The organism is Wolbachia endosymbiont (group A) of Cydia amplana (assembly GCF_964028495.1).
GTDB classification, from domain to species: domain Bacteria; phylum Pseudomonadota; class Alphaproteobacteria; order Rickettsiales; family Anaplasmataceae; genus Wolbachia; species Wolbachia pipientis.
This window is the reverse complement of the sequence record NZ_OZ034792.1, coordinates 403,700-865,072: the sequence shown is the minus strand read 5'-3', so window position 1 is coordinate 865,072 and position 461,373 is coordinate 403,700. Positions and strand designations below refer to the sequence as shown.

The window sequence follows — 461,373 nt, the reverse complement described above, 5'->3', positions numbered from 1 at the left end:
TTCTCAAAATGCTTGCTGGCTGATGGAGAGTGGACCATAAATTCACGGAAAATTTTACTATAGGAATATTTATAGCACTAAAGATGGCAAATACTGCTGCTGATTTTTCTGCCCTCGCTTCATTATCAAAAGCGCTCCACAATGAAAGGTAGCCAACATATAGGAAAAGTAAAATCAGCATTGAAGTAAGTCTTGCATCCCATACCCACCAAGTGCCCCAGGTTCCTTTTCCCCAGATGCTGCCTGTGATTAAACATATTGCCGAAAAGATTGTCCCTGCAGGAGCAGCAGCATGTGCCAAGACACTAGCAACGCTATTGTTCCATACCAATGAAATGAAACTGAGTGATGCAATTAATCCATATATTCCAAGAGCAAGCCATGCAGAAGGCACATGAATGTACATGATTCGTACAATTTCTCCTTGTTTATAATCTTCTGGAGAGAAGAATAACGCCAAAGACATTCCAATTAAAAAACATGCGAAACAAATAACCCCAAGCCAAGGTAGAGCTTTCTTAGAAAAATAAGAGAAATTTGTAGGCTTTAATAAAAACATTCGTTTTGAGAATAATTGTGTTAAGAATTTACCAATTAGTTTGAGTTTTATCAACAGGATAGTTTTTCTATATTTACGTAGGTCAACAAATTAGCATAATTTCAGTAGCAGATTGCTAGCTATTATTTTTAGTATATGACCCTTAAAAAGCTTAATCTACACTTAGTATCAGATTCAAGTGGTGAAACTGTTATATCAGTTGCAAAATCAGCTCTGAAACACTTTCGTTCTATAGAAACGATCGAATATGTTTGGTCTTTTGTGAAAAAAGAGGAGCAGATTGACAAAATTCTGGAGGAAATTAATAGGAAAAGTGATGAGCATAATTTTGTTATATGCACTATTACTGATGATGAGCTAAGAAAATATTTAAAAGATAACTGTATAAAGTTGAAAATTCCCTATAGAGCAATATTATCACATATTATTAGAGAAATTTCGTCCTATCTTGAAATTGAAAAAGACGAAAAGCTTGACTTGCATACTGAGATAAATAAAGAATATTTTCAGCGCATTGAGGCAATAAACTACACTATTAATCATGATGATGGACAAAATATTCAAGATATTGATAAAGCAGATATAATTTTGGTTGGAGTTTCACGTACATCAAAATCTCCCACCAGTACGTATTTAGCTTACCGAGGCTATAAAGTTGCAAATATTCCTTTTGTTAGTGGAGTAACCTTTTATGTTGACTTGGCAAAATTAAAAAATAAACTAACGATAGGGGTAACAATAGACGTAAGTAGGCTAATAGAAATACGCAAAAATAGACTTACTTCAATTAACAACGAAGATAATAATATATATGCTAACCCTGAGAAAGTAGAAAAGGAAATTAAAGAAGCAGAGGAGCTCTTTAAACAGAATAACTGGCCAATTATCGATGTCACGCAAAAGTCGATCGAAGAAGTATCAGCAACAATTATACAATATTTTAATAAAATGTTATCAATTGACTAACTCTTGATAAGTGATTATAATGTAAAGTAATTTAATTCTTACTATAGATATGAAAGTCAAAGGGTCGCTAAAATCTCATCGTAACAGAGATAAAAATTGTAAAGTTGTGAAAAGGGGTGGTAAGATTTACATTATAAATAAGGTAAAGCCAAGGTGTAAAGCGCGTCAAGGTTCTTAGCTTTTTGTTCACCTTTTCATGTTATATATTTTTTATATGTGAAAGTACGGTGCTTATATCTAAAAAGAAGCAAAAGTTACTGTGTTTAAGCGCAGCCTTACTCATTTCTTCCCTTACATTATATTTCAGCATTAGCACAATTACAGGTAAACGTGGCTTATTGACGTTAATCGATTTAAAAAAAGAAATCGAGTACAATAAACTTTTGCTAAAGGATGTCTCTTCTGAAAAGGAAAAGTTGGACAACAAAGTATTTGGCTTATATGAAAAAAGCTTAGATTTAGATCTGCTTGATGAGCAAGCAAAAAATGCTTTAGGTTATGTGAACCCTAATGAACTTATGGTTGTTCTTGACGTGAAATAGCAGTAGAGATCTCCCTACGTCATACCGCCGCGGCGCTAACACGTAGCGGGATGACGGTTTTTCAAATTGTCGGTAAATCTAAGTCAGTTTAGCTATATTGTCTCTCACACCGCTTAGCTGAACAGACAATGGCGTCAACTTAAGGAAAAATGTCAGCGATAGTGTATAAAATTTCTCTCTAAAATTTTTACCATTAAATTACCCAAAAGCTGCATGACCTTACCCAGAAAAAGTGGAGAGAAAGAAAGGAGTTTTTTCGGGTAAAATAAAATTTTGGAGGATTAGAAATGGTAAGAGAATATACAGCAGAATTCAAATTGGAAGCTGTTAAACTGGCAAATGAACAAAGAAAGGCAGGTCAAACAATTACAAAAATAGCAAAGGATTTAGGAATAAAGGGTGGTTTATTAGGAAAATGGATAAAGAAACACAACGAAAAAAAGTCGGCAGCAGATGCATTTCCAGGTAGAGGTAACATGGCTCCTTACGACAAAGAGAGGTTTGATTTACAAAGCAAGAGTAACAAGGGAAAGAGACATTTAAAAAAAAGCCCTGGCCAGTCAAAAAGAGTAAAATATTTTTTTATATAGTAACTGCTATAAAGTACAGGAATTATATAGGATTTTCTGCTAGTGGCTACTATAAGTGGACCACAAGAAAAATAAGCAGTAGAGAATCAGCAAATAAAGAGCTACTCGAAGCTATTCAAAAAATATATCAAGTTTCTAAATGTAGATATGGAGCTCCTAAAATTTATGCTGAATTGAAGGCTTTGGGTAAAAGTTGCAATTTGAAAACGGTGCAAAGTATTATGCAGAAAAATGACATCAGGGCTATACTGAGAAGAAAGTTTAAAATTAAAAAACAACAAACAGATAATAGAGCTGTAGCTCCCAATATACTAGACCAAAACTTTATTGTCGATCAACCAAATAAAGTATGGGATTACTTACATCAAAACCAAGGAGGGATGGCTATATTTGGCAGCAATAATTCTCACGTATGGTAGTTAATGAGCAGTTCAATAAATAAACAATTGGTTATGGACTCTTTATTAATGGACGTTAACAAGCGTAAACCTGCCAAAAATCTACTATTACATAGTGATCAAGGTTCACAATATACTTCGCAAGGTTATCAATATCTCTTAGCTGTAAAGAATATAGATGAGTAATAAAGGCTGTTGTTACGACAATTCTGTTGCAGAAAGCTTCTTTAGCTCATTGAAAAGAGAAATACTTATTGATACTTCACAACACTCTGCTCAACAAACTAGAACTGCAATATTTGAATACATAGAAATTTTTTATAACAAACAACGTCACTATTAACTATTGCATTCCAGAACAATTTGATGCATCATTCTTTTTGTAAAAAACATTCCACACTTTCTCTCCACTTTTTCTGGGTAAGGTCAAAGGATCTTATGTCTTAAACCTTATCACCAGGCTTAACAAATAGGTGGCCCAATACTATTAACTTTATGGGTTTATCTTCGTTATTTGCTACTATCCAAACCCCATCGCTCTCATGATCAACAATTTCTATTGGTGCAAATACTACATAATTATTGTCATCAACAATCTTTATTCCAAGAGCACCCTCGTCACTTAAGCTCAGGGCTGAAGAAGGAATTTTATATGCAAATCTTTCGCCTGAAGGTAGTCTTACGTTGGCAGTTAATCCCTGCAAGGATATCATTTTATTATTAGTTACCTTTACCTCTACCCTATAAGACCCAGTTTTAGGCTCAGCAATTTTACTAATAAAACTTACTTCACCTGCCAATTCTTTTCCGTCCAGTAAATTAATTTGAGCTGTGCTGCCTAGCTCTATTTTACTTACTTCATTTTCCGAAACGTATAACACCACAAGAATTTGATCGAAATTAACCACGTCAGCTATTTTTTGCCCAGCATTAACAAAATCCCCTTCGTTTGCATTGATTTTATCAATATAACCATCTATAGGAGATGTGACTGCAGTATTTTCTAAATCCAATTCTAGCCTTTTTAGGTCAGCTTTTGCACTTTGTAACGCAGTAAAAGCTGCTTCTACTTGTATTTGTGCCCCATAGCCTTTTTTATTCAGTTTGTGAGAGGAATCATACTCAATTTCACGCTGCTTTAATAAAGCTTTGGCTTTCTGAGCTTGCTCAATCCTGTCATAATCTTCTATCTTTAACACTACATCATCTCTTTTTACCTTTTCACCATCAGGTAAATAAATAGCAATAATCTTACCACTTATTTTTGAGACAAGGCTAGCTCTATGTAAGGGATTTACTGTACCAGAAAAATTTAAATATATAGTGCGGTTTTGCGGCGCACATTCTTGAGTTTTTACTGAAAAGCTACTAGTTGCATTATCGCTATGAACCGCCTGATCTTTTTTTAAAAATGCACTGCTGATAAAAAACAGTAGAATAAAAGCAATACTGGAAATGATGATTACTTTGTTTCTCACCTTTAAACAATAGAATTTGTTGACCAATCTTGTTAGAAACAACTGCATAAATTTTCGAATCAGAAATGTAAGTATAATACATGTACCATTGTCACTCCATAAATAGTTTTATATGAGAACAAACACAAGATTTTCCTACAATAAGTAAGTTTTTTATTGCTAAAATGCAATTTTTAATCGAATAAAAATGTAAAATTGCAAACAAAGTTGTGCATAAGACTGGATTTAAAAAAATCTTGAAAAATATACTAAAACTTTTAAATAATAACTTTATATCTAGTGGCTTTGCCTTCTCCAAGACGCTGTAAGTATTTCATCCCTAGCAGTTTCTTTGTAATTGCCTCTACTGTTCTTGGAGGAAATCCTAGAGCTTCTATAGCATCTTTTCTACTAAATTCTTTATCTGCAAGGCTAAGTGCCCATTCCCAGAAGAACAATTGTTTTCTTGATAATAAATATTCAGTATTCTCCCTCTCAAGAATATAATGCGCCTCATTTGCTTGCGTTTTGAGTACATTAAGAAAAAATATTAACCACGGGGAAATATCTTCTTTGCCACTTTTCCAGCTACTTTGTGTTTTATTAAGCGCTAAGTAGTAATCAAGTTTGTTAGTTTCAATTATCTTTTCATGTGATACAATAGATACAAAATCATAACCCTGCTGCAACAGCATTAAATTAGTCATCAATCTACTAGTTCTGCCATTTCCATCTTGAAAAGGGTGTATTGCCAGATACTCAAAAACAAAGTTAGCAACAATAATAAGAGGATGCTTAAATTTATTATTTAAGGACCAGTGATACCAATCAATAAGCTCTTGTACTTCCTTTCTAACAAGGTAAGGTGGTGTGGGATCAAAAATTATACCAACAACTTTTCCATTCTGATCTTTTGCCTCAACTCTATTAGAACTTGCTTTGTATTTTCCTCTATGATACAAATCTTTTTCACTATAAAGTAGCATCTGGTTGTTAATGTGCAATATTGATGACTCACTAATTGGAATATCCGTATAATCATGAAATATTAGTGTAAGCATTTCTAAGTAGCCAGCAATTTCTTGCTCATCTCTATTTTTAAATTTTTTGACACGTAGGTTTTTATATAGATCCTCAACTTCTTTATCGGTTAGACGATTTCCTTCAATACGGTTAGAAGCGCCAGAAGATGTAACAATAACTGAATGAGTTAATCTTTCAATTGTTTGTGGTAGTAGTTTTTTCGTTATCTGCCAGCTATTTTTAACACTATCAACTGCAGTAATTAACTCGTACACTTGTTCAATTACAGGCCCTTCTAGGTTGAGACGTGTACTAAGACGAAAATTCTTCCAGTTCATATTCTTCTCACATGCATATTATGTGAGATAATGTGAGATAATGTGATAAAAGTCAATAGTAAGCTTTATATGCATAGCAGAGCTAACTACAAAAATTATACATTTTCAAGTGATCCTAACCATATCAAAAACTACAGGGCAAAGCTGTTGGAGGAAGGCTTAATTAGTTAAAAATTTCAATCTTATGTAAAATATTGTCTTATTTTGTAATTTTCTTGTTGACTAACGAGACGATATCTACTTTTCAATAAACTCCATTTGCATTTCTTGTATACTACTTTCTATTTGCTCTATTTGTTCTATTAACCTTTCTTCTAAGTCAAGATTACCGCTCAGCCTCGCTTCGGTTCTTTCTTTTCGTAATGCATTTAATTCTTTTAGTAACACTATATTATTCCACACAATTTCTGCAGATTTTCTCTCGTTCAGTTGGCTATTTAGTACACTAGTTTTTTCAAATACATACTTTATAACGTTAAACTGTTTCAATTCTTGTAACAAAGCCTCTTTATCGAGTTTGCTTTTGTTACTTATTACATCAATTACACGCTGTTGTAATCTTTTCATCTCATTAGTAAATTCAAAATGAGAAAATTGCTCAAAAAATATAGGACGGTTCAAAATTTCAGGAAATTCTACGGCTATACGCAAAATTACGGCCTGATTTTGCTCTGCTTCAATTAGCTCTGGAGATTTGTTATGAAGATACTCACCTTTTGTTGCTCCAGTTTTACTATTAAAAATCTGTTTTTTGAAGCTACTTCTTAGTTCACTAGCCTTATTGTAAAAATAATCTCTGTAATACCTTCTAATACTGCTGTTGCTAATAGTATTTACATATTCCATGAACTTGTGCTCAAGAATTGAATATTTTTCCGGAGCAAGTTTTTCATAATTTTGCAAATTGCTATCGATTATGTGATGCCATAAATATTCAGAATGCAGTTTTGTTGAATGGTCAAGAGCAGTCAACACGTCTTCTTTCTTGTATGCCAGTTCGTTACATATATCGTATGGATCTTTATTACTTGGCAAAGTCACAAACTTTAACGTGTATCCAGGCTCTAATATTGGCAGAGCAAGTTCTGCAACTCGAGTAGCAGCATGACGTCCAGCACTATCGCCATCCATACAGATGGAGATTTCTTTAGCAAATCTCCATAGATTTTTTATCTGCTCTGCAGAAATTGCGGTACCAAGCGGAGCAACTGCATTACTAATTCCTGCTTGATGTAGCGCTATAGCGTCCATATATCCTTCAACAACGAGTATGTGCTGTTTTTTACGTATTTCGCTTAAAGCAAAGTTTAATCCGTATAAATTCTCCCTCTTCTTAAAGAGCTGACTCTCTGGACTGTTTAAATATTTCGGCTGTTGCTCAGAACTTAGCACACGTCCGCCAAAACCAATAACTCTCCCTGCAATGCTCTGTATAGGAAATATCAGCCGGTCATAAAAATAATCATGAAAATTTTTGTTTACTAATCCAATATCAATCAAAATTCTGTCTTCAATACCTGAAGAGTTTAAATACTCTTTCAAACCAGAGCTTGGTGCATAACCTATCTTAAATTTATCTATGATTTTAGGTGAAATCTTACGCTGCTTTAAATAATCTACAACACCTTGATTTTTTTGTGCAAACCAATTTGCAGCTAAATCAAGCGCTAAAAATAGTTTATTGTCCTCTTTTGTAATACTAAGATTTTTGGGCAGTTCAACACCTGTAACCGATGCTAATTTTTCCAATGCTTCTTTAAAGCTTAATCCTTCAGTTTGTGAAATAAATTCAAATGCATCACCACTAGCCAAGCAACCAAAACAGTAATATAACCCCTTAGTATTGCTCACCGAAAAAGATGGGGTTTTTTCGTTATGAAATGGACAGAGCCCAACAAAACTATCTCCTCTTTTTATTAATCTGACTTTTTTACCTACTATGTCGGATAATAATAATTTTGATTTTATAATATCTATATGATCCATCTTGTTAAATTAGTAGTAGGATAAAAATTATATAGAATTTATACACATCTGACTCGAAATTTATTTCTATAACTAAAGCAATTTAGATTTACCGACAATGTAGCTATACAAATTCAAGAGCAATCCTGTCATCCAGGTAGCCCACAGAAACAAAAAACTTCCTTGACAAACCTCGCCAGCGCCCTTATCATGAAACTGAAGCTATTTATTTATCTTCTCTGTACAGATTAAATGACAAAAAAACTCAACGTATCTGGCGTCTCATGTTTAATTTTTTGTACTATGTGCACTCTATGTCTTTATCAAATTTCTAGGTTTTTACCTATACAAGCTGAAATACGCTTATAAAGCATTTAAAACATCAAAAAACGCCAACTTAAAAAATGGATAGTGAATAACTAGCTACCCTAGGGTTTCTTTTGCCTTTTTTTCTGTTTAGTAAATTTCTTAACGTTTATAATTTAGATTAGTTGCAGCTTAAAAGCAGCTAAATCGCGGTTATTAAGTGTTTAGAATAAAAAAACGCCATACTTGAAAGTATAATGTAAGTAATTAGCCAACCACGGGGCTTCTTTTGCCTTTTTTTTCGTTTGGTAAATTTCTTAATATTTATACAGAAGGTGTCATTCCAGTGCTTGACACTGGAATCCAGTTCTTATTATACAGCTATCTGGTGTACTTATTTAAAATTAAGTTTTCTGGATCTCAGTGCCAAAGCACTGGGATGACACCCTTCCTGGCGGAGATTATTCTCAAATCACAATGTTCGTACAGTTGTGGAATGAATTGCGGTATGACGTAGGAAAACCTTAGCTATAGCTTTAGAACTCCCAAAAGGTCAGAAGCATTGAATGACTTGACAGAAAGTTCAAACCCATATAAAATGTCCTTATTTCTTATATGTTAGGTATAGTATCAATTGCCTCAGATCATGCTGGTTATGAATTAAAATCAGAAATAAAACCTTACCTGGAAGCCCTAGGTTACAGAGTAGTAGATCAAGGCTGCACTGCTAAGCAAAAGTGTGTAGATTACCCAAACTATGCTGTTAAAGTTGTAGAAGATATAACAAGCAAAAAAGCAAATTATGGGATATTAATTTGTGGTACAGGTTTGGGCATGAGTACTGTGGCAAATCGTTTTGAAGGAATCTACGCTGCTTTATGTAACAGTGTTGAGATCGCAAAATTAGCTCGCGAGCATGGCAACGCAAATGTACTGTGTCTTGGTGCAGGGTTTACTGCGAGTGGATTAGCAAAAGACATAGTCAAACAATTCCTCGAAACAGAATTTTCAAAAGAAAGCAGACATAAAAAACGCCTTGATAAACTCAGCAATATAACCTCTAAGAAAAAAAAAACAAAAACTTATAACGAAGATGAAATATCAAAATTCGCTAAAATGGCAGGCCAGTGGTGGGATGAGAACGGCAAATTCAAACCATTGCACATGATGAATCCTGTTAGAGTATCTTACATTATTGAGAAAATAAAAGAGTTAAAAAAATGCAATTTAAAAGAATTATCATTGCTTGATGTCGGGTGTGGTGGTGGCATTTTGTCAGAGTCAATGGCACGCGTTGGCATTAACGTTGTGGGAATAGATGTATGTGAAGAAAACATAAAAGTAGCGCATTCACATGCAAAAAAAGTAGGGTTAAATATAGAATATATACACACCAGCATTGAAGAGCTAAGCAATGACAAGAAGTACGACGTGGTTCTGTTGATGGAAGTAGTTGAACATGTGGATAATTTAGAGCTTTTCATGAAAAAAGCGATAGAACTGCTAAAACCGGAGGGGTTAATCTTTATATCCACAATAAATAGAACTATCAAATCCTTCTGCCTTGCAATAATTGGTGCAGAGTACATATTAAATTGGCTGCCAAAAGGTACACATAACTGGAATAAATTTCTCAAGCCGTCAGAAATTGCAAATCACTTAAGAGAAAATAATGTAACGCTGCAAAACATGGCTGGCATGGAGTACAACGTAATAAAGCGTGAGTGGAATCTAACTAAAGGCGTGGATGTTAATTATATACTCTGCGGTTTGTTAGATTTAACTCTATAAAAGCACCATTTTCACTTCCAATACTTTGAAGGATCTTGGCCAGCTTTTATACAGTAGCCTTTATTAGTTAGCGCCCAACCGGAACGACAAGCATAACCTGTACCTACACGTTCATATCCAGGAGCAGCAACACACTTTCCATTCTCCAAGGTTTGACCTTTAAAAAGACAACAAACTTCTTTTTCTGTTACCTTTGTTACAATTTTGAGGAGCACCAAAAAACACAGCAACAAACATACCCAGTGCGAAAAGTGCAGGCCAAGGCATTCTGCCAAATATTGCAAGTAAGCTTGAACCAATTATTACCACTGTAATCATTGGTCCACCTATTCCATGAACGTAACCTATTACATTACACATTACATCTGTTGCTCCATCAGCGTGTGCATCAAATGCATAGAAAACTATAAATAGAATTACAAGAAAATTTCTCATTGTTCTTTCAATAATCATGCCTGATTGTTTCTTATTTTAATAAAATTTCAGTAAATAGCTTTTTTCAAAAATTATGCTTAACCCAATCAATATTTATTTATTACTGCCTTTTTAATACTATAATTAACTCAGTTGATTTTTATCAAAATGCTAAACCATGGAACAATTCGAGAACTTTTACATCACCACGCCAGTATATTACGTAAACGATAAGCCGCATATTGGTCATGCATACACTTCTCTCTTGTGTGACGTGGTGGCAAGGTTCATGAAACTAGCTGGGAAAAATGTCAAATTTACCACCGGTACAGATGAACATGGACAAAAAATAGAAAAAGCAGCTAAAGCAAAGGAAATGCAGCCAAAAGAATTTACAGATGATGTGAGCGTTTCATTTAAAGAATTGGCTAAGTTCATGAATTTTGAGTATGACGATTTTATTCGCACTACGGAGGAACGTCACAAAAAAGCAGTTATAGCTTTATGGAATAGACTTGAAGAGAGAGGGCAAATATATTTGGATTCCTATTCGGGTTGGTATTCAGTTCGTGATGAAGCATTTTATCAGGAATCAGAGCTGATAGATGGCAAAGCACCAACAGGCGCAGAAGTTCAGTGGATAAAAGAAGAGAGCTACTTTTTTCGCTTGTCAAACTGGCAAGACAAATTACTGGAACTCTATAAAAATCAGCCAAGTTTTATCTTTCCTGAGAGCAGAAGAAATGAAGTGATATCGTTTGTAAGATCAGGGCTCATTGACCTCTCAATCTCTCGCACTAGTTTTAACTGGGGAATAAAAGTACCAGGTAATGACAAACACGTAATCTATGTCTGGATAGATGCATTAACCAATTATCTTACATCAATAGGTTTACCTAGTACTGAAGGTGAGGAATATAAGAGGTTTTGGGCAGAACCAGAAACACAGATTCCAGTGTCAAGCACTGGAATGACACCAAACCAAGGGAAAACGCAGATTCCAGTGTCAAGCGCTGCAAACCTAGCTGACAACTCTTTCAACGTTCATGTAATCGGTAAAGACATATTGCGCTTTCATGCTGTATATTGGCCAGCGATTCTCCTTGCAGCAGACCTACCACTGCCAAAACAAATTGCAGTTCATGGTTGGTGGTTGAACGAGGGAGAGAAAATATCCAAGTCCCTTGGTAATGTCATAGATCCAATTGGCCTCGCTCAAGAGTTTGGTGTTGATCAGCTACGCTATTTTCTCCTCAGGGAAGCAAGCTTCGGCCAAGATGGCAACTTTAGTAAGAAAAATATGATCAGCCGGATAAATTCAGAACTGGCAAACAACATAGGCAATTTAGTGCAAAGAACAATTTCATTTTTACACAAGCAATGTTCTGGAATTGTACCAACAATCGATCAAAGCCTACTTAAAGGTGAAGAAAGTCTTCCAGGTTGCAAAGCTATACTCGATCAAGTGATGAATCACCTATCAAAGTATGAATTTAACCATATCATACTTCTAATCATCAACATCTCTTCTGAAGCAAATGCCTACATAGACAAAAGTGCACCCTGGACACTAAGCAAAACTGACAGAGAGCGCATGAATTTAGTAATTTACAAGTTACTGGAATATATCAGGATAATAGGCATTTTATTGCAGCCAATCGTTCCCAAGTCAGCAGAGATGATACTAAATCAACTGCAAATTCCGAAAGAACAACGAGATTTAAAATCTTTGTGCGACGCGTGCGTAAGTTCAGGCATAACATTGCCTAAACCTACGCCGGTTTTTTTGAGGGTTGATGCTAAAGAGGAGAAATAGTGTAAAAACTATTTCTCCTGGATGGGATTATCTTTAGTTAACGACGGTGCACACCGCTGTCTACATATTCAAGTTAGGTGGCAAGTGCCTTAGTTACTTTAGCACAATATGGTTTAGTAACATCAGCACCTATCACTACTACTTCAGTCATTGCCGACTTAACCTTTCCTAGGCTCCATGCAAACCAGCCTTGACCATTTTCTTCTTTAGTTGGCTGACTTTCTGGGCTAGAAATCTCAGTACCTTTTTCATCACCAGATTCTGCATCATAAAATACATCCTGATCCTCAGAAAGACTCATTAAATAACTTTTAGCAGCATCAACATTTAAATGATCAGGTTGCTTAGGAACGTTATCAATATTCATCTGATTTTCCTGGCTAGGAGTCTCAGTTTTTAAATTTTCTTGTGTAGCCACATTCTTTTTTTCATCAGTTTGCTCTCTTAAAAATTGCCTTACCATCTTCTGTTTTTCTCTAAACAAAAAATCAAATAATATTGGAGAAAGCTCTAGCTTTGCCCCCTCTGGAATAACAATACCATTACCTTGAGATTCACTTGAAAGTTGACTAGCACCACTTGCTTGATCTGCCTTATTACCAAACATCAAGTTTTTAACACTATTCCAGTATGGTGAAAATTTTTCTGAGACCCATGAAAATTCTATTTTAGTTGATGGCATAGTATCATAAATATTTTTTAATTTATTTCCAACACTATTAAATTTCCCTTTTGCTTGTGAAATAATGGCTTGCTCTTGAGTTTGTACTTCGAAATCTCTCTTAGTAAGCTGCTGGTTTATGCTATCAAATTCTACCGCATTACCTGGCTGAGAAGCATTAATCCTTCTGGTTGCAGCCAACTCATTTTTCATTCTAAAAATCTCCCGATCTTTCTCAGAAATAGTTTTATCTTTATCTTCTATCTCTTTTGCTTGATTAGCCAGTTGAGTATTTTTTTCGGATATTTCTTTTACTTTCTCAGAAATTATTTTACCTTTAGCTTCTACTTTACTTTTTTCATCAGAAAGCTGAGCTTCCTTCTCAGAAATAGTTTTGTTCTTACTAACTGCTGCATACGAAAGTGCAATAGCTACAGCAGAAAATACAGCACCACCAATAATAAATGGAAGGCCAACACTTAATGCTGCAACTGGAGCTAAGAAACCAATATAAGGAGCTGCAGCAAACACTCCAGATGCTAATAAAGTTAAAGCAGCCAGAGTTCCAGCTATATAATAGGGTACATTGTTTTTATTCATCATCTCACGTATTATAAAATATAATACCATATATAAAAGGATTTTTAAGAAATTGTCAAGCTATCTTTACATAAAAAAATAATCAATGAACTTGGGAACAAGAAGATTGCTGCCAAGCTATGAACTATGCCTTTCCGTGTAATCTTTGAATGCACCTCTGTTAGAGTCAAAATATAGCTTCACACTGCCAATTGGTCCATTTCTCTGCTTTGCAATAATGAGCTCTGCAATGTTTCTAATTTTTTCCATTTTCTCTTGCCATTCCCGATGTTTATTGTTTCCTTCATTTGGCTGTTTTCTTAGTTCATAATACTCTTCTCTATAGAGAAACATTACTATATCTGCGTCTTGCTCTATGCTCCCTGAATCACGTAAATCAGAAAGTTGTGGTTTTTTATCATCCCTCTGCTCAACAGAACGAGAGAGCTGAGATAGTGCAACAATGGGAATATTTAGCTCCTTTGCAATTGCTTTCAAACCCTGCGTCACTTCCGAGATTTCTTGCACTCTATTTTCATTACTCCTTTTTGTTGTTCCTCTGATTAGCTGCAAATAATCAATGAATACCACTTCTACATTATATAATTGATACAGCAAGCGTATTCTGGTGCGAAGGGCACTAATTGATAGCGCAGGGGTGTCATCTATGATGAAAGGCAGTTCAGATAATTCTGTACTAGTATTGATAAATTCATGCAATTCAAAATCACTAATTCTCCCGGTTAATGCCTTATAATAACTAATCCCTGAATCTATAGTGATCAGCCTTGCAGTTAATTGCTCTGCTGACATTTCAAGTGAGAAAAACGCTACATGGTGTTGTTTATCTGCTCTTTTTTGCAACATCTTACAAGCATTAAGTGCAATGTTTAGCGCCAATGCTGTTTTACCCATAGAAGGCCTTGCAGCTAAAATTAATAAATCAGATTTTTGTAGACCACCAAGAAGCTGATTTAGATCTTGAAGTCCGGTTGTAACGCCTAGCGCTTCTGGATTATTTTTCAGTGTGCTGATCTTCTCAACTACATCTTTAATTGAACTTGCAAGTTTTATATATGTTTTCTCACCTTGTTTTTTTACTGCCAAATTGAACAATTTTGTCATTGCTTGTTCAATTTGCGCCTGTGCAGGATTTTCAATATCGTAGTTGTAGCTATCACCAACTATTTCTTGCCCGAGCTTAATTAAACATCTCCTTAAGTAAGTATCACGGATTATTCTAGTCAAACTATAAATATCAAGTGCAATACTTGCCTTCGCTGCAAGCTTTGCTAAGTACTCTACCCCGCCACACTCGGTAAACGCTTGGTCGTTCTCAAAAAACATTTTGAGGCTCAGTTCATTGGCAACTATACCGTGTTTCCTGGTTTTAGATATTTGCGTAAAAATACTTTGATGCAGTGGATCATAGAAATTTTCTGCTGTAATTGTGTCTTCAACTGCATCACAGATTCTATTATCACGAATCATTGCACCAATAAGCATCTGTTCAGCTTCTAAATTATGCGGTAATTTACATATTTCCTTATCTACACTTCTTGAACTGAGGAGATTGGCTAATTCATTCATTTTAAGTTTTGAGAGTAACTGTTGATTATTGTAGAATATTTAGTCCTCATTTGAAAGATGTAAAGGCAAAAAAATTTGACTAATTCCGTGTTGCCTATAGCATTAAAACTTAATGCCCCTGTGGTGGAATGGTAGACACGGCAGACTCAAAATCTGTTGCTTGCAAAAGCATGCTGGTTCAAGTCCGGCCAGGGGCACGTTAAATATTGGAAAGTATATATATGTTACATAAATTTTTTAATCGTTTATTTTCTATTTTTTCTTCTATAAATGTTATTCAAAAGGTAAAGAAAGATGAAAATGGGATATGTTATGTAACGGGCCTCAGGCGCTATATATCAGTATTGCTTGATTTGATTATTATCGTTTTGTTCTTGCAGTTTTGCAGCCAAGCCTTAAATCAGCTCTTTATGAACTCAGAGGATAGCAAAATATTAAGTCAAATTGCTGCAAAATCCCCAATGCAAGCACCACTGTCTGCGGAAGAAAAGACAACGCAGAGTAGACTTATAAAATTACTAATCCTAAATCAAATAGTCCAGTTTATTATGCTCTTTTGCTATGTAATATATATGTGGGCAAAGTTTGCTACTACACCTGGAAAACTATTATTTGGGCTTAGAGTTGTGGATGCACAAACTTTCGAAAAGATGACCCTAAAACAAGCAACAAAGAGATTTTTTTCCTTTATATTGTCAGTTGCACCATTGTTCTTGGGCTTTTTATGGTCAAATTTCAACAAACGCTGTCAAACTTGGCACGATAAGATCGCAGGCACAGTGGTTGTCACGAGTAAAAGCCTTAGAAGGCAGAGCTAAAAACTACTTGACACCCTTCGCCAGCCCCTTTATCATGATACTGAAGGTATTCATTTATCTTCAATCTGTGCAGATTAAACGACAACAGTATTACGTATTGGCGTCTTATTTTTAATTTTTTGCACTATGTGCATGCACTGGGATGACACCTCTGGGCACTGCCGTCGTAAAGGAACCAGTGTCAGCTACTCGTATGACAAAGGAGGACAGTGTCTCAGCTACTTTCATGACACCATTTGCTGTCTTTAAAAATGAATGTTCTTACAATTGTGCGTCATGCGCTTTATTAAATATTTTACTTAAAAATCTAATTTCTTATTATACAAGAGATAAGCAATTCATTGATGATGAAAAATTACAAAAAGGGGCATAGAAAGCGCCTAAGGGAGAAAATTATTTTAGATAATGGACAATCATTACTTGATTATGAGGTTTTAGAGCACATTTTATATTCAGCATACAGTAGAATTGATGTAAAGCCGATAGCAAAGAGTTTGATAGAAAATTTTGGCAGTTTGAATAAAGTTTTTAATGCTGACCTGGAAGCGCTGCAAAACGTTGATGATGTCAGCAATGCAGCTATATCTGCCATCTTTTGTGTAAAACAAGCCTTTGTTCGTTCTGCAAGAGAAGAAATAAAAAACCTGCCTGTAATCGATAACTGGGAAAAATTGCTTGATTATTTAAGAATAAGTATAGGAAGCCTCAATAAGGAAAATTTTCGTGTCATCTATATGAATAAAAAGTATCGTCTAATAGCGGAAGACCTGCAAAATATTGGTACAGTAGATCAAACTCCTCTTTATGTCAGAGAGATCATCAAGCGCGCACTTTTGATTGGTTCAACATCCATTGTAATATCTCACAATCATCCAAGCGGAGATACACAACCTTCAAATAGCGATATATCTCTCACTAGACAACTAGCAGAAGCTTGCCAAAGTATAGGAATAGAATTAATAGACCACATTATTATTACATTCAGTAGCTATTTTAGTTTCAAGGAAAATAGGTTGTTGTGAAAGCCTTTATAGCTACAGTAACTTAGATTTACCGACAATCGTCATTCCGCTACGTGTTAGCGGCTAAGAGATACCGTGACGGGATGACGTAGGGGTTGCCGAGAACTTGTCATTCCAGTGCTTGACACTGGAATCCAGTTTTCTTTACAAATTCACCAAAAGTGCTTCATTCTATAACGCAAAACCCATACTCACCAAACCCAATGCATTACTTGCAATTAAGTTTCCTGGATCCAAGTAGTCAGGGCACTGGGATGATACCGTCATAAAGGAACCAGTGTCAGCTACTTTCATGACACCCTTCTGGTAGGCCCAAATCGCAATGTTCGTACAGTTGTGGAATGAATCGCGGTATGACGGTTCGCGGTGGTATGACGTAGTAGCTATTTCTTGCAATCAAGTTTCGTTAAAAGTCAGATTGAATGGTTAAATCTTCCACCCAAATAACCACGCACTCTACTTGCTTGTTTGGATATATTTCTTGTACTAAGGTTTTATAGATTAACATCTGTTTTTTTATTTCATTTAATAAGGAAACAGAAACGTTACGGTGTGACTTGTAGTCAATTATGATTGCTTTATCTTGCGTTATGCATAGCCTATCTAGTCGTACTAATACTGGTTCGCCATCGATTATTCCACTCAGTGTAATCTCTGATTTGCCTCCTAAGTCAAACAAATAGCCATATTTTTCATTAAAGGCCAATATTTTACTGTAAATTTCATCCTTATCTTCACTGGTGTTGATGTTATCAAGGTATTTTCTGACCCAATTTTTTCTCCTTTCTTTTTCTATCTTGGGCATATACTGCAATATGCTGTGAATTATTAGGCCTCTTGCATAACCATCTGTCATCCCAGTGCTCTTTTTTTTGTCATTCAAGTAGCTAGACACTGGCTTTTTTTCTCTAGGTTCCAGCGTTACGTGCTGGAATGACATTGATAGGTTTGGCGGAAGAGAAATGACCGGAACGTCAAAGTAATCACGTTTTTTATAAATGTAAGGGTAGTTTGCGTTCACACATAGCACTTCAACTTTTTCTTTAAATATTGGCTGTAAGCATGCTTGTTTCTTTTCATATGATGTTCCATACTGAGTGATTAAATCATACCAAGAGCCCTTTTGCACTGGCTCTTTGCTTAAGATGTATAACTCATCTTCAGCACGCGTGAGTGCTACGTATAATAAACGCAAATATTCATTATAATCCTCTAGTTTTTTCTCTCTTTTTACTTGATCACAATAAGCATTGTTGTTTTTTCCACACCAAAATGGCACTTCCATTCCATCAAAGATGATACTTTCATTGCTTCTTGGCACCGTATTTGTATCAACCAAAAATACTATGGGAGCTTGCAGACCTTTTGATTTGTGAATCGTCATTATTCGCACAGCATTGCGTTCTGATTGCATATCATTCTTAATCTCCGGATTATTCTCCTTGATCCATTGAACAAACGCTTGAAGAGATGGGTTTTCAAATTGCAACACAAGGTTCATAAATTCGTCTAGAACCTCAAAGCACTCAAGACCTAGCCTTGCAGCAAATTTCTTCTTACCTGTGCGCAATATATGTGTAAATAGTGCAAGAGGAGACTCTATGCGAGATAAGTTAATGAGATAGTTTAATTCACTATAGATAACCACAGAATAATCCTGAATTCTTTCCCATAGTGAATGCTCTTTACGGTCGTATGCAATGTTAAATAAATCATCCTCGGTGAAATTAAATAGCGGTGATTTTAAAGCATTTGCAAGAGCTAAATCATTTGCCTGGAGGAGTAAAAATTCGGCCAAAGCTATTAAGTCCTGCACGGCTATATAGTCCATAATTCTAAAATAATCCCGGCCTACAACTGGCACATTTGCTTTTTTAAGTTCGCTTATTATGTAATCAACTAACACGTTTCGTTGTCGCACCAAAATCATAATGTCTCTTGGCTCTATATGGCGATCTTTAGCGACTAAAATCCGCCCTTCGTTTAACCAATTGTGAATTCTGTTAGCTATTGTTTGAGCAAGTAATCGATCTGCTATTGTATAACCTTCCTTGCATGTCAGAGGAATTTGTAAAGCTCGCTGTTCTTTCTCTTTGCGCCTTGGTAACGCTGGCCAAATTTCAATATATCCTTGGTCATTTTCTCTATGTGGAACATGTTTTATTTCATTATCATTAAAAGATATTTCTGCGCGGAAGTTATTAAATATTCTATCTACAAGCATCAAAACTTCTGGAGTTGAGCGAAATGACTTTTCAAGTTGGCATGATATCCAATCTCTACCACCAGTTTTCGTATGAAAGTATTGTTGCATATAGTTGAATAGATGGGGATTTGCTCCTTGAAATCTGTATATTGATTGTTTTACGTCACCAACTACAAATAAGGTTCGCTTTTCATCATTACCGGCAAAAAATTCATCGCAGAGATTTGTTATAATTTTCCACTGGCTGATGCTATTGTCTTGTGCCTCATCAACAAGGATGTGATCTATTTTTTGATCCAAGTTAAACAATATCCAATCTTTATAGTTTGGATTGCTGAGAAGATTTGTTGCTAAGCCAATTATATCATTGTAGTCAAGCAGTGCATTTTTTGATTTTTCGCTACTGTATAGATCAACATATACTTTAAATATACCAAGTAAGCTACTGGTTCTCTTGAATATTTGATAAGAGTTCATGTCTCTTATATGGGTAAATACTACATTCTGAACGCTCTCTATTATTTGCTCTGCATCTTTGAATTTCTCCAAAATACTTTTTGTTGCAATGGATGATATGCTCTTTTTTTCGTGCGATTCTGATTTTAGAAATACCTTGGCTAGGTTTTCTATTTTGGTGTCATTCCACTTTATTCCGGTGTCATCCGAGTAGCTGACACTGGTTCTTTTTTTCTGGATCCCAGCTGGGATGACAGTAGAATAAAGTATTTCACTATAACTCTGATCTCTTTTACTGCCTTCACTTAATATCTCGGCTAGTCTTCCCACGTGCTCAATTGTTTCACTCTGTAAGTCATGAATTCCATCTGGGGCGCTCAATTTATCTTTGATATATTTCGAATCATTTGCTGACATCGATCTTTTTACACATAAAGTATAAAGCAAATCGCGTAGTTTATTTTCATCAATTTCAGTTGCAATAAGGTTGATATCATCCTGCACAGTTTCGTTATGAAGCACTTTATTGAATATGATGGAATGTAATTCTTTACATTCACTCAGCGTGCAATTTGGAGCAATGCCAGCTTCTATGGGAAAGCTGGAAATTAATTTGTAACAGAAAGCGTGTATGGTTTGTATAGTTAGACCAAGATTTTCCAGTTCAGAGAAAAGCCTTCTTGCTCTTGTTAAATAATCTTTATTTTTTCTGGATCCCAGTGTCACGCACTGGGATGACAAGTAGGGGTACATCGGAAAGAAATCTAGTTGTTCCAGATCCATTATTAATTCACTATCTGAACATATTGCCCACTTACTGAGTATGCTGTGAATGCGATTCTCCATCTCGTTTGCTGCAGCATTGGTGAATGTTAAGCAAAGAATATTTCTTTTGTTTTCTAATAAAAGTCTCAATACTCTGTCTATTAAGATTTTTGTTTTGCCTGTACCAGCGGACGCATTTACCCACACAGAGAAATTAGGATTTATGGCATTTGATCTCATCAGAAGTGCGAGAACCTTATAAAAGTTGACTAGAATAGCATTATACATATAATGTAAAAATAGTGTTAGTGAAGATATATAATGAAAAGTTTTTGTGTAAAGGCGCCTGCAAAAATCAATCTTTTTTTGCATGTTGTAGACAAAAAAGAAACAGGGTATCACTTGATTGAAGGTTTATTTGTCTTTGCTAATCTCTCTAATTTTTTGGAAATAAAAGTAGGTGAGAAGGATTCTAGATACGATAACTCTACAGTTGAATTTATAAACTCCGAGTCTAGAATAAATAACCAGTATAACACTATAATGAAAGCGGTTAATCTGCTGCTTAGGCATGCTCCTGTACGCACTAAAGTCACTGTAAAGGTTGTAAAAAACATACCAATTGCTGCAGGACTTGGTAGCGGATCCTCAGATGCTGGAGCTGTGGTACGTACGCTAGGGAAGCTGTGGGAGATTGATAGGACGATTTTAAATGAAATAGCCTTAAACGTTGGTGCTGATGTTCCCGCAAGCGTAGATAGCAAGCCAGTTTTTGTTAGAGGTATTGGCGAAGAATTATGCCACATTAAAAAATTCTCTTTACCTACAAATGTGGTGCTTGTGAAACCGAAAAAAAGGTTTTTGAGTACACCAGAGGTATTTTCCAAACATGAAGGAAAATTTTCTGAGCCAATTAAATGGAGCGATGACGCTGAAAAGGATTTGTTGAAGCTTCTTAAAGAGACGAGAAACGATCTTCAAGAAATAGCAATAAGCTTTGTACCTGAAATTAAGGATGTGATATCAACACTTGAGTCACAAGAAGGCTCTATACTTTCTCGCATGTCAGGCAGTGGTGTATCATGTTTTGGAATATTCGATAGTGAGGAAAATGCAAAAGCTGCTGCAGTTAATATCGGAAAAAAGCAACCAGAATGGTGGGTATGTGACACTCAATTAATAGTTTGACTTATGCCCTTAATTTCCGAGAATAAAAATCTTATAAATGGTTACAGGGAAGGAAAATTTTTGGTGAATAATAGAGAATATTGCGGCTCAATTATAATTTTTCCTGAAAAGGTGATTAAATTGAAAGAAAGTGATATAAATAGCAAGGAACATTTTAAATCTTTTTTAACAGAGGAAATAGAAATTTTGATAATAGGTACTGGTAAAACACGCAATATACTAAGTTCTTCAGTGAAGTCCTATCTTATGGAACAAAAAGGTTTAAATTTTGAATTTATGACAACAGGTTCTGCATGCAGAACCCATAACGTTTTAATATCCGAAGATAGATTTGTTGTCAGTTATCTAATAGCCATATAGCATGCTTACCCAGGACTTTTTCATCAATAGTCTAGTTGCAGTAGTTGTAATTAGCCTAGTAACAGGCGCTTTAGGATCGTTTATGATATGGCAAAGGTTATCTTATCTTGGTGATAGTTTGTCCCATTCTTCGTTGCTTGGTGTTGCACTTGCTTTAATCTTTAAGATTAGCCCATCGCTTAGCATAATGCTCATTGCAATTACATTTGCTATACTACTTTCTCTTAATTTTAACAGATTATATTCTGCTGATACGATATTGAACATTGTTACCAATGTAGTTTTATCATCGAGTTTAATACTTATGTCTTTTCTTCCATCTGGCAATAATAGTATTATTAGCTCACTGTTTGGTGATATATTAACGCTCGATCAAAGTGATATAGTATTGATTTTTTTAACCTCTGCAGTAGTTACTTTGATATTAATATTTAGATGGCGTTATTGGTTAATGATTTCAATTAATCAAGATTTAGCAGTAGTTGAAAAAATTAATGTTACCTTTGTTAGACTAGAATTTTTAATCACTCTTGCTATATTTATAGCAATTGCTGCCCAACTAATAGGAATATTACTCATTGCTGCATTTTTGCTAATACCAGCAGCATCTGCAAGGCTCATTTCGAAAACTCCAATGCAGATGATTATTGTTGCAACAGTTTTTTCTGTGATCTCTGGGATATCAGGTCTCATGTTATCTGCAAGTTTTGATTTGTTAACTGGACCTGCAATTATACTTGTTGCAGCGGTATATTTAATTATCGCTTATTTTATAAGGCTAGTATTAAGCAGGTTGGCTTAATTTTGATCTCGAATGTTAATAATTTTGTAATATACTCATTATAAAACATCACTATCTTAGCACAAAATAGTTTTTGCTATACTATTATTTATATGCTAATGATAAGTTGTTAATTTTGTGGAGTAAGCAATATGAGCGAAGAAGGATTTTTTTCCAAATATATATCTCAACCTGTGAAAAAATTTTATAATTATATTACAGGAAAAACAGAAGAGTCAGATGATGTAGCAGGTGATGTGCATAATATTGCACAAGGAGACTCAGAGTCTTTGGATACTCATGTACAGTCAAATGAGAATGATATCATATAGATAGCATGAGGGTCACACCATCCAAAGTTAAAAAATTCCTAGAGAAACCTGATGCTTTACGTGGTGTGTTAATTCATGGAAGTGATAACAGTAGGGTTGATTTTTATGTACAAGAAATAATTGCTAATTTGGGTGAGTATTCAGTTCAGGTGATGGATTTTGCAATAGTGAATAAGTCACCCAGTTTACTGTTTTCTGAATTGGCAAACGTTTCGATGTTTACCAGCAAAAAATTAATTAAGCTGATAAATGTGAGTGGAGGTATATCCAAAGAGTTAAAAAACGTATTGGATTATAACGCAAGTGGTCACTATGTAATGATGGTAGCAAGTGATCTTCCATATAATTCTGCGACTAAAAGTTATATGGAGAGTTCAAAAATTTTTGGTGTGATTGCTTGCTATAAGGACAGCAACAGCAATCTTTATGACATTATATCAAGTTACTTAAAACAAAATGATATAAAATGCACAAATGAGATAATCTACCATTTGCAATCTTACTTTAATCATAGCAAGCTGCCTATATGTTCAGAACTTGAGAAGTTAGTTTTATACTTAGGGGAGAGAAAAGACCTAAAACTTACTGATATAGAATTATGCTTTTCAACTTCCGGCAACGACTATGCTACACTTGATGATTTATGTTCTGCCATAGCAAGTAAAGATATGTTGCGCTTCATTAGAATTTCTGATGCATTGGTATCGCAAGAAAATTTTTCACCGATAGCGCTAATTCGCATTATATCAAATTATTTCCTACGCCTTGAAAACGTTTTGCTGTCAGTGCAAGGTGGAATGAGTGAGCAGGCTGCGATTGATCAGCTAAGCCCTCCATTGTTTTTTAAACAATTGCAGAGTTTTAAATCTCATTTGAAAAGTTTGCAACTTTCAGAACTTAAGAAGATCTTGGAAAAATTGATAAGCTTAGAAGTTACCTGTAAAAAAACTGATTTAGATCATAAAATGATTTTTCAACATGCACTGACGGGTAGCTGACTACTCGGATCCAGCCTTTCTTATAATTTCATCAAAATGTTGTATTTTAACATAAAATAGCTGCTTTTATGCCTACCAAAATTCATTCTTTAGTGTGTGTCTCACAAGTATTCTTTGCTAATAGGATATTTTCGAATATAATTGAATATAACTAGATAAAAATACAGATATGTTTGACATTTCAAAAATTGTAATAACACCTGAAATGTTAAAATTAGTTGCTGAAATTGATGAATTTAAAGGAGCATGGCAATTGTTTGGTAATTTAGCTCCAGAACGTTTACAAATGCTCAAGAAAATTGCAACAATTGAAAGTATTGGTTCTTCTACTCGTATTGAAGGGGCAAGATTATCAGACCGTGAAGTTGAGCAATTACTATCCAAACTTGATACACGCTCATTTCGTTCTCTAGATGAACGAGAAATAGCCGGATATGCGTATGTGTGTGAAGAAGTATTTCAAAACTTTAACAAGATGCCATTTACAGAAAACACTATAAAACAGTTTCACATCTGGCTTTTACAATTTTCATATAAAGATCAAAGGCACATGGGAGAATATAAAAAATTCCCCAATCATGTTGAAGCGTTTGATGAATCTGGAAAAAGCTTGGGCATAGTTTTTGAAACAGCCTCTCCATTTGAGACAGCAACACAAATGCAAGAACTTATTTATTGGACTAGCCAGCAATTAGAGGTGAAATCGTTACACCCTCTATTAATTATTGGCATTTTTATAGTTACTTTTTTAGCTATTCATCCCTTCCAGGATGGAAATGGCAGATTATCACGCATTCTCACAACTTTCTTGTTACTAAAGTTAGGGTATATCTATGTACCTTACAGTTCCCTTGAAAGTAATAAGGAGAGTTACTACTTAGCTTTGCGTCGTACTCAACAATCCTTGAAGACGAGCAGCAATGATTTTAATCCATGGCTTATGTTCTTTTTAAGGTCACTACAAAAGCAAAAATTTTATCTTGAACAAAAGGTGTCACATGAAAAAGTGTTAAATCTCTATTTACCACCACTTTCTGCTGAAATACTAGCACTACTCAGCAAACATGGACGTCTTACAATTAAGGATTTGGAAAATATTACTAAAGCAAACTGCAATACCTTAAAGAAGCACGTATCTAATCTCGTAAAGAGTAATCACATTACTCAGCATGGAAAAGGCAGAGCAACCTGGTATGTAATATAGAGCTCAATAGGATATGTATTCATTTTGAATTGTTAAATTATTCAGCTATAGAATATAGATCACAGCTGTACAAACATTGTAGTTTGAGCCCACTAGATCCCAGTGCCCTATTCTTGTCATCCCAGTGCCTTCTCCTGTCATCCCAGTGCCCAGACACTGGGATCCAGAAAAGTTTGCTTGTAAGCAAGCAAACTAGCATAGAAAGTGGTTACAACGTTTTCGATGAGATTGCAGAAAGGCTAGATTCCAGACTGGAATGACATCGTTCACTATGTACCATATTGCAATAGTTGTGGTCAAGGCACTGGGATCTGAAATTGCAGTGTTCGTACAGCTATAGAATATAGATCAGAAGTGACAGAGCTTAAAAAAAGGCCTAACATTCTTAATAAACGTAAAAAGCTTTATGAAAATCAGAGTTGGAGTAATAGGCTGCTTAGGCAGAATGGGCAAAAAAATACTCAATGAATTAATTACAAATACCAAAGTGGAAATAGCAGGTGCTGTTGCCTGTTCAGGTAGTAAGTACATAGATTCAGATATTGGACCAATTATAGCCAATCTAGGAATTAAAGTTACAAGTTCTATTAGTGGCATATTTGAGTCATCTGACGTTGTAATAGATTTTACAACTAAAGAATGTATGTTAGACTGCCTTAAAGCAGCTGTAAAATTTAAAACACCGCTGGTTAGTGGCACAACTGGAATAGAAGGTGTCGATTTGAAAGAATATGCTGCTGAAGTTCCAATATTATGGTCAGCAAATATGAGTGTTGGGGTTAATGTGTTGCTGAAATTGGTAAAAAAAGCTGCTGAGCTTTTAGGTAATGAATATGACGTTGAGATTTGGGAAATGCATCATAACTTAAAAAAGGATTCACCATCTGGAACAGCTATAGAACTTGGCAAAACAATTGCTAACGCTTCAAAAGTGGATTTTCAGTCCAATCAATATTTACATAGTGGTTCAAACATAAGGAAAAAGGGGGGAATAGGTTTTGCAGTATCTCGTGGAGGTGGAGTAATAGGAGATCACAGCGTGATGTTTGTTAATTCTGATGAACGGATAGAACTAAACCACAAAGCAATTGATCGCACAACATTTGCTAGAGGAGCTGTTCAAGCAGCAGTATGGCTATACGAAAATAAAAGAGAAATTCCGGGGCTCTATTCAATGCAGGATGTGATATGAGCAATACACGTGCCTCTGTTAAAGATTTAAATCTCTGGTACGGCTCTAAGCAAGTTTTATTCGATATAAATTTGAATATTTATAAAAGAAAAGTTACTACTTTTATCGGACCATCCGGGTGCGGTAAATCAACATTTTTGCGTTGTTTTAATCGTATGAATGACTATGTACCAGGTTGCAAAACTGTTGGTGAATTAGATATCGATGGGCTGGGTGATATATATTCACGCGATATGGATGTTGTACTACTTAGAGCAAAAGTTGGTATGGTATTTCAAAAGCCAAATCCTTTTCCAAAATCAATATATGATAATGTTGCTTGTGGGCCAAAATTGCATGGTATGGCGAAGGATAAGCAAAAATTGAATGAGATGGTGGAAAATAGTTTAACCAAGGTTGGTTTATGGGAAGAATTGAAGGACAGATTGCAAGATAGCGCACTCAATTTATCCGGTGGCCAACAACAGAGGCTATGCATCGCTCGCGCAATTGCAGTGAAGCCAACTATTTTATTAATGGATGAACCGTGCTCTGCTCTTGATCCAATGGCAACCAATGCAATCGAAAATCTTATACAAGAGCTGAAATTAAGATTTACTATAATTATGGTGACTCATTCAATGAAGCAAGCTAAAAAGTTATCTGATAGTGTAATTTTCTTTCATAATGGCAGAATTGTTGAGTCTGGAAGCACTCAAGAAATATTCGAAAATGCTCAATCTCCCTTAACAAAGGAGTATATCCTGGATCATTAAATTTCTGACCTTACCCAGAAAAAGTGGAGAGAAAGAAAGGAGTTTTTTCGGGTAAAATAAAATTTTGGAGGATTAGAAATGGTAAGAGAATATACAGCAGAATTCAAATTGGAAGCTGTTAAACTGGCAAATGAACAAAGAAAGGCAGGTCAAACAATTACAAAAATAGCAAAGGATTTAGGAATAAAGGGTGGTTTATTAGGAAAATGGATAAAGAAACACAACGAAAAAAAGTCGGCAGCAGATGCATTTCCAGGTAGAGGTAACATGGCTCCTTACGACAAAGAGAGGTTTGATTTACAAAGCAAGAGTAACAAGGGAAAGAGACATTTAAAAAAAAGCCCTGGCCAGTCAAAAAGAGTAAAATATTTTTTTATATAGTAACTGCTATAAAGTACAGGAATTATATAGGATTTTCTGCTAGTGGCTACTATAAGTGGACCACAAGAAAAATAAGCAGTAGAGAATCAGCAAATAAAGAGCTACTCGAAGCTATTCAAAAAATATATCAAGTTTCTAAATGTAGATATGGAGCTCCTAAAATTTATGCTGAATTGAAGGCTTTGGGTAAAAGTTGCAATTTGAAAACGGTGCAAAGTATTATGCAGAAAAATGACATCAGGGCTATACTGAGAAGAAAGTTTAAAATTAAAAAACAACAAACAGATAATAGAGCTGTAGCTCCCAATATACTAGATCAAAACTTTATTGTTGATCAACCAAATAAAGTATGGGATTACTTACATCAAAACCAAGGAGGGATGGCTATATTTGGCAGCAATAATTCTCACGTATGGTAGTTAATGAGTAGTGCAATAAATAAACAATTGGTTATGAACTCTTTATTAATGGCCATTAATAGGCGTAAACCTGTTAAAAATCTACTGCTGCACAGTGACCAAGGTTCACAATATACTGCGCAAGGGTATCAATATCTCTTAGCTGTAAAGAATATAGATGAGTAATAAAGGCTGTTGTTACGACAATTCTGTTGCAGAAAGCTTCTTTAGCTCATTGAAAAGAGAAATACTTATTGATACTTCACAACACTCTGCTCAACAAACTAGAACTGCAATATTTGAATACATAGAAATTTTTTATAACAAACAACGTCACTATTAACTATTGCATTCCAGAACAATTTGATGCATCATTCTTTTTGTAAAAAACATTCCACACTTTCTCTCCACTTTTTCTGGGTAAGGTCACTTTTCCACTGATCATATTTAATCGCCATAACTTTACTCCTACTTTAACAATATTTTAATTATCATATATTATGGCAAGAAAGTCAACCCTACCTAATTTTGCTTAGTAAGCACACTAACTATGAAACAATCTATATTACCATCAAAAACAGAATTTATATTGCCCACTTCATGTCCGGTTCTTAAATCCTTCACCATTTGATATGGATGCATAACGTACGATCTGATCTGATTACCCCAGCCTATATCGCATTTTTTACCATATTCTTCAGCCATTTTCTGTTCTTTTTTTTCCAGTTCAATTTGGTATAAACGTCCTTTAAGTAATTTCAATGCCTCATCTTTATTTCTGTGTTGAGAACGACCATTTTGGCATTGAACTACAACACCAGTTGGAATATGCGTAATGCGTACCGCACTTTCAGTTTTGTTCACATGCTGACCGCCTGCTCCAGAAGCTCGGTAGGTGTCGATCTTTAGATCCTTTTCATCCACAGCAATATCAATTGAATCTTCTATCACTGGAGTTACTCCTACACTTGCAAAACTGGTATGACGTTTACCATTTGCATCAAACGGCGATATTCTAACCAGCCTGTGAATTCCACTTTCACTTTTTGCCCACCCATAAGCTTTTTCTCCAACGATTTTTATCATTGCAGACTTTATACCAACTGACTCTCCTTCTAATTTTTCTACAACTTCAACTTTAAAGTTGTGATAAATTTCTGCCCACCTTATATACATGCGCATCAGCATTTCAGCCCAATCATTGCTCTCGGTTCCGCCAGCTCCTGAGTGGATTTCTAAAAAGCAGTTATTATTATCTGCTTCACCAGTAAATAAGGACTCTGTTTCTTTATACTTGATTAATTTCTCTAGCTTAGCTAATTCATTTTCAACTTCAGAGAAAAATTCTTCATCATTTTCATCAATAGCAGACTTCATTAAGCTGATGGCATCGTTGTAATCGCTTTCCAGCTTTAAAAACGACTCTACGTCATTCTTAATTTTAGAACGTTCTTTTAAAACTTCTTGTGCTTTTTGGTTATCTTGCCATAGGTCATCATTCGACGCTTGGGAGTCAAGCTCTTCAAGGCGCAACTTTAATTTTTCTATGTCAAAGACACCTCCTGATAAGAGAAATACTTTTATTTAAGCTTTGAAAGTGTTCAAGAATTTCTGGATAAGTTTTCATTATACTTTAGATTTTAATATATTTACTATCAATAACAATAACAGTAAACAAAATAGAAATTTAACCATATGATAGTTAATTTAAATAATTTCATTATACTTTAATGTTTAAGGAAATCAAGCGCGTATATTTATTAAAAAATAAGGTAAAGTAATGAATATTAAAATAAGTTCTCATTATGGTTTAGACAAAAAGGCTATTGATGACTTAATAGAGTCACTTGATAACGAGGAGCTAGAGAATGTTTGTAGTATTGTAAAAACGATAGATAGCGTTCAGTTAGCTTATTTTTTATCTACTTCAATCAGTGATCACAGGGAGAAATTAGTTAATATCCTCGATCAACATTTGTTAAGTGATGCCCTAGTGCATGTAGTGCCAGATTTACAAATAGAGATCATAGAAACATTGGGAATAGAAAATACAGCAAAGTTACTAATGCTCCTTGATGTAGAAGATATAGTAACCATAGTGAAAGATTTAGATAGAAAGTCTGTAGAAAATATACTTTACTATTTGCCCAGCAAAACTCAGAAATCGGTAGAGGAGTTGCTATCATATCCAGAAGAAAGTGCAGGAAGGTTAATACATAAAGATATGGTTATAGCTCCATATTATTGGACAATAAATCAACTGACAGAATTTGTGTGCAACTATAAAAAAATACCAGAAAAATTTCACCAGATATTCATTATCAACTCAAAATTAGAGCCTATAGGCAGTGTTAATTTAAATAAGGTAATATCTCACTCAGGAGACACAATAATAAAAGAGATAATGGATCATGACATAAAAATCATTAAAACTGGAGTAGACCAAGAGGAAGTAGCAAGAATATTTAAAGATTACTCTCTATTATCGGCTCCGGTAGTAAATAAGAATGGTAAAATTATTGGTGTGATCTTAATTGAAGATGTGATAAAAGTTGTTCAACAAGAAACAGAAGAGGATGCACTCAAAATAAGCGGTGTATCTTCTAAAGCCGATATAAATGCCCCTATACATAAAACTATAATTAAAAGGCTACCTTGGTTACTGTTTAACCTCTTAGCTGCAACAATGTGTTCCATAGTAGTTGGCTTTTTCGATGATGTAATAAAAAGTTTTATAGTGCTGCCAATAATCATGCCGATAATTGCATCAATGAGCGGAAATGCAGGATCCCAAACAGTAACGCTAACCATCCGGGCAATCGCAACAAAATATCTAACTGAGCAAAATGCAAAAAGAATACTGATGAAAGAATTTTTAATAGGTCTTATAAACGGGGTGATCTTATCTACTATTTCATTAGTAGTGTTAGCAATAAGGTTTCACAACTTCAAAGTGGAGATGATTTTTGTGGTCTCCATGATTATGATGTCAATTATTGCAACGTTCATCGGAACTTTCATTCCTATAATGCTTCATCGCTTAAAGTCTGACCCTGCCGTTTCTTCTTCAATCCTAACATCGGCAACAACTGATATTCTCTCAGCTTTTATATTTCTTGGTTTAGCTACGATCTTTTTATTAAATAGCTAATACTATCTATAGCTATACCGCCGCGAACCGTCATGCCGCGATTCATTCGCGGTATCTCTTAGCATAGATCCCGCTAACAAGTAGCGGGATGACGAGAAAGGGGCTACTTGGATGACATTCTTCCTGGTGTGCCCAAATCACAATGTTCGTACATCTGTGGATTTATTCGCGGTATAGATATCGCTAACGAGTAGCGGAATGACGGTTTTTCAAATTGTCGTAAGTCAGTTTAGCTATAATATCAAGTTTCACCAACTATTTCTCTCTATTAAATAAGAATAAATTACCTATACAAAAATAGATTGGCAATATTTCAAGTCTGCCAAGCAGCATTAAAAACGATAGAAATAATTTTACTTCATTACTGAAAGAGGAATAATTACCCGAAGGACCTATTAAATTACTAAATCCCGGGCCAGAGTTTGTAAGCGTTGCAGAGACTGAACTGATGCTAGTTATAAAGTCTGCATTGCTTAAGTAAGACATCACTATTGATGAAATGGTAAACGTTAACATGAAAATTGCAAAAAATATAAAGACAGAGTGAACTTCATCATTCTCCAGAATTTTTCCATTGAATTTTACTCCATTGTCTGCATCAGGGTTTAATAAAAGGTAAAAGTAATTTCTTATAGACCTTAAAAGAACAATCAAGCGGAAGATTTTGACACCACCACTTGAAGAACCGCTACATCCACCAACAAAGGTTAGAAAAAAAGCTAAGACTGAAATGAAACTCCAATCTATATGATTACAGATTGCATAACCAGTTGACGTAATCAAGGAAGTGATGGTAAATGTGCTGCATCTAAATGATAATGACACTCCTAAATCAACATTTTTATACAACCAAAAACAAGCAAATAAAGATGAGATAGTAGCTATCTTAACAAAGTAAGAGACCTGTTCATCATAGCAAATGTCTAACCGTCTTATAATTTTTAAATAGCTAAGAAAAGGCAGAGAACCCAAAATCATAAAAACGATCGTTATGGCTTCTAGTATGGGATTATTATAGTGCCCTATAGAATCATTATAGTTAGCAAATCCACCAGTTGATACAGCAGACATTCCGTGACATATTGCATCAAATAGTGGCATACCAGCTAGATAATAGGAAAATATGCATAACAAAATTAAGCCATAATATATTGCCGTAACATGAATCACTACGCTTCGCGTGTTCGGCAACTTCCTTTTGGTAGCATCTGAATATTCAGAATAAAGTAAATTATTTAGGCTGAGAACCTTAAACATAGGAAAAACTGCAATTCCTAAAGTGATTACACCAAAACCCCCCATGCCGTGTAGCATTGCTCTCCACAGCAGTATTCCTGGAGATTGTTTTTCAATATCATTAAATATAGTTGCCCCTGTGGTTGTGATGCCAGATATCGTTTCAAACAATGCATCAACATAGCTCAGATTATCAAAATAGAAAGGAATAGCTGCAAACAGAGACAAGGCAATCCAGGTGCAACTAGTAATCGCAAAAATTGCTGGCATTCCATGCAATCTACTTAATTTACCGAGTAAAATAAAAATTGCGCCAGATGTGCAGGTAATTATGAATCCAGCGAAAAAATTTTTCCATTCGTAGCTGAGATACTTATTGGTAATAGCAGGAATAAGCATTGCTAAGCTAAATAGCAATAGGAATATTCCCACAATAAATGCAATTGAACGTAAAGTTTGTAAACGTTGATGATTTTTCATAGAGTTACTTCCTCGCTATACAAAGCCATAAAAGCTACTCTAACGTCAAGCATTTTGTTGGCCTTTATTAACAGTTATTAACAATATACTTGATTTACTTGTAAATATGTATGATAATTAAATTTTTATTAGAGGTAAGATATGGTTGAATTAACTGATGCACAAGAAGAAATTCTAGGTTCATTAAGACAGGCAGTCAGGAATGACAATTTTCAAGAAGTCCAGAACGTACTCAACAATAAGGAACATAATGATATACAAGCAGTTTTGAGCCACGAGGGGACTCTGACTAGTGACAAAGGTACCATTTAAATGATGTTATTGGCTGTACTAAAACTAGCGTTAACACTAAAGTAGGGATCATTGAACTAATTTGGAAGGAAGCTGATCAAAAAACTCGTGATTTTTTGTGTGATTACAAGGTAACAAAATCTTTTGAAGATCAACCATATTTTACGGATACAATAGATGATCTTAAACGCTTTCAAGGAAAATTTGACCCTCATAGCACAGAATATTTTGCTCTTGTACAAGTTGTTCAAAAAATAGAAGATCACAAGTGGGTAATGGATCTTGATTCCAACTTACAAGAAGCAATAGAAAACCTTGATATTGATCAAGTTAAAGCAGCATTAGAGAATTGTGGTGAAGATGTAGAAAGGGTTTTAGAGCGAGAGGTATATTGGAGTAGTGGAAGAGTAGATGCCCTTTTAGTTTATCCTCTGAAAGTTGAATATAGTGAAGAATTGAACCAAGAAGATGTGGAAAAGATAAAAGAAAGCTTTAAATTAATGTTTGATGCTGCTTCTCCAGGGCTCCTTGGGTTCGAGCCCAATGGAAATAACTATGTAATGGATAAACTTACATGTGCACAAAAACGTTTTGCTAAAATATCTGGAGTAGGTGAGCAATGCTTTCAAGATTTGATTCAAGAATTTGAGGAAAAACTTAGTAAAAATGAACTAGATAATGCCAAGATTAATGATCAGATAGCATGGGATAAAGAGTATGCGACTCGATTTTCACAAGAAATCAATCAGGATCCTTCTGAGAATGATGATCTTAACTTTATAGATGACACTGATCTAGATCAAAACACCGTAAACTCTGCACCAACTGCAGACAACAAAACCCCAGAAAAAAACGATACAAACTTCTGGAGTGAACACAAAGGGAAGATCGCTCTGGGCGTTGTTGAACTATGCGTAGTTGGTGCTATTGCAGCCTATGTGCTGGCATATCCTGTAGTTGCATTAGTTTTAGAAGTTTTAGCAGTTTCAGCATTGGCTGTACTAGCTTATATTGGAGGAGTTTGTGAGAAATCAGAAAGCCCAAATACGAAAAGCTCGGACCCGGTTGTTTCTGGGGTGTTGCAACAACGCAGAACTGTCTAATTAGTAATCCATTGTCATCCCAGCGCGCCGCGCTGGGTCTGACTACGCTAGAACAAAGAATATAAAAGAAACGTTGCCGTCACGTTATATCATAAACCTTTGCTGAAGCTTTCTTTATATCTTCACTTGAAAGTGGAATTAGACCAAGCCTAGATAGGTACCCATCTTCAATGCCGATCGAATCTATAATTTCTTTTATGAATTCTCTTAATCCATCAACAGTATCCAGGTGTTCTTTCTTTATATAAAGGTATAGAGGTCTTGCTAATATATATTTTCCCGATGATATATTTTCGTAAGTTGGCTCAATTCCTGCAATTGTGCTCCCTTGTATTTTATCTTGATTCCTCATTAAAAAGCTAAAACTAAATATCCCTAAAGCGTTCTTGTTACTTTTCAATTTTTGTATTATTATGTTTTCATTAATTCCAACTTCTATATACCTTCCGTCATCCCTTATATTACCACATGCTTTCTTTCTTTCTTCCTGATCTTTATAATTCTCTTTGAAAATTCTCGAGTTCATGCATGAATATTGATCAAGCATAATAGAATTAACCAAAGTTTCGTATGTGCCTGTATTTTGATGTGGACCATAAATTTCAATTTCTGTTTTTGGTAAGGCTTGATTTACATCAGACCAAAACTTCTTATTATTTTTTACTAATTTATCATTTTCTTGAGAATATGCAGATAAAGTTTCAAATAAGTCCTTCTTTGTGAAATCAAATCTATGGCTTTGATTTGAATTTGCAATGACAATTCCATCATAGCCAATGATGATCTCTATCACTTCATTAATTTTATTTCTTTTACATAGTTCTCTTTCTACTTCCTTCATAGGGCGAGATGAAGTGGTGATGTCTGGCGTGTCTTCCCCTATTCCTGAGCAAAACATTTTGAACCCTGATCCACTTCCTATTGATTCCACAACTGGAGTCTTAAAAGGGAATACACGATTGAACTCCTCGGCTATAAACGAGATAAAAGGAAAAACAGTTGAAGATCCAACAATTCTGATGTATTTCCTGGCATCAGCATTTGACGGCGGCGTGAATAATACGAATACAAAAATCAGGAGAAAGTTTCTAAGCATTATTTTTAGTTAAGAACATAAATCTAATTATTGTAACAAAACATCAAACTGAAAAGCTTTAATTGCATGACAAAAGCTACAGTTTACATTTAAATTTTATTTTATATTATTGTAAGTATTACACAACTTTAAGGAACAGTTATGGCAGTTATGCCAGATAAATGGATAAGAGAAAAAGCTGAAAACTTTGGAATGATAGAGCCTTTTGTGAATCACAAAAGCAGCAAAGGTGTTATATCTTTCGGACTATCATCTTACGGTTACGATGCAAGAGTGGATAATAAATTTAAAATTTTTACTAACGTTAATTCAGCCATCGTGGACCCTAAAAATTTTTCTGAGAATAGTTTTATAGATAAAGAAACAGACGTATGCATAATTCCACCAAATAGCTTTGTGCTTGCAAGTACAGTGGAATATTTTCGTATACCAAGGAATGTACTGGTCATTTGTGTTGGTAAATCAACTTACGCAAGATGTGGAATTATAGTAAACGTTACTCCCTTAGAACCTGGATGGGAAGGTCATGTCACACTCGAATTCTCAAACACCACTCCACTTCCTGCAAAAATTTATGCTAATGAAGGCGCATGCCAATTCGTATTTTTAAGCGGCGAAAGTGAATGCGAGAAATCATATGATGATATGAAAGGAAAATACATGAATCAGCATGGTATCACTTTGCCGTTAGTTAAGTGATTACTTTAGGTAAAGCGTGATATTGTTTTATTGTACTGAAGATTACTAAAATGAGTTTTAACTAATTTGTCGCATTCTTTATCACCTAAAACTGCACGTGCAGAGTGGTTTTTAAATGACTCTACATAGCTTGAAAAGAAATTTGTAGAAGGATTACTTAAAGCTTCTGCAACTTCTTTTTTTTCTTTATCATTGGAAAGCTGATTAAATAGTTCTTCTCCCTTTTTTTGCAGCTCATTTTCAAATTCCTGCTTTATAGTATTCTTATCTGCTTTTTGCAAGAAGGAAAACTCTTCAAAAGTGTACAAGGAAGAGACAATACTGTTAAATGTGCCAGTAAAACATGCACTTGAACCACGACCACCACACACTCCGTATTCTGTTTGCGATTCTACTAAATGTTTAACCAGTTGATATTTTCTCTGTGATATGCGGGTATTAATAGCTATATTATTTGCTCTAGTTTGATCGTTGCAAGCCTTCCAAACTAAATTTAAAACTTGCTTCAATGTTAACCCGCTTCCACTATGTGTACCAGGGTTATTTTTTATACGCTTCAAGCACTCAAGTGCATGTTTTTTCTCATCTTCTGTAAGTTGATCTTTATCTGCAGCTTTTTGTGTGCCATTTGCTATGCACTCTAACTGATCAATAAATCCTTCTATTTCCTCTATAAACTTATCATCAATATCAGGCTCACCGTAGTTTTCTTTTAGCTTTTGAACGTTAATATTAATTGCATCATTTACATCAGTATCATGCGTTGTTTGTGGAATACGTGCTGCCTCCATAAATGCTTCAGCTCTTTGCTCTAACCATTCTGGTGCTTTGCCTCCTGCAAAAAGATATAGCTTACTCAATACATTGGCGATTGAGAGAAACACCAGGAAAGAAATAACAAATATTATCAAAAGTACTACAGATAAACCTATGATTAGCCACCTTACAGGAGCTAGCAGAATTTCTTTTGCTTTTTTTAATTTTGACGGTCTTTGTATGTTGTCTGGTGTATTTACTACTGCTGGCATAATTAGTTTAAGTTAATATCAATATTATTAATATACTATATTTTTTCTTATTTTGTCAACTCAAATTTCTACTTCCGCACTTTCTTATTGTTGCTTACAATGATTATAGCTACACCATGTGCTTTTCTTAATTACAAACTTCAACTATTCATTGTAAATTATTGAATTTCCTACTATTTAGTAGCAAATTGTCATCCAAGTGGCTGTAAAACGACAAATTCGTCATTCCGCTGCTTGTTAGCGGCTAAGAGATACCGCGAATGAATCGCGGTATGACGGTTAAGTACCCTGCTACGTGTTAGCAGGATCTAGAGATACCGTGACGGTATGACGGTTCGCGGCGGCATAACGATAAGCTCGTCATCCCGCTGCTTGTTAGCGGCGCGGCGGCATGACGTAGAGCCTACATTAACTATAGAAACAAAAAGGAGGATTACCATGTCTACAATAATTTTATCATCAATTTTTGGTCAAGCAGGCAGCATTTTTGGGCCAATTGGCCGGATTATCGGCTCAGAACTTGGTGCTCTTCTTGGTGCACAGCTAGATGGGGCAATGTTCGGCCTTGAAGCCGAGCAAAAAGTAACGCATGGGGCAAGGCTAAAAAATCTGCAAGTTCAAACCTCAACCTACGGCAGAACGATCCCAATTATCTATGGCACTGCTCGTGTTGCAGGGAATATTATTTGGGCACAGCCAATAAAAGAAGAGGCGATAACCACCAAAAGTAAAATTGGAAGAGGTATGAACGTTACATATAATTACTATGCAACGCTTGCAATTGCGATCTGCAAGGGGAAAGTAGAAAAATTAAACAGAATCTGGGCAGATACAACATCACTTAGCTTTGATGAAATAGATTATACTTTTTACAGCGGCAGAGAAGACCAAAATCCTGATCCATTTATGTCATCAATTGAAGGAGAGGGGAATGTGCCGGCTTATAGGGGAATATCTTACATAGTCATCAAGAATTTTCCTTTAGCAGACTATAATAATCATGTTCCGGTATTTACGTTTGAAGTGCAAACTGCAGTAAAGTCAAATGAATTTTCAGTAGCAAAAAATATTCGGAATATCAATATCATACCAGGTTCAGGTGAGTTTGTATATGATACAAAAATACAGAAGAAAATCGCGCAAGAGAAAATAAGCAGCAACCAATATATCCCATATGGGCTGGCGCAAAGGGTAAATCACAACAACCACACTAAAAAGAGCGATGCAATGCTTTCTTTGGATCAATTAAAAGAAGATTTGCCAAATGTTGAGTTGGTGTCGGTGGTAGTCAATTGGTTTGTGAATAATCTGAACATTAAAGATTGTAAAATATACCCTGCAGTTGAATTTCAAGATGATTCCGCGATATTACCTGATGATTGGCAAGTAGGGGGTGTAACCAGAGATAATGCTCAGCTAATTTCAAAAGATGCGAGTGGAAACCCAAGGTATGGTGGCACAGTTAGTGATGCAGCGTTAACTAGATATATAGAAGAGCTGCACAGCAGAGGTTATAAGGTGATGCTCTATCCAATGCCCTTACTTGATACAAAGAACAAAGAGTGGCGAGGAAGATTGAGTGGGGCTCCTGAAGATATAAGTGATTTTTTTAAGAATCAGTACAACAAATTTATAGAGCATTATGCAAGCATTGCCAAACAAACTAAAGTGGAAGGGTTTATCATTGGTTCTGAATTTGCGCAACTTACCAAAATCAGGGATGAACAAGGGAATTACCCTGCCGTTATAGAGCTGGTCAAGCTTGCAAAGCGAATAAAACTTAATCTTGGAAAAGAAGTAACAGTTACCTACGCTGCAGATTGGAGCGAATACCATTCATATGATGGTTGGTATAATATGGATGAACTGTGGTCTTCAGAGTACATCGACGTTGTTGGCATAGATGCTTATTTTCCACTGACTGATGGTCCAGAGCCTCCTTTTGGCTATTCTGCGGAAGATGTAATGGGTGGTTGGAGCAGTGGAGTGGGGTATGATTATTTCTATGATTACTCAAAGAGTGAGTCTGAAAAAGTAAAGTATAACGACAGCAGGTATGCGTGGAAAAATATAGAGAAATGGTGGAGTGAAACTCACATAAACCCCGGTGGTAGTAAAACAAAATGGCAACCAAAAATGAAAAAAATATGGTTTACTGAATATGGATTTCCCAGTATGAACGGCTGCACTAATGAGCCAAATGTGTTTGTTGACAAAGGCAGCATAGAGAGCAAATATCCACGATATTCAAACGGAGAGGTGAGCTTTCTTTCGCAAAAAATTGCAATTGAAGGAACGCTAAAAAAGTGGCAAAGTTCAGAAATGGTAGAAAAAATGTTTCTCTGGGCATGGGATGCAAGGCCATTTCCTTATTTCCCCAATTTGTGTGATATGTGGACTGACTGCCATAATTGGCAGACAGGACATTGGATTCAGGGAAAGCTTTCACAGCTTAATATTTCCGATGTTTTATCGGATCTGTTACAAAAAACAGGTTTAAAAAGCGATCAGTTCGATGCAAGCAACGTCAAAGGGTTATTGTCTGGGTATGTGATAAACGACCAGCAATCGGTACGTTCAATTATTAAAATGCTGCAAAGTTGCTATTTTTTTGATGTGGTTGAACAGGACTCTAAACTGAAATTTGTCCAAAAGGGCAGGGGAGTTACGACTGGAATACCAATTGGTGAAATGGTTTTCAGTAACAATTCAAAACTTGCTAATATCAGTCAATTAGATTTAAACAATAAAGTTAACGTCGTTTATTTTAATCGCAATTTTGGCTATCCAATTGATGTTAAATATGCTGAGTTGCCAAAGCAAGGCGCTGCTATAACAGTTGAAATACCGCTCATTATGGAGGAGGGAGAGGCGCAAAATATAGCTGAGGTTTTACTTTATTCTTCGTGGCAAGAGAGAAATATATACAATTTCAAGCTGCCGATAAAATATGCGTGGCTTGTGCCAAGTGATGTAATAACGATTTTAGACGGTGAGAAAAAGCATACGGTGAGAATTATAAAAACAAAATTCGAAAGCATATCCATTCAAGTAATTGGCGTTGGTTATGATCACTCTATATATAAGCTTTCTTTTCCTTCAACAAGGTCACTTATGCTGAAGGAATACCCTCCCTCTCACATTAGCAAAACCATCGTAGAAATGATAGATTTACCGGATATTAAAGGTAATAGTGCAAGCTTTACTTTAATTAGTGAGGAAAAGAATTGGAAGGGAGCAACACTCTTTATTTCGTACAACGATAAGGATTATAAGCCTATTGCAAGCACAAACAAGCAGTCTACTTACGGATATGTAATGGAATCTACCGACGAGGGGCTTATAGTAGTGCTACGTTTTGGTATATTGAGTTCTTCATATAACCATTATTTAAGTGATGGTGTCATCCCAGCGCTTGACTATATTTCTCCTGGATCCCAGTGTCTGGGCACTGGGATGACGGAAGAGGGTTTTACAAGCACTAACGTTAGTACTATAAATGTAAGCAATTTAGCACTGGTTGGAAAAGAGGTGATAAAGTTCCAGAGTGCTGAACTAATAGATAAAAATAAATATAAGCTTAGCAACCTAATTAGAGGGCAAGAAGGCACCAAAGAGTATCAGCACACCACAGGTGAAAAATTTGTTCTACTTGATGATTCAATAATATCTTTTGAAGTGCAACCAGGAAAACGACTTTTCCTTAAAGCAGTGACTTATGGTGATTCATTGGATAATACGGAAGCGAAGGTCTTGAGTAATTGAAATTTAATAAAGTAAGTGCTAAAATTAATATACAGGTATTAATGGTAGAGATATAACATGTCAAAGGAAATGGTCAATGCATTGAAAGCTGAAGTGAAGAAGCTCAAATATGCTGATTTCAAAGCTAACACTTGGGACGAAGTAATTTCTGGTGAGGGAACATATAAGGATCTTAATAGAACACACGGCCTTGCTATTAACGGACAAAAAATAACTAACGAATTTATTAACAATCTGTATTCAAACCATAAAAATCTAATTCTACGGGATGAAAACGGAAAAGGGAATTATCGTCCATTTCTCAGACAAATTTTTACAGAAATGTTTAAACACGTTGGTGCAACAATTCCCAATAACTCTATTATTGAGGAGTTAATAAATAACTATTATCAGGGCGGATATACTCATTTTCTTCCTAATGATATGAATCAAGCTCTTGGATCTTTTCATTTGTCAACGCAAGGCAACTGTATGACAAGAGAGTATATTATGGATTGTCGTGAACCCAATTGTATAAAGCTTAGTTTTAGCATGAAATATACAAAAATGCTTAACTATGATGATTGTACATATATCGAAACACCAGGTTTTTGCAGTTCAGCGGAGTTTAAGCTGAAATGTAAGGATGAAAATGTGACGTATGAAGACGGTAAGGTATTGCTTACCATTCCTAAAGAGTTAGAGGACTATAAAGCTGGTGATGACGGTTTGTTTGATAAGCTTACTTATATTATAAATAAGCTTATTGAGTATTTCAAAAAACTTTGTGAGAAATTGGGCTTTGAGTTTGATACAAGAATAGAGTACGATCCTGAGCGTAATATAAAAATAGAGCATAATCTTGGTGAACCACTAAAGGTAGTAAGTGAGGCAAATGCATCTTCTGTTGAAGACTTAAAGCTTAAAGTGAATAATCAAAGATAAGGTATTGAAATTCAGGCTTTTCATGATTTTAGCTTAAGATTTCAGTGTCCGCTACTCGAATGACATCGTTTACTATGTAACATTGTACTTATACTAATGAAAAAAATACATTATAATTAAGTGTATTTAATCCAGTAAATCATTAAGTGAAAACAGCTCTTCCGCAAAATATCATCTCTCTTATTATGATATTGTCTGTAGCAATTGTCGATATGGCAACTGACCTATGCTCAGTTGCACTACCAAGCATTGCCAATTATTTTAAAGTAGAAGGCAGTGTAGTGCAGCTTACAATTAGCTTGAATCTAGTTGGATTTGCAGTATCTGGCTTAATTTATGGTCCATTATCGGACCATTATGGTAGGCGTCCAATGATGCTGATTGGTATGACAATTTTTACTTTGGCAAGTGTCATGTGTTATATAGCCGACAGTATTGCGCTCTTGATACTAATTCGCTTCATACAAGGAACAGGGGCTGGTGTTGCAGGTGTTGTTGGGTATGCAGCAATAAGGGATATGTACTCGGGTAGTGAATACTCGAGAGTCATTTCAAAATTAAATATGGTTGTGGCACTCTCACCTGGAATAGCTCCAGTGGTGGGCAGTTATATAATTTCACATGGGTATAGTTGGAAATTTTTGTTTTTTATTATATCACTTGCAGCAATTGCTATACTTATTTTTATCTACTTTAAGTTACAAGAAACACTCACTGTAAATAAAAATGGAACCAGTATAACTAACATAACTACTAATATCTGCAAGCAATATATATCAATATTTAGAAATTATCGTTTCCTTGGGTTTTCAGCCATTCATGGATTAACTTTCATGTGGCTTTGGGCATACATTGCTAACTACCCTTTCATATTTGAATCGATGGGCATTGAAGTACAGTATTTTGGCTACCTCATATCGATCATAGTCATATTTTACATAATTGGAACTTTAATTAATAGAAGGTATGTAACAAAAGTAGGGGTTAGCAAAATGCTAATAATAGGTTTGGTGTTACCGATAATATCCGATAGTTTATTGGTATATTTTTATTTCGCGGACAAGTTAAATATATTAATTCTTCAAACTGTTTGGATTCCAGCCAATATCGGACTTGCATTAATAATAAGCAATAACGTAACTTCTGCTTTAGAAACGATCAAAGGTATAGGGCTTGGTAGTGCAGTTCTCTCATTCTGCAATATGATGTTTGGGGCTATTGGAATATATATAGTAGGAAAATTTTTTCGCTATGGTATTTTACCAAATTTACTATTAACAATAGCATGCTCTACAATTGCAATTCTTATGTACAGCCAGCTCAAATGTACTGAAAAACACAGGGAATAACCATTATTTGCGTGATCCAGAGCTCATGGGTTATTAATGACTTTATCATGATAATATAATTTTACAGGGGGTGAGAGCTCATAGATTATTAACGGCTTTATCATAACAATATAGTTTTACAAAGAGGTGTAGGATGAGTAGTTCACAAAGTAGAGATAATTTTTTTAAGGCTGTTGAAAGAGGTGATATTGATGCAGTAACCCGTCTAATAAGTGAAGGAGCAGATGTTAAGGTAGAAAATGATAAAGGAGAGACTCCTTTACATATTGCTGCTGTATGGGGCCATAAAGATGTAGTAGAAGCCCTATTGGATAAAGGGGCAAATGTTAATGCAGTAGATAAAGATGGAAAGACTCCTTTCAAATTAGCTGCTAACGAAGAAATACAAACTCTATTAGAAAACACAGCTAAATTACTTGAGGCTGCTAGAAAAGGTAATATTGAGGAAGTAACCCGTCTAATAAGTGAAGGAGCAAAGGTTAATGTAAAAGATCAAGATAACAAGACTCCTCTACATTGGGCTGCTGAAAAGGGCCATAAAGAGGTAGTAGACGCCCTACTGAAAGTAAATGGAATCAATGTTAATGCAACAGATTGGTCGCAAAAGACTCCTTTACATTTGGCTGCTGTAGAGAGCCATAAAGAGGTAGTAGAAGCCCTACTGCAAGTAAATGGGATCAATGTTAATGCAACAGATTGGTCGCAAGAAACTCCTTTACATTTAGCTGCTGTAAAGAACCATAAAGAGGTAGTAGAAGCCCTATTGGGAAAAGATGGAATCAATGTTAATTTACCAAATAACAAGAAAGATACTCCTTTACATTCTGTTCTTAAAAAGGACAACATAGATATAAATGTATTGAACGCTCTACTGGGAGCAGAAGGAATCAACGTTAATGCACAAGATAAATATGGCAAAACTCCTTTACATTTGGTTCTTAAAAAGGGCAATATAGACATAAATGTATTGAACGCTCTACTGGGAGCAAAAGAAATCGATGTTAATGCACAAGATGGAGATAGGGCTCCTTTACATTGGGCTGCTGAAAAGGGCCATAAAGAGGTAGTAGAAGCCCTACTGCAAGTAAAAGGGATCAATGTTAATGCAACAGATTGGTCGCAAAAGACTCCTTTACATTTGGCTGCTGTATGGGGCCATAAAGAGGTAGTAGAAGCCCTACTGCAAGTAAAAGGAATCGATGTTAATGCAAAAGATCAAGGTGGAAAGACTCCTTTACACTTTGCTGCTGAAAGTGGTTATCAGCAGGTGGTGCAAGCTCTATTGGATAAAGGGGCAGATGTTAATATAAAAGATAAAAATGAAAAAACTCCCTTAAATTTAGCCACTGATAAAGAAATACAAGCTCTATTAAGGAATGCAAAAAACCCTGGCGACGGTTCTAAGCCATCGACGGACAATGAAGAAAATTCAGAGGAAGATGCTGGTACACGAGAGAAAGAAAAACAAGAAGGTGATGCTCAATCAGGATCAGACATTACAAAGCAAGAAGCTGATAAAACTGTAAATTCGGGGAGTGGAACACCACAAACACAACAGGGGACCACCAGTGCAGGACAAGGAACTGATATACAAGACAACGGTGTAAATTATGTTGCTTCCACAGAACCTGCACAAACAGAAGAACAGCCGAGCTCTTTTTTTGGTAGTTTGTTTAGTATACTTATGAAGCCTTTTTCATTAGTTGCATCATTTTTTGGTGGGTTTTTTTCATGGTTGTTTGGGTCTGATGAGCCAACACAATCATCATCTGAATTTGATCAACCAGTTGTATTAGAATCACCAAGTAGTTCAGAAGGCAATGACATAATATAGCCAGAGGTTTACTAGATTCCAGCGTCACGCGCTGGAATGACATGGTGGTATGTATTCAAGTAGCTGACACTGGTTCCTTTATGACGGCAGTGCCCAGAGGTGTCATCCCAGTGCCCAGACACTGGGATCCAGGAAACTTAATTGCAAGTAATGCATTGGGTTTGGTGAGTATGGGTTTTGCGTTATAGAATGAAGCACTTTTGGTGAATTTGTAAAGAAAACTAGATGCCAGTGTCAAGTGCTGGAATGACATCATCTTGGATGGAAATAACGTCACGCGCTGGAATGACAAAGAAGAGTGGGCTTTCATATGGTTATGCAAGAAGTCTACTGAATGTAAACCAGTTTCTCACACACACATTTTACCACATGATCAGCGTTGATATTAAAATGCTCATAAAGTGTTTTATAAGGTGCTGATTCTCCGAAGCTTTTCATGCCAATAAATATACCGTTTGAACCTATGTATTTATGCCAACCCATTTCACTTCCGGCTTCAATTGCAACTTTAATGCTGTCATTATTTAATATTGCCGCTTTATATTCATCGCTTTGCTCGTCAAAAAGCCTCCAGCATGGCATAGAAACAATCCTTGTACCTATACCCTTTTCCTGCAATTTCTCCCTTGTTTCAACTGCAATTTCAACCTCGGACCCCGTAGCAAATATCGTCACTTTTAATTCTTTTGAACATTCACACAAAATATATGCACCAAACTTCGATAAATTAGCAGATTGATCGATATCAGAGTAGAACTTGCGCATGTAACTTACGTTTTGCCTTGAGAGCGCAAACAGTGCTGGAGATTCTTTCTTTTCGAGTGCAATGCTAACACACTCCAGAGTTTCAACTGCATCGGCTGGCCTAAAAACATATAGATTTGGTATAGCACGCAAAGAGGCTAAATGCTCTATTGGCTGATGAGTTGGGCCATCTTCTCCCACTCCAATTGAGTCGTGAGTCATGACATACATAACCTGCTGCTTCATCAGAGCTGAAAGACGTATAGCAGGACGACAATAGTCGGAAAATACCAAAAAAGTGCCGCCATAAGGAAGAATCGCGCCGTGAAGTGCCATACCATTCATACATGCTGCCATAGCGTGCTCTCTCACTCCATAGTGGACATAAGAGCCACTATAATTATTGCTATTTATTACCTGCATGTGCTTATATTTAGTGCAATTTGACCCGGTAAGATCAGCAGAACCGCCGATTAATTCCGGCATATGTTGTGTTAAAAGTTCCATTACCCTACCAAAAGAAGATCGAGTAGCTTCGTTTGGCATTAGCTCACATATTTGTTTCTTCAGGTCAGCTAAAACACCAGCGATATTATCCGGCAAACGCTTATCAAGTCTTCTTTTTAGTTCTTCATTTTTTTCTCTGGATTCCAGTGTCACGCACTGGAATGACAATGAATTGTAATTTTGTTTTGCTCTCTCAACAGTTTTCTTCCAGGCATTTTTCACATCTTCTGGTACATGGAATGGTTCATAATTCCAGTTTAATTTCTCTCTCATCTGTTTGATGTCTTCCTCCGAAAAAGCACCACTGTGAGCAGAGGATGTGCCAGCACGGCTTGAAAATTTTCCGATAATGGTTTTGCAGCAGATCATTGTAGGTTTATCAGACTTTTTTGCTTGCTCTATTGCAAAGGATATGGCATCAAAATCATGGCCATCAATTTTGTCAACATTCCATCCATACGCTAAGAAGCGTTTCTCTACATCGTCAGAACAGGAAAGGCAAGTAGCGCCATCTATAGAAATATCATTATCATCAAAAAGAGCTATAAGCTTATTCAATTTAAGATGCCCAGCAAGTGATGCTGCTTCATGGCTTATTCCTTCCATAAGACAGCCATCCCCTAGCATCACGTAAGTGTAGTGATTGATTCTAAACTGCTTTTCAAGTATCGATTCAGCAAGTGCCATGCCAACAGCAGCGGCAAACCCCTGCCCTAAAGGGCCTGTTGTTGCCTCTACTCCGGAAGTCAAGCCAAACTCTGGATGACCTGGGGTCTTGGATCCCATTTGCCTGAAGTTCTTTAGCTCATCTATGCTAATATAACCTGTCAAATATAATATTGAATATAGTAACATTGACCCATGACCGTTTGATAAAACAAAGCGATCTCTATTGAACCATTTAGAATCATCAGGATTATGATTCAGATATTTAGCAAACAAAACAGTTGCAACATCTGCCATGCCAAGTGGCATACCTGGGTGTCCAGAGTTTGCTTTTTGTACTGCATCAATTGATAAAAAACGGATGGCGTTTGCCATAGATTCCAAATGTGAATGATTCATGTGTTAATAGAAAAACTTAAAAATGAAGTATAAAAGATTATATCAGCAAAAACAAGTTGACACTGAGTGCTAAAATCCTTAATAATCTAAAGTTAAATCGTGAGAGTTTTTATATGACAACTGTTATCACTAGAAAGTATAGGATTAGCCGTAGACTTGGTGTAAATTTATGGGGTAGAGCTAAAGACCCAGTAAACAAAAGGAAATACCCTCCAGGTCAACATGGTATTCTTGGATTCAAGAAGTTATCCGACTTTGGTAAGCAGTTTGCTGCGCATAAGAAATTTAAGTTTTACTATGCGATTTCAAGTAAGCAGCTCAGACGTACATTTTTAGATGCTTATAACAGAAAGGGTTATACGGCTGATAATTTTATCGGTATCTTAGAATCGAGATTAAGTTCTGTTTTATACCACTCTGGTCTTGTTCCAACAATTTACTCAGCAAAGCAGCTCATATCTCACAAGCACGTTACAGTTAATGATAAGGTGGTTAACATATCGAGTTATCGAGTGAAGCCAGGTGATATAATAAAAATAAGAGAAAGGGCAGCAAAAATCCCTGTAGTAGTAGAGGCTGAACAAAAACAAGAGCGCAAGGCTCCGGATTATTTAGAAGCAGATAGTAAAGAGCATTCAGTGAAGTATTTGAGGTCACCTCAATATTCTGAGGTTCCTTATTCAGCAGACATGGAAGTCAATTTAGTAGTAGAGTTTTACTCTAGATAGATAAAAAAAGCCCGTGTGGCGGAATCGGTAGACGCAGCGGACTTAAAATCCGTGGGTTTTGCGACCTTGGGAGTTCAAGTCTCCCCATGGGCACCAATTTAACTTAGCAGATAAATACAAAAAAGTATGAAATGGCTTGATATAGAAGATATTGTGGAAGCTCTGGAGGAAAAATTTCCAAATGAGAATATAATTAGTATCAGATTCACTGAGCTTAAAAAAAAGGTCTTGAGTTTAGAGGAATTTGATGATGATGAAAAACGCTGTAACGAGAAAATACTCGAAGCCATTCAGGCAGCTTGGATTGAGGAAAGATTAACCGCATAGCAATAAACCATACGCAAACGTGATTTCTATTACAATTTGCATATGGATTATGCTATTTTTTGGATCTAGCCTGGCAAGTTAATAATAATTTAACTAATTACAATTAAAACAGCTATAAGGTTAATTATGAGGCAAAGATGACAGCACAAAATTTGGTAAATGGAACGATCTTGACAAGTGCTACGTTGAGATAAGTTTTGCATAAAAATACTGCTTTTACGGTGTGAGGCTAGAGGTTTGTAAAGCAGTTAGAAGGTTGTCATCTAAGTAGCGTGACCAGAGCTAGATTCCGCGAACACGCCGCGGAATGACGACTATGCAATATGCGTTGCGGAGTGACGATTATGGTCATACCGTCACGGTATCTCACAAACATGTAGCAGTAATGACAAAATCTCAAGTTATATGTATACTTTTATATTATCTACCTACTAAAAAAACAGAAAAATGCTCAAACGTAGCGGTCCAAAAAAATTAAAGTCTATAATAGAAAACTATGCATTAAAATGCATGAAAAATAAAATTAGCAAAAATGAAATACGTCTTATTTTAAACTGGCGAAATATAGTAGGGAAAGAAATAGCAGAGTGTACAAAACCGAAAAAGATCTCATATGCACAGAATATAAATTCGGGTGTGTTGCATCTGGTAGTAACAAATGGCAGCAAAGCATTGGAAATTCAGCATATGATTTCTCTTATAATAGAAAAAATTACGATATTTTTTGGCTATAAAGCAGTATATAGTATAAAAATTAAGCAAGAGAGTATTGACTATTTGACTATATAAGGTAATCTAAGTACATAGAATAATTTGGTATATTGAAGTGAGTAGAGTTTGTGAATTAACAAATAGAAAAAAATCTTTTGGTAATAAGGTATCACATTCAAATCGTAAAACAAAGCGTACCTTTCTTTTAAATTTACATAAGGTTACGTTGACAAGTGATATATTGAATAAAAAGTTTAGATTTCGTGTGGCAACAAGAACTTTGAGAACTATAGATTACAAAGGTGATTTAGATGCTTTTTTGCTCAACACAAGAACGATTAAACTAAGTGAGAAAGCGCAGAAGATAAAAAGAAGGTTGAAAAAAGTTTTAGTAAAGCAAGAGGTAGAGTTAGCAGTTTCAGATGCATAGCAAACCTCAATGGCTCAGAGCAAAAGCTCCGACCGGTGAAGTGTTCAATGAGACCTTAAACATCGTTAAACTGCATAACTTGCATACAGTGTGCGAAGAGGCTGCATGTCCAAACATTGGTGAATGTTGGAATAAACGTCATGCTACTGTGATGATTCTTGGTTCTGTTTGCACTCGTGCTTGTGCATTTTGCAACGTTGCAACTGGCATTCCTGATAAACTAGATCCTCATGAACCAGAAAATTTAGCAAAAGCAATAAAAAAGTTAAACTTAAAGCATGTTGTTATTACTTCCGTTGATCGTGATGATTTACCAGATGGTGGCGCAAATCAGTTTATACAGTGCATAGAAGAAATTAGAAAGATAACTTCAGAAACAACAATAGAGATTTTAACTCCTGATTTTTTAAATAAGAAAGGAGCATTTGAAGCAATCGCTGTTGCATCACCTGATGTCTATAACCACAATATTGAAACAGTGCCGAGATTGTATGCAAAAATAAGACCACGAGCTCGCTATTTTCATTCACTATATTTACTGAAGATGGTAAAGCAGATTAATTCTAAAGTTTTCACAAAGTCAGGGCTTATGGTTGGTCTTGGAGAAACAAAAGAGGAAATACTTCAGGTTATGGACGATTTGCGCAGTGCTGAGGTTGATTTTATTACAATTGGTCAATATCTACAACCAACTCCAAAACATGCAAAACTTGATAGGTATGTTACCCCAGAGGAATTTGAGCATTATAAATATATCGCTTACTCCAAAGGGTTCCTAGTGGTTGCATCAAGCCCACTAACTCGGTCATCATACCACGCTGAAGAAGATTTTAACAGGCTCAAGGCCTGTCGTTGACATTTGTGTTAATTCAAATTAATTTTTACTAATTATAAAGGAGTTTTTACGTAATGTCTACTATAAAAATCGAGAAGAAATCACAATTAGTTAAAGAGGTATTCGATTCCGTGGCAAGTCGCTACGACACCATGAATGATATAATGAGCCTCGGAATGCACAGATTATGGAAAGATAAGATGGTAAATAGTGTGCATTTTACAAAAAACTCTAAGGTTTTAGATGTTGCTGGAGGAACTGGAGATATAGCAATAAGAGTAGTAAGAAAAGAGCCAAGTGCTAAGGTTACAGTATGCGATATAAATCAAAACATGCTAAACAGAGGACGTGATAAAGCTATAAATTCAAACCAAATTAATTTTGATTGGGTATGTGCAAGTGCAGAAAGTTTACCATTTGAAGACTCCGAATTTGATTATTGCACAATAGCTTTTGGCATTCGAAACGTTTCTGACCGCAAGAAGGCTTTAAATGAGGCGCACAGGGTATTAAAACCACATGGAAAATTTATCTGCTTAGAATTTGCCCCTATGCACTATCAAAATGAGATATTTACCAAACTTTATGACTTATATTCATTTAAAGTAATTCCTAAAATTGGCAGCATAGTTGCTAAAGACAAGAGTTCTTATGAATATTTAGTGAGGAGCATTAGAGAGTTTCCAACTCAGGCTGATTTTAAAATGGAAATTGAAGAGGTAGGCTTTAAGAATGTTGAGTTTCATAATATGAGCTATGGAATAGTGGCATTACACATTGGAACAAAATGAATATTAAACTCTGGTATAGAACGCTGGATTACTATCTCATCCTTCCAGTGTTTTTTTTGCTCACTATAAGCTTCATTCTTGTTTATTCAGCAAGCCCTGTAATTGCGCAGCGTCTTTCTTTACCACAAGATTATTTTATACGGCGTCACACAATTTATATAGTCCTGTCACTAATTACCTTGGTGACATTTTCTTTTCTCAACACAAGAACTATACTTAACCTCTCGTTCGCAGGTTTCATTTTATTTACTATTCTAGTAGCAATTGCGATAATACTTGGTATAGAGGTAAAAGGTGCGAAACGATGGTTACATATTGTCAAAATTTCAGTTCAACCATCTGAGTTTGTAAGGCCATTTTTTTCTGTTGTTATAGCTAGTATCTTGGCCAGCGAAATGAAGTTTAAAATACACATATCAATCATAATATTTCTGTTAGTTTCTGTGTTGTTACTTTTGCAACCTGATTTCAGTATGTCTATGCTTTTAACATATTCTTTTATTGGTCAAATGTTTATTGCATGTATACCATTTTTATACTTTCTATGCATAATAGGAATGGCCACAACTGGAACTACAATAGCTTACTTATGCCTCCCACATATAAAGCAAAGGATTTACAATTTTGTCTTTTTTACGCAGCGCGATAACTTTCAAGTTACAAAATCATTAGAAGCATTCAAAAGAGGTCAATTAACTGGGGTTGGACCTGGTGAAGGTAGCGTAAAAGCCTCTCTTCCTGATTGTCATACAGATTTTGTGTTTTCTGTTTTAGCAGAAGAATTTGGTTTGATTACGTGCTTAGCCACATTGATGTTATTTGGCATCATTTCCGCCCGTTTGCTTTACGTTGCATATAGGGAAAATGAATTATTTAATCTGTTAGTGATTCTCGGTATCTCAATGCAATTCATCACACAATTCATAATAAACATAGGGGTAACATTGAGTGTTTTTCCAACCACCGGCATAACCCTGCCGTTACTTAGCTATGGTGGTTCTTCTCTTTTATCTTCGAGCATCGCACTTGGCATAATGCTGTCTTTTAGTAGAAATCAAGCTATTGCATTAAAGTTTCGTGAGCGTATTATGCTTGGAAGGTATATGGACTAAACTTGTACCGCTCACAACTATTATTGGTATCCCTCCAAAATGGGTATCTGTTCAGATGAGTGGCAAGAGATATTATGAAATCTGAAAGAGTTATGTGGAAATTTTTCAGAAAATATTCCACTGACATGCTGAACAACAAATACATCACTATGTCGTTTATCGCAAAAACTTATATTTTTCGTAACCATTCACACTTAATTCTGCAATTCTTTGATCTCACTCATAGAAAGACCAGTAGTTTGAGCTATAATATTAAAAGAAACACCTGCTTTAAGTAGATTCTTTGCGACTTCAATTTCCCTCTCTTTTCTACCTTCCTCTTTAGCAAGGTCAAGTCTGTATTCAAGAATGGCTTCTTCTTTGCGCAGATCCATTATTCTTTCTTCATAAGCTACTAAATCTTTTTCATTCCAGCTAAACCTGTCTAATTCATCATATGCTAGCTTTATTATTGGTGATTTTTCCGCAATTTTTCTGAGATCTTCGTCCGTTGTTTCATCTGCATATTTGAAAAAAAATAGCCAACGGTCTACTACACTTTCTAGTTGTTCTTCTCTACTCTTAGGAAATTTTGGCAGCTCTATGAAGATAAATTGAAAATCTTTTAAGTCATGCTCATTGGTTTTCTCATCTCTTATGGTATGGCTAGATATATAGTCAAGCTTATCAGGGAATAAGGTACAATTTGAAATCGCGATAAAGAAAATCTTCTTTAAATCAACGTATTTACCAGATTTATCAGCTTGTCTTGAGTAAGCCTTAGCAGCATAAAGTTGTGCACGTTTTTCAAAGCCTTTATCACGAGTGAGCTGCATCTCAATTATATACCTGTTCCCACTAGAATCCCTGCAAAGAACATCAACAATGCTTTGTTTATCAGAAGCAATTTCAGGGTCCATAATGGTGCTTAAGAATTCTACTTCTTGTATAGTGTTGACTTCAGTACATCCTAAAATATCGTTCAAAAAATGAATAAGAATATTCTTATTTCTCTCAGTACCAAATATTTTTTTAAATGTTAGGTCCAATTTTGGATCGAGAAATTTAGAAAGAGCCATAGTAAAAATACTGAGAAAAGATTAATAATTATACACTATTATTAACAACTATTCAACCATATTTTTAAGTATAGCTATACCGCTGCGGCGCTAACACGTAGCGGGATGACGAGCTTATCGTCATACCACCGCAAACCTTCATACCGCGATTCATTCACGGTATTTCTAGATCCCGCTAACACGTAGCGGAATGACGAATTACTATCTACACTGTCATACCGCGATTCATTCGCGGTATCTCTCAACATAGATCCCTTACTTAACCGTCATACCTTAACATAGATCCCGCTAACACGTAGCGGGATGACGATTGTCGTTTAGCTATAAATATTAAGGAATTTACCAAACGAAAAAAAGGCAAAAGAAACCCTAGTCATTGTCTATTTTCAGTATTGGCGTTTTTTAAGTCTTAAACACTGCAATTTAGCTGCTTTTAATTGCAACTAACCTACGCTGCAAATGTTTAAGAAATTTACTAAGCAGAAAAAAAGACAAAGAATTCCCGAGTTAGCTAGTCTTTTACTATCTCTGTCGAGTATTGGCATTTTTTGATGTCTTGTAACGCTTTATAAGCGCGTTCAGCTTATTTAGATAAAAATCTAGATGTAGATGAAGTTTTGTAAAGACATACAGTATCTATATACTGCAAAAAATTGAACATAAGACGCCGATACATTAAGTAATCCTTACCTTTTAATCTGCAGATTGGCGAAAGCAAATACAATAGCTTCAGTTTCATGATAAGAGGGCTGGCGGAGTTTGTCAAGCAAGTTTTTTGTTTCTGCGAGCTACTACCCTTTCTTGGTGGACTAAAATCACAACAGCTGCAGAACCTAAATTGCTTCATACTACACCTTTTCCCTTTCCCCTGAAACTAGAATCTATATACTTAACTTTAGAAACTTTAAAATAAGATGCGATCTAATATTAGGCAGTTATTTTACTATATAAAGCCTAATCTATCTTATTTCATCATAGCTTTTATTGCAGTTTTATTTTCAGCCTTAATGATCCTCCTCTTTGGCAGAGGCTTAAGCAATATAATTGATTCTGGCACAGAGCACGATTTTACTACCAAACTATTAGTTGCAATACTTATAGTTTTAGCCATTTCTCTCACTGCATTTACTCGGTTATATTTCATTGGCATTGGCAGCGAGAAAGTTATCGCAAGAATCAGATATGACTTATATAGCAGTATCACTAACTTGCAACCAAGTTTCTTTGAGAACACAGGCGTACAAGATGTTATTTCAGCGTTAGTTACTGATACCTCTGTGCTGCAATCAATAATAAACAGCAGCTTACTAACCATATTACGAAATTTTGTGATTCTGATTGGTAGTGTTGCTATGTTATTGTATACAAATATACAACTAACTGCGTATGCAGCCGCAATAATACCTATACTACTCATTATCATGACCTCACTTGGAAAAAAAGTGCGTAGCTATGCACGCTTTGCCCAGGATAAATTAAGTGAGCTTGCGTCATTTAGTGAGGAAAATTTTAGATCTATAGTGACTATCAAATCGTTTGTACTCGAGGAAAACGAAAAAATCCGTTTTAAGGAACATTTAAACTCAGTATCAAAATCATACGTAAAATTAGTACTCTTGCGTGCTATTTTAGTAACTCTAGTTATCACGTGTGTGATAGGTTCACTAGTTGTTTTGCTCTTTTTTGGTATTAAAGAAGTCTTAAGCAATAATATAACTATTGGAAAACTCTCCTCATTTGTGTTTTATTCAGCGCTCGCAGCAGGAGCTATAAATAATTTGAGCGATAATATCAGTGATTTACAACGAGGTCTTGGAATAGTAGAGCGTTTATTTGAATTTAAAAATATGAAAAGCTCTATAGCAGATCCCGATGATCCTATAAAAATTTGTAGTGTTCAAAAGGGAATTTCGTTTAATGGCGTAACATTTTTTTATGAATCTCAGTCTGATAAGCCAGCGTTAAATAACGTATCATTTTCTATAGAGGCAGGTCAAGCAGTATCAATTGTTGGACCATCTGGCAGTGGTAAAAGCACCATTTTAAAGCTTCTGCTCCGTTTTCATGATCCAAACAAAGGTAGCATTACTATCGATGGGCACAATATTAAGTCAATTGCGCTAAATGACCTCAGATCGTTGTTTGGCTTAGTGCCACAAGATCACATGATATTTTCTTGCTCAATAATGGAAAATATACTATATGGCAAACCAGGTGCCGAATATGAGGAAGTGAAGCAAGCAGCCATCAGCGCTTATGCGATGGAATTTATTGATAAGCTGCCTGATAAATTTGATACATTTGTAGGAAAAAGAGGATTAAAACTTTCTGAAGGACAAAAACAACGTATTGTAATAGCAAGGGCCATACTCAACAATCCTCAGGTTTTAATACTGGATGAAGCAACCTCTGCCCTTGATTACAAAAGTGAGAACCTCGTGCAAAAAGCCTTGAGCAAGTTAATGCAAAACAGAACAACAATCGTAATTACACACAGGCTATCAACCGCACTCAAGACTGACAAGATTATAGTAATTAATCATGGAAAAGTAGAAGAAGTAGGAACTCATGACTCTCTAATAAGTAAAGACGGGCTGTATGCAAAACTGGCGAAGATACAGTAGGCATGAAATATTGTGTAAATTAAAAGAGAATTTAAGCTATATCGTTGTTGATTTAATGAGTATGCTAGATTTAAAATTAAAATTAAAATTATTAATTTTTTAATTTTATTATTTTATAATGGTTCCATAGTTATCCGGAAATTTCGTGACCTGTGGTTTCTTTCATTCACGTTATATTCATAGCTTGTTCTATCTTAATGTAATTCCAATTTTAACTGTATAGGAGGTCTCTATGTTAAAACATAACTATAGTGATAAAATCAATAATCGCTATTCATATACTAACAAATTTTCTTATAGTGATGAGGGTGTAGATGAGACGATCAAGGATAAAATCACAACTGAAGATCAGGTAGTAACTGATGATAAGGTAGTAACTGAGGATCAGGTTACGGGTCTAAGAGATCAGATCGAAAAAGAGAAAAAGGATGATGAATTTACCAGAGAAACACTTGAAGAGTGCAAAGACAGGGCTAAGAAGGCAGAAGATGGTGCTAAAAAGGCAGTAAAACGTGCAGAAGATGATGCTAAAAAGGCAATAAAACAAGCACATGGTGAAGCTAAAGAAGCAAAAGAACAGTTTGCGAAATGTGAAAAAGATGCTGAGAGGATAAAAGAAGACGCTGGAAAGGCAATCAATCAGGCAAAGAATGATGCTAAAGCAGAAGCTGCGGAAGCAGTAAAACAAGCACATGGTGAAGCTAAAGAAGCAAAAGAGCAGTTTGCGAAATGTGAAAAAGATGCTGAGAGGATAAAAGATGATGCTAAACAGGCAATAGAACGTGCAAAAGATGATGCTAAAGCAAAAGCCGATTTAGCAATAAAACAAGCTCAAGATGAGATTGAAAAAGTGAAAGCAGAAGCTAAACAGGCAAAAGCAGACGCTGGAAAAGCAAAAGAGGAGGCTGAAGGGATAAAAGAAGCATTTGTACAGTGTGAAAAGAAAGTTGAGAAAGCCAAAGAAGAAGTTGTAAAGTGTAAAATTGGAATGGCAAAGGCAGAGGTTGAGTGGTATAAAAAAGAAGCTGAAGAATGCAAAAAAGAGAAAGGAATTGGTACAGGCAAACCTGATACTGGTGAAAAAGGAGATGAAACTGGTACAAACAAACCTGATACTGATGAGAAAGAAGATGAAACTGGAAAAGCAAGTGTCATTACATCTCAAGAAATAACCTTAGATTGTTCCCAAGCTGAAAATTGTGGAGCATATGCTTCTTGGTATACAGCTTATAATAAGATAGGTCATCAAGGTTTTAATACATCTGATTTACTAAAGGAATTGTATCCTGAGATGTATAGTAATCCTAAAATTGCGACATATATAGAAAAGGGAATAGAGGGTTATTACGGTGTAGTAAATTTTAAATTTGCCTTTACAGAGCTTTTTGATTCAGCACACTATTTTAGTAATATGTCATGTAAAAAATGTATGGATAATCCACAAGAGATAGCCTGTCAAGACGATGAAATTAAGAGTTTCTGTTACCCTGCCGGTTATCATAATAATAAAGAATACAACAAAAGCTTTTTTATGAGAGAATCATGTCCTGATCTCATTAGAGAGTCCGATCGAACAATTGTTGCGAAAGCAAAACAAATTGCACCATTGATACTTGTTAACACATTAGGACAAATGATAGATAAAGAGGGCAATAACACTCAGATATTGTATAGTTCATTAAAGCCTTATCTAAAGGCTAATGGCAAAATAAAGGACTGTGGAGTTGACAAAAAGTGTGAAGATTTTGCTAAAATTATGAAGAAAGTTGCATGGGACAGTGATAAGGAAGTACTATTAAAAACTGTTTTTGATAGTACGGAAAAAACAAATCCTTACTATTATGATAATGAGGATAGTCTTGTTTCTGTTGATACTAATTTTATATAAGACTGAATGCTTTCTGGGCTTTTCAGCCCAGATGGCATTTTTGCAGAAAAATAGAGTGAGTAACCAGGATCGAACTGGCGACATTCAGCACTACAAACTAACGCTCTGCCAACTGAGCTACGGTTGCCAATAGGAACTCACAACTCTCTAATAAGTGAAGACGGGATGTATGCAAAACTGGCGAAGATACAGTGGAGTTGAAAAAAAATTTAAATCATACCGTTAGTTGATATGCTAGATTTATAATTTAAATTATTAAATTTTTAATTATTTTAATTTATAATAATCTCATAGTATTTTTTAAAGGATCATTATGGTTTATAATTATAGTCATTTACCAAAACTACCATGTACGGCTTTTAATTCGCCAGCATCAGTTTCACCAACACCAGTATCGAACTGTGCACAAGCTTGTGCACCTGCATACGCACCTTGTGCTACTAATTCGTGCCACAATCATTTTAACTCATATCATAATTATTATGACACATGTCATAATCCTTGTGATGAATTTGGGTTTCTTTGTTAGAAGATTGTTTTTAAACAACTCATAAACGCACGTCTAGCTATACGTGCTTCCAAGAGCACATGGGTGTTATTCAACCCATGTGTTTCATGTTTTGCTTGAGAAGATAAGCAATTGTTATTCACAGTAACCATATATTACAATTTATTTCAGCAACACGACTAATTTGACTACTGACAGCTTCTTCTTGGAATCTTATCATTATTCTACCATAGTAAAACTTTTAACTCTAATATCTGCTACATTAAAGTCGTATTTTGAAATGTACTGTAGGTTAAGGACTTTGTATATGCTAATTTTAGCCTTAAAATTATTAAATCATTAACTTTTTTATCCTATAATAATCTAATAGTTGCTTTTTAAAGGATTTTTATGACTTACAATTTTTCTTCGTATCCACGTATGGATTCATGTACTCCTGTGCGCACAGCTTGCATAACCATACGCGTCAAGTTAAGGAATGTAGAGAGCTTAAAGTAGATACCCTGGTCTTCCTATATCTGTCTTTCAAAGAAAACTTTGACCAGATTATAGTAAGCTTTTTTAGAAAAATTTTTAAATTATTGACAATATTGTTTAATATCAAAAAGAGCTCTCTAACCCGCCTTTTCAATTCAATAAATGCCTTTGTTAAACTGAGCTCCGTGTTCTTTTTTAGTTTTACACAGCCAATCATTCCGTGAAATACGAGAATAGCACATAATTTTGCGTATAGCTCGCACAATACTCTAAATGGATTTGTCTTTCCTTTTAGTTTATCAAGATTGATATGACTTTTATATAGTTTAAATAGTAATTCGATTTGCCATCTTACTCTATAAACCGTCAATATTTGTTCAGCATTAATTTTACTCTCTGGAACATTAGTTATAAATATTGACCAATCTAATAACTTTTGATTCTTTTGAGAAGATGTATATCCATGTGACTTTGCTAATTTATTAGCCTTTCTTCTTCTAGCCATAGACTGTTCTTCAGTTAGCTTTTGACATATAATTCTTACCTTAATTTTTACTTCCTTTCCTAATAATACTTCTTTTTCTGAAGATAATTGACCTTCCAAATACTCCAATAGCTCTATTTTTTGATTTGTTTCTATATCATATATATTGGTATCAGACTTATAACGACTAACAAAATATGCACCTGCTTCATCAATCTGTTTAAAAGAACTAGGCACAAAGTAGCCCAAGTCAAATATTAGCAAATCATTGGCTGATAAACCGTTCAGATAATCCCTATAACCTTGATCCGACCTTATTCCTTCCATAAAATTTAACTTATCTAGCGCTTGATTCAGGTAATCAAAGACTAACTGTAGCTTTATTCCTGATTTGGTATTATTCTCACAATCTCTATAGCTACTGCCATATCCTTTGTACATATCTTCCATGCTACTGGGCAGGCTAATGTAGCTGCTATCCAATAATTTAACGCTTCCAAATTGCTGTAAAATTTTGCAATCAATCTGTAGACTTTTTTTAAATAAACACAAAGCTTCGTTATACATTTTTTTCATGAACTCAACTGCTTCTTCACTAAACCTAAAATCTAAACCCTGTTTTGTAATTTCTATCGAGTCTTCATTTAGCAATTGGCACATTGTTTCTATGCTGCAATCATCAACTCCTATGTTACCAAAAACCATAGCTTTTATGAATGATGAGCCATTAAGTTTTCTCTTTCTTTTTATAAAACCTACTGTAATTGATATTTCGTCTGCTTTTTCATTAAAGAATTCATTGAGGTCTTTTGATAAGCAAGCTATTCTGTCCATTGTAAGTTCTCTCATTCATATATCCAAGAGAATTTATACCTTATTATTTTCCTTCACTCTATCAACTTTACTTACACTTTTCCTTAACTTGACGCGTATGGTTTATTTAACACTCCCAAAAAATTTCTATGTATTCAAATATTGCAGTTCTAGTTTGTTGAGCAGAGTGTTGTGAAGTATCAATAAGTATTTCTCTTTTCAATGAGCTAAAGAAGCTTTCTGCAACAGAATTGTCGTAACAACAGCCTTTATTACTCATCTATATTCTTTACAGCTAAGAGATATTGATAACCTTGCGAAGTATATTGTGAACCTTGATCACTATGTAATAGTAGATTTTTGGCAGGTTTACGCTTGTTAACGTCCATTAATAAAGAGTCCATAACCAATTGTTTATTTATTGAACTGCTCATTAACTACCATGCGTGAATATAGATCGATTATTGTTGCCAAATATAGCCATCCTTCTTTGGTTTTTATATAAGTAATCCCATACTTTATTTGGTTGATCGACAATAAAGTTTTGGTCTAATATATTGGGAGCTACTGTCCGTTTGTTGTTTCTTAATTTTAAATTTTCTTCTCAATATAGCCTGAATACCATTTTTCTGCATAATACTTTGCACTGTTTTTAAGTTGCAACTTTTACCCAAAGCCTTTAATTCAGCATAAATTTTAGGAGCTCCATATCTACATTTAGAAACTTGATATATTTTTTGAATAGCTTCGAGTAGCTCTTTATTTGCTGATTCTCTACTGCTTATTTTTCTTGTGGTCCACTTATAGTAGCCACTAGCAGAAAATCCTATATAATTCCTGTACTTTATAGCAGTTACTATATAAAAAAATATTTTACTCTTTTTGACTGGCCAGGGCTTTTTTTTAAATGTCTCTTTCCCTTGTTACTCTTGCTTTGTAAATCAAACCTCTCCTTGTCGTAAGGAGCCATGTTACCTCTACCTGGAAATGCATCTGCTGCCGACTTTTTTTCGTTGTGTTTCTTTATCCATTTTCCTAATAAACCACCCTTTATTCCTAAATCCTTTGCTATTTTTGTAATTGTTTGACCTGCCTTTCTTTGTTCATTTGCCAGTTTAACAGCTTCCAATTTGAATTCTGCTGTATATTCTCTTACCATTTCTAATCCTCCAAAATTTTATTTTACCCGAAAAAACTCCTTTCTTTCTCTCCACTTTTTCTGGGTAAGGTCAGTATGGGAAAAGGTGAAAGATGTACTAAAAAACCCAGAGATGATAAAAAAGGAATACCAACGTAGAGTATTAGAAAATAAAAATGATGAATCATCAGAGAAAAAGTTTGCAAGAAGAGAAAATCAAATAAAAGAAGGTATCGAAAAATTAATGGAAGATTATTATAGTCAAGAAAATGCAGGAGAGAAAGGATATATAAGCGAGGAAGAATTTAAACAGACAATGAGAAAAATGAAAGAACGCTTACAAGGGATAGAAGAAGAGAAAAAAAAGGTAGTTGATCAGAAGGCAGTAGAAAAAGGAATAAGTCTTATTATAAATAGCATAAAGAATTTTTATTCTAGTGTAAAATCGAACCTGGAACAGCTAGATTGGCAAACTAAGCGCGGCATTATTAAAGCATTAATAGGACAAATTAACATTGGTTGTGATCAGGTAGAAGTAGGATTTCAGATCGAAGAACCAGCACAGGATGGGGGAATTCTTAATTTGTATCATTGTACTACACATCATAATAAGGGGGTTGGCGAAGGGTGTCAAGCAAGTTTTTTCGTTTCTATAAATCTGGATTTCAGCGTTATGCGCTGGAATGACAACGTGAGGTAAATTTTTCAACATCCCAAAATTACAGAATTCAGTCTGTTTAATTAAGTGTGAACTGTTACACGAAAATTTTGTAAACAGATTAATATACCCTGTTTTTGCTATTCATCTAAAAATGGAACCATAGAGTACGTTGAGGAGCGTAAGCAAATTTTAATGCAAAAATTACTATCAAAAAATAGATTATGCAAGAGGTCTAATTATTCTGCCGCAATTTTGCTCTATCACACTTGCCACATTTAATATTCCAGCTTCATCATAATAATTTCCAATCACTTGCAAGGCAAGTGGTAAACCCTCATTGGAGAGCCCAACAGGAACAGAAATAGCAGGCAATCCTGCCAGACTTGCCGGCACAGTAAACACATCATTGATGCACATAATTAGCGGATCTGGCTTTTCATTTAAGCCAAAAGCTTCTGTTGGAGCAGATGGCACAAGTATGTAATCTATTTTTTCAAACGCTTTTATAAAATCATTTCTGATTAATGCCCTAATGCACTGCGCTTTTTCGTAATATTCATTATGATGACCTGAAGAAAGCGCATAAGCGCCAATTAAAATTCTTCTTTTCACCTCTTTACCGAAACCTTCTGCTCTTGTTAGTGAATACATTTCTTCAAGGGTATCAGCATCAACCCTGAACCCATAACGCACACCGTCATAACGAGCAAGATTGGATGAAGTTTCAGCAGAACAAATTAAATAATAGACTGGTATTGCATATTTAGTATGTGGCAGAGTAACGTCAACAACTTCAGCGCCATTTTCTTTTAAATAGGAAGCAACTTTCTCCCAATTATGGACTATTTCCTCTGAAATTCCATCCATCCTATATTCTTTTGGTATACCAATACGCTTACCCTTAACATCACCATTTATAAAGCTGGAAAATTTAGGTGCTGGCTTTCTACTTGATATTGAATCTTTTGTATCATAGCCACAGATTGCTTCCAGCATTAATGCTGAATCAGAGACAGAACGAGTAATGACTCCTGCTTGATCTAGAGAACTCGCAAATGCAATCATACCAAAACGCGAGCATCTTCCATAAGTTGGCTTTATTCCAACTACTCCACAGTAAGCTGCTGGTTGGCGTACAGATCCACCGGTGTCACTCCCTAGTGCTCCAGCGCATAAAAATCCAGCCACCGATGCTGCAGATCCACCAGATGATCCACCAGGAACAACTTTTTCCCCATCACTTTTTCTAATCCACACATTTTCGACAGGGCCAAAATAGCTGTTTGTGTTCGCAGAACCCATAGCAAATTCATCCATATTAAGCTTACCGAGCATGGCTGCTCCACTTTTTAAAAGCAAGTCAGACACCGTAGATTCGTAAGTCGGAACGAAATTTTCCAGCATTTTTGAGCATGCTGTTGTTTTTATTCCTTTTGTACAGAATAGATCTTTGATGCCAACTGGTACACCCATGAGCGGCGAGATTAAATCATCCTTTTGCCTAGAGAAATATTCATCTGCAGCTTTAGCAGCTTTCATTGCTATCTCTGGGGTTTTTGTTATAAATGCATTTAATTTCTCATTTTCAACCGCACTGATGTGCGCCTCTACGAGTTCAACGGCAGAAAAACTCTTTTTTTTGAGCCCGTCATGCATTTGTGTAATACTTAACTTTCTTAGTTCATTCATCAATATTTAATTTTTAGCAAGACGTTAATTATAACATGGCACGATAAAAAATCCATACATTTATAGTTACAGCTAGAAATGTAGCTAAGGTAACTTAGATTCACCGACAATCGTCATCCCGCTACTTGTTAGCGGCTAAGAGATACCGCAGCGGTATGACGTAGAAGCTATACTTTTATACTCACCAACTCAGTATCCAATCCGGATTGTATCTTAAAAAGGTCAAAAGACTATAATAAGCAAAGGAGTGATACTGTGTCTGAGTGAAAATCGTTGAGATCCCAGTGTCTGCTGCTTGCATAGCATTTATTTACAAAAAAATAGTCATGCAAGAGACTTTGCTTGGATATTTGATATAATTTAGGTCTATTAAAGCAAAAAATACTAACATGAATGAAGTGATAACATTTGGTTGTCGTCTAAATTTTTACGAGAGCGAGTTAATCAAAGAAGCATTAAAAAAAGCAAAGAGAGAAAATGTTGTTGTGGTGCATAGCTGTGCAGTGACAAACGAAGCAGAACGTCAGGTAAAGCAAAAGATACGTAAGATTTACAAAAATGATCCAAATAAAGAAATTATCGTAGTTGGTTGTGCTGTTCAGTTGGATCCAGAAGTTTACAGTAGCATTCCTGGTGTAAGTAAAGTGCTCGGTAATCAAGATAAGCTAAAAGCTGAAAATTACTTACTAAATGACGATAAAATCTTGGTCAGTGATAACCAAGTAGAACCTGTTCTAATTAATGGATTTGAAGATAAGTCAAGGGCATTTATTGAAATTCAAAATGGTTGTAATCATAGCTGCACATTTTGTTCAATTACTGAGGCAAGAGGGAATAATCGATCTGTGCCAATAAACAGTATTATAGAGCAAATCAGGATCTTTGTAGAAAATGGATATCAAGAAGTAGTGTTTACAGGGGTTGATATTACTGACTTTGGTACAGATTTGTTGGGTAAGCCATCACTTGGTTCAATGATTAGGAGAGTTTTAAAGGATATACCAGAGTTGAAGAGGCTAAGACTTTCCTCTATCGATGTTGCTGAAGTTGACGACGAATTAATGGATTTAATAGCTAATGAGTCAAGACTTATGCCTCATTTACATTTGAGTCTACAATCTGGTAATAATTTAATACTAAAGAGAATGAAGCGTCGTCACAACAGAGAGCAAGTGATAGAATTTTATCATAAAATGAAGAGCTTGAGACCTAATATAGCATTTGGCGCTGATATTATTGCTGGATTTCCAACAGAAACTGATGAAATGTTTCAGGATACGGTTGATCTACTAAAAAAAATAAATGTAGTTTACCTACATGCTTTTCCATATTCAGAGCGGAAAAATACACCTGCTGCACGGATGCCGCAAATACCAGAAAATGTACGTAAAGAACGGGTAAAGCACCTAAGAGAGGTGAATAAGGAAATGATGAGCAGTTTTTATCAATCTTTGCTCAGCACCGAGCAAAGCGTTCTGGTTGAGCAAAATCATATCGGTAGAACAGAAAATTTTGCATTAGTAAAGCTTGAACCAAAAGCTCAAGCCAAGAGTATTGTGAAAGTTAATGTTAAAGGAGTGGAAAATAATTATCTAATCGGAAGTATCTTACCTTAATTTTTTGTACATTAAAGAAATATATGATATAGTAGTTATACTATAAATGATAATTATGGGTTCATTTGTGATAACTAAAATATCTATTGCTTTATTTTTAATTTTCATTCCATGTGTCTATTTTTTTATTACTTATATTAGTAATAGTACACACATTGAGCAAGTACAACCCTTAAAATTAGAAACAGACAATGATGAAAGTGTGATACGTTCTGAGGAGGTTACTGCAAAAGAAATACCAATAAAATATCAAGAACTTGAAAGTAGTCCACCTTCTGTTTTCCAAGTAGCTGATCAGAAAAATATGTGGTCACGTATTGCAGATCAAGCTGAGCCTACAAAAGAAAAATCAAAAAAACTTGATTTTTATGTTAGCGCTAACGGTGGTAAGGTATACCATGATAATTCAGAAATATTTGTAAAGGGTATAAAGGCAATAGGGGAGAGAGTCCTAACTTTAGTTGAAAGTCATTATGGTTTTATAATAAAAAATATAGTGGCAGATGAAATTAAAAGTATACAGCAATTTGATGGTAAAATTGATTTCCAGTGGTTTAGCAGCATGTCTTTAGGTTACTATGCTGGAGAAAATGGTAAAATTGATTTTGAAGCCGCGTATTCTATAGCCAATATTGAAGATAGTAATTCTCCTCCGGTATTTGATAAATCAGCAAGTATATTTGCGTTTTTGTTAAACTTCTATTATAATCCCAGCGTTCAGGATACACAATTTGCTCCGTACATCGGTCTTGGTATAGGACCAACAGTTTTTAGATTAAAAAGGATTAATGGGTCACCCCAAAATTCAATGCCACTGAATGTTCCTTGGTTTGCTTATCAAATAAAACTTGGTGTTGATTATTCAATAATCCCAGAAATCAAAACCTTTCTCGGCTATCGTTACTTTAGCGTTCCGATACCTGTTGCAGATGACATATCTACTCACAATATTGAAGTTGGTTTGATATTTAATTTTTAGTGATAATTTAATATATATATAAATTCTTATCTTTTCTATCTAACAAACCAAATGTTGGTACGATTGTTGCTTTTAAAAAAATGACAGTTTCTACTGTTCTAATATTATTCGCTAGCCTTTTTGATTTCTGATGCAATAAGCTTTGCTTATCTTCTCTATGTTCTATAAGCCCGCCGATTACCATAATTTCACCGCTCTTAATTTTTAACATAGAGTTCATTTCTCTGATTTCAACAATTGGAATGTCGCTATTTAATTTCATTTTACTCTGCTGTGCGACGTACTCTATATCTGGATCTTTAGTGTAGCCGTTAATTCTTGATAAAGTTGGATGTATATCCATGAATATTTCACTAGTATCAATGTTAATGCTTGGGTGGATTATTAGCACAACACCTATTGGGACGCTATTCATCTTGGTAATTAAGGTCTGATTAGAGTTTCTAGTATCTTTTTGTATATCGGAGGTAAAATAAATATGGTTTTTAGTAAATGAAATCATCGCTTGCTGATTATTTATAGCATGTACTCTGGGGCTTGAAATTACAGTTGAAGTGCCAAATTTGTCTAAATTTTTTACTAAATCTCCTAGATCATTTGCACCAAAGTTCATTGCTAGGTTAATAATGGAGTTATCTTGATTTATTATAGACTTAGTTCCATCTTGTAAGTCATTTAAGTTCATACCAGAAAGGTATTTGTCATCTAGCACAACTTCAACTATTTTTGCCTCTATCATTACTTGAGAAGACGCTAACTTCTTAACCTTATTGATATATTCTTCAACAGCTTTGTGGATATCTTTTCTAGCATTCAAAATAATAACACCAGCTTCTCTGTTGGATGAAAGGAATTCGCCATCATCCACCCCGTTAACATCCATTATTGCATTCAAGCCTTTTTCTAATGAATTCCATAAGTCACTACTGTATTGAGACTTCATAACATTGTTATAGTCCCTATCAACGTTACTTCCATCACTGTTAGTAATATTGTTATTAATGACGAAACTGCTTTGAGCAGAATGTTGAATATTGATGAAGTCTACGTAATAATTTTGTGCGTATGGCAAGTCCTGCTCAATTCTAATTACACCATTACTTGTTGAGTAACGCAGTTTGGCGCTATTTGCTATACTCTGAATTACTTCGTTTATATCCTTATCTTTTAGCTTTAAAATAATATTACCTGATATTTTTGGGTCCATATCCAAGTTAACGTCAGAAAGTTTTCCTATCTCAATCAGCAAATCCTTTACTGATACTTCTTCACTAACATTAATAGAAATAAGCTGATTACTGATTGTGAGATCGGGAAACTCTATTGGTAAAGGCATAATTTCTGGTATTGCCGGTTCATTAATCTCCAAAGAGGTGTTATATTGTTGCAACGGATAATCGTGCTTATAATTGTCTATGTTAATAGGATATTGCTTGGTAGGTAGATGTGTGCAAGAAATAATGAAGAGGAGTATTAAGCATTTAAAAATAGCCATTAGAACAGCATATAGATCTATACTAATAGATTTCTATAAAAATATTAAAAATGTATTTAATTTCGTTTTCATCGAGCAGATAATTGTCATATATTAGCTTTGGCTATGTATTTTTTGTATACTCTTCTTGTACTTAAATGTAGACCAGCATAGCCTTAGTTTTTTTATATATTTTACTTCTTTCTCTATATTTAATAATAGGCTTGAAAATAAATGGTAAGCCTATAATTGTTAGGCTTAGAGCTAGGGTTGAAAGTATACAACAGGCTTTGTGTTTACTATGTAGCTCTTTCAGGTAAAGCATCAAAAATCTGCAAAATTTTTTGTAATTTTCTTCGATGTTTTTTTTGCTATGAGCCTTGCTAATGAACATATCTATTGCGGTATGACCGTTATTACACTTAATGTTAAGGTCTGCACCTTTTTCTATTAATAGCTGAGCTATATCAAAATAATCCTTTTGAACAGCAAGATGTAGAGGTGCAAAACCTTGTTGCTCACAAATGTTCATATTGGCTCTAACTTCCAATAACATTTTCACAATTTTTGTATGGCCTTTTTTAACTGCCAGTAGCAAGGGAGTTCTGTTACATTTAGTAACAGCATTAATGTTTACCTTAAGCCTCAATAAGAGCTTAACTGTTTTAGTGTTACCATTATGGCTAGCTTTATGCAGCCTGGCGTTGCCATTAAAATCTTGATCATTTGCATCTATTCCTTTTGATACAAGAAATGTTACCATTTTTCTATTATTATGCTCAATAGCGCAATCTAATGCATCAAAACCATGATTGTTTTTTGTGCAAAAAAACTCTTTAAGTTTAATTTTATCGTTACTTGCTTGCTGTTTTTTTGCAATAAGCTTTACTATTTGCATTTTGTTGTTATACGCTGCTAGGAAAAGCGTAGTGTTATTTTCTGCATCTTTGGCTTCTATATTTGCACCTTTCTTTATCAGATATTCTATAATTTCTGCTCTGCTGTCATAATGTGCGGTGCATTGATAAATGGTTAAAAACAAAGGAGTACGAAAATTGTTATCTTCACATTCGAGATTTGCTCCGCTATCAATTAAAATTTGGACGCTTTTTTTAGAACCGTATAGTGAAGCTATATGAAGAGGAGTATAGCCCTCTTTGACATCTTTTTCATTAATTTTTGCGCCTTTTGTTATCAAAAAATCTATTAATTCCGTGTCATCTTGTAGTGCAGCAAGGTGCAGTGGAGTAAATCCATTTTTATCCTTGGAATTAATTGTCAGTTGATTAACAAAAAGTTTAGCAACTTTCTTGTGTCCATGCATAATGGCATAATGCAGTGGATTTCTATTTTCGTTGTCTACGACATTGAAATCAGCTTCGTGCTCTAGTAATGACTTTACTCCAACTAAATCACCTTCTTTTGTGAACTTGTGCAAGAGAGTGATTCCACTTGCATCTTTTGAGTTAATATCAAATCCATTTTCTACTAATTGGTTTATATCTTCCTCACGCGCCATATCACTTAAATCTCTAATTAAACTCTTTTCGCGTTAATAATACTCCTACTTGATTAAGTTTAAATGAATCTGTGAGAAATGGCTAGTGCATTCTTGCATAACAAACTTTTGGCAGCGCATTGGATGAAACGAAAAACTTACTTGACAAACTCCGCCAGCCTTCTTATCATGAAACTGAAGCTATTTATTTATCTTCGCAATCTCTGCAGTGGATTAATGACAAAAAACTTAATGTATTTGGCGTAAATCATGCTTAATTTTTTGCACTATGTGCATCTCATGTCTTTATAAAACTTTTAGGTTTCTACCTATACAAGCCGAAACGCGCTTATAAAGTGTTTAAGACAGTAAAAGACGTCAAATAGACAAGGGAGAATTTGAATACTAGCTACCCTAGGGTTTCTTTGCCTTTTTTTTTATTTGGTAAATTTCTTAATATTTATAGCTAAACGACAACTGTCATTCCTGTAAAGGTCAAGTATCCCGCTACTTGTTAGCGGCTGAGATACCGCGAATGAATCGCGGCATGACGGTTCGTGGTGGCATGACGATAAGCTCGTCATCCCGCTACTTGTTAGCGGCTGAGATACCGCGAATGAATCGCGGTATGACGGTTCGTGGTGGCATGACGATAAGCTCGTCATCCCGCTACTTGTTAGCGGCTGAGATACCGCGAATGAATCGCGGTATGACGGTTAGCGGCGGCATGACGTAGGATTGCTGTCATTTCGCTACTTGTTAGCGGCTGAGATACCGCGAATAAATCGCGGTATGACGGTTAGCGGTGGCGTGACGATAAGCTCGTCATTCCGCTACGTGTTAGCGGCTAAGAGATATCGCGGTGGTATAGCTATAAATTGTTGATATCTTTTTTATATCACATTTTTAACTTACAATAGTTAGCCAGCGTTTCTGACATTAACCAAATTTTTCAAATTCTGCACTCACCACTACCTATAACTCACTTTCACGCAATATTGATCGTTCTTAAAAAGCAATCTAACATTTTTTATTCCTTGATTGCGAAGCTTTGATGCAGCTGATTTAGCAGCCTGAGCACTTTTAAAAAATGCAACATATCCCTTACTTTCTGCACTGTCTTGTTTTGGGTGACGTTTCTGTATTTCTTTTTCATACTGCTTTCTGTAATGAGGAGTATTTTGTATCAATTGTTCTGACATCTTTCTTAGGTATTGGACTTTTACTTTTGCAAGCCCAGATTTATGAAATCCTAAGACTTGAGCTGCTTTTTCTGATAAGTCTATTATTCTACCTTCAATAAATGGTCCTCTATCGTTAACCCTTGTAACAAGCTTTCTTCCATTTTCTAAATTAGTGACAAGAACAAAGCAGGGTAGGGGCAAAGTCTTATGCGCTGCAGAGATCAAGTGACGGTTAAACACTTCACCATTTGCTGTAAGCGTGCCATGATCTTCTATTCCATACCACGACGCTGTCCCTATCTCTTCATAGTGTTTACAGTTTTTTGGATAATAAGTTATACCATTTATTGTGTAGCTGCTGCCAATTTTGTAATGACCTGCAGTGCAATTAAACCTGTTGCTAAAACTGCAACTACTCATCAAAACGAATATTAGACATAGGAAGGCTAGGTTTTTTATCATTGTATTCGGTAAGAGGGTTCGATACTATGAGGATTTTAAATTATACTATAATAAATTTAGTAATGAGTAAACATCTACTGCTAAATATTAACAAAACTCAAGAAGGAATAATACATATTATTGGTATAGGTGGAATCGGAATGAGTGCCATTGCTGAAATTCTTCACAATTCCAATTACAAAGTTCAAGGCAGTGATGCGCAGTCAAACAACAATGTAGATAGATTACAAAAGCTGGGTATAGAAGTTTACATTGGTCACAATGCTGATAATATAAGCCAAGCTCAAATAGTTGTATATTCTTCTGCGATAGAATCTGATAATGTGGAGTTAATTGCGGCAAAAAATAACAATAAAATCGTTTTGCATAGATCAGACATGCTTGCTGAACTTTTAAGAGATAAATATGTGATAGCGGTTTCAGGTTCAAGCGGAAAGACAACAACAACCGCTATGATTGCTTCCATTTTTGATCATTCTAGCATTGATGCGACTGTAACTGTAGGAGGGATATTAAATTCCTATAAGAGCAACTTCAAACTTGGAGGGAGTGACACTTTTCTGATCGAGGCTGATGAGTCTGATGGAACTATGCTAAAAATCCCTGCAAAGATTGCTGTCATAACAAGTATCAACAATGACCACATAGATTATTACGGCACATTTGATAATATCAAAAATGCATTTTCCCAATTCGTGAATAATGCAGGTTCTGCAGTTTTACCTGATTCTGTAGACATCGATTATGATGCGGGTAATTCTATAACGTTTGGGTTTGAGAATGGTAGCATAAGAGCCAGCAACATTAAACAGCATGCTAACAGCATAGAATTTGATGTGTTGAACAACTGGATTCCAGCATTACGTGCTGGAATGACAAAAGGAAAGTGTACAGAGATGTCATCCCAGTGCGTGACACTGGGATCCAGCCCTTTAAAAAACATAGTACTATCAAATGCAATTGGAATTCACAAAGTAAGCAACGCCCTAGCTGCAATATCAGTTGCGATAAAGCTCGGAATTAGCGATGCAGAGATTAAAAAAGGCCTTTTGGAATTTCAAGGAGTAGCAAGAAGATTCTCTTTGATTGCCGATATTAAAGGTGTTAAGTTAATTGAGGATTATGCCCATCATCCAAATGAAATATATGCAACTTTAACGGCTGCACGTTCGATTACTAAAGGAAAAGTAATAGGAATTATCGAACCACTTCGTTTTGCCCGCATTCGTAATTTTTTTGATGAATTCATACGAATTTTCATGATGTTTGATTATGTCATCCTCACTCCTGTTCATCCCCCAGAAGACAATCCTATTCCTGGTTGTGGGATTGATGATATACAAAAAGCTTTAATCAGTAATGGATTTAATAACACAAAAATTATGAATGATGCTTTGCTCATTTCACATTTTATTAGTGATTCGACAAGTCCAAGTGATATAGTATTATTTATTGGTGCTGGTAGTAATATAGCTAAGCTAGCAAAAGAAACTGCAGCACTTATTGCGGAAGTTAAGGTTTAATGTAATGAATAAGATAATCAATAACGTATTTGCAAGAGAAATTTTAGATAGCAGGGGTTACCCCACTATTGAGGTAGAAATTGAGCTCTGTGATGGCGCAATAGGCAGGGCATCTGTACCTTCTGGAGCTTCAACTGGTAAATTAGAAGCCTTGGAACTCAGGGACCAAGATGAGAAAAGGTATTGTGGTAAGGGAGTGCTGAAAGCTGTTCAAGCTGTAAATGGGATAATAGCAGATGAAATCATTGGAATGAATGCAGCGGACCAAAATGCAATTGATAAAGCATTAATTGAACTGGATGGAACAAAAAACAAATCAAAACTTGGAGCAAATGCAACTTTGGGTGTGTCTCTTGCAGTTGCAAAAGCAGCAGCAAACAGTTTCAAAATGCCGCTATATAGATATTTGGGAGGAAAGCAGACGAGTGTTATGCCGGTTCCACTCATTAACATAATTAATGGTGGAGTACATGCAGACAATAAGCTCGATTTCCAAGAATTCATGATTCTTCCGGTCGGTGCTGAGACTTTCAGCGAAGCGATTAGAATATCTGCGGAGGTATTCCACAACTTACGTAGCATTCTTAAGAAAAAAGGTTATAGCATAAATGTAGGGGATGAAGGTGGTTTTGCACCAAATATTGAAAGTACTGAAGAAGCACTTGATTTGATCATATACGCTATAGAATCAGCAGGTTATTCAGCGCAAAGTGATTTTGCACTAGGCCTTGATGTTGCTTCATCTACTTTTTATGAAGATGGAATTTACGAATTTGAAAGTAAGGGGCTTACTTCAGAAGAGTTAACCGAATATTATTGTAACCTTGTGGAAAGATATCCAATAATTTCTATAGAAGATGCAATGAGTGAAGACGACTATGAAGGCTGGAAATTGCTTACTGCAAAACTAGGGAATAAAATTCAATTGGTCGGGGATGATTTATTTGTTACAAATTGTGAACTAATACGTAAAGGAATAGAGGAAAAAATGGCAAATGCTGTACTGATCAAGCCAAATCAAATAGGGACGTTAACAGAAACGTTTAATGCAATTGAAATGGCAAAATCAAATGGCTATAAAGCTGTTGTTTCTCATCGCTCAGGTGAAACAGAAGACACAACAATATCTCATATAGCAGTTGCGTCAAATTGCGGGCAAATAAAAACCGGGTCGCTATCGCGTTCTGATAGACTCGCGAAGTATAATGAGCTAATGAGAATAGAAAGCACGTTAGGAAAGGATGCTAAATATTATCGTGGGTTAGCATGGGTTTTATAGACGAAGTAAAATTGTGTTTAAAAGCCGGTGACGGTGGTGATGGCTGTGCAAGTTTTCGTCGAGAAAAGTTCGTTGAATTTGGTGGTCCAAATGGTGGTAATGGAGGAAAGGGTGGAAACATAGTTTTCATCAGCGACGCTAATCTCAACACTTTGCTTCATTTTCGTTATAGAAGACACATTAAAGCAGATAGTGGAAAAAATGGTGCAGGCAGGGATAGATCTGGCACAGCAGGGAAAGACGTTATACTTAAAGTTCCAGTCGGTGCACAAATAATTGATGAAGAAAGTGAAGAGATAATAGTAGACCTTGACAAGCCTGGTATGGAATTTCAAGTAGCACAGGGTGGAAAAGGTGGACTTGGAAATACTAATTTTAAATCTTCTACTAATAAGGCACCAAGACATTTTACTTACGGTCAGCCTGGCGAAGAAAAACATGTATTATTAAAACTAAAAGTTTTATCAGATGTTGGAATTATTGGCATGCCAAACGCAGGTAAATCAAAATTTTTGACTCGCTGCTCAAATTCCGATACAAAAGTAGGCGATTATCCATTTACCACCGTAAGACCTCATTTAGGCATGGTAAAAGTGGATGATAGCGAAGTTGTAATAGCAGATATTCCTGGAATAATTACTGATGCTCACCTTGGAGTTGGGCTCGGGCATAAATTTTTAAAGCACATAGAAAGGTGTCAAATTTTACTTCATTTAATCGATGTAACTCACGATGACGTTGTTTCGGCTTATAGTTGTATCCATAATGAATTGGAACTTTACAATAGTGATCTTGTTGAAAAAGAAGAGATTGTAGTATTAAACAAATGCGACTTATTGAGGGAAGCAGAAATTCTGGAAAAGAAGAATCACCTAGCTAATTATCTCAATAAAGAAGTGCTGTGCTTATCAATTAATGGTGATTTACAGCCTATTTTAAGATTATTAAGTGAAAAATTGAAAAAGAGTAATTCTAAGGAAATCGATGTATATGATCCTTTTAAGATGTGAATTTCATTTATTTTATCATATAACTAGAATATATTTGTACGAACATTTGTTTTTGTTAAACACAACAAATCCCAGTGTCAGCTACTTGCATCTACCACACAACTGTACGAACATTGCAATTTGCAGGCAATTTGCGTGGCAGATGGTGTCATCACAGTGCCCAGACACTGGGATCCAGCCTTTTCATAATCATCAAAACGTTGTATTTTAACATAAAACGGCTACTTTTATGCTTACCAACTTAATAAAATTTCTGGATCCAAGTGTCAAGCACTGTGATGACATCATAGGGGCGCTGGGATGACACCCTCCTGCTAGACAATGTTCGTACAGTTGTACATCTACCATGCAAGTTACCTGAAAATTGCAATGTTCGTACACTTGACTACTTGGATCTAGTATGATTTAATTAACCAAGAAGTAGGCATGAAAAAATTATGTAGTGAACCAGTTTGCATAACACCAGGAGGAAAATATGGATAGAAAGACGAGAATAGAATCAGACAGCTTAGGGGAAGTAAAAGTACCAAGTGAACATTACTGGGGAGCGCAGACTCAGCGTTCTTTAGAAAATTTTAAGATTGGCACAGAAAAAATGCCAGAGCCTCTGATTAAAGCATTAGCAATAGTAAAACTTGCAGCAGCACATGTTAACATGAAGCAGGGTAGCATAGATAATAAGGTAGGGGACGCAATCTGCGCAGCCGCAAAGGAAGTAATAGATGGCAAATTTAATAATGAATTTCCGCTTGTTGTTTGGCAAACCGGATCCGGAACGCAGACTAATATGAATATGAATGAAGTGATCAGCAATCGCGCAATAGAGATTTTAGGTGGTAATTTGGGTAGTAAATCTCCGATACATCCAAATGATCATGTGAATTATGGTCAGTCGTCAAATGACACCTTTCCAACAGCAATGCATATAGCAGCAGCAGACCAGATAAACCGCTTGCTTATTCCAAATCTTGAAAAATTGCATAAGGTGCTGGATAATAAGGTTCAGGAATTTAAAGATATAATAAAAGTAGGACGTACTCATCTGCAAGATGCAACGCCCCTAACACTAGGACAGGAGTTTTCTGGCTATGCAGCCCAGATTAAAAAGGGGATAGAGAGAGTAAAATCAACTTTAAGTGATATATATGAGCTTGCACAAGGTGGCACTGCGGTTGGCACGGGACTCAATACTAAAAAGGGTTTTGCTGAAGATTTTGCAAAGCAAGTTGCAGGAATTACTAACCTTCCATTTACTTCAGCAGGCAATAAATTTGAAGCGCTAGCAGCAAATGATGCTTTAGTTGAGCTCAGTGGAACACTCAATACAGTAGCAGTCAGTTTAATGAAAATTGCAAATGATATAAGGCTGCTTGGTTCTGGTCCAAGATGCGGAATTGGGGAAATAATGTTACCGGAAAATGAGCCTGGTTCTTCAATTATGCCAGGTAAAGTGAATCCAACTCAGTGTGAAGCGGTGACTATGGTATGCACTCAAGTTATGGGAAATCATGTTGCTGTAACCATTAGTGGTTCAAACGGTCATTTTGAATTGAATGTGTTTAAGCCAGTGATAATTTACAATGTTTTGCAGTCTATAAGACTTTTAGCTGACGCAAGTTTAAATTTTACAGAAAAATGTGTAGTTGGTATTAAAGCAAATGAAGAGAGGATAAAAGATTTACTGAATCAGTCGTTGATGTTGGTCACTATATTAAATACGCATATAGGGTACGACAATGCAGCAAAAATAGCGAAGCTTGCTTATAAAGAAAATATCACTCTAAAAGAAGCAGCAGCAAAACTTCAACTGCTCACTGAGGAAGAGTTTGAAAGGATAGTGAAACCAGAAGAAATGGTAAATTATTTGTAACCGCTCACACTTAATTCTTCAATCTCACTAATAGAAAGGCCAGTAAACTTGACAATAGTGTTAACATCAACATTATTATCTTGCTTTGTCTACCTTATTTTGCCGCTCCCCTGAACGGATACGGTTTAAGACATAAGATCCTTTTTCATAGCTATACTACGTTATCCAGCGTCTGGGCACTGGTTTCTTGGTACTTATTCCGCAATAATTTTTTTTTCCTTCAATAAACTTTGCAGTTCGCCTTTTTCGTACATCTCGCGAGTGATGTCGCAACCACCAATAAACTCTTCCTTTATATATAATTGTGGAATTGTTGGCCAATCAGAAAACTTTTTTATAGATTCACGTATTTCATCATTCTCCAACACGTTAATATACTTAAACTTCACGTTCAATTTTTTTAGGATTGACACGACGAGTCCAGAGAATCCGCATTGAGGAAAATCAGAAGTGCCTTTCATATACAATACCACATCATTTTCTGTTATATCTTTTTTTATTTGTTCAAAATTGCTCATAAATTCACCTTATTTTAAAGTATTAGTTTCCAGTTGCAAGGCGTGTATAGACTGACCTTCCAGAGCTTTATATACCATTTTATGCTGTTCTATTTTTGTCTTTCCAAGAAAACACTTGGAGTTTATTTTTAAATGATAATGGTCATCATCTCCAGCAAGATCATGAATTTTTATATCAGCGTCGGGGAACGATTGTTTGATGATCCTCTCTAATTCGTGAATTGCAATAGTCATTGATTTGCTTTAAATTACAATACTTTCATTATAAATCTAAAACGATTGAGCGCAATAAAAAGTTGCTATCATAAAAAATAGAAGCATACTATAATAATGGAATGACAAGTTATGCAGGGAGGCTTTGTGGTGGGCGAAAGATTTAAATTCACATATCTTTGGTTTTGCTAACTTTTTCATTTAGGTGCTTATCTTACGATGATAAAATAAATAACTTAGAGAATGTTTACATCAAAGCTAACTATTTTGGAGCATTCTTCAATGCAATAGGTTCTCTAGAAGGAAAAGAAGATGCAGGTGACAATATAACAGAGGGGGTTTTTAGTTTTAATAAGAAGGAGCGAATTGAAGCTGGATACAGTCCTAAATATGTTCCAGGGTTTGCCGGTAGTGCTGCAATAGGGTATTTATTCAAAAATATGAGAGTTGAGTTTGAAGGCTTATATTCTCAGACTAACTTATATGATGAAGATTATTCAGATAAGAAAAAAGCAAGATATATTGAACTTCGTCGTCACAATGATGCGTCTACTGGAGCGGAATGCAATTCACCTTGGAGAAGTGGAAAGGTTGATATTCACATTCAAGAAAATTGTAGTGTTGAAGCAGAGTTCAGAGCTGCATTTAAGATGAAAAATGAAGGTTTTAATAACTTAGCTGGAATGGTCAATGTATATCGTGATTTTAATATAGCAAAAATGCCATTCACCCCATATGTTGGTATTGGTGCAGGTGTAACTAGGGTTAAATTTCTAGGAAAAACCAGATATGCCTTGGCTTACCAAGCAAAACTTGGTATCAATCACCAACTTACAGCACAAACTCAAGCATTTGCTGGTTTACGCTATTTTGGTATCCTTGATAACCAATTTAAAGATATTGTACCAGGAATAAAGATACTAGCTGGTGAAGGATATATTCCTGCCGGTGGAGGAAGTAAAGTTGATGAAACTGCACGTGTTGAATCAACAACTGCAACCATTACCAATAGGTTTGGCATATATGGCTTAGAGTTTGGGTTGGTTTATCACTTTTAACTTTATCCAATAAATTACATATGTGAAGATAGTAAATTCAGCGTGCTGAGAACATTAGAAAGACGAGATTTTAATTGATTTTCATATTTACTCCAATCTTGTATTGCCTTTCTTGCAACACCTGAATCAACTGCGGCTTTTGCAACAGCAGGAGCTACTATAGAAATTAATCTTGGGTCAAATGGAGTAGGTATTATATATTCACGTCCATAGCCCATTTTACGACCGCCATAGACTGCAGATATCTCACCTGGTACTGGCTCACGGGCAAGCTTTGCTATTGCATCTGCAGCTGCAATTTTCATTTCATCATTTATTGTTGTTGCATGTACATCAAGTGCCCCTCTAAATATATAAGGAAAACCCATTACGTTGTTGACTTGGTTGTTGTAATCTGACCTACCAGTTGCAATTATTGCATCTGGCCTCACAGATTTTGCAAACTCAGGCCTTACTTCTGGATCGGGATTGGCAAGAGCAAAAATAATCGGGTCTTTGCCCATACTCTTTAACATCTCTTCATTTAACACATCTTTTGCAGATAGTCCGATGAATACATCAGCGCCTTTTATTGTATCAAGTAGAGAACGTTCGGAAGTATCAATTGCATATTTTTCCTTCCACTCATTCATGTCCTCGTTTCTACCTTTGTATATTACTCCTTGCTTATCACACAGCACTATATTTTTAGCGCCCATGGACTTTAGTATTTCTAAACATGCAATACCGGCTGCTCCAGCACCATTCATAATGATCTTAACGTCCTCTAATTTCTTTTCGACAATATCAAGAGCATTTTCTATACCAGCTGCAACAACCACTGCAGTTCCATGCTGGTCATCATGGAACACTGGAATATCCATCAGTTCATTCAGACGTTTCTCTATTATAAAACAATCGGGAGATCTTATATCCTCTAAATTTATCCCCCCCCAACTTGGCCCAAGGTACCTTACTGCATTGATAAAATCTTCTATATTTTCTGTACCAACTTCTATATCAACTGCATCAATATCAGCAAAACGCTTAAATAAAACAGCTTTGCCTTCCATGACAGGTTTTGCAGCAAGAGGACCGATATTACCAAGTCCAAGCACTGCAGTGCCATTTGAAATGACAGCAACACAGTTGCTTTTTGCCGTATAATCATAAATAACCTCAGGATTTTTAGCTATTTCAAGGCACGGAGCTGCAACGCCAGGGGAATAAGCAAGTGACAAATCATACTGGGTAGATAAAGGTTTTGTTGGCATGATTGAAATTTTACCAGGCTTACCACCTCTACTGTGATAATTAAGTGCCTCTTGTTTTGTGGTACTATCTAAATCATCGTTCATCATTACATCCTTATATTTTAAGCTTATATTTTTTAAGTATATGGAGTTTTTATAAATGTTCAATTGTAAACTATTAGCTTGTGAACTCTGGTGTACTTCTGTATAAGTTTACCTACTACGTAGAATGGTATTACATGCTTAAGAAAAACGTGCCTAATTTGCTTACAATTTCTCGTGCGCTTGCAGTACCAGCAATAATATTAAGTTTTTATATAGAAAATAAATATGCAGGCCTGATAACAATATCAATCTTTGTGTTTGCGTGCATTACGGATTTTTTTGATGGTTACTTGGCGCGTGCGTGGAAAGTCCAATCAAAATTTGGCAAGCTATTTGATCCAATTGCTGATAAATTAATAGTGGTTTCAACGATAATTATGCTAGTTTATAAGCAGAAGATAAATGATTTTACAATAGTACCATCGATTATCATCATCTGTAGGGAGATATTAGTCTCGGGTTTGCGGGAGTTTTTGATAGCTACAAATGTTAGTCTACCTGTAAGCAAAGCTGGCAAAATTAAAACATTTTTGCAGATGGTTGCTGTAGTAGCGCTAATAATGAACGATTATTATATGATTCAATATACAGGTGCGATTTGTTTATGGGTTGCAGCTATTATAACTATGTGGTCAGGCTATAATTATATCCTAGCCGGCATCAAACAGATTGGTTAAATCTCCTAGGAAATAGTTAATAGACAAGAGTAGTTAATATCTTAGTGATATTGACTCAGAAAGCAAAAAGGTGTATAATTGTATTAACTTACAACTAATTAGGTTAATATTATGAAAATACCTAGTGGCAAATTTTCTTCTACCAAAAAGGTTCCAGGAAAGAATAAGAAAAAAAGAGATTTTGAACCATTAGAAGAGTTTTTTTGGGATTTTTGGCCAACAGTTGATAAAGAAGTCAAAAGAGAAAGGCTAGAACAAGAACTATTAGCACTAAAAAAAAGAGAGCTATATAGACAATGTGTATCATTGGTAACAATGGTTCCATTTGCATTATTTATGGCTATTGAACTGGAAAAAATATGTAGCGATCAGGTATTACTTGGCGTGATAAGTGGCGCGCTAAGCCACACTATATTACCTTTTACAGTTTACAGTCTTATCTCTTATTTGTACGCTATATTTAATTTACAATAATAGGAAGATAGCACAAAAAGAACGAGAGTTGGAGATTATTGAAAATGGAGAGGAAGTAAAGGAAAAAGAGCACAATATTTCTGATATAGGTCAGTGTTTGATCTATATTGAGGCTATAACAACTGCACTGGTTATTGTAGGTATGATAATGGGTGAAACATCTTCACTTGAAGCAGCAGAGGATGCAATTTTATTTCTTGCCAATGCAATTGCTTTTCTTGCAACTCTTGTTTCTTATATTGATAAGCATGAAAAAAATAAGAAAAAGGAAACAGAAAAGTCTGATCTTGATGAGAAATCTAGCAAGAAAACTAGCAATATATCTGTAGCCGGATTGGCGCTTGCTGGTTCTTCTATATTTTTAATAAGAAGGATAATGTTAATGGCATTAGCATCGTCCTTAAATCCTGCTGTTGGACCTACTTTAGGCTTGATAGGTATTGCAATTTTTATGGCTGTACAGATCTTAACTATACATTCCTACAGCAAGACGCTGAAAGATCCAAAAGTGGAAGGACGAGGTGAATCAAGAAATGCAGGTAGTTCTGACCGTAGTTATAAAGAAGAAGGGCCGGCTATTGCCTAAGAAATTTATTTATTTAAGTAATATTTAGGTCTATACTTTATTTTGATCGAAAAAAATCTTATGTATAAGACTTTAATCACGTGCTTTATTTTCCTAATTTGCTCCTTTACACAATCGTATGCGGATGATCTTGAAAAAACTGAAACTGAACTATATGAAGAAGCAGTTGAACTTTTTGACCAGAAAAAATATAAACAAGCTATTAGGGCATTTCACAAGATAGAGGATTTGTATCCTTTGTCTTATTGGGCAATGAAAGCGAAATTATTATCTGGAGTTTCTCACTATAATATGGGTAACTATAGCAGTGCTGCAAGTGATATGGCTGATTATATATATGTTTATTCAAATGGTGAAGATTTACCATATGTATACTACTTAAGAGTATTATCTTATTACATGCAAATTAATAAAGTGCAACTTGGACAGCAAACTGCATATAAAACTTTAGAGCTGGCTACAGAATACATTAATCTCTTTCCAGGCAGCGAATATGTAGACGAGATAAAGGAAAAAACAAAGCTAATCACAGAGCATATATCAACAAAAGAGTATTCTATCGGTAAATTTTACCTGAGGCGTGGTGAATATTTAGCAGCAATTAAGCGTTTCCAGAATATGGCAAGCTATAAGGATTCTAAATATTTTTCTAAATCTATTAACTATTTAATAGCAGTCCATTCAGCTATTGGCCTTGACTTAGAAGCTGAGCAGTATGAAAGTATGTTATTAGCAGAAAACCTACAAGATGCCAAGCCGGAGGCTTGAAAATTTGCTTTAGCTTTTTCTATGCTTTGATATATAATTTAGATTTTTAACTATTTGAATATGGCTGGTCATTCACAATTTTCAAATATAAAACATCGGAAAGGCGCTCAGGATGCAAAGCGCTCTCAAAAATTTACGAAGCTGATTAGAGAAATAACAGTTGCTGCAAAGCAAGGGCTACCCGATCACGAACTCAACCCACGCCTTCGTTCTGCTATATTTGCTGCGCGCAAGGAAAATTTGCCAAAAGATAAAATAGAAACAGCAATAAAAAATGCAACTGGTAACGTTGCTGGAGAAAATTATGAGGAAATCCAATATGAAGGTCATGGGCCTTCTGGCACTGCACTCATTGTCCATGCCTTGACTAATAACCGCAACCGTACTGCTTCTGAGGTACGTTATATCTTTTCTCGTAAAGGTGGAAATTTAGGAGAAACAGGAAGTGTTAGTTACCTTTTCGATCATGTAGGCTTAATCGTCTATAAAGCAGAGGGTGTGAATTTTGACGATTTATTCAGTCATGGAATCGAATTAGAAGTATTGAATATTGAGGAAAATGACAAAGAAGGATTACACGTTATAACTTGTGAAATAAAAGATTTTGGTAAAGTACGCGATGCCTTTTATGCAAAATTCGGAGAACCAGAACTTGCTCGTCTTTCATGGCAGCCAAAAGATCTGATTGAAATTAGCGATAAAGAGTTGATTGATAAATTATCTGCATTGGTTGAAGAGCTGGAAGATAATGATGATGTACAGTATGTGGAAGGTAATTTTACTTTTGTTGATAAGCTATGAGGCTGGTAATATTTGTATTGCTTTGTATTTTACCAGCATATGCTACTGAAACATCAACAGATCTTGCACAGCCATTCCAGCATGGAATCAGAAAAAAAAAAAAGCTACTTTGACGACAGAAAGTGATAGAAAGTTGTTATTCATATCCAGTACCATAAAATCTTCCTTTTTTGCCACGGAAGGGTTGGCGCCAAATACAGTGGTGAAATTGATCAACATATATAAAGATTTTGGTGTTGATTTTAAAAAAGACATTGTGCCAGAGAGTAAATTGGAGGTTCTTTTTGAGAGATTGCCTAATAATCAGAAGACTGAAGAAAAAATTTTATATGCTTCACTGACAATAAACAAAAAAGCTATTAGTTTATATCATTATAAATCACAAGACGGCAAAGAAAGGTATTTTAATAAAGAAGGAATAAGCTTAAAAAATGGCGAAATTTTTGCAAATCCTTTAAATGGAGATTATCGCATATCCTCAAAATTTGGCAATAGAAAGCATCCTGTTCGCGGTAAAATTGCTTTTCACAAAGGAGTGGATTATGCAGCTAAACTTGGCACTCCCATATACGCTGCTGCAGAGGGTGTGATAGAATATATAGGAAAGAATGGTGGCTATGGAAATTACATCAAAATAAAACACAAAAATGAGTATTCAACCTGTTACGCGCATATAAGTAGATTTAGTGGCGATATAAAGTTAGGCTCTAAAGTAAAGCAGGGGCAGGTCATCGCCTATGTTGGTAGCACTGGTGTTGCAACAGGACCTCATTTACATTACGAAGTTATATATAACGGCAAACACATCGATCCGCTTACGATAGCGCATAAAACTGAAGTAAAATTGCCTGATCATGAATTAAGAGAGTTTAAACTATTTGTAAATAAGATAAATAAAACGATCAACAGAGAGGGTTCAAGTGAAAAAGAAGTTTAAAGACAATATGGATAAGAATACGATAAACGATAGAAATTTAAGTCAACTCCGGTTTTTTCCTGTACTAATAGCGCTAGGATTAATTTTATCGCTGCTTTTTTTGGCATATGACAGCACAATTGCACTTGGAGTTGCTGCCGTTTCAATTTTGACTTTTCTTCAAGGATTTTTTATTAATGACCCTAATGAAGCAAGAGTGATAGAGTTTTTTGGTCATTATATTGGAACTTATTTTAAGTCTGGAATATGTGTAACGCTTCCCTTTTCAAGCAAATATATAGTTTCCCTAAAATTTCAAAATATCAACACAGAAAAAATAAAAGTGAATGATGCCAATGGAAGTCCAATAGAGATTTCAGCAGTGATTGTTTGGAGAGTGAACAGCCCGGCGAAGGCGTATTATAATGTTAACAACTATCACGAATTTGTTTTTGTACAAAGTGACTCAGTAATAAGAGAATTAGCAAGCAATTATCCGTATGATAGCGAAAGCGATGAGGAGTCTTTACGTAAAAATTCTGATAAAATTTCAGATGAATTGCGGTCAATGTTACAACAAAGATTAGATATTGCAGGAATTGAGATTACAGAAGCAAGAATATCGCATTTGGCGTATTCGTCCGAGATTGCACAAGCAATGTTAAGGCGTCAACAAGCACATGCTATCACTTCGGCAAGAAGGCATATAGTGCAAAATGCAATAGGAATTGTCGAGGAAGTAATAGCTCATTTTGAAAAAAACAAAAGCTTACAATTAGATGGCAAGCAAAAGGTTCAATTGATAAATAATTTGTTGGTTGCCCTAATCTCTGAGCAAGATGCACAACCGAAGATTAGTTTAGATAATAATTAGCATCGGAGCCGATTGGGTTTCATAAATGCAAGTCACTATTAATTTCTTGATTAATAGACTAAATGATGTTATAAATTACACGCATTAGGGGTGCTCTAGAAAAGCTGAGAGTACATAAAGTACAACCCTTTGAACCTGATATTGTTAAAGCAAGCGTAGGAAAATGTATGTATATAAATATTGAAGAATGCTTCGGCTTCATTGCGTTAATTGCATCTCTAATTGGATTATCACCTCAAGTATATAAAGCATATATCACTAAAGTTACTCGTGATGTATCGATGTTAATGTTAGTAAACTATCTTATTTGTTCATTGTCTTGGATTGGCTATGGTCTTTACCAGAGCTCAATTTTTGTGGTGCTTAGCAATATTGCTGGATTAGTGATTAGCATAATATCAATTATTCAAAAATGTTACTACGATGCAAAACCTGCACCATGATCATGTGCTGCACTGCAGTACACAACAACAATATCGTTCTATTGTAGTGCTAAATGGAAAAATACCGAGCTCATCGTTTTTTAAACGAGATATACCTATTATTGCTGTAGATGGAGGAGCAAACAAGCTTCTATCAATTGGCGTAAAACCTGATCTTGTAGTAGGAGATTTGGATAGCGTAAATCTGGATTTACGTGCTAATTTGAATACGATATATCTACCTGATCAAGATTATTGCGACTTTTCTAAAGCAATGGCTCACTTAAAAACAGTAAAGTTATTGCCATCAATAGTAACGGGTATTACTGGAGGAGCAATTGATCACATACTACAGAATATTAACATTTTTCTAAGTACGGGCAGTATCTTTTACACACCTTCACCTCCCATGGTAGGTTACACTTTACAAAAAGGTATTACCCATTTTTTTTCTTTGCCAAAAAATACTAAAATATCTTTACTTGGTATACCGAGAGCTCAAATATCAACTAAAGGATTAAAATGGGAACTGCACCTTAGTAATCTTGCTTTTCCGGGAAAAAATTCTTGCTTTAATCGAAGTTTAGGCAATAAGGTATCCGTAGAAGTACACAGTGGTATATGTCTAGCAATGATTTATTTAGAGACAGTAGATGATGCTGCAAGACATCATGTGCGTCAAGTTAAGAAGTAAATAGACTTCTTGCATAACCCAAACTAAGTAGAAAAAAGGTATCATCCAAGTAGCTGACACTGGTTCCTTTATGACGTGTCATTCCAGTTTCAGCTACTTGAATGACAGCAGTCCTACGTCATACCGCCGCGGTATCTCTTAGCCGCTAACAAGCAGCGGGATGACGAATTGCTTAACCGTCATACCGCCGCGGTATCTCATCCGCTAACACGTAGTGGGATACTTGATCTTTACAGGGATGACGGTTGTCAGGCTAGCCTGTCATCCCAGTGCCCAGACACTTGGATGGCTTTGTTGCATCGCTCAAGTGAAAAGAACTGGCAGTTACTGACAAAATTCATTATAAATAGCCATTTAACTGTTGAAGAAAAAATATGCCACAAAAAATGAGAGTCAGTAACTGCCATGAATATAACAAATTTCTCCAAGAAAGAGGAAGCATTTTTTGTTATATCAATGACGCCATAGAAAATTGGTACGAGAATTGTCCAAAAATGCAGGGCGGCAACTATATTTATAGTGATAAAGTTGTGATTTTGGTGCATATAATCGTCAGTTTCTTTAGAATTGGTTTAAGACAAACAGTCGGGTTTATAAAAGGGTATTTGCAACAAATAGGAAGAGATTTGGCAGTTATCAGCTATTCACAAGCATCAAGAAGGTTTAAGAAACTTAATATTAAGATAAATGATTGCAGAAAATAATATGGAAGATATCGAAATTGCTATAGACAGTACAGGAATTAGTATATACAACAACACTCCTGGTCACAGCAAGGAAAATAGCACTGACAGAAAATATCGTGGCTATGAGCAAACGAGAAAATTGCACGTAATGTTGAATATAAACAACAAAAAAGCCATAGCTGTAAAATACAGTAACGGTGTCTACTCTGATCACTATGGAGCTTGTGATTTGCTAAAAGAAGTTGATTTTCAGCATGCCATAAAAGCACTATATGCAGATAGAGCATGTGATAGGCACAAGTTTTATAAGTTGTGTAACGAATATGATATAAAGACAAAAATTCCACCAATAAACAATGCGGCAGAACATCCAGAAATAGATTATATGTCTGACAGGAATGCTGCTATTAGGTTAATAAAATTATACGGTGAAGATGGCATGAAAGAATGGAAAAAAGAAGTAAATTATGGGAAAAGATCTTATATTGAAGGGTTTTTCTCAAGATTAAAGCAAATATTCGGATTTAGTTTTAGGAATAAATCTGAGATAAATCGAGAAAAAGAACTGCTAATCAAATGCTATTTGCTTAATAAATTCACTGATATTGGTATGGCTAAATTTGAGATAGTTACATGAATTTACCATAAATCACCATCTCATAAAGTGTGATGCAACAAAGCCCACTTGGATCCAGGAATTTTATTAAGTTGGTAAGCATAAAAGTGTTATGTAAAATACAACGTTCTTGATGGGATTGCGTGAAAGGCTGGATCCCAGTGTCAAGCACTGGAATGACATCATAGGAGCACTGGGATGACACCCTACTTAACCGTCATACCGCGATTTATTCGCGGTATCTCAAAGCATAGATCCCGCTAACACGTAGCGGGATGACGATTGTCGTTTAGCTATAAACATTAAGAAATTTACCAAACGAAAAAAAAGGCAAAAGAAGCCCTGAGGTTATTATCCGCTTTAAAATATTGGCGTTTTTTATGTTTTAAACGCTTGACAAGCGAGATTCAGCCGCTTTTAATTGCAACTAACCTACGCTGCAAATGTTTAAGAAATTTACTAAGCAGAAAAAAAGACAAAGAATCCCCGAGTTAGCTAGTCTTTTACTATCTCTGTCGAGTATTGGCATTTTTTGATGTCTTGTAACGCTTTATAAGCGCGTTCAGCTTATTTAGATAAAAATCTAGATGTAGATGAAGTTTTGTAAAGACATACAGTATCTATATACTGCAAAAAATTGAACATAAGACGCCGATACATTAAGTAATCCTTACCTTTTAATCTGCAGATTGGCGAAAGCAAATACAATAGCTTCAGTTTCATGATAGGGGGGCTGGCGGAGTTTGTCAAGGAAGTTTTTGTTTCTACTGAATGACAGTTGTGGCTTGGGAGGTAGTGCAAGAAGTCTATTGTATTACTGAATTATTAATAATTCAGTAATAGTGCCTGCTATGTAGCTAAAATTTTCCTTTAACTTAAGCTATATGTAGCTAAAATAACTTGGGTTTACCGACGATTTGACAAACGACAAATTCGTCATCCCGCTACTTGTTAGCGGGTTCTAGAGATGCCGCGGCGGTATGACCCTGACTTGCATTAGCTATGTATAATAAAGGGAATCTATGACAAAAGAATCATTGGTAAAAACTGATATAGTGAAAGTTGAAGACAAAAAGGCGGTAAGAAGCTTTTTTAAAATACTAGGTGGAGTGGCAGATGCTGTAAGATCGTGGATTGGTAACATCAGTCCTGATTTAAGCAACAGTCGCGATATCGATAGTTTAGTCTTGAAGATGAACGAGTGCTTAAATCCAAAGGGAGGGGAGGTTTCAGCACGTAAAAACGCTGTATCTCTTGGTAACTTGTACTTAAGCTTATCAGAGAAAGGTAAAATAAAATTTCTACAAACCCTGGCAGAAAAATTTAATCCGAATAAAGCGGAAATAGATGAGAAAATTAGAGAGTATAAGAAAAACCAAGATCCCGAGTTAAACTATAAATTTGAACAGGATTTAATAAAAATTCTTGAATCACCGCGTTCTAAAATATTAAAGCAATTTATTTCTTTACCAGAAGGCCTTAAGTTTATTGTTGATATGCGTTCTGATGTGCTTAAGCTAAAGAACCAATATAGAAGCTTGAATCCACTAGAGAGCGAATTAAAAAATATACTCTATACTTGGGTTGATGTTGATCTACTCGATCTTCGTCAAATCACCTGGGATTCACCTGCATCATTGCTAGAAAAACTTATAAAATATGAAGCTGTGCATAAAATTTCCTCTTGGGGCGACCTAAAAAACAGACTAGACTCTGATCGTCTCTGTTTTGCTTTTTTTCATTACAAGATACCAAACGAACCTCTAATTTTTGTAGAGGTTGCATTGGTGGATAAGATTGCAGATAGCATTCAACACCTTTTAGATGAGTCAGTACCTTCAAATGATCCGAGTAATGCGAGCACTGCTATATTCTATTCAATATCAAATACTCAAGCAGGGTTATCTGGAATCAGCCTTGGTAATTTTTTGATCAAAAGGGTTGTAGAAAAGCTATCACAGGAGTTTAAAAGTATAAAAACATATGCAACTCTTTCTCCAATACCTGGCTTTACGAAATGGCTAAAAAACAATCTAAACCAAGATGTCACTTTATTGGGCAAACTAAATATAAAACAATCTAGTGCAGAAATTTTAGAAAGTGCAGAGCAATTAAAAACTAATGTTGAATGTACAAATGAAACTAAACAATACATGCTTAAACTATGTGCATATTATTTACTAAAAGTGAATAATAGTAATGGAAATACTTATGACCCGGTGGCGCATTTTCATTTAAGCAATGGCGCATCAATAAAACAATTAAACTGGATGGCGGATACTTCTGAAAAGGGTATTAGTCAGTCAGCCGGGATGATGGTAAATTATCTATATGAGTTGCCTAAAATAGATAATAATCATGAAAACTATATGGTTAATAAAGTGATTTCCTGCTCGAAAAAAGTGTCGTCTATGTTGAAGGAGTAAATAGTCTCTTAATAAAGGATTGCCCTCACAACACTTAAAATGTAAAATAGTTTCACTAATTAAGTATAGTGGGCCATAAATGAACAACATAAGGAATTTCGCAATAATAGCGCATATAGACCATGGTAAGTCAACGCTTGCTGACCGTTTAATAGAGGAATGTAACGGCCTTGAAGCAAGAGAAATGACCAATCAAATACTCGATTCAATGGATATAGAACGCGAACGTGGGATTACAATTAAGGCACAGACGGTAAAACTCAATTATACGGCAAACGACGGTAATCAATATTGCCTAAATCTCATGGACACCCCAGGTCACGTTGACTTTTCTTACGAGGTAAGTCGAAGCTTAGCCGCATGTGAAGGTTCACTTTTAGTGGTAGATAGTAGCCAGGGCGTTGAAGCACAAACCCTTGCAAATGTATATAAAGCTATTGACAACAACCATGAAATAATAGTTGTGCTCAATAAAGTTGATCTTCCTGCTGCAGATCCAGAAAAGGTAAAACTCCAGGTTGAGGAAGTAATTGGCATTGACGCAAGTGAGTCAGTTTTAATATCAGCAAAAACTGGACTTGGAATAAAAGATGTACTGGAAGCAATAGTAGCAAAACTTCCAGCTCCTCAAGGTGATGTCAATGCTCCATTGCAAGCAATTTTAGTTGATAGTTGGTATGACACTTACTTAGGAGTAGTAATTTTAGTGCGAGTTAAAAATGGAGTGCTAAAAAAAGGCATGAAAATTGTTATGATGTCTAATAATGCTACATATCAGATAGATAATATCGGTATTTTCACCCCTAAAAAAGTGATGACGGGTGAACTTTCAGCGGGTGAAGTTGGTTTTATAACTGCTTCAATGAAGGAAGTAGCAGACTGCAAGGTAGGGGACACTATCACTGAGGAAAAGAGACCTTGTAGTAAAGCACTTCCTGGATTTAAAGAAGTGCATCCTGTGGTATTTTGTAGCATTTTTCCTCATAAAACGGATGATTTTAAATATCTAAGAGAAGCTCTAGAAAAGTTACATTTAAATGATGCAAGTTTTACCTTCGAAGCTGAAACTTCAAATGCACTAGGCTATGGATTTCGTTGTGGTTTTTTGGGAATGTTGCATCTTGAAGTTATTCAAGAAAGGCTCGAGAGAGAATTTGATTTAGACCTAACAGCAACTGCACCGAGTGTTATATATAGGGTTACAACACGAAGTGGTGAAGTTTTGAATATTCATAACCCAAGTGATATGCCAGATCCAACGAAAATTGAAATTGTGGAAGAGCCGTGGATTACTGCAACAATAATGGTCCCTGACCAATACTTGGGAGAGATTCTATCTCTATGTGAAGAAAGGAGGGGAGAACAGGAGGATTTATCTTACATTGGTAACACAACAACAGCATTGTTAAGATATAAATTACCACTATCTGAAGTTGTTTTTGACTTTTATGATCGATTAAAATCAATTTCCAAAGGATATGCAAGTTTGGATTGGGAAATTTCCAGCTATCTGGTAAGCCAAATAGATAAATTAAGCTTTTTAATTAATGGAGAGCCCGTAGATGCACTGGCTTGTATCGTTCACAAAAGTAGGGCAGAAAAAAGGGGGCGTGAAATATGTGCACGCTTGAAGGATCTAATACCACGTCAGCAATATAAAATCGCGATTCAAGCGGCAGTGGGCGGAAAAATTATTGCCAGAGAAACGATTAACCCATACAGAAAAGATGTAACAGCTAAACTCTATGGTGGAGATGTAACGCGAAGAATGAAACTACTTGAAAAGCAAAAGAAGGGTAAAAAAAGGTTACATTCTATAGGGAACGTAAATATTCCACAGAATGCTTTTATTCAAGCCTTGAAGATAAGTGATTGATCTTAAAAGACTTCTTGTATAGTTTTTGGCAACAACCGTTAGAAACGAAAAAACTTACTTGACAAACTCCGCCAGCCCCCTTATCATGAAACTGAAGCTATTTATTTATCTTCTCTGTACAGATTAAATGACAAAAAAACTCACGTATCTGGCGTCTCATGTTTAATTTTTTGCACTATGTGCACCTTATGTCTTTATCAAACTTCTACCTACATAAGCTGAAACGCGCTTATAAAGCGTTTAAAACATAAAAAAACGCCAACTTAAAAAATGGATAGTGAATAACTAGCTACCCTAGGGTTTCTTTTGCCTTTTTTTCTGTTTAGTAAATTTCTTAATGTTTCTAATTTAGATTAGTTGCGGTTTAAAAGCAACTAAATCGCGGTTATTAAGCATTTAGAATAAAAAAACGCCATACTTGAAAGTATAATGTAAGTAATTAGCCAACCACGGGGCTTCTTTTGCCTTTTTTTTTATTTGGTAAATTTCTTAATGTTTATGGCTAAACGACAACCGTCATCCCGCTGCTTGTTAGCGGCTAAGAGATACCGCGAATGAATCGCGGTATGACGTGGGAAACCTTTCTTGGGTTAGCTATAGAGTTGACTTTTTTATTATGGTATGTGATAATTGCAGTGTTATTAAGTTTAGTGGTAAAATGATAATGGATATAGCCTATTTAGCAGCACTTATATCAGCAGCTATAATAAAAATAGCAGCAGTAATACTTTGTGCTATAATGTGTATAAGCATTTTCTTTATATTATTTAAGGGAAAAAGAACACTTAGATTCAAAAGGATTTCTATCTCTTCTGAAAACAGTAGGTGTAATTTATATAATACTATCAATTATATCTCTCCCACTTATTATATTAAGCCTTACTACTCCGTCACCTCTGGTAGTAGGTATAGTAGGTGGTATCGTTGGTGCTATTTCCATAATACCATTAATAGTAGCTTACATTTTGCTTTCAATAACATCGAAAGGATTGTCTCAACAGCCTGAAAATTATCAGCACTTGTTCTTAACTTCTCTTTTACTGTTTATTGGAAACATCATAGCTGGAGCTTTTATCGCTGTAAGTGGTGTTTTTCCAATATGTAAAGTAGATTCCTTATCATCTTTATCAGCAGCACTAGAGTCCTTACCTGCAGTAGGAATACATGCACTAGCACTTACGATTGCAACTGCAATTGGAGTAGTTATTGTAATCGATCTCGCTAAGCAAGCTAAGGAGTACATATCAGGTAAAATAATGCAAGCAGAAAAAGAATCTGTGACTGATACACATAAAGAACCAGACTCTAAAGTGGATGAAGCAAAAGAAGGAAATGTTAAAAATGAGCGGAAAGTACCTCTTTTGCCCTAAATATAAAGATGTCATCCCAGTGCTCCTTTTTTTGTCATCCAAGTAGCTGACACTGGGATCCAGGTTGCTCACAAGCAAACTAGCATAGAAAGTGGTTACAACGTTTTCGATGAGATTGCAGAAAGGCTGGATCCCAGTGGGCTTTGTTGCATCGCTACTTATGAAAGGCTAACTATAATTAGGATTATAAGCAACTTATTGAAAATCTTGTTTTTTTGCAATCAATCTGATCAAATTTAAGAATAGTAATTTGTTATTTATATTAATAAATTTAATTCTATTGAAAATAGCTAAAGCATTGAAATTCTTGAATTTTAGCCGGATTAGTGAGTGGTAGTGAAATTTCTTTTACTCAAATTTAGGTATTCACTGACCGTTCTTGTTATAAATACCAGAATAATAAGCTACTGATATTCTCCACCTTTTTTATCTTTAATCCATCATAGCTAGCGATGCAACAAAGCCATCCCAGTGTCAAGCACTGGGATGACAGGGGAGTTGGATGACACCTTCTTGGATGGAAATCAGTGTCAGCTACTTTCATGACAAAAAGAGGGCACTTGGATGACAGGAGAAGGAAGCATTGCCCTCCTGGTAGCACAATGTTCGTGCAGTTGTGTGTCAACTACTTTTGTGGCACCGTTTGTTATTCAATCTTTATGCTAGTTTTACTAAAAATTATACTATTTTAGATATAATTACAATATCTAAGTTTAAGGTATAGAGATGAATCCTACAATCAAGAGAATTTTCAATATTTTTCTTATAGTATTATTTATTTCTTTTTCTCATGTTGGGAGTGCTGCCGCTGACACTAATACTGATACAACTGCTCAAGTAATATGTAACATTATTGGCTACGTTTGGGGAATAGGCGGACCGCTTATGACCGTAGTGATAATAGGTGCAGCTTTGCTTGCGATATTTGGTAGAATGCCATGGCCAGCTCTTTTTGCACTCGGTATATTTTGTGCTGTATTTTTCGGTGCTAAAACTATCGTCATAAAAGTAATGGGTGGTATAGGCGGCACTGGAAATACTTCTTTGATGGACCAATGCGGAACAGGAGACACAAAAAAGAACTATTTTTTTCTAAAACAGACCTGATGCACGGCTTCAACTATATCTTCCACTTGCGGTAATGCTTTTTTTTCTAGATTTGCAGCGTAAGGTAAGGGGATGTCCTTGCCAGTTACACGTACAACTGGAGCATCAAGGTAGTCAAATCCTTGTTCCATAATAACGGCTGACAGCTCTGCTCCTATTCCTGCAAATGGCCATCCTTCTTCTACACTAACTAACCTATTAGTCTTCTGAATAGAGTTAATAACAGTTTGAGTGTCAAGTGGTCTTAAGGTTCTGAGGTCAATAACTTCAGCTTCTATACCTTCACTCGAAAGTAAATCTGCTGCATTTAAGGCATCCATTAATTTTAATGAAAAAGCAGTGATAGTTACATCCTTTCCTTCCCGTATAACAGCAGCTTTGCCTATCTCAAGTAGATAATCTTTGTTTGATAGCTCAGAGTCAGAAACTTCATGCTCATGTCCATAAGCTATTTCGTTTTCTAGAAATATTACCGGATTAGGGTCACGAATTGCAGCTTTAAGCAGACCTCTGCAATCTGAGGCAAAATAGGGTGCTATTACTTTTAACCCCGGTATATGCGAATACCAAGCTGCAAAGCATTGAGAATGTTGTGCAGCAACTCTTGCTGCAGCGCCATTTGGTCCACGAAATACTATAGGGCATCCAAGTTGTCCGCCTGACATATAATTTGTTTTTGCTGCGGAATTCACAATTTGGTCAATAGCTTGCATAGAAAAATTAAAAGTCATAAACTCGACTATTGGCTTTAATCCAGCAAATGCCGCTCCAACAGCAAGGCCAGCAAATCCATGTTCGGTAATAGGCGTATCAACTACTCTGTTTTCTCCAAACTCTTTCAGTAATCCTTTCGTTACTTTATAAGCACCATCATACTCTGCAACTTCTTCACCCATGATAAGCACATCAGAGTCGTTTTGCATTTCTTCTCTAATTGCTGTGCATAAAGCTTCTCTTACACTTAAGGTTGCCATTTATAAACTTTTATAGACTTTAACTAAAGTAACTATATCAGAATTACTGGGGGTAAGTAAAGTGTACAAATTAAGTTTTACAAACATCATGACCAACTCATTCCAAAAAAAATCTTCTCACGCTTGCTGGTTTTGGTTGCTAAAAATGATTGTATTGCTTGTGTTTTTAATAATATATACTGCTAAGTTAATAATAATTCACTTGGGAATAACAGAAAAATACATGATAATTTTATATTTCAAATAGAATAAAATCCTTTTTATTGATACTGTCTTTTTTTGTAAAAAACATTCCTAACTTTTCCACCACTTTTTCTGGCTAAGGTCAGTATAACTTTTGCTTGAAATAACTGTTTATATGGTGCAATTTACAGCTTTTAGTTGCTAAAATTATAACTCTTAATTTAATAATTTTAATCCAATAAGCTTTCAGGTTAATAAAATTAAATTATTTGAGTAAATGCAATACCATGTCTTTATTTGTGGGTAATAATAAGAATAACGAAGGTTGGCTCAGCTACACTTCTATAATTTCAATTTTTATGTTTACCGTATAAAAGAAGTTTCTTCTATCTGTGTCTTCGCGTTTGAAACTAACTTTATTCTATCTCTTTCTTGTTCTGGACTTAACCTGTGAAGCTCGTAACTGAAATCTTCCTCACTCACTATAAGCCGTCTTTGCGCACCAGCGCTAATTTTTGCTTCATTCACTAATTGCTCTAACTCAGCCCCAGAATAGCCTTCAGTCTTGTCTGCAATGTCTTGGAGGCTTAGCTTTTCATCAGTTTTTGTACCTCGCATATAAAGTGCCAATATCTTTTGTCTCACCTCTATGTTTGGATTAGGGACATAAACCTTCTGACCTAAACGTCCAGGTCTAATAAGTGCTGGATCTATACCACCGATAAGGTTAGTTGCACCAATTACTATTATATCTTTTCTGCTCTTAAATCCATCTATTTCAGTTAACAACTGTGTTAAACTCTCTCGACAATGGTAAGCTGAGTTATTAGCGGTACTTCTTTTTTGAGCAACTGCATCTATTTCATCTATAAAGACTATACAAGGAGAATATTTTTTTGCTATTTTAAAAAGCTCGCGTACAGCATGTGCACCATGACCAATATATACTCCAATAAGTTCAGGACCTGAGATGCTTATGAAATTCATATTTGATTCACCTGCAATTGCACGAGCGATAAGTGTTTTACCATTTCCAGGAGGGCCATATAATATGTAACCTCTTAGTGAATTAATACTTTTATTTCCAAACAGCTTGCGCATTTCTTCTGTCATTTGGTCACAGCAAATCATCTGCAACCGTTGTTTTAAGGAGTCATCAATTATAGCATCAGCAAATGTTATTCTTTTATCATCTGAATTAGCTAATTCTATCGATATAGTCAGCTCTACTTCCTTTAGTTTGCTGAATACTTGATCATATACAAACCAAACAATAAAAAGGGAAACGACAAGTAACACACAAGGCATAGCTTCACTAACATAATGTGCAGCTAACTCATACCCTTTACTAAGCAACATTGTATGCATATAGGCAAACAAAAAAGCGATAGAGACAATAGTTGCCACGCATAGTAAACAGATTGAAATTCTTTTTAGTAATTCTGAAATTTCAATTTTTTTCATCTTAATACCTTATACCAATTTTAAACTAAGAATAATTTTATCTAGCTTACCTATTTTAGCTTGATTAGAGCGTTCAGAAAAATTATCAAGTACGTACTTTAATTTATTAAATACTAAAAACAATATATCACCATATTGTCACATACATCTTTAAAGTTTACCAAATTCATTTTCAAAAAACAAGATTTTATTATTAACCAGAATTCTGGATTAGATTTTAGGTAAATTATTGAAAGTCTTGAATTTTACTAAATTAGTAACTAGTCTTAAAATGCTTACTGCTTTATCGTAAATGCTAAAACAATAAGCTATTGATATTCTTGTTTTTTTTAATCTCCAATCCAGAATTCGGGTTAAAAACGCTAACTTGTATCTTCAAGAAGTAAGACATAATAGCTCTAAAATGTCTTGCAAGGAAAGGTAAAGCTGAACGCTAACTTATGCCAGAAAAATACCGTCTTGTTTGCCTTTTTGAGTAGTATCATCTTATTTTTCCTGTAAATTTTGTTTATAACGCCTAAGATTTACGATATTTTAATCCCGGTAGAATATCTTATAAAATCAGATTATATGTTATACCTATGGAAATAGATAACTTTCAGCAATATTACAACCAAGAAGAAATGAAGACAGTAACATTAGCTCAAATTTATAAAGACTTGGTAATAAAGATATTCGATATAGCCACAAGCAAAATGTAAGCTACTATTAATGGTATTATGGAAATAGCACCAACGATACCACCTACTATACCTACTACCAGAGGTGACGGAGTAGTAAGGCTTAATATAATAAGTGGGAGAGATATAATTGATAGTATTATATAAATTACACCTACTGTTTTCAGAAGAGATAGAAATCCTTTTGAATCTAAGTGTTCTTTTTCCCTTAAATAATATAAAGAAAATGCTTATACACATTATAGCACAAAGTATTACTGCTGCTATTTTTATTATAGCTGCTGATATAAGTGCTGCTAAATAGGCTATATTCATTGCAATTATCACACACCATAATAAAAAAGTCAACTCCATATGTTTAGGTTGTAAAATCCCAAAAAGCAGCCAGAATAGAATAAGCAAACATTTACGAATTGAATTTAGTGCAAACAAGGGTGTTGATATCAACCATACTCTGCAGAATCGCAATATGGTATGACTACATGCTTTTTATTGATTTGATTAACATAATCAGCAGAGAGTTTTGTTTTGCAAAAGATGTCTACAGTAACATACTGCAATTATTTGGAATTGTAGGGCTAGGTGCAATTGTAAGGCCACTTGGTGCATTCATATTTGGTCACGTTGGTGACAGGTATGGAAGGAGGATAGCATTAATAATTACTATCTTGCTAATATCGATACCATCAAGTCTCATTGCATTTATTCCAAGTCACAATCAAGTAGGTATAATTTCTACTATATTGCTTCTTGCAATCCATATAACACAAGGAATTGCACTTGGTGGTGAACAAGGAAGTTCTGTTTATCTTATAGAGCATTTATCCAGTAGGAAAGAGAACTTAGGGATGTATTTTGGAATGATGGGTTTTGGTCGCTCCATTGGCGTCTTGCTTTCTGCGGTGATAGTGATTATCTGCAAAAAAACTACTGATTTTTGTACCTTGGGTTGGAGATTGCCATTTATTTTCTCAGCTATTTTAGGATTAATTAGCGCGTATAGCATATACACATTGGGAGAAACTCCAGCATATGAAAAAAATCGAAAACAAAGAAATTTACCTGATTTGCCAATAATAGAGCTTATAAAACGCCACAAGAGAGCTCTTATACTTGCTATTTTAATATCTGTACCTGTTAATGTTGCTGTTGGATTTACCATATTTCTTCGAACTCTCGCAAAGGAAATAGCATCAGTGGATGTTTATGTAACAACATATATCAACGAAATTGTATTGATTATAACCAGTGTATTAATGCCGATATCTTCAATAGCGTTTGGAATGTTGGCTGATAAAGTTGGAAAAGAGCGCACTGCAATCTTATTTATAGCAATTACAATGGCACTGTGTTGTCCTGCGTTATCTATTGCATATTACTATAAAAATTATCTTGTGATTGCGTTGAGCGTAATGGTTCTCTCTATAATAGAAAGGGGTATAGTTCCCATAGGAATAGTTGCATCTGAACTCTTTCCTACCAATGTTAGATTTAGTGGTGTGAGCTTATCACGCAATATCTCTTATGCGTTACATGGAGGATTTACTCCTATGGTTTGTATTTGGTTGACTGTAACATTTCCTCAAACAAACCTTGCTGCTGGGCTTTATATAGTCTTCTGCTTGTTGATCAGTGTGGTAGCAATATTGCAAATAAAACCGCAAGATAAGAAATTTGATTGGTCTTAGTTTTCTCCTATGTGATTTGATAGACCGGGAAAGGGTTTCATCTAAGTAGCTGACACCCTGACAACCGTCGTCCCGCTGCTTGTTAGCGGGATCTAGAGATACCGTGACGGTATGACGTAGGACTGCTGTCATTCCAGTATGGAATCCAGAGAAAAGGATGATGTCATCCCAGTGTCCCTGTAATGTCATTCCAGTGCTTGACACTGGAATCCAGCCTTTATTATGCAGCCACTTGGTTAAAATTAAGTCTTCTGGATCCCAGTGTCTGGGCACTGGGATGACAAAGGAGGGCAGTGTCAGCTACTCGGATGACACCCTGCTGGTGGACAATGTTTGTATAGTTGTGCGTCACGCGCTGGAATGACGAATTACTTAACCGCCATACCGTCACGGTATCTCTAGATCCCGCTAACACGTAGCGGGATGACGATTTTGTATCGGAAAACAAGTAGCATGACGATTTATCAAATGTTCCTTAGTTTCTCAAAAAAATCCTTTAACAAAAAAGAGCATTCTGTTTCTAATATCCCACCATAAACTTCAGGTATATGGCTGCAAAATTGAAATATCTTAGCACCATTTTCAATTCCTCCACCTTTTGGATTATAAGCTCCAAAGTACAATCGTTTAATTCTGGCAAAGGAAATGGCTTGAGCACACATCGGACATGGTTCTAATGTTACGTACATATCAGCATCACAAAGCGTGGGAGTTGAAAATGCTTGTCTGATCGCTAACATCTCTGCATGTGCAGTTGGATCGCTGGATATATTGTGTGCAGAAGAAATGATATTGTCTCCACTCACTATTACAGCACCTATGGGCACCTCATCATTTTTTTGAGCGAGTTTGGCTTGCTCTATGGCAAGCTCCATATATTGATACTTAAACACTAGGCACTTATTTCTTATCAATTGCTGCTTTAACGAACGACACGAAAAGAGGATGAGGAGAAAACGGCTTTGATTGAAATTCTGGATGAAACTGCACACCAATAAACCACGGATGACTCTCTAACTCCACTGCCTCTATGCACGTTCCATCTTCTGATATGCCACTGCATAACAGCCCATTTTTTTCTAAGTCATCTTTATAATCTGAATTGATTATGTACCTATGCCTGTGTCTTTCTGAAATAGTAGTGTTACTATATGCATCCATCATTTTAGAGTTTGCATTTATATTACATTTGTATGCCCCAAGTCTCATGGTTCCACCAAGATCGTCATCTTGATCGCCAGCTAACTTAACGATTGGATGTTTACAGTTACGAAATTCTTCAGAGTGTGCATCTTCAAGCTTAACAACATTACGAGCAAATTCAATAATTGCAAGCTGCATACCAAGGCAAATTCCGAAAAATGGGATATTATTTGTACGGGCATAATTTATTGCTAATATTTTACCCTCTACTCCGTCATCACCAAACCCCCCTGGAACAAGGATTGCATGAGAATTCTGTAACTTCTCCCCTATAAGCTTTTCATTTATAGGTTTTTCTTCCTTCTCTCTTGAGTTAACCCAATTTATCTTTACTTTGACTTTATTACTAATCGCACCATGATTTAATGCTTCAACCAGTGATTTGTATGCATCAGGGAATTCGGTGTATTTTCCCACTATAGATACAGTAACTTCCTGTGTTGGGTGCCTTATGGAATGCACTATTTGATCCCATTCAGTCAAGCTTGGTTTTGGCTTACTTAAATGAAAGTGCTCCAAAATTTGCGTATCAAGCCCACATTGGCTATACAACACCGGTAACTCATATATATGACTCACATCAGGGGCAGGTATCACATTGGATAAAGAAACATTGCAAAGCTTAGCTATTTTCTCTCTTTGATTATCGAAAATTTCTTTCTCACTGCGGCATAATATAATATCTGGTTGTAACCCCGCGGAATTTAACTCTCGAACTGAATGCTGCGTTGGTTTTGTCTTTAATTCTTGCGCTGCGGTAAGATATGGTATTAAAGTTAAGTGAATCAGGATAACTCTTTGTTTTCCTAATGTGTAGTTAACTTGGCGTATAGCCTCCAAAAATGGTTGGCTTTCAATGTCACCTACAGTTCCGCCTATTTCACATATTACAAAATCTAAACCTTCCGTACCATTAAAAATGAACGATTTGATCAAATCTGTTACATGAGGAATGACTTGCACAGTTTTGCCCAGATAATCACCACGCCTCTCTTTCTTCAATAACTCATGATATATCTTACCAGTTGTTATATTGTCATCTTTTGTTGCTTTAATTCCAGTAAAACGCTCATAATGCCCAAGATCCAAATCAGTTTCAGCACCATCTTCGGTAACAAATACCTCTCCGTGCTGAGTTGGGTTCATTGTCCCAGGATCAATGTTGAGATACGGGTCAAGTTTTCTGATACGGATCTTAAAACCGTGAGCTTGAAGAAGCGCACCAACACTCGAAGCAACTAAGCCTTTACCAAGCGATGACACAACTCCACCTGTGACAAAGATAAATTTAGCTTCCTTCATTAATTTTCAAATGGAACAGAAGTAGATTCACTTTCTTGCTTTTTTTCTAATATAATTTTTTCTGCGATCGATTTTTTATGTACGTCTTTTGAACATAATCCTGACAATAGCAATGTGTTTATAATAAACAATCCAGCAACAATAGCCGTTATTCTGCTGAGCGGGTTTTCAGAAGATTTCACCGGAATCATCGAATTGACCCCCTGTTGTGTATTACTAAAACCACTTAACGAACTACTTCCAGGCGGCTGCAAGAGCACTAAAATTACTAACACAACAACCAATATTATTTGAAATATACTTAATACCGCTACTGACATTATAGATAGGGCTGAAAATAAAAATTTTAGCAGTACAAAGCACGTAAGTCAAGAACATCTGTCACCCAAATAACTTGAAATCTAAGTATGTATTTACTGCTTACCTTATTTTGATTAACATATGCATAAAACTTTGGGCTTAATATGTATCACATTTTAAAATACAAAAATTATGAACCAAAAATAGACGAAAGTGCTTTCATCGCAGGTGGTTCGCATATCATAGGCAAGGTTGAAATAGGAAGAGATGCAAGCATCTGGTTTAATTGTGTAATCAGAGGGGACGTTGGATCAATAAAAATAGGTAATGGAACAAATATTCAAGATGGAACGGTAATTCATGTGGATAGAAACCCAGGTGGTGACACAATTATTGGCAGCATGGTAACAGTGGGACATTTTTGTGTGTTGCACGCATGCACGGTGCATGATAAGGCGTTTATTGGTATGGGCTCTACCGTGATGGACCATGCAGTTGTGGAGCCTGAAGCTATGGTAGCTGCTGGCTCACTGGTAACACACGGAAAAGTGATAAAAAGTGGGGAAATATGGGCTGGCAGGCCAGCAAAATTCTTCAAAAAAATGTCGAATGAAGAAATTAAACATATTACACAATCAGCACAAAATTATATTATGCTAATGAATGAATATAAAAACTGAAGCTCGCGTCAAGTGTTTTACTTGACACGTACATTTCGGCTTAACCCTTGTTACTTCTTTTTCCCATTCTCATTTACTTCTTGTGCTTTTGCCCCATCTACTTGAGTACTAGGTAATACTGCATATGTAATACCACCGGCTACGAGTGCAGATGCTACTGCTATACCAATCATTACTAACATCTCTAACTTAACTGTACGTTCAAGTGCAGTAAATGCTATCAGTCCAGCAGCAAGACCCATACCAACAGTAGCAGTGTACCGTGCTCCATTGCCTTGTTTTAGTTGTTGAATTTTTTTGTTTTCAGCTTCTAATTCTTTATTTTCCTTCTTTAGCTTGTCAACTTCTTTCTCTTTAGCTGTTAAGTCTGCCTTCAGTTTGTCAACTTCAGCATTTGGCTGTTGTTGTTTTAGTTGTGCTATTTCTTTCTCTTTATCTGCTAATTGTTGCTGTAAGTCCGCAACTTCTTGTGTATTTTGTTGAGCTTTTAATGCTGTTATTTCCTCGTCTTTAGCTTGTAACTGTTGCTGTAAGTCCGCAACTTCTTGTGTATTTTGTTGAGCTTTTAATGCTGTTATTTCCTCGTCTTTAGCTTGTAACTGTTGCTGTAAGTCCGCAACTTCTTGTGTATTTTGTTGAGCTTTTAATGCTGTTATTTCCTCGTCTTTAGCTTGTAACTGTTGCTGTAAGTCCGCAACTTCTTGTGTATTTTGTTGAGCTTTTAATGCTGTTATTTCCTCGTCTTTAGCTTGTAACTGTTGCTGTAAGTCCGCAACTTCTTGTGTATTTTGTTGAGCTTTTAATGCTGTTATTTCCTCGTCTTTAGCTTGTAACTGTTGCTGTAAGTCCGCAACTTCTTGTGTATTTTGTTGAGCTTTTAATGCTGTTATTTCCTCGTCTTTAGCTTGTAACTGTTGCTGTAAGTCCGCAACTTCTTGTGTATTTTGTTGAGCTTTTAATGCTGTTATTTCCTCGTCTTTCTCTTTTAACTGCTGCTTACTCCGTTGTATTCTTTTACTTGTTGATCTTTTTCCTTTTCCTTTTTTTGACTTAGTAACACCTTCTTGCCCATTAACAGAACCTTCACTTAATGTCGTGCTATCACTAGAAACAACACTTCGATTACCTTTATTGTCCGACGTAACCTCATTATCATCGGCAACCTGCATTGTATCATTAATCTCTTCAGACACAGGCGTGCTACTCGCATCAACATAATCATTTAAAGACTCTTGATTAACAACTAAAGAACCTTGTAACGACTGCTCTGTTCCTGATTCAATAGAGTTTTTATTTATAGTTCCTTCTTGATCAGATGTTATATCAGTTGGTGAAGTTGCTCCAGGTGAAAGATTTTGATTTGAATTATGCATATTTAACCTCAATATATATAATTAACATTACACAATACCCTTAGAGCCTAAGGTCAAGTAATATTTTTATCATAGCATAGAAAATTTATGTTCGTAAACAAAAAATTTTGGCGTAAAATTGCCGTATTTACTTAATTGTGCTATAGCTAAAGTAATTTAGGTTTACCGACCATCGTCATTCCGCTGCTTGTTAGCGGGATCTAGAGATACCGCGGCGGTATGACGTTGCTAGCTTAAAGTTTAAAATTGAGAAATATTTATGTTAAAAGAAAAATACGGCTTTAAAGAAGTTGAAGACAAATGCAACATATTATGGGAAGGTAGTAAAGTTTATAAATGGAATGGTGAAAAGGATAACACTTTCACTATAGACACGCCTCCACCGACAATATCAGGAAAACTCCATATCGGCCATATATTTAGCTATTGCCACACGGACTTTATTGCAAGGTTTCAGCGCATGCTGGGAAAAGATGTGTTTTACCCAATTGGGTTTGATGATAATGGGCTTCCCACTGAAAGATTGGTTGAGCAAACCTATAAAACCCGCGCAAAAGAAGTTGGCAGGGAAAAATTTATAGAGATGTGCCATGAGGTTATTGAAAAATCAAAGCAAGAATTCAAGGAACTATTTAAATCGGTCGGCATTAGTTATGACTGGGATTTGGAATACCACACGATCAGCAAGGAAACTGTGACGCTTTCACAGATGTCGTTTATTGATCTATATAATAAGGGATATGCATATAGAAAAATGCAGCCCATCCTTTGGGACCCGGTTGATAAAACAGCAATTGCACAAGCAGAAATAGAAGATAAAGTTTTTGAGTCATCCTTAAACACGATAGTTTTCTCTACTCAAGAAAATGAGCAGATCAATATTGCAACTACGCGGCCTGAGTTACTTCCCGCATGTGTTGCAGTTTTTTGTCATCCAGAGGATGCGCGCTACACCCATCTGATCGGAAAAACAGCCGTGGTGCCGATCACAGAGACAAAAGTTCCAATAATAGCTGATGATAAGGTTAAAATAGATAAAGGCACTGGGCTTGTTATGTGTTGTACATTCGGTGATGAGCTCGACATATATTGGCAGCAAAAGCATAATCTGCCGATGAAAATTATCATCGATCAGGATGGGAGGATGAACCTTCATGATGTCATTCCACCACACCCCGGCGTCATTCCAGCGCGTGACGCTGGAATCTATGAAATAAATGGACTAAAAATTGTAGCAGCAAGAAAGAGGATGATCGAAATCCTAACTGAAAAAGGACTTTTGGTAGAAAGCACTAACATTTCTCATTCTGTTAAGTGCGCAGAAAGATCTGGTGCACCACTTGAGATATTGCCTACTTATCAATGGTTTATCAAGACTTTAGAGCAAAAAGCTCAAGTATTAGATAAAGTAAAAGAATGCAATTGGCATCCAGCTACTATGCGTAAACGTATGGAAGTGTGGATAGAAGGGCTAAATTGGGACTGGTGCATCTCAAGGCAACGTTATTTTGGTGTGCCATTTCCAGCGTGGTATTCCAACCGTAAGGGAGAAGAAGGTAAAATTATTCTAGCTGAGATAAAGGACCTGCCTATAGATCCATTGAAAGATTTGCCAAAAGGGTATAGCAAAGAAGAGGTTATCCCAGATCAAGATGTAATGGATACCTGGGCCACAAGTTCAATTACTCCTCAACTAAGTGCACTAGCAGTAAACAGTGAGTTTAGCTTACCAAATCATCGCTATGATACGATATTTCCTGCAGATCTGCGCAGCCAGAGCCATGAGATAATAAGAACTTGGGCTTTTTATACTATTTTAAAGGCACATTATCATGCAAATTCTTTACCTTGGAAAAACATTATGATCAGCGGTTGGTGTTTAGCAGATGATAAGAAAAAGATGAGTAAATCAAAGGGTAACATCATTACTCCTCATGTAATACTTGAAACTTATGGAGCTGATGTAGTGCGCTATTGGGCAGCGAACTCAAGGCTTGGAGTTGATACAGTCTACTCTGAAAATATATTCAAAATTGGCAAGCGCCTCGTTACAAAACTTTGGAACGCTAGCAAGTTTGTTTCCATGTTCATGGAAAAGCATCAAACAGTAAGCATAAATTCCATCAGTGAGACGATGGATAAATGGATACTGTCTAAGCTGTACAAAGTAATAGGTAAAGCAACGAATAACCTATTACAGTTTGAATACTGCGAAGCTTTGGGCGCAGTAGAAGAATTTTTTTGGAAGGATTTTTGTGATAACTACTTGGAATTAGTAAAAAAACGCGCGTACGGAAGCAGTGAAGCAACCTTAAGTGCAAAGCAAAGTTTGGCATATGTACTGAATATTATTTTGCGGTTATTTGCACCTTTCTTGCCTTACATTACAGAAGAGATATACCACCAGTTGTATAGTTATAATTCTGTACACAATCAAAGTAATTGGCCGAGCAAAGAAGAACTTATCTACGATAAATATTCAGAGGAAATGGGAGATAATGTTATTCAGATATTAAACATTATCAGAAAGATAAAGGCAGATAATAATGTATCAGTTAAGCATCTGATAAAAAAGTTGATGATAAAAGCGAGCGTACAAGAGGATAAGTTAGATCAATCTGCACAGGATGATTTGCAGGCAGTGTGCAATGCAGAAATGATAGAGTGGATGCAGTCTGAGCTTGAAACTGAAGACGGAAAATACATAGTGAATATAGACTTATACTGATTTTTATAGCTTTACTTCCTTTAATATCCATGCTATTGTAATCATTATTAGTATGAGGGAATAATGAGGGAGTAATGAGCAATTTCCTTAGTGAGGCTAATGAATTTTATTTTGTAGCTAGTTCCTTAGCTACTCTTACGTTACTTACATCTTTAGCGCTTATTGTAACTTCTAATGTGCCTCTTCCTCTAATTCTTGCTTTAGCTACATTATCTGTTTTGGTGCTTGCACTTTCATGTAAAATAATTAGTAATAATAAGAAAATAGAGGTTGAGAAAAATAAATTTGCTGAAAAAGAGCAAGAGTTAGAAAGCGTAAAACAACAATCAGAGAGTAAGGTACAAGAGTTAGAAAGTAAAATAGCTCTGGGAGAAAAAGCTAAAGAAGCTGTAAATAAAGAAGTGAAGGAATTAAAAGATCAATTATAGCTCTTTCCACAGAAGTCCGGATATGATAAGATAAGGATAGATGGCGATAAGGAGGTTGGATGCCGGCAGCATATAGTTATGATTTAAGAAAAAAAGCAATGGAAGCACTAGACGAAGGGGAAAGCAGAGAAGCAGTGGCAGCAAGATTTAAAATTGGACGAACTACTTTGTGGGAGTGGCAGCAAAGAAAAAAAGAAACAGGCGACTTTCAGTCAAAAAAACTCGGTAATGGAGGTTACAATCAGAAAATTATCGACTGGAATAAGTTTATCGAATTTGCTAAAAAACACGGTAGAAAAACTCTGTCGGAAATGGCTAAACTTTGGGGCAACGTTAGTATCCAAACGATCCACCGAGCTCTCAGAAAAATTGGATTTACGCGCAAAAAAAGACATATGGATACAAGGAAAGGAACGAAGAAAAACGTGCTGAATTCTTAAAAATTATAGCAACAAAAGAACCAGAAAACTTAGTGTATATAGATGAGTCTGGGATTGATAACACGGAGGACTATCCATATGGGTATTGCCAGAAAGGACAGCGATTTTATGCCCTAAAATCTGGAAAAAAAACTCAACGAATCAGTATGGTTGCAGCTTTAAGTAGAAGAAAGATAGTTGCTCCATTAACATTTGAAGGCCACTGTAATATGGATATTTTTAATGGATGGTTTGAGCAATTTTTGGCACCGATCTTAGAACCTGGACAAACTGTCATTCTTGATAATGCTACTTTTCATAAGTCTGATAAGCTTATCAAGCTCGCTAAAGGAGTCGGTGCAGAAATTTTGTATCTGCCGCCTTATTCTCCAGATTTTAACAAAATTGAGCATCATTGGTTTGCTATAAAAAACAGAGCCAGGAAAAACATTCCTCTATTCGAATCCTTTCGTCGTGCTGTTGATTCTGCCTTCCTATGACCTATTCGGACTATTATGAGAAATGCTATAACTCGAGAAAAGCAAGATTTGGAAAGCGAAATTGCAGGGTTAAATAAGGAAATAGAGCAGTTAAAGACACAACAAGATGATACACAGCAAAAATTAGATAATGCTACAAAAGAGTTAAATAATAAAGGTAATCAAATCCGAGAATTAGAGGGTAAGATAGGTGCTCTTAATAATAAGAACAAAGATTTACACGATGAAAATACAGAATTGAGTGCAAAAGTACAAGGTCAGTTAGAACATAAGGAGAAGATGCTTTCTCTTGAATACCAAGAGTTACGTGATGAAAATGTAAGATTGAATGAAAGAGTGGATTCTTTAATGAAGGAATTATCTCAATCTCAAAGAGAAATAGATTCCTTAAAAAGGCAGTTAGATGAATTAAAATATGAAGGAATTTTAGCTCTTTCATTAAAAGAAAGAATAACAGAATTGGAAACATGTTTAGAGGAGAAAAGGAAAAAAGTAGGAAAATTAGCAGTGCAGTTAAGAAAAGAAAAAGGCAAAACTTCTTGTTTACAATCTGATTTAGATGATGTATTAGAAGAAGGACGATTGAAAAAAGAGTTAAATAAAAAAGCGCAAGAAACGATCCAGCTAGCTGCAGATTTAGAACAAAAAGAAAAACTATGCAAGAAATTAGAAGAGGAAAACAAGGAATTAGAAGAGGAAAACAATGAAAATCTTGATAAGATCGGAGAGTTAAAAAAACTTAATGAAAAGTTGCGCGATAATAACAGTGAGTTGAAAAGTAGCGAAAAAGAGTTGGATGACGGATGCGAGGAATTAAGAGAACATAATTCTGATTTGAAAAGAAAAGTTGAACATCTGCAAGCAGTAACTGGGCAGGAAGACGAGCAAAGTCATTCCATTTCTTCAGATATAAGCAGTGAACATTTATCAGAACTTGAAGGAATAGGTGAAAATGAGTCTGTTAATAAACAGTTCCCGAAACCAAAACCACCTTATATATCCACTCCAATAAGACCGCCATATAAAAAGCTGAATGATGCTTCATGTGATTCTGGATATACCAGTGGATGTTCTACCCCGACCAACAGCTGCCACACATTTTGAGTACAGTTGTACACTGGATACATAAAACCTTAGCTATTTTTAGCTAGCAGGCTGAAAAAGGAAAGTTTGTTGTAGGTGCAGCACTATAATTCCTCCACAGATAAGAGAATTTTAATAAATATATACAAGACTGCTGAACGTGGGGGGGAGGGGAGTAATGAGCAATTTGCTTAGTGAGGCTAATGCATTTTATTTTGTAGCTAGTTCCTTAGCTACTCTTACGTTACTTACATCTTTAGCGCTTATTGTAACTTCTAATGTGCCTCTTCCTCTAATTCTTGCTTTAGCTACATTATCTGTTTTGGTGCTTGCACTTTCGTATAAAATAATTAGTAATAATAAAAAAATAGAGGTTGAGAGAAATAAATTCGCTCAGAAAGAGCAAGAGTTGGAAAATAAAATAACTCTAGGAAAGGAAGCTGAAAAAGCTGCAAACAAAGAAGTGGAAAAATTAAAACATGAATTAACTCGAGAAAAGCAAAATTTAGACAAGAGAGCAAAAAAATTGAATCAGAAAGTAAATGAGTCAGAAGTTGAGAGAGAATCTCTTCTTGAAGAAAAAAAATCTTTAGAGAAAAAATTAGAAACAGCAAACAATCGTACGTTTGAAATAGACAATGAATTGGACAAAACAAGAAAGGAAATAGGTAAGCTTAATGAGCAGGAAGAGAAATTAAAACTTGAAATCTCATGTTTAAAGAAACAGTTGGAAGAAAGAAGTAGATTTATTGCAAAGCTGAAGATGGAAGTGGATGATAATAAACATTTAGAGCTAGAGAATAAGGGGTTAAATGATAGAATAGAAACGTCACGTGAAGTACAAAAGGCACTACGTGAGAAAAAACATGAACTTAGTGAAAAAGTAGAGGCATTGAATAAGGAAAAAAATAGATTTTCTAAAGAAGTAGAGGAATTACGTGAAGAACAAGAAAGACTACATGCAAACTTAGATAAGCTACAATGTAAAATTAAAGAGGTCAACAAAGAAAAGAAAAATTTATCTAAAGAATTAAAAGAGAAATTTGAAGAGTTAGATGAAGCAAATGGTTTAATTAAAAATCAATCTTTTGAGTTAGATGGGATAAGAAAAGATTGTAATAATGAAGTAAAAAGTTTAAGAAATTCACTTTTAGAACGAGACAGTCAAATAGAAGATTTTTTGAAAGAGAAAGAAAAACAAGTGAATTTTGCGCAACTGTTGATAAGATGCGTAACAGACAATATAGAAGAACCAATAAGAAATAATGATGGAAAAGCAATATTAGATACGATTCAAATATTAAAGTCTGCGTTACAAGGAGAAATTGCACGGCTTTTGCCAGACGAAACGCCTTCTTCTTCGCTGGAAGATCTTGGATATGAATCATTATTTGTCAGTCGCTCATCCACCCCGACCAAGTTGCCAAATTCACTATTGACAGAATCTTATGAACGCAGTCAGTTCAATCAGAGTGAAAGTATTTGCAAAACACAACAATGAGTCTTATTATAAGATAAATCATGCAAGATAATGAACCCAATAATATGCGCACTGGATACACAAGACTTAAATAAGGCTATTTCTCTAGCTAATGCTCTGCGTGGTAAAGTTGGCATGGTAAAGCTGGGATTAGAATTTTTTGCTGCTCAAGGTCTTTCTGGAGTGCAAGAAGTTGCAAAATGCAATGTACCAATTTTTTTAGATCTGAAATTGCATGACATTCCAAACACTGTAGCCAAAACAGTTGAAGTAATAAAAGTTCTGAACATTGAAATGTTAACTCTGCACATCAGCGGTGGAACAAAAATGCTTGAAGAAGCGCTAAGTGTAGTGCAAGGCACAAAAATAAAGCTGATTGGGGTGACAGTGCTAACTAGTATGAGCAATGAGGATTTAAACGAGCTTGGAGTAGCAAGAGAGGCAAAATCACAGGTAATTTTGCTTGCAAAGCTTGCAAAAAAGATTGGACTCCATGGAGTAGTCTGTTCTGCACTAGAAGCTCAAGAAGTGCGCCGAGAATGCGGTGAAGACTTTAAAATTATTACTCCAGGAATTCGTATAGATCCAGGTCATGACGACCAAAAAAGAACAGCAACACCAAAAGAAGCAATAAATTCAGGAGCTGATTATATCGTCATTGGCAGACCCATTACAAAAACTACAAGTAGTGCGGAGCTAATATTGAAATCCATGAAAGAATTTTAATATAATAACTTAATTTATAAAAATACTAACATATTAATTAGGAATAAGCATGAGTAATATCAATAGAATAATACGCGAAGTAATCAAGGAATTCCGCTCAAAATTACCAGATAAGGAAATAGAGGAATATTCTGGCAAATTGAATAAGCTACATATCTACCAGTGCAATAAGCATATAATAGAAAATAAGAAGCTATATCATTATACAATAAATGGGAAAACCCATGCTATGGGTCAGCATGGGCATAATTTTGTCAAGAGTTTAGAAGTTATCTTGAGGAATAAGCCACAAATTTCCTTAGAAGAGGTAATTGATTTTATGGAAAAAATAATTAATTTTGGTATTGATAGTTGTTATGGAGCATTTGAGATGATATTTGAATCTCGCTCTGGTGTTACAATAGATGATGCAGTTAATTTTGTAAAAGATAGCTTATCTAGTAAATTTTATAGATTCCATGGCAGTGGGATTTTCAAAGTAATATTAGAACTTAATCCAGAGAGCTCTCTTGAAGAGATAGAGAAACAATTTAGCAAAGTAGTAGATCCTTACTTTCTTAATGCTTGGAGTCGAGAAAGTGAAAGGGCTTTTGCTAAGATATGTAGGTTATGTAGAGAAGGACATGTGGAGAGTATGCAGAAATTTGATTTTAGCAATTTTAATTTAGATCAAGATAGTGCTGGAGCATTAAGAGCACTGTTACAGTATTGTGTTGACGTTTCTAATCAAAAAGCTTTAGGTGATTCACATGAATTGCATAGAGAAGAGATGGAGGGGATATATAAATTTGATGATAATTACGATTTAAATTTAGATAGTGATCATAATGATAGTATCTGGCATTGAAATTATACTACAATAATAAAATAACTGGATAAAAATTATCACCAAAAAAATTCAAAAAAGTGCTTGACATAAAAGAACGAACATTATATAGTGTCATTATCTTTTATTTTACCTCGCTTAATTTAATTACTGGATTAAGCTTACAGTACTAAGCGTGGCACAAAGTGCCACGCTATTTTTCGGTTTACATTTTCAACAGATAAAAAATGATGCCATTTCAGTGCCAAGCACATAACTGTACGGATATTCATTTTTAAAGGTAAATTGCACAACAGATGATGTCATTCCAGTGCTTGACACTGGAATCCAGAAATTTTGCTTATAACTGAGCTGATGAGCTAAAGGTAGTTGTCTTACGCTAAAACAAACGTTTTTAATTAAGTTGCATAGAAGCTGGATCCCAGTGTCAAGCACTGGAATGACATCATTTACTATGTACCATATTGCAATATTCGTACAACTGTGGGAAACATCTATGGATGCCATTCCTATTACCTTATTTCCATTTTTATTTCATTTTCAAAGGAGGCTATTATGTCACTTACCGATATCGCTCACCGTATCAATGAACTCGCTTCATCATGGGAGCAATTTAAATTAATAAATGATCGCAAACTAAAAGAAATTGAAAGCAAAGGGCGTGGTGATTCTGCAACAATTGAGCAGCTATGCAAGGTAAATAATGCCATTGATAGTTGCAAAGAGCGTTTAGACTTGATCGAAACTGCAGCTCAACGCCCAGAAGTAAATACAGATTTTAGCACAAGCGATAAATATTTTTCTGATTATATCCGCAAGGGAATGGAAAGCGGTTTATCACACAAAACCCTCAGTGGAGATGACAGTGATATCGGAGGGTATCTAGTTACTCCGCATATTGTAAAACGCATAAACAAGCGCGTAACTGATTCGTCCCCAATGCGACAAATATGCTCCAGTCAAAGAATCTCTACTGAAACATTGGATTACATTATAGAAGATTTTGACCGCGCCGGTGCAGGTTGGAGCAGTGAAACAGTAGATGATGAGAACGGTGGCAATAAGTCTAAGTATGATTTTGCAAAAGATACGGACACGCCCAAAATCCAAAAGATTTCCGTCACAACTTACGAGTTATATGCTCAACCACAAATATCACAAAAGTTACTCGATGATGCGTTTGTCGATGTTGAGAGTTGGCTGGTGGAAAAGATTGCCGAGACTTTTAGTAAGGAAGAAAGCGAAGCCTTCATTAAGGGTGAGGGCACTTTTCAACCAAAAGGAATTTTAGCTTATGAAAATGGAAACAGTTATAATAAAATAGAGCAAGTTAAAACTGAAAAATTAGATAGTGATTCAATAATGATGTTGTATTACTCTCTGGACGAATATTATTCCAAAAATGCGTCATTTTTGATAAACAGGAGTACGTTGAAGGATATCAGGCTGCTAAAATCTCAAACAGGTCAGTATCTCTGGCAGCCAAGTCTGTCGCTTGAAGCTCCAGATACTTTAATGGGAATACCAGTATATCAATCTGCCGATATGCCACCAGCGCCAAACAATCAGCTACCAGTAATTGCGATGGCAGATTTCAAACAAGCTTATAAGATTGTAGATAACAGAGGAATGAGAATATTAAGAGACTCTTATACGAATAAACCTTATGTGAGGTTTTTTGTCACTAAGCGTGTCGGCGGAGAGGTTGTAAACACCAGTGCTATTAAATTGTTGAAAGTTGCGAGCAAGTACTAAAAACTTCCGCAGCATCATCTTTATAGCTGATCAAAGCAACACGTCATACCGCGATTCATTCCATAACTGTACGAACATTGTGATTTTGGCCCATCAGGAGGGTGTCATCCCAGTGCTTGACACATATAGCTAAACTGACTTAGATTTACCGACAGTTTGAAAAACAAAAATTCGTCATTCCGCTACTTGTTAGCGGAATCTATGCTGAGATATCGCGGCGGTATGACGTAGGAAAACCTTTCTTGGGTTAGCTATAGTTTGCTATATTATGTGATTTTATTTTTAGCATTGCTTCTTACATTATGTAATTTTGTTTTCCATAATGTATATTATGTAATTTTCGATGCTAAAATCTGTTATAGCTCTCAGTATGATATGAGTGATTCTCTTTTAATAATTATTTTTTAAATAGTTTGTTGGTTCATCAATTTCTTTAGGATTGATATCTACAATTATTTTTCCGTTTTTTAACAGAATAATCCGATCTGATATTTTTGTTAAAAAATCCAAATTGTGAGAAGCGATAATCATAGTAATACCCATATCTCTAACTGATTGTAATAGTTCCACAACGTCGACTATTGTTGCTACGTCTAAACCAGACGTTGGCTCATCGCATAATAGAATCCTTGGATTCATCATTAAGCTTCTGGCAAGCGCAACCCGCTGTTTTTGCCCACCGGATAGATTACTAGGGTAATCATTTTTTTTAGAGGCAATACCCAAAGACTCAAGTAGTGAATCACTTTGATCCTGAGTTTTGTTTTTAAGTTTGGGAGCATATGTAAGATTTTCCCAGACAGTCATATGTGAGAAAAGTTGAAAATCCTGAAATACAAAACCAGTACTATCATTGCATTCAATGCTACCAGAATCTAAAACTTCGAGTTTTTGTATACAACGTAACAATGTTGATTTACCACTACCAGAAGGACCAGCAAGACCAACTATAGATTGTTCTATAATCAGGTTAATATTATTAAGTACTGGAACATTATTAAATAATTTACAAACATTATGCATTTTTATCATATATACCTTTCTGTTCAATCTTTTTGCCTATATATTCAATTAGTAATACAAGAGCGTAATAATAAGCCCCAGCAAGACAAAGTGGTATAAAATAAGTAAATTGTTCTGCTGCAAGCATTTGCGCAGAGCGCATAATATCAACACCACCAATAGTAGAGATTAATGCCGTTTCTTTAAGGAGTGCAATGATCTCATTTATCATTGCAGGAAGAATATTTTTAATAACTTGTGGTAATATAATATCTCTCCACATATAGAAACTAGGTATTTGTAAAGTTTTAGCTGCTTCAAACTGGTTTTTTGATATAGTTTCAATACCAGCTCGTAAAATCTCAGCAATATAAGCACAGCTATTTAGACCAAATGCTATAATGCCAGCACTAAATATGTTTAATTTAATTCCTGCAATGGTTGGAGTCATAAAATAAACAACACTTAACTGTAATATAAGGGGGGTGCCACGTATTACAGATATAATTCCATTAATTAATGGAATACAGATCTTATTATATCTGAGTACTGAAAATAACCCTCCTAGACTCATACCTAAAAGCAGTCCTCCAATCAATAATTTTAAAGTAAAGGCAAGGCCTGTTCCAACAAACAAGAAATTAGAAATTAATTCCTGCATCAGTTATCTCCTAGCCATTTTTCTGCTATTTTTTGTATTACACCTTTACTTTCTAAACTTTTTAATGCCTCGTTTATTTTATCCTTTAAAGCAGATCCTTTATTCACAGCAATAACATAACCACCATCTAACTTGGCAGTGGCTGACCATGATAGACCAGGATTTTTTTTGCTAAATACTTTACCTTGGAATTCATCAATTAGGACGCCATCAACATGACCAGACTTTAATGTTTCTACAGCTTGATTATTATTGTCTATAGCAATAATTTGAGCTGTTGTAGGAACATGCTCTTTTAGCCAAATGTCCATGACAGTTCCTAGTTGAACGGCTATCTTCTTGCGAGTTAAGTTGTTTATACCGGCTATGGGTTTATTTTTGTGATATAGAATACCAAATTCCCCTGTATAATAACTATTTGAAAAATCAAAATTTTTTTCACGCTCTTCTGTGCTACCAATAGTAGATATAGCAGCATCTACAGAATTACTTTGCAATGCTGCAAATATAGTACTAAACTGCATATCTTTAAATATCGCTTCTTTACCTAACTCTTTTGCTACTAATTGAGCAAGCTCAATGTCAAAGCCAGTAAATTTACCATTTTCATAATATTCAAAAGGTGGATAATCTGCAGAAATTGCAAATCTAATGATATTATCGTGTTTATTTTCCTTGCATCCTGTTAATAGAATACTTATCACTATAATAGCATTTAAAATATATTTTTTCATATTACTAATTTATATTCATATTTTATTCATCTTATGAATATAGACATTAAAAATTGAATAGTCAAGAAATAATGAATATAATTTCAAATATACTTATTACATATTCAATATGAGGAAAATGCATAATGCATGACAACACACTAGGTGAACATATTTTAAATATTATTCAAAATCACGAAATTTTAGAGCAGAGCGATTTACAGATCTTGCTTAAAGAAAGAGGGCACAACATTCCTCAGGCTACTTTATCAAGAAAATTAAAAAAACTTAAAATTGCCAAAGTTGCTGGTATGTATAAAGTAATTGACATCAACCAATATCGATTACCATTAATACTTAATATGCAAATTTCGGATTTTGGTTTAATAGTACTACACACTCAACCAGGACAAGCTAGCAGCCTAGCTTACTTTCTAGATCAGAAGTATGTTATTTATTCATTAAATAATAGCAAAAACATAGGAATTATAGGAACTATAGCAGGTGATGATACAGTATTATTGATCATCAAAAGTAAGGCTGAACTTAACAAAGTATTACAATCAATTTATGAAACATTTCCATATTTAAGTCCTGAATAAGAATGTTGTAAGTTAAAAATGTGATATAAAGGAGATAAGAGGGATTTCTTTGTTTAAATCTTTGTCTTCTTTTTTTCAATATACCTACATATCAGAATAGACAATTCATATAGAATCAGCATAGGTATTGCAAGCCCTACTTGGCTTAATACATCAGGTGGAGTTAAGATTGCAGCGATAATAAAAATTACCACTATTGCAATTCTACGTTTATTTGACAAACTTTGTGCAGTCAGTAGCCCAACTCTCACCATTAATGTGAGTATTACTGGAATTTGAAATGCAGTGCCAAAAGCAAACATAAATTGGAGAACGAGGTCTAAATATTCGCTAACTGATGGCATAAACTCTATTGGTATACCGAAAGATTTCCCACTATGTTCAAAAGTGATGAAAAACTTCCAGGCTAAAGGAAATATATAGTAATAGACTACAGTAGCTCCCGTTACAAATAAAACCGGTGTTGCAATCAAGTATGGCAACAACACTGCCCTTTCACTTTTATATAACCCAGGTGCTAAGAACATATAAAATTGCCATGCAAACACAGGAAAAGAAAACAAAAGTGCGCTCATTATTGCAACTTGGAGATACACAAAAAATGCCTCTGTTAAGTCTGTGTAAATTAAAGAAAAACCTTCGCTACCTTTTGTTGCTTCTATTAAAGGTGCGAGTAAAAAACGGTATATATTTTCCTTAAAGTAATAACAAAAACCAAAAGCAACGCAAAAAAATAGAAAGCAAAAGATAACTCTTTTTCTGAGTTCCGCAAAGTGCTCATAAAATGAGGCGTATTTGCTTGAGTTCCAGTTCATACTTTACTATAGCTCAATAATGCTATGTCTAACATTCTCAGCGAAAAAGCCCACTCATTGTCATACCACGCTGCAACCCTGCATATATCACCTGTAACATATGTACCAGTTAAATCCACAATTGCACTATAAGGGTTATGCACAAAATCTATTGAGACTAAAGGTTCCTCGCATATAGAAAGTACATTTGACATTGGATAACCCTCTGTCATCCTAGTACCCTCTGATGTCATCCGAGTAGCTGACACTGGGATCCAGAAATTAGATTCCAGCGTCATGCGCTGGAATGACGTAGAGGAGAGAGCTGCATCCTTAAATATTTCATTGATTTCTTCAACGGTCGCTTTCTTATCAGTCGTAAATTTAAAATCAACCATAGAAACATTGCTAACTGGAACTCTGACGGCAGTGCCATCTAGTTTTCCTTTTAATTCAGGGATGACAGAACCAATTGTTTTTGCTGCCCCGGTTGTAGTTGGCACCATAGATAATCCGCAAGCCCTTGCTCTACGCAAATCTTTATGATTACCATCAAGAACATTTTGATCATTCGTGTAGGCATGTATAGTAGTCATAAAACCGCTTTTTATACCTAAACTGGAGTGTAGGACTTTCACAATCGGAGCAAGGCAATTTGTAGTGCAAGAACCTGCTGATATCACTTTATGCTCTTTTTCGAGCATATCGTCATTCACACCATAAACTATAGTGACATCAGCATCCGGAACTGGAGCAGAGACAATTACTTTCTCTGCATTGTGCCTTATTGCTTCTTCACGTTTATTGAATGCACCAGTACATTCAAGTATTACATCAACATTCCAAGGAATATTTTCAGGATTCCGTTCTCTATATAAAGAAAACTTTTTGCCATTTATAGAAATCCAATTTTGAGACTCATTAAAATCAATATCACCACTGAATTTGCCATGAACAGAATCATATTTAATCAAATGTGCATGCTGCTTTGCACTGAGCGATCCATTGACAGCTACAACTTCTATTTGTTTGCTATATTCTTCTATTTCGAAAATAGCACGCAATACGCCTCTGCCTATTCTACCCAGACCATTAATTCCTACGCGAACCGTCATCTCTTCATTCAAAAAATTTAATTATAGAGGATATCACTTGATATTTCATTTTATTCTTTTGACTGCTAATTGGCAGTTTTAACCTTAATATATTAATATTCACCTTGACTAAAGAACTATAATACTGTATCATTTTATCAATAGTATTGAAACTTTAATAGGAGGCTAATTATGTTATTACAGAGGATCATTATAGATAAATTAGAAAAAATTTCAGGCCAATCATTTCTACACAAACTTGCTACCGATAAAGAATATTTTAAGGAAGTGTCAAGGTATTTGGAAGAAAATCATAAGATGAGCTTAGAAGAGTTTATAATTAGCGTTTATAGATCAAGTGGAGGAGATGTCAATTTTCGTGATTATAAGGATGAGACAGCATTATATTCTGCATCAGAAAACGACAATCAAGATATGGTTCGTATTTTAACATCATGTGGTATAAGCATTGATGACTTTAATTGTGAAATTAGTAATAGAATACAGGAAAAATCTGAACAATCTAGGAGAATTTCATTAAGTAATAATGCTAATGTTTCACATATCTACTAAATAATACGCAGAATTACTAATATAAGAGATGCTTTCCAACATTTGGACCCTTAGACACAGTGATAAGAGACCTTTTATTGTTGGGTGTATTACTAGCTTTGTGAGTTTGATGGCTATTAATGCTATTAAAGGTAATTACTATAATGGTCCTGGTAGTCTTACTTGCATTCCTGTTTTCCATGCCAACATGTCAAACTTTTCTGATTTTACTACTGATAGAATTAATACCTTTGCTAGCTTTATTATTGGAACAATAGCATATAAGGCCGCACAAAACATTTCTACGTTAGTAAGAGATGTTTCTAGTTTACTCCATAATAGATTGGAAGTGCAAAAATAGGATCAAATTTGTCTAGAGATATCAATTGTTGATGTTACCTGAGTACAGATTTTTCTCATATCTCAATACTTTCTAGACTGTTATTGAGTGCTTTCACATCTGAGTTTTCCTACTGTCATCCCAGCGCGTGACGCTGGGATCTTTATTGCTTTCATAGTCTCATTTATTATTTTGTAACTAAAAAAAATACTTTCCCTTTTTAGAGAACTGCATATAATAGATTTGACATTGCAGTGCGTTGTGCAAACAGAATTCCCAATACTATAACCTACAGGAGGCCTTATGAATAAGAAATTTCTCTATTCACCATTGTCAATAAAAAGTATAGGAGAAAACGGTGTATTTTCTGGTTATGCGAGCGTTTTTAACATAGTTGATAAACAAAATGATCTGATATTGCCCGGAGCATTTAAGGAAAATTTAAACAGAAATAAAATAAAACTCCTTTGGCAGCATAATCCTGACGAACCTATAGGTAGCATCATAGATATTTATGAAAATGATGTTGGCCTGTATATAACCGCACATTTACTTTTGGGTATTCAGAAAGCAGAAGAAGTGTATTTGATGCTCAAAACTGGGGCAATTAACGGACTTTCCATCGGCTATATACCTATAGAGTATGATGTTGATCATAAAAGTGGAGCTAGAGTGTTAAAACAAGTGGAATTATGGGAAGTCAGTTTGGTCACTTTTCCTGCAAACTTGGCTGCTCAGGTAATCAATGTGAAAAATCAGAACAATGAACAGGAAGTGTTAGCAAGAGCGATAGAAAAAGCAAATGCTGTACTTGCAGACATGTACATTTCTGCTTAAAGTGTATTAGGCGGGCAAAGACTTTACCATAATTTGACACCTGTGTTAGTATTTGTTTAACATTTATACTAATATATATAACTTTATTACTATTAAAATTTTCTGTAAATTAAAGTTAAAAAATAAGGTAATTTTATGCTAAATATTAATAATAAGGTTAATTATGAAATTAATATTAAGCGAAAGGAAAAAAAATACAGCTGGTCTACTGTATTTGCTTGGTTATATCTAAAAACGATTGGACGAATATTGCCCAAGAGATGGAATAGATGGGCAGAAAATATTTTGTACTACGATAAAACTACTGCAAACAATGAAGTTCAAACTGATGCTTTTAAGACAATATATGGAAGTGTTCAAGTTGACTTAAAACCTGAAGTTGTAGAGAAAGAGAGCCAAAGTGTAGTGATAAACAAAGATGGAGGGGTTCAGACTGATGGAGTAGCATTGATAACAGAGGAAGATGATGAAGCATTAGAAGAACAGCTGGAGGGCATAAATCAGGAATTAGAACTTGAACGTTTACAAAATGCTTCCTTAAAAGAAGAAAATAGAGAATTACGATCTGCAATTGAAGGACTTGAAAAGAGTTATAAGGGACTTACAGAAGATGCAGGCGAACGAGAAGAGGAACTAACCAAATACAAACAAGATAAAAAAGCAATGCAGGATAAAGTTGATGAACAACAGAAAACTATATTTGATCAATACATGATAATAAGAGAGCAAGGAGAAGAAATTGAAGCTACTAGGAAAGATAATGAAAGTCTGCAAGCACAAATAATAGAACTTAAGAGTAGGTTAAAGGACAAGGAGGATAAATTAATTGAATTGAATCAACAATGGCAAGCTAGCAAATTAGTGGCTTTACTTAAATCACAGACTGATAAATTGTGTCAGGCTAAAGACAAAAATACTGAATTAGAAAATAAAGTCAGTGACTTAGGTCATGAAAACAAAGCTCTACGATTAAGTGTGAATACATTGACTGCTCAATTGGGTGAAATGGAGAACTTGGGGAAGCAATTACAAAGTGTTCAAGAATCTAAACAACAATTGGAGATTGATTTAGAAGGTCAATTGAAAGCTGACACTAAGAAACTACAGGAAGCAAAAGAAGGTCAATTGGCTAAAAAGGCAGGTGCAGTGAGTACAGTATCTACTGCAAAATCAACTCTTTCAAAATTACGAAACTTGCCCAATAAGCTTTCTAGGGATAAGGGTCTCAATAACTTTTTATCTGGGAAAAACGAGGAGTTAAAAAAAGGTTTTCCTGAATTTAAAGAGAAACACTTTTGCCATAACGTGCTTAATGAAACTATAAAGTCTCTATCAAATCAAGATGATGGCAAATTTGAAAGCAGTAAGCTGCTTGAATTATTAGAAAGTAATTTGAAACAATCCGCAAGGGAGATCATAGAAGCTAAGGTTAAAGAAGTTGTCAACGAACATTGTAACATTGGAAAAAATATGGGTAAAGAACTACGAGATGACACGTTAAAAGCCAAGTTGTCACCTTCTGTTAGAAAATGCGTAAAAAAATTAGAATTTAACAAACAAGAAGGGGTAAATAAGATTGTAGACTCTATCTTGCACAGCTTTAATAGCAAGAATAATAATAATAACGACTCAGGAGAATTGCTTAAAGAAATTGTTACAGGAAAATTAACAGAGGCTAAAATGAAATGTTTTTCAAATAAGATTCAAGAGTTACAACTGGCATTAAGCATAAGAGATAAATTTTTATCTCCAGATCAGGGAATGTGTAATCAAACTCAAGGAGGAGTAAACGAATATCAATTAACAGAAAAAGCTAAAAAAGAACATATACCTAATTCCTCTATGAGTTCCCCTAATATTGCAAGCATACATTCATTGAACAGTCAGAAAGCAGTTAGAATAGGCTCTTAGCATAAAGCACCAGCTCCTCTTTTGTTAAAGTGTAGGAGCTATCTTCCCAATGTTGTTTTAGCAATTCCAAGTTTCTACCTAAACTTTTTCCTGGCTGGTGACCTATACCTATCAAGTCATCACCAGATAAAGGAAATTTTGGAATATTGAATGTATTAGCAAATGAAATATATTCATCAACATTTTCTCCAGACTCAACACCACAAATTCTTACTAAATCACAATATAATTCTCTACCAAATAAAGATATGTATTTTTTTTGCTCTTTTTCTGAAAGTTCTGTTTTGATATCGTTGGATAGTAAAAATAGCAGCTTTTTCTTTTGCTTGTTCGAAAGACGTAGAAACATGATTATGTATTCTCCAAGACTTAGCCTGTCATTTTTTTTAGTAGTCCTAAGGAGTAACGCTAATTTTACTAGCACATCAGTGCCGAAAAGAAGTGACGAAGACAGAATTTCGCATTTTACTTCTTTTGGGATAATCTTTTGCAAAACATCAGATTCTTGCATGCTCTTAAGTGTTGGAAAAGGATCATTGCACTCCAGCAATTTAAGTATTTCATCTCTTATTCTCTCTCCAGAGAGGTTTTGGATCATATGCGAATGCTTTTTGCATACGCTTAGTATTTCATCACTCAAATCTCCGGCACATATTTTTGCATGAAAACGAAATGCTCTTAAAATACGTAGATAGTCTTCTTTAATTCTATCTTCAGCGTTGCCTATAAAGTTTAACCTTCGCGCCTTTAAATCCTCAATGCCACCAAAGTAGTCATATATATGGCCATGCTTATCTGCATATAGAGCGTTAAATGTAAAGTCACGCCTTGAAGCATCAGCTTGCCAATTATTGGTAAATTCTACTTTTGCATGCCTACCATCACATTTCACATCATGCCTTAGTGTCGTAATTTCAAAAGACCTCTGATTTAAGATTGCAGTAATAGTTCCATGGTTTAAGCCAGTTGGAATAGTTTTTATATTACGGAGTTTTAGCGCTTTCATCACCTGATCAGGAAGCAAATTAGTAGCTAAATCGATGTCGTGGACATCACGTTGCAAAATTGAGTCTCTCACACATCCGCCGACAAGCCTAGCCTCACCACCAAATTCCTCTATGGCATCAATAATTAAACTAGTCTCCTGGTCAACTTGCATTTAGGTTAGTACATACTGCAAGTTCATATTATATGAAATGCTTGCACAAACCCCTATATAAAAATATACAGGGCTATGAAGATTTATTTTACACTTCCAATTGTGATATTTGTTGTTGATGAAATATTTTTTCTGTTCTTGATTCCTCCATACTACATCTTGGTAAGCTTGAAGGGTTTTGCTTTTCAGAGCGCTCTATGCGCTGCTTTATATCACTAACGCACTGCCCTACAACATCACCAATTTTTCCATCAGCATTTTCTGCCAATAACTCATCAAATCTCTTCTCAACCTCTGCTCTCTCAGAGATATCCTTTGAAAGGTTACAATACTCTAAGATCTCATCTAACTGAAGCTTTTTTGCTAATAGGAAATCTTCTTGTTCTTGTTTTGCTAAACTTTTATTTCTATCAAGCAATGGTTCAAAATGAGCATGTCCTTTGTTTATTACATGCAAAACACTACTGTCGTCATAATTAACTTTATTGTATTCACCTGCACTTTTTGAACCTGAATTGTCTATTAATTCATGCAAAAACAAATCTTGGTTATCAACAGTCTGGTTCTCTATAACATGCAATTTTACATCATACTTCTGACAAAGTATTCTGCCTTCAACGTCAGGATCACCCCACCTATCGTTACGCATAATGTTTGCTGTATAATCATCTACAGTTTCACTACGGTGCTGGCCATTGTTATCATGACTATTGACAATTGCATTTGTAAACCACTTTGGTGGATTCTTTTGTGCAAATTCTTTACAGTCTTCTCGTAACTGCTCAACAGTAACTTCTATCCCCTTCTGCTGTTCTAGACCTTGTCTGAATGAGTCAAAAAAGCAGCTTCCATTACCAATTGCTTGTCCTACATGGAAATTGTCAGGGTAAGGATTACTATTTAAAAGAGTTATTTCTTGTCCAGAGCTCTTGAACCTTTTCGGACTTCCAGTATCGTAAAAATCATTTGGTAGCTTCCGTTTCCTAGGTTCAGCCATAGTTTTTACCTTAATTTAAGCTATATGTTACTATACCAACAAAATTATTAATAAGCAACTAATTAAGTATAGCAGAAATTTTTAAATTATGCAATAGTTATAACTTTAAATAGCAAATATGAGCTTTAACTGCGGTATAGTTGGGTTACCAAACATAGGAAAATCAACCTTATTTAATGCGCTTACAGAGTCAAGTGCAGCCGAAGCTGCAAATTATCCTTTCTGCACAATTGAGCCAAATATAGGCAAGATTTCGATAAAAGATCAGCGTTTGAAACAAATCGCAGCAATTGCAGGCTCAGAGAAGATAATTTATAATCAATTAGAAGTTGTAGATATTGCAGGTCTGGTAAAGGGTGCGAGCAAAGGTGAAGGGCTCGGCAATAAATTTTTAAGCCATATCAGAGAAGTTGATGCTATCGTTCATCTGCTCAGGTGCTTTACGGATGACGATATCAGCCATGTACACAGTAAAATAGATCCAATATCAGATGCTGAAGTGGTAGAAATGGAATTAATCCTAGCTGATATTGATAGCATAGAAAAAAGGCTTCCTCAATTGGAAAAGAAAGCAAAGCAAGGTGATAAAGAGCTAAAGAGACAACTTGAATTAATGCAAGAGGTATTAGCTACTTTAAAATTAGGTAAACCTGCAAGAAGTTTGGAGAATATCAATGAAGATGAGATGAAGTTGCTTCAATTGCTGACAACAAAGCCCGTTATGTACGTTTGCAATGTTGAAGATACAAATGTTATAACTGGCAATGAATTATCTAAAAAGGTAGAGAGAATGGCAGAGGAAAATAAAAGCAAATTTTATTGCATTTCAGCAAAACTCGAAGCAGATATTGCAAATCTTGATAGTGAAGAGGAAAAACAGAGTTTTTTATCAGAATTTGGCTTACAAGAATCAGGCCTTGATGGAGTAGCGCGTATTATGTATGAAGTGCTGAGTATGATAACTTTCTTTACTGTGGGCCCCAAAGAAGCACGGGCATGGCCAGTAAAAATAGGGTCAACAGCCGATAAAGCAGCAGGTGTAATCCACACTGATTTTGAGAAAGGCTTTATAAAAGCAGAGACAATAAGCTTTGCAGACTACATAAAGTATGGAAGTGAATCAGCTTGCAAAGACGCAGGAAAAATTCGCTTTGAAGGCAGAGATTACATCGTGCAAGATGGTGATATAATGCACTTTAGGTTTAATGTGTAGTTTATTATGCAGCCACTTATTTAAAGTTAAGTTTTCTGGATCCCAGTGTCTGGGCACTGGGATGACAAGAAAGGGAGCACTGGAATTTTTGTTTCAATATTTGTACATTAGCCATGCATCTGAACAGATACCTCCCCTAAACGGATACACTGTAGAAGGATAGTTTCTTCTCCCCAGTAAAGACTAAATTCCAGACTGGAATGACAGCAGTCCTATGTCATACCGCGATTCATTCCATAGCTGTACGAACATTCATTTTTGAAGGTAAATTGCACAGCAAATGGTCAGTGCTTGGCACTGGAATAACGTCCTCCTTTGTCATCCCAGTGCCCAGACACTGGGATCCAGTTTTCCATATAATCTCATCGAAAATGTTGTAACCACTTTCTATGCTAGTTTGCTTGCTTACAAGCAAACTTTTCTGGATCCAAGTAGTCTGGGCACTGGGATGACAGGAGAAGGAGGCTACTTGCATGACACCATTCTTTTTTCTGGATCTCAGTGTCTGGGCACTGGGATGACGAGAAAGGAGCACTGGGATGACATCCTCCCTAGCGGAGATTGCTCTCAAATCACAATGTTCGTACAGTAAGCACTGACCACTTTGCTTCAATATTTGCGATGCCCCTGAACAGATACAAAAAATCTATTATTTTTTTATAAATTAAATCCTAAGGCATTTTTTACTGTAGATTAATCATTTGATTATAGTATCATTTTAATTAAGCTTATGTTTTGAACATTTATGAAAAATATTTTATATTTCATACTATTAGTTGTTGTATTTGGATCACTGAGCCTGTTTGCCATAGAGCAGCGTGAAGAAAAGAAAATTGGGTCAGTTCATAAAAACGAAAATGTAGGTGCAAGAAAGCAAGATTTACTGAGCAGTACAAATCAAAAAGATGAGTTGAAAAGCAACGTCGATGCTAAACAAACACAAGAGGCTGAGAGCAAAAGATTAGACGGCACTACCGATAAAGAGAAGCTGCAACACAACGAGAACAAAGCTTCCGTGGTTGAAAAAACTATAAGTGAGGGTGAAAAGATTGATAAAGATTTGCCAAATGACCAGCTAGAAGGAAGCACAGACAAATTTGCTCAAAATTTACCAAATATGGCCAATAAAGAAGTGAATAAAGATTTGAAACCAGAGCCTTTGCCTTTAAGTGCTGATTTAAATGAGAATACAACTGACCCGCAAAAAAATCTACAAGCTGATCAGAAGATTGATATAAAAGATAATGAACTTTCAAAAAGTGATGCGAGTCAATTATTAGAGGGAAAAAAAGAAAAAGTAGAGAATCAGTCTGAAGAAAAAAAAGTGAAAGAAACAAACAGTAATTCCAAGGACCGCAATAGAGTAAAACCTATAACTAAAAAAGATGAAAGTGAAAAGAAAAATTTACAAAAATGGACAAAGCTAAACAGAGAACCAATAAAAGAATGGGGTCATAAAGACATACAAAGCAAGTCAATATATAAACGACAATATGATAGCCTTAATGAGCATCTTCCTACAACTGTGTTTATTGATGATTACAGTAAGCAATTTTTTTACTGCATTAAGAAGAACAACTTAACTTGCTTAAGAGGAGTAATAAGTAAGCTAGAAAAAATTGGATTAACAATTCAAGAGATACTAAGGTTTAGAAATAAATTGGGTGATACTCCTCTCATTTATTCAGTTAAACAAGGTGAGGTAGACATAGTGCGCTTTCTCTTATTACAAGGTGCTGATCTTAGAGTAGTTAACAATAATTTTCAATCCCCAATTGATATAGCAATCGAAAAAAAGCAGATCAATATAATAAATGCGATTGCCGAAATGATGCCACATCTTTTGGAGGATAGAAAAATAGACAATAAAGAAAGCTCAGCAATGTACGATTGGGCTGTGAAAACGAAAGAAAACAATGAGTCGCAGTGTGATAAGCAAGATGATTAGATTTTTGATATTAATTTTAGTTGGTCATTTATGTTATGGAAACGAAACAAATGATAAAAAAAATCAGATTAGTGATTTTTTAAACGCTCTGCATGATGTAAAATACGTATCTTACAGTAAAAAAGACTTTGCTGAATTTTTGGTGCAGTGCCACAAAGAGGGCGTGCCAGAAGATTTTAAGAAAGGTTTTGGTTCTAACTTAAATGGAGCTAATTTTAACCAACTGTACCTAAGTAAATCTGTTTTTGATGGAGTAAGTCTGATTGGTGCCGATTTTTCTAACACCGATTTATCCGATGTGTCTTTCATTGATGTTGATTTACGTGGTGCTAATTTTTCCAATGCTAATTTACATGGCATTAAAATAAAAGGTACAAATTTGAGTTTTACAAAATTTGTTTCTGCAAACTTAACAGATATCGTATTTGATCAGTCTAATGTTAGTTATGCTGATTTTATCAGTTCCGATCTCAAAAAAGTAAGTATGCACAACGTAATTGGTTTGCATACTAATTTCTCGAATGTGAAAATGAATTTCTCCAACTTATCAAACTCGAATGTTAGCCACGTAAATTTTAGTGATAGTGAAATAAACGATACCGTTATGCAGAAAAACAACCTTGATAATGCAAGTTTCTTTGGAGTGGATGCATATAAATTAAAGATACAATTTTCTTCATTAAAAAATGCTAACATATATGGTGCAGAGTTAAAAGAATCAGACTTTAGAGGTAGCAATCTTTCCGATGCTTGCCTTAATTCTTCTATCATAATTAACAGTAACTTCGACGAAACTAATTTAAGCAACACACAAATTTCCTATGTGAATGACGATAATTCAAGTTTTGTTCAATCTATACTAAATGGTTCCAAGATAAAACATGCATATGTTTCTGAAACAAATCTTCAGGATGCTGATTTATCCAATATTGATTTTAGTTTTAGTGAACTGCATCAAGTTAATGTCTCTAATGCTGACATTCGTCATGGAAAGTTTCATAATACTAAAGTTGCGAATTCTAACATGAATGGCTCATTTTTTGACCATTCACTATTTACCTCTGCAAAGATAGAAGATTCAGACCTTTCTACAACTTCAATGTATAAGATAAAAATCCAAGACTCTCAAGTTTATAACAGTACGCTTTCTCGCCATAATATTGATTCCAGTGAAATAGAAAATTCAACATTCTTTAATTTATTAGCTGATAATTCGAGCTGGTCTAATTTAAAAGTAACTAATTCAAATTTTATTGAAAGCGATTTCAGATCTTCTTTGCTTCACGCTAATGCCTTTAGGAAAACTAGTTTTTTTCTTAGCAATTTGAGTAATTCAACAATTAGTGATATGTCTTTTCTCTCTTCAAGCATATATAAAAGTTCAGTTGCTAATTCTCATTTAACAGGTTGCAAGTTTGATAATTCAATTTTGATTGACAATCAAGGGCAGAAAAAACTTGCAGGCTTAGAAAATGCTATAACTTCAATTGAAGATTTGCAAGAGAAAATATCACAGGGTGAAAAATTTAATGTAAATTATTCTTACTTTGAATTTAAGGATATGAATTTAGAAAATGCCGATTTTTCTAATTCAACATTGAGTAGAGCAAAGTTTGTAAACGTTAATTTGAATAAGGCAAATTTTGAAAAGACCGATTTGCGCTATACTGTCTTTGATAACTCTTCTCTCATTGGCACCAACTTATCAAATTCTAATTTAGAAGGTTCTAGCTTTTTAAACTCTGATCCAAAAAGCACCATGTTAAAAAATGCAAAGAAAAATGACCGTAAAAAGTGAGGGCGTATTATTGGTTCTATCCTCCCCTTCTGGAGCTGGAAAAACTACTATATCAGCAAAATTACTTGAGCAATCAACTAATTTAGTTAGGTCTGTTTCTATGACTACACGCAAGCCTCGCCCCGGCGAAATAAATGGAAAAGACTATTTTTTCGTTACCGAAGAAAAATTTCACGAGTTATGCAAAGCTGGCCAAATGCTTGAATACGCCAAAGTTTTTGAGAATTTTTATGGTATACCAAGAAATTTTATAGAGCAAAACTTAAGCAATGGAATAAGCGTTTTACTCAGCATAGACTGGCAAGGAGCATTTCACTTATTCAAGCTCATGAGAAAAAAAGTTGTAAGTGTTTTTATACTTCCCCCTTCAATGGAAGAGCTTAGGTTGCGTTTGCAAAAGCGTAATAGTGATGATGCAAGCGAAATAGAGCGCAGATTAGCCGAAGCTCAAAAAGAGATAAGCAAACGTGATAAATATGATTATGTAATAATCAATGATGATATTGATAAAAGTGTAGAAGAGATAAGCTCCATACTAAATAAAGAAAGACTTAAAAAACTAAAAGAAAAACCAAGTCTGGAAGACTGATAAAAACATCAATTTGGATATTTGCAGCTATAGTTTCTTATCCTATTTTAGCCAGTAGCACGTTTCGCAGTTTAGCTATATTTATTATTTTTTAAGATTAAATGGTTAAAATAGTAGCAACTGTTCAAGTGAGGATTTGACTATGATAACAGATTTTCTAATAGAAACTAGTTTTCTGCCTTTCCACCTATACATATACAACGTTTAGCTCAATTTAAAAGTCAAACTTCTTGGTTTTTAGTTTAGTGCTGACAACTTAAATAGCTTTTAATATTGAGGTTTTAGTATGGGTATAGATATAACTGCACTAACTACTAATGCAGATAAATTAGGTGAATGCATAGATAAAAATAAAAAGCAAGAGCAGGATAGAAAAGACGAGCAATTGTATGGCATTATAAAGAGAAAGGTAAAAAAAGAAGAACACAAGCGTGAAAAACCAAGAGGTCAAGATGGAACCCTCAAGAAGTGTAAAAGGTTATTTGAGAAAGATGCTAGTCCTGAAGTATTAACTAAATTAGAAGAATCACTTAGAGAACAAGAAAAATATTATAGGTATTATGTCCAATGCTTCCTTCCAGTGCTAGATAAAGCAATAGAACGATCGAAAAAAATATCAAATGAAACAAAAGAGCGAGTAAAGCAAGCAATTTCAGAAATTACTTATAATAGCAAATATTGTAACCAAAATGATCGTAGGGACAGTGGAATTGAAAGTGACTACAGTAGCGATGCTGGTGATGATTATGAGAAACATTCAATCAGTAACCCTAATACAGCAAATGAAGATCAAGAAGTAGAGAAAAGCAACGGAACAACGCATAATAATGTTCAATTACTAAAAGCGATCAAAAATGGAAATAACAGGAAATTAAAAAAATATCTAAAAGATTGTACGGATATTAGCAGCATAAAAGCTGAAGAAGGGAAAAATATTTTACACCTCGTTGCGTCGTTGGAAAAGAAACAGAAATGCAAGTTTCTGGGTACCCTAATAAAAACGGTCACCAAGGAAGATCTAGCACAACTCATTAATAGTGAAAATCAGACCCCTTTTCAGGTAGCACTAATTAACAAGGTAACAAAAGAAAAACATGAGTCTAATACAATTCGAAGTAACGATAACACACTTAAGTTTCTTACAAAATTGTTAGAGCATGGAGCCAGCTCTGATAATTTAGAATTATCTACAGAAGAATTACAAAACTTAAAAGAGGAGCAAAAGACATACTACCGTAATTTCTTAGAAAAATTAGCAGAGCAAGGAAAGAAATCTAAATTAAAGCCAGAAATAAGAATCAATACAGAAGCAAAAATTAAAGAAATTATACCACATACCATAAATACTCCAGATAGTAATGATAATTATCTATTACATCCAGTAATTAAAAATAGTGATAAAAAACTTTTTAAAGAACTATTGGAAAAAGGTGCGGATATTAGCCTTAAAGACACAGATGGTAACAATGCTTTACACTTGATTGTTAAACCTGAAACAAAACAAAAACTTAAACTTCTCAATATATTGCTAGAAACAGGCCAAAAAGAACAATTTATAAAAGCTGTAAATGATAAAAAAGAAGGGCAAACACCGCTCCATCAGATACTCCAGCGCATACAAGAGAAGAGTGAGAACCGATCACTTAAGAAATTTGAAAAAACTAAAAGGTATGAAACCCTAGAACTATTGCTAAAAAACGGTGCAGATATTACTGTGCAAGATAAAGATGAAAAAAATGCTCTGCACTATATTGCTTCATTCAAAGGAGAACAAAAAGTTGCATGTTTGAAGTTGACTTTAGGTAAGGATGAATTTAGTAAGGCTATAAATGCTGTTAACGGGAAAGAGCAAACACCGCTCCATCAGGTACTCCAGCGCATACAAGAAAAGAGTAAAGAGCCTTCATTGAAAAATAAAATAAAAAATGTAGTAAAAAATGTAGTAAAAAAAGAATTTAAGGATACTGGCAGGTATAAAACCTTAGAGTTATTTCTACAAAATGGTGCAGATATTACTGTGCAAGATAAAGATGGAAAAAATGCTCTGCACTATATTGCTTCATTCAAAGGAGAACAAAAAGTTACATGTTTAGAGTTGATTTTAAATTCGGTGGAAAAAGAGAAATTTAGTAAAGCTGCAAACGCCGCTAACGAAAAAGAACGCACACCACTACAAGTAGCGCTAATTACTAAGACGACAAAAGATAAACATAATTTGGTCAATCCTAAGAGCCGTGATAACACGATCAAGTTCTGTGTAAAATTATTGCAAAATGGTGTTGACCCAAAGCAGTTAATACTACCCGAAAGATTATGGAGCAAAGAGTATTATAAAACTATAAAAGGAATAGAGAAATCAATGGGTAGAGCGCTTATTCCAGATGATATGAGAACTGAACTGAAGTGCAACTTTGGCAGGAAGTTAAAAGCACGCGATATTGTGAAGTACATCAATAATGTTGCTTGTAAAGCAGTGACAACGCTTGTATTTGCTGCTTTAGCCTGTGCAGCAATATTCAGTGCTTCTCAAGGAATTATTACAATTGCAACTGCCTCATCTATTATAGCAGTTATTGGAGTTTGTTATCTTATTTACTTGAATTTAGAAAATATTTATGAAGGATTTGGAAAAATTAAAGGAAAGTTTACTGAAGAAAAGCAACTTACACTTCAAGATAACGCACCAAAAAATGATACACAATGCAATAACTCTGTTAAAGATATAGAAAATAAGTCCAACGATTTAGAAGAGCAAGAGGTGCAAAAATCATCAAATCAATCAGAGCATACTGAGAGTCCTCCAGACACTAAAATGAGTGCCATATCAATAAACTCGTTGAAAAATTGTGTAGGGATAGTGTAACTAGTAAACCCTCTTCTCTGGCGCTATGAAATCAATCTCACCGCTCAGAGTTTTTTCAGCCACTTTTTTATAATCAATTTTTACGTTAATTTGCCCTTTCTTTTCTTCAAGCCACGCTATAGTGTGCTTCATCCAGTTTTTGTCATCACGTTCAGGAAAGTCTTCACGAGCATGGGCACCTCTGCTTTCCTCGCGATTAGCTGCGCATTCCATGGTAATAACCGCTTGTGGGATCATGTTAGCAAGCTCCAGTGCTTCAACTAAATCACTATTCCACATCATACTGCGATCCTCAAGTGAAATATCAGGCATCATTTTTGCTACCTTTTTTATAGCTTTTTTGCCTTCTTCTAAAACTTCAGCAACACGGAACACTGATGCGTACTTTTGCATAGTGTTCTGCATTTCGCTGCGTATTTTTGCTACTTTTAGCCCACCGGAGGCAAATCGCATTTTATTAAATCTATCTACTATCCAGTCTGTGCAGTCTGAATGCAATTTTTTATGTGGTGTACCGGATTTTAGTTTCTCTCTTGCTCTGAGCGCTGCAGCTCTGCCAAAAACCACAAGATCAAGAAGCGAGTTAGAACCAAGTCGATTTGCACCGTGCACAGAGACACACGCAGCTTCTCCAATTGCAAATAGTCCATCTACCACTTCTTCCTTACCTTGCTTCAGCGTGATCACTTCTCCATAATAATTAGTTGGAATGCCACCCATGTTATAGTGAACAGTCGGAATGACCGGTATTGGATCTTTAGTGACATCAACTCCAGCAAAAGTTCTTGCGGTTTCGCTAATGCCCGGCAATCTGAGTTTTATTACTTCCGGATCAAGATGTGCTATAGTTAAATACATGTAATCTTTTTTCGGTCCAACTCCCCTTCCCTCTCTAATTTCAATTGTTATTGCGCGACTTACCACATCACGAGAAGCTAAATCTTTTGCTTTTGGTGCGTAACGTTCCATAAACTTTTCGCCCTGAGAATTAACGAGGTACCCCCCTTCACCACGGCATCCTTCTGTCATCAGGCACCCTGAGCCATATATTCCTGTTGGATGAAATTGTACAAATTCCATATCTTCAAGTGGTAATCCAGCCCTTACTACCATGCCATTACCATCACCTGTGCAGGTATGCGCACTTGTTGCAGAGAAATAAACACGTCCATATCCACCTGTTGCTAACACCACTCTATGCGCACGAAATCTATGTAATGTGCCGTCGCATAGCGACCAAGCAAGAACTCCGCAGCATGTTTCGCTATCCATAATTAAATCAATCACAAAGTATTCAACAAAAAATTCAGCGTTGAATTTAAGACACTGCTGATATAGAGTGTGAAGGATTGCGTGCCCAGTCTTATCTGCTGCCGCACAAGTGCGCTGCGCTGATTTTCCTTTACCAAAGTGAGTTGTCATTCCACCAAAGGAACGCTGGTATATTTTGCCATCTTCTGTACGAGAAAAAGGTACGCCAAAATTTTCAAGTTCAATAACAGCTTTAGCAGCGTTTTTACACATATATTCTATTGCATCTTGATCACCAAGCCAGTCTGAACCTTTTATTGTGTCATATGCATGCCAGCGCCAATCGTCTTCACCGATATTACCTAAAGCTGCACTAATTCCGCCTTGTGCTGCAACTGTATGACTTCGTGTAGGGAAAATTTTAGAAATGCAGGCAACTGAAAAATTAGTTGCAGCCATCCCAAGCGTTGCTCTGAGCCCTGCTCCACCTGCACCTACTACTACCACGTCATACTCATGTTCTATGATCTCATACGCTGACTTATCCATATTTACTTATTTTATCATTACAGGCTTATGATATCACAGAAGTAGAAAAAATCTATACAAGTTTTCTATAGCTATACCACCGCGAACCGTCATACCGACACGAACCGTCATACCGCCGCGGTATCTCTTAACATAGATCCCTTACTTAACCGTCATACCTTAACATAGATCCCGCTAACAAGTAGCGGGATGACGAATTACTTAACCATCATTACACCGTCATACCGCCGCGGTATCTCATCAGCTAACACGTAGCGGGATGACGATTGTCGTTTAGCTATAAACATTAAGAAATTTACCAAACGAAAAAAAAGGCAAAAGAAGCCCTGAGGTTATTATCCGCTTTAAAATATTGGCGTTTTTTATGTTTTAAACGCTTGACAAGCGAGATTCAGCCGCTTTTAATTGCAACTAACCTACGCTGCAAATGTTTAAGAAATTTACTAAGCAGAAAAAAAGACAAAGAATCCCCGAGTTAGCTAGTCTTTTACTATCTCTGTCGAGTATTGGCATTTTTTGATGTCTTGTAACGCTTTATAAGCGCGTTCAGCTTATTTAGATAAAAATCTAGATGTAGATGAAGTTTTGTAAAGACATACAGTATCTATATACTGCAAAAAATTGAACATAAGACGCCGATACATTAAGTAATCCTTACCTTTTAATCTGCAGATTGGCGAAAGCAAATACAATAGCTTCACTGTCATGATAAAGGGGCTGGCGAAGTATGTCAAGTAATTTTCTTATTTCATTTAAATTGCTTGTAACCTTCTTATACACTCATCTTTACCAAGAATCACCATGATATCAATGATTCCAGGTGCATCCATTACTCCAGTTATAGGGGCGCGTAATGAGTGGTATACATCGCTTATTTTCATATCGTGCAATTTTGCACATTCCTTGATCTGAGAAGATAAAAAACCCTTATTCCAATTTTCATCACCGATCTTTGACAGAAATGACGCGAGTAACTTAATTATATTGAGGTTAGATTTGACAATTTGCTCAGCCTCTTCACTTAAATCAAGTGGCGGATCTTGAATATAAAATTTTGCTAAATCCAATAATTCGGTCAGGTAGTTTGCTCTTTTTTTTAGCTCTGTCAGTCCCTGCAGTAAATAGCCCTTTTTTTTGTCAGTTAGAGTATTTTCTCTAAGCATTAGAGTCAGAATATCTTCATTGCTCATATTACTAATATAGTGGTTATTCAAATGCTCCAGTTTTTTGAAATCGAGCCGTGCAGGTGAACGACCAATACTTTCTAAATTAAACCACTCTATTGCTTGCTCATCGCTAATAATCTCATCGTTGCCGTGACTCCAGCCAAGTCTCAGCAAGTAATTACGCATCGCTTTTGGCAATATTCCCATCTTTTCATAATCGCAAACGCTTGTGGCACCATGCCTTTTGGATAGCTTATTCCCATCTTCCCCATGGATAAGCGGCACATGTGCAAAGCGTGGAATGTCAAAATCAAGAGCCTGGTATATTAGCAGATGTTTAAAGGTATTAGTGAGATGGTCAGAACCGCGTATTATATCAGTTATTCCAGCATCATGATCGTCAATTACGACAGCAAAAATATATGTTGGAGTGTTGTCAGAGCGTAAGATCACTATATCATCAAGCTGGTTGCTATTTACTTTGATTTGGCCGTATATTTTATCATCAATAACGATCTCTTGCGAATCTGGCACTTTAAAGCGGACAACTGACCTCACACCCGATGTCATTCCAGCGCGTGACCACATATTTTTCCAGTGTCGGCTACTTGGATGACAAGAAGGAGGTTTTGTAGTACATTTATGCTTGTATATCTTGCTCTCTTCTCTTGCTTTTATTTTCTTTTCTGCAACTTCATCCTCAGGGCAATAACAGTGATACGCCCTACCCTTCTCAACTAAAAGGTTTGCTACTTCTTTATGCCGCTCTATTCTTTTTGACTGATATACTATTTCCCCATCATAGCTCACACCGAGCCATCTTAGCCCTTCTATAATTACATCAATTGCTTCTTTCGTTGAACGTTTTCTGTCGGTGTCTTCAATTCTCAGCAAAAACCTGCCACCATGATGCTTTGCATAGAGCCAATTGAATAAAGCAGTACGAGCTCCTCCAATGTGCAAAAATCCTGTTGGTGATGGAGCAAATCTAGTGACTACGTCTGGCATATTTGTCTATTACAGTAATATAAATGATGATAGCTAAAATTTATGTTTGTAACAATTTAGAATTTATTTGTTCTGAGAGATAAAATTTACTTGTTTTTCATAAATTGTGTTGTATAATTTAGTACTGGTTGAATATAGCGAGGTGAGTTATGGATGGACTTGTAGATATAGCAAAATTGCTTTCAGATAATGAAGCTAATATCAATTGGCGTTACACCGGCCCTTTTGATAAAACAAAACAAAGAGTACAGGCAGATAATCTCCTGCATTTAGCTGCAAGAATACAAAACAAAGGTAAATTTGTAGACATTTGTAAGAAGAACATTGCTTCTGTAACTGCGCATAATGAATATGGAGATAATCCATTTCATGAAGCAGCAAGAAGTGGAATTTTGCTGCCTGCAGTACAAGAGATTGTGAATGACTTAGAGACGGAAGCTGATAACAAAATTACGAAAGCAGAAGAAACTGGAGATCGGAAAGAAGTAAGCAGATTGAAAGAGGAACTCAAATGTAATAAAAAATATATTAAAGATGCGCTCTGCAGTAAAGACTATGCTTTTAATAAGAAGAGGGAAACTCCTCTTTATTACTTAAATGCTGCACAACAGAAAGAAATTAAGCAAATCGCAGGCATAAAAGACAGCTTTATATGTAACCAGAAGTTTCACCTGTGCTTATATATAATAGGAGCGATAGCATGTATCGCTGCTTTATGTTTGTCTTTATACTTTTTATTTTTAGTTTCTCAATCTTTTGCACTAAGCTCGATGGTTGCAATAGCTTCTGGCGGAGTCACATACCTGTCAGTTAAAGCATGTAGCGAGATACATGCCTTGCATAACGAAAGCACTTTAGTGGAAAATGCTAATGTACAACTTGCAGGAGAAAGTTTGGGTGTTTGATGAAGCTAGAAATTACTTGCAGGCAATGATATAGAAATTTACTTTCTTAACTTCAGAAAGTATACTCATACGATGATAGAAAAGAAGTACAGTAAGATTTTAATAGCAAATAGAGGAGAGATTGCCTGCAGGATTATCAGAACTGCCCATAAGATGGGTATATCTTGTGTGTGCATATACTCGGATGCAGATGTAAATTCTGTGCATGTAAGACAAGCAGATGAGTCAAGATATATCGGCCCTTCGCCATCTTGCCTCAGTTATTTAAACATTGAAAAAATATGTGAAGTAGCAGTTGAAACAGGTGCGCAGGCAGTTCATCCTGGCTATGGTTTTTTAGCAGAAAATCCAGATTTTCCACGTGCTTTGCAAAAACACAATATAGACTTCATCGGCCCCAGTGCAGAAACAATAGAAGTTACAGCCAACAAAATAACAGCAAAAGAAGCGGCAAAAAAAGCTGGAGTGAATGTAGTGCCAGGATATATGGGTAAGATTAGCGACGCTGCCCACGCAGCTCAAGTTGCTGAAGAAATTGGCTTTCCGGTTATGCTTAAAGCTGCATCAGGCGGTGGTGGCAAAGGAATGCGAATTGTAAACTCCAAAAAAGAAATTGAACTAGCATTTACATCAGCCACAAATGAAGCAGAGAAAAGTTTTAAGGATGGCAGTATCTTTATAGAGAAATATATAGAGTTGCCAAGACATATTGAAATACAAATCATAGCAGATAAATATGGCAATATAGTTTGTCTTGGAGAAAGAGAATGCTCGATACAAAGGAATAATCAGAAAATAATAGAAGAAACGCCAAGTCCATTCATTAGTGAAGAAGTAAGACAAAAAATGTATGTTCAATGTGTTTCTCTGGCAAAGCAAGTTGGCTATTTTTCAGCAGGCACTGTTGAGTTTGTTGTAGATAAAGACCAAAACTTCTATTTTCTTGAGGTAAATACGAGATTGCAAGTTGAGCATCCAGTAACAGAATTTATAACTGGAATAGACATAGTAGAAGAAATGATTAGAACTTCCTGTGGAGAGAAATTGAGATTCAATCAGGATGATATTAAACTTACTGGTTCTGCAATAGAAAGTAGAATTTGCGCTGAAGACCCATCGAAGAAATTTTTCCCTTCCAGCGGAAGAATAAAATATTACGATAAACCGGGTGAAAATGATTATGTAAGAATAGATGATGGAGTTGCTGCAGGTTCAGAAATTAGCATGTTCTATGATTCGATGATTGCCAAAGTGATAACATATGGAAAAGATAGAGTAGAAGCGATCAGCAGAATGCAAAAAGCATTGTCTGAATGCTATATAGAAGGAGTAACAAATAATATAGAATTTCTAGAATCCATCTTCCATCACCCAAATTTTATCGCAGCAAAGCTCCATACGAGATTCATTCCAGATCATTACCCTAGTGGGTTTCACGGCGATTTTGTTACAGAGGAGTATATTAAAATATTTATTTTCACTGCGTTATATGTTCATTTGGAAAATGAAGAAAGGTACCATCATAAAGCAGTGAATGAAACATCTCAGGTGTCATTCCAGTGCGTGACACTGGAATCTAGTAAAAAAGAAGGGGCACCAGTATCAGCTACTCGGATGGCAGGTGACCGTGCAAGAGATTTATTCATAGTGAATATAAATGACAATGAGTACTCCGTAAATGCAAAATACCAAGATAATATATTAATAACGGTATATAATCACAATAAATACTCCGTTATAGGCAAGTGGAAATCAAGTTATAGATTGCTATATATCACAATTAATGACGATACCAATATAGCACTTAAAATAGAAAGACAAGGCAGCAAGTACTTCATAAGACATGCAGGCATGAAAGCTGAGTGTTGTATATTTAAGCCTCATGTAGCTGAATTAAGTAGGTTAATGCTAAATAATGAAACAGAAGGGATTTCAGCAGATGCTGTAAAATCCCCAATATCTGGCTTATTAGTTAAGTTGCACGTAAATGTAGGAGATCAGGTGGAAATAGGACAACCTTTATTTGTGGTGGAGGCAATGAAAATGGAAAATATCATATGTGCTGAAGCAGCAATGGTGATAAAAAATATTCCCGTTCAAGAAGGAAAAAATGTGCAGATTGGTGATGTAGTCTGCTTTCTTAAATAACACAAGAAGTACAAACTTGACCCAAACAAGATAAATGAAAACACTTGATGAGCTATGGCAATGGCTATTGGTATGTGTAACAAAAGAGTAACCACTCCTAAAATTATCTGAATGATGATGGAGAGCAGCATAATATATACCGGTTTTACGCTAGCATTTTTTACTGTGAGTATTACTACCAAAGTTAGTATTAGCAATGCCAGTGCTCGATGTATAAATTGCACTGTCGCTCTGTTCTCAAAGATATTCAGCCATATAGGCTGTAAGAAAAATAAATCTTCTGGAACGACTTGTCCGTCCATTAGTGGAAAGGTATTGTAAATCAAACCAGCATTTAATCCCGCAACAAATGCGCCGAAAATTATTTGTATTACAATTAGGACCAAAATCATCCTTGCGTAGTATATAGTGTTACCACTAACCTTAAGTTTTGTTTGTTGTGGCCTTATCTGATAATCAAAAAATTGATATGACAATAATGCAAAGATAATTAATGCTAATAATAAGTGAAGTGCAAGCCTATAGTGGCTAACATGAGGTTCAGTTACTAAACCACTTTTAACCATATACCAACCAGCAAAAGCTTGTAAAGCTCCAAATAATAATGCCACAAATAGCTTTATTACTACCTTTTTAGATATTTTTCTTCTTAATGTAAAATATATAAATGGCAGGACAAAAACTAAACCTGTTAGTCTTGCCACCAATCTGTGTACATATTCTATTAAGTATATAGCGCGAAACTCCTCCATACTAATACCATAGTTAAGTGCTTTATATTCAGGTGTAGCTTCGTATTTTAATTTTTCTTGTAGCCAGTCTTGTTTACTCAGTGGTGGTAATGTTCCAGTAATAGGTTTCCACTCCGTGATTGACAATCCCGCTCTTGTAAGTCTGGTAAATCCACCAATTCCTACCATAAGAATTACCATAATACAGCAGAGAAAAAGCCAAATGGCTACAGGTTTTGCTTCCATAAACCATGTTTAGTTTTGTTCCATCGCTCAGGGTAAAGAATAAACTCCCACAAGGCAAGAAAAGCTGCAACACTATGTAGCAGACTATAGACCGGAAAAAATATCGATACTATATAAAAATAAAAAGGCATCTTTTGCTGTTTGACAGCTATTACCAAAAGAATCAGGTTAGTAACGTATACCACTACAAAGTAGTACAAAAATAATTCATTTAAAACTTTAGTTAATATCAATGAAAGCAGTAAAAATGGAGTAGTAAAAAATATAAAAGCTGCAGAGCCAACAAAAAGATTCAATAGCAAAATTCCCTTAAATCCAGTGTGTTTATAAAGTGACTTTATATTTTTTAAATGAACAATATAAGTTTGCATATAGCCTTTGATCCAGCGCGCTCTTTGCTTAATCCAAGCAAATACAGCAATTGGTGACTCTTCCAATGTTTCTGAGTCAATCATCCTGGTTTTATATCCCATTTGCGCAAGTCTCAAACCGAGGTCAGCATCTTCGGTAACACTATAAGCATCCCAGAAAAACACTTTTTTTAGAATTTTTACTGAAAAATGATTACTGCTACCACCCAAAGGCATCGGCATGTTCATTTTTTGGAATCCAGGCAATAAGTATTGAAACCAGTTCATATACTCCAGAGAAAAGGATTTTGTGAGAAAATTATAATCACAATTATAGTAATTTAATTTCGCCTGTACACAGGCAAGCTTATCGTCGCCCTTATTAAATTCAATCAGTGCTTTTTTTAACTGCAATGGGTCTGGTTTATCGTCCGCATCATATATTACTGCATACTTTCCTCTAGCAAAGCTCATAGCATAATTGCATGACTTGGCTTTTGTTCTAGGCAAAGAATGAGGCACTTTTATTACTTCAAAATACTGTGGTAAAGTGTACTTTTCTATAGCTGCTAGCGTTTCCTGGTCATCACTTTCTACCAGAAGCTTTACATCTAATTTCGACTTTGGATAATCCAAACTTTTAACGCTTTCAATTAATTGCCCTATTACTGCACTTTCTTCAAATACAGGCAGTAAAATAGTATATATAGGTTCATTCAACTTACTATAATCCACTTTTTGATTAGAGATTTCACATAAGCTAAAAACTGTAGCTATAAACTTGAATAAATAACTAGAACATCCGATTATAAATATCAACATCAAAGCAAAATATGTACATTTCTCTGTGAGTGTTAAAATTGAAGTTACAATAAAGAAAGAAGCAAAAAATATTGAGCTTAGTTTAATGCTTTTGGCTGAAAAATTAGGATTCTTGTAATATAAGTAGTTGCTTGCAAATTCTGAAATACCAAAGTGCGAGTTAAGAAGATTTAAAATCTGTTCGCTATCCACTTTTATTAATACATAGTCAATACCGTAATGAGTTTCGACCCAACGGGTGATATCTAGACTTGTGTCTTCAACCATAAAAAAAGTAGTATCATTTAATTTTTGCCAAGGAATTATATTAAATTTATAGTAAAAAAGTTTCTCTTGCTCTTTGCATAAACTAGAATCAAACTTAATTTTTTCTACATTATCAGCTTGAAGTATAGGCATTAAACCTAATGCAATTTTTTATTTAAGTCACGTGAAAATGAAGATATGACCTCGCTACTACGCTTATCATCTTTACGTTCATGCATTATTTTTTTTACAGCATCAGCAGCTATACTCGCTGTGTTAGCCTGTAAATCTCCAAGAGCTTTTTCAACTTGGTCAGTGACTTTCTTCAAGTTAGAATGGGCATTGTCATCTAATGTCTGATCTAGCTGCTGTCTATTGTGCTTAATGATACTATTAGCTTTATCAAGTGCTTCATTCATCATTTCATTAACTTCTGCATCTAATTTTTTGTATTTTTCAGAAGATTTTTTGTAATACTCCAACATATCTTTCCTGAATTTTTCAGTTTCTTCACTTGAAAATTTGCTTTTGTTACGCTTATTGTTAAGCGCATTTTTTATCACTTTCTTCAGCAATTTATACGAAAGGACAAAAATTACCAAAAAGGCAAGACCGATAATCAGTGATGTAGACATAAAAACCCCTAAAATTCTTTGGACACCAAATCAGCAACAAACTCCTCTTCAATTTCAGAATTGGTCAATTTAGTATAATAAATTAAAGCAATACTAGTAGCCATTTGTTTTAACTGATCAGTATATTCAGATTTAAATTCTGCCACTTTTTCTTCAATAAGCTTGCTCTTTTTTTTGTCTTCCTCTTCTAATATATTCTTTACATTAGCTCTCATTTCTTCTACCTGAGCAAGTGCATCATCTATGATTTTTTTTGCCTGTATTCTAGCTTGGGTTAAAGCTGCGTTATACTTGGCAACCTGATCTTCCGTGAGTCTTAAAAGATGAACAGAACTATTAAAAGAATCCAATACTTCTTTACTTCTAGTGCTTATTATTTCATCTAACTTTGGCAAAAATAAACAACTTACTACGAAAAAAAGTGAAGAGAAAAAAATTAAAAACCAAAAAACTTGAGAAAAGAAGGTTGAAACATCAAGCTGTGGCATCTGTTAAGCAGCAAATATTAATAACATTGCAAGTACAAACGCAAGCAATCCCATGATTTCAACCATGGCAGCACCAATATAAACGTAACTTTTCATTTTACCTTCTGATTCAGGGTTCCTCGCAATCCCATTTAACATAGCAGAGAAGATATTAGCTATACCTAAACCAGCGCCGAGCATTCCAAACACAGCTAAACCAATTGCTATAAATTTTAAAGCTACTAAATCCATATATTACCTTTAATTATTTCTTTATAATATAATTGTAAAATATTCTACAAGGAAGTCAATTACTTTACTGCATCTGACAAATATACACATGTTAATATAGTAAATATATAAGCTTGTAAAATTGCAACAAATACTTCAAATCCTATCAATGCAATTATGAACAAAAACGGCGCAGGAGTGAAAAATATGTTCATATTTACAATAAACCCTGCTATCACTTTGATGATTGTATGACCAGCAATCATATTTGCTGCAAGCCTTATTGATAGGCTAATCGGTCTTACTAAATAAGCAAACAACTTAATAATAATTATTATAGGTGCAAGCCACGAAGGAGTTCCTTTTGGTAGCAATATGCGTAAAAATTCTACTCCCCTTTCTTTAAATCCAACAATCGTTATATAAATAAAAACCACCATCGATAAAGCGAAGGTGACTATCACATGACTTGTGACCGTGAAACTATAAGGAAGAACACCAACTAAATTACACGATAAAATGAAAATAAATACTGTGAATATCAATGGAATGTGCTGCAAGCCTTTGCTTCCAGTGTTATTTTCTATTATTGAAATAACAAAATCATATACATACTCAACTGCAGCTTGCAAATATCCTGGTATTACTGACCCCTTCTTTATTCCAAAAAGCAAAAAGAGTATCATCAATATCACCGAAATCATCGTGAAAAAAGATGAATTGGTAAAGCTTACGTCATACCCAAATAACCTAGGTAACTCTATTATTGTATATACCTTAAACTGTTCCAGTGGATTTAGTGCCATTTTAATCTGAATTATAAACAGTAAATAAAGTATGAATTTTATAGGACAAAGTCAAGAATTAAGATAAGGCTCTGTATTATTATAACATTAACATATTAACAAAATATGTAATTAGAATGTTAATTACAGTCAGCTCTGTATTTTAAAATTTACTAATCTTGTTAAATTATTCAATATCTTGACTTAATATCTTATTTTGATTATAATTTAATTTTTAGTGAGGTATATAATGAACGAAATAGATTTTATTAACATTAATCATCTTTTAAATTTGGAGCAGGAATTTGGTAACGGATACATCGAATTTGTAGATTGTTTCCTTGACGAAGATACTCGCGATTATTACATAGGACTCAACGTACTAGATGAAAGCCATAATGCAATAAAACACTTCGTTTTTGATGGTAACATTGATGAGGATGCCTGGGATTATGGAAGTCTTAAATTCTTTCCGGAGATAGATTTAAAAGGTGACATAGAAAAAATTCTTTCTCTTCGCAAGAAGATATAAAGTTACAAAAGCTTCTACATCATTGTTTATGATGCAGAAGTATTCCACTACAACAAGCTTTAAAAGCACTACATTTTATATTACAATAACTTTTTTATTTCTTGTTAGATCGATGAAATTCACGTTATCTTGGTTACTGGAGTATTTAGAAACCAATGCTAGTTTAGAAGAAATTACCGATAAATTAACTCACATAGGGTTAGAAGTAGAAGATGTGATCGATAATTCCAGATTGACTGGGTTTATCGTTGCAGAGGTATTAGAAGTCGTACCTCATCCAAATGCTGATAAATTAAAATTATGTAAAGTAAATGATGGAAGTAAAATTCTACAAATAGTCTGTGGAGCAAACAATGTTAGAGAAGGTATGAAAACTGTACTTGCATCTCTTGGTAGCACGTTGCCAGAAAGTGATCTCACAATTAAGTCCACAAAAATACGAGGAATGCTAAGTGAAGGGATGCTCTGCTCTGCTTCTGAACTTGCGCTGGTTCAAGAGAAAAGTGAAGGAATAATCGAGCTTTCCGATGATTATAAAGTAGGGGATAAATTTTTCAATTGTGACCCTGTAATTGATATAAATGTTACTCCAAATCGTGGAGATTGCTTAGGCATTTATGGAATAGCTCGCGACCTTGCTGCAACTGGAATTGGGACATTAAAGACTTTAAGCATTCCACAACTTACCAGCTCCATAAATTCACCAATCGATGTTGAAGTTACTGACGGGGAAAGTTTTATTAGTGGAATATACATCGCCAATGTAAAAAATCAAGAAAGCCCAAAATGGTTAAAAGATAGGCTGGAATCGATAGGAATGCGCTCCATTTCTGCAATAGTTGATATCACGAACTATATTATGATATCTTTCAGCCGCCCAATGCACGCGTATGATGCAAAAAAAATAGAAGGAGAGCTCACAGTACGCAAAGCAAACGACGGAGAAAAATTTGCTGGTTTGAACGGTAAAGAATACTTATTAAACAAAGACATAAGCGTTATTGCAGGTGATAAAAATATTCATGGAATTGCTGGAATTATAGGTGGTAAGTGCAGTGAATGTACTCTTGAAACTACTGATATCTTTTTAGAGTCTGCTTGGTTCGATCCCATCTCTATTACTAAATCTTCAAGGCAGCTCGGCATCTCCACAGACGCTAGTTACAGATTTGCACGTTCAGTTGATCCTGGATTTACTTTTGATGGACTCAACCTTGCAGCTAAAATGATTCTGGACTTATGTGGTGGAGAAACCTCAAGCGTAGTGTCTGCTGGCAGTTTAGATAGTGCTGACACCAAGGTGAGCTTTGATTATCAGGATGTGAACAAGTTTGGAAGTGTGTCTGTATCGCCTGATGAGGTGCTTGATATCTTAACGAAACTAGGGTTTAGTATTGATAAAAAAACCGAAGGCAATTGGAATGTACAAGTACCAAGCTGGAGACCGGACGTGACAATACCGGCTGACCTAATCGAAGAAGTAACAAGGATATACGGCTATGACAAAATAAAAGAAGAACCACTACCAAATAATGTTGAAGAAGTAGATAGTACATACGACAATTTGCGTATTTTGATGACAAACAGAGGGTTTCATGAAGTGCTAACCTGGTCGTTTATGAGTGAATCAACAGCTGAAAAATTTGGTTACTCGAATAAGTTATTTATCATCGATAATCCGTTTAACAATAGCTTTAATATAATGAGACCAAGTATTATGCCAAATTTATTGCAAGTTACTGCTGATAATATTGCCCATGGAATATCTGATCTTGCAATCTTCGAAATCGGGCCGATTTACGATGGTGAAGCTCAGTCTAAGTATGTTTTAAGTGGAATTAGGTCAGGAAATAATTTACCGCGAAACCATTATAATACTGATAGGAAAGTAGATGTTTTTGACGCAAAGGCTGATTGCATAGCAGCTTTGGAGTTTTTTAACGTTAATTGTGATAATTTAACGATAGAGAAAGCAGAAAAAGAACATTACCACCCAGGAAAGTCAGGCACTCTCTCTTTTAAGAATAAAGTAGCAGGTTATTTTGGAGAGTTGCATCCTAATATATTAGATCTTTTTGATATCAAGCAAAAAGTTGTAGGTTTTGAGGTAATACTAGAAAATATTGAAAATTTACCTGTAAGTAGAAAGAAATTTATCGATTATAAATACCAAAGTGTAAAACGTGATTTTGCATTTATAGTAAATAAGGATGTGGAAGTAGGTAACATAATCAATGTGATAAAAAAAAGCTCAGAGCTCATCACAGAAGTTTTGATATTCGATGTATACCATGGAAATAATATAGAACCGAATAAGATGTCTATAGCGTTGTCAGTTACTTTTTGCTCTCCAATCCACACTTTAACTGAAAAAGAGATCCAAAAAGAATCAAGTGCTATAGTTAATTTAGTATGTGAAAATACCGGAGGAACTTTGAGAACTTATCGTTGAGTCACAATCATAGTTTCCTGCCGTTGCTGTGTCACACTTACTTCATCCAATTTATTTCCAATATTGAATTCAATATCCTTGAAAAATCTATCCCACATTCCATGCAAATGCTCTTCTATTTTAGGCCACACATCATTTTTAAATGTTACCCCATCATCAGAAAATATAGCATTTCTCATAATAGTCCGAATAGGTCATAGGAAGGCAGAATCAACAGCACGACGAAAGGATTCGAATAGAGGAATGTTTTTCCTGGCTCTGTTTTTTATAGCAAACCAATGATGCTCAATTTTGTTAAAATCTGGAGAATAAGGCGGCAGATACAAAATTTCTGCACCGACTCCTTTAGCGAGCTTGATAAGCTTATCAGACTTATGAAAAGTAGCATTATCAAGAATGACAGTTTGTCCAGGTTCTAAGATCGGTGCCAAAAATTGCTCAAACCATCCATTAAAAATATCCATATTACAGTGGCCTTCAAATGTTAATGGAGCAACTATCTTTCTTCTACTTAAAGCTGCAACCATACTGATTCGTTGAGTTTTTTTTCCAGATTTTAGGGCATAAAATCGCTGTCCTTTCTGGCAATACCCATATGGATAGTCCTCCGTGTTATCAATCCCAGACTCATCTATATACACTAAGTTTTCTGGTTCTTTTGTTGCTATAATTTTTAAGAATTCAGCACGTTTTTCTTCGTTCCTTTCCTTGTATCCATATGTCTTTTTTTGCGCGTAAATCCAATTTTTCTGAGAGCTCGGTGGATCGTTTGGATACTAACGTTGCCCCAAAGTTTAGCCATTTCCGACAGAGTTTTTCTACCGTGTTTTTTAGCAAATTCGATAAACTTATTCCAGTCGATAATTTTCTGATTGTAACCTCCATTACCGAGTTTTTTTGACTGAAAGTCGCCTGTTTCTTTTTTTCTTTGCTGCCACTCCCACAAAGTAGTTCGTCCAATTTTAAATCTTGCTGCCACTGCTTCTCTGCTTTCCCCTTCGTCTAGTGCTTCCATTGCTTTTTTTCTTAAATCATAACTATATGCTGCCGGCATCCAACCTCCTTATCGCCATCTATCCTTATCTTATCATATCCGGACTTCTGTGGAAAGAGCTATAAATTACCTAAAAAGGCTCCAATACCTTCATAATTTGACTGAAAACATTGAAGAAATGTCTCTCCTTCTTTATAAGTATTATGTGCCACATTTAACGCTTTTCTCTCTGTAGTCTCTTTATAAGCATTTGATGCTCCAATCTTTATTGCACCAAACATAACTTTACTCCAGTTCTTAACTTTCTGTATACAACCTTCACTATTTCCTGGTATATTATTTATTATATTTTTTGTCAAATTGTCTATCAAAGGAGACAATAAATTTTGACTAAAATGTTTGATATTATCTTTTGTTTTAATTACAGGATATTTGATGCGTTTTTCTGCTAAACAGTACTCCAGTTCTGCTCTTTCTAATAACTTCTTGATTTCTTTTTCATCAAAAGTTTCAAGCTTGAATACCTTCAGTAAATCATCTTCTATTACTGCAAATTTTATTTTTTCACGAGACGTTAGTTCTTCTTTATAATCATTTTTTGTTTCTTCATTTATCAATAATTCTTTTTTGCCTAATTCTAACTGTTTTAATGCTTTCAGAATTTCTTCATTCCTTTTTAAGAGCACTTCTATTGATCTTGTACCCGGATGCCCTTTTTCCCTGTTATTTTGTTCAGCTTGTAAACGCTTATTTTGATCTTTGAGTGTTTGTTCTAATGTAGATTTTTCTAAATGTCCTTCATCTTGCACGCGAAAAGCTTCAATTATTTCTGCTAGACCTGATTCACCATATTTTCTTAATTTCTTGCATAAACGTAAAACACCCTTTTTTTGTTCTCGAAGTAACCTTTGCACTTTATATTTTTTTATTTCTAAATACATCTTTTCTATAAAGTCATTTATTTTAGCTGAAGCTTCCTTATCCGATGGAACCTTTACTTTTTTTTCTAAATCTTCAAGCTGCTTCCTTAGGCTTTGCTTCTCCTTATCCGGTATATCTGATTGACTTAACTTACCTTGAACTTTTTTCATTACTGATTTTATCAGCCTGCGCTCAATCTCTTGATCATGATATTCGAATTTAAAAAGGTCTTCTAACCCCCTTTTTAAGGTGTCATTTGTTAAGCTACTGTTTTCATGTATTTCTTTTAATTTCTTATATATATTGTTACACCTTGTTTGACCTATTCCTCTTAAACGTTCAATTTCTTCTTTCGCATTACCTAAGGCTTTCTCTGTTGCTTGGAGATGCTTATTTTTATAAATATCAATTACTGTCCTTTTAACTATTTCGCCTTCCTTTATAAGCTTTTTCCATTCCGCCTCATGTACAGAAAATTCATCATCTTTTGAGTCTTCTACTTCCATTCCTGCGTTTTTCAAATCTTCTATTATAATCTCTTTTCTACTTGGTAATTCCTTACCTTGGCTCTCTAATTCCTGTCTCACTAAAGAATTTTTTATCTCATCTTCCAGCGAAAAATCTTCTCCCCGTCTATCTCGCTGAAACTTAATTGCTTGTATAAAGGCAACTTGATAGGCGTTGTATATTAAGTGAGTTGTCAACTTAAAATCTATGCTACTTACCACTTTTAACCTGAATTCGTCCAACAATTCCTTCAATTTATCATATGTAATCTCTTTCTTTTCTAGTTTTATCAGTTCTTCCATAGTCTTCGCAAATTCTTGAATAGAAGTTGCAAGCACATTCTTGATCTCATTACGTAAAGGCTTAAGACCATTTTTTAAGTGGATATTAGCTGATAATTTCAGTATGGTATTATGTTCTGAATCACGTGCAACATTAAACCAACTACCATCTTTATCTTCGTATAAATCTCTAACTAGTTGTTTAAATTGCGGTGGAAACTTAACTTCCATATTCCACTTAATATCTGCTTCAATAGCCTCTATCTCATGAAAAGACACCTCAATATTTTGGTGTTCATTTTGACATAACCCATTACTTATTTTAATAGCAGCAATCAAAAAATGAGATAATTTTTTATTTAAAAGATAAAAAGTAGCCAAAGCGAGTGTTGCAGGAATAAGTAATGCTGCAAGCACAGCGATATTAACAAGAATCACTATTGCAGCAAGAACACCATATGCCAATCTTTTTGCTGTACTTTCACTTACTTCACTTTTTTTTGTTTTATTCTCCTCTGAACTGATTTGTGTCTTATCATTTGTTTTTAATTTATTATATACGGCTAATCCTAACGCAGTGAAAACTATATAAGGAAACATTAAAACTGATAGAGCTAAATTTAATACTTTCTTCTCCGGGCAAGCTCGATTTACCTCTTTAAATATTCTACTTGATATATTATACCAAGAAGTAAAAAAATCAGAGTTATAATCTTTATAATGAAATATACTGAGTGGAACGTTAAAATTAGCTAACGGCTCTTGTTCTTCCACAGCATCAAAAAATTCTTCTTCCTCCTCCAAAGTAGCAACAGATTCTACTTTACCTAAATCATCACTATTGTTATTCAAATCAACAACTTTTTCATAATCATCTGCAACAGCCTTATTCATATTATAACCTTACCTCAAGTAACCTAAGTATAGCATAAACAATGACAACTTTCAACTACTAATAATTTAACCTAATACCAACACTTAAATCCTGATATTCCTTAGAATAGAAGTTAGTTCCAATTTCTGTATTAATGTCCAAAGATAAGGCAAGGGTCTGCTCTTTTATATATTCAAACCACGTATTTATTGCTTCCTTAATTTTCTCTTCTTCTGTTTTGATTATTACTCTGATTCTATCTGATATATGAAAATCAGCTTGTTTTCTGGTTTCTTGAATGAGCCTCACGACATCTCTCGCTAACCCTTCTAGAATTAATTCATCATTTAGTTCAGTATTTAGAATGACAACTCCTTTGTTGTTATCAAACACAGCAGAATATCCACTATTTGCTTTTAACAATAGTTCATATTCGCCTTTTTCTATGATGTAATTTTCTGACTCATTACCTAAAAAAACTTGCTCATTTTCAACTTGCTTCCATTTTCCCTCTTTGACATATTGAACTAGTTTCTTAATTTTATCTGGTATTCTCTTTCCAAGCAGCGGAAAACTTAGCTTTAACTCTAGTGATGCAATATCTTCAAGTCTGTTTACTAACTCCAGTTTTTTTACATTTACCTCATCTTTTATCATCTCTTGATATTCATTCATGCTTGGTGTCATTCCAGCACTTTTTTCTTTCTGGATCCCAGTGTCAGCTACTCGGATGACAGGAGAGAACTCTGGGATGACAGAAAACGGCTCACCTTCAAGAAAACTACAGGAAGACTGATGATAAATGATCATACTGCCAAGTGGCTGTCTGATACGTATGTTAAAAGTGTTTCTAATAGAGAGTGCAGAGTTGCATATCTCTCTCACCAAATCCATCTTGGCAATGAGCTGACTATCAAACTTCTCTAATTGTGGAAAATTAGCCAAATGAACAGATGTTTCTTCATACTTAAGCCCTTGCCATATATTCTCTGTTATAAGTGGCAACAAAGGAGCTGCAGCTCTTAGTATGTAATAAAAAACCGTATATAGAACATTATAAGCATCAGTTTTATCCTGATCCAAATCACTTTTCCAAAAACGCTCGCGACTGCGACGAATATACCAATTATTTAGCACTTCAAAAAAGTTCATTAAAATTTTGCAAGCCTCTTGGGAGTTATAGTTGTTCATAGAAGCTTGGATACCTTCTACAGCTTCAAAACACTTGGAAATCATGTAACGATCAATAGTGCTTTGATAATCCTTACAAACTTCAGCTTTAATCCCATCTGCATTTGCATACATGGTAAAAAAGTGATAGCTATTCCAAATAGGTTTTATTACGTTTTTCAGAACATCTCGTATTGAGTTTCCTTCTTTATCGAGTAGCAAATTACCACCACAAACAATAGATCCAGAAAGCATAAGAAAACGCAGTGCATCAGAACCGTATCTATCAAAAACCTCCATTGGATCTGCATAGTTATTCAAACGTTTGGACAATTTTTGCCCTTTTACATCCAAAACAACACCGTGGCATATGCAGTTCTTAAATGGTTCCCTATCAAACAAAGCAGTGGACAATACAAAGAGCGTATAAAACCACCCCCTGGTTTGCGCTATGTATTCAGTGATAAAATCCGCAGATTCAAACCACTCCTTATTTTCAAACGGATAGTGGATTTGCGCAAATGGCATCGAGCCAGATTCAAACCAGCAGTCAAACACGTCAGGTACACGGCGCATAATTGATTTTCCTGTTGGATCATCAGGATTTGGTCTTGTTAAAGTATCGATAAATGGTCTGTGCAAGTCGTCTATTTTAACATTAAAATCTCTCTCCAGTTCTTCTATTGAACCATATACATCTACTCTTGGATATCTCGCATCATCTGATTTCCATACAGGGATTGGCGTACCCCAGAATCGATTGCGTGAAATTGACCAGTCGTGTGCCCCTTCAAGCCATTTTCCAAATTGACCATCTCTAATGTGGTTTGGTATCCAATTAACTCTCTTATTTAGCTCTACCATTCTGCTTTTGAATTTTGTAACTGCAACATACCAAGAAGGCATAGTGCGATAGATCAAAGGAGTGTCAGTTCTCCAGCAGTGTGGATAATTGTGAATATATTGCTCAGTTTTAAACCAATTCCCTTGCTCTTTTAATTTTTTTATTACTGTATCATTGGTATCAAAAACATGAACCCCTGCCAAATCTGAAACTTCAGCAGTAAATTTTCCACTGTTATCAATTGGACAAATAACTGGAATATCATGGCTTTGGCAAAGGTAAAAATCTTCCTCACCAAATCCAGGAGCAGTATGCACAACGCCAGTACCATCTTCTTCTGTCACATAATCAGCGATGAAAACGCGGAATGCATTTTTCGTATCTTTAAAGTAATCAAATAGTGGTTTATAAGGAAGACCTGCAAGATCATTCGCTTTAAGTTTTATATTGCAGTTTTCATATGGAATATTGTTTTGTTCAGAGTGGCTGATAAATTTCTCTAGGTAGCTTTCAGCAAAAATATAAATTTCACTGTTCACTGAACTCCTTTCATTAACTTCTGTCATCCCAGTGCTTCGACACTGGGATCCAGAAATAGATTCCAGCGTCACGCGCTGGAATGACATCAAGGAGTGAACTGAAACTGCACAATACTCAATATCTTTCCCTATCGCCAAAGCCAAGTTGCTCGGCAACGTCCAAGGAGTTGTAGTCCAAGCAAGTAATTTACACTTTCGTTTAACACTTTTAAATTGCTGTGGGTTTTCTAAAAGCTCAAATGCAACAGTTACAGCTTTGCTAACTTTTTCTCTATACGCGTTATCAAGCCTTGTTTCGAAATTAGATAATGGAGTTTCGCATGCCCAGCTATATGGTACAACGCGCATTGATTCATACACCAGACCCTTATCATAAAGCTGCTTGAATGCCCACATGACCGACTCCATGAATGATTTATCCATAGTCTTATAGTCATTGTGAAAGTCTACCCACCTTGCTTGCCTATTTACATACTTCTCCCACTCTGATGAAAATTTCATCACAGAAGTACGGCAATGATCGTTAAATTTATCAATACCAAACTTCTCTACCTCAGTTCTGCCAGATATTCCAAGTTCCTTTTCTGCTCCCATCTCAGCCGGTAATCCATGGCAATCCCAGCCAAATCTACGTTCAACCCTTTTTTGAAGCATAGTTTGATATCTTGCAAATGCGTCTTTGATGAAACCAGTGAGTAAATGTCCATAATGCGGAAGTCCATTTGCAAACGGAGGCCCATCGTAAAAGACAAAACAATTATCCTTGGAACGTTCTTCAACTGACCGCTCAAAAACTTTGTTTTCCTGCCAAAATTTTATGATTTCCTTTTCTAACGATGAAAAATCAGGACTACTTACTGTATCAGGATAATGCTTTGACTTCATGTTCGCTATGTAAAACTAAAGAATATAGGGCTTTCTGAAAAATTACAAATTCAAAAATATTTCCGTAGCTCACACCCCAACAAACTATTCTGCCGAGCTTCCAATACCTTTTTTTAAGTTTTACTTGCAGTTTTTATTGTTTTACTTAACATTAACCCAAGCTTTAGGGGTATTTTATGGATCAGAAGACAGATAAGTTTCCACAATTTTTAAAAATGTTGTGCTTTGTTGAAATGTGGGAACGTTTCTCTTACTATGGAATGAGGGCACTTTTGGTCCTATTTTTGACTTCTCACTTAGGTTTCACTGATGAGAGGGCCTTTACTATTTACTCATTATTTGCTGCAACAGGTTATGCTATACCAATACTTGGAGGTTTTTTAGCTGATAAGTTGATGGGATTCCGCAACATGGTGTTGCTTGGAGGGATAGTGATGATAGCAGGTCATGCTTGCATGTCATTGGTTAAGTTTGAACCAGGTTTATTATATTTAGGTTTATCTCTAATAGCCATAGGTACTGGTATGTTTAAAGGGAACGTAACTAACTTACTTAGTTCATGCTATGGCAAAGACGATCCTGAACGTAGCAGAGGCTTTACTTTATTTTACGTAGGTGTGAATATTGGAGCAATATTGGCTTCTATTTCATGTGGTTATGTAGCCCACTTGTTTGGCTGGCACTACGGCTTTGGTTTAGCTGGTATTGGGATGTCTATAGGGCTAATCTTTTTTCTCAAATTTCAGAATCTTTTAGGAGATAGCGGCCTTTCTCCTTATCCAGAGCTTATGAATAAGCGCATATTAGGGATTAAAATTTTTGGTATAGTATTGATAGGAAGCTTTTTGTCATCATCAATAATTGCTAAAATGCTTATACATAGTGAATTTTTTACTAATATGCTCATATTTATTGGAATAACAGCTCTGGGCATATTTATTTATATAATATCTAAATTATCAGCAGAACAAAGACGAAAATTAGTGGCATTATCTATTCTTGTGGTATTTTTCTTGTGTTTTTTTGCTTTAGAAATGCAGCTTGGCTCTTTGGTTAACTTATTCACCGAAAGAAACGTTATTAACAATGTATTAGGTATAACAATCCCAGCTTCAGTTTCTCAAGCCATAAATCCTTTGTCAATTATAATATTTGGCTTTCTTTTTGGAACATACATGAAGTTTAAGCAAAAATATGCAACTTCCATGTTTACCCTTGGCCTTCTGACAATGGCTATGTGTTTTTTCACACTGTACATAGGATGTTTAAACTCTAACATTGAAGGTAAAGTAGAATACTTATATTTAATAATTGCTATCTCCTTTATGGGACTGGGAGAATTATGTATTGCTCCATTAGTCCAAGAACAAGCAACTACACTAGCCCCCAAAAACCTTAGAGGAGTAGTGATGGGTATAGTAATGCTGTCATTAGCGTTTTCTAACCTAGCCGGAGTTGCAATATCAAAATTTATGTCAGTTCCTTCAGTAAATGGTAAAATAAATTATTTAGAATCTTTAGAAATATATAAAGAGGGTTTTTTAAAGGTGGGAATATTTAATTTAATGCTCGTTATTGTATTTTTATTCTTCTTCAATTTTATACATAAAGTTGTTACTAACTCATCTTGTACAAAAAATTGATATAGGTAAGCTCAAATTTGTAGGTTTAAGGTACCCGTTCAGCAGAGGTAGCAATTAAACTTTGTAACTTTTGAAAAAGATTATGATTGCATTTTTTCAATACTCTTTGCTTAAGATTTATATTTAACGCTGCTTAAAATCAGTGAAATGCACACCCCAGCAAACTACTCTGCCGAGCTTCCAACACTTTCACATTTACTATTTTGTCCCTGTATTTATCTTCAGAATCATCAATGCACACTGATTGCATATATGGGCTTTTACCAATAATTTGGTTTTGGTGTTTACCTTTTTTATCGCTAAATAGAACAGGTATAGTTTTACCTACCATACTCTGGTTAAACTCAAGTTGTTGCTTACTAATTAATTTCTGTAAACGAAGAAGGCGCTCTGTTTTAACCTCTTCTGGTACTTGATCTTTTCTTTCCGCTCCCGGTGTGCCTGGTCTTGGGCTGTATTTAAAACTATAAGCCTGAGCATATCTAACTTTTTCTACTAATTTCATAGTTTCTTCAAAATCTTTTTCGGTTTCTCCAGGAAAACCAACAATAAAATCAGAAGAAAATTCGATTTCAGGTTTCAATTTGCGAAATCTGTCTATTATTTCCAAATACTCCTCTGCAGTGTGTTTCCTGTTCATCGCGTGCAATATTTTATTCGAACCAGACTGCACAGGCAGGTGAACAAACGGCATGAGCTTTGGCTCTTCCGCATGTGCCAAGTAGAGAGATTCATGAATATCTCTTGGATGAGAAGTTGTATAACGAATCCTCTCTAGCTTTTCAATTTTAGCAATATGACTAATTAATTTTCCTAAATCCCACACTTCCCCTTCGCACTCCCCATGGTAAGCATTGACGTTCTGACCAAGCAAATTGATCTCATTTGCACCATTTGCAACTAATTTCAATGCTTCACGAAATATTTCATTCACTGGCCGTGAATACTCAGCTCCACGAGTATAGGGCACTACACAAAACGTACAAAATTTATCACAACCCTCTTGTATGGCAAGAAACGCAGAAGACCCCTGGCTATTGCCATAGCATTCATCTGGCAATTTATCAAACTTTGCAACTTCAGGAAAATCAGTGTTTATTACATGACCTTTACTTCTGCTTGCTTTGACTATCAGCTCCGGTAAGGTAGCGATACTCTGCGGACCAACAACAATATCAACAAAAGGAGCCCTTCTGAACACTTCTTCTCCCTCTGCTTGCGCTACACACCCAGCCACCACTATAGTCATTTCTTTTCGTAACGAATGAATCTTCCCAAGCTCTGAGTAAAGTTTTTCTGCTGCCTTCTCTCTAATGTGACAAGTATTCAGTATCACTAAATCGGCTTTCCCTGCATCACTAACAACGTTGAACCCCAAAGGTTTAATTACATTTTCCATTAAAACGGAGTCATAAACGTTCATCTGACAGCCGTAAGTTTTAATATATAGGCCTTTCATATTTGGTATGTCTTTTTCAAAATTTCTTCACCCTACACGTAAATGTCTAACAGACCAGCGCGTGACGCTAGTGAACTTGCTAGCACAATAGATTTTGACAAAATTATACGAAAAACTGGATCTCAGTGTCAAGCACTTGGATGACAAGTTCTCGGCAACCCCTACGTCATACCATCACGGTATCTCTAGATCCCGCTAACAAGTAGCGGGATGACGGTTGTCAGGGTGTCATGAAAGTAGCTAACACTGGCTTCCATCCAAGAGGGCAGTGCCCTCTTCTTGTCATCCCAGTGCTTGACACTGGGATCCAGGAAAAAGAATGGTGTCATCCGAGTAGCTTGACACTGGCATCCAGGAAACTTAATTGCAAGTAATGCATTGAGTTTGGTGAGTATGGGTTTTGCGTTATAGAATGAAGCACTTTTGGTGAATTTGTAAAGAAAGCTGGATCCCAGTGTCAAGCACTGGAATGACAAGAAAGGGAGCACTGGAATTTTTATTTCAGTATTGTACATTAGCCATGCATCTGAACAGATACGAGCTTTCTGCTTTTTTTGGGTAAGGTCAGTCAAAAAGGTTTTACAACAACCATAATAACTATAACTATTATCAATACTGTAACTGCTTCATTTAAAACGCGAAAATAAATATGTGACTTCTTATTCGAACCCATTGCAAAATTTTTCCTATATTTTGCAAGTAGCATATGAATAATTAACATCAAAAGTATTGCAAATGCTTTTACATGAAACCATCCTTCACGATATGCTTCCCTAATAACCATTAGTGTAATTCCAAGACCAAGTGAGAAAAGCATTGCAGGGTTTATGATATATCTAAGTAGCCTCTTTTCCATTGTTTGAAGCAAGCTATCATTTTCCGATCCCGGTTTTACAGTTGCATGGTAGACATAAAGCCTGGGTAAATAAAGCATACCTGCCATCCACATGATAACAGAGATAACGTGAAAAGCCTCAAGCCAGTGGTAATAGTTCATTAGCAAAAATTTAAAATTCCTGGTATTGTGTTAGTTTAATGAAAAAGAAATCGATATGAAAGCAGAAAATTTCACTAAAGAACAGATAATTGGATTCTACAGGAAAATGCTACTCATACGCAGATTTGAGGAAAAAGCAGGACAATTATATGGGATGGGATTAATAGGCGGGTTCTGTCACCTATCAATAGGACAAGAAGCAGTTGCAGTTGGAACTCAAGCTGCATCAAAATTAGGTGACGCTTTTATCACAAGTTATAGAGACCATGGCTTAATGCTCGCATGTGATTCTGATCCAAATGTTGTAATGGCAGAGCTTACCGGCAAAGAAACAGGATGCTCGAAAGGTAAAGGTGGTTCGATGCACGTATTTGACGTTGAAAAAAAATTCTTCGGCGGGCATGGAATAGTGGGAGCACAAGTTCCAATTGGCACAGGAATAGCATTTGCTAATAAATATAAGAAAAAAGATAATGTGGTATTTACATATTTTGGCGACGGTGCTGCAAATCAAGGACAAGTATATGAATCGTTTAATATGGCATCTTTGTGGGAGTTGCCTGTGGTTTACATCATAGAAAATAATGAATACGCAATGGGAACCTCCGTGCAAAGGTCAACTTTAGTAACAGAGTTATATAAAAGAGGAGAAAGTTTTGGTATTCCTGGAAAACAAGTTGATGGAATGGATTTTTTCTCTGTTTATGAGGCTACAAGCGAAGCAGCGGAACACACACGCAGCGGAAAAGGGCCTATCCTGCTTGAAATGAAGACATATCGATATCGCGGTCACTCAATGTCAGATCCTGCTACTTATCGCTTAAAAGAAGAAGTTGAAGATATGAAGCAAAATCATGACCCTATAAGCACTTTAAAGAAATACATGACAGATAATAAAATGGCTTCAGAAGAAGAGTGCAAAGTAATTGATAAGGAAATACGTGATTTAGTAAAAAAGTCGGAAGATTTTGCCAAAAATAGTAAAGAACCAAGCGTTGATGAGCTGTATACTGATGTTTATAAATTTGTTAGCTAATTTTTTTATCCAGAACTGTACAAACATTGTATAGTAAACGATGTCATCCAAATAGCTCCTTCTCCCGTCATCCAAGTGCCCTCCTTTTTTTGTCATCCCAGTGCTCTGACTACTTGGATCCAGCTGAGTTGGTGAGTATAAAAGTATAGCTAACGCAAGCTCTACGTCATGCCGCCGCGAACCTTCATACCGCGATTCATTCGCGGTATCTCTAGATCCCGCTAACAAGCAGCGGGATGACGGTTGTCAGGCTAGCTGTCATCTCAGTAGTCTCCTTCTCCTGTCATCCGAGTAGCTGACACTGGTTCCTTTATGATGGCAGTAACCCCTTCGGTGTCATTCCAGTGCTTGACACTGGAATGACACCAATAATTGACATTTCACTAGATATTCATTATAAATAATGGAATGCTACAAAGTATAAAAACCATATTAATAGAAGACGATAACGTTAGGCTGGATAGGTACATCAGAAGAATCTTTCCTGATCTAAAGCAATCTGTAATTGAAAAATCTTTAAGGAAAGGATTAATCAAAGTTGATGATTGCAAAGCAAAGTCCAGTGATAGAGTAAATTCTGGGCAAACTATAACGCTGAAGCACTTGAATTATATTGAAAACGCTAATTCTGATCGCAAATATAATGAAAAGTTAGTGAATCTACTAAGAGAGAACATATTATATGAAGACGAATATATACTAGCTATAAACAAACCCGCAGGGGTCATCGTTCAAGGTGGCGTAAAAGTAAAGATTAGCATGAGTGATTTGCTTGACCAAATAAGAGAGGGAGAAACATTTAAAATTGTCCATAGGCTAGATAGAGATACGAGTGGAGTGATAATATTCGCACGCAACGCTAATGTTGCCAGATACCTTATGGAAGAATTTAAAGGACGAAGAGTAAAAAAAACTTATTTAGCATTAACTTCTGGCATACCGAGCAAGGATAGTGGAACAATAGACTATCCATTGGTGAAAAAATATGTTTCAGGTCAAGAAAAAGTGGTCGTTGATGAAAATTCACCTCAGAATGCCACTACGCATTTTTCAATTATAGCAAAATCCAAACACAATGTTGCTTATTTAAAATTACAACCAATTACCGGCAGAACCCATCAGTTACGTGCACATTTAGCTCATATAAATTGCCCTATTCTTGGTGACGGTAAATATGGTGGTAAAAAAGCTTTTATTGATGGGATAGCAAATAAAATTCACCTTCATTCGCATTCTTTATCTTTAAAACTGCCAAACAATAAAGAAATCACTATCACCGCTCCTATCACTAAACACATCGAAAAATCCATTGAAGCGCTATTTTTCGACTGAAACGATTTCACCAATCAACTTTTCTGTCTTTGGCTTTAATTTGAAGCACAGATATTAGGCTAATTAATGTGCAGGCAGTAAGATAAATGCCTGCTGCAAGTTTTGTTTCGGTTTTTTCTATAAGCCACATGCATATGTATGGAGAAAGGCCACCAAAAATTCCTGCAGATATATTATTTGCTAAGCTTACGCCAGTGCATCTTACTTTTGTTGGAAACAGTTCACAAATAACAGAACCATATATTCCAAAAGATGCACCTACTGGTATAGTAATCAATAAGTAAGTTATTATTACGACATAGTGGTTAACGGAAGATAATAATGGTAATACACATGTACCAATCAGAGATAGCATAATCAGTACAGGAATCATTACGCGTTTTCTTCCAACTTTATCAGATAAAATTGCAAAAAGTACCGCAGATGCTGCAAATACAACCTGTATTACTATCCTCATTAAATCTTTAACACTAATAGATAAAATAACTAGCTCTTTTATTGATATATTGTAAAACATTATTGCTGCGTAGACAATTGCATTCTGAGCAATTCCCAGATTGATTGAAATAATAAGCGGTCTTTTATAGTTTCTTACTAGTTCTAACAATGGTGAATGTGCTAAATTATTAGCGTACTTATTAGTTTTATATGCTAAGCTTTCTTTTAATATGTACCTAGTTAAAAAACCTATTGTCCCCAAAAAAAAGCAAAAATAAAAAAGCAACTTCCATCCCCATATTTCATAGTTCTCACCTGTAACTCTTTTGCAGATAAATATCATTGTTATGCATAAGAGCGTTCCAAGGGCTCCGCTAAAGGGCTTCATACTTCCTAAGAAACCTAGATTTTTTTTATCTTTTGAATGCTCTATCGTAAATGCTGTATTAATGCTTGTTTCACCTCCTGCAGTTATTCCTTGCACTATTCTACAAAACACAAGCAATACAGGTGAAAGCAACCCTATTTCTTTATACCCAGGTATAATTCCCATAATTGTGGATGATATTGAAATTAATATTACTGAAGTAAGTAAAGTCTTTCTTCTGCCATACTTATCTCCCATATAACCAAAAATTACTGCACCAATTGGTCTAAACGCAAAACCAATTGCAAAAACACCAAGGAATTTGAGTGTACTCAAATAATGATCTTCTGATGGGAAAAAAACGTTGATGATTGTATCTGTTAATACTCCAAAAAGAGTGAGTTCATACCACACAATCATGTTACAGATCATGCCCGATAGTATTGCTTTTCGGATATTATTCATGGTCTTTCAATTTAACATAACCTAATATATCATTAACCGGTGCTCCTTGTTATAAAATTTTTCATTCAATAACCTTCAAGGATAATTCACGTAAATGCTTATCCTCCACCTTGGAAGGAGCACCCATTAGAACATCTTCACCTTGCTGGTTCATAGGAAAACAGATTACTTCACGAATATTTGGCTCATCAGCAAGCAGCATAACTATTCTATCAACTCCTGGTGCTATTCCACCATGAGGAGGAACACCAAATCTGAATGCACGTACAAGTGCACCGAATCTTGTATCAACTTCTCCCCGGCTATAACCTGCAATGGCAAAAGCTTTATACATGATATCCAGTTTGTTATTACGAATCGCCCCACTTGACAGTTCTATTCCATTGCAAACAAGATCATATTGGTAAGCAAGGATATCCAGTGGATTTTTGTCCTCTAAATCTTTCAGACCACCGTGTGGCATGGAGAATGGGTTATGAAAGAAATCTATTTTTTTACTTTTATCGTCATATACAAAATATGGAAAATCAATGATCCAACAAAACTTGAAGATATTATCATCTATAAGACTGAGTTCTGACCCTAAAAGAGTGCGTACTTTTCCTGCAATGTTTGCCGCCTCATTCTCTTTGTCAGAAGCAAAAAATACACTATCTCCTGGCTCTATGTTTGTTGCTTCTCTTATGTGGTTTAGCCTATTTTCATCAAGAAATTTAGCAATTGGGCCTTTCGCAGTTCCATCTTTATCAAACGTTATATATCCAAGACCCTTAGCACCGAATTCTTTTTGCGCATGTTCTATCTTTTTATCAAAGAAGCTGCGTGGTTCCTCTGCTGTTTTAGGTGCAGGGATGGCTCTCACTACCATACCACGCTCAATATTGCTTTTGAAAATATTGAACCCTGAATCACGAAAAATTTCTGTAACATCGCTGATTAATAGTGGATTACGCAAATCTGGCTTGTCAGAACCATACTTAAGCATTGCCTCTTTGTATGTAATGCGTGGAAAATCTTTATCGACAGACTTGCGAGAAAATTTGGCGAACACTTTATATAAAGCAGATTCAATAACGTCAAATATGTCCTCTTGAGTCACAAAAGACATTTCAAGATCTAGCTGATAAAACTCTCCCGGAGAACGGTCAGCCCTTGCGTCTTCATCACGAAAACATGGTGCAATTTGGAAATATTTATCAAACCCTGAAACCATGAGCAACTGTTTGAAAATCTGCGGAGCTTGTGGCAATGCATAGAACTTGCCAGGATTTAGCCTGCTTGGCACTAGGTAGTCGCGTGCTCCTTCAGGAGAGGAAGCAGTGAGTATTGGAGTTTGAATCTCTAAAAATCCTCGCTCTATCATGAGCTTGCGGAGCTCTGCAATAATTTGTGAGCGCAAAATAATATTGTTGCGGACTTTTTCACGTCTTAAGTCAAGAAATCGATATTTAAATCTCATGTTTTCTGGGTATTCTTGCTCGCCGGTAATGCTTGCCAATATACTTCTTTCTTCTTTTGCTATTTCTTCATCAAAGTGGAACTCAACTTCCGACTCAACGCGCAAATTGTTGACTATCACCTCGATTTCTCCGGTAGAAATAGAGCTGTTTACCGTATCTTCAGTTCTAGCTTCAACTATTCCTGTAACAGTAATTACACTCTCCAATTTTAAATTTGATATCTCATCAAAAAAGTCTTTGTCATTATTAAATACTAGCTGAGTGATTCCGTAGAAGTCCCTTAAATCAACAAAAATTAGGTTACCATGGTCGCGCTTACGATATAACCATCCAGAAAGGGTAACTTCCTTTTCTACGTCGTTCTTCCTCAGTTCATTGCACGTATGAGTTTTATAGCAGTTCATATTTGTTTTACTTCTAAATTCTTTAAGAAGTATAGAAATAAACCTTATTACATACAAGCCCGTTCGTCAGATATTTGCGCAATTTTCGAAATAGAGCAGTACTGCTTTTATATTGTCTTTACCCGCAAAAAAATTGCACAATTTCTATAATTATGGTATAATAGCAAGGGTATTTTTAATGAATTAGATACAGGAAATGCCACTTACACAGATCATATTATATAGCGTAACATTACTTGCTGTAGCTGCAGTATTTCTCTTTTTGAGAAAAATATACAAAAATCGCATTAGAAAAATCATATTTCCTAGAAAAGTTTTTAAAGAAGAGTGGGAAGAAGACAGAAAATTCAATGAATTATATCAAAAAAATAAGCAAAAAGAGTTGCTGAAACAACAAGAAACGCTACGCGAGAAACAAAAAGATGTGCAAGTTTATAAAGAAGATCCAGAAATAGTTGACATAGCAAAACCGGTAGGTAAATGGACAAAGATGGTTATGATGGGTAATGATTTAATGCAGCGTTTTGCACAATTGATACATAGAGAAGGCGGACAGAAAGGATTTTGGGAGCTGTTTGTAAAAGCTCAGGCTTCAACTCAAGGTAAACATAAGGGAAAGGGCAGATAATCCATGCTTGAATGTGAAAATTTATCCTGCACTCGTAATAATAAGGTACTATTTAAGAATCTCAGTTTTAAAGCTGAGCTAAAATCAAAGATTCTAATCACTGGTCCAAATGGTAGTGGTAAAACCAGCTTAATTAGAAGTTTATCTGGACTTTTACCGCCGGTATCAGGCAATATAAGGCACTGCGGAAAAGATATATATGATGATCCAAAATCCTATATATCTTCTATGGTCTATATAGGCCATAAGAATGCCTGTAAAGATAGCTTAACTGTTGCTCAAAACGTAGAATTCTGGGCAGGAATACGAAATACTAGAGAATTGATTGTGGCAGCTATTTGTTGCTTGCAGTTGCAACCTGTACTTAATATTAGATATGGCGAACTTTCTGCAGGCTGGAAAAGGAGAGTTGCGCTTGCTCGCCTCTTGATTTCTAATGCAAACGTTTGGCTGATAGATGAACCATTTTGTAATCTTGATAGTGCAACGTGTGAATTAGTGCTGAACTTAATCTCAATACGCTCTGAGCAAAATGGTATAGTAATTATTACAGGGCATAGCTCTACAGAGCAATTGTGTGATTTTACAACGATTGATATACGCGATTTCAATAGACTTCTTGCATAGTTTTTGGCAGCACGTTAACAACCATTAGAAACGAAAAAACTTCCTTGACAAACTCCGCCAGCCTCCTTATCATGAAACTGAAGCTATTTATTTATCTTCTCTGTACAGATTAAATGACAAAAAAACTCACGTATCTGGCGTCTCATGTTTAATTTTTTGCACTATGTGCACTCTATGTCTTTATCAAATTTCTAGGTTTTTACCTATACAAGCTGAAATACGCTTATAAAGCATTTAAAACATCAAAAAACGCCAACTTAAAAAATGGATAGTGAATAATTAGCTACCCTAGGGTTTCTTTTGCCTTTTTTTCTGTTTAGTAAATTTCTTAAACATTTATGACTAAAGGTTAGTTGCATTAAAAAGCAGCTAAATCGCGGTTATTAAGCGTTTAGAATAAAAAAACGCCATACTTGAAAGTATAATGTAAGTAATTAGCCAACTACGGGGCTTCTTTTGCCTTTTTTTTTATTTGGTAAATTCCTTAATGTTTATGGCTAAACGACAACCGTCATCCCGCTGCTTGTTAGCGGCTAAGGGATACCGCGAAGGGATACTGCGAATGAATCGCGGTATGACGGTTAATTATTCTGCGGCGGTATGACGTAGAGCTCGCGTTAGCTATACTTTTATACTCACCAACTCAGTATCCAATCTGGATCCAAGTAGTCAGCTACTTGGATGACACCCTGTTGAGGCTGCGCTTACACATTCCACTTTCTATGCTCACCAAACAAATTTGCTTATTCGCAGCAAAATTTTCTGGATCCAAGTATTCAGCTACTCGGATGATATCTTTGTGTTTGAAGCAAAACCAGCTATAACATTTCTTCGCAAACAAATGTTCGTACAGTTGTGCGCGTGATGCTGGAATCTAGACAACAATTAGATCCTATTGTCAAGCAATAAGCTACATGTGCTATTTATTTAGTAGATTAAATATGAAGTTTAAAACTCTGCTATTGACTTCCTGTAGAACTAGTGAAAACCAAACTTGCTTAAAACCACTTAATTAGTTATAGTTATAAGTTTAGGTACAGCAAAATGACAGCTTTTGTCCCCTTGATTATTTTTTTAATCTTGTATCTTGGAAGTGGTGCTTATTTTTCTTTTATCGGAACTGATAATCCACTTCATCAGGTTTCACCAGTAATCTGCTTATTACCAGCACTATTTTTTGCTGTCTCACGTGGTACAAATAAAATTCAGCATAACATCGATACTGTTATCAAGGGCATGGGTGACAAAAACACCCTTACTATGTGTTTAATTTTTTTATTTTCTGGAGCATTTTCTGCGGTGACTCAATCAATCGGTAGCGCAGACACTGTTGCTAATTTAATTCTTAATTTCCTTCCAGCAAGATTACTGCTGCCTGGAGTATTTTTGGCTTCTGCTTTTATTTCAACTGCAATTGGCACATCTATGGGAGTTGTTGCGCTGATGGTACCTATAGCTGTTAATCTGGCAAAAAGTGGAGCTTTTGGTCTCGAAATAGGAACTGCAACTGTAGTAGGTGGTGCCGTGTTTGGCGATAACCTTTCGATGATATCTGATACCACCATTGCATCTGTTTCTTCACAGGAAGCTTCAGCAAAAGATAAACTTAAAATGAACTCTAAAGTTGCACTTATTGCCAGCATTATAACACTCATCTACCTAGCAGTTGCCTCAAATAGTACAAAAATTATTTCTATATCAAATTTAGATTATTATTCTATAATAAAAATTATTCCTTACATTTCTTTAATAATCATGGGGCTGCTTGAAGTCGCCACTTTAGTAACAATAACTATAAACATAATTATTGCTGGTGTGCTAGGAATAACTTTTTTTGACTATGCTATCATTCAATTTCCTCATGACGTGTATGACGGTTTCAAAAAAGTAAACGAAATAGTGATATTTGCTCTATTTATCGGTGGATTGAGCCATATAATGTACAAGCAAGGTCAAAAAGCGTTGCATAAACTCATCGATGAAAGCAATATCACAAAAACTAAAGCTGAATTTGTGATAGCAGGAATTGCGTCTATGTTTACTACCTTAGTTGCCAATAATACCATTGCTATTTTACTAAGTGGTGGCATTGCAAAAAGGCTTGCACAAAAACACAGTATTGCGCCACATCGCAGCGCATACTTATTAGATGTTTTTGCTTGTGCTACAAAAGGTATCTTACCTTATGGTTCCCAACTATTGCTAGCAGGTAGCATCGCCTCTGTATCACCTATTTCTTTATTAACACAGGTATATTATTGCTTTATTCTAGCGGCAGTTACAATAGGCGAAATAATCATCAACAGCAGAAAAGAGAAACATTGTGCGGCTGCAACTTAGAGTTTCTCTTTTTTTACCCATAAGGAACGGAATTACTTGACACCCTTCGCCAACCCCCTTATTATGATGTGTAGTACAATGATACAAATTAAGAATTCCCCCATCCTGTGCTGGTTCTTCGATCTGAAATCCTACTTCTACCTGATCACAACCAATGTTAATTTGTCCTATTAATGCTTTAATAATGCCGCGCTTAGTTTGCCAATCTAGCTGTTCCAGGTTCGATTTTACACTAGAATAAAAATTCTTTATGCTATTTATAATAAGACTTATTCCTTTTTCTACTGCCTTCTGATCAACTACCTTTTTTTTCTCTTCTTCTATCCCTTGTAAGCGTTCTTTCATTTTTCTCATTGTCTGTTTAAATTCTTCCTCGCTTATATATCCTTTCTCTCCTGCATTTTCTTGACTATAATAATCTTCCATTAATTTTTCGATACCTTCTTTTATTTGATTTTCTCTTCTTGCAAACTTTTTCTCTGATGATTCATCATTTTTATTTTCTAATACTCTACGTTGGTATTCCTTTTTTATCATCTCTGGGTTTTTTAGTACATCTTTCACCTTTTCCCATACTGACCTTACCCAGAAAAAGTGGAGAGAAAGAAAAGAGTTTTTTTGGGTAAAATAAAATTTTGGAGGATTAGAAATGGCAAGAGAATATACGGCAGAATTCAAATTGGAAGCTGTTAAGCTGGCAAATGAACAAAGAAAGGTAGGTCAACCAGTTGCAAAAGTAGCAAGAGATCTAGGAATAAGGGATAGTGTATTAGGAAAATGGATGAAGAAATATAACGAAAAAAAGTCAGCGGCAAATGCATTTCCAGATGTAGCACCTTATGACAAAGAGAGATTTGATTTACAGAAAGAGTTAGCAAAAGTAACAAGAGAAAGAGACATTTTAAAAAAAGCCCTGGCCAGTCAAAAAGAGTAAAATATTTTTTCATAAAAGAGCATAGTAAACACTATAAAGTGCAGGAATTATGTAGGGTTTTCTGCTAGTGGCTACTATAAGTGGACTACAAGGAAAATAAGCAGTAGAGAATCAGCAAATAAAGAGTTATTAGCAGATATTCAAAAAATATATCAAGCTTCTAAATGTAGATATGGAGCTCCTAAAATTCATGCTGAATTAAAGGCTTTGGGTAAAAGTTGCAACTTAAAAACAGTGCAAAGTATTATGCAGAAAAATGGTATTCAGGCTATATTGAGAAGAAAATTTAAAATTAAGAAACAACAAACGGACAGTAGCTCCCAATATATTAGACCAAAACTTTATTGTCGATCAACCAAATAAAGTATGGGATTACTTATATAAAAACCAAAGAAGGATGGCTATATTTGGCAACAATAATCGATCTATATTCACGCATGGTAGTTAATGAGCAGTTCAATAAATAAACAATTGGTTATGGACTCTTTATTAATGGACGTTAACAAGCGTAAACCTGCCAAAAATCTACTATTACATAGTGATCAAGGTTCACAATATACTTTGCAAGGTTATCAATATCTCTTATCCATAAAAAACATAGATGAGTCATAAAGGTTGTTGTTACGACAATTCTGTTGTGGAAAGCTTCTTCAGTTCTCTAAAAAGGGAGTTACCAATAGACACCTCTCGGCACTCTAAACAGCATATCAAAACTGCTATATTTGAATATATAGAAATTTTTTATAACAAACAACGTCACTATTAACTATTGCATTCCAGAACAATTTGATGCATCATTCTTTTTGTAAAAAACATTCCAAACTTTCTCTCCACTTTTTCTGGGTAAGGTCACATGTCAATGGCTCCATAAGTTCACATTCTATTCCCAAACTTTTTTTAACTAACTTTAAAATCATAGAAAATACTGTCGAAAAAGGAAGTTTTCTTGTTCGTGTAAAACTCAACACAATGGATTTTCTGAAAAGTTTTCGAGTATATTATATTTTTAATTTGTAGAATAAGGTTTTTTCCTTTTTGCATATTTCACCTAAAAAGGACACATTTTAGACTTCTTTGTTGAAATAAAACAGAAACAAAAGTGCTGTCCCTTGCACTCTTTGGATAATTTAATGATAAAAAATTTGGAGAGAAATTTTATACACTATCGCTGATATTTTTCCTTAAGTTGACGCCATTGCCTGAACGGATACATGACAAATCTATCGTTTATCAAATCGTCGGTAAGCCTAAAGCTATAGCCATTAAGCACGATAAAGAAAATCATTCATAATCGCTATAGCAACTAGTGTAGACACTTGACGTTCCTTGTGATTTGATAAATAGAGGTTTTTATCTGACTTCACAACAAGGGCTTCTGGATGACTTTGAAAGTGAACATTACCATGCTTATCTTCAATAGCCTCTATTACCCCCTCACTGGAAAATGCTGCAACTTTATATCCAAGTGACTCCAATTTTCTTCTATTTTCTGGTGTATTACTTACTGCTCCTGAATGAGCATCTGGAAAATATGTTGAAAACCAGCCATTTTCATTAGGTATTAGGAATTTGGCTACTACTTCTGCTAAACGACTATTTGGAACGATCTTTATCTGCTGGAGAGGTACATCCTCTTTCTGTGGATTAGGTGCTGATTTTAAATGAGATCTTCGTTTCTCTTCATCACTCACAACACTCACTACTTCAATTCCCTTTGCATTCATTATGCCTTCACATATGCCAAGCAAATGAATTACAGGGTTATCATCCACTATTTTTACAATTGCTTCAGTAACAAGCTGGCGACAAGGAGTGGGTGCTGAGTGTAAATTATCCGGAATAAATATTCTATTTATTTTGTGCTCTTTAACAAACTTTGCAACTTCAACTTTTATTCGGTCTAATGTTAGCTTCTTTGCCAATGTTTCATCTTGTTTTGCGAGATTAAGTGACTCTGTCTGAATTTTTTTAAGGCTAATTATCTTATTATAATCAATCAGTACAGTCTTAACCCCAAAGTTATTAAACATCTCATAGATATTTTGAGATAGCCCAAGTTCATGTGCTTCTTCCGTTTTCAACAAACCAACAACTACGTCATTATTTACTGTATTTTCTGCCGTCAAGACAGTTGACACTGGTTCTTCTTTTCTGGTTACATGTTGAGATGCCGGTTTTTCACTAACGCCAGCATAAGTAATATTGCTTAATAATAGAACTATAATTAATAAGATATTAAATAGTTTATTATAATATTTATATACTATGACTTGCCTCCCTAATATTTATATTACGATATAGAGTATTTTATAACAAAAAGGCAAGTTTGCCAAGAAAGAGAAGGTGGCCTGAGCAGGAATCGAACCAGCGACACAAGGATTTTCAGTCCTTTGCTCTACCAACTGAGCTATCAGGCCAACTGTATACTTTTATTTTTAGATAAAAAATGTTATTATGTCTATCAAAAGTTTTTAAAGTAGTTTATAAAAATAAAGGATGAACATTAATGACAAAATAGGAATCTACCCTGGCACATTTGACCCTATAACTTTTGGGCATATTGACATAATCAAAAGAGCGTGTAAACTAGTCGATAAATTAATAATAGGAGTTGCAGAAAACGTTAATAAGCATACTGCCTTTGACACAAAGCTACGCACAAGCATGGCTGAAAATGAAATCAAAGGACTAGGAATTGATGCAGATGTTATATCTTTTAATGGGTTGCTAGTGAAGTTTGCCAAAGAGCAGAATGCTTCTGTTATTATTAGGGGATTAAGAGCAGTATCGGATTTTGATTACGAGTTTCAAATGAGCTGGGTAAATTATAAACTTCTTCCTGAAATCGAAACCATATTTCTTCCTGCTTCTGAAGATACTCAATTTATCTCATCAAGTTTTGTAAAGGAAATAGCAAGATTAGGAGAAGATGTTAGCAAATTTGTATCAAAAGGCGTTCAAAACGAATTGATTAACCTGAATAGGATAAAAAATGGAGAATAGTGCTTGTTGTTTTTTATTTCTGAATGGGTATATTCAATATATAAAATGTTATAAGCTAAAGGAGCAGCATGTCAAAAGTGAGGGTTAATAATAGAAAAGTTTGTTGTCATGGTGATGAGAATGATGAGGGTTCTGGCCATCCATTAATATATTTAGATATGGGAGAAGAAGAGGAAATAGCCTGCCCTTATTGTGAAAAGACGTTTGTCCATGACTGCACTGTAGAAGCGGTTGGGGAGCTGACTAGGGATGAACTCTAATGGCACTTCTGCAGACTTAGCTTATGTAAATAGCAATAAGAGGGGCAGTAAAAATGAAACTGTCCATACGGTCGAGCACTCCCCCATGGCCAGGTATCATATTTCCACTATCTTTAACACCGTAAGCTCTTTTAACAAGCGACTCAGTGAAATCGCCAAGTTGCGCTAGAATAGCAATTGCAAGGCCAATGATTGGAGAATAAAAAATTGAAAATAGACCAAAAAATATTGATCCAAAAATTGTGCACACTACTCCAGCTAAAATCGCACCAAGAAGTCCTGTCCAAGTTTTTCCAGGGCTAAGAATTGGGCAAATTTTAGCTCCACCAAAATTCTTACCAAATAGGTAGGCAGTAACGTCAATTCCCCAAATGGTTAAGACGAACCATACTAATGCGTATTTTCCCTGTGGTAGATTATATAAATATATTAATGAGGCGCTTGGTAGTGCAATCAATAATAATGCAAAAACGTATAAAATTTTATTTCCTTGGGTTAGATTATACCATTCAAAAGAAGATAAAACTGCTATTGAAAAAATCAATAGGTAAAACGATAAATCACTGAAATATGTAGCAAAGGAAAATATGAATAATATTACTATTGAGGACAACATTCTAATTATAAAATTATTATCTACCATATTTTTTCTCTCTTTTTGTATAATCTTCTAATGCTTTACTCAAATCTTGACAAGAAAAATCAGGCCATAAAGTATCACAAAAATACAATTCAGCATAAGCTGCTTGCCATAATAAAAAGTTGCTTAACCTTTTTTCGCCGCCAGTGCGAATTAATAAATCCAATTTTGGCAAATCTTTAGTATACAGAAATTTTTCAAATTCCTCTTCTGATACATAAGCAATATTTTCTTTTATAATATTGCTTATAGCTTGTGTAATTTCTTGCTTTGCTCCGTAACTGACTGCCACAGTGAGTAATAAACCATCGTTCTTATGTGTCATTTCTTCTGCTTTTTTAATTTGATCCAATATTTTACTGGATAACAGACTTAAATTGCCAATAAAATTCAACTTAATGTTACAGTTGCAAATGAAATTGACTTTATCTTCATTAGTTAAAACGGAGTAAAATAAATCAAATAGACAGTCAGTTTCGTTTTTGGGTCTAAGCCAATTCTCCATAGAGAATGCATACAAAGTTAAGTAGGGTATGGTTAGGTCCGTACAATACTTGGCAATATCGTATGCAACTTCACTGCCCTTTTTATAACCATCAATTTTTACCTTTCCTTGATTGTTCGCCCATCTACCATTACCATCCATAATAATTGCTAAATGTTTCGGTAAAGATTCTTGATTCAACATTTAAATTTAACCTAATTTTGACTTGAGTGAAATTTTTTGGATTTCAATGGACACCTGGAAGGTGTCAGCTACTTGCATGACAGGAAGAGAGTTACTGTAGTGACACCAATAGTTGATACTTGAATGCAAAATTGGTGTCATCCCAGTGCTCCGACACTGGGATCCAGGAAATTTGATTTCAAACAAGTGCATCAGATAGTTGTATAGTAAAGACTGGATTCCAGTGTCAAGCACTGGAATGACATCATTTGCTATGTAAGCTTTCTCCATATCATTTAGTGATTCAGTATATCCTTTTCTTTGATGGACAATTCACCATCAATTTTTTTTATATTATTATCAGTAATATTTTGTATTTCCTTTTTAGCACCATGAAAATCATCTTCTGAGATTTCTTTATTTTCCTTCATTTTTTCTGTTTCTTCCATAATATCTCTACGTATATTTCTAATGGCAATCCGTGCATTTTCAGCAAACTGATGCAATAATTTCACTAATTTTTCACGGGTTTCTTGTGTTAAGTCCGGAAGAGCTATACGTATGGTATTGCCCTCAACAACAGGATTTAAATTCAAGTTGGCATTTAATATAGCATTTTTCACTTCACCGACAACATTAATATCCCAAATTTTAATTGATAGAGTTTTGTTATCTATAACCGAAACACCTGCAACCTGATTTAACTTTTGATGTCCACCATAGATATTTACAACTATACCATCAAGCAACGATGCGCTAGCTCTACCAGTGCGTACGCCTTTAATATCATCATGAAAGGACTGAATAGTTTTTAGCATTCTTTCTTTTGTTTTAGCTTTTATTTCATTTAACATAAATTACCTAATGTTTACAATCTGAAACTATAGTATAAGTACCTTGACCCTTAATAATATTGACTATTTTTTCTCCCTTCAAAGAAAAAACTATAATTGGAATAGAATTCTCACGAGCAAGTGAAATTGCTGATGCATCCATAACTTTTAAATCACGAGTCAATAAATCCGTGTAAGAAAGCCTATCATACATTACAGCATCCTCATTTTTTTTCGGATCAGCGGAGTATACACCATTTACTTGCGTACCCTTTAGAATAACATCACAATTCATTTCAACAGCACGTAAGGCTGCAGCTGTATCTGTAGTAAAAAATGGGTTGCCTGTGCCTGCTGCAAAAATTACCACTCTACCTTTTTCTAAATGACGAATAGCTTTCCTTCTTATGTAAGGTTCACATACAGTGGCCATGGGTATTGCAGATAATACCCTAGAAGCTATTAAATTTTTTTCTAAAAAGTTTTGTAAAATTAAAGCATTGATTATAGTTGCAAGCATTCCAATATAATCACTACTTGCTCTTTCACAGCCACTTAAAGACGCAGATGTGCCACGAAAGATATTACCACCACCAACAACAATACATACCTGAACTCCAAGCCTGTTAATATCAGCTATATCTTTGCATAATTGGCTTATTATTCCCATATCATAGCCAAAAGACTGTGACCCCATTAAAGCTTCACCAGAGATTTTAAATAACACTCTGGAATATTTTATTTCGCTTTTTTCATTTGTTGAGGGAAACATTTTTTACCATTTAGTTTGCACCACCCAAAACAAGTAACTTGTAATTAGATAATTTAATAGCACTCACCTCGCTTGACTTTATAAAATCAGAAACTTTCATTTTATCATCCTTTATGAACTTTTGTTCTAGTAAAACAACTTCTTCATAGTACTTAGCCATTCGTCCATCTACTATTTTTTTTGCTACTTCTTCAGGTTTATTTAAGCCCCTCACTTGCTCTTCAATTATAGAACGTTCATTTTTCAACTTCATTTGATCTAAATCATCTATAGACAAAGCTTCAGGCTTCATAGCAACTACATGCATAGCTATTTGTTTCCCAATCTCTTGTAGCTTCGCCTTATCACCAGATGATTGCAATGCAATTAAAGCACCAATCTTACCTAAGCCACACACATCACCATGTACGTAGCCAGCAATAACTCCATCCTTAGCTTCTAAGTAACAAAGCTTGCTTAACTCTAGCTTCTCACCAAGAACTGACGTACCATTCATAATAGCTTCCTGCACTGTGCCAATGCTTTCATACTTGGCATTTTTTAACTCATCAACGCTAGTACAGCGTTCTTGATGAGCAATTGATGCTAAATTTGAAACTAACTCTATAAATTTCTCATTCCTTGCAACAAAATCTGTTTCGCAATTGAGTTCAACCAATGCACCATAATTTTCAGTCAAACACATAACAACGAGTCCATCTGAAGCTACTCTATCAGATTTTTTGTCAGCTTTAGCAAGACCTATTGTACGTAACTTATCAACGGCTTTCTTAATGTCACCATCACATTCTTCTAATGCTTTTTTACAGTCACTTAAGCCAAGCCCTGTTCTATCACGTAATTCTCTTATATCATCTGGATTCATCTTCATTTGTTACTACCTCCCTTTCTTCTTCTTTGTAAACTTTACTACGTCTCTTTTTAGTTTGCACAATACCGTCTTCTTTTTCTTGAATAAACTCATCACCCCTTATATCATCAATCTTAACTCCAGATTTTGCTAGACTAGACTCTATTCCAGCTAATATAGAGTCGGTAGCTAATTTACAATAGAGCTCTATTGATTTTCTTGAGTCATCATTTCCAGGTATTAGATAAGTAATACCATCTGGATCAGAATTAGTATCAAGTATTGCAACTATTGGAATTCCTAACTTCTTAGCCTCCTTAACCGCTATATGCTCTTTATTAGTATCAATGATGAATAAGATATCAGGAATTGCTCCCATTTCTCTAATACCGCCAAGCGCCTTATCAAGCTTTTGCTTTTTCTTTTCAATGTTTCCCAATTCTTTCTTTGTTAAAATGCTATCCTCGTCATTTAATATTTTCTCATATTGCATCAAGGTTTTTATCGAAGAAGAAACAGTGCCCCAATTAGTAAGCATACCACCAAGCCAACGATGATTCACATAATATTGACCACAACGAATCGCTTCACTTGCAATAATATCAAAAGCTTGAAACTTTGTACCAACAAATAGAATGCGACCACCTTGAAATGCAACGTCATATAAAGCCTTCATGGCCACCTGTAGCAATGGTAATGTTTTTCGCAAGTCAATTATATGTATACGATTTTCTTGATGTACCCCATATATATATGGAGCCATTTTTGCGTTCCAGCGACTAATTTTGTGACCAAAATGTACACCAGATTCAGCTAAATCACGCACAGTGACTTTAGGCAAATTTGTCATATATCATTCCTCCAAATAGTTTATCTTCCATGGCATAACCCTAATGGGACTACTTGTACAAGCCATGTGTGAAATTAAATTATTTACATAGTAATAGAAAAGACAGCAAAGCGCAAACAAAAAATATTGACAAAGGGCAACATGTTTATTAGCTTTAAAGTTGAAGCCCGAAAACGCTAAAAAGAAATTAGGGGGGTGTAGCTCAGTTGGTTAGAGCGCATGCCTGTCACGCATGAGGTCGTGAGTTCAAGTCTCATCACTCCCGCCATATTAGTTTTAGCATAACTTAGAATTCGCAACCGATATTGAGAAATGCTTCCACCAAACTTGACATGGCATGGTATTGTAATTAATACTTAAATAGGTTTGTTTTTATCATTAACAATTAGGATTAAATATGCTCATTTCTGAAGTTTTTGCAGCAGATGCAACTAGCAATACATCAAGTATCGGCGCATCTTTTGCTAGTTTTACTCCATTGATTTTAATATTTGTGGTATTTTATTTTCTCATTATTCGCCCACAACAAAAAAAACTAAAAGAACATAGAAAGATGATAGATCAAATAAAACGTGGTGATACAGTCATTACTTCTGGTGGAATAATAGGTGAAGTTAATAAAGTTGATGAGGCAAATGCACAATTTATAATAGAAATAGCACCAAAAGTTGAGATAAAAGTTCTAAAGTCCGCTATATCTGAGGTTTTAAGCAAAGAAACTCAAAAAGTAGCAGCTAAACCAATTAAAAAGGTAAAATCGAAAGAATGATAAAAAGAATATAAATCAACCAGTAATAAAGGCAAAAATGCTTAACATGTTTAGAAAAAAGTTTGTTTGGTGATCCATTTGTGTGCGGAATATTTGGTGTAGTAAGTAGCGGTGATTCAGTAATACCAACCTTACTAACTGGGTTACAAAAATTGGAATATAGGGGATATGATTCCTCAGGTATAGCAATCATAAATAACGAAGGTAAGATAGAAGTCAAAAAATCAGAAGGTAAAGTCGAAAGGTTATGTGAAGTTGTTGATGACAGCAAGATGTCTCACAGTACAGTTGGTATAGCACATACTCGCTGGGCTACACATGGAGTTCCAGGCCTTAAAAATGCTCATCCCATTCGTACAAATAATGTTGTTGTTGCTCATAACGGCATAATTGAGAATTACAATCTGCTAAAAAAGGGTCTAGAAGAAAGGGGAATGCCATTCCATACTGACACTGACACAGAGATCATACCAAACATGCTAACCTTATATCTTGATGAAGGATTGTCGCCAGTTGATTCTCTATTTAAGTGTTTAAACAACCTACACGGCTCATTTGCCTTGGTCTTATTATTTGCAGAATATCCAGACGCCTTATTTGTTGCGAAGAGAAATTTGCCTTTAGCAATAGGCTATAACTGTAACACAGTGTTTGCTGCATCTGACTCTAATGCTTTAAGTGCATTTGTGGAAAAAATATCGCATTTGGAAGATGATGACATTGCAGTGATAAAATCTAGTGGAGTTAGTATATACAACAATGGTACACAAGTTAAACGCAGTATAGAAAATAGTAGTCCAAGTGATTTTCTAATTAGCAAAAATGGTTACCCTAGCTTCATGTTAAAAGAGATTTTTGAGCAACCTTGTGCATTAAACAAAACAATAAACCAATTTTACAAGCAATATAAAGAGGTCAACAAAAAATTATTCTCTGAACTGAATCACATTACTATAGTTGGATGCGGGTCATCTTATTTTGCTGGGCTAATAGCAAAGTATTGGCTGGAAAATGTCGCTCAAGTTCGAGTATATCTAGAAATCTCATCAGAATTTAGGTATAGCAACGTCAAGCTGGAAGAAGGCAGCATTGGGTTATTTATCTCTCAATCTGGCGAAACTGCAGATACCATAGAAGCGCTGCGTTATGCGAAATCACAGAAGCAAACAATCATAAGTATAACTAATACATTTAGCAGCAGCATTGAAAAGATCTCAGATATTGTGTTACATACTCTTGCTGGGCCAGAAATTGGTGTTGCTTCAACAAAAACCTTTTCTGCGCAACTTGCAACTTTAGCATGCTTTGCCGTGGAGCTTGGAAAAATAAAAGGTATACTGGGTGGAGAGAGAATAAAACAGCTAAGCAGTGCTATCAATTCTATTCCCGAGTATGTTGAGCACGTTTTGAATGTGATGAAAATACAACATATATCGGGCAGTATATTAGAACACAATAACGTTATTTTAATCGGCAGAGGAAGTTCATACGGAGTTGCAATGGAAGGCGCATTGAAAATAAAAGAGCTTTCATATATCAATACAACTGGTATTGCAGCGGGAGAAATGAAGCATGGTTCTATTGCTTTAATAGACTCTACTGTGCTTGTTATAGCAATTATCCCTTATGATGATTTATTCTTTAAAACGCTATCTAATATACAAGAGATTATTGCAAGAAAAGGCAAAGTAATTGCCTTCAGTGATAAACAAGGAGCGCCATTCCTAAGGGGAGTTTGCGCAGATGTGGTGCAACTTCCAGACACTGATAATTTTATCTCTCCAATCATCTACAGTGTTGCTATGCAATTCCTTGCTTACTTTACTGCAGCAAAAAAAGGGTTAGATGCAGATTGTCCAAGAAATTTAGCTAAGTCTGTCACGGTTGAGTAGTCCATTTAAAGTTAAAGCTAAACTTCTAATAAGGTAACCAGACTGCATTCTGTGATTTTTAGCAAAACACGATACACAATCGTCATTCCGCTACTAGTTAGCGGAATCTATGCCGAGATACCGCGGCGGTATGACGGTTCGCGGCGGCATAGCTATAGCTATCTTCAAAAATATGGTTGAATAATTGTTAATAATAGTGTATAATTATTAATATTTTTAAGCACTTTGGCTATGGCTTTATCTAAGTTTCTCGACCCTAAGCTGGATTTAACCTTTAAAAGAATCTTTGGCACTGAAAAAAATAAGAATATTCTCATACATTTTTTGAATGATATTTTAGGGTTTACTGAGATAAATACTATACAAGAAGTGGAATTCCTCAGTACTATAATGGATCCTGAAATTGCATCTGATAAACAAAGTATAGTTGATGTTCTTTGCAGGGATTCTAGTGGGGCCAGGTATGTGATTGAAATGCAGCTTACTCGCGATAAAGGCTTCGAAAAACGAGCTCAACTATATGCTGCTAAGGCTTACTCAAGGCAAGCTGATAAATCTGGTAAGTACATTGATTTAAAGAAGGTTTTCTTTATTGCTATCTCTAATTGTAATTTATTTCCTGATAAGCTTGATTATATATCCAGCCACACTATAAGAGATGAGAAAACCAATGAGCATGACTTAAAAGATTTTCAATTTGTATTTATTGAACTACCTAAATTTCCTAAGAATAAGGAAGAACAGCTAGAAAGCATAGTGGATCGTTGGTTATTTTTCTTCAAATATGCAGATGAAACTACGGAAGAAGACTTAAGGAAAATAGCAGAAAAAGCACCAATAATAAAGTTAGCCTACGATGAATTAGACAGGTTTAGCTGGAATGAAAAAGATTTAGTAGCTTATGAAGAAAGAATAATGGATCTACGGAAAGAAGAAGCCATTCTTGAATACAGACTTGACCTTGCTACTGAAAAAGGCATCCAAATTGGCGAAGAAAGAGGCATCAAAATCGGTAAAGAGGAAGGGAAAATTGAAGGAAAAATCGAAGGAAAAATCGAAGTCGCAAAAGCAATGCTGGCTAACAATGTTGATGTCAACACTATTGTCAAATTTACTGGCCTTTCTATTAGTGAGATTGAAGAATTAAGTGTGAACGGTTACTAATTAAGAACTTTAATTATCAATCATAAATCACTGAATTTCGCTAGTAAATTTGTTGCCATTGTCCATATTGCACAATTGTATATAAGATATAGTATAACAATAGTGTCCGTTCAGCTAATACCAATTCCCACTGCACAATAAACGGATAGATAACAATGGAAAAAAAGCCATACTATTGCCTTTCTTTCTCACTCCACAATTAAATAACTCTACAATATCGCTTATTTGATTCACTAATAATGAGAATTGGTATAACTTTGCTATTTTTCTCTCTAGATTCTTGCAAAGTTCTACAAGATTAACCACATTACCTCACGGTTTCTCTATGATTATTTTTTTAGATTACTTGTTTACCTTATTTGCCGTTCTCCTGAACGAATATACATAAGCTATAAAAACTATCTAATAGCTACCCAAAACCCTTATTTCCCACTCAAGTTCAACATTAAATTTATCCTTTACTGCATCTTTTACTTTGTTGCCAAGGTTTTCCAAGTCAGATGCAGTTGCATTATCGTAATTGAGCAAGAAGTTACAGTGTTTCTTAGAGATTCTAGCTCCACCAATATTTAACCCTAGGCAGCCAGATTTATCAATTAACTCCCATGCTCGGTAGTTTTTTGGATTTTTGAATATGCACCCAGCAGTTTTTCCTCTTATTGGCTGGCTTTTATTTTTCCTCTCAATAACTTCCTTTAACCTTTGCAGTATAAGCTCATACTCTGAGTTTATTCCTTTAAACTCAGCTTCAACAAAAATCCAATTTCCTTTTAGGCTATGTCCACGGTAAAAATACCCCATTTCTTCGCTGGAGAACTCATATAGGTTTCCATCCTCTAGATTCACTGCTTTTATGGATTGTACAACACTTGCGATATCACTACCATATGCACCTGCATTCATTTCTATTCCGCCACCAACTGTTCCTGGAATTCCAACTAGAAACTCCAACCCACTAATCTGCTGATTTCCCGCAAAGTGAGCAAGGTTGCTGAGCAGCACAGCTCCCCCAGCTACAATAGAGTTGTTACCCTTACTTTTAATATATGCAAACTCCTTACCTAATTTTACTGTTATTCCTCGAATGCCACTATCTCGCACTATTATGTTGGATGTTGCACCAATAACGCTAACTGGCAGTTCAGTATTTTTAATCAAGTATGTTAAATCTTCAATATCACATGGTTTAAATAATACATCAGCTCGTCCACCAACATTTAACCACGTCGCTTTAGACATTAAGACATCATAACGATAGATTCCACGTACTTTAGGTAAGCTTATAAGCATTTTGATTTCAACTCTAATCCTGCATCCATACCCATTTTCTCCGCATCTTCTATAAATGAAGTGCGCTCAGTGAAGTATATATTTTTTCCACTTGCTAACATACAACGAAGGTGTAGCATATTTTCGCTCACATATTCAGCCAAAGCTGCAAGTGGTGTAAAACATGAACCATTCACTGTCTTCATAAAACTGCGCTCTGATTTCACTCCTATAAAAGACATATTATTATTAATTTTCTCTAAAAGATTGATAATTTTTACATCATTCCTTCTACATTGAATACAAACCGCCCCCTGCCCCACTGCACTTAACATAACTTTTGGTGGCAATACCTCTGTAATCAAGTGATGTTTTTCTAATCTTATGAGTCCTGCTTCAGCTAGAATTATTCCATCAAAACTTTGATTTTGCAATCTGGTTGTTACATTTCCACGTAGCGGTACTATATTTAAATCTGGTCTAACATTTAATAACTGAACTTTTCTTCTTATTGAAGAAGTGGCAATAGTAGCCTGCTGTGGCAAAGACTCAAGGCTATTGTGTTTATGAGAAATAAACGCATCGCATGAACTTAGCCTTTCTAAAACACAAGGAATTGTTAAACCCCCTGAGAAAAACGCAGACATATCTTTTAGCGAATGAACTGCCATGTCTATATTATTTTCGAGCAATTCAGTCTCAATTTCTTTAATGAATAATCCTTTGCCTCCTATTTCAGCAAGATTTGCGTTTGCATACTTATCTCCAGAAGTTTTTATTTTAACAATTTCAATAGATAAGTTAGGAAAAGAATCCAGCAACTTTTGTTTTGCTTCCAAAGCCTGGGCAACTGCAAGCTTGCTTCCTCTGGTACCTATTTTGACTGGCATGTGTACGACTGTTTGAATACCAAACCTTAACCTAATTAATTATTTAAACACTTTGGTAGCGTGTATCGCATGAACCTCGGTTACCCTCTCTCTGATGTCATTCAAGTACTTGGATCCAGTTTATATGAGCCTTTGCATTTATTGTACTTTAACTTAAAACCAAAAGCAACTTTGACTTTACAAAATAATAGCCTTTTACATGCATAAATAAGCTTACTGGATTCTAGTACTTGCATGACAAGGTATAAACCTTATCGTCATACCGCCGCGAACCGTCATACCGCGATTCATTCGCGGTATCTCTAGATCCCGCTAACACGTAGCGGGATGACGAGGTTATCGTCATGCTGTCGCGAACCGTCATACCGCGATTCATTCGCGGTATCTCAGCCGCTAACAAGAGATCCCGCTAACAAGTAGCGGGATGACGATTGTCGTTTAGCCATAAATATTAAGAAATTTACCAAACGAAAAAAAAAGCAAAAGAAGCCCCGTGGTTGGCTAATTACTTACATTATACTTTCAAGTATGGCGTTTTTTTATTCTAAACACTTAATAACCGCGATTCAGCTGCTTTTAAACCGCAACTAATCTAAATTATAAACATTAAGAAATTTACTAAACAGAAAAAAAGGCAAAAGAAACCCTAGGGTAGCTAGTTATTCACTATCCATTTTTTAAGTTGGCGTTTTTTAATGTTTTAAATGCTTTATAAGCGTATTTCAGCTTGTGTAGGTAAAAACCCAGAAATTTGATAAAGACATAGAGTGCACATAGTGCAAAAAATTAAACATGAGACGCCAGATACGTGAGTTTTTTTGTCATTTAATCTGTACAGAGAAGATAAATAAATAGCTTCAGTTTCATGATAAGGGGGCTGGCGGAGTTTGTCAAGGAATTTTTATGGCTGCGCTGGAATGACATTTGGGAGTTGTGGTCCACTTCTAAATGATAAGAGCCTCAATGAATTTATTAGTTTATTACATGTCTCTTTTCATGTATAAATCTATAGAAAGTTTTATACGGAAGTTGTTTTATGAGCAAAATTATAGAAATCAGAGCACCAAAAACTCTTGGTGGTGAATCAGTTACAGAAGGTATAGTAAAAATAAAGAAGGGTATTGGAGAAGCAGTAAAAGTAGATGACTTGATCTTTGAAATTGAAACTGACAAAACAGCACTCGAATTAACTGCAGAAGCTTCGGGGCAAATAACTGAATTTCTTGTAAAGGAAGATGATGTAATAAGCCCTGATCAATTGTTAGCGAAGCTTTCCGTGGGAGAAGTAAAAGAGGAAGCGAGAAAAGAAGATAAAAGCGAAAGTGCTGCTAAAAAAGATGCTCCATCAGCTCGTAAAATTATGGAAGAAAATGCAATCAGTGCAGAAAGCGTCAAAGGAACTGGCATGGGAGGCAGAATAACAAAAGCAGATGTGATAGGCCATATGAACAAAGCTGAACAACCTGCAATAAAACAATATGAATTGCCAAAAAGTGTAGTAAGTGGAGAGCAAAGAGAGGAACGAGTAAAAATGAGCAAAATAAGACAAGTAATTGCCGCTCGTTTGAAAGCATCGCAAAATACTGCTGCAATACTGACCACGTTCAATGAAATTGACATGAAGAATGTCATGGATCTAAGAGCAAAATATAAGGACGCCTTTGAAAAAAAATATGGAATAAAACTTGGTTTTATGTCGTTTTTTATAAAGGCAGCGGTGCAAGCATTGAAAGAAATTGCTGAAATTAACGCTGAAATCTCAGGCGATGAAATCATATATAAACATTACTATGACGTAGGTGTTGCTGTTGGCACCGATAAAGGTCTTGTTGTACCAGTTATTCGGGGTGCCGATCAGATGTCATTTGCAGAAATTGAGTTGACTTTAGTTGCTCTTGGCAAAAAAGCACGAGAAGGTAAATTACAAGTATCAGAAATGGAAGGTGCAACATTTACCATTTCAAATGGCGGAGTATATGGTTCGCTCCTTTCTACTCCGATAATAAACCCTCCGCAATCTGGAATACTTGGAATGCATTCAATACAAAACAGGCCAGTTGCCATGGGCAACTCAATTGAGATTAGACCTATGATGTACATTGCCCTCTCTTACGATCACAGAATAGTTGACGGCAAAGGAGCAGTTACTTTCCTCGTTAAAATAAAAAATTATATAGAAGATCCAAATAGATTAGTTTTGGAAGTGTAGCTCAAATGAATTGTTGTTAATCCAGTATTGCTAAAAACCTAAATGTCATCTAGTTCTGCCAGCAGTTTAGCAACTTCCGGATGATCAGGGCCATAATGTTTCTTAAAGATGGATGAAGCCCGTGCAAACAACTCCTTTTGTTTCTTATGGTTACCTAGAGCACCATAAGCGGGGCCTAGAATTTCCCATAGTTCAACAACTTTAGAAGTAATCATGGACATGATGCTTCTCAAGAATAAATGAGGCCTGCTCAAGCAACTCCTTTGCTTTCTGAGGGTTACCTAAATCCCCATAGGTAATACTTAGGTTTGCCAATAGTTTAGCAACTTCAAGATGATCAGGACCGTAATGTTTCTCAAAAATAGGTAAAGCCCGTTCAAACAACTCTTTAGCTTTTTGAGAATCACCTAAGTCTCCATAAGTTCCGCCTAGGTTTTTTAGTATTATAGCAACTGTAAAATGGTTAGGCTCATAATGTTTCTCTTGAATTGCTAAAGCCCGTTCAAGCAACTCTTTTGCTTTCTGAAGATTGCCTAAATCTCCATGAGCGTTACTTAGGTTTGTCAATGTGATAGCAACTTGGAAATGATCGGAGCCATAATGTTTCTCTTGAATTGCTAAAGCCTGTTCAAGTAACTCTTTTGCTTTCTGAGGATCACCTAAAGTCCTATAAGTGGTACCGAAGCTCACTAATGTTCTAGCAACTTCGAAATGATCAGGTCCATAATGTTTTTCTTGAATTGCTAAAGCCCGTTCAAGCAACTCTTTTGCTTTCTGAAGATTGCCTAAATCTCCATGAGCGTTACTTAGGTTTGTCAATGTGATAGCAACTTGGAAATGATCGGAGCCATAATGTTTCTCTTGAATTGCTAAAGCCTGTTCAAGTAACTCTTTTGCTTTCTGAGGGTTACCCAGACCCCCATAAGCGTTGCTTAGGTTTGTCAGTATAATAGCAACCTGGAAATGGTCAGAGCCATAATGTTTCTCAAGAATAGGTAAAGCCTGTTTAAGTAACTCCTTTTGTCTCCTATGATTACCCAGATCCCCATAAGCGATACCTAGATTTGCCAGCGCTATAGCAACTTGAAAATTATAAGGCCCATAATATTTCTTAAAGATAGATAAAGCCTGTTCAAGCAGCTCCTTTTGTCTTCTGGGATTACCCAAGTCATGGTATCCATCGTTCATCCATATTAACAAATACACAAGATAATCCTTTTCTATTGTTTGTTTTTCTGAAGGATTTTTTGCTAGCCAATTATCTATATGTGATAAAAACGCTTCTAAGTGCGGCAATAATTGTCGCTTCTTAGCATAATCTTCTAATTTATCACTGTCGTCAGGGAAGCTTTCTTTTAATAATTGAAAAACGGTTTTTATATCTTTTTTAATTTTTCCACTTTCCTTTGACTTTAGCCTAATTACATCTTGTACTAAACAGTGAATAGAAACACTACTACTCTGCTCATTGGACACTAGCATCGAATATCTCAATAATATACCTAATACTTCTTCAAAAGGTTTTTCTTCAGAATTGTTCTCTACAATCTCAGGAAATATTCTTAACAAATCTTTAGGAATATCATTGTCTAAATATGCACAAGCTACTAACAACTTGCTTGCTAGTTTAGACTCATTACGAATTGCGTCCATTGTAATATCCCAAGTAATAAACACAGGCTCATGGTTAGAATCCTTAGGTAGTGTTTTATGAGATAATAAATAAAGCTTCCTTTCTGCATAAATTTCTAAGTAACGTGAGATAGTCATTTTGTTTTCTTTGATGTAAGCGCAAGCCTGAGCTAATGCCAAAGGTAATCTACCTAACTTTTCTGCCAATATACCTATATTTGGCCTATCGCTTTCTGAAACCTGGCCTAGAATTTTCTTAACATATAATTCTGATTCTGGGGGAGTAAAAACGTCTACACCTATACTCCCTTGTGGCCATTCAGTATTACGAGACGTAACTATTATTTTGCCGCCTTTTGTAGGTCTGAGCTTAGAAATGACTTCATAATTTGATACATTATCATAAATCAACAACCAGCCTTCACGTTTAGAATCTTCTAGCCAGTTTTTCACATAATAAGCTCGCTGTGCAATAGAAATGTTGTCTTCATCGTGAATAATATTTAATTTTCTTCCTAAATTAACATATTCACTGAGTAGTTGATCTTCATCTTTTGCATTAAACCAACATATTGCCTTGTATTCTTTCCCATGTTTTTGAATAAAATCTAGCACTGACTGTGTTTTACCTACTCCACCTAACCCGTACAAAGCAGTTAATATAACTGGCTCATTTTTTGTCTTTAGATGATTTACTATTTCTTCATTGAGATATTCTCGTTCAATGAAATTTCCACTAGCTATTTTAGGTGGAATGTTCCACCGTTCAAATAGATCTTCTCTAGGTTTGAGACTATAAAGATGTTCTATAACTTCCCTAAAATAATCGTCTTTTCTTGTTAGATAAGAAACTTTGCTACCCTGTTGTGCCCACCATTTCCCTACCTTATCATATACACGGACAAAAACTGTATCAATATCTTCTTCCCCTGATATTTTGTATATATTCCCTATTTCTTTCTTAATAATATCATCTAATTTTGAATGATTAGGTTGATCAACTACAAACCTTATTCTAAGTAAAAAATCTTCTATTTCATCGTCACTACCACAACTGAAGTATTTTTTCAGTTCAGTATGATTTTTTATTTTGTAGCACGTTCCTTTTTGACCTTCATAAATATTTAAAGTGTTATAATTTGTTAACTTTGACTCTTCCAGATACTTCTCTAATGTTTCTACGCTTCCTTGCTTCTCTGTACCTTTTTTTAGGTTCACATTGACATTAGTATGAATGACAAGCGTAATATCACTGTTCTTACACTCAGGGTTTTGCTTAATCTCAGGATGAGATTCAAAATATTTGTTTAACCCGAAATCTTCTTTCTGTTGCTTTCTATCATTTCCATCAATAAACAAATCTTCAAAAGTAATATTCTTCGAAGAGCGATGTGTATTGCAGTGCTTAGCTTGAACCAAGATAATTCTCGATTTGTTCTTCTGATCTTTATACTCAAAAAAAATATCATCAAAGGCTCCAAAACCTTCTATGTTTGATGCTAACCAAAAGTCAATTTTACTACTTAACCCATGAAGTAGATACAGCATTAATAATTTTACTTCATACTTGCGACCATGATCACCTGTTGATGTGCCATCTCTCTTCTTAAATGTACGATTACTAAGTACTTCAGACTGTTTGTTTTCTACATTCATACCCTACTAAACCTACGAATAACTTCTTTCTATAAAAAATTAAAGTCACCAAGTGCCTAAGATAATGCAACAGATTCTTTAACATTGTAATAACAGTGCCGAACAGGGTCAATTTTGTTTGCTGTCTTAAGCATAAAGACTCCCCAAATCTAATATGTAATTGCTGTAGGCTGCATTTAGTAATATAATCTCATATTAAATAAGACTTTACTTAAGTTTATGCTAGATTCTCCGCTAATTTTGACAGCCATTCTTATATTTTTCATTTTTACGTTGTCATTCTTTTTTATAAGAAAGATATTTGGGTCAACAAATAAGAAGATAATAAAATCCTTTAGGAAAATTGTTCAGCAAATAAATGCATTAGAAACAGAAATGCAGAGCTTATCTGATGAGGAGCTTGCTGGTAAAACTGAAGAATTCAATCGAGAATTGAAAAATGGGAAAACGTTAAATGATCTTCTCGTACCTGCATTTGCAGTTGTGCGTGAAGCCTCTCGAAGATTTCTTAACATGAGGCACTTTGATGTTCAACTGATTGGTGGAATGGTGCTCCACAATGGCATGATATCAGAAATGAAAACAGGAGAGGGAAAGACACTCGTTGCAACTTTAGCTGCATACCTTAATTCTTTAGAAGGGAAAGGCGTGCACGTCGTAACTGTTAACGATTATCTTGCAAAACGAGACACAGAGTGGATGAGCAAATTATATAATTCTCTTGGGGTTTCTGTTGCGTTTATTACGAATAACTTGACAGACGAAGAGAGGAAAGAGGCTTACAGTGCAGATATCGTGTATTCCACAAATAACGAGCTTGCCTTTGATTACCTGCGAGACAATATGAAATTTTCTCAAGAAGACATGGTTCAGAGAGGCTTTCACTACGGAATAGTTGATGAAGTGGACTCAATACTCATTGATGAAGCTCGCACTCCGCTTATTATTTCTGGCCCGGTTGAGGAAAACAATCAGATATATAAGCATATCAATAAAATAGTAACCAAATTAGTTGACTCCGATTATGAAGTAGATGAAAAAGGTAGAACGGTATTCTTGACTGAAGATGGTATTTCACGAGTGGAGGAACTACTAAGGTCATACAATCTCATTCCTGAAAATTCCTCGCTCTATGATACTGACAGCATGATAATGACTCATTATATAGACCAAGCATTACGTGCACATAAGCTGTTTACTGCTGATAAAGATTATATAGTAAAGGATGGCAAGGTAGTGATTATTGATGAATTTACTGGGCGTATGATGGAGGGCAGGAGATATTCCGATGGTCTTCATCAGGCACTTGAAGCGAAGGAGAATCTTGAAATTCAGCATGAAAACCAAACTTTAGCATCGGTCACATTTCAGAATTACTTTCGTATGTACAATAAACTTTCCGGAATGACTGGAACAGCAGCAACAGAGGCAGAAGAGTTTAGTGATATATACAGATTAAATGTAGTAAAAATTCCAACCAATGTATCTGTAAAAAGAGTTGATATTGATGATGAAATTTATGGCACAGGAAAAGAAAAATTTAATGCTGTGTTAAAGTTCATAGAAGAATGCCATAAACGCCTTCAACCGGTCCTTGTCGGCACGGTAAGCATCGAAAACTCTGAGAAGCTTTCTGCGCTTTTGCAAAGCCATTCTCTTAAGCATTCCGTATTAAACGCTCGTTATCATGAACAAGAGGCGTACATAATAGCACAAGCTGGAGTGCCAGGCAGTGTCACCATAGCAACTAACATGGCAGGACGTGGAACTGATATTCAGCTTGGTGGAAATGCTGAAATGATTGCAAAGGTGGAGCTAAAGAAGATAAAAAATGCTGATGAAAGAGAAAAAAAATACCAAGAAATAGTTGAAAGAGTAAAAAAAGATAAGGAAATTGCTATAAAAGCTGGTGGTTTATGTGTGGTTGGAACCGAAAGACATGAAAGCAGGAGAATAGATGATCAATTACGCGGACGTTCTGGTCGTCAGGGGGATCCTGGACTTTCTAAGTTCTTTTTATCGCTCGAAGATGACCTAATGAGAATATTTGGCTCTGATAGAATGAGAAGTTTTTTACAAAAAGTAGGGCTAAAGAATAACGAAGCTATTCATCATCCATGGATCAATAAGGCACTCGAGAAAGCACAAAAGAAAGTTGAAGCTAGAAACTATGACGTGCGGAAATCTCTACTTAAGTTTGATGACGTAATCAACAACCAACGTAAAGTTATTTTTAAGCAGAGAAACAATATCTTAGGCAACGAAATTAATGATTTACTTGAAGTATATAGCGAAGTAAATGAGAGCGTAATAGAAGGTATAGTCCAAAGTGGCTATTATGAGGATTATATTGAAGATATAGTCAAAGAATTCCATACAAGGTATGGAATAACGCTTGATAAAGAAGATTTAGCAAAGTTTTTAAACAAACAAGAAGTTTTGGATTATATAAATGATAAGATACAAGAATTTTTTACTGAGAAAGAAAAATATTTCAACAGTCAGCACACTACAGATTTGTGGAATACGATCGTGAAGCAAATGATGATAATGACACTTGATCATTTATGGAGGGAACACCTTTCAGTTCTAGAGAGCCTAAGACAAAGCATAAGCCTACGTGCCATGGGGCAGAAAGATCCACTGAATGAATTTAAACGCGAAGCTTTCTTGATGTTTGAGTCAATGCTTGAAAAATGGAAGGAACTCACCATTCACCGCCTAGCGCACTTTAAGTTGGCAGATAACCAAGAGATAGGCAATAGGTTACATTCTGCTAGAAATAGCAGACTTCCCAAAGTCTCAAGAAACGACAAGTGCCCTTGTAATTCTGGAAAGAAGTACAAACACTGCCACGGCGCGGTTACTGTGGTGAATTAATAATTATGGTTGTACAGTTTGTTTATTTCCATCAACATTACTGCAGCTAACCTCACTTAGCTTACTGTTTAATGAATGCTCTGATGACTTATATGCAACCCCATAGGAAATTCCACCAACGATCAGTGCAGATGCCACAGTAATTACAACTATTGCTAGTGCAGGTAATGCAGTAGCATAAATGAGTGCTAATGGAGCAACAATGGCAGCTAATATACCTACAGTAATTCCTGCTGTTATAGCTTTAGGTCTATGAATAAATGATGGATCTGCACCATAATTTAGCAGAAGTTTCGCTACTTTTGGATGTTGATAATTTAGTCTTGGATGTTCACCATGAGTGTAATAAACAGCATAATATAAAGGAGTTCTTCCGTCTTTATCTTGTGCATTAACGTCTGCTCCCTCTTCTAGCAAAACTTCTACTACTTGTGTGTATCCATTCTCAGCAGCATAATGTAAAGGACTTCTTCCATATCTGTCCACTACATTAACATCTGCCTCTTTTTTTATAAGATGTTTTACTACTTCTATATGACCACTATAAGCAGCATAATGCAAAGGAGTCCCTTTATCTTCATTTTGTGCATTAACGTCTGCTCCTTCTTCTAGCAAAACTTCTACTACTTGTGCATGCCCATGCTGAGCAGAATAATGTAAGGAGGTTTTTTCCCATTCATCTTGTACATTAACATTAGCTCCGTTTTTTGTTAAGTATCTTACTACTTTTTCATAGCCATTTTCAGCTGCTATAAGTAATAAATTGCACTTGAGCACTATAAACGTGTAATTTATATCAAATTCGTTTTTTTTCCACTCATCATATATAAGTTGATTTTCCTGCTGCAGCTTATCTTTAATTCTATCAATTAAATTTTCCTTACTCAGATCTGGACTACTGTTGACTTCTTGTAGTATTAACCTTAATGTCATTTCCTTCTCCAAGATATAAAATTTTATTATGGCATATGGAGTGGATTATGTCAATGAAAAACTAAGAAACTGGTTCTTCTTTTTTTCTATAGCTTTAGGTTTACCTACAATTTGAAAAACAACAAATTCGTCATTCCGCTACTCGTTAGCGCCTCGGCGGTATGATGTAGGGAAACCTTTCTTGGGTTAGCTATAAAGTTAAGATTCGACCAGGGCAGCCGCAATAAGGTAGCAAACGCCATCATGTCTTTAGGAGAGTTTGCTAATGAAGGCTCTTAAGTTGACGCCATTGCCTGAACGGATACGCCAATTTTTATGTTCATTTGTAACCGTTTATTATTTTACACCCCAGTCTTTTTCAAATATTGCTAGCCCTTGGTCAGTAAGTGGGTGATTAATTAATTGTCTAAGTACTTTTGCTGGCACAGTAATTGAATCAGCACCAAACCTTGCAGCTTCTATTACATGCGCTGGGCTTCTCACTGATGCAACAAGAACTTTAGTATCAAAACCGTAATTAGAATATATAGTACATATATCTTCTATTAGCGATAAGCCATCATAGCTTATATCATCAAGGCGACCAACAAAGGGGGAAATAAAACAAGCACCGACCTTAGCGGCAAGCAGTGCTTGTCCAGGAGAAAAACATAATGTGATGTTAACAGGTATTTTATGCTCTGTCCATAACTTTTTACAAGAAATTAATCCTTCATGTGTAAGAGGTAATTTGATCACAACATTATCAGCAATTTTTGCTAAATTCAGACCTTCTGTGATCATCTCTTCATGGCTATCTGCAACAACTTCAACACTAACAGGCCCTTTTATAATAGAGCATATTTCACGCACTAAATCCTCGTATTTATCTTTACGCCCGGACTTTGCTATTAAAGAAGGATTAGTTGTTATGCCGTCAATGAACTCCTTTAGTCCTTTAATTTCATTTAAATCAACGCTATCAAGAAAAATTTCCATGTTAATCTCCTATAAAAAAAATACCCTTGCAAAATCTTGTCATCCTACCGCTTGACTTACAACCGTATGAACTTCCTGCGTTGTAAACATCAAACAGCCGATAACACAACTGTACAAATATTGAGACATAAGAGTAATTTGTACCAAGAAAAAAGATGTCATCCCAGTGCCCAGACCCCTTAGACAATGTACCATCTTTTGATTTTGTCCATTCTGGGCGGGGTTTTCAAGTTCTTTGATCTTAAATACTACATCTACTTTATCAAGATCAATGTTGACTTCTTTTACTAATGTCCTAATAAGACTACGTTTGGCTTGCCAATCTAGGTCCGATTTAACACTAGAATAAAAGCCCTTTATGCTATTTGTAATAAGATTCATTTTCTGCCGTATTCCCTTTTACCTTTTTCTTCTCTCCTTTAATCTCTTTTAAACGTTCCTTCATTTTTTTTATTGCCTGCTTAAAGTCTTCCTTACTTATAGTTAGTGCATACTTTGTTGCCGTAAAAACTTCTGGTACCCAAACAATTGTAATAAGTATACACAATCTTTGTCAACTATTTTCGGCACTGGTATATAAATCCAATTCTCTTCATCTGTACTATAAATAGAGTGAGTTCGCCGGCTGTTGCTTTTTTTTGGTTTGACTTCTAGCATTACTGGGCCCGCCTTTGACCTTACCCAGAAAAAGTGGAGAGAAAGAAAAGAGTTTTTTCGGGTAAAATAAAATTTTGGAGGATTAGAAATGGTAAGAGAATATACGGCAGAATTCAAATTGGAAGCTGTTAAGCTGGCAAATGAACAAAGAAAGGTAGGTCAACCAGTTGCAAAAGTAGCAAGAGATCTAGGAATAAGGGATAGTGTATTAGGAAAATGGATGAAGAAATATAACGAAAAAAAGTCAGCGGCAAATGCATTTCCAGATGTAGCACCTTATGACAAAGAGAGATTTGATTTACAGAAAGAGTTAGCAAAAGTAACAAGAGAAAGAGACATTTTAAAAAAAGCCCTGGCCAGTCAAAAAGAGTAAAATATTTTTTCATAAAAGAGCATAGTAAACACTATAAAGTGCAGGAATTATGTAGGGTTTTCTGCTAGTGGCTACTATAAGTGGACTACAAGGAAAATAAGCAGTAGAGAATCAGCAAATAAAGAGTTATTAGCAGATATTCAAAAAATATATCAAGCTTCTAAATGTAGATATGGAGCTCCTAAAATTCATGCTGAATTAAAGGCTTTGGGTAAAAGTTGCAACTTAAAAACAGTGCAAAGTATTATGCAGAAAAATGGTATTCAGGCTATATTGAGAAGAAAATTTAAAATTAAGAAACAACAAACGGACAGTAGCTCCCAATATATTAGACCAAAACTTTATTGTCGATCAACCAAATAAAGTATGGGATTACTTATATAAAAACCAAAGAAGGATGGCTATATTTGGCAACAATAATCGATCTATATTCACGCATGGTAGTTAATGAGCAGTTCAATAAATAAACAATTGGTTATGGACTCTTTATTAATGGACGTTAACAAGCGTAAACCTGCCAAAAATCTACTATTACATAGTGATCAAGGTTCACAATATACTTCGCAAGGTTATCAATATCTCTTATCCATAAAAAACATAGATGAGTCATAAAGGTTGTTGTTACAACAATTCTGTTGTGGAAAGCTTCTTTAGCTCATTGAAAAGAGAAATACTTATTGATACTTCACAACACTCTGCTCAACAAACTAGAACTGCAATATTTGAATACATAGAAATTTTTTATAACAAACAACGTCACTATTAACTATTGCATTCCAGAACAATTTGATGCATCATTCTTTTTGTAAAAAACATTCCAAACTTTCTCTCCACTTTTTCTGGGTAAGGTCATTCAAGTGTATCGCCTAAAACGGACTTCTTGGTTGTCGGCGAAAAACCTGGGTCAAAGCTCGAAAAGGCTAAAAAGCTGGGTATTAAAATTTTAACCGAGGAGGAATTTGTAACCTTTCTCCAAAAGTCTATATGAAGTTTCTGCTATAGATGCCTATTTGGGGTTTCAAGTTCCTCTGCAGTCAAGCTAGTTATTTGAGAAATATCATCAATAGAAACACCTAGTATAAGTAGATTATTCGCAACCTTGATTGACTCTACTTTATCAATCTTTTCTTTGTAAATTTGCCTTCTTTGGGATAAAAATTCTACCCATGTATCCAGTTCATCTCGTGATTCTTGATTGCTAATTTTTTTAGACTCTCTCACCCAACTTAATAGTTCTTTTTCTCCTTCACCATCTTCGTCTTCACAGCAGTCTTCTTCCGTCGATTTAAGCACCAGATCCTTAGCATCCACTGACAATTTTCTCGCTATTTCCCATAACCTTTCACCGAACATGGTGCTCCCTTGTTCATAGTAATGTACCTGTGGACCTCCTACACCAAGCTCTTTTGCTAATTCCTCTTGCGTACACCCTTGTATTATTCTCCACTTTTTCATCTCTTGTCTTTTGCTTCGACGCTTAGAACCTTTCTCCTCTTCATTATCATATTCATCAGTTGATAAGCCTGTTGCTCGGTAGATTATATCAGTAGCAAATCCTGCCTCCAGCATATTCTCCGCCATTCTTACTCTTGCTGCTTTTACATCACTTTCCTCTTCAGCTCGAATAGATTTGGTTAATGCATAAATCGCTTTACGTGATTCTCGCCCCCTTGTTTTTGTGTATTTTCCTATGAAATCGTACATCCATTGGATCTTACTTTTATCAAAACAACTGTTTTCTTTGAGTACTTTTTGTCTAGGAAGTAGATCACTCAAACTAACTGATAATGCATCTGCTATAACTTGTAATTCTTCATCTGGAATGCCACATATCCCTTGTTCATATCTTCGCAGCGTATGATAGTTTATACCTGTTTTGTCTGCTAGATCTTTTAGGGTATATCCTCGCTTTAGCCTCCAGCTTCTTATTTTTTGCGCTATTTTGTATCTTACAGGATTAATATGCTTTGCTATCATTACAGCTGCTAACGATCACTTCTTTCACGGAAACAACCATATATACCTCATTGTAAGCGCTTACACAAATTTGTATCTGAATAAAAACATTAATTTCTCTGTACTCGCTGCAGCTTTGGTAGTTTTTGTATTTCAGCTTTTTAGTTTCCTTTCTGGCAAGCCTGTCTGCTTCCTCGTTTGCCAGTGTACATTACTACTTTTTTTGTATTCATACTTACTCAGATATAACTTCAATTGTAAAATTTTCCACTAAAAATTATTGAATACTATTTTTGAGTTATTTATAATAAGGGTGTGGGAGGTTAATCTCACGGTGTTAGGTAATTGAGTTTTTACGCTCGTATTTTTATTAGGAAATTAGCCTCTCACACCCAAGATAGGTATTTTTGAAGTTTTTTATAGCTACTAAATTCATGAATTCATTTCCTGGGCTTTAAAGGCACTTTATGATGGAGTTATAAAAAGATGTACAAAAGGACGTCTAAGATGCGTAGTAGCATTCTAAAGCCATCTATGGGAGACATTTTTTTCATCAACGCATTCAAAACTTAAAAAAATAAAAAACTTGAACATTTCTTCACAATTGTGTATAATTATTAATGCTTTTTAGGTTTTTTTCTCATGGCTCTTTCGAAGTTTCTCGACCCCAAAAATGATATATCTTTTCGCCGTATCTTCGGTACTGAAAAAAATAAAGATATTCTTATTCACTTCCTCAATGATATCCTTGGCTTCACTGACAAAAGTGCAATAAAGGATATAGAGTTTCTAAGTACTATTCAAGACCCTGATATTGCTGCTAAAAAGCAAAGTATTGTTGACGTTCTCTGTAGAGATGAAGATGGGGTGCAAGTGATCGTCGAGATGCAGGTCGCTAAAACTAAAGGCTTTGAAAAACGTGCCCAATACTATGCAGCTAAAGCGTATTCAAGACAAGCCGATAAAGGTGATCAATACCAAGACCTTAAGGAAATTATCTTCATTGCTATAGCAGATTGTATCCTGTTTCCGGACAAGTCTGAGTATAAATCAAAGCATACTATTCGGGATGAAGATGCTAATGAACACGATCTAAAAGATTTTTACTTCATATTTATTGAATTGCCAAAATTTCCAAAAACCAAAGAGGATCAGCTTTCAAATATAGTTGAAAAATGGATCTACTTCTTTAAATATGCAGATGAGACTAGTGAAGAAGAGCTGGAAAAAATAATAGGTAGTGATGTAATAATTAAAAAGGCCTATGAAGAACTAAATAGATTTAACTGGTCAGAAAAAGAATTTATTGCCTATGAACAGGAAATAAAACGTATTCTTGATGAACAGGCTGTCCTCGCTCAAAAACTTGATGATGCTACTGAAAAAGGCATCCTAATCGGACATCAAAAAGGCAGAGAGGAAGGCAAGGAGGAAGGCATTAAAATTGGCGCAGAGAGGGGAAGAGAAGAAGGTGAAAAACAAGCTAAGATAACAGTCGCAAAGAATCTACTTAAAGCAGGGGTTTCTGTTGATATTATAGCTCAAACTACTGGTCTTACAGCTAATGAAATTAAAGACTTAAGCTGATTCTATCTTTGGATGTTTAGATGAACATCTTTGTACTAGATGAAAACCCAGAGATTGCGGCAAAAATGTTATGTGATAAGCATATAGTAAAAATGCCATTAGAAACTGCTCAGTTATTAAGTAATGTTTTTTCAATAGCATTAAAAGCGCCAAATCCTTTTGTTAGTGTCATAGATCAGGATATAGAAGTTCCATATAAACTCACTCACAGCAATCATCCTTGTTCTTTGTGGGCTAGGCAATCGAAAGGAAACTTTTGTTGGTTGATAGAGTATGGAAAAGAATTGTGTAAAGAGTATACACAGCGATACAAAAGGAAGCATAAATCAGAGGAAGTAATAAATTGGTGTGATAGTAATAAGGATTTACTCATTTTTCGATCAACTGATATGCAAGCTTTTATACAAGCACTGCCGGATCAGTATAAATGCAGCAGTGCTGTGGAAGCTTATAGGAGATATTATCTCAAGGAAAAGATGAGATTTGCTAAGTGGGAAAATGGCAGAGAAGCACCAGATTGGATAATCTGCTACACAACACCACAGCTAATACAGCTCATAAATAGAGAAGCCATCCAAATCGGACATGAAAAAGGCAGAGCCGAAGGCAGAAAAGCAGAGAAAATCGAAGTTGCAAAGAATTCACTTAAGGCCGGTGTCTCTATAGATGTTATAGCTGAAATAACTGACCTTTCCCTTGATGAAATTGCACAACTTCAGGAATAAATAGCCTAACGTCGTTGTGACCTCTCTAGTTGATTATCTACTGTTACACCACTTAAATAAGATTCGGGCTTACCGTCTGTTCCGCTAGTAGCTCCTGGTAACTGACTTCCTGTAGGATTATTAGCTACGAAACTAGCACCACCGCTACATAATTCCAGTCCTTTAGCCACTGATGTACCTTTTAAGAAAGGCTTTTTAGATAGCTCTGTTGCACCAGATGCCTGCTGGTCTGAAGCCTTAGAGGATTGCTCCATTTGCTGTTTTGTCAGTACAAGTTCTTTCTTGTCTAAAAGCTCTTCTATATGGCTTTTCATACGTTCCAGAAATTTCTTGGTTTGCTTAAACTCTGGGCACGCTTGTTTTGCAGACGAATACAAGGTTTTCGATATTTCAGAAAAATTCCCATTTATTAGTTGTCCAACTATATCTGATTGTGGTTTTATAGGATCAAAATTTAAATTTGTTACTGATATTCCTGATTCAACTGCTGTTTTCTTCAATACTTGTTCAAATTCATTTATAATATCTGATGCATAGTACTCCGCTTCTGGTAAGGATATTGTAGGCTGGTCCACTGTAGAAATGTATTTTTGTCCTGTAATTTTTCTTATGAATACATCCAACAGAAAAAGCGTGCTATTTACATCAGTACCTTGAGTTGTTATAGCTTTAGAAGGTTGAGAATGCTCCATATCTATAGCTGACTTAAAAGGAGAAGAGATAAACTGAAAAACACCCATAACAGTATCTGCAACAGCATGAGCAGCAACATTTATCCATGAAGATGGCTTACCTTGCTCCACTTGTAGCTCCCCCTTTGTTATAGCCTGTCTCATCATTTTGTAATGAATTTTCTGGTACATCTTGTCTAGCTGCTACCTCAGGTTGATTACTTAAATCTGTAGCAGGAAGCTTACGCGATGAGCGATCGTAGTGACGAGGGTGGTCTCCATGGTGATGACGACGCTTACGTTGTACAGGCTTCTCGTTTTGTTTCCCTCTTAAAAAGTTTGCTATTTCTGATCTACCCAACCTATTTGCTACCTCTAGAGGTGTTTCACCCTTACCATTTTTAGCATTAATGTCAGCATCTCTCTGAACAAGAAATTCAACTATACCAAGTTTATTATAGTAAACAGCCTCATGTAAAACAGTAAAACCATTATTTACTGTGGCCTCAATGTTAGCATCTTTATCAAGAAGAAGCCCAGTTATTTCAGATCCGCTATTGTACTGAGCAGCAACATGTAGAGGTGTTTTGTGATCTTTTGCTTGAGCATCAATGTCTGCCTTTTTATCTACAAGAAAACTGACAATATCAGGTTCATTGTAATAGACAGCATAGTGTAGAGGCGTCCAACCGTACTGATCTCCAGCATTAATGCTACCACTCTTTTCCAAAAGTAGTTCGAACACACCTTTGAATAAATTTAAGTTACCATTGTAGACAGCGTAGTGTAAAAGATTCCAATCTTTCGACCATTTATCTTTGTCTTTAGCATCAGTATCACTTCTGCTAGCATTATTAGCAAGAAAGTGCTTGACTTCATCCAACTTACCTTCCTTAATATCCTTATTTATAGAAAGGATTCCAGCTGCTTCTAATTTAAAATACTCTCTTGCTACCTCTAAAGGTGTTTACCATTGTTATCTTTAGCATCAATGTTAGCTTGATTAGTTACTAGATACCGTAGTACACCTATGTGATTATTCATAACAGCAAAGTGCATAGGACTTCTGCCAAAAATATCTTCAGCATTAACATTAGCTCTTTTATTAACCAAAAACTTAGCAACCTCTAAATGACCTTTCAATGCAGCCCAATGTAGCAATGTACAATCATATTTATCAGTAGCATTAACATTCACATCTCCTTCAACAAGAAACTTTACTGTGTCCAAGTTACCACTCCAAGCATAATAATACGCGCCATGACTATCTTTGCTCACATCCTGAGCAACAAGGCTTTTAATTTTCTCAAGATCATTACCTTGTACAGTGATTAATAACTCTTTATCTAAGTGTGCCTGCATTAAAATTCTTTTTACGCCTGCATTAAATCCTGTGTCCTCTAGAGGAGTTTTACCATTGTTATCTTTAGCATCAATGTTAGCACCTTCCCTTATAAGATCCTTTACCATATTTGAAGAATCAAGCCAAGAAGCATAATGTAGAGGAGTCTTACCATCCTTATCTTTAGCACTAACGTCAGCTTTCCTGCTAATCAAAGCTTTAACTTCATTACGATCACCAACTTGTACTGCTTTCAACAGTTGTTCATTTAATTGCACTTGTTTTAAATATTGTACAACACCATCATATTTTCGATCAATAGAAATATCTAAAGGTGTTTTACCGTCTCTGTCTCTAGACTCAATATCAGCACCTTTACTTACAAGAAATTTCACTGTATCAAGGGCATTGTAGTATACAGCATAGTGTAAAGGTGTCCAATCACTACTATCTTTAGTATTAACGATAGCATCTTTATCTTGAAGAAATTGAAATATATCTTTAATTAAATGCAAGTCACCATTATAAACAGCATAGTGTACAGTAGTCCAACTTTTTGATAGTTGATCTTTATTTGTAACATCATCTGGACCCCTTTCAGCAGTTTTGTCAAGGAAAAGGTTAACTATATCCCACTTACCATTTTTAGCAGCATATTGCAGCGGTGTATAACCGAACTCATCTTTTTCATTTATAAGAAACTTTATGCTTTCAATTTTATCCACAATGAGGCTAATAGTATCGAAATTGCCTACTTGAACAGCAATGTGCAAAGGAGTTTGGTTATTGTTATCTTTAGCATCAATATTAGCTCCTTTTCTCATAAGCAGCTCAACTACATCTAATTTACCCTCCTTAACAGCCAAGTGCAAAGGTATCCAACCGTCACTGTTTTTAACGCTAATATGAGTATTATTATCTAAAAGCAATTCGACCAAATTTAAATTACCTTCTTCAGCAGCATAATGCAGTATTGTGTTACCATACTTATCCTGTTTTGTTATGAGATAATTCACTATTTCTGCTTTATGACATTCATGTGCTATTTCAAAAATTGTCTTACCATTACCGTCTTTAGAATAAATGTAGGCTCCTTTATTAAGAAGAAGTTGTACCATGTTCAAATTACCCAAAGTAACAGCACGACTTAAAGGAGTCCTACCATCATTATCTTCAGCTTCAATGTCTGCACCTTTATTGAGAAGAAGTTGAACCATATTAGGCTTATCAAGACTAACAGCACGACTTAAAGGAGTCTTACCATCATTATCTCTAGCTTCAATATCCGTACCTTCACTAATAAGAAGTTGTGCCATTGCGTAATTATTTGTAATAACAGCATGGTGTAGTGTATTGACTGAATCTAAATTATCTTTCTCAACAGCCTCATCTAAAGGTAATCCCGAAACAAGTGCAGCTATTTGAGGTATACTACTTACTCTATTTTTTTCTTGATTAAATTCTTCTATAATGTCTTCTTGGTTGCAAGCAACAAATATACATTTTGGGTTAAAAACTATAGCATCGTTAAAAGCGAACATTATCTTTTGGCCAGTAACCCAATTTTCCACTTTTACAATAGTATTATTTCCAGATGATAAAATAAAATTCTTATCAACGATTCTCATATCACAATCTAGTATAGACCTATTCTTTAAATCTACTAAACCAACTTGATATTTATCAGTAGGTTGATTATGATAAATTTTTAAACCTTCTTCCCCTGGCAGGTAATACCTAAAAGAACTAGGGTCATCTGCTTTTTCTCTAAATTCCTCTGGTTTTATAATACTATTGTTCAACTCTATTGGTAAATTCCACTGCCTATGGACATGAGAATAGTAATTTAATATAACCGACACTCCTTGATCTGATAACAATAGTAAATTATCACTTGACCTAAAAAAGGCTATCTTATCTGAATCAAACTTGAGACAATCATGATTATTTAATAACTCACGGACGTCAATGCTAAATGGTTCATTTACTTGTAGTGCACTAGAACAAAATAGCAGCTTGCTGCTGTTAATTTCATTCATTTTCTCCTGTATTGATATTGTTGTATCATTAAATTCAATAGATAATGTTTCCATTTTAGGTTCTCTATAGAAATTACTCAGCAATATAGTACAAATATTGTTTTCTCCTGTGCTAGAATCAGTAATTATTACCAAGTCATCCCTTAAACGTAAAAAGGTATAATGTCCTGCTTGTTTATGTACAATTAATTTATTTCCTTCTTCTATATCTTTAGCTGTTATAACAATAGTTTTAGTATTCTCATCGAAAATTAAAGGTAAAGGACTTAGAATCCAATTATTACCATTACGTTCAAGTTGCATGTTTATATTAAGAACAACATGAAGTTTCTGATACCACTGCACACCATTTTTTAGCCTTATTGGAAATTTTAATGGAGATCGTTCCATTTCTAATTTTATCAGCAAATCATCTTTATCTTGAGAGACATTTAATGAACTGAACTGTATATCTTTCATATCCTTTACTGTGTTCCTTAAGTCTAGTGTATCTATAGAACTTTCCTTACTAACATCATAAATGCTCACTTCTTTCTGAGTTGGAGTAATTACATATACATTTTCACCACCATTTCCGACTAAGTGACTCTTGTGTAAAGGATCATTACTCATTACCTCATGTTTTCCATGCCCGATTACAACAAGCTCATCTTGAAATTTTGCAAAGACGGTTGCACTTAGCCTGTTCGCTATAGCCGGATAGTTTCTTACAATTTCGTCAATAGGTTTATTAGTGTTTTGTAGTAGATATAAACTACCCCCATTTCCAATTTTAACTTCAGTTTTATCATCTGTTAGTACATAAGATGCATTATTTGCAACATTTTTAATATCTATGTCAAATACACCTAAAGGACTCTGCTGAAAATTAAATTTAACATCTTTTATTGGGTAGTTAGTATTTTTACCCGGAAGATCATGAACCTTAACGTTTTTTAAATCAGGAAGAGCATAATTAAATAAGAAACTGTGCTGTAATTTATCTGTTTGGCGATTAATATTAATGTTGGCCCTTCCCTCACCATGAAAGGCAATATAACTAAAATTTCCGTTGTAAGAGCGGTTTATGATCTCGGTATTAGGCCTTACTGCTATTGTCAATTTACCGGAACCAGTAACATGATTTATGAAAATTTTGTCAGGATGGTTATTGTCTTTTCCACCTCCACCATCAACATATTTTAAATCGCTACTACATTGTACTTCATCCTGTTCTTTTTCTCTACCAAGAATTGTTTGTATGTTCATTAATTTAAAAGATGAACAAGTATTTTTACCATCACTACTAATAGAAAAGTACCCAAAAAAGGTCCTCATAATCTTTATGGAGTAACCTAAAGCAAACTTTGTTAAGTCCAACGTATCACTCCCACGGCCCCCATTTATAATCCCACTACTATAACCATTACCTTGCAAGATAAAGAAGTCGTCTTTACTTCCTCCAGTAAAATTTTTATTTCCATCTCCTGCAAGGAAAATATTAGGACTATCCTGGAATCCGATTACCTCATCATCACCTTCACCCAAATCAGTTAAAGTATAATCCCCTGTTCTATTAGTTGAGTAAGACAAGCCTATTGCATTTTCACAAAGGTAAGCTCCACCTCTTGGAACTGATTCCCAATCTCCTTCCGGTAAGCAGAATAACTCCCCATCTCTTGGATTATCTGGCCTTGATCTGCTCCACTTAATATCGCCTATCTTTTCATTAAGAAGCACTTTATTATCTCGATCTACGTACATAAATTCTCTGAAAATCAACTTACCAGTAGGAAAAACATATCTCCGAATTCCAGTATGTTGCTTCAAGAAACCTACAGCATTTTCAACCAAGTGACTATTAGCCTGCTTCTCTTTTATTAATTTTTCTATATACTCTTCAGGCTTTATATGGAGAAATGCACGCCACCCTTCCTTAAATTTTTCCCACCCTGTTAAATGAATAATTTTATCTTCTTGTTCAACTGCCTTCACGGATAAATAAATGTCAGTGCCAATAAATACAAGAGCCGTTATTCCAGCTCCAATAGGACCAGTGACTGATGATACACCACTTAGTATTCCAGCAACTTCAGCAACTTCTATGCCGATTGCTGCTGCATCAACTGTAAGGGCAATACTATCTCCTACTATACCAGCCATAGCATTTTTATCACCAGATTTAAATGCCTTAACTTGATTTGCTAAATCATAAGCGATAAAAGCAGAAGTCGCCCGTGCGAGGAAAGGTGATGCTACTTTTAAAGACTTGCCAAGAAATACCTTGCCTTCTGAAATAAATTGTTCTCCTTTTATTGCTACAGTATTTGCAACTTTACCAAGTAAGTGACTACCTCCAATAAAACCCAAGTTAATTGCTACTCCTTCTAAATTGCCACTTAGGATATCACCTATAAGATTTTTGTACATCATACCTTCCATAGCCCAGCCAGATATTCTACCTACTCTGTTTAGATGGCTCATGGCCTCTGGGCTACTGTTAATTTTATTGATAATATTCTGAGATTCACTTCCTCCCTCATCTAAAAATTTTCTGTAAGTAAGACCTACACCTTTTGCTGCTTCACTTATCTTTTCCTCTACTCCAGATCTTCTTAAAATATCTTTTATTTTTTCTGATTTATTTGCTTCTTTTTCACTGATCTTTTCTTTAATCTCTTCCATAACATCCCTAATCTCTGGATCTATTGAATTCAGATCTATATCTTTAACCTTTGCTATAAATGCTTCTTCAATATTTTGATCTATAGCTTCGCCTTTAGATATATGCTCAGAAACCTTAAAAAGCTGATCATAAAATTCAATGCTCTTTGTTCTTTCTCTTATTTCATCAGTATCAAATAATTCTTTAATACGTCGTTCTTTTTTTTCTTTCTCTTCAATACTTTCCTCATCACGTGAGTCTATGCAGGCCATACCTATATTGCGTTTTTTTCTACTTCCATTGCATCGCTGATTAAAAAGATCCATTGAATCCTCTAAAATATCTTCTGGTCCTAGAGAAAATTTAAGTACCGAGCTATGAACTACTTTAACAGGAATAAATCCTTCTTCGCTTGTTCTACTTGCTAAAACAAGAGAATTTGCATTACTAGCTTTTTTGTCAAAAACAACACCGATAAATTTCACTTCATCACCATCTGTAAGTGTTTTATACGTTACACCTTTTGCATATCTCTCGGTTATCTGCTTATTTGCTTTTTCTTTTAACTTATCAGCACTTATCTTTTCTTCTGGCCCTTTAAGCTCTAGTCCTATAGGAGTGTATTCCTTAGCATTACCTTGATCTGCAAACTTAATACCGTGAACCAGCATATCAACACGTTTCCCTCTACCAGTTTGAAACTCAGTTAAAACTAATGCTCTAGTTTCTGGCGATTCCTGTAACCTTAGATCACTATAATGACTAAGCGCTCCATCCAATACTCCCTGGAAATTAGTTTCTTTGTTAATGAGAGTTTTAAAAGGTAACATTCCTTCTCCAATTTTTCTGAATAACCCATTATACTCATCTATTGATGAAGACTGAGCAGAAGTAAGTTGAGAGTCTAATACTCTATCAAATGTTTCTTTTAGCTGATCAGGATAAGGAACATTCTCAAAAGTACCTTGAAACTTATTGGCTTTTTTGTTGTTGTACTGTTCTAAAGAAATAGGCTCATTGGCCTCTATACTAAAATGTTTTTTAAAGTTTGACTTTTGTTTGATGTTAAAATTAAGATTTAACTCAGCTATTTTTCTATTTCCTATTTTCTCGTTTAGGTTATTAAGTGGAACTCCTTTACTCAGTACCTCTGCTCTTCCATCAGCTTCAATAACATTAATTACATAAACTAGCTTCTCGGTACCTTCTGGAATCAGCACCATTGTTACAACTGCATGGCTTTTATCAAGACCTGTTGACCTGCTGGACGTTGAGGTCTACTAGACTCATGAGCTTCAGTAGGTATATTTTCACTGTAAATAAAAACATGCTTTTCAAATTCAGTTCCTAAAGCTTCATTTAACAATAACGATTGTCCTAATAAAAATCTACTGAAATAATGATTATCTCCCTTCTCTCCTGTGCCAGGAAACGTATGATAAATGCGTTCTAAATTATCTTTTATTTGTTTTTCCAACTCTCCTATATCAATCCTACGCATACCCCAGTCATCAGTAGATTTTAGCATATCTTGAAAAAGAGGAACAATTTCTCCCTCACGACTTTTTGCTTCAATATTGGAAACAGGAGATCGATAATCAAGATTTACACCAACACACAGAATATTGTCTGCAGTAGTTAAAACTCGCATAACATTTGGTTGAAAGCCTTTTGCATAATCCGTCGCTTGTTGCAGGGCATCACCTGGTGCAGTACCACGAACTGTTCCTGCTTTTAATTCAATGATAATAGGAATGGAATCTAACGCACGATCAGGGCCACGGGCTAGTAAAACAATATCCGCATAACCTCTTCCTGCAAATTGCTCTAAGTAAACTCTAAGGTTATATCTATAGCGGAAATTCATAAAAACACCAGCCACAAATCCATGATGTGCTGCCTCACGTGCTTCTTTAGCGTAGCTAAGTGAGTACTCATATTTGGAATGAACTTTACCAATTTTTTCAAGGACTTTTTCAGAAGATTCTTTAACTCTCTGCATATCAGTACCAGTCAGCTTTGCTATATCATCTTCTGGTTTGCTCCATAGTCCTTTCTCTATTTTATGAAAGCCATGACTAGCAGCAGAGTCAGATATTTCTTGAACTTCTGTCTTAACAAAAATACCATTTTTCCCTTTAGAGATTCGTACTAACCTGGGTTTCATCTCATCTCTACCCTTAATCCTATCCTTTATAGCTCCAACTTCACCAATCAGGGTGTTTTTATCTGTCCAAATCAGGTTCTTTTTTAATATTTCTTCCAACTCACCAGAAGTAAATTGACCTTTGGACTCATCTTTTGATTCTGAAATAGAAAATAATTTGATATTATCAATGGCACTTCTATCATTTTTAATTTCACCATCCTTAATAACAACTACCTTTAAAGTTTCCTTAGTGTCAAAACGAAAAGAAATCTCTTTAATGCCTAACTTCTCTGCTATTTCTGTATCCAGCAGCGTAGAAAAGCTTCCGAAGAAAAAGTGAGAAAAAAACCCTTTCTTTTCTACAGAATGCATATAAGATGGAATCTGATCAACATACGACTGAAACCTTGCCTTGAAGGATTCATCAACCCCACTGCTCTGCTGAACTGAAGTGCTAGCTGCTGCTTCTCGAATTAGTAATTCTATTAACTCAAAATCTTGTGGTCTTTCTTCGTTTGGCATAAATACCCCTTTATAATATGTCTACCTTTTACTTAAACTATGTGCCTTACTTAACTTAACTTAACTTCAGTTAAATCAGTACTTAAATTCTCAAGCTCTCTATCTACGGACTTACCATATGATAGGAATTTATCCAATGAACCCTCATCTCCTCTTTCCTTTAATATGGAACGTATATGATCGGCTTGTTTGGTATTCATAAATTCTTTAACCTGATCAGGATTAGCCTTATCCAACACTGCCCATACTGGTTCCATACAACCCTTCTCAACTAGAGGCACTAATAACCTTCCTTGAAAGACAGAATTGCTCATCATTTCTTCATTTAATGCTGAGGTACGATGACTATCAAATCCTTCTTTCATCCACATGTGTGTAAAAAGCTTTACACCTGAATCTATATAATGCCCAGAACATTTCTTTATTTCTATAAATCGCAACCAAGTACAATACTTACCTTCTGGAACATCAAATGGTTTTAAGCAATCAAACAATCCTTGAAATTGATCAAAGCGGAGTGCACCCTGTAGTGTGTTTAAACTACCGTAATGACGATTTTCAGCTAAATCTCTTTTTAAAAGTTCTGGATATTTATCAGGACTCATTTGACTAAAGCAAAACTCGAATATCTCAGGATAACTGTTACAATGATTCCCTGCTGCATACACTGCATGTTTCATAAAGATTTCATCTTTCTGCTGAGTACTTAATTCATCTTTAGGTAGAGACTTTATTTTATTCCAGAAAAATTCCACTGCTTCTGCTCGTTTAAGATCCATAGCACATTTAAGTCCATACTCATATGGATGACGACCATTTAAATTTAATTTAGAGATGTAACCACTGACAAAATGTGACCAAAAAACTATCAAAGGATTACCTGTTAAACACTTAACCAAGTGATTATACTCTAGTAAGCTACTCTTGCCTTAAGCTGACAACCCTTTTTTTCTCTCCTCAAATAAAGCAATAATATCTTCTTCCAAGCAACACTTACAAGCAATGTCATACTTATCAAAGAGATTACCTGAATCTGGTGCAATCAATTTTTTACCTACCATTTGCCTGTCAAGCTTGACTCCATGTAAACCATCTATTTCCTTCCAGCAATCCTCACTAGATAGTACTCGTGCAAGAAAATTGTGCCCTTTTCGGCCACTTCTTTGGTGTAAACGCCAACTTGCATAGCACCAGCGTTCAATTTGAAAGACTTTGGATGCCCTATAAGGATCATCCTCTTTAATGCAAGAAAACAAAATTTCTGGAATATCCGAACGCAACATAGCTACCCCCCTGAAATGAATAGACTTTAACCCCTTACATACCATAAAGGTTTAATGTATTTTGGACATGTTACTCCATCTTTAAAACTTGTCAATCCCTAATTTAAAATTTTTTTGAAATAATTTTTGATGGAAGTCTTTTAATAAATTATTACTAATTTAGCAATATATACTATTAAAAACCTAAATAATTCAACCATTTCCAGCAACAAAAACCAGCAAGCGTGAGAAGAGTTTGTTTTGGGATGCGTTGGTCTACCGCTAGATCCGTGCGAACTTTTCTTTATAATAATTTTACTATACCACAAAATCCGCTATATTAGACTACTTCAGCTAAATTCACATATGAACTAACTTACCTAGCTTCGGTGCAAGAATTTTAAGCTTCTATTTTCACAACGCAGCTTTTATTTAAATTGTTCTCGCGAAGGTACGTACTATTTTTCTATTTTTGGAATAAAGTAAACAAATAAATTTTCGTTGATGCTAGAGAGTGTAATATTTTGTTGCATTAGAACGGACTTTTAATGTAAGTTGACAGAGCTTTTGATATGTTTCCTTGTTGAATAATTCTAAAATAAATTAATGTTTCTAATTTAGAGGTTTATTATGCATGTTGACAAAAGCTAGGTTAATTCGTACCATTAATACGGTAATATTATAGATATAGCTCTTTTTACAATAATCCGAACAGACCGTAATATGCTACTGGCCTGCTATAGCCATAAACACATATCTTATCGCATTCGGACTATTATAAGAAAGGCTATACTTTAAAAAGTAGAAGGCCAGTGTTGTTAGGGGGAATGATGGATAGTGACCACTATGAGGTATTAGGAGTGAAACCCGATGCCACTCAACATAAGATAAGACAGGAATACCACAGGTTGTCTAAGGAGTATCATCCGGATAGATTTCTTTCACCTGGTGAACGGGATAAACACAGAAAACTATCGGAAAGAAAAAAAGATGGGGAATCACTCTCATCGTTAGAAGAAGAGCAGCTAGTTCAGCTTGAAAAAAAACTCTTGCCCTTTAAGAAAATTTCTTTTGCATATGGTACATTATCCGACTCAAAAAAAAGAGAGCGCTATGACAGAAAGAGAGAATCTTGTACCCGTGATGGGTATAGTCAAACACCAAGGGCGAGAGATGAAAATAATGATGAAGCTTCAGAAGAATTTGATGAAGAATTCGATATTTCTTACACGACAACCCTTAATGAGTTGAGAAACACTTTAAGCAAAGCAGTCAATGGTGATGATTATCAAAAATTAAATGAAGTTATAAGGGATAATCGATATTATGTGTTTATAACTAGTCTGAATAGTGATAATTTTAAAGCCTTTTGTTCAGAATACCTTAATTTGGATTTGCACGAAAGGACTGATCGTAAGTATATATATGACAACATATTGTCAAAGTATAATCTTGGCACAGAAGGTGGTGATTGCAATTTTTTAGAAAGAGAATTAATACTTCTAGCAATTGCAGCCAATAACAAGCTCGCAGAAAAGTATCAGGATGTATTGCTTAATCAAGAAGATTTAGAACTAAAATCTCTATTACTGCTTGTAGGCGGGCAAAAATACATTGACATTTTATCCGATAAATTGAAAGAGAAAGATAACCGAATAAAAGTTGTAAGCCATAAATTCTTTTCAACTATAGCATTAAGAAAGGAATTTAACCAGCTTTTTACTAGCCATATTACTCAATACTTGAAAACATTAAAAGATAACAATATTGTTGATACGATACGTAATATACTTGATGCAGCGACGTCTGTTCAAAATAAAGAGTGTATCAAAGCAATACTAGTTTCATCCAGAAAAGCTGGACTTAGTGGTGCTAGTCTTTTGTATCTTGCTGCTTGCTATAGTAGAGAAACAGCTCAAGACTTTTTGAATAATGGAATTAGTGTTAATGTTAAAGATATTAATGATATGACACCTTTACACTTTATAGCTCGCAATGTAGGTCAAGTAGCTCAAAAAGATACTAATAATGGGTGGTTTTCTGTGTTGCCTAACTGGTTGAATTTTTCTAGTAGTAGCGCAGGCAACGATGATACGGCACCCTTTCGAGAAGGTATAGAGTTTCTTCTTGGTAAAGGTGCTAACATTGATGCCAAAGATAGTGGTGGTATGACACCTTTACACTTTGCAGTTTGTAATGGCAATTTGGAGATGATAAAGTTTCTTGTGAAGGAAGGCGCTGACTTTGATCTTGAATGTAAGGGTAAAACTGTTTTAGATTTGGCAAGATCATCAGAATCAGAAAACAAAGAAGAAGTGATAAAATTCTTTGAGGAAGAGGTAGAAATAGGAAAGAGGCGTACACCTTTACATTACGCTATTTTAAGTGATAATTCTAAAACACTTAAGCTTCTTCTCGAACAAGAACGCTTTATTAACGCTCAAGATTCTGAAAATTGTACGCCTTTAGCCCTTGCTATTGAAAAGAGCAAATTGGAAGCCATTAATCTTTTACTTAATCATGAAGATTATTTTGATTTTTCATACTTGAGCTTGGCAATCAAAAAGTTGAAAGTATCAAACAACAGAGCAAAGGACATATTTAATCTTTTGGCAGAGAAACTTAAAAAGGAATTTGATGAAACAAAAGCTCAACTTAAACAAGGAAATGGTGATCTAATTAGCCAAGTACAAGTAGAGAAACTTAAGGAAACAGAAGCTAAACTTGCAAGGAATAATGAAGCGCTGGAGCAGATACAGATTGAACTCAAAGTAAAGAAGCAAGAGTTTGCAAATAAAGAGAAAGAGCTAGAAGGTAAAACTAAGGAAGTAGCTGTGCTTCTTAAGGAAAAAAATGGTCTAACTAGTCAAGTAGAAAAGCTTAAGCAAGCAAACGCTGAACTAAAAGAAAAAGCTAGCCAGGTGGAAGAAAATAGTCAATTAAAGGAGAAGCTAAATAGTGAAGTAAATGAACTTAGAGAAGAATCCAATAGAACAAAGGCTCAGCTTAAAGAGAAGGAAGGAGAAGTTAGTAAATTAAATGATCAGGTAACTCAATTTATTAATGAAAAAAGTCAACTTAGAGATGAACTTAACGCAACAAAAGCTCAGCTTGTAGACTTGCAGAAAAAGCTCGATGATGCAAAGCAATTAGAAGAGAATTTAAATGGAATGCAACAAAGCTTGAAAGGTCCAAATCCAGATAATGGAAGCAAAAAACTCTCAGCAGCAAGCGCTCAGGGTAGAAAGCAAATAACCTATGCTTCTATTTCTTTTGTATTATCTGGAGCATTTGCTGTTGGTGCAAGTTTAACAATGTTTCATTCAGCAGTGTGTATTATACTTTCTGTAGCCGCATTAACTTTTCTTGCAGTAGGGTGTTACTGTTCATATAAGGCAAATACGGCACTTAGTAATGTTGAAACCGATCAAGTCTTAAAGGATCCTGAACGTGTAGTTTCTCAAAATAGTGTTTAGAGTATCTTAGTAAAAAAATTATGCTTGATTAGATTTGTTTGTACTATATACTATAGCGTGTGTTTATAGATTGGAGTGGATATGGTAGCTAAAGACAATGAGCAAAATCTTAACAGAAAAACAAATCCAGAGATAAACGAAACATTGGAGGGGCTACCAAAAATGCTAGAGAAAGAGCAATTCGATCATGAGTATGAGTTGGTTAAAGAATATTTAAATTCAGCTTATAATCGTCCTTTATTCTTTCATGATCGCTCTTTAGTGGGTGCTGTTGAATTTAAGTATTCACTTGATAATTTAATGTATGAACGGTTTGTTGAAACATCTGATTTAACAGAAAGTCAAGAGGAGTTAAATAAGGGATTATTAAGCATTCTTACCGTCTATCCACCTTCTTTTGATGAAAAAAATGGTTATATTCCAAGACTTACGGAGTTTTTAAAAAAAAATGAGAAACATCCAGATCTAAAATATGTTCTTAACCTAAAAATAGGAGAATCTGGATTGACAATATTACATTTACTATCGAGTGTGGATTGGGTAAGTAGCATATATGGTTGTGCCATGGGTTTACTCTTAAAAGCAGGAGCTGATCCTAATAGAAAGAGTGATGGAGGTAAGACACCTTTACATTATGCTACAGGATCTTGTAGTATAACTCATCTCCTAAGAGCAGGAGTTGATACTAATATAAGGGACAATGAAGGGAAAACACCTTTGCATTATGCTGCTGACATTGGTGATAGTAAAAGTGTAGATTTGCTTCTAGAGAACAACGCTAAACCCGATTTACGTGATGGACAAGGGAAGACCCCACTAGAAGTTGCAATTGATAATCATCACTACCATATTGAAAAGTGCTTTTTCACTGACAGTCAGAAGATATTATACAAAGAATTACATGATATAATTCACGAAGTATTATATCAACGTGAAAGATCGTCTGTAAATTATTTGGATTACATTGGTAACTTTACTAAAAATCTAAAAGACTTTTTGGAGAAACACAAGAATAATCAAGATCTAAAAGTGGTTTTAAATATTCGGGGTAAAGAAGGAAAGTCAAAAGTGCTTCGACGTGCAAGAAGTATTCTTTTTGATTCTGGAATTGGTACCGAAGTAGAAAACTTACTTTTGAAAGCAGGAGTAGCTGACCAAAAAGAGTTAGATTATGACAGGAAAGAGTGTTTGTTTAGGACCTTATGGAGTAATTTAATACCAAGGCAGAAGATAATGCTGAACGAATTTTTTAGTGAAGTATCTAAAGCTCAAAATATGGATCTACTAGAAAAAGTTGTAAGCAAAGCTATATACTCTGGAGTAAGGTTTAATTTTCCTAAACGATTTTCTCAAGGTGAAGATATGTATGAAAGTACGTATAATTTTACAGATCGTGTAATGGAAAGAATTAGTGAATTAGAAAAGAATCCTAAAGTTGCCAGTAAGATAGTATGTAAATTGGTATCAAGAGGAGCAGTATTGTGTAACAATGGTAGCATAAAAGTAATTGAGGCACTGGAATCAGAATTTCAAGACCATAAAACCAATATGAAAGAAGCCTATGCAGAATATGTCAATCGTACTCTAGAGTTTATGGAAATTGTTAAAAGTGCAGCTAGTGGTAGGGTAAAAAATGCAAGAATGGATAACTCTACTTTTTATTTAGAATATTCAGAGGATAGCACGATAGATGTTGCAAAGATCACAGATGGAGCAAGGAGTTTAGGGCTAACTCAGGGAAGCATAGAATATGGAAGAGACTTGATAAAAATCGGTAAAAGTGAGGTAGAAATTATAACAAGAAATGGCACAAGGAATTACACAGACTTTGCAGATAATAGTGATATAGTATTAACTTTCTACACTAGCCAAGGGGAGTTAGAAGTTAGGTTATACCCTGACGAGCAAAATAAAGAACAAATAAGGGTAGAAATAAAAGATCAAGGTCTGCTGGAAAGTTTAAAGAACTGTGAAGAAGAACTAGGAAGGAATTGCTTGCTAGGAGGGTTATCAGTCAATAAGGCAATAGAACAAAGATATTTTTTCAGATCTGGAAAGCTTAGTCAACCTTCTGAAACACTTAGCGTCAACTCCTCATTAGGTGATGTATCTTTATCTTCTCCTATACAAGAAAGTATACAAAAGGTAAGATGGTCAGTTACATAATTTTACAATGGAAAGCCATGGTAATATTAAGTTAACATTTTGAGTAATTTTCTCAATAAATTATCTTATTTAAAGGTTTACCTGATGCTTATTTGTTTTTAAGCATAACATTTTTATGTTGTATTCAAATAAGAATGAACAATGACAGGCTGTGCTGGATCTTCCACTTTCTCCAGTTTGGTATTTGGCTTGAACGAATTATACAGTGCGAAACCTATACACGCTAATCCAACAATCCCTCCAATTACGGCTATTACATGTATTTTCATAATATAGGATACAACACTACCCACCAATAACACTATCCCAGCACTACTAGACAGGATTACTCGTTTTTGCTGTATTGTTTTTGTTGATGGATTTTCTTCTTTGCCTGCAGCATCACTATTAAAACATTTTCGAAAAGGAAAGCTATCAGAAATATTGCGCTCTTGCACAGCATTTTCTATTGAGAAGTTTTGGACTTTTTTGCTGTTTTCAAATGTCAGGTGAAAATTTTCGTTATCTTCATTGTCTAATAATACTGGATCTAATGGTATCAACCTTTTTGCTGACATCGCTTTTTCTTTAGCACGCTCTATCGTTGTTGGATTAAAATTACCTATACGTTCGTCGTCTAATAATACCAGATCTAATGGTATTAGTCTTTGTGTTGACACCATTTTTTCTTTAGGTAGAGGAACCTCGGTTTCAGCTCTCTCATTATTTTCAAATGTCAGTTGAAAATCTTCTTTATCTTTATTAATATCCTTATATGACTCAGTGTCAGTTTCTTTAGCTTTATAAAAATTTATTATCTCCTCTTGCCCTTCTATATCAAAACACTTATCCATCACTTCTTTAACCTTCCTTGATACACTACAAGCCATCGATTCTTCCATAGTATTGTCTGTTGAAGCATTTTTGCCTTCTTCGTTACTTCCACATGATCTGGTGTCGGTTGATATCTCTGCATTAGCACCAACTTGAATTGTTATATTTTGATTCAGCACTTTCTTATTATTTTTATCATAAAGATCTTTTACTCTTACTACACCATCTTCAACAGCACTATGGGTACGTATTGGTTCTCCATTACTCCCTAAATATTCTGAGATTATTTTCTTATCATTAACTTCCTCAAAAAGACCATGTTTTTTGGCTTCTTCTAAAAGATTCTTTACAGCTTGGTTGTTCTTACAAAATTTAGCATAATGTAGTAGTGTAAATACGTCTTTTCTACCTTCATGTTTGTAAACTACTCTTGTCAGCAGAATCTTTCTTGTGTTGTAATCAGATTTCTTCAATTTTTCACTAATACTTTTACCCTCTTCTATCTTTTTTAATAGCTTAAAAAGCTTTTCTTTATCTTGATTTGTTAACTTGCCATCATTACTTGTCAACTCATAAGTTATATCTGCTCTATTAGCGTTTTTTATTATTCTCATACTATTATACTCCTACTGTTGTCTTTATAAATGAGTTATGTTAGGAAAGTATTAATTGTGCAATTTTTAAGGCGCTAATTTGTAAAATCTTTCAAATTGCTCACTCCACAGCATCGGTATTTCCCTTAAATCAGCTAGCCTCAAATTACTTGGTTGCCTCCCATTTACTATGTCTTCTTTAATCTTCGGAGCTAAATAATTTAATCTTAAAATTTGTTGTATACGTCTTGTACCTATGTTAATTTTGGCACTGAGTTCCTTAACACTTCTATATTTTCCTTCCTCTAGCTGCCGTTTCCATAGGTGAGCTCTTACCACTGCTCTCAGTAGTGCATTATTTGTTTTTCCTTCTGGTTCCATTACCGTGCATTTATTTCCTTTCTTCTTTAAATTCATTGCTATAAATGTCTTCTCTGACTCAGAATGCACCTCTATTCCATCTTCTTTTACCATTACTCCCTTTATTAACTTTTTCACTACTTCTTTCTGCTTTCCAAAACTTAAATTTTTCCACTCTTCTGCTTTTTCTTCCCATTTTTCATATAGCTGCTCTGTCTTTCTCATTACTCCTTTTTCTACTTCTCCTGCTATTACATTTCGGTTTTCTGATTCACAACCTTTTCCCCTTAAATGATTGTTGCATACGTAATATCGATATCTCTTATTCTCCTTTTTTGTATATGTCAGTGTCATATTTACACCGCAGCTCTTGCACTTGATTATTCCCTTTAGCAGTGCTTCCTCATATTTTGCTTTTCTATATGGTTGATTCTTTATCAATTCTTGTGCTTTTTGCCATTTTTCCTCTTCTATTATTGCTTCATGCTTTCCCTCATACTGGTTTTCATAATGTCTTATCTTTCCTACATATATTGGATTTGTTATTATTCTTCTCACCGTCGCCTTTTTAAAGGTATCTGCTTTCGTTCTGTAACCTTGACTATTTAGCTCCCTTGCCAGTTCTGCCATTGACTTCAGCTCCAAATATCTTTCAAACATATGCTTCACTGTCTTTGCTTCTTTCTCATTTATTATTAATTCTTTATCTTTCACATCATACCCAAATGGCAAAGTTCCACCCATCCATAACCCTTGCTCTTTTGATGTTGCTATTTTATTTTTTACTCTTTCTACAATCATTTCTCTTTCTAGTTGTGCTGCTCCTGATAACACTGTTTGTACAAACTTTCCCATTGGCGTATTATTGTCAAATATCTGCGTTACTGCTACAAAATTTACTCTATGCCTTCTAAAAAATGATGTAACTTCGATGCTGTCTTTTGTTTCTCTCGAGAGCCTATCTAGCGTATATACTACTACACAATCTACTTCTCCTTTTTTTACATCTTCAAACAATTCCTTTATCGCTGGTCTTTCTAAATTTTTCCCTGAAAATCCTCCATCATCGTACTTTTTTGCCAATGCTACCCAGCCTTCTTTGCTCTTTATATACTTTTCACATGCTACTCGTTGCGCATCAAGACTGTTAAACTTTTGTTCTAGTCCATCCTCATTTGACTTTCTCGTATATATTGCACATCTTACTTCTTTTAGCATTTTCAACTTCCATTTTTTTCACGCATTCCAAATAATAAAGGGCCGTTGTAACTCATTCCCATTATTTTTCCGGCTACTGCTGACAATGACGTAAAAAATTCTTCTCTGTAGATTAAACCCTTATCTGTTACCATTACTGCATGCATCTCTTCTCCTCTCTCTAATATTAGCTCTGTTCCTGCTACTGGAAGTTTGTCACTACTTATTCTTTTTCCCTTCTCTAGTTGATCTGCTAGATACTCTAGTCTTTTTGCTCCTTTTCTTGACATTTTTCCATAAGCTTCCTCCTGCATTCTATACGCTAATCTAGGTATCAGATATTTCTTTGAGTGTTTAGGTGCCTCTTCCCCAAATACCTTCTTCCACGTTTTTCTCAGCTCACCCAAAGGTTTTCTCTCTAAATTCATTACTTTCTTTTCTGTTTCTCTTTCCATATTTTCAGCCTCTCATAGAAGGTTCTATTTGTTCAAATAACTTTTCAATTCTGTCCGTTTCTTTCTTCAATATCTCGGTTATCTCTTTGCTATTTTTCGCATAATCCATTGCTGTCATTCCAAATTTATCTGCTTGCTCTATTTCAGCCCCTGCTTTTACTAGCTCCTCCACTATTTCCACTTTCCCCACCATACATGCAAGGTGCAATGAAGTGCATTTATTTTCATATTCTTCCGCATTTACATTCGCTCCTGATTTTATCAATTCTCTCACGGTTTCTAGACGTTTCTCCGTTACCGCTAGATGCAGTGCTGTATATCCTTCCGCATCTGCTACATTCACATTCGCTCCTTTTTCAACTAATAACTTCACTGTTTTTGCTTCTACCGCGTAATGCAGAGCTATTCTGTCTCTTGCATAAATATTTTTAAATGAGTTCTCTAATAGTGACTCCTCTTTTCCTTTTTTACTCATGACCTACCTCACCTTTTCTCTGAATTTAAACCCCTTCTTTAAGCCCTCCTTTTCACCACCTCATCTATCATTTCACTTACTTGGCTCATTATTTTGCTTGCTAAATTTTCACATTCTTCCTTTATTAGTGATTTATCTTTCTTCCTTATTTCTCCTATCTCTATTATTTTTAGCTCCGGCATATAGCTCCCATTCAACATGTCTGCTATTTCTCCCACTAGCCTCTCTATTCCATAGCACGTCAGTTCTCTGCTTTTTGTTATTCCACCTTTTTCTCTCAGAAATTTGCTCGCCTTTTCACTTTCTTTACTATCACACAGAGAATACTTTTCACTTTCCCAAATGTAATACATTGGTGTTGCACCATATTTATTCAGTTGATTAACCTCAGCTCCTGCTTTTACTAGCTCTTTTATTATTTCAACTCCTGCTCCTCCTATTTTGCACGCAGAGTGTAGTGGCGTACATCCAGTGACATATTGAGTGGCATTTACTTCTGCTCCCGACCTTAGCAGCACTTTTACATTTTCTAAGCTTTTCGCAAATACTGCACAGTGTAGTGGTGTATAACCCTTTTTATCTCTTGCATTTACCTCTGATCCTTTTTTTATTAATAATCTCACTGTTTTGTAATCAGAGATTTCTACTGCTTGATGCAAGATCGTCTCTCCTTCTTCATTTCTTTTATTAATGTTTTTACTTGATACTTCTTTAAAAAACTTACTCTTGCTAAACTTCATACTTACCTCACAAAATTAGCTTTTCTAGCGCCAGACAAATTTCTTATATTTACCTGCCGCTATTCAAGTCATGTCCTTTTTAGCATGAGAAAGCAAGTCTTTTTCTTTTTATTTCATACACTTTTACCTATTATTAATATAATATATGAGTATCTAAATATAAGTACTTAACTTATTAAAGATATTATTCGACTATCTTTCCAACTTCTGTGCAAATGTCGATGTTCATGCCACTTCAGTACTCCCGGGTAAAATACTAAAATGTGCTTTTCTAATTCGTGTATTGAGTCTTTTTGCTCTGAATCCAAATCATTTTTATAGTAAACGTTGTGTTCTGCTAAAACATATTTTCTGACCTTCTGATCTGTATAATTTTCTACTTTATAGTTATGAGTAACGCTAAATCTTTCTAAAATTGGCTTGTGTTTTAAATTCCAATATTGCCCTGAAAGTTTATCGCTTCCTAATACAAATTTATTTCCTCTTTCTTCTACGCTACTAACTGGAAAGCACGTATTTATGTCTCCTAAATCCCAACTGTCTGATAATACTATCTGCGCTTTTGCAAATTTAATCGATGGTAATAAACTCTGTGGTAATGGATATAGTGCTTTTAAGTTGTACCACAAATGATTTCTTTCATAAATACCGTTATAATTCTTTGTGTGAGGCTCTGTTTCTCCAAGTACTGCTACATCTAATCGATATATGTCATTACTAAATGTTTGTTCATAATGCTCTCTTAAATAGTTGTCTACAATCTCTACTAACGGACCTCTAGAACTGAAAAAATTTATTCTTCCAAACGATAACACTGGTCCATCTTTTTCAACTTTTCTACCTGAATAGTCTGATAATAAGCTGCCGAATATACTTTCATCTAATATAAACCTATCAACGTTATAGTAGTCATTAAAAATCCTCATTAGCCTTGATCTTGCTGGTAATGATAGTTTTGCAAGTTCTACTACTGCATCTACAAAAAAGTCATTTGGAACATCTTTTATTCCTATTTGTAATTCAAAGAAGTGTTTACCAGGTGGTTCTTCGATAATTGTAATATCTTCTATATTTGCCCACTTTAGTGCTATTTTAAGTGATGCAGGTGTTCCTCTCAGTCTTTGAAATTTTACTCCTTCTACTATCGCCCTTCTTTTATTTTTTACCCAGCGCAATATCTCTTCTAAACCATATTCTTCTATTATCCATGGTAATGTTTCTTCTTTCAGGTTGAACTTAAACCCTCTGATACAGCTTGGATCAACCTTATAATCTATTGCATCAACCAGTGCTTGCTCTTGCTTTGTTGCGTTTGGCGGTAATAAACTTTTCATTTGTCTTTTCTTTCAAGTTGCTTTAATTTCCTTTATTTAGGTAGCTTATGAGTAAGCAAGAGATCATTTCAGAAAAATAAAGATGTTCTTAATATCAAAAACACTTTCCATAATATTTGACCATATTATCCATACTTTAAAAAACAAATTACAACTTCTGGAAGAAAATCAATACTTTCGTCTCCCTAACATTGGGTATTTTTATCCAGTAAACCACTTATTGCACGCAATCCCCTCACTGGCACAAAACAAAAAAAATACGTTTTAAATCCTATCTAACTTGACGTAGCCAAGCACTGCACACTCATTCCCCAGAACCACAACATCCTCTCTTGGCTCGATTAATTCTACGTTTTCTACACCCTCTACAAACAAATTTGCTATTATCCATGATCTTGTTACGTTCCATCCCAACCTTTTGCTTGCTTCAAACTTCTTAATAAATTGCTTCTTGATTTCCTCCTTTGATATTACAGGACTTATGCTCATTCTGCTGTGAATATCTATTTCCATAATATTGCAACCTATCACTTTTACTGTATCGGTTAAAACCCTTATATCATCTCTAGTAACCTGCTTTTTTACAATTTCTAGTAGCTCTTCTGACGCTGTGGATAACTCTGTGGATAAAATTGAGATTTCTACACTTCCTGGCACTTTTGACTCAACCAGCGCATCCTTTACTCTTCTATCTGCTGAGAGTGCTTGAAACCGATAATGCTCTTTACTACCTCCTGTGCTTGAGCCAACTATTCTTGCCTTGATTCTTTTTCTGAAGCGTTCATCTTCTTCTCCATCTTGCCTCTCTGCTCCATAAAACTCAGCTAAATTATCAAGCTCTTCTCCCCTTGCAAACTTGAGTAAATTGCTTTTTACCGCTTCATTTATTCTTTGTCTCAGCAAAAGCTCTCTCCAGGCTGCTACTTCTAAAATCTTCATCGCTGGATCACTTTCAATTAGTGCTGTAAAACTTTTATCTCGACTTATTAATTCTTCTTTCATCCGAGCAAAAATCTCTTCAAAGTTCAGTGGTTCGATAATATTTGGCTGCTGCATTTTTAAACAACTACTCCATTAATATTTATGAACTTACCTTCTGAAAGATAGACACCTTCTAAATTCAATGTTACTCTCCCTTCTTTTACTTCTGTTATCTTCACTTTCTCTAATTTAAACCTTCTCTCCCATTTTTCTAGTGCTCCTGCTACTGCTGCATAAATTTCTAGTGTAAAATCACGATTTATTGGCTTATCCACCAATTCAAATAATCTTGAGCCATAATCTCTCCTCATTATTCTACTGTTAATAGGAGTGGTCAGTATATCAATTATCGACTGCTTTAAGTGCTCTATTCCTTCTAACGTCTTTCCTGTTTTAGCATCCATACCCTTCATTTCTATTTTGCAAAGACGCTTTCACTGCCTTTTATTACTTTAAACCCATATGAAACTATATCTCCTACTCTTCCTACACTAAGACCATTTGCAAACACTATTTTTGATCCTTGAATCATTACTTTTCCTTCACTAAAACTGTCTCCTTGTCTACATATTGACTTACCGTTTACAAAAACATTATTACTTCCGCTAATGCAGAAATGTGTTATAGCTTCTCCACAATAGTCTCCTAACCTTACTATTCCTTTGTTCAATTTAAGTCGATCCTTTCTGCTTTCAGTTTTATTCCACTTTTTGTCATTTCTATGCTCGATTCCCCAGCTTTCAGTGTTATTTTGTCTACTACTTCAATCTCTAAATGATGTTTATCTTTATCGTATGACAACTTTGTTCCATCTTGAAATGTTAAGCTACTCACCTCTTTTTTATTTTCTGGTGCAGAGTACTTTTGTTGATATATTCCAGGAAGTACTACTCCTAAAGATAATTCTCCTAGCGGGGAAAGTATCACTACTTGCTCATCAATACCTGGCGGAGACCAATTTCTATCTTTTCCTGCTTTGCTTGTTATCCATGGCAACCAATCTGTTAAAAATTCGCCTATTTTAATTCTTACTTTTGCTTTTTCATAATCTACTTCTTTTACAAGCCCTATTCGTACAATGTTTGCTAATTTTCTTTGCAGCTCTGAAATAGCAAAATTACTCTCTAACATTTTCTCCTATTGTAATCGTATGTGGTTTAATCTTATTTTCTGTCCATATCGATTTACCTAAATGAAGCTGATGACTCCACTCAACCAACCACAACAAATACGCATCTAATTCGGGTCTAAATCCGTCAATTTCCGCAGAGATAAATTCTCCTGGTGAAACATTTTCCACATTCCAAGTATTTTTATTTACTACTCTTGCTACTTCTGCTGCTAATGTTCTGACAATAATAGGGGCATTTTCTATTGTGCTATCAGTCACAATGCGTGCTTCAAATCTTGCTTTCAGCGCTAATTCCTCTGTTCCTGGATCTTTTCCCGATTCTAAACTCACAAGCTCTACAAATAACGCTGGCGCTAATAATTCTTTCCTTATCAATGGATAAATTTCACAAGTTTGAATTGCTGGTATTTCTTTCTTCAGCGTAGTGCAGATTGCGTTATGCAAATCTTTAAAATTCATATATTTCTTGTAATATCACGTTCAAAGAACTTTTCAAACACTTCCTCAACCTCATAATTAACAAGATTCCCTATTATCCTTGAAGCCTCAGGTTTCAGTGACAATTTAACTTCCTTTATTGGCAATGCTGCTCTTCCTTCACGTTTAAACATACCGCTATTTCCTTTTGGCATAACTGCTGCAAATCCTCCTATAAACTCATGCTTTCCTACTTTCGATCCTCTTCTTGTTTTTTGTATTTTGCCAATTGTCGATGCTCTAATGTCGTAGAGATTTGCTCTAATTAACACTTCTAATCTGCTTGTTTTTGCTTTAAAAATTCTTAATCTCTTTCTTATCAAACTTAATTTTATCTTCTTTTCCTCACTAATTTCCTTAGCTGCTTTTGATTTTAACCATAGTGCTGTTCTATTTAGTGCTTTTATAGCTGCCAGTTTTACTTTCTGCTCTTTTTCGTCAATATTGTAGACTATTTCATTAATATTGTTACTAATTTTAATATCAAACACTTTCTATTGCCTCAATTTTCCATATTTCACTCGAATAATCTTTTAACGGTGGTTCAAAAATCTTGTAGAACCTTTTTTCAATCTTGATATAATCACCTATGCTAAAGGAAGTAACGTCCTGATCACGTATTTCTATAGAAGCAATTTGCTGAGTTAATGCTCCATCTGCACCTAGAGAGTACGTAGTCTCAGGACGTTTAATTAGCACTTTTATTCTACGAATGCCCTCCTTATTTTTATTACAATATGTGGCTTCCACTCCTAAATGCTCAAAACAATCTTCCAATAATTTTCCTATATTCATCAACTAGAACTAATTTTTACCAAAACTCCCGGACGATGGCACATTGGCAATGGATTCGACTGCGTATGTAAATCAGTTCCTCTATCAAATCTTCTTGGCTCTTGTTTTGCATAGAGTGGCTGTCCAAGAGTATTCACTGTTTCATTAAAATCTGCTGGTGCAAAATATGTTGTAAATGTGCTTGCTGTTCCTACTGGAAAACAGTGCCCTGTATCTTTCTTAATAAATCTTCTTACGGTTCCTTCAGGGTCAGTTGCTTGCCCTCTATATTCCTCAAATGTTATGCCACAGAACGTAAATCCCGACCTCATATCATTTCGAAGTGCTGCTCCTTCTTGCCATCTTTCATATGCTTCTTTTACTTTAGCATGAGAAGTTAATGCATCAAAAAACTCAGGGCTTACCAAGGCATGAATTCCAGTCATATATTCACCACTTAGATTATCTTCTATGTGCCGGAGTACTTCCAGACACTTACGTTTTACGTCAGTTGTTGCTGTTCCAAGGGCAAAATTTACTACTTTTGGTGTTATTTCAAATTCGTTGTACAGATTTAATAATTCTGACCCGTCAGCGTCCAAAATTATTCCCTTTAGTGCTCCCATTCTCAAATGTTCTAATGTTATTGCGTGTTTGTTCCTCATCAATTGCAAATGATCCGTTATTACATCTGCCAGTGCTTTAAGTTCACTTTCTGACCCAAATGCCCTTATTCCTTGTACTTCTTCTGGCAGTACTACATCATCATGCGGAATATGTGGAATCGTAAATGTTCTTACCTTTCTTTTTCCTCTTTTTCCTACTGTTGCTGGTGCTCCGGGTAACTGCGTTGGTAGTAAACTTAATACTCCATTTTGCTCCTCTATGGTAATATGTCTAAATCTTACTGACCTACTTGGAAACAAGTTTAAATTTTCAACACGTCCATAATTTACCGGCAATATATTCATCGCATTTGTTAGTGCCGTCATGCTAAATGCTGTATTTGTAAATGGATTTTGCATTTTTTCTCTCCTTTTTTTCCTATTAATTTTAGTTAAACTCCCTTGCGGACAATGATCCCTCGTGCTTCAAGTTGCTTTATTGCTGCAGCTTTCTGCTCTTCAGTGATACTTGCTGGCCATACAACTGCATGATCTGCTAGCATTGCTATACGAGTAATGATTACTGCTTTGGTGTTTTCCGTTGCGTTTACATCACTTGTTATTACACCTATTGCTGTTTGTGTGCCATCTGTTCCAATGGGATTAAGTACTCTAATAAAACCATCGTCCGTCTTTTTGGCAACTACTGCACCAAGTTTAATATTTTGACCTTTAGCTACTGTTATTTGGTCTCTTGAATATAGACTTGATGCTTCATACTTTAATAGGTCACCAAGGTTATTTTGTTCAGTTATACTTGTCATACCTTTTTCTCTCCTTTTTTTATTTTTTTACCGCCGCGTTTACAATTGCTATACACCGCGGTTATTACCTTATAATTAGCCATTATGGCGCATTTTGAACACTTGTTTACCACAGAGCACTATATACGGCGGTTATAAAATTTAAATGCACCGACTTTTCGCTACCTGCATCATCAAATCTTCCGGAGAATTCTGTGGTATTGCACTCAGTATCTCTGTCTTTTTCGTTCGCTCTGCAAGTAATTCCATTAAAACCTCCCTTGCTTGCTCAACACTTACGCCCTGCTCAATAAGTTCTCCTATTTTCTCTGGCATTCGTGATAAGTTACATAAACGTACTAATTCAAGAACTTCAGTATGATACTTAGTTAAATTATTAGTTTCTAGGTCAGTTATAGTTTGTTCATTCATAGTAATACTCCTGTTTTTATTAATAGATTTAAACTCTGAAAGAATTGTAATTCCATCTGCAAGACCTATTTCTATTGCTCTCTCGCCAAAATATAGCCCTGCCTCCGTTGATCGAATCTTTTCAATTGAAAGACCTCTGTTCCTCGCTATTAGCTGCACAAACATTTCATATAGTCGGTCTACTTCTTTTTGTAAGCTTTCCAGACTTTCAGACGTCATTGGCTCATGTGGATTTAAATCATTTTTTCTACTTCCTGCAAATACTGTGGTATATTTTATTCCACATTTTTCATTAAATCCACTTTGATCTATATGACTTGCAATTACCCCTATGCTTCCTACTCCTGAGGTTCTGCTCACAAATACCTTTTCAGCGCTTGAAGCTATAGCGTACGCAGCAGAATATGCATCATCATTTGCTATCGCTATTATCCTCTTTTTTGCTCTTGATTCATAAATAAAGTCAGCTAGGTCAAATATACCGTTTACCTCTCCTCCGGGGCTATCTATTTCCAGTATAATTGTCTCTATGCTACTATCTGCTAATGCTTGTGTAATTTGTTCTTCTATTTGCTCATATGATGTCATTCCGAGCATTTCATCAAATGCACCAGGTTTTTTAGTTAAAATGCCATGTATCGGTATTATTCCTCTTTCACTATTTCTTACTGCATGTTTTATATTTTTAAAGATAGGCTGCTTTCCTGTTTGTAGTGACAGTAACTCAAAACTCCTTGGTTCTACCATTACACATCTGTTTAGCCATTGTTGTTTCATATCACCTCTTGATTTGCAGTAACCTCAGAATCAAAACTTAAGCCCAGTTCGCTTGCACGTCTTTGATCTTCTGCTATTTCTTGGTCAATTTCTTCAACATCGTAACCCATTTCTGATACTACTTCCGATCGACTCTTAAATCCATTTCTTACTGCCATTTGTTGTGCTTGCTGATCTTTCAGTGGATCCACCCAATCAAATCCCTGTGGTATCCATTTTACTTCTTCTTTCGCTGCTTTTACTACTTTTTCATCTATACTCAGTTCTCCACAAAGCACTGCTAATTCTAGCCATCTATTCCAAATAGGTCTACAAAACTGGAACACTATCACGTTATGCTGTAACATTCCACACCTTCTGCGAAACTCTATCAGCCCTGCTCGAATGGATGAATAATTAACACCTGTTAAATCTCCTGTTAGCTGCTCATATGTTATTCCTGTGCCTATTGCTATTGCCCTCAGTTGCTGTCTCATGAATGCTTCATAACTTCCTCCAACATCAGACGGCTCTGAAAATTTTATATCTTCTCCTGGGTCTAAAAGCTGCATTGTTCCAGGTTCCAGTCCAGATAGTGCTACTCCTTGCTCATTACTTTCACCTTCTCCTAAAATATTTGCCTCAGGATCAAGTCTTGTGATAAACCCTGCAAACATCGCTGCTGTTTTCTTTCTTACCAGCTCTGCATCATCATATTGATCAAGCTCATAAAGCTTCAGCAGTATATTAGAAAGCCAAGGCTCCCCTCTGATTTGCCCAGGTCTTAATGGTCTATAAATATGTAAAACATCATTTGCTGGCACTCTCACTGATTCACCAAACGAGCCTTCACCAGGGTGTTCTTTAAATAGGTAATATGCTTCTCTTTGCCCAAGCTTGTTAAACTCAATCCCGTTTCTTATTACATTACCATTTCCTAAAGTTTGATTTGTTTTATTATCTAAATGTTCAGACTCAAGTACTTGCAGTTGTAATGGCACAGAAAATCTATCTTCCAGCTTTCTCGTTCTTAAACGTACAAAACATTCTCCTCCCTCTATCATACTTCTGCATACTAGAGCTTGTAATCCATAAAAATCACTTACTCCACTACTGTCTGCTTCATCTGTCCATTTCAGCCATAATTCTTGCACCTTCTTTCGAAATTCTGCATTCTTTGCTTTTGATTGCGGTTTTATTCCTGTTCCAATAGAGTTACTTACTATTGTATCAATGATATTTGCTGCATATGGATTTTTTCTCACCATATCACGTGATCTACTACGTAAAGTTTCAAGGTTTTGAGACAGCAAATTGTTTATACTTCCTAACTCTGGTTGAAAGTGAAAAAATCTTCTTCCTGAGCCAGATGCATCCCAGGCTGAACTTTTGATTTTTGGCTTGCTAAATAGTTGTTTGAAATTTTTCAGCATCATACTAACCAAAATTCTCTTAATTCTTTCAAAGTTCCGTTAAATTTATTTCTGTCACATTTTCCGATTCCTTCTACTTCATGTGGCTCTGGATTTGTTTTACCGTCAGTATATTGCCATAAAATCCAATCATTCCAGCCTTTTGGTAATGTGAGCTCTTTTCTCCAGCTTGCTATCCATAATGGACATTTTGTCAAAGTTGGCGTGGCAAAATCCTTAAAAAAATAGCTACTGCGATAAATTAGGGGTAATCTTCCTGTTACTTCTTCAACTCTCTTTACAAATTCCTCAGCTTGCTTAACTGCAATATTTTTGCCACTTTTGTTTTCTTCAATATCCAGCGCAAGTATGGTATTTTTGCTTTCGCCTACCGTTTTTAGAAAATGATCAGCTTGATTCTTGCCGTTTCCTTCTGTGCCAAAATGATATGCTCCCCAGAGTAATCCTTCTTCTTCAGCTTTCTTTCTTCTCTTCGCATACTTTGAATCCACATATTTTAGCCCTTGTGTTGCCTTGTGAATTACTCCAACTATACCATTCTCTTTGTCTAGCTTAAAATTCACATTTTCTTGCCAATGTGACAAATCTATTATTCCATTTACTGGACTCTCTCTCTATTCTCCCATAGTTTTATAAAAGTTTTTAATTGCTCTAAAAATTCAGAATATTCCTCTTTTACAACTTTTCTCAGAAAATTTTCCCTCATATAACTCCTTTATTTGTTGCAAAAATAATCTTTCGTTTAGGCTTCATTCCAGCAATCTTTAGTTCACCTTTGATGCGTTGTCTGAGGCTGAGCAAATCATTTATCTGAACTTCAGCATATCTCACCACATGGTCACCATATGCAATTGATACCACTCTTTCGCCACTCTGAAGCTTCTTTATTGCTTGTTCAACTTGAATTAGATAATCTTCGTTATACATTTACTACTCGCTGATCCATTTGCTTTTCACTATTTTCTTTGATTTTTTACTTTCTGGTTTTTCACTTAAACTATTCCATTTACTCTCTGGCCATCTATCTATTCCCAGTGCTATCGATGCTGCTCTTGAGTAAATTCGGCAATCTAATACTTCATTTCTTTCTCTTACCTTTTGCCACTCTTGTTTGGTGTATCCTTTTACTACTTTGCTGACTAATTGTTCTGCCGTTAGCTGCTTAAAATATTCAGGTGCATACTCGGGAAAATGACAATATCCAGGTAGAGCTTTTCCTTCTTCTTCTTTTAAAATATTAAGTAATTGAAAAAGCTCTGACTTTAATATTGATACTCCTACTGGCCAGAGCTTTATTCCTCTCTTTAGCTTTTGACCACCAACTGTTATATCTACTCTACTTGGGATGCTAAGTGGTACTAGCGCTTTGTTTACACCTTTCACTGCCATTACTCTTCCATACCCTTGATGACCTCTTACCCAATTGTATACTTCTTGTGTCGCATACCCAGCATCAACTGCCATCATGCTTATCATGTATTCAAGCCCATTTTCACCGATAAAATGATGATTGAGGAGCTCAGAGAGTTTTCTCCATACTTCCCCACCTCCTGTATCTCCTTCAAATACTCGGTAGTCTATTGACCAACTTTCACGGCTTTTTCCCCAGGCTACAACTTCTATTTCTAAACGATCTTTTTGGACATCAACACCTGCTGTGAGAACTACTTCGCCTTTTGGTACTGTGCCTACGGGAAAAAATTCTCTCCTGTTAAATAATTGCTTCCAGTCTGGTACTTCTCCTTTATCTACCCAAGTTTCTCCTAAAGTGGTATTTATCCAAACTTTCAGTAATTGTTCACTTTCTTTTGCATGGAGAAAATCCTCTACTGCTTGTTGCCAACTATACCAGCCAACTGGACTATAAAGACTTGAAAGATGAAATCCTTTTTTCTCACCTTTTACTCTATTAGTAGGCCTCCATTCTCCACGCTCAAGCATCTCTGTCTTTTGATGATTTTCTATCTTTTTATCACATTCTATACACATATAGTGTGCTGTATTTGGATTTTTATCTTCCCATTTAATTTGTGGCCATTTTAATATTTGGTAATAATTACAATGTGGACATGGTACAAAAAAGTATCTCTTATCTGTTGCTTCAAATTCTTTCTCAATTCTGCTTATTCCATGAATTGTTGGTGTTGATACTAAAAAAATCTTTCGCCGTGCAAATGTATTGGTACGAGCTATGCTGAGTAAAACTGGATCTCCTTCACCTCCTGAATCTCCTGGGTAGGCATCTATTTCATCAAGAAAGAGATATTTTACTGGCATAGATCTCAGTGCTACACTGCTATTTGCTCCGGTTATTACTACTATTCCACCTGGAAATTCCTTACTTTGTACAGTATTGCCTGAGTCTCTTGACCTTGGGTCTTTTACTTTACTCTTTAAACATGGCGTACTCTCTATTAACGGCGCAAATCTTCCTTTTGACCAACGCTTTCCCATTTCAACTGTTGGCTGCACAACTAACATTGGACCTGGTGTTTGATCGATGATATAGCCTATCCAATTGTTGCCAGCTTCTGTTCCTCCAATCTGCGCTCCTTTCATGAATACTACTTTTTCTGCTGGTGAGGACGGAGAAAGTGAATCCATGATTTCTTTTAAATAAGGAGTTCTTTCCGTTCTCCATTTCCCTGGCTCTGATGCTGCAGTGGCTGCTAAAACTCGATACTCATTTGCCCACTCTGACACTTTAAGCTGCGGATCTGGTCTTAAACCTTCAGAAAAAGCTCTAGCGTATATCATTGTCTGCATCTACTCATAATTGGTTCTATCTCAATATTGTTAACAGTAGAGTTTATTCCTCCACACTCCTCCAATTCCATAAACATCTTTTTCTGAAATTCATTTTCTATATATCTTTTGCTCATCTGACTTATGATTATTGCTATAACAAGCGCAAATACCCCTGTTATTGTTGCAAAAATGATTGCACTGCTTATTGCTGTTACCATTAAACCTATATATGCTGCCATTGCTACTGCACTTACTGAGGTAAAAACACAGATCACACTATTGTATTTTCTTACTTTTGCATCTCTATGTTCTATACACCTATAATAAATTGGTACAGATCTGCCTATCTCATCTGGTAATTTGATACTCTTTTCTTTAAATAAAGTTTTTAGCAATTCTAAATTATTTGACTTGATTGCTGAGTGCAGAACAGGTGTATAGTTTGCTCCTTTTTTCAGTAGTAATTTTACTACATGTAAATGTCCTTTTTCTGCAGCAAGGTAAATCGGTGATAGACTTTTATTGTTTGAAATATCAATATCAATTTCTTCTTTTAAGATAGACTCTACAAGCTCAATTTCTCCTTTTTGTGCAGCTAAATGTAGTAGACTATTCTTTTCAGAACCGTATTTATTACTCATCAAAGCCTTCTTTATCTCAGGTTTAGCGTAATCAAATGGTGTCTTGCCTCTATCGTCTTTTACCAGAGGGTCTATATCTTCTTGCGTTAGTAAAACTTCTATTGTTTTAAGTCTTTCAGCGTAATGTAGAGGTGTTTTATTTTCATAGTCTTGCAAATTGACTTGAGCATTAGGCTCCTTTATTAAGCATTTGAGGATATCAAGACATAAGTCTCTTTCATCGTAATTAGTATTACTTACAGCTATATGAACAGGTGATAATTTCATTGAGTTTTGTCCCATGCGCGTGCTATTTACATCTACTCCGAGCTCGAGTAATAACTTTACTATTTCCAGTTTTTTATTATTAACTGCGTAATGCATTGGTGTTTGATTCCGTGCATCAAAGACATCTATTTCAGCTTTTCCTTCCCTTATCAAGATCTTTACAACTTCTGCATGTCCTATGCCTGCTGCTAGATGTAATGGAGTATGATGCAAAGTATTTCGTACATTAACGTCAATACCTTTTCCTGTCAAATACCTAACTGCATTAACTTCACCTATCATTGCAGCTAAATGAAGTAAGCTATCTTGTTCTGACCCGTATTTGTTATTAATTAGTGCTTTTAATATTTCTGCTTTTTTCCCTTCTTTAGCATAGTCAAGAGATGTTTTACCATCATTATCTTCTACAAAAGGATTAATATTCTTTTTTGTGAGTAGCAGATCTACCATACTTAACTCATCAAACTCTATAGCGCAATGTAGTGGTGTCTTTCCATTTAATCCTCTAACATTAACATCTAATCCAGGTTGATTGATGAGACACTTTATTAACTCTAAACTTAAGTTATTAGCCATTTTATATTCAAAATCTTTTTATATTTGAAATTTAGTGTTAGATAATTCTTGGAGTGAGCTTGTAATCTCTTCAGTGAGCGTCTTATGAATCTTTTCAGTGTCACTCAGTGATGCAAGTAGTGCTGAAACTCTATTCGGAATATTAAGCAAATTATTACGGACAACTCTTGCTACGTTAAATGCATCGCGCTTTACTTCCTCTACTGCTACAAGTTCTCCTATTTCAGCTTTTGCTTTCGCCTCAAGCAGTTTACCACGCTCCATTTCATTTTTTATTCTAGTTTTTAGCAACATCGTGGAAAGTTTTTCTCCGTTTTCTGAATAGTTTTTTCTTCTCAGCGGCTGACTTGGATCTCTGATTGTTTCTATAGCCCTATTTGCTTGCTCTCGGTCAATGAGTCCGTCCTCCAGCTCAACTATTCCTTTCTTTACTAAGTAACAGACGTATTGCTTCGATACTCCTATCTCTCTTGCCCATTCTGTTTGTGTGATCTTTTCCACTTCTTTTGCCCCTTTATTGCTGTTTTTCTTCTTGAATTTCTGCAAAAGTTTTACCAGTACCAGAAAGAATTGCTTCCCTACCTGTGTATACTTGCCAACGTTTTATGGTTACATCTACAAATTTTGAATCTAGCTCTATTGTTCTGCAAATTCTTCCTGTTCTCTCACATGCAATCAGTGTGCTGCCAGAACCGCTAAATGGATCAAGTACAGTATCCCCAGGTCTGCTGCTATTAACTATTGCTTTCTCCATTAGCTCTACTGGCTTCATTGTTGGATGTAATGAGTTATGTGTTGGCTTATCATAAAACCATAGATCACTTTGATTTCTACCTCCATGCCACTCACGTTTATTGCCGCTTTTCCATCCATAGAGCATTGCTTCATATTGTCTTTGATAATCAGACCTGCCTAGCGTAAAATGATTCTTTGCCCAAATGATAAAAGTTGACCATTTTCCTCCTGATTCCTCAAATGCTTTTTGCAACGTTGAAAACTCTGATGATGATATGCAGATGTAAATTGCACCTTTCGTATATGCTAAAATATGGGAACAGATGTCATAGAGAAAAAGTTCGTACTTTTCACCTTGATTATCATTTAATATCTTTTTGTCTTGGCTATTACCATAGTCAACGTTATATGGAGGATCACAAACAGTAATGTCTGCCATTTTATCATCTAACAACGCTTTATATGATTTAACTACAGAGCTATCACCACAATAGATTCGATGATCACCTAAAATCCAAAGATCACCTGGTTTTGTTATTTCTACCTTTTTGTCATCAACAACTAAGTCAGAAAGATCTTCTTTTTCACCATCTAAATCATCAAGAAAGTTTTGAACTTTTTCCAATTCAAATCCAGTCATTTTAAGATCAAACTGCAAATCTTCTAACTCTTGAATTTCTACCTTCAAAAGATCATCATCCCACTTTGCCCAATTAGCTGATTGATTTGCCAGTAACCGAAAAGCTTTAGTTTGTGGTCCATTTAAATTATCACTTAAAACCACAGGAATACTTTCTATACCAAGTTTTCTTGCTGCTTTAAGTCTTAAATGACCATCAACCACAGTGCCATCACTTTTTGCAACTATTGGTATACGAAAGCCGAATTCCCTGATTGAAGCACACATTCTGTTGACCACATCGTCATTTTTACGTGGATTACGCTCATATTCAACTAGGTTTCGAGTAGGATAATAGTGGATTGCTAAATTCATATAATTTAAATCTTTAATAATTAAAAAGTTAATATTCAAAATATCTCTGACGCTAAAGAAGGCCTGGGGTCTGACCAACCAAACCCGCCATTCTGGCTGAAAGGACCCGCTTTTTATGGATTTTTCGTCTTATTAATATCTTTACTAAAATCCATAACGTAGAACATTAATGCCAAAGCATCCGCCTCATTATCATCTCTAGGTGAAAAACTTTTTTCACGTATCGCTTCAATAACTTCACTCTTACTTGCATTACCTTTGCCTGCTATAAAGCGTTTTATAGTTTTAACATTAACACCTTGGTAGGGAATATTGTTCTCTTCACACCAAGCAGATAGAACGGCAAGAAAACCACCGTAGCAATGCGCTGCATCAGTTCCTAGATGTCTTCTTACTTCCTCAAAATACACTGCAGAAATGTCCTTCAAAGAATTAAGCCAATTACGAAAGCTCAAAAAATGCATGCCACCTCCGCTGAAACGACTACCATGAAAACTTTTGCTTCCACTTTTAATTACTCCATCTGTTAGAATTGCCCAGCCCATTTGCTTGCCGAGATCTAGCGTTAAGATTGACGTACAAAAACTCCTTTGTGTAATTAAAGTTCAATGCCCTGTATAATATATATGTACGATGACTCGCAAATTCGTCCGCAATTTTGAAAAAAAATTAAAAAAATTTCCATATCTCTTTTCCTGCCATTTGAGTTTTTTCATCTTTACTTATCTTAATAACTATTTTACATAACTTATATTACGCCAATATTTATATTATTATATTATCATATATTATATTTTACCTATATTTAAATATATATATAATATATATAAGACTTCAGTAATCCGTAAACCCTCTTTACTGGCCGATTTTAGCCACTTAACTTTAGAAACGGCTTTTAGGAATAGAACATAAAAAAGACAATATTATCAATAACTTAACGATCACTGCTTTCTGAAATACTAATTAGTAACTCAGAAATTAGGTACGAAATTGGTAGTTTTTTACCTATGAAAAAGTAGCTTCAGTAGTGTATCAAAACGTTTAAATCTTATTTTAATTTTTAAAGATTTTATTCTTTTAGATAAAAAAATTATTACTACTTTTTTATAATAAATTAGTCATACAAAGTCTTGGTAAAAATCTCTATTCATGAAACTTTTGGAGTTTTTATGAAGAATTCTTATCAAGGAATCGATTCTATAATTGTTAAACATGTGAGATTTCAAGCTTCGCGCCTTAAATCCAAAAGCTGTTTTATTAACGAAAGTCTCGAAGATATAGAACAAGAGCTTTTTTGTCAGGTTTGGCAATATCTTAACCAGCACGATGAGAAAAGAAGTAGTTTTAGTACTTTCGTTGCTAGATTAGCTAATTATTGTGCTCGCAATATGTTACGCAATCAGTTATGTCTAAAACGTAATATAACTTTTGATGATATAAACGACGATATTCCAGATCATAGGAACTCGGAAATCGAAGCGATAATTCGCACTGACATAAATAATATAATTTCAACTTTGTCTGAAAAAGATAGTAATTTATGTCAATTACTTAAGGTATTTACTATTACTGAAGTTTCTGTAATAACCAAAATACCGAAGACAACTATCTATCGCACACTAGAACGAATACGCAATAAATTCTCAGTTTTAGAGAAGTTATAAGCTCTCGATTATATTTGCTCAAAATTTTTTTTTGCAAATTGCGGACGAATTGCCTAGGTCATCGTACATATATATTTAGGTACTGGGAGAAAAATGAAAATAATGAACAGCAATGAACGGCTAAAAGTTCAAACAGGTATAAAAATGGTCATCTTTGGTCCTTATGGTATAGGTAAAACTAGTCTCTTAAAGACCATAAATGAACCAACACTTTGTCTTGATTTTGAGGCAGGTTTACTTGCTGTTCAAGATTGGCAAGGGGATTCTGTAAGTATTCGTACTTGGAATGAGGCAAGAGATATTGCATGTCTCATAGGTGGTCCTAATCCTGCGTTAAAATCTGACTCAGCATATAGCCAAAAACACTATGAGCATGTATCCAGTAAATACAAAGAGCTTGCTTCAGAGTTTCTCAAGTATCGATGTATTTTTATCGATAGTATTACAGTAGCCTCGCGTTTATGTCTATTGTGGGCAAAAATGCAACCTGAAGCTTTTTCTGAAAGATCAGGAAAACAAGATATGAGAGCTGCTTACGGGTTACTTGCTCAAGAGATGATGGCTTGGCTCAATCAGTTTCAACATATTCCAAATAAAGACATCATTATAGTTGGAACTCTTGGGCAATACCTTGATGATTTCAATCGCTCGACTTGGCTACCTCAATGTGAAGGTACTAAAACCGCAAGTGAAATTCCTGGCATTGTTGATGAAGTAATTAGCATGGTTGGAATCAAGAAAGATGATGGTACAGAAATTCGTTCATTTGTCTGTCAGACGATTAATTCTTGGGGATATCCTGCTAAAGATCGAAGTGGTTGCCTTAATATGGTTGAAGAACCGCATCTAGGAAAACTTCTTACAAAAATTAAAACTAAAGCTTTTGCAATTCAACCTATCACGCCCAACATATAGGAGGTTATTATATGCTACAAAACTTTTTAACTATTGGTCAAAAAATTCCTTTTTTCAGTGTGAAAGAATACTTGGACGATCGATCGCCAATACCAGAGGATATAATCTCACCAAGAATTCTAACTAAAAGAGGTTTGTTAGTATTTGGTGGCCCTCCTAAGATTGGCAAAAGCGACTTTTTGATCTCTTGGCTTGTTTACATGGCTGCTGGTAGATCATTTCTCGGTATGACACCAAATAGACCTTTGAAAATCTTCTACATGCAAACTGAAATTGAATATGAATATATGAAAGAACGGTTGCAACAACTTGATAACGAACTTTTGAATGTAGCTGCTAACAACTTAATCATTACGCCAAAGGTGCACTTATCATTTAATCATGATGAAATAAGTGAAATTAAGGAGATTGTAAATGAACGCTTTAAACCTGATGTTTTGGCCATAGATCCATTACGTAACATCTTTAGCAGTGAATATGGAAATGAAAATGACAATAGTGCTATGCTGTTTTTTCTGCAAAAGACTCTTGAAAAGCTACGCAGTGCTGTCAATCCAGATGCTTGTATTGTACTTACTCATCATACAAAAAAATTATCGAAAAAGATGCTCGAAGAAGATCCATTTCAAGGCCTAAGTGGTGCTGGATCTTTACGTGGATTTTACAGTACTGGTATGGTGATGTTTGCTCATGATGAAGAAAGCAGTGCACGCCAGATAGTATTTGAGCTTCGCAATGGTGAACGCGTGCCAAACAAACTTGTCGATAAGATAAATGGTCATTGGCAGCTAATGGAATAGCTAATTTTCACTTTGAAGTCAACTTATAGGAGAGCGTATGCTACAAGATTTTTTAACTGATTTTAATAACGCGAAACTGCGAAGCAGTTTGATACCGAAAGGTACAATAGTCAAGGTAAAAATGGCAATAAAGCCTGGAGGTTATGAAAATTGGTTCACTAAAAACTACACTACTGGCAGCATCTATTTAAACACTGAATTTACTGTCACTGAAGGTCCATATGCAAAACGCAAGATTTTTCAGATTATAGGTATCAAAAATGGCAAAGCAGAAGGTGAAGAAGACATCTGGGGAGAATCTGGACGTTCTATGCTGCGTAGTATTTTGGAATCATCCAGAAATATTCATGCAAATGACACTTCAGAGAAAGCAGTTACTGCTAGAAAAATCAACTCTATAGCTGATTTCAACGATTTAGAGTTTACAGCAAAAGTAGGCGTTGAAACTAATAATACGTACGGAGATAAGAATAGGATTACTACAGTTATTACTCCAGAATTACAAAAAAGTTTTCAAGATGATTGGTTGCCATTTTGAAGTATGACGAAGGAAAGTTGTGGGCTGCCGTTATTACTAGAGCTATTCAGGATGCAGTAGGAAAAAACCCTAAACTTAAAAAAGAGGCTTGTCAATGGATTCGCTCACGATCTTTTGAAACTGTTTGTGAGCTGGCTAATCTTGACTTTAAACGTCTAAAAAATATGTTGAACAAATTTGGAATAAACAAGGAGAATTTTATGGATTTTTTATCTAAAAATGTTTTGAAAATAAAATCATTATTAATTAATAACATCAAGGATTGTTTATCTTATTTGTTGCCTGATGGCAAATCTTACCAAGATAAATTCTATATTGGAAGTAGAAATGGAAATAAGATAATAGTTGAAATGGAAGGAGAAAATGCAGGAAATTGGTACAACCTGATCGAAGAAAAGAAAGGAAATATAATAGACCTTTGGACTTTAGTTAAAGGTAATATAGATTCTGCTGAAACATGGTTGAACGGTAAAGATGAAAGAAGTTCCATATTACAAGAAAAACAAAACGAAGGAAAAGCATTTTCTGTAAATCATTACTTAAATGACAAATCACCAATGCCACAAGATATAATAGGCCCAAGAATTTTGACACCAGGTGGTCTTTTGGTCATAGGTGGTACTCCAAAGATTGGCAAAAGTCATTTTCTTCTTTCTCTATTAGTACATCTGGCAGCAGGAAGATCATTTCTTGGCATGAAGCCTACAAGACCGCTAAAAATATTCTATCTACAAAACGAAATGGAATATGATTACATTAGAGAACGTATACAACAACTCAACAAACTTCCTCATTTAGCAACAGAAAACTTAGTTGTGACGAACAAGATGAATTTGACCTTAAATGAAGAAAGTATAGAAAAAATAAAAAATATGGTAGAGGAAAAGTTTGATTTAGTTGTGATTGATTCTCCTTATAATTACGTTAACTATGGTCTGCAGCATGCAATAGAAAAACTACGTTCCAAGATTAATCCTATGGCTGGAATAATCATCACAAATCACACCAAAAAAGTATCTACCTCTATATTGGAAAAGAATCCATTTCAAGCTCTCGTTGGTGCTAACGCTTTAAGAAGTTTTTATACATCTGGAATAGTAATATTTCAACCCAATAAACGTACAAATATCTTGCAAGTAGTATATGAACTTAGAAACGGTAGATCTATACCAACAAAATTCATCAATAAGATTAATGGATGTTGGAAAACTGCTAACGTTATAGCTAGAACATAAAAATTCTTCAGGTAGGTATGGATATTTATTGTTCACAAAGAAATGGACATTATAAATTATTAGGGAAGAAAGAACAGTTAAGAACTCAACTCCTATCAAATATAAGGTCATGTCTTTCTTATTTACTGCCAAGAGGAACTTTTCGTGGTGATAAGTTCTATGTAGGTGATCTACAAGGCAATAAAGGACAAAGTATGATAGTGGAGTTAACTGGCAGTAAAGCCGGATTATGGCATGATTTTTCCACCGAAGAAGGAGGAGATATTTTTGATCTTTGGGCTGCTGTTACTGGAAAAAATCAATTTACTGATACGATAGAAGATATTGCTAAGTGGATTGGTTATTCGGAAAAAAATAACACTCTGGGGCAACCAACGGCATCATGGAACTATTACGATGAAAGTGATCAAGTGATTGTTACAGTTTATCGTTATAACACTGATTCAGGAAAAAGATATCTTCCTTTTGATGTAAAAAGGTCTAGTTTTACTCTACCAGAGACCAGGCCTTTATATAATATTCCAGGTATCATGAAATCTGATAAGGTGATTTTAGTTGAAGGTGAAAAGTGTGCAGATGCTCTGATAGAGCAAGGTATGACTGCCACAACTGCAATGTTAGGAGCAAGTGCACCAATAGAAAAAACAGACTGGTCACCACTTAAGGGCAAGCATGTTATTATTTGGCCAGACAATGATGAACCAGGTAAACAATATGCTGAGAAAGTTGTGAAAAAGCTTACTTTTCTTGGTGTTTTATCACTTACTCTTCTTGAAATACCGGAGAATAAACCAAAGGGATGGGATTCAGCTGATGGTATAGAAGAAAAGATGAATATTCCTGAATTCATTGAAAATAACTCGAAAAAAATCATCGTTAAGCAATTGCTTAATATTCAAGAATGGAGCGTAGAACGTTTTATAGGTCCAGTACCGGAGCAAAAGTTTCTTGTTGAAGGGTTATTTCCTTTAGGAGTGACATCTATTCTAGCTGCAATGGGAGACACTGGTAAAGGTATGCTTCTACTTGATTTAGCACTGAAAGTTGCGAGTAGAAAAGATCAGCCATGTGGTTTTGGCCCACTTGTTACTGAGCATGGATCTGTGGTAATATTCTCTGCAGAAGATGATATGAGTGAAATACATCGTCGTTTAGAGCGTCTTGATTCGCAATGCGAGAGATTAAAATATAAGGATAGGCTCTTTATTGTACCATTACCAAATGTTAGTGGATCACTTACAATCATAAAGAGTGTTTCAGGTAAAGTTATAGAGACTTCTCCTGAATTTGAATTGATAACAAAACAACTTAATAAAATAAAAAACTTAAAATTAATCGTATTTGATCCACTTGCATCATTTGTGCACGCTGATTTAAATACTGACCCAGCCGTAGGCGATTATTTGATGTCTTTATTATCTGATTTAGCAGGTAGCACTGGAGCATCAATAATTACTGCTCATCATATGAGAAAGCCAAAAAGTGAAAAACCTATATCGACTGTTGAGCAAGCACGTGATGCCATTAGAGGTACATCTGCTCTTGTTAATGGTGTTAGGTGTTCATACGCTTTTTGGTCTGTGGAAGATACAGCTAAACCGACAATTTTTAAATCAATAGGAGAATCTGTAAGACAGAACGCATTATTTTATGGAGCAATTGTTAAAGCAAACGGTTTGGCTGATCGCACTTTACGCACTTATTTAAGAAATGAAGAAACAGGATTGTTAGAGGACATAACTGAAAGATTAAGAATAAAAAATATGAACGAAAAAGATTCAAAGCAGCATCTTATAACTGCAATTACACGAGCAGCAATTTCTGGACATCCATTTACCCATACAGGAAGTACAGGAGTGTATAAACAGCGGCATAGACTACCTGAGGAGTTTCACAGTATAGGAAGAGATAGAATGGAGCGTATAGTTCAAGAGCTGTTACAAGCACGGAAGTTGGTTAAAGGAATGGCTACTGGTTCAAAAGAAGATAAATGGCTTGACATTCCTAGCGGACCATTTGCTCGCGGCGTTGGAAAGTTTAGCTGTGGAGCTGAGCTATTCTCCTAAAAAATTTTTCTGATATAAAAAAATATTTTGATTTTTGCGGACGAATTTTGAACTCACCGTACATATATAATATAGGGGGAAAAATGTCAATACTCACACAGTCAGGAAGAGCAGCAATAGCAGCCAGCATCAAAAAGCAATCTATCCATCTTGCTTGGGGAACAGGTGATTCAAGTTGGGAAAGTAGCCACAAAGTAGAAAAAACTTTCGTTAAGGGTGAAATAAAATTTGATCATCAACCTATTTTTGATCGTCAACCTATTAAAGATGTGAAGGTTTTTACAGGGCAAACAACTTATCAGCCAAGTATTGACTATACAGTTAATGGCAGTACTGGTGTAATAAAACTTACGGAAAATAGCTCTATTCCAGTAAGTGATAAAGTTACTGTAGAGTATAGTGAAAGCACACCACCAGAGCTGATAACTTCTGAAAAACTGCTCAATGAACTTGGCAGACGTACTGCAGACGAAGTGCTATTCTGCACAGGTGATGAAAACGGTGAACTTATAACTCCATCTGGAAGGTTTAGGCCCTCAAATGTACCAACTAATAATCTCTATCTCAAATTTACTTTCGATTTCACGGATGCAGCAAATCAAGTAATCAGAGAGCTAGGGGTTATTGTTGGTACTAAAATAAAAGAAGAATTACCTGAAGGACAGAGATATTTCGAGCCAAAAGACGTGGAAAATCCTGGAATTTTGTTAGTTTTAGAACACACCGTACCACTTATCAGAACTGCAGCAACCAGGGAAACTTTTTCATTTGTTGTAACTTTTTGAATTTTTCTAGCATTAAATGACTTTAAACGCCTATTATAACCGCTTTAATCCTGACAAAGAATATGAGAAAAGCTTATTTCTTGCTGGAAGAGGTCTACAGTCTGCAGAATTAAACGAAACTCAGGAGTATGCTCTCTCTAAGCTTAAAGGCATAGGTGATGCAATATTTCGTGATGGTGATGTTATAACAGGAAGCAATTGTATTATAGATAGAGAAACTGGTAAAGCTACACTTGAGGGAGGAAAAATCTATCTTCGTGGTGCAGTTAGAAAAGTCGAAAAAGAAGAGTTTGTTATTCCTCTTAATACTATAGTTCGTATCGGTGTTTATTATCTAGAATCTACAATTACAGAGCTTGAGGATGAAAATCTTCGTGATCCTGCAGTTGGTACAAGAAACTATCAGGAAGTAGGAGCTGCAAGGCTTAAAGTTTCCACCATTTGGGGATACCAAGTAGAAAGTGTTACTGTTAACTCTACAAATGGCGAATTTTACCCAATTTACAATATTGAAAATGGAGTATTGATAGAACATTCACCGCCACCACAAGCAAATATAGTAACTACTGCTCTTGCTCGTTATGACAAAGAAGCAAATGGTTCCTACGTCGTAAATGGTCTTGAAGTAATGTTCCTGCAAAAGGAAGAGGGAGAAGGAGGAAAAAAAATATTTGTGATTAATGAGGGCAAAGCTCATGTTGATGGCTATGAAATTGAGTTACCTCACAGTATTCGTGTTTCTTTTGATGAAGATCCGGATATAAAATCAGTTGAATCAGAACCACATACTTTTCAGCCAAATAGCCAAAGAGTAATGGAACTGAAGGTTAATGATTTTCCAATAAGTGAAATCAAAAAAGTAGATATCACTATTCAAAAAACCATTACTGTTACTCACGGTTCATATTCAGGAGCCATTGATCCGATACCTGACTCTGCAGTACTTGAAATTATTCAAGTTAAACAAGGCAATGTTATTTATGAAAATAGTACAGACTATAAGTTAAATGCAGGAAACGTTGATTGGTCATTACCAGGTAAAGAACCAGCTCCTGGAAGTAGTTATCAAATCACTTACCGCTGTCGTACTCATGTAAGTCCTGAAGATATAAGTGAACAGGGATGCAAAGTAAAAGGAGCAGTTGATAACAGCTTGGTTTTGATTGATTACACCTGGAAAATGCCCCGCTATGATTTAATTACTATCGATAGCAAAGGGGTGGTAAGAAGAATAAAAGGAATTTCCCATTCTTGGAGACCATCGATTCCTAAAGCACCTAGTGGACAACTTTTGCTCTGCCACATTCATCAGACGTGGAAAAACGGAGAAAAAGAAGGGGTAAAAATAGTGAATAATGCTATTCATGCTGTACCGATGAATGAGCTTGAAGCAATGAAAAAAGGAATAAATGATCTTTATGCGCTGGTTGCAGAGGAACGTCTACGCAATGATGCAAATTCAAGAGAACCTACCAGCAAAAAAGGAGTATTTGTAGATCCGTTCTTTGATGATGATATGCGTGATCAAGGAATTTCGCAGTCTGCAGCAATAGTAAACAAAGAATTAATTTTACCTATAGATGTGGAAATTATTGATGTTGAAAGAGGTAAAGAACCTTATCTTTTACCTTATAAACTTGAACCGGTACTGGAGCAGCTTTTACAGACTAAAGGAGAAAAGATCAATCCATATCAAGCTTTTGATCCAGTTCCGGCACAAATTACTCTAAATAAAAACATTGACCACTGGACAGAGGTTACCACGAATTGGAAAAGTCCAGTAACCAGAGTATTTAATGTTAAAGAAACAACAGAGCTGCTGTCAAGTACCTCATACGAAACTGAATTTATGAGAGAAGCAGTACAGAATTTTGAAATTGAAGGTTTTGAGCCAAGTGAGAAGCTTAAAGAGATAAAATTTGACGGAATAATTATTCAACCTATAGCATAAAAATATGTTAATAGTTAACAATCAAGGACAAATAAGTGGAAAAATAAAAATCCCAGCAAATATTCCAGCAGGTACTAAATTAGTACAGTTTTATGGTGATAAAGGAAGCTATGGAGAAGCAACGTACACTGGTAAAAAAACTATTACCATAGAAGAGAGAAGAAGAGTTATCGCAGCAAGAAGAGTTGATCCTTTAGCGCAAACATTTACTTTAAATGAGAGCAGACACATAGGAGGTCTAGAGTTATGGTTTATAAATAAAGGTAAAAAACGTGTTGTTGTGCAGATTAGAGAAACAGCAGTGGGAATGCCCTCGCAGACTGTCATTGCTGAAAGTTATATTGAGCCAAAAGATATAAAGATAGATGGCACAGCAACACGTATAGAATGGTCACCAATGTTTTGCCATGCAGGAGAGGAGTATGCGATAGTACTACTTACTGATGATGCAGATACTGCAGTAAAAATAGCAGAGCTTGGCAAGTATGATGCAGTAAATAGCCGTTGGGTAACAAGTCAGCCATATCAAGTAGGAGTATTACTTTCATCGAGCAATGCAAGTACCTGGACTCCACATCAAAATTTAGATTTAACGTTTCGATTACTAGCTGCAAAATTTAGCGAACTTTTTCACCTTTTTAATCTTGGCAAAGTCAATGCGAATAATGTATCGGATTTGATAGTTTTGACGAACGTTGAAAAAGTAGCATTTGATACCAATGTAGAATTTATCTTAACAGATGAAGAGGGAAGAGAAAACTTTTTGTCTGATAATTTGCCGCTTGCACTGCGCGAAAGAATAAATGGAGAATTAACGGTAAAAGCAAGCCTAAAAGGAGGGCGAGAAAAAAGTCCAGTGCTATATCCTGGGTTACAGCTAGTTATGGGTAATATAGGGGAAAAAGGAGATTATGTAACTAGGAGCATTACAGCAGGAGCTAACACTAAGATAACAATTACCTATGATGCGCTAATACCTGGCACTGCAGATGTTAAAGCATATGTACAAAAAAACGTGGATTGGCAATTAGTAAATTTAACATCAGGAAAACCTATTGGGGAAAATTGGGTAGAGAGAACTCATGTGCTGACAAACTTTAATGGCAATGAAACAAGGATAAAATTAGTTTTAAGTGGAACGGTTGTTTATCGCCCTAAGGTAAAAAATCTCAGAGTGATTGTCACATAATGACTGTTGACCAAACCAAACGAGGATATCCACTGCCTCATCCAGAAAATATTGCAGTTCAAGATGTGGTACGTATTCGAAGAGCTATAGAAAAAATAGATGAAGATATTACCGAAAGAGAAGATGAACTAAAAAATAATTTTAAACGATTTAGATTTGAAACTTTTTTGAATTTTTGGGAATGAAAGAAGCAATAGAAGCGTTACATCAAAGGATAAAGGATTTAGCAGCAAATAGCACACCTGATCAACTGGCATATCTTGCAAAATCGCTGGAATTGATAGCAGATAAAAAAGCTATTTCCAACGTTGTGCAGATGACTGAAGTAAAAGGAATAATTGATGCACTACAAAAAAGACTTAAGGATTTAGCAGAAAACAGTACTCCAGATCAATTAGCATATCTTGCTAAAGCGTTGGAATCAATAGTCGACAAAAGTGCAGTTTCTGAAATTGTACAGATGACTGATGGTAAGCTAAAAGAACTTCTTGATAGTGCAAAAAAACACTTAACTGATCTGGATAATAAAAAAGCTAGTTCTTTAGCAGTGATCTCTGAATCAGAGAAGCAGTTATTAAAGAGAATTGATGAAAAAGGAACAACAAATTTATCGCTACTTGATACGAGAAAGAATGCCAATATTGCAGCAATAAATAGCATTAGTAACAGTCATAAAGATGGTCTTAAAGGTTTAGTGAATAACTTCCGTACTGTTAATGATGTGCCAAGTGGCTCATCAATTATTAGGGAAATAGAAACTCGAATTGAAAACATCCTGAATGAGGTAAAAACTCGGGATGAACAGTTAAAAGCGTCTCTTATAAATGAAATAAGAAAGCGCAACATGGTTGAACCAGGGTCATTACCTTTCTTATTTGGTGTACTTGGCAGAAAAAATAATTATTTTGGCCACGGAACTTTTACGACAGAGCTTGGAAAGTGGAGTAGTGATATAACAAAAACTGACTATATGTTACAACTACTAGCAGGTAGCCATACGTACAATACAGATTACGTTAGTTTTTATCGGCCAAGACAACTAAGTTTTATAGAGGGAAGTAAAGGAACATTTATTTACGGAGAGTTATGCACAAAAAGTTTTTCGGGTAGTTATGATGAGATATACTATTACCCGTATGCTGCACTTGGAGTAGTATTTGTAAAAAATACAACCAATGTGAACATAAATAAGACAATGGAATTTGTTGGATCATCGTATTCGAGTACGGAGTATGGGGGAGCAGGATTATTTGTGGGAATTCCTGATAACACTAATTCTAATAAATCAAGTATTTCAAAAATAGTATGGAAAAATGTTTACCAATACATGAGTTCTGATAGCAAGTTAGCCGGATCTGGTAATGTGGAGATTCCAGCAGGAAAAACAGTTGCAATATTACTTTACACATCATCTTATCTGTATTCCAGAACACAAGTTAGTCAAGGTATGCTTGCATCAAATTATGTACACAACTATGGTCAATTTATTCAGTGGGGGATTTATAACATACGTAGCAATTTTCTCACCACAGGGCTTGAGGTAGATGTGGAAAGGACGCTCAGGGGTTGGCAATGTCCAGGGTTAGAACGAACTGATCAAATATGGCAATGAGGAGGAATTTGTGACTATTTATATACGTTTTGAAAACCACAAGCAGATTGAAACAACAACACTTGAAAACAAGCCAACTGGAAATGATTGGTATGAAGCACCAAAGAATTTTGACTGGCAAAAAAGTTATTGTTTAACAGAAGGAGAGAAAATTGTTGAAAGGAATAAGGAAGATATTGAGCTGGAATTATTGGAAAATGCGAAACTTTCTGCACTTCGTTTTTATTTTAATAACTATACTAACGAATACGCTGGAAATTCTCACCAAAAAGCTAAATCGTATCAAATACAAGAAAAAGCCGCAAAAAGCATTCTAGCAGCACCAGAGTCTATAAGTAAAAAGGATACAGAAATTATAGAACCATTAGCAAAAGTCCGTGGTATTACAGTTATTGAAATGGCAAGAATAATTGAAGAAAAAGCAAAAAAAGCAGTAAAAGAAATAATTAAATGTGAAGAGTTGGAAGACATTACCAAGAAGAAAATTGCAGAAGCCAAAAGTAAAAATGAGCTAGAGAACTTACTAAACGATTTTAAACAAAAGATACAAAGAAATGGCTGAAGAATTTTTACACGGAGTAAATGTTATTGAGGTAACCTCAGGAGCAAAGACAGTACGTACAGCTAAATCATCAGTGATAGGTGTAATTGGTACTGCACCTGAAGCTGATGAGCAAAAGTTTCCGCTAAATAAACCAGTGTTAATTGCAGGAAGCTTAAAAGAAGCAGCAAGACTTGGAAAGAGTGGCAGTTTACCTTCTGCAACAAACGGAATATTTTCCCAGATTGGTGCAACAGTAGTAGTTATTCGAGTTAAAGAAAGTGAAAACAGCGATTTAAAGCTCAAAGAAAGTGAAACTATCCAAAATATAATTGGCGGTGTTGATAAAGAGACTGGAGAGTATCAAGGGATAGAGGCATTCCTCAGTAGTGAAAGCATAGTTCATATTGCTCCAAGAATATTAATTGCACCTCAGTTTACTCATCAGTTACCTGAAATAGATGGAGTAAATCCAGTAGTGAGTGCTTTAATTTCCATAGCAGAAAAATTAAGAGCAATTATTGTTGCAGATGGACCAAATACTAATGATGAAGAAGCAATAAAATGGAGAAAAAGTGTGCGCAGCTCAAGAGTTTACGTAGTTGACCCTTGGGTTAAGGTATTTATTGAAGGAAAAGAAGGAACCTTGCCAGCAAGCCCATTTGTAGCTGGTTTAATAGCTAAAATAGACAGCGAACAAGGCTTCTGGCATTCACCTTCAAATAAAGAGATAAATGGTATTGTTGGCACAAGCAGGCCTATTGATTTTAGCTTAGGTTATGCAAATTGCAGAGCAAACCACTTAAATGAAAATGAAGTAACAACGATAATTCATCAAAACGGCTATAGGCTTTGGGGAAATAGAACATGTTCAAATGACTCAAAATGGGCTTTTCTGTCAGTGAGAAGGACTGCAGATTTAATCAATGATAGTCTACTTCGAGCTCATCTCTGGGCAGTTGATCGCAATATCACAAAAACTTATATAGATGATGTGATTGAGGGGGTGAATTCTTACCTTGCAAGTTTAAAAGCGCAAGGAGCAATTATCAGTGGAAAATGTTATGCAACTCCCGAACTCAATACACCGGCAAATATTGCAAGCGGAAAAGTGTCTTTTGATTTTGAGTTTACACCGCCATATCCAGCTGAGCAAATAATATTCAGATCCCATCTTGTAAATAATAGTGTAATAAGTTAGGAGAAAGCGAAGTGTTACCCAAAATACTGAGAAATTTTAACGTATTTGTAGATGGTCGTGGTTATGCAGGAAAAATAGATGAAATAACCTTGCCGAAGCTTACCATAAAAACCGAAGAGTACAGAGCTGGTGGTATGGATATTCCAATAAATATTGATATGGGCATGGAAAAGCTTGAAGCAGATTTCACTTTTTCTGAATACGATACAGAACTCTTTAGGCTATTTGGTCTAATAAATGGGAATTCAGTTTCTTTGACACTCAGAGGTGGAATGCAAGGGAGTGGTAGTAATGATATTGAAGCAGTAATAATCAATTTAAGAGGCATTTTTAAAGAGTTTGATTTTGGTAACTGGAAACCTGCTGAAAAAGCAACGCTGAAGTGTACTGTAGCTGCTCATTACTATAAACTTACTATAGGTGGTAATGAGTTAATAGAAATCGATGCTGAAAATATGATTAGAAAGATAAATGGTGTGGATCAGATGGCTTTGCTACAAACGGTTTTAGGCATATGAAAAGATTTCGAAATTTTATTTTAAGGAGGCAATAATGCACACTATAACACTAAACAACCCAATTACAGTTGATGGAATTTCTGTCTCAGAGTTATCGATGCGTGAACCTAAAGTAAGAGATTTACTTGCTATAGAACGCATAGAAGGCGAAGCTTTGAAAGAGGTAGCTTTAATTGCTAATCTAGCATCTGTGCCAAAAGAAGTAGTTGAAGATTTATGTATTAAAGATTATGTAGAAATACAAAAGGTACTAAAAGATTTTTTGTCGCCGCTGGAACAGAGAACTTAAAGTATAATGTATTACTACTCAGTTCTATTTCAGGAAGTGGAATTGAGCAGATTACTAATATGGATGTAAATGAATTTTTATCCTGGATAGAAATAAGTAAAGGAGTGGCAAAAAAATGTCAATGCTTTCAATAAAGATCGGTGCAACATTAGATGGCAGTTTTAATAGTGCAATGACAGGTAGTGCAGCAAAGCTTTCTAAGTTGGGTGATAGTATAAAGCAGCTTGATTCGTCAATGAAATCAGTCTCCAAATTTAAGCAATTAAATCATGATGCTCTTGAAGCCATGAAGAATTGGAAGGAAGCGGAGAAGAAAGCAAAAGAATCAGCTACAGCAATCGCTAAAGAGAAGAAGGAAAAAAAAGAACCAAGCAAAGCACTGAGAAATGAATTCGAAAAATTGAAAGCATCGGCATCAAAGGCAAAAGAGGCTTATATTAAAAAGAGAGATGCACTTCACACATTAAATGAAGAAATAAGGAAAAGTGGAAAGGATATTAAATCTTTAGTGAGGGATCAAACTAAACTTGGTTCATCTGTTGAAGTACTCAAAGGGAAATACAGTAAATTAGGATCTGTAATACAAAAACAGCAAAATGCTTTGGCAAAAAAAGCGCATTATAGGTCACAAGTAATGGAGACTATAGGACTAGGTCTTTCACTTGCAGCTCCAATTAAAGTTGCGATTGACTTTGAAAGTGCCATGGCTGATATTAAAAAGGTCGTAGACTTTACTTCTGGTACAAACGAAGCTGAAGAATTTGCTCAAAAATTGAAGAAATTATCCCGTGAAATACCATTAGCAGCTGCAGAGTTAGCACAAATAGCTGCAAGTGGTGGACAGCTTGGTATCAACAAAGGTAAGCTACTTGAATTTACCACAACAGTAGCTAAAATGGCCACAGCATTTGATATGTCTGCCGAACAAGCTGGTGATTCCATAGCTAAACTCGCTAACATTTATGGAATTGCAGTAGAGAAGATGGAAGGAGTTGGTGATGTTATAAATTACCTATCAGATAATACTGCAGCTAAGGCAAACGATATGATTGAAGCACTTGCTAGAGTGGGTGGTAATGCAAAACAATTTGGTTTAGATATTAATCAGACAAGTAGTTTAGTAAATGCCTTCATTAGTTTAGGTAAACAACCTGAAAAAGCAGCAACTGCTGTCAATGCTCTGCTTTCTAAACTTCAAACTGCTGAAGGGCAAGGAAAAGAGTTCAAAGCAGCATTGGAATCGATAGGTATCACTGCAGAGGAAATGTCACAAAAGGTTGCTGAAAACGGGCAAAACGCTCTACTTCATTTTTTTGAAACTTTAGAAAAAGTAGATAGACAGGAACGTTCACAAATCCTTCTCAATCTCTTTGGTCAAGAATATCAAGATGATATTGCATTGATAGTTGGGAGTTTGGAAGAATATAAAAAAGCAATAGATTTTGTGGCTGATAAAGAAAAGTATAACAAATCTATGCAAAAGGAATTTAATAACCGTGCAAGCACTACAGCAAATAACTTGCAGCTACTTAAAAATACAATAGCAGAGCTAGGAATGAACTTAGGGTCAGTTATGCTACCTCCTTTAAATTGGATAAGTAAGATTTTGAGGTCTATATCTACAGGTATAGCTTGGTTCGCAGAGAAGTGTCCAATTTTGACTACAGGAGTTATGAGCATAATTTCAGCTCTTATTATTGGCAAGATTGCAGTGGTAGGTTTTGGTTATGCATTTGCATTGGCTGGAGGTGGACTATTAACTTTTAATGCTATTTTGCAGGGAACACTTTTGCCAGTATTAACTTCGTTATCAGCACGAGTAATTCCAGCAGTAATCATGGGACTGAAAGCTTTAACGCTAACCAATCCTATAGGAGCTGCTATTGCTGGACTATCAGTTGGTGCAGCACTTGTAATCGCTAATTGGCAAAAGGTAAAGGACTTTTTCTCAAGTATCTGGAAATCAATTACAAAACCTATAGAAAATTGGATTGGTATAGGAAAATTGTTTAATGATAATCCAATAAAAGCATTAGAGAAAACAGTAGAAGCAAAAATAGGCAGTGCAACTAGTGAAAATAGAAATGTTTTTAGTAAAGGAAATCCTTTATTAAATAATAATGCTTTTAGTGGAATTTCGAATAGTAGAACGAATATTGAAAGTGCTAGCGTGATTACAGAAAAAGGTTCTGTAGCAGATAATTCAGAGAAAGTTTTAAAAGACTGTGAAAAGTGTGAACAAAAAATTTTCAATCAAACTTTTACATTTAATATAAGTATTAAAGCAGAACCTAACCAAGATGTACGTAGTCTTGCTGATACAGTAATAAAAAGAATAAGAGAAAAATCGCGAGATGTTTTATTTGATTCAATAGAACCTATTTACTAATGTTTTCACTTGGTCCATATAAAATTTCTCCAACAGGGTTAAGGTGCAGTAAAGAGAATCGTTGGAATACCATAGAGTGTATTCACAAAGCTCCATTGTTGCAAAATATTGGCCAGGGAGTAGAAAATATAGATTTAGAAGGAGTCATTTATCTTAATAACTCTAATGGCTTAAACCAACTAAAAAATTTAAAGGAATCAATAGAAAATCAAGTATCCTATCCTTTAGTGGATAATACGGGTAATGTTTTAGGGCAGTTTGTAATTACACGATTAGAAGAAAAGCAAACGTCGTATTTTCCCTGTGGATTAGCAAAAAAGGTTGAATTTAGCTTAAGTTTAAGGCGTTATGTATGACAGTACATTATATAGCACAAGAAAATGAAATGTTGGATTATATATGCTTTAAACACTATGGACATAGCTCTGGAGCAGTAGAAATAGTATTGGAAGAAAATCCTGGACTTGCAGATTATGGAAGTTTTTTGCCTGCAGGATTAAAAATCAAGTTACCTACAATACAAGAGCAGTTGAAAAAATCGAAGTTAAAAGTGTGGGAATAAATGAAACCTGAATTTAGCATCGAAGGAATAAAAGATCATGTAATATCGGTGTATCTTACTGATGAATCTGGTACTATAGATGATATCGCAGAGGTATGTGTTGATTATGGCAATGAAAATGTAGAAGTTCCAAATGAATTGAACATAGCACTAGGTTATAAGGAAACGGGAATCTTTCCAATGGGTGTATATACAGTCAATGAAGTTACGATACAAGGCCCACCTAAGACCCTACTAATAAAAGCTCATGCAACAAATTTAAGAATATCTTTAAAGGCAAAAGTATCAAAAGAATGGCACCAAATTACCATAGAAAACTTAGTGAAAGAAATAGCTCAAAAACATGGATATGGACATAAAGTTGCTGAGGAATTTAAGGATATATTGATACCCCACATCAACCAAATAGATGAAAGTGATATCAGCTTGTTAACTAAAATAGCGACAGAACGCGAAGCAATGGCCAAATTAGCTGGTGGGTATATATTGTTTATTTCAAAGAATATGGCAAAATCAGCCACAGGAAAAGCTTTAGGAACAACGACTATTAGACCTCAAGACACAATTAATTGGAAAGTGCATTTTACCATACGTGATAAGTATAATTCAGTAGTAGCAAAATGGCACAGCTATGAAAAGGGCGAAACTATTAAAGAAACAGTTGGTAGTAGCGAGCCAAGTTATATTATGCTGGAACTTTACTCTAATGCAGAGTCAGCGCTGAGTGCAGCAAATGCCAAGTTGAAACAATTGAAGCGTAACAATGAAACTTTAGATATAACTATGCCTGGTAATCCAGAGTTATTTGCAGAAGCTAAACTTAATCTTCTAGGTTTTAATCAAGCGTTAGATGGTGAATGGATAATTAATAGAGCGGAGCATACTTTAAATAGCTCGGGTTACCTTACTATGTTGTCAGCATCTTTGAGTAAGTAATGTTAAGAAAAAAATGAGTAATGATCTATTTAATATTAAGAAACTGTGTACAAAATATGAAAAAAATAAAGTATAATGAAAGAGATAAACTACATTTCGTATGGTTCATACTATTAATAGTATGCGTTGTTATTACTTATTGCTATCAAAAATCTAAAGCTACAGATAATTATAACAAAACATTACAAGTGGCTACTAGTATAGCCTTTCTTATAATAGTCCGAATGCGATAAGATATGTGTTTATGGCTATAGCAGGCCAGTAGCATATTACGGTCTGTTCGGATTATTGAAAAAAGAGCTATAATTGCAACTTAGGAATAATAAAACTTTTAGTAAAGGATATGGCTCCAAACTTGAGTGGAACAACGTTACATTGTGCAGCAAGAAAAGGATGTTTAGACATTATCAGATTTTTAATAGAAGAGGAAAAAGTAAATATAAACGCACTTGATAGAAATGCATCTAAAAGAATAGCTTTACATCACGCTGCAGGTGAAGGACACCTAGAAGTTATTAAGTTTTTATTGGAGAAAGGCGCAAATCCTAATATTAGAGATATAGATGGAAAAAACCCAAGAGATGTAGCTGTGCTAAGATCACGGCACAATAAAGATAAACCATACGATGAAATTATACACTTGCTCTATAATGCTGAAAAAGAACATGAATCTGAGCAGTAATATTTCGTAACCGGAAACAAGAAGTAGTTGAAAGATTACACAGTTAGGAGAAACATGCAAAATCAAAAAATCCCAATTACAGTAATTATCACGTTATTAATACAAACAGTAGCATTTATATGGTGGTTATCCAAGCTAGACTCAAGGGTACAATTTCACGATAAACTTATTGAATATGGTTTAATGGAAAAAGTGTTAGTACTTGAGGAAAGGGTAAAAAATCTTTCTGAGGAATTGGATGAGTTTAAATTACACGTTCTAAGCGGAAAAATTAAATCTTAATACCTTTACCCAAATTCACAATGATTAAATATATTTTATCCGTTGATGGAGGTGGCATTAGAGGGATAATACCTGCCATTATTCTAGCAGAAATAGAAAAAAGAACAAGAAAGAGGGTAGCTGAAATCTTTGATCTTATAGCAGGTACTTCAACCGGTGGAATTGTTGTAGCAGGATTGTGTAAAAAAGATGAACAGGGAAATCCTCAATACTCTGCCAATGATTTTGTTGAACTTTACCAAGAGTACGGAGCATATATTTTCAAGTCATCATTCTGGAGAAGATCAATCGCTTCTTGGCTAAATGGCGCTCAATACTCATATAAAAACATAGAATTCATTCTCGACAAATACTTTGGAGAAATTACTGTTGCTGATGTTTCAAGTAATCTACTACTTACCAGTTACGACATTCAGAATAATTGCCCATTTTTCTTCAAAAGCTGGAAAGAAGGTAATATTAAGCTGAAAGATGCACTCAGAGCTGCAACGGCTGCACCTACTTACTTTACACCTAAATATCTTAAAGTCAACCACAAGGAAATGGTATTAGTGGATGGAGGGGTGTTTGCCAATAATCCAGCGGCTTGTGCATATGCAAGTGGCAAGAGGTTATTTCCAAATGATGATATTCTACTGTTATCAATAGGTACTGGAAGAACAGACAGAAGCATAGAGTATGCCAATTCAAAGAGATTGGGAAAAATAGGCTGGATCAAGCCACTACTGAATGTGATGTTTGCTTCAAGTTTAGATGCAGTAAACTATCAACTTAATCAAGTTATAGCTGATAAATATATACGTATACAATCGCAATTAAAAATAGCATCACCTGACATGGATAATATTACGTCAAAAAATATCAAATCTCTTCAGCAAGAGGCAAAGGCAATGGTAGAGGACAATCAGAAAGTGATAGAAAAATTCTGTATAGAAGTATTAAATATATAACTATCTTTACTTATATCTTAATATAATATTTCTCAGTACCGTCTTTAACACAATTCAATTTTCACACTCATCAGCAGTTAGGCCACTTGCTCGCACAATAATATCAATAGCAATACCTGCCTTAACTAGATCTTTTGCAATCTTTATTTTCTCTGCTTTTTTAACTTTTTCCTTGCCGCTTTTCATATCTTCAGATAGAGATTTGACTAACGCATCTAATGATTCTTGATTCTCATCTTCTCTGTACTCATCCATTAAACTCAATAACTTTTTGCTATCCTCATTTTCACATTTTGTTATTTTAGGCAACAGAGCTTTTATCAAACTCAATATCTTTTTACTTTCTCTCGTTTCAGGTAGCAAAACTTTAATATTTACTGATAATGCATCCGCTATTTCATATAATTTATCAAATGTTATAGCAGTATACCCTCTTTCATATTCGTGTATTTCCTTGAGTGTTACACCAACTTTATTCGCCAAATCTTTTTGAGTGTATCTTCTTATTAATCTCCATTCTCTTATTCTTTGTCCTACTCTGTAATATATAGAGTCAGTGCAGATTTCTCTCTCTGTATTATCATACTCGTAAATAGATAAGCCGGTTGCTTGGGAAATTATGTCAACTGAAACTCCTTCTTTAACTAGATTTTTTGCTACCTCTAATCTTGCCTCCTCTTGATTGATTTTCTCACTAATATGCACAAACCTGACTAATGAAGGTACTATTTTGCCTAACTTTTGATTCTCGTACATTTTTGCTAGATAGAGTATTTCTTCGTCTTCATCTTCATGCTCTCTTACTACTACTGATTCAGGTAGTAGATCTTTAACATCAGCTGATAATACTCTTGCAATCGTATATAATACTTTAACTGGAATAGCGCTATAGCCATTTTCATAATTGTTTACTTCTTGATATGCTAATCTGATTTTACTTGCCAACTCCGCTTGAGTACATCTTTGCATTAATCTACAATCTTCTATTTTTTGCCCTATTTTGTAGCTTATAGAACTAACATCACTTACAGAAACAAACATATATCTCAATAAAAAAAACAATCTTTTTGATCAGCAGATAAACCAACTATTTGCAAAATAATATCAATAGGAATTCCCCCTTTTACTAAATCCTTTGCAACTTTGATCCTTTCTACTTCTTTCACCTTCTCCTCACAAATCCGTATCCCTTCAAACAAAGATTTTATTAATGCATTACGTAGTTCTTGGCTCTCAATCCCTTTGTATTCTTTAATCAAATCAGGTAGCTCATTTTCCACTCTACTACCCTCATCTTCCTCTATGAGTAGATCTGCAATATTAATCGATAATACTTCTGCCATTTCATATACTTTATCAAGTGGAACAGCTGTCCTTCCTTGTTCATAGTTGCTTATTTCGTCACGTGTTGTATTCATTTTCTCTCCTAAATCTTTTTGAGTATACTCTCTCACTAGCCTCCACTCTTTTATCTTCTTTCCTATTTGGTAGTGGATAGAGCCAACTTTTTCTTCAACAAATTCATCAGCAGACAGACCTATTGTTTTTGCAACAATATCAACACAAACTCCTGCTTTAACCAAACCTTAATAACGGTGGGCATAGTAAGCTTAATATTCGAAAAAAATACAGTGGTTATGGTCAAGTAAGAAAATTACATGTTGTTTTAAACATAAATGATAAGAAAGCAATAAGCATGAACTACACTAGTGGTGTTGCTGTAGACTATTTGCCGGTCTGCGATATGTTAGAAGAAGTCAGTGATAAATATAACATTTGTTCTATTCGAGCAGATGCGGCTTATGATATAAAAAGTGTGTATAAAGAATGCAGAAAATACAATATTGTGCCTATTATTCGCCCTAGGAAGGATACTAAAATTTGTTTAGCTGACTACTTATCAGAAAGAAACAAGCATATTAGTAGAATTAGGTCATATGAGAACTATGAAGATGGTATTAATGAATGGAAGAAAAAAGTTAAGTATGGAGCACGGTCTTATATTGAAGTCTTTTTCCATAGGTTGAAGCAAATATTTGGGTTTGGCTTAAAAAATAAATCAGAGGTAAATCGTGAAAAAGAGCTGTTAATTAAGTGCTACTTATTGAACAAATTTACTGATATAGGTATGGCTAAATTTAAATTAGCTGCGTAAATTCACTGTAATTTACATGCCTATCAGTGCTATGCAACAACGCCATTCAGATGGTCGAAGAACCCTGATATGTCAAGGTCTATCACCCAATCGTACCTCCAGCATCTCTTACGCGCTGTGTCTACCGCATCTAATGCTGATTTATTAGGTCTATAACCATATGAATCTTCATGGAATTTTGGCTCCACTAACGGTTCGAGATACATTGTTGCTGCTGTTTGCGCTATCCTATCTGATACTGAAGGAACACATAAAATTCTTTGTCCTCCCCCCGTATCTTTCGGTATTGCTACAGCTTTTACAGGCTCTGAAAAATAACTTCCGGATGACATCCGATTCCATAGTTTGTATAGATTATCTTTTAGATTTTCCTCAAACTTTGTTATCGAAACCTCATCTACACCTGCAGCACCTCTATTTTTCGATACTTGTTTATAAGCTCTCCAAATAAGTTGCTTTGGTATATCAAAAGACTTTGTTTTATTCATTAACTCCTCCCTTTCGGTTGATAGATAACTAAAACTAAATAACCCAGCTCCTTCGCTCCATTTCCATTACAGAAACTTCCTCACTACTACGAGCTGATCCGCCCCTGTTTTCCGCATCAGTACTCTCATCCTCAGAGATCAGCTCCTTGGACTTCTCCCTTATCATCGAAACGACAGGTTCCCGTAGTTCTACACAATAGCCTAAAATAGATTCATGCCACCTTTATGCCGGACGCCACCTGCCCAGTAAACAAGCTCCCGGTAGATTTATCCCAGTTGAGTTATAAGCCCCTGGTTTTGACGTCATCAGTTATAGGTTTCGACACTTTATCAATGGTTCACTTACGTTCATCTCTCTATTTCAAACATGACACATAACTGCGCCTTTCCCATAACGCCCACTACCTTGGCTCTTTACCAAAGCAGCTTATGGCTGTTTGAAGCCTGTTCTTGTAAACCTACTCTGAGGGACCTACCCTCATCTGTTGTGCAGCTTTCGCACTTAGTTTGCTCTTCTCTGAACCTACCTTGTGTACTACACCCTCCTATATTAAGCATATTATTCAAGTCTATAGAGCAACTTACTGCTTTATGATTAACTTAATACGCAAATTATAAAAAGATCTTGTATATCTTGCAACTATTTCTAATAAAAGAATAGCTTTCTCAGGACTTTTATTCTTTAACTATTACTTAACATACAAATTGCACAAAGATCTTTTGTTAGTGCTGTAATGCGCAAGCTACTCCACATTATTTTCGGTATTCTTAGATCCCAACATCATTCTCTCTTATTCTTATCTGTTCAAGTGATAAACCATTTAGAGCTCTTGTTGTAGGAAAAGAATGTGTCAATAAAGGCTGTAACCTTCTCAATCTTTGTTCACAAGGAGAATACTCACGTAGTTGTGCTTCTCCCCCCCGAGGCAGCCCCTCTACTGCTGCATCAGGACCGGCTACCTCCTGAGATGGCTCCTCTCTTCCTGCATTAGTAACGTCTCTCCCCAGAGGTGGCTCCTCTACTGCTGCATCAGGACCGGCTACCTCCTGAGATGGCTCCTCTCTTCCTGCATTAGTAACGTCTCTCCCCAGAGGTGGCTCCTCTACTGCTGCATCAGGACCGGCTACCTCCTGAGATGGCTCCTCTCTTCCTGCATTAGTAACGTCCCTCCCCAGAGGTGGCTCCTCTACTGCTGCATCAGGACCGGCTACCTCCTGAGATGGCTCCTCTATAACAATAGAAGCGCTGTCTTTCACAGGAGATCTTACCAGCTTCTTCTTCAAAAGCTCTAAATTTGCTTCATAAGAAGCATTGACAGATTTAAATATAGTTTCCCTATCATCACAAGTGATAATATTAGCAAAATGACAAAAAACTTTTGTGCTATCTAATTCTTCACGTTTATAAATTAGACCATGCAAGTAAGTAGTAGTTTTTATGATTTCACTGAAAAAATACATTTTTTCTTCTGCTTTCACATTATCCAGTAGAGACAATAGAATGTTTAAACCACCACCATGCACAGCCAAAAGTGTAGCACATGAGATAGCATCCCTCATCTTCTCTCTATCAAAATCTTGACCTACTTTGTCTAATATCAACTTTACACAATCATTCTTCTTAGAATAGATAGCACGTCTAATAGATAGATATGAGAAAGCACTAAGAACCTCTTCTACATCACGATTGGGCTCTAAAGCTAAATCAAACATTTCTTCAAGTACGGGTGTATGAGATGGCTCCTCTCTTCCTGCATTAGTAACGTCTCTCCCCAGAGGTGGCTCCTCTACTGCTGCATCAGGACCGGCTACCTCCTGAGATGGCTCCTCTATAACAATAGAAGCGCTGTCTTTCACAGGAGATCCTACCAGCTTCTTCTTCAAAAGCTCTAAATTTGCTTCATAAGAAGCATTGACAGATTTAAATATAGTCTCCCTATCATCACAAGTGATAATATTAGCAAAATGACAAAAAACTTTTGTGCTATCTAATTCTTCATATTCATAAATTAGACCATGCAAGTAAGTAGTAGTTTTTATGATTTCACTGAAAAAATACATTTTTTCTTCTGCTTTCACATTATCCAGTAGAGACAATAGAATGTTTAAACCACCACCACGCACAGCCAAAAGTGTAGCATATAAGATAGCATCCTTCATCTTCTCTCTATCAAGATCTTGACCTACTTTGTCTAATATAAACTTTACACAATCATTCTCCTCAGAATAGATAGCACATCTAATAGAATGATATGAGAAAGCACTAAGGATCTCTTTTACATCACAATGGAGCTCTAAAGCTAAATCAAACACTTCTGCAAGTACGGGTGTAAGAGCCAATCTTAATACATCCCATAAAATGCAACTTAATAACTTTTTTTTATTATCAGCAATTATCCTAGAGTTATTCGATCTTATAGCATCCATTGTTTTTCTTACAAATGATATATCGAAACCCACATAACCTGCATTTCTTTGAGATACTAAAGATTTAAAAATTTTACCTCCACATTTGCTTGACACTCTATAGTATTTATTAACATCTTCCTCCACATTAACTAGATGAACTAATAACTCTGCTCCTCCTTCCTGACTAAGACGGGCTCTCTTCTGAGGCCGCCCCCCTCCTGCTGCATCAGGACCGGCTACCTCCTGAGATGACTCCTCTCTTCCTGCATTAGTAACGTCTCTCCCCAGAGGTGGCTCCTCTACTGCTGCATCAGGACCGGCTACCTCCTGAGATGGCTCCTCTATAACAATAGAAGCGCTGTCTTTCACAGGAGATCCTACCAGCTTCTTCTTCAAAAGCTCTAAATTTGCTTCATAAGAAGCATTGACAGATTTAAATATAGTCTCCCTATCATCACAAGTGATAATATTAGCAAAATGACAAAAAACTTTTGTGCTATCTAATTCTTCATATTCATAAATTAGACCATGCAAGTAAGTAGTAGTTTTTATGATTTCACTGAAAAAATACATTTTTTCTTCTGCTTTCACATTATCCAGTAGAGACAATAGAATGTTTAAACCACCACCACGCACAGCCAAAAGTGTAGCATATAAGATAGCATCCTTCATCTTCTCTCTATCAAGATCTTGACCTACTTTGTCTAATATAAACTTTACACAATCATTCTCCTCAGAATAGATAGCACATCTAATAGAATGATATGAGAAAGCACTAAGGATCTCTTTTACATCACAATGGAGCTCTAAAGCTAAATCAAACACTTCTGCAAGTACGGGTGTAAGAGCCAATCTTAATACATCCCATAAAATGCAACTTAATAACTTTTTTTTATTATCAGCAATTATCCTAGAGTTATTCGATCTTATAGCATCCATTGTTTTTCTTACAAATGATATATCGAAACCCACATAACCTGCATTTCTTTGAGATACTAAAGATTTAAAAATTTTACCTCCACATTTGCTTGACACTCTATAGTATTTATTAACATCTTCCTCCACATTAACTAGATGAACTAATAACTCTGCTCCTCCTTCCTGACTAAGACGGGCTCTCTTCTGAGGCCGCCCCCCTCCTACTGCATCAGGACCGGCTACCTCCTGAGATGACTCCTCTCTTCCTGCATTAGTAACGTCTCTCCCCAGAGGTGGCTCCTCTACTGCTGCATCAGGACCGGCTACCTCCTGAGATGACTCCTCTATAACAATAGAAGCGCTGTCTTTCACAGGAGATCCTACCAGCTTCTTCTTCAAAAGCTCTAAATTTGCTTCATAAGAAGCATTGACAGATTTAAATATAGTCTCCCTATCATCACAAGTGATAATATTAGCAAAATGACAAAAAACTTTTGTGCTATCTAATTCTTCATATTCATAAATTAGACCATGCAAGTAAGTAGTAGTTTTTATGATTTCACTGAAAAAATACATTTTTTCTTCTGCTTTCACATTATCCAGTAGAGACAATAGAATGTTTAAACCACCACCACGCACAGCCAAAAGTGTAGCATATAAGATAGCATCCTTCATCTTCTCTCTATCAAGATCTTGACCTACTTTGTCTAATATAAACTTTACACAATCATTCTCCTCAGAATAGATAGCACATCTAATAGAATGATATGAGAAAGCACTAAGGATCTCTTTTACATCACAATGGAGCTCTAAAGCTAAATCAAACACTTCTGCAAGTACGGGTGTAAGAGCCAATCTTAATACATCCCATAAAATGCAACTTAATAACTTTTTTTTATTATCAGCAATTATCCTAGAGTTATTCGATCTTATAGCATCCATTGTTTTTCTTACAAATGATATATCGAAACCCACATAACCTGCATTTCTTTGAGATACTAAAGATTTAAAAATTTTACCTCCACATTTGCTTGACACTCTATAGTATTTATTAACATCTTCCTCCACATTAACTAGATGAACTAATAACTCTGCTCCTCCTTCCTGACTAAGACGGGCTCTCTTCTGAGGCCGCCCCCCTCCTGCTGCATCAGGACCGGCTCTCTTCTGAGGCCGCCCCCCTCCTGCTGCATCAGGACGGGCTCTCTTCTGAGGCCGCCCCCCTCCTGCTGCATCAGGACGGGCTCTCTTCTGAGGCCGCCCCCCTCCTACTGCATCAGGACCGGCTACCTCCTGAGATGACTCCTCTCTTCCTGCATTAGTAACGTCTCTCCCCAGAGGTGGCTCCTCTACTGCTGCATCAGGACCGGCTACCTCCTGAGATGACTCCTCTCTTCCTGCATTAGTAACGTCTCTCCCCAGAGGTGGCTCCTCTACTGCTGCATCAGGACCGGCTACCTCCTGAGATGGCTCCTCTATAACAATAGAAGCGCTGTCTTTCACAGGAGATCCTACCAGCTTCTTCTTCAAAAGCTCTAAATTTGCTTCATAAGAAGCATTGACAGATTTAAATATAGTCTCCCTATCATCACAAGTGATAATATTAGCAAAATGACAAAAAACTTTTGTGCTATCTAATTCTTCATATTCATAAATTAGACCATGCAAGTAAGTAGTAGTTTTTATGATTTCACTGAAAAAATACATTTTTTCTTCTGCTTTCACATTATCCAGTAGAGACAATAGAATGTTTAAACCACCACCACGCACAGCCAAAAGTGTAGCATATAAGATAGCATCCTTCATCTTCTCTCTATCAAGATCTTGACCTACTTTGTCTAATATAAACTTTACACAATCATTCTCCTCAGAATAGATAGCACATCTAATAGAATGATATGAGAAAGCACTAAGGATCTCTTTTACATCACAATGGAGCTCTAAAGCTAAATCAAACACTTCTGCAAGTACGGGTGTAAGAGCCAATCTTAATACATCCCATAAAATGCAACTTAATAACTTTTTTTTATTATCAGCAATTATCCTAGAGTTATTCGATCTTATAGCATCCATTGTTTTTCTTACAAATGATATATCGAAACCCACATAACCTGCATTTCTTTGAGATACTAAAGATTTAAAAATTTTACCTCCACATTTGCTTGACACTCTATAGTATTTATTAACATCTTCCTCCACATTAACTAGATGAACTAATAACTCTGCTCCTCCTTCCTGACTAAGACGGGCTCTCTTCTGAGGCCGCCCCCCTCCTACTGCATCAGGACCGGCTACCTCCTGAGATGACTCCTCTCTTCCTGCATTAGTAACGTCTCTCCCCAGAGGTGGCTCCTCTACTGCTGCATCAGGACCGGCTACCTCCTGAGATGACTCCTCTCTTCCTGCATTAGTAACGTCTCTCCCCAGAAGTGGCTCCTCTAATGTTAAAAAACTAAGTATCTTCCGCTTTATAGGTTCACTAAGACTTGTAAGCTTGTTGAAGTTACTCAACCTCATATTTCTGTTATTAGATAGTAAGCCTATAAGTATCTCATTATAATCAACATCTCTTTCTTCATAACCTTCTAAACATTCTTTTATCATTTTTTCTGAAACTTTTTTTAGCAAAAGGTTTACTATTTTAATATATTCCGAACCACCCAAGCTAAATACAACATTGAACATTCCTCTTTCACTTATAAACTTTCTCGCAACTTCTCTCTTCGATTGTTGAGAAAGTTTTTTGTAAAATTCTTGATACAATAAATACTCACCCTCTCTCATCAGGTGATCAAATAGGCTGTTACAGAGGGAATCGGTAGAACATAGCACCTCAGATAAGAACACCTTTGCCTGCTTTTTATTGTCATACACCTCACCTATTGTATTTATCTTATTAATCAAGCGAACAAGAATCCTCTTTTTTGTTTCTGAATCAGTTTTTCTATTGATGACTGTAAAAGTCAATGCATTATACCCACCATGTAATGAACGATAAGTAACATCAATGTCATCTCTTTCCAATAACACTTTTATGATATCTTCCTGTCCAAAATAACATGCAAGCATTAAAGGAACTATCTGTTGTTGTTTGCTATATTTATCAAAATTCCATTTCCCATTTTTCAAAGTTACCGCATAGATTGGAATATTCGATACTTCTGACAATACTGTTGTACTGTCTGACTCATAATCTACCTGTGAAAGACCCTTATCGTATATTTGTTTGAATAATTTAGTCACCACAAAATACTTTTGCCCGCGATATCCTAAAACTCTAGCGATCTCTCTCTCTAAAGAGAAAACATAATCATAATAAAAATCTTTCGCGCTATTATAACGTTGTGAAGGTGACTTGTAATTATCAGTGTAATGCAGGTAGATAGGAATAGAATCTAATCTACGAGAACGATCTTGCTTATAATTAAAAAGTAGTTGATGACCAGGCAAAATTTCTCTACTTGTACTCAAGATGAGACAGGCATGTCCTCGAAGCTTATTTAAAGTCCCAATGACATTACTGGTACCTATCGATGCATGATTTAAGTAACTTGCCCAGTTTCTTTCTTTCTCTGAATTTGGAGATATTTGTGAATAACGTTCCAGAACACACTCGTTCATTTCCCTATTACCCGTTCCCAAGAAAGCTTTAGGAGATATGCTTTTTTTAGTATTCAAAAACAACCCATAAGCCATTTCTTCTTCTAAGCAGGCAACTTTTGCAAGTATAATATCAGAATCATTTTTCTCTACATTAAAGTCATAATTTAAGCCAAGTGCACGCCAACTATACTGAATTTGATCTTCAACACCTGCCTTGTACTTAATTTCGCCTTGTTCCTTAATTTGTTTTAACGTATATTTTTCTGATTGGTCCTCATCAATAAGTATACTACGACTAGTGATTAGGAATTTTTCTTTCGTGCACTGCGAATGAATTTCCACCCTTGTATTCGGGGAGAATCCCGCGGTTAGATCTTCTCTTAGTTCATCTGTAAGATGGTCACGGTACAAATCTGAACATAGTAACTTTTTTAATTTATCTGACAACTTATTAACTAAGGAAGGAGCTTTTTCCCCTAAATCATCATTTTGATGTTCATTAATAAATTGTAGATTGTATAATACACTACCAATAGCCCTTTGGAAGAATTTTGCTTCTACTTTGTTTTTCATCAGTTCAGATAATTTATTTAATGTGGACAACATATTAATAGAAGATTCCATATTCTTCTGAACACTATTTAAATTAGAAACTGTTTCTAGCATACCTTGAGCAAGCTCCCTACTAATAATAGTATCTCTTCTCTTGCTTTGATAAATGAGACAAACAAGTGTAGAGAAAGAATTAACAAGAGGATAAACATGTAAGTGATTTTTATCGGAATAGCTACTATCTAATCGATAACTAACAAACTTCTTTGTTAAAGAATGAATTAACTCACATGATAGATCTTCATCTATCACTAAACCTGCACGAGCTAATCTAGATAAGCTAAAGACCATATTCATAATATATCTTATATTATGTTGTACAGGAGCGAGGGTAATAGCACAAGCTGCAAGATCAGAAACACAATTATTGCAAACATTACTATCAAAATTAGTATTAGAAGAACTAGTTGACGTTTGGTTACTTTCATATAATCTTGCTATCGCATTATAGATAGGAGCAATATCCTGAAACTTAAACTGCGCGGAGATTTTTTTTACATTTTTTATAAACTTACCAGCAAGGGATTGAACATTCTTACCCTTTAGCACCTCTGATGGCCATATTGATAAGCATGCACAGATTTGAGCAATATTTCCAGGAATATCAAACACTGAATTGTTTCTGAGCACCTTAAGATTAAAGATAAAAGCTATATAAACATCGTTCACTTCTTCTTCCTCAGAATCAAACCAAAAACCACATAACCGATTAAAACGCTCTTTAGCTTCCACTCCTGCTCCATATAAGACACGAGATATTCCAGCAAGGTTCATTTTTTCATTTAATATACGTTGTAGGTTTGGTTTTTTACCTCCTTCCTCATAAAATAAAGCATCATGAAAATCTTTAAATGCCTTTTCAGCCTTTGCTCCTGATCCACTTAAAATACTGGACAAACTGGCAAAATCTATACCGCTAGATATTATACGATTTAGCTCATCTGTTTGCTCTCCATCCGGCTTAAACAAAACACCGTGCAATTTCCTGAATGCATCTGGAGAAACTTCTCCTTCTCTACCTAAAATGTTGAATATAGCCTCAAGACTTAACTTCTTAGCCACAATATCGCCTAGCTCTCGTCTTGGATTTCTTTTATCATCAAACAAAGCATTATGGAACTTCTTGAATGATTCTGGAGCCCTTGTTTCTGCTTTACTTAACATATTGGATAGATCAGATATCATTATTCCTTTATTTAACATATCGCACAGATCTTGCACCTCATCTCCACTACTATCAAAAAGAGCATAACGCAAGTTCTTAAAACAACTTTTAGCATTCAATCCTGCTCCATATAAGATATTGGATATATCATCCATATCCATTTGTTTGTCTAACATACATTCTAAATCCGTTTCTAGGTCCACTTCATTATCATAAAAATCATCATAAAAATTCTTGAATGCCTCTGGAGCCTTTGCTCCAGAACAGGCTAAAATATTGAAAAAATGAGTTACATTTAACTCTCCATCAAATACATAATTTTGATTTCCATTCGAATCAAACAAAACATCATAAAAATTCTTGAATGTTTCTGCAGACTTTGCTCCTGATCCACTTAAAACACTGGACAAACGGGCAAAACTTATACCGCTGTCTATTATACGCATTAGCTGATCTGTTTCCCCTCCATCCGGCTTAAACAAAACACCATGCAATTCCTTGAATGCATCCGCAGCCTTTGCTCCTGATTTACTTAAAATACTGGACAAACTGGTAAAACTTATACTGCTACCTAGTATATGACTTAGCTCATTTGTTGGCTCTCCATCCGACTTAAACAAAACACCATGCAAATTCTCGAATGCATCCGCAGCCTTTGCTCCTGATTGATTTAAAATATTAGACACACTGGCAAAATCTATACCTATATCTATTATATGACTTAGCTCATCTGTTTCCCGTCCATCCGACTTAAACAAAACACCATACAAATTCTTGAATGCATCTGGAGCCTTTGCTCCTGATCCACTTAAGATACCAGATATGCTAGCAAAATTAACCCTGCTTCGTAATATATAATCTAGCTTGCATTGTTGATTGTGGTCCAAATCAAACAAAACATCACACAAATTCTTGAATGCATCTGGAGCCTTTGCTCCTGATCCACCTAAAATACTGGACACATTGGCAAAATTTATACCCTTGTTTAATATACGATCTACCTCTGATCTTCCTTTTTCCGAGCCATCAAGGAAAATCTTATACAAATTCTTGAATGCATCTGGAGCCTTTGCTCCTGACCTACTTATAATATTGGAAAGGCTGGCAAAACCTATACCTTTGTTTAATATAAGCTCTAACTCTGGTTTTTCTTTTCCCGAGCCATCAAACAAAACATCATACAAATTCTTGAATGCATCTGGAGCCTCTGCTCCTGATCCACTTAAAACATTGGACATGCTAAAAAAAGTTACCCTGCTATTTAATATACAATCTAGCCTGCTTTTTTGATTTCCGCTCGAATCAAGCATAACATCACATAACTTATTGAATGCATCCGCAGCCTTTGCTCTCGCCCCTTGTAAAATACAAGACATGCTAGAAAAAGTCATCCCTCTACTTAATATATTCGCTAGCTTATCTGTTTCTCTTCCGTCGGAAGTAAACAAAGCATTATACAAGCTATTGAATGCTCTTGGAGCCTCTACTCCTGCCCTTCTTAAAATAGTAGATATGCTAGAAAAATCAACCCTGCTTCGTGATATATAATCCAGCTTGCATCGTTGATTGTGGTCCAAATCAAACAAAGCATTATACAAGCTATTGAATGCTTTTGCAGCCCCTACTCCTGCCCTGCTTAAAATATCAGAAATGCTAGAAAAACTTACTTTTCTTTTTACTATATAATCTATCTTGCATCGTTGACTTCTATCCAAAGAAAACAGAGCATCATACAACCTACTAAATCCTTCTGGAGAATCTTTTGCTGACCTACTTAGAATATTCGAAATGCTCGCAAAATCTATACCTTTACCTAACATAAGACTTAGCTTATCTATTCCTTTTCCTTCCGAACCAAAGAAAGTAAAGTAGAGCTGATCGAATGTTTCCTTAACCATCTCTCCCGTCCTATATAGCATATTGGAAATGCTGGCAAAATCTACACCGCTACCTAGCATACGACTTAGCTCATCTGTTGGCTCTCCATCCGACTTAAACAAAACACCATGCAATCTCTTGAATGCACACGTAGCATTTTTTCCTGATCCACTTAAAATACTGGACACACTAGAAAAATCTATACCGCTATCTAGTATATGACTTAGCTCATTTGTTGGCTCTCCATCCGACTTAAACAAAACACCATGCAATCTCTTGAATGCATCCGCAGCATTTGTTCCTAATCCACTTAAAATACTGGACACACTAGAAAAACCTATACCGCTACCTAGTATATGACTTAGCTCATTTGTTTTCTCTCCATCCAGCTTAAACAAAACATTATACAAACTCTGGAATGCATCTGTAGCCTTTGCTCCTGATCCACTTAAAATACTGGACACACTAGAAAGATCTATACCGCTATCTAGTATATGACTTAGCTCATTTGTTGGCTCTCCATTTGACTTAAACAAAACACCATGCAATCTCTTGAATGCATCCGCAGCCTTTGCTCCTGATTTACTTAAAATACTGGATATACTAGAAAAACCTATACCGCTACCTAGTATATGACTTAGCTCATTTGTTGGCTCTCCATTTGACTTAAACAAAACACCATGCAAATTCTTGAATGCATCCGCAGCATTTTTTCCTGATCCACTTAAAATACCGGATACACTAGAAAAATCTATACTGCTACCTAGTATATGACTTAGCTCATTTGTTGGCTCTCCATCCGACTTAAACAAAACAACATACAAACTCTGGAATGCATTTGTAGTCTTTGCTCCTGATCCATTTAAAATACTGGACACATTGGCAAAATCTATACCCTTATTTAATATATTCTTTATTTCTTTGGCTTGATTACGAAATAAACTATTATGTAACCTCTCTAATTCATCTCCAGCCAATTTTTTTGCTCCAGTTAGGAGGTTAAACACCTCAGATAAGCTTAGACCGCTATCTTTAATACTCGATTGAATATGTGTGATATTTCCTTCATCATCAAATAAAGCATAATACAAATTATTGAATGCACCGAGAACACCTGCTCCCGATCCACTCAAAACGTTGGCTATGCTAAAAAAGCTCACCCTGCAACCTAAGAGACGAACTAGCTTATCTGTTTTTGTTCCATTCGGATTAAACAAAACACCATACAAATCCCTGAATGCATCTGGAGCCTTTGATCCTGATCCACTCAAAATGCTGGATATACTAGAAAAGTATATCCCGCCATTTATCATATGGTTTAGCTTATCTGTTTTTGTTCCATTCGGATTAAACAAAACACCATACAAATCCCTGAATGCATCTGGAGCCTTTGATCCCACTCCATGCAAAATGTTGGCTATACTAGACAAACATACATCACTACTTACTATATGCTTTGTCCCCGCTTCAAACAAAACTCTATGGAATTTTATGAATATTTCTGGAGCATTTGCTCCTGATCCACTTAGGATGCTGAGTACAAAATCCAAAGACAATCCAGATTCGATCATATACTTTAGTTCTGATGATGGCTCTCCTTTATTATCAAACAAAGCATCATATAAACTATTGAATGCACCCGGAGCCTTTTTCCCCGCTCCAATCATTAAGCTGGATACTCTCGAGGCACCATTACATCTTTCCAATATACGGGATATCTTGCTTTTTTGATTTGCTATAGAAGTCAAAGCCTCATGAAAATCCTTAAATACAGTTGAAATCTCTGCTGATGCCACAGATATAACGTTGAATATGCCACATAGAGTAAAACCGTATCCTAAGTAATCATCGAACTCTTTTGTTTTTTCTTCATTTTCACAAAACAATACTTCATAAAATGAGTTGACTGTTCTGAAAGCGTTTAATTTTGATTTATTTACCATGGATATGACATGAGAGTCAGTCAATCCATAATCTGACATGAGATTTAACTTTTTTGATTTACCTCCCAAACTATCAAAAAATACACTATAAAATCCCACAAACACTTTTGGAGCATTTATTCCTGATTTATTCAAAACAGAAGAGATATTCTTCCAACTAAATCCATAATCTAATATTTTCTGCAACTTTGTTTTTTTTTCCCCTTTCTCATCAAACCAAACATCATGCAAATCATTGAATGCTTCTAGAAGCTTTACTCCTGACCCACTTAAAATGCAAGATATATTTTCCATAGTGCAATTAGCATCTAACATATGTTTCAGTTTCGGTTTTGGTTCTCCTTCACTATAAAAAAGCTCACATATCAAATTCCCCAATAATTTCACAGAGTTGACCCCTCTCAGACCCAGAATAGTGACCAAGTTTTTCATACTCATAATACTTTTTTGCAGACATTCTAGTGTCGGTTTACGCCTTCCTTCGGGAGAAAAAAATACATTATAAAACTCCCAAAATACTTCTTTAGCCTTTCCTCTTGTTCCTCTCATAATATTTTTTACATCACAGATATCCAATCCAGTAGAGAGGATAAGTTGTAGTTCTAGGGTTGGTTGTCCTCTTTCATTGCACACAATATCATGAAATTCATTGAATAACTTCCTCACCCTTATTCCTGACTTAGCCATAATGGAAAATACATGATCGATAGTGAACTTAACATTTAATACATGTTCTAGCTTATCTGTTTTTTTTCCTTTCAAATCAAAGAAAGTATTATATGATTCCTCAAATGCTTTTTGAGAATTATGTCCCGATCGATTAATAATACCTAGTATACCTTTCATATATTTATTCTTAATTAAGAAATTAGACATAACTTTCCCTTCTTCTGTTCTTAAAAAGCGCAAAAGAGCATCATCGTCATCGCCATGAACTTTAATGATAAGAGAATTTTTCAATTGGTAATAACCTATTGGCTTATTACCATCTCGCTTTGATTCCTCAGCTACCGTAGACGCAGAGTTTAAAGTTTCTTTAAAACCTTCAGCAAAATCCTTTAAACTTTTAGCAAAACCCTCTCTTAAAGATACTGGATCTTTTTTAAAGTTTTTCAAGCTCTCCTTTACCTTAACGTGATCATAATTTCCACCATCTATCACATTCAAAATCGCTTTCGCATTTTCTAAAGCAAATACTCCACAATTGTGACCATCATGCTGCTGTTTGCAAGATACACTGTAAATATTATTCTTCGAGTATCCTTTTCTTTCTAAAAATTCATCTAAGGACATCCGTTTAACAGAAGAGGCTTTATTCCCCCCATTACTACCGGTATTACATTTACCAATAGCACTTACAGAACACTTTTCGATACCTTCTCCAAAAGAATCTGCATAGAAAAAAATATCTCCCTTCCTATTATCATGGATAGCAACCAATGTTACCCAGTGGATAGAATTTTGATTGAGTATGTATATTAATCTTTTATCTCTATTCTTCTTGAACTTCTCTAATTGCGCTGGTAAACGTTGACAACCTTCAATCCCCCAAATTATATTATTACTTTCAGTCCATTTATAGACATGCTTTCCAACATCCGAGATAACGGAACTTTGAAGAAAAAATTCACAATTATTGCCTGTCAAGTTCTCTTGAAAATCTTTATTTAGAAGATGTACACCTGAAGCAGGTCTCGCCTTTTTTTGATTCTTTGTAACAGAACACCCTTTTAACATCGATGACTGCTTTTGTGTTTCATTTCCAGAACTACTCATATCAGTAGAAGACCCTTGTTCTCCACAGCTTGGACCTGGTAAATCACCTCTCGTTTGTCCTGGAATAAATCTAGAAAAATGTTCTCCTGAATGGAATATTGTTTCTTGCTCTTTACTACCCCATAATCTATCTATCCTTACATAATCAGGATTTATCATTCTTGAGTCTGGTTCATAAAACAGTACATTTCCATTAACATGGAGGATAATTTTAGTATTAGATAGGGCAGCTAAGATAGGAATTTCTTCAGTGAAAATAAAATAACTTTGACTTCTTATTCCTTTTAGATAGACTTGATATAACAATTCACTTTTAATAAATAAATCTTTTATAACTTCAGCATTGTATCTATCACCATATTCGCTAGTATCAAGACCAGGAATGTACCGTGATATACAAAGGCAAATATTTTCTGTAATAGAAGCAAGTAGTTTGTCCTTGTTTTTTTCTTTGCGCAAGTCTGAGATAGTAAGAGAAGCTTTCTTGTTTCCTGGAGATCTGGTATTATGCATATCAGTTATTGCTGCATATATTACCTCTGCAAACTCGTCATCTTCAAGAAAATTTGCTACAATTGCTTTTTTTAATTCGTTAACATCATTACAAGCTTTAACAATTTTATCGTTTGTTTTTTCAGCTAAATCCTTTATTCCGGAAAACTCACTAGTTAACTTTTCTGGTTCGCGTAAAAAGGTTTCCAGAACTACTTGCAGCTGCTCATTTAAATGAACCGGCATGCTTTCATCATTTAAAGATGTAAATTGATTTAAAAATTTATGCCATTCCGTTCTCATATCTTGCGCTCTTTCAGCTTGATACCCACCAGGTGTATAGCCACCAAACACTGCATGGAAAAAACAGTTACCATCACCCACTGTTGTACAAACTCCTGTAGTTTGTTCACAAAGAGGTAAATCAGACATATTCCTACTTAACATAACTTTACTTATAAATATAGATATAAAAATTTCATTGGATGTTGGAAGTGAATCACAATATTTCTATTGATCCAGGCAAATCATCCATTCAAATAACCTCCTCGGTCGTGCTGCAATCCAGGATGAAGTTGTGGTATGGTTCTGGTGTTTTATCTTTACGTAGGTAAAATGTACATGTAGGTCTTTTACAATTAAATACCCATACCATATTATTCCACAACATAGATTCTTAAATGCTTTCTTTTGCACTTTATATCACCTAACATCTTCCTGATACTAGTGCATCTTGCTTTCGTGTTTTCCATAACCAGAAGGAACCATCTCTTTGATTTATGCTTGCAGCGACTACAAGGCGAACAGGGACAAACTCCTTGACACACTTGCTCCATATACTAACCGTTTTCTAACTTGTATATAATCAATGTCTAATTATACACCCCCTTAAAACTTGTCAACTATTATTTTAGAAAATTTTTTAGATTTGTAATAATTTTTGATAACGAGCTCCATACATGAATTCTTGTTTATTTTAAATTTTGTTTTTGTTATAAGTTCGTTAATCCTTCTGCAAGCAAGATAATATTAATTTAGCAAAATATATTACTCAATATATCAATTGAATTAACCATTTCCAGCGTTCAAAACCAAGGGCGGTGAGAATCGTTCGTTTTGGGGTAGCTTGGTCTACCAAACGATACATACGAACTTTTTAATATAGTGATTTTGCTATACGCTAAAACTAGCCATATTAGCCCATTTCACCCACATCTACATATGAACTAGTTTGCCTAATTTTATTGCAAAGATTTCAAACTTCTATTTTTACAACCTCATTTTTACGCAACTTGTTCTCACAAATATACGATCTATTTTTATCTTTTTGAACAGAGTAAACATTTAAAATCTTTATGACGCTGAGGAGTATTGTATTTCCTGTAAATTCCAATAAAATTTTTGTATCTATTAATATAGAAAATGTTTTTCTTGAAGTTTTTTTATCCTTGGCAATTGTTAGGTTGCTGTTTAATTCTAACTTTTACATAATACCATATATGGGCCAAGAACGTCATACTACAGAGGTTGTCCAGAAACGATTTTTTGTTGGATAGCAAAGATACATGAAGTGACAGCAGGAGAAGACAACTCTCTAAAAAATATGAAAAATTATACTTGCATTAGCTTTTATTCATGCTAATTATGTACATAATATATCTATAGATTGAGGGATTATGATATTAGAATATATTTTAGGAACTAAGCAAGTTCATGCAAATGGTGGATTAGCTACTGAAGAACAGCACATGGAACGTTTTGGTCAGCAAACTCTGGAGCCTAGTCCATCATTGTTAGATCAAGAACAAACTGATGACTGGCATGAGTCCGTTGTTGAAGACAACAATACTGTTGTTGAAAGTTCTTTTATTCCAGAGAACTCAATTTTAATGAATTTAGTAAATCTGTTAACTGAGAGCGAAAAAGCTTCGATTGATGAATTTCATGACAAGATGGAAAGTATAATGAAAGAGTTTCATGAAAATAGATATGAAAATTCTGCAAAGGTCACTCTAGAAAAGATGGAACATTTAATAGATGAATATTTGAAAAGAAAAATAAAGCTAAATTTACGCCGTGATCACTATGAATGTAGTGTGTCGAATTTTATATTAAAAAAAATAATTGACATTGCTAATGCTAGCAGTGTTATGCGTATAACTCCTACTACTAGATCACGTTATAAGGACAATGGGGAGGAGGCAATAGATGAGTGGGAAGAGGCTTTAGAACCTTTATTCAATATTGTCAATAAGCTACTATTAGCAGGTGCAAAAATAGAGTCTGATTTTTACAATGACGGAATGATAGATGAAGCTATGTACGGAAGTGATGAACCTATTTTTACAGAATGTAAAAAAATTAAGGACGAATTAAAAAGTATCGCATACAGAGGTTTAGTAAACAAAAATGAACAAGTTAAAGATAATGATCTGAAAGTAGAAATAGATAACAATCTTGTTCTTTTCATGTGGCCACAAAACAGTATCGTTGAAGTTGCAAAGGTTATGAATAGTAAGGTGAATGAAAATTTCAGTATAGAAAGTAGCATCTTACAGATTGGGGAAAGTATAATAAGAGTTGAAAGCATAGGAAAAAAAAGAAATTATACAGATGTCTTAGGAGATAGCATTGAAATGTCCTTTACCACTGAAGTAGGAGAGATTAGTATTCATCTGTGTCCTGGTGATAGTAATATAATAAAAGTAAAGCTTGATGGAGAGAACCAGGAGAAGTTTGACAAATTAAAAGATCAATCAAGTTTAGGGGAAAGCTGCTTTTTAGGAGGAAAAAGTGTTCTACAAGCTGTTAACGATAAAGGTTTTGAAAGAAACGGTAGAATACTTATAGAGTCAGCTGAAACTATTAAACAATCAAATTTTGTAGTGAAAGAATCAGGTGTTCCATCTACTCTTATGAAGCCAATCGATAGTTTAGACCAGCTGCAAAAGATGGGAGCTTCGAAAGAAATAGTAGTGTGTTAATGAAGTCAACTAAAATTAGTAAACAAAAGAAAGGTCTTGGAGGGGTAAAAAAATTGATGTATCTTCAAAGTAAGATTTTTTGAAGTATAAGCCATACTCTCAAGGTGAGAAGAAATAGTAGGGGGATAAGTGTTGACTTAATAATTTAGAGATTCTTCTAAAGAAATTATTTTTCTCTCTTGATGTTTATTCTTTTATAGGTATAGCCTTTTGTGTTTGATTGAATTGACTTTTGTGATACCTACAGAATTTCCTTTATCAGACCCACCACATGATTCAGCGGGAGAAGGGCTATCAGGAACATTTATCTCTTACGCAATAACTTTGGAGTTCTGGAATCGTTTCACATGTATGTTTAAGATTGTCAATATTTTTATTACATAGTTAAGTATCAGTTCCTGTAAAACTAGTTTACCTTAATTCTTTGTTTTAAAGTATTGGTTTTCTGGCACATAGTCTTTTCCATTGCCTATTGCTTTTGTAAATTAAGATTCTAAGCCGTAAAACTTCTCCAGTTGGTCACTCCATAACATTGGTACTTCTCTTAAATAAGCTAGCTTCAAATCTCTTGGCTGTCTTCCATTTACTATGTCTTCTTTAATTTTGGGAGCTAAATAATTTAATCTTAAAATTTGTTGTATACGTCTTGTACCTATATTAATTTTGGCACTCAGCTCTTTCACACTTCTATACTTTCCCTCTTCTAGTTGCCGTTTCCACAGATGGGCTCTTACCACTGCTTTGAGTAACGCATTGTTTGCTTTCCCTTCTGGTTCTACTACCGTGCATTTATTTCCTTTCTTTTTTATTGGTATAAATGTTTCCTCTGACTCAGAATGTACCTCTATTCCATCTTCTCTTATCATTACTCCCTTTATTAACTTTTTCACTACTTCTTTCTGCTTTCCAAAACTTAAATTTTCCCATTTTTCTTCGGTCTTTTCTCTCCAATTTTCATATATCTGCTCCGCTTTCCTCATCACTTCTTTTTCTACTTCTCCTGCTATTACATTTCGGTTTTCTGATTCACAACCTTTTCCCCTTAAATGATTGTTGCATACGTAATATCGATATCTCTTATTCTCCTTTTTTGCATATGTCAGTGTCATATTCACATCACAGCTCTTGCACTTAATTATTCCCCTAAGCAGTGCTTCCTCATATTTTGCTTTTCTATATGGTTGATTCCTTATCAATTCCTGCGCTTTTTGCCACTTTTCTTCTTCTATTATTGCTTCATGCTTTCCCTCATACTCTTTTTCATAATGTTTGATTTTTCCCATATATATTGGATTTGTTATTATTCTCCTTACCGTCGCTTTTTTAAAGATATCTGATTTTGTCCGGTATCCTTGACTATTTAACTCCCTTGCCAATTCTGCCATTGACTTCAGCTCCAAATATCTTTCAAATATATGCTTCACTGTTTTTGCTTCTTTTTCATTTATTATTAATTCCTTATCTTTTACATCATACCCTAGCGGCAAAGTTCCACCCATCCATAAACCTTGTTCTTTTGATGTTGCTATTTTGTTTTTTACTCTCTCCACTATCATTTCTCTTTCTAGCTGTGCTGCTCCTGATAATACCGTTTGTACAAACTTTCCCATTGGCGTATTATTGTCAAATATCTGCGTTACTGCTACAAAATTTACTCGGTGCCTTCTAAAAAATGATGTAACTTCTATGCTGTCTTTTGTTTCCCTTGATAGCCTATCCAGAGTATATACTACTACACAATCTATCTCTCCTCCTTTCACATCTGCAAATAATTCCTTTATCGCTGGTCTTTCTAAATTCTTTCCTGAAAAGCCTCCATCATCGTACCTTTTTGCCAATATTACCCAGCCTTCTCTGCTCTTTATGTACTTTTCACATGCTACTCGCTGCGCATCAAGACTATTAAACTTCTGCTCTAACCCGTCTTCATTTGACTTTCTTGTATATATTGCGCATCTCACCTCTTTTAGCATTCTCTCTCCTCAATTTCCACTTTTATCACGCATCCCAAATAATAAAGGTCCATTGTAACTCATTCCCATTATTTCCCCTGCTACTGCTGACAATGACGTATAAAACTCTTCTCTATAGATTAAACCCTTATCTGTTACCATTACTGCGTGAGTCTCTTTCCCTCTCTCTAATATTAGCTCTGTTCCCTCTACTGGCAGTTTATCGCTACTTATTCTTTTTCCTTTCTCTAGCCGATCTGCCAGATAATCTAGTCTTTTCGTCCCCTTTCTTGACATTTCTCCATACGCTTTTTCCTGTATTCTATAAGCTAATCTTGGTATCAGGTATTTCTTTGAGTATCTGGGCGCTTCTTCTCCATATACCTTCTTCCATATTTTTCTCAGCTTTTCCAATGATTCTTTCTCTAAATCCTTTACCTTACTTTCTATTTCTTCCTCCATATTTTTAGCCTTTCATAAATAACTTTTCAATTCTGTCTGTTTCTTTCTTTAATACCTCGGTTACTTCTTTACTATAATCCATTGCTGTCATTCCAAATTTATCTGCTTGCTCTATTTCTCCTCCAGCCTTCACTAGCTCTTTCACTATTTCTTTTTCACCTACCATACATGCAAGGTGCAATGGAGTACATTTACTGCCATACTCTTCAGCATTTACATTCCCTCCTGATTTTATCAATTCTCTCACGGTTTCTAGGCGTTTCTCCGTTACCGCTAGGTGCAGTGCTGTGTATCCTTCTACATCTGCTGCATTCACATTCGCTCCTTTTTCGACTAATAACCTCACTGTTTTTGCGTCTACTGCATAATGTAAAACCGTTCTTCCCCTTTTGTCTCTTTCATAAATACTTTTAAATGATTTCTCTAATAATCCTTTTGCTGACTTATTAAATTTGCCAAGCTTTAACATAATCCACCTCACCTTTTCTTTAAATTTTAATCCCTCTTTTAAGCATTCCTTTTCGCTACCTCATCTATCATTTCGTTCACTTGGCTCATTATCTTGCTTGCTAAATTTTTACATTCCTCCTTTATTAGTGATTTGTCTCTCTTCCTTATTTCTCCTATCTCTATTATTTTTAGCTCCGGTAAATAACTCCCATTCAACATGTCTGCTATTTCTCCCACTAACCTCTCTATTCCATAGCATGTCAGTTCTCTACTTTTTGTTACTCCTCCTTTTTCTCTCAAAAATTTACTTGCCTTTTCACTCTCTTTGCTATCACATAGACGATACTTTTCACTTTCCCAGATGTAATACATTGGCGTTGCACCATATTTATTCAGTTGATTAACCTCAGCTCCTGCCTTTACTAGCTCTTTTATTATTTCAACTCCTGCTCCTCCCATCTTGCACGCAGAGTGGAGTGGCGTACATCCACTGACATATTGAGTGGCATTTACTTCTGCTCCCGACCTTAGCAGCACTTTTACATTTTCTAAGCTTTTCGCAAATACTGCACAGTGTAGTGGCGTATAACCATTTTTATCTCTTGCATTAACCTCTGCTCCTTTCTTTATTAAGAACCTCACTGTTTTGTAATTGGAGATTTCTACTGCTTGATGTAATATCGTCTCTCCTTCTTCATTTCTTTGATTAATATCGTTACTTGATACTTCTTTAAAAAACTTACTAAAAGATTCTTTCTTTACCTCACTAAAACTCATTTCATACCTCACAAAATTAGCTTTTCTAGCGTCAGATAAATTTCTTATATTTACCTGCTGCTATTCAAGTCATGTCCTTTTTAGCATGAGAAAGCAAGTCCTTTTCTTTTTATTTCATACATTTTAACCTATTATTAATATAATATATGAGCATCTAAATATAAGTACTTAACTTATTATAGATATTACTTGACTATTTTTCCAACTTCTGTGCAAATGTCGATGTTCGTGCCACTTCAGTACTCCCGGGTAAAATACTAAAATGTGCTTTTCTAATTCGTGTATTGAGTCTTTTTGCTCTGAATCCAAATCATTTTTATAGTAAACGTTGTGTTCTGCTATAACGTATCCTACTATTTTCTGGTCAATGAAATTCTTTGTTTGATAAAAATGAGTGACGCTAAACCTTTCTAAAATTTGCTCGTATTTTAAGTTCCATAGTTGTTCAGATAGTTTACTACTTCCCAATACAAATTTATTCCCTCTTTCCTCCACGCTACTAACTGGAAAGCACTCATTTATTTCTCCTAAGTTCCAACTGTCCGATAATACTATCTGCGCTTTAGCAAATTTAATCGATGGTAATAAGCTTTGAGTTAGAGGATATAGTGCTTTTAAGTTGTACCACAAATGATCTCTTTCATAGATGCCTTTATAATCCCTTGTGTGAGGCTCTGTTTCTCCAAGTACTGCTACATCTAAGCGATATATGTCATTACTAAATGCTTGCTCATAATGGTTACGTAGATAGTTTTCTATAATCCTAATAACTGGACCACTAGACCTGAAAAAATTTACTCTTCCAAATGATAACACTGGTCCATCTTTTTCTATTTTTACCCCTGAATAATCAGAAAGAAGATCTCCAAATAAACTCTCATCCAATATAAATCTCTGCACATTATAATAATCGTTAAAAATCCTCATCAATCTGGATCTTACAGGCAGTGATAGTTTTGCCAGCTCTACTACTGCATCTACGAAGAAGTCATTTGGTACCTCTTTTATCCCTACTTGCAACTCAAAAAAGTGTTTACCGGGTGGCTCCTCGATAATTGTAATATCTTCTATATTTGCCCATTTTAATGCTATTTTTAGTGATGCTGGAGTTCCTCTCAGTCTTTGAAATTTTACTCCTTCTACTACAGCTTTTCTTCTATCTTTTATCCAACGCAGTATTTCTTCTAAACCATATTCTTCTATTATCCACGGTAGTATTTCATCTTTAAGACTAAACTTAAACCCTCTGATACAGCTTGGATCAACCTTATAATCTATTGCATCTACTAGCGCTTTCTCCTGGTTTGTTGCATTTGGTGGCAATAACATTACTCAACCTTTAACTTTCTTAATGCAGCGCACTCATTTCCTAGTACTACAACGTCCTCTTTTGGCTCTATTAATTCCACATTTTCTACACCATCTACAAATAGATTCGCTATTATCCACGATCTTGTTACACTCCACCCTAATCTTTTTGCTAATTCAAACCTCTCAATAAACTGCTTCTTGATTTCCTCCTTTGATATTATAGGACTTATACTCATTCTGCTGTGAATATCTATTTCCATAATATTGCAACCAGTCACTGTTACTGCATCTGTTAAAACCCTTATATCATCTCTAGTAACTTGCTTTTTTACAATTTCAAGTAGCTCTTCTGACACTATGCCAGTTGTGGATAATTGTGTTGATAAGATTGAAATTTGTACTTTCCCTGGTATAGGTGATTCTACTAATGCATCTTTTACTCTTCTATCTGCTGACAGTGCGTGATACCTATAATACTCCTTGCTCCCACATGTGCTCCAACCTACTATCTTTGCTTTAATTCTTTTTCTAAATCGTTCATCATCTTCCCCTTTTTCCCTTTCTACACCATAAAACTCAGCTAAATTATCAAGATCTTCTCCCATTGCAAACTTCAGTACATTACTTTTTACTGCCTCATTTATTCTTTGTCTTAGTAACAATTCCCTCCATGCTGCTACCTCAAGAATCTTTATCGCTGGATCACTTTCAACTAATGCTGAAAAGGTTTCATCCCTACGGACCAATTCTTCCTTCATTCTCGAAAAGATTTCTTCATAACTTAGCTTTTCAATAATATTAGGTGTCTGCATTTCTAAACAACTACTCCACTAATATTTATGAACTTGCCTTCTGAAAGATAGACACCTTCTAAATTCAATGTTACTCTCCCTTCTTTTACTCCTTCAACTTTTACTTTTTCTAACTTAAATCTCTTTTCCCATTTTTCCAAAGCTTCTCCTGTTGCTGCATATATCTCAAGTGTTAAATCTCTATTTATTGGCTTATCCACCAATTCAAATAATCTTGACCCATAATCTCTCCTCATTACTCTGCTATTAATAGGGGTAGTTAAAATATCTACGACAGATTGCTTTAAGTGCTCTATTCCTTCTAACGCTTTTCCTGTTTTAGCATCCATACCCTTCATTTCTATTTTGCAAAAACGCTTTCACTGCCTTTTATTACTTTAAAATCACATGAAACTATATCTCCTACTCTTCCTACACTAAGACCATTTGCAAACACTGTTTTTGATCCTTGAATCATTACTTTTCCTTCACTAAAACTGTCTCCTTGTCTACACATTGACTTACCGTTTACAAAAACATTATTACTTCCGCTAATGCAGAAATGTGGTATAGCTTCTCCACAGTAGTCTCCTAACCTCACTATTCCTTTGTTCAATTTAAGTCGATCCTTTCTGCTTTCAGTTTTATTCCACTTTTTGTCATTTCTATGCTCGATTCCCCAGCTTTCAGTGTTATTTTATCTACTACTTCAATCTCTAAATGATGTTTTTCCTTATCATATAACAATCTTGTTCCATCTTGAAACTTCACACTATTTATTTCTTTTTTATTCTCTGGTGCAGGGTATTTTTCCTGATATATTCCTCCTAATACCACTCCTAATGATAGTTCACCAAGAGGAGAAAATATCATAACCTGTTCATCAATATCTGGCGGAGACCAATCTCTATCTTTTCCTGCTTTACTTGTTATCCACGGTAAATAATCTGTTAAAAATTCTCCTATTTTCACTCTTACTTTTGCTTTTTCATAATCTATTTCTTTTACAATTCCTATACGAATAACGTTTGCTAGCTTCCTATTCAGCTCTGAAATCGCAAAACTATGATCCAACATTTATATTTCCTACGTTTATTGTATGTGGTTTAATTTTCCCCTCTTCCCATACTGATTTACCTAAATGAAGCTGATGACTCCAATCAACCATCCACACTAAATATGCATCGAGCTCTGGCCTAAATCCGTCAATTTCCGCAGAGATAAATTCTCCTGGTGAAACATTTTCCACATTCCAAGTATTTTTATTTACTACTCTCGCAACCTCAGCAGCTAATGTTCTAACAACTACCGAGGAATCCTCTACTGTTCCATCAACTACAATCCTCGCCTCAAACCTGGCTTTCAATGCTAATTCATCAGTACCTGCATCTTTACCTGGTTCTAAACTTGTTAGTTCTACAAACACCGCTGGCGCTACTAATTCTTTTCTTATCGATGGATAAATTTCACACGATCAATCAACTTAACACCCCCTTCAACAACCAAAAAGAAATTACAGTTACAGATCCAACACATCCACTGTTTGGCAGAACTTTTCCCGTATCATCTTGCAGCTCAACAGTCTACAAAGGTGGTAATATATCTGTTATTTATCGTGATTACATGACTCTACGTATTCTGTTTTCTGCTACCAACTTGGCTGGCAAGCAAGATTTACTCACCAGTAAGTTCACATGGGATTCATTATACGAATTTGTTTCTCTAGCAAAGGGGTATAAATTATGCCATGTAAACCAAATCGGGTGTGGAAGAAAATGCCGCAACACTTCAAGTCAGAAGTCTTAGAAAATATATTACTAGTATCAAAAGAGGTTATTTATGAGTACATCAGAGCTAATCACAGTACAACATCTAGCACGCGAAGCAATAATTTACATCAGACAATCAACACCCCATCAAGTACTAAGCAATCAAGAAAGTTTGGAATTGCAGTATGCGCTGAAACAAAGAGCAATTGACCTTGGATGGAAAGCTGATAATATTGTAGTCATTGATAGTGATCTCGGTTTAACTGGTGCCAGTGCTGAAAAGCGTGAAGGATTTAAAGAAATTCTTGCTAAAGTCACTTTATCAAAAGTAGGGATTATTCTTTCCTACGATGTAACCCGCTTGTCACGTAATTGTTCTGACTGGTATCCATTACTAGACATATGTGGCTATAGACAGTGTTTGATAGCTGATCGGGATGGTATTTATGATCCTGGTACTATTAATGGTAGGCTGTTACTTGGTCTGAAGGGACAACTTGCTGAAATGGAGTTATCTACTATAAGAGCTAGACTAAATGCTGGACTACTAAATAAAGCAACCAGAGGAGATTTAGCCTTATCCCTTCCAGTCGGTTTCGTTCGTAACATTGATGGTTCTGTGCATAAGGATCCTAACCTTGAAGTTCAGCACCGTATTAAGCTTATTTTTGAAACTTTTTTAGAAAAGCGAACAGTAGCAAAAGTTCTGAGACATTTTAACAACAACCAACTTACCATTCCTAGGTATGACAAATTTAAAGAACTGCAGTGGAAAAAACCGACGATTACAGCAATTCGCTCAACACTAAAAAATCCAGCTTATGGTGGAGCATTTGTTTATGGTCGTTCTTGTACTACACGTCACAAACCATCTTCTGCTGACAAAACAACAAAGAGATTGCCAATGGAGGAATGGAAAGTCCTGATTAAAGATAAATATCCAGCTTATATAGATTGGGAAACTTTTGTAAAGATTCAGGGAATACTAAAAGATAATCATGCAGAGTATAATCACAATAGAACACGTGGTATAGCTAGACCAGGTGCAGCATTATTACATGGAATAATCTATTGTGGAGAATGTGGACACAAAATGAGAGTGAAGTATAAAAAAGGAAATCATTATTTATGCACGTACCTAAACCAACAATATCTTTCACCTGCATGTCAATTTTTATCTGCTGATATTATTGACAATGAAGTAGTTCCTAAATTTTTTGCAGCACTGAGTCAAATCGAGCTAGACGCCTATACTGAGGCTATTAATTCGCAGCTACAATCTGAACAAGCAGTTAATAAAGCTTATTTGCAACAATTAGAACGCCTGAGATACCAAGTGAGATTGGCAGAACGACAATTTAATCAAGTTGATCCTGATAATCGTCTTGTAGCTGCAGAACTTGAAAGACGTTGGGAACAAGCGTTGAATGAACTTAAGCAAGCGGAAATTACATTTGAACGTCAGTATCCAAGTAAACCGACTCCTCAATTATCTGAGGAACTGAAAACAGTATTTTTAGATGTAGGTAAGAAATTACCTAAAATTTGGCATGTTCTGTCACGTCAGCAACAAAAATCTTTTCTGCGTTGTCTAGTTGATAAGGTAATAGCACACCGGATCAGACGTGATTGCCTTCAAGTACGCATTGTATGGCATGGTGGTGAAACTACTACTTCTCATGTTCCTATTTCAGTAAACTCCTTTTATAAACTGAATAAAGCAACAGAAATGGAACAGTCTATAATAGAGTTGAGTAAAGAAGGTAAAACAGATGCAGAAATCGCTAAGTACTTAGAAAAACAAGGACATCGTTCTCCCTCATGCTCAAAGAATATCGTTTTGGAAAGTACAGTAGCAAATATTCGATTAAAAAATAATATTATGCGAGAAAAGAATAAAGCACAACCACTTAAAGTATCTGGATACCTTACTGTTACACAAATTGCAAAAATTCTCAATGTTACTAAATCTTGGCTTTATTATAGAATAAATAATGGCCAGATTAAAATACGAAAAGATGATAGTAAAGCCAAGGGCAAATATTTATTTGAAGATACGCCAGAGACTGTTAGAATCCTTATGGATTTTAAAAATGGTAAATTCAACAACACAAATTTTTTATAGGAGCATCAATATGTATAATCGCATGTCTGTATAGCCGGTATTTCTTCCTTCAGTGTGCTGCAAATTGCTTGATGTAAATCTTTCCAGAACTTTGTCATGCATATAATTTAACTCATGTAATGTATAAAATATTTTTCAAATACCTTTTCAACTTCATAATTAACAAGATTCCCTATTATCCTTGAAGCCTCAGGTTCGAGTGACAATTTAACTTCCTTTATTGGCAATGCTGCTCTTCCTTCACGCTTAAAAATACCGCTATTTCCTTTTGGCATAACTGCTGCAAATCCTCCTATAAACTCATGCTTTCCTACTTTCGATCCTCTTCTTGTTTTTTGTATCTTGCCAATTGTCGATGCTCTAATGTCATAGAGATTTGCTCTAATTAACACTTCTAATCTGCTAGTTTTCGCCTTAAAAATTCTTAATCTCTTTCTTATCAAACTTTTCTTTTCCTCACTAATTTCCTTAGCTGCTTGCGCTTTTAACCATAGTGCCGTTCTGTTTAATGCACTCACTATTGCTAATTCTATTTTTCTTCTTTTAGCGTTTACACTTTCTATTACCTTATTACTATTAACTTCTATATGAATAGACATTCTATACCCCAGATGCTTCGATTCGCCAGATCATTCCAGATTTATCTCTAAGTGGTGGTGAGTGCACCTTATACTTACAGTTACCAATAACGAAGATATCTCCTACCATTGGCTTTAATATATCAAAGACACTCACCTCCAAAATCAACATCTCCCTCACAAATTGTCCTTCACCAATCTCGTATAATTTATCTGGCTGTTGCTTTAATACTTGTACCATGTATGCCTTATTTTTCGACTCATACAAAGCTACTTCTCCTAGATGGGCAAAACAATCTTTAAATAATCGCTTAATACTCTCTTGCATTCTTCTATTTTATTCATTAAGTTTTCATCAGTATGCTAATAAGGTATATGCTGATAGAGTACTAACTGCCTTTTTGTTGCTCTATCAGTATTGTTATATTGCAACGACCTTGACCAAAACGGCCGGGCGGTGGCACATTGGCAGAGGGTTTGACTGCGTATGCAAATCAGTCCCTCTATCAAATCTTCTTGGCTCTTGTTTTGCATAAAGTGGCTGTCCTAGTGTATTTACTGTTTCATTAAAATCTGCTGGTGCAAAATATGTTGTAAATGTGCTCGCTGTTCCTACTGGAAAACAGTGCCCTGTATCTTTCTCAATAAATCTTCTCACCGTTCCTTCAGGGTCAGTTGCTTGCCCTCTATATTCTTCAAATGTGATGCCACAAAACGTAAATCCTGATCTCATATCGTTCCTTAGTGCTGCTCCTTCTTGCCATCTCTCATATGCTTCTTTCACTTTACTATGCGAAGTTAATGCATCAAAAAACTCAGGGCTTACCAAGGCATGAATTCCTGTCATATATTCACCACTTAGATTATCTTCAATATGCCTTAGTACCTCCATACACTTACGCTTTACATCCGTTGTTGCTGTGCCAAGAGCAAAGTTTACTGTTTTTGCTGTAATTCCAAACTCTGTGTACAGGTTAAGTAATTCAGATCCATCTGCATCTAAAATTATTCCTTTTAGCGCTCCCATTCGCAAATGCTCTAATGTTATTGCATGTTTGTTTCTCATTAGCTGCAAATGATCAGTTATTACATCTGCAAGCGCTTTAAGTTCACTCTCTGATCCAAATGCCCTTATTCCTTGTACTTCTTCTGGCAGCACTACATCATCATGCGGAATGTGCGGAATCGTAAACGTTCTTACCTTTCTTTTTCCTCTTTTTCCTACTGTTGCTGGTGCTCCTGGAACTTGTGTTGGCAATAGACTTAAAACTCCGTTGTGTTCTTCTATGGTAATATGTCTAAATCTTACTGACCTACTTGGAAACAAATTTAAATTTTCAACTCGTCCATAATTTATCGGCAATATATTCATCGCATTTGTTAGTGCCGTCATGCTAAATGCTGTATTTGTAAATAGATTTTGCATTTTTTCTTTTCCCCCTTTGTGTTTTTTTATTGTTTAATATAGCCTTAGACTGCTTTACGGATAATGATCCCTCGTCCTTCAAGTTGCTTTATTGCTGCATTTTTTTGCTCTTCAGTGATATTTGCTGGCCACACCACTGCATGATCTGCTAGTATTGCACCACGAGTAATAATTACTGCTTTGGCATTTTCTGTCGCATTTACATCACTTGTTATTACACCTATTGCTGTTTGTGTGCCATCTGTGGCAATTGGATTTATTATCCTAATCATGTTGTCTTTATCACGACCAACAACTGTCCCTAGCTTCAGATTTTGACCCTTTGCTACCGTTATTTGGTCTCTTGAATATAGGTTGGACACTTCATATTTTAAGAGATCGCCTAAATTATTTCCTTCAGTTATACTTATCATGTCTTTTTCTCTCCTTTTTTTATTTTTTTACCGCCGTGTTTATAACTGCTATACACCGCGGTTATTACCTTATAATTAGCCATTATGGCGCATTTTGAACATTTGTTTACCACAGAGCACTATATACGGCGGTTATAAAATTTAAATGCACCGACTTTTCGCTACCTGTGTCATCAAATCTTCCTGCGAATTCTGTGGTATTGCACTCAGTATCTCTGTCTTTTTCGTTCTCTCTGCAAGTAATTCCATTAAAACTTCCCTGGCTTGCTCAACACTTACGCCTTGCTCAATAAATTCTCCTATCTTTTCTGGCATCTTTGATACATTACATAATCTTATTATCTCTAAAATTTCTCTACGATAGTTCTCGTAGCCTTCCTCAGTTAACTCATTAGTTGTCATACTAACACTCCTATGATTATTGATAAATTCAAAAAATGTTGTAACTCCATCTGCAAGACCTATTTCTACTGCTTTCTCCCCAAAATATAGCCCTGCTTCCGTTGATTTGATTGCTTCTATAGAAAGGTTTCGATTTCGTGCTATTAGCTGCACAAACATTTCATATAGTCGGTCTACTTCTTTTTGTAAACTTTCCAGACTTTCAGACGTCATTGGCTCATGTGGGTTTAAATCATTCTTTCGACTACCAGCAAAGATTGTGGTGTACTTAATACCTTGCTTTTCATCAAATCCACTTTGATCTATGTGACTTGCTATTACTCCAATACTTCCTACTCCTGAAGTTCTACTCACAAATACCTTTTCAGCGCTAGAGGCTATAGCGTACGCAGCAGAATATGCATCATCATTTGCTAATGCCACAATTCTCTTTTTTGCTCTTGATTCATAAATAAAATCAGCCAGGTCAAATATACCGTTTACCTCTCCTCCTGGGCTGTCTATTTCCAGTATAATTGTCTCTATGCTACTATCTGCTAATGCTTGTGTAATTTGTTCTTCTATTTGCTCATATGATGTCATTCCCAGAAAGACGTCAAAAGCTCCTGGTTTTTTGGTCAAAATTCCATGTATTGCTATTACTGCTGTTTTTTCTATATTCTGATTTACTGTATGTTTTATATTTTTCAAGATAGGTTGTTTTCCCTTATATAGTGACAACAGGTCAAAGCTTTTTTGCTCTATCATCATCGGCCTACATAGCCAGTTGGTTTGTAAAATTTCCATAAAGTAAACGAGATTTATTTTGTTTGTGTCCTGACATCAGAATCAAAGAAAAGGTTGAGAGAATCAGCACGCTTTTGATCTTCTGCTATTTCTTGGTCAATTTCTTCTACATCATAACCCATTTCTGATACTACTTCCGATCGACTCTTAAATCCATTTCTTACTGCCATTTGCTGTGCTTGCTGATCTTTTAGCGGATCCACCCAATCAAATCCCTGCGGTACCCATTTTACATCTTTAAATATTTGATTATCTGTTGTAGAAAGCTCTCCAGATAAAGTGGCAAGTTCTAGCCATCTATCCCATACTGGTCTGCAAAATTGAAATACCATAATGTTATGTTGCAGCATAGCGCATCTACGACGAAACTCTATTAATCCTGCTCTGATTGATGAATAATTAACGCCGGTTAAATCTCCTGTTAGTTGCTCGTATGTTATCCCTGTGCCTATTGCTATTGCCCTCAGTTGCTGTCTTATAAACGCTTCATAACTTCCTCCAACATCTGACGGTTCTGAAAATTTTATATCTTCTCCTGGGTCTAAAAGCTGCATTGTTCCTGGCTCTAAACCTGATAGTGCTACTCCTTGCTCATTTGCTTCGCCTTCTCCTAAAATATTTGCTTCAGGATCGAGTCTCGTAATAAATCCAGCAAACATTGCTGCAGTTTTCTTTCTCACCAGCTCTGCATCATCATATTGATCAAGCTCATAAAGTTTCAGAAGTATACTCGAAAGCCATGGCTCTCCTCTAATTTGCCCAGGTCTTAGTGGTCTATAAATATGTAAAACATCATTTGCTGGCACTCTCACTGATTCTCCAAATGAGCCTTCTCCTGGATGTTCTCTAAATAAGTAATATGCTTCTCTTTGCCCAAGTCTATTGAACTCAATCCCGTTTCTTATTACATTACCATTTCCTAAAGTTTGATTTGTTTTATTATCTAGATGTTCAGACTCAAGTACTTGCAGTTGTAATGGTACAGAAAATCTATCTTCCAGCTTTCTCGTTCTTAAACGTACAAAACACTCTCCTCCCTCTATCATACTTCTGCATACTAGAGCTTGTAATCCATAAAAATCACTTATTCCACAGCTATCTGCTTCATCTGTCCATTTTAGCCATAATTCTTGTACTTTCTTTCGAAATTCTCCATCTCTTGCTTTTGATTGCGGCTTTATTCCTGTTCCAATAGAATTACTCACTATGGTATCAATGATATTTGCTGCATATGGGTTTTTTCTCACCATATCACGTGATCTACTACGTAAAGTTTCAAGGTTTTGAGACAGCAAATTGTTTATACTTCCTAACTCTGGTTGAAAGTGAAAAAATCTTCTTCCTGAACCTGCTGCATCCCACGCTGAGCTTTTGATTTTTGGCTTGCTAAATAGTTGTTTGAAATTTTTCAGCATCATACTAACCAAAATTCTCTTAATTCTTTTAATGTGCCGTTAAATTTATTTCTGTCACATTTTCCGATTCCTTCTACTTCATGTGGCTCTCGACCATTTTTACCTTCGGTGTATTGCCATAAAATCCACTTATTCCAGCCTTGCGGTAAAACAGGTTGATCTCCATATCTTGCTATCCATAATGGACATTTCGTCAAAATTGGTGTGGCAAAATCTTTCAAAAAATTAGCACCTCCATACACTAAAGGTAAACGCCCTGTTTCTTCTTGAACTTTTTTTATAAAATCTTCTGCTTGTCTTGGTTCTATATTTTTTCCACTTTCGTTCTCTTCAATATCAAGAGCAACAATTGTATTTTTAGTTTTACCCACTGTATTCAAAAAGTGATTTGCTTGATCCTTTCCATCTTCCCCTACACCGAAATGATATGAACCCCATAATAGACCCAAGTCTTCAGCTTCTTTTCTTCTTTCTTTGTATTTTGTATCTATGTACCCTGTTCCTTGCGTTGCCTTATGAATTACTCCAACTATACCATTCTCTTTAGCTAACTCAAAATCCACATTTTCTTGCCAATGTGACAAATCTATTATTCCATTTACTGAACTCTCTCTATTCTCCCATAGTTTTATGAAAGTTTTTAATTGCTCTAAAAATTCAGAATATTCCTCTTTTACAACTTTTCTCAGAAAATTTTCCCTCATATAACTCCTTTATTTGTTGCAAAAACAATTTTCCTCTTTGGCTTCATGTCTGCAATCTTGAGTTCAGCTTTAATTCGTTGTCTTAAGCTTAGTAAATCATTTATCTGAACTTCAGCATATCTCACAACATGGTCACCATATGCAATTGATACTACTCGCTCTCCGCTTTGCAGCTTCTTTATTGCTTGTTCAACTTGAAACAAATACTCTTCGTTATACATTTTTCAACCACTTACTCTGTCTTACTTTTTTAGGTTTTTTACTTTCCATTTTCCCACTCAAACTATTCCATTTACTCTCTGGCCAACGATCAATTCCAAGTGCAATAGATGCAGCTCTCGCATAAATTCGGCAATCTAGTACTTCATTTCTTTCTCTTACCTTTTGCCACTCTTGTTTGGTGTATCCTTTCACCACTTTGCTGACTAATTGCTCTGCCGTTAGCTGCTTAAAATACTCAGGTGCATACTCGGGAAAATGACAATATCCTGGCGGTGTTTCTTCACCATCTTTTAAAATATTAAGTAATTGAAAAAGCTCTGACTTTAATATCGATACTCCTACTGGCCAGAGCTTTATTCCTCTCTTTAGCTTTTGGCCACCAACTGTTATATCTACTCTACTTGGGCTGCTAAGTGGTACTAGCGCTTTGTTTACACCTTTGACTGCCATTACTCTTCCAGATCCTTGATGACCTCTTACCCAATTGTATACTTCTTGTGTCGCATACCCAGCATCAACCGCCATCATACTTATCATGTATTCAAGACCATTTTCACCGATAAAATGATGATTGAGGAGCTCCGAAAGTTTTCCCCATACTTCTCCTCCTCCAGTATCACCTTCAAATACTCGGTAGTCTATTGACCAACTTTCGCGGCTTTTTCCCCAGGCTACAACTTCTACCTCTAGACGATCTTTTTGTACATCAACACCTGCTGTGAGAACCACTTCACCTTTTGGTACTGTGCCAATCTGAAAAAATTCTCTCCTGTTAAATAATTGCTTCCAGTCAGGTACTTCTCCCTTATCTACCCAAGTTTCTCCTAAAGTGGTATTTATCCAAACTTTTAGTAATTGTTCACTTTCTTTTGCATGAAGAAAATCTTCTACTGCTTGAGTCCAGCTATACCAGCCAACTGGACTATAAAGACTTGAAAGATGAAATCCTTTTTTCTCCCCTTCTTTTGCCTCTGTAGCTCTCCATTCTCCACGTTCTAGCATCTCTGTCTTTTGATGATTTTCTATTTTGCCGCTACATTCAGTGCAGACATAATGTGCTGTTCTTGAGTCGTTATTTTCCCATTTTATTTGTGACCATTTTAGAACTTGATAGTAATTACAATGCGGACATGGTACAAAAAAATATCTCTTATCTGTTGCTTCAAACTCCTTCTCAATTCTGCTTATTCCATGAATCGTTGGTGTTGATACTAAAAAAATCTTTCGACGTGCAAATGTATTAGTTCGAGCAATACTGAGCAGTACTGGATCACCTTCTCCTCCTGAATCTCCTGGATAGGCATCTATTTCATCAAGAAAGAGATATTTTACTGGCATGGATCTAAGTCCTACACTGCTATTCGCTCCAGTTATTACTACTATTCCACCTGGAAACTCCTTACTTTGTACAGTATTGCCTGAGTCTCTTGATCTTGGGTCTTTTACTTTACTTTTTAAACATGGTGTACTTTCAATCAGTGGCGCAAATCTTCCTTTTGACCAACGCTTTCCCATTTCAACTGTCGGCTGTACTACTAGCATTGGCCCTGGCGTTTGATCGATGATATAGCCAATCCAATTATTTCCTGCTTCTGTTCCTCCAATCTGTGCTCCTTTCATGAATACTACTTTTTCTGCTGGTGAGGACGGAGATAGTGAATCCATGATTTCTTTTAAATAAGGAGTTCTCTCTGTTCTCCATTTACCTGGCTCTGATGCTGCAGTTGCTGCTAAAACTCGATACTCATTCGCCCACTCTGATACTTTAAGCTGGGGATCTGGTCTTAAACCTTCAGAAAAAGCTCTAGCGTATATCATTGTCTGCATCTACTCATAATTGGTTCTATCTCAATATTGTTAACAGTAGAGTTTATTCCTCCACACTCCTCCAATTCCATAAACATCTTTTTCTGAAATTCGTTTTCTATATATCTTTTACTCATCTCACTTATCATTATTGCTATAACAAGCGCAAATACTCCTGTTACTGTTGCAAAAATGATTGCACTGCTTATTGTTGTTGCTGTTAACCCTATATATACCGATATTGCTACTGCACTTACTGAGGTAAAAATACAGATCACATTATTGTATTTTCTTACTTTTGCATCTCTATATTCTATACATCTATAATAAACTGGTACAGACTTGCCTATCTCATCTGGTAATTTGATACTCTTTTCTTTAAATAAAGTTTTTAGCAATTCTAAATTATTTGACTTGATTGCTGAGTGCAGAACAGGTGTATAGTTTGCTCCTTTTTTCAGTAGTAATTTTACTACATGTAAATGTCCTTTTTCTGCAGCAAGGTAAATCGGTGATAGACCTTTATTGTTTGAAATATCAATATCAATTTCTTCTTTTAAAATAGACTCTACAAGCTCAACTTCTCCCATTTGTGCAGCTAAATGGAGTAGACTATTCTTCTCAGAACCGTATTTATTACTCACCAAAGCCTTCTTTATCTCAGGTTTAGCGTAATCAAATGGTGTCTTGCCGCTATCGTCTTTTACCAGAGGGTCTATATCTTCTCGCGTTAGTAAAACTTCTATTGTTTTCAGTCTTTCAGCATAATGTAGTGGTGTTTTATTTTCGTAGTCCTGCAAATTTACTTGAGCATTAGGCTCCTTTATTAAGCATTTGAGGATATCAAGACATAAGTCTCTTTCATCGTAATTAGTATTACTTACAGCTATATGAACAGGTGATAATTTCATCGAGTTTTGTCCTACACGTGCGCTATTTACATCTGCTCCTAGCTCCAGTAATAACTTTACTATCTCCAATTTTTTGTTGTTAACTGCATAGTGCATCGGTGTCTGATTTCGTGCATCAAAAACCTCGATTTCAGCTTTTCCTTCTCTTATCAAAATCTTTACAACTTCTGCATGTCCTATTCCTGCTGCTAGATGTAATGGAGTATGATGCAAAGCATTTCGTACATTAACGTCAATACCTTTTCTGATCAAATATCTAACTGCATTAACTTCACCTATCATTGCAGCTAAATGAAGTAAGCTATCTTGTTCTGACCCGTATTTGTTATTAATTAGTGCTTGTAATATTTCTGCTTTTTTCCCTTCTTTGGCGTAATCAAGAGATGTTTTACCTTCATTATCCTCCACAAAAGGATTAATATTCTTCTTCGTGAGTAACAAATCTACCATGCTTAATTCATCAAATTCTATAGCACAATGTAGTGGTGTCTTTCCATTTAATCCTCTGACATTAACATCTAATCCAGGTTGATTAATGAGACACTTTATTAACTCCAAACTTAAGTTATTAGCCATTTTATATTCAAAATCTTTCTTATATTTGAAATTTAGTATTAGATAATTCTTGTAATGAGTTTGTAATCTCTTCGGTTAGCGCCATATGAATCTTTTCAGTGTCACTCAGTGATGCAAGCAGTGCTGAAACTCTATTGGGAATATTAAGCAAATTATTACGGACAACTCTTGCTACATTAAACGCATCGCGCTTTACTTCTTCTACTACTACAAGTTCACCAATCTCAGCTTTTGCCTTTGCCTCAAGCAGTTTACCTCGTTCCATTTCATTTTTTATTCTAGTTTTTAGCAATATCGTGGAAAGGTTACTTGTATTTTCGTTTTCTGGATTTTTCCTCCTAAGTGGCTGACTTGGATCTCTTATTGCTGCCACCGCTTCATTTGCTTGTTCTCTATTGATCAAACCATCCTCCAACTTAACTATTCCTTTTTTTACTAAATAACAGACGTATTGCTTTGATACTCCTATCTCTCTTGCCCATTCTGTTTGTGTGATTTTTTCCACTCTTTTTCTCCTCTCTTTTTGCTCCTTTTTACGAATTTCCTTCTTGAATTTCTGCAAAAGTTTTACCAGTACCGGCTAAAATGGCATCTCTTCCCGTGTATACTTGCCAACGTTTTATCGTGACATCTACAAATTTTGAATCTAGCTCTATTGTTCTGCAGATTCTTCCTGTTCTCTCACATGCAATCAGTGTACTTCCAGAACCACTAAATGGATCAAGCACAGTATCCCCAGGTCTGCTGCTATTAACTATTGCTTTCTCCATTAGCTCTACTGGCTTCATCGTTGGGTGTAGTGAGTTGTGTGTTGGCTTATCATAAAACCACAGATCACTTTGATTTCTACCTCCATGCCACTCACGTTTATTACCGCTTTTCCATCCATAGAGCATTGCTTCATATTGTCTCTGATAATCAGATCTGCCTAGTGTAAAATGATTCTTTGCCCAAATGATAAATGTTGACCATTTTCCTCCCGCTTCCTCAAATGCTTTTTGCAACGTTGAAAACTCTGATGATGATATGCAAATGTAAATTGCACCTTTCGTATATGCTAAAATATGGGAACAGATATCGTAGAGAAAAAGTTCGTACTTTTCACCTTGATTATCGTTTAGTATCTTTTTGTCTTGACTGCTACCATAATCAACGTTATACGGAGGATCACAAACAGTAATGTCTGCCATTTTATCATCTAACAGCGCTTTATATGATTCAACTACAGAGCTATCACCACAATAGATTCGATGATCACCTAAAATCCATAGATCACCTGGTTTTGTTACTTTTTTGTCATCAATAGCTAAGTCAGAAAGATCTTCTTTTTCACTATCTAAATCATCAAGGAAATGTTGAACTTTTTCTAATTCAAATCCAGTCATTTTAAGATCAAACTGTAAATCTTCTAACTCTTGAATTTCTACTTTCAAAAGCTCATCATCCCACTTTGCCCAATTAGCTGATTGATTTGCCAGTAATCGAAAAGCTTTAGTTTGTGGTTCATTTAAATTATCACTTAAAACCACAGGAATACTTTCTATACCAAGTTTTCTTGCTGCTTTCAGTCTTAAATGACCATCAACCACAGTTCCATCGCTTTTTGCAACTATTGGAATACGAAAGCCGAATTCCCTGATTGAAGCACACATTCTATTTACTACGTCATCATTTTTACGAGGATTACGCTCATATTCAACTAGGTTTCGAGTAGGATAGTAGTGGATTGCTAAATTCATATAATTGCTATACTAATTAAAAAGTTAATATTCAAAATATCTCTGACGCTAAAGAAGGCCTGAGGTCGACCCTACCAAATCCGCCATTCTGGCTGAAAGGACCCACTTTTATGGATTTTTCGTCTTATTAATATCTTTACTAATATAGAACATTAATGCCAAAGCATCGGCCTCATTATCATCTCTAGGTGAAAACCCTTTTTCCTTTACAGCTTCAATAACTTCACTCTTACTTGCATTCCCTTTGCCTGTTATAAAGCGTTTTATAGTTTTAACATTAACACCTTTGTATGGCACATGATGTTCTTCACACCAAGCAGAGAGAACAGCCAAAAACCCACCGTAGCAATGAGCTGCATCAGTTCCTAAATGTCTTCTTACTTCTTCAAAATAAACCGCAGAAATGTCTTTCAAAGAATTAAGCCAATTACGAAAGTTTAAGAAGCACATGCCACCTCCGCTAAAACGGCTACCATGAAAACTTTTGCTTCCACTTTCAATTACTCCATCTGTTAGAATTGCCCAGCCTGTCTGTTTACCGAGGTCTAGTGTTAGGATTGACATTTATATTCAGAATTTGTTTCGCTAGAGTGCTATATAATATATATTCAGGATTTGAAAAATTTTTGTCCAAAAAATCTTCTTCTTAAGCAAACTTTTTAGAAAAAACTTGGTTAAAAATCAGTAAACAGCCCTTGCATAATTATTGGTCAAGACTTTCAGATTTCTATCTTAACTATTTAAATAGTCTATTATGTTATTATGGTGTGGTTAGTTTCTTATGAACATTTATCCAAATCGTAAATTTTGGGAAGATGATTTAGAAGTCCCTGTTAACCATTTGCTTGACCGTTTTCACAATACAAAAATACGTCAGTCTTGGATAGATTCACTTTCTGGTAAGCAATTAAATATTATTTTTCAAAACTCCTTTAAAGATAAATTAAATGCTCAACTCTTTGATGATGAAAGTTACGATAATACATCTGTACAATACAAACGTAAAGTTATTGCTAATTATTCCGATTCTCTCGTTACTTACTACTTGATTACCTGTTTTGACCGTGCAAAACTAGAAGTTACTGTCAGTGAAATTGCAAGATCTGCATTAACTACAGAACTCATGAAATCCTACCTTGTAAAAAATAATAATAAATATGATAAGAAGTCTTTGCTGTTTCTACTGTTTCATGCAGATTACAATCTTTTAAAGTCTGTCTATCACTTTGAAAAAATACAAAGAAAGAGTTTCATGTCTTTTGCCTTACAAAAAATACCAAGACGACCAAATACTCCATTTAAGGACTTTATCTCAGAGGAAATCATACAACAAATACTGAAAGAAGATAACATTAAGAGAAATGACAGTTTCGAGAATCAACTACAAGGTTTCTTCTATCATCAGAATCGTTTATATGTGTTAATACGCAAAGCTAGCGATATAGATTTGTTGTTAAATTCAAACAAAGTTATTCATGGCCATAAGGCAGAGTGGATGATTTTGGATTTTCTACTAAATGGCACTCAGGTAGATCTTGGTGCTAGAAATATCGATCAAGCTATAGAAATAGCAAATAGCATTGCAAGTTGTTACTTTGGCTGCAAATGTATTTTTGTAGATGTGCAGGATAAAAACTTCGCGGAACAGGTGCATAAATTTATAGAAACTTGTATTAATGAATCTGATTCAAATATTCGTGTTTTTGAGTTAAAGTTTCAGTCAAATCGTTTCAATTACAGCTATACTAATATCACTTTGACTGTCGCTCCATATGATCCTATTGCACCGGAATTGCATGTTTTAAAGCCATTTGTAGGAGACATAGTGCCATTTATAGAGTCGATTAAAGTAATATTTCAAGGCAAAAAGATAGGCTTATTTTTCAAGCGAAGTGATGAGTATATAGCAATTTACTACTCTGAACATCCTCTGAATAAAAGGGAAAGAGATGATTTTAAAGCATACATAAAACAATTTTATGGTCTTACAATCTTGCCAAGAGCAAATCTCTGATCTTCTTAATTCTAGCAGCTCTTGGGTTAATCCAAATCAAAATTACATCAAAGCAGCAAGGTATTTGTCAGATCTTAAATTAATTCAGATGCAAGAGAGGTCTTACATTATCTGCTCTCGTAGACAAGATAAATTAGATTGGCCAAATGTAATTGATCCATATTGTAAAAACGAGATTTTCATTGATGAGGACTTTGATGAGGCATGTGAAAACATAATCTGTGAAGATTGCAATCGCGATATTTTACCTAATACCTACAAGAAGCAAAGATTTCACCGCTTATCTGTATATTTTAACCCAGAGAAATTTATGAATTGGTTTGAAGGTCAGCTAAGTGATACAAATTTTATGTGGCAAAAAGTGGAAAGTGGAGTTTATCATGTTGGTGGACAAGGTAAGATTGTAAGTTTAATCATACTTGATTTTTGCACCAATCCAACATTCTTAACGATAGATAAGCTTAAAGCTAATCCAACTGTATTAATAATACTAAGAAAAAATCCATCAAACATACCTCTTGATTTGCCCACAGTAAAAATGGTTGACCTTTTCTTTCAGCATAAGACTTTAATTGAAGTATTCCAAGAAGCAGCACAAAGAGGAGTACTAGAGTTTATACCAAATACTTCAATGCAAATCTTACATACTGCACTTAATCTAATTGAACCTTCTAAAGAGAAGGAATTACTAAAGTTGCAATTGATAGAGGGCTCACTTTACGTAAACAATATAGAGATTCTAAATAAGAAAGCTGTAGCATGTATGAAAGTTTTGCGCGTATTATTTGAACAATTTTTGAATGATTGTAAAAAAGAATTACCTCCTGAAAAACACATGTTGCTTCGCATAACTGAAATAGAAAAGCGCCTAAATCTTGATCCAGAAGCAGATCCAGAACATTACATTAGAAAACCAATAAACACAATTCAAAGAACAATAAAAACTACATTAGCCAAAAAGTTAGGACTAAACATCGAACGTAATGATGTGATTCAAACAGTTGGTTGGCCTGGATCATCGCGTAAACATTATGGTTACCGTATTAACCCTTTTACTGTGGTAGTTCGTTAACTGTGTTGACGAGAAGTAAAAGTAGTATATTTTACCCTAAAGTCACATCTAGCTTTAAAATACAGTTTTTGTCTTATTTAAAAAAATATAAATTCTCAATTACGTAACTCACCAAAAACCTATCTCGTTTCTTTTGCTTTCTTCAATCTTTTCTACTCTGTTCGTTTGCCGGCTTTTGTGTTTGAAGCACATCTACACTCAATGCCCTTCTATAATATATATACCGGATTTCTCACTACTTTTTTCGGGATTTTCTGAAAAAAAGTTAAAATAATTTGAATGTAGCTCAGAAATTAAAGAGCTTTAAGAACCCGCTAAACGGAACTTCTAGACACCTGAGTTGTTTCCATTTTGGAAAGAACTGTTTACTGGAGCTGAGAAGAGGTCAAATGGATTTTTGATAAAACATATATCCCCCTCTATCTAGCTCATTAATAAGTTATAATAGCCCTCTAAAGACGTTTTAAAGAATTTGGTTGCAGTAAAGACAATTAATTGGTTAAATTCCTTAAACTTCATTAATGGTTTGTTTGTAAGTTATAGGAGATAGATAATGGATGAGAATAAGATTGTATTTTATACTACCCCAGGTGGAAATATAGAAATTGAAGTTTTATGCAGAGATGAAAATCTTTGGCTTACGCAAAAAAGGATGGCTGAATTATTTGATGTGCAACTGCCGGCTATTAGTAAGCATATAAAGAACATATTTGAATCTGGTGAATTACAAGAAAAAGAAGTTGTTTCCACTTTTGAGGTAACTGCTGCAGATGGTAAAAATTACCCGACGCAATTTTATAATGTAGATACAATCATAGCTGTTGGTTATCGAGTTAATTCTAAAAAGGCTACATCTTTCAGAGTATGGGCTACAAAAGTTTTGAGGGATTTTATCATCAAAGGATTTGCATTGAATAGTGAACGGCTAAAAAACGGCCCAAAGTTTGGCAAAGATTACTTCAATGAATTACTTGAAAAAATCAGGGAAATACGAGCATCCGAACGTAGATTTTACCAGAAGATTACAGATATTTATGCTGAATGCTCTGCAGATTATGATCCACATTCGGATATAACAAGACAATTTTACGCAAAAGTACAAAATAAATTATATTGGGCAATTTATGGTTTAACTGCAGCAGAGTTGATATGTTCTCGAGTTGATCACGAAAAGCCACATATGGGGCTAACTACATGGAAAGATGGTTCTGGCAACAAAATTCATAAGAGTGATGTGAGTACTGCAAAAAACTATTTGACTGAAAAAGAGTTGAGTGAACTAAATCATATTGTTTCGATGTATCTAGATTATGCGGAACTTCAAGCAAGAAAGCATCGGCTAATGAAAATGCAGAATTGGGTTGAAAAGTTGGATGCATTTCTATTGTTCAATGATTATGAAGTGCTTAAAGATGCTGGTAAAGTTAGTGCTGAAGTTGCAAAAGCTCTAGCTGAAGGAGAATACGAAAAGTATAGAGTTATACAAGATAAATTACATGAATCTGACTTTGATGAATTAATTAAAGCAAGTAAAGAAAGTGAGAAAATAACTACAACAAAAACCAGCTTGTAGTTGAGCTATCTATGTTTGACATCTTGCTTTTATTTTAATTTCAAGGGGGGTGACCCACCCTTTAGAAAGCCCTATCTGCCAATAAATAGTGAAAACATAAATCTTTGTCTCCATTATACGCGATAAAATTGGAGACGTAAATAAATAAATTTAGATCTTTGTCTCCATTTTGAACTATTAAGCGGGTTAAGAGTTCTGTAGCTTCTGTTTCTTCTTCTATGGCAGTAACTTTTTTCCTTGAGCTTCATCTACAATTTGCTGATTTCATTACTGAGAGTTTTGCAATCAATTGCTCAGAGGTTTGCAATAAAAGTTGTTGTATTCTCATATAGTCTCCATTAAACCCTTATACTCACCACAAGTCGTTCAATCTTTTTTGAAGAATTTTCTTTGCAAAGTGTAAAAAATGTGTTAAACTTACCAGTAAGTTTATTTTGCAATAGTTGGGTTACTAAAGATGCCTTTTATTCGAGTTTTTAGGGGAGCTACACGCGTTAATTAAAAAAAGACGAACTTTTATATCTAAATTACAAATAGTGTTGTAAGGACCTCCTAAAGCGTTTTAAAAGGTAGGAGTATTTTATTACCCTCTCTATGATAGAAGTGACATAAGTTGGCTGTTGCAAAAATAACGTTTCAAAAAGTCTACTAACCATTTGTTCTTTAAGTTTGAAAAATTTTCTTTGCAACCAACAAAAAAACATGATAAACTAGTTTTAGGGTTTCTTGTAGTAAATAAAAGTTTGGGGTAAAAAATAATTTAGAAGTGCCTCGTAATCGAGTTTTAAGCTACCCTACATGAGTAACTTAGGTCTTGGTGGTAAATTGTAGCCTTGGGTCATAGAGTCTTTTTAAAACGCTATTATAAATTGTTTTGTCTTTCACTTTTAGGTCCTTCATCTTTTTTTTCAAGTTGTTCAAAATGCAATAGTAGGTTTTTCGTATTTTTGTCTCTGTGTTGTATTTCTATTAGTGACTACTTTTCCAAACTTCTTTCTTTTTGCTCAAAAGTTACTATGAACCATTACTATAGTTATTGTATTTTATATTAGTTTATTATTATATCATTTATTATTATTTATATATATATAATATATAAGATTCTCGGAAAGTGGAAATCAGCTACTGTAGAGGGTTTGAGTGTTACCAAATTAGCTAAATTTTTTGGAAATGGAAACGTAATATTTCTTATATTAGATGGCTAAAAATCACTGAATTTCAATAGTTTAAGTGTGAATATACTCTAATTTCCAAATCTTGATAAATTTTCCGGAAATCATGGAAATTTGGTCGTGTGGAATTCATTTTTTGTTGTTAAAACCTTACTTTTAGAGAGATAAAATGAGCCCACAAAACTTTTATAAGTGAGCTCTAAATATTTTTTAGGAGTTACCTATTTCAAACCTTCCTGCACCTAGCTTAAACTTACCTTCTCCTCTGGCAAAAGAACCAGTTTTGATATCAAGCCATTTATCCTCTTTTGAGTTTGTAGCCATACCTTTTACTATTTTTCTTTCGTTTAATAGTTCCTGTGCTAAACGTTCAAGTTTATGCCTACTAACACCATGAAATGCAGCTGGTAATCTATGCCGTTGTTGAAACACTCCTGGTCCACCTGTATGAGTAAACGGATGACCTTCTTCTGCTGACACTGCAATAGCTTGCATCAGTATCTTTTTTAAGTATTCATCAGATAATTTTCCAAGCTTAAATTCCTCAGATATATCCTCAAGCAAGCCAGTTGAGGAGCGTAAGTAAGTTCTTATATTCCTATCTGTTGCTCCATTAGACTTAACTATAGCTCCTTGGTATACTGCATTATTAACTTTACTAACCTTTAATGTATTAAACACAGTATTCTGATGCTCTTTTGAAGCAGGCCATAATGCAAAAGAACACCTCACACCATCAACAAGTGCAGTTGTACCTCTTATCGCATCTCTTGCCTGTTCCACAGTCGTAATCGGTTCACTGCACTTGGGTTTTCTCATATGATGTGCTACAATTACAGCTGCTCCTGTTTCATTTGCTAAGTTTGCAAGTAACCCCATTGCGTAATATCCCATTTCTGGATCTGAGTTTATATTAGCATGGACAAATGATACTAGTGGATCAAATACTATTAGTTTTAGATTTTTTACTTTATCTAATTGTCTACAGATGTCTTCAAATTTATCTGAAGTTTCAGGACATTTACCACGCATGTTGCTTTTCACTATAGAAAAGGGCTCTCCCGTATTTGGAATAGGTATAATAAATAATCGATTTTGATATTCTGCTCTCTTGCTACTAGGATCAAGACGATCAAGACGACGGTGTATCTCACCTGCATCATCTTCTGCTGAAAAAATCACTACTGATCCATGCTCTGTAACAAGGGAACCAAAACCACATATCTGATCTGCATCACTTGCAACCTTAAGTGCCAAGTCAAGGAGTAGCATACCTTTACCTGTATCTCCCATAGCAGCTACTATTGAGGTAACACCTAAAGGAAATAAACCTTCAACAAGAAACCTTTGTATTGGTACTGAACCTAAATAACGACTCACACTCCAGTCTAAAATGTTAAGCGGCTGTTTTGTAGATCTTTCTAAACTTTTCATATTTGAAGTATTTGGAATGTCAGTAGATGGGGTATCAATAGTAAGTAAAGGAGTTGAAGCTAAAAATTCTTCAATGCTTATACCCTCCTTTACACAATCAGCGGCATCCCATTTCTCAGGCTTATCTTGAGGAATTTCAAGCACAGCAAGTGATGCAACTCCAAGATCTAACAGCTTTTTTGCAGCATTTTCAGCATATCGTTTGCCTGCTTCATCATTATCTGGCCAAATAATAATGTGTTTACCTTTAAGTGGAGTCCAATCTGTCTTCTCAATAGGTGCATTTGCTCCTGACATTGCTGTTGTTGCAATTATTCCTTTCTCTATCAGCGCTTCTGCACATTTTTCCCCTTCAACAAAAATAACTTTATCGGATTTCAAAATACCTGGAATATTATAGAGTGGCCTTATCTTCGGTGCACCAAAGTCAGATTTTTTTATATCAAAAGGAAGATATCGCTTTCCATTATTATCATCATAACGATAGACCCTAACAATAGCTTGGCCTTTTTCATCGTAATAATCCCAATATGCAGTTGGATTACCTGCAGTTTTGTCAGTTTTGATCTTTTTAAAATGACCAAGCCATTCAGCTATAGAGTCCATTACTTCAGTAAACTCTGTTCTAGTACTTTTTCTATGCACTTCTGCCCAAAGGTCGATAATGTCACCACCTTCTCCTGTTGCAAAATCATGCCATAGGCCAGCTTCACTGCCACTTAATTCTACTACTAGACTCTTTCCTTTATCACCTTGTACATTGCCTACATAAAACTTATCACCACGAAAAATCCCTCTTGGCAATAGATATGAAAGGCATGATCTGATATTTAACAGAAGCTGAGCTTTAAGCTGTTCTTTTTCTACTAATGATGCATTTTTTCGTGGAGCTGCAGTATTAAAATCACAATAGATACCCATAAAATCTCCAATATATTTAAAGTTTAGAAATTTGGTTAAGCTGTGGCTATCCAGCGTCCGTTAACCATGTTTATGAATTTTGTTGGTATTGGTTTGCCGTTTTTAAGTTCGTACATCAATTGCAGAGTATTCCTTTCTGGCCTAAATATCATTACTCCAGATGTATATAAACTTCTTAAAACATTAGCACCACTCAATGCTTGAAATGGATTCTTTTTTAACGTGGTTGTTGACACTTTTTTGGTGTAATGTGTAACTATTACTCCAGCCGTAGGATTAGTGATAGAGCGTAGTTCATCAATACCATTTTGCAGAAAAGAGATCATACTCCTATAATCAAAAAGAGAGTCTATCACTATAAGATCAACTGTTTTTACATCGAGATTTTCCGACATAATTTCTTTTATTTTTTCCACATTCAAAGTTAACTGTACTTTTTTAGTAATAACTAAGTTTTCTGTTCCTTCATCAAGGGTTTTCTTGCTGATTCTTAGCTTCTGTAAGCGCTCTCTATATTCCATTTCATTCTGTAGATAGAATATCTTAAGTGGCCTTGCAGGCTTCATACCAAGAAATGATACTCCAGCAGCTAAATGTACTAACATGGAAAGTAGAAAATTACTTTTTCCGATTTTGGGAGTTCCACCTATGACCAAAAGACCGCCTGGAGTTAATATTCTTGGCCCTATTATATCTTTTGGCATTGGTGATTTATCATTTAAGTAGTGTCTTACAGAAAATGCTTTTTCTCCATTGTTTCGTAACGTGGAATTTTTTTTAGCGTTCAACCACTTTTTGGCAGAATCTATGTTACCTTCAACTAAAGTCCAAAGACTGAGTATGTCTCCCTTCTTTTCTTTATAAATGTCATTCCAATTTCCTGCTTTCTCTCCTTTTATTTCAACTATTATCTTATCTTTACCTAAACTTGCCAGATAGAACCTATCTTGATAAAATTCTCCACCCGGAAGTAAGTAAGATACACATTCTTTTATGTTATCAATTAACAATGATTTAATCTCTTTTTGAGATGAAAAACCCATAAAATTTCCCTCCTTTTTAATCAACATATTCTTTAAACGTTTAGAGTCCAGATTGGCGAGTTCACAAACAGTTTCAAAGGATCGTGATCGAATCCATTTACAAGCCTCTTTTTTAAGTTTTAGGTTCCTTCCTGCTGCATCCTGAAGAGCTCTAGTAATAACAGCAGCCCATAACTTTCCTTCGTCGTACTTCAAAATGGTAACCAGTCAGATTCAATACCATTGTTTTGGTCTGGAGTAACAACTGTAGCAATTCTGTTTCTATCTCCGTATCTACTGTCGGCTTCAATACCAACTTTTGCAGTAAACTCTAACCCGTTAAAATCAGCTATAGAGTTGATTTTTCTAGCAATAACTGCTTTCTCTGAAGTGTCATGTGCATGAATATTTCGTGCTGACTCCAAAATACTTCTAAGCATGGAACGACCAGATTCTCCCCAAGTATCTTCTCCTTCAACTCTTGCTTTGCCACTTTTAATACCAATTACTTGAAAAATCTTACGTTTTGCATATTGACCTTCAGTGACGGTAAATTCAGCGTTTAAATAGATGCTGCCGGTAGCATAGCTTTTAGTGAACCAATTTTCATAACCTCCTGGTTTAATTGCCATTTTTACCTTAACTATTGTACCTTTTGGTATTAAATTACTTTGTAATTTTGCAGTATTAAAATCAGTTAAAAAATCTGATAACATATTGTCTCCTACAAATTAAGTGAAAAAAAGAATCAGTTACTCCATTGGTCTACAACCTTCCAGCGACCATTTATCTTATTGACAAGCTTGCTTGCCACACGTTCACCATTTCGCAACTCAAATACTATTTGACGGACAGTGCTTTCCTCATCATGAGCAAACATCACCATGCCAGTGCTATAAAATCCACGTAAAGATCCAGCACCACTTAGGCCTTGAAATGGATCTTCTTCTAACATTTTTTTGGATAGTTTTTTTGTATGGTGAGTGAGTATTATACCCGAATCTGGATTGATAACATTTCTCAGTCTTTCAAGTGTTTTTTGCAAGAAGAATAACATAGCGCTATTGTCGTTTTCATTGCCATATTCACTTGAGTTAAAAATGTTACGAAGAGGATCGATTGCAATAATATCAGGTTTAAAACGCTCTTTAATAACATTTTTAATTTCATCTATTTCTTCACTGCTGAAAGATAATTGTACTCTTGGTGTAATGATTAAGTTATTGGCAGCTATATTCAAAAGTTCGTTATCCAGTTGAAGTTGTTGCAAACGTTCTTTCATATATTCATATTCAATTTCAGTTTGCAGATAGAAAATTTTCATAGGTTTGCTTGGAGTCATACCCAAAAATGAAACTCCAGCAGCCATGTGGACAAGCCATGAAATTAGAAAATCGCTTTTGCCAATTTTAGGTGGGCCACCTAGTACCAATAGACCTCTTTTTGTTAAAATCCTTGGTGAGATTATATCTTCTGGTATCGGTGCTTTGTCGTTTAAATACTCTTTTACGCTGAAAAAGGGAATTTTTTGACCGATATTGAAAAAGCTTTGTTCCATAATAACTATTCTCCAATTTTTAATTAAGCAATAGGCGCAAAAGTTTTGGCTTTAATTTTCGCAAGTAATTTACCCAGATGCGGTTCTTCAACCATATCAAGGCAGCCACTTCGATCTTTAGCAGGGTATCCCCAAGTATTAATAGTCTGACAGACAAATGAACGTTTCTCCGTGCCATCATCTTTCTTGATTCCAACCATACTGATTACTTCGTCAACTATCCCTGGAATCTCACTAGCAGTTTTAGCCCCTTCACATTGAGGTAGCCATGTTGAACGATTACAGTCATCGAGATATTGACCTAGTGTGCCAACTATGATGATGTCTTTATCTCTGATGTGTTGAAACTGATTGAGCCATGCCATCATCTCTTGAGCAAGCAACCCATAAGCAGCTCTTTTATCTTCTTTTCCTGATCTATCGGAAAAAGCTTCAGGTTGCATCCTTGCCCATAATAGACATAAACGTGAAGCAACGGTTATACTATCCACAAAGATGCATCGGTATTTAGACACTTCAGAAAGAAGATCTTTGTGCTTGCTACAGACATGCTCATAGTGTTTCTGACTATACGCCTGATCAGATTTTAGTGCAGGGTTCGGACCACCAATTAGGCAAGCAATATCACGAGCTTGACTCCAAGTACGAACACTAATTGAATCTCCCTGCCAATCTTGAACAGCAAGCAGACCTGCTTCAAAGTCAAGACATAGTGTTGGTTCACTTATAGTCTTTAAGAGGCTGGTTTTACCAATACCGTAAGGACCAAAAATTACTACTTTTATGCCTGTAGTTGTTTTCAATCTTTCATTATTGTTTAAAATTTTAAAAGTCATTTATTCACCTCAATGGTATATGTTATATATTCAGGAAAGGTAGAATTTATGTTCAATTTTTCTTTTTGCCCTTGTAGTAGATGGAAGAGAGTTTTATACGTATTTTTCTTACCATAGTATTTAAAGTAGTTCTTGATATGTTGTTCATCTTAGCAACTTCATATAAGTTAAAGTACTTGAGTTGTTCGCATATCCTCTGCATCTTTCTTGGTAGCGTTGAAATCATGTAATCTACATCAGTACGTTTTGCTACTTCATCTTCAAAAGCTTCTGTTTTCTCAATATTGATGTAGTTATTAATATTGCGTTTTATACATAGTTGTTTCTCCAATAAGTTATTGGCACGACGTTCAGTTAATCTTGCTACAAAAGTGTTAAAGCTACCTTTGCTTTCATCATATCTATCAAGATAAGTCCAAATTTCACAGAAAAGTTCTTGCTCAAGATCTTCATGAGTTTCATGAGCAAAGCATTCAAAAAGTTTTAATCTCTTAGCTTGATACCGTATATTTTGAACAACTATGGCAGTTTTTAGTTTCATAACTTTTCCCTAAAACAATTAATGCTTTAAGGATGAGAACTTATAGGTGCACTTTGTAGGACAGGAGCAAAAATAAATAATACAGATACAATTTTTAACCTATTGATATTCTATTGTTTTTTTTCGAGAATAATACAGTTCGATTTTTAAATAATACTGCAACAAAAAATTAGGCAAAAATTCATTTTTTTTGGACAAAAATTTTCCAAATCCTGAATATATATTATATAAGCCTTTCAAACTCATCACAGGTGTCAATTCTTACACAATCAGGAAGAGCAGCAATAGCAGCCAGCATAAAAGAGCAAGTTATACATCTTGCTTGGGGTAGTGGTGATGCCAATTGGGAAAGTAGCCATCAGGTCGAAAAAGTTTTTATTGAGGGTGAAATAGCTCTAAATCACCATACTATTAAAGATGTAAGGGTTTTTACAGGACAAACAACTTATCAGCCAAATATAGTTGATAGCAGTAGTGGTGTAATAAAACGTACGGAAAATAGCTCTATTCCAGTAAGTGATAAAGTTACTGTACAGTATACTGAAAGCACACCACCTGAACCTATAAATTCTATAAAGCTCTTGAATGAACTTGGCAGACGTACTGCAGATGAAGTGCTATTCTGCACAGGTGATGAGAATGGAGAGCTTTTGACTCCAACAGGGAGGTTTAGGTCCTCAAATGTACCAACCAATAATTTATACCTTAAATTTACTTTCGATTTCACGAACGCAGCAAATCAAGTTATACGGGAATTAGGAGTTATGGTTGGTACAAAGGTAAAAGAAAAGTTGCCTCCTGGACAGAGATATTTTGAACCACAAGATATAGAAGACCCAGGGATCTTATTAGTTTTAGAGCATACAGTACCGCTCATTAGGACTTCAGCAACCCGGGAAACTTTTTCATTTGTTGTAACTTTTTGAAACAAAATGACCTTAAATAGTTATTATAACCGCTTTAATCCTGACAAAGAATACGAAAAAAGCTTATTTCTTGCTGGAAGAGGTCTACAGTCTGCAGAATTAAATGAGACTCAGGAGTATGCTCTTTCTAAGCTTAAAGGCATAGGTGATGCAATATTTCGTGATGGTGATGTTATAATAGGAAGCAATTGTATTATAGATAGAGAAACTGGTAAAGTTACGCTTGAATCAGGAAAAATCTATCTTCGTGGAGCAGTGAGAAAAGTCGAAAAAGAAGAGTTTGTTGTTCCTCTTAATACTATAGTTCGTATCGGTATTTATTATCTAGAATCTACCATTACAGAACTTGAGGATGAAAATCTTCGTGATCCTGCTGTTGGTACAAGAAACTATCAGGAAGTAGGAGCTGCAAGGCTTAAAGTTTCCACCATTTGGGGATACCAAGTAGAAAGTGTTACTGTTAACTCTACAAATGGCGAATTTTACCCAATTTACAATATTGAAAATGGAGTATTGATAGAACATTCACCGCCACCACAAGCAAATATAGTAACTACTGCTCTTGCTCGTTATGACAAAGAGGCAAATGGTTCCTACGTTGTAAATGGCCTTGAAGTAATGTTCCTGCAAAAGGAAGAGGGGGAAGGAAGAAAAAAAATATTTGTAATTAATGAGGGAAAAGCTCATGTTGATGGCTATGAGATTGAACTTCCTCACAGTATTCGTGTTTCTTTTGATGAGGATCCAGATATAAAATCAGTTGAATCAGAACCACATACTTTTCAGCCAAATAGCCAAAGAGTAATGGAACTTAAAGTTAATGATTTTCCAATAAGTGAAATTAAAAAAGTAGATATAACTGTTCAAAAAACCATTACTGTGACTCACGGTTCATATTCAGGAGCTGTTGATCCGATACCTGACTCTGCAGTACTTGAAATTATTCAAATTAAACAAGGTAATGTTATTTATGAAAACAGTGTAGATTATAAACTAAATGCCGGGAACGTTGATTGGTCATTACCAGGTAAAGAACCAGCTCCTGGAAGCAGTTATCAAATAACTTACCGCTGTCGCACTCATATAAGTCCTGAAGATATAAGCGAAGAGGGATGTAAAGTAAGAGGTGCAGTTGATAACAGCTTGGTTCTGATTGACTACACCTGGAAAATGCCGCGTTATGATTTAATCACTATAGATGCAAAAGGCGCAATAAGAAGGATAAAAGGCATAGCTCACCCTTGGCGACCATCAATGCCTAAAGCACCTAGCGGACAACTTTTGCTCTGCTACATTCATCAGACGTGGAAAAACGGAGAAAAAGAAGGGGTAAAAATAGTGAATAATGCTATTCATGCTGTACCGATGAATGAGCTTGAAGCAATGAAAAAAGGAATAAATGATCTTTATGCGCTGGTTGCAGAGGAACGTCTACGCAATGATGCAAATTCAAGAGAACCTACCACCAAAAAAGGAGTATTTGTTGATTCATTCTTTGATGATGATATGCGTGATCAAGGAATTTCACAGTCTGCAGCAATAGTAAATAGAGAGCTAGTTCTGCCAATAGATGTAGAAGTTGCAGATATTGAAAAAGGTGGGGAAAGATATCTTTTGCCTTATAAACTTGAACCGGTACTGGAGCAGCTTTTACAGACCAAAGGAGAAAAGATCAATCCATATCAAGCTTTTGATCCAGTCCCGGCGCAAATTACTCTAAATAAAAACATTGACCACTGGACAGAGGTTACCACGAATTGGAAAAGTCCAGTAACTAGAGTATTTAATGTTAAAGAAACGACAGAGCTGCTGTCAAGTACTTCATACGAAACTGAATTTATGAGAGAAGCAGTACAGAATTTTGAAATTGAAGGTTTTGAGCCAAATGAGAAGCTTAAAGAGATAAAATTTGACGGAATAATTATTCAACCTATAGCATAAAAATATGTTAATAGTTAACAATCAAGGACAAATAAGTGGAAAAATAAAAATCCCAGCAAATATTCCAGCAGGTACTAAATTAGTACAGTTTTATGGTGATAAAGGAAGCTATGGAGAAGCAACGTACACTGGTAAAAAAACTATTACCATAGAAGAGAGAAGAAGAGTTATCGCAGCAAGAAGAGTTGATCCTTTAGCGCAAACATTTACTTTAAATGAGAGCAGACACATAGGAGGTCTAGAGTTATGGTTTATAAATAAAGGCAAAAAACGTGTTGTTGTGCAGATTAGAGAAACAGCAGTGGGAATGCCCTCACAAACTGTCATTGCTGAAAGCTATATTGAGCCAAAAGATATAAAGATAGATGGCACAGCAACACGTATAAAGTGGTCACCAGTGTTTTGCCATGCAGGAGAGGAGTATGCAATAGTACTGCTTACTGATGATCCTGGTACTGCAGTAAAGATAGCAGAACTTGGCAAATATGATGCAGTAAATAGCCGTTGGGTAACAAGTCAGCCATATCAAGTAGGAGTATTACTTTCATCTAGCAATGCAAGCACCTGGACTCCACATCAAAATTTAGATTTAACGTTTCGACTACTAGCTGCAAAATTTAGCGAAAATTCTCACGTTATTGATCTTGGTAAAGTTACTGCAAATAACGTATCAGATTTAATTGTTTTGACGAACGTCGAAAAAGTAGCATTTGATACCAATGTAGAATTTATTCTGACAGATGAAGAAGGAAAAGAAAATTTTCTATCTGATAACTTGCCGCTCGCGCTGCGTGAAAGACTATCTGGAGAGCTAACAGTAAAGGCAAATTTAAAAGGGTCAAAAGAAAAAAGTCCAGTGCTATATCCTGGGTTACAGCTAGTTATGGGTAATATAGGGGAAAAAGGAGATTATGTAACTAGAAGCATTACAGCAGGAGCTAACACTAAAATCACCATAACGTATGATGCGCTGATACCTGGCACTGCAGATGTTAAAGCATATGTACAAAAAAACGTGGATTGGCAATTAGTAAATTTAACATCAGGAAAACCAATTGGAGAAAGCTGGGTGGAGAGAACTCATGTACTGACAAACTTTAATGCTAATGAGACAAGGATAAAATTGGTTTTAAGTGGAACAGTTGTTTATCGCCCTAAGGTAAAAAATCTCAGAGTGATTGTCACATAATGACTGTTGACCAAACCAAACGAGGATATCCACTGCCTCATCCAGAAAATATTGCAGTTCAAGATGTGGTACGTATTCGAAGAGCTATAGAAAAAATAGATGAAGATATTACCGAAAGAGAAGATGAGCATAATCAACTTAAGAGTAATTTTGAGCGGTTTAATTTTGAGACTTTTTTAAATTTTTGGAAATGAAAGAAGCAATATACCAAAGGATAAAGGATTTAGCAGCAAGTAGCACACCTGATCAACTGGCATATCTTGCAAAATCGCTGGAATTGATAGCAGATAAAAAAGCTATTTCCAACGTTGTGCAGATGACTGAAGTAAAAGGAATAATTGATGCACTACAAAAGAGGCTTAAGGATTTAGCAGCAAACAGTACACCAGATCAATTAGCATATCTTGCTAAAGCATTGGAATCAATAGTCGACAAAAGTGCAGTTTCTGAAATTGTACAGATGACTGATGGTAAGCTAAAAGAGCTTCTTGATAGTGCAAAAAAACACTTAACTGATCTGGATAATAAAAAAGCTAGTTCTTTAGCAGTGATCTCTGAATCAGAGAAGCAGTTATTAAAGAGAATTGATGAAAAAGGAACAACAAATTTATCGCTACTTGATACGAGAAAGAATGCCAATATTGCAGCAATAAATAGCATTAGTAATAGTCATAAAGATGGTCTTAAAGGTTTAGTAGAAGATTTTCGTGCTGTTAATAATGTACCATCTGGCTCATCAATTATAGGAGAAATAGAAACTCGAATTGAAAACATCTCTAATGAGGTAAAAACTCGGGATGAACAGTTAAAAGTGTCTCTTATAAATGAAATAAGAAAGCGCAACATGGTTGAACCAGGGTCATTACCTTTCTTATTTAGTGTACTTGGCAGAAAAAATAATTATTTTGGCCACGGAACTTTTACGACAGAGCTTGGAAAGTGGAGTAGTGATATAACAAAAACTGACTATATGTTACAACTACTAGCAGGTAGCCATACGTACAATACAGATTACGTTAGTTTTTATCGGCCAAGACAACTCAGTTTTATAGAGGGAAGTAAAGGAACATTTATTTACGGAGAGTTATGCACAAAAAGTTTTTCTGGTAGTTATGATGAGATATACTATTATCCGTATGCTGCACTTGGAGTAGTATTTGTAAAAAATACAACCAATGTGAACATAAATAAGACAATAGAATTTGTTGGATCATCGTATTCGAGTACGGAGTATGGGGGAGCAGGATTATTTGTGGGAACACCAGATAATACCAATTCTAATAAATCAAGTATTTCAAGAATAATATGGAAAAATGTTTACCAATACACGAGTTCTGATAGCAAGTTAGCTGGATCTGGTAATGTGGAGATTCCAGCAGGAAAAACAGTTGCAATATTACTTTACACATCATCTTACCTGTATTCCAGGACACAAGTTAGTCAAGGTATGCTTGCATCAAATTATGTACATAACTATGGTCAATTTATTCAGTGGGGGATTTATAACATACGTAGCAATGTTCTAACTACAGGACTTGAAGTAGATGTGGAGAGAACGCTAAAAGCTTGGCAATGTCCAGGATTAGAACGAACTAATCAAATATGGCAATGAGGAGGAATTTATGACTATTTATATACGTTTTGAAAACCACAAGCAGATTGAAACAACAACACTTGAAAACAAACCAACTGGAAATGATTGGTATGAAGCACCAGAAGATTTTGATTGGCAAAAAAGCTATTGTCTAACAGAAGGGGAGAAAATTGTTGAAAGGAATAAGGAAGATATTGAGCTGGAATTATTGGAAAATGCAAAACTTTCTGCACTTTCTAGTCTCCGTACTTATTATAATAACTATACTCACCAATACGCAGGATATTCTCATCAGAAGCTTAAGTCGTACGAAATACAAGCAAAAGCCGCAGAAAACATTCTAGCAGCACCAGAATCTATAGACGAAAAAGATGCAGAAATTATAGAGCCATTAGCAAAAGTACGTGGTATTACAGTTACTGAAATGGCAAGAATCATTGAAGAAAAAGTAAAAAAAGCAGTAAAAGAAATAATGAAATGTGAAGAGTTGGAAGACATTACCAAGAAGAAAATTGCAGAAGCCAAAAGTGTAGAGAACTTACTAAACGATTTTAAACAAAAGATGCAAAGAAATGGCTGAAGAATTTTTGCACGGAGTAAATGTTATTGAGGTAAACTCAGGGGCCAAAGCAGTACGTACAGCTAAATCATCAGTGATAGGTGTAATTGGTACTGCACCTGAAGCAGATGAGCAAAAATTTCCGCTAAATAAACCAGTGTTAGTTGCAGGAAGCTTAAAGGAAGCAGTAAAGCTCGGAAAGAGTGGAAGTTTACCTTCTGCAGTAAATGGAATATTTTCCCAGATTGGTGTAACAGTTATAGTAATTAGAGTTGAAGAGAGTGAAAACAGCGATCCAAAATTAAAAGAAGAAGAGACGCTGAAGAATATAATTGGCGGTGTTGATAAAGAGACTGGAGAGTATCAAGGGATAGAGGCATTCCTCAACAGTGAAAGTATAGTTCATGTTGCTCCAAGAATATTAATTGCTCCTCAATTTACTCATCAATTGCCTGAATCTAAAAACCCAGTAGTAGCAGCTTTGATAGGAGTAGCAGAAAAGCTAAGAAGCATAATAGTAGCAGATGGTCCAAATACCAATGATGAAGAAGTAATAAAATGGAGAAAAAGTGTAGGCAGCTCAAGAGTTTACGTAGTTGATCCTTGGGTTAAGGTATTTATTGAAGGAAAAGAAGAAATTTTGCCAGCAAGCCCATTTGTAGCTGGTTTAATAGCGAAAGTAGATAGTGAGCAAGGATTTTGGCATTCACCTTCAAACAAAGAGATAAATGGTATTGTTGGAACAAGCAGGCCTATTGATTTTACGCTCGGTGATACAAGTTGTAGAGCAAACCACTTGAATGAAAATGAAGTAACAACGATAATTCATCAAAACGGCTACAAACTTTGGGGCAATAGAACATGTTCAAATGACTCAAAATGGGCTTTTTTATCAGTGAGAAGGACTGCAGATTTAATCAATGATAGTTTACTTCGAGCTCATCTCTGGGCAGTTGATCGAAATATTACCAAAACTTATATAGATGATGTAATTGAGGGGGTGAATTCTTATTTGGCCAATTTAAAAGCACAAGGAGCTATTATTAGCGGAAAATGTTATGCAACACCTGAACTCAATACACCGGCAAATATTGCAAGCGGGAAAGTATATTTTGATTTCGAATTTACACCACCATATCCAGCAGAACAGATTACTTTCAGGTCACATCTTGTGAGTGGTACAATATTATAAAAATGGGAGAAAGAGATGTTACCGAAGATTTTAAAGAATTTTAATGTATTCGTAGATGGTCGGGGTTATGCAGGAAAAATTGATGAGATAACGTTACCAAAGCTCACCATAAAAACCGAAGAATATCGTGCTGGTGGTATGGATATCCCAATAAATATTGACATGGGCATGGAAAAGCTTGAAGCAGACTTTACTTTCGCTGAGTATGATTCAGAACTATTTAGACTTTTTGGCTTGATAGATGGAAATTCAGTATCTTTAACGCTCCGTGGAGGAATGCAAGGAAGTGGTAGCAATGATATTGAAGGAGTAATAATCAATTTAAGGGGCATATTCAAAGAATTTGATTTTGGTAGCTGGAAACCTGCTGAAAAAGCAACGCTGAAGTGTACTGTAGCTGCCCATTACTATAAACTTACTATCGGTGGTAATGAATTAATAGAAATCGATGCTGAGAACATGATCCGTAAGATTAACGGTGTTGATCAAATGGCCTTGCTGCAAACGGTTTTAGGTATTTAGGTTTAGTTTTAAAAAGATTTTAGAATTTTATTTTTTAGGAGAAAGTATGACAACAGTAAAACTTGATAATCCAATAACAGTTGATGGTATTTCTATCTCAGAGCTTACCATTAGACGTCCAAAAGTTAGAGATTATCTAGCTATTGAGAGACTTAATGGTAGTGATCTAAGTAAGGAAGTAACTTTGACTGCCAACCTGACATCAGTTGCAAAAGAAGCAATTGAAGAGTTGGATATTGCTGATTATGTGAAAGTGCAAGAGGTATTAAAGGATTTTTTTTCACCGATTATCCAAAAAACTTGAGATTAGAAATACTAGTACTTGGCTCTATCATAGGTGGTGGAGTTGAGCACATTCTTGATATGGAGATTAGTGAGTTTATTTTATGGAGCAAATTAGCTAGGAAGTTCAAATGTCAGTATTATCGATAAAAATAGGTGCGGTACTTGATGGCAGTTTTAATACTGTAATAAAGGGCAGTAGTAATCAACTTACTTATCTTGGTGAGAATATAAGAAAGCTTGATTCATCTTTAAAATCAGTATCAAAGTTTAAGCAGTTGGGTAGTGATGTTTTGACTAGCAGGAGGTCGTGGAAGGGCTTTGAAGATCAGGTAAAATCTTTAGCTAAACAAATGAAAGCAATAGAGAAACCAAGCAAAACTTTAAAAGCTGAGTTTGATAAAGCTAAGTTTTCTGCAACAAAAGCAAAAGAAGCATATTTGAAAAAGAGAGATGCTTTGCATTCATTTAATGAAGAAGTAAGAAAAAGTGGAAGAAATATTAAGTCATTAGTAAGTAATCAATATAAACTTGGCTCATCTGTTGAAGCGCTAAAAGGTAAGTATGGTAAGCTTGGGTCTGCAATACGTAATCACCAAAGTTTTTTAGCAAGCAAAGCACATTTTAAGTCACAAATTATAGAGACTATTGGACTAGGTCTTTCGCTTGCAGCTCCGATCAAGGTTGCGATTGATTTTGAAAGTGCTATGGCTGATGTAAAAAAAGTAGTAAAATTTGTGCAAAATGATACTAAAGATGAAGCATCAAAGTTTGCTAAAGAATTAAAGAAATTATCTCGTGAAATACCCTTGTCAGCTGCAGAATTAGCACAAATAGCTGCAAGTGGTGGTCAACTTGGTATTGACAAAGATGATCTTATGAAGTTTACAACAGTAGTTGCTAAAATGACCACAGCGTTTGACATGTCTTCAGAAGAAGCTGGTAATGCTATTGCGAAAATATCCAATGTCTATGGAATTAAAGTTGATGGTATGGAAAATGTAGGTAACATAATAAACCATCTTTCAGATAATACTGCTGCCAAAGCTAAGGAAATGGTTCTTACACTGAATAGAATTGGTGGTAATGCTAAACAGTTTGGTTTAGAAATTGATCAAGCAAGTAGCTTAGCAAGTGCGTTCATAAGCTTAGGTAAACAACCTGAAAAAGCAGCAACTGCTATAAATAACTTTCTTAGTAAACTACAGACTGCAAGAGAGCAAAGTCCTGAATTTCATGATGCATTAGATGAGATGGGAACAAGTATAGAAGAGCTTGAACAAACCATTAAAAAAAATCCTCAAGAGGCAATATTGCAATTTCTTGAAACTTTAAAAGAAATAGATGATCAAGAGCGTGCCGGTATTCTTATGAATCTATTTGGTGCTGGGTTTCAAGATGACATTGCTCTTTTAGTAGGAAGCTTAGACATTTACAAGAAAGCTATTGAACATTTAGCTGATAAAGAAAAATATAACGCTTCAATGCAGGACGAATTTAACAATCGGGCAAATACTACAGCTAATAAATTACAATTACTTAAAAATGCAGTATTTGAAGCTGGCATGAATCTAGGGTCAGTAATGTTACCTACTTTAAATTATGTAGCTGGAAGTTTGAAAACAATAACAGAGCGTATAGCTTCTTTTGCAGAAAAACATCCAACTTTAACTACGGCAATCATGAGTACTTTAGCAGCTTTGATAAGTTTAAAAATTGCAGCAGTAGGACTAGGATACGGATTTACATTGCTAGGAAGTACGATTTTTGGTCTGAAAGCAAACCTACTTGGAGTATTTTCATTTTTATCAGCTACAGTTTTTCCTGCAGTAATAACAGGACTAAGAGCAATAACGTTTGCTGTAATGAGTAACCCGATTGGACTTTTAGTAGCAAGTCTTGTCACTGGTGCAGCTCTTGTTATCACTAACTGGCAAAAAGTGAAAGACTTTTTCTCTAGCTTTTGGAAATCACTCATTAAACCTATAGGAGAAGCTTTTTCATGGATGGGAAATACAGTAAGTAGTATATTTGCTGAGAATAGTCCGATTAGAAAATTTGAAAATAATGGAAATGTTGTTAATGAGCTTTCTAAAAATAGCATTTTCAGTAACGGAACCTCATTGACAAATAATAGTGCTATTAAACAATTTTCAGAAAATAGCAAAAGCAATTTTGAGAATTTTAAAATTAAAAGTGTTATAGAAGAAAAAAGAGCTATAGAACAAGAAGAAGTTGAGAAAGCATTCAAGAAAAGTAGATATGAAAATAGGGAATCGAAAGTATATAACCAAGCATTCTATCAAACGTTTAATATCAACATTAAGTCTGAAGATGTGCGCAGTGTTGCTGATGCAGTAATAGAAAGGTTTAGAGAACAAGCACGTGGAGCACTTTTTGATATAGTTGAAGAGTTGCATTAATGTTGCTTGGGAAATGTAAGCTTGAACTAACAAGCCTAAGATACATTAAAGAAGAAAGGTGGTATACAATTGAATGTATTGAAAAAACGTCGCTACAAAACATTGGCTCAGGAATTGAATGTATTGATTTGACAGGAGTGATTTATCCACATTATCAGAGTAATGGCTTAGAACAGCTAAAAAATATACGTGATACTCAAGAACCACACGTTCTAGTTGATAATTCAGGAAATGTGCTTGGAAATTTTGTCACTACTAATGTAGAAGAAAAACAGATATTATTTTTTCCTGATGGAAAACCAAGAAAAGTTGAGTTTATTTTGAAGTTAAAAAGTTACAGCAAGTGATTTATTATTACACTAAAGAAAACGAAATGTTAGATGAAATTTGCTGGAAACATTATGGATACAGTAGTGGAGCAGTGGAGGAAGTATTGCTTGAAAATCCAGGACTTGTAGAACATGGAAGTTTTTTGCCCGCTGGATTAAAAATTAAGCTTCCTAAAATTCAGAGAATATTGAAAGAATCTGTTATAAATATTTTAGATGAATGACACCAGATTTTGATATAGTAGCAAAAAATAACCCAGTAACAGAGGTTTTAAAAAAGAGTTTAATATCACTACGTGTAACTGATGGATCCGGTACTACAAGTGACGAAGCCGAGATATATATTAGTTATAGCTCTAGCGCTTTAGAACTTAAGGGTAATTTACAAATTTTTCTCGGATATAAAGAAACAGGTTTACTACCTATGGGAGTATATAAGGCAAATCAAATTACAATACAAAGTCCACCACAAACTTTAAGAATAAAATGTGATGCTGCAAGTTTAAGAGGATCATTAAAGGAAAGAAAATCAAAGGAATGGAAGGACATTACCTTAGGAGATTTAATTAAAGAAATAGCACAAAAGCATGGGTATGAAAGTAAAGTCGCTGAAAGATTTGAAAATATATTTGTACCACATATCATCCAAGCAGAAGAAAGCGACATGAGTTTTTTGGAAGGATTAGGGAAAAAATATGATGCACTAGTAAAACCAGCAGGAGGATATATAATTTTTATTCCAAAGGGAGAAGCAAGATCAGCAACTGGAAAGATGTTAGGCACAACAGTACTTACACCTAAAGATGTTATAAATTGGGAGGTAAATTTTAATGTGCGTAACAAATATGGATCTGTTATTGCAAAATGGCACAGTTATGAAAAGGGAGAAACTATAGAAGAGGAAGTGGGAAATGAGGGTCCAAGTTATACTCTGCAAACGCTTTACTCTACTGCAGAATCAGCAATTAGTGCAGCAGCAGCTAAGTTAAGACAATTAAAACGTAGTACATCAAATTTAAATGTAACTGTTCCTGGTAATCCAGAATTATTTGCAGAAGCTAAGATCAGTCTTTCAGGATTTTGTCAGGAAATTGAAGGTGAATGGATAATTAGCAAGGCAGAACATATTCTCAATAATAGGGGATATCAAACTATAGTAGAGGCAACAGTGAGCAAAGCTGTTTAAGTGAAACTTAAGCAAATGATTATTTAATTCTAGATGGGTATAATTATTGCAGTACTACATGAGCAGAAATGTAAGAAGGCTTTTTCATAAAAATTCAATTATACGTCAAGGAGAATTTGATGGATTAATTTTTCTTATAGTGCTAACGGTGTGTATTGTGGTTATATATTTTTCCTTGTTTAAAAAAGGAGATGAGAGTTACAGCGCCACATTAGAAATCGCAGCTAAGAACTGTGACTTAGAAACTGTGAAATCCTTGATAAAAGATAATATAAGTATTGGTGAAAAATCATTACGTTATGTTGCAGGAGAAGGATGTTTAGAAATCGTAAGGTTTTTAGTAGAAGATGGTATTGATATTAATGCTACTAATAAATTTAAATGGACAGCGCTACATTCTGCTGCAGATCAAGGCTATTTAGAAATCGTTGAGTTTCTATTAGAAAAAGGAGCGAATCCTAACATAAAGGATAGCAATGGAAAAAGCCCTAGAAGAATAGCTGTAATGGCATCAAGGCACAACAAAGATAAACCTTACAGAGAAATAATAAAGCTACTTGCAGAAGCAGAGGATCGATACAAATCAATAGAAAGAAATCACTAAAGCTGTAAGTTTTCTATAATCTGTATATAAACTTCTAAAACTATCCATAACAAGTTAATATCTTCACATGAAAAAGCAAAAAATCCCAATCACAGTAATAGTAACGATAGTAATACAGACCATAGCAACAATTTGGTGGCTCGCTAAGCTTGATTTAAAAGTACAAATTCATGATCAATTTATAGAACGAAATCACGAACTAATGGAAACAGTTTATCGCCTTGAGGAGCGGGTAAAAAACCTCATTGAAGAAGTTAATGAGCTTGAGCAAAAACACAAATAAATTTCACAGTGGCAAAATACATCCTTTCAGTTGACGGCGGAGGCATAAGGGGCATAATACCAGCCATTATTCTAGCAGAAATAGAAAAAAGAACAAGAAAGAGGGTAGCTGAAATCTTTCACTTAATGGCAGGAACCTCAACTGGTGGAATTGTTATTGCTGGATTATGTAAAAAAGATAAACCTCAATATTCTGCTAATGATTTAGTCGAGTTCTATCGGGAATATGGACCATATATTTTTAAGTCTTCATTCTTTAGGCGATCAATATTATCTTGGTTTAATTGCACACAATACCCACATAAAAATATTGAATTTGTACTGGATAAATATTTTGGAGAGGATATTCTAAAAAACACATTAAGTAAGGTACTGATAACAAGTTATGATATTCACAATAATCGTCCATTTTTCTTTAAAAACTGGAAAGAAGGTAATATTAAGCTGAAAGATGCACTCAGAGCTGCAACGGCTGCACCTACTTATTTCATACCAAAACATCTAAAAATTGACCAGATAGATAGAGTATTAGTGGATGGAGGGGTTTTTGCTAATAATCCAGCGTCTTGTGCATATGCAAGTGGTAAGAGGTTATTTCCAAATGATGATATTCTACTGTTATCGATAGGTACTGGAAGAACAGATAGAAGCATAGAGTATGCCAATTCAAAGAGATTTGGAAAAATAGGCTGGATAAAACCTTTGTTAAATGTGATGTTTGCCTCTGGATTGGACTGCGTAAATTATCAGATGAATCAAGTAATAGGCAATAGATACGTAAGAATACAATCGCAATTGAAGCTAGCGTCGGCTGACATGGATAACATTACATCAAAAAATATCAAATCTCTTCAACAAGAGGCAAAGGCAATGATAGAGGACAATCAGAAATTAATAGATAAACTTTGCGATTTCATATCTTAATTTATACCAAGCAAAATTCAACTGAGCCAAAAAAGTTGGTTAGCAAATTCTGCTGGTTAAATCATTAACTAACTTTACTTATATCTTAAACACATTCAATTTTCACACTCACCCAACTCATCAGCAGTTAGGCCACTTGCTCGCACAATAATATCAATAGCAACACCTTCCTTAACTAGATCTTTTGCAATCTTGATTTTCTCTGCTTTTTTAACCTTTTCTTTACCAGTTTGCATTCCTTCAGATAAAGATCTGGCTACCGTATCCAGTAATTCTTGATCCTCAATTTTTTCGCATTTACCTATAAACCCAAAAACTGGCTCATTTTCATATTCTGTTAGTCCAAGAGCTTTAATGTTAACTGATAATGTCTTTGCTATCTTATATAATATTTCAATTGGAATGTCTGTATATCCTCGTTCATAGTCGTGTATTTCTTTAGGTGTTGAACCGATTTTATTTGCCAAGTCCTCCTGAGTGTATTCCCGTATTAATCTCTGCTCTTTTATCCTTTTCCCCACTTTGTAGAGTATAGAATCAGTACAAATTTCTTTCTCTATATCATCATATTCATAAGTAGATAAGCGAGTCACTTGGGAAATAATATCAACTGAAACTCCTTCTTTCACTAGATTCTTTGCTACTTCTATTTTCGCTTCTTCTTGGCTAATTTTCTCGCTAATATATACAAACCTTACTAATGGATACAGCTTCTTGCGTAATTCCTGATCCTTAATTTCTCTATGTATTTTTGTTAGATAGACTATTTCTTTATCCTCATCTTCATACCAACTGTTTTCTCTTAGTACTGTTGGTTCTGGAAGTAGATCTATAACATTAACTGACAATGCTCCTGCTATTATATACGATTCTTTGATTGTAATAGCCTTGCACCCTAGTTCAAAGTTATGTATTTCCTTATGTGTTAAACCAATTTTGCTTGCTAATTTTGCCTGAGTATACCCTTGTACTATCCTACAACCTTCTATTTTTTTCCCCAGCTCGTAGCTTGCTGAGCCAATATGCTCTGAATTATCATAGATAAATCCTCTAAAAGCTGTTTTTCCTACAGAAGCAAACATATATTCTATCACAAAAAAATCCACTATTGGCTAAGTTTTTATGAAATCACAAAAATTTCTCAATCATATAATTTGATAAGCCTGTCGTTTGCAAGATAATATCAACAGAAATTCCCTCTTTCACTAAATTCCTTGCAACTTCAATCTTCTTTTCCTCTCTGACCTTTTCTCTACAAACATGTATACCTTCAAATAAAGACTTGATTAGCATATCGCGTAATTCCCGACTCTCAATCTTTTTGTATTCTTCTATCAAGTTTGATAGCTTTTCTTCCGCTTCACTATCCTCATCTGATTCGGGAAGTAGATCTATGATACTGATTGATAATACCTTTGCTATTTCATCTAACATTTCAAGTGAGACAGCAGCTCTCCCTTGTTCATACTCGTATATTCCTTGATTTGTTATGCCAACTTTATTCGCTAAATCTTTTTGAGTATATCCTCGTATCAATCTCCACTCCTTTATCCTTTGCCCTACTTTGTATGGAATGGGAATTTTGTTCTCCTCATACTCACCAATAGATAAGTTAGTTGTTCGAGAGATAACATGAGCAGAAACTCCTACTTTCATCAAACCCCTTGCTACTTCCATTTTTACCGCTTTTCTGCTTCTTTCCTCACTCAAACGAATAAATTTGGTTAATAAATAAAATACCTCGCTTAATTCTTTATCCTTATACCCCTTTACTAAATTTAATATTTCTTCATCTTCAAAATATCTTTTTTCATTTGGTAGCATCTCCCCACAAACTAGACCTTTAACATTTACTGATAATGCTTCTGCTATAGCATATAACTTCTTAATTGGAATTTTACGGTTCCCTTTCTCATATTGCAGTATTACCCAGTACTTTACACCAATTTTCTCAGCTAAACCCTTCTGAGTATAACCTCGCTCTAACCTCCAACTTTTTACTTTTTGTCCTACTTCATAATCTAGACTTTTTTCCACGCAAAAAACCATATATATAATATTTTCTACTATAGCTCAAAGGCTCCAGTAAACTCTGGAACCTTAAAATAAATGAATTAAAGTTCCCTAAAGGTTTCTTTACTACCTCCACATACCCTATTTACCCATGAAGACAATACTTCATCATTGCCAATCTCTTTTATAGCATACTTTTCATTCCATATGCCACATCTAGTGAAATTACCTTTCTCTACTGCTTCTTGAAGTTTCACTCCCCCAAAAAGGCAGTTTTTTCCTATTTCTTCGCCTCTTTTTTGTAACTCAGCCCACATTTCCTTGTTTTCTACTCTGACTTGTACTTGATCATATTTTTTTACATCGTGGTACAATATAATATTTAGCTGACCAATGCTTGTAGGAAATTGTAATATAATAGAGCTTTCATCTGACATATCGATATAGTTTCTTATACCTCCCTTCTCGCTTTTAACCTCAACTGCATCATTACCAATTTTTAAAATATTACTTCCTAACTTTCTGTTTGCTTCCAGTATTTTGGCTACCTCTACCTTGCTATTATCAGAAAATTCTATATATGATGTTGTATTGTCTATCTCGAGATCTATTAAGGATCCTTCTTGAACAGCACTTTCGCCAGCTTTTTCTAGTTCTTCTAGTTGCTTATCTATCTGTAGCTGAACTTCTGGTTGTAGCTCATCATAGATTTCACCTATCAGTTTATTCTGTAGTAGAGTATCATGAAACTCTGCACCGCTTAACATTAATTTACGTATTACCTTTTTACGATCAACCTTATCAAATTTATGAAAATGTGTACCTAATACTACATACTCTGAGAAACTCCATTCCCCATCATTACATGCATTTAGCCTTGTTCCATCACCTATTACTTCATCTATAACTTTGTTCATCTCTTTTGGGGTTTTTGCTTTTACCACTCCACTCTTAAACCAGCTCAACTTTTCACTTTCGCTTATACTTGGCTTTATTTTTTGCAAGGCGGAGGTAAATGGATTTTTATCTTCTTGATCACTTGCAGGTTTTGTGCCATAAACATAGTCAAATCCTTTCCCACAGTTGATTTTGTTTTCGCGAACTTCTCTACCAGGGAAAGGTGCTATTTCCTCAGGCTTTTTAGCCTTATTAATTTTGCTTACAAAGGTGGATTGCTCCTTAGTACGACCTATTCCTACAATAGCATTTAACACCTCACCTTTTGATAATCTATCAAGATCAATGTTTAACTCGTAAGTACCTCCTTCTTGATCATCAAAAGGTACAATTATTTTATTACTCATATTAGCCTCCGCTATTAAATATATTTAACTAAGTCTATAACCGACTTTATTACTTTATTATTAATTTAATATATACTTTCTCATTAATTGTAAGCAATAATTAATGTACTTGCAAATACTTTCTTCATTCAAGTAGTTAAACAACTCATGAAAATCTTCAAATATCTGCTTTATAACAGTCCTTGCTCTTTAAAGCTAAAATACCCAACACTTGTGATGATAATGTGATCCAGTAACCTAATCCCTATAGCCTGACAAGCTTTAGCCAAGTCTTTAGTTACAGCTTCATCCTCATCAGATGGCTTTAACCTTCCTTCTGGGTGGTTATGCGATATTATTATTGACGTCGCTTTTCTTATTAATGCCTTTCTTGTTACTTCTCTTATGTAAAAAGGTACCTTATCCACTGTACCAGTGAACACTTCTTCCCCCTTTAAACGGCACTTTTGATCAAAATATATTATTTTCATCTTTTCCTCCTCTGAATAACCAATACTCACCCTTAAATATTTTACGATGGTTTCCAAGTTATCCATTACAGGTCCTTTCTTTAACTCTTCTCTTGGTACTCTCTTTGCAGCTTCCTTTAGGCATAAAATTACTGCTACTGTAGAGTCAGTTATCCCTTCTATAGTTTTCAAGTCATCTATTTCCTGGCCTAAAACTCCTCCTATTCCAAAATTATCTATTAGCTTTCTAGCAATAATTCGAGCTTCTTCCCTGTCATGCACTGCACTTAGAAACGTTTCTATTACTTCACGATCAAGTAGTGCTTTACCGTTGCTTTCTAATGCTCTGAATTCTATTTCTTCTCTACGATCTTTCTTATTATTCATAAAAATTACCCTTCACTAATAACAAAATGTTTTTATATATTTACTGCTGTTTTTTGTCAGCATTGGCATAAGGCCATAGCTTTTGAGTGAAGTCAAATCAATTTCTCAATCTTTTTTACTTATTTTTTCATGAATAGGTAAAGATATTAATATATACTGATTTTTTATTTTAAATTTGTTGAATTTCGTTCAAGGAGAGGCCTACTGTTTTTAAAATAATATTGATAGAAATTCCTTCCTTAACTAAATTCTTTGCAATTTTCATCTTTTCTACTCTCTTCACTTTCTCTTTGCAAACTTGTATGCTTTCAAACAGAGATTTTATGAGTACATGACGTAATTCTTGGCTTTTAATCTTTTTGTATTCTTCTATTAACCTTGATAGCTCTGCTTCACTATTCTCATTTTCTCTTGTTTCTGGAAGCAGATCTGTAATATTAATTAATAGTACCTTTGCTATTTCATCTAACATTTCAAGTGAAACACCAGCTCGTCCTTGTTCATATTCATATATTCTTTGATTTATTATACCCACTTTACTTGCTAAATCTTCCTGAGTGTATCCTCTTCTCAACCTCCATTCTTTTATTCTTTGACCTACTTTATACGGAATGGAAATTTTTTTCTCATCATTATCATATTCATCAATAGATAAATTGGTTGTTCGAGAGATAACATGAGCAGAAACTCCTTCCTTAACTAAACCCTTTGCCACTTCTATTTTTACTGCCTTTCCACTTTCTTCCTCACTAATACGGATGAATTTAGTTAATAAATAAAACGTTTCACGTAATTCTTGGTCCTTAATCTCTTTATGTCTTCTTACTAGATTTAGTATCTCTTCTTCCTCATACCTTTCCTCATTTGATACTTCTTGTCCGCAAGCTAGATCTCTAGCAGTTGTTGATAATGCTTCTGCTAATTCATATAACTTCTTAATTGAAATTCTGCGTGTTCCTTTTTCATATTGCAGTATTACCTGATATGTTGTTCCGATTTTTTTTGCTAAATCTTTTTGAGTATATCCCTTTGCTAATCTACGATTTCTTACTTCCTGTCCTATTACTTTGTAATCTAAAAAATTAGAGCATTTATTCTCTTTTTTCACATTTTATACTCCATAACCAGAAGAGCTGTTACGTATACTTAATTGGGAACCTTTTTGACAAACTGAACTCATCTCCTTTCAAACAATTTTTCTATATCACTTAGTTTCATTTCTATATACGTTAGTCTTCCGTGATCAGAATATGGAGTTTTCTCAATTTGTCTTAGTATCTCATTCATCTCTTCCAATTTCATTTTTCTTCCTGCTCCGTGGCAAGCGATTATGGATGATATTTTGTTCACCTTATCCTCTATTGGTAGCGTATCTTCTATTTCCATTAACTTATCTACTATATCAACTAGCATCTCTTTTATATCTATTGTTCCCAAGATTGCAGGTATTTCTTTTACCCTTACTTTATCTTCTGATTCTATTTCAATACCAAAACCCATTTCAAAAAGCTTATCTTTATAAGTTTTAACCATCTCCATTCCAGCTTGGTTTTTAATCTCAACTATTTCAGGAAGAAGAAGTTTTTGTCTTTTTATGCTTGATTTTTGCTTTAAGCACTCGTATATCAATCTCTCATGAGCTGCGTGCTGATCTACTATAATCAATTTGCCTTTAGCCTCAGCAATAATATAAGTATTGTAGACATGACAGCGTGCATACCCTAGAGGATGATCCGCTATTAAATCAATTTGCTCTCTTTCTAGAACCATAACTCCTTTCTGTGGTGTAGATTTCTCTATACCTTCATACTTAAAACTTCCTGATAAGCTTCGCTTTCTTTCATCTGGTGCATTGAATTCTTTCATTAGACGATTTTCTAAAAGACTTGGCTTCCTTTCGTAAAATTCTTTTTGACCCTTTACTTCTCTGCTTTTTCCATTATTAACACGCTCACTATTCCTTTGACTTTCACTAACATCAAAAGGCGAACCACCCAGTTCTTCTCCAATACCTTGACACCTAGATCCATCAATATCACTCACTGAAGAGGTACCTATTCTCATTGACAACGCTTTTATTAGCCCTCTTCTCACTATTTCATATATTAACCTCTTATTTTGAAATCTTACTTCCGATTTATTTGGATGCACATTTACATCTACTTGGTCATATGGTACTTCTAAATGCAACACTGCAAAAGGATACCTATTGTTTGGAATAAAATCGTGATACGCATACCTAATTGCACCAACAAGTAGATTGTCTTTCATTGGCCTTCCATTAACAAACGTATAAATCTGAGTTGAGTTGCCACGATTGACATTAGGTTTACAGATGTGTCCCTTAAGTTTGATGCCTTCTTCTTCCTCTTTAACTTCCAGTGAATTGCTTTGAAATTCTTTTTCTATTTCACATAATCTGTTGAACAGCGAAGTTTGCTTAACATATTTTAAGAGCTTTTTATTACCAGAAGTGAGAGTAAACCCAATACTATAATTAATCATCGCTAAGTTATTCACAATATCAACAATACTTTGTGTTTCTGCCCTTTCGGTTTTTAGAAACTTTAGTCTATTTGGTGTAGCAAAAAATAAGTCACGAACTTCAATATATGTACCTTGCAACAAAGAACAAGGGGTAATCTCTCTTACTTTTTCTCCTCCCTCATACCTTATAGACCATGCTTCCTTTGCTCCACTTGCCTTAGACGATAATTTCATTCTGCTTACTGCTGCAATTGAAGGTAAAGCTTCTCCCCTAAACCCAAGGTGCTTGATTTCTATTAACTCACTATCGCTTAATTTTGAAGTAGCGTGGCGCATAAACGCAAGTTCCAAATCTTCCTTTTCTATTCCACTTCCATCGTCTGTTACAGTTATAAGATTACGCCCACCACTTTCTATTTTGATCTCTATCTCTGAACTTCCAGCATCTATTGCATTTTCTACTAATTCCTTTACTACACTTGCTGGCCTTTCGATTACTTCACCCGCTGCTATACGGTTTATTGTTTTTGTATCTAAAAGAATTATTGCCATATTTCCAACTCTCAGTCTTATCAGGATATAGCTTGAATATCAATGCAAATCAAGTTCTCTATTAGATGTCTCAACTAATTTAAAAACAGAAATAGTTGTAAAAACCCAGCCCGAAATGTTATCTCCTGTGGTTTGAATTTTAGTTGAATATTTCTTCACAATTGTGTATAATTATTAATGCTTTTTATCTTACTTTCTCATGGCTCTTTCGAAGTTTCTCGATCCAAAAAATGATATATCGTTCAAGCGCATCTTTGGCACTGAAAAAAATAAAGATATCCTTATTCACTTTCTTAATGATATTCTCGGCTTTGCTGGAAAAAATGCAATACAGGATATAGAGTTTTTAAGTACTATTCAAGACCCTGATATTGCTTCTAAAAAACAAAGCATTGTTGATGTTCTTTGTAGAGATGAAAATGGGCTGCAAGTGATAGTCGAAATGCAGGTCGCTAAAACTAAAGGCTTTGAAAAACGTGCCCAATACTATGCCGCTAAAGCTTATTCAAGACAGGCTGACAAAGGCGATCAATATCATGACCTTAAGGAAATTATCTTTATTGCTATAGCAGACTGTATTTTATTTCCTGATAAGTCTGAGTATAAATCAAAGCACACTATTCGCGATGAAGATACTAATGAACATGACCTAAAAGATTTTTACTTTATATTTATTGAATTGCCTAAATTTCCAAAAACCAAAGAAGATCAGCTTTCAAGTATAGTTGAAAAATGGGTCTACTTCTTTAGATATGCAGACGAAACTAGTGAAGAAGAGCTAGAGAGAATAATAGGAAGTGATCTAATAATTAAAAGAGCATATGAAGAACTAAATAGATTCAACTGGTCAGAAAAAGAATTTATAGCCTATGAACAAGAGATCAAACGTATTCGTGATGAACAGGCTGTCCTTGCTCAAAAACTCGATGATGCTAAACATGAAGGTAGACAAGAAGGTAGACAAGAAGGCATCCAAATCGGTCACGAAAAAGGCAGAAAAGAAAGGGAAATTGAAGTTGCAAAAAACTTACTGAAAGCTGGCGTATCTGTTAACTTAATAGCTGAGTCTACCGGCCTTTCGATAGATGAAACTGAACAACTTAAAGAAAAAGCCTAAGTATTGCAACTCCCTTAAAGCTCTGTCCATTTTTAACTTATTATATTTCTTTATCCACTAGTCTAGAGCCTATATCTAACTCTTTCGCTATTCTCGCTATGGCCTGTTTGATTTTCTCACCAATTCTACGTATCAGTTAAACGCATAATATCTAAATATAGAAAATGTTTTTCATAAAATTTTTCTTATTCTTGATAAATTTAGTGTTGATATTTGATTCTAACTTTTGCATAATGCAGTAAATATTTTTTATAGGGGGTGAAATGCCAATAGAAACAAAGCGTCAAGCTGCACTACTTAAAAATCTACAAGATATTATAAAACATACAGATCCTGAAATTGCTGCTGGGAGGAAGTTAGCTATTAAAAGGTGGGCGGAGACCTATATAGAGAATATTAAATCTTTTGAGGGTGATAAGCTGCAGTTTTTGTACAATATATTCCAAAATGAAAATTGTTGGTCAGGTGCAAGGTTAGATAATGCTGTTTTAGGTCAAAGATTAACTGAAGAGAAAATAGGAGAAATTGATAATCCGCTTCGCAGATATGATATGGCTTGTAGATACTGTGTAGTAGATAAAATTCCTTCTCTCTTTGAAGAGCAATTTGATTCCTATAAAAGAAGTTTTTCATCTAATGCAGTTGATGGTAATGGTCGTCCTGTAAAAGATGATAATAAATATATACTAAATTCACTTTTGTATGGGATGAAAAGGGAAGATCCTGTACTAAGTTTCTGGATAGATAAGGAATCTGGGGAATTAAGGCAACCTGGTAATGCAGCAGAAGGTTTTGACAGTGCTGTAAGACTTAAGTGGAGTGAAGGAGTAGAGTATTTTTATAATCATTTAAAAGAAGAAGATAAAGAGAAGAAGCTTACAGACACTATTCTTGTTCTGTCTCGCGTTCAATCTGTTGAGAAAGATGCTCCTATTTTAGATTTTTGTGTAAATAAGGTAGCTGACAAAGATACTCTTTTGCAGAAATTATCGCAGAAAGATAAAGGAGTATATTCCCTTTTTGCTGAATTAATAGATTCGTATTTTTTTGATACAGTGCATGATTTAGTACAGTGCTGGTGTTATAAAGGAGTTTCAGAACGTGGAGGCGGAGATCATTCAGAGAAAATATTCTCATATGAAGAATATAAACTTCTTCTTTCCTCACTTTCAAATGTTATGTTGGAAAATCCTGAGTTTAATGCTCAAGCTAGATCTCTTATTATGGAAATGTGGAGATGTGATCGCTTTTATAAACACAAGGAGGCTGCTGTCGATACTTCTAACTTCCAAGTTCCTATAGAAAATGCACTTGCAGGGTTAGTGGTTAATTGGGAACGATCTGGTCGTAAGTCTGATGAAAAAAAAGAAATATTAGAGATAATGTTATTTGCCAAGGATTGCTTTCCTGAAAAGTTTGAGTCCTTCAAAGAAGTTATGATAGAAGACCTTAGATTATGTGGTAGAGAAGGAATGAAAGAAGATATAGACTACGGTAATTTCGCAAAAGAATTGTTTTCTGAGTTAGAAAAAGCAACTTTACCTCCTAGAGATGATGGTTCCGGTGATTATCGAAGACGGTCCATATCCATAGTGGAAGCTGAAGATTCTAGTCTTTCTATTAGACATGATGGTTCTGGTGATGCTCCAAAATCCATTCTTGGAACCCCTGGTGTAAGTGATTTTTCTCGCCGTAGCAAGTAGAAAGGTATATTATATGAATAATGGTGATGGATTTATCAGAAGTTTGGTCAATAAAAATCTTGAAGGTTTTAGACGAGAGTTTGAATCCTTTTTAGATCAATGTCCATCTTTCTTGTATCACGTGGGTACAGGTCGTTTCCTTCCTGTATTCTTTTTCAGTATGTTTGCTACTGCACATGACGCAGGTATTTTAGCTCCAGATGAGAGAGTCTATATTCGTTTTGATAATCATGGTATTGATACAGATGGTAGGAATAGAAGTACAGGAAACCTGAAGGTTGCAGTTTTAACTAATAAATCCCTTGGTAAAAAGCGAGTTGTCAGGTGTTACAGCATCTCTGATGTCCCTAATAGTGATGGGTTAAGATTTAGTGAAAGGGAGAAAAATTCTCTAGTGCAAGAGATTGGACGGGAAAATCGGGATTTAAGGGAAGAAGGCCTAAGTTTTGAGCAATACAAAGTGTGTACGCATGGGAAAGGCAAGAGCCAGGGAGAGAAAGGAGCAGTAGTATTTGAAGAAATTCGCGAAAAAGATTCTCGAGGTGGAGATAGATTTGCCAAATATTCAGCATCTGAAATCAATCTTATTAGAGTGCTCTTAGAAGATCACGAATTAACAATTAAGGAAATAGAAGGGATGGACCTCGATCAAAATCAGCATGGACAGCTTGATGAGTTGGTCGATTTTGTGCAAATTGCACTAGGTCAACAAAGAATTGATAACTTTGCGGAAATGTTAAGAAGTGGAGTTGTACGAACTTTACGAGACAATAGCACAGTAATTTTTAGATATATAACTCGAATCTATCGTAATTACGCAGGCACATTAGAAAATGATATTCAAGATCGCAATCAAAAGTTTGAGAGTCATGGGTTTTTATTAGGTTTTTTAGCGAATTTTAGTCATCTTTGCACAATAGATATTGACCTTAACTTATCTCTTGTAAATTCGTACGTTGCTTTTCTTGTACACCATCAAGCAGAGAGAGAAAACATTCCTATCGTTATTAATATTGGATGGAGAACATTGTTTGCATTAGAACGCGCTAGAGGTGACGCTCAAAGATTACATGCTTCTTCATTTATACCTGTGCATACTGAATCAGGATATGCTGTTTGTGTTGGATTAAATTTTAATTCACATCTAGCCCCTTTTAGGGTTGGCATAGCAGAGCTTCAACAGAATAGATTTCCTTTAGTACAAAGATTATTTGAGTGTGTAGAAGATGGAGGCATTAGAGAAAATGTTATAGATTTCTTGCTTCAACATTTTCCTATCGAAATACCAAGAAATGCAGAAAATCGTGACAGAATACTTGATTGTATAACTGGTTTTGCTTTTGGGAACAGTGCTTTTGATCACGAGCAGGTATTAATACAAAACAATAGACTGCGAGTAATAAAATACATATTTAGATATGATAATGAGAATTTAAGAAAACATGCTTTAACTATGGTCTTCCATGCTCAAGGCTTTCCTATAGTTATACTTGATATTAGAAATCCCCATGATATACGATCAGTAAAAGCCATCGCTCTACCACCAGGTTATAATGGTGCTGTGAATAGAGTTACATACATACTTAATGATCAATATGGACTAAATGTTCTATTAGATAGATTTAATTCGCCTGATCATTACCTACGTATAACTAGGTATGCTTCTTTTGATGGTAATCTTATAGAAGTGCCTAATGCTGAAAATGTACATAATACTTTGAATCAAGTTATGAATGATGGGTGGCAAAGTATACCTCAGCATAGAGAATTATTGAGAGCTATTTCTAGAGTGTTAATGCCAGATAATATGAATGGTAATGCAATAATAGATGTAAGTAACAATGACAAATTTCGTTCTATACTGCACAGTATATTTTATGTTTGTGACAATCCTGATAAAGTGGTTACTGCATACAAGGTAGGTCAAACGTATAGTCCTGATATAAGAATGGCAGGAGAAGTAAGTACAAGAGTTACAGAACAGAGATTAGGTCTTCTATTATTGAGATCTACAATAAATCATCCAGAAGATACTCATCCAATTGGATATGTATTAGGGTTTGCTAATACTCAACAAGCATTAGCACAAGAGCGACGTAATGCAGAACAGCAAATAACAAGACTTATGGACAAGCAAAGAGGATATTTGCCCATTACTCCTGGAAATGAGGTGGTTTTATCTTATGCTGTATTTAATGCAGGTGCACAGAGAGTAGAAGATCTTATATCTGTTCCACAAGAACTATATATACATAGGTTTGACCGCAGTCATGCTTCAGGACGAACTAGAGGGCTATTAGGGCCTAATAGTGTTATTGATGAAAATCCACCAGAGGGTCTATTATCAGATCAGACTCGTGAAAATTTAATAAATTATATTCGAGAAAATCCCGGACGGAATCGGATTTTACCGTTTGATCTAGGTGATAATCGATGTGTTACTATTATTACCTTCGAAGGTAGTATACAACAACTCCTAGAAATACTAAGGTCAAGAATAAGAGAAGGTGGTAATGCCATTCCTACAGCACAAGGAATAAGAAGACAAATAAGAGATATTCTTGGAAATCAAGGGATAGAAGTAAATGATCTACTTACACTAGAATTTGCAACGAGAAATGGACATTATGATTACTGGCTTCAACAAATTGATATAGCTCACGCTGGAAGATTGCAATATCAGCTTCGTACTGAAGGTAATCACACTTTTGAAGTAGCTAACTTGGCAAGGAATGACGGTAACGAGCACATTGTTAGAGTGTTAAATCAATTTAGGGAAAATGAAGAACAACAGCGTTTAACTTTAATCATTACTTTAAATAATACTCATTGGGTTACACTAGTGATTGAACATCAAAATGGGAACTATGTTGGGTACTATGCTGATTCAACTGCTACTGCTGTCCCAGGTGGTATTACTGATATCATTCAAAATAACTTAGATAATAATATCAGGATTAATAATGTTTCTGTTAGTCAGCAAACAGATGGTTGGAATTGTGGTTTATGGGCATTAGAAAATGCTAGTGATATTAATCGAGTTCTAAACGAAAATCCTGTTGGGCAAGTGCAGAATATCATAAATATAATACGCGATTTTCTTGGAAGAGACCACCCCAACAGAGATAGAAATTACTTTCAGAACATGAGAGTGGGCATTTCACAATTATTCAGGAATGATCCGGGATTTCAAGGTGTGCAATTGCGAGCATACATTCAAAATAGAGGACAAATTGATCCATTGCTACGTACTTATCTAGAATTAGGATATCACAGAGTAGGAGGAGGGTGTGGACCAGTAGAAGCACCTATATCGCTTAGTGTTAGTGATTACAGTAATTTTGGTGGCCTGCCACAGTCGAGTTTAGAAGGTCCTGAAGCTAGTCGCGTTTCTGACCTTAGCAGAGGTAAAGGCGGTAGGTAGAGGTAATCGGTAGATGAAAGGAGTGTAACAAAAACCTTATGCATCAAGTAGAGATTGTGAGCAAATTTAAAGAAGTTAAGGTGGGTAACCTGTTTTTTTCTACTTGCAGCAATTTTTCAAAAAGTATATGTGTCGAGTTGGGTAAAGTTGAAGGAGGTTCTTAAATGAGCAACTATTAATTTGGTAGTATATAGCATTAATAAATTTAAACAATGTGACCATTTTCAGTGGTTAAAACCAAGGGCGCTGAGAATTGTTCGTTTTGGGATGGGATGGTCTACCAAATGATCTGTGCGAACTTTTTTATATTATAATTTTATTATATGCCAAAACCAGCTACATTGGCTCACTTTCGCTAAATCCACATACGAACTAATTTCCCTAACTTTGTTGCAAAGATTGCAAGTTCCTATTTTCATAACCCTACTTTTACGTAGCTTGTTCTCACAAAGATACGATCTTTTTGGGATCTTTGAAGAAGTAAATAATTGAAATCTTTGTAATACTTGGTTGCAATGTTTTTTAGAGACAAAAGGTATTTTCCTATATCTGAATACAATAAATTTGTAATTCTGAAAAAATATAAAACTATTGCTAATTATAATAATTGCGTAATAATTAAAACATAAGTTTTTAAGTTAAGGTAGTGTTATGGGTAATCAATTGGAAGAAGTATCTAATCCAATAAATATTCAAGCAGATTTAGAAGAGAACAGTATGGTTGATGGAATAGAAAAGCGGTCAAAAGAACAAGGTTTTTATGCAACACAGACAATACCAATTTATCAAGTTAATCAAAATATTACGTATTCATATTTAGCTACGCTCGATAGTCACTTAAAAACAGATGAGCATTGTGTACACGAAAGTAATATACATACTGACTTACTTAATTTTGCTTTTCATGGTTCCTTAGAGAAAGTTCAAGATCTATTAAACAAAGGAGCTAGCGTTGAGACAGAAGACAACGATGGTAACACGCCTTTGCATTTTGCTGCTAGCAAGGGCCACTTCGTAATCGTTGAAGCCCTGTTAGAAAAAGGGGCTACTGTTGGAGGTAAAAAACAATGAAGGCGCTACTGCGCTGCATATTGCTGCTCAGATGGGTCACTTAAACGTAGTTCAATTTCTGCTAGATAATGGTACTGATGTTGATGCGCAAAAATATAATGGTGACACTGCCTTACATATTGCTGCTGAAGCAGGCAAATTAGAAGTAGTTCAATTTCTGTTAAAAAGAGGTGCTAGTTTTGAAGCACGAAACGAAGAAGGATGCACTGCTTTGCATTGTGCTGCTATAGGGGGAAACTTGAAAATAGTTCAGTTTTTATTGGGCAAAATGAATAATGCTGACATACGAAAGAATAGTTTCAAATGTGTCTTGCATATTGCTGCTCGAAAGGGTTACTTAGAAATCGTTAAAGCTCTATTAGACAAAGGTACTGATATTAATGCAACAAACTATGACGGCGATACTGCTTTAAATGAAGCTGCTGGATATGGTCGTTTGAAAGTAGTTCAATTTTTGTTAGACAAAGGAGCTAGTTTTGAAGCACGAAACGAAGAAGGATGCACTGCTTTGCATATTGCTTGTGAGGTGGGCTATTTAGGCATAGTTAAAGCTCTGTTAGAAAAGGGATCTGATGTTAATGTAGTAAGCAAAAAAAATGGCGATACTCCATTACATGAAGCTGCTAGAATGAATCGCTACGATATAGTTGAATATCTTGTAGAGGAAGAAAAGGCTACTATTGATGTAAAAAACTTTAGATGTGAGACTCCTTCCGATTTGGCGGATTCCAATGGTTACAAAGATATAGTTAAGTATCTTAGTCTTCGAGTAAGGGAGTGTCCCAAAACCTCGGGAAGTCTGGCTGACAATAAAAATGTGATACAGTATCAAAAAGTGACAGAAAATAAACACCTAACTATAACTAATAGAGCAATAAAGACCAGTTTCTGTGTAGGCATAATGACCATGTTGACAAGTGTAGCTATTGGATGTATTGCTATTCATCTTAGTTTATCAATATCAGCTACTGCTGCATTGATTGTTGGGGCCATTGCTGGTGGCATTACATATGCAGTATTAAAGCCTAGTAGTAGGCTAAATGAATGTGAAGTGAATAGGCAAAGCTTACCTCAAATGCCTAAGGACGAATGTTGCATGTCATATTAGTTCTTGCATTTTATGTCATGGGTGTAAAAATGGTGCGTAGTATTTTTAACCGAGGTGGAGTTATGGAATTGAATAAATTGCAGAAAGTATTAAGTACTGCTAACGCTGATGTTGGTTTAAGTAAGAGTAATGTAGTTAGTAAAATAGAAGAGAGATTAAAACAAGTAGATCCAGGTACATTTTGCCAATTAAGTTTTGCTGTTTTAAAAAACAACAAACAAATGGTAGAAACCCTTATAAAAGGAGGAGCTGATGTTAACACAATTGATGCGTACAATCGTGATCCATTATATTATGCTATCTCACAAGGGAACACAAGAATGGTAGAGATCCTAATAAAAAATGGAGCAAGTGTTAATAAGAAGTATAATGACGGAAGCACTCCTCTACATCATGCTGTCTTGAGCCAAAAAATAAAAATAGTAGAGTATCTTATAAACAATGGGGCTGATGTCAATGCGTTAGATGAAAAACGGCGCACTCCATTATACTTAGCTGGACGAAGTACACAAATGGTCTCGATTCTCATGAAGAAGGGAGCATTCCCTTTACTGGAAAACAGAGATATTGAATTTTTAAAGGATCTAGCTAAACGCATTAAAGATGATGATACAGAGTATTTAAAGGAGGTAAAGGTAGAACAGAAGGAGGGGCGGGTAGATGATAAGTATGAGTCAATTAAATACTCGTTGCTGCTTAGTGATAACAGCTCTTTGACCTCTATTATTAAAAGGGAAAAATTCAAAAATTTAATATCTGATTGGTCTTTCAACGTACCTGATTTAAAAGATAACCAAAAAAATTTGAATAAGGCACTGTTAAATCTTCTTACAGACTTTCCATTTTGTGACATTACAAGGTTTGAGGACTTTTTACACGATAACAAAGGTGATGATCTAAAAGCTGTTCTCAATCTTCAAAGGGGAGAATACAAATTGACAATACTACATGTAATACAAGGTATGGAGTATTTAGCAGTGGAAAAAGACATAGGTTGTGCAGTTAGTGCATTTATGACTTTACTTTTAAAATCTGGTGCTGATCCTAACATAGTTAACAGTGAAGGGCAAACACCTTTGCACTATGCTGCTTATTATAATACTTTAAATATACCTTTGCTTCTGAAAAAAGGAGCACGTAGTCAACCTGACAGACAAGGAAAAACTCCTCTAGACATTGTAATTATTAACAAAAAACCTTTTGAAGTGAATCTTTTAGAACAGATCTTTTTAACTCAGGAGCAATTGGAAGCAAAAAATGATTTAGAAGGTGTTTGCGGTCATAGCTTTAACACTAATCGACTAAGAAAGTTTTTCAATCAGCACAAAGGAAATGAAGGTCTTAAAGAGATTCTCAATCTCCATGATTGCGAAGGAAAGTCTCGAGTTTTTCAAAAGATTAGGGAGGCTTGTTATGGTAATGAAACTCATTTCAAAGAAGCAAAAAAGTTGCTGCTAGAAGCAGGAGCGATTGATTACGAAGAGTGGAAGGACAAAAAACGTTTGCCTAAGCTTAGAACTCTATGGGATGATTTAATATTAGATCAGTCGGAAAAGTTGAAAATATTTTTGGGTAGGGTAAATAAATCCAAAGATATAGATGAGTTAAAACGCGTTGTAAACGAAGCTATAGAACTTGGGGTAAGGCTGAACTTTCCTAACCAGGGTAGTATATACGGAAAGGTATATGAAAAGGAATATAGTTTTACAGATTTTGTGATAAGAAAGATTAGTGAATTAAGAAAGAGTTCCGAAGGTTCAAGGAATATAGAGGTTGCTAGTGGTATAGTATGTCAATTGATATCAAAAGGGGCAATTTTGTACAACATAAGCAGTATATATGTAATTGACGAACTGGAAGAGTTTGAAAGCCACAAAGCTAATATGAAAAACGCTTATGCAGATTATGAGAATCGTGCTTTAGATTTCATAACAATCGTTCAAAGCGCAACAAGTGGTAAGGTAAGAGACGTAAAAATCGACAACTCTACTCTCTGTCTTGAATATTCACAGGATAGTAAAGTAGATGTTGCAAAGATTACAAATGGAGCAAGGGGTTTAGGTATCACTCAGGAAGGTGTACAATACGGAAGAAATATAATAAAGATAGGTAAGAGTGAGGTAGAAATTATAACGGAAAACGCTATAAGGAATTATGTAGGCCTAGCAGATGGTAGTAATATAGTATTGACTTTCGATACTGGCTTGGGAGAGTTGGAAGTGAGATTATACCCTGATAAGCAAAATCTAATAAAGGTAGAAGTAGAAGATCAAGAAAAGTGGAAAAAATTACAGAATTGTGAGGAACGAATAGGGGAAAAATGTTTGCTTGGTGGGTGTTCAGTACGTGATGCTATTGAACGAGGTTTTTTTACTAGATCTGGAGAGTTGATTCGTTCTGAAACAATTAGTCAATCTGATGCAACAAAAGTGGGCCCTTGGGCAAAGCGCGAAAAAATGAGAAAAGCTTCAAGTCTTGAAGAAACAGTAGGCCGTTCTCTATAATGAAGTGATGGTGATGTTAAGTTAACATTTTAAAAGATTTTTTGAGAAATTTGTCTTATTTGTATCTGTTCAGCCTGTAAAAGACAAGATTTGATCTGACAGACAAGAATTAACTGACAGAAGAATTGAGGTAGTCAAAACTAATATCAGGCTCTTGTGTAATGCTACTAATATTTTTCTGAAAAGCAATATATTTGCTATCAAGAAAAGTTTGCATAGGCGTTTTGCCATAGCAATATTTACCCGAGTGAGGTCTTGTCTCATTATAAGAACGCAACCAATGATCAACATCAATCTGTAGATCTTCCAAAGAACTGTAGATTTTCTTTCTAAAGATGATATTGTAACACTCATCTTGCATGGTTCTATGAAACCTTTTACATATGCCATTAGTCTGTGGAGAGTTGGCTTTAGTTCTAGAATGATCGATGTTTTCTATGCCCAAATAAAGCTGATAAGCGTGATTTTCGGGCTTGCCACAGTACTCCGTACCCCTATCAGTTAAAATGCGTAATAATGGAATTTTCTGCTCATCAAAAAATGGAATAACTCTATCGTTGAGAAGATCTGCAGCTGTAATAGCTGTTCTGTCCGTGTAAAGTTTAACCATTGCAACTCTGGAATAAGTATCAACAAAAGTTTGCTGATAAATGCGCCCTATACCTTTGATATTGCCCACATAATAGGTATCTTGAGAACCCAAATAACCTGGATGTTGCGTCTCAATTTCACCATGAGCTTCCCTTTGTTCTTTCACTTTTTCTAAAGCTGCAAGTTGTTCTTCAGTTAAAATGATTCCGTCTTGAGCTACTTTTGTCTCTAGTGCTTTAAGTCTCTTTTTGAGAGTTTCAAGGTCATTTCTTAGCCATACAGACCTTACTCCTCCCTGAGAAATTATTATACCTCTTTTTCTCAGTTCATTTGCAGCTCTTTCTTGCCCATATGCTGGAAATTCTGTTGCTATACCAATCACTGCTCTTTCTATATCGTCGGAAACTCTGTTTGCTAATAGCGGTTTTTTCTTACTTATTTCATGTAATGCTTCCTCTCCTCCATTTTCATATAACTCCTTAAAGCGATAAAATGTATCTCTTGAGTATCCCATCACTTTGCATGCTTGAGACACATTTCCTAGTTGTTTTGCTAGTTCTAATAATCCTAGCTTTGGTTTTAATATTTTTGTCTGTATTGTACTCATATCTAACACTCCTTTATTTTTATTATTTTTAACTTACTTTTTTAAAGTGTCAGGTCAAGTCTTATTTAATACACTTTTCTTGATAGCAAATATATTGCTTTTCAGAAAAATATTAGTAGCATTACACAAGAGCCTGATATTAGTTTTGACTACCTCAATTCTTCTGTCAGTTAATTCTTGTCTGTCAGATCAAATCTTGTCTTTTACACCTTCCACTAGCTTTACTACGCTCGTCACCTTACGCAGCATAATGGTTCGTTCCAGGTTGCTGGCTAGGCTTTGCCTGGGTTGGATTTTCACCAACTGAACTTTACGCACTTCTTGGCGCACTCATGATGTTTTTCCCCCTATTAAGATTTATTGATTTAGTTGTAGTAGTTGAAATAGCAAACCGGTTAAGTTGCCTAGTTTGGTTCTTTTTTTCAATCAAAGGTATTCTACTGTTTTAAATTCCCTGTAAAGATTTAGCTTATCTTTTACATCTAAACAGCATTAACACGATTTGGCTTTTTGTAGATGAGTAATTCTCTAGGGATTATCCTATTGAATTCTATGATATTATTTTTTGTAACATTATTATACACGTCATGGCATTAAGGGTATTTATGACTCAAAACTTGTTTTTGACCTGCAGGCTCAATGACAAAATTCAGTAAAAAACTCAGGGTATCTTTTGGCGGATTACATAACATTATAGCGGCTGCATGTCTTTTAAAATTTTTCTACATTCAGCCAAATCGCGCTTAAACTAAGCGTCAGCACATTATTATAGCGCCAATTTAAAGTATTAGAGAGTCAAAACTCGCACTACGGGGTTTCTTTTGCCTTTTTTTTCATTTGGTAAATTTCTTAAATATTTATAGTTAAACGACAATCGTCATACCGCTACGTGTTAGCGGCTAAGAGATACCGCGGCGGTATGACGGTTAAGTATCCCGCTACTTGTTAGCAGGATCTATGCTAAGAGATACCGTGACGGTATGACGTAGAAGCTATACTTTTATAAATTTGTTAAGTGGAATTTTTATATTGAGTAATTGTATTTATAATACATTATTTTGTATAATTGATTTTTTAAATTATTATATTAACTCTAATATTTTTGATTTAATGAAAGATGATATTATTTATCACTCTCACTTAGGCGTATACGGTTTAATTTTAAAACCTAAAAGTATAGTTTTGGTGAAAAAAAGTCGAGGTCCTTATAAAGGGTTGTTTGATTTACCAGGTAGAAATTGCTGAAACGCTTGAAGAGGCACTTGTAAGAGAAATTAGAGAAGAAACAGGTTGTTTAGTGAAACAATACGACCAAATCCAAACAGTTACTAGCCTATATCATTATAATGAAGACAATGTAAATAAATGTCTAAAACATATAGCAGTTTTATACAAAATTGAAATCATAGGAGAAATAAAGCGAGAATCTGATGGAAAAGATTCTGATGGTTGTATATGGCAAAGTATAGATACTATAAACTATAAAAAAATTTCTCCGATAGTTCATATAGCAAGTAAATTCATAAAATGAAGACTATTATTTTTATTACAGGTGTATCTACGGTTGGAAAATCAAGTTTGGCTCATATATTAGGTTCAAAGCTTTTTATGCCTAGAAACTTTGCAATTCCACTAACTATAGCTAACCCAAGAAAGGTTTCCCTACGTCATACCGCCGCGGTATCTCAGCATAGATTCCGCTAACGAGTAGCGGAATGACGAATTTGTTGTTTTTCAAATTGTAGGTAAACCTAAGCCACTTTAGCTATACTTGTAGAGAAAAAAGAATAGATGATGATCCTAAATATTTAATAAATTTGACTACCGAGGAATTTCAAAAATCTCAATTTTTTATTAATTGTGAGATGTGGTACATTCTATCTTCATACAGCTTCCTCTTCATACCTCAACTAATGAAATTAGAAGCATCAACTCCCTTCTGCAAGCAAGCAGCAATAACAGTGTTCATCATTAGAAATGCAATGGTCATTGGGCCAACGCCCCCGGGTACTGGGGTAATAGCTTTGACTTTTTCTTTTATTCCCCCGAAGTCAACATCACCTACGAGCTTACTTTGTTCTCCTACGTTAACGCTATTTATGCCAACATCGATCACTATTGCACCTTTCTTTATCCAGTCTGCTTGAACAAAATTTGGCTTTCCGACTGCTGCAACTACTATATCCGCTTTAGAGCAATATTCAGCTAAATCTTTGCTTTGTGAATGCAAGATGGTGACAGTGCAGTTTTCTTGCAATAGCAGGTAAAACATTGGCTTGCCCACGATATTTGACCTACCAATTACCACTGCGTTTTTACCGGAAAGGTTCTCTTCAATTGACTTAATTAAATGCAAAGAACCTTTAGGAGTGCAAGGTATAAGGCAGTTTTTTTCACCTTTAACTAATTTGCCAACGTTTTCATCATGAAAGCCATCTACATCTTTTTCAACACTTACTGTGTTAATTACTCTGCTTGCACTAATATGATTTGGTAAAGGCAATTGCACTAAAATGCCATGCACAGATGGATCTTCATTTAATTCATTGATTTTTTCAATTAATTCATCTTCTGAAATATTATCAGGCAAAACAATGGTCTCAGAACTTATGCCTATTGATTCTGCTTTTTTCTGTTTGTTGCGAACATAAACCTGACTTGCTGGATTGCTGCCCACGAGAATTACTTTCAGGCAAGGAAAAATGTTATACTCTCTCTTTAAAATATCAATTTTTTGTGATAGCCTCTCACATAGGTCGTTTGCTATTTTTTTACCATCAATAATAATTGTCACTTCCTTGCCACTCCTTAAAGTCGGGTAATTTGATATCAAATAAATCCAATACTTTGCCAACAGAATGATTAATAATATCATCCAACGATTTTGGTTTAATATAAAAAGCTGGTACTGGTGGAGCAATAATTGCTCCCATCTCCGTTAATTTTAACATATTTTGTAAATGCCCAAGATGCAGTGGTGACTCTCGCACCATAAGAACTAACTTTCTTCTTTCTTTTAGCGTTACATCTGCAGCCCTTGTCAATAGATTGGAAGTAACACCTGATGCGATTTCAGACATTGTCTTCATAGAGCATGGTGCTACAATCATCCCTGAGGTTTTAAATGAGCCGCTTGCTATTTTTTCTCCAATCTTTTCTTCAGAATAGTAAAAATCTGCAAGTGATGTAATATCTTCAAGTTTTTCTTTAATCTCGTGAGCTAAAGTTATTTTCCCAGCACGACTTATCACTAAATGAGTTTCATAATCGACGTCTTTCAACGCTTCTAAAATACGCACACCGTAAATAGAACCAGATGCTCCACTTATTCCAATTACAATTCTGCTATTCACTTAACTCTTCTTCGTAGCTCATTCCCAATGCACGTTTATAGGTATCAAGCAATATTTCTTGTTCCTCTCTGTCATCATCATCCATCTTCCTCAGCCTAATAATTTGTTTCATCACTTTTATATCCCAACCTTCATCTGCGGCTTTTGCATATACATCACGAATGTGATCTTGCACATCCCTCTTTTCTTGTTCAAGTTTTTCGATTCTCTCTATGTAACCCTTCAACTCTTCAGCCGTTATTTTTACTGTATCTTCCATGAAACTCCACTAATTAATTGCTGCCACTAATATTACCAGTTTTTACTTGCACTTCAACAACAGTAATAATATTTTTATCTTTTTTTAAAATCTTAAAGCGAAAACCATACATGGAAAACTCCTCGCCTTCGTCAGGAATGCGCTCTATTTCATTCACAATCATACCTGCTAGAGTTGTAGCTTCTTCATCAGGGAGATTCCAGTATAACTGCCTGTTAATGTCCCTAATAGTAGATTTTCCTTCTATGTGATACATATTATCAGATATTTTCTTTATAAAATTCTCCGTAATCAAATCATGTTCATCCGAAATTTCTCCAACTATTTCTTCCAGTATATCCTCAAGAGTTACAATTCCCTGCAGTGCTCCATACTCATCAATAACAAATGCAAGGTGTTTCCTGTTCTTACGGAAGTTGTGAAGTTGCACGCTGAGCGGTGTACTTTCTGGTATGAACCAAGGCCTTGACATAACTTGGGTAATGTCAACTCCTTCCGCTTTATTATTCTTTTCACGCAAAGCATTTATTAGAGCTTTCACGTGAATTACACCTACAATGTTATCTGGTTCCTTCTGCCATAAAGGTACTCTACTGTGACTGCTGGTTAAAATCTCTCTTATTAACTCTTCTTTATTCCGATCTATATCAAGAGAAAATAGGTTTCTTCTATGGGTCATAATTTGTGATATCTCTGTCTCAGCCAAATCAAGTATGCTCCTTAGCATATCTAAATCCTGTTGCAACATAGTTCCTTCACTGCGGTGAAGAGTAATCATATTACGCATTGCATCCGCTGCAGATATCACTTCCTTATCTTTATGCAGCCCACATAATTTTAGGATGAGGTTAACAATAAATTGAATACCTAGTGTCAATGGAGAAAAAATCTTTACAAAAAACAATACAAAATAAGCAGAAAATAATGCAAATTTTTCAGGATTTTGAATAGCATAAGTTTTTGGTAGAACTTCGCAGAACAATAAAATACAAAATGTCATTATAATTGTTGATAGGAGAATGCCCTCATTTCCAAAAAGATTGATAAATATTGCTGTAAATAAAGCAGAGCAAGTAATATTAATAATTGTATTGCCGAGCAATACCGTTCCTATTGTCAATTCTTTCCTATTTAATAAGCGATCTATTACCCTGGCTTTTTTTTTACCGTCTAGCTTTAGCTTATTAACTCGAGAACGGCTAATTGAGGTTAAGCCTATTTCTGCTCCTGAGAACAAAAACGATAAAACTAACAAAACAAAAATTGCTGATGATACTAAGACCAATAACCAATCCATTAAAGTACGATGTTATTGTGATAAAAAATAAAATTAATTTTACATGTTATGAGAGGCATTTGCAAGCCTGAATTTATATTGCCGAATTTTATATACCTTTAATCTTAAAAAACAAATCATAAAGCATATTACACGCTGCGTTCACATGCTCATCCTCAATGATAAGTGGTGGGGTTACCCTTACTACTTTGTTGTTTAAAACCCTAGTTATTATTAAACCTTTATCAAGAGATCGACTAATAATTTTATCAGCTACAAGAGTTGCTAGTTCTATTCCCATTAGTAACCCTTCTCCACGAACTTCTAAAATCATCTCAGGAAATTCTTTAGCTAAAAGCAACAGCTTTTCTTTTAAATATTTACTAATTCTTTTAACATGATCAAAAAAGCCTTCTTTTAGCATTATATCGAGCACTGCATTACCAACAGTCATGGCAAGTGGATTGCCACCATAGGTTGATCCATGAGTTCCTGGAGTAATTGCTTCTGCTATATAATCTTTCACTAAACATGCAGCTACAGGAAAACCGTTACCCATAGCCTTCGCACAGGTTAGCATATCAGGTTCAATGCCGACATTTTGATAATGAAATAAAGAACCGATGCGTCCATATCCGCACTGCACTTCATCAAAGCACAAAATTATTCCTTGAGCTTTTGTTATTTCCCTTACTTTTTGAAGATATTCTACGTCTAGTGGATATACTCCACCTTCACTTTGTATGGGCTCTAAAAACACAGCAGCTGTCTCATCGCTGATTTTTTTCTCCAAAGCTTTAATGTCATTTCTTGGCACTTTATCAAAACCAGAAAGAAGCGGAGCAAAACCTTCGCGTGATTTTTCACTGCCTCCAGCAGAAATTGCAGCAATACTGCGGCCATGAAACCCTCCTTCAATTGTAATAATACGATTACGTTTTGCTTGCCCTTTCAAGTAAAAATAACGACGAATAAACTTAATTGCAGCTTCTGTTGCTTCAAGCCCACTTGAGCAGAAAAAAACTTTATCTGCAAAAGTAAGAGTTGTTAAACGCTCGGCAAGCCTTTCTTGCTCGGGAATAGTAAAAATGTTAGAGCAGTGCCATAGTGAGCTCAATTGCTCTTTCAGCTTATCTGTAATGTATGGATGACAATGCCCTAAAGAAGTTGTAGAAATACCTGCAGCAAAATCTAAATATTTTTTACCACCTCTATCAAAAAGATATACCCCTTCTCCCCTAACTATAGGAGTGTCAAGTCTATTATACGCATTAACAACATGATCCATTTTATAAGTATTGTGGTGTTATCTATACTATACCTGAAATGAATCCATTAACACAAAGCTTTTCCTTTAACCTCTTATGCTACTTCAACTAAAAATTTGGCTAATGCAAACCTTTTTTGTCATTCTATAGCTAAAGTGACTTGGTTTTACCAACACTTATTAGCCATTGTAAAAGTTTTTGTTTCTATTGAATGATAGTTGTAGCCTATGCAAGAAGTTTATTGACTTTGAGCGCACTTTAGCCTATACAATTTTAATATCTTAAACTACTGGACATGCCCGATCTAAAGACAATGATGTTAAATTTTGGACCTCAGCACCCAGCTGCACATGGAGTGTTGCGTCTTGTTTTAGAGATGGATGGTGAAGTGATCGAGAGGGCAGATCCCCATATTGGGCTTCTGCACCGCGGTACTGAAAAATTAATAGAACATAAAACGTATCTTCAAGCTTTGCCTTATTTTGATCGCCTTGATTACGTATCACCAATGTCACAAGAGCATGCATATTCACTTTGTGTGGAGAAATTGTTGCAATGTGAAGTGCCAATTAGGGCAAAGTATTTACGTGTCTTGTTTTGTGAACTGACGAGAATACTAAATCATTTACTGAACGTTTCTTCTCAAGCACTTGATGTTGGAGCAATGACCCCTCTTTTATGGCTCTTTGAAGAAAGAGAAAAAATACTGGAATTTTACGAAAGAGCTTCAGGTGCAAGGTTTCACGCAGCTTACATCAGGCCAGGTGGAATTGCAGCAGATGTTCCAGAAGATTTGATTGAGGATATTGCAAAGTTTATAGAGCAATTTCCAAAATATATAGACGATGTTGATGAACTTTTAACAGAAAATAGGATATGGAAGCAACGCACTGTAGGAATTAGTGAAATATCAATTAAACAGGCACTTGATTGGGGCTTTAGTGGCCCAATGTTGCGCGCTGCTGGGCTTGCTTGGGATTTGCGAAAAAGCCAGCCATATGAGATATATGATCAACTAGATTTTGATATACCGATCGGCCAAAATGGCGACTGTTATGACCGTTATCTAGTTAGAATGGCAGAGATTAGGCAATCTATCAGTTTGGTGAAGCAGTGCATAGAGAAAATGCCTGAAGGGCAAATAAAAACTGAAGATAGAAAAATTTCTCCACCGTCAAGAGCAGAGATGAAAAAATCTATGGAAGCTCTGATTCACCATTTTAAGCTCTATTCAGAAGGATATCACGTACCAGAAGGTGAGGCTTACGCAGTTGTTGAGGCACCAAAAGGTGAGTTTGGAGTGTATATAGTTTCAGATGGTACCAATAGACCTTATAGGTGCCGAATAAGAGCACCTGGCTTTGCGCATTTACAAGCCTTAGACTTTATGGCAAAAGGACACATGCTTGCTGACGTTGCAGCAATTATTGGCTCACTCGATATAGTTTTTGGTGAGATTGATAGGTAATCATTGGTACCCGTTCAGGCAATGGCGTCATGCAAGTAGCTGACACATAACTGTACGAACATTTGTTTGCAAAGGCAGTATGTTAAGTGTTATAGCCGATTTTGCCTCAAACACAAAGGCAGTGCCTTGACTACTTGGATCCAGAAAAATTGATTGTGTACTATACAACATTTTCGATTAAAAGCGTAACCGTTCACTGTTAGACTGCATTCTGTGATTTTTAGCAAAACATGATCTTTCATTTGAGCTTCCTTCAATTTAAAATAAATACAGAAAATTGCTGCCTATAGCTAAACTGACCTTACCCAGAAAAAGTGGAGAGAAAGAAAGGAGTTTTTTCGGGTAAAATAAAATTTTGGAGGATTAGAAATGGCAAGAGAATATACGGCAGAATTCAAATTGGAAGCTGTTAAGCTGGCAAATGAACAAAGAAAGGTAGGTCAACCAGTTGCAAAAGTAGCAAGAGATCTAGGAATAAGGGATAGTGTATTAGGAAAATGGATGAAGAAATATAACGAAAAAAAGTCAGCGGCAAATGCATTTCCAGATGTAGCACCTTATGACAAAGAGAGATTTGATTTACAGAAAGAGTTAGCAAAAGTAACAAGAGAAAGAGACATTTTAAAAAAAGCCCTGGCCAGTCAAAAAGAGTAAAATATTTTTTTATATAGTAACTGCTATAAAGTACAGGAATTATGTAGGATTTTCTGCTAGTGGCTACTATAAGTGGACTACAAGGAAAATAAGCAGTAGAGAATCAGCAAATAAAGAGTTATTAGCAGATATTCAAAAAATATATCAAGCTTCTAAATGTAGATATGGAGCTCCTAAAATTCATGCTGAATTAAAGGCTTTGGGTAAAAGTTGCAACTTAAAAACAGTGCAAAGTATTATGCAGAAAAATGGTATTCAGGCTATATTGAGAAGAAAATTTAAAATTAAGAAACAACAAACGGACAGTAGCTCCCAATATATTAGACCAAAACTTTATTGTCGATCAACCAAATAAAGTATGGGATTACTTATATAAAAACCAAAGAAGGATGGCTATATTTGGCAACAATAATCGATCTATATTCACGCATGGTAGTTAATGAGCAGTTCAATAAATAAACAATTGGTTATGGACTCTTTATTAATGGACGTTAACAAGCGTAAACCTGCCAAAAATCTACTATTACATAGTGATCAAGGTTCACAATATACTTTGCAAGGTTATCAATATCTCTTATCCATAAAAAACATAGATGAGTCATAAAGGTTGTTGTTACGACAATTCTGTTGTGGAAAGCTTCTTTAGCTCATTGAAAAGAGAAATACTTATTGATACTTCACAACACTCTGCTCAACAAACTAGAACTGCAATATTTGAATACATAGAAATTTTTTATAACAAACAACGTCACTATTAACTATTGCATTCCAGAACAATTTGATGCATCATTCTTTTTGTAAAAAACATTCCAAACTTTCTCTCCACTTTTTCTGGGTAAGGTCAATAAACTATAACATTTTTACTTAATTTTGTCAACTTCTCTATTCGTTGAAAAAACAATCTTGCATAAAAAAATCAACTCATCTCTTCCAAAGGCTCTATATTGAAGATAGAAAGTCCAGAAGCGATGACGTGCGCTAAGGCTTGCACGAGAAACATTCTTGCAGCGGTGAGGTTTAAGTTGTCTTCCAGTATGAAACGCATGTTTAAATCACTCTTGCCATACCCCCATAAAACGTGAAACGCTTCTGCAACTTCAAGTAAGTAGAAAGTAATTCTGTGTGGCTCACAAAGCCTTGCTGCAATTTCTACCACATCTGGCCACTTTGCTAAGGTTTTTATGAGGAAGAGCTCTCCACCTGTCCTTAAAAGTGAAGGATCTGCTGTTGGGAGCTCTTTTGGAGCATTACGCATTAACGAATGAGCACGAGCATGCGCATATTGCACGTAAAAAATAGGGTTGTCTTTTGACTGTTCTTTAACTTTAGCAAAATCAAAGTCCAAGACCATATCATTCTTGCGTGTTAGCATTATAAAACGAGTTATGTCCCTGCCAACTTCTTCCACTACATCCCTTGCTGTGAGGAAATTTCCTGATCTTTTGGACATCTTAACAGGTTTGCCGTTCTCGAAAAAATTCACAATATTATGCAGTTTTACCTCTATTTTTGCTTGATCATCACTGAGCGCAGAGACGACTGCTTTGAGTCTTTTGACATAACCGCCGTGGTCACTACCAAGCTCTACGATCATATTGTTAAAACCACGCGATATCTTATCAAAATGGTAAGCGATATCCGAGGCAAAATAAGTCCAACTGCCGTCCTCTTTCTTCAATGCACGGTCAACGTCATCACCAAATTTTGTAGAGCGAAATAGCATCTCTTTTCTGGAAGTCCAATTTTCGCTTTCTTTGCCTTTTGGTTTCTCCAGGTACCCTTCATACACTAGACCCTTGTCAGACAATATCTTTATACTCTCTTCAATTTTGCCACTTTTTTGTAGCTCATACTCTGAAGTAAAAACATCATGATTTACTCCAAGTAAGTTCATGTCTTCCTTTATAATTTCTAAGATAGAACTTAAAGTATAGTCTCTAATCACTTGATTATCTTGCTTTTCTAGAAGCTCTGCGCCATATTTTTTGGCCAGCCCCTCCCCTATCGGTTTTAAATATTCACCTGGGTATAAACCTTTTTCAACACTAATTTTTTCCCCCAGAGCTTCTTTATATCGCAAATACACTGACCGAATTAGCGTATCTATCTGTGCTCCAGCATCATTAATATAGTATTCCTTAGTAACTTTATAACCAACTTTTTTCAATAAATTTGCCAGAACGTCACCAAATACTGCCCCTCTTGCATGACCAATATGCAGTGGACCAGTTGGATTTGCAGATACAAATTCAACATTGATGGCCTGATTGTTCCCTATATCTAGGGTGCCAAACTCTGTTTTTAGCTCATTTATTTGTTTTAAAATTCCATGCCACACTTCTATTTTTAAGTGCATGTTGATGAAACCAGAGCCTGCTATTTCCACTTTTGCAACTTCATCAAAAAGTTCAAATTCTTTGGCTAAAACCTCTGCAATTTCAATGGGATTCTTCTTTTCATGCTTTGCAAGCACCATAGCAACATTTGTGTAAATGTCTCCATGGACTCTATTGCTTGGAGGCTCTATGATAAAGTTTGCTGCACTTGTGCTTATAACACCCCTTTGTTTCAACTCATTCAATTTACTAAAGATTAGAGAGGAAATCTGCTTAAAAATGTTCATTCACTATATTGCTATAAAATCTATAGCAGTATAGTGAATAAGTGGGACTAGTTGAAGGTTTATCTTAACTATTTTATCTTCCTGGATCAGAGTTTATATTAAGTCGTTGCCGTAACCATGGTAAGAGAAAGCCATACCTTCGCTGTAACCATCATTACCAGCATCAGGCTCTTCAACATCATCAGGCTCTTTCTCTTTCTTTAGTTCATTCTTAATATTTTCTTTCAGTTCATTCTTAGTCTTATCATCAATCTCACACTTAAGACCTTTCTTCAGTTCATTCTTAATATTTTCTTTCAGTTCATTCTTAGTCTTATCATCAATCTCAAACTTAAAACATTTTTTCAGTTCATTCATAGTCTTATCATCAATCTTACACTTAAGATCTTTACCACATTTATCATAAATCAACTTACCCTTATTGACTTTACAATCATCCAACTTTGTGAACAAATTAATTTTCAACATATCACTGACATAGCACGTATCAAGTGGCAATATACGTACATGATTTGCATTTTTTTGATTCGGACAAGAAAAAGTATTCGTTGGCATAAAATATCTCCATTAGTAAATAAAATTATTAAAAAATTAACCATAAGATGGAAGTGTGTACTAACAATGTACACACTGTATTACTTTTATATAATATGAACAGTGCCTTCTAACACTGACATATTGTGGGTAGAAAAAAAGGCTTCAGCACTTTTTGCATCTAATATAGAAGAGTTTATTACTTCTACACATTTATCACATTCAGAATTGTTTTCACAACTGCCCACAAGTTTACCATCTATAACCTGAAGGTTGTTTTTAGCATTCTGAATAGTTTTTGCACATTCTTTAAACTTGTAGCCTGTTGGCTCTCTGGTCTCAATATCAAGAATATCATCAGTTATTGGGTTGACCGTTATTGCAAGCTTTGAAAAATCAACGATTGTTTTAGATTCAGGTTCAGGCTTAACTTGTGGACAAGGGGGACAAGGGGGACAAGCAGGACAAGCAGGAGCAGGGGGGCAAGCAGGAGCAGGGGGGCAAACAGTATCAGGACAAGCAGGACAAGCAGGAGCAGGGGGACAAACAGTATCAGGACAAGTAGGACAAGGTGGTATATTTAAATCGAATTCGGGAAGCTGTATATTTAATTCGAGTCCATCATGCCGCGAGTCAAAGCGGTTATGGCAACGTGGGTCAAAGTTATGATGGTACCGTGGGTCAGTTATGCAAGCCATACGCGTCAAGTTAAGGAAAAGTGTAAGTAAAGTTGATAGAGTGAAGGAAAATAATAAGGTATAAATTCTCTTGGATATATGAATGAGAGAACTTACAATGGACAGAATAGCTTGCTTATCAAAAGACCTCAATGAATTCTTTAATGAAAAAGCAGACGAAATATCAATTACAGTAGGTTTTATAAAAAGAAAGAGAAAACTTAATGGCTCATCATTCATAAAAGCTATGGTTTTTGGTAACATAGGAGTTGATGATTGCAGCATAGAAACAATGTGCCAATTGCTAAATGAAGACTCGATAGAAATTACAAAACAGGGTTTAGATTTTAGGTTTAGTGAAGAAGCAGTTGAGTTCATGAAAAAAATGTATAACGAAGCTTTGTGTTTATTTAAAAAAAGTCTACAGATTGATTGCAAAATTTTACAGCAATTTGGAAGCGTTAAATTATTGGATAGCAGCTACATTAGCCTGCCCAGTAGCATGGAAGATATGTACAAAGGATATGGCAGTAGCTATAGAGATTGTGAGAATAATACCAAATCAGGAATAAAGCTACAGTTAGTCTTTGATTACCTGAATCAAGCGCTAGATAAGTTAAATTTTATGGAAGGAATAAGGTCGGATCAAGGTTATAGGGATTATCTGAACGGTTTATCAGCCAATGATTTGCTAATATTTGACTTGGGCTACTTTGTGCCTAGTTCTTTTAAACAGATTGATGAAGCAGGTGCATATTTTGTTAGTCGTTATAAGTCTGATACCAATATATATGATATAGAAACAAATCAAAAAATAGAGCTATTGGAGTATTTGGAAGGTCAATTATCTTCAGAAAAAGAAGTATTATTAGGAAAGGAAGTAAAAATTAAGGTAAGAATTATATGTCAAAAGCTAACTGAAGAACAGTCTATGGCTAGAAGAAGAAAGGCTAATAAATTAGCAAAGTCACATGGATATACATCTTCTCAAAAGAATCAAAAGTTATTAGATTGGTCAATATTTATAACTAATGTTCCAGAGAGTAAAATTAATGCTGAACAAATATTGACGGTTTATAGAGTAAGATGGCAAATCGAATTACTATTTAAACTATATAAAAGTCATATCAATCTTGATAAACTAAAAGGAAAGACAAATCCATTTAGAGTATTGTGCGAGCTATACGCAAAATTATGTGCTATTCTCGTATTTCACGGAATGATTGGCTGTGTAAAACTAAAAAAGAACACGGAGCTCAGTTTAACAAAGGCATTTATTGAATTGAAAAGGCGGGTTAGAGAGCTCTTTTTGATATTAAACAATATTGTCAATAATTTAAAAATTTTTCTAAAAAAGCTTACTATAATCTGGTCAAAGTTTTCTTTGAAAGACAGATATAGGAAGACCAGGGTATCTACTTTAAGCTCTCTACATTCCTTAACTTGACGCGTATGGTTTTTTGAACATTCCCTGTTAAGATGCCTAATCTACTTTCAGCCCCTCAGTATGTAAACTGCGTGGTAAAGACTCTAATTCCTTTGCAGCACTTAAACTTTTATTTTTTGCATGTATACCAAGCTTATTGAATTCTCGAGCAGCAGGAAACACCCTTGCTTCAAGAGAGCCAGCAGTTTTATTATAATGATCAACAGCACTTTTTAAGCTCCTGCGCAAATTATCAAAGTTTTCACCCATTGTGCAAATGCGCTCATATAAAATATGACCTAGTTCACTGATTTTCTTTGCGTTTTCAGCTATCATCTCTTGCTTCCATCCATACGCTATTGCTCTCAGCAACGCAATTAGAGTGATCGGTGTTGCAATGATCACTTTTTTTTCCACTCCAATCTCTATCAAAGCAGGCTCATATTCCAGTGCTGCGCTAAAAACCCCCTCCCCTGTTAAGAAAAGCACCACAAGTTCTGGCGTATTTTCAAATTGATTCCAATACTCTTTTTTACCCAAGTCATTTATGTGTTTTTTTATTGCCAGGGAATGGTTCTTTAATTTCTCCTTTTGTATTTGCAAATCATTTTGTGATATAGCATCCATGTAAGAATCAAGCGGCACTTTAGCATCTATTATTATTTGCTTTCCAGATGGCATTTTGATTATTAAATCAGGACGCAATAAATTATCCTCGTTTTTATCAATCACTGACGGCTGAGTAAAAAAATCGCAATACTCAATCATTCCTGCCATTTCTACCACTCTTTTGAGTTGCATTTCACCCCATTTGCCCCTAATGTGAGGTTTCCTCAGGGCATTAGCAAGGTTGGAAGTTTGGTTCATCAGCGCTCCAATTTGCTCCTTTAAACCTTCATAGGCCCCTACCCTCTCCTTTTCTAGCTCACGTATTTCATTATCGAATTTTTCTAATTTTTCTTTTATTGGAGTTACAACTTCGTTGATCGTTGCTTGTCTTTTTTTGAAATCGCTTTCCGTTTCTTTTAATTTACTATCGATTACTTCCTTTGCTAAGTTCAGAAAATTATTGTTATTTGTTTGCAAAGCATCAAGAGAGAGCGCTTTAAAAGTGTTTGTTAATCTCTCCTCTGCTTTTGTTAGTAATTCTATTTCCTTTTTCTTTTCCTCACGTTCTTTTTGCAGAGTTACTTCAAGTTCTGCTCTTTTGACCCTTAAATCAACTATTTCTTCATTCTTCGTAAGCAAAGTTTGCTTTGTTTCTTGAAGTTCTTGCTCTAATTTACATAAATTACCCTCAAGGTTTGCTTTCTTTTCGCTCAGTTTTTTTACGATAATGTAGAAAAATAGTAATAGAGAGACAACCAGAGCTATAGAATTGAAAAGCATCAGAATAAAAAAGCTGTATTTACAATTCTATATGATTTTTGTGTGTATAAGAAAGAAAAAAGGAGCACCTAAAGAGGTGACCTTACCCAGAAAAAGTAGAGAGAAAGTTAAGACGTTTTTATCATGAGAATAAATTGTGCAGGAATGCAATAGTTAATAGTAGAATGTCTACGTTATTTGTTATAAAAGATTTCTATGTATTCAAATATGGCAGTTCTGGTTTGTTGAGCGAGAAGTATCAATAAGCAGCTCCCTTTTAAGTGAACTTTTCTGCAACAGAGTTATCGTAACAACAGCCCTTATGGCTCATGCTGGAAATGATGTTTTTTGTATTCAATAGAAATTGGTAATTTTGAGAGGTATACTGTGACCCTTGATCGCTATGTAACAGCAGATTTTTATCGGGTTTGCGTTTATCAACGGCCATCAATAAAGAATCTATAACTAATTATCATGTTACTCATTAACCACCATGCGTGAATATAGGTCAATTATTGCCGCCAACAACCTTCTTTAGTTTTTATGTAGGTAATCCCAAACTTTATTTGGCTGATCAGTAGTAAAATTTTGATCCAATGTGTTCGGAGCCACAACTCGGTTGCTTATTTGCTGTTTTTTATTTTTGAACCTTCGTCTAAGCTTGGTTTTAATGCCATTTTCTTGCATAACACTTTGTACTGTTTTAATTTTTGCCTAAAGCTTTTAATTCAGCGTGAATTTTAGGGGCTCCATATCTGCATTTAGAATGCTTGATGTATTTTTTGAATATCTGCTAGAAGCCCTTCTTTTGCTAATTCTTTACTGCTTTTTTCCTTAGCAACCAATACCACCAGTACAAAACCCTACATAGTTCCTGTGTTTTATAGCAATTTCTATATAAAAGAATACTTTACTCTTTTTCTTTGCCCAGGGCTTTTTTTAAGATGTCTCTTTCTCTTATTAGCTCTTTTTTTAGATCAAATCTTTCTTTGTCATAAGGAGCCTTTGCCTGGAAATGCGTATGCTCCAGACATTTTTCCATCATATTTTCTTACTTAACATACTGCCATCTATACCTAGATCTTTTGCTATTTTTGTACTTGCTTGACCTGTTTCTTTAACCAGCTTAACAGCTTCTAATTTGAATTCTGCTGTATATTCTCTTCTATTTGTCATATTTTGAAAAAACGTTTTATTTTACTCCAAAAACGTCTTAACTTTCTCTCTACTTTTTCTGGGTAAGGTCACTTACAACTTACTTTTAATTAGTCTAACCCATGCGTGCCAATCCCTCTCACCAAGATTGCTTTCAAAAGATAGGAGATCCTTTACAGCTTTTGAGCAAATTTCTTCACTTGGAATTGATAACTCCTTATTCATTGCTAACGTTAAACATTGAGTTTTGCACGCTTGTTCTAAATGATACGTGTAAAACATTGCTTCTTGTATACTCCGACCACACGTTATAGATCCATGATTACGCATTAACATGACAAAATTTTCTTTCAGATCAGCTATTAACCTCTTTCCTTCTGTATCGCTAAGTGCTAGGGAATTATAATTATGGTAAGAGATTTTATTGTAAAAGTGCAGTGCCCATTGACTTATAGGAAGCAGCCCATCTTTGAGAGAAGAAACCGCTACAATAGAAGGTGTATGCAAGTGAAAAATTGCTTGAATATCTTTCCTTGCTTGATAAACAAAACCATGAATTATATAGCCAGTTCTATTATATTGATATTCTTTGCCTTCAACTACATCTCCATCAAATGATACTTTCATTAACGAACATTCATCTACTTCATCAAAACGCATACCAAACGGATAAATATAAAACGACTTTTGATCTTCAGAACGCACTGAAAGGTGAGTATATGTATGATCATCGAACTTAAGGTAGGACAAAATCTGATAGGCATAGACTAGATCCCTTTTTACTCTGCTCTTTGTTAACAACACAATCCTCTGTTAGAATCTTCTGAAGGTTTATACGCGAAAAGAGACTTGTAGTAAACTAATAAGTCTATGCCACTCTGTCTTGCTTTCTGAATACCAAACACTTTTGTGTTGTAGCTTGCTTAAAAATAGTTATCGTTATTATAGAGTTTATATACAGAATTTATGTTTTTAAATTACACAATATCTTAACTACAAAAATAATTTTCTATATAATATTTCATATGTTTTAAAGCTTCATTTTTATGTTATTATAAATGTAAGTTTCAAGATTGAAAATAATATGGTAAATATTAACACAAAAAAACAGCCAGCAGGATTTTTCATATATCTCTCTGGTCTTTCGGGAAGTGGTAAACTTTCCACAGCAATAGAATTATCTAATATGATAGACGCATTAATTGTAAATAGCAAGTTCTATAACAATGTTCAAGCTTGCTCTATATACGATGGTGTCTTTGAACATGATCCAATACCTAAAGAAGTTCAAGATAGAATATATGGCATTATGCAAATTATGCTTCAGGTAATAGAAAATTATCCGATTCACTCAAAAAATTACATATTTATTGATGAGTTGATGGAAAATAATGACCAGAACATGAGGACGTATGATTCAATAGTAAGGCTTAGTAAAAAAATGGGCACAGAAATCCTTCCTGTAGTACTCAGGTGCGATCTACTGACATTACAAAAGCGTATTGCATTAAAAAGGCAAAGAAAAAATAGGAGGGTGATTAATGTAAATAACGTTATAGAGAAATTGAGGACTAACGATTCATTTATACCACCGAGTGCCATAGAGATAGAAAATTCAAATATGAGTATAAAAGAAGTAGCTCAAGAGATAGTAAACCAGATGCACAAGCTTAGCCAAATTGCGTGTATGCAAAAGAATAATCTATAGCAATTTCATATACTGAGGCTCATTTAAATATAAAGCTTCAACTTCGTTTAATTTTTGCTTGTTCTTCAGTCTATAATGAACTAATAGTCCTGCATGGCTAGCATTTAAATTGCAATCCATATGTGTACTGCTTGTAGCGTGACCAGGGTCACATGCTGCAGTTGGACCAGACAGCGGCAATAAATTGAAATCAAATAACTGCGTATAAAACCCTTGAGCATTTTTGATTATAGCTCTGATATTTTTTTTGCTATTTTTACAAAGCAAAGATATTGCATAGGCTTGAACTTCCAGCGCACTAACTCCATATAACTGCTTATTTGTAGCAAGATTTATACCTTGTGCTGCTGATATACCAACTCTAATTCCAGTGAAACTTCCTGGTCCAACTACTACCGCTAAATGGTCTATTTTATCGTAGTTATAATTGTGCTTATTAAATAAAGTATTTAAAGTTTTAAAAAATGATTCTGCATGACTATTGCTGGCGGAATTGCGCTCTACAAAACAATTACCATCATAATCAACTATTGCTATTGAACTACCAATACCTACAGTATCAATCGCTAAAATAGACATTACTTAAGCTTATCATAGAGTTTTGCAAACATCATAGTAAAGGCACCATTACCCATAACATTTGCTGAAGTGATTATTGGATCAAACACTATATACAATGCTGTAATTAACGAAAGCATTTCTGGAGAGAATTTGAGATGTTTCTCAAGAATAGGTAGCATTACCATAATTCCTCCTGCCGGCACTGCCACGATAGCAAACTTAAATAACAAAAAATAGAGAAGAAAAGTTACATAATCTATTGTGAATAATGAATAACCGGAGGCAATTATCATTGATAATATTATAATAAAAAAGCAATCACCTACTAAATGAAAGCTAGCAGTTATTGGTACAACAGACGATGCTATGTCAGGTTGCTTTACATTTTTTTTGCTTCCTTCAAGAGTAAGCGGCATAGTTGCATTACTAGACATTGTGCTCATTGCAGTAATAAATGCCGGTATCATATTGCCTATACTAGCTATCCAGCTTGTAACCTTGAATGAATTTGCTGCTCCATATAAGAGGAAAACATAAAGGTAGGTTGCAGATGCTATAATAATGAAAATTATTGAGTAATCCTTAAATATTATAGATAAAACTTGATCATGCTGCATTTTTAAAGCAAGCCCAAGTACAAATATTGGAATAATCGGCGTCAAAAACGTTTTCAAAATAAAGAGAGTTAAATCTAACATTTTGTTCGAAAGCTCTTTGCTTTTCTTGGGTAGCAATGTGGACACTACTATGCTGGATACAAATCCACAAGCAAGGGCATAAAAATTAGAAAGGAGTAGCGGCAGTCTAAACGACCATAAAGGAACAATTGTTTCTTCATACGTTATATCTTGTATTGAATAAGTGTTTTGTATGATAAAATGCCCAACAGAATAAGCTATTAAACTTGAAGCCAGATTCGATAAGAAGATCATTATAATAAGTAATAATATAAACTTTATAGCTGACTGCTTAAGATTGTTAACACTGCTAAAGATTAACGCAAAAATAACAAAAGGCATTATAAATAGCAAAACCTCTTTTATACTAAGGCTCACTGAGTACAAGAAGGTTTTTATTTCCATTGGAACTAAATGACCAAAGAATGCAGCTGAAGTGATGACCGTGAGTAAGATTAGTAGTTGTAGCACGTTCTTATATACCAATGTTCTATGGACATATATATGGTAAGTTAGTTGTTAAGTAAAGCAAAACTGCCTAAACTGCACAGCAAATGGTGTAATGAAAGTAGCTGACACTGGAATGACAAAGAAGAGTGAAATTAGCACTCACTTATTATTCGTGTCGTTTTCAGTAAAAGCCTCCTCCCATGTGCCTTGAGTTGCTGCACGGCTATACTCTGTTACTCTATTTTCAAAGAAATTCGTATGTTCCACGCCATTTAGTATTTCATCAAGCCACGGAATAGGATTATCATTGACATCATATATGGACTCAAGACCTAATTGCATTAACCGTCTGTTTGCTACGTAGCGTATGTAATTGCGCACTTCTTCTGCGGATAGTCCTTCAACATCTCCTAAATCAAAGGCAAGCTTTATGAATTCGTCCTCAAGTTCAACGATGGTGCGACATGCAGAATATAATTCCTCTTTAAACTCGTTGTCCCAAATTTCATTATTCTCTTTAATAAATGTATTAAATAACATGATAATTGAATTGGTGTGCAAAGTTTCATCACGGGCTGACCAGGCGATTATCTGCCCCATTCCTTTCATTTTTCCAAAACGTTGGAAATTGAGCAAAATTGCAAATGATGCAAATAACTGCAACCCTTCAGTGAATGCACCAAACACTGCTAGAGTTTTAGCTACATGTTTTTTATCGTGTTTTTTGCTTTCCTCGAATTCCAACATATATTCATATTTCTTTCTCATAGCATCATACTTTAAAAATGCTTGATACTCACTTTCTGGCATGCCAATTGTGTCTAAAAGATAAGAATAAGCTGCAATGTGTATGGTTTCCATATTGGAAAAGCTTGCAAGCATCATGCATATTTCTGTTGGCTTAAATATATTTGAATAATGCCTCATGTAGCAGTTATTTACTTCAATGTCTGCCTGAGTAAAAAATCTAAAGATCTGGGTTAGTAGATTTTTTTCTACACTTGAAAGTTTAGTTTTCCAATCCTTCACGTCATCAGCGAGCGGAACTTCTTCAGGTATCCAATGGATTCTTTGTTGCTGCAGCCACGCATCATACGCCCAAGGGTAATTAAAAGGTTTGTATATTGGATCTGCTTCTAACAATGACATAAGACACCTATTATTTTCTAAAGTAAATATTATATTAAGTGATATTGAGAATCAGTCAATTTAACTTTTTTGAAATTTGACGGCAGATAATTTATTAGTGTATTATAGCTTCAAGTAATTTATCAACAGAAATGCGAGTATTAATATCTTTTATTTTATTATTTACAGTGAGCTGCACTCACACTATTCACAATCACGGAGCTCCTGGCATTAGTGTTGAATTGTGGAGCAAGATAAAAGTAGGTGACGATAAAGAAAAAGTGGTTCACACTTTAGGATCACCAACATTAGTATCAAAGTTCGATGACAATGTTTGGTACTATGTCTCATATAAAATTAAACAAGCCAATTTTTTAGGAAAAAGGAAGTATAGTAGTAAGTCTCTGCAAATTTCATTCGACCAGGACGGTAAAGTTGAAGATACAAAAGAAACTGACATCTTAGAGAGATCTTTGGCTGTTTCTGATTGAAAGTTTGCTCAGATCTTCCTACGTCATACCGCGGTTCATTCCATAACTGTACGAATATTGTGATTTTAGTCCACTAGGAAGGATGTTACCCAAGTAGCATGACACTTGTATCTGGAATCTATTTTGTACGCAATTCCATCATTGAATTACATTTTCGTGTGAAATGTGACGTTCACAACATTCATGCAGCTGCAATTACTTTAGCTATAGAATAAAGTCTAGTGTTACTTCACGCCAAATGTGGTGGTGCTGAATAGGCAAGCCGGTTAATGGGCTACATTTATATACTGCACGCATTGCGTTATCTGCTATCGACCTGAAAAGTGGATTATCTCGATAGGAACTACTGTCTGCTATATCGGCCATAATTATCTCACCTTGACTGGATAATAATAAGTTGATTTTTATACTAAAATTTTCTTTGTAAGCTATGCTTTCAGGAATGCTCCAGCATTTTGTAAGTTTGTCTCTTATAGAGTTAATAATTTCTGTTACAACTAATTCATCCTTTTTGCTCTCAACGCTTTTTTCGTTTCCTATTTCATTCTTTGCCTCTTTAACATCCCTTCTTAGTTTCTTCTCTACACTTTTTTTTCTTTTTGGAACAGGAATAAATTCTTTACCCTCGTTAATAATGACTTCTTCTTGCATTTCGATAATTTGCCTCGGTTGTGCTACAACAGTGTGCCCAACTGTTTCTTTTTTCCTTTGTGGTATAGAAACAACTGACGTATCATTCGTTTGGGCTTTTGTTGAAGGTAACGAAAAAAGCAGAAAACCACATGAAGATAAAAAAAGAATGTAATTAGAATAGAAAAAACGCATATGTTAAGCAGCTTGTTTTACTGGTTTAAAGCTAATATTGCATGTAAAGTCAATATATTTTAGTTGATGGACAAGTTTGAAGTAAATAAGGAATCCCTTCAAAGTTGCAGGCAAGCGAAAGATTGCCTTCTCGACAGACAAAGAATTGTATAATGGATTAAAAGGAACCGTATGACAAAAATTATAGGAAAAGAATATACAGAATTTTTAGAGCAGTTGAAAGATCGTATTGCAACAAGCCGTTATAAGGCAGCGCTTGCAGTAAATAGTAAGCTTATCTTGCTCTACCATTATATTGGAACAGAAATCTTAAAACGGCAAAGAGAACACGGCTGGGGAGCTAAGGTAATTGATCAATTAAGTAAGGATTTGAGAAGTACATTTCCAGAAATGAAAGGCTTTAGCACGAGAAATCTGAAGTATATGCGTAAGTTTGCCGAAGAATATCCTGATGTTGAATTTGTGCAGGAGCCTCTTGCACAATTAACTTGGTATCACAATATCACTCTTTTGGAAAAAATAGAAAGTCATGAAATAAGATTATTTTATGTAAAAAAAGCTATTGAACATACGTAACATTATGGTGATGCAGATAGAACTTGGACTACATAAACGTCAAGGAAAAGCAATAACTAATTTTAAAGAAAAATTACCATCTCCACAATCCGATCTAGCACATTACACATTAAAAGATCCGTATATTTTTGATTTTTTAAGTATAGGTAAGGATGCTCATGAAAGAGAAGTAGAAAAAGGACTCGTAGGGCATATGGAAAAATTTCTGTTAGAACTCGGTGAAGGATTTGCATTTGTTGGTAGACAATTTCATTTAGATGTTGGTAATAAAGACTTTTATATTGATTTATTATTCTATCATTTAAAGTTACGTTGCTTCGTAGTGATTGAACTAAAAGATAAGGATTTTAAGCCGGAATATGCTGGTAAAATGAATTTTTATCTTTCTGCAGTTGATGATTTACTGAAGCACTCGACAGATCAACCTTCTATAGGGTTAATCTTATGTAAATCTAAAGACGATGTACTTGCTAAATATACACTCCGAGACATGAACAAGCCAATAGGGCTAGCAGAATATCGAATAACTGAAAATCTACCAGAGAACATAAAAACAGCTTTACCGACGATAGAAGAATTAGAAGCTGAATTATCCAAAATTTCAGACGAGGAAAAGTAATGTTACTAAAATCATTCAAACAATTATTTAGCAAACCAAAAGCTCAGTATGAAATGCATCAGGCTCAGGAAGAAGAGTGGCAGCCAATAACTTACTCTCTCATAGCCTTGAAACTTTGGAAGCAAACAGTAACGGAGTAAGTGATTTTTATGGATTACACGCTCTAGGTGCACTATCCTATATATCATACGGTCAATACACTCTAAATGAGATGGAAAGATGAAGGCATCATTATAGCTGCTAAAAAATACGGCGATAAAAACTTAATTCTTTCTCTGTTTACAAAAAATCATGGAAAGCGCAGGGGATTAACTAAGCTAACAAACAATAGCAATTATAAGTTTCAGATAAGTAATCTATTACATGCAGAATGGAGTGCTAAGTTACCTGAAAATCTAGGTTTTTTTAAGTGCGAATTAATCGAATCTCCATTCCATCATTTCTTTCAAGATAGGTTAAAAAGCATTACTATTGTTTCTTTCTCCTCTATTTTAGAAAAAGTGCTTCCAGAAAGTGAACCCTGTGCCGTGCTGTATGACAATTTTCGATATTTCATCGATGTAATTAAACACAACAATCAGTCTTGGCAAAGCCATTATCTTAACTTAGAGCTTCTGCTTCTTACGCAATTGGGATTCAAGTTAGACTTATCCAAATGCGCTGTAACAGGTGTTAAGGAAAATTTACAATTTATTTCTCCAAAAACTGGTAGAGCAGTGTCAAAAAAAGTAGGAGATTATTATGCAGATAAACTCCTACCTTTTCCACAAATGTTGCATGATGTATACAATAATACCCTACAAAACAGCTACTCATTCCAAGAATTTCAGTTAGGACTGAAAGTCACAGGATATTTTTTAAATAAGTATCTATTTTTGCAGTTAAACGTGAAATTTCCAGAGCTGAGAAACCTCATGTTGTCGCTTTAATCTTAGCAGTCCTACGTCATACCGCGATTCATTCGCGGTATCTCTCAGCATAGATCCAGCTAACAAGTAGCGGGATGACGAACTTATCGTCATGCCACCGCGAACCGTCATACCGTGATTTATTCACGGTATCTCTTAGCATAGATCCAGCTAACAAGCAGCGGGACGACGGTTGTCAGGGTGTCATCCCAGCGCCCCTATGATGTCATCCCAGTGCCCAGACACTGGGATGGCTTTGTTGCATCGCTACTTATGAAAGGCTAACTATAGTTAGGATTATAAGCAACCTATTGAAAATCTTGTTTTTTTGCAATCAATCTGATCAAATTTAAGAATAGTAATTTATTATTTATATTAATAAATTTAATTCTATTGAAAATAGCTAAAGCATTGAAATTCTTGAATTTTAGCCGGATTAGTGAGTGGTAGTGAAATTTCTTTTACTCAAATTTAGGTATTCACTGACCGTTCTTGTTATAAATACCAGAATAATAAGCTACTGATATTCTCTACCTTTTTTATCTTTATCCATCATAGCTAGCGATGCAACAAAGCCCACTGGGATCCAGAAAAATTTGCTTGTGAACAAGCAAACTAGCATGGAAAGTGGTTACAACGTTTTCGATGAGATTATATGGAAAACTGGATTCCAGTGTCAAGCACTGGGATGACAAGGTATAAACCTTATCGTCATGCCGCCACAAACCGTCATACCGCGATTCATTCGCGGTATCTCAGCATAGATTCCGCTAACTAGTAGCGGAATGACGGTTGTCGGCAAACTTAAGCCACTTTAGCTATAGCCAGTAACCACTCTATTTCTACCACTGTTTTTTGCTTTATATAAATATTTGTCGGCACGTACTATAAATTCTTTAATATTGTCAAGGTCAGATTCTTGCATTTCTGCAATTCCAATGCTCACAGTTACATCGTGGGTTGTATTTTTATCCGCAAGTATAAAAGGTTTTTTAGCAATAATTTTGCGTATTCTTTCCGCAATAGTATACGCATCTGATGTATCGGTATCTGGCATTACAACAACAAATTCCTCACCACCAAATCTAGCTAACAAATCTGTCACTCTAATATTTTCAGAAATTCTTCTCTGTATTTGCTTTAAAAGTTCATCTCCAGCACTATGCCCAAAACTGTCATTCACCATCTTAAAATAGTCTATATCAAGTATCATAAGAGACAACCTTCTATCCTTTTCCACAGAGTCCTTAACAATGTTTCTTAAGTGTGCATCAAAATATCTTCTATTATAACAGTTAGTTAATGGGTCCTTTATAGACATTTCCGCATTATTAAATAAATTCATTCTCAAGGCATCTTGATATCTTTTGCGTTTCACTTGCGAATTAACCCTTGCTATTAACTCACCCTCATCCAAAGGTACTGTTAAATAATCATTAGCACCTACATCAAGTGCTTTTACTAAATTGTTTTTATCATAATCCTCAGAAAGAATCAGAATTGGTGTATAACGTGTTTCCACCTTACTACGAAACTCAGAACACAAACGCAAGCCGTCAGTTTTTGAAAATTGCATATCAGAAATGATCAGGTCGTAACCATTCTCAATACCAACCTTCAATGCTTCTATTGGATCACTCAGTATTTTAATTGACCTAAAGCGTTGCTTTAATATATTATATATCTGCTCTGCTTGATGAACATCCTCATCTATAACAAGTATGTTAGCATCAAAAATCTGATTGGAATAATCCATAATACTGTTTCCTGCGACTCCACCAATCTCAGCGTTAGTTTCTCCTCTCAAACGCAATTCATCGATAATCATCTTTAAGCGTGTGAGAGACTTAATTCGTGCAGATAAAGCAGTTTTGTTTATTGGTTTAGTCAGAAAATCATCCGCGCCAGCATTAATACCTTGCACTCTATCATAAGTATCATGCAGCGCAGTTACCATAATTATTGGAATATGGGTTGTCAAGGGATCACTCTTTAGCTCCTTACAAACTTCAAAGCCATTCATCTTTGGCATCATGATATCAAGTAATATAATATCAGGCTGCTGCTTTGCTACTAAATCTATAGCTTCTTCACCATCATGAGCTACGATAACCGTATAGTACTCTGCTTTTAGTCGAGCTTCTAAAAGCTTGACATTAGATAGTACATCATCTACTACCAGAATCTTCGCTGTCATTATCTTTAGATGTATTATCTATATCGTAAGTAGGATAAAGCTTACCATTTTTACCAACTATGTAATTTACTTTCTCAGTATTACACTCTTTATATAAGTCTTCAATTCCGGCATCCTTCAATAACCTTCTGGCTTTTAACCTTACAATTGTAAAATACCTATATATAGTCTTAATAAAATCAATAAATACAGGTACCTTATTTTTATCAAGAACAATTATGCTCACTAAAGCTACAACTAAAATTTCTGAAAGACCTATATTGAACATTTTCCTATGAAGCAAGTACTTTAATCCTTCTGATTATAAATATTAATTTGCTTAAATCAAGTTTAGAAGCAACCATCTCATCTAAAAAACTATTATAACGTTCTATGTAGTCCTTATCATCACAAGCCCAGGTTTGAACCTTATCTTCGGGGTTATCAGTAGCTTTTATGACTTTAACAGCTAGCTTGTGATGGTAATTGCTTAAATCGTCCAATAAATCATTAACTAAGCTGCGATCCCAATAAGAAGAGCGGCTTTTCATCTTGATGGCAATTGTTCTAATCAGATCGAATCTTAACAGCGACTTTAACTCAAAGTATATTTTACCAGCATCAAGAATGGACAAAGATGTCTGTTCAGCAACAGATATAATGTCCAGTGCATAAGCAAGAACGCATAGATCAGCAACTTTTTTTGCTAGATCTTTATTTATATTAAGTTCTACTAAAGAAGTTGATCCATGGCTATAGATCTTTAATAGGTGTTCATCTAAAACATCAGTTAAGTTCTGGCCTAAAGTTTCAATTGCATCTTTAAATTTTGTAACATCATCCAATTCTACAAAGCTAAGCTTGCCAAGATTTTTCACTAGCCAAAATGATACTCTGCCAATAAATTTCTGCACGTTCCTCACTATTTGTAAGTATGAGTTAACATCAATTTTTCCATCCAATTCATCAATTTTCTGCCACAGGCTGTTTAAATCATACAGGTGGTTAACAACAATATATATGTTAACCGCTTCTTGTATCTTAATTCCAGTGTTCTCAGCCAAATTATTGATGAATATACAGCCCATTCTATTCACTACATCATTTGCAATGCAAGTAGAGATAATTTCTCTACGAAGTTGGTGTTTTAATATGAAATCCTTAAACTTTGTTACCATCTTTTTAGGAAAATAACCTAGCAAGTAGTCATGAGATATAAGATCTTTTTCAGACAGATCGGAATGTATAATTTCATTTTTTATTGCTGTTCTAGCATAAGACATTAGAACAGAGAGCTGAGGAGAACTGAAACCTTCTGCACCAGTTAACATCCTTGCTATCTCTTCTTCAGTTGGAAGAAATTCTACGCTTCGGTTTAACAGCCCAGATTTTTCTAAACTGAGCAGTAACCTGTGGTGCTGCTCCAATCTCTCTTTAGCTTGCAAACACTCAAGAAGTAATGCTTTTGTTTCAATTTTGTTGTGGTTCTCAAGCACTTTGGATGCAACTTCATCCACCATACTTGCCAGTATTTCATTCCTTTTTTCTAAAGAAATACCCCCTGCTTTCATAGCTGAAACAAATGCAATCTTAATGTTAACTTCAAGGTCCGAACATATCACTCCGGCTGAATTATCAACAAAGTCTGCATTGATATATCCACCTTTTTCAGCATATTCTATTCTTCCAAACTGTGTACAACCAAGATTTCCACCCTCTATAAACATAGAAGCTCTAATATCTTTACCATTCACTCTTAACTCATCGTTTGCTTTGTCACCGACCATGCTATGATTTTCACTCTTTGCCTTAACAAACGTGCCGATTCCTCCATTCCATATGAAGTCCACTTTTGCTTTCAACAGATATCTAATCAAATCACTTGGAGGTAGCATATCTTCTGTTATATCAAAGCACTTTTTTATTTCTTGAGAAATGTTTACTTGCTTACTGCTACGCTCAAATACTCCTCCACCCTGAGAGATCAAATCTTTGTTATAATCCATCCAGGTTGAAAATGGTAACTCAAAGAGACGTTTACGCTCTGTGAAACTCTTTTCTGCATCAGGGTTTGGGTCAACAAAAATATGCATATGGTTAAATGCGCCGATTAAATGTATATTTTTTGAAAGCAGCATACCGTTTCCAAATAGATCGCCAGCCATATCTCCAATCCCAATTACAGTTACATCTTGGTAAATATCCTTATTCATTTTCCAAAAATGCCTCTGTGCTGCAATCCATGCACCTCTTGCTGTGATACCCATCTTTTTGTGGTCATAACCTGCTGATCCACCAGATGCAAATGCATCACCAAGCCAAAAATTATACTCAGAGGCTATTTGGTTGGCATAATCAGAAAATGAAGCAGTGCCTTTATCTGCCGCAACCACCAAGTATGGATCGTCTTCATCATACCTAATCACATCCTTTGGTGGAATTATTTTACCATCAACTACATTATCAGTAATATCAAGCATTCCTCTAATGAAACTCTTATAGCACTCAACACTTTTCTCTCTTAAAATATTCTTATCTTTATAAGCTTGCTTTATTACAAACCCACCCTTTGCACCAACAGGGACAATAACCGCATTTTTTGTCATCTGAGCTTTCATGAGCCCCAAAACTTCAGTGCGAAAATCTTCCGTCCTATCCGACCACCTTAAGCCACCACGGGCTAATTTCCCTCCTCTTAGATGTATCCCCTCAAAAAGGTTTGAATAAATATACAATTCACGATACGGACGAGGATCAGGTAAACCATCTATTTTACTTGAGTCAAATTTTGTAGATAAATATGGTTTATCGTCTTGATAATAACTGGTCCTTAAAGTAGCCATTATCAAGTTAAATATCGAGCGCAAAACGTAATCATGTGAAACATTGCTGATCTCTTTTAGAAGTTCCTCAATTTTTTCTCTGACAATGTCCGTAGTTTCTGCTCTATCAATGTCTATGTTAGGATCAAATCTTGCATGAAATAGTTGTATCAAATACTTTACTATTTTTGGATGCTCTGAGACTACCTTTTGGATATATTCTGGATTGTAGTTAAATGACGTCTGCTTTAGGTAAGCACTTAACGCTCTAACCAGAAGGACTTCTTTCCACTTGAGCCCAGCAATAATGATCAAACTATTGAAATAGTCATTTTTAATTTCCTTGCTAAACACTTTCGCAAGTGTTATTTCAAATTGCTCTTTTAGAGTAATGTTGTCTATTAATTCATCGACTCTTGACAACACAAAATGGTGTATCCATATTCCGCCGTTAATTTCTATGTAATAGCCATTATGAGATAGAATCTTAGCTCCCAAATTCTTAGTAATTCTTAATATCTTCGATAATTCAAGACCTCCATTGCTCGAAGTGTAAACCTTTAATTGATAATTAAGATTGTCACGAGTAAGTCTTAAATCGACCTCGCTAACTCTTTTTTTCCTCACTATCTCCAATTTTTTCATATCGTAATATGCGTCATGAGGTTCGAAACTCTCTTGATAGCTTATTGGAAATGCCTTGCAATAACGGATGAATATATCCTCAACAGTGCTAAAAGTATTATATAAATTGTCTATAAAACGATCTTCCCATTTTTCCGTAATGTTCCTTAATTTGTTTTCGATACGCAAAACTTCATCATCAGGAATACTAGCGTTTTTAGCCTTTAGCACCACGTGCAATTTCATTAAGTCATATTCGTTTATAATGTGGTGGTTATAAATATCTGAACTTTCTGCATTTATCTCATCCTTCAATATATTGCTTATCTTGAGCATTAGCCTGGAGCTAGCATAACGCATCGGTATCAGCACTATACAACTAGTAAACGCTCCCTTACTTCTTAAGCATAACTTGACTCTTGGTCTTATTGCAAGGGACATAATAGAAGTACAAATTTGAAATAATTCTTTCTCATTAGACTGGAACAATTCATCACATGAGAATACTTGTAAAATATAAATTAGAGCTTTGTTATTGTGGCCCCCGGTTACAAACCCTGCACTTTTTTCTATAACTTTAACTTTATCTCTTATTATTGGAATAGTTCTAATATCTTGGACCTCCGCTACAGAAGTAAATAGCCCGAAAAAACGCCGTTCCTTTACCACATTACCCTGGTCATCAAATTCTTTTACTCCTATACAATTCATGTATGTACGCCGATGGACTATTGAGATTAGATCTGATCTCAATATGTATAGGGAATCAAGGTTTGCAGAAGGAATCAACGTACTTTGACCTACTCTCATCAGGCCAAGGTCCTTTTTGCTGTCACAGACGAGTTTTTCATCTTTACCAGCAATATATTCTTGATAACCTAGAAATACGAAGTTATTATTCTTTAACCAAACTAGAAAATCTTTTTGCTCTTGATTTCGGTCTGGTGTCATTCCAGTGCGTGACACTGGAATCCACGTGTCCTTTTCCTGGATCCCAGTATCAAGTACTGGGATGACAGAAAGACTTGCCTCATCAAGTTTCTTGAGCATTAAGTGCCAATCTTTCACAACGCAATTAACCGCTTTCAGCGTTTTCTGTAGAGATTCTTTTAATGTATCAACAAAGCTGTCACTTATACCTTTGATAATTACATATATGACTGACTCTTTGACTCCATTGCTTTCTTCCAAAGAGTAAATCTCGTCTATTAGGCCATCTTTTCTTTTAATGTTAATTATGCTGTTGCTGTAATAGCATATGGTTAAATTGTGCGATTTAATAGTTGCAATAACAGAATCAACCAAAAATGGCATATCATCGTTTGTTATCTTAATCGTGGTAAAATCGCCTTCTATTCCTGGTATATCATCTATATTGCTTACTACTAACTTACTTTCATCTTTCTCTTTTTGAGAAACAAAATTGTAAGCATCGTTTACAATATATAGCAAAAACTTATCATTGGCTTTTAGGTCGCTTTTATAAACAAAACTATAAAAATACTTAATGAATTTTTTAATTTTTTCTTTATCTTGCTGATTTTCTTGATCAGCTAGCTTAAATAAAGACTCAGTGTCAACATTATGATCTATACACATTTTTTTTAACAAAAATACACAGTGAACTTAAACCTTTTTAACTAAGATTTCATTATCAAGAGCGTACACTATTAGCTCATCATTTTCTACTACTTCCCCTGATAAAACTAATTTAGCTAAATTATTTTGAATACACTCTTGTATAACCCTTTTTAAGGGCCTTGCTCCATATTCAGGGTCATAGCCAGTTTGTGCTATTAGTTCTTTAGCTTCCTGCGACAAACTTATACTCAGTTTACGCTTAGCAAGTGTTTTTTGTAAATAAGAAAATTGAACATCTATAATTTTATAGATGTCATCTCTGGTTAAACTGTGAAATATAATAATTTCATCCAGCCTGTTTAAAAATTCTGGACGAAATGTTGATTTAACTATTTGCATCACTTCATTTCTTACAGAATCAACATTCCCTTTTAGCATTATCTCAGCGCCAAGGTTAGAAGTTAAAATCAGTATGGTGTTGCGAAAATCAATTAATTTACCATGACTATCAGTGAGTCTCCCCTCATCCAAGATCTGTAGCAATAGATTAAATATATCTGGATTTGCTTTCTCGATTTCATCAAACAGAATAACCTGATATGGCCTTCTTCTTACCGCTTCAGTTAATCTGCCACCTTGTTCATAGCCAACATACCCTGGAGGCGCGCCAATTAGCTTTGAAACAGAATGTTTTTCCATATATTCTGACATATCAAAACGCAGAAGCGCTGATTGATCGTCAAACAGAAATTCAGCTAAGGCTTTCGCAAGTTCGGTTTTACCAACCCCGGTTGAGCCTAAGAATAAGAATGAACCAAAAGGTCGATTAGTATCTTGCACCCCAGAGCGGGAGCGCCTAACTGCATTACTTATCGCTTCTATTGCATCTTTCTGCCCTATTACTCTTCTTCCTATTTCATTCTCCATGTTGAGAAGTTTTTCCTTTTCGCTGTGCATCATGTTATCAACTGGAATTCCTGTCCACTTTGAAACAATGTTTGCAATATCATCTCCAGTCACTTCTTTCTTTAAGAAACTATCAGTAACCTTTTCCTGATTTTTTAATTCATTCTCAAGCTGAGGAATCACACCATACATCAGCTCTCCTGCTCTTCCCAAATTCCCACTACGCTGAACTAATTCCAACTCTTTTCTAGCGTTATCTAATTTTTCGGCTGTTTCTTGTATTCTAGCTATTTTATTCTTTTCCATCTGCCATTTGCTGTTCAAGTCAGCAAATTTACTGTTTAGATTTTCGATCTCTTCATTTATCTTTTTTAAACGCTGTTTAGAATTTTCATCACTTTCTTTTTTTAAAGCCTCTGCTTCAATCTTTAGCTGTATAACCTTTCTCTCAAGTTCATCAATAACTTCAGGCTTGCTATCCATTTCAATTCTCACCCTGCTTGCTGCTTCATCAATCAAATCAATTGCTTTATCAGGTAAAAACCTATCTGTTATATATCTATTGGACAACTTTGCAGCAGCAATTATTGCACCATCTGTAATTCTTATACCATGATGCACCTCATATCTTTCCTTCAAACCCCTGAGTATTGAAATGGTATCAGTTTCAGTTGGTTGAGAGATAAACACAGGCTGAAAACGCCTTGCAAGTGCAGGATCTTTTTCTATATGCTGACGATATTCATCTAAAGTTGTGGCTCCTATACAGCGAATTTCTCCACGCGCAAGAGCAGGCTTCAGCAGATTCGAGGCATCCATTGCACCACTTGTTGCTCCTGCTCCAACTAAAGTGTGCAATTCATCGATGAATAATATAATTTTTCCCTCCGCTCTCGAAATCTCATTAATCACTGCTTTTAACCTTTCCTCAAACTCTCCTCTAAACTTAGTGCCAGCAATTAGTGCTCCAAGATCCAAAGCTAAGACCTTTGCATCATGCAAACCAAGTGGCACATCGTTTGCAACAATTCTATTTGCAAGCCCCTCAACTATTGCAGTTTTTCCAACACCAGGTTCACCGATCAGCACTGGATTATTTTTTGTCCGCCTCAGTGATACCTGCATAGTTCTTCTGATCTCTTCATCACGACCAATTACAGGATCAAGCTTTCCTTGCATAGCAAGCTCTGTAACATCTTTTGTATATTTCTTTGCCGCGTTTAATTTTTCCTCACTGTTTGGCGAGTCCGCACTGCTGCCTTGTCTCATTTCTGCAATAACTGAGTTCAGTTTTTGTAGAGTCACACCATTCTCTGCCAGAATTTTGCCTACAGTATCATCTTTTTGTGCAGTGAGGCCCTGTAGTAAACGCTCAACAGCAACAAATGAATCTTTATTTCTTCTTGCAATACCAATTGAATCTTCAAAAACTTTTGCTATTTCTCTTGAAAGTTGAAGGCCACCACTTCCTGGACCTTCAATTACTGGCAACTTTTTTATTGCGCTATCCACAGCATCAGAAATACTTTGCACACTTCCACCACAAGCGTTTATCAAATCCTGAACTAAACCTGATTCATCTTCAAGCATCACTTTTAGTAAATGCTCAGGCATAAAAATCTGATGCCCAGCTCCCAACGCTTTCATTTGAGCACTTTGAATTATACTTTTTGCTTTTTCGGCAAATTTATTTAAGTCCATAACACCAGTTAAATTCGTATTTGCTGATGTATATAACAACTGATTTCATAAATTTAAACCTAAAGTTGTTTATTGTTAGGTATGAAATTTAAAACTTTCTTAAAAAAGGAACTATCATAGTAACCATACAAATATCTTGTATCTCAAGACCTTTGGTTTTTGTTGCTGAAAATGGTTGTATTATTTAAGTTATTAACAATATACAATACTAAGTTAATGTAATTTATTTGGAGATGACAGGAAAATTTATTGTAACTTTATATTCTAAATAGAATAAAGTTCTTTTGTTAGTATTGTCCTTTTTGTAAAAAATATTCCTAATTTCTTCATCATTTCTGTGGGTAAGGTCATCTGCTTCTCTACCTCAAGTGGTTAACAAAGTTTCTTGTCACGAGGGACCAAATGGAAATCTGCTCGTTTTCACGCGAATTAATGTTACAAATTCTATACATTTCGTTACAAAATGGCATTCGCTTTCTCCATTATCCTTTACCTGCATTTTCATCAGCGTTCCTTGCGGTTTGCTTGCCATATATGCGGAAATACAGGCTTACCCTGTTCCTTCTGTCATACAACAGTGGGTTAGGTGACTTCTCTATACCGGTGATTTGCGTACATCCAGAAATGAAAAATGTCACATTACCTTTTGGTCGGAGCTTATCAGCATCTTTAGCTCTTTAATCGTTACGATACTTATGAAGCTTCACTTACGTTCACCATACCACTAAGCCTAGCTCTCCAACCACATGATGCTTGTAGTTTATGCTCCTTTCACGATTGAGCATCTTCTTTTTCAAGAGGAGGTTCATTGTCCGCATCGCTTGGCACCAACCGGTTACCCGATTCGCACTGATGCGTAGACTCAGATGGCAAAACATCTGGTTTAATAAGTTTTAGAACTCTTTTAGTTTCTTTCTGAAGGAATTCCTCTCCTTTTAAACAATATGACCTAAGACTTTCAGGTCGCACCATTTCAATAATTAGCTGGGTTCCAGCAGAATCAGTACAGAAAACATCAACAATACTTTGTTTTTTAGAGGCAATCTCAGCATCCATGATAGTGCTGAGAAATTCTATTTCTTCTATTTCATCTTTGCCAGCGAAGCCCAATATATCATTGAGAAAGTGAATGAGAATATCTTTATTTTTCTCAGTGCCAAATATTCTCTTGAACGCGAAATTGTTTTTTGGATCGAGAAATTTCGAAAAGGCCATAATTAAATACAATTAGGAGACGAATAATTATACACTATTTTTCGCAAATGTTCAACCTCTGATTACTCCTTATTCTTTGCCCTTCCTGCACGCTTACGTTCATTTGGATCAAGGAATTTCTTGCGTAAACGTATAGATTTTGGAGTTACTTCCACCAATTCATCATCATCTATATACGCTATCATATCCTCCAGTGTCATTATCTTTGGTGGAGTGAGCTTTATAGCTTCATCACTACCTGAAGCTCTTACGTTTGTTAATTGCTTACCCTTTAACACATTTATCTCCAAATCATTGTCACGGCTATGCTGGCCGACAACCATGCCACAATATACCTTATCCTGTGGCTTAATAAACATAATTCCCCTGTCTTGCAAATTGAAAATTGCATATGCCACAGCCTCACCCTTATCTGTAGAAATTAAAACTCCATTGCGCCTTCCAGAAATTGGACCTCTATGTGGAGCATAACTGTGAAATAAACGGTTAATTATGCCTGTGCCACGAGAATCAGTTAAAAACTCTCCTTGATAACCGATTAATCCTCTTGATGGCACTAAAAACGTTAATCTTGTCCTGCCATTACCAGAAGGTCTCATGTCAGTTACTTCACCTTTACGGAAGCTGAGTTTTTCCATGATGATTCCACTATATTCATCATCTACATCAATTACTACTTCCTCTATAGGTTCAAGTTTTTTACCGCCTTCTTCTTTAAATAACACGCGAGGGCGTGATACCGAAAGCTCAAAACCTTCTCTCCTCATATTTTCAATTAACACTCCAAGCTGTAACTCACCACGCCCACCTACTTCAAATGCTTCACCGCTTGGTGCCAAAGTCACAGTAATTGCAACATTTGTTTCTGCTTCCGCATATAAACGATCCTTTATAGCAGTTGAAGTAAGCTTTGTACCTTCTTGCCCAGCAAAAGGTGAATCATTAACGCTCAGAGTAATCGCCATTGTTGGCGGATCAACTGGAGTTGAGCTTACTGCAGTTGTAACTTCTGGTGCTGCTATAGTATCTGAAACCGAAGCTTCCTCAAGTCCTGCAATTGCAATTATGTCTCCCGCCACAGCTTGTTCTACTGGAATGCGTTTCAAGCCAGAAAATGAGAGCAACTTAGTTAATCTTCCTCGTTCAATTACTTTGCCATCGAGGTCAAGCACCTTAAGATCTGAATTAACTTGTGCAACACCCTGATAAACCTTTCCTGTCAATATTCTGCCAAGAAACTTATCAGACTCAAGTAGAGTGACCAACATAGCAAAAGGTGCATTTTGATCATAAACAGAAGGTTTTATATAATCTATAACCGTTGAAAATAATGGGCTTAAATCTTTTCTTTCATCAGAAAGCTCCTTAGCACACCAACCATTTCTACCTGAAGCATACAACACTGGAAAATCTAGCTGCTCGTTGGTTGCATCAAGGTTAAAAAATAACTCATATATTTCATTTAGTACTTCATCAATTCTGCTGTCTGGTCGATCAACCTTATTGATTATCACAATTGGCTTCAAATTTGCTTTTAGTGCTTTTGAGAGCACAAATTTTGTTTGTGGCATTGGACCTTCTGCAGCATCAACCAGCAGCAACACACCATCTGCCATGCACAATACCCTTTCCACTTCCCCACCAAAGTCCGCGTGCCCTGGCGTATCAATAATATTGATCTTTTCATCGCCCCACATTATTGATGTGCACTTTGCAAGTATTGTAATTCCGCGCTCACGTTCTTGGTCGCCACTATCCATAACTCGCTCTTGAACTTCTTGATTCTCACGAAACGTGCCACTTTGTTTTAACATGTTATCGAGTAAAGTAGTTTTCCCGTGGTCAACGTGTGCGATTATTGCTATATTTCGGATCGATTTAAATTCGTTCATTTTCTATCATTTCAAAATTAATTTAGTAATAAGTATACATAAAATACACTTAGAGTAAATAACTAAAGCTGTGCTGTGCTTCCAAGATATTATAGGATTACTTTGTTAAATATTCTCTACTCCCAGGTTTTGTTATGGGTAGTTGTTTTAATTCACTTGGAAGTTCTTCCTCGCTGTAGTTTTTGATGTTCAGTTCAATCAAAGATATGACAGGAAAAGGCAGTTTCGTTTCACTATTTCTCTTTATCAAAGAAGCTTCAGCAACAACTTTACCTCCTTCCCCTTCTGCACATTCCACTGCTTCAAGCGAAGATTTACCTGTGGTTATCACATCCTCAATAAGTAATATTTTTTCACCTTTTTTAATTTCAAATCCACGGCGTAATTCAAACTTGCCATTAACGCGCTCGCAAAACATTGTCTTTATTCCAAGCTGCCTGCCAATCTCATAACCCACAATTATTCCACCAATTGCAGGAGATAATATTAAATCTATGGAGCTATTTAATTCTTTTTTTATTTTATCTGCTAATAATGCGCAAACTTTCATGGCTCTGCTTGGATTTTCAAAAATCTTCGCACACTGTATGTATGTGCCACTATGCAGTCCGGATGATAAAACAAAATGCCCATGCAAAATTGCTTCTGCTTCTTTAAATTCTTTTATTATTAGGTTATTTTCGTCTAATATCATTTTTTAAGTTTCACTATTACATTCTTTATTAATTATCTGAGTTATGCAAATATCAGACCACACATTTATTGCAGTTTCAAACATATCGATGATTGTATAAATAGGCAAAATCAGTCCCATAATATGCAAAGGAACATTCATCGATACGAGATAACTGGTTGCCATAAAATAGCACCCCATAGGCACTCCAGCGTTACCAATTGCAGCCCCTGTAGCTAAAAAAATCCATATCAACATTTCGCTCAAGGAAAATGCGTATCCGTTCATTTCTGCAACAAACATTACAGTGATTAGTATAAATGCAGCACATGCATTCATATTAATTGTTGTGCATATTGGTAAAATAAAAGACGACAATTTCTTTGGCACCTTTAGCTTGTTCTGCACACATTCTATAGTTGTTGGCAATGTTGCACTGGATGATTTAGAGAAAAATGCGAGCGTCAACGCTGGCATAACCCCCCTTAGCGTTTGAATTGGTGATATGCCTTTATACCACATAAGTAGCGGTAAGATCAGAAATGCCTGCACAAAATTTGCAGACATTATGCAAACAAAATACCATAAAAGATTGTAGAACTCGCTACCACCTTTTAATTCATGCAAAAAACATGTAATAAAAGACCAAACAGCAAGCGGAATAAATTTTAATAACCCTTGAGCAATTTTAAGTAGTGTATCAAAAAGTGCAGAGAATATTTGATGTAATATATCCTGCTTTTCTTTTGAAAGTGAAATAATAGCTCCGCCCATCAAAAAAGCGATTAATATACTACCAATAATGTTATTCTCAAGAAAGACTTGCACAAAATTAGAAGGAATGAGTGATTTTAAATATGAAAAATAACTGTGGTTATTGCTGTTAACACTCCCTATTGTATTACTTATGAAATTTTTTCTTGCTGGATCTATTAACAAATAAAACGATAATGCAACAAACGCAGCTATAATAGTTGTAAGCAGCGTATAAAATAGTGTTTTCTTAACTAAGGTTTTAATTTCAATTGAGTCTTTGAGTCCTGAAATTGTGGAAACTATAGATAGAAAAACTAAAGGTAAACTTATTAATTTCAACAAACTAACAAATATGTCACTAAATAGCTTTGCTATTTCAAATATAACTTCGTTGTTTAAATAGTAAGCAACTATTGCAAGCAGTATAGAAAAAAGTATTGCAAACTTGTGCATTGAAAATAAAACTTCAAAGTAACATTATACAATAATTTTGCTGTTTTGGAATCAGATTGATAGACAAAATAACTTTACAGATTAGGGAAAGATAAGAGGATGTGTTTATTCGGAGACAGTGTAAGATTTCTTAATTTAAATTTAGGTGCACTTAGCCCATTCTGGTGATAACAAATTGGAATAGATAAGATATGATAACTAACTCTTCTGCGAGTATATAGTTTTGCCGGACACAACAGTACGTACTACGTGTCCTTTTACTTTGCGACCATCGAAAGGAGAATTCTTTGATTTACTAGCAAAGTTGTCAGTTTTAATTTCCCATTCATGATTGAGGTCAACTAAAATTAAGTCTGCAGCAAGGTTTTTTTGTATACGACCACGTGGTATGTGTATTATATCTGCAGGCTTATATGTCAATTTTGCGAGCACATCAAGTAGACCCATTTGCCCACTGTGATAGAGTTCAAGTGAAAGGGGCAGCATTGTTTCAAGGCCAACAATACCAAATGCAGCATTTTCAAGTGGCAGATCTTTAGAACTACGATCATGCGGAGCATGATCGGTTGCAATGCAATCAATCACACCTGTCTTTAAACCTTCAACCATAGCTAAACGATCTTCTCCAGTGCGAAGTGGCGGGTTCATTTTTGCAATTGCCCCATGTTGTTTTACTATATCTTCAGTCAAAGTGAAGTGATGAGGGGTTACTTCGCACGTAACATTTAATCCCAAATCTTTTGCACGTTTAATAGCATCAAGTGAATCTTTTGAAGAGACATGTAGAATATGGTAGTGCACATTCTCCATATCTTTCATGAGCAGTATATCGCGACTTACCATAACCGATTCTGACGCACTTAAGATCCCCTTTACTCCCAATTCTTCAGAAATTTTACCTTCGTTGATTGCACCACCTGCTGATAAATTTAAATCTTCTGCATGTTGAGCAATAGGAACACCCAGCATACTTGAATAAAGCAGCGCCTGTCTCATAATCATTGGGTTCATAACTGGCATGCCATCATCAGTGAACCCAACCGCACCTGCTTCCTTTAAAAGTGCCATTTCAGTCAACTTTTCTTCCGAAGTGGTGATTTTAGCGTAAAATTCAACGTTTACATGTGAAGTTTCAAGTGCTCTATATTTCAAATATTTAGCCAAAACAACGCTATCAATTGCTGGAATAGTGTTTGGCTGACAAACTACAGTTGTAACGCCTCCTGCAGCTGCAGATTTGCTACCTGTATATATAGTTTCTTTATGTTCCTGCCCTGGTTCACGAAAATGTACGTGAATGTCAATAAGGCCTGGCATTAGAACAAGCCCTTTACAGTCTATTGTTTCATCGACCCCACTTGTTGAAAATAATGATTCGCCAAAATCAACAATTTTATCCCCTTCAGTCAATAGCGAACCTTTTATATCAAGTTTAGTTTCCGGGTCGATAATACGAGCATTAGTATACGCAATTTTATAGCCTTCCTTTTGCCCTGTTTGTAACAAATTCCAAGTCTGTGTCATTATATTTGAGTATCGATTATGCAATAAATCTAAAGTTTTTTTAATAAAACACAACCAAATTAAAACACAGACTAAGAGCTGTCTTGAATTAAAATTATCCCAAAAACCCCGCCCTTATAACCTAGTTAGCTCAGTTTTAACGTTAATGTGTGAAACTCTTAGCTCTGTTGGAGGATTTTCCAGTTGAATATCTAGCTCATTCTGCATGTTCGATAAACAAATTAAAGCTGAATCAAAATCTTCATCGAACTGTTTTGCTTCATGTATACCATCGATTATTTCCTCTAATTCTTCCACATCATCCATTTCTTGCGGCGCACTTTTTAATATCGCTTTTATTTGGTTTAAGTTTTGACGAATTTTCTCCTGATATCCAACAATTCTCTCTTGATATATGTCAATCATTTTTTGACATGCGTTGCCTCTAAATGGATGTTCTTTTTTCTCTTTTATGTAAGAATTTTGAAAGTCTTTACAGTTAAGGATTGCTTCTCTATGTTTTTTTATGTCATTAATTGCGCTGATTATCGACTTATCTATTTTCTTTAAATTTTCTTCCCGTTCTTCTCTTTTAATTATACTTTTGGATTCATTTTTTATCTGGTTCATTTTGTCATACAGGTTTCTGCATCCTTTGTAAGATACCATTGGTTGTAATATTCCTTCTTTTACACCTTTATTGTAAAAATTCTTCAACTCATCACTTGATAGTATTGTTATAGCATCTTCCCTTTTACCTTGTGATTTAGGATACTTTTTATTCAATGAACTAACATGATTTAACAAGAAATCTTTAACTAGCTCTTCCTTTTTAACTTCAGCTAATTTTTCTAGTGTTTCTATATATTTTAGAACTTCCGCAAAGAGCTGTCCACCAGATGGAGCAAATCCTTGAAGTGGTTTACTCTGAGCTTTATAAAAATCGGTTTGTAAAAAATCTTCAGCTTGTTTTTTTATTACTGAAAGTTCATTAAAGGCTTTTTCTGGATTGATTTTTCTCAAAATACTAATAGCTTCTCTAATCGCTTTTTCTCTCTTTTTATCACCTTGTTTTTCATTTAATATTAGACGTTCAGCTTTGGTAAAAGCATCACCGCGATCACTCTTTGCAATGTTACAAACGATGCTTTTTACAACTTTTTCGGTTGCTGCATAATCTATTTCTTTTGCAAAGCAGTCAACAAATGATTGCCAAACTTTTTTATTAACAAGCTTACTTGTCTTATTTTCAAAATCTTCTATATCTTTGAATCCTAAAATAGTATAGAGATTTTTTTCGATTATTGGTTCGGCATGTTGTTTTGCCACTTTACCTTTTATATTGAATGGAAATTTACTAATCTTAGTTGTACCCACAATGTTACCTCAATATTAACGCTATCTATAAAAGTATAAAGATTTAATATTTAATTTTTAACTAATACTAGCACAGCTAACTATGGGAGCATTATGCTATAGCTGACCCAAGAAAGATTTCCCTACGTCATACCGCGATTCATTCGCGGTATAGATTCCGCTAACGAGTAGCGGAATGACGAATTTGTTGTTTTTCAAATTGTAGGTAAACCTAAGCCACTTTAGCTATAGCATCAATAGCAAGTGTCAATTAACACTTTAACTTCTTACTTGTCATCAGTAATATTGTTTATATAAAAACTATAATTTTTTATGCCTGAACTTGGGAATATATTGCTATTGCTAGCCTGCTTATTGTCTTTGACATATTTGTTTTTACCGCTTAGTTCTTGTCGGTTTATTACCACTGCCATATTTTTTTGTGTATCAACATCAATGGCTATTTTGATCTACTGCCACATTACAAATGATTTCTCACTCGAAAACGTATACTACCACTCACACACAACAAAACCTTTGATCTACAAGATTTGTGGTGTTTGGGGAAATAAAGAAGGATCTATGTTGCTTTGGACCTTAGTGCTTACCTTTTACCTATTTCTGATGGGTATTTTTATTGATAACGGCAGTAAATTGAAGAAAGTATCCTTGATCACCCAAGGCTTGATTTGCTTTTGTTTTTTACTGTTCACTTTACTTGAATCCAGCCCCTTCACTAAAATGCCAGGCATTGAAACAGATGGACTGGGTTTTAATCCGATATTGCAAGATATAGGCCTTGCTATTCATCCACCGATATTATATTTGGGGTACCTTGGGTTTAGCGTTCCTTTTTCGCTCTCTATAGCTGGATTAATTGCAAAAGTTGAAGGAAATGTTTGGGCTAAAATTGTCAGGCCTTGGGTACTTATTTCTTGGTCGCTGCTCACTTTGGGCATCAGCTTGGGTAGCTGGTGGGCATATCGCGAACTTGGGTGGGGTGGATTTTGGTTTTGGGATCCAGTGGAAAACGTTTCTTTGATGCCGTGGCTAATTGCAGTAGCGCTGACACATTTGTTGCTCGTGGTACGGAATTTCAATGTTTTAAAGAACTTTGCTATTTTACTTACGCTTACAACTTTTATATTGAGTGTGACTGGAACATTTCTAGTCCGCTCAGGAATACTCACCTCAGTGCACACGTTTGCAGATGACCCAAGGTATGGACTGTATATATTAGCGCTACTTGGTGTAATTACAGTCAGTAGCTTAGTAATATTTGTAGTGTTTACGAGAAAAAATCACACATCTGCAATGTCATTCCAGTGCGTGACACTGGAATCTGAAAAGAAACTTGCTACTCAAGTGACAGAGGGTAGAAGACTCTTTTCACGCCTTACGATGATGCTGATGAACAATTTATTATTCATCACTGCCTTTTTCATTGTGTTCGTTGGCACTTTATACCCTACAGTGCTCGAATATTTAACCGGTGAATTAATTTCAGTTGGAGCACCATATTACAATTCTTTATTTAATCCTATTGCACTGGCTATTCTAGCCCTCACGATAATTGGGCAATACTGCAGTTGGCAGGGAAATAGTCTATTGCCAATATTCCGCGAATATAGATTTTCATTCTGCAGTGCTGCAGCTATTTTGCCGTTTATCTTTCACATGGAGCTAATAATTGTGCTATCAATTACTATCTCCATAGCATTATTAATCTTTGTTTTAGAAGCATACAGTAAAAGAATTCGTTTATTTAAGAGCGAATCAATTTTATTAGCAAAAAAAGTTTCTAAATCCTACTATGCAATGATGGCAGCTCATGCTGGAGTGGCAATTCTAGTGCTTGGTATAGCATATTCGGTTGGTTGGCAGGAGAAAAAAGAAAATTACTTAAAAATAGGGGATAGCATAACAGTCAATAAGTTTAAAGTTACTTTACGAAATATTGAGCTAATAAAAGAAAAAAATTTCCATGCAGTGAGGGGTACAATGGATATCAGGAATTTGCTGAATAATAAGATATTAGGTGAGATAACCCCTGAATATAGATTTTACCTTGTGGAAGGTCAGAAAAATGTTGAAAGCAGTATCTACCACAATTTATTTTCTGATATTTATGTTGTAATTGGAGAAATTGATAAGAGTAAGAGCAAAATTGCAGCTAAAGTGCACTATAAACCTGGAATGTCTATAATCTGGTTTGGATCCTTTCTTATCGCTTTTGGTTCGCTCCTTGCTGCTTTTCCTTTTAGTGGACGAGCAAGGATTGTCTAGCTGTCGTGGATTTATTAACAACGCTCCTAGGTCCAGAGTGCAACGTATGAGAAATTACCGAGCTATAGATACTGATTTGCAAAGGTTAGAACCAAAGAAAGTTATATTTTTTTATTGACAGACCTATATATTACGATATTCACTAAGGGATTAGTGAGTAATGGTTATACAATATGAATGGTGGGGTATCAGGCAAGGAAAAAGTTATACGCACTCCTTTCGATTTTAAGGAGCCTTACAGCGATTGGCGTCAAATTTTTAAACGTCCTAATCAACAGTATAACCCTTCCAACTATGATTCGTCGAGCGAAATAAATGAACACGATATAGAAACTCAAAAGATTGAAGAAGGTGATGGCCATGATTCAGGTATTAGTTCCGATGATGAGGATGACCGGACAACTTATACAGCAGTACAATTAACTAATGATTCTCTTGATAGCCAAAGATATACAGGAATATGCATTCCAACACCAACTGATGGTTGGGTAGGTGAAAATAATCATCAGACTGGTTTATCAGGTAATTTGCCAAACGGAAGTAATAATCCACAAATTTTTGAAAGTACTGATTCAGTACAGCTAGATAATATTGTTTTTAGCAATCTAATTCAGCTTTCCTTGATTAGTCAAGAGCATAATTCTACCTGCAATGATCATGTAATTTGTGATTCAGGTCACAATTCTGACGATGAGGATCAGTTTAAACTGTTGTACGAAAAGGAGAAAATAGAAGCACAAAATAATCAAAAATATACAGAAAATGTATGTAATCCAACAAATGGTGGTTTGTTAGGTGAAAGTGATAATCAACAGATTTCTGAAGATACAGAAATAACTTCTGATTGTAATCCAGATGATTCAGATCCAAAAGGGAATGAGGGCTATGGTTTAGATGGTTCTTGTGAAAGTAAAGAAAATTTGACAAAGGGCGCTGACGGTAGTAATCAGACTTTTGAAGGTGAACAGAAAAGCTCAGAATTTCCGAAAGTTGACAATTGGTCAGATAGTGATGGGAACTCAGAAGATAGTTCGGACTCAAAAAAGGGTTCGTACTATAGTTCAGGTAATCTTGATTCAATGGAGTTAACAGATGATTTGGATTCAGAAAATGATCGGGACCTAGAAGATGATAATCCTTTTCTAAAAGACTCACTTTTTATGAAACTAAAAATGTCGTTAACTCAAAGTAAACAGGATCTGATTGATAAATGCTGTGGGGAGGTGAGAGGTATAACAGAACAAAATGAACAAAAAGATATAAAAAATACTCCAGAAAGTATTAAGTGCATAGTAGCTAAATACTTAGAAAAAGAAGTAATGTTAAATTTAAAATGTAGTTGTTGTAACAAAACTGTAACAAATACAGTATTTGAAGAAATAAAAGATCTTACTAGTGGTAGTCATATAAGTAACAGAAGTAACACTTTTGTATTTGATAACTTTCCCTATCAAAGTAAAGATAAAAACTGTAACAAAGAAAGTAAAGGTCAAAACTGTAACAAAAAAAATGAAGTGTCCGAAGAGGACATTATCAAAAGCATTGTTAGTAATTTATTGTTAGAAGGTGGGAAAGTAAAACGCCATAATTTTTTCGATGGGAATGAGTTTGAGCAGATAGTTACTTGTAATGGATTTGATGATGGTCTTTCTGAGAAATGTAAGGAAATTGAAAGCAAGCTAAAAGGTTTAGCATATGAAAGTATTGTAAACAAAAGCAAGCAGACTCAAAATGTATTAGGAGTAGACAAGGATAATAGATATTTTTGTATAGAGTACTCGCAAGATAGTATTGTTGAAGTTGCAGAAATCCTAAACAATGAAAAAGCCAAAGACTTAAATTTAAGAGTTGGCATACTCAAAATTGGAGAAAGTATAGTAAGAGTTGAAAATGTAGAAGAAATAGGGGGAAAAAGAAATTACATGGATGTCTCAAAAGGTGGTATTGAAATGTCTTTTACTACTGAGGTAGGAGAGATAAGTATTTATCTAAGTCCTAGTGAGAAAGGCAGCAATAAAATAAAAGTGGAGATTGATGGGGAAAACAGAGCAAGGTTTAATGAGTTAAAAAATAGGGGAAAAAGTTTAGGGGAAAACTGTCTTTTAGGAGGAAAAAGTGTTGAGGAAGCTATAGAGCATGAAAGTTTTGAAAGATATGGCAGTGTACCTAACACTGCTATGAAGGAACCTAGCTTAGGTTGCGTTGCTAACATAGCAAGGGGGGGATAAGCTTGCAGAGATAAAATGATGGTCCAAATTGGCAGTATTTTGCTCTTGTAATGTACTTCAAAATTGCAAAGTTTGCACTAGATAGAACTTAATTGACAGACAAGAATAACTGACAGAAAAATTTACATAGTCAAACAATCACAAAATAAACTAGTGAACTTTTTGAAAAGTATATAGAATTCAAATTATTACTTTAATTAAAGAAGATGGCACTTAGACTCATTCCAGATAACCTCGATATCAAGTTTAGTAAATATAGGGATTTGACTGCATTAATTAGCATTGTTCTTATCATCTTTTCAATATTCACTGTTGTGCTGCGTGGAGTGAACTTAGGCATAGACTTTGCAGGCGGGATTTTGATAGAGATAAAATCTTCAGATGAGAATCACTCTATTCTCGATGCATTAAAAGAAAATGGTTTTACAGTGCAAAGTTCAAAAGCGGGTGATAATTTAGTCATGCGTTTTAAAGATGAAGGAGATGAAGATAAAATCAAAAAGATAAAAAGCATACTAGAAGAAAAGCTGGGGAGCTCAATAAGCTATCGTAAAATAGACTATGTTGGCCCACAAATAAGCTCAACACAAATATTTGAAGGAATGTTATCCATGTTGATCGCGATTGTTGGAATATTTTTTTACGTTTGGTTTAGATTTAATTGGCAATGTGGATTCAGTGGAATAACAGCACTGATTCATGACGTGATTTTAACTGTTGGTTTTATTAGCCTAACTGGCATTGAGTTTAATATTTCATCAGTTGCAGCTCTCCTTACTGTCATTGGTTATTCAATCAATAACTCAGTAATTATATATGATCGGATTCGAGAGTATCGCAGGAGTGGTAAAAGTGGGCGGATGAGTGAGGTAGTAGATGCAAGTATCAACACTACATTATTTCGCACTATATTAACTTCTGGTACAACCCTTCTTGCTGCTCTTCCTTTGGTATTAATCTGCACAGATGCAGTGAGAGACTTCAGCTTGATCATTTTTTTTGGTATTTTGATTGGCACTTGTTCTGCAATATTTATTTCTGCTCCTATATTGACCTACAGAGCTTTGATAAGTAGATTGTAGAAGTGTTTAGTCGCGGTATAATATCAACTTATTATCTCTTATAGTGAAATGAAAATACCTTAAAAAGCTCATTCCAAGTAGTGAATGAGACATAGAATGAGTGTTAACGCTTGCCTGTACATCATTAATCAAAAAATTTCCTATTTTAACTTGAGGTATTTGGACCACTCCAGCTTTTATTTGACCTTTCGCACTTTCATATATTTTAAAATCCTGAACGTTTTGTAAGTTAATACCAGCATGTAATGCGTCTTTTTGTGATAGAACAATATCGGTTGCTCCAGTATCAAGCAAAAACGTTATATTGCTATCATTGACTTGAGCCTGAATATAAAAGTGTCCATCGTATGATTTCGTAAATTCGATACTTCCACTATTTTGAATTCTTCCTTTATATGGTAAAAAAGTACTGAGAAATCTGTCGCTTAATTTGTCCCTTTGTGAATCAATAAGCATTGCAGTAGTGGCTATTATTAGTAACCAAATAACTAGATTTTTTACCGCGTTCATATTGTTAAAATTTGAAGCTATTAAAATAAATTTTAAAGATTAGCGTTAAAAGTTATTATTAAAAATAAGTAAATTTCATTGTTTTAGTACAATATTTAGTATACACTTTAAGAAGATATGTTTGATTTAATTTCATGTCAGAAGCAAAAAGTTTAATTTTGGCAGCTATCCTTTCCATGTTAATCATGGTGTCTTGGCGTATTATTTATGATAATTTTTTTAGTACAAACCAAAACCAGCCATTGATTGAAAATATTGAACATATCGAATCTTTTAACGACCTTGCTCCTATAATATACCAAAATCGTTCTGAAATTATTAATTCTACTCGAGAACAGAGGGTTAGTTTAACCAATAACATGATTAAAGGATCAATTTCTCTGAAAGGTGCAAGGTTTGATGACTTAATTTTAACTAATTACCACTTAGAACCGAATTCTTCTTCTCCACAAGTGGTGTTACTGTCACCTGCAGAATCAAAAGATGTATATTTCGCAGAATTTGGGTGGCTCGATCCGAATAACAAGATTAAAGTTCCAGATTCTAAGGCAGTTTGGCAAGCAGAGAAACTCAATCAAAAAGAGGTCAATTTATTTTGGGATAATGAAAATGGCATTGTGTTTAAAATGAAAATTAGCCTTGACGATAACTACATGTTTAAAATTGAGCAGATTGTTGAAAATAACACAAAAGATAATGTAGTTTTGGTTCCTTATGGTAAAATTAACCGTAAACGTGACAATATCAACGAATCTTATTGGATATCCCATGAAGGAGTACTGGGTGCATTTGATAATAAACTGGAGGAGTGGACGTATAAGGATATCTCCAAGAAACATTTAATAAAAGCAAATACAAGTGAAAAAAATTGGTTTGGTTTTGCTGATAAATACTGGCTCACAGCCATCATACCTGAAAAATCTGATAAAATAAATGTAAGCATTAAACATACTAACGCTAATGATATTGATAAATTTCAAGTAGATTTTGTTAAGTCTTATAAGAGTATACTTCCTGGTGCAAGCACTTCTAATGTGAATTATTTTTTTGCTGGAGCAAAAAAGTTGAATTTACTGGATTCTTATAAGGATACTCTCAATATACCTTTGTTTGATAAAGCTGTAGATTTTGGTGTTCTTTACTTTATAACTAAACCAGTGTTTTTACTGCTTGAATACTTTAACTTCGTTTTAAAGAATTTTGGCTTAGCAATATTATTGCTGACTTTAGTAATCAAACTTTTGATGCTTCCCTTATCTAATAGATCATATGTTTCAATGTTCAAGGTGAAAAGCTTGCAGCCTGAGCTAACTCGTGTAAAAGAGTTGTATAAAAATGACAGCTTAAAGCAGCATAAAGAGACAATTGCATTGTTTAAGAGAAACAACGTAAATCCAATGTCGAGCATTTTTCCCATGCTAATACAAATACCGGTATTTTTTGCTCTATATAAAGTATTATTTGTTACTATAGAGATGAGGCATGCTCCTTTTTTTTTATGGATTAAGGATCTTTCAGCTCCTGACCCAACGAACATCTTTACATTATTTGGGTTGTTTAATTATAACTTTCCTATTTCTATAGGCATTTTACCTATAATTTTCGGTGCCACCATGATAATTCAGCAGAAGCTAAGTGAGAAAGATCAAACCAGTAAAGATGATATTCAAGTAAATGTTATGAAGTTTTTACCTTACATTTCTGTCTTTATTTTTTCTTCTTTTCCTGCCGGCCTGGTAATATATTGGATATTTAGTAATATTATAACTCTAATTCAACAATCATTAATAAAGTTGTTTTTAACAAAAAAAGTGGTAGTAAATGTCGAGAATACTAATAGTTAATTCGATTTATTATACTGAAATAGCGAACCTTTTGCTTGAAGGTGCAATTGATAAATTAAAAGGCAGTAATGCCAGTTACGATGTAGTTGAGGTTCCTGGTACATTTGAGATACCAGCTACAATTCTTTTTGCAGTCAAGAGTGGGCATACTAATTATGATGGTTATTTAGCTCTTGGGTGCGTAATTCGCGGTGAAACCGATCATTATCAATATGTTTGTAAAGGAGTAATTGAAGGCTTAAATGCAGTTGTTATGCATTATGCAATGCCCCTTGGTATGGGCGTAATTACCGCTGACAGCAAAGATAAAGCACTAGTTAGAGCTGATAAAAACAAAAAGAACGTTGGTGGCCATGCAGCCTCAACTGTTTTGCATATGATAGATTTACACAATAAATTAAAATAATGGAGGAAAAACCAGTAGATAAAAAGTGGCGCATAAAAAGAAGCACGGCAAGATTTCTTGCTGTACAAATTGCTTATTCAAATATTTTCGTAGGTTACAACAAAAGCACTTTTAAACTGGGAAATTGTGAGCTTAAGGACTACATAAATAAGTTGAAAGATATATTTGAATGTGAAGAATTTGAACATCAGTTCTTAGAAAACTTGTTATATAAGGTTATAAAAAGCAGTGAAGAATATGATAAAATAATAGAGTCTTATTTACACCCAAGTTGGTCCCTTTCACGGTTAAATCTTATAAGCTTATCTATTTTGCGTGTTGCAATATGTGAGTTAGCTAATTGTGATACGCCAGTTCCAGTTGTCATTAATGAATATACTAACATTGCATCTGATTTACTTGATAAACCAAGCGAAATTGGTTTTATTAATGGGTTATTGGATAAGGCAAAAGATGAAGTTAAATTAAATAAAAATCCTTAGCAGCTTCTCACAACTATATAAAAGTTTATTTTTTAAGGCAATTCCCATTGAGTAACTGACACTAAAAAATAAAGAGGCAGACTTAGCCTGCCTCTTTTACTTCACTTGGCCATACTGTCTATTTTCCTTGTTGTTGAGAAGCAACTTGTTCAACAATAAGCGAGCCTAAATAAGTGTTAACTCCTTTATTCTCATTTTTGTTTAAACCTAATGTTTTATTCCATTCTGTTTTATCTACTGTCTCGAACTTACCTTCTTTGTTTTTCACTTCTAGTGAATTTATACCTAAGAATACAGTATCACCAAACTCCGCTTTACCATCACCAATTTCACCAGTAACATAGTAATTTTTGCCTTCTAAGCTGAAGTTTATACGATATTTATCTTTTATAACCTCACCTTTTTCATTCTTGTTTTGGTTATTTGCTTTTATATCTTCATGCACTTCTTTTGTTACTTGTAACATTACTGTACCATCCTTAATAACAATCTTCGGAGCTTTCAACTCAGATGTTTTATTGTTTTTGCTGATAGCGTATATTGCTAGACTAGTTAGTGCAACAGCAACAATTGCTAATATACCGATTCCAAGTGGTGTAGCTGCAAAAGCTGCAAGTGGAGTAAGCATGCAAGTTGAAGACACCCAATATGGTGCTGAAAGTGCTATTGCTGCGCCTATGATATACAAAGAAGTAAGTGCAACAAGTGCAGTATTTGTTTTGTGAAATTGACCACAGTGATTTTGAAAAGTTAGCATAAACGACCTCGTTTAATAAAATATTAATATGCTTAAATTGTGTATAAAAAAATTGTCATAGTCAAGCTTTTTCGTAAGTTACCTACCACTTGAGCCAAAGCCCCCTGCATTGCGACCGGTTTCTTCTGTGCAGAACTCTTCTCTCTCATCCCAAATTACCTGAGATACCGGAGAAATAAGGATTTGTGCGATTCTATCTCCTCTTTTTATTTCGTATGGTTGATTACTTAGATTAATTAGGCAAATTTTAACCTCACCTCGATAATCAGAGTCTATAGTGCCCGGAGAGTTTAAGACAGTGATTCCATGTTTTGCAGCAAGACCAGAACGTGGGCGTACTTGCCCCTCAAAACCGTTTGGTATTGCAATCACAATTCCAGTTGGAATAAGTAATCTCTCAAGTGGATTTAAAACAGCAGAGTCATTCAATGCAGCATAAAGATCCATACCAGCACTCTGCGTAGTTGCATAACATGGAAGAGACAAGTCTTCTTCGTGTGATAATCTTTTTATTTCTACTTTAATTTTACTTCTTTGCACTCCAATTTACCATCTATGAAGACTCAATTATAGCATGTAAATTGTATCTGCAAAAGTGATAAATGTAAATGATGTCATTCCAGCGCGTGACGCTAGGCCATAAAATTCCTTGACAAGTTCAGTGCTCCTTTTTTTGTCATCCCAGTGCCCCTATGATGTCATTCCAGTCTGGAATCTAGTCCTTATTATGCAGCCACTTGGTTGAAATTAAGTCTTCTGGATCCCAGTGTCTGGGCACTGGGATGACACCCTGACAACCGTCATCCCGCTACTTGTTAGCGGGATCTAGAGATACCGCGAATGAATCGCGGTATGACGTAGATTGCTGTCATTCCAGTGTCAGCTACTTGAATGACACCCTCTTGGTATTCGTGTAGTTGTAAGCAGTATAGCTATAAATCACTCACAATCGATATGCTTGCATTACTCTCAGTAAATAAATCAAGCATAATGTTAGGTATTCTACCATCAACTATGTGAACAACTCCAGCACATTCCTCCGCCATTTTAACGTATGCCATAAGCCTTTCAATAAATTTTTCCCCTTTAATTTTCCCACAATCAATCGATGCATTTAAATTTTTAACAGATATCTTCCTGCCACCAATTTTATCTATTTCTTCATCTGTGTCACTCAAGATTATCATTTTAGATGCAGAAACTGCGATTGCGATTGCGCTTGCAGTGCTATCGGCATCAATATGATATGTTTCCCCATCTTTTCCATGACCAATTGGTGCAATAACTGGTATAAAATCTGATTCTTCAATAAAAAATAATATATCAGGATTGATTTCAGTGGGTCTACCGATGAACCCCATGTCTAATATCTTTTCGATATTATTTGATCTATCTTCTCTAAGCGTAGCGGTTATTTTTTCGGCTTTAATTAAGTTACCATCTTTTCCACATAATCCAATAGCTGAACCACCAGCAGAATTTATATACTGAACAATTTTTTTATTAACTGAACCACACAGTGCCATTTCAATGATTTTCATAGTGTCTTTGTCTGTAAGTCTGATACCATTCACAAACTTACTGTCCATACCCAGCATTTTTAACACCGAGTTAATTTCATATTCTCCGTCATGAATTATTACCGGATTTATACCAAGCTGCTTCAACAAGACAACATTATGCACAAAAGTATTAAATAGTGTTTCATCTAAGATTATTGTACCACCGCATTTAATGACAAAAGTCTCGCCTACAAAGCTAGGTATGTTAGATAGCACTTCAAGTAATATTTCTGCTTTTTGTTCAAATGATACCTCACCCTTTAAAAATTCGCTACTCTTCATTTTTTTATCTTGTAAACTTGAAAAACTCATCTCTTACCTTGGTTATTTTATGCTTAACACGGATGCTCATTTGATGAATTGACACATTCTCATTATTAATCCATTTTTGAATATCTTCTATAACAGCACCTAAGCTTTTTTGACTTACTTTATCTATTTTTGTTAGCACAATGTTAAAGTTAATGTTATTATATATTAACCAATAAATGAAGTCTTTGTCTATTTCTTTTAATCCTACCTTGCTATCTATCAACACAAACACTCTTCTTAGATTTCTTCTTTGAATTAGATAATACTCAATTAAGTTTAAATATTGTATAATTTCCTCCTTACCTGCATGAGAATAACCATACCCTGGCAGGTCAACAAGCCTGAACTTATCATTGTACATAGAGTAAAAATTTATTTGTCTAGTGCATCCAGGTTTAGAGGAAACTCTGGCAGCTTTTTTGCTGTTTATCAGTAAGTTAATCAGACTGGATTTTCCTACATTTGATCTACCAGCAAACGCAATCTCTGGAGCCGATTCATCTGGTAATGTTTTTATGTCCGAAGCTCCAAATATGAAATTGCAGTTTGATGTTATCTGTTTTGCCATTATATTCAACTAGAAGGTAGTAGGTATATTATAGTGTTATTGCTTGATATAAGAAATTTTTTATTTCAGTATATATTACTTAGCTAGATCTGTGCTATATGGATATGGAAAATAATTTACAAGACTTAAAGAAAAAATTTAATGATATAGAGAGGAATTTGGAAAATCCTACCAATTTAAGTCAAAAAGAATTCATTACCCTTTCAAAGGAATACTCTGAGCTCAGGCCAATAATCAAGATAATTGATGAATATAACACGCTGAAAGAGGAAATTTCAGACTTAGAAGAAATAATGAAAGATGAAAACAGCGAAGGTGATATAAAAGAGTTAGCAAAAGAAGAATTTTTCGAAAAGCAGAAGGTATTATTACCAAAAATAAAAGCAAAATTAAAGTTAGCATTACTGCCCAAAGATGAAGATGACTCAAGAAATGCAATATTAGAAATTAGAGCAGGTACAGGCGGAGAAGAAGCAGCATTATTTGCAGCAATGTTATTTCGTATGTATCAAAAATATGCAGAAAGAAGAAATTGGAAGTTCGAGCCAATAAGCATTTCTAATACAGGTATAGGTGGCTATAAGGAAGCTTCTGCACTCATTAATGGAACAGAAGTTTTTGCAAGGTTGAAATTTGAATCAGGGGTGCACAGAGTACAGAGAGTGCCAGAAACTGAATCCTCAGGAAGGTTGCATACCTCTGCCGCTACTGTTGCGATATTACCTGAAGTAGAAGAAGTTGACTTTAAAATAGAAGAAAAAGACTTACGAATAGATGTTTATAGATCCAGTGGTCCTGGAGGGCAATCAGTGAATACAACTGACAGCGCAGTAAGGGTCACCCACTTGCCAACAGGGATAGTTGTGATACAGCAAGATGAAAAATCGCAGCATAAAAATAAAGCTAAAGCGCTCAAAGTATTGAGGGCAAGGCTATACGAAATTGAAAGACAAAAAAAAGAAATGGAAAGGTCAACAATGAGGAAAAGTCAGATTGGCTCTGGTGATCGTTCCGAGCGCATAAGAACATATAATTTCCCACAATCAAGAATAACAGACCACAGAATTAATCTAACTTCACATCGGCTAGAGCAGATTATAAAAGAAGGCGAACTAGATGAATTTATTGAGGCATTAATCTCACGTAATGAAGCAGAAAGATTGGCAGGGGAAAGTTAGCAGCCTACAATGGAATATCTTTATTAATTACATAGGATCTTTTAAACGCAATAGATAGACAGTAAAAACAAGTTCTAGTACTATCGCGGATAAAACAAGAACAGCTACACTAATTGTTTGACCATTGTAAATGTAGCTTGTTAAGCCGATAAAAATAGCCATGATAAAAGCTCTAATGAACGAGACTGCAGAAGAAGCTGTGCCTTTAATTTCAGGGAAAACATTTATTGATGCATTAAAAATCACTGGCTGGAAAATTGCACAACCGATAGAAAAAATAATCATAGACAGTGTTACTAAGTAGAAAGAGTGGGGTACAATTATACTGAATATTACAAGCAATAGAGACCCAATAGCACCCACGCTCGTACCAGAAATTACACACTTTATTGCTCCAAGTTTCTGCAAGATTTTGCCAGCAAATAGACTGATGAGTGAGAAGCACCCAACTATTGCACCTTGATGTAGTGCATAAATAGTGCTAGATAAACCAAAAGTCTTCATATACAGAAAAGGTCCACAAGTAATGAATGACATATACGCAGCAGAAAAGAGGCTTGACATCAAAGACAACGTAACAAACCTCGGATTAGATAGTAGTTTTCTGTAATCTTTCATCGTTTTTTTTAAACTGAAAATATCGCGGTTCTTTTTTGTTTCTGGTAACGCTAAAAGCAGCAAAACCCAAGAGATCAAACAAAGTATTGCAACAGTTGCATAATTACCACGCCATCCTACAATTTCATTGATGAAACTGCCTAACACTGGCGCAATTGCCATGACAACTGTAAGAACAGAATTCATGATTCCAATAAATTTCACCGCTTCGTCGCCTTTGTAGCTGTCTGCAACGATTGCAAACACAACTACAGATGTGCTAACACCAATGCCCTGAACAAAGCGAGAGATTAAAAGCCAAAAAATCGACGGTGCAAAAACACAACCAACAGCGCCGATTAATAACAAAGTGTTACCTATGATCATAATTCTCCTTCTGCCATAGCATTCAGACAATGGACCAAAAAACAACCCTCCTATGCAAAAGCCTAGGAAATTATAAGCAATAGTTAATTGAATTATGCCTTCCGGTACGTTAAAATAGTGCACCATATCAGGAAAACTAGGTACGGAAATGTCAATTTCAATGAACTTGGCAATGAGAGACAGGATTAACAGAAATGGTAGTAACATTTGAGATTTTTAATTAATGAATAAAAATATCACATTTAAAGCGTTGAAAGAAAACATTTTTTACTGTTATTAAAATGGTTAGAAACACCTCATGTGAAGGAATGGTGGATAAATTGGACACTAGGGTTAATTAAAGAAAAATATGACAACTATGTTAAAGCTCTTACTCTCTGTCCTAACTTTACTTATTTCCTCTTACTTTTTCAACAGTCCGTCTAAATTACTACAAGCAGTTTAATTTTTAGTAAATATGTCATTATTCAAAAATATGCAAGAAGCTTTATAGAAACTTAACATAATTTTATCATAAAAATGTCATTCTTAAGTCCTATGTAAAAACGAATTTTGGCACCAAGTGAATCTTTTTTAATTAACTATGAGCTGGATAAATTGGAAAATAAATTTTGTTTACTTTTACAATACCTTAAGATCTAATATAACTTTATCAGTCAAAAGTATCACAATAGGCTAGTATGTTCTTTACTCTTTTCCTAAAAATATTACCTATTTATATTACGATATTTATTGGTTATTTAGCAGGAAAATGTCTTAAAATTGATAGAAACACTATATCTCAAATACTCTTTTATATAGCTAATCCAATAGTGATTTTATATGGAGTTTCTCATACAGAAGTTAATTTAAAAGTAATTTCTCTGCCGATTTTGATATGGTTTATAGGTAGCACTATGTCCTTATCAGTGTATTATCTTTCTTCTTTTTTATTTAAGGATAACACGAGAAACATATTAGCATTTAGTTCGGGCAGCACAAGTATGGGTTATTTTGGCCTGCCGATTGCCATGGCTTTATTTGATGAAGATTCAGTATCTGTATATGTTGTTTGTTATATAGGAATGGCGCTATTTGAAAACAGCTTAGGATTTTACATAGCTGCAAATGGTATTTATACCGCAAAAGAATGCATATTAAAGTTGTTCAAACTTCCTTCGCTTTATGCGATGGTTCTGGGCTTCTTTTTAAGTATATACGATATACAAATACCTACTTTTTTAACAGATGTTATGATGAACATTAGAAGTACATTTGTCACATTAGGAATGGTGCTACTTGGAGTGAGCATTGCGAATATTGCAAGCTTTAAAATAGATTGGAAGCTTGCTTTGATCACTATTACAGCAAAGTACGTATTCTGGCCACTGTTTGTTTTAGGAATTGTCCTTTTAGACAAGCATGTTATAGGTATATACGATGAGAGCATATATAAAGCACTGATGTTGCTGGCTATTATTCCAGTTTCTGGGTCCAGTATAATACTTGCTAATATTTTGAATTATCAACCAGATAAAGCTACTCTGTTGCTTCTAATCAGTACTGCAGTGGGACTGTTTTATGTTCCACTAATAATATCATTATTTTTTACTAAACTTGTTCCTTTTTGATCAAAAAATTAAGCGCTTGCACAACCATTATTTGGGTAACAACACAAGACATTGATAAAACTTGAATTTATAGCTAAAGCAACTTCTACAATTTGGTAACCCGTCATCCCGCTACTAGTTAGCGCCGCGGCGGTAAAGTGACCTTACCCAGAAAAAGTAGAGAGAAAGTTAAGACGTTTTTGGAGTAAAATAAAACGTTTTTTCAAAATATGACAAATAGAAGAGAATATACAGCAGAATTCAAATTAGAAGCTGTTAAGCTGGTTAAAGAAACAGGTCAAGCAAGTACAAAAATAGCAAAAGATCTAGGTATAGATGGCAGTATGTTAAGTAAGAAAATATGATGGAAAAATGTCTGGAGCATACGCATTTCCAGGCAAAGGCTCCTTATGACAAAGAAAGATTTGATCTAAAAAAAGAGCTAATAAGAGAAAGAGACATCTTAAAAAAAGCCCTGGGCAAAGAAAAAGAGTAAAGTATTCTTTTATATAGAAATTGCTATAAAACACAGGAACTATGTAGGGTTTTGTACTGGTGGTATTGGTTGCTAAGGAAAAAAGCAGTAAAGAATTAGCAAAAGAAGGGCTTCTAGCAGATATTCAAAAAATACATCAAGCATTCTAAATGCAGATATGGAGCCCCTAAAATTCACGCTGAATTAAAAGCTTTAGGCAAAAATTAAAACAGTACAAAGTGTTATGCAAGAAAATGGCATTAAAACCAAGCTTAGACGAAGGTTCAAAAATAAAAAACAGCAAATAAGCAACCGAGTTGTGGCTCCGAACACATTGGATCAAAATTTTACTACTGATCAGCCAAATAAAGTTTGGGATTACCTACATAAAAACTAAAGAAGGTTGTTGGCGGCAATAATTGACCTATATTCACGCATGGTGGTTAATGAGTAACATGATAATTAGTTATAGATTCTTTATTGATGGCCGTTGATAAACGCAAACCCGATAAAAATCTGCTGTTACATAGCGATCAAGGGTCACAGTATACCTCTCAAAATTACCAATTTCTATTGAATACAAAAAACATCATTTCCAGCATGAGCCATAAGGGCTGTTGTTACGATAACTCTGTTGCAGAAAAGTTCACTTAAAAGGGAGCTGCTTATTGATACTTCTCGCTCAACAAACCAGAACTGCCATATTTGAATACATAGAAATCTTTTGTAACAAATAACGTAGACATTCTACTATTAACTATTGCATTCCTGCACAATTTATTCTCATGATAAAAACGTCTTAACTTTCTCTCTACTTTTTCTGGGTAAGGTCAATTTGGGTCTGCACCATTTTTGAGTAATAGTTTTACTTCTTGTGCATTACCATCTTCTACAGCTAGGAATAATTGTTCTTCCTGTGTTTTTACGCGTGTTTCCACATTAGATATAAAAAATAACAATACTAAACATGCAATACCAATAATGCTAATATATTTTATAACTTTTCTCATAAGATATTTTACAATGCTTCTAATAATATTAGATATCATCTATAAAATTAAAAAATCCATGAAAGGGGATGAAAATATGTAAAAAAGTATTATTGATTAATTAAAAACAGATTTTGATTTGATAATACTAATAAAATCGATTTATCTTAAATTTACGTTGATTTTTACCTGTTATTTTTTGTAGTTTATCCAACGTAAATTCCAGGTAAAACAAAGTCGTTATCTCCAACCGTTACAACCAACTCTCCTTCTTTAATTTTTATTTGATTAGGTGTATGGTCCCATACCATCACACTCTGGGATCATACACCTAAAGTACTCCGACACTGGGATGACACCCCGGGGTTTCTGGGATGACAAAAAAGAGCCCCCTGAGCAAAAATCTTATAGCCACTTGAATGATAATTGACTTTTTGCCTAAAATAACTAAGAAAGAAACTTCTCATCAAGATAACTTAAATATATACTAATTCTCTTATTTTTAAACGATTTCTCATCATGAATTGCACGATCAAAAACCTGAATTTGACTTGTTATAATGCTACAATTATTATTTGCAACTTCTAATACGCCACTATCAATTACAACCTTCTTTTCTATTTGGTTACTCATTTTAACAGTAATCATACCAGGCAATAAATAAATTAAGTAAGGAGCATGGTGAGCTAAAATCATAAGCTCCCCTTCGAGCCCAGTTACTGAAAGAGAAACCACTCCACTGAATGAAATTTGATCATCAGGAGAGAAAAATTGCACTTTAAAAGTATTCATAATCTTTAACTTTTATTTAGCTTCAGCTTGTATTAATTCAGCCTTTTTTATTGCTTCATCTATATTCCCCACCATATAAAAAGCAGCCTCTGGTAAGTGATCATATTTGCCTTCAACAATCCCTTTAAAACTGGAAACAGTATCAGAAAGTGAAACAAATTTACCAGGCATGCCAGTAAATATTTCTGCAACGTGAAAAGGTTGAGAAAGAAATTTCTGAATCTTACGAGCCCTATCAACAATAATTTTATCTTCATCAGATAGCTCATCCATACCAAGTATTGCGATAATATCTTGCAGTGATTTATAAGTTTGCAATATACGTTTCACCTCAGAAGCTACATTATAATGTTCTTCACCAATGATTTCAGCAGATAAAGACTGAGAAGTTGAATCAAGTGAATCAACAGCAGGGTATATTCCCATTTCAGCTATTTGCCTTGACAACACTGTGGTTGCATCAAGGTGAGAGAATGTAGTTGCTGGGGCTGGATCAGTTAAATCGTCCGCAGGAACATATATAGCTTGCACAGAAGTAATAGAGCCAGAAGTTGTTGAAGCTATTCTTTCTTGCATTGCACCCATATCAGTTGCAAGGGTTGGCTGATAACCAACAGCTGACGGTATTCTTCCAAGTAAAGCAGAAATTTCAGAACCAGCTTGTGTAAATCTAAAGATATTATCCACAAAAAATAGAACATCTTGGTTTTCACGGTCACGAAAATACTCTGCCATAGTAAGTGCTGTTAAAGCAATTCTAGCCCTTGCTCCAGGAGGCTCATTCATCTGACCATAAACCAAAACAGCTTGAGATTTTTCATGCTCATTTATATTTATTACATTTGAAGTGATCATCTCGTGATAAAGATCGTTACCTTCACGCGTTCTCTCCCCTACCCCGGCAAACACAGAAAATCCTTTATGAGCTTTTGCTATATTATTAATTAATTCCATTATTAGGACTGTTTTACCAACACCGGCTCCACCAAATAAGCCAATTTTTCCTCCTTTAAGATAAGGTGCAAGAAGATCTATAACTTTTATTCCCGTAACTAAAACTTCTTCCTGTATTCTCTGTTCAGTAAAACTTGGAGGTGCTCTGTGTATAGGCTCTAAGTTATACTTTCCCTTCAGTGGACCACACTCATCTATAAGCTCTCCAACAACATTAAAAATCCTTCCTAAAGTTGAACGCCCAATTGGCACCGATATTGGTGCACCTGTATCAACAAATTCATCCCCCCTTGACATGCCATCTGTGCTATCCATAGCAATACAACGAACTATATTGTCACCTATATGCTGCGAAACTTCTAAAACCAGCTCCTTATCCTTATATTTTAGTTTGCTTTTTAAAGCATTAAATATTTTAGGCAATTCACCTTCAAATTTTATATCAACAACTGCTTGAGTTACCTTAATCGCTCTACCTATATTCATCTCTTTATTTTTATCACCTAACACTATAATTCCATAAAAGAACTTCTAAAGAAAATAAATTTTATATTATTAATAGAAATTTTGCAACATTAAAACGCTTACTAGTTACGCTTCATTACAAACAATGCAAATGCATTTAATAGCCAAGTAATAATAAACAATACTAAACTAAGCGCATAAGCAGCAAGAGTTTGTACACTATTGAAATCCTGATCTCCGGTAAGTAATGTAGCGATCTGCACGGTAATGGTAGTAACTGAATTAAGAGGGTTAAAAGTCAAATTTGCGTTGATTCCCACAGCCATTAGCACAATCATTGTTTCACCTATCACTCTTGAAATTGACAATAAAATTGCACTTAAAATTGTAGGCATTGCATAAGGTATTGTTATATGCCATATAGTTTCCGCTGGAGTTGCACCAAGTGCCATGAAGCCATAACGCAAGCTTTTTGGAACAGATCTTATGGCATCTTCGAGTAAAGAAATAATAAAAGGAAGAATCATTATCCCAATCGATAAACCGGCAACTAAGGCACTTTCTGAGTGTATACTTAAACCAAAAAAATTTGCTACCTGCTTTATAAAGAAAGACAAAAACACAACCGCGAAATATCCATATACAACCGTAGGAATAGCAGACAAAACTTGCAAAGTTGTATTAACAATATAACGCACTTTCTCACTCGCATATTCACTAATATATATTGCAGAAAATAAACCAAGCGGAACGACAACTAACATTGCTATAATAGTTATAAGTAATGTACCAACTAAAAGCGGCGCTATACCAAAACATCCTATCTTCTCTTCATTGATAGTGACTACATTGTGGCCCCATTTCAAGCAAAACAAGAATTCTGAAATAGCTACTTTATTAAAAAAACTAATGGATTGAATAAAAATAGACAGCATTATAAATAAAGTGATAAAAAATGATATGGCCAAAGCCACAAATAACGAAAGTTTTATTATCTTATTTCTTTTATTTTTAAAGATAAAAGCAAGCATGAAAAAAAGTAACGCTATAGAAATAAAAGTTACAAAACAATTATTATAGAATACTAACAACCAAGTTAGCATCCATACACAACTAAGATATAGATAAGATTTAACCTTATTTACTTCTTGAAACCTACTAAAACAAAATAAAAGGATTAGTAAGACAGGTATGACTATCACCGAATTCATTCTTCCATGCATCAAATTTTATTCTACGAAAATGTCATACAAGTTCACCATTATTTGACAATAAAGTAAAACAATTTAAAATAAATAATTATATTAATATAAAAACAATGAAGAGAACATTTCAACCAAAAAATTTGATAAGAAAGCGCAGACACGGATTTCGTTCACGTATGGCAACAAGAGCTGGAAGAAAAATCCTTAATAGGCGCCGTTCATTAGGGTGTAACAAATTATGCGCATAGTAAGTATAAAAAAAAAGATTTTTCTTCTGCTTTCAAAAATAAGTTAGCACTCAACAGTCTTTTTTATCGTGGGCTTTATATATCACTGTACGCTATAAAAGAAAGAGAACCTGAAAAGTACATTCATACTATTAGAGTAGGTCTGGCTATCAGTAAAAAAACCGGAAAAGCAGCAAAAAGAAATAAAATAAAAAGGCAACTACGAATGCTTGCTAAAATTAGCATTTTAAATATAAGTAATATAGGGCACTACTACATAATACTAACTCATAGAAACATTATGCAAGCAAGTTATAAAAATTTACAAAAAGATCTAACTATTTGCTTAAAAAAGATAAAATAAAAAAAATCTCAATTAAGGTATTTACAACTATATTTTTTATGATAATATAGGTAAAACTTTTAAAAATAGTTAATGGGTGTGATGAATGGTAGAGCATATAAAAGAGGTAAATAACACAGGCTTTGGTCAGATGTATCAATTCTTATTTCTTCCTAAAGGAACAGGAACAGATTGGAGGTCAGCATTTCGCCAACAAGAAGAATTATTTAAAAAAGTGGGAGGTAATGTAATATTACCAGAAATCAGTAATTCTCCTTCAAAAGGGAATCAATTAGGGAAAGTAGGAACAATGCTAAATAATGTAGAAAATGACCAAGAACATATAAGAAAAAAAAGATATCATAGTTAAAGTAAAAACTTAAAGAATAGTAACAAAACAAGAAAGTTAAAATATAAGTATACCTACTGTCTAATTAACAAAGAAATTTTTATAAACTTGGCGGCGACCTACTCTCCCTTTTCAAGTACCATCAGCGCTAAAAAGTTTCACTTCCGAGTTCGAGATGAGATCGGGTGGTTCATTTTTGCTATAGCCACCAAGTCAATAAAAATTTCTAACTTAACAATTTTAACTTAATATTTAACACTGCATACACACATATAGAAAGCAAATAAATCAATCAGGCTATTAGTACTAGTTAGCTTCACATGTTACCATGCTTCCACACCTAGCCTATCAACGTGGTAGTCTTCCACGGCCTTAATTGGGAAATCTTTTTGAAGAGGGTTTCTTGCTTATATGCTTTCAGCAATTATCCCATCTATACATAGCCACCCAGCGATGCTATTGGCATAACAGCTGGTACACCAGAGGTATATCCATCTCGGTCCTCTCGTACTAGAGTCAGACCTTCTCAAATTTCCTTCACCCACGGCAGATAGAAACCGAACTGTCTCACGACGTTCTAAACCCAACTCACGTATCACTTTAATCGGCGAACAGCCGAACCCTTGGGACCTTCTTCAGCCCCAGGATGTGATGAGTCGACATCGAGGTGCCAAACGGTGTCGTCGCTATGAACGCTCGAACACCATCAGCCTGTTATCCCCGGCGTACCTTTTATCCGTTGAGCGATGACCCTTCCATACAGAATCACCGGATCACTATGACCGACTTTCGTCTCTGCTTGGCTTGTCAGCCTCGCAGTCAGGCAAGCTTATGCCATTATACTATCAAGCTGATTTCCGACCAGCTCTAGCTTACCTTCGCACGCCTCCGTTACTTTTTAGGAGGCGACCGCCCCAGTCAAACTACCCACCATACAATGTCCTAGTTCCAGATAATGAAACATAGTTAGATATCAAAAGTGTAAAGGGTGGTATCTCAAGGTTGACTCCATTATAGCTAGCGCCATAACTTCAAAGTCTCCCACCTATCCTGCACATCACACTTTTAATAGCAATGTAAAGCTATAGTAAAGGTGCACGGGGTCTCTTCGTCTAACCGCGGGTACCCCGCATCTGCACGGGGAATTCAATTTCGCTGAAGTGATGTTGGAGACAGTGGAGAAATCGTTACGCCATTCGTGCGGGTCGGAACTTACCCGACAAGGAATTTCGCTACCTTAGGACCGTCAGTGTTACGGCCGCCGTTTACTGGGGCTTCAATTCGGAGCTTGCACCCTTCCTATTAACCTTCCAGCACCGGGCAGGCGTCAGACCCTATACTTCCACTTACGTGTTTGCAGAGTCCTGTGTTTTTAGTAAACAGTCGCTACTCCCTATTTTGTGCCACCTACTTATAGTTGCCTAAAAGCAGGTTACCCTTCTTCCGAAGTTACAGGTATAATTTGCCGAGTTCCTTCAACATCATTCTTTCAACACCTTAGTATACTCTACTCATCCACCAGTGTCGGTTTGCGGTACGGCCTCATAAATATAAGTGCTATTTCCTGGAGCTTCTTTTAAGCATAGATCAATCCAATAAGATCTATACAAATACGAAACCCGTCACACTTAAGAGGTTTAGGAATATTAACCTAATTGCCATCGACTACTCCTTTACGGACTCGCCTTAGGAACCGACTAACCCTACGCAGATTAACTTAACGTAGGAACCCTTAGATTTTTGGTGAGAGTGTTTTTCACACTCTTTTACGCTACTTATGTCAGCATTCTCACTTCCGATATCTCCAGCAGTTTTCACAAACCACCTTCACAGACTTACGGAACGCTCCGCTACCGCGCCTATTGATCGAAATCAATAAGCACTCACATCTTCGGTATACAGCTTTAGCCCCGGTACATTTTCGGCGCAGAAAAACTTATTTAGACAAGTGAGCTGTTACGCTTTCTTTAAAGGATGGCTGCTTCCAAGCCAACCTCCTAGCTGTAATGGTTTTTCTACTTCCTTCCCCACTTAGCTGTAATTTTGGGACCTTAGATAGTGATCTGGGTTGTTTCCCTCTTCACCACGGACTTAGCACCCGTAGTGTGCCTGCTATATAATTAATTGTTGGTATTCGGAGTTTAGTTAGATTTGGTAAGACGGTGAATCCCCCTAGTCTATCCAGTGCTCTACCCCCAACAACATACATACAACGCTCTACCTAAATAGATTTCGCGGAGAACCAGCTATTTCCAAGTTTGATTGGCCTTTCACCCCTAATCACAACTCATCCAATAATGTTGCAACATTAACTGGTTCGATCCTCCAGTGTGTTTTACCACACCTTCAATCTGGTCATGACTAGATCACTTGGTTTCGGGTCTAATCCATAAAACTAAAACGCCCTATTCAGACTTGCTTTCGCTACGCCTACACCTAACGGCTTAAGCTTGCTTCATAGATTAACTCGCTGACCCATTATGCAAAAGGTACGCTGTCACTCTAAATATCAATAAATTGATATAGAGCTCCAACTGTTTGTAAGCACTTGATTTCAGATTCTATTTCACTCCCCTCCCGGGGTTCTTTTCACCTTTCCCTCACGGTACTTGTTCACTATCGGTCGTTAAGGAGTATTTAGGCTTGGAGGATGGTCCCCCCATATTCAAACAGGATTTCACGTGCCCCGCTCTACTCAAGGATTTAAAAACTTTCTACTTATACAGGACTATCACCTTCTATGGTTACTATTTCCAGAGTATTCTAATTCTTATTCTTAAATCACTAGCCTTTTCCGCTTTCGCTCGTCACTACTAACAGAATCTCGGTTGATTTCTTTTCCTTTGGCTACTTAGATATTTCAGTTCACCAAGTTTGCTTTACATACTTAGTACGTAATAACTAGCTAAACTAGTTGGGTTTCCCCATTCGGAAATCTGCGGATCAAAATTTGTTGACAATTCCCCACAGCTTATCGCAGCCTGCCACGTCCTTCATCGCCTCTTAACGCCAAGGCATCCATCAAGTGCTCTTAATAATTTATTTATCCGACTATATGCAGAATATGCAGAGTTAAATATTATTAAAATTGAATTGAGATTAAATTAATCTCTACCATAAAACTTGTCAAACATCTAAAAACTAAATTAATCTTTTATATGTTATAACCTAATAAATAATATGTCAACGCCTTTTTGCACAAAACATTTACTTATATTATCAACAACAATATACTAGCAATCCTAAACAGTATAATCTGAGAAATATGTGGTAAACTTATATATACAGTAAAAATTAATAAAAAAGATATTTTGTAAGATAAAATGTGTTAAAATCAATTGCCTAAAAATGATAATAAACATTCGGAGTATTTCTAACGTATGAAAAGTAATCTCTCTTTTATAAAAAACGTTGCTTTAAATTGTATGTCTAAGCTCATTGGCGTATTAAATATTAAGAAAGTAAAACACTTCATTGTGAATAAATATAATACTCTTCATAAAGAAATGACAGTGCTTCTTAAAAAATCTAAGAACCTGTTAAACACCAACATTGAAATCGGTTTATATCACTTTTATAAAGGTAGCATATCAGATGCAAAGTTACGATTTTGGTTAATTAGCATATTTTACCCCCATTTACCTATAGTCTGGTATAACATCGGAAGGTGTCATTTTGCGGTAGGGAATACTAACAAAGCTTATAATTATTTAACAAGGGCACTAAAATTAGATAATGACCACGAGGAGGCGTCTTACTATATAAAAAAAATGACAAACTCAGCGCCTATTACAGAATTGCCAAAAAACCTCATAAGACAATATTTTGATTACACAGGTGAATATTTTGTTGAGCATTGGTTGATTGCCAAACAATATAGAGGGCATGAACTTGTACACATGATAATTACAAAAATCTTCAACAACTCCACTTCTGAGCTCAATATACTCGACCTTGGTTGTGGAACTGGAATATGTGGTCATTTCTTGAAAATAAATAGTATTGGAAACCATATAATAGGAATTGACATTTCAAGTAGAATGCTAAATATCGCAAGAGGATGCTTTATAAAAGGTAAGCCTGTTTACAATGAATTAATACATATGGAAATGAAAGAGTTTCTTAAACAAGAGAAAAACCAGCAGTATGATGTAATTATCTTTGCTGAAGTGCTACATTATCTACATGACTTTCAAGAAGAATTGGAATTAGCAAAAAGATCTACGAGCAAAAAAGGGGTTATTGTATGCTTAATAAGAAGAAAGGAAGGTGAAGGTATTGACTTTGTAAATAAAGGAGACTATTTTCGTCACTCAGAAAGTTATGTTCAACATGTTGCAAAAGAAATAAATATGCAAATAAGTTATATGAGTTACTGTAAAATATATGGCAGTCAGGTTAACGGTATCTTGTTTGCATTACAGCATCAACAAGAAAATCCGAAAAACCTAACTTAAAAATCGCTCAAAATGACTTTTAAGTATCTATATATAATAAAAGAATAAAAGGAACTTTATGAATAACATTACCATTAATTACGCAAAGGACAGCAAATTAACCGACTTTGGAAAAGCAGTTCTATCAGACAGGTATTTAATAGAAAATGAAAGTTATCAAGACCTCTTTGCACGTATTGCTAATTACTATTCTGATAATAAAGAACATGCGCAGCGTCTTTATGACTACATGAGCAACTTGTGGTTCATGCCTTCAACACCAATACTCAGCAATGGTGGCACTAAGAGAGGGTTACCTATCTCTTGCTTTCTTAATGAAACCGAAGACAGCTTGCAGGGAATAGTTGATCTATGGAATGAAAATGTTTGGCTTGCTGCACGTGGAGGAGGCATAGGTAGTTATTGGGGAAATTTACGCTCAATAGGCGAAAGCGTAAAGGGTAGCGGCAAAACATCAGGAATTGTTCCATTTATTGTAGTGCAAAATGCTCTAACGCTTGCAATTAGTCAGGGATCCCTAAGGCGAGGAAGTTCAGCAGTCTACCTTCCTGTATCTCATCCGGAGATAGAAGAGTTTCTGGATTTACGCAAGCCAACAGGCGGTGACCCAAATCGCAAAGCGTTAAATATACATCATGCTGTAATAGTAACAGATAAATTTATGCAGGCTGTTGAGAATGATCAAGAATGGAATTTAATAAGCCCTCACAACAATAAGGTTATTTCAACTGTAAAAGCGCGGGATATATGGATCAAAATATTAACAGCAAGAGTTGAAACTGGAGAACCTTACATTATTTTCCTTGATGCAACAAATAACAATAAGCCAGAATCTTACAAAAAGCTCAACTTAGACATCAAGATGTCAAATCTATGCAGTGAAATAACTTTAACCACAGGTTATGATCACCTGAATAAGTCACGCACTGCTGTGTGTTGTCTATCATCCGTAAACCTTGAGTACTACGAAGAATGGAAAGACAATAAACTCTTCATAGAAGATATAATGCGCTTTCTTGATAATGTATTGGAAGATTTCATAAATAAAGCACCGAATGAAATGCAGCGAGCAAAATATTCTGCAGCCAGAGAACGCAGTATTGGTCTTGGTGTGTTGGGCTTTCACTCATTTTTACAAAGCAAAATGGTTCCTTTTGAATCAGTAACAGCACAACAATGGAATAAAAAAATATTTAAGTATTTACGCGAGCAAGCAGATATAGTTTCTAAAAAATTAGCAGAAGAAAAGGGAGCATGTTCTGATGCCAAAGAAGTTGATCTAATGGAAAGGTTTACACACAAACTCGCTATTGCTCCTACTGCTTCGATCTCCATTATTGCAGGTAATACCTCTCCTGGAATAGAACCATATGCAGCAAACGTATTCATACAAAAGACACTTACAGGCTCATTTGTAGTGCGAAATAAATTCTTGCAAAAACTATTAGCAGAAAAAAATCAAGACAATGATAAAATATGGTCTTCAATTTCAACAAACGAGGGTTCCGTTCAGCATTTAGATTTTCTTAGTGAGCATGAAAAATTGACATTTAAAACAGCGTACGAGCTTGACCAAAGATGGATTATAGAACATGCAAGTGATAGAACTTCGTATATTTGTCAATCTCAATCAGTAAATCTGTTCTTACCTGCCAACGTACATAAACGTTACTTGCACAAAATACACATGCTTGCTTGGAAAAAAGGATTGAAGAGCTTATATTACTGCAGATCACAATCAATGCAGAGAGCCGATAAGGTCTCGCATGACATATTCAAAAAAAGTGAAATATTGCAACAAAAAACAGATATTGACTACGATGAATGTCTGTCATGCCAATAGCGGCCTTACTCAAAAAAGTAGAGAGAAAGTTAAGCAAATGGGTAAATAGACTTCTTGCATAACCATATAACGCACTTTTATTGGGAATAGAAACGAAAAAACTTTCTTGACAAACTCCGCCAGCCCTCTTATCATAAAACTGAAGCTATTTATTTATCTTCTCTGTACAGATTAAATGACAAAAAAACTCACGTATCTGGCGTCTCATGTTTAATTTTTTGCACTATGTGCACCTTATGTCTTTATCAAACTTCTACCTACATAAGCTGAAACGCGCTTATAAAGCGTTTAAAACATAAAAAAACGCCAACTTAAAAAATGGATAGTGAATAACTAGCTACCCTAGGGTTTCTTTTGCCTTTTTTTCTGTTTAGTAAATTTCTTAAACATTTATAGCTAAGGTTAGTTGCATTTAAAAGCAGCTGAGTCGCGGTTATTAAGCGTTTAGAATAAAAAAACGCCATACTTGAAAGTATAATGTAAGTAATTAGCCAACTACGGGGCTTCTTTTGCCTTTTTTTTCATTTGGTAAATTTCTTAAACATTTATGGCTAAACGACAATCGTCATCCCGCTACTTGTTAGCGGGATCTATTGCCGAGATACCGCGAATGAATCGCGGTATGACGGTTCGCGGTGGCATGACGATAAAGTTTATACCTCGTCATCCCGCTGCTTGTTAGCGGGATCTCTTGTTAGCGGCTGAGATACCGCGAATGAATCGCGGTATGACGGTTCGTGGCAGCATGAAGATAATCCCGCTACTTGTTAGCGGCTGAGATACTGCGGCGGTATGACGTAGATTGCTGTCATTCCGCTACTAGTTAGCGCCGCAGCGGTATGGTGTAGGAAAATTAGCTATATAGCTAACTTGTACCACGCGTTAAAGCTTTTAAACAGGTCTTGGTTTACTTACTCCATTATTTTCTTTATTATCAGATATCATTTTAAATAATATGGAGGAGCAAATTGTCAGCAATTGCCATTATTGATTTTGGTTCACAGTTTACACAGCTTATCGCAAGACAAGTAAGAGGAATGGGCGTTTATTGTGAGATATTTCCAAGCAACATCAGTTTTGAAACAATATCAAAATTCAATGGGTTTATTCTCTCTGGAGGACCACAATCTGTAAATGATGATTGTTCTGAAACAAGTAGAGTAGTACATGAAATTATAAAACTTAATGAGGCAACAAGCGTTCCTATACTTGGAATATGCTATGGACAGCAACTCATTTGTCATTATTTTGGAGCAAAAGTAAAAGAGAGTTTCAAACAGGAGTTTGGTAGAACTAAAATCAAGATACTAAAAGAATCCCCCATTGTAAAGGATACCTGGGATGTTAATTCTGAAGTGGATGTATTAATGAACCATGCGGACAGTGTTGATACTATACCACAGGGATTTACTGTTATCGCATCAGGTGTGATAAATCAAACAATTGCAATGATTGTTAACGAACAGCGAAAGATTTACTGTACTCAATTCCATCCTGAAGTGAGGCCCACAACAAATGGCAGTAAATTGCTCTCTAACTTCTTGGATATTGCAAATTGCGAAAGAGACTGGACAATGAAGTCGTTTATTGAGGAGCAAAAGGAAAAAATCAAAAATGTAGTAGGAGAGAAAAAAGTAATCGCTGCAGTAAGTGGTGGGGTTGATTCAAGTGTTGCAGCGGCTCTCACATATAAAGCTATAGGAAAACAATTAAACTGTATTTTTATCGATACTGGGTTGTTACGCAAGAACCAGACCATTGCTATGTTGAAAGAGATTCCGATAAACTACGTTGATAAATCAAATTTATTTTTGAGTAGATTGAAGGGAATAACTGATCCAGAAGAAAAACGAAAAATTATCGGTAACACTTTTATTGAAGTGTTTGAAGAAGAAGCAAAAAAAATAGGTGATGTGGATTTTTTGATGCAAGGTACCATCTACTCTGATGTAGTTGAGTCAGGGCATGCCTCAGACAACACTAGTACAATTAAGTCTCACCATAATGTTGGTGGGTTGCCAGAAAAGATGAATCTGAAGTTAGTGGAGCCTTTACGTTACCTCTTTAAAGATGAGGTAAGGCTACTTGGAAAGGAAATTGGGCTTTCAGACGAGATAATATTTCAACATCCATTTCCTGGACCCGGACTTGCAGTGAGGATTATAAGTGAAGTCGATAAAGAAAAGGTGCAAATATTGCAAGAAGTAGATGAAATATATATTAATACGATGAAAAATTACGATCTATATGATAAGATATGGCAAGCTTTTGCTGTATTATTACCAATAAAAACTGTAGGCGTTATGGGAGATGGTCGTACGTATGGATATGTTTGTGCTTTAAGGGCTGTAACATCATCTGATGGTATGACAGCTGATGCATTTCCATTTGAAAATAAGGATCAACACTTGCTAGTATTTTGGGATTTTTTACAGAATGTTGGCAGTATAATTGTTAATAATGTTCCCGGAGTAAATAGAGTTGTTTATGATATCACTTCTAAACCACCCGCAACTATTGAGTGGGAGTAAATCAAAAAGATCCCGCTGCTTGTTAGCTGGATCTAGAGATACCGCGAATGAATCCCGGTATGACGGTTAATTTTCTTTATTTTGCTTATAATTTCCACAAGCAGTGCAAACATAAATGAAGAATACAAATATCCTTTTGGTAATTCTATATGAAATCCATGAAGTATGAGGTACACACCGACAAGTAAAATAAATAAAATGGCGATTATTTTTAACCCTGGGTTAGATTTGATTAACTGGGCGGTATAACTTGATAAAAACAGCATTGCTAGCATGGAAAATGTAAATGCTGTAGCAATTATTACCATGTTATAAGTTAGTGCTATAGCAGTTAATATCGAATCAACCGAAAAAACTAAATCTATTAATATAATTTGTAGCACAACTAAAAAAAATTTTGATTTAACGTTTGCTTTCTTTTTATTTTTCTTACATACAAAGATGTCATCCCGTAACTCCATAGAGCTCTTAACAATAAGGAATAATCCCCCTGCGATCATAAGTAAATCCCTTGCTGATGCAGTGTGAAATATAGGTTTTTGCATTGACAATATAGATGATGTAAAAAATAGTATTACAAAACGCATTAATAGTGCTAATCCAAGGCCCATAAGGCGCACTCTTTCTCTCAGCGCATTTGGTACCTTATCTATTGCTAGAGAAATAAAGATTAAATTGTCTACACTAAGTATAGTTTCAAGTAGTGTAAGTGTCAGTAAAGTCCAAGCATCAGTTAGCATTTTTGTTTCAAATTCGGTTCTTCTTACTCTACAATAGATGTGTAAAAATTAAGTGACTTCACTCAGAAGTTTTATAGCAGTTCTCCAGAAAAACAGGATATATAAAGTTCAGCAGCTTCTTCTATTTTCGTTTTTGAGCAAAATCAATAATAAGAGAGTTTCTTATTTTCATGCACGCAAATAAGATAAAGCCTTATTTTCATTTTTGACTTTATTTGAAAATAATATATACTATAAAAATAGTGTGCTAGGTTGAATGAATGTATATTAAAGGATCACCATCAGGCAAAGTATTCGCTGGTTATCAGGCATTTATACCAAGCCCCTTGCCACCAAAATTTGAATGGGACAATGATTTAGTTAATAGTCTTTAAACCCTTACTTTACTATAAGGAAAGTGGTTGAAAACTTAGGTGTCGTATTTACAACAGCCCAAAGAGCAATCGTAAAGCTTGAAGATTTAGGCATCGTTTCACAAACTTCTCAAGGAAAGAGAGATCGGGTTTATTGTGCAACTGATATTTTGAATATTCTAGAAGAACCAACTAAGATTACAGAGAACTTCGATAGCACATTGTAGCTATTGTGATGAATAAATTCAGCAAACAGCAAGCTTAAAGAGTCTGATCCAATGGACATGCTGAACAAAAAGTAAGGAGCTCCTTTTGGAGGATTATATTAACTTATTAATTAATTGCTTGACTTTTAGCAGGATTTATTATATTATTTATTAATGAGCAATGCAATCAAACCAAGGAGGATAGCATGATAAATAATTTGGATTCAATAATTCTTGGAATAAAAGATGGTGAAAAGGCGATTGAAGATTTAAGGGTTGTTCTTAAAAAAAGAAAAGAAGAAGTTATTACTACACAGACATTTAATTACGCTTTACGATGCCCAAAAACTACAAAGGAAGCGATAGTACACGAAATTCTGCTTCATTTTATACAAAATCCTGGCGAGCAATCACTAGAACAAGTGATACAATGCTTAGATAGAGCAATACAATCTGGGATATATGCAAAAAACAACCCAATAAGAAATCTAGATGAAGAATTTCGTACTCATATAAACTTTAAAGATGAAGAGGGAAATACATTACTACATCATGCAGTTATAGGTAATAAAACTGAAGAAATAATCACCCTTCTTGTTACATATAGTGCAAATCCTTTGATACAAAACGCGGATAATAAAATTCCTTTAGATTTAGCTCAAGGAGAAACAAAAGAAGTGCTTATTAAAAGTATGAAAAAACAAGCTAATACGAAAAAAGAAAGCGCTATGGTAGGCAGTTTGGTGCCTGGCGTAATAATTGGTGGTTTTCTTGGTGTTGTACTTGGAGCTGGTGTGTGTGTTGCAGTAAGTCTTTCTGGTGGTATGATACTAGGTGTAATGATAGCATCTTCTCTTGTTGCTAGTATAGCTATTGGACTGGCCATGTATTTTTTGAGTCAAGACTATGAACAGGCTAAAGCGATAGAAAAAACTATTAGCACTGTTAGCTCTGAAATATCTGTTGATGATACAACTGCCGCTAATAAAAATAATAAAGAAGGGCCACAACTTACATATAGCTGACCCAAGCAACACGTCATACCGCGATTCATTCGCGGTATAGATTCCGCTAACTAGTAGCGGAATGACGAATGTGTCGTTTTTCAAATTGTCGTAAGTCACTTTAGCTATAATACACACAAGGAGGGTGTCATCCCAGCGCCCCTATGATGTCATCCCAGTGCTTGACACTGGGATCCAGAAAAGTTTGCTTGTAAACTAGCATGGAAAGTAGCTGATCTTACACTAAATGAATGTTTTTGATGAGGTTGCATAGAAGCTGGATTCCAGCGTCACGCGCTGGAATGACAACTGCGTTTTTTGTTTTTTTGTCATCAAATACTCCTACTCTTTATGTCATCCAAGTGTCCTGACTACTTGGATCCAAGAAATTTAATTGTTTTAAATTTTTCCCTCTATACACCTATTTAAAATTTATGTTATCCACATGTGCAATATAATCTATAATAACGTTTATCAATACAATATATTAAAAAATATTATGAGCTTCGTAAAAGAAAAAAACACCCCTGTGATGGAGCAGTATTTGAACCTGAAAGCTCAATACAAAGATCATCTGCTATTTTATAGGCTAGGAGATTTTTATGAATTGTTTTTCGATGATGCTATTAAAGCTGCGAAATTGCTGAATATAGTGCTCACTAAGAGAGGTAATTCGTGTGGGCAAGAAATACCAATGTGTGGAGTGCCAGCACACAGTAGTGAATCTTACCTACACAAGCTAATAGATTTAGGATTCAAAGTAGCAATCTGTGACCAATTAGAAACTGCTGATGAAGCAAAAAAGAGGGGCTATAAATCCATAGTAAAACGTGATGTAGTGCGAGTTGTAACTCCAGGTACAATTATAGAAGATTCACTACTGGAGGATAAAAGCAATAATTATCTCGCGTCCATAGTTGAACAAAATGACGAATATGCTATTAGTTGGCTTGAATTATCGACGGGAAAATTTTTTCACACTTTAACGAGTTTGAAAGCTCTAGATAGTGATTTATTGCGTATATCACCAAGAGAATTATTAATTTCTGAAAAATTCACTGAGGATGAAAAAATTAGATCGATTTTAAAAAATTATAAAATATCAATTACGCAACACGCACAGAGTTTTTTTGAGTATAGTAAATCTCACAGAACGTTATGCGAGTTTTATAAAATCAGGGAACTTGGGAGTATAGGAAATTTCAGCAAAGTAGAAATCATGGCGTGTGGTGCACTGCTTGAATATGTCAGAGTAACGCAAAGGGGCTCCATTCCAAGGCTTGAATTCCCAAAAACCTATAAGCAACAAAATTTCATGCTTATTGATGCTTCAGCAAGGAGAAATCTTGAGTTGTTTTCAACTCAATTTGGTGAAAAGAAAGGTTCACTAATTTCAGTTATTGATCATACAGTTACAGCTTCTGGTGGACGCCTGCTCAAACAAATGCTCGCTTCACCCCTTGCTTGCTCCAAGGCAATCAATTTGAGGCTCAGCACCGCTCAATTTTTTGTAAATAATCATGAGCCACGCAGAAAAATACGAGAGATATTATCTAACATTCCAGATATTGAGAGGTCTTTATCGCGCTTAATACTAGGGCGTGGTTCACCAAAGGATATGAACCTATTGAAAATAGGCCTAGGAAAGACTTTAGAGTTGTCTGAGTTTCTGTCTACCTTGCATAATTATTGTTTAAGTGAAAAATCAGAAATTAACTCTCAGATGTCATTCCAGTGCTTGACCGGAGAAAAGGAACCAGTGTCTACTACTCAGGTGATAAGTAGTGACGAGAGTGAACTCAGCACAATACATAAGAGCCTTGGTAATCATAAAGACCTATTTGAACTGCTAAATAGTGCTATACTTGATAATAATCTCAGTTCCGTGAAAGAGGGAGGGTTTATCTACCCAAAATACAACTCAGAATTATCTGAGTTATCTTATATATTGAACAACAGTAACAAGTTGGTAACTAAGCTCCGTGAATCTTATCGCGACCTAACTGGCATTGCCGCACTCAAAATATTGCACAACAATATACTCGGTTATTACGTTGAAGTATCAGCAAATCACAAAATAACTTCGGATATATTTATTCATAGGCAAAGCTTAGCAAATAGCATGCGCTACACTACTAATGAATTGAAAGAACTAGAAAATAAAATTCTTACGGCACGTGATGCTGCAATCGGCTTAGAAATGAAAATTTTTAGTGAACTGTGTAGTGAAGTTGCTAAAGAGTCTGAAAAAATTGCTCTTGCTGCAAATGCTTTGGCAAAACTTGATATTAGAACCGCGTTTGCAGAGCTTGCAGTGCAAAATAATTACGTAAAACCCATTATTGATGACAGCAAAGAGTTCAATATCTGTAGCGGAAGACATCCAGTGGTTGAAGTTAACGATAAATTCATTGCAAATAGCATCAATTTAGCTGGTATACATCTAATTACTGGTCCTAATATGGCTGGAAAAAGCACTTTCTTGAGGCAAAACGCTCTCATTGCAATTTTAGCTCACATGGGGTCATTTGTGCCAGCAGAGAGTGTACATATTGGAGTGATTGACAAGATATTCAGCAGGGTTGGCGCAACGGATAATATAACAGCTGGTTATTCTACCTTCATGGTAGAGATGATCGAAACAGCAACGATAGTAAATCAGGCAACGGACCGTTCCTTGGTGATACTTGATGAAATTGGTAGGGGCACAGGGGTGTATGATGGATTATCTATTGCACAGGCGGTGATTGAACATATTCACAATGTAAATAAGTGCCGCGCCATTTTTGCAACTCATTATCATGAATTAACTAAAGTAAGCAAATACTTGAAGAACGTGAAATGTTTTTGTGTAAAAATAAGAGAGTGGAACGGAGAGGTTATCTTTCTACATGAAGTAATTGAAGGCATTGCAGATGAGTCATATGGAATACATGTAGCAAAACTTGCTGGTTTTCCTGATTCTGTTTTAAATAGAGCAAGTGAGGTATTTGAGGAGCTGAAGGCTTGAATCATTATTATAAGTGAAGAATTACCTATACAATCGTGGTAGTAGCTATAGAAACGAAAAACTTACTTGACACCCTTCGCCAGCCCCCTTATCATGATAGTGAAGCTATTGTATTTGCTTTCGCCAATCTGCAGATTAAAAGGTAAGGATTACTTAATGTATCGGCGTCTTATGTTCAATTTTTTGCAGTATATAGATACTGTATGTCTTTACAAAACTTCATCTACATCTAGATTTTTATCTAAATAAGCTGAACGCGCTTATAAAGCGTTACAAGACATCAAAAAATGCCAATACTCGACAGAGATAGTAAAAGACTAGCTAACTCGGGGATTCTTTGTCTTTTTTTCTGCTTGGTAAATTTCTTAAACATTTGCAGCGTAAGTTAGTTGCAATTAAAAACGGCTGAATCTCGCTTGTCAAGCGTTTAAAACATAAAAAACGCCAATATTTTAAAGCGGATAATAACCCCAGGGCTTCTTTTGCCTTTTTTTTCATTTGGTAAATTTCTTAATGTTTGTGGCTAACATGAACAAACATTTGAGAGTAACTTCCGCTAGTAGGGTGTCATCCCAGTGTCTGGGCACTGGGATGACAAAAAAAGGAGGCTACTCGGATGACAGCTAGCCTGACAACCGTCATCCCGCTGCTTGTTAGCGGGATCTCTTGTTAGCGCCGCGGCGGTATGACGTAGAATTTTACACTCACCAATTCAGTGTCCAATCTGGATTCCAGACTGGAATGACACCCTTTTGGATGGAAACCAGTGTCAGGACACTGGGATGACAAGAAAGAGGCTACTTGGATGATACCTATAGCCCTGTCATTCCAGCGCGTGACGCTGGAATCTAGTTCTTATTATATATCCAGAGATTTACTATATTAGTAATATCAAACTAGATCAATTCTTGCTACTTCAATTTTTCTTTCAGTTAATTCCTGCCTGGCACGTTAAGTCTAGCCTTTTATAAATGAACCAGAATTATAATTTATCTTTTAAAAATCTCAAATGTAATAAATTTATGTTTTAAAGGATTTGATATATCAAATTTTATTGTATTTACTTTCTCATCAAAAACTATAGTATTCTCATCTATGTGATATCTGTCTATTTGATATGCTAGTGAAAATGCGTCAAGCTTATCAGAAGTTGGAGGAGATTTATATACCACTACATTTAAAGTTTCTAAGTCTAAGTTCACTCTAACAGTCACAACACCTTGTTCAAACGAACTTTCAAACAAACCTTGAATAGATTCACCATGCATACATGGCGGGTCCATTCTTACAGCAGATATACATCGATTATATATTGCATCCCCTGAACCGTTGTGCATGCACATCGTAAAATCTTTACTTCCTTGAAAAAGGTCTATAAAATCTACCATAACACTTCACCACTACATAACAAACACTTTATAATATTATAAGTAACTAGCAAGCTCCATTACTAATTTCGTAGTGACTCTAATTGCAAAATTTAATATAAGTAGTAAAGTAGAACCACTGAATAAAAAACATATGTTAATTAATACAACGTCGGAGCTGGAGGACATATGTGAGGGGTTGATAGCAAAAAAGCCAAAATTTATAGCAGTTGACACGGAGTTCATTAGAAATAATTTAATCTACTACCCAAAATTATCGTTAATTCAAATTTCTTACGGAGAGAAGAGTTTTATTGTAGACGCATTAGTGCCAGAAATTGATTTATCATTCATTAAGAAAATAATGCTAAATCAGGGGATAACCAAAGTGTTTCATAGCTGCCGGCAGGATATAGAATCCTTACTCACTGTATTTAAATGTATTCCCACTCCCATTTTTGATACCCAAGTTGCTGCTATGTTTTGTCATTATTATCATGACTTTATTGGTTACTCAAAAGTAGTGGAGCAATATCAAGGAATAGCACTGGATAAAATTAAAGCTAAAAATTCAGATTGGTTAAGGCGTCCGTTGTCCGAAGATCAGTTAGATTATGCAGTAAACGACGTGGTACACCTATATGACCTATACCAAATATTGTGCAATAAACTTGAAGAAAATAATAGGATGGGTTGGTTTCAAGAAGAGATGGAATCAATAGTTGATATAAATAAGTATTTACATAGCCCAAAAGATGCATGGAAGAGGATTAAATTTAATTATGAAGTAAATCCAAGATTGATACTAACTGTTAAAGCAGTTAGTGAGTGGCAAGAAACCTTAGCACAGCGCTATAATATGAACCGTAATAAAATAATCAATAATGCTGTAATAGCTGATTTTATTGAAAAAAATGTAGAGCATGTTGATGAGATTTTAGATGATCTCAAGAGGAATACAAAAAATATAAAAGATGCGGATTTACTAGAGTTTGTGAATATTTTTAATGAAAATGAGAGAAATTGGATGCAGCAAAACAACACCTTATCGAGTAATTATGATAAATCTGTACTTGATATACTCTCAATTATTTTAGATAGTAAATGTAAAGAAAGTAACATATCAAGGAAATTAGTTTCTTCAAAAGATGAGTTAACCGGGTCAATATCTAGACAGACAGATAAATTATTCAAGGGATGGAGATATGATTTTTTTGGCAGGTCAGTTGAATCATTTTTGAACACAAGCTCAAAATTTGAGATTTCAGCAGTGAAATCCGCAAATAATATAACCAAAATTCAGAGTAATTTAGTGGAGAATAACTGTTGCTAAAGTAACTTAGATTTATCGACAATCGTCATCCCGCTACGTGTTAGTGGCTAAGAGATACCGCGGCGGTATGACGGTTAAGTAGGGTGTCATCCCAGTGCCTTGACTACTTCGATCCAGGAAAATTGATTGTAAACGAGCAAACATTTTCGATAAAATTACCAAAAAGCTAGATCCCAGACTGGGATGACACCACCTACAAATTGCAATGTTCGTATAGTTATGTGCTTGACACTGGGATCTAGAAAATCTAGTTAATATATATAGAGAAACCTTAGCTATAGTTTCAAAAGAAGTCGAATGTATTTTGTTATATGATTATAAGTCTAACAGGCGGAATTGGGGTAGGAAAGAGCTTTGTAGCTAATTGCTTTCAAGAGTTTGGTGCTGTTGTATTTGATGCTGATTCTGTTGTACACCAACTTTATAAAGTGGATAAAAGCATAATAAGTTATGCAGAGAAAAATTTTCCTGGAGTGGTAGTAAATGGTGAAATAGATAGAACAGTACTGTCTAAATATTTCTTAGCCTACGATGAAAATTGGAAACAATTTCAATCTTTGGTTCACTCTGCTGTGCTGCGTGAATTAGAATTTTTTATTGCCAAGGAAAAAAAGATCGATAGAAAACTTTTAGTTTTAGATGTGCCACTTCTATTAGAAACAAAATTTTATTTATATTGCGACCTTATTGTTTTTGTTCATGCAGATAGCGTTGTGCAAGCTCAAAGACTTAACGAACGCAACATAGATAAAGAAAAGCTTAATCTAATCTCCGATGTTCAGTTATCTATTGAGGAGAAAAGGAAGATGAGTGACTTTATTATCGATACCAGTGTAAGCAAAGAGTATGTTTTTTCTCAAGTAAAAGATATAGTGGATTCATTAAACCTAAACACGTAGCTCTACGTCATACCGCCGCGGTATCTCTAGATCCCGCTAACAAGCAGCGGGATGACGGTTGTCAGGATCCCAGCAGCCTCCCTCCCCTGTCATCCAAGTAGCCCCCTATGGTGTCATCCCAGTGCCCAGACACTGGGATCCAGGAAAATTGATTGTGCACTATAGCAACATTTTTGATCAAAAACTGGATTCCAGTGGGCTTTGTTGCATCGCTACTTATGAAAGGCTAACTATAGTTAGGATTATAAGCAACCTATTGAAAATCTTGTTTTTTTGCAATCAATCTGATCAAATTTAAGAATAGTAATTTGTTATTTATATTAATAAATTTAATTCTATTGAAAATAGCTAAAGCATTGAAATTCTTGAATTTTAGCCGGATTGGTAAATGGTAGTGAAATTTCTTTTACTCAAATTTAGGTATTCATTGACCGTTCTTGTTATAAATACCAGAATAATAAGCTACTGATATTCACTATCTTTTTTATCTTTAATCCATCATAGCTAGCGATGCAACAAAGCCATTCCAGTGTCAAGCACTGGAATGACACCCTTCCGATGGGAACTGCTCTCAAACTACAACAGCATGAGTAGCTATAGAAGCTTTAATGATACAAGAAAAAATAAACAGCTATCATTTTTTTAGTAATTAAGTAAAATAGAGTGAAAGATTGCGAGGAAGTTTTGAAAAATAAGATAAAAAAGATAGTAATTTCAGGAAAGGAAGTGTGGCCAATCATCGAGGGCGGCAAAGGCATTGCAGTTAGTGATGGAAGATCAAGCGGAGCATTTGCTGCAGCAGATGCTGTGGGTACATTTTCTGGTGCAAATGCTAAGCTTATTGATGATAATGGCAAGTTAGTGCCACTAATTTATAAAGGCAAAACAAGAAATGAAAAGCATAGTGAATTGATTGAGTATAGTATTGAAGCTGGAATTAGTCAGGCAAGAATAGCAAATGAAATATCAAAAGGTCATGGAAGAATACACATGAATGTACTTTGGGAGATGGGAGCAGCAGAACGCGTGCTTCATGGCATATTAGAACGAGCGAAAGGTTTGATTCATGGTATTACCTGCGGTGCTGGTATGCCTTATAGGCTTGGAGAAATTGCAGCTAAATATCAGGTTTATTATTACCCTATTATCTCATCGGTGCGTGCTTTTAAAGCATTATGGAAGCGTGCTTACCAAAGAATATCTTCCTATTTGCTTGGTGGAGTAGTGTATGAAGATCCATGGCTTGCTGGAGGGCACAATGGACTCAGTAACAGTGAAGATCCAGAGCTACCACAGGCTCCATTTGAAAGAGTTGCAGAGCTTAGATCTTTCATGAACGAGATCGGTCTTTCAGAAACACCAATTGTTATGGCAGGAGGAGTGTGGCATTTGAAAGATTGGGAACATTGGTTTAACAATCTGCAAATTGGACCAATAGCTTTTCAGTTTGGCACTCGTCCACTTTTGACGAAAGAAAGCCCAATTTCTGCAGAGTGGAAAAAGAAGCTACTCACTTTAGAAGAAGGTGATGTATTTTTAAATAAATTCAGTCCAACAGGGTTTTACTCATCTGCAGTAAAAAATAACTTCATACGTGAGTTGCAGGAACGGAATTCACGTCAAATAAAGTTTTCAGAAAATGCTAGCGAAGAATTTAATAATGAATTTGCAATGGGTAGCAGAGGTAGAAAGATCTACCTTACTGCAAAATACAAAGAACTGGCAAATACATGGACTAAAGCAGGGTACACAGAAGCAATGAAAACCCCAGATTCAACTGTTATTTTTGTGACGCCAGATAAATTTAAACAAATAAGAGAAGATCAAATCAATTGTATGGGATGTTTGAGCCATTGTTTGTTTAGCAATTGGAAAGATCATGGTGACCATTCAACAGGACGAAAGCCAGATCCGCGTAGTTTTTGCATACAAAAAACACTGCAAAACGTTATACACGATGGTGATATTGAGAACGAACTCATGTTTTCCGGGCACAATGTGTACAAATTTAAGCAAGATCCATTTTATGAGAATGGCTACGTACCGGCAGTAAAAGAACTGGTGGAAAGGATATTGACTGGGTATTGAGTCAGTGACCTTACCCAGAAAAAGTGGAGAGAAAGTGTGGAATGTTTTTTACAAAAAGAATGATGCATCAAATTGTTCTGGAATGCAATAGTTAATAGTGACGTTGTTTGTTATAAAAAATTTCTATGTATTCAAATATTGCAGTTCTAGTTTGTTGAGCAGAGTGTTGTGAAGTATCAATAAGTATTTCTCTTTTCAATGAGCTAAAGAAGCTTTCTGCAACAGAATTGTCGTAACAACAGCCTTTATTACTCATCTATATTCTTTACAGCTAAGAGATATTGATACCCTTGCGCAGTATATTGTGAACCTTGGTCACTGTGCAGCAGTAGATTTTTAACAGGTTTACGCCTATTAATGGCCATTAATAAAGAGTTCATAACCAATTGTTTATTTATTGCACTACTCATTAACTACCATACGTGAGAATTATTGCTGCCAAATATAGCCATCCCTCCTTGGTTTTGATGTAAGTAATCCCATACTTTATTTGGTTGATCAACAATAAAGTTTTGATCTAGTATATTAGGAGCTACAGCTCTATTATCTGTTTGTTGTTTTTTAATTTTAAACTTTCTTTTCAGTATAGCCCTGATGTCATTTTTCTGCATAATACTTTGCACCGTTTTCAAATTGCAACTTTTACCCAAAGCCTTCAATTCAGCATGAATTTTAGGAGTTCCATATCTACATTTAGAAACTTGATATATTTTTTGAATAGCTTCGAGTAGCTCTTTATTTGCTGATTCTCTACTGCTTATTTTTCTTGTGGTCCACTTATAGTAGCCACTAGCAGAAAACCCTACATAATTCCTGCACTTTATAGTGTTTACTATGCTCTTTTATGAAAAAATATTTTACTCTTTTTGACTGGCCAGGGCTTTTTTTTAAATGTCTCTTTCCCTTGTTACTCTTGCTTTGTAAATCAAACCTCTCTTTGTCATAAGGTGCTACATCTGGAAATGCATTTGCCGCTGACTTTTTTTCGTTATATTTCTTCATCCATTTTCCTAATACACTATCCCTTATTCCTAGATCTCTTGCTACTTTTGCAACTGGTTGACCTACCTTTCTTTGTTCATTTGCCAGCTTAACAGCTTCCAATTTGAATTCTGCCGTATATTCTCTTGCCATTTCTAATCCTCCAAAATTTTATTTTACCCAAAAAAACTCCTTTCTTTCTCTCCACTTTTTCTGGGTAAGGTCAGTTTACTGGCCTCTCCATGAGTGAGATTGAAAAATTAAGTGGAAATCTGTGAACGGTTACCTTGGATGACAGAAAAGAGTGTTGGAAGGAGGCAATATTAAAAACTTAATTTCAGTCCAGCCAAGAACACATAACCAGAGTTGTTATTTTCTATTTTAGGCTCTTTTGTACTAAACTTTACAATATCGAAATAGTATGAAGTACCTAAAAAAAGAGAATTTTCAAGACTTAAAGCATATGATGTTAACTCGTTTGTACCTTCGCCTGCAATATCCCTACCACTACTAAAATATGTTAAGCTCGATTTGTAAGAATCAGAACGGTAAGCGATACCTGCATTCATATAATACGTATTATTTGTTTCAGGATTACGCTTCTCACCAGATTTACCACCATTACCATACGAAAAAATGCAATCAAGATCGAACAATTTTAGCTTCAAACCAAAATTCCAGTGTAGTAATTGATTGCGGCATTCATAATTTTTAGAAGTCCCATCTGAGCAATCAGTTAAATTTTCTCTTGCAAATTCACCAGTTAAGGCAGTAGTAAAACCTATATCATCTGACAAGCTGTTTTTATAGGAAAGGCCAGCAGCAATTAAATTGCTGTACTGTAAGTTATTTTTTCCTGGAACATAACTGAATCCGAGTTGAAAGTTATAGATTTCAGGGGAGATGTAGTTAATTGATGATTGTTTTAACCCTAGTTCGAGTTCATTATAATCGCTATAAATATTGGGCTTGACCCAGAACACCTTGTCTTGATCATATCCAGGGTCACCATCTTTTTTATGATCACCGCGCAAATTTGCATAGTTTGTCCAATGACCATTTACTCCTCCAGCAGCTGCATAAATTTTTGAAGTGTTAATTAACATGCTCTGACCAACTAAACTTCTTTTACCATATTCAATTGATCCAAGTTCCTGGTTTTTTATGATAAAATACCATTCCTCCATGTCTAACTTTTCTATGTCTAACGCTTTTAGGTTTGCAATACCAGAAACCCCTGCCTTAACATTAACCCCCATTTGAGTATTTGGATAAACTTGCTGTAAATAAAGAAAGCGCAAGTATGAATAACTTGAAGTTTTATCCTTAGGCTTAGCATTGAAAGAATCTCTGTTGAAGGCGTAGCCGAATCTCAAATCTATTTTTCCGTCTAGTTCTGCATAAAATATTTCCTTATCCAAAATTGTTTTAGAGCTAGCACTATTCTGCAAAAACAATGATGAAAGCAGTGCTACCAGGTAGTACTTTAACTTCATAAATAACCTTAAATCTTTATAAAAATTTAAGTTTAAACTCAATATAAATAAAAAACAACTTTTCAGAAGGCACCGCTGGTAGATTTTGCTGCCTGTTTTTGAGCTATATTCCCATAAATTATTGATACACTTGGTAATTTTTGCATTAATAACTGCTTATTAATGGCAGAATGTATACGATTAATTATTTTAGATGTACTTTTTACATCGCAGTTAATCAAAACAAAAAGCACTTTATTCTCATCAATATACCCTAGAAAATCATCACTACGGCAATTTTTATAAAAATGTTCTATGACAACTTTCAGTGCATCATTTGTCTCGCTACAGCTACTATTTAAGCCAATTATTCCTATAGCTGCATTAATTTGATGTTGAAAGGCGAAATTCAATATAAGGTATAACTCTAAAATAGTGGACTCATTGCCCGGTATATCGAATAAGTCATGGTTTTTATATTTCTTACCCATTAGATATTCATCTCTAAAGATTCCTAATTTATGGGACAAACTGATATCACGTATTAACAGCTCATAATTTATTTTATTACTGGCAAATTGTGCAGTGCGGAAAACTTTTACTTTTGTCCTGATATCTTCTCCTTTAGCATCAGTTAAGGAAAAATCTATCACTTTAGGTAATATATCAAGTAAATCGTGCCCATTTTCGGTATACTCTAAATAATTCTTCATGTCGTCAGCTGCTCTTGCACTTAAAATATTGATTAACGGCTTATTAAGTAAATTCCCTTCCTCGTATTTTAACAAATTCCTTGCGGCTTGATTGAGCCCTAAAATTAACACGTTTTTTTTCTTATTATCCTGACAAACAGATACCACAGCATCATCTTTTCTTCTTGCAGTTATGAAATCATCCATACTTTCATTCTATACAGCGTATTTATAAGTATAATAAGATTATATTAAGATTTACTTACTTATTGATATGCTTAATTAGGTATAGACAAAATGTCATACGGGATGGCTTTGTTGTAGAAGAATCAAGATTACTGTTTATAGACTTCAAGTTACTGCAAAAAATATTTTAAAACATAGTGATATCTTGACTTTACCTAGTTAATATTCCAAATTATAAAAAAACAGATAGTTCTATGACGACAAGTCTATTACAAGGCAAAAAGGGATTAATAACCGGAATAATAAATAAGAGATCGATAGCATGCGGTATAGCAAAAGCTCTCTCAGAGCACGGGGCAGAACTTGCAATCACCTACCAGAACGAAATAATAAAAGAAAAATTATTACCAATAGCAGATGAATTAAATGTGGAGCTAATATTACACTGTGACGTTTCAAATGAAAAAATCGTAGATAACGCTTTTGAAATAATAGAGAAAAAATGGGGTACTCTTGACTTTTTGGTGCATGCAATAGCATTCTCCGATAAAAATGAGTTAGATGGTAAATATGTCAATACTTCACTGAATAACTTCCTCAATGCAATGCATATATCGTGCTATTCTTTCACTGCTTTAGCACAAAGAGCTGAAAAAATGATGTCAGGTGGTGGTAGTTTGCTTACTTTATCTTATTATGGCGCTGAAAAAGTTATGCCAAATTATAACGTTATGGGTTTATGTAAAGCAGCACTTGAAGCAAGTGTAAAATATATAGCATGTGATCTCGGGCCACAAAATATCAGAGTAAATGCAATTTCCGCTGGTCCAATCAGAACTTTAGCATCTTCTGGAATAAGCGATTTTCACTTCATATCAGAATGGAATAGAAATAATTCTCCGCTCAGACGCAATGTTACAATAGAGGATGTTGGCAAGGCAGCGCTATACTTATTAAGCGATTTAAGTAGTGGCACTACTGGAGAAATTTTGCACGTTGATTCAGGATATAACGTTGTGGGAATGAAGGTAGTTGACTAACAAAGCACTAGTTCCTTCGGGTTCATACACAACTCTATCAGGAGTTTTGTGACTGTGATTGCAGAAAACATCGAACATAAAATTCCTATTGATAAAGTGACAGAAAAGCCTCTAATTGCTCCACTGCCAATAATGAACATTATTCCTGCAGCAATTAATGTAGTGATATTTGAATCCAGTATTGTCTTTATAGCGTTTTTAAACCCTTCTTCAATAGCACGTTCCACTCTCTTGCCAGATTTTATTTCCTCACGAATTCGCTCAAATATTAAAACATTTGCATCCACCGCCATACCGACAGTGAGTGCAATACCGGCAATTCCAGGTAAAGTTAGAGTTGCTTCAAGCAGAGTGAGAATTGATAATATAAGAATTACATTAGAAAAAAGCGCAACAGAGGCCAATACACCTAATTTACCGTAAGTGATGATTATAAATAAAGCCACGGCTATAATAGAGATTGTTGCTGCCATTTCCCCTGCCTTTATTGATTCTTCTCCAAGACTTGGGCCAATGTTTTTTTCTTCAATTATTTTAAGTGGTGCTGGCAGTGCTCCAGATTTTAAAAGTATTGCAAGTTCGCTTGCTTGTTTTTCAGTAAAATTACCGCTAATTTCTCCCTCTCCATTTAAAATTGGCTCACGTATTGTAGGTACTGTTAAGACTGTGTTATCCAGAACAATTGCAAAAGGTTTTCCCACATTTTCTTTAGTGATTTTTGCGAATCTTTTACTCGCTATGCTGTCAAATTTAAAATGCACTGTTGGTTTACCTAAGTGACCAAATCTAACTGATGCGTTAACCAGCGAATCACCACCTATTTCAGTTTTGCGGAATATTGGATAAGAATTACCTAAAGAATCCTTGAGCATGACAGTGGTTTCATGGTCTATATCCTGCACCTTGGCTATGTTAGTGTTTGCCAAATGAAAAGCTAGCTTAGCAGTTTTGCCAAGCAGAGATTTTATCTGCTTGGTATCTTCTACTCCAGGCACCTGCACTAATATTTTATTCTGCCCTTGTTTTTGAACGCTGACTTCCTTTGTGCCAAGTTTGTCCAAACGGCGCTGGACATTGTTTATTGATTCTGCAGCTACTTCACTGATCAAAGAATTTTTATAATGGGGTTTATACGAAATGAGAATCGAAGAATCTTTTCTATTTAGCTCTAAATTTGGATTTATCGCATTAATCAACACAGATGCTTTTTTATAATCATCAATATTATTTAAAGTTATAACGCTATTTTGTACGTTAGATTCAATATTTTTTGTTAGCAATGTCTCTTTTATTTCGTTAGCTAGCATGCTTAGCTTTTCCTTAAAATAGAAGTCTAAGTCTATGTTTAAAAGCAAAGATGCCCCTCCTTTCAGGTCAAGGCCTAAGTTTATTCTTTTTTTCGAAATAAAAAGCTTATTATCAAAGAAATTTGGCAGTGTTATGTATAAAGCAAATAAACAGATGCATAATACTGAAAAAGATTTGACTATAAGTCTGTTATACATAAGTTGTATGTTTAAAATTGTAATAATTGATTGTAAGTTAAAAATAGATTTTTGTAAAATTCTCTATTTGACCTTACCCAGAAAAAGTAGAGAGAAAGTTAAGACGTTTTTATCATGAGAATAAATTGTGCAGGAATGCAATAGTTAATAGTAGAATGTCTACGTTATTTGTTATAAAAGATTTCTATGTATTCAAATATGGCAGTTCTGGTTTGTTGAGCGAGAAGTATCAATAAGCAGCTCCCTTTTAAGTGAACTTTTCTGCAACAGAGTTATCGTAACAACAGCCCTTATGGCTCATGCTGGAAATGATGTTTTTTGTATTCAATAGAAATTGGTAATTTTGAGAGGTATACTGTGACCCTTGATCGCTATGTAACAGCAGATTTTTATCGGGTTTGCGTTTATCAACGGCCATCAATAAAGAATCTATAACTAATTATCATGTTACTCATTAACCACCATGCGTGAATATAGGTCAATTATTGCCGCCAACAACCTTCTTTAGTTTTTATGTAGGTAATCCCAAACTTTATTTGGCTGATCAGTAGTAAAATTTTGATCCAATGTGTTCGGAGCCACAACTCGGTTGCTTATTTGCTGTTTTTTATTTTTGAACCTTCGTCTAAGCTTGGTTTTAATGCCATTTTCTTGCATAACACTTTGTACTGTTTTAATTTTTGCCTAAAGCTTTTAATTCAGCGTGAATTTTAGGGGCTCCATATCTGCATTTAGAATGCTTGATGTATTTTTTGAATATCTGCTAGAAGCCCTTCTTTTGCTAATTCTTTACTGCTTTTTTCCTTAGCAACCAATACCACCAGTACAAAACCCTACATAGTTCCTGTGTTTTATAGCAATTTCTATATAAAAGAATACTTTACTCTTTTTCTTTGCCCAGGGCTTTTTTTAAGATGTCTCTTTCTCTTATTAGCTCTTTTTTTAGATCAAATCTTTCTTTGTCATAAGGAGCCTTTGCCTGGAAATGCGTATGCTCCAGACATTTTTCCATCATATTTTCTTACTTAACATACTGCCATCTATACCTAGATCTTTTGCTATTTTTGTACTTGCTTGACCTGTTTCTTTAACCAGCTTAACAGCTTCTAATTTGAATTCTGCTGTATATTCTCTTCTATTTGTCATATTTTGAAAAAACGTTTTATTTTACTCCAAAAACGTCTTAACTTTCTCTCTACTTTTTCTGGACTACTCCGAATCGGTTGACAAATTGGACGTTTGATAAGCATAATTTGGAGCTTCTTGTGTAATGACTATATCATGAGCGTGACTCTCTCTTAATCCTGATGCAGTAATAGTAACAAATTTACAATTTTTTTTCATCTCTTCTATATTCCTATTACCAGTATACCCCATTGCAGCTTGCAATCCGCCAATCAATTGATGGATTACTCCTGAAGCTGGACCTTTGAATGGAACTCTTCCTTCCACTCCTTGTGGAACTAATTTGAGTTTTGAATCTTTATCTTGAAAATAACGGCTAGCTGAACCTCGTTTCATTGCACTAATAGATCCCATTCCTCGATAGCCTTTATATGCTCTGCCCTTATACATAATAATCTCACCTGGGCTTTCGTCAGTGCCAGCAAAAATCGAACCAATCATCACAGAGTCAGCACCAGCTGCAATAGCTTTTGCAACATCTCCTGAGTATTTTACCCCACCATCAGCAATTAGTCTGACGTTTCTTGCTCTACACGCCTCTGCAACATTCTTGATTGCAGAGAATTGTGGCACACCAACACCTGTAACTATTCTGGTTGTACAGATTGATCCTGGTCCTATTCCAACCTTCACTGCATCAACACCCGCATCAATCAACGCTTCAGCAGCCTCCTTTGTTGCAATGTTTCCGCCAATTAATTGCGTATTAGGATACATCTTTTTTATTTCCCTAATGGTATTGATAACGTTTTCGGAATGACCGTGAGCAGTATCCACAACAACTACATCAACTTCTTCTCCGATCAAAGCTTCACATCTGTCTATACCATCTTTTTTACCAGTGCCAATTGCAGCGGCAACTCTGAGACGCCCTTTACTGTCTTTACATGAATTTGGGTATCTATTGTATTTTTCAATGTCTTTAACCGTAATTAAACCTATACAACAAGAATTTTCATCTACGACCAAAAGCTTTTCTATTCTATTTTCATGCAACAATTTCATTGCTGAGGCACTATTCACTCCCTGCTCCCGCACTGTCACTAACTTATCTTTTGTCATCACTTCGGAAACTTTTACATTCATGTTCTGGTCTTCAATAAATCTCACATCTCGGTTAGTTAAAATTCCAACTAACTTGCGTTGATCGACTACAGGAATGCCAGAATAATTGTGCTCTCTCATTAATGAAATTGCTTCCGCAACTGTTTTATCCGGTGAAATCGTAATTGGGTTATACACGATCCAACTTTCATATTTTTTCACCCTTCTTACTTCTAAAACTTGTTCATCTATTGATAAATTCTTATGTATGCAACCTATCCCTCCATGTTGGGCAATAGCTATTGCAAAGCCCGATTCAGTAACAGTATCCATTGCAGAGGATATGAGAGGGATATTTAGTTCTATACTATTTGTTAAATAAGTTTTTGTATCTGCATCGCAAGGCAATATATTAGAATAGGCTGGCAAAAGAAGTATATCGTCAAACGAATAACAAGCTTCCATTTTTTTCATAGGCTTTATTTAAAGCTTATACGCCAATTAATTAAATTGCAATAGGCAAAATTAGCTAGGAGCCTTTAATTGTATAGCTCTAACTGTTTTTAGGAGATAGAAAAGCTATATAGTTGCTAATACATTTTATTGCAAAATAAGCATTCTACATTATTTGCCAGCAAACAAAACTGCTCAATAGTTAAGTTTTCTGGACGCTGGTTTCCGCTCAATTTAGCGTTTTCAAGGACAGTTTCAGCGTGGTTCGTTATATTTTGCAAGCTATTTCTCAGCATCTTTCTTCTTTGAGAAAAAACAGCACGTGTTAATCTTGTTAAGGTTTCCAAATTTACTGCAAATTTTGGGATAGGCAAAGGATTTACTGTAATTACTGAAGAATGTATTTTTGGTCTTGGAAAAAACTCTTTAGGTTCAATATCAAATTCCTTTTTTATATCACATAGTAACTGGCTTAGCACTGATAAGGAACCATAATCTTTAGAATTGGGTCTTGCCGTAATGCGATCTGCTACCTCTTTTTGAAACATTAATGTCAAGTTCGTAAAAAATTTTATATTATTTAACCACTTTAAAAATAACACTACCGAGATATTGTAAGGCAAGTTAGCAATAACTTTAACTGGACGTTCTATCAGCTCTTCTTCTATAACGTGCAGTGCATCTGCTTCTATAATTTTATACTTTCCTTGATGCTCATTTAGCAGTTGATCATGGTGTTTTACTAAATCTCTATCTTTTTCTATAGAAAGTAGAGACTTTGGATTATGCACCAATATTTCTCTTGTTAATGCACCATATCCAGGACCAATTTCAATGACATTAAAATTCTCCAGACTACCAGCTAAAGCGACTATTTTTTTTGTTATCTCACTCGATAAAATAAAATTTTGCCCTAGACTCTTTTTTGGCTTCAGTAAAAATTTTTTCATATTATTTTCATTATACAGTATTTTAAAAATTAGTTGACTAAAATTCATTGATAATTGTATATTATTAATGTGTTTAACGCCGGCTTAGCTCAATTGGTAGAGCAACTGACTTGTAATCAGTAGGTTGTCAGTTCAAGTCCGACAGCCGGCACTCTCACTCATATAAGTAAAGTTGATGTCCTTTTTAATAGTAGCAAATTGGAAAATGAATGGAATGCGTTCTTCATTTGTTGACTTTATAGGCAAACTTAACAACAAGAGCAACGAAATTACCTCTAAGCTAGTGATTTGCCCTCCTTTTACATCATTTCCAAGCAGTATAGAGTTGAACAATAATATTAATATAGGAGCACAGAATTGCCATCATAAAAAGTTCGGTTCTTACACAGGTGAAATTAGTGCAGAAATGTTAAAAGAACTAGGGTGTACTTACGTAATACTTGGGCATTCTGAAAGGGCTAATGAAAAAGATAGTGAAATAAAACTTAAGTCGGAAATAGCAATAGAATCAGGCTTACACCCAATTATCTGTGTAGGTGAAAATTCAGAAGATTATAAGAATGAAAAAACAAAAGAAGTAATAGAATATCAATGTAAAAACCGCTTGCCAACACACGGTGAATATACCGTAGCATATGAGCCAATATGGGCAATAGGCACAGGTCATGTGCCAAATAATGATGCAATTGCTAAGGTGATAGAGGTAATAAAATTGTGTACTAGTAAAAAACACATTATATATGGTGGTTCAGTCAGTTCAGAAAATATAGAAAATTTGCTCAGTATCTCAAATTTATCAGGAGTTTTAATTGGCAGTGCAAGCTTAGATTTCGATCACTTTTATAAAATTATACAACAAGTTGAAAAAAAGTTTTCTCTTATCAATTCTAAAATCAGCAACTAAGAATCCTATAACAAATGACATCATTTCAGTGTCAAGCATATATAGCTAACCCAAGAAAGGTTTCCCTACGTCATACCGCGATTCATTCGCGGTATCTCTAGATCCCGCTAACACGTAGCGGGATGACGAATTTGTTGTTTTTCAAATTGTAGGTAAACCTAAGCCACTTTAGCTATATCTGTACGAACATCTAGTAAAACGACCTAGCTATAGCTAAAGTAATCTAGAAAATTAACGATATTTTATTCCCCGGGGAACGCTCTATTCTGTTTTCCAACTCTAGTTCCAAAAGAGCCATTAGAGCTATGTTGGTAGAAAGTCCGCTTGCTAATATAAGTTCATCTATATCAACAGGTACAGAGTTAATATGATCAACTATAACAGATTTTGCCTGTTGTAATTTTTCTTGTTTTTGGTTAACAGCATAGTGCTCAACATCAAATAGTTTTTTTTGCTGCGGAGGTAGACTAAACCTAATACTCTCTATTATGTCATCAGCGGATTCGATAAGCTTAGCACCGTTTTTAATTAAATAATTACTACCACTACAGCGTGAATCTAAAGGGAAACCAGAAACTGCAAACACCTCTCTCCCTTGATTTAAAGCAAAATCTGCTGTTATTAGAGAGCCAGAACGTTTCGATGCTTCAATCACTGCAACACCTAGCGATAGGCCAGATATAATTCGATTCCTCTGAGGAAAATACTGAGGCTTTGGTTTAGTAGCAAATGGAAGCTCAGTAATTACTAACCCACCGTTCCCAGTGATTTTTTTGTATAGATCAAAATTCTCTTTTGGATACACCACATCAATTCCGCTTGCTGTAACAGCAATAGTGGGATGATTTTTGTATATTACACTGTTTGCTGCAGTATCGATTCCTTTTGCAAGTCCAGAAACGATAACAAAACCAGCTTCGCTTAAATCAAGTGCCAACTTATTGGCAAAATTTCTTCCATTCATTGAAGAGTTACGCCCACCGATTATTGCAATTATCTCACGGCTTAATAATGATATATCACCAAGCGCAGTTATTACAGGAGGACAACTAGAGATATTTCTTAAAAGATCAGGGTAATCTGGGTCACATGCGGGTATAATTTTAGCTCCAATTCTTTCTGCATTATTGATTTCTTCTCGTGCATCTTGAATGCCATACACCTTATTATTAGCCACCCTATTGAGATATTTTAGCACCTCATCTAGCGATCCATGTGTTCTTAGTATACTAAAAAACTTTGTTGGTCCTATAGTTCTAGCCAAGCTTAACCATACTTCTAATTCTTTGTTGTTCAATTTATTTATCTTCATAAAAGGCTTGAATTTCTTATCAATTTAGTGTACCCAAGATAATGCAAATATACAGTGTTTTATGACGCATTTTGTTACAGATAAATGCATAAAATGTAAATATACGGACTGTGTGGAAGTATGTCCCGTTGACTGCTTCTATGAAGGTAAAAACATGCTCGTGATTAACCCAGATGAATGTATTGATTGCGGAGTGTGCATACCTGAGTGTCCAGTAGATGCAATTGTAACTGATGATTCCATAAAAGATATTTTAGAACTAGATGAAGAGTTACTGAACAGTGAACAAAAAATCTTCAAATCATTTTACAACATAAACGTAGAATACTCACAAAAATGGCCAAATATCACAGCTAAGAAGCAACCTCTCTATACAGCAGAAGAGTATAAGGAAAAAAAGGATAAAACAACTTATTTTGAGGAAAATTTAGAATAATACTGCTGAAGGAAAAGAAACTTTTTGTATTTCAGGGTTATTGTTTTTGGTTGCTGAAAATAGTTGCGTTATCTAAGTTGTTATGCTGATAAATTAGTATCGATTAATTTAAGGATTAAGGAAAAAGGCTTATTGACTTTTGAAATATTTGATTATAAAACTAGCTGTTAGCATTAAATCTTGGGGGTAAGTTATGAGTATAAATAAAAGAGAAACCATTAAAAAGATTGAAGGGTTACTTTTTCAAGCGAACGGTAATCTTGAAAAAACATGTGATCTATTATCAACAGTAAAGTTAACCGAAGATGATATTAAAATATTGCTGGAAGAGATGATAAAAGAGTATTATAGCTTGTTTAAAAAGATTTCTTGGAGTTGTGGAATTACTGCAGGCGGTGCACAAGATGCCAACGCAAGCAGCTTCAACGAAGCTTATAAGTTAGGTTCAAAAGAGTTAGCATTGGCAATAATGTCAGATTTTAAGAAGTCTTATGATCAAGAATTATTCAAGAAATATAAAAAGGAAGAAATGTCTTATCCTGAAGGAGAAGGAGTACAATTTATTAGATAATTAAGAGTTCTAAGTAGAATACTTACTATATCTTTAATAAGGAAACTTGATGAAGTTTACAAGTTTACTCCAGAAGAAATTGAGCGTTTGAAGGAATATATATTAGTTAGCAACTATGATACAAGCAAAAGTCTTTCTGATATAGACAAATATATGCATGCACTATCTGCCTTAATTAGAAACCCCTCACTTGATACAAAAAAGATATTTGAGCTAAATAATCGAATGATAATACACACTACAGCCTTAATTGATTTAGTAACTAGTGGAGTAGTGAAAAAAGAAGAAGCAAAAGAACAATCTGCTGAGGATTTAGAAAAGCTTGTCTGTGAACAGTATAAAGGTGCAGCAAACACGCCAGTACCGTTGCCGAGCACGCTATTTGAAGTGGATAAAAAAAGTGCTTAAAGGAAAGTAAGAAGGTCTTATAGTTAGCCAAAGTAGGTATTTAATAAGCTTAATGTAACCATTATATATGCTATATAGTAAAACATAGAATGCTTATGGTTCCAACTATAGCAATTTTAAGTGGTGGGTTTTCTTGTGAGAGAGAAATATCGCTTATGAGCGGAAAAGCAGTAAAGAAGGCGCTCGATAGCCTTTCATATAATGCAATAGAAATAGATGTTGACAGTAACATTGCTGAAAAGCTTAGAAAAATTAATTCGGGCCTTGCTTTTATCGCTCTGCATGGACCTTATGGTGAAGATGGCTGCATTCAAGGTTTATTGGAGATTTTAGGTATAAAATATACACACTCAGGAGTTATGGCTTCTGCTGTTGCTATGAATAAAGTGATGTCAAAGCATATATTTCGGTCCCTTAGTATCGACACTCCAAAAGGTTATGTAATTAGCCGAGAAGATCTACTAAAAAATAATATTAAAATCGATTATCCGTACGTCTTAAAACCAATTAATGAAGGTTCAAGTATTGGAGTGTACATAATTTTCTCGCACGAGGATTACTTAGAACTGAAAGATAATAGTTCTACTATAATGGAAAAGATGATCGTAGAAGAATACATACCGGGCATAGAGTTACATACTGCTGTATTGCTGGATGAAGCAATTGGCACTATAGAAGTACGACCAAAAAATAAATTCTATGATTATGAAGCAAAGTATACAGATGGATTTGCAGAACATATATTTCCCGCTGAAATTCCTAACAATATATATAAAATGACCTTGGAACACGCACTGAAAGTTCATCAATTTTTAGGATGCAAAACTATTTCCCGCTCAGATTTCCGTTATAATCCCAAAAATAACACTTTAAAAATGCTTGAGATTAATACACATCCTGGGTTTACTGAGTTATCGTTAGTGCCAGAAATTGCAAAATTGGCAAAAGGAATCAATTTTAATGAATTAGTTAAAATTATTATTGAAGATAGTTTGCAGCACAAAAATATTAGGGATTTAAGTCATGTTGAGCAGTATTACTAGAAGCCAAAGGAGTTTTTTGCGTAAGTGTGCCTTGGTTATTATCACAGCACTTTTTCTTACGCTAATACTTTACAGCTCACTTGATAAAATAATAAATCGATTTAATTACTACTTTACTTGGTATAATGACTGCCTATCTAGTTTATTACTCAGTAGTGGATTTTCAATCGACGAAGTAGTCGTGAGCGGCAATAAATTTACAAACAAAAAGGATATTCTAAGTTTGACAGATAGAACGCAACCTATCCTGTATATATCACTTTCAAAACTTGCCGGTAACATACAATCCGTAAGCAGGTGGATAAAACACGTAAGAGTTCACAGAATTTTGCCCAATACTCTACACATTAATATAGATGAGCATAAACCGTTTGCTCTCTGGAAAGATAATAACAAAACCTCGGTAATTGATTTTGAAGGTAAAGTGATCGTAGATGACTATCTAGTAGATGATCTTGTTGTAATTAAAGGACAAAACTCGTTATCAAACCTAGAATTTGTTAGAGATGTGTTGGAGAGTAAAACTCAATTAAGAGACCACATTTCTTCTTTTGCTTATATAGGGAATAGAAGATGGAATATCATACTTGATAACGATTCCACAGTAAAACTGCCTGAAGATAACCCTTATAGTGCATGGGACTATTTAAACCACTTACACAATACAACTGATTTTACTTTCAGCGATTGGAGTATTATTGATATGCGTATTACTGATAAAATTTTTGTGAAGAGGTGATCTGCTGTCATCCAAGTAGCCCCTTTTCCTGTCATCCCAGTGCCCAGACACTGGAATCCCGCCGCGAACCGTCATACCGCGATTCATTCGCGGTATCTCTTAACATAGATCCCTTATTTAACCGCCATACCTTAACATAGATCCCGCTAACACGTAGCGGGATGACGAGCTTATCGTCATGTCACCGCGAACCGTCATACCGTCACGAACCGTCATACCGCGATTCATTCGCGGTATCTCTTAACATAGATCCCTTATTTAACCGCCATACCTTAACATAGATCCCGCTAACACGTAGCGGGATGACGAGCTTATCGTCACGCCGTCGCAAACCGTCATACCGCGATTCATTCGCGGTATCTCAGCCGCTAACAAGAGATCCCGCTAACACGTAGCGGGATGACGATTGTCGTTTAGCTATAAACATTAAGAAATTTACCAAACGAAAAAAAAGGCAAAAGAAGCCCTGGGGTAGCTAGTTATTCACTATCCATTTTTTAAGTTGGCGTTTTTTTATGTTTTAAATGCTTTATAAGCGCATTTTAGCTTATATTAGGTAAAAACCCAGAAATTTGATAAAGACATAAGGTGCACATAGTGCAAAAAATTAAACATGAGACGCCAGATACGTGAGTTTTTTTGTCATTTAATCTGTACAGAGAAGATAAATAAATAGCTTCAGTTTCATGATAAGGGGACTGGCGAGGTTTGTCAAGGAATTTTTATGCAAGAGATCTATTGAAATGCCCCTGTAAAATTATACTATTAATTAGTACACTATAAATTTAAAATTATAGATATGTTAAGCAGATTGGTAATTTTGCTATTAGTTTTTATACTTCCTTTTTCTTCATACTCATACCAGTTTAGAACCAAAGCAAAGCAAGCAGTAGTCTTAGATTTAGCTTCAGACTCATTCATTTTTGACCATAATTCTGATGAAAAAATGGCCCCATCTTCAATGAGCAAGCTAATGACTTTATATATAGCCTTCGATTATCTAAAAGCTGGAATAATACACATGGAGGATAAATTTCGAGTAAGTAGAAAAGCGTGGGAAAGGAGAGGCTCTTCCATGTTTTTGAAAGAAGGTCAATCCGTTACGGTGAGGGAATTACTTGAAGGAATTACAATAGTCTCAGGCAATGATGCCTGCATAACACTAGCCGAGGGCATTGCAGGATCAGAAGAGAATTTTGTGGCTGAAATGAATGAAGTTGCACAAAATTTGAATCTGAATGACAGTCATTTTGTCAACTCAAGCGGGTGGCCAGATGAAGATCATTTTATGAACGCAAAAGACTTGGTAATGCTGGCAAAAAGGATTTTCACCGATTTTCCTGAATATTATGATTTATTTTCCGAACAATATTTGACATATAATGAAATTGTACAAAAGAATAAAAATCTTCTACTTTTTCACGATATTGGGGTTGATGGCTTAAAAACCGGTTATACAAATGCTGGTGGTTACGGCATTGTAGCATCTGCAAAACGAAATGATAGGAGAATTTTTGCTGTCGTAAATGGTTTAAACACTGAGAAAGAGCGAATAGAAGAAGCAAAAAGATTGATACAATACTCCTTAAATCATTTTAACACTAAGAAAATATTCGTTAAAGACAGCGTAGTTGAGGAAGTAAATGTTCTCTATGGAAAAGATAGAAAAGTGCCTATTACAGTTGCAAACGATGTTACCATAACTTACAACCGCAAATTGCATGACCAAATTAAGGTGCGTATTGAATATAAAGATATGATACCTGCACCCATTAAAAAAGGTCAAGAAGTGGGCAAAGTTTTTGTAGAAATACCAGGTATTGAGCAACAAACTACACCACTTTATGCAGCAAATGACGTGCAGGAATTGAATTTCGTAGAAAAGTTTTTTAGGATGTTGTTTTAAGTTTGATATTAAAGCAATTCCGAAAGAGAGATCTATTGCACTTTAGTGTAGTTTTAACTAACAATTTCTGTTACAATACAAGATTGAAATGTTACGAAAATGTGCTGGTTGTATTTGTTGCTGTCTAGTATCCTAGAGATACTGTGGGCTGTAACGCTAAAGTTTAGTAACAGTTTTACTAAAGTTGTGCCTTCGATTGCAACATTGGTAATTATGATCATTAGCATTTACTTTTTATCTCTTGCAGCATGCTTTCTACCTATTAGGGTATGCTATGCAGTTTCCTCTGGAATATGCACAATTGGAATAACTATAATTGGTGCAACCACTTTCACAGAGAATATTAATTTATCTCAAGTTTTATGTATCGTTTTAATTGTAATAGGAAGCATAGGGCTGAAGCTCTCTATTTAAACCTAAAAATTTATGCATGAATTGGATATATTTACTCTTATCGTCACTAATTGAAGTGTTCTGGGTCATAACACTTAAGCATAGTTATGGATTTACTCATCTCGTACCATCAATAATTAGCATACTCTCCATGGCTCTTAGTACATATTTACTTTCGCTCGCTACACGTTCTATACCTATCGGAGTATGCTATGCAATTTGGACTGGAGTGGGCGCTATAGGAGCTTCGATACTTGGAGTTTACCTATTTGATGAACCAGTTAATTTATTCGAAGTAATATGCTTTATTTTAGTTACATTCGGGATTATAGGATTAAAATTGTTTGATACTGCAAAACAAACTGTTGATAAAATGGAATAAAAGATCCCACTGGGATGAAAGAAGCAGATACTCCATATTGTCATGCAAATTGGAATCCAGACTTTTTTCTATATAGCATGGTGAAGACGGGAAACCGTAACCGTTCACACAATGGCGTCAACTTAAGGAAAAATATCAGCGATAGTGTATAAAATTTCTCTCTAAATTTTTTATCATTAAATTATCCAAAGAGTGCAAGGGACAGCACTTTTGTTTCTGTTTTATTTCAACAAAGAAGTCTAAAATGTGTCCTTTTTAGGTGAAATATGCAAAAAGGAAAAAACCTTATTCTACAAATTAAAAATATAATATACTCGAAAACTTTTCAGAAAATCCATTGTGTTGAGTTTTACACGAACAAGAAAACTTCCTTTTTCGACAGTATTTTCTATGATTTTAAAGTTAGTTAAAAAAAGTTTGGGAATAGAATGTGAACTTATGGAGCCATTGACATGTACCCTCAAAGCAAGCTTTTTCTAAAGCAAGGTATAAGATTTGCCATACAGGCTTTCAAGAATTTAAGCATCCAAACAGCCTATCAGGATGAACCTGAGTTGGAGAGGCTATAGACTTATTGCAGCAGATGGTTCTGGTATGAGATTACCCAGCTCTGGGGAAATTGTATCCGAGTTTGAACCAAATGGAACAACAGGCACCATTGGCAATTTGTTTGTTGATTTGTGTACTTCGCTAATTTGTAGTGCTCGTCTTGCAGCTTGGAATATAGGTGAACAAACGTTGGCGGCAGAGCAATTACCCGAAGTTATCACTCAAATGCGTTTATTAAATCAAGAGAAATTATTATTTATCTATGATCGTCTTCAGTAAAATTCATTCAGCAGCATTATGATTTGGAAGTAGATTTTATTTTTCGCTTGCAAAAAAGAAATTATAGTAAGCTATGGGAACGCTGGCGAATTAGATTTTGATTTTATATTAGAAAATGAAAAGCTAAAAAATAAAATGAAAGGACAGAAAGTAAGAGTTATAGTGCTGACATTAGCCAACTGAGAAACAGAGTTTTTGACCGAGACTTTGGAGCAAAGCTTATGTGTTAAGGTGGCACATAGAGGAGTGCTATAAACGACTCAAAGTAGGAGCAGAGTTAGAGAATTTTTCTGGAGAGGCTGTATTACAAGAATTTTGGGCAAACTTGGTCATGTGCAATATATTATCGCTTCATATATGTGATGCACAAGGGCCTTGGAACCCAGATCAAATTACTGAGTATCGTTTAAATTTTTCAGTTTTATTTGGTGTAATGAGGCAGAAACTCTATCAGGTACTTATTGCGCCAAAAAACTTTCAAGCCCTTTTTAAGTATACGCGCTAAAGTTAAAATCCGACCGGGACAGCCGCAATAAAGTAGATAAGCCTAAACGCCATCATGTCTTTAGGAGAGTTTGCTAATGAAAGTTCTTAAGTTGACGCCATTGGCTGAACGGATACGATTTATTTCAGTGCATGAGCTGGTCCTTTTCGGATTTTAGCGCTGTGTACATAACTGCACGAACGTCTAGTTTAGGGGTAAGAAAAATTAGGGCCCGCAAATTAATCCAAACACATAAGTGTAGTGTTACCACCAAATGCTGTAGTGTTAACACTTACAACTTTTTCTGTAGAAAAACGCTGTAAATAATGAGGACCACCAGCTTTTGGCCCAGTGCCAGATAGTCCTCTACCACCAAATGGTTGTATCCCAACTGCTGCACCTATCTGGTTACGGTTGATGTAGACATTTCCAACTGATATTTTTTTACTTATAGTGTCAATTTGACTTTGTATACGACTCTGCAAAGAAAACGTAAGCCCATATCCAGTACTATTTATATCACTTATAACTTCATTTAATTGTGACTTGTTAAAACGTATGATATGTAAAATAGGACCAAATACTTCTTGCTTTAATTGCGAAATTTTTTGTATCTCATAAATATATGGAGGAAAGAAATAACCATTATGAGAATTTGTATCCATGGGTACTTTAAATAACAGATTTGAATCTTTATCCTCTGACATTTTTTGCGTATGTTGAGTGAGCATATCGATAGATGCTTTATCAATTATTGGACCAATATCAGTACTAAGTTGTATTGGGTCACCAATCTTGAGTTCTTGCGCTGCACCGCATATCATTTTTATCTGCTTCTCTGCTATGTCCTCTTGAATAAACAGCACTCTAAGCGCAGAACAGCGTTGGCCAGCGCTGCGAAACGCAGAAAGCAAAACATCCGTAGTCACTTGCTCTAAGAGAGCAGAGCTATCAACAATCATAGCATTTAATCCGCCAGTTTCAGCAATAAATGGCACAATAGGACCATCCCTATTTGCAAGCATTCTATTAATTATTTGAGCGGTTTGTGTTGAACCAGTAAAAGCTACACCGGAAATTCTATTGTCTGGAACTAATATTTTGCCTAAATATCCACCATCCCCAGGAATGAGGTGCAACACATTTTTTGATATCCCAGCTTCATGTAGTATCTTAACAGCTTCATAGGCAATAATCGGCGTTTGCTCTGCCGGTTTTGCCAGCACTGCATTACCTGCTGCAAGTGCAGCTGAAACCTGCCCAATGAAGATAGCGAGCGGAAAATTCCACGGTGATATGCATAAGAAAACTCCTCTGCCTTCAAAAAAGATGAAGTTATCTTCACCTGTTGGCCCTGGCAATTTTCTCCAGTCGCTCAGTTCATTTTTTGCTATCGTTGCGTAGTAACGTAAGAAATCCACTGCCTCTCTTACTTCCGCTATTGCATCAGATAAAATTTTTCCTGCTTCTACGATCAGAATGTAAATCAACTCTTTCATCCTTTCTTCAAGCAAATCTGCAGCTTTTTCAAGGCATTTAGCGCGCTCTACTGCTGAAACATTCTGCCATTCAGTAAAAGCATTATGTGCTATTTCAAGAGCGTTTAAAGCTTGAACACTTGTTGTATTTGACACTTCTCCAATTACATTTTCTAAATGTGCAGGATTCACTACTTCGATAAATTCAGCACTATCAAATAGTGCTTTTCCATCAATTATTGGTCCAACTTGCCACTTTTTTTCACTAAAACCCTTTATATCATCTGCAAATTGTGAGACTATCACAGAATCACTAATATCCATTCCCAAAGAATTTTTTCTTTCTGGTCCCAAAATATCTTGTGGTAATGGAATGCCTGGATGAGGCTCATAATTAAAATTTATAGCTTTTTCCAGTGGATCTGAAATTAACTCATCGATTTTAACGTTAGGATCACTTATTTGATTAACAAACGAACTATTAGCTCCATTTTCAAGAAGACGTCTTATAAGATAAGGCAACAAGTCACTATGTTCCCCAACGGGTGCGTAGACACGACAGCTAACATTTGTTGCAAGCTCTGACATTGCATAATCATATAAGTCTTTTGCCATTCCATGTAAGCGTTGAAATTCAAATCCAGGGTGGTTTTTATCAGCAAGTTCCATGATAGAAGCAAAAGTATAGACGTTATGAGTTCCAAAGCATGGGTAAAAGCTGTTTGGTTTACTCAAAAGTTTCTGTGCGCACACGAGGTAAGATACGTCAGTATAGCTTTTTCTTGTAAATACTGAGTAATCATTTAATCCCAATTCTTGCGTACGCTTGATTTCTGAATCCCAATATGCACCTTTTACAAGCCTCAACATAATTTTGTGCTTTGATCGGATAGCAACATCTTCAACAAAGTCAAGAACAGATAAAGCGCTCTTTTGATATGCTTGCACAGCCAAGCCAAGCCCTTCCCACTCAGAAAGTGATTCATCAAGCCGTAATTGTTCAAACAAGATTAAGGAAATTTCAAGCCTTTCTGATTCTTCTGCATCTATGCATAATGAAATGTTGTATTTTTTTGCCTCGCGGCAGAGCTCTAAAACCTTAGTGAATATCTCACCAGCAATTCGGTCAAATTGGCTGAATTCATAACGTGGGTGTAAAGCAGAAAGTTTGATTGAAATTCCATGGGATTTAAAACAATCATTTATTTCAGTGGATTCACCTATAGCTTTTATTGAATGCATATATGAATTAAAATACTCTTCTGCATCCTCAGCTGTGTGAGCAGCTTCACCAAGCATATCAAAAGAGTATAAAAACTTACTATTGTCATCTAGTTTTGCGTACCTTAAAGCTTCTTCTATGGTTTCTCCAACAACAAAATGATTACCAAGCATAGACATTGCTTGTTTTACTGCTTTGCGAATGATCGGTTCTCCTAAATTCTTAAGTAACTTAGAAATTGCGTAATAGAACTTCGAATCGCCTTCATTGTCTCTCAATATACTGCTACCTATCATTAAACTCCACGTGGAAGCATTGACGAACAATGAAGAAGAATATCCTAAATATTTACTCCATTCTTGATTGGCAATTTTATCTTTGATTAGCTCGTCTATTGTATAATCATCTGGTATTCTAAGTAGCGATTCAGCAAGGCACATCAATGCTATTCCTTCATCATTGGAAAGCGAGTATTGCTGCATAAAGGAATCTACAATACTTAATTTATTGTGTTTGATTTTTTCAATAACTTGTTTTGCAATATTATAAATTCTATTTTTTGAATCAGCCGAAAGCTCTGCTTTTTCTACAAGATAACGTATATAACTCTTTTCATCAGTACGATAAAATCCTTGTAAACGTTTTCTCAATTCGTTAGGTTCTTGTATAGAGCTTATCATATATAATTATCTCCAAAAAATACTCCGACACCATATGTATGGTGAAATTATATCATAACTTTGCGCAGAGCAAATTGCTATTTACAAAGGGATCAGGGCTGGCTAAAAGAAGTCCATGCAATAACTTCACTAAATCAAAAAGATTGTGCAAGTATGTAGCTCAACACTCCACCACACATCAAGTATTTAGTCTCAGTTGCGGTTTGTACACAGCATTTGAGTTGAATTGATTGCTTTGAATTATCCTTTCTTTTGATGATGCATTCTAGATTTCCACCTGGCACTATTTCACCTTTTATGCTTATTACCTCGCTACCATCAAATATCTTTCTGGTTATTCCATTTTGGAATATAAGTGGAAGAACACCCATGCCGACCAAGTTGGACCTATGTATACGCTCAAAGCTTTCTGCAATGACAACTTTAACCCCCAACAATAAAGTACCCTTTGCTGCCCAATCCCTACTTGAACCTGTGCCATACTCCTTTCCTGCCACAATGATGAGAGCTTCCTTGTAGCGCATTGCTGCATCAAAAATCGACATAGTTTCTTGAGAAGGAATATATTTTGTATAGCCGCCTTCGATGCTTACCATTTCATTTTTTATTCTAATGTTAGCAAAAGTCCCACGCATCATTACATTGTGGTTACCACGACGAGACCCATACGAATTAAAGTCCTGTGGCTCAATTCCAAGATTTTTTAAATATATACCTGCAGGACTACTTGAGGCAATATTTCCAGCAGGGGAAATGTGGTCAGTGGTTACGCTATCGCCAAACATTGCCAATATTTGTGCACCTTTTATATCGATTTTATTATTTTTAGGTGATAAATTATCAAAATAGGGCGGATTTTGTATGTAAGTGCTATTTGCATCCCAATTATAGATTTCACTTTTTTCACACTTTATCTTTCGCCAATGTTCATCACCAGAAAAAACATCCTTATACTTTTGTATGAACATCTCACGTGTTACCACACTTTTAACACAATCTTCGATTTCATTGTTTGTTGGCCATATATCTTTGAGATAGACATCATTTCCATTCTTATCTTTGCATATTGAATCTTTTGTCAGATCAATTTGCACAGTACCAGCAAGTGCATATGCAACAACAAGTGGCGGAGATGCCAAGTAATTAGCTTTGACTAACGGATGAATTCTTCCTTCAAAGTTACGATTACCAGATAAAACTGCAGCAACGGTTAAGTTTTTGTTTTTAATGCCATCTTCTATATCTTTATTAAGTGGACCAGAATTCCCAATGCAAGTTGTGCAACCATATCCAACTAAATTAAAGCCCAGAGCATTTAGATCTACCTGCAATCCAGACTTTTCTAAATATTCTGTTACAACTTGTGACCCTGGAGCAAGAGAAGTTTTAACCCAAGGCTTTGATTTTAATCCAAGTTTAATTGCATTACGAGCTACAAGACCTGCAGCAATCATCACACTTGGATTTGAGGTATTAGTGCAGCTTGTTATTGCTGCAATAACTACACTTCCATCTTGGAGTTTATCGTTTTCCTTTGACTCATTAACTGAAAATGATTTAGAAAAAGACTCTGCCACTTGTGAAAGAAAAACTTTATCTTGTGGTCTTTTGGGACCAGCCATTACTGGCTTCACGCTTGATAAATCAAGTTCTAGTGTGTCAAAAAATGCTAACTCATTATTGCTACGCCACAGTCCTTGCTCTTTCGCATAAGCCTCAACTAGCTTAATCAGCTTTTCTGGCCTTCCGGTTAAGCTTAAATAATCTAGCGTTTTTTGATCAATTGGAAAAAATCCACAAGTTGCGCCATACTCCGGGGCCATGTTTGCTATAGTGGCTCTATCTGCCAAAGATAAATAATCTAAACCATCACCATAAAATTCTACAAACTTACCAACAACGCCTTTTGTTCTTAGGATATTGGTAACCGTCAGCACTAAATCGGTCGCAGTTACTCCTTCCGACAATCTGCCAATTAATTTAAATCCAACTACTTCTGGAATCACCATACTAATTGGTTGACCAAGCATCACAGACTCAGCTTCTATGCCTCCAACACCCCAACCAAGGACTGATAACCCGTTAATCATTGTAGTATGGCTGTCAGTACCAACTAAAGTATCAGGATATATGACTCCATCATTATTACACACAACTTGCGCTAAATATTCAAGATTCACTTGGTGGCAAATCCCTGTGCCAGGCGGCACTACTCTAAAATTTGTGAAGGACGATTCTCCCCACTTTAAAAATTGATATCTCTCCAAATTTCTTTTTACTTCTAACTCAACATTCTTACTGAATGCGGAAACACTTCCATAACTATCTACTTGAACAGAATGGTCAATCACAAGATCAACCGGTACAGAAGGATTTATGTTGCTCGGGCTTCCTCCATTTTTCTTGACATAACTCCGCATTGAAGCTAAATCAACAACAGCAGGAACCCCTGTAAAATCTTGCATCAACACCCTTGCTGGTTTATAGCTAATTTCGTGATTAGTGTGTTTATTAACGCAGTCTGCTAGTACTCTTATGTCATCCAGCTTTACGTTTACTCCATCTTCATTACGCAATAAATTTTCAAGCAGCACCTTAAGTGAGCAGGGCAATTTAGTTACATCTGTCCCTAAAAATTCACTAGCACTACTTAGGCTAAAATAGTTGTATGACTTCCCGTCAATGTTTAAAGTCGTTTTTGCGTTTAAAGAATTGTTCATCCTATCACACTATATTAGTTAAAATTGGAATTACTACCGTTACTTTTTTGTTGTTGACCTTGCTGCTCATACATAGTTTCAAAATCTATAGGATCTAGCATCAGTGGGGGAAATCCACCACTACTTGTAACTCTTGCAATTATTTCTCTTGCAAAAGGGAAAAGAAAAGTAGGTCCGCCAATAAACAAAGCTTGTCTTACCTCTTCCTCACTCAACTCTTTTAAATTTTCTATTGAAAAAATGCCACAATATTTCGTCTCACAAATGAAAGCTACACCATCTTTTATGCCTTCATCTTTTACCGTTGCTTTGACTTCTATATGCAAAGTAATTTCATGAAAAGATTTTTCTTCATTCACTTCTTCTTTGTTTTTCGTCCCTTCTAATTTTGCTGAATTGATATTAACCATTACATTAATATCTGGAGCTTTACTAGAAGAAAGGAATGGCGAATTCGGATTCTCAAATGATAGATCTTTAACATATTGACCGTGAATTCTCATTTTTTGTTGTGGCATTTCTTACGTCTCCTTTAATTAAGTTGAGATATTTAATACTTTCTTATATAATATATTCATTTACAAACGAATAGCAAACCTGATTATAAGTTGATATGAAAAACATATTTTCATTAATAATTAATAATGTTCGGATACTTTATATGCCAAGGAGTTGAGTTACTATGATAGAGCTTGTAATATATGCTTTATTAGCGGCGTTCATTTTTTCACGTTTGTATAATTCTTTAGGAAGGTCAGCCAACCTCAACCTAAAAAAGCTAACTAATGTATTGGATGTAAGCCGAAGTAGAGAAGATGTAGTAGAAAACATTGAGGGTTACATTGATAGCAATGATGAAAATTCAATAAAATTTACTTATAAACAAATATTAAAAAAAAACAAAGATTTTTCTATTTCCCACTTTATAGAAGGTTCAAGCATAGCTTTTGAATTAATAATAAAATGTTTCAATCAAGGAAATTTGTCTCAGTTAAAACCACTTCTCGATAAAGACTTATATGATAATTTTGCAGAGAAGATTAAACATCGTAAAGAGGTGCACGAGTCTATAATTGTTTCTATTGTTTCACAAAAGATTTTAGAAATAAAGCTAGTAAAAAACGCAGTGTTTATTGCAGTATATTTCCTTTCAGAGCAAATTAACTTCGTTAAGAATAATAAAGGGGATATCATATCAGGTAGTACATCCACCATTAATAAAGTTGAGGATGTATGGCAATTCAAAAAAAATGTTAATTCATCAGACCCAAGCTGGTTGCTTGTTTCTATTCACTATAAAAAGACAAGTAACGATAAGACAAATGACAAGTAAGATGAGTTTTTTTTGAAATGGAAAGCAAGCTACGCGAAATAGTACTTGACACTGAAACGACAGGTCTTGACACTGAATCTGGTCATCGAATTATTGAAATAGGGTGTGTGGAATTAATTAACCGCATTCCAACAGGTAAAGTATTCCATCGGTACCTTAACCCAGAAAGAGATATACCTTATCACTCGTTTAAGATTCACGGTGTTAGTGAAGAATTTTTAGAAGATAAACCATTATTTTCAAATGTTGCACTTGAATTTCTTGACTTTATATCTAATGATATTTTGGTAATTCACAACGCTGAATTCGATGTTAAGTTCCTTAACATGGAGCTAAGCAAGCTGAATGCTGGGTTAATTTCCTCAGATAGAGTGCTAGATACATTACCTCTTGCGAGGAAAAAATTCGCAGGATCACCTGCTTCTTTGAATGCATTATGTAAGCGTTTTGATATATCGCTAGAGAATAGAGAATTGCACGGAGCACTAGTTGATGCTCAATTGCTTGCAAAGGTATATGTTGAACTTACAGGAGGGTTACAAACCTTTCTGTTTGATAATCAATGCAATCAGGACAGTAACTCTACATTCGTTCAGCATAAAGTGCGTAATCTAACTCCCAGAGAACATTCACCAAATAGTGAAGAAATTGATGAACATAAGAAACTGTTAGACAAAATTAACAATACACTTTGGAATAAATATATTGAATAGGTCAACTAATAAAGATACAATTTAATTTTACTGAGAGCACCCTAATGGTAAGGTTTATAAGATTGTTATCTAATGTGCTAGCAGCATTAGCAGTTGTTTTTTTAGGTTATTGTTATTTCACTAAAAAAGGCATATTTGCCCCAGCAGCGATTCACAACGCAGAAGTTAAGATAGGCGGAGATTTTTCTTTAATTAATCAGGACGGACAGATCCTGCGCAGTAGTGATTTTAAAGATAAATACATGATGATTTTCTTTGGGTTTTCCTCATGCAAAAGAATTTGCCCTATGAACCTTGGGATAATTTCAGAAACACTTGCAAGGTTAGATGAGAAAACTAACAACAAGCTACAAACATTTTTTATCACAGTTGATCCTGAGCGCGATAGCACGGAAAGACTTAAAGAATTTCAGCAGCAATTTGACCACAGAATACAAATGTTAACTGGTGAAAGAGAAAAAATAGACGAAGTAATTGCAAAGTATAAAGTATATGCTAGCAAAGTTGGTGGAGAAGAAGAAATCAACCATTCTTCAATAATGTACCTTATTGGCCCTGGAGGAAAATATGTTACACACTTTGCAGCTGATTTAAATTCAGACGAAAGTCAATCTGATAAGATTTTGGCTGAGATCAGAAAATACGTAAACTGAATTATAGATTTTTCTGTTAATTAGTCGAACACGCAACTGCATGAGCGTTATAATTTAATCTCCATCGGGAAGACACATTGGAATGACACTATTTGCTGTTTTCAAAAATAAACATTCGTAAAATTGTGCTTTTAATATGGGTTATCAGTTTAAAAATGTTGCTAATCAGCATATATGAATGTAATATTAATTTACATTCATAAATGAAGCAATACCATGGAAAATAGTTATAATGCCGATGCAATAAAAATCTTAAGGGGTCTTGATGCTGTAAGGAAACGTCCAGGTATGTACATTGGTGACACTGACGATGGATCTGGCTTGCATCACATGGTATATGAGGTTGTTGACAACGCAATAGATGAATCTTTAGCTGGATATTGTGATAAAATTGAAGTTAGCATAAATAAAGATGGTTCAGTATCAGTAACCGACAATGGTCGTGGCATTCCAACTGACATTCATGAAGAAGAAGGAATATCAGCAGCAGAGGTAATAATGACTCAACTCCATGCTGGTGGTAAATTTGACAGTAATACCTATAAAGTTTCTGGGGGATTACATGGTGTTGGAATCTCAGTTGTGAATGCATTATCAAGCTGGTTGGAATTAACTATTTGGCGCAATAAGAAAGAACACTTTATGCGTTTTGAAGATGGTGAGTCTATTGAACCTTTAAAGGTAGTCAACGAAAATACAAACAAAAGAGGAACTAAAGTCACGTTCATGCCATCAACAGAGACTTTTAATGGCATTAATTTCAGTTACTCAACGCTTGAAAGTCGTATAAGAGAATTAGCATTTTTAAATTCAAATATCGACATTACTTTACGTGATCTGCGCAATGAACCATATACAGAATCTCATTTCAATCAGAGCAATCAATCTAAAGACAATTTTGGTACAGCAAATTTTGTGCAGTATTTAGATAAGAATAAGACACATGTAACTAAAATTGCCAGTATGAAAGGAGATGCAGACGATCTTGGCATCAGCTTGGAAATATCGATGGAATGGAATGATTCCTACTATGAGAATATGTTGTGTTTCACTAATAATATACGGCAACGAGATGGTGGTACGCATTTGGCAGGATTTAGATCTGCACTAACTAGATGTATCAATACCTATGCAACTAATGAAGGGTTTTTAAAGAAAGCAAAAGTAAATTTAACTGGAGAGGACGTTAGAGAAGGTTTAACTTGTGTTTTATCTCTTAAGATGCCTGATCCTAAGTTTTCTTCACAAACAAAAGATAAACTAGTTAGTTCTGAAGCACGTGCAGTTGTAGAAAGTATAGTTTCTGATAAATTGAGCACAATCCTTGAAACTGATCCCAAATTGGCAGCAAGCATAGTAGAAAGAGCAATCAGGTCAGCAAAAGGAAGAGAAGCTGCAAGAAAAGCGCGCGAGCTAGTTAAAAGCAAAAACAATATTGATATTGCAACTCTGCCAGGAAAGCTTGCTGATTGTCAGGAAAAAGCTCCTGAGTTATCGGAATTATTTATAGTAGAGGGTAATTCAGCAGGTGGTACTGCAAAGCAGGGGCGTAATCGTAAAACACAAGCAGTGCTTGCCTTAAGAGGAAAAATTCTAAACGTAGAACGTGTAAGTTTAGATCGTATTTTTTCATCTGCAGAAATAGGCTCTTTAATCACTGCAATTGGTGCTGGAATAGGGAGTGAACACTTCGATATTGAAAAAGCTAGATATCATAAAATTATCATCATGACAGATGCAGATGTTGATGGTTCACATATAAGAACTTTGATTCTAACTTTCTTTTTTAGACATATGCGTGAAGTTATTGAAAAAGGTTACTTATACATAGCACAGCCACCCCTCTATAAAGTTACAAAGAATGCCAAAGACACTTATATTAAAGATGACGAAACTTTTGAAGAGTATATAATAAACTCAGCAGTTAAAAGATTAACACTAAGTGGTACAGCTACAGAATTTAACGACTTGCGCCTTATTTTGAATAAATGCGTTAGCATTTCTAATATTAGCAAAAATTATGATAGAGAAATACCACAAAATCTCCTAGAGTCATTGCTAATTTTAAGCAAAAAGAATGCTCTATCATCGGCTGATGAGATATTAAAGTATTTAAAATTAATGTACAGCGAATACACTTGGGAAGTAGAAATAAAAGATGAAGAAAAAGAAATTCACATCTCTAAATTGTTTCAAGGATTGGCAGACAAATATATATTTGCACTTAGTATGCTTGAAGGCAAAGATATGCAAAGCATATTAAGTTTGCTTGATGGTATAAGTAATTTATTTAATGGTGATTCATTTTTAAAGTCACAAGAAACTGAAATAAGAATCACTTCTCCAAGTACGCTTGCAAAAATAATAATGGACTATGGTAAAAAGGGTTTAACTCTGCAGAGATTTAAAGGTCTTGGTGAAATGAATGCTGATCAGCTATGGGATACTACGTTAAATCCTGAGGCTAGAACTTTACTGAAGGTTGAAATAAAAGATTGTGAAGAAGCTGATTCCATATTTTCAATACTAATGGGTGATATAGTTGAACCACGCCGTGATTTTATTAATAGCAATGCACTCAACGTGCATGATGTTGATATTTGAACTTTTAGCAAAATGTACGAACGTTACGGGTTTAAGCAAAGACTGTGTCATTCAAGTAGCTGACACTGGTTCCTTTATAACGGTGTCATTCCAGTGCTTGACACTGGAATCCAGGTTGCTCACAAGCAAACTAGCATAGAAAGTGGTTACAACGTTTTCGATGAGATTGCAGAAAGGCTGGATTCCAGTGTCAAGCACTGGAATGAAAGCAGTCCTACGTCATGCCGCGATTCATTCGCGGTATCTCTAGATCCCGCTAACAAGCAGCGGGATGACGGTTGTCAGGGTGTCTCCCACTACCTTCTCCTGTCATCCCAGTGCCTCCCTCCCCTGTCATCCAAGTAGCTTGACACTTGTATCTTTATGATGTGAGGCATTAGAGCTAAAATACCTCACAGGGAGGGTGAAGCTGATGCGACGCTAATGCCATTAAGGCCGAATCCCAGATTTTGCTTCCCTCCCATAGAGTTATAGCTCTTCTCATAATAATCCAAATAAGGTAAGAATGGATTTATGGTAGAGGGGTTTGTATGCCAGCAGCGTATAGTTACGACTTAAGGAAAAAAGCAATGGAAGCATTGGATGAAGGAGAAAGTAGAGCAACTGTTGCCAAGAGATTTAAAATTGGAAAAACGACTTTATATGAGTGGCAGAAAAGGCGTGAGGAAACGGGAGATTTTCAGTCAAAAAAGCCTGGAAGCGTAGCATAAAATTACCGACTGGAATGTCTTCACCGAATTTGCAAAAAACCATGGTGGCAAGACTCAGTCAGAGATGGCCAAACTCTGGAGTCGACAAATGATTCACCGCGCACTTAAAAATATTGGATTTACAAGAAAAAAAGACCTACGGATATAAAGAAAGAAATGAAGAAAAGCGAGCTCAATTTGCAAGGGTTATAGCGACAAAACATCGTGATAATCTTGTATATATTGACCTTACCCAGAAAAAGTGGAGAGAAAGTTTGGAATGTTTTTCACAAAGAGAATGATGAATCAAAATGCTCAAGAATGCAATAGTTAATAGTGACGTTGTTTGTTATAAAAAATTTCTATATATTCAAATATAGCAGTTTTGATATGCTGTTTAGAGTGCCGAGAGGTGTCTATTGGTAACTCCCTTTTTAGAGAACTGAAGAAGCTTTCCACAACAGAATTGTTGTAACAACAACCTTTATGACTCATCTATGTTCTTTACAGCTAAGAGATATTGATAACCTTGCGAAGTATATTGTGAACCTTGATCACTATGTAATAGTAGATTTTTGGCAGGTTTACGCTTGTTAACGTCCATTAATAAAGAGTCCATAACCAATTGTTTATTTATTGAACTGCTCATTAACTACCATGCGTGAATATAGATCGATTATTGTTGCCAAATATAGTCATCCTTCTTTGGTTTTTATATAAGTAATCCCATACTTTATTTGGTTGATCGACAATAAAGTTTTGGTCTAATATATTGGGAGCTACTGTCCGTTTGTTGTTTCTTAATTTTAAATTTTCTTCTCAATATAGCCTGAATACCATTTTTCTGCATAATACTTTGCACTGTTTTTAAGTTGCAACTTTTACCCAAAGCCTTTAATTCAGCATGAATTTTAGGAGCTCCATATCTACATTTAGAAGCTTGATATATTTTTTGAATATCTGCTAATAACTCTTTATTTGCTGATTCTCTACTGCTTATTTTCCTTGTAGTCCACTTATAGTAGCCACTAGCAGAAAACCCTACATAACTCCTGCACTTTATAGTGTTTACTATGCTCTTTTATGAAAAAATATTTTACTCTTTTTGACTGGCCAGGGCTTTTTTTAAAATGTCTCTTTCTCTTGTTACTTTTGCTAACTCTTTCTGTAAATCAAATCTCTCTTTGTCATAAGGTGCTACATCTGGAAATGCATTTGCCGCTGACTTTTTTTCGTTATATTTCTTCATCCATTTTCCTAATACACTATCCCTTATTCCTAGATCTCTTGCTACTTTTGCAACTGGTTGACCTACCTTTCTTTGTTCATTTGCCAGCTTAACAGCTTCCAATTTGAATTCTGCCGTATATTCTCTTACCATTTCTAATCCTCCAAAATTTTATTTTACCCGAAAAAACTCCTTTCTTTCTCTCCACTTTTTCTGGGTAAGGTCAAATGCTCCATCCCTTCCTGTTAATGGTCTGCCTTCCCTTATTGATGACAGTATATTTGCTTCCAGTTCTTTGTAATCTACCAAACCGGTAGTTCTGTTTACTACTTTCTGACTCATTGTCAAACCTCCATTTTTTTATATCAATTTATTACTTTTTTTTCGGTTTGACACACTTTTTTGAACCATACGCGTCAAGTTAAGAGATTGTGAGCAAATTTAGAGAGGTTAAAGTGGATACTCTAGCCCTTCTACGTTTGTCTTTTAATGAAAATCGCGACCAAGTTATAGTGAGTTTTTTAAGAAATGCTTTTAAACTATTAATTTTGGTTAATACTAAAAATAACTCTCTAACCCGCCTTTTTAGCTCAATAAATGCCTTTGTTAAGCTAAGTTCTGTATTCTTTTTCACTTCTGTGCAACCAACTATGCCGTGAAATATAAGAATTGCGCACAATTTAGCATATAGTTCACATAATACTCTGCATGGCTTTCCTTTTAGCTTATCAAGCCTGATATGGCTTTTATACAATTTAAATAATTTGCCACCTTACTCTGTAAATCGTTAATACTTGCTCAGCACTAATTTTATTTTCTGGAACATTAGTTATACCAGTTCAACAATTTTTGATTTCTTTTAGAGGATCCTGCGATCTTGCTAATCTATTAGCTTTCCTTCTTCTGGCCATATTCAGTTAGTTTCTGACATATAATTCTTACTCTAATTTTTGCTTCTTTTCCTAACAATACCTCGTTTTCTAAAAATCTCTAAACATTCTAATAACTCCATTTTTTGATTTGTTTCTACATCATATACGTTGGTATCGACGACTTATGAAATAAGCTCCTATTTCATTGATTTGTTTAAAAGAACTTGGCACAAAATAACCGAGATCAGATATTAGCAAATCATTGCTTGATATATTACTTAAATGTTTCCTATATCCCTGGTCTGATCTTATTCCCTCCGTTAAATTAAGTTGGTCTATTATCTGATTCATGTAATCGAAAACTAATTGTAACTTTATTCCAGACTTAGTATTGCTTTCATAGCCACTGTAGCTAGTACCATAACCTTTATACATCTCTTCCATACTGTTAGGTAGAGTAATATAGCTACTGTCCAATAATTTAACACTATTAAATTGCTGTAAGATTTTGCAATCAACTTGCAAGATATTTTTAAAGAGAATCACAGATTCATTATACATCCTTTTCATAAATTCCACTGCTTCTTCAGTAAATCTAAAATCCAAACCTTGTTTTGTTATATCTATCGAGTCCTCGTTTAGTAATTGACACATTGTTTCTACGCTACAATTATCAACTCCTATATTACCCAAGACCATGGCTTTTACGAATGATGAACCTTTTAGCTTTCTCTTTCTTTTTATAAACCTTGTTGTAATTGAGATTTTCTCTGCTTTTTCATTAAAAAATTCTTTGAGCTTTTTTGATAAGCAAGTTATTTTATTCATTGGTTCTCTCACTAAAAGTATATCTGGGAGAACTTATACCTTATTATTCTATCTCTTTCATACCTTTATTTCCTTAACTTGACGCATATGCTTTTTTGAACATTCCCAACGAAAAAAGAAAAACAAGGTCTAATTTTCTTTTTTATTTGCGATTTATCTATTAATTAACCGTGAAAGGTTACGTGTAATGCTCCTTCACATAATTATCAATAATTGCCTTAAACTCTTCAAAGACATTATCACCTTGTAAAGTTTTGAAATATTTGCCGTCTTTGTAGACTGCTGAAACAGGTTTTTCTCCATATCCAGGCAAGCTGATTCCCAAATTTGCGTGTTTGCTTTCTCCAGGACCGTTTACTATGCATCCCATAACAGCAATGCTCATATGCTCTACACCTGGATTTTTTTTCTTCCATATCGGTATATGAGTTTTTATATAGCCATTCACCTCTTCAGTTAATATACGAAAACGATCGCTACTCGTGCGCCCACAACCAGGACATGAATTAACCTGAGGGTTAAAGTATCGCAAGCCTATAGACTGCAATATTTCCTGACACACCACCACTTCATTAGTACGCGATTCACCAGGACGTTGAGTCAAAGAAGCCCGTATTGTATCTCCAATGCCATTTTGCAATAAATAAATAAGCCCTGCTGCGGTATTTACCACACCTTTATTGCCCATACCAGCCTCAGTTAAACCCAAATGCAGCGCATAATTGGAAGATTTTGCAAGTGCCATATAAACTAAAATTAAATCTTGTACTTTGCTAACTTTACATGAAATGATTATTTTGTTTGAATTTAGACCAATTTCTTCAGCTTTTTTTGCACTATCAAGAGCAGACATTACAAGTGCTTTGCGCAGTATAACGTCAGAAGGCCTTGAATTACTAAGCGAAGAGTTTTCATCCATCAATTTTTGCAAAAGGTATTTATCAAGACTACCCCAATTTACCCCAATTCTAACCGGAAGATCGTGCATTATTGCATACTCTATAACCCTTTCAAACTTCTCATCACGTTTGTTGCCAAAACCTATATTGCCTGGGTTTATCCTAATTTTACCCAGCATTTTGATGTTGTCTGGATAATCTTGAACTAATTTATCTAGCTCATACTGACCACAGCCTACCAATATTTTACCGTCAAAACCTTCTTTATTTATCTCTTCTACTATATAAGGTATTGCTCTTGCTACCTCCTCTGAGTTCAAGGCAATTCGCACCAATTCTGAACCTGTACGCGCTAGTTCTGTTATCTCTTTTGCATAATGTTTTGCGCTACTTTTTATATTATCAGAATCTATATGCACGCCAAGCGCCATAGATTGTACAACTACAGGATTATTTCCACCTATCTTTACTTTTCCAACTTCTACAACATGAGTCTTGTGCCTGGAAATCGGCAATAATTCATATGCATCATCATTCAATATCAGGTCTTTATCTAGCATATTATTAATGGCCAATATTGTGATACTATTTTACTGTGTCAGCTACACTGCCAAATGAACTCGAACCATTCAAACTATAAGCATCTACGTTATCCAAATTAGCAATAGAATCATGTGAGCATGTTTTTCTTGATGGAGTTTTTTTTATAGTGATATTCATAGGAGAAACTTTTTTTTCTCGTGTTGAAGTAACTTTCTTCTCTTCTTGTTGTTCACTTTCATGCTGCTTATTTTCATACTGGAAAACTGGCTCTTGATCTATAAATACAGCACCCCTTAAACGCGCGATATTAATACCATGCTGATTTATCATAGCGCTCTCTTCATCGTCGACTATGCACGCTTCCATGTCATTTGGCTCATTATCAAGACTAGCAATTTTTTTCTCTTTTAATTTTTTGATTAGATCTTCTTTATTTATAGCTCGATCTTGTGACTTTTTTTTCTTGAGCAATTCCCTACGCTTTTCATATAGCTTATATGACTCAGCAAAATCCTCATCTGTATGAAAGCTTGCACCACCAGGGTTACCAGGAGGTATGTATCTCTTACTGAGCTTAGATTTAGCTTCAGCACTATGCACAGTAAAAAAGCTAGAAACCAAAAACATTAATATAAACAAGACTTTAGAAAAAATCCTAAGCATATGGTGCTATAGTAAATATCGTGTTTTAAAAGATAGCAATTAACAAACTTTAAGTAAACCAGAATCTTTACTAACTTTACAATACAAATATTTTTCTAAAAAGTGATATGTTTACTATCAAAAAATCTACATAGGCTAAGAGAAGAGGAAGGTGTTACAAGTTGCGTAACACCTTTTCAAGAAAAGTGTTATACAACTTAGTTTGGAGTGTATAAGCTATTCTGTTGCACTTGAGTATCAACTTTATCATTAAGTTTTGTGTCTGGCGTATCTTTAGACAAGTTCTTTTCTTTCTCCCTTTCACACTTAACTCCCTGATAGATACAGAATGCAACAAAACTAGTTATCGCTATTACGGCAACAGCAGTGGCTATGGTACAAATTAGTAGTGTTTTTTCTTGATCTGCTACTGCCTCTGCAAGTGTTTCCACTTTTTCTTGTAGGCCGTTTAAGTGCTCTTGCATAGCTTGAAACTGCTCAGTACCAATCTTGTCTTCTAATGCACTAAAAACTTTTTCAAACTGCTCATCATCTATCTTTTGAGCTTCTTGCCATTCTTTTAATGCACTAAATACCTCTTCAAACTGTTTAGCATCTATCTTTTGAGCTTCTTGCCATTCTTTTAATGCACCAAAAACTTTTTCAAACTGCTCAGCATCGATTTTTTGACTTTTTTGCAATGCTGTTATATCTAACCTATCATTGCCAGACAAACTATACCAAGCATTACTAAAAACATTTGACATTTTAACCCCCTAGTTAATTAATATATTATAATTTTACATTCCCAATGTTTAAATTATTATTAAATTAACTGTCATTATGTATTGACCTTTTAATAATTTTGTTTGACTTGCTTTTTAAAAGTGCGAAAACTTAAATTAAGGTACTTACGAAATACATGAAGAAAAATGCTTATTGTATTTTTGTAACCATTAACACTTAATTCTACAATTCTTTGATCTCACTCATGGAGAGGCCAGTAAACTTAACAATAGTGTTGACATCAACATTATTAGCCAGCATTGCTTTTGCGACTTCAATTTTTCCTTTCCGTACACCTTTCTCTTCAGCAAGATCAAGTCTGTATTCAAGGATAGCTTCTTCTTTCTGTAGATCCATCACTCTTTCTTCATAAGCTAGGAGATCTTTTTCACTCCAGTGAAACTTGTCTAATTCATCGTATGCTAGCTTTATTATTGGTGATTCCTCTGCAATTTTCTTTAGATCTTCATCTGTCGTTTCTTCTGCATGCTTAAAAAAGAAGCACCACCTTTCTATTGTGCTTTCTAGTTCCTCCACTCTGCTTTTTGAAAATTTAGGTAATTCTATAAAGACAAATTGAAAATCTTTTAAGTAATGGCCGTTGGTTTTTATATCACGTATATTGTGAGTAGAAATATACTCAACCTC

422 protein-coding genes, 5 tRNA genes, 2 rRNA genes, 13 pseudogenes and 1 riboswitch (2 of these 443 only partly in view) are annotated in these 461,373 nt (G+C 35.2%); of the genes and pseudogenes, 221 read left to right on the top strand and 221 right to left on the bottom strand.

What is annotated here, in order from left to right; all coding sequences use genetic code 11:
- Positions 1-559, bottom strand: partial view of a heme ABC transporter permease CcmC gene (ccmC, locus tag ABWU40_RS04235; protein WP_015589102.1) — the 5' portion only. 152 nt of this gene lie to the left of the window's left edge; the window shows 559 of its 711 coding nt (coding positions 1-559); the start codon lies at positions 557-559; the stop codon falls past the left edge of the window.
- Between the two features lie 135 nt (positions 560-694).
- Between ccmC and ABWU40_RS04230 the strand changes: the two genes are divergently transcribed.
- The 6 genes from ABWU40_RS04230 (at position 695) to ABWU40_RS04200 (ending at position 3,398) form a co-directional block, all read left to right on the top strand.
- On the top strand, positions 695-1,525 hold the full coding sequence (locus tag ABWU40_RS04230) for a pyruvate, water dikinase regulatory protein (protein WP_353279135.1): 831 nt from the start codon (positions 695-697) through the stop codon (positions 1,523-1,525).
- 49 nt (positions 1,526-1,574) lie between these two features.
- Positions 1,575-1,703, top strand: coding sequence for a type B 50S ribosomal protein L36 (gene ykgO, locus ABWU40_RS04225; protein ID WP_006279631.1), 129 nt, complete (start codon positions 1,575-1,577; stop codon positions 1,701-1,703).
- A 49-nt stretch (positions 1,704-1,752) separates the two neighbouring features.
- Positions 1,753-2,067, top strand: a complete 315-nt coding sequence (locus tag ABWU40_RS04220) for an FtsB family cell division protein (protein WP_015589100.1) — start codon at positions 1,753-1,755, stop codon at positions 2,065-2,067.
- Between the two features lie 287 nt (positions 2,068-2,354).
- Complete coding sequence (locus ABWU40_RS04215; RefSeq protein WP_081818090.1) at positions 2,355-2,657, top strand: transposase; 303 nt, start codon at positions 2,355-2,357, stop codon at positions 2,655-2,657.
- Positions 2,642-3,076 carry an IS3 family transposase gene (locus tag ABWU40_RS06345; protein ID WP_320157096.1) on the top strand — a complete coding sequence of 145 codons (435 nt, stop codon included), beginning with the start codon at positions 2,642-2,644 and terminating at the stop codon, positions 3,074-3,076. Before ABWU40_RS04215 ends, ABWU40_RS06345 begins: the two co-directional genes overlap by 16 nt.
- Before the next feature lie 157 nt (positions 3,077-3,233).
- Positions 3,234-3,398, top strand: a complete 165-nt coding sequence (locus tag ABWU40_RS04200; protein WP_010082072.1) for an IS3 family transposase — start codon at positions 3,234-3,236, stop codon at positions 3,396-3,398.
- A 100-nt stretch (positions 3,399-3,498) separates the two neighbouring features.
- On the opposite strand, the gene ABWU40_RS04195 is transcribed toward ABWU40_RS04200, so the two are convergent.
- From ABWU40_RS04195 to ABWU40_RS06340, 4 genes and pseudogenes are all read right to left on the bottom strand, one after another.
- Positions 3,499-4,581 carry an efflux RND transporter periplasmic adaptor subunit gene (locus tag ABWU40_RS04195; RefSeq protein WP_174517006.1) on the bottom strand — a complete coding sequence of 361 codons (1,083 nt, stop codon included), beginning with the start codon at positions 4,579-4,581 and terminating at the stop codon, positions 3,499-3,501.
- A 209-nt stretch (positions 4,582-4,790) separates the two neighbouring features.
- Positions 4,791-5,873, bottom strand: a complete 1,083-nt coding sequence (locus ABWU40_RS04190) for a Fic family protein (protein ID WP_006280480.1) — start codon at positions 5,871-5,873, stop codon at positions 4,791-4,793.
- A 237-nt stretch (positions 5,874-6,110) separates the two neighbouring features.
- Complete coding sequence (gene dnaG, locus ABWU40_RS04185; protein ID WP_015589099.1) at positions 6,111-7,859, bottom strand: DNA primase; 1,749 nt, start codon at positions 7,857-7,859, stop codon at positions 6,111-6,113.
- 618 nt (positions 7,860-8,477) lie between these two features.
- Positions 8,478-8,564: pseudogene (locus ABWU40_RS06340) on the bottom strand (WPE palindromic element domain-containing protein); the annotation flags it as partial.
- A gap of 195 nt (positions 8,565-8,759) precedes the next feature.
- Between ABWU40_RS06340 and ubiG the strand changes: the two are divergent.
- Positions 8,760-9,935: a bifunctional 2-polyprenyl-6-hydroxyphenol methylase/3-demethylubiquinol 3-O-methyltransferase UbiG gene (gene ubiG / locus ABWU40_RS04180; RefSeq protein ID WP_015589098.1), complete on the top strand. Its 1,176-nt coding sequence runs from the start codon at positions 8,760-8,762 to the stop codon at positions 9,933-9,935.
- Positions 9,936-9,946: 11 nt separating this feature from the next.
- Here ubiG and ABWU40_RS04175 read toward each other — a convergent pair whose 3' ends face one another.
- Both ABWU40_RS04175 and ABWU40_RS04170 read right to left on the bottom strand, forming a co-directional pair.
- Positions 9,947-10,084: a hypothetical protein gene (locus ABWU40_RS04175; protein WP_007548976.1), complete on the bottom strand. Its 138-nt coding sequence runs from the start codon at positions 10,082-10,084 to the stop codon at positions 9,947-9,949.
- A 10-nt stretch (positions 10,085-10,094) separates the two neighbouring features.
- The gene (locus ABWU40_RS04170; protein ID WP_410530039.1) at positions 10,095-10,370 is read right to left on the bottom strand and encodes a TrbC/VirB2 family protein; all 276 of its coding nucleotides are present in this window, start codon (positions 10,368-10,370) and stop codon (positions 10,095-10,097) included.
- Between the two features lie 157 nt (positions 10,371-10,527).
- Here ABWU40_RS04170 and metG point away from each other — a divergent pair, with 157 nt between their 5' ends.
- Positions 10,528-12,165 carry a methionine--tRNA ligase gene (gene metG / locus ABWU40_RS04165; RefSeq protein ID WP_015589097.1) on the top strand — a complete coding sequence of 546 codons (1,638 nt, stop codon included), beginning with the start codon at positions 10,528-10,530 and terminating at the stop codon, positions 12,163-12,165.
- A gap of 73 nt (positions 12,166-12,238) precedes the next feature.
- Here the strand turns inward: metG and ABWU40_RS04160 are convergent, their stop codons facing one another.
- Together ABWU40_RS04160 and ABWU40_RS04155 are read right to left on the bottom strand one after the other, a co-directional pair.
- Positions 12,239-13,429, bottom strand: coding sequence for a hypothetical protein (locus ABWU40_RS04160; RefSeq protein WP_353279134.1), 1,191 nt, complete (start codon positions 13,427-13,429; stop codon positions 12,239-12,241).
- A 114-nt stretch (positions 13,430-13,543) separates the two neighbouring features.
- The gene (locus ABWU40_RS04155) at positions 13,544-14,995 is read right to left on the bottom strand and encodes a replicative DNA helicase (RefSeq protein WP_141456959.1); all 1,452 of its coding nucleotides are present in this window, start codon (positions 14,993-14,995) and stop codon (positions 13,544-13,546) included.
- A 114-nt stretch (positions 14,996-15,109) separates the two neighbouring features.
- On the opposite strand from ABWU40_RS04155, the gene ABWU40_RS04150 reads away from it, so the two are divergent.
- The 4 genes from ABWU40_RS04150 (at position 15,110) to radC (ending at position 16,835) form a co-directional block, all read left to right on the top strand.
- Positions 15,110-15,192, top strand: a tRNA-Leu gene (locus ABWU40_RS04150).
- Positions 15,193-15,216: 24 nt separating this feature from the next.
- Positions 15,217-15,813, top strand: a complete 597-nt coding sequence (locus tag ABWU40_RS04145) for an RDD family protein (RefSeq protein WP_141456957.1) — start codon at positions 15,217-15,219, stop codon at positions 15,811-15,813.
- Positions 15,814-16,006: 193 nt separating this feature from the next.
- Positions 16,007-16,186 (top strand): hypothetical protein, encoded by a 180-nt coding sequence (locus tag ABWU40_RS04140; RefSeq protein WP_065094818.1) that lies wholly within the window; start codon positions 16,007-16,009, stop codon positions 16,184-16,186.
- On the top strand, positions 16,161-16,835 hold the full coding sequence (radC, locus tag ABWU40_RS04135; RefSeq protein ID WP_197907349.1) for a RadC family protein: 675 nt from the start codon (positions 16,161-16,163) through the stop codon (positions 16,833-16,835). The genes ABWU40_RS04140 and radC overlap by 26 nt, the downstream gene beginning before the upstream one ends.
- Positions 16,836-17,006: 171 nt before the next feature.
- Here radC and ABWU40_RS04125 read toward each other — a convergent pair whose 3' ends face one another.
- Together ABWU40_RS04125 and ABWU40_RS04120 are read right to left on the bottom strand one after the other, a co-directional pair.
- A complete protein-coding gene (locus ABWU40_RS04125; RefSeq protein ID WP_255324787.1) occupies positions 17,007-17,129 on the bottom strand; it encodes a hypothetical protein in 123 nt (40 codons plus the stop codon).
- A 112-nt stretch (positions 17,130-17,241) separates the two neighbouring features.
- A complete protein-coding gene (locus tag ABWU40_RS04120; protein WP_141456955.1) occupies positions 17,242-20,502 on the bottom strand; it encodes a UvrD-helicase domain-containing protein in 3,261 nt (1,086 codons plus the stop codon).
- Between the two features lie 81 nt (positions 20,503-20,583).
- Between ABWU40_RS04120 and ABWU40_RS04115 the strand changes: the two genes are divergently transcribed.
- The 13 genes from ABWU40_RS04115 (at position 20,584) to ABWU40_RS04055 (ending at position 28,194) form a co-directional block, all read left to right on the top strand.
- Entirely contained in the window at positions 20,584-21,450 is an 867-nt protein-coding gene (locus ABWU40_RS04115) for a 4-(cytidine 5'-diphospho)-2-C-methyl-D-erythritol kinase (RefSeq protein WP_353279133.1), read from the top strand.
- A 3-nt stretch (positions 21,451-21,453) separates the two neighbouring features.
- Positions 21,454-21,810, top strand: a complete 357-nt coding sequence (locus tag ABWU40_RS04110; protein WP_015589089.1) for an Mth938-like domain-containing protein — start codon at positions 21,454-21,456, stop codon at positions 21,808-21,810.
- A 1-nt stretch (position 21,811) separates the two neighbouring features.
- Positions 21,812-22,612, top strand: a complete 801-nt coding sequence (locus tag ABWU40_RS04105) for a metal ABC transporter permease (RefSeq protein ID WP_010962536.1) — start codon at positions 21,812-21,814, stop codon at positions 22,610-22,612.
- A gap of 131 nt (positions 22,613-22,743) precedes the next feature.
- Entirely contained in the window at positions 22,744-22,923 is a 180-nt protein-coding gene (locus tag ABWU40_RS04100) for a hypothetical protein (RefSeq protein WP_010082539.1), read from the top strand.
- Between the two features lie 5 nt (positions 22,924-22,928).
- Positions 22,929-23,921 (top strand): DNA polymerase III subunit delta, encoded by a 993-nt coding sequence (gene holA, locus ABWU40_RS04095; RefSeq protein ID WP_015589088.1) that lies wholly within the window; start codon positions 22,929-22,931, stop codon positions 23,919-23,921.
- A 169-nt stretch (positions 23,922-24,090) separates the two neighbouring features.
- On the top strand, positions 24,091-25,125 hold the full coding sequence (locus tag ABWU40_RS04090; RefSeq protein WP_015589087.1) for a Fic family protein: 1,035 nt from the start codon (positions 24,091-24,093) through the stop codon (positions 25,123-25,125).
- An 83-nt stretch (positions 25,126-25,208) separates the two neighbouring features.
- Positions 25,209-25,385 (top strand): hypothetical protein, encoded by a 177-nt coding sequence (locus ABWU40_RS04085; RefSeq protein ID WP_153801318.1) that lies wholly within the window; start codon positions 25,209-25,211, stop codon positions 25,383-25,385.
- A 146-nt stretch (positions 25,386-25,531) separates the two neighbouring features.
- A complete protein-coding gene (gene dapB, locus ABWU40_RS04080; RefSeq protein WP_353279132.1) occupies positions 25,532-26,317 on the top strand; it encodes a 4-hydroxy-tetrahydrodipicolinate reductase in 786 nt (261 codons plus the stop codon).
- On the top strand, positions 26,314-27,072 hold the full coding sequence (pstB, locus tag ABWU40_RS04075; RefSeq protein WP_006280935.1) for a phosphate ABC transporter ATP-binding protein PstB: 759 nt from the start codon (positions 26,314-26,316) through the stop codon (positions 27,070-27,072). The genes dapB and pstB overlap by 4 nt, the downstream gene beginning before the upstream one ends.
- Positions 27,073-27,150: 78 nt before the next feature.
- Positions 27,151-27,453 (top strand): transposase, encoded by a 303-nt coding sequence (locus ABWU40_RS04070; RefSeq protein WP_081818090.1) that lies wholly within the window; start codon positions 27,151-27,153, stop codon positions 27,451-27,453.
- Positions 27,438-27,872 (top strand): IS3 family transposase, encoded by a 435-nt coding sequence (locus tag ABWU40_RS06335; protein WP_320157096.1) that lies wholly within the window; start codon positions 27,438-27,440, stop codon positions 27,870-27,872. The genes ABWU40_RS04070 and ABWU40_RS06335 overlap by 16 nt, the downstream gene beginning before the upstream one ends.
- Before the next feature lie 3 nt (positions 27,873-27,875).
- On the top strand, positions 27,876-28,037 hold the full coding sequence (locus tag ABWU40_RS06330) for a DDE-type integrase/transposase/recombinase (protein WP_010082071.1): 162 nt from the start codon (positions 27,876-27,878) through the stop codon (positions 28,035-28,037).
- Positions 28,030-28,194 carry an IS3 family transposase gene (locus ABWU40_RS04055; RefSeq protein ID WP_010082072.1) on the top strand — a complete coding sequence of 55 codons (165 nt, stop codon included), beginning with the start codon at positions 28,030-28,032 and terminating at the stop codon, positions 28,192-28,194. Before ABWU40_RS06330 ends, ABWU40_RS04055 begins: the two co-directional genes overlap by 8 nt.
- A 179-nt stretch (positions 28,195-28,373) precedes the next feature.
- On the opposite strand, the gene prfB is transcribed toward ABWU40_RS04055, so the two are convergent.
- A protein-coding gene (gene prfB, locus ABWU40_RS04050) for a peptide chain release factor 2 (protein ID WP_141456981.1) occupies positions 28,374-29,478 on the bottom strand; the annotation gives its coding sequence in 2 pieces (ribosomal slippage) (positions 28,374-29,402 and positions 29,404-29,478; 1,104 coding nt in all).
- A 153-nt stretch (positions 29,479-29,631) separates the two neighbouring features.
- Between prfB and mgtE the strand changes: the two genes are divergently transcribed.
- On the top strand, positions 29,632-31,002 hold the full coding sequence (gene mgtE / locus ABWU40_RS04045) for a magnesium transporter (RefSeq protein WP_141456983.1): 1,371 nt from the start codon (positions 29,632-29,634) through the stop codon (positions 31,000-31,002).
- A 255-nt stretch (positions 31,003-31,257) separates the two neighbouring features.
- On the opposite strand, the gene ABWU40_RS04040 is transcribed toward mgtE, so the two are convergent.
- Entirely contained in the window at positions 31,258-32,718 is a 1,461-nt protein-coding gene (locus ABWU40_RS04040) for a TrkH family potassium uptake protein (RefSeq protein WP_015589085.1), read from the bottom strand.
- A gap of 141 nt (positions 32,719-32,859) precedes the next feature.
- Here ABWU40_RS04040 and ABWU40_RS04035 point away from each other — a divergent pair, with 141 nt between their 5' ends.
- Together ABWU40_RS04035 and ABWU40_RS04030 are read left to right on the top strand one after the other, a co-directional pair.
- Positions 32,860-33,030: a hypothetical protein gene (locus ABWU40_RS04035; RefSeq protein ID WP_167482803.1), complete on the top strand. Its 171-nt coding sequence runs from the start codon at positions 32,860-32,862 to the stop codon at positions 33,028-33,030.
- 95 nt (positions 33,031-33,125) lie between these two features.
- Complete coding sequence (locus tag ABWU40_RS04030) at positions 33,126-34,112, top strand: hypothetical protein (RefSeq protein ID WP_264378109.1); 987 nt, start codon at positions 33,126-33,128, stop codon at positions 34,110-34,112.
- A gap of 79 nt (positions 34,113-34,191) precedes the next feature.
- Here the strand turns inward: ABWU40_RS04030 and ABWU40_RS04025 are convergent, their stop codons facing one another.
- Positions 34,192-35,208 carry a substrate-binding domain-containing protein gene (locus ABWU40_RS04025; RefSeq protein ID WP_015589083.1) on the bottom strand — a complete coding sequence of 339 codons (1,017 nt, stop codon included), beginning with the start codon at positions 35,206-35,208 and terminating at the stop codon, positions 34,192-34,194.
- Positions 35,209-35,349: 141 nt separating this feature from the next.
- Between ABWU40_RS04025 and dcd the strand changes: the two genes are divergently transcribed.
- Positions 35,350-35,907 (top strand): dCTP deaminase, encoded by a 558-nt coding sequence (gene dcd / locus ABWU40_RS04020; RefSeq protein ID WP_006280485.1) that lies wholly within the window; start codon positions 35,350-35,352, stop codon positions 35,905-35,907.
- Between the two features lie 5 nt (positions 35,908-35,912).
- Here dcd and ABWU40_RS04015 read toward each other — a convergent pair whose 3' ends face one another.
- Complete coding sequence (locus ABWU40_RS04015; protein ID WP_353279131.1) at positions 35,913-36,935, bottom strand: hypothetical protein; 1,023 nt, start codon at positions 36,933-36,935, stop codon at positions 35,913-35,915.
- A gap of 438 nt (positions 36,936-37,373) precedes the next feature.
- On the opposite strand from ABWU40_RS04015, the gene ABWU40_RS04010 reads away from it, so the two are divergent.
- From ABWU40_RS04010 to ABWU40_RS03995, 4 genes are all read left to right on the top strand, one after another.
- Positions 37,374-40,700, top strand: coding sequence for a glycoside hydrolase TIM-barrel-like domain-containing protein (locus tag ABWU40_RS04010; protein ID WP_141456988.1), 3,327 nt, complete (start codon positions 37,374-37,376; stop codon positions 40,698-40,700).
- Positions 40,701-40,757: 57 nt separating this feature from the next.
- A complete protein-coding gene (locus tag ABWU40_RS04005) occupies positions 40,758-41,624 on the top strand; it encodes a hypothetical protein (protein ID WP_015589080.1) in 867 nt (288 codons plus the stop codon).
- Positions 41,625-41,809: 185 nt separating this feature from the next.
- Complete coding sequence (locus ABWU40_RS04000; protein WP_353279438.1) at positions 41,810-42,973, top strand: multidrug effflux MFS transporter; 1,164 nt, start codon at positions 41,810-41,812, stop codon at positions 42,971-42,973.
- Between the two features lie 133 nt (positions 42,974-43,106).
- Complete coding sequence (locus tag ABWU40_RS03995) at positions 43,107-44,807, top strand: ankyrin repeat domain-containing protein (protein WP_353279130.1); 1,701 nt, start codon at positions 43,107-43,109, stop codon at positions 44,805-44,807.
- 55 nt (positions 44,808-44,862) lie between these two features.
- On the opposite strand, the gene ABWU40_RS03990 is transcribed toward ABWU40_RS03995, so the two are convergent.
- Together ABWU40_RS03990 and tkt are read right to left on the bottom strand one after the other, a co-directional pair.
- Positions 44,863-45,117, bottom strand: a complete 255-nt coding sequence (locus tag ABWU40_RS03990; RefSeq protein ID WP_167482804.1) for a hypothetical protein — start codon at positions 45,115-45,117, stop codon at positions 44,863-44,865.
- A 17-nt stretch (positions 45,118-45,134) separates the two neighbouring features.
- Positions 45,135-47,123 carry a transketolase gene (gene tkt / locus ABWU40_RS03985; protein ID WP_015589077.1) on the bottom strand — a complete coding sequence of 663 codons (1,989 nt, stop codon included), beginning with the start codon at positions 47,121-47,123 and terminating at the stop codon, positions 45,135-45,137.
- Between the two features lie 113 nt (positions 47,124-47,236).
- Between tkt and rpsD the strand changes: the two genes are divergently transcribed.
- From rpsD to ABWU40_RS03945, 8 genes are all read left to right on the top strand, one after another.
- Positions 47,237-47,851 carry a 30S ribosomal protein S4 gene (gene rpsD / locus ABWU40_RS03980; protein ID WP_010962555.1) on the top strand — a complete coding sequence of 205 codons (615 nt, stop codon included), beginning with the start codon at positions 47,237-47,239 and terminating at the stop codon, positions 47,849-47,851.
- A 9-nt stretch (positions 47,852-47,860) separates the two neighbouring features.
- Positions 47,861-47,947: transfer RNA gene (locus ABWU40_RS03975), tRNA-Leu, on the top strand.
- 30 nt (positions 47,948-47,977) lie between these two features.
- Complete coding sequence (iscX, locus tag ABWU40_RS03970) at positions 47,978-48,178, top strand: Fe-S cluster assembly protein IscX (protein WP_007552114.1); 201 nt, start codon at positions 47,978-47,980, stop codon at positions 48,176-48,178.
- A gap of 447 nt (positions 48,179-48,625) precedes the next feature.
- Positions 48,626-48,967, top strand: coding sequence for a DUF721 domain-containing protein (locus tag ABWU40_RS03965; protein ID WP_353279129.1), 342 nt, complete (start codon positions 48,626-48,628; stop codon positions 48,965-48,967).
- Positions 48,968-49,004: 37 nt separating this feature from the next.
- Positions 49,005-49,319 carry a 50S ribosomal protein L28 gene (gene rpmB, locus ABWU40_RS03960; protein ID WP_006279619.1) on the top strand — a complete coding sequence of 105 codons (315 nt, stop codon included), beginning with the start codon at positions 49,005-49,007 and terminating at the stop codon, positions 49,317-49,319.
- Positions 49,312-50,175, top strand: coding sequence for a lipoyl synthase (gene lipA, locus ABWU40_RS03955; RefSeq protein ID WP_015589076.1), 864 nt, complete (start codon positions 49,312-49,314; stop codon positions 50,173-50,175). Before rpmB ends, lipA begins: the two co-directional genes overlap by 8 nt.
- A gap of 53 nt (positions 50,176-50,228) precedes the next feature.
- Positions 50,229-50,945, top strand: coding sequence for a bifunctional demethylmenaquinone methyltransferase/2-methoxy-6-polyprenyl-1,4-benzoquinol methylase UbiE (gene ubiE / locus ABWU40_RS03950; protein ID WP_010962557.1), 717 nt, complete (start codon positions 50,229-50,231; stop codon positions 50,943-50,945).
- Positions 50,942-52,057 carry an FtsW/RodA/SpoVE family cell cycle protein gene (locus ABWU40_RS03945; protein WP_353279128.1) on the top strand — a complete coding sequence of 372 codons (1,116 nt, stop codon included), beginning with the start codon at positions 50,942-50,944 and terminating at the stop codon, positions 52,055-52,057. Before ubiE ends, ABWU40_RS03945 begins: the two co-directional genes overlap by 4 nt.
- Positions 52,058-52,251: 194 nt before the next feature.
- Here ABWU40_RS03945 and ABWU40_RS03940 read toward each other — a convergent pair whose 3' ends face one another.
- Positions 52,252-53,115: an Rpn family recombination-promoting nuclease/putative transposase gene (locus tag ABWU40_RS03940; protein WP_353279127.1), complete on the bottom strand. Its 864-nt coding sequence runs from the start codon at positions 53,113-53,115 to the stop codon at positions 52,252-52,254.
- Positions 53,116-54,029: 914 nt separating this feature from the next.
- Between ABWU40_RS03940 and ABWU40_RS03935 the strand changes: the two genes are divergently transcribed.
- Both ABWU40_RS03935 and ABWU40_RS03930 read left to right on the top strand, forming a co-directional pair.
- Positions 54,030-55,739: an ABC transporter ATP-binding protein gene (locus tag ABWU40_RS03935; RefSeq protein WP_015589073.1), complete on the top strand. Its 1,710-nt coding sequence runs from the start codon at positions 54,030-54,032 to the stop codon at positions 55,737-55,739.
- Between the two features lie 232 nt (positions 55,740-55,971).
- A complete protein-coding gene (locus ABWU40_RS03930) occupies positions 55,972-57,627 on the top strand; it encodes a cell envelope integrity protein TolA (protein WP_015589072.1) in 1,656 nt (551 codons plus the stop codon).
- A gap of 330 nt (positions 57,628-57,957) precedes the next feature.
- Here the strand turns inward: ABWU40_RS03930 and ABWU40_RS03925 are convergent, their stop codons facing one another.
- The 5 genes from ABWU40_RS03925 to ABWU40_RS03905 all read right to left on the bottom strand — a co-directional run bounded on the left by ABWU40_RS03925 (position 57,958) and on the right by ABWU40_RS03905 (position 61,068).
- A complete protein-coding gene (locus tag ABWU40_RS03925) occupies positions 57,958-58,083 on the bottom strand; it encodes a hypothetical protein (RefSeq protein ID WP_007549126.1) in 126 nt (41 codons plus the stop codon).
- A gap of 518 nt (positions 58,084-58,601) precedes the next feature.
- The gene (locus ABWU40_RS03920) at positions 58,602-59,930 is read right to left on the bottom strand and encodes an IS4-like element ISWosp9 family transposase (protein WP_141457339.1); all 1,329 of its coding nucleotides are present in this window, start codon (positions 59,928-59,930) and stop codon (positions 58,602-58,604) included.
- Positions 59,931-60,036: 106 nt separating this feature from the next.
- The gene (locus ABWU40_RS03915) at positions 60,037-60,189 is read right to left on the bottom strand and encodes an IS3 family transposase (protein WP_353279126.1); all 153 of its coding nucleotides are present in this window, start codon (positions 60,187-60,189) and stop codon (positions 60,037-60,039) included.
- Between the two features lie 238 nt (positions 60,190-60,427).
- A complete protein-coding gene (locus tag ABWU40_RS03910; protein WP_353279436.1) occupies positions 60,428-60,643 on the bottom strand; it encodes an IS3 family transposase in 216 nt (71 codons plus the stop codon).
- 122 nt (positions 60,644-60,765) lie between these two features.
- Entirely contained in the window at positions 60,766-61,068 is a 303-nt protein-coding gene (locus tag ABWU40_RS03905) for a transposase (protein ID WP_081818090.1), read from the bottom strand.
- 85 nt (positions 61,069-61,153) lie between these two features.
- Here ABWU40_RS03905 and ABWU40_RS03900 point away from each other — a divergent pair, with 85 nt between their 5' ends.
- Positions 61,154-61,747, top strand: a complete 594-nt coding sequence (locus ABWU40_RS03900; RefSeq protein ID WP_227738582.1) for a hypothetical protein — start codon at positions 61,154-61,156, stop codon at positions 61,745-61,747.
- Between the two features lie 180 nt (positions 61,748-61,927).
- On the opposite strand, the gene gatA is transcribed toward ABWU40_RS03900, so the two are convergent.
- Positions 61,928-63,397 carry an Asp-tRNA(Asn)/Glu-tRNA(Gln) amidotransferase subunit GatA gene (gene gatA, locus ABWU40_RS03895; protein ID WP_015588939.1) on the bottom strand — a complete coding sequence of 490 codons (1,470 nt, stop codon included), beginning with the start codon at positions 63,395-63,397 and terminating at the stop codon, positions 61,928-61,930.
- Positions 63,398-63,786: 389 nt separating this feature from the next.
- On the opposite strand from gatA, the gene mtaB reads away from it, so the two are divergent.
- Together mtaB and ABWU40_RS03885 are read left to right on the top strand one after the other, a co-directional pair.
- Positions 63,787-65,013 (top strand): tRNA (N(6)-L-threonylcarbamoyladenosine(37)-C(2))-methylthiotransferase MtaB, encoded by a 1,227-nt coding sequence (mtaB, locus tag ABWU40_RS03890; protein ID WP_015588940.1) that lies wholly within the window; start codon positions 63,787-63,789, stop codon positions 65,011-65,013.
- A 67-nt stretch (positions 65,014-65,080) separates the two neighbouring features.
- On the top strand, positions 65,081-65,992 hold the full coding sequence (locus ABWU40_RS03885) for an outer membrane protein (protein WP_141457201.1): 912 nt from the start codon (positions 65,081-65,083) through the stop codon (positions 65,990-65,992).
- 7 nt (positions 65,993-65,999) lie between these two features.
- On the opposite strand, the gene ABWU40_RS03880 is transcribed toward ABWU40_RS03885, so the two are convergent.
- From ABWU40_RS03880 to ABWU40_RS03870, 3 genes are all read right to left on the bottom strand, one after another.
- Positions 66,000-67,487 (bottom strand): type II secretion system protein GspD, encoded by a 1,488-nt coding sequence (locus ABWU40_RS03880; RefSeq protein ID WP_015588942.1) that lies wholly within the window; start codon positions 67,485-67,487, stop codon positions 66,000-66,002.
- Positions 67,488-67,620: 133 nt separating this feature from the next.
- Positions 67,621-68,985 carry an ankyrin repeat domain-containing protein gene (locus tag ABWU40_RS03875; protein WP_141457199.1) on the bottom strand — a complete coding sequence of 455 codons (1,365 nt, stop codon included), beginning with the start codon at positions 68,983-68,985 and terminating at the stop codon, positions 67,621-67,623.
- A 950-nt stretch (positions 68,986-69,935) separates the two neighbouring features.
- Positions 69,936-70,610, bottom strand: a complete 675-nt coding sequence (locus ABWU40_RS03870; RefSeq protein WP_015588944.1) for a septal ring lytic transglycosylase RlpA family protein — start codon at positions 70,608-70,610, stop codon at positions 69,936-69,938.
- Between the two features lie 26 nt (positions 70,611-70,636).
- On the opposite strand from ABWU40_RS03870, the gene murC reads away from it, so the two are divergent.
- The 4 genes from murC (at position 70,637) to fumC (ending at position 76,292) form a co-directional block, all read left to right on the top strand.
- Positions 70,637-72,133 carry a UDP-N-acetylmuramate--L-alanine ligase gene (gene murC, locus ABWU40_RS03865; RefSeq protein WP_015588945.1) on the top strand — a complete coding sequence of 499 codons (1,497 nt, stop codon included), beginning with the start codon at positions 70,637-70,639 and terminating at the stop codon, positions 72,131-72,133.
- Positions 72,134-72,137: 4 nt separating this feature from the next.
- Positions 72,138-73,412 (top strand): phosphopyruvate hydratase, encoded by a 1,275-nt coding sequence (gene eno / locus ABWU40_RS03860; protein ID WP_015588946.1) that lies wholly within the window; start codon positions 72,138-72,140, stop codon positions 73,410-73,412.
- Positions 73,400-74,422: an Obg family GTPase CgtA gene (cgtA, locus tag ABWU40_RS03855; protein WP_174515741.1), complete on the top strand. Its 1,023-nt coding sequence runs from the start codon at positions 73,400-73,402 to the stop codon at positions 74,420-74,422. The genes eno and cgtA overlap by 13 nt, the downstream gene beginning before the upstream one ends.
- 475 nt (positions 74,423-74,897) lie before the next feature.
- Positions 74,898-76,292: a class II fumarate hydratase gene (gene fumC / locus ABWU40_RS03850; RefSeq protein ID WP_015588948.1), complete on the top strand. Its 1,395-nt coding sequence runs from the start codon at positions 74,898-74,900 to the stop codon at positions 76,290-76,292.
- 194 nt (positions 76,293-76,486) lie between these two features.
- On the opposite strand, the gene grxD is transcribed toward fumC, so the two are convergent.
- Positions 76,487-76,810, bottom strand: a complete 324-nt coding sequence (gene grxD, locus ABWU40_RS03845) for a Grx4 family monothiol glutaredoxin (RefSeq protein WP_006280013.1) — start codon at positions 76,808-76,810, stop codon at positions 76,487-76,489.
- Between the two features lie 9 nt (positions 76,811-76,819).
- Positions 76,820-77,044 carry a BolA/IbaG family iron-sulfur metabolism protein gene (locus tag ABWU40_RS03840; RefSeq protein WP_015588949.1) on the bottom strand — a complete coding sequence of 75 codons (225 nt, stop codon included), beginning with the start codon at positions 77,042-77,044 and terminating at the stop codon, positions 76,820-76,822.
- Positions 77,045-77,208: 164 nt separating this feature from the next.
- Here ABWU40_RS03840 and ABWU40_RS03835 point away from each other — a divergent pair, with 164 nt between their 5' ends.
- Positions 77,209-78,081, top strand: coding sequence for a P44/Msp2 family outer membrane protein (locus tag ABWU40_RS03835; protein WP_080717615.1), 873 nt, complete (start codon positions 77,209-77,211; stop codon positions 78,079-78,081).
- Positions 78,082-78,095: 14 nt separating this feature from the next.
- Here ABWU40_RS03835 and ABWU40_RS03830 read toward each other — a convergent pair whose 3' ends face one another.
- Positions 78,096-79,418: a malic enzyme-like NAD(P)-binding protein gene (locus ABWU40_RS03830; protein WP_015588951.1), complete on the bottom strand. Its 1,323-nt coding sequence runs from the start codon at positions 79,416-79,418 to the stop codon at positions 78,096-78,098.
- A gap of 134 nt (positions 79,419-79,552) precedes the next feature.
- Between ABWU40_RS03830 and pgsA the strand changes: the two genes are divergently transcribed.
- The 14 genes and pseudogenes from pgsA (at position 79,553) to ABWU40_RS03760 (ending at position 92,604) form a co-directional block, all read left to right on the top strand.
- Positions 79,553-80,095: a CDP-diacylglycerol--glycerol-3-phosphate 3-phosphatidyltransferase gene (gene pgsA, locus ABWU40_RS03825; protein WP_015588952.1), complete on the top strand. Its 543-nt coding sequence runs from the start codon at positions 79,553-79,555 to the stop codon at positions 80,093-80,095.
- Between the two features lie 111 nt (positions 80,096-80,206).
- Positions 80,207-80,569 (top strand): hypothetical protein, encoded by a 363-nt coding sequence (locus ABWU40_RS03820; RefSeq protein ID WP_246039529.1) that lies wholly within the window; start codon positions 80,207-80,209, stop codon positions 80,567-80,569.
- A gap of 28 nt (positions 80,570-80,597) precedes the next feature.
- Positions 80,598-81,155: a hypothetical protein gene (locus tag ABWU40_RS03815; protein ID WP_246039528.1), complete on the top strand. Its 558-nt coding sequence runs from the start codon at positions 80,598-80,600 to the stop codon at positions 81,153-81,155.
- A gap of 60 nt (positions 81,156-81,215) precedes the next feature.
- Positions 81,216-81,923, top strand: a complete 708-nt coding sequence (locus tag ABWU40_RS03810; RefSeq protein ID WP_015588954.1) for an outer membrane protein assembly factor BamD — start codon at positions 81,216-81,218, stop codon at positions 81,921-81,923.
- 60 nt (positions 81,924-81,983) lie between these two features.
- Positions 81,984-82,724: a YebC/PmpR family DNA-binding transcriptional regulator gene (locus ABWU40_RS03805; protein WP_015588955.1), complete on the top strand. Its 741-nt coding sequence runs from the start codon at positions 81,984-81,986 to the stop codon at positions 82,722-82,724.
- Positions 82,721-83,661: pseudogene (locus ABWU40_RS03800) on the top strand (M23 family metallopeptidase). Before ABWU40_RS03805 ends, ABWU40_RS03800 begins: the two are co-directional and overlap by 4 nt.
- A 7-nt stretch (positions 83,662-83,668) precedes the next feature.
- Positions 83,669-84,514 (top strand): SPFH domain-containing protein, encoded by an 846-nt coding sequence (locus ABWU40_RS03795; RefSeq protein WP_141457374.1) that lies wholly within the window; start codon positions 83,669-83,671, stop codon positions 84,512-84,514.
- Between the two features lie 76 nt (positions 84,515-84,590).
- A riboswitch (TPP riboswitch) is annotated at positions 84,591-84,693 on the top strand.
- Complete coding sequence (locus ABWU40_RS03790; RefSeq protein WP_006280002.1) at positions 84,682-84,957, top strand: SemiSWEET family sugar transporter; 276 nt, start codon at positions 84,682-84,684, stop codon at positions 84,955-84,957. It overlaps the preceding riboswitch by 12 nt.
- Entirely contained in the window at positions 84,938-85,630 is a 693-nt protein-coding gene (locus ABWU40_RS03785; RefSeq protein ID WP_010962623.1) for a thiamine diphosphokinase, read from the top strand. Before ABWU40_RS03790 ends, ABWU40_RS03785 begins: the two co-directional genes overlap by 20 nt.
- 374 nt (positions 85,631-86,004) lie before the next feature.
- Positions 86,005-86,334 carry a transposase gene (locus tag ABWU40_RS03780; RefSeq protein ID WP_141456678.1) on the top strand — a complete coding sequence of 110 codons (330 nt, stop codon included), beginning with the start codon at positions 86,005-86,007 and terminating at the stop codon, positions 86,332-86,334.
- On the top strand, positions 86,318-86,953 hold the full coding sequence (locus ABWU40_RS03775; RefSeq protein ID WP_081600764.1) for a transposase: 636 nt from the start codon (positions 86,318-86,320) through the stop codon (positions 86,951-86,953). Before ABWU40_RS03780 ends, ABWU40_RS03775 begins: the two co-directional genes overlap by 17 nt.
- Positions 86,954-87,954: 1,001 nt before the next feature.
- Positions 87,955-89,358, top strand: coding sequence for a malonyl-CoA decarboxylase (locus ABWU40_RS03770; RefSeq protein ID WP_015588958.1), 1,404 nt, complete (start codon positions 87,955-87,957; stop codon positions 89,356-89,358).
- Between the two features lie 79 nt (positions 89,359-89,437).
- The gene (gene lepA, locus ABWU40_RS03765) at positions 89,438-91,234 is read left to right on the top strand and encodes a translation elongation factor 4 (protein ID WP_015588959.1); all 1,797 of its coding nucleotides are present in this window, start codon (positions 89,438-89,440) and stop codon (positions 91,232-91,234) included.
- Positions 91,235-92,199: 965 nt separating this feature from the next.
- A complete protein-coding gene (locus ABWU40_RS03760; RefSeq protein ID WP_209452301.1) occupies positions 92,200-92,604 on the top strand; it encodes a hypothetical protein in 405 nt (134 codons plus the stop codon).
- 382 nt (positions 92,605-92,986) lie between these two features.
- Here ABWU40_RS03760 and ABWU40_RS03755 read toward each other — a convergent pair whose 3' ends face one another.
- Positions 92,987-93,229: a hypothetical protein gene (locus tag ABWU40_RS03755; protein WP_141457193.1), complete on the bottom strand. Its 243-nt coding sequence runs from the start codon at positions 93,227-93,229 to the stop codon at positions 92,987-92,989.
- Between the two features lie 101 nt (positions 93,230-93,330).
- On the opposite strand from ABWU40_RS03755, the gene ABWU40_RS03750 reads away from it, so the two are divergent.
- Positions 93,331-93,711 carry a TrbC/VirB2 family protein gene (locus tag ABWU40_RS03750; protein WP_015588961.1) on the top strand — a complete coding sequence of 127 codons (381 nt, stop codon included), beginning with the start codon at positions 93,331-93,333 and terminating at the stop codon, positions 93,709-93,711.
- Here the strand turns inward: ABWU40_RS03750 and ABWU40_RS03745 are convergent.
- Both ABWU40_RS03745 and ABWU40_RS03740 read right to left on the bottom strand, forming a co-directional pair.
- Entirely contained in the window at positions 93,687-94,685 is a 999-nt protein-coding gene (locus ABWU40_RS03745) for a pyruvate dehydrogenase complex E1 component subunit beta (protein WP_015588962.1), read from the bottom strand. The genes ABWU40_RS03750 and ABWU40_RS03745 overlap by 25 nt on opposite strands.
- Positions 94,686-95,231: 546 nt before the next feature.
- Positions 95,232-96,332 (bottom strand): ATP-binding protein, encoded by a 1,101-nt coding sequence (locus tag ABWU40_RS03740; protein WP_353279125.1) that lies wholly within the window; start codon positions 96,330-96,332, stop codon positions 95,232-95,234.
- A gap of 1,162 nt (positions 96,333-97,494) precedes the next feature.
- Here ABWU40_RS03740 and ABWU40_RS03735 point away from each other — a divergent pair.
- Together ABWU40_RS03735 and ABWU40_RS06325 are read left to right on the top strand one after the other, a co-directional pair.
- On the top strand, positions 97,495-98,700 hold the full coding sequence (locus tag ABWU40_RS03735) for an MFS transporter (RefSeq protein WP_246039527.1): 1,206 nt from the start codon (positions 97,495-97,497) through the stop codon (positions 98,698-98,700).
- A gap of 160 nt (positions 98,701-98,860) precedes the next feature.
- Entirely contained in the window at positions 98,861-99,064 is a 204-nt protein-coding gene (locus ABWU40_RS06325) for a hypothetical protein (protein ID WP_341813952.1), read from the top strand.
- Positions 99,065-99,164: 100 nt separating this feature from the next.
- Here ABWU40_RS06325 and ABWU40_RS03725 read toward each other — a convergent pair whose 3' ends face one another.
- Genes ABWU40_RS03725 through secG form a run of 3 tightly spaced genes read right to left on the bottom strand, consistent with a single transcriptional unit; the run spans position 99,165 to position 101,525 of the window.
- The gene (locus ABWU40_RS03725) at positions 99,165-99,575 is read right to left on the bottom strand and encodes a nucleoside deaminase (protein ID WP_015588966.1); all 411 of its coding nucleotides are present in this window, start codon (positions 99,573-99,575) and stop codon (positions 99,165-99,167) included.
- A 25-nt stretch (positions 99,576-99,600) separates the two neighbouring features.
- A complete protein-coding gene (locus ABWU40_RS03720; protein ID WP_015588967.1) occupies positions 99,601-101,205 on the bottom strand; it encodes a CTP synthase in 1,605 nt (534 codons plus the stop codon).
- On the bottom strand, positions 101,205-101,525 hold the full coding sequence (gene secG / locus ABWU40_RS03715; protein WP_007548880.1) for a preprotein translocase subunit SecG: 321 nt from the start codon (positions 101,523-101,525) through the stop codon (positions 101,205-101,207). Before secG ends, ABWU40_RS03720 begins: the two co-directional genes overlap by 1 nt.
- 144 nt (positions 101,526-101,669) lie before the next feature.
- Between secG and ABWU40_RS03710 the strand changes: the two genes are divergently transcribed.
- Complete coding sequence (locus tag ABWU40_RS03710) at positions 101,670-102,185, top strand: gamma carbonic anhydrase family protein (RefSeq protein WP_141457186.1); 516 nt, start codon at positions 101,670-101,672, stop codon at positions 102,183-102,185.
- 50 nt (positions 102,186-102,235) lie between these two features.
- On the opposite strand, the gene ABWU40_RS03705 is transcribed toward ABWU40_RS03710, so the two are convergent.
- A complete protein-coding gene (locus ABWU40_RS03705; protein WP_353279124.1) occupies positions 102,236-103,558 on the bottom strand; it encodes a hypothetical protein in 1,323 nt (440 codons plus the stop codon).
- A gap of 259 nt (positions 103,559-103,817) precedes the next feature.
- Between ABWU40_RS03705 and ABWU40_RS03700 the strand changes: the two genes are divergently transcribed.
- From ABWU40_RS03700 to ABWU40_RS03670, 7 genes are all read left to right on the top strand, one after another.
- On the top strand, positions 103,818-106,286 hold the full coding sequence (locus ABWU40_RS03700) for a valine--tRNA ligase (RefSeq protein WP_174516760.1): 2,469 nt from the start codon (positions 103,818-103,820) through the stop codon (positions 106,284-106,286).
- 74 nt (positions 106,287-106,360) lie between these two features.
- Positions 106,361-106,714 carry a hypothetical protein gene (locus ABWU40_RS03695; protein WP_353279123.1) on the top strand — a complete coding sequence of 118 codons (354 nt, stop codon included), beginning with the start codon at positions 106,361-106,363 and terminating at the stop codon, positions 106,712-106,714.
- Between the two features lie 59 nt (positions 106,715-106,773).
- A protein-coding gene (locus ABWU40_RS03690) for an IS630 family transposase (RefSeq protein WP_156518142.1) occupies positions 106,774-107,633 on the top strand; the annotation gives its coding sequence in 2 pieces (ribosomal slippage) (positions 106,774-107,098 and positions 107,098-107,633; 861 coding nt in all).
- Between the two features lie 15 nt (positions 107,634-107,648).
- Entirely contained in the window at positions 107,649-108,737 is a 1,089-nt protein-coding gene (locus tag ABWU40_RS03685; RefSeq protein WP_353279122.1) for a hypothetical protein, read from the top strand.
- Positions 108,738-108,894: 157 nt separating this feature from the next.
- Positions 108,895-110,217: a hypothetical protein gene (locus tag ABWU40_RS03680; RefSeq protein WP_353279121.1), complete on the top strand. Its 1,323-nt coding sequence runs from the start codon at positions 108,895-108,897 to the stop codon at positions 110,215-110,217.
- A gap of 30 nt (positions 110,218-110,247) precedes the next feature.
- Complete coding sequence (gene pyrF / locus ABWU40_RS03675; protein ID WP_006280567.1) at positions 110,248-110,922, top strand: orotidine-5'-phosphate decarboxylase; 675 nt, start codon at positions 110,248-110,250, stop codon at positions 110,920-110,922.
- A gap of 49 nt (positions 110,923-110,971) precedes the next feature.
- A complete protein-coding gene (locus tag ABWU40_RS03670) occupies positions 110,972-111,769 on the top strand; it encodes a hypothetical protein (RefSeq protein WP_015588974.1) in 798 nt (265 codons plus the stop codon).
- A gap of 192 nt (positions 111,770-111,961) precedes the next feature.
- Here the strand turns inward: ABWU40_RS03670 and ABWU40_RS03665 are convergent, their stop codons facing one another.
- Complete coding sequence (locus ABWU40_RS03665; protein ID WP_010962608.1) at positions 111,962-112,255, bottom strand: hypothetical protein; 294 nt, start codon at positions 112,253-112,255, stop codon at positions 111,962-111,964.
- Positions 112,256-112,303: 48 nt separating this feature from the next.
- Between ABWU40_RS03665 and ABWU40_RS03660 the strand changes: the two genes are divergently transcribed.
- Positions 112,304-113,503 carry a phage major capsid protein gene (locus ABWU40_RS03660; RefSeq protein ID WP_353279120.1) on the top strand — a complete coding sequence of 400 codons (1,200 nt, stop codon included), beginning with the start codon at positions 112,304-112,306 and terminating at the stop codon, positions 113,501-113,503.
- A gap of 390 nt (positions 113,504-113,893) precedes the next feature.
- On the opposite strand, the gene ABWU40_RS03655 is transcribed toward ABWU40_RS03660, so the two are convergent.
- From ABWU40_RS03655 to ABWU40_RS03645, 3 genes are read right to left on the bottom strand one after another with little or no spacing between them, the layout of a single operon-like run.
- A complete protein-coding gene (locus ABWU40_RS03655; protein WP_227738583.1) occupies positions 113,894-114,526 on the bottom strand; it encodes an amino acid ABC transporter ATP-binding protein in 633 nt (210 codons plus the stop codon).
- On the bottom strand, positions 114,519-115,166 hold the full coding sequence (locus ABWU40_RS03650; RefSeq protein ID WP_007548901.1) for an amino acid ABC transporter permease: 648 nt from the start codon (positions 115,164-115,166) through the stop codon (positions 114,519-114,521). The genes ABWU40_RS03655 and ABWU40_RS03650 overlap by 8 nt, the downstream gene beginning before the upstream one ends.
- A complete protein-coding gene (locus ABWU40_RS03645) occupies positions 115,166-115,900 on the bottom strand; it encodes an ABC transporter substrate-binding protein (RefSeq protein WP_141457179.1) in 735 nt (244 codons plus the stop codon). Before ABWU40_RS03645 ends, ABWU40_RS03650 begins: the two co-directional genes overlap by 1 nt.
- A 125-nt stretch (positions 115,901-116,025) precedes the next feature.
- Between ABWU40_RS03645 and ABWU40_RS03640 the strand changes: the two genes are divergently transcribed.
- The gene (locus ABWU40_RS03640) at positions 116,026-116,481 is read left to right on the top strand and encodes an arginine repressor (RefSeq protein ID WP_015588977.1); all 456 of its coding nucleotides are present in this window, start codon (positions 116,026-116,028) and stop codon (positions 116,479-116,481) included.
- A 53-nt stretch (positions 116,482-116,534) separates the two neighbouring features.
- On the opposite strand, the gene tatC is transcribed toward ABWU40_RS03640, so the two are convergent.
- A complete protein-coding gene (gene tatC, locus ABWU40_RS03635) occupies positions 116,535-117,296 on the bottom strand; it encodes a twin-arginine translocase subunit TatC (RefSeq protein ID WP_015588978.1) in 762 nt (253 codons plus the stop codon).
- A complete protein-coding gene (locus ABWU40_RS03630; RefSeq protein ID WP_174516762.1) occupies positions 117,293-118,390 on the bottom strand; it encodes a type I glyceraldehyde-3-phosphate dehydrogenase in 1,098 nt (365 codons plus the stop codon). The genes tatC and ABWU40_RS03630 overlap by 4 nt, the downstream gene beginning before the upstream one ends.
- A gap of 171 nt (positions 118,391-118,561) precedes the next feature.
- Between ABWU40_RS03630 and ABWU40_RS03625 the strand changes: the two genes are divergently transcribed.
- From ABWU40_RS03625 to ABWU40_RS03610, 4 genes are all read left to right on the top strand, one after another.
- A complete protein-coding gene (locus ABWU40_RS03625; protein ID WP_141457177.1) occupies positions 118,562-118,942 on the top strand; it encodes an ankyrin repeat domain-containing protein in 381 nt (126 codons plus the stop codon).
- 109 nt (positions 118,943-119,051) lie between these two features.
- Positions 119,052-119,282 carry a hypothetical protein gene (locus tag ABWU40_RS03620; RefSeq protein ID WP_353279119.1) on the top strand — a complete coding sequence of 77 codons (231 nt, stop codon included), beginning with the start codon at positions 119,052-119,054 and terminating at the stop codon, positions 119,280-119,282.
- Between the two features lie 282 nt (positions 119,283-119,564).
- The gene (locus ABWU40_RS03615; RefSeq protein ID WP_006280514.1) at positions 119,565-120,098 is read left to right on the top strand and encodes an HK97 family phage prohead protease; all 534 of its coding nucleotides are present in this window, start codon (positions 119,565-119,567) and stop codon (positions 120,096-120,098) included.
- Positions 120,099-120,233: 135 nt separating this feature from the next.
- Positions 120,234-122,009, top strand: a complete 1,776-nt coding sequence (locus ABWU40_RS03610) for a hypothetical protein (RefSeq protein ID WP_179949598.1) — start codon at positions 120,234-120,236, stop codon at positions 122,007-122,009.
- Here the strand turns inward: ABWU40_RS03610 and ABWU40_RS03605 are convergent.
- On the bottom strand, positions 121,993-123,168 hold the full coding sequence (locus ABWU40_RS03605) for a CCA tRNA nucleotidyltransferase (protein WP_015588983.1): 1,176 nt from the start codon (positions 123,166-123,168) through the stop codon (positions 121,993-121,995). The two genes, ABWU40_RS03610 and ABWU40_RS03605, sit on opposite strands and share 17 nt — an antisense overlap.
- Positions 123,169-123,256: 88 nt before the next feature.
- Complete coding sequence (locus ABWU40_RS03600; RefSeq protein ID WP_353279118.1) at positions 123,257-124,165, bottom strand: hypothetical protein; 909 nt, start codon at positions 124,163-124,165, stop codon at positions 123,257-123,259.
- A gap of 118 nt (positions 124,166-124,283) precedes the next feature.
- Here ABWU40_RS03600 and ychF point away from each other — a divergent pair, with 118 nt between their 5' ends.
- Positions 124,284-125,378: a redox-regulated ATPase YchF gene (gene ychF, locus ABWU40_RS03595; RefSeq protein WP_015588985.1), complete on the top strand. Its 1,095-nt coding sequence runs from the start codon at positions 124,284-124,286 to the stop codon at positions 125,376-125,378.
- On the top strand, positions 125,371-125,541 hold the full coding sequence (locus ABWU40_RS06320) for a hypothetical protein (RefSeq protein WP_349496636.1): 171 nt from the start codon (positions 125,371-125,373) through the stop codon (positions 125,539-125,541). The genes ychF and ABWU40_RS06320 overlap by 8 nt, the downstream gene beginning before the upstream one ends.
- A gap of 66 nt (positions 125,542-125,607) precedes the next feature.
- Here ABWU40_RS06320 and ABWU40_RS03590 read toward each other — a convergent pair whose 3' ends face one another.
- Positions 125,608-125,853, bottom strand: coding sequence for a hypothetical protein (locus tag ABWU40_RS03590; protein ID WP_141457173.1), 246 nt, complete (start codon positions 125,851-125,853; stop codon positions 125,608-125,610).
- 270 nt (positions 125,854-126,123) lie between these two features.
- On the opposite strand from ABWU40_RS03590, the gene ABWU40_RS03585 reads away from it, so the two are divergent.
- The 4 genes from ABWU40_RS03585 to ABWU40_RS03570 all read left to right on the top strand — a co-directional run bounded on the left by ABWU40_RS03585 (position 126,124) and on the right by ABWU40_RS03570 (position 132,576).
- The gene (locus tag ABWU40_RS03585; protein WP_015588986.1) at positions 126,124-127,326 is read left to right on the top strand and encodes an ankyrin repeat domain-containing protein; all 1,203 of its coding nucleotides are present in this window, start codon (positions 126,124-126,126) and stop codon (positions 127,324-127,326) included.
- Positions 127,319-129,124, top strand: a complete 1,806-nt coding sequence (locus ABWU40_RS03580; protein ID WP_353279434.1) for a pentapeptide repeat-containing protein — start codon at positions 127,319-127,321, stop codon at positions 129,122-129,124. The genes ABWU40_RS03585 and ABWU40_RS03580 overlap by 8 nt, the downstream gene beginning before the upstream one ends.
- Entirely contained in the window at positions 129,108-129,713 is a 606-nt protein-coding gene (gene gmk, locus ABWU40_RS03575; RefSeq protein ID WP_015588988.1) for a guanylate kinase, read from the top strand. The genes ABWU40_RS03580 and gmk overlap by 17 nt, the downstream gene beginning before the upstream one ends.
- Positions 129,714-129,999: 286 nt before the next feature.
- The gene (locus ABWU40_RS03570; RefSeq protein ID WP_141457171.1) at positions 130,000-132,576 is read left to right on the top strand and encodes an ankyrin repeat domain-containing protein; all 2,577 of its coding nucleotides are present in this window, start codon (positions 130,000-130,002) and stop codon (positions 132,574-132,576) included.
- On the opposite strand, the gene sdhA is transcribed toward ABWU40_RS03570, so the two are convergent.
- Positions 132,577-134,376, bottom strand: coding sequence for a succinate dehydrogenase flavoprotein subunit (gene sdhA, locus ABWU40_RS03565; protein WP_015588990.1), 1,800 nt, complete (start codon positions 134,374-134,376; stop codon positions 132,577-132,579).
- Positions 134,377-135,128: 752 nt separating this feature from the next.
- Positions 135,129-136,550, bottom strand: coding sequence for a glutamate--tRNA ligase (gene gltX / locus ABWU40_RS03560; protein ID WP_141457167.1), 1,422 nt, complete (start codon positions 136,548-136,550; stop codon positions 135,129-135,131).
- Positions 136,551-136,699: 149 nt separating this feature from the next.
- Here gltX and ABWU40_RS03555 point away from each other — a divergent pair, with 149 nt between their 5' ends.
- On the top strand, positions 136,700-137,455 hold the full coding sequence (locus tag ABWU40_RS03555; protein WP_353279117.1) for an ankyrin repeat domain-containing protein: 756 nt from the start codon (positions 136,700-136,702) through the stop codon (positions 137,453-137,455).
- Positions 137,456-137,527: 72 nt separating this feature from the next.
- Positions 137,528-139,603 (top strand): acetyl-CoA carboxylase biotin carboxylase subunit, encoded by a 2,076-nt coding sequence (locus ABWU40_RS03550; protein WP_015589032.1) that lies wholly within the window; start codon positions 137,528-137,530, stop codon positions 139,601-139,603.
- Here the strand turns inward: ABWU40_RS03550 and ABWU40_RS03545 are convergent.
- The 6 genes from ABWU40_RS03545 to ABWU40_RS03520 are packed head-to-tail and all read right to left on the bottom strand — an operon-like array spanning position 139,552 to position 144,137.
- Positions 139,552-140,580 (bottom strand): COX15/CtaA family protein, encoded by a 1,029-nt coding sequence (locus tag ABWU40_RS03545; protein WP_174516784.1) that lies wholly within the window; start codon positions 140,578-140,580, stop codon positions 139,552-139,554. The two genes, ABWU40_RS03550 and ABWU40_RS03545, sit on opposite strands and share 52 nt — an antisense overlap.
- The gene (locus ABWU40_RS03540) at positions 140,562-142,151 is read right to left on the bottom strand and encodes a glycosyltransferase family 2 protein (protein WP_141457162.1); all 1,590 of its coding nucleotides are present in this window, start codon (positions 142,149-142,151) and stop codon (positions 140,562-140,564) included. The genes ABWU40_RS03545 and ABWU40_RS03540 overlap by 19 nt, the downstream gene beginning before the upstream one ends.
- Positions 142,152-142,156: 5 nt before the next feature.
- A complete protein-coding gene (locus ABWU40_RS03535; protein ID WP_141457161.1) occupies positions 142,157-142,633 on the bottom strand; it encodes a hypothetical protein in 477 nt (158 codons plus the stop codon).
- 8 nt (positions 142,634-142,641) lie between these two features.
- On the bottom strand, positions 142,642-143,121 hold the full coding sequence (locus tag ABWU40_RS03530) for an ATP synthase subunit B (RefSeq protein WP_015589036.1): 480 nt from the start codon (positions 143,119-143,121) through the stop codon (positions 142,642-142,644).
- 3 nt (positions 143,122-143,124) lie between these two features.
- On the bottom strand, positions 143,125-143,352 hold the full coding sequence (locus tag ABWU40_RS03525; RefSeq protein WP_006014985.1) for a F0F1 ATP synthase subunit C: 228 nt from the start codon (positions 143,350-143,352) through the stop codon (positions 143,125-143,127).
- A 59-nt stretch (positions 143,353-143,411) separates the two neighbouring features.
- Complete coding sequence (locus tag ABWU40_RS03520) at positions 143,412-144,137, bottom strand: F0F1 ATP synthase subunit A (protein WP_015589037.1); 726 nt, start codon at positions 144,135-144,137, stop codon at positions 143,412-143,414.
- Between the two features lie 229 nt (positions 144,138-144,366).
- Here ABWU40_RS03520 and ABWU40_RS03515 point away from each other — a divergent pair, with 229 nt between their 5' ends.
- Both ABWU40_RS03515 and pheT read left to right on the top strand, forming a co-directional pair.
- Entirely contained in the window at positions 144,367-144,648 is a 282-nt protein-coding gene (locus ABWU40_RS03515; protein ID WP_015589038.1) for a hypothetical protein, read from the top strand.
- A gap of 112 nt (positions 144,649-144,760) precedes the next feature.
- Positions 144,761-147,100, top strand: a complete 2,340-nt coding sequence (gene pheT / locus ABWU40_RS03510; protein ID WP_141457159.1) for a phenylalanine--tRNA ligase subunit beta — start codon at positions 144,761-144,763, stop codon at positions 147,098-147,100.
- Here pheT and ABWU40_RS03505 read toward each other — a convergent pair.
- The 4 genes from ABWU40_RS03505 to ileS all read right to left on the bottom strand — a co-directional run bounded on the left by ABWU40_RS03505 (position 147,091) and on the right by ileS (position 154,115).
- Positions 147,091-147,279 (bottom strand): hypothetical protein, encoded by a 189-nt coding sequence (locus ABWU40_RS03505; protein WP_353279116.1) that lies wholly within the window; start codon positions 147,277-147,279, stop codon positions 147,091-147,093. The two genes, pheT and ABWU40_RS03505, sit on opposite strands and share 10 nt — an antisense overlap.
- Positions 147,280-147,294: 15 nt before the next feature.
- Positions 147,295-148,154, bottom strand: a protein-coding gene (locus ABWU40_RS03500) for an IS630 family transposase (RefSeq protein ID WP_156518142.1) whose coding sequence is annotated in 2 segments (ribosomal slippage) — positions 147,295-147,830 and positions 147,830-148,154 — 861 coding nt in all. Because the reading frame shifts where the segments join, the coding sequence is not laid out codon by codon here.
- Between the two features lie 59 nt (positions 148,155-148,213).
- Positions 148,214-150,697 carry a hypothetical protein gene (locus tag ABWU40_RS03495; protein WP_353279115.1) on the bottom strand — a complete coding sequence of 828 codons (2,484 nt, stop codon included), beginning with the start codon at positions 150,695-150,697 and terminating at the stop codon, positions 148,214-148,216.
- Between the two features lie 58 nt (positions 150,698-150,755).
- Entirely contained in the window at positions 150,756-154,115 is a 3,360-nt protein-coding gene (ileS, locus tag ABWU40_RS03490) for an isoleucine--tRNA ligase (protein WP_353279114.1), read from the bottom strand.
- Between the two features lie 176 nt (positions 154,116-154,291).
- Here ileS and ABWU40_RS03485 point away from each other — a divergent pair, with 176 nt between their 5' ends.
- Positions 154,292-155,758: a peptide MFS transporter gene (locus tag ABWU40_RS03485; RefSeq protein WP_007548626.1), complete on the top strand. Its 1,467-nt coding sequence runs from the start codon at positions 154,292-154,294 to the stop codon at positions 155,756-155,758.
- Positions 155,759-155,897: 139 nt separating this feature from the next.
- Here the strand turns inward: ABWU40_RS03485 and miaB are convergent, their stop codons facing one another.
- On the bottom strand, positions 155,898-157,217 hold the full coding sequence (gene miaB / locus ABWU40_RS03480; protein WP_141457153.1) for a tRNA (N6-isopentenyl adenosine(37)-C2)-methylthiotransferase MiaB: 1,320 nt from the start codon (positions 157,215-157,217) through the stop codon (positions 155,898-155,900).
- A 230-nt stretch (positions 157,218-157,447) separates the two neighbouring features.
- Between miaB and ABWU40_RS03475 the strand changes: the two genes are divergently transcribed.
- The gene (locus ABWU40_RS03475; protein ID WP_167482809.1) at positions 157,448-157,591 is read left to right on the top strand and encodes a hypothetical protein; all 144 of its coding nucleotides are present in this window, start codon (positions 157,448-157,450) and stop codon (positions 157,589-157,591) included.
- Positions 157,592-157,785: 194 nt separating this feature from the next.
- Here ABWU40_RS03475 and hemJ read toward each other — a convergent pair whose 3' ends face one another.
- Positions 157,786-158,214, bottom strand: coding sequence for a protoporphyrinogen oxidase HemJ (gene hemJ, locus ABWU40_RS03470; protein WP_010082641.1), 429 nt, complete (start codon positions 158,212-158,214; stop codon positions 157,786-157,788).
- Between the two features lie 55 nt (positions 158,215-158,269).
- Between hemJ and pdhA the strand changes: the two genes are divergently transcribed.
- Both pdhA and ABWU40_RS03460 read left to right on the top strand, forming a co-directional pair.
- Entirely contained in the window at positions 158,270-159,250 is a 981-nt protein-coding gene (pdhA, locus tag ABWU40_RS03465) for a pyruvate dehydrogenase (acetyl-transferring) E1 component subunit alpha (protein ID WP_006279887.1), read from the top strand.
- 408 nt (positions 159,251-159,658) lie between these two features.
- Entirely contained in the window at positions 159,659-160,582 is a 924-nt protein-coding gene (locus tag ABWU40_RS03460; RefSeq protein ID WP_006279888.1) for an RluA family pseudouridine synthase, read from the top strand.
- Between the two features lie 7 nt (positions 160,583-160,589).
- On the opposite strand, the gene ABWU40_RS03455 is transcribed toward ABWU40_RS03460, so the two are convergent.
- Positions 160,590-161,852, bottom strand: a complete 1,263-nt coding sequence (locus tag ABWU40_RS03455; RefSeq protein ID WP_015589043.1) for an MFS transporter — start codon at positions 161,850-161,852, stop codon at positions 160,590-160,592.
- Between the two features lie 61 nt (positions 161,853-161,913).
- Positions 161,914-163,716 carry an aspartate--tRNA ligase gene (gene aspS / locus ABWU40_RS03450; RefSeq protein WP_015589044.1) on the bottom strand — a complete coding sequence of 601 codons (1,803 nt, stop codon included), beginning with the start codon at positions 163,714-163,716 and terminating at the stop codon, positions 161,914-161,916.
- Between the two features lie 196 nt (positions 163,717-163,912).
- Between aspS and ABWU40_RS03445 the strand changes: the two genes are divergently transcribed.
- From ABWU40_RS03445 to ABWU40_RS03435, 3 genes are all read left to right on the top strand, one after another.
- Positions 163,913-164,344, top strand: a complete 432-nt coding sequence (locus ABWU40_RS03445; RefSeq protein ID WP_353279113.1) for a hypothetical protein — start codon at positions 163,913-163,915, stop codon at positions 164,342-164,344.
- Positions 164,345-164,347: 3 nt separating this feature from the next.
- Positions 164,348-164,971 (top strand): heme ABC exporter ATP-binding protein CcmA, encoded by a 624-nt coding sequence (ccmA, locus tag ABWU40_RS03440; protein ID WP_015589045.1) that lies wholly within the window; start codon positions 164,348-164,350, stop codon positions 164,969-164,971.
- Positions 164,972-166,015: 1,044 nt separating this feature from the next.
- Positions 166,016-167,311 (top strand): Na+/H+ antiporter NhaC family protein, encoded by a 1,296-nt coding sequence (locus tag ABWU40_RS03435; protein WP_006280467.1) that lies wholly within the window; start codon positions 166,016-166,018, stop codon positions 167,309-167,311.
- Here the strand turns inward: ABWU40_RS03435 and ABWU40_RS03430 are convergent.
- Positions 167,240-167,875, bottom strand: coding sequence for a hypothetical protein (locus tag ABWU40_RS03430; RefSeq protein WP_041573515.1), 636 nt, complete (start codon positions 167,873-167,875; stop codon positions 167,240-167,242). The genes ABWU40_RS03435 and ABWU40_RS03430 overlap by 72 nt on opposite strands.
- An 85-nt stretch (positions 167,876-167,960) precedes the next feature.
- On the opposite strand from ABWU40_RS03430, the gene ABWU40_RS03425 reads away from it, so the two are divergent.
- The 3 genes from ABWU40_RS03425 (at position 167,961) to ABWU40_RS03415 (ending at position 169,011) form a co-directional block, all read left to right on the top strand.
- Complete coding sequence (locus ABWU40_RS03425) at positions 167,961-168,245, top strand: transposase (RefSeq protein ID WP_038198869.1); 285 nt, start codon at positions 167,961-167,963, stop codon at positions 168,243-168,245.
- Positions 168,246-168,266: 21 nt separating this feature from the next.
- Entirely contained in the window at positions 168,267-168,608 is a 342-nt protein-coding gene (locus tag ABWU40_RS03420; protein WP_095866567.1) for an IS3 family transposase, read from the top strand.
- Positions 168,609-168,846: 238 nt separating this feature from the next.
- On the top strand, positions 168,847-169,011 hold the full coding sequence (locus ABWU40_RS03415; RefSeq protein WP_081600772.1) for an IS3 family transposase: 165 nt from the start codon (positions 168,847-168,849) through the stop codon (positions 169,009-169,011).
- A 67-nt stretch (positions 169,012-169,078) separates the two neighbouring features.
- Here ABWU40_RS03415 and ABWU40_RS03410 read toward each other — a convergent pair.
- The 3 genes and pseudogenes from ABWU40_RS03410 to ABWU40_RS03400 all read right to left on the bottom strand — a co-directional run.
- Positions 169,079-169,286: pseudogene (locus ABWU40_RS03410) on the bottom strand (IS4 family transposase); the annotation flags it as partial.
- 221 nt (positions 169,287-169,507) lie between these two features.
- Positions 169,508-170,371, bottom strand: coding sequence for a gamma-glutamyl-gamma-aminobutyrate hydrolase family protein (locus ABWU40_RS03405; protein ID WP_015589047.1), 864 nt, complete (start codon positions 170,369-170,371; stop codon positions 169,508-169,510).
- 218 nt (positions 170,372-170,589) lie between these two features.
- A tRNA-Phe gene (locus ABWU40_RS03400) sits at positions 170,590-170,662 on the bottom strand.
- A 79-nt stretch (positions 170,663-170,741) separates the two neighbouring features.
- Here ABWU40_RS03400 and coaD point away from each other — a divergent pair.
- Positions 170,742-171,248 (top strand): pantetheine-phosphate adenylyltransferase, encoded by a 507-nt coding sequence (coaD, locus tag ABWU40_RS03395; protein WP_015589048.1) that lies wholly within the window; start codon positions 170,742-170,744, stop codon positions 171,246-171,248.
- 68 nt (positions 171,249-171,316) lie between these two features.
- Positions 171,317-171,508 carry a zinc-finger domain-containing protein gene (locus tag ABWU40_RS03390; protein WP_006279326.1) on the top strand — a complete coding sequence of 64 codons (192 nt, stop codon included), beginning with the start codon at positions 171,317-171,319 and terminating at the stop codon, positions 171,506-171,508.
- A gap of 16 nt (positions 171,509-171,524) precedes the next feature.
- On the opposite strand, the gene ABWU40_RS03385 is transcribed toward ABWU40_RS03390, so the two are convergent.
- Genes ABWU40_RS03385 through rpsB form a run of 7 tightly spaced genes read right to left on the bottom strand, consistent with a single transcriptional unit; the run spans position 171,525 to position 176,120 of the window.
- Positions 171,525-172,151, bottom strand: a complete 627-nt coding sequence (locus tag ABWU40_RS03385) for a phosphatidate cytidylyltransferase (protein WP_015589049.1) — start codon at positions 172,149-172,151, stop codon at positions 171,525-171,527.
- A complete protein-coding gene (uppS, locus tag ABWU40_RS03380; RefSeq protein WP_015589050.1) occupies positions 172,141-172,836 on the bottom strand; it encodes a polyprenyl diphosphate synthase in 696 nt (231 codons plus the stop codon). The genes ABWU40_RS03385 and uppS overlap by 11 nt, the downstream gene beginning before the upstream one ends.
- 6 nt (positions 172,837-172,842) lie before the next feature.
- A complete protein-coding gene (locus ABWU40_RS06315) occupies positions 172,843-173,106 on the bottom strand; it encodes a hypothetical protein (RefSeq protein WP_039964055.1) in 264 nt (87 codons plus the stop codon).
- A gap of 5 nt (positions 173,107-173,111) precedes the next feature.
- On the bottom strand, positions 173,112-173,669 hold the full coding sequence (gene frr, locus ABWU40_RS03370) for a ribosome recycling factor (RefSeq protein WP_007549203.1): 558 nt from the start codon (positions 173,667-173,669) through the stop codon (positions 173,112-173,114).
- A 7-nt stretch (positions 173,670-173,676) separates the two neighbouring features.
- On the bottom strand, positions 173,677-174,420 hold the full coding sequence (pyrH, locus tag ABWU40_RS03365) for a UMP kinase (RefSeq protein WP_015589052.1): 744 nt from the start codon (positions 174,418-174,420) through the stop codon (positions 173,677-173,679).
- A 10-nt stretch (positions 174,421-174,430) separates the two neighbouring features.
- Positions 174,431-175,291 (bottom strand): translation elongation factor Ts, encoded by an 861-nt coding sequence (gene tsf / locus ABWU40_RS03360; protein ID WP_015589053.1) that lies wholly within the window; start codon positions 175,289-175,291, stop codon positions 174,431-174,433.
- The gene (gene rpsB, locus ABWU40_RS03355; protein ID WP_015589054.1) at positions 175,272-176,120 is read right to left on the bottom strand and encodes a 30S ribosomal protein S2; all 849 of its coding nucleotides are present in this window, start codon (positions 176,118-176,120) and stop codon (positions 175,272-175,274) included. Before rpsB ends, tsf begins: the two co-directional genes overlap by 20 nt.
- A 191-nt stretch (positions 176,121-176,311) precedes the next feature.
- Here rpsB and ABWU40_RS03350 point away from each other — a divergent pair.
- The 4 genes from ABWU40_RS03350 (at position 176,312) to ABWU40_RS03335 (ending at position 179,945) form a co-directional block, all read left to right on the top strand.
- Positions 176,312-176,388, top strand: a tRNA-Asp gene (locus ABWU40_RS03350).
- A 129-nt stretch (positions 176,389-176,517) separates the two neighbouring features.
- Positions 176,518-176,889: a preprotein translocase subunit YajC gene (gene yajC, locus ABWU40_RS03345; protein ID WP_015589055.1), complete on the top strand. Its 372-nt coding sequence runs from the start codon at positions 176,518-176,520 to the stop codon at positions 176,887-176,889.
- Positions 176,890-176,969: 80 nt separating this feature from the next.
- Positions 176,970-178,781: a glutamine--fructose-6-phosphate transaminase (isomerizing) gene (glmS, locus tag ABWU40_RS03340; RefSeq protein ID WP_141457364.1), complete on the top strand. Its 1,812-nt coding sequence runs from the start codon at positions 176,970-176,972 to the stop codon at positions 178,779-178,781.
- Between the two features lie 231 nt (positions 178,782-179,012).
- Positions 179,013-179,945 (top strand): Rpn family recombination-promoting nuclease/putative transposase, encoded by a 933-nt coding sequence (locus tag ABWU40_RS03335; RefSeq protein ID WP_141457147.1) that lies wholly within the window; start codon positions 179,013-179,015, stop codon positions 179,943-179,945.
- 114 nt (positions 179,946-180,059) lie between these two features.
- On the opposite strand, the gene ABWU40_RS03330 is transcribed toward ABWU40_RS03335, so the two are convergent.
- The 3 genes from ABWU40_RS03330 to hemC all read right to left on the bottom strand — a co-directional run bounded on the left by ABWU40_RS03330 (position 180,060) and on the right by hemC (position 182,104).
- Positions 180,060-180,251 (bottom strand): hypothetical protein, encoded by a 192-nt coding sequence (locus ABWU40_RS03330; RefSeq protein WP_070356842.1) that lies wholly within the window; start codon positions 180,249-180,251, stop codon positions 180,060-180,062.
- Positions 180,252-180,347: 96 nt separating this feature from the next.
- The gene (gene murB, locus ABWU40_RS03325; RefSeq protein WP_141457145.1) at positions 180,348-181,235 is read right to left on the bottom strand and encodes a UDP-N-acetylmuramate dehydrogenase; all 888 of its coding nucleotides are present in this window, start codon (positions 181,233-181,235) and stop codon (positions 180,348-180,350) included.
- Positions 181,226-182,104 carry a hydroxymethylbilane synthase gene (gene hemC / locus ABWU40_RS03320; RefSeq protein WP_141457143.1) on the bottom strand — a complete coding sequence of 293 codons (879 nt, stop codon included), beginning with the start codon at positions 182,102-182,104 and terminating at the stop codon, positions 181,226-181,228. Before hemC ends, murB begins: the two co-directional genes overlap by 10 nt.
- Before the next feature lie 1,036 nt (positions 182,105-183,140).
- On the opposite strand from hemC, the gene odhB reads away from it, so the two are divergent.
- Complete coding sequence (gene odhB, locus ABWU40_RS03315) at positions 183,141-184,313, top strand: 2-oxoglutarate dehydrogenase complex dihydrolipoyllysine-residue succinyltransferase (protein WP_015589060.1); 1,173 nt, start codon at positions 183,141-183,143, stop codon at positions 184,311-184,313.
- Positions 184,314-184,351: 38 nt separating this feature from the next.
- Here the strand turns inward: odhB and ABWU40_RS03310 are convergent, their stop codons facing one another.
- Together ABWU40_RS03310 and ABWU40_RS03305 are read right to left on the bottom strand one after the other, a co-directional pair.
- Positions 184,352-184,528 carry a tetratricopeptide repeat protein gene (locus ABWU40_RS03310; protein WP_141457140.1) on the bottom strand — a complete coding sequence of 59 codons (177 nt, stop codon included), beginning with the start codon at positions 184,526-184,528 and terminating at the stop codon, positions 184,352-184,354.
- A complete protein-coding gene (locus tag ABWU40_RS03305) occupies positions 184,515-187,601 on the bottom strand; it encodes a tetratricopeptide repeat protein (protein ID WP_353279111.1) in 3,087 nt (1,028 codons plus the stop codon). The genes ABWU40_RS03310 and ABWU40_RS03305 overlap by 14 nt, the downstream gene beginning before the upstream one ends.
- Positions 187,602-187,820: 219 nt before the next feature.
- Here ABWU40_RS03305 and secA point away from each other — a divergent pair, with 219 nt between their 5' ends.
- Positions 187,821-190,481 (top strand): preprotein translocase subunit SecA, encoded by a 2,661-nt coding sequence (gene secA / locus ABWU40_RS03300; RefSeq protein WP_141457138.1) that lies wholly within the window; start codon positions 187,821-187,823, stop codon positions 190,479-190,481.
- 3 nt (positions 190,482-190,484) lie between these two features.
- Here the strand turns inward: secA and ABWU40_RS03295 are convergent, their stop codons facing one another.
- The 4 genes from ABWU40_RS03295 to ABWU40_RS03280 form a co-directional block, all read right to left on the bottom strand.
- A complete protein-coding gene (locus tag ABWU40_RS03295) occupies positions 190,485-191,414 on the bottom strand; it encodes an ankyrin repeat domain-containing protein (protein ID WP_174516903.1) in 930 nt (309 codons plus the stop codon).
- Positions 191,415-191,750: 336 nt separating this feature from the next.
- Complete coding sequence (gene fsa, locus ABWU40_RS03290) at positions 191,751-192,392, bottom strand: fructose-6-phosphate aldolase (protein ID WP_015589064.1); 642 nt, start codon at positions 192,390-192,392, stop codon at positions 191,751-191,753.
- A 39-nt stretch (positions 192,393-192,431) separates the two neighbouring features.
- Positions 192,432-192,773, bottom strand: a complete 342-nt coding sequence (locus tag ABWU40_RS03285; RefSeq protein WP_041573517.1) for a hypothetical protein — start codon at positions 192,771-192,773, stop codon at positions 192,432-192,434.
- Complete coding sequence (locus ABWU40_RS03280; protein ID WP_006280029.1) at positions 192,754-192,939, bottom strand: hypothetical protein; 186 nt, start codon at positions 192,937-192,939, stop codon at positions 192,754-192,756. Before ABWU40_RS03280 ends, ABWU40_RS03285 begins: the two co-directional genes overlap by 20 nt.
- A gap of 198 nt (positions 192,940-193,137) precedes the next feature.
- On the opposite strand from ABWU40_RS03280, the gene ABWU40_RS03275 reads away from it, so the two are divergent.
- The 4 genes from ABWU40_RS03275 to ABWU40_RS03260 all read left to right on the top strand — a co-directional run bounded on the left by ABWU40_RS03275 (position 193,138) and on the right by ABWU40_RS03260 (position 194,410).
- Positions 193,138-193,422: a transposase gene (locus ABWU40_RS03275; protein ID WP_041573518.1), complete on the top strand. Its 285-nt coding sequence runs from the start codon at positions 193,138-193,140 to the stop codon at positions 193,420-193,422.
- Between the two features lie 21 nt (positions 193,423-193,443).
- On the top strand, positions 193,444-193,785 hold the full coding sequence (locus ABWU40_RS03270) for an IS3 family transposase (RefSeq protein ID WP_095866567.1): 342 nt from the start codon (positions 193,444-193,446) through the stop codon (positions 193,783-193,785).
- Positions 193,786-194,023: 238 nt separating this feature from the next.
- Entirely contained in the window at positions 194,024-194,188 is a 165-nt protein-coding gene (locus ABWU40_RS03265; RefSeq protein WP_081600771.1) for an IS3 family transposase, read from the top strand.
- A 114-nt stretch (positions 194,189-194,302) separates the two neighbouring features.
- Complete coding sequence (locus ABWU40_RS03260; RefSeq protein WP_141457135.1) at positions 194,303-194,410, top strand: hypothetical protein; 108 nt, start codon at positions 194,303-194,305, stop codon at positions 194,408-194,410.
- A gap of 8 nt (positions 194,411-194,418) precedes the next feature.
- Here the strand turns inward: ABWU40_RS03260 and ABWU40_RS03255 are convergent, their stop codons facing one another.
- A complete protein-coding gene (locus ABWU40_RS03255) occupies positions 194,419-195,399 on the bottom strand; it encodes a helix-turn-helix transcriptional regulator (protein WP_141457133.1) in 981 nt (326 codons plus the stop codon).
- Positions 195,400-196,020: 621 nt separating this feature from the next.
- Between ABWU40_RS03255 and ABWU40_RS03250 the strand changes: the two genes are divergently transcribed.
- Together ABWU40_RS03250 and ABWU40_RS03245 are read left to right on the top strand one after the other, a co-directional pair.
- Positions 196,021-196,965 carry an Rpn family recombination-promoting nuclease/putative transposase gene (locus tag ABWU40_RS03250; RefSeq protein WP_353279109.1) on the top strand — a complete coding sequence of 315 codons (945 nt, stop codon included), beginning with the start codon at positions 196,021-196,023 and terminating at the stop codon, positions 196,963-196,965.
- Between the two features lie 20 nt (positions 196,966-196,985).
- The gene (locus ABWU40_RS03245; protein ID WP_141457129.1) at positions 196,986-197,690 is read left to right on the top strand and encodes a pyrimidine dimer DNA glycosylase/endonuclease V; all 705 of its coding nucleotides are present in this window, start codon (positions 196,986-196,988) and stop codon (positions 197,688-197,690) included.
- Positions 197,691-197,695: 5 nt separating this feature from the next.
- Here ABWU40_RS03245 and ABWU40_RS03240 read toward each other — a convergent pair whose 3' ends face one another.
- The 6 genes from ABWU40_RS03240 to ABWU40_RS03215 all read right to left on the bottom strand — a co-directional run bounded on the left by ABWU40_RS03240 (position 197,696) and on the right by ABWU40_RS03215 (position 208,340).
- The gene (locus ABWU40_RS03240) at positions 197,696-198,493 is read right to left on the bottom strand and encodes a hypothetical protein (protein ID WP_353279106.1); all 798 of its coding nucleotides are present in this window, start codon (positions 198,491-198,493) and stop codon (positions 197,696-197,698) included.
- A complete protein-coding gene (locus ABWU40_RS03235; protein WP_353279104.1) occupies positions 198,480-199,244 on the bottom strand; it encodes an ankyrin repeat domain-containing protein in 765 nt (254 codons plus the stop codon). Before ABWU40_RS03235 ends, ABWU40_RS03240 begins: the two co-directional genes overlap by 14 nt.
- Before the next feature lie 74 nt (positions 199,245-199,318).
- Positions 199,319-205,609 (bottom strand): ankyrin repeat domain-containing protein, encoded by a 6,291-nt coding sequence (locus ABWU40_RS03230; protein WP_353279102.1) that lies wholly within the window; start codon positions 205,607-205,609, stop codon positions 199,319-199,321.
- 2 nt (positions 205,610-205,611) lie between these two features.
- On the bottom strand, positions 205,612-207,057 hold the full coding sequence (locus ABWU40_RS03225; RefSeq protein ID WP_141457124.1) for a hypothetical protein: 1,446 nt from the start codon (positions 207,055-207,057) through the stop codon (positions 205,612-205,614).
- Between the two features lie 50 nt (positions 207,058-207,107).
- Positions 207,108-207,956 carry a hypothetical protein gene (locus tag ABWU40_RS03220; protein WP_353279099.1) on the bottom strand — a complete coding sequence of 283 codons (849 nt, stop codon included), beginning with the start codon at positions 207,954-207,956 and terminating at the stop codon, positions 207,108-207,110.
- A gap of 30 nt (positions 207,957-207,986) precedes the next feature.
- A complete protein-coding gene (locus tag ABWU40_RS03215) occupies positions 207,987-208,340 on the bottom strand; it encodes a hypothetical protein (protein WP_141457120.1) in 354 nt (117 codons plus the stop codon).
- An 806-nt stretch (positions 208,341-209,146) separates the two neighbouring features.
- On the opposite strand from ABWU40_RS03215, the gene ABWU40_RS03210 reads away from it, so the two are divergent.
- Together ABWU40_RS03210 and ABWU40_RS03205 are read left to right on the top strand one after the other, a co-directional pair.
- The gene (locus ABWU40_RS03210; RefSeq protein ID WP_264704604.1) at positions 209,147-211,795 is read left to right on the top strand and encodes an ankyrin repeat domain-containing protein; all 2,649 of its coding nucleotides are present in this window, start codon (positions 209,147-209,149) and stop codon (positions 211,793-211,795) included.
- 81 nt (positions 211,796-211,876) lie between these two features.
- Complete coding sequence (locus ABWU40_RS03205) at positions 211,877-213,961, top strand: ankyrin repeat domain-containing protein (RefSeq protein WP_264704603.1); 2,085 nt, start codon at positions 211,877-211,879, stop codon at positions 213,959-213,961.
- Between the two features lie 113 nt (positions 213,962-214,074).
- Here the strand turns inward: ABWU40_RS03205 and ABWU40_RS03200 are convergent, their stop codons facing one another.
- From ABWU40_RS03200 to ABWU40_RS03085, 24 genes are all read right to left on the bottom strand, one after another.
- Entirely contained in the window at positions 214,075-215,388 is a 1,314-nt protein-coding gene (locus tag ABWU40_RS03200) for a hypothetical protein (protein WP_264704602.1), read from the bottom strand.
- Between the two features lie 66 nt (positions 215,389-215,454).
- Positions 215,455-216,945 (bottom strand): recombinase family protein, encoded by a 1,491-nt coding sequence (locus ABWU40_RS03195; RefSeq protein ID WP_353279097.1) that lies wholly within the window; start codon positions 216,943-216,945, stop codon positions 215,455-215,457.
- A 2-nt stretch (positions 216,946-216,947) separates the two neighbouring features.
- The gene (locus tag ABWU40_RS03190; RefSeq protein ID WP_065095080.1) at positions 216,948-217,379 is read right to left on the bottom strand and encodes a DUF2924 domain-containing protein; all 432 of its coding nucleotides are present in this window, start codon (positions 217,377-217,379) and stop codon (positions 216,948-216,950) included.
- 4 nt (positions 217,380-217,383) lie between these two features.
- Positions 217,384-217,854: an ankyrin repeat domain-containing protein gene (locus ABWU40_RS03185; protein WP_353279095.1), complete on the bottom strand. Its 471-nt coding sequence runs from the start codon at positions 217,852-217,854 to the stop codon at positions 217,384-217,386.
- A 38-nt stretch (positions 217,855-217,892) separates the two neighbouring features.
- A complete protein-coding gene (locus ABWU40_RS03180) occupies positions 217,893-218,594 on the bottom strand; it encodes an ankyrin repeat domain-containing protein (RefSeq protein WP_211908369.1) in 702 nt (233 codons plus the stop codon).
- A gap of 167 nt (positions 218,595-218,761) precedes the next feature.
- Positions 218,762-219,928 carry a phage tail protein gene (locus tag ABWU40_RS03175; RefSeq protein WP_236514965.1) on the bottom strand — a complete coding sequence of 389 codons (1,167 nt, stop codon included), beginning with the start codon at positions 219,926-219,928 and terminating at the stop codon, positions 218,762-218,764.
- A gap of 264 nt (positions 219,929-220,192) precedes the next feature.
- Entirely contained in the window at positions 220,193-220,984 is a 792-nt protein-coding gene (locus tag ABWU40_RS03170; RefSeq protein ID WP_264377832.1) for a baseplate J/gp47 family protein, read from the bottom strand.
- A 2-nt stretch (positions 220,985-220,986) separates the two neighbouring features.
- On the bottom strand, positions 220,987-221,322 hold the full coding sequence (locus ABWU40_RS03165) for a GPW/gp25 family protein (RefSeq protein WP_264377831.1): 336 nt from the start codon (positions 221,320-221,322) through the stop codon (positions 220,987-220,989).
- A 2-nt stretch (positions 221,323-221,324) separates the two neighbouring features.
- A complete protein-coding gene (locus tag ABWU40_RS03160; RefSeq protein ID WP_353279093.1) occupies positions 221,325-221,579 on the bottom strand; it encodes a PAAR domain-containing protein in 255 nt (84 codons plus the stop codon).
- Positions 221,576-222,040 (bottom strand): phage baseplate assembly protein V, encoded by a 465-nt coding sequence (locus ABWU40_RS03155; RefSeq protein ID WP_012481798.1) that lies wholly within the window; start codon positions 222,038-222,040, stop codon positions 221,576-221,578. Before ABWU40_RS03155 ends, ABWU40_RS03160 begins: the two co-directional genes overlap by 4 nt.
- Positions 222,027-222,500: a hypothetical protein gene (locus ABWU40_RS03150; RefSeq protein WP_353279091.1), complete on the bottom strand. Its 474-nt coding sequence runs from the start codon at positions 222,498-222,500 to the stop codon at positions 222,027-222,029. The genes ABWU40_RS03155 and ABWU40_RS03150 overlap by 14 nt, the downstream gene beginning before the upstream one ends.
- Positions 222,497-222,982 carry a phage tail protein gene (locus tag ABWU40_RS03145; RefSeq protein WP_410530040.1) on the bottom strand — a complete coding sequence of 162 codons (486 nt, stop codon included), beginning with the start codon at positions 222,980-222,982 and terminating at the stop codon, positions 222,497-222,499. The genes ABWU40_RS03150 and ABWU40_RS03145 overlap by 4 nt, the downstream gene beginning before the upstream one ends.
- Before the next feature lie 19 nt (positions 222,983-223,001).
- Positions 223,002-223,313: a hypothetical protein gene (locus ABWU40_RS03140; protein ID WP_353279089.1), complete on the bottom strand. Its 312-nt coding sequence runs from the start codon at positions 223,311-223,313 to the stop codon at positions 223,002-223,004.
- The gene (locus ABWU40_RS03135; RefSeq protein ID WP_353279087.1) at positions 223,313-224,317 is read right to left on the bottom strand and encodes a major capsid protein; all 1,005 of its coding nucleotides are present in this window, start codon (positions 224,315-224,317) and stop codon (positions 223,313-223,315) included. The genes ABWU40_RS03140 and ABWU40_RS03135 overlap by 1 nt, the downstream gene beginning before the upstream one ends.
- A 32-nt stretch (positions 224,318-224,349) precedes the next feature.
- Positions 224,350-224,721, bottom strand: coding sequence for a head decoration protein (locus ABWU40_RS03130; protein WP_264686970.1), 372 nt, complete (start codon positions 224,719-224,721; stop codon positions 224,350-224,352).
- A 141-nt stretch (positions 224,722-224,862) separates the two neighbouring features.
- Entirely contained in the window at positions 224,863-225,909 is a 1,047-nt protein-coding gene (locus ABWU40_RS03125) for a S49 family peptidase (RefSeq protein ID WP_353279084.1), read from the bottom strand.
- On the bottom strand, positions 225,906-227,324 hold the full coding sequence (locus ABWU40_RS03120; protein WP_353279082.1) for a phage portal protein: 1,419 nt from the start codon (positions 227,322-227,324) through the stop codon (positions 225,906-225,908). Before ABWU40_RS03120 ends, ABWU40_RS03125 begins: the two co-directional genes overlap by 4 nt.
- Positions 227,321-227,905 (bottom strand): glycoside hydrolase family 25 protein, encoded by a 585-nt coding sequence (locus ABWU40_RS03115; RefSeq protein ID WP_353279080.1) that lies wholly within the window; start codon positions 227,903-227,905, stop codon positions 227,321-227,323. Before ABWU40_RS03115 ends, ABWU40_RS03120 begins: the two co-directional genes overlap by 4 nt.
- Positions 227,906-228,023: 118 nt before the next feature.
- A complete protein-coding gene (locus tag ABWU40_RS03110) occupies positions 228,024-228,248 on the bottom strand; it encodes a gpW family head-tail joining protein (protein ID WP_114517459.1) in 225 nt (74 codons plus the stop codon).
- A gap of 3 nt (positions 228,249-228,251) precedes the next feature.
- Complete coding sequence (locus tag ABWU40_RS03105) at positions 228,252-230,078, bottom strand: phage terminase large subunit family protein (RefSeq protein ID WP_353279078.1); 1,827 nt, start codon at positions 230,076-230,078, stop codon at positions 228,252-228,254.
- The gene (locus tag ABWU40_RS03100; RefSeq protein ID WP_353279076.1) at positions 230,075-231,553 is read right to left on the bottom strand and encodes an ankyrin repeat domain-containing protein; all 1,479 of its coding nucleotides are present in this window, start codon (positions 231,551-231,553) and stop codon (positions 230,075-230,077) included. Before ABWU40_RS03100 ends, ABWU40_RS03105 begins: the two co-directional genes overlap by 4 nt.
- Positions 231,554-231,571: 18 nt before the next feature.
- On the bottom strand, positions 231,572-232,054 hold the full coding sequence (locus tag ABWU40_RS03095) for a hypothetical protein (protein ID WP_353279074.1): 483 nt from the start codon (positions 232,052-232,054) through the stop codon (positions 231,572-231,574).
- A gap of 13 nt (positions 232,055-232,067) precedes the next feature.
- The gene (locus tag ABWU40_RS03090) at positions 232,068-233,282 is read right to left on the bottom strand and encodes a DNA modification methylase (RefSeq protein ID WP_353279430.1); all 1,215 of its coding nucleotides are present in this window, start codon (positions 233,280-233,282) and stop codon (positions 232,068-232,070) included.
- 113 nt (positions 233,283-233,395) lie between these two features.
- Positions 233,396-233,827 (bottom strand): crossover junction endodeoxyribonuclease RuvC, encoded by a 432-nt coding sequence (locus ABWU40_RS03085; protein WP_353279412.1) that lies wholly within the window; start codon positions 233,825-233,827, stop codon positions 233,396-233,398.
- A 624-nt stretch (positions 233,828-234,451) separates the two neighbouring features.
- On the opposite strand from ABWU40_RS03085, the gene ABWU40_RS03080 reads away from it, so the two are divergent.
- The 22 genes and pseudogenes from ABWU40_RS03080 (at position 234,452) to ABWU40_RS02975 (ending at position 254,387) form a co-directional block, all read left to right on the top strand.
- Positions 234,452-234,946 (top strand): RNA polymerase sigma factor, encoded by a 495-nt coding sequence (locus ABWU40_RS03080; RefSeq protein ID WP_353279410.1) that lies wholly within the window; start codon positions 234,452-234,454, stop codon positions 234,944-234,946.
- 93 nt (positions 234,947-235,039) lie between these two features.
- Positions 235,040-235,861 (top strand): ATP-binding protein, encoded by an 822-nt coding sequence (locus ABWU40_RS03075; RefSeq protein ID WP_264686979.1) that lies wholly within the window; start codon positions 235,040-235,042, stop codon positions 235,859-235,861.
- An 11-nt stretch (positions 235,862-235,872) separates the two neighbouring features.
- Entirely contained in the window at positions 235,873-236,661 is a 789-nt protein-coding gene (locus tag ABWU40_RS03070) for an AAA family ATPase (RefSeq protein WP_264686980.1), read from the top strand.
- Between the two features lie 37 nt (positions 236,662-236,698).
- Entirely contained in the window at positions 236,699-237,199 is a 501-nt protein-coding gene (locus ABWU40_RS03065; RefSeq protein WP_353279407.1) for a hypothetical protein, read from the top strand.
- On the top strand, positions 237,184-238,434 hold the full coding sequence (locus ABWU40_RS03060) for an AAA family ATPase (protein WP_353279405.1): 1,251 nt from the start codon (positions 237,184-237,186) through the stop codon (positions 238,432-238,434). Before ABWU40_RS03065 ends, ABWU40_RS03060 begins: the two co-directional genes overlap by 16 nt.
- Positions 238,435-238,451: 17 nt before the next feature.
- A complete protein-coding gene (locus ABWU40_RS03055) occupies positions 238,452-240,500 on the top strand; it encodes an AAA family ATPase (protein ID WP_353279403.1) in 2,049 nt (682 codons plus the stop codon).
- Between the two features lie 83 nt (positions 240,501-240,583).
- A complete protein-coding gene (locus tag ABWU40_RS03050; RefSeq protein ID WP_285535012.1) occupies positions 240,584-241,285 on the top strand; it encodes a hypothetical protein in 702 nt (233 codons plus the stop codon).
- Between the two features lie 16 nt (positions 241,286-241,301).
- Complete coding sequence (locus ABWU40_RS03045) at positions 241,302-243,236, top strand: DUF4815 domain-containing protein (RefSeq protein ID WP_353279401.1); 1,935 nt, start codon at positions 241,302-241,304, stop codon at positions 243,234-243,236.
- 4 nt (positions 243,237-243,240) lie between these two features.
- A complete protein-coding gene (locus ABWU40_RS03040; protein WP_264685694.1) occupies positions 243,241-244,425 on the top strand; it encodes a hypothetical protein in 1,185 nt (394 codons plus the stop codon).
- On the top strand, positions 244,425-244,610 hold the full coding sequence (locus tag ABWU40_RS03035) for a hypothetical protein (protein ID WP_264685695.1): 186 nt from the start codon (positions 244,425-244,427) through the stop codon (positions 244,608-244,610). The genes ABWU40_RS03040 and ABWU40_RS03035 overlap by 1 nt, the downstream gene beginning before the upstream one ends.
- Positions 244,607-246,037, top strand: coding sequence for a hypothetical protein (locus ABWU40_RS03030; RefSeq protein WP_264685696.1), 1,431 nt, complete (start codon positions 244,607-244,609; stop codon positions 246,035-246,037). The genes ABWU40_RS03035 and ABWU40_RS03030 overlap by 4 nt, the downstream gene beginning before the upstream one ends.
- Positions 246,038-246,047: 10 nt before the next feature.
- The gene (locus tag ABWU40_RS03025; protein WP_264685697.1) at positions 246,048-246,599 is read left to right on the top strand and encodes a hypothetical protein; all 552 of its coding nucleotides are present in this window, start codon (positions 246,048-246,050) and stop codon (positions 246,597-246,599) included.
- Complete coding sequence (locus ABWU40_RS03020; RefSeq protein WP_353279399.1) at positions 246,592-247,779, top strand: phage tail sheath subtilisin-like domain-containing protein; 1,188 nt, start codon at positions 246,592-246,594, stop codon at positions 247,777-247,779. The genes ABWU40_RS03025 and ABWU40_RS03020 overlap by 8 nt, the downstream gene beginning before the upstream one ends.
- A gap of 11 nt (positions 247,780-247,790) precedes the next feature.
- Positions 247,791-248,297, top strand: a complete 507-nt coding sequence (locus ABWU40_RS03015; RefSeq protein ID WP_264706158.1) for a phage major tail tube protein — start codon at positions 247,791-247,793, stop codon at positions 248,295-248,297.
- A gap of 34 nt (positions 248,298-248,331) precedes the next feature.
- Complete coding sequence (locus ABWU40_RS03010; protein WP_141456746.1) at positions 248,332-248,586, top strand: phage tail assembly protein; 255 nt, start codon at positions 248,332-248,334, stop codon at positions 248,584-248,586.
- Positions 248,587-248,701: 115 nt separating this feature from the next.
- Positions 248,702-250,975: a phage tail tape measure protein gene (locus ABWU40_RS03005; RefSeq protein WP_264685701.1), complete on the top strand. Its 2,274-nt coding sequence runs from the start codon at positions 248,702-248,704 to the stop codon at positions 250,973-250,975.
- Positions 250,975-251,331, top strand: a complete 357-nt coding sequence (locus tag ABWU40_RS03000) for a phage tail protein (RefSeq protein ID WP_236514916.1) — start codon at positions 250,975-250,977, stop codon at positions 251,329-251,331. The genes ABWU40_RS03005 and ABWU40_RS03000 overlap by 1 nt, the downstream gene beginning before the upstream one ends.
- Positions 251,328-251,537, top strand: coding sequence for a tail protein X (locus ABWU40_RS02995; RefSeq protein ID WP_264685702.1), 210 nt, complete (start codon positions 251,328-251,330; stop codon positions 251,535-251,537). The genes ABWU40_RS03000 and ABWU40_RS02995 overlap by 4 nt, the downstream gene beginning before the upstream one ends.
- Positions 251,538-252,473 carry a contractile injection system protein, VgrG/Pvc8 family gene (locus ABWU40_RS02990; RefSeq protein WP_264685703.1) on the top strand — a complete coding sequence of 312 codons (936 nt, stop codon included), beginning with the start codon at positions 251,538-251,540 and terminating at the stop codon, positions 252,471-252,473.
- A gap of 56 nt (positions 252,474-252,529) precedes the next feature.
- Positions 252,530-253,155: pseudogene (locus ABWU40_RS06310) on the top strand (ankyrin repeat domain-containing protein).
- 54 nt (positions 253,156-253,209) lie between these two features.
- On the top strand, positions 253,210-253,437 hold the full coding sequence (locus tag ABWU40_RS02980; protein ID WP_007302999.1) for a hypothetical protein: 228 nt from the start codon (positions 253,210-253,212) through the stop codon (positions 253,435-253,437).
- A 20-nt stretch (positions 253,438-253,457) separates the two neighbouring features.
- Positions 253,458-254,387 (top strand): patatin-like phospholipase family protein, encoded by a 930-nt coding sequence (locus tag ABWU40_RS02975; RefSeq protein WP_264685704.1) that lies wholly within the window; start codon positions 253,458-253,460, stop codon positions 254,385-254,387.
- A gap of 54 nt (positions 254,388-254,441) precedes the next feature.
- On the opposite strand, the gene ABWU40_RS02970 is transcribed toward ABWU40_RS02975, so the two are convergent.
- On the bottom strand, positions 254,442-255,428 hold the full coding sequence (locus tag ABWU40_RS02970; RefSeq protein ID WP_264685705.1) for a helix-turn-helix domain-containing protein: 987 nt from the start codon (positions 255,426-255,428) through the stop codon (positions 254,442-254,444).
- Between the two features lie 5 nt (positions 255,429-255,433).
- Positions 255,434-255,973 (bottom strand): annotated as a pseudogene (locus tag ABWU40_RS02965) (helix-turn-helix domain-containing protein); the annotation flags it as partial.
- 29 nt (positions 255,974-256,002) lie between these two features.
- On the opposite strand from ABWU40_RS02965, the gene ABWU40_RS02960 reads away from it, so the two are divergent.
- Entirely contained in the window at positions 256,003-256,542 is a 540-nt protein-coding gene (locus ABWU40_RS02960) for a transposase (RefSeq protein WP_353279428.1), read from the top strand.
- Between the two features lie 29 nt (positions 256,543-256,571).
- Here the strand turns inward: ABWU40_RS02960 and ABWU40_RS02955 are convergent, their stop codons facing one another.
- From ABWU40_RS02955 to ABWU40_RS02945, 3 genes are all read right to left on the bottom strand, one after another.
- Complete coding sequence (locus tag ABWU40_RS02955; protein WP_353279391.1) at positions 256,572-257,030, bottom strand: reverse transcriptase domain-containing protein; 459 nt, start codon at positions 257,028-257,030, stop codon at positions 256,572-256,574.
- A gap of 414 nt (positions 257,031-257,444) precedes the next feature.
- Positions 257,445-257,588, bottom strand: coding sequence for a hypothetical protein (locus ABWU40_RS02950; RefSeq protein WP_353279389.1), 144 nt, complete (start codon positions 257,586-257,588; stop codon positions 257,445-257,447).
- Between the two features lie 210 nt (positions 257,589-257,798).
- Positions 257,799-272,273: an SET domain-containing protein-lysine N-methyltransferase gene (locus ABWU40_RS02945; protein ID WP_353279387.1), complete on the bottom strand. Its 14,475-nt coding sequence runs from the start codon at positions 272,271-272,273 to the stop codon at positions 257,799-257,801.
- A gap of 1,229 nt (positions 272,274-273,502) precedes the next feature.
- Here ABWU40_RS02945 and ABWU40_RS02940 point away from each other — a divergent pair.
- The gene (locus tag ABWU40_RS02940) at positions 273,503-274,810 is read left to right on the top strand and encodes a hypothetical protein (RefSeq protein WP_353279385.1); all 1,308 of its coding nucleotides are present in this window, start codon (positions 273,503-273,505) and stop codon (positions 274,808-274,810) included.
- 485 nt (positions 274,811-275,295) lie between these two features.
- On the opposite strand, the gene ABWU40_RS02935 is transcribed toward ABWU40_RS02940, so the two are convergent.
- From ABWU40_RS02935 to ABWU40_RS02890, 10 genes and pseudogenes are all read right to left on the bottom strand, one after another.
- On the bottom strand, positions 275,296-276,783 hold the full coding sequence (locus ABWU40_RS02935; RefSeq protein WP_264706662.1) for a recombinase family protein: 1,488 nt from the start codon (positions 276,781-276,783) through the stop codon (positions 275,296-275,298).
- A gap of 9 nt (positions 276,784-276,792) precedes the next feature.
- A complete protein-coding gene (locus ABWU40_RS02930; RefSeq protein ID WP_264377080.1) occupies positions 276,793-277,224 on the bottom strand; it encodes a DUF2924 domain-containing protein in 432 nt (143 codons plus the stop codon).
- A gap of 4 nt (positions 277,225-277,228) precedes the next feature.
- Complete coding sequence (locus ABWU40_RS02925; protein WP_264377081.1) at positions 277,229-277,693, bottom strand: ankyrin repeat domain-containing protein; 465 nt, start codon at positions 277,691-277,693, stop codon at positions 277,229-277,231.
- A gap of 38 nt (positions 277,694-277,731) precedes the next feature.
- Positions 277,732-278,451: an ankyrin repeat domain-containing protein gene (locus ABWU40_RS02920; protein ID WP_264377082.1), complete on the bottom strand. Its 720-nt coding sequence runs from the start codon at positions 278,449-278,451 to the stop codon at positions 277,732-277,734.
- 168 nt (positions 278,452-278,619) lie between these two features.
- On the bottom strand, positions 278,620-279,780 hold the full coding sequence (locus ABWU40_RS02915) for a phage tail protein (RefSeq protein ID WP_264707707.1): 1,161 nt from the start codon (positions 279,778-279,780) through the stop codon (positions 278,620-278,622).
- The gene (locus ABWU40_RS02910) at positions 279,780-280,574 is read right to left on the bottom strand and encodes a baseplate J/gp47 family protein (RefSeq protein WP_264377083.1); all 795 of its coding nucleotides are present in this window, start codon (positions 280,572-280,574) and stop codon (positions 279,780-279,782) included. Before ABWU40_RS02910 ends, ABWU40_RS02915 begins: the two co-directional genes overlap by 1 nt.
- 2 nt (positions 280,575-280,576) lie before the next feature.
- Complete coding sequence (locus ABWU40_RS02905; RefSeq protein WP_264706663.1) at positions 280,577-280,912, bottom strand: GPW/gp25 family protein; 336 nt, start codon at positions 280,910-280,912, stop codon at positions 280,577-280,579.
- Between the two features lie 2 nt (positions 280,913-280,914).
- Positions 280,915-281,169, bottom strand: coding sequence for a PAAR domain-containing protein (locus ABWU40_RS02900; protein ID WP_264707706.1), 255 nt, complete (start codon positions 281,167-281,169; stop codon positions 280,915-280,917).
- The gene (locus tag ABWU40_RS02895; protein ID WP_015588267.1) at positions 281,166-281,630 is read right to left on the bottom strand and encodes a phage baseplate assembly protein V; all 465 of its coding nucleotides are present in this window, start codon (positions 281,628-281,630) and stop codon (positions 281,166-281,168) included. The genes ABWU40_RS02900 and ABWU40_RS02895 overlap by 4 nt, the downstream gene beginning before the upstream one ends.
- A pseudogene (locus ABWU40_RS02890) lies at positions 281,617-282,027 on the bottom strand (hypothetical protein); the annotation flags it as partial. The pseudogene ABWU40_RS02890 and the gene ABWU40_RS02895, both read right to left, overlap by 14 nt.
- On the opposite strand from ABWU40_RS02890, the gene ABWU40_RS02885 reads away from it, so the two are divergent.
- Together ABWU40_RS02885 and ABWU40_RS02880 are read left to right on the top strand one after the other, a co-directional pair.
- The gene (locus tag ABWU40_RS02885; RefSeq protein WP_353279380.1) at positions 282,009-282,359 is read left to right on the top strand and encodes a hypothetical protein; all 351 of its coding nucleotides are present in this window, start codon (positions 282,009-282,011) and stop codon (positions 282,357-282,359) included. The pseudogene ABWU40_RS02890 and the gene ABWU40_RS02885 sit on opposite strands and share 19 nt — an antisense overlap.
- A 33-nt stretch (positions 282,360-282,392) precedes the next feature.
- Positions 282,393-284,447: a recombinase family protein gene (locus tag ABWU40_RS02880; protein WP_353279378.1), complete on the top strand. Its 2,055-nt coding sequence runs from the start codon at positions 282,393-282,395 to the stop codon at positions 284,445-284,447.
- 107 nt (positions 284,448-284,554) lie between these two features.
- Here ABWU40_RS02880 and ABWU40_RS02875 read toward each other — a convergent pair whose 3' ends face one another.
- The 13 genes from ABWU40_RS02875 to ABWU40_RS02815 all read right to left on the bottom strand — a co-directional run bounded on the left by ABWU40_RS02875 (position 284,555) and on the right by ABWU40_RS02815 (position 295,989).
- A complete protein-coding gene (locus ABWU40_RS02875; RefSeq protein WP_265030467.1) occupies positions 284,555-285,046 on the bottom strand; it encodes a phage tail protein in 492 nt (163 codons plus the stop codon).
- Position 285,047: 1 nt separating this feature from the next.
- Entirely contained in the window at positions 285,048-285,353 is a 306-nt protein-coding gene (locus ABWU40_RS02870) for a hypothetical protein (RefSeq protein ID WP_265030468.1), read from the bottom strand.
- A gap of 93 nt (positions 285,354-285,446) precedes the next feature.
- Positions 285,447-286,451, bottom strand: coding sequence for a major capsid protein (locus ABWU40_RS02865; RefSeq protein WP_353279375.1), 1,005 nt, complete (start codon positions 286,449-286,451; stop codon positions 285,447-285,449).
- 44 nt (positions 286,452-286,495) lie between these two features.
- A complete protein-coding gene (locus ABWU40_RS02860; RefSeq protein ID WP_353279373.1) occupies positions 286,496-286,864 on the bottom strand; it encodes a head decoration protein in 369 nt (122 codons plus the stop codon).
- Between the two features lie 141 nt (positions 286,865-287,005).
- Positions 287,006-288,052, bottom strand: coding sequence for a S49 family peptidase (locus ABWU40_RS02855; RefSeq protein ID WP_353279371.1), 1,047 nt, complete (start codon positions 288,050-288,052; stop codon positions 287,006-287,008).
- A 14-nt stretch (positions 288,053-288,066) separates the two neighbouring features.
- Positions 288,067-289,470 carry a phage portal protein gene (locus ABWU40_RS02850; RefSeq protein WP_353279369.1) on the bottom strand — a complete coding sequence of 468 codons (1,404 nt, stop codon included), beginning with the start codon at positions 289,468-289,470 and terminating at the stop codon, positions 288,067-288,069.
- Positions 289,467-290,171, bottom strand: a complete 705-nt coding sequence (locus ABWU40_RS02845) for a glycoside hydrolase family 25 protein (RefSeq protein WP_264687078.1) — start codon at positions 290,169-290,171, stop codon at positions 289,467-289,469. Before ABWU40_RS02845 ends, ABWU40_RS02850 begins: the two co-directional genes overlap by 4 nt.
- On the bottom strand, positions 290,168-290,392 hold the full coding sequence (locus tag ABWU40_RS02840) for a gpW family protein (protein WP_264687077.1): 225 nt from the start codon (positions 290,390-290,392) through the stop codon (positions 290,168-290,170). The genes ABWU40_RS02845 and ABWU40_RS02840 overlap by 4 nt, the downstream gene beginning before the upstream one ends.
- The gene (locus ABWU40_RS02835) at positions 290,385-292,211 is read right to left on the bottom strand and encodes a phage terminase large subunit family protein (protein WP_353279366.1); all 1,827 of its coding nucleotides are present in this window, start codon (positions 292,209-292,211) and stop codon (positions 290,385-290,387) included. Before ABWU40_RS02835 ends, ABWU40_RS02840 begins: the two co-directional genes overlap by 8 nt.
- Entirely contained in the window at positions 292,208-293,686 is a 1,479-nt protein-coding gene (locus ABWU40_RS02830; protein WP_353279364.1) for an ankyrin repeat domain-containing protein, read from the bottom strand. Before ABWU40_RS02830 ends, ABWU40_RS02835 begins: the two co-directional genes overlap by 4 nt.
- A gap of 19 nt (positions 293,687-293,705) precedes the next feature.
- The gene (locus tag ABWU40_RS02825; protein ID WP_353279426.1) at positions 293,706-294,191 is read right to left on the bottom strand and encodes a hypothetical protein; all 486 of its coding nucleotides are present in this window, start codon (positions 294,189-294,191) and stop codon (positions 293,706-293,708) included.
- A 28-nt stretch (positions 294,192-294,219) separates the two neighbouring features.
- Complete coding sequence (locus ABWU40_RS02820; protein WP_353279362.1) at positions 294,220-295,425, bottom strand: DNA modification methylase; 1,206 nt, start codon at positions 295,423-295,425, stop codon at positions 294,220-294,222.
- A 108-nt stretch (positions 295,426-295,533) separates the two neighbouring features.
- Positions 295,534-295,989: a crossover junction endodeoxyribonuclease RuvC gene (locus ABWU40_RS02815; RefSeq protein WP_353279360.1), complete on the bottom strand. Its 456-nt coding sequence runs from the start codon at positions 295,987-295,989 to the stop codon at positions 295,534-295,536.
- Between the two features lie 217 nt (positions 295,990-296,206).
- Here ABWU40_RS02815 and ABWU40_RS02810 point away from each other — a divergent pair, with 217 nt between their 5' ends.
- The 3 genes from ABWU40_RS02810 to ABWU40_RS02800 all read left to right on the top strand — a co-directional run bounded on the left by ABWU40_RS02810 (position 296,207) and on the right by ABWU40_RS02800 (position 300,084).
- Positions 296,207-297,439 (top strand): hypothetical protein, encoded by a 1,233-nt coding sequence (locus ABWU40_RS02810; protein ID WP_353279358.1) that lies wholly within the window; start codon positions 296,207-296,209, stop codon positions 297,437-297,439.
- The gene (locus tag ABWU40_RS02805) at positions 297,405-298,511 is read left to right on the top strand and encodes a hypothetical protein (RefSeq protein WP_353279356.1); all 1,107 of its coding nucleotides are present in this window, start codon (positions 297,405-297,407) and stop codon (positions 298,509-298,511) included. Before ABWU40_RS02810 ends, ABWU40_RS02805 begins: the two co-directional genes overlap by 35 nt.
- Before the next feature lie 553 nt (positions 298,512-299,064).
- Positions 299,065-300,084, top strand: coding sequence for a virulence RhuM family protein (locus tag ABWU40_RS02800; protein ID WP_138265019.1), 1,020 nt, complete (start codon positions 299,065-299,067; stop codon positions 300,082-300,084).
- Positions 300,085-301,466: 1,382 nt separating this feature from the next.
- Here the strand turns inward: ABWU40_RS02800 and ABWU40_RS02795 are convergent.
- From ABWU40_RS02795 to ABWU40_RS02770, 6 genes are read right to left on the bottom strand one after another with little or no spacing between them, the layout of a single operon-like run.
- A complete protein-coding gene (locus tag ABWU40_RS02795) occupies positions 301,467-303,611 on the bottom strand; it encodes an AAA family ATPase (protein ID WP_353279354.1) in 2,145 nt (714 codons plus the stop codon).
- Between the two features lie 35 nt (positions 303,612-303,646).
- A complete protein-coding gene (locus ABWU40_RS02790; protein WP_353279352.1) occupies positions 303,647-304,849 on the bottom strand; it encodes an AAA family ATPase in 1,203 nt (400 codons plus the stop codon).
- A complete protein-coding gene (locus ABWU40_RS02785) occupies positions 304,846-305,349 on the bottom strand; it encodes a hypothetical protein (protein WP_353279350.1) in 504 nt (167 codons plus the stop codon). Before ABWU40_RS02785 ends, ABWU40_RS02790 begins: the two co-directional genes overlap by 4 nt.
- A 32-nt stretch (positions 305,350-305,381) precedes the next feature.
- Complete coding sequence (locus ABWU40_RS02780; protein ID WP_264707824.1) at positions 305,382-306,191, bottom strand: helicase RepA family protein; 810 nt, start codon at positions 306,189-306,191, stop codon at positions 305,382-305,384.
- A gap of 23 nt (positions 306,192-306,214) precedes the next feature.
- Positions 306,215-307,027, bottom strand: coding sequence for an ATP-binding protein (locus ABWU40_RS02775; protein WP_353274673.1), 813 nt, complete (start codon positions 307,025-307,027; stop codon positions 306,215-306,217).
- A 52-nt stretch (positions 307,028-307,079) separates the two neighbouring features.
- Complete coding sequence (locus ABWU40_RS02770) at positions 307,080-307,568, bottom strand: sigma-70 family RNA polymerase sigma factor (RefSeq protein ID WP_264724058.1); 489 nt, start codon at positions 307,566-307,568, stop codon at positions 307,080-307,082.
- Between the two features lie 251 nt (positions 307,569-307,819).
- On the opposite strand from ABWU40_RS02770, the gene ABWU40_RS02765 reads away from it, so the two are divergent.
- From ABWU40_RS02765 to ABWU40_RS02690, 16 genes are all read left to right on the top strand, one after another.
- A complete protein-coding gene (locus tag ABWU40_RS02765) occupies positions 307,820-308,494 on the top strand; it encodes a hypothetical protein (protein ID WP_353279346.1) in 675 nt (224 codons plus the stop codon).
- Between the two features lie 6 nt (positions 308,495-308,500).
- Positions 308,501-310,435, top strand: a complete 1,935-nt coding sequence (locus ABWU40_RS02760) for a DUF4815 domain-containing protein (protein ID WP_353279344.1) — start codon at positions 308,501-308,503, stop codon at positions 310,433-310,435.
- Positions 310,436-310,439: 4 nt separating this feature from the next.
- Positions 310,440-311,624, top strand: coding sequence for a hypothetical protein (locus tag ABWU40_RS02755; RefSeq protein WP_353279342.1), 1,185 nt, complete (start codon positions 310,440-310,442; stop codon positions 311,622-311,624).
- Positions 311,624-311,818 (top strand): hypothetical protein, encoded by a 195-nt coding sequence (locus ABWU40_RS02750; RefSeq protein WP_264376462.1) that lies wholly within the window; start codon positions 311,624-311,626, stop codon positions 311,816-311,818. Before ABWU40_RS02755 ends, ABWU40_RS02750 begins: the two co-directional genes overlap by 1 nt.
- Entirely contained in the window at positions 311,815-313,236 is a 1,422-nt protein-coding gene (locus ABWU40_RS02745; RefSeq protein WP_353279340.1) for a hypothetical protein, read from the top strand. Before ABWU40_RS02750 ends, ABWU40_RS02745 begins: the two co-directional genes overlap by 4 nt.
- A 10-nt stretch (positions 313,237-313,246) precedes the next feature.
- Positions 313,247-313,798 (top strand): hypothetical protein, encoded by a 552-nt coding sequence (locus ABWU40_RS02740; protein ID WP_017532577.1) that lies wholly within the window; start codon positions 313,247-313,249, stop codon positions 313,796-313,798.
- The gene (locus tag ABWU40_RS02735; protein ID WP_353279338.1) at positions 313,791-314,969 is read left to right on the top strand and encodes a phage tail sheath subtilisin-like domain-containing protein; all 1,179 of its coding nucleotides are present in this window, start codon (positions 313,791-313,793) and stop codon (positions 314,967-314,969) included. The genes ABWU40_RS02740 and ABWU40_RS02735 overlap by 8 nt, the downstream gene beginning before the upstream one ends.
- A 15-nt stretch (positions 314,970-314,984) precedes the next feature.
- Positions 314,985-315,491, top strand: a complete 507-nt coding sequence (locus tag ABWU40_RS02730; protein ID WP_208571690.1) for a phage major tail tube protein — start codon at positions 314,985-314,987, stop codon at positions 315,489-315,491.
- 46 nt (positions 315,492-315,537) lie between these two features.
- Complete coding sequence (locus tag ABWU40_RS02725) at positions 315,538-315,795, top strand: phage tail assembly protein (protein WP_264376465.1); 258 nt, start codon at positions 315,538-315,540, stop codon at positions 315,793-315,795.
- 109 nt (positions 315,796-315,904) lie between these two features.
- Entirely contained in the window at positions 315,905-318,196 is a 2,292-nt protein-coding gene (locus ABWU40_RS02720) for a phage tail tape measure protein (protein ID WP_264376466.1), read from the top strand.
- Complete coding sequence (locus ABWU40_RS02715) at positions 318,196-318,543, top strand: phage tail protein (RefSeq protein WP_226079687.1); 348 nt, start codon at positions 318,196-318,198, stop codon at positions 318,541-318,543. The genes ABWU40_RS02720 and ABWU40_RS02715 overlap by 1 nt, the downstream gene beginning before the upstream one ends.
- Before the next feature lie 26 nt (positions 318,544-318,569).
- Positions 318,570-318,749 carry a tail protein X gene (locus ABWU40_RS02710; protein ID WP_264685729.1) on the top strand — a complete coding sequence of 60 codons (180 nt, stop codon included), beginning with the start codon at positions 318,570-318,572 and terminating at the stop codon, positions 318,747-318,749.
- Positions 318,746-319,711: a phage late control D family protein gene (locus tag ABWU40_RS02705; protein ID WP_226079683.1), complete on the top strand. Its 966-nt coding sequence runs from the start codon at positions 318,746-318,748 to the stop codon at positions 319,709-319,711. The genes ABWU40_RS02710 and ABWU40_RS02705 overlap by 4 nt, the downstream gene beginning before the upstream one ends.
- A 58-nt stretch (positions 319,712-319,769) precedes the next feature.
- Complete coding sequence (locus ABWU40_RS02700) at positions 319,770-320,315, top strand: ankyrin repeat domain-containing protein (RefSeq protein WP_214303457.1); 546 nt, start codon at positions 319,770-319,772, stop codon at positions 320,313-320,315.
- A 67-nt stretch (positions 320,316-320,382) separates the two neighbouring features.
- A complete protein-coding gene (locus ABWU40_RS02695) occupies positions 320,383-320,598 on the top strand; it encodes a hypothetical protein (protein ID WP_006015629.1) in 216 nt (71 codons plus the stop codon).
- Between the two features lie 8 nt (positions 320,599-320,606).
- Entirely contained in the window at positions 320,607-321,521 is a 915-nt protein-coding gene (locus ABWU40_RS02690) for a patatin-like phospholipase family protein (protein ID WP_264376469.1), read from the top strand.
- 95 nt (positions 321,522-321,616) lie between these two features.
- Here the strand turns inward: ABWU40_RS02690 and ABWU40_RS02685 are convergent, their stop codons facing one another.
- The 6 genes from ABWU40_RS02685 to mutL form a co-directional block, all read right to left on the bottom strand.
- Positions 321,617-322,603, bottom strand: coding sequence for a helix-turn-helix domain-containing protein (locus ABWU40_RS02685; RefSeq protein ID WP_265023180.1), 987 nt, complete (start codon positions 322,601-322,603; stop codon positions 321,617-321,619).
- A 46-nt stretch (positions 322,604-322,649) separates the two neighbouring features.
- Positions 322,650-323,570, bottom strand: a complete 921-nt coding sequence (locus tag ABWU40_RS02680) for a helix-turn-helix domain-containing protein (RefSeq protein WP_342068463.1) — start codon at positions 323,568-323,570, stop codon at positions 322,650-322,652.
- Between the two features lie 65 nt (positions 323,571-323,635).
- Positions 323,636-324,838: a hypothetical protein gene (locus tag ABWU40_RS02675; RefSeq protein WP_108783953.1), complete on the bottom strand. Its 1,203-nt coding sequence runs from the start codon at positions 324,836-324,838 to the stop codon at positions 323,636-323,638.
- A 170-nt stretch (positions 324,839-325,008) separates the two neighbouring features.
- Complete coding sequence (locus ABWU40_RS02670) at positions 325,009-325,674, bottom strand: RadC family protein (protein WP_342068464.1); 666 nt, start codon at positions 325,672-325,674, stop codon at positions 325,009-325,011.
- Positions 325,675-325,843: 169 nt separating this feature from the next.
- Positions 325,844-326,782, bottom strand: a complete 939-nt coding sequence (locus tag ABWU40_RS02665) for a helix-turn-helix domain-containing protein (protein WP_342068465.1) — start codon at positions 326,780-326,782, stop codon at positions 325,844-325,846.
- A gap of 68 nt (positions 326,783-326,850) precedes the next feature.
- Positions 326,851-328,713, bottom strand: coding sequence for a DNA mismatch repair endonuclease MutL (mutL, locus tag ABWU40_RS02660; protein ID WP_353279332.1), 1,863 nt, complete (start codon positions 328,711-328,713; stop codon positions 326,851-326,853).
- Positions 328,714-328,912: 199 nt separating this feature from the next.
- Here mutL and ABWU40_RS02655 point away from each other — a divergent pair, with 199 nt between their 5' ends.
- The 6 genes from ABWU40_RS02655 to ABWU40_RS02630 all read left to right on the top strand — a co-directional run bounded on the left by ABWU40_RS02655 (position 328,913) and on the right by ABWU40_RS02630 (position 339,640).
- The gene (locus ABWU40_RS02655; RefSeq protein WP_264685595.1) at positions 328,913-329,830 is read left to right on the top strand and encodes an Rpn family recombination-promoting nuclease/putative transposase; all 918 of its coding nucleotides are present in this window, start codon (positions 328,913-328,915) and stop codon (positions 329,828-329,830) included.
- 263 nt (positions 329,831-330,093) lie between these two features.
- Positions 330,094-331,533: a cytoplasmic incompatibility factor CifA gene (locus tag ABWU40_RS02650; RefSeq protein WP_264685594.1), complete on the top strand. Its 1,440-nt coding sequence runs from the start codon at positions 330,094-330,096 to the stop codon at positions 331,531-331,533.
- Positions 331,534-331,546: 13 nt separating this feature from the next.
- Positions 331,547-334,957 (top strand): cytoplasmic incompatibility factor CifB, encoded by a 3,411-nt coding sequence (locus tag ABWU40_RS02645; protein ID WP_264685593.1) that lies wholly within the window; start codon positions 331,547-331,549, stop codon positions 334,955-334,957.
- Positions 334,958-335,608: 651 nt separating this feature from the next.
- A complete protein-coding gene (locus ABWU40_RS02640) occupies positions 335,609-336,028 on the top strand; it encodes an ankyrin repeat domain-containing protein (protein ID WP_353279328.1) in 420 nt (139 codons plus the stop codon).
- Entirely contained in the window at positions 336,009-337,136 is a 1,128-nt protein-coding gene (locus ABWU40_RS02635) for an ankyrin repeat domain-containing protein (RefSeq protein WP_353279326.1), read from the top strand. The genes ABWU40_RS02640 and ABWU40_RS02635 overlap by 20 nt, the downstream gene beginning before the upstream one ends.
- Positions 337,118-339,640 carry an ankyrin repeat domain-containing protein gene (locus ABWU40_RS02630; RefSeq protein ID WP_353279324.1) on the top strand — a complete coding sequence of 841 codons (2,523 nt, stop codon included), beginning with the start codon at positions 337,118-337,120 and terminating at the stop codon, positions 339,638-339,640. Before ABWU40_RS02635 ends, ABWU40_RS02630 begins: the two co-directional genes overlap by 19 nt.
- 109 nt (positions 339,641-339,749) lie before the next feature.
- Here the strand turns inward: ABWU40_RS02630 and ABWU40_RS02625 are convergent, their stop codons facing one another.
- Positions 339,750-340,838 (bottom strand): IS481-like element ISWpi2 family transposase, encoded by a 1,089-nt coding sequence (locus ABWU40_RS02625; RefSeq protein WP_015588908.1) that lies wholly within the window; start codon positions 340,836-340,838, stop codon positions 339,750-339,752.
- Between the two features lie 1,219 nt (positions 340,839-342,057).
- On the opposite strand from ABWU40_RS02625, the gene ABWU40_RS02620 reads away from it, so the two are divergent.
- On the top strand, positions 342,058-342,369 hold the full coding sequence (locus ABWU40_RS02620; RefSeq protein WP_041573519.1) for an NUDIX domain-containing protein: 312 nt from the start codon (positions 342,058-342,060) through the stop codon (positions 342,367-342,369).
- A 375-nt stretch (positions 342,370-342,744) separates the two neighbouring features.
- Here the strand turns inward: ABWU40_RS02620 and folD are convergent, their stop codons facing one another.
- The 5 genes from folD to ABWU40_RS02595 all read right to left on the bottom strand — a co-directional run bounded on the left by folD (position 342,745) and on the right by ABWU40_RS02595 (position 347,014).
- Positions 342,745-343,632 (bottom strand): bifunctional methylenetetrahydrofolate dehydrogenase/methenyltetrahydrofolate cyclohydrolase FolD, encoded by an 888-nt coding sequence (folD, locus tag ABWU40_RS02615; RefSeq protein ID WP_141456891.1) that lies wholly within the window; start codon positions 343,630-343,632, stop codon positions 342,745-342,747.
- Positions 343,616-344,191, bottom strand: a complete 576-nt coding sequence (locus ABWU40_RS02610; protein ID WP_006280027.1) for a UbiX family flavin prenyltransferase — start codon at positions 344,189-344,191, stop codon at positions 343,616-343,618. Before ABWU40_RS02610 ends, folD begins: the two co-directional genes overlap by 17 nt.
- Positions 344,184-344,450, bottom strand: coding sequence for a DUF2312 domain-containing protein (locus tag ABWU40_RS02605; protein ID WP_010082293.1), 267 nt, complete (start codon positions 344,448-344,450; stop codon positions 344,184-344,186). Before ABWU40_RS02605 ends, ABWU40_RS02610 begins: the two co-directional genes overlap by 8 nt.
- Positions 344,451-344,463: 13 nt before the next feature.
- Positions 344,464-345,747 carry an HlyC/CorC family transporter gene (locus ABWU40_RS02600; RefSeq protein ID WP_353279322.1) on the bottom strand — a complete coding sequence of 428 codons (1,284 nt, stop codon included), beginning with the start codon at positions 345,745-345,747 and terminating at the stop codon, positions 344,464-344,466.
- 88 nt (positions 345,748-345,835) lie between these two features.
- The gene (locus ABWU40_RS02595) at positions 345,836-347,014 is read right to left on the bottom strand and encodes an aspartate aminotransferase family protein (protein ID WP_015589068.1); all 1,179 of its coding nucleotides are present in this window, start codon (positions 347,012-347,014) and stop codon (positions 345,836-345,838) included.
- Between the two features lie 275 nt (positions 347,015-347,289).
- Here ABWU40_RS02595 and ABWU40_RS02590 point away from each other — a divergent pair, with 275 nt between their 5' ends.
- The 4 genes from ABWU40_RS02590 to ABWU40_RS02575 all read left to right on the top strand — a co-directional run bounded on the left by ABWU40_RS02590 (position 347,290) and on the right by ABWU40_RS02575 (position 349,874).
- Positions 347,290-348,462, top strand: coding sequence for an NADH-quinone oxidoreductase subunit D (locus ABWU40_RS02590; RefSeq protein ID WP_010962676.1), 1,173 nt, complete (start codon positions 347,290-347,292; stop codon positions 348,460-348,462).
- A 369-nt stretch (positions 348,463-348,831) separates the two neighbouring features.
- The gene (locus ABWU40_RS02585; RefSeq protein WP_038198869.1) at positions 348,832-349,116 is read left to right on the top strand and encodes a transposase; all 285 of its coding nucleotides are present in this window, start codon (positions 348,832-348,834) and stop codon (positions 349,114-349,116) included.
- 1 nt (position 349,117) lies between these two features.
- Positions 349,118-349,471, top strand: coding sequence for an IS3 family transposase (locus ABWU40_RS02580; RefSeq protein WP_095866555.1), 354 nt, complete (start codon positions 349,118-349,120; stop codon positions 349,469-349,471).
- Positions 349,472-349,709: 238 nt separating this feature from the next.
- On the top strand, positions 349,710-349,874 hold the full coding sequence (locus tag ABWU40_RS02575; protein ID WP_080717614.1) for an IS3 family transposase: 165 nt from the start codon (positions 349,710-349,712) through the stop codon (positions 349,872-349,874).
- Positions 349,875-350,032: 158 nt separating this feature from the next.
- Here ABWU40_RS02575 and argS read toward each other — a convergent pair whose 3' ends face one another.
- The 3 genes from argS to ABWU40_RS02560 form a co-directional block, all read right to left on the bottom strand.
- Positions 350,033-351,739, bottom strand: a complete 1,707-nt coding sequence (gene argS, locus ABWU40_RS02570) for an arginine--tRNA ligase (protein ID WP_015589069.1) — start codon at positions 351,737-351,739, stop codon at positions 350,033-350,035.
- Positions 351,740-351,832: 93 nt separating this feature from the next.
- Positions 351,833-352,294 carry a hypothetical protein gene (locus ABWU40_RS02565; protein WP_141456887.1) on the bottom strand — a complete coding sequence of 154 codons (462 nt, stop codon included), beginning with the start codon at positions 352,292-352,294 and terminating at the stop codon, positions 351,833-351,835.
- Positions 352,295-352,380: 86 nt separating this feature from the next.
- Complete coding sequence (locus tag ABWU40_RS02560) at positions 352,381-352,971, bottom strand: hypothetical protein (RefSeq protein ID WP_141456885.1); 591 nt, start codon at positions 352,969-352,971, stop codon at positions 352,381-352,383.
- A gap of 97 nt (positions 352,972-353,068) precedes the next feature.
- Here ABWU40_RS02560 and ABWU40_RS02555 point away from each other — a divergent pair, with 97 nt between their 5' ends.
- Positions 353,069-354,397, top strand: coding sequence for an IS4-like element ISWosp9 family transposase (locus ABWU40_RS02555; protein ID WP_141457339.1), 1,329 nt, complete (start codon positions 353,069-353,071; stop codon positions 354,395-354,397).
- 36 nt (positions 354,398-354,433) lie between these two features.
- Here the strand turns inward: ABWU40_RS02555 and rmuC are convergent, their stop codons facing one another.
- The 5 genes from rmuC to ABWU40_RS02530 all read right to left on the bottom strand — a co-directional run bounded on the left by rmuC (position 354,434) and on the right by ABWU40_RS02530 (position 357,703).
- Complete coding sequence (rmuC, locus tag ABWU40_RS02550) at positions 354,434-355,765, bottom strand: DNA recombination protein RmuC (RefSeq protein ID WP_007548651.1); 1,332 nt, start codon at positions 355,763-355,765, stop codon at positions 354,434-354,436.
- Between the two features lie 256 nt (positions 355,766-356,021).
- The gene (locus ABWU40_RS02545) at positions 356,022-356,192 is read right to left on the bottom strand and encodes a DDE-type integrase/transposase/recombinase (protein WP_080717647.1); all 171 of its coding nucleotides are present in this window, start codon (positions 356,190-356,192) and stop codon (positions 356,022-356,024) included.
- A gap of 462 nt (positions 356,193-356,654) precedes the next feature.
- Positions 356,655-356,789 carry a hypothetical protein gene (locus ABWU40_RS02540; RefSeq protein WP_007548509.1) on the bottom strand — a complete coding sequence of 45 codons (135 nt, stop codon included), beginning with the start codon at positions 356,787-356,789 and terminating at the stop codon, positions 356,655-356,657.
- Positions 356,786-356,920 carry an IS3 family transposase gene (locus ABWU40_RS02535; protein ID WP_007548354.1) on the bottom strand — a complete coding sequence of 45 codons (135 nt, stop codon included), beginning with the start codon at positions 356,918-356,920 and terminating at the stop codon, positions 356,786-356,788. Before ABWU40_RS02535 ends, ABWU40_RS02540 begins: the two co-directional genes overlap by 4 nt.
- A 72-nt stretch (positions 356,921-356,992) precedes the next feature.
- Positions 356,993-357,703, bottom strand: coding sequence for a class II aldolase/adducin family protein (locus tag ABWU40_RS02530; RefSeq protein WP_353279319.1), 711 nt, complete (start codon positions 357,701-357,703; stop codon positions 356,993-356,995).
- A gap of 280 nt (positions 357,704-357,983) precedes the next feature.
- Between ABWU40_RS02530 and ABWU40_RS02525 the strand changes: the two genes are divergently transcribed.
- Positions 357,984-358,607 (top strand): hypothetical protein, encoded by a 624-nt coding sequence (locus tag ABWU40_RS02525; RefSeq protein WP_141456881.1) that lies wholly within the window; start codon positions 357,984-357,986, stop codon positions 358,605-358,607.
- Here the strand turns inward: ABWU40_RS02525 and tsaB are convergent.
- From tsaB to ABWU40_RS02510, 3 genes are all read right to left on the bottom strand, one after another.
- A complete protein-coding gene (gene tsaB, locus ABWU40_RS02520; RefSeq protein ID WP_141456879.1) occupies positions 358,602-359,186 on the bottom strand; it encodes a tRNA (adenosine(37)-N6)-threonylcarbamoyltransferase complex dimerization subunit type 1 TsaB in 585 nt (194 codons plus the stop codon). The genes ABWU40_RS02525 and tsaB overlap by 6 nt on opposite strands.
- Complete coding sequence (locus ABWU40_RS02515) at positions 359,186-360,316, bottom strand: cation:dicarboxylate symporter family transporter (RefSeq protein ID WP_015588889.1); 1,131 nt, start codon at positions 360,314-360,316, stop codon at positions 359,186-359,188. Before ABWU40_RS02515 ends, tsaB begins: the two co-directional genes overlap by 1 nt.
- A gap of 138 nt (positions 360,317-360,454) precedes the next feature.
- Positions 360,455-361,444 carry a ribonucleotide-diphosphate reductase subunit beta gene (locus ABWU40_RS02510; RefSeq protein WP_006280119.1) on the bottom strand — a complete coding sequence of 330 codons (990 nt, stop codon included), beginning with the start codon at positions 361,442-361,444 and terminating at the stop codon, positions 360,455-360,457.
- Between the two features lie 131 nt (positions 361,445-361,575).
- Between ABWU40_RS02510 and ABWU40_RS02505 the strand changes: the two genes are divergently transcribed.
- On the top strand, positions 361,576-361,914 hold the full coding sequence (locus ABWU40_RS02505) for an outer membrane protein assembly factor BamE (RefSeq protein WP_006279908.1): 339 nt from the start codon (positions 361,576-361,578) through the stop codon (positions 361,912-361,914).
- Between the two features lie 204 nt (positions 361,915-362,118).
- Here ABWU40_RS02505 and ABWU40_RS02500 read toward each other — a convergent pair whose 3' ends face one another.
- The gene (locus ABWU40_RS02500) at positions 362,119-362,739 is read right to left on the bottom strand and encodes a hypothetical protein (RefSeq protein WP_015588888.1); all 621 of its coding nucleotides are present in this window, start codon (positions 362,737-362,739) and stop codon (positions 362,119-362,121) included.
- Between the two features lie 171 nt (positions 362,740-362,910).
- On the opposite strand from ABWU40_RS02500, the pseudogene ABWU40_RS06305 reads away from it, so the two are divergent.
- The 3 genes and pseudogenes from ABWU40_RS06305 to recO all read left to right on the top strand — a co-directional run bounded on the left by ABWU40_RS06305 (position 362,911) and on the right by recO (position 364,863).
- A pseudogene (locus tag ABWU40_RS06305) lies at positions 362,911-363,934 on the top strand (PDDEXK nuclease domain-containing protein).
- Between the two features lie 76 nt (positions 363,935-364,010).
- Positions 364,011-364,157: a hypothetical protein gene (locus ABWU40_RS02485; protein WP_007548499.1), complete on the top strand. Its 147-nt coding sequence runs from the start codon at positions 364,011-364,013 to the stop codon at positions 364,155-364,157.
- Positions 364,141-364,863 (top strand): DNA repair protein RecO, encoded by a 723-nt coding sequence (gene recO, locus ABWU40_RS02480; RefSeq protein ID WP_141456877.1) that lies wholly within the window; start codon positions 364,141-364,143, stop codon positions 364,861-364,863. Before ABWU40_RS02485 ends, recO begins: the two co-directional genes overlap by 17 nt.
- A gap of 793 nt (positions 364,864-365,656) precedes the next feature.
- On the opposite strand, the gene ABWU40_RS02475 is transcribed toward recO, so the two are convergent.
- The 10 genes and pseudogenes from ABWU40_RS02475 to ABWU40_RS02430 form a co-directional block, all read right to left on the bottom strand.
- Complete coding sequence (locus tag ABWU40_RS02475; protein ID WP_353279315.1) at positions 365,657-367,039, bottom strand: PleD family two-component system response regulator; 1,383 nt, start codon at positions 367,037-367,039, stop codon at positions 365,657-365,659.
- Positions 367,011-367,307, bottom strand: coding sequence for a hypothetical protein (locus ABWU40_RS02470; RefSeq protein ID WP_010082258.1), 297 nt, complete (start codon positions 367,305-367,307; stop codon positions 367,011-367,013). The genes ABWU40_RS02475 and ABWU40_RS02470 overlap by 29 nt, the downstream gene beginning before the upstream one ends.
- A 4-nt stretch (positions 367,308-367,311) precedes the next feature.
- The gene (locus ABWU40_RS02465) at positions 367,312-372,063 is read right to left on the bottom strand and encodes an NAD-glutamate dehydrogenase (protein WP_353279313.1); all 4,752 of its coding nucleotides are present in this window, start codon (positions 372,061-372,063) and stop codon (positions 367,312-367,314) included.
- A 27-nt stretch (positions 372,064-372,090) separates the two neighbouring features.
- Positions 372,091-374,652: an ATP-dependent chaperone ClpB gene (clpB, locus tag ABWU40_RS02460; protein WP_353279311.1), complete on the bottom strand. Its 2,562-nt coding sequence runs from the start codon at positions 374,650-374,652 to the stop codon at positions 372,091-372,093.
- Positions 374,653-375,621: 969 nt separating this feature from the next.
- A pseudogene (locus tag ABWU40_RS02455) lies at positions 375,622-375,867 on the bottom strand (PD-(D/E)XK nuclease family transposase); the annotation flags it as partial.
- 62 nt (positions 375,868-375,929) lie between these two features.
- Positions 375,930-377,759 carry a translational GTPase TypA gene (gene typA, locus ABWU40_RS02450; RefSeq protein ID WP_015588882.1) on the bottom strand — a complete coding sequence of 610 codons (1,830 nt, stop codon included), beginning with the start codon at positions 377,757-377,759 and terminating at the stop codon, positions 375,930-375,932.
- Positions 377,760-377,856: 97 nt separating this feature from the next.
- Entirely contained in the window at positions 377,857-378,453 is a 597-nt protein-coding gene (gene pyrE / locus ABWU40_RS02445; RefSeq protein WP_015588881.1) for an orotate phosphoribosyltransferase, read from the bottom strand.
- A gap of 3 nt (positions 378,454-378,456) precedes the next feature.
- The gene (locus ABWU40_RS02440) at positions 378,457-379,641 is read right to left on the bottom strand and encodes a dicarboxylate/amino acid:cation symporter (RefSeq protein ID WP_015588880.1); all 1,185 of its coding nucleotides are present in this window, start codon (positions 379,639-379,641) and stop codon (positions 378,457-378,459) included.
- A 198-nt stretch (positions 379,642-379,839) separates the two neighbouring features.
- The gene (locus ABWU40_RS02435) at positions 379,840-381,165 is read right to left on the bottom strand and encodes a dihydroorotase (RefSeq protein WP_353279309.1); all 1,326 of its coding nucleotides are present in this window, start codon (positions 381,163-381,165) and stop codon (positions 379,840-379,842) included.
- Positions 381,166-381,279: 114 nt separating this feature from the next.
- Complete coding sequence (locus ABWU40_RS02430; protein ID WP_015588878.1) at positions 381,280-382,521, bottom strand: hypothetical protein; 1,242 nt, start codon at positions 382,519-382,521, stop codon at positions 381,280-381,282.
- Positions 382,522-382,833: 312 nt separating this feature from the next.
- On the opposite strand from ABWU40_RS02430, the gene ABWU40_RS02425 reads away from it, so the two are divergent.
- The 3 genes from ABWU40_RS02425 to secF all read left to right on the top strand — a co-directional run bounded on the left by ABWU40_RS02425 (position 382,834) and on the right by secF (position 388,096).
- Complete coding sequence (locus ABWU40_RS02425; RefSeq protein ID WP_264723577.1) at positions 382,834-384,786, top strand: heme lyase CcmF/NrfE family subunit; 1,953 nt, start codon at positions 382,834-382,836, stop codon at positions 384,784-384,786.
- 173 nt (positions 384,787-384,959) lie between these two features.
- Positions 384,960-387,014, top strand: a complete 2,055-nt coding sequence (locus tag ABWU40_RS02420; protein ID WP_174516768.1) for a hypothetical protein — start codon at positions 384,960-384,962, stop codon at positions 387,012-387,014.
- A gap of 206 nt (positions 387,015-387,220) precedes the next feature.
- Positions 387,221-388,096, top strand: a complete 876-nt coding sequence (gene secF, locus ABWU40_RS02415; protein ID WP_141456869.1) for a protein translocase subunit SecF — start codon at positions 387,221-387,223, stop codon at positions 388,094-388,096.
- 6 nt (positions 388,097-388,102) lie between these two features.
- Here the strand turns inward: secF and ABWU40_RS02410 are convergent, their stop codons facing one another.
- Positions 388,103-388,606 (bottom strand): TIGR02281 family clan AA aspartic protease, encoded by a 504-nt coding sequence (locus tag ABWU40_RS02410; RefSeq protein WP_141456867.1) that lies wholly within the window; start codon positions 388,604-388,606, stop codon positions 388,103-388,105.
- Positions 388,607-388,740: 134 nt separating this feature from the next.
- Here ABWU40_RS02410 and yidC point away from each other — a divergent pair, with 134 nt between their 5' ends.
- From yidC to nusB, 3 genes are read left to right on the top strand one after another with little or no spacing between them, the layout of a single operon-like run.
- A complete protein-coding gene (gene yidC, locus ABWU40_RS02405; protein ID WP_015588874.1) occupies positions 388,741-390,450 on the top strand; it encodes a membrane protein insertase YidC in 1,710 nt (569 codons plus the stop codon).
- Positions 390,428-390,856, top strand: a complete 429-nt coding sequence (locus ABWU40_RS02400) for a 6,7-dimethyl-8-ribityllumazine synthase (protein ID WP_015588873.1) — start codon at positions 390,428-390,430, stop codon at positions 390,854-390,856. The genes yidC and ABWU40_RS02400 overlap by 23 nt, the downstream gene beginning before the upstream one ends.
- Positions 390,856-391,338 (top strand): transcription antitermination factor NusB, encoded by a 483-nt coding sequence (gene nusB, locus ABWU40_RS02395; protein ID WP_353279306.1) that lies wholly within the window; start codon positions 390,856-390,858, stop codon positions 391,336-391,338. The genes ABWU40_RS02400 and nusB overlap by 1 nt, the downstream gene beginning before the upstream one ends.
- Before the next feature lie 118 nt (positions 391,339-391,456).
- Here the strand turns inward: nusB and ABWU40_RS02390 are convergent, their stop codons facing one another.
- From ABWU40_RS02390 to yihA, 4 genes are all read right to left on the bottom strand, one after another.
- A complete protein-coding gene (locus tag ABWU40_RS02390; protein WP_353279304.1) occupies positions 391,457-392,095 on the bottom strand; it encodes a hypothetical protein in 639 nt (212 codons plus the stop codon).
- Positions 392,096-392,173: 78 nt separating this feature from the next.
- Entirely contained in the window at positions 392,174-392,635 is a 462-nt protein-coding gene (gene dut / locus ABWU40_RS02385) for a dUTP diphosphatase (protein ID WP_353279302.1), read from the bottom strand.
- Between the two features lie 392 nt (positions 392,636-393,027).
- Positions 393,028-393,939: an acetylglutamate kinase gene (gene argB, locus ABWU40_RS02375; RefSeq protein WP_015588869.1), complete on the bottom strand. Its 912-nt coding sequence runs from the start codon at positions 393,937-393,939 to the stop codon at positions 393,028-393,030.
- A 4-nt stretch (positions 393,940-393,943) separates the two neighbouring features.
- Entirely contained in the window at positions 393,944-394,537 is a 594-nt protein-coding gene (gene yihA, locus ABWU40_RS02370) for a ribosome biogenesis GTP-binding protein YihA/YsxC (RefSeq protein WP_015588868.1), read from the bottom strand.
- Between the two features lie 98 nt (positions 394,538-394,635).
- Here yihA and prfA point away from each other — a divergent pair, with 98 nt between their 5' ends.
- Positions 394,636-395,715, top strand: a complete 1,080-nt coding sequence (gene prfA / locus ABWU40_RS02365) for a peptide chain release factor 1 (RefSeq protein ID WP_015588867.1) — start codon at positions 394,636-394,638, stop codon at positions 395,713-395,715.
- Between the two features lie 27 nt (positions 395,716-395,742).
- Here prfA and ABWU40_RS02360 read toward each other — a convergent pair whose 3' ends face one another.
- Positions 395,743-396,906: a multidrug effflux MFS transporter gene (locus ABWU40_RS02360; RefSeq protein WP_010962461.1), complete on the bottom strand. Its 1,164-nt coding sequence runs from the start codon at positions 396,904-396,906 to the stop codon at positions 395,743-395,745.
- A 473-nt stretch (positions 396,907-397,379) separates the two neighbouring features.
- Between ABWU40_RS02360 and ABWU40_RS02355 the strand changes: the two genes are divergently transcribed.
- From ABWU40_RS02355 to ABWU40_RS02340, 4 genes are all read left to right on the top strand, one after another.
- Positions 397,380-398,309, top strand: a complete 930-nt coding sequence (locus ABWU40_RS02355; protein WP_141456821.1) for an AEC family transporter — start codon at positions 397,380-397,382, stop codon at positions 398,307-398,309.
- Between the two features lie 209 nt (positions 398,310-398,518).
- Complete coding sequence (locus tag ABWU40_RS02350) at positions 398,519-398,653, top strand: IS3 family transposase (RefSeq protein ID WP_007548354.1); 135 nt, start codon at positions 398,519-398,521, stop codon at positions 398,651-398,653.
- On the top strand, positions 398,650-398,784 hold the full coding sequence (locus ABWU40_RS02345; RefSeq protein ID WP_007548509.1) for a hypothetical protein: 135 nt from the start codon (positions 398,650-398,652) through the stop codon (positions 398,782-398,784). The genes ABWU40_RS02350 and ABWU40_RS02345 overlap by 4 nt, the downstream gene beginning before the upstream one ends.
- 462 nt (positions 398,785-399,246) lie before the next feature.
- Positions 399,247-399,417 carry a DDE-type integrase/transposase/recombinase gene (locus ABWU40_RS02340; protein WP_080717647.1) on the top strand — a complete coding sequence of 57 codons (171 nt, stop codon included), beginning with the start codon at positions 399,247-399,249 and terminating at the stop codon, positions 399,415-399,417.
- Positions 399,418-399,593: 176 nt separating this feature from the next.
- On the opposite strand, the gene ABWU40_RS02335 is transcribed toward ABWU40_RS02340, so the two are convergent.
- The 4 genes from ABWU40_RS02335 to pstC form a co-directional block, all read right to left on the bottom strand.
- A complete protein-coding gene (locus ABWU40_RS02335; protein ID WP_223823054.1) occupies positions 399,594-399,773 on the bottom strand; it encodes an ankyrin repeat domain-containing protein in 180 nt (59 codons plus the stop codon).
- Positions 399,774-400,199: 426 nt separating this feature from the next.
- Positions 400,200-400,544, bottom strand: a complete 345-nt coding sequence (locus ABWU40_RS02330) for a F0F1 ATP synthase subunit epsilon (protein WP_015588865.1) — start codon at positions 400,542-400,544, stop codon at positions 400,200-400,202.
- Positions 400,545-400,556: 12 nt separating this feature from the next.
- A complete protein-coding gene (gene atpD / locus ABWU40_RS02325; RefSeq protein ID WP_141457329.1) occupies positions 400,557-401,984 on the bottom strand; it encodes a F0F1 ATP synthase subunit beta in 1,428 nt (475 codons plus the stop codon).
- Between the two features lie 101 nt (positions 401,985-402,085).
- A complete protein-coding gene (gene pstC, locus ABWU40_RS02320; protein WP_038199744.1) occupies positions 402,086-403,174 on the bottom strand; it encodes a phosphate ABC transporter permease subunit PstC in 1,089 nt (362 codons plus the stop codon).
- Positions 403,175-403,281: 107 nt separating this feature from the next.
- Here pstC and rpmH point away from each other — a divergent pair, with 107 nt between their 5' ends.
- The 3 genes and pseudogenes from rpmH (at position 403,282) to ABWU40_RS02305 (ending at position 404,108) form a co-directional block, all read left to right on the top strand.
- Positions 403,282-403,416, top strand: a complete 135-nt coding sequence (rpmH, locus tag ABWU40_RS02315) for a 50S ribosomal protein L34 (RefSeq protein ID WP_006279898.1) — start codon at positions 403,282-403,284, stop codon at positions 403,414-403,416.
- A 67-nt stretch (positions 403,417-403,483) separates the two neighbouring features.
- Positions 403,484-403,759, top strand: a pseudogene (gene rnpA, locus ABWU40_RS02310) (ribonuclease P protein component); the annotation flags it as partial.
- An 85-nt stretch (positions 403,760-403,844) separates the two neighbouring features.
- Positions 403,845-404,108 (top strand): hypothetical protein, encoded by a 264-nt coding sequence (locus tag ABWU40_RS02305; RefSeq protein ID WP_353279300.1) that lies wholly within the window; start codon positions 403,845-403,847, stop codon positions 404,106-404,108.
- A gap of 85 nt (positions 404,109-404,193) precedes the next feature.
- On the opposite strand, the gene rrf is transcribed toward ABWU40_RS02305, so the two are convergent.
- Positions 404,194-404,300: ribosomal RNA gene (rrf, locus tag ABWU40_RS02300) — 5S ribosomal RNA — on the bottom strand.
- 66 nt (positions 404,301-404,366) lie between these two features.
- A 23S ribosomal RNA gene (locus ABWU40_RS02295) occupies positions 404,367-407,132 on the bottom strand.
- 335 nt (positions 407,133-407,467) lie between these two features.
- Between ABWU40_RS02295 and ABWU40_RS02290 the strand changes: the two genes are divergently transcribed.
- The 3 genes from ABWU40_RS02290 to guaA all read left to right on the top strand — a co-directional run bounded on the left by ABWU40_RS02290 (position 407,468) and on the right by guaA (position 412,918).
- A complete protein-coding gene (locus ABWU40_RS02290) occupies positions 407,468-408,544 on the top strand; it encodes a methyltransferase domain-containing protein (RefSeq protein WP_141456819.1) in 1,077 nt (358 codons plus the stop codon).
- A 58-nt stretch (positions 408,545-408,602) separates the two neighbouring features.
- Positions 408,603-410,387, top strand: a complete 1,785-nt coding sequence (locus ABWU40_RS02285) for a ribonucleoside-diphosphate reductase subunit alpha (protein ID WP_353279298.1) — start codon at positions 408,603-408,605, stop codon at positions 410,385-410,387.
- Between the two features lie 968 nt (positions 410,388-411,355).
- On the top strand, positions 411,356-412,918 hold the full coding sequence (guaA, locus tag ABWU40_RS02280) for a glutamine-hydrolyzing GMP synthase (protein ID WP_141456818.1): 1,563 nt from the start codon (positions 411,356-411,358) through the stop codon (positions 412,916-412,918).
- A 32-nt stretch (positions 412,919-412,950) separates the two neighbouring features.
- On the opposite strand, the gene ABWU40_RS02275 is transcribed toward guaA, so the two are convergent.
- Entirely contained in the window at positions 412,951-413,658 is a 708-nt protein-coding gene (locus ABWU40_RS02275; RefSeq protein ID WP_141456817.1) for a TerC family protein, read from the bottom strand.
- A 397-nt stretch (positions 413,659-414,055) separates the two neighbouring features.
- Here ABWU40_RS02275 and ABWU40_RS02270 point away from each other — a divergent pair, with 397 nt between their 5' ends.
- The 3 genes from ABWU40_RS02270 to mutS all read left to right on the top strand — a co-directional run bounded on the left by ABWU40_RS02270 (position 414,056) and on the right by mutS (position 418,231).
- Positions 414,056-414,238, top strand: coding sequence for a hypothetical protein (locus ABWU40_RS02270; protein ID WP_006279522.1), 183 nt, complete (start codon positions 414,056-414,058; stop codon positions 414,236-414,238).
- Between the two features lie 185 nt (positions 414,239-414,423).
- On the top strand, positions 414,424-415,242 hold the full coding sequence (locus ABWU40_RS02265) for an ankyrin repeat domain-containing protein (RefSeq protein ID WP_141456816.1): 819 nt from the start codon (positions 414,424-414,426) through the stop codon (positions 415,240-415,242).
- A gap of 478 nt (positions 415,243-415,720) precedes the next feature.
- Entirely contained in the window at positions 415,721-418,231 is a 2,511-nt protein-coding gene (gene mutS / locus ABWU40_RS02260; RefSeq protein ID WP_141457327.1) for a DNA mismatch repair protein MutS, read from the top strand.
- A gap of 321 nt (positions 418,232-418,552) precedes the next feature.
- Here the strand turns inward: mutS and ABWU40_RS02255 are convergent, their stop codons facing one another.
- Together ABWU40_RS02255 and ABWU40_RS02250 are read right to left on the bottom strand one after the other, a co-directional pair.
- Entirely contained in the window at positions 418,553-418,729 is a 177-nt protein-coding gene (locus ABWU40_RS02255; protein ID WP_353279296.1) for a hypothetical protein, read from the bottom strand.
- A 491-nt stretch (positions 418,730-419,220) separates the two neighbouring features.
- The gene (locus tag ABWU40_RS02250) at positions 419,221-419,619 is read right to left on the bottom strand and encodes a hypothetical protein (protein ID WP_007548550.1); all 399 of its coding nucleotides are present in this window, start codon (positions 419,617-419,619) and stop codon (positions 419,221-419,223) included.
- Between the two features lie 133 nt (positions 419,620-419,752).
- Between ABWU40_RS02250 and ABWU40_RS02245 the strand changes: the two genes are divergently transcribed.
- The 3 genes from ABWU40_RS02245 (at position 419,753) to ABWU40_RS02235 (ending at position 423,918) form a co-directional block, all read left to right on the top strand.
- Entirely contained in the window at positions 419,753-420,931 is a 1,179-nt protein-coding gene (locus ABWU40_RS02245; RefSeq protein WP_141457325.1) for a ribonuclease D, read from the top strand.
- A gap of 311 nt (positions 420,932-421,242) precedes the next feature.
- A complete protein-coding gene (gene coaE, locus ABWU40_RS02240) occupies positions 421,243-421,830 on the top strand; it encodes a dephospho-CoA kinase (RefSeq protein ID WP_006280338.1) in 588 nt (195 codons plus the stop codon).
- 684 nt (positions 421,831-422,514) lie between these two features.
- Positions 422,515-423,918, top strand: a complete 1,404-nt coding sequence (locus ABWU40_RS02235) for an NAD(P)H-dependent flavin oxidoreductase (RefSeq protein WP_353279294.1) — start codon at positions 422,515-422,517, stop codon at positions 423,916-423,918.
- A 91-nt stretch (positions 423,919-424,009) separates the two neighbouring features.
- On the opposite strand, the gene ABWU40_RS02230 is transcribed toward ABWU40_RS02235, so the two are convergent.
- The 6 genes from ABWU40_RS02230 to ABWU40_RS02210 all read right to left on the bottom strand — a co-directional run bounded on the left by ABWU40_RS02230 (position 424,010) and on the right by ABWU40_RS02210 (position 427,273).
- Positions 424,010-424,174, bottom strand: a complete 165-nt coding sequence (locus ABWU40_RS02230; protein WP_010082072.1) for an IS3 family transposase — start codon at positions 424,172-424,174, stop codon at positions 424,010-424,012.
- Entirely contained in the window at positions 424,167-424,283 is a 117-nt protein-coding gene (locus tag ABWU40_RS06300; protein ID WP_406722028.1) for a hypothetical protein, read from the bottom strand. The genes ABWU40_RS02230 and ABWU40_RS06300 overlap by 8 nt, the downstream gene beginning before the upstream one ends.
- Positions 424,284-424,331: 48 nt before the next feature.
- Complete coding sequence (locus tag ABWU40_RS02225) at positions 424,332-424,628, bottom strand: IS3 family transposase (RefSeq protein ID WP_244663117.1); 297 nt, start codon at positions 424,626-424,628, stop codon at positions 424,332-424,334.
- A gap of 79 nt (positions 424,629-424,707) precedes the next feature.
- The gene (locus tag ABWU40_RS02220; RefSeq protein ID WP_264707583.1) at positions 424,708-425,052 is read right to left on the bottom strand and encodes a transposase; all 345 of its coding nucleotides are present in this window, start codon (positions 425,050-425,052) and stop codon (positions 424,708-424,710) included.
- 170 nt (positions 425,053-425,222) lie between these two features.
- On the bottom strand, positions 425,223-426,395 hold the full coding sequence (locus ABWU40_RS02215) for a porin (protein ID WP_141456814.1): 1,173 nt from the start codon (positions 426,393-426,395) through the stop codon (positions 425,223-425,225).
- Between the two features lie 62 nt (positions 426,396-426,457).
- Positions 426,458-427,273: a hypothetical protein gene (locus ABWU40_RS02210; protein ID WP_015588853.1), complete on the bottom strand. Its 816-nt coding sequence runs from the start codon at positions 427,271-427,273 to the stop codon at positions 426,458-426,460.
- Positions 427,274-427,506: 233 nt separating this feature from the next.
- Here ABWU40_RS02210 and ABWU40_RS02205 point away from each other — a divergent pair, with 233 nt between their 5' ends.
- Positions 427,507-428,292, top strand: a complete 786-nt coding sequence (locus tag ABWU40_RS02205) for an enoyl-ACP reductase (RefSeq protein ID WP_015588852.1) — start codon at positions 427,507-427,509, stop codon at positions 428,290-428,292.
- Here ABWU40_RS02205 and secD read toward each other — a convergent pair.
- The 6 genes from secD to rsmA all read right to left on the bottom strand — a co-directional run bounded on the left by secD (position 428,289) and on the right by rsmA (position 433,429).
- A complete protein-coding gene (secD, locus tag ABWU40_RS02200; RefSeq protein WP_015588851.1) occupies positions 428,289-429,797 on the bottom strand; it encodes a protein translocase subunit SecD in 1,509 nt (502 codons plus the stop codon). The genes ABWU40_RS02205 and secD overlap by 4 nt on opposite strands.
- Positions 429,798-430,044: 247 nt before the next feature.
- Entirely contained in the window at positions 430,045-430,215 is a 171-nt protein-coding gene (locus tag ABWU40_RS02195) for a DDE-type integrase/transposase/recombinase (RefSeq protein ID WP_080717647.1), read from the bottom strand.
- 462 nt (positions 430,216-430,677) lie between these two features.
- A complete protein-coding gene (locus tag ABWU40_RS02190) occupies positions 430,678-430,812 on the bottom strand; it encodes a hypothetical protein (RefSeq protein WP_007548509.1) in 135 nt (44 codons plus the stop codon).
- Complete coding sequence (locus ABWU40_RS02185; protein ID WP_007548354.1) at positions 430,809-430,943, bottom strand: IS3 family transposase; 135 nt, start codon at positions 430,941-430,943, stop codon at positions 430,809-430,811. The genes ABWU40_RS02190 and ABWU40_RS02185 overlap by 4 nt, the downstream gene beginning before the upstream one ends.
- 63 nt (positions 430,944-431,006) lie before the next feature.
- Entirely contained in the window at positions 431,007-432,500 is a 1,494-nt protein-coding gene (gene guaB / locus ABWU40_RS02180) for an IMP dehydrogenase (RefSeq protein WP_065095043.1), read from the bottom strand.
- Positions 432,501-432,616: 116 nt separating this feature from the next.
- Positions 432,617-433,429, bottom strand: coding sequence for a 16S rRNA (adenine(1518)-N(6)/adenine(1519)-N(6))-dimethyltransferase RsmA (rsmA, locus tag ABWU40_RS02175; RefSeq protein WP_015588849.1), 813 nt, complete (start codon positions 433,427-433,429; stop codon positions 432,617-432,619).
- Positions 433,430-433,507: 78 nt separating this feature from the next.
- Between rsmA and ABWU40_RS02170 the strand changes: the two genes are divergently transcribed.
- Together ABWU40_RS02170 and ABWU40_RS02165 are read left to right on the top strand one after the other, a co-directional pair.
- Positions 433,508-433,580, top strand: a tRNA-Thr gene (locus ABWU40_RS02170).
- Between the two features lie 24 nt (positions 433,581-433,604).
- The gene (locus ABWU40_RS02165; protein ID WP_015588848.1) at positions 433,605-434,333 is read left to right on the top strand and encodes a triosephosphate isomerase; all 729 of its coding nucleotides are present in this window, start codon (positions 433,605-433,607) and stop codon (positions 434,331-434,333) included.
- A gap of 223 nt (positions 434,334-434,556) precedes the next feature.
- On the opposite strand, the gene dprA is transcribed toward ABWU40_RS02165, so the two are convergent.
- Positions 434,557-435,645, bottom strand: coding sequence for a DNA-processing protein DprA (gene dprA / locus ABWU40_RS02160; RefSeq protein WP_015588847.1), 1,089 nt, complete (start codon positions 435,643-435,645; stop codon positions 434,557-434,559).
- Positions 435,646-435,706: 61 nt separating this feature from the next.
- Here dprA and ABWU40_RS02155 point away from each other — a divergent pair, with 61 nt between their 5' ends.
- From ABWU40_RS02155 to ABWU40_RS02115, 9 genes and pseudogenes are all read left to right on the top strand, one after another.
- Positions 435,707-436,081, top strand: coding sequence for a ferredoxin family protein (locus tag ABWU40_RS02155; protein ID WP_141456813.1), 375 nt, complete (start codon positions 435,707-435,709; stop codon positions 436,079-436,081).
- Between the two features lie 193 nt (positions 436,082-436,274).
- The gene (locus ABWU40_RS02150) at positions 436,275-436,652 is read left to right on the top strand and encodes a hypothetical protein (RefSeq protein ID WP_353279291.1); all 378 of its coding nucleotides are present in this window, start codon (positions 436,275-436,277) and stop codon (positions 436,650-436,652) included.
- 87 nt (positions 436,653-436,739) lie between these two features.
- Positions 436,740-437,060 (top strand): hypothetical protein, encoded by a 321-nt coding sequence (locus ABWU40_RS02145; RefSeq protein WP_353279289.1) that lies wholly within the window; start codon positions 436,740-436,742, stop codon positions 437,058-437,060.
- 89 nt (positions 437,061-437,149) lie between these two features.
- The gene (locus ABWU40_RS02140) at positions 437,150-438,103 is read left to right on the top strand and encodes a D-alanine--D-alanine ligase (RefSeq protein ID WP_041573499.1); all 954 of its coding nucleotides are present in this window, start codon (positions 437,150-437,152) and stop codon (positions 438,101-438,103) included.
- Positions 438,084-438,842: a cell division protein FtsQ/DivIB gene (locus tag ABWU40_RS02135; protein WP_015588843.1), complete on the top strand. Its 759-nt coding sequence runs from the start codon at positions 438,084-438,086 to the stop codon at positions 438,840-438,842. Before ABWU40_RS02140 ends, ABWU40_RS02135 begins: the two co-directional genes overlap by 20 nt.
- Before the next feature lie 799 nt (positions 438,843-439,641).
- Positions 439,642-440,748, top strand: coding sequence for a D-alanyl-D-alanine carboxypeptidase family protein (locus tag ABWU40_RS02130; protein WP_010082605.1), 1,107 nt, complete (start codon positions 439,642-439,644; stop codon positions 440,746-440,748).
- A gap of 114 nt (positions 440,749-440,862) precedes the next feature.
- A complete protein-coding gene (locus ABWU40_RS02125) occupies positions 440,863-441,162 on the top strand; it encodes a DMT family transporter (protein WP_244662759.1) in 300 nt (99 codons plus the stop codon).
- A 16-nt stretch (positions 441,163-441,178) separates the two neighbouring features.
- On the top strand, positions 441,179-441,523 hold the full coding sequence (locus tag ABWU40_RS02120; protein WP_006279756.1) for a DMT family transporter: 345 nt from the start codon (positions 441,179-441,181) through the stop codon (positions 441,521-441,523).
- Between the two features lie 266 nt (positions 441,524-441,789).
- Positions 441,790-442,933, top strand: a pseudogene (locus ABWU40_RS02115) (transposase).
- Between the two features lie 141 nt (positions 442,934-443,074).
- Here ABWU40_RS02115 and putA read toward each other — a convergent pair.
- From putA to secB, 3 genes are all read right to left on the bottom strand, one after another.
- Positions 443,075-446,215, bottom strand: coding sequence for a bifunctional proline dehydrogenase/L-glutamate gamma-semialdehyde dehydrogenase PutA (putA, locus tag ABWU40_RS02110; RefSeq protein WP_353279286.1), 3,141 nt, complete (start codon positions 446,213-446,215; stop codon positions 443,075-443,077).
- A 134-nt stretch (positions 446,216-446,349) separates the two neighbouring features.
- A complete protein-coding gene (gene acnA, locus ABWU40_RS02105; protein ID WP_141456811.1) occupies positions 446,350-448,935 on the bottom strand; it encodes an aconitate hydratase AcnA in 2,586 nt (861 codons plus the stop codon).
- A gap of 14 nt (positions 448,936-448,949) precedes the next feature.
- The gene (secB, locus tag ABWU40_RS02100; protein WP_006279761.1) at positions 448,950-449,453 is read right to left on the bottom strand and encodes a protein-export chaperone SecB; all 504 of its coding nucleotides are present in this window, start codon (positions 449,451-449,453) and stop codon (positions 448,950-448,952) included.
- Positions 449,454-449,617: 164 nt separating this feature from the next.
- Here secB and ABWU40_RS02095 point away from each other — a divergent pair, with 164 nt between their 5' ends.
- From ABWU40_RS02095 to ABWU40_RS02070, 6 genes and pseudogenes are all read left to right on the top strand, one after another.
- The gene (locus tag ABWU40_RS02095; RefSeq protein ID WP_015588838.1) at positions 449,618-450,268 is read left to right on the top strand and encodes a Tim44/TimA family putative adaptor protein; all 651 of its coding nucleotides are present in this window, start codon (positions 449,618-449,620) and stop codon (positions 450,266-450,268) included.
- A gap of 17 nt (positions 450,269-450,285) precedes the next feature.
- Positions 450,286-450,981: a DNA polymerase III subunit epsilon gene (gene dnaQ, locus ABWU40_RS02090; protein ID WP_353279283.1), complete on the top strand. Its 696-nt coding sequence runs from the start codon at positions 450,286-450,288 to the stop codon at positions 450,979-450,981.
- Between the two features lie 44 nt (positions 450,982-451,025).
- The gene (locus ABWU40_RS02085) at positions 451,026-451,634 is read left to right on the top strand and encodes an SCO family protein (RefSeq protein ID WP_015588836.1); all 609 of its coding nucleotides are present in this window, start codon (positions 451,026-451,028) and stop codon (positions 451,632-451,634) included.
- Positions 451,635-451,850: 216 nt separating this feature from the next.
- Complete coding sequence (gene gyrB / locus ABWU40_RS02080; RefSeq protein ID WP_141456810.1) at positions 451,851-454,238, top strand: DNA topoisomerase (ATP-hydrolyzing) subunit B; 2,388 nt, start codon at positions 451,851-451,853, stop codon at positions 454,236-454,238.
- A gap of 93 nt (positions 454,239-454,331) precedes the next feature.
- Entirely contained in the window at positions 454,332-454,583 is a 252-nt protein-coding gene (locus tag ABWU40_RS02075) for a hypothetical protein (RefSeq protein WP_174516921.1), read from the top strand.
- A gap of 185 nt (positions 454,584-454,768) precedes the next feature.
- Positions 454,769-455,175 (top strand): annotated as a pseudogene (locus ABWU40_RS02070) (IS630 transposase-related protein); the annotation flags it as partial.
- Between the two features lie 82 nt (positions 455,176-455,257).
- Here the strand turns inward: ABWU40_RS02070 and ABWU40_RS02065 are convergent.
- From ABWU40_RS02065 to ABWU40_RS02025, 9 genes and pseudogenes are all read right to left on the bottom strand, one after another.
- Positions 455,258-455,422, bottom strand: coding sequence for an IS3 family transposase (locus ABWU40_RS02065; protein ID WP_353271419.1), 165 nt, complete (start codon positions 455,420-455,422; stop codon positions 455,258-455,260).
- 238 nt (positions 455,423-455,660) lie between these two features.
- Positions 455,661-455,876, bottom strand: coding sequence for an IS3 family transposase (locus tag ABWU40_RS02060; protein WP_245836010.1), 216 nt, complete (start codon positions 455,874-455,876; stop codon positions 455,661-455,663).
- Between the two features lie 147 nt (positions 455,877-456,023).
- On the bottom strand, positions 456,024-456,308 hold the full coding sequence (locus ABWU40_RS02055) for a transposase (protein ID WP_041573518.1): 285 nt from the start codon (positions 456,306-456,308) through the stop codon (positions 456,024-456,026).
- 45 nt (positions 456,309-456,353) lie between these two features.
- Positions 456,354-456,497 (bottom strand): annotated as a pseudogene (locus ABWU40_RS02050) (IS256 family transposase); the annotation flags it as partial.
- Positions 456,498-456,576: 79 nt separating this feature from the next.
- Positions 456,577-457,855 (bottom strand): annotated as a pseudogene (locus tag ABWU40_RS02045) (IS4 family transposase).
- A gap of 178 nt (positions 457,856-458,033) precedes the next feature.
- Complete coding sequence (ispG, locus tag ABWU40_RS02040) at positions 458,034-459,314, bottom strand: flavodoxin-dependent (E)-4-hydroxy-3-methylbut-2-enyl-diphosphate synthase (protein ID WP_353279281.1); 1,281 nt, start codon at positions 459,312-459,314, stop codon at positions 458,034-458,036.
- Positions 459,315-459,339: 25 nt separating this feature from the next.
- Positions 459,340-459,960, bottom strand: a complete 621-nt coding sequence (locus tag ABWU40_RS02035) for a TRP75-related protein (RefSeq protein WP_015588833.1) — start codon at positions 459,958-459,960, stop codon at positions 459,340-459,342.
- Between the two features lie 197 nt (positions 459,961-460,157).
- A complete protein-coding gene (locus ABWU40_RS02030; protein WP_141456782.1) occupies positions 460,158-460,706 on the bottom strand; it encodes a hypothetical protein in 549 nt (182 codons plus the stop codon).
- Positions 460,707-460,908: 202 nt separating this feature from the next.
- On the bottom strand, positions 460,909-461,373 hold the 3' portion of the coding sequence (locus tag ABWU40_RS02025; protein ID WP_141456783.1) for an Rpn family recombination-promoting nuclease/putative transposase. Its footprint extends 387 nt past the window's final position; 465 of the gene's 852 nt are visible here — the last part of the coding sequence; its start codon lies off the right edge, out of view; the stop codon is at positions 460,909-460,911.

Coding starts and splice junctions, on each gene's coding strand:
- ABWU40_RS02930 (WP_264377080.1), bottom strand. CDS start 277,224: ATGGAGGAAGAAATAGAAAGTAAGGTAAAGGATTTAGAGAAAGAATCA.
- ABWU40_RS02860 (WP_353279373.1), bottom strand. CDS start 286,864: ATGATAAGTATAACTGAAGGAAATAATTTAGGCGATCTCTTAAAATAT.
- coaD (WP_015589048.1), top strand. CDS start 170,742: ATGAACATTAATGACAAAATAGGAATCTACCCTGGCACATTTGACCCT.
- ABWU40_RS04140 (WP_065094818.1), top strand. CDS start 16,007: ATGACAAAGGAGGACAGTGTCTCAGCTACTTTCATGACACCATTTGCT.
- dnaQ (WP_353279283.1), top strand. CDS start 450,286: ATGGAAAGCAAGCTACGCGAAATAGTACTTGACACTGAAACGACAGGT.
- uppS (WP_015589050.1), bottom strand. CDS start 172,836: ATGTTGAATCAAGAATCTTTACCGAAACATTTAGCAATTATTATGGAT.
- ABWU40_RS03415 (WP_081600772.1), top strand. CDS start 168,847: ATGAGTCATAAAGGTTGTTGTTACGACAATTCTGTTGTGGAAAGCTTC.
- ABWU40_RS02875 (WP_265030467.1), bottom strand. CDS start 285,046: ATGTCTATTCATATAGAAGTTAATAGTAATAAGGTAATAGAAAGTGTA.
- ABWU40_RS02565 (WP_141456887.1), bottom strand. CDS start 352,294: ATGCCAACGAATACTTTTTCTTGTCCGAATCAAAAAAATGCAAATCAT.
- ABWU40_RS03210 (WP_264704604.1), top strand. CDS start 209,147: ATGATGGATAGTGACCACTATGAGGTATTAGGAGTGAAACCCGATGCC.
- ABWU40_RS02760 (WP_353279344.1), top strand. CDS start 308,501: ATGACCTTAAATAGTTATTATAACCGCTTTAATCCTGACAAAGAATAC.
- ABWU40_RS03805 (WP_015588955.1), top strand. CDS start 81,984: ATGGCTGGTCATTCACAATTTTCAAATATAAAACATCGGAAAGGCGCT.
- acnA (WP_141456811.1), bottom strand. CDS start 448,935: ATGAACAATTCTTTAAACGCAAAAACGACTTTAAACATTGACGGGAAG.
- ABWU40_RS03545 (WP_174516784.1), bottom strand. CDS start 140,580: ATGGAAGCAAAACCTGTAGCCATTTGGCTTTTTCTCTGCTGTATTATG.
- lipA (WP_015589076.1), top strand. CDS start 49,312: ATGCATAGCAAACCTCAATGGCTCAGAGCAAAAGCTCCGACCGGTGAA.
- pdhA (WP_006279887.1), top strand. CDS start 158,270: ATGAAAGCAGAAAATTTCACTAAAGAACAGATAATTGGATTCTACAGG.
- ABWU40_RS03255 (WP_141457133.1), bottom strand. CDS start 195,399: ATGATAGCAAAGCATATTAATCCTGTAAGATACAAAATAGCGCAAAAA.
- ABWU40_RS03625 (WP_141457177.1), top strand. CDS start 118,562: ATGTTATTACAGAGGATCATTATAGATAAATTAGAAAAAATTTCAGGC.
- ABWU40_RS03485 (WP_007548626.1), top strand. CDS start 154,292: ATGGATCAGAAGACAGATAAGTTTCCACAATTTTTAAAAATGTTGTGC.
- putA (WP_353279286.1), bottom strand. CDS start 446,215: ATGATAAGCTCTATACAAGAACCTAACGAATTGAGAAAACGTTTACAA.
- tsaB (WP_141456879.1), bottom strand. CDS start 359,186: ATGTCTATTTTAGCGATTGATACTGTAGGTATTGGTAGTTCAATAGCA.
- ABWU40_RS02840 (WP_264687077.1), bottom strand. CDS start 290,392: ATGTATAACGAAGAGTATTTGTTTCAAGTTGAACAAGCAATAAAGAAG.
- ABWU40_RS03700 (WP_174516760.1), top strand. CDS start 103,818: ATGTTAAAAGAAAAATACGGCTTTAAAGAAGTTGAAGACAAATGCAAC.
- ABWU40_RS03600 (WP_353279118.1), bottom strand. CDS start 124,165: ATGGCTGAACCTAGGAAACGGAAGCTACCAAATGATTTTTACGATACT.
- ABWU40_RS03995 (WP_353279130.1), top strand. CDS start 43,107: ATGAGTAGTTCACAAAGTAGAGATAATTTTTTTAAGGCTGTTGAAAGA.
- ABWU40_RS04120 (WP_141456955.1), bottom strand. CDS start 20,502: ATGAGATCAAATGCCATAAATCCTAATTTCTCTGTGTGGGTAAATGCG.
- ABWU40_RS03085 (WP_353279412.1), bottom strand. CDS start 233,827: ATGGGCTGGGCAATTCTAACAGATGGAGTAATTAAAAGTGGAAGCAAA.
- ABWU40_RS02185 (WP_007548354.1), bottom strand. CDS start 430,943: ATGACAAATAGAAGAGAATATACAGCAGAATTCAAATTAGAAGCTGTT.
- holA (WP_015589088.1), top strand. CDS start 22,929: ATGAGGGTCACACCATCCAAAGTTAAAAAATTCCTAGAGAAACCTGAT.
- ABWU40_RS04000 (WP_353279438.1), top strand. CDS start 41,810: ATGATATTGTCTGTAGCAATTGTCGATATGGCAACTGACCTATGCTCA.
- ABWU40_RS03725 (WP_015588966.1), bottom strand. CDS start 99,575: ATGGAGCTTGCCATAGAGCAAGCCAAACTCGCTCAAAAAAATGATGAG.
- ABWU40_RS02340 (WP_080717647.1), top strand. CDS start 399,247: ATGGCCGTTGATAAACGCAAACCCGATAAAAATCTGCTGTTACATAGC.
- ABWU40_RS06300 (WP_406722028.1), bottom strand. CDS start 424,283: ATGGCCATTAATAGGCGTAAACCTGTTAAAAATCTACTGCTGCACAGT.
- ABWU40_RS03425 (WP_038198869.1), top strand. CDS start 167,961: ATGGCAAGAGAATATACGGCAGAATTCAAATTGGAAGCTGTTAAGCTG.
- ABWU40_RS03035 (WP_264685695.1), top strand. CDS start 244,425: ATGACTGTTGACCAAACCAAACGAGGATATCCACTGCCTCATCCAGAA.
- ABWU40_RS02735 (WP_353279338.1), top strand. CDS start 313,791: ATGGCTGAAGAATTTTTGCACGGAGTAAATGTTATTGAGGTAAACTCA.
- ABWU40_RS03305 (WP_353279111.1), bottom strand. CDS start 187,601: ATGAATGTAGAAAACAAACAGTCTGAAGTACTTAGTAATCGTACATTT.
- ABWU40_RS03735 (WP_246039527.1), top strand. CDS start 97,495: ATGCTTTTTATTGATTTGATTAACATAATCAGCAGAGAGTTTTGTTTT.
- ABWU40_RS03385 (WP_015589049.1), bottom strand. CDS start 172,151: ATGGTAGATAATAATTTTATAATTAGAATGTTGTCCTCAATAGTAATA.
- ABWU40_RS03140 (WP_353279089.1), bottom strand. CDS start 223,313: ATGAATATAGGAAAATTATTGGAAGATTGTTTTGAGCATTTAGGAGTG.
- cgtA (WP_174515741.1), top strand. CDS start 73,400: ATGGGTTTTATAGACGAAGTAAAATTGTGTTTAAAAGCCGGTGACGGT.
- ykgO (WP_006279631.1), top strand. CDS start 1,575: ATGAAAGTCAAAGGGTCGCTAAAATCTCATCGTAACAGAGATAAAAAT.
- ABWU40_RS03020 (WP_353279399.1), top strand. CDS start 246,592: ATGGCTGAAGAATTTTTACACGGAGTAAATGTTATTGAGGTAACCTCA.
- ABWU40_RS04005 (WP_015589080.1), top strand. CDS start 40,758: ATGTCAAAGGAAATGGTCAATGCATTGAAAGCTGAAGTGAAGAAGCTC.
- ccmA (WP_015589045.1), top strand. CDS start 164,348: ATGCTTGAATGTGAAAATTTATCCTGCACTCGTAATAATAAGGTACTA.
- metG (WP_015589097.1), top strand. CDS start 10,528: ATGGAACAATTCGAGAACTTTTACATCACCACGCCAGTATATTACGTA.
- ABWU40_RS02695 (WP_006015629.1), top strand. CDS start 320,383: ATGAAAAAGCAAAAAATCCCAATCACAGTAATAGTAACGATAGTAATA.
- ABWU40_RS03610 (WP_179949598.1), top strand. CDS start 120,234: ATGCTAAATATTAATAATAAGGTTAATTATGAAATTAATATTAAGCGA.
- ABWU40_RS03080 (WP_353279410.1), top strand. CDS start 234,452: ATGAAGAATTCTTATCAAGGAATCGATTCTATAATTGTTAAACATGTG.
- ABWU40_RS02065 (WP_353271419.1), bottom strand. CDS start 455,422: ATGAGTCATAAAGGTTGTTGTTACAACAATTCTGTTGTGGAAAGCTTC.
- ABWU40_RS03785 (WP_010962623.1), top strand. CDS start 84,938: ATGCAAAACCTGCACCATGATCATGTGCTGCACTGCAGTACACAACAA.
- hemJ (WP_010082641.1), bottom strand. CDS start 158,214: ATGAACTATTACCACTGGCTTGAGGCTTTTCACGTTATCTCTGTTATC.
- rpsD (WP_010962555.1), top strand. CDS start 47,237: ATGACAACTGTTATCACTAGAAAGTATAGGATTAGCCGTAGACTTGGT.
- ABWU40_RS02465 (WP_353279313.1), bottom strand. CDS start 372,063: ATGTGTATAGATCATAATGTTGACACTGAGTCTTTATTTAAGCTAGCT.
- murC (WP_015588945.1), top strand. CDS start 70,637: ATGAGGATTTTAAATTATACTATAATAAATTTAGTAATGAGTAAACAT.
- ABWU40_RS02700 (WP_214303457.1), top strand. CDS start 319,770: ATGAGCAGAAATGTAAGAAGGCTTTTTCATAAAAATTCAATTATACGT.
- ABWU40_RS03165 (WP_264377831.1), bottom strand. CDS start 221,322: ATGAAGGGTATGGATGCTAAAACAGGAAAGACGTTAGAAGGAATAGAG.
- frr (WP_007549203.1), bottom strand. CDS start 173,669: ATGTTAAATGAAATAAAAGCTAAAACAAAAGAAAGAATGCTAAAAACT.
- yajC (WP_015589055.1), top strand. CDS start 176,518: ATGCTCATTTCTGAAGTTTTTGCAGCAGATGCAACTAGCAATACATCA.
- ABWU40_RS02800 (WP_138265019.1), top strand. CDS start 299,065: ATGGATGAGAATAAGATTGTATTTTATACTACCCCAGGTGGAAATATA.
- ABWU40_RS02640 (WP_353279328.1), top strand. CDS start 335,609: ATGGGTAATCAATTGGAAGAAGTATCTAATCCAATAAATATTCAAGCA.
- ABWU40_RS02055 (WP_041573518.1), bottom strand. CDS start 456,308: ATGGTAAGAGAATATACGGCAGAATTCAAATTGGAAGCTGTTAAGCTG.
- ABWU40_RS03460 (WP_006279888.1), top strand. CDS start 159,659: ATGCTACAAAGTATAAAAACCATATTAATAGAAGACGATAACGTTAGG.
- ubiG (WP_015589098.1), top strand. CDS start 8,760: ATGTTAGGTATAGTATCAATTGCCTCAGATCATGCTGGTTATGAATTA.
- eno (WP_015588946.1), top strand. CDS start 72,138: ATGAATAAGATAATCAATAACGTATTTGCAAGAGAAATTTTAGATAGC.
- ABWU40_RS03120 (WP_353279082.1), bottom strand. CDS start 227,324: ATGATGCTGAAAAATTTCAAACAACTATTTAGCAAGCCAAAAATCAAA.
- ABWU40_RS02595 (WP_015589068.1), bottom strand. CDS start 347,014: ATGGATCATGTTGTTAATGCGTATAATAGACTTGACACTCCTATAGTT.
- ABWU40_RS02785 (WP_353279350.1), bottom strand. CDS start 305,349: ATGTTATCAGATTTTTTAACTGATTTTAATACTGCAAAATTACAAAGT.
- ABWU40_RS02995 (WP_264685702.1), top strand. CDS start 251,328: ATGACAGTACATTATATAGCACAAGAAAATGAAATGTTGGATTATATA.
- ABWU40_RS03455 (WP_015589043.1), bottom strand. CDS start 161,852: ATGAATAATATCCGAAAAGCAATACTATCGGGCATGATCTGTAACATG.
- recO (WP_141456877.1), top strand. CDS start 364,141: ATGAGATGGAAAGATGAAGGCATCATTATAGCTGCTAAAAAATACGGC.
- iscX (WP_007552114.1), top strand. CDS start 47,978: ATGAAATGGCTTGATATAGAAGATATTGTGGAAGCTCTGGAGGAAAAA.
- ABWU40_RS03915 (WP_353279126.1), bottom strand. CDS start 60,189: ATGAGTAATAAAGGCTGTTGTTACGACAATTCTGTTGCAGAAAGCTTC.
- ABWU40_RS03030 (WP_264685696.1), top strand. CDS start 244,607: ATGAAAGAAGCAATAGAAGCGTTACATCAAAGGATAAAGGATTTAGCA.
- ABWU40_RS03580 (WP_353279434.1), top strand. CDS start 127,319: ATGATTAGATTTTTGATATTAATTTTAGTTGGTCATTTATGTTATGGA.
- ABWU40_RS02955 (WP_353279391.1), bottom strand. CDS start 257,030: ATGAATAAAACAAAGTCTTTTGATATACCAAAGCAACTTATTTGGAGA.
- rpsB (WP_015589054.1), bottom strand. CDS start 176,120: ATGACAAATTTGCCTAAAGTCACTGTGCGTGATTTAGCTGAATCTGGT.
- ABWU40_RS02655 (WP_264685595.1), top strand. CDS start 328,913: ATGGCTCTTTCGAAGTTTCTCGATCCAAAAAATGATATATCGTTCAAG.
- ABWU40_RS02625 (WP_015588908.1), bottom strand. CDS start 340,838: ATGAGTACAATACAGACAAAAATATTAAAACCAAAGCTAGGATTATTA.
- ABWU40_RS03665 (WP_010962608.1), bottom strand. CDS start 112,255: ATGGCATCCATAGATGTTTCCCACAGTTGTACGAATATTGCAATATGG.
- ABWU40_RS03620 (WP_353279119.1), top strand. CDS start 119,052: ATGGCTATTAATGCTATTAAAGGTAATTACTATAATGGTCCTGGTAGT.
- ABWU40_RS02470 (WP_010082258.1), bottom strand. CDS start 367,307: ATGTTCAATATAGGTCTTTCAGAAATTTTAGTTGTAGCTTTAGTGAGC.
- ABWU40_RS02970 (WP_264685705.1), bottom strand. CDS start 255,428: ATGTTTGTTTCTGTAAGTGATGTTAGTTCTATAAGCTACAAAATAGGG.
- ABWU40_RS03390 (WP_006279326.1), top strand. CDS start 171,317: ATGTCAAAAGTGAGGGTTAATAATAGAAAAGTTTGTTGTCATGGTGAT.
- ABWU40_RS02605 (WP_010082293.1), bottom strand. CDS start 344,450: ATGGAAGATACAGTAAAAATAACGGCTGAAGAGTTGAAGGGTTACATA.
- ABWU40_RS02500 (WP_015588888.1), bottom strand. CDS start 362,739: ATGCGTTTTTTCTATTCTAATTACATTCTTTTTTTATCTTCATGTGGT.
- ABWU40_RS03945 (WP_353279128.1), top strand. CDS start 50,942: ATGAATATTAAACTCTGGTATAGAACGCTGGATTACTATCTCATCCTT.
- ABWU40_RS02140 (WP_041573499.1), top strand. CDS start 437,150: ATGCTTATGGTTCCAACTATAGCAATTTTAAGTGGTGGGTTTTCTTGT.
- ABWU40_RS06325 (WP_341813952.1), top strand. CDS start 98,861: ATGTCATCCCAGTGTCCCTGTAATGTCATTCCAGTGCTTGACACTGGA.
- murB (WP_141457145.1), bottom strand. CDS start 181,235: ATGCTTATAAGCTTACCTAAAGTACGTGGAATCTATCGTTATGATGTC.
- secG (WP_007548880.1), bottom strand. CDS start 101,525: ATGTCAGTAGCGGTATTAAGTATATTTCAAATAATATTGGTTGTTGTG.
- ispG (WP_353279281.1), bottom strand. CDS start 459,314: ATGCTAGATAAAGACCTGATATTGAATGATGATGCATATGAATTATTG.
- ABWU40_RS03155 (WP_012481798.1), bottom strand. CDS start 222,040: ATGTTAGAGAGTAATTTTGCTATTTCAGAGCTGCAAAGAAAATTAGCA.
- ABWU40_RS02750 (WP_264376462.1), top strand. CDS start 311,624: ATGACTGTTGACCAAACCAAACGAGGATATCCACTGCCTCATCCAGAA.
- ABWU40_RS02585 (WP_038198869.1), top strand. CDS start 348,832: ATGGCAAGAGAATATACGGCAGAATTCAAATTGGAAGCTGTTAAGCTG.
- ABWU40_RS04215 (WP_081818090.1), top strand. CDS start 2,355: ATGGTAAGAGAATATACAGCAGAATTCAAATTGGAAGCTGTTAAACTG.
- pstB (WP_006280935.1), top strand. CDS start 26,314: ATGAGCAATACACGTGCCTCTGTTAAAGATTTAAATCTCTGGTACGGC.
- ABWU40_RS03170 (WP_264377832.1), bottom strand. CDS start 220,984: ATGCAGCAGCCAAATATTATCGAACCACTGAACTTTGAAGAGATTTTT.
- ABWU40_RS03940 (WP_353279127.1), bottom strand. CDS start 53,115: ATGGCTCTTTCTAAATTTCTCGATCCAAAATTGGACCTAACATTTAAA.
- ABWU40_RS03990 (WP_167482804.1), bottom strand. CDS start 45,117: ATGAAAGCCCACTCTTCTTTGTCATTCCAGCGCGTGACGTTATTTCCA.
- mgtE (WP_141456983.1), top strand. CDS start 29,632: ATGAATATTAAAATAAGTTCTCATTATGGTTTAGACAAAAAGGCTATT.
- ABWU40_RS02360 (WP_010962461.1), bottom strand. CDS start 396,906: ATGTTACTACCATTTCTGTTAATCCTGTCTCTCATTGCCAAGTTCATT.
- ABWU40_RS03515 (WP_015589038.1), top strand. CDS start 144,367: ATGAACGAAATAGATTTTATTAACATTAATCATCTTTTAAATTTGGAG.
- ABWU40_RS02805 (WP_353279356.1), top strand. CDS start 297,405: ATGGTCTTACAATCTTGCCAAGAGCAAATCTCTGATCTTCTTAATTCT.
- ABWU40_RS03050 (WP_285535012.1), top strand. CDS start 240,584: ATGTCAATACTCACACAGTCAGGAAGAGCAGCAATAGCAGCCAGCATC.
- ABWU40_RS03065 (WP_353279407.1), top strand. CDS start 236,699: ATGCTACAAGATTTTTTAACTGATTTTAATAACGCGAAACTGCGAAGC.
- ABWU40_RS03680 (WP_353279121.1), top strand. CDS start 108,895: ATGAGCAATTTGCTTAGTGAGGCTAATGCATTTTATTTTGTAGCTAGT.
- ABWU40_RS03965 (WP_353279129.1), top strand. CDS start 48,626: ATGCTCAAACGTAGCGGTCCAAAAAAATTAAAGTCTATAATAGAAAAC.
- fsa (WP_015589064.1), bottom strand. CDS start 192,392: ATGGAAATTTTTCTTGATAGCGTTGATTTAAATGAAATTAAAGGACTA.
- dcd (WP_006280485.1), top strand. CDS start 35,350: ATGGCAGTTATGCCAGATAAATGGATAAGAGAAAAAGCTGAAAACTTT.
- ABWU40_RS02355 (WP_141456821.1), top strand. CDS start 397,380: ATGTTCTTTACTCTTTTCCTAAAAATATTACCTATTTATATTACGATA.
- yihA (WP_015588868.1), bottom strand. CDS start 394,537: ATGGCAAAACAGATAACATCAAACTGCAATTTCATATTTGGAGCTTCG.
- ABWU40_RS03780 (WP_141456678.1), top strand. CDS start 86,005: ATGCCACAAAAAATGAGAGTCAGTAACTGCCATGAATATAACAAATTT.
- nusB (WP_353279306.1), top strand. CDS start 390,856: ATGGAGGAAAAACCAGTAGATAAAAAGTGGCGCATAAAAAGAAGCACG.
- ABWU40_RS03180 (WP_211908369.1), bottom strand. CDS start 218,594: ATGAAGTTTAGCAAGAGTAAGTTTTTTAAAGAAGTATCAAGTAAAAAC.
- argS (WP_015589069.1), bottom strand. CDS start 351,739: ATGAACATTTTTAAGCAGATTTCCTCTCTAATCTTTAGTAAATTGAAT.
- ABWU40_RS02855 (WP_353279371.1), bottom strand. CDS start 288,052: ATGGAAATTTTACAAACCAACTGGCTATGTAGGCCGATGATGATAGAG.
- yidC (WP_015588874.1), top strand. CDS start 388,741: ATGTCAGAAGCAAAAAGTTTAATTTTGGCAGCTATCCTTTCCATGTTA.
- ABWU40_RS02925 (WP_264377081.1), bottom strand. CDS start 277,693: ATGTTAAAGCTTGGCAAATTTAATAAGTCAGCAAAAGGATTATTAGAG.
- ABWU40_RS03650 (WP_007548901.1), bottom strand. CDS start 115,166: ATGCAGGAATTAATTTCTAATTTCTTGTTTGTTGGAACAGGCCTTGCC.
- clpB (WP_353279311.1), bottom strand. CDS start 374,652: ATGGACTTAAATAAATTTGCCGAAAAAGCAAAAAGTATAATTCAAAGT.
- gatA (WP_015588939.1), bottom strand. CDS start 63,397: ATGAATGAACTAAGAAAGTTAAGTATTACACAAATGCATGACGGGCTC.
- tatC (WP_015588978.1), bottom strand. CDS start 117,296: ATGAACTGGAACTCAAGCAAATACGCCTCATTTTATGAGCACTTTGCG.
- ABWU40_RS02770 (WP_264724058.1), bottom strand. CDS start 307,568: ATGAAACTAAAAACTGCCATAGTTGTTCAAAATATACGGTATCAAGCT.
- ABWU40_RS02895 (WP_015588267.1), bottom strand. CDS start 281,630: ATGTTGGATCATAGTTTTGCGATTTCAGAGCTGAATAGGAAGCTAGCA.
- ABWU40_RS03555 (WP_353279117.1), top strand. CDS start 136,700: ATGGATGGACTTGTAGATATAGCAAAATTGCTTTCAGATAATGAAGCT.
- ABWU40_RS02945 (WP_353279387.1), bottom strand. CDS start 272,273: ATGTTAAGTAGGAATATGTCTGATTTACCTCTTTGTGAACAAACTACA.
- ABWU40_RS03605 (WP_015588983.1), bottom strand. CDS start 123,168: ATGCAAGTTGACCAGGAGACTAGTTTAATTATTGATGCCATAGAGGAA.
- ABWU40_RS02085 (WP_015588836.1), top strand. CDS start 451,026: ATGGTAAGGTTTATAAGATTGTTATCTAATGTGCTAGCAGCATTAGCA.
- ABWU40_RS02030 (WP_141456782.1), bottom strand. CDS start 460,706: ATGTCAAATGTTTTTAGTAATGCTTGGTATAGTTTGTCTGGCAATGAT.
- pgsA (WP_015588952.1), top strand. CDS start 79,553: ATGCTTAAGAAAAACGTGCCTAATTTGCTTACAATTTCTCGTGCGCTT.
- ABWU40_RS02345 (WP_007548509.1), top strand. CDS start 398,650: ATGATGGAAAAATGTCTGGAGCATACGCATTTCCAGGCAAAGGCTCCT.
- dnaG (WP_015589099.1), bottom strand. CDS start 7,859: ATGGATCATATAGATATTATAAAATCAAAATTATTATTATCCGACATA.
- fumC (WP_015588948.1), top strand. CDS start 74,898: ATGGATAGAAAGACGAGAATAGAATCAGACAGCTTAGGGGAAGTAAAA.
- ABWU40_RS03710 (WP_141457186.1), top strand. CDS start 101,670: ATGTATCACATTTTAAAATACAAAAATTATGAACCAAAAATAGACGAA.
- ABWU40_RS02910 (WP_264377083.1), bottom strand. CDS start 280,574: ATGCAGACACCTAATATTATTGAAAAGCTAAGTTATGAAGAAATCTTT.
- ABWU40_RS02820 (WP_353279362.1), bottom strand. CDS start 295,425: ATGAATTTAGCAATCCACTACTATCCTACTCGAAACCTAGTTGAATAT.
- ABWU40_RS02940 (WP_353279385.1), top strand. CDS start 273,503: ATGATATTAGAATATATTTTAGGAACTAAGCAAGTTCATGCAAATGGT.
- ABWU40_RS03645 (WP_141457179.1), bottom strand. CDS start 115,900: ATGAAAAAATATATTTTAAATGCTATTATAGTGATAAGTATTCTATTA.
- ABWU40_RS04105 (WP_010962536.1), top strand. CDS start 21,812: ATGCTTACCCAGGACTTTTTCATCAATAGTCTAGTTGCAGTAGTTGTA.
- ABWU40_RS02600 (WP_353279322.1), bottom strand. CDS start 345,747: ATGGATTGGTTATTGGTCTTAGTATCATCAGCAATTTTTGTTTTGTTA.
- ABWU40_RS03535 (WP_141457161.1), bottom strand. CDS start 142,633: ATGTCTACATCACTGATTATCGGTCTTGCCTTTTTGGTAATTTTTGTC.
- ABWU40_RS02425 (WP_264723577.1), top strand. CDS start 382,834: ATGCCTGAACTTGGGAATATATTGCTATTGCTAGCCTGCTTATTGTCT.
- ABWU40_RS02720 (WP_264376466.1), top strand. CDS start 315,905: ATGTCAGTATTATCGATAAAAATAGGTGCGGTACTTGATGGCAGTTTT.
- ABWU40_RS03230 (WP_353279102.1), bottom strand. CDS start 205,609: ATGGTGCTGATTCCAGAAGGTACCGAGAAGCTAGTTTATGTAATTAAT.
- ABWU40_RS02545 (WP_080717647.1), bottom strand. CDS start 356,192: ATGGCCGTTGATAAACGCAAACCCGATAAAAATCTGCTGTTACATAGC.
- ABWU40_RS04155 (WP_141456959.1), bottom strand. CDS start 14,995: ATGAATGAATTAGCCAATCTCCTCAGTTCAAGAAGTGTAGATAAGGAA.
- ABWU40_RS02525 (WP_141456881.1), top strand. CDS start 357,984: ATGGTAAATATTAACACAAAAAAACAGCCAGCAGGATTTTTCATATAT.
- ABWU40_RS02410 (WP_141456867.1), bottom strand. CDS start 388,606: ATGAACGCGGTAAAAAATCTAGTTATTTGGTTACTAATAATAGCCACT.
- ABWU40_RS04090 (WP_015589087.1), top strand. CDS start 24,091: ATGTTTGACATTTCAAAAATTGTAATAACACCTGAAATGTTAAAATTA.
- typA (WP_015588882.1), bottom strand. CDS start 377,759: ATGAACGAATTTAAATCGATCCGAAATATAGCAATAATCGCACACGTT.
- dapB (WP_353279132.1), top strand. CDS start 25,532: ATGAAAATCAGAGTTGGAGTAATAGGCTGCTTAGGCAGAATGGGCAAA.
- ABWU40_RS02435 (WP_353279309.1), bottom strand. CDS start 381,165: ATGACACAGACTTGGAATTTGTTACAAACAGGGCAAAAGGAAGGCTAT.
- ABWU40_RS03175 (WP_236514965.1), bottom strand. CDS start 219,928: ATGAAAAGTTTATTACCGCCAAACGCAACAAAGCAAGAGCAAGCACTG.
- pyrE (WP_015588881.1), bottom strand. CDS start 378,453: ATGATATTAGACGAAAATAACCTAATAATAAAAGAATTTAAAGAAGCA.
- dprA (WP_015588847.1), bottom strand. CDS start 435,645: ATGAAGATAAATAAATTGAACAACAAAGAATTAGAAGTATGGTTAAGC.
- ABWU40_RS02390 (WP_353279304.1), bottom strand. CDS start 392,095: ATGCTAACTTTTCAAAATCACTGTGGTCAATTTCACAAAACAAATACT.
- ABWU40_RS03880 (WP_015588942.1), bottom strand. CDS start 67,487: ATGGCTATTTTTAAATGCTTAATACTCCTCTTCATTATTTCTTGCACA.
- ABWU40_RS03550 (WP_015589032.1), top strand. CDS start 137,528: ATGATAGAAAAGAAGTACAGTAAGATTTTAATAGCAAATAGAGGAGAG.
- ABWU40_RS02915 (WP_264707707.1), bottom strand. CDS start 279,780: ATGTTATTGCCACCAAATGCAACAAACCAGGAGAAAGCGCTAGTAGAT.
- ABWU40_RS02165 (WP_015588848.1), top strand. CDS start 433,605: ATGTCCTTTTTAATAGTAGCAAATTGGAAAATGAATGGAATGCGTTCT.
- mutL (WP_353279332.1), bottom strand. CDS start 328,713: ATGGCAATAATTCTTTTAGATACAAAAACAATAAACCGTATAGCAGCG.
- ABWU40_RS02810 (WP_353279358.1), top strand. CDS start 296,207: ATGAACATTTATCCAAATCGTAAATTTTGGGAAGATGATTTAGAAGTC.
- ABWU40_RS02685 (WP_265023180.1), bottom strand. CDS start 322,603: ATGTTTGCTTCTGTAGGAAAAACAGCTTTTAGAGGATTTATCTATGAT.
- secB (WP_006279761.1), bottom strand. CDS start 449,453: ATGCCACAACAAAAAATGAGAATTCACGGTCAATATGTTAAAGATCTA.
- prfA (WP_015588867.1), top strand. CDS start 394,636: ATGGATATGGAAAATAATTTACAAGACTTAAAGAAAAAATTTAATGAT.
- ABWU40_RS06315 (WP_039964055.1), bottom strand. CDS start 173,106: ATGGAGAAAGCTTACATAGCAAATGATGTCATTCCAGTGCTTGACACT.
- ABWU40_RS03070 (WP_264686980.1), top strand. CDS start 235,873: ATGCTACAAAACTTTTTAACTATTGGTCAAAAAATTCCTTTTTTCAGT.
- ABWU40_RS03590 (WP_141457173.1), bottom strand. CDS start 125,853: ATGCAAGTAGCCTCCTTCTCCTGTCATCCCAGTGCCCAGACTACTTGG.
- ABWU40_RS03445 (WP_353279113.1), top strand. CDS start 163,913: ATGCCACTTACACAGATCATATTATATAGCGTAACATTACTTGCTGTA.
- ABWU40_RS04195 (WP_174517006.1), bottom strand. CDS start 4,581: ATGCAGTTGTTTCTAACAAGATTGGTCAACAAATTCTATTGTTTAAAG.
- ABWU40_RS02865 (WP_353279375.1), bottom strand. CDS start 286,451: ATGCAAAATCTATTTACAAATACAGCATTTAGCATGACGGCACTAACA.
- ABWU40_RS03585 (WP_015588986.1), top strand. CDS start 126,124: ATGAAAAATATTTTATATTTCATACTATTAGTTGTTGTATTTGGATCA.
- ABWU40_RS02510 (WP_006280119.1), bottom strand. CDS start 361,444: ATGTCATTGTTAGAAGCAGATCCAATATACAAACCTTTTAATTACCCT.
- ABWU40_RS02905 (WP_264706663.1), bottom strand. CDS start 280,912: ATGAAGGGTATGGATGCTAAAACAGGAAAAGCGTTAGAAGGAATAGAG.
- ABWU40_RS03705 (WP_353279124.1), bottom strand. CDS start 103,558: ATGCATAATTCAAATCAAAATCTTTCACCTGGAGCAACTTCACCAACT.
- ABWU40_RS04035 (WP_167482803.1), top strand. CDS start 32,860: ATGGTTGAATTAACTGATGCACAAGAAGAAATTCTAGGTTCATTAAGA.
- coaE (WP_006280338.1), top strand. CDS start 421,243: ATGATTATAAGTCTAACAGGCGGAATTGGGGTAGGAAAGAGCTTTGTA.
- ABWU40_RS02420 (WP_174516768.1), top strand. CDS start 384,960: ATGAATGGTGGGGTATCAGGCAAGGAAAAAGTTATACGCACTCCTTTC.
- ABWU40_RS04200 (WP_010082072.1), top strand. CDS start 3,234: ATGAGTAATAAAGGCTGTTGTTACGACAATTCTGTTGCAGAAAGCTTC.
- gmk (WP_015588988.1), top strand. CDS start 129,108: ATGACCGTAAAAAGTGAGGGCGTATTATTGGTTCTATCCTCCCCTTCT.
- ABWU40_RS03185 (WP_353279095.1), bottom strand. CDS start 217,854: ATGAGTAAAAAAGGAAAAGAGGAGTCACTATTAGAGAACTCATTTAAA.
- ABWU40_RS04010 (WP_141456988.1), top strand. CDS start 37,374: ATGTCTACAATAATTTTATCATCAATTTTTGGTCAAGCAGGCAGCATT.
- lepA (WP_015588959.1), top strand. CDS start 89,438: ATGAACAACATAAGGAATTTCGCAATAATAGCGCATATAGACCATGGT.
- ABWU40_RS03495 (WP_353279115.1), bottom strand. CDS start 150,697: ATGAATAAGGCTGTTGCAGATGATTATGAAAAAGTTGTTGATTTGAAT.
- grxD (WP_006280013.1), bottom strand. CDS start 76,810: ATGAGCAATTTTGAACAAATAAAAAAAGATATAACAGAAAATGATGTG.
- ABWU40_RS02795 (WP_353279354.1), bottom strand. CDS start 303,611: ATGGGTATCTATTGTGATTTTAATACTGCAGCTCCACGAAAAAATGCA.
- ABWU40_RS02350 (WP_007548354.1), top strand. CDS start 398,519: ATGACAAATAGAAGAGAATATACAGCAGAATTCAAATTAGAAGCTGTT.
- ABWU40_RS02560 (WP_141456885.1), bottom strand. CDS start 352,971: ATGGCTTGCATAACTGACCCACGGTACCATCATAACTTTGACCCACGT.
- ABWU40_RS02575 (WP_080717614.1), top strand. CDS start 349,710: ATGAGTCATAAAGGTTGTTGTTACGACAATTCTGTTGTGGAAAGCTTC.
- pyrH (WP_015589052.1), bottom strand. CDS start 174,420: ATGTTTCCCTCAACAAATGAAAAAAGCGAAATAAAATATTCCAGAGTG.
- ABWU40_RS02220 (WP_264707583.1), bottom strand. CDS start 425,052: ATGGCAAGAGAATATACGGCAGAATTCAAATTGGAAGCTGTTAAGCTG.
- ABWU40_RS03770 (WP_015588958.1), top strand. CDS start 87,955: ATGACAAAAGAATCATTGGTAAAAACTGATATAGTGAAAGTTGAAGAC.
- ABWU40_RS02670 (WP_342068464.1), bottom strand. CDS start 325,674: ATGAATAATAAGAAAGATCGTAGAGAAGAAATAGAATTCAGAGCATTA.
- ABWU40_RS02400 (WP_015588873.1), top strand. CDS start 390,428: ATGTCGAGAATACTAATAGTTAATTCGATTTATTATACTGAAATAGCG.
- ABWU40_RS02675 (WP_108783953.1), bottom strand. CDS start 324,838: ATGAGTAATAAAATAATTGTACCTTTTGATGATCAAGAAGGAGGTACT.
- ABWU40_RS04110 (WP_015589089.1), top strand. CDS start 21,454: ATGCCCTTAATTTCCGAGAATAAAAATCTTATAAATGGTTACAGGGAA.
- ABWU40_RS03275 (WP_041573518.1), top strand. CDS start 193,138: ATGGTAAGAGAATATACGGCAGAATTCAAATTGGAAGCTGTTAAGCTG.
- ABWU40_RS02780 (WP_264707824.1), bottom strand. CDS start 306,191: ATGGAACAAAGCTTTTTCAATATCGGTCAAAAAATTCCCTTTTTCAGC.
- ABWU40_RS02505 (WP_006279908.1), top strand. CDS start 361,576: ATGCGAGTATTAATATCTTTTATTTTATTATTTACAGTGAGCTGCACT.
- ABWU40_RS02725 (WP_264376465.1), top strand. CDS start 315,538: ATGACAACAGTAAAACTTGATAATCCAATAACAGTTGATGGTATTTCT.
- gltX (WP_141457167.1), bottom strand. CDS start 136,550: ATGCCAGACGTAGTCACTAGATTTGCTCCATCACCAACAGGATTTTTG.
- ABWU40_RS03265 (WP_081600771.1), top strand. CDS start 194,024: ATGAGTCATAAAGGTTGTTGTTACAACAATTCTGTTGTGGAAAGCTTC.
- ABWU40_RS03110 (WP_114517459.1), bottom strand. CDS start 228,248: ATGTATAACGAAGATTATCTAATTCAAGTTGAACAAGCAATAAAGAAG.
- ABWU40_RS02975 (WP_264685704.1), top strand. CDS start 253,458: ATGATTAAATATATTTTATCCGTTGATGGAGGTGGCATTAGAGGGATA.
- ABWU40_RS03640 (WP_015588977.1), top strand. CDS start 116,026: ATGCATGACAACACACTAGGTGAACATATTTTAAATATTATTCAAAAT.
- aspS (WP_015589044.1), bottom strand. CDS start 163,716: ATGAACTGCTATAAAACTCATACGTGCAATGAACTGAGGAAGAACGAC.
- ABWU40_RS02705 (WP_226079683.1), top strand. CDS start 318,746: ATGACACCAGATTTTGATATAGTAGCAAAAAATAACCCAGTAACAGAG.
- ABWU40_RS03720 (WP_015588967.1), bottom strand. CDS start 101,205: ATGAAGGAAGCTAAATTTATCTTTGTCACAGGTGGAGTTGTGTCATCG.
- rsmA (WP_015588849.1), bottom strand. CDS start 433,429: ATGAAAAAATTTTTACTGAAGCCAAAAAAGAGTCTAGGGCAAAATTTT.
- atpD (WP_141457329.1), bottom strand. CDS start 401,984: ATGAATATAGGTAGAGCGATTAAGGTAACTCAAGCAGTTGTTGATATA.
- ABWU40_RS03870 (WP_015588944.1), bottom strand. CDS start 70,610: ATGATAAAAAACCTAGCCTTCCTATGTCTAATATTCGTTTTGATGAGT.
- ABWU40_RS03630 (WP_174516762.1), bottom strand. CDS start 118,390: ATGACGGTTCGCGTAGGAATTAATGGTCTGGGTAGAATAGGCAGAGGC.
- ABWU40_RS03250 (WP_353279109.1), top strand. CDS start 196,021: ATGGCTCTTTCGAAGTTTCTCGACCCCAAAAATGATATATCTTTTCGC.
- ABWU40_RS02835 (WP_353279366.1), bottom strand. CDS start 292,211: ATGATATACGCTAGAGCTTTTTCTGAAGGTTTAAGACCAGATCCCCAG.
- pyrF (WP_006280567.1), top strand. CDS start 110,248: ATGAACCCAATAATATGCGCACTGGATACACAAGACTTAAATAAGGCT.
- ABWU40_RS02120 (WP_006279756.1), top strand. CDS start 441,179: ATGAATTGGATATATTTACTCTTATCGTCACTAATTGAAGTGTTCTGG.
- ABWU40_RS03285 (WP_041573517.1), bottom strand. CDS start 192,773: ATGAATCTTATTACAAATAGCATAAAGGGCTTTTATTCTAGTGTTAAA.
- ABWU40_RS03125 (WP_353279084.1), bottom strand. CDS start 225,909: ATGAAACAACAATGGCTAAACAGATGTGTAATGGTAGAACCAAGGAGT.
- ABWU40_RS02775 (WP_353274673.1), bottom strand. CDS start 307,027: ATGACTTTTAAAATTTTAAACAATAATGAAAGATTGAAAACAACTACA.
- secD (WP_015588851.1), bottom strand. CDS start 429,797: ATGTATAACAGACTTATAGTCAAATCTTTTTCAGTATTATGCATCTGT.
- ABWU40_RS02475 (WP_353279315.1), bottom strand. CDS start 367,039: ATGACAGCGAAGATTCTGGTAGTAGATGATGTACTATCTAATGTCAAG.
- gyrB (WP_141456810.1), top strand. CDS start 451,851: ATGGAAAATAGTTATAATGCCGATGCAATAAAAATCTTAAGGGGTCTT.
- ABWU40_RS02715 (WP_226079687.1), top strand. CDS start 318,196: ATGTTGCTTGGGAAATGTAAGCTTGAACTAACAAGCCTAAGATACATT.
- ABWU40_RS03540 (WP_141457162.1), bottom strand. CDS start 142,151: ATGCCTATACTTCAAGCTGATAATGTAGAAAAAATTAAGTTTGATTCT.
- ABWU40_RS03655 (WP_227738583.1), bottom strand. CDS start 114,526: ATGCATAATGTTTGTAAATTATTTAATAATGTTCCAGTACTTAATAAT.
- ABWU40_RS02035 (WP_015588833.1), bottom strand. CDS start 459,960: ATGCTTAGGATTTTTTCTAAAGTCTTGTTTATATTAATGTTTTTGGTT.
- ABWU40_RS03520 (WP_015589037.1), bottom strand. CDS start 144,137: ATGGCACTAAATCCACTGGAACAGTTTAAGGTATATACAATAATAGAG.
- ABWU40_RS03075 (WP_264686979.1), top strand. CDS start 235,040: ATGAAAATAATGAACAGCAATGAACGGCTAAAAGTTCAAACAGGTATA.
- ABWU40_RS03670 (WP_015588974.1), top strand. CDS start 110,972: ATGAGTAATATCAATAGAATAATACGCGAAGTAATCAAGGAATTCCGC.
- radC (WP_197907349.1), top strand. CDS start 16,161: ATGAAAAATTACAAAAAGGGGCATAGAAAGCGCCTAAGGGAGAAAATT.
- ABWU40_RS03105 (WP_353279078.1), bottom strand. CDS start 230,078: ATGATATACGCTAGAGCTTTTTCTGAAGGTTTAAGACCAGATCCGCAG.
- ABWU40_RS03820 (WP_246039529.1), top strand. CDS start 80,207: ATGAAAATACCTAGTGGCAAATTTTCTTCTACCAAAAAGGTTCCAGGA.
- ABWU40_RS02535 (WP_007548354.1), bottom strand. CDS start 356,920: ATGACAAATAGAAGAGAATATACAGCAGAATTCAAATTAGAAGCTGTT.
- ABWU40_RS03335 (WP_141457147.1), top strand. CDS start 179,013: ATGGCTTTATCTAAGTTTCTCGACCCTAAGCTGGATTTAACCTTTAAA.
- ABWU40_RS03475 (WP_167482809.1), top strand. CDS start 157,448: ATGAAAGTAGCTAACACTGGCTTCCATCCAAGAGGGCAGTGCCCTCTT.
- ABWU40_RS02830 (WP_353279364.1), bottom strand. CDS start 293,686: ATGGCTAATAACTTAAGTTTGGAGTTAATAAAGTGTCTCATTAATCAA.
- ABWU40_RS02935 (WP_264706662.1), bottom strand. CDS start 276,783: ATGCTAAAAGAGGTGAGATGCGCAATATATACAAGAAAGTCAAATGAA.
- mutS (WP_141457327.1), top strand. CDS start 415,721: ATGAGCTTCGTAAAAGAAAAAAACACCCCTGTGATGGAGCAGTATTTG.
- ABWU40_RS03790 (WP_006280002.1), top strand. CDS start 84,682: ATGTATATAAATATTGAAGAATGCTTCGGCTTCATTGCGTTAATTGCA.
- ABWU40_RS02155 (WP_141456813.1), top strand. CDS start 435,707: ATGACGCATTTTGTTACAGATAAATGCATAAAATGTAAATATACGGAC.
- ABWU40_RS03225 (WP_141457124.1), bottom strand. CDS start 207,057: ATGCCAAACGAAGAAAGACCACAAGATTTTGAGTTAATAGAATTACTA.
- ABWU40_RS04160 (WP_353279134.1), bottom strand. CDS start 13,429: ATGATGAATAAAAACAATGTACCCTATTATATAGCTGGAACTCTGGCT.
- ABWU40_RS03215 (WP_141457120.1), bottom strand. CDS start 208,340: ATGTTGCGTTCGGATATTCCAGAAATTTTGTTTTCTTGCATTAAAGAG.
- ABWU40_RS02150 (WP_353279291.1), top strand. CDS start 436,275: ATGAGTATAAATAAAAGAGAAACCATTAAAAAGATTGAAGGGTTACTT.
- pstC (WP_038199744.1), bottom strand. CDS start 403,174: ATGAATTCGGTGATAGTCATACCTGTCTTACTAATCCTTTTATTTTGT.
- ABWU40_RS03795 (WP_141457374.1), top strand. CDS start 83,669: ATGGATAAGAATACGATAAACGATAGAAATTTAAGTCAACTCCGGTTT.
- ABWU40_RS02190 (WP_007548509.1), bottom strand. CDS start 430,812: ATGATGGAAAAATGTCTGGAGCATACGCATTTCCAGGCAAAGGCTCCT.
- ABWU40_RS02990 (WP_264685703.1), top strand. CDS start 251,538: ATGAAACCTGAATTTAGCATCGAAGGAATAAAAGATCATGTAATATCG.
- ABWU40_RS04025 (WP_015589083.1), bottom strand. CDS start 35,208: ATGCTTAGAAACTTTCTCCTGATTTTTGTATTCGTATTATTCACGCCG.
- ABWU40_RS03695 (WP_353279123.1), top strand. CDS start 106,361: ATGAGCAATTTCCTTAGTGAGGCTAATGAATTTTATTTTGTAGCTAGT.
- ABWU40_RS03005 (WP_264685701.1), top strand. CDS start 248,702: ATGTCAATGCTTTCAATAAAGATCGGTGCAACATTAGATGGCAGTTTT.
- ABWU40_RS02275 (WP_141456817.1), bottom strand. CDS start 413,658: ATGCTAACTGATGCTTGGACTTTACTGACACTTACACTACTTGAAACT.
- ABWU40_RS03745 (WP_015588962.1), bottom strand. CDS start 94,685: ATGGCAACCTTAAGTGTAAGAGAAGCTTTATGCACAGCAATTAGAGAA.
- ABWU40_RS03830 (WP_015588951.1), bottom strand. CDS start 79,418: ATGAACGATGATTTAGATAGTACCACAAAACAAGAGGCACTTAATTAT.
- ABWU40_RS02880 (WP_353279378.1), top strand. CDS start 282,393: ATGAGTACATCAGAGCTAATCACAGTACAACATCTAGCACGCGAAGCA.
- ABWU40_RS03935 (WP_015589073.1), top strand. CDS start 54,030: ATGCGATCTAATATTAGGCAGTTATTTTACTATATAAAGCCTAATCTA.
- ABWU40_RS03040 (WP_264685694.1), top strand. CDS start 243,241: ATGTTAATAGTTAACAATCAAGGACAAATAAGTGGAAAAATAAAAATC.
- hemC (WP_141457143.1), bottom strand. CDS start 182,104: ATGCCAGTCAAAATAGGTACCAGAGGAAGCAAGCTTGCAGTTGCCCAG.
- ABWU40_RS04100 (WP_010082539.1), top strand. CDS start 22,744: ATGAGCGAAGAAGGATTTTTTTCCAAATATATATCTCAACCTGTGAAA.
- ABWU40_RS04040 (WP_015589085.1), bottom strand. CDS start 32,718: ATGAAAAATCATCAACGTTTACAAACTTTACGTTCAATTGCATTTATT.
- ABWU40_RS03875 (WP_141457199.1), bottom strand. CDS start 68,985: ATGGCGCGTGAGGAAGATATAAACCAATTAGTAGAAAATGGATTTGAT.
- ABWU40_RS02650 (WP_264685594.1), top strand. CDS start 330,094: ATGCCAATAGAAACAAAGCGTCAAGCTGCACTACTTAAAAATCTACAA.
- ABWU40_RS03775 (WP_081600764.1), top strand. CDS start 86,318: ATGATTGCAGAAAATAATATGGAAGATATCGAAATTGCTATAGACAGT.
- ABWU40_RS02265 (WP_141456816.1), top strand. CDS start 414,424: ATGATAAATAATTTGGATTCAATAATTCTTGGAATAAAAGATGGTGAA.
- ABWU40_RS02250 (WP_007548550.1), bottom strand. CDS start 419,619: ATGGTAGATTTTATAGACCTTTTTCAAGGAAGTAAAGATTTTACGATG.
- tkt (WP_015589077.1), bottom strand. CDS start 47,123: ATGAATCATTCACATTTGGAATCTATGGCAAACGCCATCCGTTTTTTA.
- ABWU40_RS02245 (WP_141457325.1), top strand. CDS start 419,753: ATGTTAATTAATACAACGTCGGAGCTGGAGGACATATGTGAGGGGTTG.
- ABWU40_RS02980 (WP_007302999.1), top strand. CDS start 253,210: ATGCAAAATCAAAAAATCCCAATTACAGTAATTATCACGTTATTAATA.
- ABWU40_RS03245 (WP_141457129.1), top strand. CDS start 196,986: ATGAACATCTTTGTACTAGATGAAAACCCAGAGATTGCGGCAAAAATG.
- guaB (WP_065095043.1), bottom strand. CDS start 432,500: ATGAAAAAAATGGAAGCTTGTTATTCGTTTGACGATATACTTCTTTTG.
- ABWU40_RS02330 (WP_015588865.1), bottom strand. CDS start 400,544: ATGAATACTTTTAAAGTGCAATTTTTCTCTCCTGATGATCAAATTTCA.
- ABWU40_RS02815 (WP_353279360.1), bottom strand. CDS start 295,989: ATGTCAATCCTAACACTAGACCTCGGTAAACAGACAGGCTGGGCAATT.
- ABWU40_RS04170 (WP_410530039.1), bottom strand. CDS start 10,370: ATGAGAAATTTTCTTGTAATTCTATTTATAGTTTTCTATGCATTTGAT.
- ABWU40_RS02305 (WP_353279300.1), top strand. CDS start 403,845: ATGGTAGAGCATATAAAAGAGGTAAATAACACAGGCTTTGGTCAGATG.
- miaB (WP_141457153.1), bottom strand. CDS start 157,217: ATGAAAGGCCTATATATTAAAACTTACGGCTGTCAGATGAACGTTTAT.
- ABWU40_RS02130 (WP_010082605.1), top strand. CDS start 439,642: ATGTTAAGCAGATTGGTAATTTTGCTATTAGTTTTTATACTTCCTTTT.
- rpmH (WP_006279898.1), top strand. CDS start 403,282: ATGAAGAGAACATTTCAACCAAAAAATTTGATAAGAAAGCGCAGACAC.
- ABWU40_RS02630 (WP_353279324.1), top strand. CDS start 337,118: ATGTTGCATGTCATATTAGTTCTTGCATTTTATGTCATGGGTGTAAAA.
- ABWU40_RS02230 (WP_010082072.1), bottom strand. CDS start 424,174: ATGAGTAATAAAGGCTGTTGTTACGACAATTCTGTTGCAGAAAGCTTC.
- ileS (WP_353279114.1), bottom strand. CDS start 154,115: ATGAAGTCAAAGCATTATCCTGATACAGTAAGTAGTCCTGATTTTTCA.
- ABWU40_RS04115 (WP_353279133.1), top strand. CDS start 20,584: ATGAAAAGTTTTTGTGTAAAGGCGCCTGCAAAAATCAATCTTTTTTTG.
- ABWU40_RS04055 (WP_010082072.1), top strand. CDS start 28,030: ATGAGTAATAAAGGCTGTTGTTACGACAATTCTGTTGCAGAAAGCTTC.
- ABWU40_RS02540 (WP_007548509.1), bottom strand. CDS start 356,789: ATGATGGAAAAATGTCTGGAGCATACGCATTTCCAGGCAAAGGCTCCT.
- ABWU40_RS03930 (WP_015589072.1), top strand. CDS start 55,972: ATGTTAAAACATAACTATAGTGATAAAATCAATAATCGCTATTCATAT.
- ABWU40_RS03130 (WP_264686970.1), bottom strand. CDS start 224,721: ATGACAAGTATAACTGAACAAAATAACCTTGGTGACCTATTAAAGTAT.
- ABWU40_RS02095 (WP_015588838.1), top strand. CDS start 449,618: ATGATAGAGCTTGTAATATATGCTTTATTAGCGGCGTTCATTTTTTCA.
- ABWU40_RS02870 (WP_265030468.1), bottom strand. CDS start 285,353: ATGCAAGAGAGTATTAAGCGATTATTTAAAGATTGTTTTGCCCATCTA.
- ABWU40_RS06330 (WP_010082071.1), top strand. CDS start 27,876: ATGAGTAGTGCAATAAATAAACAATTGGTTATGAACTCTTTATTAATG.
- ABWU40_RS03740 (WP_353279125.1), bottom strand. CDS start 96,332: ATGAAAAAAATTGAAATTTCAGAATTACTAAAAAGAATTTCAATCTGT.
- ABWU40_RS03195 (WP_353279097.1), bottom strand. CDS start 216,945: ATGCTAAAAGAAGTAAGATGTGCAATATATACGAGAAAGTCAAATGAG.
- argB (WP_015588869.1), bottom strand. CDS start 393,939: ATGAAGAGTAGCGAATTTTTAAAGGGTGAGGTATCATTTGAACAAAAA.
- secA (WP_141457138.1), top strand. CDS start 187,821: ATGCTAGATTCTCCGCTAATTTTGACAGCCATTCTTATATTTTTCATT.
- ABWU40_RS02740 (WP_017532577.1), top strand. CDS start 313,247: ATGACTATTTATATACGTTTTGAAAACCACAAGCAGATTGAAACAACA.
- ABWU40_RS03750 (WP_015588961.1), top strand. CDS start 93,331: ATGAATCCTACAATCAAGAGAATTTTCAATATTTTTCTTATAGTATTA.
- ABWU40_RS02645 (WP_264685593.1), top strand. CDS start 331,547: ATGAATAATGGTGATGGATTTATCAGAAGTTTGGTCAATAAAAATCTT.
- ABWU40_RS02135 (WP_015588843.1), top strand. CDS start 438,084: ATGTTGAGCAGTATTACTAGAAGCCAAAGGAGTTTTTTGCGTAAGTGT.
- ABWU40_RS02710 (WP_264685729.1), top strand. CDS start 318,570: ATGTTAGATGAAATTTGCTGGAAACATTATGGATACAGTAGTGGAGCA.
- ABWU40_RS03435 (WP_006280467.1), top strand. CDS start 166,016: ATGACAGCTTTTGTCCCCTTGATTATTTTTTTAATCTTGTATCTTGGA.
- ABWU40_RS03190 (WP_065095080.1), bottom strand. CDS start 217,379: ATGGAAAGAGAAACAGAAAAGAAAGTAATGAATTTAGAGAGAAAACCT.
- ubiE (WP_010962557.1), top strand. CDS start 50,229: ATGTCTACTATAAAAATCGAGAAGAAATCACAATTAGTTAAAGAGGTA.
- ABWU40_RS03505 (WP_353279116.1), bottom strand. CDS start 147,279: ATGAGAAATGCTATATTTTCTGATGATGGGGTAACATTTAAAAATGAT.
- ABWU40_RS03010 (WP_141456746.1), top strand. CDS start 248,332: ATGCACACTATAACACTAAACAACCCAATTACAGTTGATGGAATTTCT.
- ABWU40_RS04070 (WP_081818090.1), top strand. CDS start 27,151: ATGGTAAGAGAATATACAGCAGAATTCAAATTGGAAGCTGTTAAACTG.
- ABWU40_RS02215 (WP_141456814.1), bottom strand. CDS start 426,395: ATGAAGTTAAAGTACTACCTGGTAGCACTGCTTTCATCATTGTTTTTG.
- ABWU40_RS03055 (WP_353279403.1), top strand. CDS start 238,452: ATGGATATTTATTGTTCACAAAGAAATGGACATTATAAATTATTAGGG.
- sdhA (WP_015588990.1), bottom strand. CDS start 134,376: ATGGATAAGTCAGCGTATGAGATCATAGAACATGAGTATGACGTGGTA.
- ABWU40_RS02885 (WP_353279380.1), top strand. CDS start 282,009: ATGGATAAATTTCACACGATCAATCAACTTAACACCCCCTTCAACAAC.
- pheT (WP_141457159.1), top strand. CDS start 144,761: ATGAAATTCACGTTATCTTGGTTACTGGAGTATTTAGAAACCAATGCT.
- ABWU40_RS04190 (WP_006280480.1), bottom strand. CDS start 5,873: ATGAACTGGAAGAATTTTCGTCTTAGTACACGTCTCAACCTAGAAGGG.
- ABWU40_RS02335 (WP_223823054.1), bottom strand. CDS start 399,773: ATGAGAAAAGTTATAAAATATATTAGCATTATTGGTATTGCATGTTTA.
- ABWU40_RS02205 (WP_015588852.1), top strand. CDS start 427,507: ATGACGACAAGTCTATTACAAGGCAAAAAGGGATTAATAACCGGAATA.
- ABWU40_RS02440 (WP_015588880.1), bottom strand. CDS start 379,641: ATGCACAAGTTTGCAATACTTTTTTCTATACTGCTTGCAATAGTTGCT.
- ABWU40_RS02290 (WP_141456819.1), top strand. CDS start 407,468: ATGAAAAGTAATCTCTCTTTTATAAAAAACGTTGCTTTAAATTGTATG.
- ABWU40_RS02755 (WP_353279342.1), top strand. CDS start 310,440: ATGTTAATAGTTAACAATCAAGGACAAATAAGTGGAAAAATAAAAATC.
- ABWU40_RS03920 (WP_141457339.1), bottom strand. CDS start 59,930: ATGGACAGAATAGCTTGCTTATCAAAAGACCTCAATGAATTCTTTAAT.
- ABWU40_RS02950 (WP_353279389.1), bottom strand. CDS start 257,588: ATGCTTAATATAGGAGGGTGTAGTACACAAGGTAGGTTCAGAGAAGAG.
- secF (WP_141456869.1), top strand. CDS start 387,221: ATGGCACTTAGACTCATTCCAGATAACCTCGATATCAAGTTTAGTAAA.
- ABWU40_RS02285 (WP_353279298.1), top strand. CDS start 408,603: ATGAATAACATTACCATTAATTACGCAAAGGACAGCAAATTAACCGAC.
- rmuC (WP_007548651.1), bottom strand. CDS start 355,765: ATGCTTTTCAATTCTATAGCTCTGGTTGTCTCTCTATTACTATTTTTC.
- odhB (WP_015589060.1), top strand. CDS start 183,141: ATGAGCAAAATTATAGAAATCAGAGCACCAAAAACTCTTGGTGGTGAA.
- ABWU40_RS02745 (WP_353279340.1), top strand. CDS start 311,815: ATGAAAGAAGCAATATACCAAAGGATAAAGGATTTAGCAGCAAGTAGC.
- ABWU40_RS03135 (WP_353279087.1), bottom strand. CDS start 224,317: ATGCAAAATCCATTTACAAATACAGCATTTAGCATGACGGCACTAACA.
- ABWU40_RS03295 (WP_174516903.1), bottom strand. CDS start 191,414: ATGACATTAAGGTTAATACTACAAGAAGTCAACAGTAGTCCAGATCTG.
- ABWU40_RS03000 (WP_236514916.1), top strand. CDS start 250,975: ATGTTTTCACTTGGTCCATATAAAATTTCTCCAACAGGGTTAAGGTGC.
- ABWU40_RS03090 (WP_353279430.1), bottom strand. CDS start 233,282: ATGAATTTAGCAATCCACTATTATCCTACTCGAAACCTAGTTGAATAT.
- ABWU40_RS04145 (WP_141456957.1), top strand. CDS start 15,217: ATGTTACATAAATTTTTTAATCGTTTATTTTCTATTTTTTCTTCTATA.
- ABWU40_RS06320 (WP_349496636.1), top strand. CDS start 125,371: ATGTGTAGTTTATTATGCAGCCACTTATTTAAAGTTAAGTTTTCTGGA.
- ABWU40_RS03905 (WP_081818090.1), bottom strand. CDS start 61,068: ATGGTAAGAGAATATACAGCAGAATTCAAATTGGAAGCTGTTAAACTG.
- ABWU40_RS03525 (WP_006014985.1), bottom strand. CDS start 143,352: ATGGATTTAGTAGCTTTAAAATTTATAGCAATTGGTTTAGCTGTGTTT.
- ABWU40_RS03205 (WP_264704603.1), top strand. CDS start 211,877: ATGGTAGCTAAAGACAATGAGCAAAATCTTAACAGAAAAACAAATCCA.
- ABWU40_RS03200 (WP_264704602.1), bottom strand. CDS start 215,388: ATGAGAATAATAAAAAACGCTAATAGAGCAGATATAACTTATGAGTTG.
- ABWU40_RS03840 (WP_015588949.1), bottom strand. CDS start 77,044: ATGACTATTGCAATTCACGAATTAGAGAGGATCATCAAACAATCGTTC.
- mtaB (WP_015588940.1), top strand. CDS start 63,787: ATGAATGAAGTGATAACATTTGGTTGTCGTCTAAATTTTTACGAGAGC.
- ABWU40_RS04230 (WP_353279135.1), top strand. CDS start 695: ATGACCCTTAAAAAGCTTAATCTACACTTAGTATCAGATTCAAGTGGT.
- ABWU40_RS04125 (WP_255324787.1), bottom strand. CDS start 17,129: ATGAAAGTAGCTGACACTGGTTCCTTTATGACGGTATCATCCCAGTGC.
- ABWU40_RS02850 (WP_353279369.1), bottom strand. CDS start 289,470: ATGATGCTGAAAAATTTCAAACAACTATTTAGCAAGCCAAAAATCAAA.
- ABWU40_RS02845 (WP_264687078.1), bottom strand. CDS start 290,171: ATGAGGGAAAATTTTCTGAGAAAAGTTGTAAAAGAGGAATATTCTGAA.
- ABWU40_RS03100 (WP_353279076.1), bottom strand. CDS start 231,553: ATGGCTAATAACTTAAGTTTAGAGTTAATAAAGTGTCTCATCAATCAA.
- ABWU40_RS03570 (WP_141457171.1), top strand. CDS start 130,000: ATGGGTATAGATATAACTGCACTAACTACTAATGCAGATAAATTAGGT.
- ABWU40_RS03660 (WP_353279120.1), top strand. CDS start 112,304: ATGTCACTTACCGATATCGCTCACCGTATCAATGAACTCGCTTCATCA.
- tsf (WP_015589053.1), bottom strand. CDS start 175,291: ATGAAGATGAATCCAGATGATATAAGAGAATTACGTGATAGAACAGGG.
- ABWU40_RS03530 (WP_015589036.1), bottom strand. CDS start 143,121: ATGCCACAGCTTGATGTTTCAACCTTCTTTTCTCAAGTTTTTTGGTTT.
- ABWU40_RS03045 (WP_353279401.1), top strand. CDS start 241,302: ATGACTTTAAACGCCTATTATAACCGCTTTAATCCTGACAAAGAATAT.
- ABWU40_RS02210 (WP_015588853.1), bottom strand. CDS start 427,273: ATGGATGATTTCATAACTGCAAGAAGAAAAGATGATGCTGTGGTATCT.
- ABWU40_RS02680 (WP_342068463.1), bottom strand. CDS start 323,570: ATGGTTTTTTGCGTGGAAAAAAGTCTAGATTATGAAGTAGGACAAAAA.
- ABWU40_RS02590 (WP_010962676.1), top strand. CDS start 347,290: ATGCCCGATCTAAAGACAATGATGTTAAATTTTGGACCTCAGCACCCA.
- ABWU40_RS03310 (WP_141457140.1), bottom strand. CDS start 184,528: ATGATTACTTCTAAAGTTGTTGAACTATGGGAAATTCTAGGCCCCGCT.
- ABWU40_RS03150 (WP_353279091.1), bottom strand. CDS start 222,500: ATGAATTTTAAAGATTTGCATAACGCAATCTGCACTACGCTGAAGAAA.
- ABWU40_RS03810 (WP_015588954.1), top strand. CDS start 81,216: ATGTATAAGACTTTAATCACGTGCTTTATTTTCCTAATTTGCTCCTTT.
- ABWU40_RS02195 (WP_080717647.1), bottom strand. CDS start 430,215: ATGGCCGTTGATAAACGCAAACCCGATAAAAATCTGCTGTTACATAGC.
- ABWU40_RS03615 (WP_006280514.1), top strand. CDS start 119,565: ATGAATAAGAAATTTCTCTATTCACCATTGTCAATAAAAAGTATAGGA.
- ABWU40_RS04015 (WP_353279131.1), bottom strand. CDS start 36,935: ATGCCAGCAGTAGTAAATACACCAGACAACATACAAAGACCGTCAAAA.
- ABWU40_RS02920 (WP_264377082.1), bottom strand. CDS start 278,451: ATGAGTTTTAGTGAGGTAAAGAAAGAATCTTTTAGTAAGTTTTTTAAA.
- ABWU40_RS03685 (WP_353279122.1), top strand. CDS start 107,649: ATGAGAAATGCTATAACTCGAGAAAAGCAAGATTTGGAAAGCGAAATT.
- ychF (WP_015588985.1), top strand. CDS start 124,284: ATGAGCTTTAACTGCGGTATAGTTGGGTTACCAAACATAGGAAAATCA.
- ABWU40_RS02255 (WP_353279296.1), bottom strand. CDS start 418,729: ATGAAAAAAAAGGCAAAAGAAGCCCTGGGGTTATTATCCGCTTTAAAA.
- ABWU40_RS02555 (WP_141457339.1), top strand. CDS start 353,069: ATGGACAGAATAGCTTGCTTATCAAAAGACCTCAATGAATTCTTTAAT.
- ABWU40_RS02730 (WP_208571690.1), top strand. CDS start 314,985: ATGTTACCGAAGATTTTAAAGAATTTTAATGTATTCGTAGATGGTCGG.